278 protein-coding genes, 2 tRNA genes and 2 pseudogenes (1 of these 282 cut by a window edge) are annotated in these 328,573 nt (G+C 64.1%); 124 read left to right on the top strand and 158 right to left on the bottom strand.

The window, feature by feature from the left end:
* The 3 genes from QA639_RS40305 to QA639_RS40315 all read left to right on the top strand — a co-directional run.
* Positions 1-59: the 3' end of a hypothetical protein gene (locus QA639_RS40305; protein WP_283088811.1), read on the top strand. It extends 544 nt beyond the left edge of the window; only the last 59 of its 603 coding nucleotides appear in the window; its start codon lies off the left edge, out of view; it ends in the stop codon at positions 57-59.
* Between the two features lie 374 nt (positions 60-433).
* Positions 434-1,579, top strand: a complete 1,146-nt coding sequence (locus tag QA639_RS40310) for a M12 family metallopeptidase (RefSeq protein ID WP_283088812.1) — start codon at positions 434-436, stop codon at positions 1,577-1,579.
* Between the two features lie 143 nt (positions 1,580-1,722).
* Positions 1,723-7,188 (top strand): CHAT domain-containing protein, encoded by a 5,466-nt coding sequence (locus QA639_RS40315; protein WP_283088813.1) that lies wholly within the window; start codon positions 1,723-1,725, stop codon positions 7,186-7,188.
* A 1,006-nt stretch (positions 7,189-8,194) separates the two neighbouring features.
* Here QA639_RS40315 and QA639_RS40320 read toward each other — a convergent pair.
* Entirely contained in the window at positions 8,195-8,929 is a 735-nt protein-coding gene (locus QA639_RS40320; RefSeq protein WP_283088814.1) for a uracil-DNA glycosylase family protein, read from the bottom strand.
* 269 nt (positions 8,930-9,198) lie between these two features.
* Here QA639_RS40320 and QA639_RS40325 point away from each other — a divergent pair, with 269 nt between their 5' ends.
* From QA639_RS40325 to QA639_RS40335, 3 genes are all read left to right on the top strand, one after another.
* Positions 9,199-10,029 carry a PGN_0703 family putative restriction endonuclease gene (locus QA639_RS40325; protein WP_283088815.1) on the top strand — a complete coding sequence of 277 codons (831 nt, stop codon included), beginning with the start codon at positions 9,199-9,201 and terminating at the stop codon, positions 10,027-10,029.
* 58 nt (positions 10,030-10,087) lie between these two features.
* Positions 10,088-10,951: an HNH endonuclease gene (locus tag QA639_RS40330; RefSeq protein ID WP_283088816.1), complete on the top strand. Its 864-nt coding sequence runs from the start codon at positions 10,088-10,090 to the stop codon at positions 10,949-10,951.
* A gap of 343 nt (positions 10,952-11,294) precedes the next feature.
* A complete protein-coding gene (locus tag QA639_RS40335) occupies positions 11,295-11,933 on the top strand; it encodes a hypothetical protein (RefSeq protein ID WP_283088817.1) in 639 nt (212 codons plus the stop codon).
* Between the two features lie 1,164 nt (positions 11,934-13,097).
* On the opposite strand, the gene QA639_RS40340 is transcribed toward QA639_RS40335, so the two are convergent.
* Entirely contained in the window at positions 13,098-14,573 is a 1,476-nt protein-coding gene (locus QA639_RS40340; RefSeq protein WP_283088818.1) for a DNA cytosine methyltransferase, read from the bottom strand.
* A gap of 101 nt (positions 14,574-14,674) precedes the next feature.
* On the opposite strand from QA639_RS40340, the gene QA639_RS40345 reads away from it, so the two are divergent.
* Positions 14,675-15,871 (top strand): restriction endonuclease, encoded by a 1,197-nt coding sequence (locus QA639_RS40345; protein WP_283088819.1) that lies wholly within the window; start codon positions 14,675-14,677, stop codon positions 15,869-15,871.
* Here QA639_RS40345 and QA639_RS40350 read toward each other — a convergent pair.
* Positions 15,813-16,415 carry a very short patch repair endonuclease gene (locus QA639_RS40350; RefSeq protein ID WP_346283714.1) on the bottom strand — a complete coding sequence of 201 codons (603 nt, stop codon included), beginning with the start codon at positions 16,413-16,415 and terminating at the stop codon, positions 15,813-15,815. The two genes, QA639_RS40345 and QA639_RS40350, sit on opposite strands and share 59 nt — an antisense overlap.
* Here QA639_RS40350 and QA639_RS40355 point away from each other — a divergent pair.
* The 4 genes from QA639_RS40355 to QA639_RS40370 are packed head-to-tail and all read left to right on the top strand — an operon-like array spanning position 16,391 to position 23,494.
* The gene (locus QA639_RS40355) at positions 16,391-17,884 is read left to right on the top strand and encodes an ATP-binding protein (protein WP_283088820.1); all 1,494 of its coding nucleotides are present in this window, start codon (positions 16,391-16,393) and stop codon (positions 17,882-17,884) included. The genes QA639_RS40350 and QA639_RS40355 overlap by 25 nt on opposite strands.
* Entirely contained in the window at positions 17,881-20,646 is a 2,766-nt protein-coding gene (locus QA639_RS40360) for a Z1 domain-containing protein (protein ID WP_283088821.1), read from the top strand. Before QA639_RS40355 ends, QA639_RS40360 begins: the two co-directional genes overlap by 4 nt.
* Positions 20,643-21,653 carry a PD-(D/E)XK motif protein gene (locus QA639_RS40365; RefSeq protein ID WP_283088822.1) on the top strand — a complete coding sequence of 337 codons (1,011 nt, stop codon included), beginning with the start codon at positions 20,643-20,645 and terminating at the stop codon, positions 21,651-21,653. Before QA639_RS40360 ends, QA639_RS40365 begins: the two co-directional genes overlap by 4 nt.
* Positions 21,650-23,494: an AIPR family protein gene (locus QA639_RS40370; protein ID WP_283088823.1), complete on the top strand. Its 1,845-nt coding sequence runs from the start codon at positions 21,650-21,652 to the stop codon at positions 23,492-23,494. Before QA639_RS40365 ends, QA639_RS40370 begins: the two co-directional genes overlap by 4 nt.
* A gap of 34 nt (positions 23,495-23,528) precedes the next feature.
* Here QA639_RS40370 and QA639_RS40375 read toward each other — a convergent pair whose 3' ends face one another.
* The 3 genes from QA639_RS40375 to QA639_RS40385 form a co-directional block, all read right to left on the bottom strand.
* Positions 23,529-24,941, bottom strand: coding sequence for a hypothetical protein (locus QA639_RS40375; RefSeq protein ID WP_283088824.1), 1,413 nt, complete (start codon positions 24,939-24,941; stop codon positions 23,529-23,531).
* Positions 24,938-29,647 (bottom strand): AAA domain-containing protein, encoded by a 4,710-nt coding sequence (locus QA639_RS40380; protein WP_346283715.1) that lies wholly within the window; start codon positions 29,645-29,647, stop codon positions 24,938-24,940. The genes QA639_RS40375 and QA639_RS40380 overlap by 4 nt, the downstream gene beginning before the upstream one ends.
* A gap of 447 nt (positions 29,648-30,094) precedes the next feature.
* Positions 30,095-30,241 (bottom strand): hypothetical protein, encoded by a 147-nt coding sequence (locus QA639_RS40385; RefSeq protein ID WP_283088825.1) that lies wholly within the window; start codon positions 30,239-30,241, stop codon positions 30,095-30,097.
* A 606-nt stretch (positions 30,242-30,847) separates the two neighbouring features.
* Between QA639_RS40385 and QA639_RS40390 the strand changes: the two genes are divergently transcribed.
* Positions 30,848-31,348 (top strand): hypothetical protein, encoded by a 501-nt coding sequence (locus QA639_RS40390; RefSeq protein WP_283088826.1) that lies wholly within the window; start codon positions 30,848-30,850, stop codon positions 31,346-31,348.
* Positions 31,349-31,663: 315 nt separating this feature from the next.
* Here the strand turns inward: QA639_RS40390 and QA639_RS40395 are convergent.
* Positions 31,664-31,740 (bottom strand) — tRNA-Arg (locus QA639_RS40395).
* A gap of 119 nt (positions 31,741-31,859) precedes the next feature.
* A complete protein-coding gene (locus QA639_RS40400; RefSeq protein WP_283088827.1) occupies positions 31,860-33,362 on the bottom strand; it encodes a flavin-containing monooxygenase in 1,503 nt (500 codons plus the stop codon).
* Between the two features lie 84 nt (positions 33,363-33,446).
* On the opposite strand from QA639_RS40400, the gene QA639_RS40405 reads away from it, so the two are divergent.
* From QA639_RS40405 to QA639_RS40415, 3 genes are all read left to right on the top strand, one after another.
* The gene (locus QA639_RS40405) at positions 33,447-34,097 is read left to right on the top strand and encodes a TetR/AcrR family transcriptional regulator (RefSeq protein ID WP_157348571.1); all 651 of its coding nucleotides are present in this window, start codon (positions 33,447-33,449) and stop codon (positions 34,095-34,097) included.
* Between the two features lie 201 nt (positions 34,098-34,298).
* Positions 34,299-35,396: a helix-turn-helix transcriptional regulator gene (locus QA639_RS40410; protein WP_050387720.1), complete on the top strand. Its 1,098-nt coding sequence runs from the start codon at positions 34,299-34,301 to the stop codon at positions 35,394-35,396.
* Positions 35,397-35,588: 192 nt separating this feature from the next.
* Positions 35,589-36,254 carry a hypothetical protein gene (locus QA639_RS40415; RefSeq protein WP_038377749.1) on the top strand — a complete coding sequence of 222 codons (666 nt, stop codon included), beginning with the start codon at positions 35,589-35,591 and terminating at the stop codon, positions 36,252-36,254.
* Between the two features lie 114 nt (positions 36,255-36,368).
* Here QA639_RS40415 and QA639_RS40420 read toward each other — a convergent pair whose 3' ends face one another.
* From QA639_RS40420 to QA639_RS40430, 3 genes are read right to left on the bottom strand one after another with little or no spacing between them, the layout of a single operon-like run.
* A complete protein-coding gene (locus QA639_RS40420) occupies positions 36,369-36,791 on the bottom strand; it encodes a CAP domain-containing protein (protein ID WP_283088828.1) in 423 nt (140 codons plus the stop codon).
* A gap of 22 nt (positions 36,792-36,813) precedes the next feature.
* Entirely contained in the window at positions 36,814-37,020 is a 207-nt protein-coding gene (locus QA639_RS40425) for a hypothetical protein (RefSeq protein ID WP_050387722.1), read from the bottom strand.
* A 48-nt stretch (positions 37,021-37,068) separates the two neighbouring features.
* Positions 37,069-38,079, bottom strand: coding sequence for a 2-dehydropantoate 2-reductase (locus QA639_RS40430; RefSeq protein WP_283088829.1), 1,011 nt, complete (start codon positions 38,077-38,079; stop codon positions 37,069-37,071).
* A gap of 164 nt (positions 38,080-38,243) precedes the next feature.
* On the opposite strand from QA639_RS40430, the gene QA639_RS40435 reads away from it, so the two are divergent.
* Together QA639_RS40435 and QA639_RS40440 are read left to right on the top strand one after the other, a co-directional pair.
* A complete protein-coding gene (locus QA639_RS40435; RefSeq protein ID WP_157348576.1) occupies positions 38,244-38,840 on the top strand; it encodes a YidB family protein in 597 nt (198 codons plus the stop codon).
* 36 nt (positions 38,841-38,876) lie between these two features.
* On the top strand, positions 38,877-39,155 hold the full coding sequence (locus QA639_RS40440) for a GlsB/YeaQ/YmgE family stress response membrane protein (RefSeq protein ID WP_028336227.1): 279 nt from the start codon (positions 38,877-38,879) through the stop codon (positions 39,153-39,155).
* A gap of 99 nt (positions 39,156-39,254) precedes the next feature.
* Here the strand turns inward: QA639_RS40440 and QA639_RS40445 are convergent, their stop codons facing one another.
* Positions 39,255-40,037: an SDR family NAD(P)-dependent oxidoreductase gene (locus QA639_RS40445; RefSeq protein ID WP_028336226.1), complete on the bottom strand. Its 783-nt coding sequence runs from the start codon at positions 40,035-40,037 to the stop codon at positions 39,255-39,257.
* A gap of 91 nt (positions 40,038-40,128) precedes the next feature.
* Entirely contained in the window at positions 40,129-40,890 is a 762-nt protein-coding gene (locus QA639_RS40450) for an N-acyl homoserine lactonase family protein (RefSeq protein ID WP_283088830.1), read from the bottom strand.
* A gap of 199 nt (positions 40,891-41,089) precedes the next feature.
* Here QA639_RS40450 and QA639_RS40455 point away from each other — a divergent pair, with 199 nt between their 5' ends.
* The 7 genes from QA639_RS40455 (at position 41,090) to QA639_RS40485 (ending at position 49,293) form a co-directional block, all read left to right on the top strand.
* Positions 41,090-42,718 (top strand): AMP-binding protein, encoded by a 1,629-nt coding sequence (locus tag QA639_RS40455; protein WP_283088831.1) that lies wholly within the window; start codon positions 41,090-41,092, stop codon positions 42,716-42,718.
* 15 nt (positions 42,719-42,733) lie between these two features.
* Positions 42,734-43,951 (top strand): ABC transporter substrate-binding protein, encoded by a 1,218-nt coding sequence (locus tag QA639_RS40460; RefSeq protein ID WP_028336224.1) that lies wholly within the window; start codon positions 42,734-42,736, stop codon positions 43,949-43,951.
* A gap of 59 nt (positions 43,952-44,010) precedes the next feature.
* A complete protein-coding gene (locus QA639_RS40465) occupies positions 44,011-45,144 on the top strand; it encodes an NADH:flavin oxidoreductase/NADH oxidase (protein WP_028336223.1) in 1,134 nt (377 codons plus the stop codon).
* A 2-nt stretch (positions 45,145-45,146) separates the two neighbouring features.
* The gene (locus QA639_RS40470) at positions 45,147-45,998 is read left to right on the top strand and encodes an IclR family transcriptional regulator (RefSeq protein ID WP_028336222.1); all 852 of its coding nucleotides are present in this window, start codon (positions 45,147-45,149) and stop codon (positions 45,996-45,998) included.
* Positions 45,999-46,228: 230 nt separating this feature from the next.
* Entirely contained in the window at positions 46,229-47,296 is a 1,068-nt protein-coding gene (locus tag QA639_RS40475) for an acyl-CoA dehydrogenase family protein (protein WP_283088832.1), read from the top strand.
* A gap of 18 nt (positions 47,297-47,314) precedes the next feature.
* The gene (locus QA639_RS40480) at positions 47,315-48,475 is read left to right on the top strand and encodes an acyl-CoA dehydrogenase family protein (RefSeq protein ID WP_018269158.1); all 1,161 of its coding nucleotides are present in this window, start codon (positions 47,315-47,317) and stop codon (positions 48,473-48,475) included.
* 17 nt (positions 48,476-48,492) lie between these two features.
* Complete coding sequence (locus QA639_RS40485) at positions 48,493-49,293, top strand: enoyl-CoA hydratase/isomerase family protein (RefSeq protein WP_028336220.1); 801 nt, start codon at positions 48,493-48,495, stop codon at positions 49,291-49,293.
* Positions 49,294-49,441: 148 nt separating this feature from the next.
* On the opposite strand, the gene QA639_RS40490 is transcribed toward QA639_RS40485, so the two are convergent.
* The 5 genes from QA639_RS40490 to QA639_RS40510 form a co-directional block, all read right to left on the bottom strand.
* Complete coding sequence (locus QA639_RS40490; RefSeq protein WP_283088833.1) at positions 49,442-51,553, bottom strand: acetate--CoA ligase family protein; 2,112 nt, start codon at positions 51,551-51,553, stop codon at positions 49,442-49,444.
* A gap of 117 nt (positions 51,554-51,670) precedes the next feature.
* A complete protein-coding gene (locus tag QA639_RS40495; RefSeq protein ID WP_028336218.1) occupies positions 51,671-52,426 on the bottom strand; it encodes a VOC family protein in 756 nt (251 codons plus the stop codon).
* Between the two features lie 3 nt (positions 52,427-52,429).
* Positions 52,430-53,224, bottom strand: a complete 795-nt coding sequence (locus QA639_RS40500) for an enoyl-CoA hydratase (RefSeq protein ID WP_283088834.1) — start codon at positions 53,222-53,224, stop codon at positions 52,430-52,432.
* A gap of 124 nt (positions 53,225-53,348) precedes the next feature.
* Positions 53,349-54,554 carry an ABC transporter substrate-binding protein gene (locus tag QA639_RS40505; protein ID WP_028336216.1) on the bottom strand — a complete coding sequence of 402 codons (1,206 nt, stop codon included), beginning with the start codon at positions 54,552-54,554 and terminating at the stop codon, positions 53,349-53,351.
* A gap of 158 nt (positions 54,555-54,712) precedes the next feature.
* Positions 54,713-62,221: an Ig-like domain-containing protein gene (locus QA639_RS40510; RefSeq protein ID WP_283088835.1), complete on the bottom strand. Its 7,509-nt coding sequence runs from the start codon at positions 62,219-62,221 to the stop codon at positions 54,713-54,715.
* Between the two features lie 477 nt (positions 62,222-62,698).
* Here QA639_RS40510 and QA639_RS40515 point away from each other — a divergent pair, with 477 nt between their 5' ends.
* Entirely contained in the window at positions 62,699-63,445 is a 747-nt protein-coding gene (locus QA639_RS40515) for a thermonuclease family protein (protein WP_028336214.1), read from the top strand.
* A gap of 72 nt (positions 63,446-63,517) precedes the next feature.
* Positions 63,518-65,011: a M48 family metalloprotease gene (locus tag QA639_RS40520; protein WP_028336213.1), complete on the top strand. Its 1,494-nt coding sequence runs from the start codon at positions 63,518-63,520 to the stop codon at positions 65,009-65,011.
* A 159-nt stretch (positions 65,012-65,170) separates the two neighbouring features.
* Here the strand turns inward: QA639_RS40520 and QA639_RS40525 are convergent, their stop codons facing one another.
* Positions 65,171-65,572: a c-type cytochrome gene (locus tag QA639_RS40525; protein ID WP_050387732.1), complete on the bottom strand. Its 402-nt coding sequence runs from the start codon at positions 65,570-65,572 to the stop codon at positions 65,171-65,173.
* A gap of 192 nt (positions 65,573-65,764) precedes the next feature.
* Here QA639_RS40525 and QA639_RS40530 point away from each other — a divergent pair, with 192 nt between their 5' ends.
* On the top strand, positions 65,765-66,574 hold the full coding sequence (locus QA639_RS40530) for a transporter (RefSeq protein ID WP_283088836.1): 810 nt from the start codon (positions 65,765-65,767) through the stop codon (positions 66,572-66,574).
* Positions 66,575-66,747: 173 nt separating this feature from the next.
* On the opposite strand, the gene QA639_RS40535 is transcribed toward QA639_RS40530, so the two are convergent.
* Positions 66,748-68,037 carry an MFS transporter gene (locus QA639_RS40535; RefSeq protein WP_157348824.1) on the bottom strand — a complete coding sequence of 430 codons (1,290 nt, stop codon included), beginning with the start codon at positions 68,035-68,037 and terminating at the stop codon, positions 66,748-66,750.
* 232 nt (positions 68,038-68,269) lie between these two features.
* Between QA639_RS40535 and cyoA the strand changes: the two genes are divergently transcribed.
* The 8 genes from cyoA (at position 68,270) to QA639_RS40575 (ending at position 75,769) form a co-directional block, all read left to right on the top strand.
* Positions 68,270-69,436: a ubiquinol oxidase subunit II gene (gene cyoA / locus QA639_RS40540; protein ID WP_283088837.1), complete on the top strand. Its 1,167-nt coding sequence runs from the start codon at positions 68,270-68,272 to the stop codon at positions 69,434-69,436.
* Positions 69,437-69,446: 10 nt separating this feature from the next.
* Positions 69,447-71,450: a cytochrome o ubiquinol oxidase subunit I gene (gene cyoB, locus QA639_RS40545; RefSeq protein ID WP_283088838.1), complete on the top strand. Its 2,004-nt coding sequence runs from the start codon at positions 69,447-69,449 to the stop codon at positions 71,448-71,450.
* On the top strand, positions 71,447-72,076 hold the full coding sequence (gene cyoC / locus QA639_RS40550) for a cytochrome o ubiquinol oxidase subunit III (protein ID WP_283088839.1): 630 nt from the start codon (positions 71,447-71,449) through the stop codon (positions 72,074-72,076). The genes cyoB and cyoC overlap by 4 nt, the downstream gene beginning before the upstream one ends.
* Positions 72,073-72,465, top strand: a complete 393-nt coding sequence (gene cyoD / locus QA639_RS40555) for a cytochrome o ubiquinol oxidase subunit IV (RefSeq protein ID WP_283088840.1) — start codon at positions 72,073-72,075, stop codon at positions 72,463-72,465. The genes cyoC and cyoD overlap by 4 nt, the downstream gene beginning before the upstream one ends.
* A gap of 2 nt (positions 72,466-72,467) precedes the next feature.
* Entirely contained in the window at positions 72,468-73,298 is an 831-nt protein-coding gene (locus tag QA639_RS40560; protein ID WP_283090699.1) for an SURF1 family protein, read from the top strand.
* Positions 73,270-74,655, top strand: coding sequence for an ATP-binding protein (locus tag QA639_RS40565; protein WP_283088841.1), 1,386 nt, complete (start codon positions 73,270-73,272; stop codon positions 74,653-74,655). The genes QA639_RS40560 and QA639_RS40565 overlap by 29 nt, the downstream gene beginning before the upstream one ends.
* Entirely contained in the window at positions 74,645-75,181 is a 537-nt protein-coding gene (locus QA639_RS40570; protein WP_283088842.1) for a response regulator transcription factor, read from the top strand. Before QA639_RS40565 ends, QA639_RS40570 begins: the two co-directional genes overlap by 11 nt.
* A 168-nt stretch (positions 75,182-75,349) precedes the next feature.
* A complete protein-coding gene (locus tag QA639_RS40575) occupies positions 75,350-75,769 on the top strand; it encodes a hypothetical protein (protein ID WP_283088843.1) in 420 nt (139 codons plus the stop codon).
* A 330-nt stretch (positions 75,770-76,099) separates the two neighbouring features.
* Here QA639_RS40575 and QA639_RS40580 read toward each other — a convergent pair whose 3' ends face one another.
* The 6 genes from QA639_RS40580 to QA639_RS40605 all read right to left on the bottom strand — a co-directional run bounded on the left by QA639_RS40580 (position 76,100) and on the right by QA639_RS40605 (position 84,072).
* Entirely contained in the window at positions 76,100-76,654 is a 555-nt protein-coding gene (locus QA639_RS40580; protein ID WP_283088844.1) for a hypothetical protein, read from the bottom strand.
* Between the two features lie 297 nt (positions 76,655-76,951).
* Positions 76,952-77,758, bottom strand: coding sequence for a CarD family transcriptional regulator (locus QA639_RS40585; protein ID WP_080667177.1), 807 nt, complete (start codon positions 77,756-77,758; stop codon positions 76,952-76,954).
* Between the two features lie 411 nt (positions 77,759-78,169).
* Positions 78,170-78,508 (bottom strand): ferredoxin FdxA, encoded by a 339-nt coding sequence (fdxA, locus tag QA639_RS40590; RefSeq protein ID WP_283088845.1) that lies wholly within the window; start codon positions 78,506-78,508, stop codon positions 78,170-78,172.
* Positions 78,509-78,715: 207 nt separating this feature from the next.
* On the bottom strand, positions 78,716-79,000 hold the full coding sequence (locus tag QA639_RS40595; protein WP_157348830.1) for an RNA-binding S4 domain-containing protein: 285 nt from the start codon (positions 78,998-79,000) through the stop codon (positions 78,716-78,718).
* 30 nt (positions 79,001-79,030) lie between these two features.
* Positions 79,031-82,582 (bottom strand): helicase-related protein, encoded by a 3,552-nt coding sequence (locus QA639_RS40600; protein WP_157348831.1) that lies wholly within the window; start codon positions 82,580-82,582, stop codon positions 79,031-79,033.
* A gap of 659 nt (positions 82,583-83,241) precedes the next feature.
* Entirely contained in the window at positions 83,242-84,072 is an 831-nt protein-coding gene (locus QA639_RS40605) for a DUF3108 domain-containing protein (RefSeq protein ID WP_080667176.1), read from the bottom strand.
* Positions 84,073-84,426: 354 nt separating this feature from the next.
* Between QA639_RS40605 and rpmB the strand changes: the two genes are divergently transcribed.
* The 3 genes from rpmB (at position 84,427) to QA639_RS40620 (ending at position 87,393) form a co-directional block, all read left to right on the top strand.
* A complete protein-coding gene (gene rpmB, locus QA639_RS40610; protein WP_028336197.1) occupies positions 84,427-84,735 on the top strand; it encodes a 50S ribosomal protein L28 in 309 nt (102 codons plus the stop codon).
* A 945-nt stretch (positions 84,736-85,680) separates the two neighbouring features.
* Positions 85,681-85,908 carry a hypothetical protein gene (locus QA639_RS40615; protein ID WP_028336196.1) on the top strand — a complete coding sequence of 76 codons (228 nt, stop codon included), beginning with the start codon at positions 85,681-85,683 and terminating at the stop codon, positions 85,906-85,908.
* 279 nt (positions 85,909-86,187) lie between these two features.
* Positions 86,188-87,393: an ABC transporter substrate-binding protein gene (locus tag QA639_RS40620; protein ID WP_283088846.1), complete on the top strand. Its 1,206-nt coding sequence runs from the start codon at positions 86,188-86,190 to the stop codon at positions 87,391-87,393.
* 198 nt (positions 87,394-87,591) lie between these two features.
* Here the strand turns inward: QA639_RS40620 and QA639_RS40625 are convergent, their stop codons facing one another.
* The 4 genes from QA639_RS40625 to QA639_RS40640 form a co-directional block, all read right to left on the bottom strand.
* Complete coding sequence (locus tag QA639_RS40625) at positions 87,592-88,554, bottom strand: alpha/beta hydrolase (protein WP_283088847.1); 963 nt, start codon at positions 88,552-88,554, stop codon at positions 87,592-87,594.
* Between the two features lie 29 nt (positions 88,555-88,583).
* The gene (locus QA639_RS40630) at positions 88,584-90,359 is read right to left on the bottom strand and encodes an NAD(P)-binding domain-containing protein (protein ID WP_157346917.1); all 1,776 of its coding nucleotides are present in this window, start codon (positions 90,357-90,359) and stop codon (positions 88,584-88,586) included.
* A 75-nt stretch (positions 90,360-90,434) separates the two neighbouring features.
* The gene (locus tag QA639_RS40635; protein ID WP_157346919.1) at positions 90,435-93,905 is read right to left on the bottom strand and encodes an acyl-[ACP]--phospholipid O-acyltransferase; all 3,471 of its coding nucleotides are present in this window, start codon (positions 93,903-93,905) and stop codon (positions 90,435-90,437) included.
* Between the two features lie 287 nt (positions 93,906-94,192).
* Positions 94,193-94,450, bottom strand: coding sequence for a hypothetical protein (locus QA639_RS40640; RefSeq protein WP_028336191.1), 258 nt, complete (start codon positions 94,448-94,450; stop codon positions 94,193-94,195).
* A 52-nt stretch (positions 94,451-94,502) separates the two neighbouring features.
* Between QA639_RS40640 and QA639_RS40645 the strand changes: the two genes are divergently transcribed.
* Entirely contained in the window at positions 94,503-95,123 is a 621-nt protein-coding gene (locus QA639_RS40645) for a TetR/AcrR family transcriptional regulator (protein WP_028352135.1), read from the top strand.
* A gap of 20 nt (positions 95,124-95,143) precedes the next feature.
* Here QA639_RS40645 and QA639_RS40650 read toward each other — a convergent pair whose 3' ends face one another.
* Positions 95,144-96,142: a winged helix-turn-helix domain-containing protein gene (locus QA639_RS40650; RefSeq protein WP_051376256.1), complete on the bottom strand. Its 999-nt coding sequence runs from the start codon at positions 96,140-96,142 to the stop codon at positions 95,144-95,146.
* A 151-nt stretch (positions 96,143-96,293) separates the two neighbouring features.
* On the opposite strand from QA639_RS40650, the gene QA639_RS40655 reads away from it, so the two are divergent.
* Positions 96,294-97,472 carry an ABC transporter substrate-binding protein gene (locus tag QA639_RS40655; RefSeq protein WP_157346921.1) on the top strand — a complete coding sequence of 393 codons (1,179 nt, stop codon included), beginning with the start codon at positions 96,294-96,296 and terminating at the stop codon, positions 97,470-97,472.
* Between the two features lie 159 nt (positions 97,473-97,631).
* On the opposite strand, the gene QA639_RS40660 is transcribed toward QA639_RS40655, so the two are convergent.
* Positions 97,632-98,051 (bottom strand): hypothetical protein, encoded by a 420-nt coding sequence (locus QA639_RS40660; protein ID WP_028336188.1) that lies wholly within the window; start codon positions 98,049-98,051, stop codon positions 97,632-97,634.
* Positions 98,052-98,271: 220 nt separating this feature from the next.
* Between QA639_RS40660 and QA639_RS40665 the strand changes: the two genes are divergently transcribed.
* Complete coding sequence (locus QA639_RS40665; protein WP_283088848.1) at positions 98,272-100,539, top strand: T6SS phospholipase effector Tle1-like catalytic domain-containing protein; 2,268 nt, start codon at positions 98,272-98,274, stop codon at positions 100,537-100,539.
* Between the two features lie 230 nt (positions 100,540-100,769).
* Positions 100,770-102,452 (top strand): phospholipase D-like domain-containing protein, encoded by a 1,683-nt coding sequence (locus tag QA639_RS40670; protein WP_198400252.1) that lies wholly within the window; start codon positions 100,770-100,772, stop codon positions 102,450-102,452.
* Between the two features lie 66 nt (positions 102,453-102,518).
* On the opposite strand, the gene QA639_RS40675 is transcribed toward QA639_RS40670, so the two are convergent.
* Both QA639_RS40675 and QA639_RS40680 read right to left on the bottom strand, forming a co-directional pair.
* Positions 102,519-103,619 carry an LLM class flavin-dependent oxidoreductase gene (locus QA639_RS40675; protein ID WP_028336185.1) on the bottom strand — a complete coding sequence of 367 codons (1,101 nt, stop codon included), beginning with the start codon at positions 103,617-103,619 and terminating at the stop codon, positions 102,519-102,521.
* Between the two features lie 105 nt (positions 103,620-103,724).
* Positions 103,725-104,363, bottom strand: coding sequence for a TetR/AcrR family transcriptional regulator (locus QA639_RS40680; protein WP_283088849.1), 639 nt, complete (start codon positions 104,361-104,363; stop codon positions 103,725-103,727).
* 55 nt (positions 104,364-104,418) lie between these two features.
* Between QA639_RS40680 and QA639_RS40685 the strand changes: the two genes are divergently transcribed.
* Positions 104,419-105,930, top strand: a complete 1,512-nt coding sequence (locus QA639_RS40685; RefSeq protein WP_283088850.1) for an FAD-dependent monooxygenase — start codon at positions 104,419-104,421, stop codon at positions 105,928-105,930.
* A 21-nt stretch (positions 105,931-105,951) separates the two neighbouring features.
* On the opposite strand, the gene QA639_RS40690 is transcribed toward QA639_RS40685, so the two are convergent.
* The 5 genes from QA639_RS40690 to cobS form a co-directional block, all read right to left on the bottom strand.
* The gene (locus QA639_RS40690) at positions 105,952-107,064 is read right to left on the bottom strand and encodes an NADH:flavin oxidoreductase/NADH oxidase (protein ID WP_283088851.1); all 1,113 of its coding nucleotides are present in this window, start codon (positions 107,062-107,064) and stop codon (positions 105,952-105,954) included.
* Between the two features lie 136 nt (positions 107,065-107,200).
* Positions 107,201-108,283 carry an esterase-like activity of phytase family protein gene (locus tag QA639_RS40695; RefSeq protein WP_283088852.1) on the bottom strand — a complete coding sequence of 361 codons (1,083 nt, stop codon included), beginning with the start codon at positions 108,281-108,283 and terminating at the stop codon, positions 107,201-107,203.
* A 3-nt stretch (positions 108,284-108,286) separates the two neighbouring features.
* Positions 108,287-110,185: a cobaltochelatase subunit CobT gene (gene cobT, locus QA639_RS40700; RefSeq protein ID WP_028336180.1), complete on the bottom strand. Its 1,899-nt coding sequence runs from the start codon at positions 110,183-110,185 to the stop codon at positions 108,287-108,289.
* Positions 110,182-110,592 (bottom strand): GNAT family N-acetyltransferase, encoded by a 411-nt coding sequence (locus QA639_RS40705; protein ID WP_016843550.1) that lies wholly within the window; start codon positions 110,590-110,592, stop codon positions 110,182-110,184. The genes cobT and QA639_RS40705 overlap by 4 nt, the downstream gene beginning before the upstream one ends.
* A gap of 3 nt (positions 110,593-110,595) precedes the next feature.
* On the bottom strand, positions 110,596-111,597 hold the full coding sequence (gene cobS / locus QA639_RS40710; RefSeq protein ID WP_028343271.1) for a cobaltochelatase subunit CobS: 1,002 nt from the start codon (positions 111,595-111,597) through the stop codon (positions 110,596-110,598).
* Between the two features lie 294 nt (positions 111,598-111,891).
* Here cobS and QA639_RS40715 point away from each other — a divergent pair, with 294 nt between their 5' ends.
* Positions 111,892-112,554: a DedA family protein gene (locus QA639_RS40715; protein ID WP_283088853.1), complete on the top strand. Its 663-nt coding sequence runs from the start codon at positions 111,892-111,894 to the stop codon at positions 112,552-112,554.
* On the opposite strand, the gene QA639_RS40720 is transcribed toward QA639_RS40715, so the two are convergent.
* Complete coding sequence (locus tag QA639_RS40720; protein WP_283088854.1) at positions 112,555-113,778, bottom strand: citrate/2-methylcitrate synthase; 1,224 nt, start codon at positions 113,776-113,778, stop codon at positions 112,555-112,557.
* 76 nt (positions 113,779-113,854) lie between these two features.
* Between QA639_RS40720 and QA639_RS40725 the strand changes: the two genes are divergently transcribed.
* Positions 113,855-114,949, top strand: a complete 1,095-nt coding sequence (locus QA639_RS40725; protein ID WP_283088855.1) for a citrate synthase/methylcitrate synthase — start codon at positions 113,855-113,857, stop codon at positions 114,947-114,949.
* 392 nt (positions 114,950-115,341) lie between these two features.
* Here the strand turns inward: QA639_RS40725 and QA639_RS40730 are convergent, their stop codons facing one another.
* Positions 115,342-115,980, bottom strand: a complete 639-nt coding sequence (locus tag QA639_RS40730; protein WP_028338207.1) for a J domain-containing protein — start codon at positions 115,978-115,980, stop codon at positions 115,342-115,344.
* A 109-nt stretch (positions 115,981-116,089) separates the two neighbouring features.
* Between QA639_RS40730 and QA639_RS40735 the strand changes: the two genes are divergently transcribed.
* Together QA639_RS40735 and QA639_RS40740 are read left to right on the top strand one after the other, a co-directional pair.
* Positions 116,090-116,365 carry a BolA family protein gene (locus QA639_RS40735; protein WP_028338206.1) on the top strand — a complete coding sequence of 92 codons (276 nt, stop codon included), beginning with the start codon at positions 116,090-116,092 and terminating at the stop codon, positions 116,363-116,365.
* A gap of 118 nt (positions 116,366-116,483) precedes the next feature.
* A complete protein-coding gene (locus QA639_RS40740) occupies positions 116,484-116,933 on the top strand; it encodes a hypothetical protein (protein WP_028338205.1) in 450 nt (149 codons plus the stop codon).
* A gap of 178 nt (positions 116,934-117,111) precedes the next feature.
* Here QA639_RS40740 and QA639_RS40745 read toward each other — a convergent pair whose 3' ends face one another.
* The 3 genes from QA639_RS40745 to QA639_RS40755 form a co-directional block, all read right to left on the bottom strand.
* Entirely contained in the window at positions 117,112-118,419 is a 1,308-nt protein-coding gene (locus tag QA639_RS40745) for an HlyC/CorC family transporter (RefSeq protein ID WP_028338204.1), read from the bottom strand.
* Between the two features lie 117 nt (positions 118,420-118,536).
* Positions 118,537-119,679, bottom strand: coding sequence for a 3-dehydroquinate synthase (gene aroB, locus QA639_RS40750; protein ID WP_283088856.1), 1,143 nt, complete (start codon positions 119,677-119,679; stop codon positions 118,537-118,539).
* On the bottom strand, positions 119,676-120,308 hold the full coding sequence (locus QA639_RS40755) for a shikimate kinase (protein WP_016843560.1): 633 nt from the start codon (positions 120,306-120,308) through the stop codon (positions 119,676-119,678). The genes aroB and QA639_RS40755 overlap by 4 nt, the downstream gene beginning before the upstream one ends.
* A 145-nt stretch (positions 120,309-120,453) precedes the next feature.
* Here QA639_RS40755 and QA639_RS40760 point away from each other — a divergent pair, with 145 nt between their 5' ends.
* The 4 genes from QA639_RS40760 (at position 120,454) to QA639_RS40775 (ending at position 124,591) form a co-directional block, all read left to right on the top strand.
* Positions 120,454-120,600: a hypothetical protein gene (locus QA639_RS40760; RefSeq protein ID WP_016843561.1), complete on the top strand. Its 147-nt coding sequence runs from the start codon at positions 120,454-120,456 to the stop codon at positions 120,598-120,600.
* Between the two features lie 16 nt (positions 120,601-120,616).
* The gene (gene xerD / locus QA639_RS40765) at positions 120,617-121,600 is read left to right on the top strand and encodes a site-specific tyrosine recombinase XerD (protein WP_283088857.1); all 984 of its coding nucleotides are present in this window, start codon (positions 120,617-120,619) and stop codon (positions 121,598-121,600) included.
* A gap of 290 nt (positions 121,601-121,890) precedes the next feature.
* A complete protein-coding gene (locus QA639_RS40770) occupies positions 121,891-122,853 on the top strand; it encodes an acetyl-CoA carboxylase carboxyltransferase subunit alpha (RefSeq protein ID WP_018269178.1) in 963 nt (320 codons plus the stop codon).
* Positions 122,854-123,082: 229 nt separating this feature from the next.
* Positions 123,083-124,591, top strand: a complete 1,509-nt coding sequence (locus tag QA639_RS40775; protein ID WP_050383202.1) for a L,D-transpeptidase family protein — start codon at positions 123,083-123,085, stop codon at positions 124,589-124,591.
* 444 nt (positions 124,592-125,035) lie between these two features.
* Here QA639_RS40775 and QA639_RS40780 read toward each other — a convergent pair whose 3' ends face one another.
* Positions 125,036-125,266, bottom strand: a complete 231-nt coding sequence (locus QA639_RS40780) for a hypothetical protein (protein ID WP_028337297.1) — start codon at positions 125,264-125,266, stop codon at positions 125,036-125,038.
* A 68-nt stretch (positions 125,267-125,334) separates the two neighbouring features.
* On the bottom strand, positions 125,335-126,411 hold the full coding sequence (locus QA639_RS40785; RefSeq protein WP_283088858.1) for a flavodoxin family protein: 1,077 nt from the start codon (positions 126,409-126,411) through the stop codon (positions 125,335-125,337).
* Positions 126,412-126,610: 199 nt separating this feature from the next.
* On the opposite strand from QA639_RS40785, the gene QA639_RS40790 reads away from it, so the two are divergent.
* Genes QA639_RS40790 through QA639_RS40800 form a run of 3 tightly spaced genes read left to right on the top strand, consistent with a single transcriptional unit; the run spans position 126,611 to position 128,063 of the window.
* Positions 126,611-127,234: a phosphatase PAP2 family protein gene (locus tag QA639_RS40790; RefSeq protein WP_283088859.1), complete on the top strand. Its 624-nt coding sequence runs from the start codon at positions 126,611-126,613 to the stop codon at positions 127,232-127,234.
* On the top strand, positions 127,231-127,578 hold the full coding sequence (locus QA639_RS40795) for a DUF3147 family protein (protein ID WP_283088860.1): 348 nt from the start codon (positions 127,231-127,233) through the stop codon (positions 127,576-127,578). Before QA639_RS40790 ends, QA639_RS40795 begins: the two co-directional genes overlap by 4 nt.
* The gene (locus QA639_RS40800; RefSeq protein ID WP_283088861.1) at positions 127,575-128,063 is read left to right on the top strand and encodes a DUF3147 family protein; all 489 of its coding nucleotides are present in this window, start codon (positions 127,575-127,577) and stop codon (positions 128,061-128,063) included. The genes QA639_RS40795 and QA639_RS40800 overlap by 4 nt, the downstream gene beginning before the upstream one ends.
* A 12-nt stretch (positions 128,064-128,075) precedes the next feature.
* Here the strand turns inward: QA639_RS40800 and QA639_RS40805 are convergent, their stop codons facing one another.
* From QA639_RS40805 to QA639_RS40840, 8 genes are all read right to left on the bottom strand, one after another.
* Positions 128,076-128,777 (bottom strand): branched-chain amino acid ABC transporter ATP-binding protein, encoded by a 702-nt coding sequence (locus QA639_RS40805; protein ID WP_028337302.1) that lies wholly within the window; start codon positions 128,775-128,777, stop codon positions 128,076-128,078.
* Entirely contained in the window at positions 128,770-129,504 is a 735-nt protein-coding gene (locus QA639_RS40810) for an ABC transporter ATP-binding protein (RefSeq protein ID WP_028337303.1), read from the bottom strand. Before QA639_RS40810 ends, QA639_RS40805 begins: the two co-directional genes overlap by 8 nt.
* On the bottom strand, positions 129,491-130,585 hold the full coding sequence (locus QA639_RS40815) for a branched-chain amino acid ABC transporter permease (RefSeq protein WP_428841125.1): 1,095 nt from the start codon (positions 130,583-130,585) through the stop codon (positions 129,491-129,493). Before QA639_RS40815 ends, QA639_RS40810 begins: the two co-directional genes overlap by 14 nt.
* Positions 130,586-130,592: 7 nt before the next feature.
* Positions 130,593-131,810, bottom strand: a complete 1,218-nt coding sequence (locus QA639_RS40820; RefSeq protein ID WP_028337305.1) for a substrate-binding protein — start codon at positions 131,808-131,810, stop codon at positions 130,593-130,595.
* A gap of 4 nt (positions 131,811-131,814) precedes the next feature.
* Positions 131,815-132,672 carry a branched-chain amino acid ABC transporter permease gene (locus QA639_RS40825; protein ID WP_028343252.1) on the bottom strand — a complete coding sequence of 286 codons (858 nt, stop codon included), beginning with the start codon at positions 132,670-132,672 and terminating at the stop codon, positions 131,815-131,817.
* A gap of 42 nt (positions 132,673-132,714) precedes the next feature.
* On the bottom strand, positions 132,715-134,229 hold the full coding sequence (locus tag QA639_RS40830) for an amidase (protein ID WP_028337307.1): 1,515 nt from the start codon (positions 134,227-134,229) through the stop codon (positions 132,715-132,717).
* A 165-nt stretch (positions 134,230-134,394) separates the two neighbouring features.
* Complete coding sequence (locus tag QA639_RS40835) at positions 134,395-135,579, bottom strand: substrate-binding domain-containing protein (RefSeq protein ID WP_283090700.1); 1,185 nt, start codon at positions 135,577-135,579, stop codon at positions 134,395-134,397.
* 79 nt (positions 135,580-135,658) lie between these two features.
* Positions 135,659-136,840 carry a substrate-binding domain-containing protein gene (locus QA639_RS40840; RefSeq protein WP_283088863.1) on the bottom strand — a complete coding sequence of 394 codons (1,182 nt, stop codon included), beginning with the start codon at positions 136,838-136,840 and terminating at the stop codon, positions 135,659-135,661.
* 178 nt (positions 136,841-137,018) lie between these two features.
* Here QA639_RS40840 and QA639_RS40845 point away from each other — a divergent pair, with 178 nt between their 5' ends.
* Both QA639_RS40845 and QA639_RS40850 read left to right on the top strand, forming a co-directional pair.
* Positions 137,019-137,462, top strand: coding sequence for a MarR family winged helix-turn-helix transcriptional regulator (locus tag QA639_RS40845; RefSeq protein ID WP_016847408.1), 444 nt, complete (start codon positions 137,019-137,021; stop codon positions 137,460-137,462).
* A gap of 166 nt (positions 137,463-137,628) precedes the next feature.
* Positions 137,629-138,063: a VOC family protein gene (locus QA639_RS40850; protein WP_028337310.1), complete on the top strand. Its 435-nt coding sequence runs from the start codon at positions 137,629-137,631 to the stop codon at positions 138,061-138,063.
* Between the two features lie 123 nt (positions 138,064-138,186).
* Here QA639_RS40850 and QA639_RS40855 read toward each other — a convergent pair whose 3' ends face one another.
* Both QA639_RS40855 and QA639_RS40860 read right to left on the bottom strand, forming a co-directional pair.
* Positions 138,187-139,785, bottom strand: coding sequence for a DHA2 family efflux MFS transporter permease subunit (locus tag QA639_RS40855; RefSeq protein WP_283088864.1), 1,599 nt, complete (start codon positions 139,783-139,785; stop codon positions 138,187-138,189).
* A gap of 3 nt (positions 139,786-139,788) precedes the next feature.
* Positions 139,789-140,886 (bottom strand): HlyD family secretion protein, encoded by a 1,098-nt coding sequence (locus QA639_RS40860; RefSeq protein ID WP_283088865.1) that lies wholly within the window; start codon positions 140,884-140,886, stop codon positions 139,789-139,791.
* 157 nt (positions 140,887-141,043) lie between these two features.
* Between QA639_RS40860 and QA639_RS40865 the strand changes: the two genes are divergently transcribed.
* Complete coding sequence (locus QA639_RS40865) at positions 141,044-141,673, top strand: TetR/AcrR family transcriptional regulator (RefSeq protein WP_246668346.1); 630 nt, start codon at positions 141,044-141,046, stop codon at positions 141,671-141,673.
* Between the two features lie 263 nt (positions 141,674-141,936).
* On the opposite strand, the gene secA is transcribed toward QA639_RS40865, so the two are convergent.
* Entirely contained in the window at positions 141,937-144,801 is a 2,865-nt protein-coding gene (secA, locus tag QA639_RS40870) for a preprotein translocase subunit SecA (protein WP_157346955.1), read from the bottom strand.
* A 392-nt stretch (positions 144,802-145,193) separates the two neighbouring features.
* Between secA and QA639_RS40875 the strand changes: the two genes are divergently transcribed.
* The 3 genes from QA639_RS40875 (at position 145,194) to QA639_RS40885 (ending at position 148,190) form a co-directional block, all read left to right on the top strand.
* Positions 145,194-146,120, top strand: a complete 927-nt coding sequence (locus QA639_RS40875) for a peptidylprolyl isomerase (protein ID WP_283088866.1) — start codon at positions 145,194-145,196, stop codon at positions 146,118-146,120.
* A 288-nt stretch (positions 146,121-146,408) separates the two neighbouring features.
* Positions 146,409-147,650, top strand: a complete 1,242-nt coding sequence (gene argJ / locus QA639_RS40880; protein ID WP_283088867.1) for a bifunctional glutamate N-acetyltransferase/amino-acid acetyltransferase ArgJ — start codon at positions 146,409-146,411, stop codon at positions 147,648-147,650.
* 129 nt (positions 147,651-147,779) lie between these two features.
* On the top strand, positions 147,780-148,190 hold the full coding sequence (locus QA639_RS40885; protein ID WP_028337314.1) for a (deoxy)nucleoside triphosphate pyrophosphohydrolase: 411 nt from the start codon (positions 147,780-147,782) through the stop codon (positions 148,188-148,190).
* A 444-nt stretch (positions 148,191-148,634) separates the two neighbouring features.
* Here the strand turns inward: QA639_RS40885 and QA639_RS40890 are convergent, their stop codons facing one another.
* Positions 148,635-149,477 (bottom strand): methyltransferase domain-containing protein, encoded by an 843-nt coding sequence (locus QA639_RS40890; protein ID WP_283088868.1) that lies wholly within the window; start codon positions 149,475-149,477, stop codon positions 148,635-148,637.
* Positions 149,478-149,601: 124 nt separating this feature from the next.
* Between QA639_RS40890 and QA639_RS40895 the strand changes: the two genes are divergently transcribed.
* The 6 genes from QA639_RS40895 (at position 149,602) to QA639_RS40920 (ending at position 153,255) form a co-directional block, all read left to right on the top strand.
* On the top strand, positions 149,602-150,192 hold the full coding sequence (locus QA639_RS40895) for a macro domain-containing protein (RefSeq protein WP_283088869.1): 591 nt from the start codon (positions 149,602-149,604) through the stop codon (positions 150,190-150,192).
* A gap of 55 nt (positions 150,193-150,247) precedes the next feature.
* Positions 150,248-151,057 carry a ComF family protein gene (locus QA639_RS40900; RefSeq protein WP_157346961.1) on the top strand — a complete coding sequence of 270 codons (810 nt, stop codon included), beginning with the start codon at positions 150,248-150,250 and terminating at the stop codon, positions 151,055-151,057.
* 29 nt (positions 151,058-151,086) lie between these two features.
* Entirely contained in the window at positions 151,087-151,359 is a 273-nt protein-coding gene (gene grxC / locus QA639_RS40905) for a glutaredoxin 3 (protein ID WP_028337317.1), read from the top strand.
* Complete coding sequence (locus QA639_RS40910) at positions 151,359-152,234, top strand: carbon-nitrogen hydrolase family protein (protein WP_028337318.1); 876 nt, start codon at positions 151,359-151,361, stop codon at positions 152,232-152,234. The genes grxC and QA639_RS40910 overlap by 1 nt, the downstream gene beginning before the upstream one ends.
* Complete coding sequence (locus QA639_RS40915) at positions 152,231-152,701, top strand: DUF1178 family protein (RefSeq protein ID WP_028337319.1); 471 nt, start codon at positions 152,231-152,233, stop codon at positions 152,699-152,701. The genes QA639_RS40910 and QA639_RS40915 overlap by 4 nt, the downstream gene beginning before the upstream one ends.
* Positions 152,702-152,814: 113 nt before the next feature.
* A complete protein-coding gene (locus QA639_RS40920) occupies positions 152,815-153,255 on the top strand; it encodes an EamA family transporter (protein WP_050387750.1) in 441 nt (146 codons plus the stop codon).
* On the opposite strand, the gene QA639_RS40925 is transcribed toward QA639_RS40920, so the two are convergent.
* From QA639_RS40925 to QA639_RS40940, 4 genes are all read right to left on the bottom strand, one after another.
* Positions 153,256-154,155, bottom strand: a complete 900-nt coding sequence (locus tag QA639_RS40925; RefSeq protein WP_157346964.1) for a DMT family transporter — start codon at positions 154,153-154,155, stop codon at positions 153,256-153,258.
* 169 nt (positions 154,156-154,324) lie between these two features.
* Complete coding sequence (locus QA639_RS40930; RefSeq protein ID WP_283088870.1) at positions 154,325-154,606, bottom strand: GIY-YIG nuclease family protein; 282 nt, start codon at positions 154,604-154,606, stop codon at positions 154,325-154,327.
* A 306-nt stretch (positions 154,607-154,912) separates the two neighbouring features.
* Complete coding sequence (gene ubiG, locus QA639_RS40935; protein WP_050387752.1) at positions 154,913-155,695, bottom strand: bifunctional 2-polyprenyl-6-hydroxyphenol methylase/3-demethylubiquinol 3-O-methyltransferase UbiG; 783 nt, start codon at positions 155,693-155,695, stop codon at positions 154,913-154,915.
* A gap of 14 nt (positions 155,696-155,709) precedes the next feature.
* Entirely contained in the window at positions 155,710-156,177 is a 468-nt protein-coding gene (locus QA639_RS40940; protein WP_057015559.1) for a PH domain-containing protein, read from the bottom strand.
* A 210-nt stretch (positions 156,178-156,387) separates the two neighbouring features.
* On the opposite strand from QA639_RS40940, the gene QA639_RS40945 reads away from it, so the two are divergent.
* From QA639_RS40945 to prfA, 3 genes are all read left to right on the top strand, one after another.
* On the top strand, positions 156,388-157,644 hold the full coding sequence (locus tag QA639_RS40945) for an aspartate kinase (protein WP_028337325.1): 1,257 nt from the start codon (positions 156,388-156,390) through the stop codon (positions 157,642-157,644).
* Between the two features lie 419 nt (positions 157,645-158,063).
* The gene (gene ptsP / locus QA639_RS40950) at positions 158,064-160,331 is read left to right on the top strand and encodes a phosphoenolpyruvate--protein phosphotransferase (protein WP_028337326.1); all 2,268 of its coding nucleotides are present in this window, start codon (positions 158,064-158,066) and stop codon (positions 160,329-160,331) included.
* A gap of 57 nt (positions 160,332-160,388) precedes the next feature.
* Positions 160,389-161,468 carry a peptide chain release factor 1 gene (gene prfA / locus QA639_RS40955; protein WP_283088871.1) on the top strand — a complete coding sequence of 360 codons (1,080 nt, stop codon included), beginning with the start codon at positions 160,389-160,391 and terminating at the stop codon, positions 161,466-161,468.
* Positions 161,469-161,502: 34 nt separating this feature from the next.
* On the opposite strand, the gene QA639_RS40960 is transcribed toward prfA, so the two are convergent.
* Positions 161,503-161,973, bottom strand: coding sequence for a MarR family winged helix-turn-helix transcriptional regulator (locus QA639_RS40960; RefSeq protein ID WP_028337328.1), 471 nt, complete (start codon positions 161,971-161,973; stop codon positions 161,503-161,505).
* 146 nt (positions 161,974-162,119) lie between these two features.
* On the bottom strand, positions 162,120-162,581 hold the full coding sequence (locus QA639_RS40965) for a hypothetical protein (RefSeq protein ID WP_283088872.1): 462 nt from the start codon (positions 162,579-162,581) through the stop codon (positions 162,120-162,122).
* 292 nt (positions 162,582-162,873) lie between these two features.
* Between QA639_RS40965 and QA639_RS40970 the strand changes: the two genes are divergently transcribed.
* The 4 genes from QA639_RS40970 to QA639_RS40985 all read left to right on the top strand — a co-directional run bounded on the left by QA639_RS40970 (position 162,874) and on the right by QA639_RS40985 (position 167,786).
* On the top strand, positions 162,874-164,229 hold the full coding sequence (locus tag QA639_RS40970; RefSeq protein WP_157346970.1) for a substrate-binding protein: 1,356 nt from the start codon (positions 162,874-162,876) through the stop codon (positions 164,227-164,229).
* Between the two features lie 115 nt (positions 164,230-164,344).
* Positions 164,345-165,220 carry a branched-chain amino acid ABC transporter permease gene (locus tag QA639_RS40975; protein ID WP_157346972.1) on the top strand — a complete coding sequence of 292 codons (876 nt, stop codon included), beginning with the start codon at positions 164,345-164,347 and terminating at the stop codon, positions 165,218-165,220.
* A gap of 14 nt (positions 165,221-165,234) precedes the next feature.
* Complete coding sequence (locus QA639_RS40980; protein ID WP_283088873.1) at positions 165,235-167,091, top strand: branched-chain amino acid ABC transporter ATP-binding protein/permease; 1,857 nt, start codon at positions 165,235-165,237, stop codon at positions 167,089-167,091.
* Positions 167,088-167,786: an ABC transporter ATP-binding protein gene (locus QA639_RS40985; RefSeq protein WP_283088874.1), complete on the top strand. Its 699-nt coding sequence runs from the start codon at positions 167,088-167,090 to the stop codon at positions 167,784-167,786. The genes QA639_RS40980 and QA639_RS40985 overlap by 4 nt, the downstream gene beginning before the upstream one ends.
* Here QA639_RS40985 and QA639_RS40990 read toward each other — a convergent pair.
* Entirely contained in the window at positions 167,783-168,208 is a 426-nt protein-coding gene (locus QA639_RS40990; protein ID WP_028337334.1) for an HIT domain-containing protein, read from the bottom strand. The genes QA639_RS40985 and QA639_RS40990 overlap by 4 nt on opposite strands.
* 105 nt (positions 168,209-168,313) lie before the next feature.
* On the opposite strand from QA639_RS40990, the gene prmC reads away from it, so the two are divergent.
* The gene (prmC, locus tag QA639_RS40995) at positions 168,314-169,201 is read left to right on the top strand and encodes a peptide chain release factor N(5)-glutamine methyltransferase (protein ID WP_283088875.1); all 888 of its coding nucleotides are present in this window, start codon (positions 168,314-168,316) and stop codon (positions 169,199-169,201) included.
* A gap of 497 nt (positions 169,202-169,698) precedes the next feature.
* Positions 169,699-170,484: a DUF4167 domain-containing protein gene (locus QA639_RS41000; protein ID WP_283088876.1), complete on the top strand. Its 786-nt coding sequence runs from the start codon at positions 169,699-169,701 to the stop codon at positions 170,482-170,484.
* A 44-nt stretch (positions 170,485-170,528) separates the two neighbouring features.
* Here QA639_RS41000 and QA639_RS41005 read toward each other — a convergent pair whose 3' ends face one another.
* Positions 170,529-171,281, bottom strand: coding sequence for a class I SAM-dependent methyltransferase (locus tag QA639_RS41005; protein WP_028337337.1), 753 nt, complete (start codon positions 171,279-171,281; stop codon positions 170,529-170,531).
* Positions 171,282-171,464: 183 nt separating this feature from the next.
* Here QA639_RS41005 and gloB point away from each other — a divergent pair, with 183 nt between their 5' ends.
* Together gloB and QA639_RS41015 are read left to right on the top strand one after the other, a co-directional pair.
* A complete protein-coding gene (gloB, locus tag QA639_RS41010; RefSeq protein WP_050387761.1) occupies positions 171,465-172,232 on the top strand; it encodes a hydroxyacylglutathione hydrolase in 768 nt (255 codons plus the stop codon).
* A complete protein-coding gene (locus tag QA639_RS41015; protein WP_283088877.1) occupies positions 172,232-172,663 on the top strand; it encodes a cupin domain-containing protein in 432 nt (143 codons plus the stop codon). The genes gloB and QA639_RS41015 overlap by 1 nt, the downstream gene beginning before the upstream one ends.
* Positions 172,664-172,752: 89 nt before the next feature.
* Here the strand turns inward: QA639_RS41015 and yddG are convergent, their stop codons facing one another.
* The 3 genes from yddG to QA639_RS41030 form a co-directional block, all read right to left on the bottom strand.
* Positions 172,753-173,625 (bottom strand): aromatic amino acid exporter YddG, encoded by an 873-nt coding sequence (gene yddG, locus QA639_RS41020; RefSeq protein ID WP_212056408.1) that lies wholly within the window; start codon positions 173,623-173,625, stop codon positions 172,753-172,755.
* Positions 173,626-173,811: 186 nt separating this feature from the next.
* Positions 173,812-174,537 (bottom strand): acetoacetyl-CoA reductase, encoded by a 726-nt coding sequence (gene phbB, locus QA639_RS41025; protein ID WP_016841131.1) that lies wholly within the window; start codon positions 174,535-174,537, stop codon positions 173,812-173,814.
* Between the two features lie 168 nt (positions 174,538-174,705).
* Positions 174,706-175,884, bottom strand: coding sequence for an acetyl-CoA C-acetyltransferase (locus QA639_RS41030; RefSeq protein ID WP_050387764.1), 1,179 nt, complete (start codon positions 175,882-175,884; stop codon positions 174,706-174,708).
* Positions 175,885-176,197: 313 nt separating this feature from the next.
* Here QA639_RS41030 and phaR point away from each other — a divergent pair, with 313 nt between their 5' ends.
* Positions 176,198-176,788 carry a polyhydroxyalkanoate synthesis repressor PhaR gene (gene phaR / locus QA639_RS41035; RefSeq protein WP_016841133.1) on the top strand — a complete coding sequence of 197 codons (591 nt, stop codon included), beginning with the start codon at positions 176,198-176,200 and terminating at the stop codon, positions 176,786-176,788.
* A gap of 76 nt (positions 176,789-176,864) precedes the next feature.
* Here the strand turns inward: phaR and QA639_RS41040 are convergent, their stop codons facing one another.
* Complete coding sequence (locus QA639_RS41040) at positions 176,865-179,243, bottom strand: acetamidase/formamidase family protein (protein WP_283088878.1); 2,379 nt, start codon at positions 179,241-179,243, stop codon at positions 176,865-176,867.
* Positions 179,244-179,628: 385 nt separating this feature from the next.
* Between QA639_RS41040 and QA639_RS41045 the strand changes: the two genes are divergently transcribed.
* A complete protein-coding gene (locus QA639_RS41045; protein WP_026191996.1) occupies positions 179,629-181,083 on the top strand; it encodes an acetamidase/formamidase family protein in 1,455 nt (484 codons plus the stop codon).
* Between the two features lie 39 nt (positions 181,084-181,122).
* Here the strand turns inward: QA639_RS41045 and QA639_RS41050 are convergent, their stop codons facing one another.
* Positions 181,123-182,814 carry a putative bifunctional diguanylate cyclase/phosphodiesterase gene (locus QA639_RS41050; RefSeq protein WP_157346990.1) on the bottom strand — a complete coding sequence of 564 codons (1,692 nt, stop codon included), beginning with the start codon at positions 182,812-182,814 and terminating at the stop codon, positions 181,123-181,125.
* 219 nt (positions 182,815-183,033) lie between these two features.
* On the opposite strand from QA639_RS41050, the gene QA639_RS41055 reads away from it, so the two are divergent.
* On the top strand, positions 183,034-183,318 hold the full coding sequence (locus tag QA639_RS41055; RefSeq protein ID WP_028337345.1) for a hypothetical protein: 285 nt from the start codon (positions 183,034-183,036) through the stop codon (positions 183,316-183,318).
* A 7-nt stretch (positions 183,319-183,325) separates the two neighbouring features.
* Here QA639_RS41055 and QA639_RS41060 read toward each other — a convergent pair whose 3' ends face one another.
* The 3 genes from QA639_RS41060 to mtgA form a co-directional block, all read right to left on the bottom strand.
* On the bottom strand, positions 183,326-183,955 hold the full coding sequence (locus QA639_RS41060) for a hypothetical protein (RefSeq protein WP_157346992.1): 630 nt from the start codon (positions 183,953-183,955) through the stop codon (positions 183,326-183,328).
* A gap of 143 nt (positions 183,956-184,098) precedes the next feature.
* Entirely contained in the window at positions 184,099-184,284 is a 186-nt protein-coding gene (gene rpmF, locus QA639_RS41065) for a 50S ribosomal protein L32 (RefSeq protein ID WP_021077536.1), read from the bottom strand.
* A 157-nt stretch (positions 184,285-184,441) separates the two neighbouring features.
* Positions 184,442-185,113: a monofunctional biosynthetic peptidoglycan transglycosylase gene (mtgA, locus tag QA639_RS41070; RefSeq protein ID WP_157346994.1), complete on the bottom strand. Its 672-nt coding sequence runs from the start codon at positions 185,111-185,113 to the stop codon at positions 184,442-184,444.
* Between the two features lie 199 nt (positions 185,114-185,312).
* On the opposite strand from mtgA, the gene QA639_RS41075 reads away from it, so the two are divergent.
* Both QA639_RS41075 and QA639_RS41080 read left to right on the top strand, forming a co-directional pair.
* Positions 185,313-186,233, top strand: a complete 921-nt coding sequence (locus QA639_RS41075) for a polyprenyl synthetase family protein (protein WP_157346996.1) — start codon at positions 185,313-185,315, stop codon at positions 186,231-186,233.
* 16 nt (positions 186,234-186,249) lie between these two features.
* Entirely contained in the window at positions 186,250-186,930 is a 681-nt protein-coding gene (locus tag QA639_RS41080; protein WP_157346998.1) for a DUF1345 domain-containing protein, read from the top strand.
* Positions 186,931-187,008: 78 nt separating this feature from the next.
* Here the strand turns inward: QA639_RS41080 and QA639_RS41085 are convergent, their stop codons facing one another.
* On the bottom strand, positions 187,009-187,443 hold the full coding sequence (locus QA639_RS41085) for a GFA family protein (protein WP_050387770.1): 435 nt from the start codon (positions 187,441-187,443) through the stop codon (positions 187,009-187,011).
* Between the two features lie 202 nt (positions 187,444-187,645).
* Here QA639_RS41085 and QA639_RS41090 point away from each other — a divergent pair, with 202 nt between their 5' ends.
* The gene (locus QA639_RS41090; protein ID WP_028337351.1) at positions 187,646-188,020 is read left to right on the top strand and encodes a nuclear transport factor 2 family protein; all 375 of its coding nucleotides are present in this window, start codon (positions 187,646-187,648) and stop codon (positions 188,018-188,020) included.
* Positions 188,021-188,128: 108 nt separating this feature from the next.
* Positions 188,129-189,736: a Na+/H+ antiporter gene (locus QA639_RS41095; RefSeq protein WP_050387771.1), complete on the top strand. Its 1,608-nt coding sequence runs from the start codon at positions 188,129-188,131 to the stop codon at positions 189,734-189,736.
* A 155-nt stretch (positions 189,737-189,891) separates the two neighbouring features.
* Here QA639_RS41095 and QA639_RS41100 read toward each other — a convergent pair whose 3' ends face one another.
* The 3 genes from QA639_RS41100 to ispG form a co-directional block, all read right to left on the bottom strand.
* Positions 189,892-191,232, bottom strand: a complete 1,341-nt coding sequence (locus tag QA639_RS41100; RefSeq protein WP_283088879.1) for a Rieske 2Fe-2S domain-containing protein — start codon at positions 191,230-191,232, stop codon at positions 189,892-189,894.
* A 134-nt stretch (positions 191,233-191,366) separates the two neighbouring features.
* Entirely contained in the window at positions 191,367-192,260 is an 894-nt protein-coding gene (locus QA639_RS41105) for a TauD/TfdA dioxygenase family protein (protein WP_028337354.1), read from the bottom strand.
* 251 nt (positions 192,261-192,511) lie between these two features.
* Positions 192,512-193,801 (bottom strand): flavodoxin-dependent (E)-4-hydroxy-3-methylbut-2-enyl-diphosphate synthase, encoded by a 1,290-nt coding sequence (gene ispG / locus QA639_RS41110; RefSeq protein WP_028338143.1) that lies wholly within the window; start codon positions 193,799-193,801, stop codon positions 192,512-192,514.
* Positions 193,802-194,060: 259 nt separating this feature from the next.
* On the opposite strand from ispG, the gene QA639_RS41115 reads away from it, so the two are divergent.
* On the top strand, positions 194,061-194,936 hold the full coding sequence (locus tag QA639_RS41115; protein WP_283088880.1) for a sulfurtransferase: 876 nt from the start codon (positions 194,061-194,063) through the stop codon (positions 194,934-194,936).
* A gap of 179 nt (positions 194,937-195,115) precedes the next feature.
* Here the strand turns inward: QA639_RS41115 and QA639_RS41120 are convergent, their stop codons facing one another.
* From QA639_RS41120 to QA639_RS41130, 3 genes are all read right to left on the bottom strand, one after another.
* The gene (locus tag QA639_RS41120; protein ID WP_283088881.1) at positions 195,116-195,304 is read right to left on the bottom strand and encodes a hypothetical protein; all 189 of its coding nucleotides are present in this window, start codon (positions 195,302-195,304) and stop codon (positions 195,116-195,118) included.
* Between the two features lie 112 nt (positions 195,305-195,416).
* A complete protein-coding gene (locus QA639_RS41125) occupies positions 195,417-196,373 on the bottom strand; it encodes a DMT family transporter (RefSeq protein WP_283088882.1) in 957 nt (318 codons plus the stop codon).
* 199 nt (positions 196,374-196,572) lie between these two features.
* Complete coding sequence (locus tag QA639_RS41130) at positions 196,573-197,058, bottom strand: Fur family transcriptional regulator (protein ID WP_028338147.1); 486 nt, start codon at positions 197,056-197,058, stop codon at positions 196,573-196,575.
* Positions 197,059-197,225: 167 nt separating this feature from the next.
* Here QA639_RS41130 and QA639_RS41135 point away from each other — a divergent pair, with 167 nt between their 5' ends.
* From QA639_RS41135 to QA639_RS41150, 4 genes are all read left to right on the top strand, one after another.
* Positions 197,226-197,705, top strand: coding sequence for a MarR family winged helix-turn-helix transcriptional regulator (locus QA639_RS41135; protein ID WP_152977439.1), 480 nt, complete (start codon positions 197,226-197,228; stop codon positions 197,703-197,705).
* Positions 197,698-198,876 carry an HlyD family secretion protein gene (locus QA639_RS41140; protein WP_283088883.1) on the top strand — a complete coding sequence of 393 codons (1,179 nt, stop codon included), beginning with the start codon at positions 197,698-197,700 and terminating at the stop codon, positions 198,874-198,876. The genes QA639_RS41135 and QA639_RS41140 overlap by 8 nt, the downstream gene beginning before the upstream one ends.
* Before the next feature lie 96 nt (positions 198,877-198,972).
* On the top strand, positions 198,973-200,529 hold the full coding sequence (locus tag QA639_RS41145; RefSeq protein WP_283088884.1) for an MDR family MFS transporter: 1,557 nt from the start codon (positions 198,973-198,975) through the stop codon (positions 200,527-200,529).
* A gap of 344 nt (positions 200,530-200,873) precedes the next feature.
* Entirely contained in the window at positions 200,874-202,184 is a 1,311-nt protein-coding gene (locus tag QA639_RS41150; protein WP_283088885.1) for an ABC transporter substrate-binding protein, read from the top strand.
* 178 nt (positions 202,185-202,362) lie between these two features.
* Here the strand turns inward: QA639_RS41150 and QA639_RS41155 are convergent, their stop codons facing one another.
* The 9 genes from QA639_RS41155 to QA639_RS41195 all read right to left on the bottom strand — a co-directional run bounded on the left by QA639_RS41155 (position 202,363) and on the right by QA639_RS41195 (position 209,186).
* Positions 202,363-203,532 (bottom strand): Gfo/Idh/MocA family protein, encoded by a 1,170-nt coding sequence (locus QA639_RS41155; RefSeq protein ID WP_283088886.1) that lies wholly within the window; start codon positions 203,530-203,532, stop codon positions 202,363-202,365.
* 16 nt (positions 203,533-203,548) lie between these two features.
* Positions 203,549-204,403 (bottom strand): shikimate dehydrogenase, encoded by an 855-nt coding sequence (locus tag QA639_RS41160; protein ID WP_283088887.1) that lies wholly within the window; start codon positions 204,401-204,403, stop codon positions 203,549-203,551.
* 11 nt (positions 204,404-204,414) lie between these two features.
* On the bottom strand, positions 204,415-204,882 hold the full coding sequence (locus QA639_RS41165; protein ID WP_283088888.1) for an SRPBCC domain-containing protein: 468 nt from the start codon (positions 204,880-204,882) through the stop codon (positions 204,415-204,417).
* Positions 204,883-204,893: 11 nt separating this feature from the next.
* Entirely contained in the window at positions 204,894-205,217 is a 324-nt protein-coding gene (locus QA639_RS41170) for an ArsR/SmtB family transcription factor (RefSeq protein ID WP_283088889.1), read from the bottom strand.
* 138 nt (positions 205,218-205,355) lie between these two features.
* Positions 205,356-205,958: a protocatechuate 3,4-dioxygenase subunit alpha gene (gene pcaG / locus QA639_RS41175; protein ID WP_283088890.1), complete on the bottom strand. Its 603-nt coding sequence runs from the start codon at positions 205,956-205,958 to the stop codon at positions 205,356-205,358.
* The gene (gene pcaH / locus QA639_RS41180; RefSeq protein WP_283088891.1) at positions 205,959-206,660 is read right to left on the bottom strand and encodes a protocatechuate 3,4-dioxygenase subunit beta; all 702 of its coding nucleotides are present in this window, start codon (positions 206,658-206,660) and stop codon (positions 205,959-205,961) included.
* A 38-nt stretch (positions 206,661-206,698) separates the two neighbouring features.
* The gene (locus QA639_RS41185) at positions 206,699-207,238 is read right to left on the bottom strand and encodes a 4-hydroxylaminobenzoate lyase (RefSeq protein WP_157347004.1); all 540 of its coding nucleotides are present in this window, start codon (positions 207,236-207,238) and stop codon (positions 206,699-206,701) included.
* A 14-nt stretch (positions 207,239-207,252) separates the two neighbouring features.
* Positions 207,253-207,981: a nitroreductase gene (locus QA639_RS41190; RefSeq protein WP_283088892.1), complete on the bottom strand. Its 729-nt coding sequence runs from the start codon at positions 207,979-207,981 to the stop codon at positions 207,253-207,255.
* A complete protein-coding gene (locus QA639_RS41195; protein WP_428841126.1) occupies positions 207,957-209,186 on the bottom strand; it encodes an ABC transporter substrate-binding protein in 1,230 nt (409 codons plus the stop codon). Before QA639_RS41195 ends, QA639_RS41190 begins: the two co-directional genes overlap by 25 nt.
* Positions 209,187-209,413: 227 nt before the next feature.
* On the opposite strand from QA639_RS41195, the gene QA639_RS41200 reads away from it, so the two are divergent.
* Positions 209,414-210,391 carry a LysR family transcriptional regulator gene (locus tag QA639_RS41200; RefSeq protein WP_283088893.1) on the top strand — a complete coding sequence of 326 codons (978 nt, stop codon included), beginning with the start codon at positions 209,414-209,416 and terminating at the stop codon, positions 210,389-210,391.
* Positions 210,392-210,523: 132 nt separating this feature from the next.
* Here the strand turns inward: QA639_RS41200 and QA639_RS41205 are convergent, their stop codons facing one another.
* A complete protein-coding gene (locus QA639_RS41205) occupies positions 210,524-211,708 on the bottom strand; it encodes an ABC transporter substrate-binding protein (RefSeq protein ID WP_283088894.1) in 1,185 nt (394 codons plus the stop codon).
* Positions 211,709-211,922: 214 nt separating this feature from the next.
* On the opposite strand from QA639_RS41205, the gene QA639_RS41210 reads away from it, so the two are divergent.
* Positions 211,923-212,516: a MarR family winged helix-turn-helix transcriptional regulator gene (locus QA639_RS41210; protein ID WP_160321711.1), complete on the top strand. Its 594-nt coding sequence runs from the start codon at positions 211,923-211,925 to the stop codon at positions 212,514-212,516.
* Here the strand turns inward: QA639_RS41210 and QA639_RS41215 are convergent.
* The 3 genes from QA639_RS41215 to QA639_RS41225 form a co-directional block, all read right to left on the bottom strand.
* On the bottom strand, positions 212,513-213,772 hold the full coding sequence (locus QA639_RS41215) for an NAD(P)/FAD-dependent oxidoreductase (protein WP_283088895.1): 1,260 nt from the start codon (positions 213,770-213,772) through the stop codon (positions 212,513-212,515). The genes QA639_RS41210 and QA639_RS41215 overlap by 4 nt on opposite strands.
* A complete protein-coding gene (locus QA639_RS41220; RefSeq protein WP_051376436.1) occupies positions 213,769-214,125 on the bottom strand; it encodes a non-heme iron oxygenase ferredoxin subunit in 357 nt (118 codons plus the stop codon). The genes QA639_RS41215 and QA639_RS41220 overlap by 4 nt, the downstream gene beginning before the upstream one ends.
* A gap of 74 nt (positions 214,126-214,199) precedes the next feature.
* A complete protein-coding gene (locus QA639_RS41225; RefSeq protein WP_157347012.1) occupies positions 214,200-215,423 on the bottom strand; it encodes a Rieske 2Fe-2S domain-containing protein in 1,224 nt (407 codons plus the stop codon).
* Positions 215,424-215,525: 102 nt separating this feature from the next.
* Here QA639_RS41225 and QA639_RS41230 point away from each other — a divergent pair, with 102 nt between their 5' ends.
* Complete coding sequence (locus QA639_RS41230) at positions 215,526-216,401, top strand: SDR family NAD(P)-dependent oxidoreductase (protein ID WP_157347014.1); 876 nt, start codon at positions 215,526-215,528, stop codon at positions 216,399-216,401.
* Between the two features lie 62 nt (positions 216,402-216,463).
* Here the strand turns inward: QA639_RS41230 and pcaG (QA639_RS41235) are convergent, their stop codons facing one another.
* The 3 genes from pcaG (QA639_RS41235) to pcaF all read right to left on the bottom strand — a co-directional run bounded on the left by pcaG (QA639_RS41235) (position 216,464) and on the right by pcaF (position 219,082).
* Positions 216,464-217,066 (bottom strand): protocatechuate 3,4-dioxygenase subunit alpha, encoded by a 603-nt coding sequence (pcaG, locus tag QA639_RS41235; RefSeq protein ID WP_283088896.1) that lies wholly within the window; start codon positions 217,064-217,066, stop codon positions 216,464-216,466.
* The gene (gene pcaH, locus QA639_RS41240; protein WP_283088897.1) at positions 217,067-217,768 is read right to left on the bottom strand and encodes a protocatechuate 3,4-dioxygenase subunit beta; all 702 of its coding nucleotides are present in this window, start codon (positions 217,766-217,768) and stop codon (positions 217,067-217,069) included.
* A gap of 105 nt (positions 217,769-217,873) precedes the next feature.
* Entirely contained in the window at positions 217,874-219,082 is a 1,209-nt protein-coding gene (gene pcaF / locus QA639_RS41245) for a 3-oxoadipyl-CoA thiolase (protein ID WP_028337987.1), read from the bottom strand.
* A gap of 213 nt (positions 219,083-219,295) precedes the next feature.
* Here pcaF and mutS point away from each other — a divergent pair, with 213 nt between their 5' ends.
* On the top strand, positions 219,296-222,022 hold the full coding sequence (mutS, locus tag QA639_RS41250; RefSeq protein ID WP_157347018.1) for a DNA mismatch repair protein MutS: 2,727 nt from the start codon (positions 219,296-219,298) through the stop codon (positions 222,020-222,022).
* A 229-nt stretch (positions 222,023-222,251) separates the two neighbouring features.
* Here the strand turns inward: mutS and QA639_RS41255 are convergent, their stop codons facing one another.
* The 5 genes from QA639_RS41255 to QA639_RS41275 all read right to left on the bottom strand — a co-directional run bounded on the left by QA639_RS41255 (position 222,252) and on the right by QA639_RS41275 (position 226,601).
* On the bottom strand, positions 222,252-223,055 hold the full coding sequence (locus QA639_RS41255) for a hypothetical protein (protein ID WP_157347020.1): 804 nt from the start codon (positions 223,053-223,055) through the stop codon (positions 222,252-222,254).
* Positions 223,056-223,185: 130 nt separating this feature from the next.
* A complete protein-coding gene (locus QA639_RS41260) occupies positions 223,186-223,695 on the bottom strand; it encodes an OsmC family protein (protein WP_157347022.1) in 510 nt (169 codons plus the stop codon).
* A gap of 56 nt (positions 223,696-223,751) precedes the next feature.
* Positions 223,752-224,537, bottom strand: coding sequence for an ABC transporter ATP-binding protein (locus QA639_RS41265; protein WP_157347024.1), 786 nt, complete (start codon positions 224,535-224,537; stop codon positions 223,752-223,754).
* Complete coding sequence (locus QA639_RS41270; RefSeq protein ID WP_157347046.1) at positions 224,537-225,373, bottom strand: ABC transporter permease; 837 nt, start codon at positions 225,371-225,373, stop codon at positions 224,537-224,539. Before QA639_RS41270 ends, QA639_RS41265 begins: the two co-directional genes overlap by 1 nt.
* A 253-nt stretch (positions 225,374-225,626) precedes the next feature.
* Positions 225,627-226,601, bottom strand: coding sequence for an aliphatic sulfonate ABC transporter substrate-binding protein (locus QA639_RS41275; RefSeq protein ID WP_057015402.1), 975 nt, complete (start codon positions 226,599-226,601; stop codon positions 225,627-225,629).
* A gap of 197 nt (positions 226,602-226,798) precedes the next feature.
* Between QA639_RS41275 and QA639_RS41280 the strand changes: the two genes are divergently transcribed.
* Entirely contained in the window at positions 226,799-229,591 is a 2,793-nt protein-coding gene (locus tag QA639_RS41280; RefSeq protein WP_283088898.1) for a [protein-PII] uridylyltransferase, read from the top strand.
* Positions 229,592-229,696: 105 nt separating this feature from the next.
* Here the strand turns inward: QA639_RS41280 and QA639_RS41285 are convergent, their stop codons facing one another.
* The 3 genes from QA639_RS41285 to QA639_RS41295 form a co-directional block, all read right to left on the bottom strand.
* On the bottom strand, positions 229,697-231,643 hold the full coding sequence (locus QA639_RS41285; protein WP_283088899.1) for a glycosyltransferase: 1,947 nt from the start codon (positions 231,641-231,643) through the stop codon (positions 229,697-229,699).
* Positions 231,640-232,995, bottom strand: a complete 1,356-nt coding sequence (locus tag QA639_RS41290; protein WP_283088900.1) for an HlyD family secretion protein — start codon at positions 232,993-232,995, stop codon at positions 231,640-231,642. The genes QA639_RS41285 and QA639_RS41290 overlap by 4 nt, the downstream gene beginning before the upstream one ends.
* A gap of 387 nt (positions 232,996-233,382) precedes the next feature.
* On the bottom strand, positions 233,383-233,649 hold the full coding sequence (locus QA639_RS41295) for a hypothetical protein (RefSeq protein ID WP_283088901.1): 267 nt from the start codon (positions 233,647-233,649) through the stop codon (positions 233,383-233,385).
* Between the two features lie 354 nt (positions 233,650-234,003).
* Here QA639_RS41295 and QA639_RS41300 point away from each other — a divergent pair, with 354 nt between their 5' ends.
* The 3 genes from QA639_RS41300 to QA639_RS41310 all read left to right on the top strand — a co-directional run bounded on the left by QA639_RS41300 (position 234,004) and on the right by QA639_RS41310 (position 236,915).
* Complete coding sequence (locus QA639_RS41300; protein WP_283088902.1) at positions 234,004-235,770, top strand: PAS domain-containing sensor histidine kinase; 1,767 nt, start codon at positions 234,004-234,006, stop codon at positions 235,768-235,770.
* Complete coding sequence (locus tag QA639_RS41305; protein WP_157342524.1) at positions 235,764-236,438, top strand: response regulator transcription factor; 675 nt, start codon at positions 235,764-235,766, stop codon at positions 236,436-236,438. Before QA639_RS41300 ends, QA639_RS41305 begins: the two co-directional genes overlap by 7 nt.
* 126 nt (positions 236,439-236,564) lie before the next feature.
* On the top strand, positions 236,565-236,915 hold the full coding sequence (locus tag QA639_RS41310) for a response regulator transcription factor (protein WP_244978474.1): 351 nt from the start codon (positions 236,565-236,567) through the stop codon (positions 236,913-236,915).
* An 871-nt stretch (positions 236,916-237,786) separates the two neighbouring features.
* Here the strand turns inward: QA639_RS41310 and QA639_RS41315 are convergent.
* Positions 237,787-238,311 carry a methylated-DNA--[protein]-cysteine S-methyltransferase gene (locus tag QA639_RS41315; protein ID WP_157342528.1) on the bottom strand — a complete coding sequence of 175 codons (525 nt, stop codon included), beginning with the start codon at positions 238,309-238,311 and terminating at the stop codon, positions 237,787-237,789.
* Between the two features lie 189 nt (positions 238,312-238,500).
* On the opposite strand from QA639_RS41315, the gene QA639_RS41320 reads away from it, so the two are divergent.
* The 3 genes from QA639_RS41320 (at position 238,501) to QA639_RS41330 (ending at position 241,995) form a co-directional block, all read left to right on the top strand.
* A complete protein-coding gene (locus QA639_RS41320) occupies positions 238,501-238,863 on the top strand; it encodes a DUF1304 domain-containing protein (protein WP_152977442.1) in 363 nt (120 codons plus the stop codon).
* Between the two features lie 203 nt (positions 238,864-239,066).
* Positions 239,067-240,287 (top strand): ABC transporter substrate-binding protein, encoded by a 1,221-nt coding sequence (locus QA639_RS41325; RefSeq protein WP_028335619.1) that lies wholly within the window; start codon positions 239,067-239,069, stop codon positions 240,285-240,287.
* A gap of 481 nt (positions 240,288-240,768) precedes the next feature.
* Entirely contained in the window at positions 240,769-241,995 is a 1,227-nt protein-coding gene (locus QA639_RS41330) for an ABC transporter substrate-binding protein (RefSeq protein ID WP_018269220.1), read from the top strand.
* A gap of 271 nt (positions 241,996-242,266) precedes the next feature.
* On the opposite strand, the gene QA639_RS41335 is transcribed toward QA639_RS41330, so the two are convergent.
* Positions 242,267-242,692, bottom strand: coding sequence for a DUF1330 domain-containing protein (locus tag QA639_RS41335; RefSeq protein ID WP_028335618.1), 426 nt, complete (start codon positions 242,690-242,692; stop codon positions 242,267-242,269).
* Positions 242,693-242,829: 137 nt separating this feature from the next.
* Here QA639_RS41335 and QA639_RS41340 point away from each other — a divergent pair, with 137 nt between their 5' ends.
* Positions 242,830-245,088 (top strand): transglycosylase domain-containing protein, encoded by a 2,259-nt coding sequence (locus tag QA639_RS41340; RefSeq protein WP_283088903.1) that lies wholly within the window; start codon positions 242,830-242,832, stop codon positions 245,086-245,088.
* A 397-nt stretch (positions 245,089-245,485) separates the two neighbouring features.
* Here QA639_RS41340 and QA639_RS41345 read toward each other — a convergent pair whose 3' ends face one another.
* The 4 genes from QA639_RS41345 to QA639_RS41360 form a co-directional block, all read right to left on the bottom strand.
* Positions 245,486-246,325 (bottom strand): M48 family metallopeptidase, encoded by an 840-nt coding sequence (locus QA639_RS41345; RefSeq protein ID WP_283088904.1) that lies wholly within the window; start codon positions 246,323-246,325, stop codon positions 245,486-245,488.
* 198 nt (positions 246,326-246,523) lie between these two features.
* The gene (locus tag QA639_RS41350; protein ID WP_028341465.1) at positions 246,524-247,852 is read right to left on the bottom strand and encodes a polyhydroxyalkanoate depolymerase; all 1,329 of its coding nucleotides are present in this window, start codon (positions 247,850-247,852) and stop codon (positions 246,524-246,526) included.
* A 128-nt stretch (positions 247,853-247,980) separates the two neighbouring features.
* Positions 247,981-248,805 carry an ABC transporter permease gene (locus QA639_RS41355; RefSeq protein ID WP_028335614.1) on the bottom strand — a complete coding sequence of 275 codons (825 nt, stop codon included), beginning with the start codon at positions 248,803-248,805 and terminating at the stop codon, positions 247,981-247,983.
* Entirely contained in the window at positions 248,802-249,608 is an 807-nt protein-coding gene (locus QA639_RS41360; RefSeq protein WP_283088905.1) for an ABC transporter ATP-binding protein, read from the bottom strand. The genes QA639_RS41355 and QA639_RS41360 overlap by 4 nt, the downstream gene beginning before the upstream one ends.
* Before the next feature lie 105 nt (positions 249,609-249,713).
* On the opposite strand from QA639_RS41360, the gene QA639_RS41365 reads away from it, so the two are divergent.
* Both QA639_RS41365 and QA639_RS41370 read left to right on the top strand, forming a co-directional pair.
* Positions 249,714-251,033 carry an ActS/PrrB/RegB family redox-sensitive histidine kinase gene (locus QA639_RS41365; RefSeq protein WP_050383352.1) on the top strand — a complete coding sequence of 440 codons (1,320 nt, stop codon included), beginning with the start codon at positions 249,714-249,716 and terminating at the stop codon, positions 251,031-251,033.
* Positions 251,034-251,167: 134 nt separating this feature from the next.
* Entirely contained in the window at positions 251,168-251,722 is a 555-nt protein-coding gene (locus tag QA639_RS41370; RefSeq protein ID WP_016845514.1) for an ActR/PrrA/RegA family redox response regulator transcription factor, read from the top strand.
* Between the two features lie 248 nt (positions 251,723-251,970).
* Here QA639_RS41370 and QA639_RS41375 read toward each other — a convergent pair whose 3' ends face one another.
* Positions 251,971-252,456: an MmcB family DNA repair protein gene (locus QA639_RS41375; protein WP_283088906.1), complete on the bottom strand. Its 486-nt coding sequence runs from the start codon at positions 252,454-252,456 to the stop codon at positions 251,971-251,973.
* Positions 252,457-252,662: 206 nt separating this feature from the next.
* On the opposite strand from QA639_RS41375, the gene QA639_RS41380 reads away from it, so the two are divergent.
* Positions 252,663-253,781, top strand: a complete 1,119-nt coding sequence (locus tag QA639_RS41380; RefSeq protein ID WP_157342560.1) for a vWA domain-containing protein — start codon at positions 252,663-252,665, stop codon at positions 253,779-253,781.
* Positions 253,782-253,901: 120 nt separating this feature from the next.
* The gene (locus QA639_RS41385; RefSeq protein WP_283088907.1) at positions 253,902-255,602 is read left to right on the top strand and encodes an alpha-amylase family protein; all 1,701 of its coding nucleotides are present in this window, start codon (positions 253,902-253,904) and stop codon (positions 255,600-255,602) included.
* Here the strand turns inward: QA639_RS41385 and QA639_RS41390 are convergent.
* Positions 255,590-257,197, bottom strand: coding sequence for an alpha-amylase family glycosyl hydrolase (locus QA639_RS41390; protein WP_283088908.1), 1,608 nt, complete (start codon positions 257,195-257,197; stop codon positions 255,590-255,592). The genes QA639_RS41385 and QA639_RS41390 overlap by 13 nt on opposite strands.
* Before the next feature lie 120 nt (positions 257,198-257,317).
* Complete coding sequence (locus QA639_RS41395) at positions 257,318-258,130, bottom strand: RMD1 family protein (protein WP_028335606.1); 813 nt, start codon at positions 258,128-258,130, stop codon at positions 257,318-257,320.
* Between the two features lie 175 nt (positions 258,131-258,305).
* Between QA639_RS41395 and QA639_RS41400 the strand changes: the two genes are divergently transcribed.
* Positions 258,306-258,974 carry an MBL fold metallo-hydrolase gene (locus tag QA639_RS41400; protein WP_028335605.1) on the top strand — a complete coding sequence of 223 codons (669 nt, stop codon included), beginning with the start codon at positions 258,306-258,308 and terminating at the stop codon, positions 258,972-258,974.
* Here QA639_RS41400 and QA639_RS41405 read toward each other — a convergent pair whose 3' ends face one another.
* Positions 258,975-260,150, bottom strand: coding sequence for an extracellular catalytic domain type 1 short-chain-length polyhydroxyalkanoate depolymerase (locus QA639_RS41405; RefSeq protein WP_198400123.1), 1,176 nt, complete (start codon positions 260,148-260,150; stop codon positions 258,975-258,977). It lies immediately after the preceding gene.
* 210 nt (positions 260,151-260,360) lie between these two features.
* A complete protein-coding gene (locus tag QA639_RS41410) occupies positions 260,361-261,767 on the bottom strand; it encodes an MFS transporter (RefSeq protein ID WP_157342565.1) in 1,407 nt (468 codons plus the stop codon).
* A 272-nt stretch (positions 261,768-262,039) separates the two neighbouring features.
* Between QA639_RS41410 and QA639_RS41415 the strand changes: the two genes are divergently transcribed.
* Positions 262,040-263,281 (top strand): LLM class flavin-dependent oxidoreductase, encoded by a 1,242-nt coding sequence (locus QA639_RS41415; protein WP_050383358.1) that lies wholly within the window; start codon positions 262,040-262,042, stop codon positions 263,279-263,281.
* An 826-nt stretch (positions 263,282-264,107) separates the two neighbouring features.
* Here the strand turns inward: QA639_RS41415 and QA639_RS41420 are convergent.
* Entirely contained in the window at positions 264,108-264,950 is an 843-nt protein-coding gene (locus QA639_RS41420; RefSeq protein WP_157342567.1) for an SDR family NAD(P)-dependent oxidoreductase, read from the bottom strand.
* A gap of 179 nt (positions 264,951-265,129) precedes the next feature.
* Here QA639_RS41420 and QA639_RS41425 point away from each other — a divergent pair, with 179 nt between their 5' ends.
* Positions 265,130-266,092 carry a sensor histidine kinase gene (locus tag QA639_RS41425; RefSeq protein ID WP_157342569.1) on the top strand — a complete coding sequence of 321 codons (963 nt, stop codon included), beginning with the start codon at positions 265,130-265,132 and terminating at the stop codon, positions 266,090-266,092.
* A 204-nt stretch (positions 266,093-266,296) separates the two neighbouring features.
* Positions 266,297-268,069 (top strand): putative bifunctional diguanylate cyclase/phosphodiesterase, encoded by a 1,773-nt coding sequence (locus QA639_RS41430; protein WP_198400124.1) that lies wholly within the window; start codon positions 266,297-266,299, stop codon positions 268,067-268,069.
* A gap of 136 nt (positions 268,070-268,205) precedes the next feature.
* Here the strand turns inward: QA639_RS41430 and QA639_RS41435 are convergent, their stop codons facing one another.
* Positions 268,206-268,844, bottom strand: coding sequence for a carboxymuconolactone decarboxylase family protein (locus QA639_RS41435; RefSeq protein WP_157342571.1), 639 nt, complete (start codon positions 268,842-268,844; stop codon positions 268,206-268,208).
* Between the two features lie 222 nt (positions 268,845-269,066).
* Here QA639_RS41435 and QA639_RS41440 point away from each other — a divergent pair, with 222 nt between their 5' ends.
* A complete protein-coding gene (locus QA639_RS41440; protein ID WP_028335598.1) occupies positions 269,067-269,471 on the top strand; it encodes a YccF domain-containing protein in 405 nt (134 codons plus the stop codon).
* Between the two features lie 21 nt (positions 269,472-269,492).
* Here QA639_RS41440 and QA639_RS42130 read toward each other — a convergent pair whose 3' ends face one another.
* From QA639_RS42130 to QA639_RS41450, 3 genes and pseudogenes are all read right to left on the bottom strand, one after another.
* The gene (locus QA639_RS42130) at positions 269,493-269,750 is read right to left on the bottom strand and encodes a GCG_CRPN prefix-to-repeats domain-containing protein (RefSeq protein WP_410712130.1); all 258 of its coding nucleotides are present in this window, start codon (positions 269,748-269,750) and stop codon (positions 269,493-269,495) included.
* A 60-nt stretch (positions 269,751-269,810) separates the two neighbouring features.
* A pseudogene (locus QA639_RS41445) lies at positions 269,811-270,891 on the bottom strand (alpha/beta hydrolase).
* Between the two features lie 95 nt (positions 270,892-270,986).
* Positions 270,987-272,066, bottom strand: coding sequence for an LLM class flavin-dependent oxidoreductase (locus QA639_RS41450; RefSeq protein WP_283088909.1), 1,080 nt, complete (start codon positions 272,064-272,066; stop codon positions 270,987-270,989).
* Positions 272,067-272,196: 130 nt separating this feature from the next.
* Between QA639_RS41450 and QA639_RS41455 the strand changes: the two genes are divergently transcribed.
* Positions 272,197-272,273 (top strand) — tRNA-Arg (locus tag QA639_RS41455).
* A 54-nt stretch (positions 272,274-272,327) separates the two neighbouring features.
* Here the strand turns inward: QA639_RS41455 and QA639_RS41460 are convergent.
* The 3 genes from QA639_RS41460 to QA639_RS41470 form a co-directional block, all read right to left on the bottom strand.
* On the bottom strand, positions 272,328-272,648 hold the full coding sequence (locus QA639_RS41460; protein WP_028335596.1) for a hypothetical protein: 321 nt from the start codon (positions 272,646-272,648) through the stop codon (positions 272,328-272,330).
* Between the two features lie 71 nt (positions 272,649-272,719).
* A complete protein-coding gene (locus tag QA639_RS41465; RefSeq protein ID WP_157342577.1) occupies positions 272,720-277,543 on the bottom strand; it encodes an NAD-glutamate dehydrogenase in 4,824 nt (1,607 codons plus the stop codon).
* A gap of 330 nt (positions 277,544-277,873) precedes the next feature.
* Positions 277,874-279,817: a sigma-54-dependent Fis family transcriptional regulator gene (locus QA639_RS41470; protein ID WP_283088910.1), complete on the bottom strand. Its 1,944-nt coding sequence runs from the start codon at positions 279,815-279,817 to the stop codon at positions 277,874-277,876.
* A gap of 283 nt (positions 279,818-280,100) precedes the next feature.
* Between QA639_RS41470 and QA639_RS41475 the strand changes: the two genes are divergently transcribed.
* The gene (locus tag QA639_RS41475) at positions 280,101-281,909 is read left to right on the top strand and encodes an NAD(P)/FAD-dependent oxidoreductase (protein WP_157342581.1); all 1,809 of its coding nucleotides are present in this window, start codon (positions 280,101-280,103) and stop codon (positions 281,907-281,909) included.
* A 58-nt stretch (positions 281,910-281,967) separates the two neighbouring features.
* Here QA639_RS41475 and QA639_RS41480 read toward each other — a convergent pair whose 3' ends face one another.
* From QA639_RS41480 to QA639_RS41500, 5 genes are all read right to left on the bottom strand, one after another.
* On the bottom strand, positions 281,968-282,387 hold the full coding sequence (locus tag QA639_RS41480; protein ID WP_028335592.1) for a CBS domain-containing protein: 420 nt from the start codon (positions 282,385-282,387) through the stop codon (positions 281,968-281,970).
* 252 nt (positions 282,388-282,639) lie between these two features.
* Positions 282,640-283,110 (bottom strand): aminoacyl-tRNA deacylase, encoded by a 471-nt coding sequence (locus QA639_RS41485; RefSeq protein WP_028335591.1) that lies wholly within the window; start codon positions 283,108-283,110, stop codon positions 282,640-282,642.
* Between the two features lie 120 nt (positions 283,111-283,230).
* Complete coding sequence (locus tag QA639_RS41490; RefSeq protein WP_028335590.1) at positions 283,231-284,043, bottom strand: pentapeptide repeat-containing protein; 813 nt, start codon at positions 284,041-284,043, stop codon at positions 283,231-283,233.
* Positions 284,044-284,328: 285 nt separating this feature from the next.
* Positions 284,329-285,567 carry a CaiB/BaiF CoA transferase family protein gene (locus tag QA639_RS41495; RefSeq protein ID WP_028335589.1) on the bottom strand — a complete coding sequence of 413 codons (1,239 nt, stop codon included), beginning with the start codon at positions 285,565-285,567 and terminating at the stop codon, positions 284,329-284,331.
* Positions 285,554-286,255 (bottom strand): haloacid dehalogenase type II, encoded by a 702-nt coding sequence (locus QA639_RS41500; RefSeq protein WP_283088911.1) that lies wholly within the window; start codon positions 286,253-286,255, stop codon positions 285,554-285,556. Before QA639_RS41500 ends, QA639_RS41495 begins: the two co-directional genes overlap by 14 nt.
* Before the next feature lie 94 nt (positions 286,256-286,349).
* Between QA639_RS41500 and QA639_RS41505 the strand changes: the two genes are divergently transcribed.
* Entirely contained in the window at positions 286,350-287,252 is a 903-nt protein-coding gene (locus QA639_RS41505; protein ID WP_028335587.1) for a LysR family transcriptional regulator, read from the top strand.
* Here the strand turns inward: QA639_RS41505 and QA639_RS41510 are convergent.
* On the bottom strand, positions 287,249-288,658 hold the full coding sequence (locus QA639_RS41510; protein WP_283088912.1) for an MFS transporter: 1,410 nt from the start codon (positions 288,656-288,658) through the stop codon (positions 287,249-287,251). The two genes, QA639_RS41505 and QA639_RS41510, sit on opposite strands and share 4 nt — an antisense overlap.
* 296 nt (positions 288,659-288,954) lie before the next feature.
* On the opposite strand from QA639_RS41510, the gene QA639_RS41515 reads away from it, so the two are divergent.
* Complete coding sequence (locus tag QA639_RS41515) at positions 288,955-290,124, top strand: YXWGXW repeat-containing protein (RefSeq protein WP_283088913.1); 1,170 nt, start codon at positions 288,955-288,957, stop codon at positions 290,122-290,124.
* 116 nt (positions 290,125-290,240) lie between these two features.
* On the opposite strand, the gene QA639_RS41520 is transcribed toward QA639_RS41515, so the two are convergent.
* From QA639_RS41520 to bioB, 4 genes are all read right to left on the bottom strand, one after another.
* The gene (locus QA639_RS41520; RefSeq protein ID WP_283088915.1) at positions 290,241-291,503 is read right to left on the bottom strand and encodes an adenosylmethionine--8-amino-7-oxononanoate transaminase; all 1,263 of its coding nucleotides are present in this window, start codon (positions 291,501-291,503) and stop codon (positions 290,241-290,243) included.
* Positions 291,500-292,132, bottom strand: coding sequence for a dethiobiotin synthase (gene bioD / locus QA639_RS41525; RefSeq protein ID WP_028335584.1), 633 nt, complete (start codon positions 292,130-292,132; stop codon positions 291,500-291,502). The genes QA639_RS41520 and bioD overlap by 4 nt, the downstream gene beginning before the upstream one ends.
* A complete protein-coding gene (locus QA639_RS41530; RefSeq protein WP_028335583.1) occupies positions 292,129-293,283 on the bottom strand; it encodes an 8-amino-7-oxononanoate synthase in 1,155 nt (384 codons plus the stop codon). Before QA639_RS41530 ends, bioD begins: the two co-directional genes overlap by 4 nt.
* A gap of 65 nt (positions 293,284-293,348) precedes the next feature.
* Positions 293,349-294,344 (bottom strand): biotin synthase BioB, encoded by a 996-nt coding sequence (bioB, locus tag QA639_RS41535; protein ID WP_283088916.1) that lies wholly within the window; start codon positions 294,342-294,344, stop codon positions 293,349-293,351.
* A 124-nt stretch (positions 294,345-294,468) separates the two neighbouring features.
* Between bioB and QA639_RS41540 the strand changes: the two genes are divergently transcribed.
* On the top strand, positions 294,469-295,107 hold the full coding sequence (locus QA639_RS41540) for a GntR family transcriptional regulator (RefSeq protein ID WP_028335581.1): 639 nt from the start codon (positions 294,469-294,471) through the stop codon (positions 295,105-295,107).
* A 277-nt stretch (positions 295,108-295,384) separates the two neighbouring features.
* Here the strand turns inward: QA639_RS41540 and greA are convergent, their stop codons facing one another.
* The 4 genes from greA to QA639_RS41560 all read right to left on the bottom strand — a co-directional run bounded on the left by greA (position 295,385) and on the right by QA639_RS41560 (position 301,814).
* Positions 295,385-295,867 (bottom strand): transcription elongation factor GreA, encoded by a 483-nt coding sequence (greA, locus tag QA639_RS41545; RefSeq protein ID WP_050383382.1) that lies wholly within the window; start codon positions 295,865-295,867, stop codon positions 295,385-295,387.
* A gap of 79 nt (positions 295,868-295,946) precedes the next feature.
* Positions 295,947-299,093 carry an efflux RND transporter permease subunit gene (locus QA639_RS41550; protein WP_050383383.1) on the bottom strand — a complete coding sequence of 1,049 codons (3,147 nt, stop codon included), beginning with the start codon at positions 299,091-299,093 and terminating at the stop codon, positions 295,947-295,949.
* Positions 299,090-300,325: an efflux RND transporter periplasmic adaptor subunit gene (locus tag QA639_RS41555; RefSeq protein WP_428841127.1), complete on the bottom strand. Its 1,236-nt coding sequence runs from the start codon at positions 300,323-300,325 to the stop codon at positions 299,090-299,092. The genes QA639_RS41550 and QA639_RS41555 overlap by 4 nt, the downstream gene beginning before the upstream one ends.
* A gap of 352 nt (positions 300,326-300,677) precedes the next feature.
* Positions 300,678-301,814: a hypothetical protein gene (locus tag QA639_RS41560; protein ID WP_283088917.1), complete on the bottom strand. Its 1,137-nt coding sequence runs from the start codon at positions 301,812-301,814 to the stop codon at positions 300,678-300,680.
* A 663-nt stretch (positions 301,815-302,477) separates the two neighbouring features.
* On the opposite strand from QA639_RS41560, the gene QA639_RS41565 reads away from it, so the two are divergent.
* The 3 genes from QA639_RS41565 to QA639_RS41575 all read left to right on the top strand — a co-directional run bounded on the left by QA639_RS41565 (position 302,478) and on the right by QA639_RS41575 (position 304,566).
* On the top strand, positions 302,478-303,590 hold the full coding sequence (locus tag QA639_RS41565) for a helix-turn-helix transcriptional regulator (protein WP_157342587.1): 1,113 nt from the start codon (positions 302,478-302,480) through the stop codon (positions 303,588-303,590).
* Positions 303,591-303,744: 154 nt separating this feature from the next.
* Positions 303,745-304,050, top strand: coding sequence for a hypothetical protein (locus tag QA639_RS41570; protein WP_157342589.1), 306 nt, complete (start codon positions 303,745-303,747; stop codon positions 304,048-304,050).
* Between the two features lie 3 nt (positions 304,051-304,053).
* Positions 304,054-304,566 (top strand): DUF1697 domain-containing protein, encoded by a 513-nt coding sequence (locus tag QA639_RS41575; RefSeq protein WP_283088918.1) that lies wholly within the window; start codon positions 304,054-304,056, stop codon positions 304,564-304,566.
* A 172-nt stretch (positions 304,567-304,738) separates the two neighbouring features.
* Here QA639_RS41575 and QA639_RS41580 read toward each other — a convergent pair whose 3' ends face one another.
* From QA639_RS41580 to QA639_RS41640, 13 genes and pseudogenes are all read right to left on the bottom strand, one after another.
* The gene (locus QA639_RS41580; protein WP_157342593.1) at positions 304,739-305,962 is read right to left on the bottom strand and encodes a threonine ammonia-lyase; all 1,224 of its coding nucleotides are present in this window, start codon (positions 305,960-305,962) and stop codon (positions 304,739-304,741) included.
* A 417-nt stretch (positions 305,963-306,379) separates the two neighbouring features.
* Positions 306,380-306,535, bottom strand: a complete 156-nt coding sequence (locus QA639_RS41585; protein ID WP_428841128.1) for a response regulator — start codon at positions 306,533-306,535, stop codon at positions 306,380-306,382.
* Positions 306,536-306,589: 54 nt separating this feature from the next.
* Positions 306,590-307,000 carry an aminoacyl-tRNA deacylase gene (locus tag QA639_RS41590; RefSeq protein WP_283088919.1) on the bottom strand — a complete coding sequence of 137 codons (411 nt, stop codon included), beginning with the start codon at positions 306,998-307,000 and terminating at the stop codon, positions 306,590-306,592.
* Positions 307,001-307,124: 124 nt separating this feature from the next.
* Positions 307,125-308,651 carry a magnesium-protoporphyrin IX monomethyl ester anaerobic oxidative cyclase gene (gene bchE, locus QA639_RS41595; RefSeq protein WP_283088920.1) on the bottom strand — a complete coding sequence of 509 codons (1,527 nt, stop codon included), beginning with the start codon at positions 308,649-308,651 and terminating at the stop codon, positions 307,125-307,127.
* Between the two features lie 162 nt (positions 308,652-308,813).
* Positions 308,814-309,554, bottom strand: coding sequence for a di-trans,poly-cis-decaprenylcistransferase (locus QA639_RS41600; protein WP_028335570.1), 741 nt, complete (start codon positions 309,552-309,554; stop codon positions 308,814-308,816).
* A gap of 30 nt (positions 309,555-309,584) precedes the next feature.
* Positions 309,585-310,007 (bottom strand): transcriptional regulator, encoded by a 423-nt coding sequence (locus QA639_RS41605; RefSeq protein ID WP_038377679.1) that lies wholly within the window; start codon positions 310,005-310,007, stop codon positions 309,585-309,587.
* On the bottom strand, positions 309,994-310,611 hold the full coding sequence (locus QA639_RS41610) for a hypothetical protein (protein ID WP_028335568.1): 618 nt from the start codon (positions 310,609-310,611) through the stop codon (positions 309,994-309,996). The genes QA639_RS41605 and QA639_RS41610 overlap by 14 nt, the downstream gene beginning before the upstream one ends.
* 128 nt (positions 310,612-310,739) lie before the next feature.
* Positions 310,740-311,096, bottom strand: a complete 357-nt coding sequence (locus QA639_RS41615) for a DUF1428 domain-containing protein (protein WP_028335567.1) — start codon at positions 311,094-311,096, stop codon at positions 310,740-310,742.
* Positions 311,097-311,241: 145 nt separating this feature from the next.
* Positions 311,242-311,979, bottom strand: a complete 738-nt coding sequence (locus QA639_RS41620; RefSeq protein ID WP_028335566.1) for a DUF899 domain-containing protein — start codon at positions 311,977-311,979, stop codon at positions 311,242-311,244.
* Between the two features lie 18 nt (positions 311,980-311,997).
* Positions 311,998-312,360, bottom strand: a pseudogene (locus QA639_RS41625) (SRPBCC family protein); the annotation flags it as partial.
* A complete protein-coding gene (locus QA639_RS41630) occupies positions 312,345-312,800 on the bottom strand; it encodes an ArsR/SmtB family transcription factor (RefSeq protein WP_157342595.1) in 456 nt (151 codons plus the stop codon). The gene QA639_RS41630 and the pseudogene QA639_RS41625, both read right to left, overlap by 16 nt.
* Before the next feature lie 130 nt (positions 312,801-312,930).
* Positions 312,931-313,194 carry a DUF3551 domain-containing protein gene (locus QA639_RS41635; RefSeq protein ID WP_428841129.1) on the bottom strand — a complete coding sequence of 88 codons (264 nt, stop codon included), beginning with the start codon at positions 313,192-313,194 and terminating at the stop codon, positions 312,931-312,933.
* 186 nt (positions 313,195-313,380) lie between these two features.
* Positions 313,381-314,352 (bottom strand): Bug family tripartite tricarboxylate transporter substrate binding protein, encoded by a 972-nt coding sequence (locus QA639_RS41640; RefSeq protein ID WP_016843619.1) that lies wholly within the window; start codon positions 314,350-314,352, stop codon positions 313,381-313,383.
* A 204-nt stretch (positions 314,353-314,556) separates the two neighbouring features.
* Here QA639_RS41640 and QA639_RS41645 point away from each other — a divergent pair, with 204 nt between their 5' ends.
* Positions 314,557-314,976 (top strand): VOC family protein, encoded by a 420-nt coding sequence (locus tag QA639_RS41645; RefSeq protein ID WP_028335562.1) that lies wholly within the window; start codon positions 314,557-314,559, stop codon positions 314,974-314,976.
* 209 nt (positions 314,977-315,185) lie between these two features.
* Positions 315,186-316,766, top strand: a complete 1,581-nt coding sequence (locus QA639_RS41650) for an AMP-binding protein (protein ID WP_157342597.1) — start codon at positions 315,186-315,188, stop codon at positions 316,764-316,766.
* Positions 316,767-316,782: 16 nt separating this feature from the next.
* Here QA639_RS41650 and QA639_RS41655 read toward each other — a convergent pair whose 3' ends face one another.
* The 4 genes from QA639_RS41655 to QA639_RS41670 form a co-directional block, all read right to left on the bottom strand.
* Positions 316,783-318,072: a cytochrome P450 gene (locus QA639_RS41655; RefSeq protein WP_157342600.1), complete on the bottom strand. Its 1,290-nt coding sequence runs from the start codon at positions 318,070-318,072 to the stop codon at positions 316,783-316,785.
* 208 nt (positions 318,073-318,280) lie between these two features.
* On the bottom strand, positions 318,281-319,378 hold the full coding sequence (locus tag QA639_RS41660; protein ID WP_050383395.1) for an HD-GYP domain-containing protein: 1,098 nt from the start codon (positions 319,376-319,378) through the stop codon (positions 318,281-318,283).
* 291 nt (positions 319,379-319,669) lie between these two features.
* Positions 319,670-321,955 (bottom strand): xanthine dehydrogenase family protein molybdopterin-binding subunit, encoded by a 2,286-nt coding sequence (locus QA639_RS41665; protein ID WP_283088921.1) that lies wholly within the window; start codon positions 321,953-321,955, stop codon positions 319,670-319,672.
* Positions 321,952-322,443 carry a (2Fe-2S)-binding protein gene (locus QA639_RS41670; protein WP_026192016.1) on the bottom strand — a complete coding sequence of 164 codons (492 nt, stop codon included), beginning with the start codon at positions 322,441-322,443 and terminating at the stop codon, positions 321,952-321,954. Before QA639_RS41670 ends, QA639_RS41665 begins: the two co-directional genes overlap by 4 nt.
* 308 nt (positions 322,444-322,751) lie before the next feature.
* Between QA639_RS41670 and QA639_RS41675 the strand changes: the two genes are divergently transcribed.
* The 3 genes from QA639_RS41675 (at position 322,752) to QA639_RS41685 (ending at position 324,622) form a co-directional block, all read left to right on the top strand.
* Positions 322,752-323,540 carry an alpha/beta fold hydrolase gene (locus tag QA639_RS41675; RefSeq protein WP_283088922.1) on the top strand — a complete coding sequence of 263 codons (789 nt, stop codon included), beginning with the start codon at positions 322,752-322,754 and terminating at the stop codon, positions 323,538-323,540.
* A complete protein-coding gene (locus QA639_RS41680; RefSeq protein WP_028335556.1) occupies positions 323,537-323,872 on the top strand; it encodes a hypothetical protein in 336 nt (111 codons plus the stop codon). The genes QA639_RS41675 and QA639_RS41680 overlap by 4 nt, the downstream gene beginning before the upstream one ends.
* Before the next feature lie 78 nt (positions 323,873-323,950).
* Positions 323,951-324,622, top strand: coding sequence for a dienelactone hydrolase family protein (locus QA639_RS41685; RefSeq protein ID WP_028335555.1), 672 nt, complete (start codon positions 323,951-323,953; stop codon positions 324,620-324,622).
* A gap of 38 nt (positions 324,623-324,660) precedes the next feature.
* Here the strand turns inward: QA639_RS41685 and QA639_RS41690 are convergent, their stop codons facing one another.
* From QA639_RS41690 to QA639_RS41700, 3 genes are all read right to left on the bottom strand, one after another.
* Positions 324,661-325,416: a polysaccharide biosynthesis/export family protein gene (locus tag QA639_RS41690; RefSeq protein ID WP_028335554.1), complete on the bottom strand. Its 756-nt coding sequence runs from the start codon at positions 325,414-325,416 to the stop codon at positions 324,661-324,663.
* Between the two features lie 173 nt (positions 325,417-325,589).
* A complete protein-coding gene (gene msrA, locus QA639_RS41695) occupies positions 325,590-326,246 on the bottom strand; it encodes a peptide-methionine (S)-S-oxide reductase MsrA (protein WP_028335553.1) in 657 nt (218 codons plus the stop codon).
* Between the two features lie 130 nt (positions 326,247-326,376).
* On the bottom strand, positions 326,377-326,694 hold the full coding sequence (locus tag QA639_RS41700) for a hypothetical protein (protein ID WP_016842666.1): 318 nt from the start codon (positions 326,692-326,694) through the stop codon (positions 326,377-326,379).
* Between the two features lie 373 nt (positions 326,695-327,067).
* Here QA639_RS41700 and rpsT point away from each other — a divergent pair, with 373 nt between their 5' ends.
* Complete coding sequence (rpsT, locus tag QA639_RS41705; RefSeq protein ID WP_016842667.1) at positions 327,068-327,334, top strand: 30S ribosomal protein S20; 267 nt, start codon at positions 327,068-327,070, stop codon at positions 327,332-327,334.
* Positions 327,335-328,573 lie beyond the last annotated feature (1,239 nt).

The following is a 328,573-nucleotide window of genomic DNA, read 5'->3' on the forward strand; positions in this document are numbered from 1 at the left end:
TTAAATCCGAAGCGGGAGTACTTCCCCGACTGTTCTTGCTCGACGGCGACGTGGTTTAGGCCGCCTGCTACTGAGGACGGCCAAGGCGAAGCGAAATATGTTGGCGAACTGAGCCGTTTGGCGGTAGCGGAGGCTGCGCCGCTTGGAGATAATGCCCTCCCAATTCATCTTGATGGCACAATCAAAATCTTGTGCCGCATCGGTCAGAATGTCCGTTGTAAAGCATTGGTAGTTCACCCGACAAGGCGTCAATGGCGGCCTGCCTGCAAATTGCTTGGCTGCCGCAACCGCAAACTCCATACAAAATGTCGCAGGCATTCGACTGCGAACTTCTATCTACTTCGTGACCAGTTTCTGACAGAGTAAAGCCCGGCTTGCCATGGCCCGGTTGATCTGCCCCGTCACCGAGAATCGCTGGATTTGGAGCGCAGCCATGATCACCAAGACACTCCCCGTATTGGTCCTTGGAGCGATGGTCACGATGACGGGCAGTTCGCTCGCCCATCGGTGGGGATCTGGGTCAGATGACCTCACACCCCCGCTAGTATCTTACGCCGAAGATGTTCGTTCGATGAGGGGTGACTTCGGGACAGCTGCTCCAGTGCTTAGAGGTGTTTACAATCAGCTGAATCTCTGGCCAGCCGGACAAACTTTGATGGTTTGCTTTTACGATGGAGATTCCGAACTAAAAGCCTTGTTCGTTGCGACAGCACAAAAATGGCTGCAAGGAACCTCATTGAAAGCTGATTTCGGACTCGCTCCGAATTTTCGAACCTGCGGCTCTAATGTCTCTGACATTCGCGTCACCTTTTTGCAGAAAGGTTACTGGTCCTACATTGGGACGGACAGCCTCCATGCAGAGGTTGTGAAGAAGGGTGCATCCTTGAACATCGAGACGAACGGACTCCCGTTCCGGTCTCTTAATCTACCTTGGATCGCGGAGGCCATAACACATGAATTTGGCCATGCGCTGGGCTTACTGCACGAGCATCAAAGTCCGGCGTCGCGTTGCGGGGACGAGTTCGACTGGGGGAAGATTACGAATTTCGCCAAGGACAAATGGGGATGGACAGCGGAGGAAGTGCGCACAAACTTTGCGCCCTACGTGGACGCTCCTCGTCTCAGAACAACGCCATACGACAAGAACTCTGTTATGCATTATGCTCTCGCGGACTGGATGTTCAAACGCGGCAAGAAATCGAGATGCTACGTATCCGAACCGCGCAGGATGTCCAAGACAGACAGATCAACCGTAGTCAATGCGTATCCACCAACCCTCGCACTGCAGTCGAAAGAGTTGGAAAAACGAGCGGCCACCATATCGGGCGTTATGAACCAACTTCGACTGAACACCCGACAGTTAGCCGTAGTCGGTGCTGGGCTAGGCGCGAAATTAAGACACTATAAGCGCAAGATTCACCTTGAATTCGCACTGACCAAGGAAAGTATGGTACGTGGCGCTGACGTGGGAAGCATGAATCCATGCGAAGGCGAAGTCGCCAAATTGGCTCAGGCTCCTACAGTTTCGTGCGGCGTGGCTCCGGATGGGACTGGCCTAGTTTTGGAGGTCGATCCTTAACCTAACGGATTTGAGCCTATCCAATGTGAACTTTTTTGGCGCACAGCAAAAAGCCGCAAGAAGGTCGAAGGTTCGAGGGTCTGCTTTTTGGCTATCAACCAAACAGGGGGGCGGTAGTTCACTTCGCTCACGGGCGGATTCCAATGAGGCTGCTCCAAAGCTTATTTTTTGTTACCGGCTTGATCATAGTCTTTGGTCAAACTTCGAGCCTCGGAGCTCTTGCAGCCGAGGCTGATGTGGCGGACTGTGATCGGCTAGCGGGTGCTCCCCGTGATATGAATCGGGTTACAGCTGGTGTTGCACTTCTTCAGCTGGATGCTTCCGCGGCGATAGCCGCGTGCGAGAAAGCTCGTGAAGAGCTTCCACATAACCATCGGATACTGTTTCAGCTCGCGAGAGCTTATCAAAAAGACGATCGCGTCTTAGACGCCGTGCAACTCTATGAGCACCTAGCCGCCGCCGGATATCAGCCGGCACAATACAATCTAGCTGTACTGTACTACGAAGGATCGGGGGTCGTGAGTGATCACGTAGTGGCGGCAAAATGGTTTAAGGCTGCGGCTGAACTTGGGGATGCTGATGCCGCCGCCGCATTGGCTATGCTTTATCAGCAAGGCGATGGAGTTCCTCAGGACTTTCGGAGAGCGTTCGAACTTTTTCAGCAAGCAGCTACGAGCGGCGTCGTCTCAGCGCAGGTGGGCTTAGCCAACGCTTATGCCGGCGGAATCGGCGCTCCCGTGGACCTCAAGGAAGCAGTAAGATGGTACTCGGCAGCGGCCGATGCTGGAGATGCAATCGCTGAAAACGAACTGGGAGGAATCTATGAGCTTGGAGCAGGCGTAGACCGTGATTTAGTGAAAGCGGTAGAGCTTTACAGGAAGTCGGCCGACCAAAGCTTTGCTCCTGCGGAAGCAAACTTGGGGCGGTTGTACGCCGGGGGAATCGGAATTGCTCAAGATTTTTTCCAGGCAGCTAAGTTGTTTCGCTCGGCCGCAGAGCACGGAAACGCTTGGGCGAAAAACCAGCTTGGCGAACTCTATCGAACAGGACGTGGAGTTGAACAAGACTACGCGCGAGCCATAGATCTCTATCGCGGTGCTGCCGCACAGGGCGACATCATGGCGATGGGCAACATCGGCTACATGCATGCGAATGGGTTGGGAACTCCCAAAGATTTGCAGAAGGCCCTGAAATGGTACACGTCAGCGGCGGAGGCGGGCAATATTTGGGCGATGTCACAGCTCGGCTACTTGTATGAGTCCGGAAGGCTGGGATCAACAGACGGGTTACGAGGGTACATCTGGTACAAACGAGCGGTCGATGGAGGATCGACCGCTTCGCTTGTACCGCTGGCCAAGATGCTTGTGAAAGGAATCAGGACGCCTTTCGAAACAATGGAGCTCCTCCGACGCGCCGAGAGAAAAGCACGGCATTTTCTACATAGCGCGCGTCCAAAAGAGCAGCTGCTCCTGGTTTTGTCAGATCCCCGCCTCTTGCAGCTCAAAGACAAGGAGAAGCAGCGCAAGGAGGGATCAGCGGCCGCTAAATCTGCAAACATGACCCTGACAGCGAAAACGTTGTTTTCTCCATCCGACCCGGTCGCTGAATTTGCAATCGAAACTCTGGCGGCAGACCAGTTCTCTTCCAAACACGCTCTCTTGGTCAAACAAGCGCTTTCGCTCTCCAGAGATTCGGCTTTGGCCGAAGCCGGCCAACTGCTCCAGCGCGCCATCGAGTCTGGTCTTCCCGAAGCCGCTTTGCAATTGGCGAAGCTACACTTGCGCGAGGTCTCCTACGTTTCCGAAATGGATTCTTATCCAACGCCGTATATTAGTGACACTGACTCCGATAACCTTCGATTCTCGGCATCCGCCAGCGCTGCCGCGCAGCTTTACAGGGCGGAGATGGAGCGCGGGTCCAACGCCGCGCGAACCAATCTAGCCCAACTGTATGAGCTCGGACGGGGAGTGCCGAAAAATCTAGCTCTGGCATCCGAACTCTATCGAAGTGCACTGAATTGGCCATTTAACGGCCGGGCTCACCTTGGTTTGATTCGAATCTCTCTGAGCAGGACGCTTGAGAGGGAAAAGGCCAGTTGGCAAAGGACTACCTTTGAGGACCCCAAAGCAGCCAACGGTTCCAGAGATCTTCTAATCGAATGCATGACAGACGACCTTAGCGATATCGTAATTTCGGATCCTTCCGGACGCCGGCTGTTTGCGGGTCCGCTGAAGCAGCACCAACTCTATCGTGTGCCTTCTCGGGATGATTTAACACTGTGGGCCCCATCTCATTTAAATCGCATGCGACTTCACTATGGGGGGCAATCCATTGACATCCCGCCGGATCGCACACGCGCTGGCATCCGGTTGGACAGGACGCTGATTGAGCAGAATCGCTTGGTTGGCTGGGAGTATGGAGAGTATTTTCCCCCGGAGTTAAACGCGCATAGCAAGCTAACTGTCCAGGCTTCCACAAGAGGGACCATATACATTCACGATGACGAGAATCTTTTCGGGATTGAAGAAGAACTATCGCCGAAAGGACAAATTCGGATACCGGACATTCCAAATCTAAAGATTACGATGCACAACAAGGAGCGGATCGAGGGATTCGCGGTGTCACTTCTGCTCGGCCAAGATAGGTCAATCGAGATTAAGGTGCCGCCAAACTGCTTAATCGAACTCCAACTCGACTTGCCTCGCTTGCACCGCGGAATCGTAAGACGGCCGGAACTGCAAGACTGCGGAGGGCTCGATCCCGAAACAACTGTGACCTATCTCGAAGACCTTGACGGAAGGGCACTCGGCACCCTGTCAGGGTTGCCCGACGAAGAAGACCCGTCGCTCCCGGTTAAGCTCACCTTTCGAGGCCTTGCCTTGATGAACCTGCGCGCATCAGGCCGGACTGATCAACGCAATCGGGCTGCTCGTATTTTCCTCTCCCAGGATTTACGCCGATACGGACCCAACAGCTTTAAAACGATAGAGTCAGAGCTTGAACTCGCCGACAGCGAAATAGACCTAGGTTCTGCCACCTCGGCAAGAGCGCGTCTCGATACCGCAATAGAGCGCCTGAACCGAATAGGTAGCGCGCCGGACGAACTTGCAGTTCGGGTTTATAGCACCCTCGGCTCGGCACTAAAGAGTATGGGCCGATACGTTGAAGCACGAAATATATTAATTCGGGCTCTTCTCTTGCAGCAGAGAATCAATCGGAGTGACAATCGGCGTCAAGGCGCCAAGATCCCTCGCTTATTGAAAACTCTATCAAATCTGGCGGAGAGGCTTGGAGACCTTGAGGTCGCACTTGCACTCGAACTCGAAGCCGATTTGCTTTCTGACGACTCTCCTGAAGAGTCAGACAGCTTCAATGTCGCGTTCCCACCAATACACATAACTCGGATTATAGATCTCCTGCGTCAACTCGGACGCTATGAGGAGGTAAAAGGATTGCTGTCCTTCGCGCACAGCCAGGCTAAGCGCGAGTTCGCGCACGGCTTGTCCGAACCTTTAAAATTTCCACTGGATCTCAGAGTTTTTGAGCAAACGTTTGGGCCGGTTGACCACTCAGGAATCATCGCTGATGCGTTGGGATATCTTGGACAAGCGTACGTCTGGATGGGACGCCCTTCCGAAGCGGTTCCATTATTCCAACAGCTAGTTAAGACAAGAAGGAACATCTACGGAGAGGGACGATCACCGACCGTTATTGCGGTGGCACATCTTTCGGGTGCGCTTCGCGCAACGGGAGATTTTGAACAATCGCTTGCATTGGCCAGATCGGCGTTCAGTTCTGCAAAGAAGTTCGCCGGCTTGCGGCGGACGTCGAAGCAGCAAACAACTTCAGGCGTAGATGCGCTGAAGCCTGCGGCTTTTGCCTTGCTGGAGGCGCTCCATTCAGCAGGTAATTCCAGCTCGGAAAGCATTGCAAGCGAAGCATTCGAGGTAGCGCAACATTTGCAGAGTTCATCCGCTGCACTGGCGCTTCAAGCTTTCGGCGAAAGGCTTAGCGAGAACGATGCTACGACCCGCGAACTCGTTCGAGCGAGACAAGATCTAGCCGATCAACTTGGTCAGCTTGATGCTTCCTTGATAGCCTTAACGAATGTGCAAAATGTGTCGGGATCCGCCGCTCAGCAACTCGAAGTGAGGCGCAAAATCGCGTTCACAGAAGCCAAGATTGAGGCATTAGACACCAATACTAAAATCCAGGACAGCAGCCTTTGGACCCACCTCAGCCAAGTGAGGTCAATTTCTTATAGCGAGTTCAAGCAGGTACTCGCGCCAAAGGAAGCACTTGTAGTCTTCGCGATTAACGACGGCGCTACCTTTGTGTTTGTCGCTACTAGGGAGACGCTGCAATGGTACCGGACGAGCGTCAGCTATCACGATCTTCAAGCGAATGTAGCCGTACTCAGGTGTGGGCTCGACATCCAGAAATGGCTAGGACCTGACCGGAGAAAGTGTGAGGACGCTACTGGCTCCTCGCCCGTTTTAGGCAACGCCCCTTTCGCAGCAAAGACTGCCCACAGCATTTACAAGGCTTTGCTCTCGCCCGCGGAACCGCTGATCAGAGGGCGCTCGCTCATATTTGTACTGCCTGATCCATTGGGCGGACTGCCCCCGAGCGTCTGGCTCACTGAACCGCCGACGGATACCGGCCGGGGTCAGCTTAACGACTATGTTGGGCTGCAATGGTTGATTAGGGCGCATACGATTTCGGTTGTTCCATCGATCGACAGCATGTTTGTCATTCGGAAGCGAGGCGCGACCGAAGATCATCTGGTCGCCGGTGCTGATCGTAGAAGACGATACATCGGATTTGCAGACCCGGCGCTTGCGGGCAATCCAAAATGTCCGAAGCCTGGCCCTATTCAATCCTGTGCTGAATTGATCCGTGAAGCTAACGTCAGCTCGCAGAAGCTCGCAGCGCTAGCTGGCACAAATGCGAACCAAAGTTATTTTCGAGGTTCTCTGGCCGATGTTACCGCAGTTCGAGAACTCTGTCCTTTGCATGATACTGAGCGCGAAATCAGCTGCGTTTCTAAAACGTTGAGGGCGCCCAAAGAGGCACTTGTTGTTGGAACGGATTTTACTGAGTCTAAGCTCAAGAAACTTCCTCTCGAACAATACCGAATAATCCATTTTGCCACGCACGGCCTGCTCGCGGACGAAGCCCGCAGCTTCGGCGGTATCACCGAGTCTGCATTGGTCCTTACACCGCCGAAAATTGCTTCACCTAACGACGATGGACTTTTGACTGCATCGGAAATCGCCCAACTGAAGCTCAATGCCGACTGGGTTGTGCTATCCGCATGTAATACTGCAGGCGCAAATGTGCTTGAGACGGACGCTCTGTCTGGTCTGGCAAGGGCGTTCTTTTTCGCCGGGGCGCGGACGCTGTTGGCGTCTCATTGGGCGGTCGATTCTGGGGCTACGGTCGCTTTGGTAGCGCGCACTCTGGCGCTGGCCGGGAAGGCGAAAGCATTGGGGCCTGCCGAAGCGCTCCGCGCGTCCATGCTCGCTATGATTGACAATCCAGCTCTAGCTCATCCGAGCAAATGGGCTCCTTTCATCATCATTGGTGAAAGCAGAGCCTTGCGGTAACCTTCGCCAACGGAGAGCATCCCGCGAGAGCTGAATATTCCCATGTCCCCCTTTGATCAAGGCGCTACGACTCATTCGAAAGGCGTGTATGAGAATGGACGACCCACGAACGGCTGCCACGAAGCTACAAAAGTATAATTCCGAAGCGGGGGTGCTTCCGCGGCTGTTCTTGCTCGATGGCGACGTGGTCTAGGGCTCGAAAACCCGCATCAAGCGAATCGAAATATGTTGGCTAACTGTGCACGCATTTCCACTCAGTGCTAGTGTGGCGCAGCCCTATAGCCACCCCAATGTTCTTCAGCAGCCCACAATCGCCCGTTCGTAATTCCTTTTAAAGCACTTAGTACACTTTCGTACTGCTCGTGCGTGAAATTAGACCAGCCAATACTCGCAAAGCGTCGCCATTCACGGCCCAGCGCCCCGATATCCCTATTGGCCAACGTTTGAAGCAAAATGCGATCGATTGGCGGGTGTATGGCATCTCTCACTAGAGTGCGCTCTGTTGAAAGGTCCGTCTCAGTAATCCCTACGATGTAAAGTGGCTTAAGGTAGCAATTAATCAACTTTGCAGCGACGCCCGCTGTGAATCGGCGGCGCTCTCCGGCCCCGATGATTTCTGGCGCTGCACCGATCAGCCGCTCTCTCCAGATGCGATGACTGCTATCAAACCCCCTTGCTGAAGGAAGCACATCCCATCCTCTGCTGAGGTCCTGTAGACCGCCACTCTCAATCAGTCTGACTCCTTGCTCCACGGAGAATCTGCAGTTTGGTGAGGAACTAGCGGCTGTCGAAGCGCACCATGCAGCGAAGCGATTCCGATGAACAACTTCATCATAAGGCAATTTAAGACCCATCGCTCCCTCCAGATTGCCTGCTACACTAATATTTACGCTCCAAACGATGCCGCGATCGGCGGCATCTTTGCGTGACATTGAGAGACCGGGACGCGTAACGGCCTCCGACATGCTTTTCTGGTCGCCTCGTGCAACCCATCTCGATGCCTTGGCTAGCCAGGAAACAAAACCTGCTTGTAGATTTTCGCCAGACACTCGTCTGTCACGCCCTTAGGGCGAAAGCCGGCGGCACTTGGAGATGGCAACTGAAAAAACTCTACCTTTCGGCCACTAAGTTCTGCCGTTATAATCGGGTCAAGAAATGGTTTCGCAAATGTGGCGCACTCAGCCTTAGCATCAAACGGCACGGCAGAATCTGCTGAGAATTTCCGGTCCGTGAGCGTACGCTTGTACGCATCCCTCAGATCAAGCCTGTCCAAGGACTGAAACGTCCACCATGCTGCTAGCTCAGCTGTGAAAGCCAGCCTCACAATTGAGCGATGCTGGTCAAGCACACGATGAAGATCGGTCAACTGTTCATTGCTGGGAGTCAATATATCCTTATCGAAGGAGCTGCATTGCGGGATCCTCTCGTAGGTCTGCAAAACATCTTTGAACCATATGCCGTGCAGTGAAAGAAACTTGCGTGCTGCCGCCTCGTACACCGCAGCCGGAGCCTCATCGCCTGGTAGAGGCTCGTCGAACGACTTCGCAATCGCATTCATGAACTTCCAAAACCGGTTCTTTCCCGATCCATAAAAGAAATGAAAATCGAGAGAATGAGCTCCTTCTCCGGCACAATTTGGATTGGCAAATCTCGGAGGCGGTGCGGTACCGACGACCAAGGTACGCGCGCCCTCAGGAATTGGATAGGCATTATTGAACGGATGAATCTCTACAAAAGACATTTGAAAACTCCAACCGCGCGTTCGACTTTGAAGTCCAACGCTAAGACCTCGAATAGCATCTGGCGATACTGGCTTAAGAGGCGAACGACCTTATAGTGCATCGTGAGCGTTTTGGGTCAGATCGACAATAAATCGACGTGATATTGGTGCTCAAATATAGCGGTACAGACTGTGCGGACTACAGGACCACTCTAGCCTGATGGCACGGCCAATTGCGCGCTGCACTTTCATCTGCCTTTCGTTTTAATCTATTTTGCAGGAAGGGAATCATGGCCAAGTCAATAGTGCCCAGCTATCAACAATTGCTGCAATCGCATCTCGCAGACCACGCAAAAAACGCTCTGGAGATATTGGAAGCGGGGACGTATCGAGGAAAGACGTATCCGCATATCTTACCCAAAGGACGGCAAGATCTAAACTTACTGGAGCCCCCACGCGCTGCCTTGCAAGCCTATCTGAAGGCGCACCCCCGAGTAAAGCTTCACAAGTATTTTCATCATCTCAACTCGTCGCAGGCATTCGCCTTCAATCTCTTCTTCCCTTTCTTCTCCTCTGGTCCAGCCCCTGCAAGAGCGCTGAGCCGCGCACTGGGCGTTAACCAGGACGTGACCTCCGATTGGGAGTTTGAACACATCGCCGACCTCGATGAAGGTACCAATGCCGATGTCATGTGGCACACCTCCGAGGCGAGGGTCTTCTGCGAAGTCAAACTGTCCGAAACGGGATTTGGCACGACGAAAAATGATCTGAAACATCAACTAAAGCTGCAGAACATCTATAGGCCGCGTCTGACGAGCATAGTCTCTCAGGACTTTCTCGCTGAGACGACCTTCTTTAGAAACTATCAGCTCTTGCGTAATATCTCGCTACTGTCGTCAAATGAAAAGGACCAGCTCGTGTTTTTGCTTCCACTCGCGAACCGACCGCTTCACGAGCCCCTGCAGATCATCTTAAGCGGGGTGAGACCTCTATTTCGGCGTCGGATAACGGTCGCATACATTGAAGAATGCTTGAACAGCCTAGAAACAAACGTGCATCTTCCTGACGAACTTCGCTCGTATGCCTCGAAGCTAAAAGACAAGTACGTGATCTCCGTCTAAGCCCCGCAATGGCAGCGTCAGCCGCCAGATTTCAGCAGTCGGATAGTAGGTGCGAACAATGCCGCTTGTGTTGAAATGCGATGCGCCAAATCTCGAAGAGGGAAATGAGTTTCTTAGACCATCCCCGGTGTGGGCTTATGAGGATTGCGCGCCCGTCGCGGGAGACGAGGTGTTTGTTTGGGCGACAAATGGATCATCCGACGGAGGTGGATTGTCGATGCACGGCCTCGTCTTCGAAGCGTCGCAAGAGCGACTCTCTGGCAATCGGCGCGGTGCTGCGTTGACTATCAGGATAGAGAACAGGCAACCTCGACGCACGCTGACAATTGCAGACCTCGCGAGATACGACCCAAGGCGATCCCCATCGAGCATGGGAGTGGGGCCAGAATCCAAACTTTGTCGCAAACTATACGGCAATTCTCACAAGAAGGTCGCCCAGCTGGACCCAGATGAGGCCGACTTTCTGCGCTGGTTCTTTGATCGGTCGGCCAGCGAGGCAATCGAAGCCTCGGCAGAAGTTGAACGCATGGTGGCGTGGGCTGAGCGGGCCGTTCGGCCCGGCCAGCAAGAGTTTAGCGAAAGGATTCGTCGTCTCTACCGGAACCGGTGCGCTGTAACCGGCTGTACGACGGGCTCGGCCCTGCAGGCCGCTCACATCCGAGTTCAGGATGGCGCGGACGACAACAGTTCAGCAAACGGAATACTACTACGAGCGGACATACATTTGCTTTTTGACGCCTTGCTTATCACTCTTGCCGAGGACGGTAGCCGGCTGGAGTTAAGCCGAAGATTGATTGATCCAGCTTATGACTTCTTGCGGGATGCCACCGTTTTCGTAGCAGTGGGTCCGTCGCCGCGTCCATCACGCTCGAATATTCTGCATCATCGCGATCGATTTCACCAAGCCGAGGCCGCGATTTGAGGTGATCAGCCGCAAGGAGCCGACGACCTATCTGGACGGTCAGACAAGGCTCTGGATTTGAAATTGTGCACGAGCGTGTTCGGGTATCGTGGCGGACCCGCTCGCGACAACATTTCCAGAGGTATAACCATGCCCATGAAAGTTGGCTTAACAAATGTCTTCCTTAGTGAAGGGGTCAGGCACCTGAGTGGCGTCATTCACGAGACGGCCAGTGCTGCCGTAAGGGCGCAAGCGAACAAGGCTCTGGTCGGCAAGGTACCGGCTGTCGCCCAGGTCACTTGGGAGGAGACGGAAGAGCCGCGCAAGTGGGCGGTTGCCTAAGACTGATCATGCGAGGGCGCACATGACGGACATCTTCAAGTTCTGGTCAAAAATCGGGAAAGCCGACACGATCCACCCACTGGACCGCCCGGTTTTTGCCCGCCTCAACGACTCGCACGGGTTCGACTTGCGTTGCCTACCAACCCATTTCGGGGGGAAGCTGCGAACCGCGCGCGTCGTGCTGCTTTACTTGTCGCCCGGCCTTTCGGAAAACGATGTTCGCATCGCCAGGTCGAAAGAAGGTCAGGAGCGATACGTCAAGCAGAGGACCGGCAGATCGGGATTCACGGACCATCATCCGGAGGCAGCCAGATGGCGCAAAGAGCGACTAGCTTGGCTGGGCGAACCGAGTGTCGTTAACGAAAAGGTCGCCATCGCCAATATCGGAGCCTATCACTCCCGCGCCTTCACCGATCATCATATTCTCGCTGCGCTTCCATCCAGCCGCGCAATGCTTGATTGGGCTCAGTCAGTCCTGTTTCCGCAGGCAGAGCGAGGCGACCGGATGGTCGTTTGCCTAAGAGCCGCGAATTTCTGGGGGCTTGATACCGGGCGGCGGTACGGCAAGGCACTATTCGCGCCACAAACGACACGAAGCGGCCATATGCGGCGAGGAAAGATGCGCGACGTCATCGAGCGAATGGCCCGACGCTACGTCTAGCGCCTGCACATTTGCAGCTGCCGCGAGCGGGGTTGGTGCGGAATGTGTGCCAGTGGGCGGCGTCGCAAAGCTCATTGCGGTGTGGTTCAGCGTCAGTGGGCCGTCGTGCCGCTGATAATACGGGTCTATGTTTGGTGAGGCCGGAGCCATCCCAGATGAACCTATTTGCCGACAGATTGCCACTAGCGCTGATGTCGCCTGCCGTCGGCAGGCTCCGCGCAAAGTCGGACTGCCAGTATCGCGCCCCTCGAAACCTCTGACCGACGCACAACCGACTGCCACTCACGCACGCGCATGTATTTGAAATCGACGCCAGCTTACCCCAGTTCTGCCCGACAGCGCCGCTGGCCAACAACGCCAACGGCAACACGAGGAACACAGAGCGCATGCTCCGACAATAAGCCTAGGCCGCCGAACTGTATCGGCAGCCGCCTAGTTTCGCGGCATGTGTGTGGCTCCGCTAAGCCGGATTTCGGCCTAGCGATGCCGAGCCCCTTCTCGCCGTCTCGGCCGGGTTAAGGTCGCGAAGCGCCGTGGGCTTGACCTTGAAGCGGTTGAGGGCATCGAATTCGATTTCTCGCATCATTCAGCAATCGAGACGAGGTCGGCTTTCTAGCTTGGGTAATACCTATACGGGTCTCCATATCCGCCTCCCACCGCGGCGTTCCATACGGAGGTGCTTGCTGCTGGTAGGCGCTCTCGCCATGAATGGCGCGAGCTAGCTCGATCTCGGTCCTGCCCGGACCTTTTTCGACGAGATACTGAAGGACGTTCACCTGGATCAGGTGGGCCTCCGTTGGAAGGCCTACCATAATCACCGAAAAATCGGCAGCGCTAGTTCGCCCGCGAGATTTATTTGTGGTTAGTCCGTTGAACGAACTCGCCCTGAGAAGACCTTCAGATGTGACGTCCCGGCACTCAACATCGGCCTATAACTTTGGGTCAACCACGTCACTTTGGGCCTTCCCAACCGGCTTGGTCAGCTTGACCTTCGAGCCGGCCACCGTAGTCGAGAGATCCGTGCACTTCAGCATCGCTGATGTTATGACTCTCGCTCGTGGGGCTCAGAAGACGACGACAAAAAAATACATCCTGAGCCACGAACCTCCCGATTAAGAAGCTGGCAATACGCGGGCTGCTATTCTTCTCGAACTCACTAATGGTTTATTCGGCCGCTACCTTCGCGGGCGACAATGCGCTTCGGAGCGTTGAGACAATCTCCAACGCAATCTCACGCGCTAACACAGGCGGCACCGCGTTTCCGATCTGCCGAAAGGCCGGGTTCATGGTTCCGGCAAAGACAAAGCCGTCAGGAAACGATTGCAGCCGAGCTGCCTCGCGAACCGTGATGACTCGCGCTTGGTCGCTGTCGTAATGGATATGTGTATAGGTGTCCTTGCCAATGTGCGCGGTAAGCGTTCGAACGGGCCCGTTAGCCTTCAGTTTCCACCAGCGGTTGGGAAACTTTGTCGGATCGTATGGGGGGACCATGGAATCGCGAAGCGACCGCCATTGCGCGCTCGAAGGGGAGAAACCGCGCCGCTTTGCCGCCGATTGAAACAACTGCATCGCCACACGATGCGCCGCGGGATATTCGTCCCCAGACTCCATGGCTTTGAAAATTCGAGAGTCGCGCGGTAGGTAGCGCAAGACGTGGTCATAGATTCCATCGCGGGCCTTGAAGTTTGGCCAGGAGCGCATCAACCGGGCATACGTTGATAGATTGTCCCACGTCGTTCTGCGATAGCTCACTGCCTCGGTAAAGCGTCGAGCGCCCCGCCTCAGCTTACCTTCGAGATGAGAGGTGACAGGCGGCAGATCGCCGATAGCTTCGCGAGCCGTGACAGCGTGCGGAAGTCCTTCGTGGCCTGTATCCGGCTTGACGAAGGCATATCCTTCCGAGGCATTGATCAGCTTCAAGGAGACGGCGCGGGTTCCCGCGTAGCCTGGCGGGAGATCACACTTGTGCGTTGCTCGAGGGAAGTGAATGGCCGCACCAAGCTCTTTGCGGTACGCGATCATGTAAACGCGGTCCCGCATCTGCGGAACGCCATGGTGAGCTGAGTTGATCAGCGAATATGCAGCCTCATATCCCATGTCATCGAGAGCATCGACGATTTCCTGCACGACGTTGTGGCCGCCGTAGTTGAGAATGTCTGGTACGTTCTCGAAGAGTATCGCAAGTGGCTTCAGCCGATCGACGTAATGTAGATACCGCAGGTACAGGTTCCCTCGCGGGTCGATCTTGAACGCGCGGGGATGATCGGCAACCTCTCGCAATTTCGCCCGCCCCACGCGAGCATATGCTTGGCAGGGAGGCCCGCCTACAATGATATCGATCGCTTCGGCCGTTTGGCCCAGTCCAAACTCCGCAACAAGATCCTCGGGTTCTAGCAAGGCTACATTCCGGGACTTTGCGTGGTGTTCGATGGCTTCCGACGGGGCCCCCTTGAAGAAGTTGAGCGCGTGTGAGCGAGCCGCCAATTCGTCGATCTCGAGCGCCGCGGCGATGTCGCAGTCGGCCGCCCGGAATCCCAGGCTCAGGCCGCCGCAGCCCGCGAATAGGTCGAGCACCCGCGGACGCGCCTGTGGATTGCTTAGCCGAGCGCATTTGGCGGCGACGGCAAAGGATGATTTCATCGACCTAGGATTCCATGACGCGAAGCGGGATGCCGCCGCAACTTACCAGGTTCGGCGGACATTGCCAGGCCGTCGGATCAGAAATAGTCGGGGAGAGGCAGGTGGGGGACGCAGGGAAGTCGGTCTCGTTCGACGAACTTGGAGCAGCCGATCTGCACGTCGATGCCGTCTATCAAAGCGGTCGCTCAGGCAATGCGGGCGATGATCCGTTCCCTCGCCTTCTTCGAGTATCCAACATGGGCGGATTCCGCTACCGCGGAACGCTTGCCGCTCTTGAGATGGTCGTGCTCACCTCGTCCATGGCCGATGCCAACTGGCCCGATGAACTCGACCGCGAAACCGGGGTGTTCACGTACTACGGCGACAACAAGCAGCCTGGTCGAGCCCTTCACGCCACGCCTCGCAATGGCAACGAGCTCCTGCGTCGTATCTTTGCCGCCGCGCATGAAGGGGATGCGGGCCGGCGCAGCGTTCCGCCGATCTTCGTGTTTGGGAATACTGGAGAGTGGCGAGATGTAATGTTCCTCGGGCTCGCCGTCCCGGGTACTTCCGAGCAGCAAGTCGCTGAGGACCTGGTTGCGATCTGGAGGACCGCAAATAGCATGCGCTTTCAGAACTACCGCGCACGGTTCACGATCTTGAATGCCCCGCTCATTGAGCGGGTCTGGCTCGAAGAGGTAATTGCCGGCAACCCGTACAGCTCGCGCGCGCCGCAGGCTTGGATCGATTGGGTGGACAAGGGTCGGTACAGAGCGCTCAAGTCCACGCGCTCGATCGAGCACCGAACCAAGGTTGAGCAACTTCCCGCCAGCGCCGAAGACCTCGCCATCATCCGCGAGGTCCAGCAGTTCTTTGAGGGACGGCCACATGATTTCGAGAAGTGCGCCGCTGCAATCGCCCGACTCATGTTGCCCGACATCGCGGAACTCGACTTGACCCGCCCCTCGCGCGACGGAGGTCGAGACGCGATCGGCAAGCTGCGGCTGGGCCATGGGATCGCCTCGATCCTCGTAGACTTCGCGCTGGAGGCGAAGTGCTACGCCCCCGATAACAGCGTGGGGGTACGGGAGATGTCCCGTCTGATCTCGCGCCTGCGGCATCGACAATTCGGAATGTTGGTCACCACGAGCTATGTCGACCTACAAGCGTATCGCGAAATCAAAGAGGATGAGCATCCGATTATCGTGATCGCAGCGGCCGATATTGTTGGCCTCTTGAGGCGACACGGGCATGGAGACGCTACTGCCGTGCGCTCTTGGCTTGAGCGCGAGTTTTCGGCCCCGAGCGTCGAGCACTAGCTGCCGTGCCAGTGCGGCGGACGGGACCGCTATGCGGACCGATCTCTCTCGCCAGGCTTCTCCCGAGCGCAGCAAGATCGCTCAACTGGCACTCCCAGACGAAGACCACGCGCCAACCTGCCTCCTCCAATTCGCGCCTCGTTCGTTGATCCCGCGTAACGTTACCTTCGAATTTGCGTCGCCAGAACTCGGGGCGGGTCTTGGGGACGTATGCCAACCCGCAGTCATGGCGATGCCAGAAGCAGCCGTGCACAAAGACGGCGACTTTCCTACCGCGAAAGACAATATCGGGCTTTCCTGGAAGCTCTCGGGCGTGGAGCCGATAGCGGTAGCCGAGCGCGTGCAGGAGCCGGCGGACGGTCATCTCTGTGCCGGTATTGCGGCCCCGGATGCGCCCCATGAGGGCGCTGCGCTTCTCCTGGCTCATGATGTCGAACCGAGGACTCTGCTCGCCAACGCCTGCAACCCCTGGTACGTTGGGGTTTCTTTGTTCCCGTGGGGCTTTCCTAGTTTTTTCCCGTGCCAACGCGCGCCGTACCACCATCCGCAGCCGCCCTCGTCGGCTCCCTTCGGGGGGTCGGCTATTCTCTTGAGACCGCAATTGCCGACATTCTCGACAACAGCATAGCTGCTGGCGCGAAAAGTATCGAGATCCAATGGGAATGGAACGAAGGAGAGCCGGTTGGATGGATTCTGGATGACGGGTCCGGCATGCCTGCCGACCGCCTCGTGGAAGCCATGCGTTTCGGTGGTATCGGCCCGGAGGCCGAACGGTCGGCAGAGGACCTTGGCAGGTTTGGGCTGGGGCTCAAAACGGCGTCACTATCGCAATGTCGGCAGTTGACGGTCGTTTCCAAAACCCGTTCGGGCTTGGCGTCATTTACGTGGGACCTGGATCAGCTTCGCAAGAACGGAGGCGGCTGGGATCTGATCGAAGGAGATGCAGGGCTCCCCCGTGAAATCCTCGATGAACTAAAGTCGAAGAAGTCGGGCACGCTCGTCATCTGGCGCAAGGTCGATTTTGGCCGAACCACGGATCGGCCGAGCTATGAGTCCTTTCTCGCGGAGCTCCAGCGCGTCGACGCCCACCTGGGCATGGTATTCCATCGCTTTCTCGCCGGGGACGCCCGCGCACTCAAAATCAGCCTCAACGGCAGTCGGGTGAGCGCCTGGGACCCATTTCTGGAAAAAGACGAATCGATCATCCGAAATCCGGAACAGCACATAACCGGCCCTGGAGGCAGCAAGGTCCGCGTCCGCGGCTTCGTCCTACCGCACAGGGACCGCTTTCGCAGCGAGATTGAATTTGAGAAGGCCGGCGGCCCGGATGGCTGGACAGCCCAGCAGGGCTTCTATGTGTATCGGCAAAAGCGTCTCCTCTCGGCGGGAGGCTGGCTCGGCCTCGGTGGGAGTCGCGCATGGACCCGCGACGAGACCAGCCGGCTCGCCCGCATCAGGATCGATATCCCAAACACGGCCGATCACGACTGGCGAATCGACGTGCGCAAAGCAATCGCGAGGCCGCCGGACGCGATCAGAAAGCCGCTCCAGCGAATAGCGGAGGATGTTCGCCGCAAAGCCCGCGAGGTCTTCGTCCATCGCGGACAATACGGCAGTCGGCAGAAGGCAACCGGTGTATCGCGGATTTGGCAGGTAAACCCGCAGGGCTCGAAGCGCCGATACACCGTGCGGCGAGACCACGAAGTTGTCCAGATGATCAAAGAGCGCATAGACAAAACTGGCTCCGATCTGCTTGAGGGGCTTCTGGACCTTATCGAGCGGACGGTTCCTGTCGATCGCGTGTGGCTTGATGTGACCGAACGTGGGGGCGTCCCAGACGAGGAAGTCGACAGCTCAGAACTCATGAGCACCGCGCTCTCCATGGCGAGGATGATGGAGCGAGCGGGCCTCAGCCCAAGCGAAGCTGCTGCACGACTCTCGACAATGGACCCATTCGACAAGGTCGAAGATATTGAACAAAAATTGATGCGGAAGCTGGGGGCGAAACGATGAGTTCGGTTGAGGACGCGATTGGCTCTATGGCCCTGATGATGCTCCGGCAGCGCCATCCCGATACGGCGGTCGGTAGAGAGGAAATTGAAAAGGCGGTGAACGACTGCGCGAAACTCCTCGCGAAGGACATCCCGGCTGGACGAATCGCGGCGATCGTGCAGGAGCTAGAGACGAGGCTGATCGTCAAGGTCGGGCGACCTACAAAGCTCATCGATGAGCGGGGGCACGTTGCCTGGTATTTCGGGGACCGGAAGGAAGGCCGAAGGTTCTTCAAGCGCTACGGCGACTTCCTGCTCCAGGATCAGGGCTGGCCTCCGGCAGCAATCGATGCGATCGACCTTTCAACCGATCTCATCATGGAGCAGATCGAAGATCCTAATCGTGATGGTCCCTGGGATCGTCGGGGATTGGTCGTCGGGCATGTCCAATTCGGCAAAACGGCCAATTACGCAGGACTCGCGAGCAAGGCGGCGGATGCCGGCTACAAGCTGATAATCGTGCTCGCCGGCATGCACAACGCGCTGCGGCAACAGACCCAGCGCCGCATGGACCGCGACTTTCTCGGGTACAACACTACGCCCACGAGTGGTGGGGTAGGCTTCACACGGATCGGTGTCGGAGAACTCGACAAGAGCATCCATGCCGAGCATCTCACCACGCAAGCTGCCAACGGTGACTTCAATCGCGCGTTCGCGGACAACCTCGGAATTGGGGTACAGCAGAGGCCGGTGCTTCTGGTCGTCAAGAAGAATGCCCGCATTCTTGAAAATCTGAACAACTGGGTCAGCGAGGTTTTGGCGCCTCGCGGCGACACCGAGGCTCGCCCCCTCCTCCTTATTGACGACGAGGCTGACCAAGCCTCGGTCGATACCGGTGAACAACAGTTTCTCGATGACGATACTCCCGATCCCGAGTACGAGCCGAAGCGGATCAACGGCCAAATACGACGGCTTCTCGCTGCGTTTTCTCGCTCCGCCTACGTCGCGTACACGGCGACCCCATTTGCGAACGTGCTCATTCACGATGCCGGCGCCACTGAGGAACACGGGGACGACGTGTTCCCGCGCAGTTTCATTATCAATCTTCCCTCGCCATCGAACTACGTCGGATCGAGCCTTCTCTTTGGAATTGACGGCAGCGGAAGTGACGCAGCGCAAGAGCCACTTGATGTCACTCGGGATGTTGACCAGGACGAAGAAGGCTGGATCGCGGTTGACCACAAGAAGGGCTATGCACCTCGGTATCAAGGGGAAGATCGCATCCCGCCGTCGCTCGAAGACGCCATTTTGAGCTTTGTTCTCGCGTGCGCTACCCGGGCCGCGCGTGGCCAGCGCAATGTGCACAACTCGATGCTGGTCCACGTCTCCCGCTACAAGGACGTACATCAGGCGGTTTACCGCCAAGTCGAGGAATGGTTCTCTGAAGTCAAGCGCAAGCTGAAGTATCGAGCGAAGAAGAGAGACCCCATACTGGATCGCTTGCGCGGGCTTTGGGAGCGAGATTTCGCGCCCACGTCCGCGACGATCAGGGCAAGGGAGATCGGACAGTCCCTTCCCGCAACGGAGTGGGCCGATGTCGAACGCGAACTTTCGTACGCTGCTGACAAGATCAAGCCGCAAGTCGTCAACAGCGAGATTCGCGATGCGCTCGACTATGACGGCAATGCAGCGCAGGGATTGAATGTCATTGCGATCGGCGGTGACAAGCTCTCGCGTGGCCTGACCCTGGAGGGTCTGACCGTCAGCTATTTCCTGCGCGCGTCAAAAATGTACGACAGCCTCATGCAGATGGGCCGCTGGTTCGGATATCGGCCCGGATACGTTGACCTTTGTCGGATTTACATGACGCCCGATCTGCGGCTGTGGTTCCGCCATGTCGCCACCTCAGCAGAGGAGTTACGCGAGCGCCTCGACCACATGGCGATGATCGGAGCTACGCCTGAGCAGTATGGTCTCAGAATTCAGTCTCACGACATTCTGCTCGTGACGGCGCCAAACAAGATGCGTCATTCGCGGGAATTTCAGGTGTCGTTTCAGGGCGAGGCGAAGATACAAACGGTCTTCTTCAACGACCAGGCAACCAATCAAACCAACGCCAATTCGATCACAAGCGTTTTGGATCGGCTCGGGCCGACGACCGAACCTCAAAAGCAGGCAGAGCTCAAATCGTCCGATGCTCGTCGTGTATGGAAAGGCGTAGCCGGTGCGGAGGTAGCAAATCTTTTGGCATCCCTCCGTTTTCCGGACGAGGCGTGGGACGTGAATGCCGGCCGACTCAGTTCGTACATCCGCGAGCAACTGGGCGCAGGAGAATTAACCGACTGGACGGTCGCAGTCCTCAGTGGCAGCGGCGAACCACTTCCCGCGAACGGGTGGACCTTCACGACCATCGAGCGCGCTCCCTTGCCGCGCGGTGAGGCTTCCGGGCGGTACGTGGTGAAAACCGTTCTCTCACCCCGCGACGAGGCGATTGATCTTGACCAATCAGAATTCGCTCGCGCCCTCGCCGCGACGAACCAAAAGCGTGCCGACGCCGGCAAGGAGGAAGCGAGCACGCCGGACGGCCCCGAGATTCGAAAGGTCCGTGGCGAAAACCCGAAGCGGGCGCTTCTGTTGCTGTACCCGCTATCACCCAAGAATGCGAAGCTCGATGCAGTCGATGTGCCTATCTTTGGCGTCGTTGTGAGCTTTCCAGACTCTCGCAGTGGCCGGTCGATCAGGTATCGGTTCAATACCGTCGAACAGCGGCTCGAACCGGTATGACATCCATTCGGGACGAACTGGTATCCAAATGGACTGAGGCCGCGAGCGCGAAGCCAGGCGATCGCGAATGGAGAGCGGTTGCCCTCTCCATATCCGCAACTGTGCGCTTCCTGGCCGGCATTCGAGAGCCTGATGGCCGGATCGCACTGCTTATCGAGGCCCCGCTCAGCGCCGCACCGAACGCGCTCCTGAGAATTTCTGCGGAAGGCGTAAGCCTGAGCGATCGACGGGATGCGGCTCAGGGACTGTTTCGTGTCGCCGTTGCGCTGGAGCGCGAACCACTGCGCGACATTTTTGAAGTGCTCGCCGCCGACTTGGTCGAGGTGGTAAGGCAAGCTGCGACGCCTGCTCAAGCCGTCGCACTCGGCGTCTCGCGGCTTGAGGCATGGCAGGCCTTTCTGCGCTCCGGCCGACGCGGTCTCTCTCGGGAAGAGCAGATCGGACTTCTTGGTGAGCTTACAATTCTGGAGCTTTTGGCCGCCGAGATCGGATATGAAGCTGCCGTCGAAGGCTGGTTTGGTCCCTTGGACGGTATTCACGACTTCAGCAGATCGGGCGTCGGTATAGAGGTCAAGGCGGTCGCAGGCGGGGGAAATCTCGTGCGGATATCGCGCCTGGACCAGCTTGATCGAAGGGGCCTCTCGACCCTTCTCATTGCACGCCCGCGATTTCAGGAAGCCCCGGGGGGACGTACAGTCCTGACGGCGGTGCGAGACGTTCGTGATGCCCTGGATCGGTCGGCAGCCGGCGCAAGACCGGCGTTCGACGATCGACTGCTCCGGCTCGGCCTCGTTGAGATGGATCGCCAAGCATCTCCTTTCTCATTTGTCCTTCAGGATCTCTACGGTTTTGAGGTACGGGAAAACTTCCCGCGATTGACTGGCCTCTCCGTGCCGCAGGAAATTGTGGATGCGTCCTATTCTCTGGACGAAAGGCTACTAGGCAGCTTCCTTATTGATATTGATGGTTTATCTCGTTTTCTCAGAATGATGGGCAGAACCTCATGAGTGATGAAGCGATCGAAACGTTCGCTCGGGAACTCGCGGCCGAAGTCGAGGAGGCGATCCGTTCCGGCGACGCAAGCATCTACAGCGAGGAGGAATTTACGCGCATCGTGCTCGACCGACTCGGTGACGAGGGAGCAATCGAGAACCCCACCCTTCTTTGGCAAGAGGGCAATTTTGCGCGGACGAAGTACAAGATTACCGGATATTCGATTCCCGACGATGAAGAGCGTCTCGTACTGGTGACGACCATTCACACGGGCGAACTGCCGCCCCGTGCGCTGAATCGAGACGAGATTCTGACTGCACTGCAACAGGCGATGAAATTCTACGAATGCAGTTGCAAAGGGCTGCATACCAAGATTGAGCCGTCGAATACCGATGCGAGCGAACTCGCGCGGCACATCCATGAAGCCCGGGAAGAGATCGGCGTCCTTCGGATCGTGCTGCTTTCGGACGGGCTGACCGGCCTCAGATCGATCGATCTCAAGAAGGCATTCGACGGCACGCGCATCATCGTTGATCTCTTCGGCATCGAAAGGCTTCAGCGCATTCTCGGCGAAGGACTGCGCCGCGACGACATCGTTGTGGATTTCAACGCCGACTTCCGTGGCCCACTTCCATGTCTGAAAGCTTCCTCGGGAAGCGCCGACTATGACGCGTATCTCGTTTCGATTCCGGGGCCACTGCTCGCCGATGTCTATGAGAAATACGGTACCCGATTGCTCGAATTGAATGTGCGTGCGTTTCTCGGGCTTCGCGGTCGCAAGAGCGTCAACGCCGGACTCAGGACGACAATTCGCGAACTCCCTCATCGTTTCCTCGCCTACAACAACGGCATCGTTGCCACCGTTGATGCGATGGAGGTAGAGGATCATGGCAATGGTCAGTTCGGTATCAAGTCTGTACGAGGTCTCCAGATCGTCAATGGCGGTCAGACTACTGCAAGCCTGCATCGTGCCAAAAAGCAGGACGGGGCCGATCTGGATGCGATCTCAGTCCCCGCCAAGATTATCTGCGTAGGTGGCGGCGCGGACCTGGACGAAATGGTCGCCGCGGTCTCGAAATCCGCCAACAGCCAGAACACCGTCCAGCCGGCAGATTTTTCAGCGAACGATCCGTTCCACGTCGCTGTTGAGAAGCTGGCCAATAACACCTGGCTGTCAGATGGCAAAGGACGTTGGTTCTATGAACGTGCTCGCGGCAGCTACGGTGCAGCAGAATTGAAGGCGTCATTCGCCGCTGCACAAAAGCGGCGATTTGCGCAGGAAACGCCGAAAGAGCGTAGGTTCTCGAAGACGGACCTGGCAAAGTACCTGAATGCTTGGGAAGGGCAGGCCCAGCAGGTCAGTTTCGGCAACCAGAAGAACTTCCAATTCTTCATGCAGAGCGTAAAGGATGAGCATCCAGACGGGTTCGAGCCGGATGCGGCGTGGTACAAGGCCTTCGTTGCTAAGGCGATCCTCTTCCGGACGGCTCAATCGATCGTCAAGGCAAAGAAGTTCGCCGCCTTTCAGGCTAACATCATTGCCTACACCATCGCTTGCCTTTCATGGGCGACCGGTGGGCGCTTAGATTTCGACATGATCTGGACGCGTCAGGCGATTTCTCCCGAACTCCACAAGCTCCTTGAGAGCTGGGTCGGAAAAGTCGACAAGGCGCTCCGAAAGACTGCGGGCAATCGCATGGTGAGTGAATGGGCAAAGAAGGTTGATTGCCGCGATGCTCTTCGCGAACTGTCTTTCGACCTGCCCGACAAGCTTCCACCCGAGCTCGCCAACCGCAGCGCTGCCGCCAAGGGATCAGGTCGTTCGAAGGTCCAACACGATGAGCTAAGGCCGTAAGCCGTTCGACGACGACTAGGGGGCTGTGCAGCCATTAGGGACTCTCCGAGTTGGGCGGGTCCTGGCTTCGAGGGGTTCGAGTCCATAACGGGCTGGCTTTGTTCAGGCGGTCAACGAGAGACGTCGCTTGATCAAAACGTTCTACGACACGAGGATCCGTCGTAATATAACCGACGGGAACACTTCCTGCGGCAACTGCGACCCGAACGGAGAACCCGAGAACATTTCCCACTCGCAGGAACTCTAGACTTCCTGGCACCCCCCTCGCTGAAATGGCATAAGCCTCGTCAAACACATTTCTGAACTTACGAAGCACGTCGAGCGGGGTCTCTTGCAAGTCGCACATAACGGCGCTCGCGGATTGCCCGGCAGAGCGAACTGCATCCTTAAACCGAGCGACGGAGGCGGAAAGGTCAGGAGTAGCGCCCCAAGCAGTTCCACCGGGTCTTCCCCATATAAGTCGCTGCGAGCCGTCAGGGCCCCTCTCGACCAGCCGGCCGATCTCAGCAAGAGCCAAGAACGCGGTGACATTGTCCGGCAGATAAAGCGATCCTAGAACGGGCCGCGTTCTTCCCTCCATCCCCTCTGTTGGAGTTTCGGCGTCTAACCATTGCCGTAGTTGAAAAAAAGGACCGTTATCAAGGCGTTGAGAAAAGCGCGTATTTCCGAACAAGCGATCGACAAAACCCGCAACATTTCGATCTCTTTGGCTTATGCGGAGGCTATTCTTAGCGGCTGAGATGCCCTCAATAAGGGGACGCAGAGCCGCGAACTTGTCCGGCTGGATGCCGAAATCAGTTTCGATCCGCAAATCGCTCGATAACGTTAGGTAATCCGTCGTCTTGTATGACGACCATCCGTAGCCCTTGGGCTCCACATGGGAGATCGAATAAAGATGGATCCCATCCGCATCCTTTATACCTTTTAGATTGCGCACATAGTCGCGAAAACTTCGCGAAAAGGCTTCCTCGGCATACCGGATTGGTGTCTGACTAGCAGATGTGGATGCTTTTACCTCAACAAAATGACGAGTTGCATATGGGCTCTCCGCGCTCAACAAGTTGCTCGCCACCATATCGAATGAAACCGTCTCATTCCACGGCTCAATCGATACAATTCTAGGCAGCTCGTCCTCCGCGCTGGAAAAAAGCTCTTCCGCCGCAGCATGCAATGAGACGTTTTCTCCACTCAGCACTACGTGCCCGCGTGCGACGAGATCCGAAAGTACAATTTCCAATTCCCTGCTGGAAAAGCCAAAATAAGACCGCAATCTCCGAACGGGCACCTCACCCAATAAGCGCAGCACTCTAAGTACAAACTCATCCACAACCGGGAATCGTCGATCGCGTGAGACATTCAATGCGAATGCGAACTTACGACAAGGAATTCGAAAGCCGGTTGTATCGATCGGGAATCTACGGCTCTCAATCTTCGAGATCGATGTCATAGATCACCTGCCCTAACAAACTCACCGTCTGGCTTACTCAACGCCCTGAGATGCTTAAGCACGCGGCCCATTGGACTGTCGCTACGGCGAGTCCACATTCTTACATCCCCTACAATAACCAAACGTTCTTTCGCTCGAGATATTGCGACATTCGAACGACGGGGACTTCGAACGTGACCGATCTTTCCGCCTCGGTTGCTGCGAACCAGCGACAAGATGACAATCGTATTTTCTTTCCCCTGATAGGAGTCAACCGTATCAACCCGAATACGATCTCGAAATTGACGAGGTAGATCTGACTGCGTCAACTGGCGATCGATCTCTGCACTCTGCTCCTTGTACATACAGATGATGCCGATTGGGTGCTCCTCGTCACGATCGACTAGATGGTCTCGCAATTGTTCTTCGCCATAAATTCGCGCCACCAACTTCAGTATTGCTGTCGCTTCTGCAGCGTTCGAGTACGTGTATTCGTTAGACGCACCAGGCTTTTCCAAATGTGATCGCTCCTGGGATGTATCCACCCACGTTACACATGATCTCAGTATGCCTAATCGTTCTGGGTTTTGGAAGAATCTGCTCGGTTCACGACGAGGCGACGTTGATAGCCTCACACCAAATGGCTCGTAGAATAGCGATGAAACCAGTTTGCATATTGGTTCAGCCATTCGGTACTGCTCGTTCAGCACCTGTCCACGAATGCGTCCAAAATTAGAATTGAACGCCCTCTCAAAATCGCTTCGCTGCACCGCGCTTAAGCCAGCAACCGGAAATTCCCGGCAAAGCTCCCGAGTTACAACTTCGTCAACCATGGGACGAAGCTGACGATGATCTCCTACTAGCAGAACTCGTCGTCCTAATTGCAGCGGAACGGCAAGCTCGCCCGGAGTGCATCTAGCCGCTTCATCAACAATCACCCAATCATACTCAAGTTTATCAAGTCGAATTCGAGTTTGCCCAAGCCCCACGCACGTACCGGCGACTATAGATTTTGTTTTTGCGAGAAATTCTTCAAAGTTACGGGACGACGCACCCATAGCCTCTTTCCACTCGCGCGAGAGACTGAGCAGCTTTTTGAGAAGATCTTCATCGGCGAGCGACACCTTGTCGTTTTCCGCAACAAGATGACTGAACGCGGCGTCGAGAGCATCCTTTGGTTCACCGTATTGAAGATCTTGCAATCCAAACTTCTTCAATACGCCCTCGATCGCACGCGCCACGCGCGCCCGAATCGAACGCTCGCCCCGTTCTTCCGCCTGATCACTCTCGAGATCAAAATAGTATCTTCGAACCAATTCCCCCAAACTTCGGTCCAGATCTATAGCACGCTCGGCAAAGCCTCGGTCTATTCCGGCCGTTCTCGCCAGCAACGACACGCGAGCTTTAAATGAGTTTAGGAAAGTTGCCGCGTACTTTTCGCGAACCGCCGCGATATGAAAGGACTTTACCGACGGCGTTATATTCTTGGAGCCTATGCGAAGGAGATCAGGCCGCTTTCCAAACTTTCGAAACAGTTTCGCTGTGGCTACAATGACGTTATTTACGGCCTCGTGCGACTGGCTCGCAATGAGTATACGGTCGACGCCCTGCACTGTAATTAACCAGTGAACAAAGGCGGCAATGAAATACGTCTTTCCCGTTCCTGGCGGCCCCTGCAGAAGTCCGACCGGACCATTCTCAGCAATACTTCGGAACGCATCGGCTTGCCCTTGATTGAGCTCGTAGACCGATAGTTCGTTGTCGGTAGGGCTGCATTGATACGGAAGATCTGCCGCGCTCAGAGATGGATCAAAATAGGTTATTAGATTTTTGATTGGGCTATTTCGACCCAGAATACGATCAACGGCTCGTTTTCTGCGATTGTACGACGTACGTTGCTGTCTTTCGACGAGCTGCAGGACATCTCCATCCCTTAACGGCAAGTCCAGTTCGCTTAGTGCCAATATGCTTCCATCGGTATTCATCGTATCTAAGCGCGCGACGCGCCGATTCCTTCCTGGAAAACACAAGTCGACTAAATCTTCGGGATCAAAATCGAAATTTCCCTTGTGCAACTCGTATTTCACTGACCAGCCAGAGGCCGTCGATATCGGATCAGACCGCAGGACAATCTCAGGGGTCAGATTCTCTTCCAGTTCAATCGATCGCATCCAGAATTTTTCAATATCTAATGGACCGTCGCGCTCGACAGCGGGCGGCTCCAACTCAGATAGTGGCGGAGGCTCCGTCTCTTCGTCAGAGGGAGCGATCACTTCCGCTTCAGCGATAGGAACCTCGGCGAACAGTTCGAGCAACTGGGAAACTCGCGGCTCATCTGACCGCTCGAGGCGGATCTCTGCGCTAATGCGGACGCAGCGATCAGCTTCGCGACGAATCGTTTCAAACTCGCATGCAACAAGTTCCGCAGCCGGCGGCCGATCTGCGGGAGCGATGATGCTGAGCCGATGGGTCAAACCGTAGGCAACGAACTTGACAACGCGCTCATTCAACCGTTCCGCTCGAATGAAATAGAAGCCAGAGTCAGATTCAAACGTATCGATTAGGGGTTCGACAAGGCCAACAATTATTTGCTTTGCGACAGGTTTCTGAATGTCATGGAGCGCCGCAGCTACGCGATCACTTATCGTTTCAAGCACTTCGATCGCAGGTCGCTCAAGCTCGGACTGAAGTTCGGCTTGAATTTGGACTAATCTTGCGTCCTCAACTCTTGAAATAAGCCCATGGACGATCTTTACGACTGCATAACGGTCCAGGTGTTGAACGCTCAGCCGCTCCCAATTTGCAGGCAGCCATTCAGCAGTCGCAACGGGAGTATCAATGAAATCACCCGACTCGAACAAGTGGTCGAGGATTGGACGCCTAGTGCCGTCCTGAAGCGTCACGATCTTTATCGCTGTTTCAGCAATAGCCCCATGCTCTAAGCCGACACGATGCAAGTCATCTACCGTTGAGAGCAACTCTTTGGAAATCTGCAACGCATTCAGAGCCGACAATCCAGGCTCTTCGCGAAGAGAATAGCCGCCGACGGACTTATAAACAAGAAACGCTCCTATGTTGGAAAGACCAGACGGTCCAAATTGAGGGAGTCCCGGCGGCAAGGTCACTTTGAGCTTTGCTAAGCCGTCAAACAGCCGAACAAGCATCAGATCAATTTGCGAACTTTGACCTCGCAGGAGCTTAGGCCAGATCTTGACTACAATGTCGCCAAGCTGAGGATCTTGAGAGAGAAAGACCTCTCTCCAGCCTTTTGCGAGCCGCTCGATCGGTCGCCACTCAAAGAGTGGATTCAGGTCGGTCTCGAACTTATCAAGTAATTCGGTGTCTGCCTGAATTGGCATGCTATCGAATACAATTTGTCCAAAAGCATTGGACATCTCTACAGCGTCTGCGAAGAGATTTTCTGGCTCGGTGAGTGACGTCTTCTTGAGCCAAGCAGCGAGTGAAGGGCTGATCGAGGGTGCAAGTGTTTCCCTCGCAGTCAGGATCTCGTCGCATAGCACACCCAGACTGACTACGTCTCTTTGGGCTGCGCTTCCCTCGAACGTGCGTCCCAGCGCACCGTGCGCCATCGGAGAATATGCTTCAAGATGCGGCAACCATTCTAACGCGCCGTCATCTCCAGGCAGGTGCGCCACTGCCAACCCGGAGAGCGCCAACTGAGTGCTCGAACCAACCCAAACGCCTTTGAAGCCGATATCGCGGTGCGCGACATTCTTTAGATGCAGCTCTGCCACGACGTTCAGCAGCGTTTGAGCCATCGCAACCGCATCCTCCCAAGCCATCTCTTCTCGAAATCTTTGCAAGTAGTTTGATAGTTGAACCCAATCTCTCCCAAGCCGTTTGAGGTCGTAGTGCTGAGTAAGAATCTCTTCTTTAGTGTCGCCCAGGAGCTCGAGGACCTGCCCCTTTCTGATCAGTTCGCTCTTTACTTGTCGCAGATAACCCAACGCATTGAGCTCCCATTGCGCGATTCGCTTGCGAACAGTCGGCGTGTTGAATTCGACGGGAAGCTCGTCAAATTTCCAAGTACGTAGTAGGGCGCCGTGACGTTTGTCATCCTTGAGTAACGCGCGGTGTTCGTTGAACGCGCGATGCACAAAGACGTTTTCCTGGACAACGCGATACCCATCCCAGATCATCTCTTTTGGCTTGAACCTTCTACCGCTCCCGAAAAGCTTGCTCAGCTCGCGCTCGAAAGTGTAAGCCTGCCGTCTGCGCGTTGGCCGCGGTTCGAGCAGCTGCGATCGCGACGACGGATTCACAATCGCCTTTAATTGGGCAAGCGACCAAGTCCTAGAGGCTTGCGGCGCGGATAGGTGTTTCGCGGTCGCGGAACCGGTCAAAACGACGCCGGAATCGGTATAGAAGTCAAACTCAGCGATACTGTCCCGTAGAGCCTTACCCACCACTCTCGCCTTGTGAGCGACGAGATCGACCGGTGATCGGCCCTTTGGTTGTTCGTTGAGTATCCACACATCGCCATTTGATCGGAGCTCTCCATTCCAATTCTTGAGCTCAAGAATAAGGACTCGATCATCCATGACGACGACCGTGTCGATGTCCATTGGGTTCTGTCTGATCGGGAGATACTGCAGCGCAACATAAAGCAGCCACGTATCGGGTAGCACCTTTGATAGGGCGGCGACCGCATCAGCCTCTTCAGGAAGCAGACCCGCGCTATTTAGGTATCGTACTTTACACGCCACAGCGCCCCCCAAAGAACATCGCTAATTCTTGGCTAGTTCTTATCGAATCTAACTCAACGTCGTCTATTAGGCGTGCGGATGAGATTTCGCTATTTTAGCGCGATACGCGCAGCGTACGCCAACTTGACCGTCCACCACTCGGCGTCATTGTTGGCGCCTCTCCAGACCTCGTGGGACGTCCGGTTGCCGATCTCGGGCTGAACCGGAGGATCCGCACGGCTTCTCTCCATTATCCGAGGGCAGGCTTGAGAAACTGGATCAGCGGGAAAAGGCGAGCCGACCTCCAGGAGCAACAGCGCCACCGCGACGGCGCCTCATTTAGTCAAAAATCGTTTCCAATATTCGGCCGACATTGTTGAGCCAAGGTCTCTACGCCCGCCTAGCGGGGAGACGCGGCTCTTCCAGAAAGATGCAACCCAGCGAACATGCCACGAAAGGCAAGCGCAGCTAGAAGATCGGCTTGGCTAGTGCAACCGCCATATCTAGCAGGAGAGCGAAAGTAGCTGCGCTCGAAAGTACCATCGCCAGCACGGCACCTCGCTTCATTTTTCCTCTTACCTTTTCATGATCAGCAGATTTCACTGTTTTCCGCATGGGCCCGGATCCCCTTGTTAGTATCTTGACGGTAGAGTTTTTCATGCTGTTGAAAGCTGCGCGCCGTAGCTCCAGCCAATCCTTGCGAGGAGCGAAAAAATCAGCAGACGGTCGGAGGAGGAGCGCAGCCGTTGGTACAAATCTCCTATCGAGTGGACCGCCGCGATAGAGACACAGGCTCTGGTCGCGCTGACTCCGCCCTCACGGTGACTGCATCAACGCGCTAGGCTGCGACCGCGGAGGTCGAACGTCTGGCTCACACGACCGATCTTTGTCAGGGAAACGGGCTCTAGAGCCGCGTCACCGTCCCGGGAAGTGGCCAATATTTGAACCATTGGTGCGCCGCAGAGGGGCCGGCTCCAACTAGTCGGCCTTCTGGTCTTGCCGAAAGCGGGGACCGCTCCCCTTTGGCTGCATCTAAGACTTCCGTCGGGCTGGCCACGGATGCTCGAGAAATCTACGGCTTGGCGATATCCGTGGTTGGTTGGATCTAACACGAGAGAGGCTCGCGGCTTCCGATGGCACGCGTGATATCGCACCTGGCCAAATGCGGGCCGAAATTCCGATCGCCGAGATGTCCATCCGGACAAGTCTAGGAACGAAGATATGGCAAACGAAGACATGGCAAACAAAGAACTCAGGAGCGATAACGAAGACATCGATCGCTCGCCTCCGATCGCTGTGTTCTTGTCCGGAGAATCCTTCTTCATATCCGCCGAGTATCTAAGAAGGGGTCTCGAGGATAAGGATCTGCAGCTGCGCTTCAGCATGCCGGTTTATTATCTCTACTGCCATGCATTGGAGCTGACGCTAAAGGCGTATCTGCGTAGCAAAGGGTTCTCCAGCAATCGCCTTGCTTCGCGAGAGTTTGGCCACAAGCTTCAGGTGCTTTGGAAATCCTGTGTTGCGGAAGGTCTGAAAGGTCACGCAGTCAACGATGCGTTCATTGCGCAGGCAATTGAACTCCTTGATCCGTTCGCTACGGATTTCGAGTTCCGCTACATAAAGGTTGGCCCCAAGAGCTTACCCACGCTCGACGCTGTCGCTGGTGCGGTCGAAGATTTGATGGCGACTGTCCGACCGCATTGCGAAGCCACGGTAGGCTAGCCCGGGCCCTGGTGGTCTCCTCTTAAAACGTGACCTTCAGCTTCACGTAAAGATAGGCAGCAAATCGATTCCAGAACCTTGACGGTTGCGAATTGCTGAGTGAGCTGGAGGACGCCGCTTAGCTGGACGCATCTGCCTGGACGCATCTGCTTGGATTCCAATCGGCCCGAGCTGACGCCAGTAAGATAGGATCGTCGCGGGCCGCCTGGAAAATTGGTACATCGGCTGGGTCGCCTTGTTACCCCAGCCGTTACCCAGCTTGTGATCGGCAAGTCGACGCGGAGGAAATGCACCCGCTTAAACCATTGATTTCAGTGGCGATCCCGGGAAGACTCGAACTTCCGACCTACGGTTTAGGAAACCGTCGCTCTATCCGGCTGAGCTACGGGACCGCACCGCCCGCAGCGAAAGCATGCGGGCGCCGCCATCCCATAGCAGAGCTGCCGGGTGATCGCCAGCCCGCGCCACATCGGGCGCGCGCGAAGTTGCATCGCGTTTGGCGCGTCGCGCGTTACGCCACCTGCCGGGCCGGATTCGAGGCGGCATCCGCGCTCGCCCGACGCGCCGGGAGAAACTCGATGGCCTCATCCTTCAGCGAGCCGAAGCGCAGCGTCATGATATCGAGTGCATAATTCTGGTAGAGCCGCCACGGCCGGCGCGAGCCCTGCTTTGGGAACCTGGCGGCGGCGCGCTGGATATAGCCCGATGAGAAATCCACCCAGGGCAGTTCGGCGACGGTCGGATCGTTCCGCCGCGGCGTGACTTGCGCGTAGCCATGCGCCTTCATGTGGTTGAGCATGCGGCAGACATATTCGCAGGTCAGGTCGCATTTCAGCGTCCAGGACGCGTTGGTGTAGCCGAAGGCGGCGGCGAGGTTCGGCACGCCCGAGTACATCAGCCCCTTGTAGTTCATGGTCTTCGACAGATCGACTCGCGCGCCGTCGACATTGATCTCGAGTCCGCCGAGCACCTGCAGATCGAGGCCGGTCGCGGTCACCACGATGTCGGCGTCGAGCACTTTGCCGCTCTTGAGCTTGATGCCGCCGGGCGTGAAGGTCTCGATCTGGTCGGTGACGATGGACGATCCGCCGCTGCGCAGCGATTGGAACAGATCGCCGTTCGGCACCAGGCAAAGCCGCTGGTCCCACGGATTGTAGCGCGGCGTGAAATGGGTGGCGACGTCGTAGTCGGGGCCGAGCGCGTGGCGCACGCCGCCGAGGATCAGCTTCTTCACGCGCTCCGGATCGCGCTTGCAGAGCCGGTAGAAATACATGCCGAACAGCACGTTCTTCCAGCGCGTGAGGCCGTAGGCGAGTTTCGCGGGCAGCCGCCCGCGCAGCCAGTTGGCGACCTTGTCCTCGTCCGGCCGCGCCACGACATAGGTCGGCGAACGCTGCAGCATCGTGACATGGGCGGCGGTCTTGGCCAGTTCCGGCACCAGCGTCACCGCGGTCGCGCCGCTGCCGATCACGACAACCTTCTTAGCCGTATAGTCGATGTCGTCGGTCCATTTCTGCGGATGGACGACGCGGCCGGCGAAATCGGCGATGCCGGGGAAGTCGGGCGTGTAGCCGTGTTCATATTTGTAGTAGCCGCTGCACATGAACAGGAAGTTGCAGGTGAAGCGCTCGATCGTCTTCTCCGGCCCACGCTCGACCTCGACCGTCCATTGCGCGTCGGCGGACGACCAGTCGGCGCGCACGACGCGGTGGTTGAAACGGATGTTCTTGTCGATGCCGTAGACGCGCGCGGTCTCCCGCACATAGTTCAGGATCGAGGGGCCGTCGGCGATCGCCTTCGGCTCGGTCCACGGCCGGAACGAATAGCCGAGCGTGTACATGTCGGAGTCGGAGCGGATGCCGGGATAGCGGAACAGGTCCCAGGTGCCGCCGATGCAGTCGCGGCCTTCAAGAATGGCGTAGCTGCGGTCCGGGCAGTTGGCCTGCAAATGGTAGCCGGCGCCGATGCCCGACAGTCCCGCGCCCACGATCAACACGTCGAAATGAGCGGACATGCCCTGACCCTTCCGTGGCAGTATTGACAATCTATATTGTCAGATAACTTGACATCTGACAATGCCTCGTGTCAATACACTTTCATGGCAAGCAGCCGGAAAGCCCGCCTCTATGGCGGTATGGACGCCGAGGAACGCCGCACCGAGCGGCGGCTCAAGCTGATCGATGCGGCGATCGAGGTCTATGGCGAGGTCGGCTATCGCGGCGCCACCGTGAAGGCGATCTGCGAGGCGGCCGAGCTGACCGAGCGCTATTTCTACGAGTCCTTTGCCAACAGCGAGGCTCTGCTGATCGCCGCCTACGGCCATGTCGTCGGGCACCTGCACGACGAAATGACCGCGGCCGCCGCAGCCGCAGGCGACGATGCCGAGATGAGGCTGCGCGCGGCGCTGACGCTCTATTTCACGCGGCTGAAGGAGCACCCGAAGCCCGCGCGGGTCTTTCTGCTGGAAATTTCAGGCATCAGTCCGGCGGTCGATGCCGTCAAGCTCGACGCCTTGCGCGTCTTCAGCGACATCCTGGTGCCGCCGGCACTAGACCCGAAACGCAGCGACAAGGGCGCGGCCGCCTCGCTGCTCTCGGTCGGCATGGTCGGCGCCGTCATCTCGATCGCGCTGCGCTGGGTGTCGAAGCAATATCCGCAAGCCGTGGAGGAGGTCGTCGCGATCGCCACCAGCTTCTGCCGCGTGGCGCTGACCGAAGCCGACCACCGTGAGGATGGTCACTTATCGTAGCGGCCAGATCATACCAGCGCGTCAGCCCCGCCGATTTTCGATCATGTTTCGCCAGAGCTTGCGGACCCGGCCCCCTAGCCTGCCGCCGATTTAACTTGCATATCGGGCCCCTGGGTTTTCTTATGCCCGGTACCGGGCGCAACGAGGCGCGGCCTGTTTCGCCTGACAAAACAACGCTGGTTGCATCGGCGGAGCTGAATTTTGGTCGATCTGCACAGGCTTGACGATGTGACCGCGCGCCTCGGCGATGTGGTTCTCGATCCCTCGACCTGGCCGTCCTTCATGGACGAGGTCTGCGCCGCCGTCGGCGCGACCGGCGCTGCGATGCTTCAGAGCGATATCCGCACTGAAGACATTCCGCGCACGGACTCGATCACCGAGTATTTCACCAAGACCTACTTCCCACACAATCTTCACCTCACCGACATCCGCGCAGCCCGCGGCGTGCCGCTGATGCACGCCGGCGTCGATGTCATCACCGATGCGGATCTGTTCGAATCCGAAACCGAGATGCTGCGCGATCCGCTTTACGCCACGCTCGGCGAGTTCGGACTGAAATGGTTCGCAGCGATCGGCTTCCACTCCGGCCCGGCGTTGTGGGCACTGACGATCCAGCGTTCGCCCAGGGAAGGCTTGTTCGACGCCGACGAGATCAAGGCGCTGCAAAGGGTGTCGGCGCCGCTCACGGAAGCCGCGACGCTCTCCGCCGTCGTCGGCCGCTCCGCGCTCTCGGGCATCACCAGCGCGCTCGATCTGATCCAGGTCGCTGCGATTGCCGTCGGCCGCTTCGGCACCATCATCGGCATGAACAGCCAGGCGGAACGCTGCCTGGGCTACGACCTTGCGATCCGCAACAATCGCCTCACCCTGCTCGACCGGCAGGCCAATGCCGATCTGACCAGGCTGATCGATCAGCTGGCCCACAGCTCGGACCTGCATCCATTGCCGTCGTCGCCGATCGTGGTGCGCAGGATCGACAAGCGGCCAATCGTGATCCAGATCCAGCCGGTGCCTCCGGCGGCGCGCTCGCCGTTCCTCGGGGCGCGCGCGATCCTGTTGATCCGCGATCTCGAAGGCAGCGCGGCGTTCGATCAGGCGCTCCTTGCAGCGACGTTCGAACTGACGCCGGCGCAGGCACGCCTTGCCGCGCGGCTTGCGCGCGGCGATTCGGTCGAAGCGGCCGCGCAGGCCGCCGGCGTTGCCCTTGCCACCGCGCGCAATCAGCTCAAGACGATCTTCCAGAAGACCGGCACGCACCGGCAGGCGGAACTGGTGGCATTGCTGCACAGGGTGAAGTGAACGATTAAAGGCGAATTGTTCTGATCTCCGGCCCGTTCCGATGAGATTCTTCAATTATTCCAATCGCGAAGGCTGTGTTCCATCAGCTGCGGCAACATTCCACAGGTCAGGAAAATCGTCGGGTTCCCGGGTGACAAGTGTCACTAAAATGGCGACAATCTGCTCACTCTGTGTCGTTCGGGTTTGGTCTCAATGTCCGTGATGCCGTCACGATCATCGACGTTGGCTGTTGCCGCTTTCGCCGTCGCTTGCGTGCTGGCGCCCATGAGCGCGCACGCGCAATGGTGGCGCGGCGGCCCGAAGGACTTCGAGGACTGCGCCGACCTCGCCGAGAAAGCGAAGACCAGGGAAGACAAGACCGCGCAACTCGCCGATTGCAACGCCAAGTTCGCCGGCCGTCGCAAGCCCGGCGGAGGCTACACCTATTACGACTTCATGCAGGACCGCAGCTTCGACATCGCCGGTCCCAATCCGACGCCGGACGAGCAGAAGAAGATCGACCAGGAATATACCGGCTACCTCGAGCAGCAGCGCCGCTCGCGTATCGTTGCGGCGTTCAATGCGAAGCAACTCGAGCGGCAGGAGACACAGCCGGTGCGGCCGCCGCAAATCCAGCAGGCGTCATTGCACAATGAGCCGTCGCGCAGTGAGACTGCGAAAGTCCCCGTCCCCGCCGCAAGGCCGGTCAAGCCGCGGGTCGCTGCCGTCCCCATCCCCGAACCGCGGCCGCGGGCAAGCAACTGCATGAAGGGTACGTTCTCCTGCGAATGGCCGCGGCTTTCCGAGGGATTGGACGGCCTGAAGAAGTTGTTCACGCCGACACCGCCGCCACCGACCAAGGTTGCGAAGCGAAACTGACGACTCGCTTAGTCATTCCGGGGCTCGCGCAAGCGAGAACCCGGAATCTCTCTGCCATTTCCGTCGAGATTCCGGGTTCGTCGCTTCGCTCCGCCCCGGAATGACACCGCAGGTTCAGTCGGTAATCACCATCGCCCAGAACCTGCGGTACGGCGACTTTGGATTGTCGACGAAGGCGACACCGACGCGCTTGGCGCCCGGCATCAACAGGTTCTCGCGATGGCCCGGCGAATTCTCCCACTGCTTCAGCATCTCGGCGAAGGCGATGAAGCCGGCGCCGATATTCTCGGCGGCGCGCTGCTTCTTCAGCGGCGCGATGCGCGTGAAGAAGCTGCCGCCCGCGGAGTGGCTGACCGATCCGGTCGCCGACATCGCCTCCGCCTGCTTCAGCGCCATCGCGTTCAGCTTCGCGTCGAGCCTCACCGCGGGCATGCGGTTGGCGCGCCGGTAGGCACTGATCAACCCGGCATAGTCGGCGGCACCTGAGGCCGTGGTGAAGCCAAACACCAAGGTGAGCGCGAGGAACAGCAGCTTCATCTGAGGTCGTCTCTGTGATGGATCAGTGCGCGCGGGTGCGCTTGTGGTGCCGGGGTGCGACCGATTTGTGCGCAGGCGCGGCCGCTCGGCTCGCTGCTGCGGCCGCCGCGCGTTGCTCCTGCAAGCGCGCATCATAGCCAGGCGACGGTGTCACGGTCGGCGGCGCCGCACGGACCGGGCCGGCCGCGAGCGCAACAAGCGTGAGCAGCATGATGCTGGACCGTTTCATGATGTCATCTCCTCCTGTTCGATCGACGTGGCGGACGATCATCGGCTTTCATGGTCTGCCATCGCGGATCTGTTCGGGCGTCAGCCCCGGCGAGCCCTTGCCGTCCGCCTCCGCCTTCCGGATCAGCGCGATGACGCGGCGCGACAATGGCGCCGCGAGCCCGCGGCGATCCGCGATCGCCGTGATCACACCCTGCAAATAGTCGATCTCGGTGCGGCGGCCGCGCTGCAGATCCTCCCACATCGAGGAGCGCGCCTCGGGATCGATCTTCATGGTGCGGCCGAGCAGCATGTCGAACAGCGCATCGGGCAGCCGCAGCAAAGGCGGCATCCAGCTCGACGGCAGCGGCGTCGGCGATACCGGCGCAATGCCTTCGGCGCGCACCGCGGCCAGGCCCTCGGCCATCTGATCGGCAAGCAGTCGTCGCCAGCCGCGCTGCGCGAGCTGTTGCCGCAGCGGAATATTGGACAGCGCATTGAGCGCATTGTTGAGATTGACGACCAGTTTGCCCCACTGCACGCCATCGATATTGCCGGTCGGCTTGACCGCAAGGCCCGGCACCGACAACCGCGTCGCGGTGCCCGCGTCGTCCTGCGCGATCACGATGTCGCCGGAGGTCGAGCGATGGAAGCGGCCGTCGCCGAGCGCGACCACGTTGAACGGCACCATGCCGCCGAGCACGTTGCGGTCCGGCAGACGCTCGCGCAGCAGCGGCACATTGCCGACGCCGTTCTGCAGGCTGATCACCGCGGCATCGCCAGGCGCGTGGCGCGCGATCACGTCGGCCATCGCAGCGGTATCGGCGCTCTTCACCGTCACCAGCACGGTCTGGACGTCGGACAAGATCGACGGATCGTCGGACACAATGAGCCGATCCGCGGATACCGTCCGCTCGGAGCCGTCAAAGCTGCTGACCCGCAAGCCGTTGGCTGCGATCTCCTGGATCAGCCGCGGCCGCGCCAGCAGTGCGACACGGCGCCCCGCAGCCGCGAGCATGCCGCCGACGAAGCAGCCGATGCTTCCCGCGCCCGCAATGCCGATCGGCCGGTCCTGGTTCATCTTGCCAAACGTCCATTCATCATTGGCTCGATAGCAGGCTTCGATAGCAGACCTGGGGTTGCCTGCCTATTTCGACGCACCGCAGGCCGGGTGGCCCGCCTTGTAACCGTCATGGGTGGAAGCTATGTTTCCCGCTCGGGGCACGGTTGCGGCAGGAGACGATCATGGGTTTACTCGACGTACTCAACGGCATGCAGAACGGCCCGCGCGGTCCAAGCGCGCCAAGCACATCATCCGACAGCTCCAGCGGCGGCGGAATGTCGCCGATGACGATGGCGATCCTCGCGCTGCTGGCATGGAAGGCGGTCAAGCATTTCTCCGGAGGCCAGGCGGACGCGAGCGCCCCTGAGCCGAAGCCGGCGCAGGCGCCGCCGCTTCCTCCCGGCAACGTCACCGCAGGCCTGCCCGGTGGCGGCGGGCTCAGCGATCTGCTGAAGGGCGGCCTTGGTGGCCTGCTCGCCGGCGGCGCAGCCGGCACCGTGCTCAGCGGCGGCCTCAGCGACCTGCTCAAGCAGTTGCAGGACAAGGGCCAGGGCGATGCGGCCAATTCCTGGGTCAGCAACGGTCCCAACAAGCAAATCGCGCCCGGCGATCTCGCCAACGCGCTCGGCGCCGACCAGATCGACTCGCTGGCATCGCAGAGCGGCATGTCGCGCGACCAGTTGCTGCGGGGCCTGAGCCAGTACCTGCCCGACGCGATCAATCATCTGACACCGGACGGGCGGTTGCCGAGCGGCGACGAGCTGCACCGCAGGCTTTAGCGGCATTGTTGATTCCATCTGAAGAGGACGACAGACATGGGCGGCATTATCTGGGTCATCATCGTCGGCTTTATCGCGGGGATCATCGCGCGGTTCCTGTCGCCGGGGCCGAACAATCCGAGCGGCTTTATTCTCACCACCGTGCTCGGCATCGCCGGCGCGTTTCTCGCCACCTTCATCGGCCAGGCGATCGGCCATTACGGTCCCGAACAGGGCGCCGGCTTCATCACCGCCACGATCGGCGCGCTGGTGGTGCTATTCATCTGGAATCGGCTGGTCGCGGCACGTGTGATCCCGGATCCGGGAAACAGGTGACGGCACAGCGAACCGAATATTGATCCAAAATCAAAATGCCCGGGCTTGGCCCGGGCATTTTCGTTTCCGTAACTGGTCGGAAGTCGCGGATAGCCAGTTTCACTGAATGAGATGCATGCCGGCATCCATGCGGACGAATTCGCCGGTCATGTTGCTCGAGGCCGGGCTTGCCAGGAAGCAGACCAGATTGGCGATGTCTTCCGCCGTTGACGCAACCTTCAGCGGCACCCGCGCGACCACGGCATCGCGCACCTGCTTGGCGCCCGCCTCACCGCGGCCCTTGGTGAACCAGGGCGTATCGATATAGCCCGGGCACACCGTGTTGACGCGGATCAACGGCGCCAGCGCGCGCGCCAGCGACTGCGTCATGGTGTTGAGCGCGCCCTTGCTCGCGGCATAGGCGACCGACGAACCGCCGCCCGAAATGCCGGCGACCGAGGAGACGTTGACCACCGCCGACGGACGGCCAGAAGCCTTCGCGCCGGCTTCGAGCAGCGCGCGCGCGGCACGAACCATCTGGAACGGGCCGATGGTGTTGACGGCATAGATGCGCTGGAAATCTTCCGCGGTCAGGCCGTCGAGATCGTGATGCGGCACGTGCTTGGTGGTGCCCGCATTGTTGACAAGCACGTCGAGGCGGCCCCAACCCTGCGCAGCGGCGGCGATCTTCTTGCAGTCCTCATCGCGCGATACATCGCCCTGCACCACCAGCACCTCGGCGCCCTGCTTGCGACAGGCTTCCGCGGTCGCTTCGGCTTCCGCCTTGCTGTTGGAATAGTTGATGATGAGGCGCGCGCCCTGCGTGGCGAGGATTTGCGCGGTGGCGGCGCCGAGTCCCGATGCCGATCCCGTCACGATTGCGCACAAACCATCCTTGGACATCTGCATTTTCCTTGTTGTTGTGAGCCAGATGAACTCCGGCGGCGGCACACCATATCGCGTGGAACGACATCTGCAAGCCGCGCCCAAATCCTCACGTATACGCGTTCAGCCCCTTTTGCAGGCTGGCCCACTGCGCCTCGTCATGGCCGCAGATGATCTTGACGCCGGACGCCTCGAGCCTTGCGATCTCGTCGAGCGACTTCAGGAACTGGTCGACGTCGAGGCTGTTCCGCGGCGAGGTCCGCTGGTCGAGATTGGCGCGCACACTGAGCGCGTCGGAGGCGAGCAGGAATTCGCCGCTGTTGTCGAGCTTGACCAGCGCGCCGGTCGTTCCCTTCGAGTGTCCGGGCAGCGGGACCAGCGTCAGTCTGCCGTCGCCGAACACATCCATCTGCTTGTCGAAGACCTCCATCTTCAGCGGATGATCCCAGTCCGCCTTGATGTATCCGCGATCGAACGCGTTGTCGGCATTCGCGGCCTCGATCTCGAGCGCATGGACGAAGATCGTCGCCTTCTTGAAGAAGGCGTTGCAGCCGCAATGGTCGGTGTGCAGGTGGGAGCAGATCACCACGTCGATATCGTCGGCGCCGAGGCCGACGGCCTTCAGGCTCGTCAGCACATGATCATCCGCCGGCATGATCGGGCGCATGTATTTGGCGAGCGTGCCCAGCCGTCCTTCAGGATCGGTCGCGACATCGGGATGGCATCCGGTATCGAACAGCACATTGCCTTGCGTGTGCCGCAGCAGCACGCAGGACACCGGAAGGTCGATCGTCTCGCCGCGCGCGGCATCGGGCAGATAGGTCCGCTTCGACATCTGCAGACGGCCGCCCGACAACATATGCATCTTCATCTCGTTACCTCCACGTTGGCTTCAAACTACATATGAGTTTTATGGAAACTCATAATAGATTTGACAGCATATTATTCGCCCTTATAGCTTCCGCGCAATGTCGCGATCGCATGACAAATGCGCTCAACGAAGCACCCGGCTCCTTCGGATCGGCATCGTTGACATCGATCAGCGGCCGTCAGAGGGAAGTTTTGCCACGATGTACACCGTGTTCAGCACGTTCGCTGCGACATCAGATGCAGCAGCGTTCAAACCTTTCCTCTGCATTCCCGCGCGTCCCGACCGCGCATACTTTCCCGACGGCGTCGAACTGTCCTATGGCGACATTGCGCAGCAGGTCTGCGCGTTGCGCGATCTGTACCGCGCGTCCGGTTTCGGCCATGGACACCGCGCCTGTCTGCTGCTGGAGAACCGGCCCGACTTCATCGTGCATTGGCTGGCGCTCAACGGCCTCGGCGTCTCGATCGTTCCGATCAACCCGGCCTATCGCGCGGCGGAAATCGAATACCTGATCGCGCATGCCGAACCCGACCTGATCGTCACGCTGGCTGACCAGAAGGAATTGCAGAAGGCGCTGACCGGCGACGTTCCGCTGCTCACCGTCTCCGGTGACGATCTCGGCGCCGGCGTCGAGAAAGTGCCGCAGGCCAGGCGGCCGCCACCACGCGCCGGCGACCCCGGAAGCGAGACCGAGGCCGCGCTGCTGTACACGTCAGGCACGACGGCGCGTCCGAAGGGATGCATCCTGACCAATGAATATGTGGTCTCGACCGGCCGCTGGTACGTCAGCCACGGCGGCGAGGCGACGTATCACGCCGGAACGGAGCGCCTGTACAGCCCGCTGCCGCTGTTTCACATGGCCGGCCTGACGCTGACCCCGATCGCGATGATGCTGACCGGCGGCTGCCTGATCCTGCCGGAACGCTTCAACGCGAAGTTTGCCTGGCGCGACATCGTCGCGTGCCGGGCGAGCGTGCTGCATTATCTCGGCGTGATCGTCGCGGCCCTGCTGGCGCAGCCGGAGACGCCGGACGAAAAAGCCCATGCGCTGCGCTTCTCGATGGGGGTCGGCGCCAATCCCGAGCAGCGCGCGCGCGCCCGCGAGCGCTTCGGCATCCCCTTCGTCGAAGGCTGGGGCATGACGGAGACCGGACGCAGTCCGTTCAACACCGTCGAGCCGCGGCATCTGGAGACCAACACCATCGGCCGCAGCGTACCGGGGCTCGAAATGACGATCCTTGATGCCGACGGCAATGCGCTGCCGGCAGGCGCAGTCGGTGAACTCTGCGTGCGCCATTCGCAAGCAACGCCGCGGCGCGGCTTCTTCTCCGGCTATCTGAAGGACCCCGAGGCCACCGAGCAGGCCTGGCGCGGCGGCTGGTTTCACACCGGCGACAGCGTCTGGCAGCACGAGGACGGCGCCTTCGTGTTCATCGACCGGCTGAAGCACCTGGTCCGGCGCGCCGGCGAGAACATCTCGGCGGCGGAGGTCGAGGCCGTGCTGACGACGTCGCCTCTGGTCAAGCAGGCGGCAGTCGTCGCTGCGCGCGATCCGATCCGCGACGAGGAAGTTGCGGCCTTCATCGTGAGCAACGACGGCACCGATGCTTCACGCGAGCTCGCACAGGACATCTTCCACTTCTGCCGCGAGCGCCTGGCGGCGTTCAAGCTGCCGGCGTGGTTCGCCTTCGTGGCCGAGCTGCCGCTGACCTCGACCAACAAGATCCAGAAACACGTGCTGCTCGGCGCGGACAGGGATCCGCAGTCGCATCCGGGCATGATCGACCTGCGGCAAGACAAGACCAACGCCATAAGGCAATCGAACTAGAGGAAACCAGGGACAATGACATCGAGATACGGATGGATCGCCGCGAGCGCTGCAATCCTCTCAGTCGCCTTCGCCGCCGCGCCATCTCACGCGCAGATTTCCGACGATACGGTGAAGATCGGCGTGCTGACCGATCAGGCCGGGCTCTACGCCGACGCCGCCGGCCCCGGAGCGGTCGAAGCGGTCCGGATGGCGATCGCGGATTTCGGTGGCAAGGTCCTGGGCAAGCCGATCGCGATGGTCGATGCCGACCATCAGAACAAGGCGGACATCGGCGCCGGCATCGCGCGGCGCTGGTATGAGCAGGAGAATGTCGATGTCATCGTGGATTTCGCCAATTCCGCTGTCGCGTTCGCCGTGCTCGAGCTCACCAAGCAGAAGAACAAGGCGATGCTGGTGTCGTCGGCCGGCTCGTCCGACCTGACCGGAAAGGGCTGCTCGGCGAATTCGGTGCAGTGGACCTACAATACCTATGCGCTCGCCAACAGCACGGTGCGGGCGCTGGCCAAATCGGGCGCGAAGAGCTGGTACTTCGTCACGGTCGACTACGCTTTCGGCCACGCGCTACGCAACGACGCGGCCAGGACCGTGGAGAAGGTCGGCGGCAGCATCGCCGGCGAAGTGCGGCATCCGCTCAACAGCATGGATTTCTCGTCCTATCTGCTGCAGGCCCAGAGCTCGAAGGCTGACGTGATCGCCTTTGCCAACACTGGCGGCGACCTCGCCAACTCGATCCGGCAGGCGCAGGAATTCGGGATGGCGCAGCAGCAGAAGCTCGCGGCCTTCCTGATGCAGACCAGCGACATCCACGCGATCGGCTTGCAGGCAGCGCAGGGGCTGCAGCTCGCGACCGCCTTCTATTGGGATCTCGACGACAAGACCCGCGACTTTGCCGCGCGCTTCATGGCCAGGACCAAGAAACGGCCGACCATGGTGCAGGCCGGTCTCTATTCCTCGGTGATGAACTATCTCAAGGCGGTGGAGAAATCCGGCACCGACGACGGCCCCAAGGTGATCGCGCAGATGAAGGACATGCCGATCGACGACTTCTTCGCCCGCAACGCATTCCTGCGCGAGGACGGCCAGCTGATCCACGACATGTATCTCGTGCAGGTGAAGTCGCCGGCCGAATCGAAGGGCGCCTGGGACTACGAGAAGCTGGTTCAGGTGATTCCGGGCAAGGAGGCGTTCGCGACGCCCGAGGAGAGCGCCTGCCCGCTGCTGAAGAAATGATCGCTCCGATGAAACTCGCAAGCCACAGGCAAGAAACCACAGGCAAGGCTGGACATCCCATGACTGAGCTGCCGCTGCTGTTTACCCCGCTGCAATTGCGCGATCTCGAACTGAAGAACCGGATCATGGTCTCGCCGATGGCGACCTATTCGGCGCAGGAGGGGCGCGCCACCGATTGGCACACCGCGCATATCGGCAAGCTCGCCGCCGGCGGCGCCGGCCTCGTGTTCGTCGAGCAGAGCTCGGTGAACACCCAGGGACGCATCACCCATGGCTGCCTCGGCATCTGGGACGATGCGCACATCGCGGACCACGCCGCCCTCGCCGCGCTGATCCACAGCTTCAACGCCAAGGCCGCGATCCAGATCGCCCATGGCGGCCGCAAGGGCTCGTCGCAGCGGCCGTGGGAAGGCGGCAACCCGCTCAGCGAATCCGACATCAAGGCGCGCGGCGAAGGCCCGTGGCAGATCGCGGCCTCGAGCGGCATTCCCTTCGACGACGGCTGGCCGGCGCCGCAGATGCTGACCTCAGAGCAGATCGATGCCCTGGTGGACGACTATCGCCAGGCGTTTCGCCGTGCCAGGGCGGCCGGCTACGACGTCATCGAGCTGCACTGCGCGCACGGCTATCTGATGCACTCGTTCCTGTCGCCGCTGGCGAACAACCGCAACGATGAATATGGCGGGTCGCGCGAGAACCGCATGCGCCTGCCGCTGCGGATCGCGGCGATCATGCGCGAGGAATGGCCCAGCCATCTGCCGGCCTTCGTCCGCATCTCGTCGGTCGACGGCATCGACATCGGCTGGTCGATCGAGGACTCGATCGCGTTTGCGGCCGAGCTGAAGGCGATCGGGATCGACATGGTGGACTGCTCGTCGGGCGGCATGAAGCTGCCGCGCGGCAATTCGCTGGTATCGCGCACCCCGGGCTTCCAGGTGCCGTTCGCCGAGCGCATCCAGAAGGAAGCCGGCATGCCGACGGTGGCGGTCGGGCTGATCCGCGAACCGGACTACGCCGAAGCCATTTTGCGGGATGGCAAGGCGACGCTTATTGCGCTCGGCCGCGAACTGCTGTGGAATCCGAACTGGCCCGCGCAGACGGCACTTGCGCTCGGATGCGATCCGGAGTGGACGAGTTGGCCCGAGCAATATGGCTGGTGGCTGAAGCGGCGGGTGGCGCAGCAGGGGCGATAGCGATGCCGGTGGCGAAGAAAGATTTGGCGAAAGCCGGCGCGGCTGCCGGCGCGCGGTCTTTCGACGGCCCCGATTTCCCCGGCGATACCTCGCGCGACCTGCCGAAAATGGACAATGCGGTCAAGTCGGCGCGGCGCGTGTTCGATGTGCTCGAATTCTTCGAGGAGCACCAGCGGGCCGCGTCCGCCATCGAGGTCGCGGCCGCGCTCAAGTTCCCGCAATCCAGCACCTCGGCGTTGATGCGGACGATGACGGCGTTCGGCTATCTCCACTATGACACCAGCCGCCGCACCTACATCCCGACGCCGCGAATCTCGATGCTGGGGCACTGGCTGAGCCCGGCGTTGTTCACGAAGGGACGTCTGGTCAATTTGATGGAAGAGCTCTCCGCGCGGACCGGAGAGACCATCATGCTCGCGGTGCGCAACGGGCTCAGCGCGCAGTATGTCCATATCATTCAGGCCAAGCTGCCGATGCGGCTGTATGTCAAGGCCGGAACGCTGCGGCCGCTGGCGCGATCCGCATCGGGGTATGCGCTGCTGTCGGCCTATCCGGACAAGGAGGTGCGCCGCCTGGTGCGCCTGATCAACGCCAACGAGACCCGACCCGATCGGCAGGTCGATATCAAGGCGCTGCTGCTGGAACTGAAGAAGGTGCGTGCCAAGGGGCACGCGTTCTCGCTCGGCCTGGTCACGCCGGGCGCCGGCGCCGTTGCCATGAACCTGCCTCCATCAGCGGAATCGAACGAGCCGCTGGTGCTGTGCGTGGCCGGATTGAACGACGCGCTGGTCACCCAGGAGACCGAGTTCGCCGACCTGATGCGGAAGGCGATCGAGTTTCATCTGGCGGACTGAACCGATGCCGCCGGCCAATTTGCGCGAGTGCGTGGCATACAAACAGGGACAATCGAAAGTTCACTATGCGGAATTCATGCGCCGCGTCCGGCTTCATGCCATCCGCGCAAGTGGCCCTGCGGGCAGCGCTTGTCACGGCTATGGCTTTTCCCCATCATTGAGCGCAAGACAACATCGCAAGCAGGGCATGGCCGAACGGCCAGCCCGAGCCAATCAACACGAGGAACGCTGTGGCGGAGAGTGAAAACATCGTCGCCGAGACCGCGGAAAAGATTTTCGCCGATCTCGCGGATGCCCAAACCATCAATCACGACAAGCAGGGCGCATGGAAGGCGCCGCTGTGGCAGGCGCTGACCGAAGCCGGCCTGCCGCTGTCCTGGGTGCCCGACGATCTCGGCGGTTCCGGCGCCAGCCTCGCGGAAGGATTCAGCGTCCTCAACGTCGCCGGGCGGCATGCGATCGCTGTTCCGCTGGCCGAAACAATGCTGGCCGGCTGGCTGCTGACGCAGGCCAGGATCGCCTCCCCCGAAGGCGAGATGACCGTGCTTCCGGCAAGCCCGAAGGACCGCGTCACGCTCAACGCCGACGGAAGCCTCTCCGGCCGTGCCCGCGGCGTGCCGTTCGCCAAGGACGCAAAGCATTTCGCGGTGCTGGCTGATGGCAATGGCGGGGTGTCGATTGCGCTGGTCGATGCCGCGAAGTGCCGGATCGAATCCGGCATCGGGCTTGGCGGCGATCACAACGACACCGTCACGCTCGACAAGGTGCAGCCGGTCACGACCAGGCCGGCGCCGAAGGGCTTTGACCAAACCACGCTGATGCTGATGGGCGGCGTGGTGCGCAGCCTGCAGATCGCCGGCGCGCTGGAAGCGATGCTCGACATCTCCGTGCGCTATTCCAACGAGCGCGTCGCCTTCGAGAAGAAAATCTCGAAATTCCAGGCGGTGCAGCACAACCTCGCCCGGCTCGCCGGCGAAAACGCCGCGGCACTCGCCGCCGCGACCTCGGCGGCGGACACGATCGTGAACGCCAAGTCGCTGGACACTGATGCGGTGTTCCTGGAAGCCGCAGCGGCCAAGGTCCGCTGCTCGGAAGCGGCGGAGAAGGGCAGCGGTATCGCGCATCAGGTGCATGGCGCGATCGGCTTCACCATCGAGCACATCCTGCACCGCTATTCGCTGCGGGCGCTGGCCTGGCGCGACGATTTCGGCTCGGAGAGCTACTGGGCGGTCGAGCTCGGCAAGCTCGTCGCGAATCGTGGCGCCGATGAATTGTGGCCGCTGGTGGCTTCGCGCTGAGATCAGGACAGAGACATCATGACTGCAGCCCTTCGTTTCGATCCGATCCGCCTGCCGGAAAAATGCGAGCAGCTCCGCAAGGAGGTGCGCGCCTTCCTCGCCGAGGAAATCGCCGCCGGCACCTTCGATCCCCACGCGCCGAACCGCGAGGACAATGACGCACCGGAATTCTCCCGTCGCGTCGGCGCCAAGGGCTGGCTCGGCATGACCTGGCCGAAGAAATACGGCGGCCAGGAGCGCTCGTTCCTCGAGCGCTACGTCGTGACCGAGGAAATGCGGGTGGCGAACGCGCCGACCCGGCGCTTCTTCGTCGCCGACCGCCAGAGCGGGCCGGTGCTTCTGAAGTACGCGCCCGAGCACATCAAGATGGACATCCTACCGCGCATCTGCCGCGGCGAGGTCTGCTTCGCCATCGGCATGAGCGAGCCGAACTCCGGCTCCGATTTGTTCGCGGCGAAGACCCGTGCGACCAAGACCGACGGCGGCTACCTGATCAACGGCACCAAGATCTGGACCTCGTCGGCGCACATCGCCGACTACATGATCGCAATCTTCCGTACCTCGCCGCCGACCAAGGAAAACCGCCGCCACGGCCTGACCCAGTTCCTGGTCAAGATGAAGCAGCCGGGCATCCAGGTGAATCCGATCGGCCAGATCACTGGGCAATTCGAGTTCAACGAGGTCGTGTTCACCGACTACTTCGTGCCCGACGATCACGTGCTGGGCGAGGTCGACGGCGCCTGGAAGCAGGCGACGTCGGAGCTCGCCTATGAGCGAAGTGGTCCCGAGCGTTTCCTCGAGACCTATTACGTGCTCACCGAGCTCGTGCGCGCGGTCGGCAAGAATCCGGACACCCGCAGCGCCGAGGGCATCGGCCGCCTGGTGGCGCAGGTTCACACCATGCGCCGCATGTCGGTGTCGGTCGCGGGCATGCTGCAGGCCGGCAAGGAGCCGGTGGTGGAGGCGTCGATCGTCAAGGACATCGGCACGGTGTGGGAGCAGCAGCTGCCGCATCGTGTCCGCGATCTCGCCGCGTTCGTCGAGGAGACCGCGACCAACCGCGAGACGCTGGAAAAGCAGCTCGATTTCGCCATCAAGACCGCGCCGAAGCTGACGATCCAGGGCGGCACCACCGAAGTGCTGCGCGGCATCATCGCCCGCGGTTTGGGCCTGCGCTAATTCAACGAGGACAGATCATGACCAAGTACACTGATATCGGCGTCGAAACCCACGGCCATGTCGGCCTAATCGAAATCCGAAAACCCCCGCTGAACTTCTTCGACGTCGCGCTGATCAACCAGATCGCCGACGCGCTCGAGGAGTTCGACAACAATATCGAGATCCGCGCCTCGGTGCTAGCGGCGCAAGGCAAGGCGTTCTGCGCCGGCGCCAATTTCGGCGATCCCGCCCGCCAGGAGCAGGAAGAGCGCGCCAAGAGCGATCCGGCCTCGAACCTGCCGATCAACCATCTTTACGTTCAGGCGGTGCGCATCTTCCGCAACAAGAAGCCGATCGTCGCGGCGATCCATGGCGCCGCGATCGGCGGCGGCCTCGGCCTTGCCGTCTCCGCCGACTTCCGCGTCGCCTGCCCCGAGGCACGCTTCTCGGCCAACTTCACCAAGCTCGGCTTCCATCCGGGCTTCGGCCTGACCGCGACGCTGCCGGAGCTGATCGGCAAGAACAATGCCGAGCTGATGTTCTACACCAGCCGCCGCGTCACCGGCGAGGAAGCCTATCGCTGGGGCCTCGCCAATGTGCTTGTGCCGCAGGACCAGGTGCGCGCCGAGGCGATGAAGCTCGCGCAGGAGATCGCCGAATGCTCGCCGCTCGGCCTGGTCTCGACCCGCGCCACCATGCGCGCCGACCTCGCCGACCGCGTGCTCGCCGCGACCAACCATGAACTGGTCGAGCAGACCAAGCTGCGCGCAACCGAAGACTTCAAAGAAGGTGTCAAGGCCACCGCCGAGCGCCGCGTCGCCAACTTCAAGGGGCGGTAGGTCCTCGCGCCGCTCTCACAACGCGTCGTCCCGGCGAAGGCCGGGACCCATACGCCGCGGCCTGCGGAAGGGGCACAAGCGCCGTCGGCTTCTCTCACAACTCACCTCGGTGGTTATGGGTCCCGGCCTTCGCCGGGACGACACCGAGTCATTTCGGCACCACCAGCGCATCGACGATCGTGACGCCCTGCCCCTCCGGGTGCACCAACACTGGATTAACCTCGATCTCGGCGATCTCGCTTCGGTGCTGCGCCGCCAGCACTGAAATCTGCGAGATCAACCGCGCCAGTGCCGTGACATCGGCCTTCGGCGCGCCGCGGAAGCCGTGCAGCAGCGGCGCGGCCCTCAGCGTCTCCAGCATCGTGCTCGCTTCACCCACGCTCACCGGCGCGGGGCGATAGACCACGTCCTTGAACAGTTCGGTGGTGATGCCGCCGAGCCCCACCATCACCATCGGCCCGAACGTCTTGTCCGTCATGGTGCCGACGATGATCTCGACGCCTTTCCTGGCCATCGGCCCGACCAGCACGCCCTGGATTTCAGCGCCCGGCCGCTGCTTCTGCACCGTCTCCAGCATGTCGCGATAGGCCGTGAATGCCGCACCCTTGGCGGCGATGTTGACGCGGACGCCGCCGACCTCGCTCTTGTGCGCGATCGCGGGCGACTGAATCTTCATGACCAGTGGAAATCCGGCGCGCTCGATCGCGGCATCGAGCCCGTCGCGGTCGGTCACCAGCACCTCATCCGGCAGCGCAATGCCGGCCGCGCGCAGCAGCGATTTGCTGTCATATTCGGAGAGCGTCTTCGCCTTCAGATGCATGGAGAGATCGTGCGCCGGCGACGCTGATGCCGAGATCTCCGGCGCGGGCTTGAAGCCGGCATAGTCCGCCAGCCGCCGCATTGCGACGCCGACATGGGTCAGTCCTGAGAGCACCACCACGCCCGACTTCGCCAGCTCCTGCCGCGCGAATTGCGACGGCAGCGTGTAGGAATAGAACACCACCGGCTTGTGCTGCGCGGCGATCACCGGCTTCAACTCGGCTTCCTTGAACGGCATCCGCGTCTCGCTCGACAGCGACAGCACGACCAGCGTTGCGTCCACTTCATCAGACGTGTCGAACAGCTCGATGCTCTTCTGCAGTCCGCCGGATGACACGCCCTGCGCGGTCACATCGACCGGATTGCCCGCCGCGCCGTAGGACGGCATCCACTGCTTGATCTGGCTCTGGATCGCGGCCGAAAGCTCCGGCACCCGCAGGCCCTGCATCGAGACAGTATCGGCGCCCCAGATGCCAGCGCCACCGGACACCGTCAGCACCGCGACGCGATCGCCCTTCGGCAGCGGATTGGTGGTCAGAACCGCGGCAATGGTCACGGCCTCGTCGAGGTCGTTGGAGACGATGAAGCCGTATTTCGCGAACACCGCATCATAGGCCGCCGACCAGCCCGCCATGCTCGCGGTGTGCGAGGCCGCCGCACGTTCGCCGGCGCCGGAGCGCCCGACCTTGGTGACGATCACGGGCTTTTTGAGTTCTGCCGCGCGCTTCGCCGCCGCCAAGAACTTGTCGACGTCCCTGATGCCCTCGATGAACAGCAGGATCACGTCGGTCGAGGCATCCTGCACCATGTAGTCGAGGAACTCGCCGGCGCCGAGATCGCTCTCATTGCCGGCGCTGACGACATAGCTGAGCGCGACGCCGAGCGCCTTGGCGCGATGATAGATCGCAAAGCCGATCCCGCCGCTCTGCGCGACGATGCCGATCCGCCGCTTGCTGGCGACCAGATCGGGCGCATCCGGCTTGACGTCGACGGTCGGGCTGAAGGTCGCGGCGACCTTCTGCGCCTGGCTGTAAAACCCTTCCGCGTTCGGCCCACTGATCCGCATCCCGGTCCGCTTCGCCAGCGCGACGATCGCGTCCTGCATGTCAGCGCTGTCGCCGCCCTCCTCGGCAAAACCGGACGAGATGATGACGGCATTCTTCACGCCCGCGGCCGCGCATTGCTCCAGCGCCGGCAGCACCGCACGGGCGGGAATGACGATAACGGCAAGATCGACCGGCGCGCCGATCTCGGCAATCGACTTGAAGCACCTCAAGCCGTCGATCTCGTCATAATTCGGGTTGATCGGATAGAGCGCGCCCGGGTAGCCGTTCTTGCGCAACATCGCGAGCAGCCGCCCGGGAATCTTCTCGTGATCGCGCGAGGCGCCGATCAGCGCGATGCTCTTTGGGGCGAAGAAGGTATCGAGCGGATGCGGCATGGGGCGTTCCTTTTTATTCTTCTTGTAGCCCGGATGGAGCGGAGCGCAATCCGGGAGCCGGTCTATCCGCGAAGCGCGCGGCCCCGGATTTCGCTTCGCTGCATCCGGGCTACGACGTCACGCCGTCAGCTTGAACGTCACGCCGCAGAGCAGGAACCCGTCGCCCTTCACCTCACAGCCCCTGGCTTTTGCGGCGTCCAGCACCTTCGCCTTGTCGACGACCTCAAACGTCAAGCCGCTCATGATCTCGCTGTCGCCCTTGACGAAGCTGAAGGTGCTATTCGGCAGCTTCACCACGGTACCATCGGCGGGAATGCCGATGATCCTGCCCCAATGCGCCGCCAACGCCTCAGGCTCGGGGCTCTGCATCTCGACCTCGGTCAGCGCCAAAGTCGTGTCCTTGCGGATCGACTTCTGCCAGTCGGGGCCAGCCGGCGGGTACGGCCCCAGCACGTCGTCGCTGCCGTCGGTGTGGTTGAACTCGATGAAGGCGGCGCGGCAGTCGCGCGGATGCAGCTGCACGCCGTGATACGGCGCGTGCGTGATCACGTTCGCGGTGCGCACGCCCATCGCGTTGGCCTTGGCGCCGCGCGCGTCGGGATCCTCGCAAACGAAGATCGCCATATAGCCCCCGCGGCCGCCGGTCTTCTCGATGAAGCGGCCGGCCGCCGTGCCCGGCCCCGGCTGGAACGGCGCGACGACTTCGAGCAGGATGGTATCGACCGGCAGCAGCGCATTCTCGAGGCCGTATTTCGCGACGTTGCCGTCGCGATAGCAGACGTCGAGGCCCATGATCGCGGAGATGTCCGCGATCACAGGCGCAAGCTGCGGCGCCACCAGGCAGATCTGCCGCAGCCGCATGTACTCGGCCATGGTCTACTGCCCCTGGAAGGTGGGCTTGCGCTTCTCGACGAAGGCCTTGGCCGCTTCCTTGTGGTCGGTGGTCTCGCCGGCACGCGTGTGGTGGATCGCCTCGCCGTCGAAGCAGGCCTCTAGCGTCATGGTCTCGGCATTGTTGATGTTGCGCTTGATGTAGCCGAGCGCCACCGACGGGCCCTGCGCCAGCGAGCGCGCCAGTTCCAGCGTCTCGCCCTCGACATCGGCATCAGGCACCACCTTGGAGACCATGCCGAGGTTGTAGGCTTCCTGCGCCGACAGCACCGGCGACATCATGTAGAGCTCGCGCGCTTTGGCGCTGCCGAGCATCTTGGTCAGGAAATAGGTGCCGCCGTAGTCGCCGGAGAAGCCGACCTTGGCGAAGGCCGTGGTGATCTTGCAGGAGGCGCTGGCGACGCGGAGATCGCAGGACAGCGCGATCGAAAGCCCGGCGCCGGCCGCGGCGCCGTCGAGCTGCGCCACCACCGGCTTCGGCATCTGGTGCAGGATGCGCGAGACCTCCATGCCGCGGCGCAGATTGGCCATCTTGGCCTCGAACGGCAGCGGGGCGCGGCCTTCCGCCATCGACTTGACGTCGCCGCCGACGCAGAAGGTGCCGCCGGCGCCCCGGATCAGCACCGCGCGCACCTCGGTATCGTCCTGCGCGCGGCGCGCCGCCTCGACGAGGCCGCGCGTCATGTCGGGATTGAGCGCGTTGCGCCGATCGGGACGGTTCATGGTGATCGTGAGCAGGCCCTTGTCGAGGGATTGGAGGACCATCTGATTATCGCTCATGGCGTTTTGCCTTTCGTTGTTGTTGGTTGTTACGGCGTCATTCCGGGATGGTCCGAAGGACCAGACCCGGAATCTCGAGATTCCGGATTCGACGCTGCGCATCGCTCCGGAATGACGCTTCGCGTCACTTCTTCACCAGCGGGCAGCGCGACTCCGACAGCGGCTGGAAGGCCTGGTCGCCCGGAACGGTCGCGACCAGCTTGTAGTCGTCCCAGCGGCCCTTCGATTCCGACGGCTTCTTGACCTCGAACAAATACATGTCGTGCACCATACGGCCGTCCTCGCGGATCTTGCCGTTCTTGGTGAACATGTCGTTGATCGGTGTTTCCTTCATCACCTTCATGACGGCGGCTGGATCGGTGGTGCCGGCGGCCTTCACCGCCTTGAGATAGTGCGTCACCGAGGAATAGACGCCGGCCTGTGCCGAAGTCGGCACCCGCTTGGTGCGTTCCATGAAGCGCTTCGTAAAGGCGCGGCTGTCGTCGTTGAGATCCCAGTAGAAGGCTTCCGCCAGCAACAGGCCCTGCGCGGTCTCGAGCCCGACGCTGTCGATGTCGGTGACGAAGGCCAATAGCGGCGACAGTTTCTGGCCGCTCTTGGTGAGGCCGAATTCCGCCGCCTGCTTGATCGCGTTGATGGTGTCGCCGCCGGCATTGGCAAGGCCAATCACCTTGGCCTTCGAGGCCTGCGCCTGCAACAAGAAGGACGAGAAATCCGAGGTGTTGATCGGATGCCGCACGCTGCCGAGCACCTTGCCGCCCGACTTCACCACGACATTGCTGGTGTCCTTTTCCAGGTCCTGGCCGAACGCGTAGTCTGCGGTCAGGAAGAACCAGGTATCGAGACCGGATTTCACCGCGGCGAGGCCGGTCACATTGGCCTGCGCGAAGGTGTCGAACACGTAGTGCACGGTATAAGGGCCGCAGGCCTCGTTGGAGAGGCGGATCGAGCCTGGACCGTTGAACATGATGATCTTGTTGCGCGCCTTGGCGATCTCGCCAGCGGCGAGCGCGGTCGCGGAGGCCGCGACGTCGAAGATCATCTCGACGCCCTGGTTGTCGATCATGTCGCGGGCGATGTTGGCGGCAAGGTCGGCTTTGTTGAGATGGTCGCCGACCACGATCTCGACCTTGCGGCCGAGAACTTCACCGCCGAAATCCTCCACTGCCATCTTGGCGGCGGTTTCGCTGCCCGAACCGGTGATGTCGGCGTAGAGGCTCGACATATCGAGGATGCCGCCGAGCTTCAGCGGAGGCTTGTCCTGCGCCAGCGACGCATTCGCCGAGATCGCAAACGCACAGGCCAACACGCCGGCCAAAACTCGTCTCATTCCAATCCTCCCTTGCAGCGCGGACCCCGTTCCATCAGGTCCGTTTCGAGGGCCGGATCATGCCGCATGGCCTGCACTGCAGCAAGCCGCAGCGGCAGCAATCTGTTTTCCGCTAAGCGGAATGAAGCGCCGCGCCGGAGCTTCCGGCCGCGCTGCGATCAGAGATGAAAGTCGGGAACGGTCTGATGGGGCATTCCCGCCGGCAGGCCGAGGAACAGGTACTGCATGCCATAATGTCCGGCGAATGCCGATGCCGCTGCATCCATGATGATGCGACCGCCCAGATCCAGATGCAATTCCGGGCGGGTGATGGCGCCGAGCGTGTAGGCCGGCACGATAGTCTCGTTGATGTGCAGGGCGTCGAAGACGGCGGACACCGCCGAAAGCGAAGCCGCATTGCCGGCCAGGTCGACGACATCGGCGCCATTGGCGGCGAAGCCGGTCACGGCCAGCGAGCCGGCCCGATCCGTCGATGACACGATGTGATCGAACACCAGCTTCGAGGAATCGCCGAGCAGCACCGTTGCCGCGGCGTCGTAGATTGCGGTGCCGCCATCATTCAGCGTCAGGCTTGGCGCGCCGCCATTGACGTGCACCGCCTCGTTGAAGCCGACCGTCAGTTGCACCAGTGAACCCGGCGCTGCGACGCCGCCGGAGGGCGTCGCCGTGATCCCGGTGAGATGGGGCGCCGTGGTGTCGAGGGTGAAGGTCAGGCTAGAGGATGCGCTGACATTGCCGGCGGCGTCGACCTCCTGCACCGTGACGGAGTGCATGCCGTCGGTCGTGAAGATCGGCACCGCCGTGGAGAAGCCCGAGGCACCGTCGGTCTTGTAGCGCAGCGTGTCGGCCGCATCGAACTTGGTGTAATCGATCAGCCCATTGCTGGTAATGTGGTCGGTGCTGGAGACGCCGGTGTCGCGGTGCAGCGCCAGCGTCGGCGCCGCTGGCGCCTTGGTGTCGCCGGTGAAGCTGACCACGTTGCTTGCTCCGCCGGCGTTGCCGGCGATGTCGGTGTAGCTCGCCCCTGCAACCGAAAGATCGGCCGACAGATGGTCGGTGACATCGGCCGTGAAGGTCGCGGTGTAGATATCGTGACCCGCGCCGTTGACGCCGACATGGACGAGGCTGCCCAGCAGTCCGCCATGGACGGTGACGTCGCCGAGTCCGAAACCCGCGACCGCCTCGGAGAAGGTAAACGTCATCGGCGCGGCGTCGCCGGCGTGCAGCAGGGTGTGATCGGCCGCCACCGATACCGTCGGCGGATGCGTGTCGCCACCGATCGTCGCGGTATTGCTCGCCGCGCCGGCATTGCCTGATACGTCGGCATAGCTTGCGGCGGTGACCCGGATCGAGCCCGCCACGATGTCGTTGATATCGGGCGTGAAGATCGCGGTGTAGACGTCCTGGCCTGAACCATTGAGCCCGACATGGATCAGATTGGTTACCGTACCACCGGCGACGACGGTATCGCCGAGCGCAAAGCCCGCGACCTCTTCGGAGAAGGTGAAAGTGACGGCCGAAGTCTGGCCGGAAAGCACGGTGCTCGGGCTCACCGCAACCGACACCGTCGGGGCCCTGGTATCGCCGGTGAAATTGATGGCGTTGCTTGCCGCGCCGCTATTGCCGGCGACGTCGGTGTAACCAGACGCCGCGACCTGCACCGAGCCCGCTTCAGTGTTGCTTTCATCCGGCGTGAAAATTGCCGTGTAGACGTCCTGGCCCGATGCGTTGACGCCGACATGGACCAGATTGCCCAACGCCCCACCATGCACCGTGACGTCACCGAGCGCGAAGCTCGCAATTTGTTCGGAGAACGTGAACGTCACCAGCGCGGTTTGGCCCGCCAGCAGCGCGTTGCGGTCAGCCGCGATCGACACCGTCGGCGCCAGCGTATCACCACCGATCGTGGCGGTGTTGCTCGCGGCACCAGCATTGCCGGCCACATCGGCATAGCTCAACGCGTTGACCTTCACCGAGCCGGTCTCGGTGTCGCTGACATCGGGCGTGAAGGTCGCGGTGTAGACGTCCTGCCCAGCGCCATTGAGCCCGACATGCACGAGATTGCTCAGCGCGCCCCCATGGACGGAGATGTCGCCGAGTGCGAAGCCCGAGACGGCCTCCGAGAAGGTGAAGGTCGCGACCGAGAGGTCGCCGGCCAGCACCGTGTCGGGATTGAGCGTGACGGAGACCGTCGGCGCCAGCGTGTCACCGGTGAAGTTGATGGCGTTGCTGGCGGCGCCGGCGTTGCCGGCCGTGTCGCTATAGCTTGATGCGTTGACCTGCACCGAGCCAGCCTCGGCATTGGTGACGTCGGGCGTGAAGGTCGCGGTGTAGATGTCCTGCCCGGCGCCGTTGACGCCGACATGGACAAGGCTGCCCAGCGCGCCGCCGCTGACGCTGACATCGCCGAGCGCAAAGCCCGCGACGGCCTCGGAGAAGGTGAAGGTCACGACCGCGGTCTGGCCGGCGAGCAGCGTCCCATGGTCAGCCGAAACCGACACGGTCGGCGCCCTGGTGTCGCCGGTGAAGCTGATCGTGTTGCTCGACGCGCCGGAACTGCCGGCCGTATCGCTATAGCTCGATGCGTTGACCTGCACCGAACCCGCCTCGGTGTTGGTCACATCGGGCGTGAAGGTCGCGGTGTAGACGTCATGGCCGGCGCCATCGATGCCGACATGGGTGAGATTGCCCAGCGTACCGCCCTGGACGGCGACATCACCCAATCCAAAGCCGCTGACGGCCTCGGAGAAGGTGAAGGTGACGAGCGCGCTATCGCCGGCAGTCAGCGTGGTGTGATCGACGGAGACCGCCACCGTCGGCGCCTTGGTATCGCCGCTGAAGGTGATCGCATTGCTTGCCGCGCCGGCGTTTCCGGCACTGTCGGTATAGCTTGACGCGTTGACCTGCACCGAGCCTGCCTCGGAATTGGTCACATCGGGTGTGAAGGTTGCCGTGTAGATGTCCTGGTGCGCGGCGTTGACGCCGACATGCACGAGGTTGCTCAGCGCGCCGCCGCTCACCGTCGTGTCCGTCAGCGCGAAGCCGCTGACCGCATCGGAGAAGGTGAAGGTGACGGTCGAGGTCTGACCGGCCAGCAGTGCGGTCGAGCTCGCCGCAACCGACACGGTCGGCGCGATCGCGTCGATCACGAGATGCAGATCGGTCGCCGCATGGGTCACGTCGGCGTCCTGGCCGCCGGGATCCCTGATCGTGCCGCCGTTGAGCGAGAGGCTCTGCACCTGCAAGTCAGACGTGCTGTCGCCGTCCTGCACCGTGTAGCTGAACACCAGCGCCTGCGAGCCGCTGCCGCTGAGATAGGTCGCGGCCTTGCCGTCGTTGAGCAGCAGCTCGGGCGCGCCGGTCACGCTCACCGTGTTGCTGAAGTTGACCGTGATCGTGACGACCTTGCCGGCGTTCAAGATCGTGAGATGATTTGTGGTATCAGCTGTGACCGAGGCGATGCTCGCCTGTGACCGGATCTCAAGATGCGGAGAGGCCGAGTCGTCGGACGCCAGCATCAGCGAGCCGGCCGAGGCGCCAGCGCCAAAACTCAGGGTCAGCGATGCGAGCGTCGTGCCGCTACCGCTCTTCACCAGCAACACGCCGTTCGCATAGGACAGCGTCGCCGTGGCGTCATAGGCGATGTTGCCGAAGTCGATGGTGTCGCCGCCGGCAAAGCCGGTGATCGACGTTGCGAACGAGGTGCCGGAGAATGCCGCGGCATCGAGCACGAGTTTTTCGGTGCTGCCGTCGGTGAAGGCGATCGCGCCGGTCCCTGCCGCGCCGTTCGCCGCCAGCTCCAGGATCGAGCCCTTGATGACGGTGCCGCCGGAATAGGTGTTGTGCGCGGACAGCACCAGCCGGCCGCCGCCGGTCAGCTCGACATCACCAGGCGTCGCGCCGTCGGAGATCACGCCGCTCTGGGTAACGATCTCGCCGGCGGCGACGTTGAAGACCGGATCGCCCGCGACGGCGATGTTGCGGGTCTGCGTGAAGCCGTCGGTGAAGCTGATGCCGGTGCCGTCGCCCAGCTTCAGCACATTGGTGACCGCGCCGAGATTCACGTTGGCTGAGATCGACACCCGGGTGCCGGCGCCGCTGACCGTGGTATTGCCGGTATACGTGTTGTTGCCGCCGAGGATGACGGTGCCGCCGCCGCTGATGGCAAGGCCGCCGACACCCGCATTGGCACCGGTGCCGCCATTGCCGCTCTGGTCGGCGATGTCGTTGGCAACCGTCAGCGTCTGGCCGCTGGCCGGCGTGAAACTGAGATTGTTGTTGCCCTGGATGAAGATGCCGGAGCCGAAACCCGAGCCGCTGGCCTGGCCGATGCCATTGGTGCCGCCGGCGACGGCATTGAACCCGGAATCGTTGGAGAGCGAACCACCCTTGATGGTCAGCGAGCCGCCTTGCTGAACAAAGACGGCGCCGCCGGCGCCGAGACCGCCACCGCCGCCCGGCGCGCCGTTGCCATTGGTGCCGCCATTGCCGGCACCGAAGCCGCCGATACCTCCTATGCCGCCCCCGCCGCCGAAGCCGCCATCGCCGTTGTAACCGCCACCGCCGCCGAAGCCACCGTCGCCGCCATCGCCGCCTCCGCCACCGAAGCCGCCGTTGCCGCCGTCGGCCCCGTTTCTGCCGCCGACACCGCCCCCCGGCCCGTAGGGTGCGCGGACGGCGCTGCCGATCCACCCAGCGGCGCCGCCGCCTCCACCGTTGGCGCCGCCTGATCCGCCATACCAGTAAAGCTCGGTCGCACCACCGATCGAGATCAGGTAACCGTCGCTCCCTTTGCCGCCCCCGGCCGCGTTGGGGATGGTGCCGGGTGAACCGCTTCTAAAGAGATCGCTGTCCGCGCCCTGAGCGCCGAGGCCGATCCCCCCGCCGCCGCTGCTTCCGCCGCGTCCGCCCATCCCGCCGCCACCGCCGTAGCCGTAGCCGTACGCGATATTGCCAGTGCCGCCGGCACCGCCGTTGCCGCCGATCGCGGCGCTGTTGTGGAAGGTGACATTGTCGATGGTGGCGCTGCCGTTCGACGAGATGAACAGCGCACCGCCGAGCCCGGCGCCGCCGCCGCCGCCACCCCGAACGACGCCGCCGCCGGCAGCCACCGTGTTCTGGATGGTCAGGTTCTCGAGGTTTACGTTACCGGCATAGACGAAGAAGCCGCGCTGGGCGTTGAGGCCATCGATCGTGTAGTTGCCGCCGTGACCGTCGCTGCCGTTGATGGTGACGCTCGACCCGCTGAGCAGATTGAGCGCGTACAGTTCCGACGTCAGACTGAAACCGGCGGTGATGTTGATCGTGTAGTTGGCATTCGACGCGGCGTTCTGTCCGCCGGAATCCATCTGCAGGATGGCGGCGTTGAGCTCGGTGACGTTGGAGACGTTGAAGACGCGGGTCGAGACGACCTGCACGATCGTTCCGCCGTTGGCATCCTGCGAGAGCTGAAAACTGGTCCCGGCGCCGACGCCGGCAAGGATCAGCGTATCGGTCGTGGTGCCGTTCGAGATCGAGAGCGTGTTGCCGGACAGGCTGACCGTGTTGAGCGACGGATTCTGGGTGTTGTACTGCAACCCGGTCAGGTCGATGAACTGGCCGGGATTGAAGTTCGCGATCGTGTTGGCGAACGCATTGCCGCTCAGCGCAGCGTTGTCGATCTTCAGCGTGCCGGCAATGCCTGAGGTAAACGAGATGTTGCCGGTTCCGGCGGCGCCGGCCGCGGTGAGCCACACCGTGCCCGAATAGATCGTCGTGCTGCCGTAGGTATTTGCGGCATGGCCAAGCATGAGCGTACCGCCGCCATCGACGCCGAGATTGCCGCTGCCGGTGACGAGGGCGGTGTCGGACACGGTCTTGCCGTTCGCGATCGACAGGATCGAATTGCCGCTGACCGAGAGCGTGTCGTCGAAAGTGCCGCTCGACGTCAGCGACAGATGCGCGCTGCTCAGACCAAACGTCCCGGTCAGCCCGGCGAGCTGACCCATCCCGAGCTGCAACGTGCCGGCGCCGGACAGTGTGAAGGTGCCGGAGCCGCTGATCGAGCCGGTGTCGGCGATCGTGCCGGAGGAAATATCGAAGGTGCCGCCATTGGCGGTGACCTGGATGTCGTGCGTGAAGGTGTAGCCACCGGTCGTGGTCAGCGTGCCGCCGTTGAGGATCAGCGCCCCGGCCGAACCGCCGATGTTGTTGTCGGCCGTGATCGAGAGCGTGTTGCCACTGTCGATCTGGGTGCCGCCGACATAGCTGCTCGCCCCCGTCAGCGTCAGCGTGCCGCCGCCGGAAACGACCAGCTTGCCGGTCGTGCCGCTGCCGCTGATGCCCCGCTCATCAGCGATGCTGTCGCCGATCGTGAGCGTGGTGACGGTCTGCAGGCCCTGGGAGAACGTGGGCACGGTGTGCGTCGGCGTGACAACCATCGTGCCCTGGATGAAGATGTCGCCATAGGCGGATCCGTTGCCGGCGCCGTTGGCGCCGGTGCCGCCGATCTCGGTGGCATCCATCAGGGTGCCGCCGATGACGGTCAGCTTGCCGCCCTGCTGGACGAAGATGTCGCCGCCGAGGCCTGCGGCGCCACCGCCGCCGCCGGCGAGCGAGCCGTTGCCCGCGCCGAATCCACCGGTGCCGGGCGTGCCGTTCGAGCCGCCGCCGCCACCGCCAAATCCGCCATCGCCGCCGGTATGCGCGTATCCGCTACCGTTGCCGGAACCGCCGCCACCGCCGGCGAAACCACCATCGCCGCCGCTGTAGATGCCGCCGCCGCCGCCGCCACCAACGCCGCCCGCGCCGCCGAAGCCAGCTCCGGGAGCGCCGGCTACCGAGTTAGCGCCGCCGATGCCGCCGCCGCCACCACCGACACCGCCGCCACCACCGCCGCCACTCGCGCCACCGCCGGCATGCGCGCCGTAGCCGCTGCCGCCGTAATTGTCGGCGCCCTGTCCGCCGCCCGCCGCACCTTCGATCGTCGCCGGTGTGCCGCCCGCGTTCTGCGCCCCGGTCGAGGGATGCTGGCTGTCGGAGCCCGCCTCGCTGTAACCGCTGCCGCCATTGCCGTGGTAGCCGTAATAGTCCTGGCCACCGAAGCCGCCGCCACCACCGCCGCCACCATTGCCGCTGCCGCCGTCGGCACCGATGCCGCCACCACCGCCGCCGCCGCCGGCCGGATCGACCACGCCGCCATCGCCGCCCTTGGCGGTGTTGTTGCCGAAATTGACATTGTTCAGCGTGACGTTGGCGTTCTGTCCGACGAACAAGCCACCACCGAGACCCGCGCCGCCACCACCACCGCCGACCCCGCCATTGCCGCCGCTTGCAACCGCGTTGATGATGGTGAGGTTCTTGAACGTCACCGTGCCGGAGGTGACCACGAAGCCTTGATAACCGCGCGCGTCGATGACGTCGCTGTAGTCCTGGCCGCCGAGCTGATTGTTGTAGTCGGAGTTGCCGTCGAAGGTGAGCGTGGAGCCGCTCATCAGGTTGATGGCCGGCAGATCGTCCAGCAATTGCAGCGTGCGCGCACCGGACGAGAGCGAGAAGTGGATCACGTAATCGGTGTTGGCAGCAGCGAGTCCGCCGCCGACGCTGATCGCCGAAATCGCGTTGTAGAGCAGAAGATAATCGCTGAGCGGATCGCTGGTCGACAGCGTGAGAACGACTGGGTTCGACACAAGAACCTCGGCAATATGAGTGAGCGACCGCAATCGGCCGCCTTTCAAAAAATTGCCGAATAGTTATCTTGCGCCGCAAGTCATTGGCAACAATAATGAATTCTCATTCCGCGCACGGAGTTGAGATGATGAATGGGTAAGGTTGACGCGTGTGAGGGCCGCTCGATGCACGATCGGACGGCAATTTTCGTCACGACAAGGGGCGCTGAAGACGAGTTCGTCGCGCGACAGGCACGGATTGATGTGAAACACCAATTTCGCCTGTGCACGCGATGAGAAGCGCCGCAGAAAATTGACCACCGAATCAACGATGGCATCCCTCGATGCGATCTCGCTTCGCTTGTGGTGGCCCCGAAGCGATCTTTCCGTCAGACTGTCCTTGTTGGCGACCACGCTCCGAGCGGAGCGCGCCGAAGTGACGAGTGCCGCATGACGCCTCCACGCGATCGAGCATGGCGTCGCCGTCCGTGGGCGGTGATGATGACGGTATGCGTCCTCGCGATCGGCGCGAGCATCGGACGCGCCGAAGCGACTGGCTGCAATTTCGAGATTCAGGGCGAGGGTCGCGTCGCCGCCATCGTCGATGCGCGCAGCCTGCGGCTCGACGACGGCCGTGAGGTCAAGCTCGCCGGTATCGAGGTGGCCGACAAGGCGAAGGCTATCGCCGCACTGACGGCGCTGCTGGTCGGCCGCGAGGTGACGCTGCGCGGACAGGACGACACGCCGGACCGCTATGGCCGACAGCCGGCCTACGCATTCCTCGAAGGCAGTGAGAAGCCCGTGCAAAGCGAGCTGCTGCGCCAGGGCCTCGCGCTGGTGTCATCCGAGACCCCGGACCAGGACTGCGCCACCGCGCTGATGGCGGCCGAGGCCGAGGCAAGGGCCGCCCGATCGGGAACCTGGGCCGGCTCCACGGTCATAAAAAACGCCGAAAGTCCGGACGATATTTTGGCCGGGATCGGGCGCTTTACCGTGGTCGAGGGCAAGGTTTTGTCCGTGCGTCAGGCCGGGGCGACGACCTACCTGAATTTCGGCCGAAACTGGACACGGGACTTTGCTGTGACTATTTCAAGGCGCATAGTCCCTGCGTTCGAGGCGGCGGGGCTTGCGCCCAAGTCTCTGGAAAATCGTAAGATTCGTGTACGAGGCTGGGTGGAAGCACGACGTGGGCCGCGAATCGAACTGCTCCGGGTGGGGCAGCTTGAAGTGCTCGGCGGGAACTAGGGGCCCAAGGGACTCAAGAAACCCAGGGGCCCTGCCCCGGTCTTTTTACGGGACAATTTGTGAGTTTTTGACGTGATTGAGCGCGCAGGACGGCGTGAAGAGGGGACTGGCCGCCGCCTTTCGGCTGCGCCGGCGCTCGTTTGCGCCGCCCTGACGCTGTCGGCCTGCGGCAATGTCGGCCGGTTCGAGCAGGCCACGCCCACGGCAGCGGTGGCGCCGGTAAAGCCGAACCGCGTGGTGCAGCAGACGCCCACGAGCGAACGCGAGCATGAGCGCATCCTGTCGTCCTATGGCGGCGCCTATGACGACCCGAAGCTGGAGGCCCTGATCAGCAAGACCGTCGAGCGCCTGGTCGCTGCCTCCGAACGGCCCGACCAGGCCTACAAGGTCACGATCCTCAATTCCGGCGCGGTCAACGCCTTCGCGCTGCCGACCGGCCAGCTCTATGTCACGCGCGGCCTGATTGCGCTCGCCAGCGACACCTCCGAGCTCTCCTCGGTGCTAAGCCACGAGATGGCGCATGTGCTGGCCAAGCACGCGGCGATGCGCGAGGACCAGGCCCGCCAGGCGGCGGTGGTGACGCGCGTCGTCACCGACATGAGCACCGATCCCGATCTCACCGCGCTGGCGCTCGCCAAGACCAAGCTGACGATGGCGAGCTTCTCGCGCCAGCAGGAGTTCGAGGCCGACGGCATCGGCGTCGGGATCGCCGCTCGCGCGCATTTCGATCCCTACGGCGCGGCGCGCTTCCTGACCGCGATGGAGCGCAATGCCGCGCTCAAGATCGGCAAGACCGCGCTCGATCCGCGGGCGCAGGACTTCACCTCGTCGCATCCGGCGACGCCCGAGCGCATCAACAATGCGCAGACCACCGCACGGCAATACTCATCGCCCGAGAGCAACGAACGCGACCGCGAGACCTATCTCGCCGCGATCGACAACATCGTCTATGGCGAAGATCCCAGCGAAGGCTTCGTGCGCGGCCGCCGCTTCCTGCATCCCAAGCTCGGCTTCACCTTCACCGCGCCCGACAACTTCACGCTCGACAACACCGCGCAGGCGGTGATCGGCGTGCGCGAGGGCGGCAGCCAGGCGATGCGCTTCGACGTGGTGCGGGTGCCGGCCGAGCAGTCGCTCGGCGATTACCTGAATTCGGGCTGGATGGAAGGCGTCGAGAAGTCATCGACCGAGGACCTCAACATCAACGGCTTTCCGGCGGCGTCGGCCACCGCGCATGGCGACCAGTGGCAGTTCAAGGTCTATGCGCTGCGCTTCGGCAGCGACGTCTACCGCTTCATCTTCGCCGCCAAGCAGAAGTCCACCGAGAGCGAGCGTAACGCGCGCGAGACCGTCAACTCGTTCCGCCGCCTGACGCTCGACGAGATCCAGGCCGCGCGGCCGCTGCGCATCAAGGTCATCAACGTGCAGCCCGGCGACACCGTGGAATCGCTGTCGCACCGCATGTCCGGCGTCGACCACCCGTCCGAGCGCTTCCGCGTGCTCAACGGCCTCGACGCCCATGCCCAGGTGAAGCCGCGCGACCGCGTCAAGATCGTGGTGGATTGAGGCTGCACGCCCTCTCACGACCGTCGTCCCGGCGAACGCCGGGACCCATAACCACTGTTATCGATTGATGGAAAAGGCTGGGGCCACAGCGCGCCCTAACGACATATTCCAGTGGTTATGGGTCCCTGCTTCCGCAGGGACGACATGAGAGATAGCCCGCTACTTCGCCTTCTCCTTGAGGAAGGCAATGATGTCGGCGCGATCCTTCGGATCCTGAACCTCGTAGAACATCTTGGTGCCCGGAACCATCGTGTCCGGACCAGTGAGCCATTTGTCGAGATTTTCCTCGGTCCACACGATCTTCGAATTCTTCAGCGCCGGCGAGTAGTCGTAGCCTGCGACGGAGCCGGCGAGGCGGCCGACGACACCCTTGTGCATCGGGCCGACGTCGTTCTTGTCGATCGAGTGGCAATCGCCGCAGCCCTGGTACAGCGTGGCGCCGCGCGCCGCATCTCCCGCGGCACGGGCGCTGTTCAGGGCGAGCAGAATCGCGATGGCCGCCATCGCGGCAATTTTGGCTTGCTGCGGCGCCAGCACGCCTGCGATCGAACGAATGGTCATTCCCGGAGGTCTCCTGTTTGCCACCACAACAGGAGCAGGCATGCCGCGATTCTATTCCTTGGAATGCCGCGCGCTCGCGCCGCCGACGACTGACGAAGAATTTTGAGCCAACCGGGAATTTCCCCGCGCGCCGCCGATCTCTATTGAAAGCTGCCACCTCCGCAGCGGCGCCGGGCTATTGGAGCATCCCCAGTGTTTCAGAATCGGTTCGGCGCCGTCGCTCGACTTGCCGAACTCGGGTGCGTGCTTGCTGCGCTCACGCTCGCAGCAGCCACCGCCGCGCGCGCGGACGGCTGTCCCAAGCCGAGCGACGAAATCGCGACCGACCGGCCCGACGTCACCAATTCGAGTATCGTCGTGCCGGTCGGGAGCCTGCAGAACGAAAACGGCATCAACCTGACCGGCCGCAGCAGTGGCCGCAGCATCGACGGCAGCAATAGCCGCTGGCGGCTCGGAATCGCGCCCTGCCTCGAGGTGCTGATCGACCTGCCGAACTATGTCGGCACTGCGAAGTCGCCCGGCGCTTCGGGCTTTTCCGACGTCGCGCCGGGGATCAAATGGCAGATCAGTCCCGTGCCGGGGAAGCTCGACCTCTCGATCACGGCTGGCGTCGCGCTGCCGACGGGCGCGGCTGAAATCGCCGGGCGCGGCGCGCAGCCCTATCTCCAATTGCCGTGGTCATGGGAGCTGCATGACGGCTGGGGCGTCAGCGGCATGTTCACGGAATTCTTCCGCCCCGCCGAACTGACCGGCTGGCACATGTCGGAAGCGACCTTCGTGATCGAGAAGAAGCTGACCGAGCGGATCAGCGTGTTCACCGAATATGTCGGCGACTATCCCGACGGCGCGCGGCCGACCCAGCTCATCAACTCCGGCGGCCTGTACCAGATCACGCCGACCCAGCAGGTCGACTTCCATGTCGCGTTCGGACTCAACCGCAACTCGCCGAACTACATCGTCGGCCTGGGGTATTCGTTCCGCGTCGACGGGCTGTTTCGCTGAGGATGGAGATGGGTATCGGGCACCATCCGCGAGGCCTATCCAGCTCCCCTTGAAAAGGGGAGGTCGCTTTGCTCGCCAGAGCAAAGCGGGTGGGGATCTTGTCTCCACACACGCCAGCGCGTGCGGCAGACCCCCATCCCGACCTTCCCCCTTTCAGGGGGAAGGAGAAGAGTTCAACCCTCGGCTTCGCGCAATCCGCTCAGCCACAGCGCCAGCAGCGTCCATACCGCGCCCGACAACAGGTAGGCGCCGGCCGAGATCAGGCCGAAATGCGTCGCCAGCAGCAGCGCCGCGAGCGGCGCAAAGCCGGCACCGAACAGCCAGGCGAAATCCGAGGTCAGCGCCGAGGCCGTGTAGCGATAGTTCCGCGCGAAGCTCGAGGCGATCGCGCCCGACGACTGGCCGAACGACAGGCCGAGCAGCACGAAGCCAAGCACCATGTACACCGTTTCGCCAACCGCCCCGGCATCGAGCAGCTGCGGGGCAAAGCCGCTATAGACCGCGATCGCGACCGCCGAGCCCAAGAGCAGCGGCTTGCGGCCGACGCGGTCGGCGATCATGCCGGAGGCGACGATCGCGACGACGCCAACCATGGCGCCGATCATCTCGATGATCAAGAAGCGCACCGGGCTTTCCTTGGTGAACAGGAACACCCAGGACAACGGAAACACCGTGACCATGTGGAACAGCGCAAAGCTCGCCAGCGGCGCGAAGGCGCCGAGCAGGATGTTACGACCCTCCTGCGCGATGGTCTCGCCGACCCGCGCCGGCTCGAGATCGCGGCTTTCGAACAGCTCGGAATATTCATCCGTCGCCACCATGCGCAGCCGCGCGAACAGCGCCACCACGTTGATCGCGAAGGCGACGAAGAACGGATAGCGCCAGCCCCAGTCGAAGAAATCATCCGCCGAGAGGTTGCCGGCGAAGAAGGCGAACAGCGCGCTGGCCACGATCAGCCCGAGCGGCGCGCCGAGCTGCGGCACCATCGCGTACCAGCCGCGGCGATGCGCCGGCGAATTCATCGCCAGCAGCGAGGCAAGGCCGTCCCAGGCGCCGCCCCAGGCGATGCCCTGCAGCACGCGCGCGGCGGCCAACAGCCAGATTGCCGCGACGCCGATCGTGTCGTAGCCGGGCAGGAAGGCGAGCGCGACCGTGGCGGTGCCGAGCAGGAACAGCGCGATGACGAGCTTGGCGCCCTTGCCGTGGCGGCGGTCGACCGCCATGAAGATCACGGTGCCGAGCGGCCGCGCGGCGAACGCCAGCGCGAAGATGCCGAATGAGTAGAGCGTGCCGGTCAGCTCGTTGACGAACGGGAACACCAGCTTCGGGAACACGATGACCGAGGCGATCGCATAGACGAAGAAGTCGAAGAATTCCGACGTGCGTCCGATGATGACACCGATGGCGATTTCACCGGGTTTCGCCTGCCCGTGACCTGATGCGGTCGGGGTGCCGTGAGCCATTGCTGGGGCCTGTGCCATCGCCGGAGAACCGTCCTTTGGAGCATGACCAACCGGTTTTCCGAATAGACCGTGCTCGAACAAGAAGTGAGGCCACGAGCAGATTGCCACGCGGTCCACCTCACCTTCTGATCCTCCATCCCGCAGTGCAACATTGGACAAATTGTCCAATGTGAACTTTGCTGCATCGCAGCTACCCCTTGGCGGAACTCATAAAATTCAAGTGGGGTGAGCCGTGCGCGCCTTGAAATTATTGGCCTTATTGCCGTTCGCGGCGCTCCTTGGCGGGTGCGATTTCGTCGTCCTGGCCCCTGCCGGCGACATCGCCGCCCAGCAACGCGACCTCGTCGTCATCTCGACCGTGCTGATGCTCATCATCGTGCTTCCGGTGATGGCGCTGACCGTGTTCTTCGCCTGGCGCTACCGCCAGTCCAACACCGCGGCCCCCTATGAGCCGGAGTGGGATCACTCCACCCAGCTCGAGCTCGTGATCTGGTCGGCGCCGCTGCTGATCATCATCTGCCTCGGCGCGCTGACCTGGATGGGCACCCATCTGCTCGATCCCTACCGCTCACTCGGCCGCATCGCCGCCGACAAGCCGATCGAGAGCAAGGACGCCCCGCTCAATGTCGAGGTGGTCGCGCTCGACTGGAAATGGCTGTTCATCTACCCCGACTACGGCGTCGCCGCCGTCAACGAGCTCGCAGCTCCGGTCGACCGCCCGATCCGCTTCCGCATCACGGCGTCCTCCGTGATGAACTCGTTCTATATCCCCGCGCTCGCCGGCCAGATCTACGCGATGCCCGGCATGGAGACCAAGCTGCACGCGGTCGCCAACAAGGAAGGCACCTATCGCGGCTTCTCCGCCAATTACAGCGGCGCCGGCTTCTCCGGCATGCATTTCGAGTTCAAGAGCCTGTCTGGCGCCGATTTCGACAAGTGGATCGCCACCGCCAAGACCAGCGCCAACATGCTCGGCCGCGCCGACTATCTGCAGCTCGAGCGTCCGAGCCAGAACGATCCGGTGCGGCTCTACCGCTCGGTCGACCGCGATCTCTACAAGGCGATCCTCAACATGTGCGTCGAGCCCGGCAAGATGTGCATGAGCGAGATGATGGCGATCGACGCCAAGGGCGGCCTCGGCCGCGAAGGCTTCAACAACACGCTGCCGCTGACCTACGACAAATACGCCCGCCGCGGCGCGCCGCTCGGCTCTGAGCCGACCTTCGTCGCCGGCATCTGCTCGATGGACGAGATCAAGGACGCGCCGTCGCGCGAGATCACCGCGCCGCTCGACCTGACGCCGCTGCGCGGCTTCGGGCTGAAGCGCCCGCCGTTCTCGCCCGCGCATCCCTCGTCGACATCCTTGCTGCTCGGTCAGCGTCCCAAATCAGAGTCCTGAGGAGGACCGCATGAATCCCGATCTCGTGAAGATGATCTTCGGCCGCCTCAATCTGGAGGCGCTGCCGATCCACGAGCCGATCCTGGTCGGCACTTTTGCGGTGGTGGCGACCGGCGGCCTCGCGCTGTTTGCGATCGTCACCTATTTCCGGCTCTGGACCTATCTGTGGCGCGAGTGGTTCACCACCGTGGACCACAAGCGCATCGGCATCATGTACATGATCCTCGGCATCGTGATGCTGCTGCGCGGCTTCGCGGACGCGCTGATGATGCGGCTGCAGCAGGCGATCGCCTTTGGCGGCTCCGACGGTTATCTGCCGGCCCATCACTACGACCAGATCTTCACCGCGCACGGCGTGATCATGATCTTCTTCGTGGCGATGCCGCTGGTCACCGGCCTGATGAACTATGTGGTGCCGCTGCAGATCGGCGCCCGCGACGTCTCCTTCCCGTTCCTCAACAATTTCAGCTTCTGGATGACGGTCGGCGGCGCCGTGCTGGTGATGATGTCGCTGTTCGTCGGCGAATTCGCCCGCACCGGCTGGCTCGCCTACCCGCCGCTGTCGAACATCGGCTACAGTCCCGATGTCGGCGTCGACTATTACATATGGGGACTACAGGTCGCCGGCGTCGGCACGACGCTATCGGGCATCAACCTGATCTGCACCATCGTCAAGCTGCGCGCGCCGGGCATGACGATGATGAAGATGCCGGTGTTCACCTGGACCTCGCTCTGCACCAACGTCCTGATCGTCGCCTCCTTCCCGGTGCTGACGGCGGTGCTGGCGCTGCTGTCGCTCGACCGCTACGTCGGCACCAACTTCTTCACGAACGACTTCGGCGGCAACCCGATGATGTACGTGAACCTGATCTGGATCTGGGGCCACCCCGAGGTCTACATCCTGGTGCTGCCGGCGTTCGGCATCTTCTCCGAGGTGACCGCGACGTTCTCCGGCAAGCGGCTGTTCGGCTACACCTCGATGGTCTACGCCACGGTCGTCATCACCATCCTGTCCTACCTGGTCTGGCTGCATCACTTCTTCACGATGGGCTCCGGCGCCAGCGTGAACTCGTTCTTCGGCATCACCACCATGATCATCTCGATCCCGACGGGCGCGAAGATGTTCAACTGGCTGTTCACGATGTATCGCGGCCGTATCCGCTTCGAGCTGCCGATGATGTGGACGGTGGCGTTCATGCTGACCTTCGTGATCGGCGGCATGACCGGCGTGCTGCTGGCAGTGCCACCGGCCGATTTCGTGCTGCATAACAGCCTGTTCCTGATCGCGCATTTCCACAACGTGATCATCGGCGGCGTGCTGTTCGGCCTGTTCGCCGGCATCAACTACTGGTTCCCGAAGGCGTTCGGCTTCAGGCTCGATCCGTTCTGGGGCAAGCTGTCGTTCTGGTTCTGGGTCTCGGGCTTCTACTTCGCCTTCATGCCGCTCTACGTGCTCGGCCTGATGGGCGTGACCAGAAGGCTCCGCGTGTTCGACGATCCGTCCTTGCAGATATGGTTCATCATCGCGGGCTTCGGCGCGTTCCTGATCCTGCTCGGCATCGTCGCGATGCTGGTGCAGTTCGCGGTCAGCATTCTGCGCCGCGAGCAGCTGAAGGACACCACCGGCGATCCCTGGAACGCACGCACGCTGGAATGGGCGACCTCCTCGCCGCCGCCGGACTACAACTTCGCCTTCACGCCCGTGGTCTACGACAACGACGCCTGGTGGGACATGAAGCGCCGCGGCTACAAGCGCCCGCTGACCGGTTTCAGGCCGATCCACATGCCCTCCAACACCGGCACCGGCATCATCCTCGCGGGCTTCGCGACGGTAATGGGGTTCGGCCTGATCTGGTACATCTGGTGGCTCGCCGCCGTCAGCTTCGTTGCGCTGCTCGCGATCGCGATCGGCCACACCTTCAATTATCACCGCGACTTCCACATCCCGGCGGATGAGGTGGTGCGGACTGAAGACGCGCGGACACGCGTGCTCGCCGCGGGAGCCCAGACATGAGCGTTGCGATCATAACCACACAGGACTCCGAGCCGGTCTTCCACGTCATCGACGAGCACGACCATCCGGAAGGCGCCAGCACCATGCTGGGCTTCTGGATCTACCTGATGAGCGATTGCCTCATCTTCGCGATGCTGTTTGCGACCTATGGCGTGCTCGGCGGAAACTATGCCGCCGGACCGACGCCGAAGGATCTGTTCGACCTCAAGCTGGTCGCGCTCAACACCACGATGCTGCTGCTCTCCTCGATCACCTATGGCTTCGCCATGCTGACGATGGAGAAATCGAGGATCGGCGCGACCCAGCTCTGGCTCGCCATCACAGGACTGTTCGGCCTCGCCTTCCTCGGCATCGAGCTTACCGAGTTCGCGCACATGATCCATGAGGGCGCGACGCCCCAGCGCAGCGCCTTCCTGTCGTCATTCTTCACGCTGGTCGGCACCCACGGCCTGCACGTCACCTTCGGCCTCGTCTGGCTGGTGACGCTGATGGTGCAGACCGCGCGCTTCGGCCTCACCGAAGCCAACCGGCGCCGTCTGATGTGCCTCTCGATGTTCTGGCACTTCCTCGACGTGGTCTGGATCGGCGTCTTCACCTTCGTTTATCTCCTGGGAATGCTGCGATGACAAAAGAAGCTCACGCTCTCGAACCCAACGCCGGCGGGCACGGCCACGACGCTCACGGCGGGGCATCCCATGGCTCGCTGCAGAGTTATCTGATCGGCTTCGGTCTCTCCGTCGTCCTCACCGCGGTGCCGTTCTGGCTGGTGATGACCGGCGCGATCGCCGACAAGCAGGTCACCGCATTGATCGTGCTGGTGCTGGCTGCGGTGCAGATCGTCGTGCACATGGTGTACTTCCTGCACATGAACACGCGGTCCGAGAACGGCTGGACCATGATGGCGATGATCTTCACCGTGATCATGGTGGTGATCGGGCTGACCGGCTCGCTGTGGGTCATGCATCACCTCAACGTCAACATGATGCCGCTGCACGACATGAGCCAGATGCCGTGACGATGCGGTCTGCCAGGCCCTCGCTTGTGCTGCTCACGCTCGGCATGCTGGGCGTGGTGCTGCTGGGCGCGCTCGGCGTCTGGCAGGTCGAGCGCCGGACCTGGAAGCTGACGCTGATCGAACGGGTCGAGCAGCGCATGCACGCGGCGCCGGTCGCGCCGCCGCCCCCATCATCATGGCCTGATGTCACGGCCGCGAGCGATGAATACCGCCGCGTCACCGTACGCGGCACGTTTCTCAACGCCGATGAGACGCTGGTGCAGGCCGTCACGGCTGAAGGTCCCGGCTTCTGGGTGCTGACCCCGCTGCAAGCCGCCGACGGAACCACCGTGCTGGTCAACCGCGGCTTTGTTCCCGCTGATAAACGCGATCCCGCGACACGGCGCGATGGCGAGCCGCAGCGCGCCGTCAGCGTCACCGGACTGCTGCGGATGTCGGAGCCGAAGGGCGGCTTCCTGCGCAGCAACGATGCTTCGGCCGGCCGTTGGTATTCCCGCGACGTCGCCGCGATCGCCGCCGCGCACGGACTGTCGAAGGCAGCCCCCTTCTTCATCGACGCCGATGCGACGCCAAATCCGGGCGGCTACCCAATCGGCGGGCTCACGATCGTGCGGTTTCCGAACAACCACCTGATTTACGCGCTGACATGGTTCGCACTGGCCCTTATGCTGGCGGGCGCGCTCCTGCGCGTCATCAGCGGCAGGGGCCGCGCCGGCGCCTCCGATCCAAGGTGGGACTCACGGCGCGCCGCCGTGCGCCGCCTGATCGGCGTAGCCCGCAATCTGTCTCGCGACACAGGCCCAGATGCTCGAGCGCACATCGGATCTGCATGACGACAAGGCCGCGACCGGCGCGGCGGTGATGCGGTCCGCCGCGGGCGCGGCTGCCGGCATGCCGTACGATCTCTCCGCGCCCGCGGACATCGCGACCAATCGCAAGAACATGGCCCTCCTGGTCCAGCTGCGCTGGATCGCCGTGATCGGCCAGATCGCCACCATCGGCTTCGTGCAGTTCTGGATGGGCGTCGCGCTGCCGCTGCTGCCCCTGGCGGCCGTAATCTCCGGGCTAGTGGCACTCAATGTCGTCAGCCTGCTGTGGCTGCGCTATCGCGCCGACATCAACAACCGCGAGCTGCTAGTCGCGCTGGCGCTCGACGTCGCGGCGCTGACCGCCCTGCTCTATCTCAGCGGCGGCGCCACCAACCCGTTCACTTCGCTCTATCTGCTGCAGGTAACGCTTGGCGCGGTGCTGCTCGATGCGCCCTCGACCTGGTCGCTGGTGGCGCTGGTCTGCATGAACTTCGCCTGGCTGACCAGCTATTACCGGCCGCTGGAGCTGCCGCAGCAAGGGTTCGCCGATGCCTTCAACCTCTATATCGCCGGCACCTTCATCGGCCTCGTGCTCGACGCCGTGCTGCTCGTGGTGTTCATGACCCGGATCAACCGCAATCTGCGCGATCGCGACCTGCGCCTCGCGGCGCTGCGCCAGCACGCCGCCGAGCAGGATCACATCGTCCGAATCGGCCTCCTGGCCTCCGGCGCCGCGCATGAGCTCGGCACGCCGCTCGCCTCGCTCTCGGTCATCCTGGGCGACTGGCGCCGGATGCCCGCGCTCGCATCCGATCCCGAGCTGTCGCAAGACCTCGGCGAAATGGAGATTTCGGTGCAGCGCTGCAAGTCGATCGTCACAGGCATCCTGCTGTCGGCGGGCGAAGCCCGCGGCGAAGGCTCCTCGCCGACCACGGTCGCGGCGTTCCTGACGGCATTGGTGGAGGAATGGCGGACGACGCGGCCGTCGGCCACGCTGTATTTCCGCAACGCCTTCGGCGCTGATCTCGCGATCGTGTCCGACATCGCGCTCAAGCAGGCGATTTTCAACGTGCTCGACAACGCCGCCGAGGTCTCGCGCGACTGGATCGAGCTGACCGCCGAGCGCAATGCCGACACGCTGGTGCTGTCGGTGACCGATCGCGGCCCGGGCTTCTCGCGCGAGATGCTGGCGCATATCGGCAAGCCGTATCAATCGACCAAGGGTAGCCCCGGCAGCGGCCTCGGCCTGTTCCTGGTGGTCAACGTGGTGCGCAAGCTGGGCGGCGTGGTGACGGCGCGCAACCGGCCGGACATCGGCGCCGCGGTCAAGCTCGAGCTGCCGCTCTCGACGCTTGCGATCGGAGACCATCTTGACGGATGAACGCCAGCTCCTGATCGTCGAGGACGACGCCGGTTTCGCCCGCACGCTGAAGCGCTCGTTCGAGCGCCGCGGCTATGATGTGGCGGTGTCGGCCTCGCTGGACGAGGTCCGCCAGCTGCTCGAGCAGCAATCGCCTGGCTATGCGGTGGTCGACCTGAAGCTCGCCGGCGGCGCCTCCGGCCTTGCCTGCGTCGAAGCGTTGCACGCGCATGATCCTGAGATGCTGATCGTCGTGCTGACCGGCTTCGCCAGCATCGCGACCGCGGTCGAGGCGATCAAGCTCGGCGCCTGCCACTATCTGGCCAAGCCGTCGAACACCGACGACATCGAGGCCGCGTTCCTTAAAGCGCAGGGCAACGCCGCCATCGAGGTCGGCGCGCGGCCGACCTCGATCAAGACGCTGGAATGGGAGCGCATCCACCAGACCCTGATGGAGACCGACTTCAACATCTCGGAAGCCGCCCGCCGCCTCGGCATGCATCGCCGCACATTGGCGCGCAAGCTCGAGAAGCAGCGGGTGAAGTAGCACAGGCTAGCGTAGCCGGGATGGAGGTACGTAGCCCGGATGGAGCGAAGCGCAATCCGGGATCGAACCATCCGCGATCAAGCGCCCCCGGATTTCGCTGCGGTTCATCCGGGCTACGGATCCGCCACGCCGTTGCCGTTCGCTTCGCTGCGGATGTATAGCAGCGGCATGAGCAGTGTCGACAACCTCTTCCAGCCCAGCACGGATGACGCCGGCGACGCGGCCATGATCGCGGCGGCGATCCGCTGCATCGACGAATTCACCGACCGCTTCAACGCCCGCGATCTCGCCGGCATGGATGTGCTGCTGCACTTCCCGCACGTCATCCTCTCCGGCGAGCAGCTCGTGATCTGGGACGGCCCGGGCCAGCTGCCGGCGTCGTTCTTCGAGGATCTGACGCGCACCACGGGATGGGCGAAGAGCACCTATCAGCGCAAGGAGCCGGTGCTGGTCAGTCCGCGCAAGGTGCATCTGTTGGTCGAGTATACGCGCGACCGCGCCGACGGGTCGGTTGCCAGCCGTCACCGCAATTTGTGGATCGTGACGTCCGAGAACGGCCGCTGGGGCATCAAGCAGCGCTCGTATTGAGCACACGGCGCGGCAGCGTCAACGGCGTCGCCGAGGGTTACCGCCGAGCCAGGAAGACCCCCAGCAAGAATGCGACGGCAAGCGATTGAAGCGGAGCCGCCCTGGTCAATTCAGCCAAGTGATGCAGCCACCGATCTTGCGGCAAAGGTTCGAATGCACCATGCCCAGCCATCTGACGGATCGCCTCTGACGCCTGTTCTATGCGTTGTTCAGGGCTGGCAGTGGAACCAATGGAGTTTTCGTTAGCCATCAGATGAACGGGCCTTCTGTATCAGCACTAACGTCCCTTGATTGCGGACTGTTCCTCGACTCCTTCACTCAGCGATGCGCTCAGTCATTCCCGAAGAAGTTCGCGAACGGACGAGATGGAGAGTCGTCGTCTTCGGACGCCATGATCGGCACTTCGCGGCGTTGCGCCTGCTCCAGGAGCACCGGAGCTTCGCGACGTTGGTCTCCCTGCTCGATGCGCCGCTGTTGACGCTTTGCGTGCTCGGTCGCGACGCGCTTCGCCTTGCGTTCGGCGTAGCGCTTGCGCCGTTCCTTTTCTTCAATGTCAGATTTTCTCGTGTCCACCACGTCTGCCTGCTTCTCGACGGGTGCTTGTACGTCCTTGACCGGCTCCGGTGGCGACTGCGGCGGTGAGGCTGCTTCCGGCGAGGCGGGTTCGCGTTGGGTCGCGGGCTGCGGTGGCTGCGCGGCTTCAGCCGTGGATGGCAGGATAACGCGGGCCGGTTCCGCAGGCGCTGGCGACGCGACGCGCGTGGGGGCGCCGGCAGAATCCTGAAGCGCCGAATTTGCGATGAACAGTCCACCACCGAACCCGGCGCCGAGGATGATAAAAGTTGTTCCAACGCCTGCGAAAAAAATGCCTGCCTTTGATGTCATGTCCGCTCTCCTGCATTGGCGAGCGAACGCGCGAGAGTTACCGGCGTTCCGTTTCGGGATAACTCGGCAATGAGTACCGTTTGTCCAAGCGGCTGGCGGTGCGGACAGTTTGGAACATCGATCCGCGCCGAGCGACGGACTGCAGTTCGCGGAGCGGCACCCTCACCCGGATTGCATCTTGCAATGCAATCCGGGCCCTCCCACAAGGAAAGAGCCAAGCGTGCCCCACGGACGCACCGCCAAAACAAAAAGCCCGGTCTTGCGACCGGGCTTTTGTTTTCAATCCGTCGAACCCTTTCAGGCGGCCTCGTCCTCGACGGCGGTATCGTCGCCATCATTGTCGAGATCCTCGCCGTCGGCATCGCCCTCGGCGTCGCCTTCAGCGGACTCGGCCTTGGCGCCGCGGCGCGGGCTCTTGGCGAGCTGGCCTTCGATCTCCTTGATCGCCTCGGTCTCGGTCGAGTGCTGCACGACCGCGATCTCGCGCGACAGGCGGTCGAGCGCCGCTTCATAGAGCTGGCGTTCAGAGTAGGACTGCTCGGGCTGCGATTCCGAACGATAGAGGTCGCGGACAACCTCGGCGATCGCGACGATGTCGCCCGAGTTGATCTTCGCTTCGTATTCCTGGGCACGGCGCGACCACATGGTGCGCTTGACGCGGGCGCGGCCCTTCAGCGTCTCCAGCGCCTTTTTGACCAGCGCCGGCTCCGACAGCTTGCGCATGCCGACATTGGCGACCTTCGCCGTCGGGACGCGCAGCGTCATCTTGTCCTTCATGAAATTGATCACGAACAGCTCGAGCTTGGCGCCCGCGATCTCCTGCTCCTCGATCGCCAGGATCTGGCCGACGCCGTGAGCGGGATAGACCACGAATTCGTTGGCCTTGAAGCCCTGACGCTGGGTCACGACCTTCTTCTCTTCCGGACGCGACGGGGCGGCCGGCTTGGCGGCGGCCTTCGGAGCAGCGGCGGGGACGGCAGCCTTCGGGGCGGCCGGCTTCGGCGCAGCAGCCGTCTTGGTCGCGGCAGGCTTGGGGGCGACCTTGGCAGCAGCGGGCTTCGCAGCTGCCGCTTTCGCGGCAGTCTTGGCAGTCTTTTCTGGCATCACGCTTCTTTTGTTCTTTGAGGACTTTGCAGCCGCCGCCTTCTTGGCCCCCTTCACGGACGCCTTGGCACGGCCCTTGGTTGCGCTGCGAGCAACGACAGCGGCTTTTTTCGTCGTCTTTGAAGCACTCTTTTTACGCGTTTTCTGTGACACAGCCTGCGCGCGGAAACTGCCACGCCCCTGTTCGAGTTTGCGGGAACCTCGAAGCCACAAGGTACGCATGGCAGGGGGTTCTTGGCCTGTAATGTGTCAGATATAGCACATTTTCCGCAAAAATCAATGGTTTACGCCCGATTCCGGGCATAACAGGGGCCGTTCAGGTCATATGTCCGTCATTAGGGTTAAATCGGCGGCCGAACGGAGGGCCACAGCGGACCGAAGCCCGCCCTTACCGTGGTATTCCCTGGCGAATCAGTCGCCGCTGCCGGGATTCGGAGAAAAATACTTCTCGAACTTGCGTTCCTTGCCTTCCCACTCCTTGGCGTCCTCGGGCGAGTCCTTCTTCTGGGTGATGTTCGGCCAGCTCTTGGCGTAGTCGCGGTTGACCTCGAGCCACTTTTCCAGGCCCGGCTCGGTGTCCGGCTTGATGGCGTCCGCCGGGCATTCCGGCTCGCACACGCCGCAATCGATGCATTCGTCGGGATGGATGACCAGCATGTTCTCGCCCTCGTAGAAGCAATCGACGGGGCAGACCTCGACGCAGTCGGTATATTTGCACTTGATGCAGGCTTCAGTGACGACGTAGGTCATCCAAAACTCCGAAACGATCCAGTTTTTCTGGGGTTGCGTAGCGCAGGAATACCGCCCCCGCAAGGGAAGCCGGCTCCGAAAAACGCCAGTATTCTCACGCCCCTGCCCGCCGGTTTGTTGGGAGCATCACCCCCGCGCAAGCGCAATGCGTTTGTCGCGAGCGAAACCCGGCCCCATTCCGCGGTCGAAGTAACAGACGCTAGATAACTACTCCTTACCGGCTTGCAAATTGCCGGCCTGCAAATCCTCGTACAGCACCCGCGCCGAGCTGGCATCGCCGCGCCGCTCGGCAAAGCCGATCACCTTGAGCACGCGGACGCTGTTGTCGAGCGCGACGGTGACGACGTCGCCCGCCTTCACCGCATGGCCCGGCGATTTCTCGCGCGCGCCGTTGACCCGGACATGCCCCGATACGACGAGTTCAGCGGCGCTGGTGCGGGCCTTCACCAGGCGCGCATGCCACAGCCATTTGTCGAGGCGCTGTCGATCCAAACTAGACCAAGCGTTGAACCAAGGGTTGAACTATTCCTTCCGGCCTGCGAGCTGCTCTTTCAGGGCAGCGAGCTTGGCGAATGGCGAATTCGGATCGATCGGCCGGTCGCGGTCGCGCGGCGCGCTCGAGGCGTAGGGCCGATGCGACGGGCCGCCCTCGCGCTTGTCGCGGCCGCCCTTGCCGAAATCGCGGCCGCCGCGATCACGATCGCCGCGCTCGCCCTTGCGGTCGCCGCCGAACTTGTTGTCGCGGCGACGCTCATTGTCGCGGTCGCGACCCTTGCCTTCGAAGCGCTCGCGGCGCTGGCCCTTGTCGTCCCTGTTGTCGCGGGCCTGAGCGCCCTCGGCGGGCGCCGCAGCCGGATCCGCGGGCGCGCCCGGACGCGGCGCGCGGAAATCCTGGTGACGGCGCGGACGGCGATGCTGTTCGCGCTTGCTGTCGCCCTCACCGCCTTCAGCGGCCTGCGCTCCCTCGGCGGGCTTGCCCTGGTGACGGCCGCGGTTGCGATCGTGGCCGCGATGATGCGGACGGCGCTCGTCGGAACGGCCACCGGGACGCCAGACTTCGACCAGCTGCGGCTCGGCCGGCGTCTCCGCGGCGGCGACAGCGGCTTCAGCCGATGTTGCCTCAGCACTCGCGGTCTCCGCGGCCGCCTCAGTGGCGGTCTCGGAGGGCGTCTCTGCAGTGGCTTCCACGGCAGGTGCGGGCTCGGATACCGCGTCCGAAGCGGGCGCCTCGGCGGCGGGTTCTTCGGCAACAGCGGCGGGCGCCGCGGCAACTTCTGCCACCGGCTCGGGCTTGGTCTCGACGACGACCGGCGTCGCTTCGCTGGGCACTACCTCGGCAAAGCCGACATCGGGCAGCAGCGCGGCCGACGGTGCGGGATCGCCCGACACCGGCTGATCCGTGGCGGCCTCCGGCGCGTCGGCCACAACCTCGGCCGTGGCACCGACCGGCGCATCCACGGCGGCGTCGGACGTCGACTCGACCGGCGGCGTCTCGGCAGCGACCGTCTCGGTGGCCTCGGCCGCGGCCTCCGTGGTCTCGGCGACGGCCTCCGTGGTCCCGGTCACGGCGTCCGTGACCTCGGCCGGCGCCGCCTCGACGGGCTTCGGCGGCAGCGGCGGACGGCGGTCCATGCGGTAGCCGAGCGCGCGCAGGATCGAGGCAAAATCCTCGCCGGCGGAGCCGGTCAGCGAGGTCATCGCCTGCGTCACGACAAAGCCGCGGCCGTCGAACGCACCCGCGGGCTTCTCGCCCGGCGAGGTCTCGCGCCAGGCCAAAGCGGGACGGATCAGGTCGGCGAGCCGCTCCAGGATGTCGACGCGCACCGCGCGCTCGCCGCACTGGCGATAGCCGAGCACGCGATAGGCATCGCGGGCTAACTGCTTGTCGACCGGGAACGAGGTGCGGCCGCTGGAGGCGAGATGCTGCACATTCGACAATGCCGCCATGTCGGCATTGCTCTGCTTCTCGGCCCACAGCAGCGAGGCCAGCGAGCGCGCCGCGGGCTTCAACAGCTGCGGGAAATAGATGTGGTAGGCGCCGAACCGCACGCCGTATTTGCGCAAGGCCGCGCGCGAGGGCTGGTCGAGATCCTTCATCTCGGCCGCGATCTTCGCGCGTTCGAGCACGCCGAGCGCCTCGACCAGCTGGAAGGCGATGCCGCGGGCGATGCCCTGCAGGTCCTCGGCCTTGGACAGTTCGAACAGCGGCCCGAGCAGCTTTTCGATATGCGTCTTGAGCCAGAGGTCGAGCCGGGTCTGCACCGCTTCGCGCGAGGCGCCGGTCAGCCGCTCGTCGGAGATGATGCGCAGCCGCGGATGCAGCGCGTCCTCGGCGGCCACCAGCTTGGCGACCGCATCGCCGGTCCAGCGGATGGTGCCGTCGGAGGTCAGCACGAACTGCTCGTCGGGGGCGGCGCCCAGTTTCTCGGCGCGCGCATCGATCTCGCGCGCCAGCACCTGCTGGGCGGCGGCTTGCAGCGCCTTGGCGTCGCTGCCGGCCTCGGCCGCATCAGGTGCGAAGGTGAAACCATCGAGCCGGCCGATCACGTGGCCTTCCACGATCACTTCACCGGTCTTGCCAATTTCCGTATTCAAAACTGAGTTCTCCCGCAGGCGGCGCATCAATACACTGGTCCGCCTGTCAACGAAACGCTCCGTGAGCCGTTCATGCAGCGCATCGGATAATTTATTTTCGAGCTCGCGCGTGATCCCCTGCCAGTGGTCCGGGTCGTAGAGCCAGTCCGGCCGGTTGGCAACAAAGGTCCAGGTCCTGATCTGCGCGATCCGGCCCGATAGCGTGTCGATATCGCCGTCGGTCCGGTTGGCCTGGTCGACCTGGGCGGCAAACCATGCGTCAGGGATACGCCCCTTTTGCATCAGGAAGCCATACAGCGTGGTCACGAGTTCGGCATGGGCGGCCGGCGACAGCTTCCGATAGTCCGGAACCTGGCAGGCCTCCCACAGCCGCTCCACGGCCTTCGCCCCATGCGCCATATCGCGCACCTCGGCGTCGCGCGCGACATGCTCGAGCACGCGCAGATCCTCGGCCACCGGGGCCCGCGTCAGTGCCTCATGATTGGGCGACAGCGCCAGCGACACCTGCAACGCGCCGAGCGAGGCGAAGTCCAACTTCGCGTTGCGCCATTGCAGCACCTTGACGGCATCGAAGGTGTGGTTCTGCAGCGCGTTGACGAGCTCCGGCTCGAACGGCGCGCACCGCCCGGTGGTGCCGAAGGTGCCGTTGCGCGTCGCGCGCCCGGCGCGGCCCGCGATCTGCGCGAATTCGGCCGGCGTCAGGCGGCGGAACTGGTAGCCGTCATATTTGCGGTCGGAGGCGAAGGCGACGTGGTCGACGTCGAGATTGAGCCCCATGCCGACCGCGTCGGTGGCGACGAGATAATCGACGTCGCCGTTCTGGAACATCGCGACCTGCGCATTGCGCGTGCGGGGCGACAGCGAGCCGAGCACCACGGCCGCGCCGCCATGCTGGCGGCGGATCAATTCGGCGATCGCGTAGACCTCGTCGGCGGAGAACGCGACGATTGCTGTTCTGCGCGGCTGCCGCGTGATCTTGCGGTCGCCGGCGAATTCGAGCTGCGACAGCCTCGGCCGCGTGATGATCGAGGCGCCCGGCAGCAGCCGCTCGATCATCGGCCGCATCGTCGCCGCGCCCAGCAGCAGTGTCTCGTCTCGGCCGCGGCGGTTGAGGATGCGATCGGTGAACACATGCCCGCGCTCGAGATCGGCCGCGATCTGGATCTCGTCGACCGCGAGAAACGACACATCGAGATCGCGCGGCATCGCCTCCACGGTGGAGACCCAGAAGCGCGGCGCCTTCGGCTTGATCTTCTCCTCGCCGGTGACCAGCGCGACGTTATCGACACCGGCGCGGTCCGCGATCTTATTGTAGACCTCGCGCGCCAGGAGCCGCAACGGCAGCCCGATCAGGCCGGACGAATGCGCCAGCATGCGCTCGATGGCCAGATGCGTCTTGCCGGTGTTGGTGGGCCCGAGCACCGCGGTGACGCCTGCACCGGGCACGCGGTCATTTCCGAACGAAGTTGAGAAAGCCATATTTTGCAGGTGTTTCTTGAATTTGTTGGCGAAACGCTCAACCCGTCATCCCTAGTACAACAGCCGCTTAGCCGTTGTACTGGAGGAGCGCGTAGCGCGCCTCGAAGGATGCACGGCCGAGATTTATCCGCGCGTGTTGATCTGACTTTCCTCTCGCGGACCGAGCGGAGCTGTCGCCCTTCGAGACGGCCGCTGCGCGGCCTCCTCCAGCGACAACGGCGGAGCCGTTGCGCGGGGGTGACGGTTTGGCAGTGTGTTTCGGATTGGCAGCGTGTTTCACAAAACCTGTCTCACAATGCGACGCTTTCCGCGCCCACCTTAAGCTCTGGAACGACTCTAGAACGAATCGCGGCCGAATCGCTGACTCGATTTGGGACCCGAAACGTTCACCGCAACATCTCGGGTAGGCTGACGGCGGCGGCACTAGATCAAGTTTGAGAGGGCTCCACAAGCACAGGATATGCGGACTGAATTCCTTAAGTTCCAGGGGCGTCCGAGTCGAATCAGAAGCCGGCAAGAGTCAACTGGATTCGGGTGACGTTCGTTGCATGCCCCCGCGCGCTGAGTGCCCCGTCATTCCGGGGCGCGCGCCGCGCGAACCCGGAATCTCGAGATTCCGGGTTCGATGCTTCCGCATCGCCCCGGAATGACGGCGCGATTTACTGCGTCTTCGCCACGCGCGGCGGCGCGGCTGTGGTCACGAACGAGGTCGCTTCCAGCATGGCCTGGCCGAGCGGGGTCGGGATCGTCATGCGGAACGGCACCAGCAGGCGCGTGCCGGCGATCGGCACGAAAGCGATCTCGATGTTGCGCTGGGCGGCGAGATATTTGATCACGGGCCGATCCGGGATGTAGCCCGAGATCGGCACGAAATAGAGCGCGCAGACCAGCGCCGGGCCGTGATAGCCGCGCTCGGCCTTGACGATCTCGACCCGCTTGAAATCGAGCTTGAGGTCGTAGCGCATGCGGCCGTCGAAGATGCCGGCGCCGCTGCGACAGATATCCGGGCTCATCAATTCGGCATTGCCGGGCGCGCGCAGGAACGAGCCGGTCATCGGATCGAACACGTTCTTCTTCTGCGCGTCGGTCACCGGCAGGCGGTCGGGATCGACCGGCGGCTCCGGCTCGATCGCGGATTCCTTGATGCCGCCATTCGCCAGCACCATCCGGATCGTCTCCGACTTCTTCGAGGTGGTGGTGGTCGCGGTGTAGGACGTGGCAGCCAGCGTGCCGTTGACGACGCGGCCCTGCGAGGCGCCGGCGCCGGAGCCGCCGGAAAACGCCTTCAGGAGGCCTGCGGTGCCGCCCTGGGCCGAGGCCGAGAAGCTGTCGTCGCCGATTTCGATGGTCCAGGAGCCCTTGCCGACCGGGATACCGGCGAGCGTCGCCTCATACTGGGCGTCGAGCCGCCCCTGCGCGCTGGCACGCTCGGCGCAGAACAGCAGCAATGCGCCCGCGCACAGGCCGAGCAGCCGGCCGAGCGGGGGCAAAATGGCAATGGCGGTGGTCACTTAACCTACCTGACGGTCCTGCTATCGGCGCTCTATCCGTTGTCCATTTCGGCGTTCAATTCGGCCGGACAACAAGGCGCATCTTGTATGGAACCTAGACTTGCAGCCGAATACGCCCTTTATATGGTTGCCATATCCACCGTTAAGTGGCTGGAAGACCTTATGAACCGGCATTTCCGGCGCCCCGCATGCGGCGATATAATCTTGACGCTCGGGTATTCTCCCCCTATACACCCGCGGTTCCTGGAAAATGGACGCGAATTCAAAACCCCCGCGCGGGCCGTGTGATTGCACGCCCTTCGAGCGGCGGGGATGCAATAAGGATTTTGTAAGATGTCCCGGCGCTGCGAACTGACGGCCAAGGGCCCCCAGACGGGCCACAAGGTGAGCCACTCGAACATCAAGACCAAGCGGCGCTTCCTGCCGAACCTGGCCAACATCACCTTCATCTCCGAAGCGCTCGGCCGCAACGTGCGCCTGCGCGTCTCGACCAACGCGCTGAAGAGCGTCGACCACAATGGCGGCCTCGACGCCTATTTGCTCAAGGCCAAGGCCGACGTGCTCTCGCCCCGCGCCCTCGAACTGAAGCGCGCGATCGAGAAGAAGGTCGGCAAACCGGCGCCGGTGAAGCAGGCGAGCTGAGTTCTCGCTGCACACGCGAATTCGCGGAGAGAGTTTTGAACGGCCGGGTCAGATGACCCGGCCGTTTTTGTTTTGTGAAGATCGTCTCTTTCAGGGCGTCCCTCGTGGAATCATCCGAGAGCGCGAACATTTCAATTTGCGATGGTGCAGTGCTTGGAGAGGTTGTCGAGGCAATCGCAGGGAGCCGATACATCGCAGCAATCGCGTCTAAGTTCACCCTGAGCTCGGGACCCATGGGAGCGTGCTGGCACCCGGCGTTCCCTGCGCCCTCTGCCGACAAGCGGGGATCAAGCTGCCGCAAAACTCAGACCGATCGCGACGCGAGAATGCGAGCACACACCCTCTCCTGATGTCCGGCAGGTGTATCGATCCGACCGACGCGCGTGCGCGCGGGTGAGTAGCGAATGAAATCTTCTTTGCGCAATGATGCGTGAAGTAAAATCGTCCATCGCGTCGCGTGAGGAGAGATGGATTGCTTCGTCGCTTTGCGACTCGCAATGACAGGCGTCGCTGATGATTACGACAGCTGCCGCCAATGACAGCGATGTCATCTCTTCCATCACGCGCACATCACACGAATCTTCCGCTTGATGCATCGAGAGTGCGTGAAGAAACGCTTAACGCACGGGCCCCGACCAGCAAAGAAACCCTATAAATAAAGGCAAAGCGGGCCGCTCGCTCCGCCGTTAATCACAACATCACTGCACATCATCACGAGCGCATGAGGCGCATGCAAAACGCCACGATCTCTTCCAGATGTTAGTGTGCAAACAAGCCGTCCGACACGAATGCGATTCGACGCGGTACGCCGCATCGTCTCGAAGACCGTGAGGGACATCACGGCCAGCACAACTGATTGTGAGGCATGTGCGCCGCACTCTTGGGAAGAAGCCTGGCCGTTCCTATGTCACGTCCAAAGAACGACCCCGATAAAGGAATTGCTCGATGCAAGTTCGCGCAGCCGATCCGCGCGGAAGACTGGTGCCTGCGATTGCAACCGCCGCCGTGGCGGTGCTCGCGACAGCCGCCCTCGTCATCCTCGAATTCAACCCGCCCCGCAATGTGCAGGCCGCGGCCGAGCCCGGCATGATCACCTCCGCCGCCGCCAGCAGAGCCGGCGCTACCGTGCTGCCGACTGATCCGGTGACCACCGGCAGCGTGCGGGTGCGCTAAGGACTCCGCTTTCTCGTTATCGTCGTCCCGGCGAAAGCCGGGACCCATTACCCCAGCTGTTTATTGGTTAGAGCGCTGGGGCGACATTCCGCTTAACGGCAAATACTCGTAGTAATGGGTCCCGGCCTTCGCGGGGACGACGCTGGTGGTTACCGTGCCGCCATCGCACCAGCCGCATTTTCGCATCCCTGCCCCGGCGTCTCGTCGCAAGCCCACCTCCCTCGACCTGCGTAAGCTCTCCCTCGCGAACAAAACAAAAAAGCCACAGGGAGGCTCACGATGATCTGGAAGGCCGTCACGGCAGCCGCAGCGCTTGCGCTCGCGACACAGGCGCACGCCGCCGAGAAGAAATATGGCACGGGTGCCAGCGACACCGAGATCAAGCTCGGACAGACCTCGCCCTTCTCCGGCGCGGCGTCGGCCTACAGCGTGATCGCGAAGACGCAGGCCGCGTACTTCAGGATGGTCAACGACCAGGGCGGCGTAAATGGACGCAAGATCAACCTGATCACGCTCGACGACGGCTACTCGCCGCCGAAGACCGTGGAGCAGACCCGCAAGCTGGTGGAGCAGGAGGAGGTCGCCGCGATCCTCAATCCGCTGGGCACGCCGACGGGCCTGGCCGTGCGCAAATATCTCAACGACAAGAAGGTGCCGCAGCTGTTCGTCGGCGCCGGCGCCACGCTGTGGGGCGATTACGCGCATTATCCATGGACGATCGGCTTCCAGCCGTCCTACCAGGCCGAGACCGCGGTCTACGCCAAGTATGTGCTGACCAACAAGCCGGACGCGAAGATCGCGCTGTTCTACCAGAACGACGACGCCGGCAAGGACTACGGCAACGGCTTCAAGAAAGGGCTTGGGCCGGAAAATACCGCGAAGATGGTGGTGGCGGAGACGACCTATGAATCGACCGATCCGACGGTTGACAGCCAAATCGTGAAGCTAAAATCATCCGGCGCCAACGTGCTGTTCATGCACGCCATCCCCAAGCAGGCGGCGCAGGCGATCAAGAAGATCGGCGAGATCGGCTGGAAGCCGGACCTGTTCTTCCTCGCGGCGACCTCGACCTCGGTGTCCTCGGTGCTGAAGCCCGCCGGCTTCGAATACTCCAGGGACATCATCTCGTCCTACTCGCTGAAGGATCCGAACGATCCGCAGTGGAAGGCGGACCCGGACGTGATCGCCTGGCAGGACTTCATGAAGAAGTATTTTCCGGACGGCAATCTGCAGGACCAGTTGATCGTCTACGGCTATGTGGTGGCGGAGGCGACGGTGCAGGTGCTGAAGCAATGCGGCGACGACCTCACCCATGAGAACATCATGAAGCAGGCCGCCAACCTCGATATCGAGCTGCCGATGTTCCTGCCCGGCATCAAGGTGAAGACCTCGCCGACCGACTACTTCCCGGTCGAAGCGATGCGGCTGCAGAAGTTCAACGGCGAGACCTGGCAGCTGTTCGGCGACACGATCGGGAATGATTGAGGGGGTAAACTCAAAGCCATCCACTCCGTCGTCCCGGCGCAGGCCGGGACCCATTACCACTGCAGCCCGTTGTAGCAGCGAGCTGCGGCCCCAGCGTCCCACCACTTGTACCTTTGTGGTTATGGGTCCCGGCCTTCGCCGGGACGACGGGGAAGTTAGAGTCCCTTTGCCAACAAAGGCCGGGACGACGGGGAGGAATCAGACTCCCCGCTCCAGCAACACCCGAAAATCCGCCCGTGCGCGCTGCGCCTCGGCGCGTGCGGCCTCCGACGCATCGCCGAGACCAAAGTAGCCGTGAATCAGGCCCTCGCCGGAATGATAGGTCACGGGCACGCCGGCCGCCTGCAACGCCTTGGCGTAGGCATGGCCCTCGTCGCGCAGCGGGTCGAACCAGGCTGTGGTGACGACCGCCGGCGCAACGCCCGCGAGGCTCTTCGCGCGCAGCGGCGAGACGCGCCAGTCGGCGCCCTCGGCCTTGTCGGCGAGATAGTGCCCGCAGAACCACTGCATCGTCGCCCGCGTCAGGAAGTAGCCGTCCGCATTCTCGGCGCGCGACGGAAATTTGGCGTTCTCGGCGGCATCGGCGAAATCGCCGACCACATCGGTGACGGGATAGACCAGCAGCTGCCCGGCGAGCCTGATGCCGGCGTCGCGGCAGGCCAGCGCCGTGGTGGCGGCGAGATTGCCGCCCGCGGAATCGCCGGCAACACCGACGCGGGAAAGATCGCCGCCGAATTCGTCGATCCGCGCGACCACGTCGTGGATCGCGGCGAACGCATCCTCGAACGCGCCGGGAAAGCGGGTCTCCGGCGGGCGGCGGTAATCGACCGAGATCACGACAGCGCCGGTGTCGATCACGAGGTTGCGGGCCTGGCGATCATGCGTCTCGAGATCGCCGGCGACCCAGCCGCCGCCGTGGAAGAAGATCACGGTCGGCGCCGTGCCGCGGCCGTTGCGATAGAGCCGCGCGCCGAGCTTGCCGGCGGCGCCAGCGACCTCGATGTCGCGTGCCACGTCGACTGGCGGCGGCGGCACCGCCTTGCGCGCCTCCGCCAGCGCGCACAGCGAATCGCGGCAGCTCTGCGGCGTCATGGTTTCGGGATCGCGCAGCGGCAGCAGCGGAATGATCTTCTCAATGACGGGATCGAGCGGAAGCGGCATGGGAGTCCTTCAGTGTGAGTGCGTAGAGTTCAGGTGAGTTGCTTGGAAAGCGCGCCGGCCTCGATCGCGGATATCTGCAGCGCGATGAAGCGGCTGTAGATGCGGGCCTGCGAGAACGCGCCGCCGGCGAACCAGAGGCCGGGCTGCGGCGTGCGCGTCCACATGTTGCGCAGCTCCTGCGTCGCATCGTCAAAGCCCCAGACGCGGCCGACGCGCTCGGCGACGTCCTCGCCGAACAGCCTGCCGACCAGATGGTCCGGGCCCTTGTAGCCGGTGGCGAGCACGAACAGCTCGGCGGCGAGCGAGGTGCCGTCCTTCAGCGCAAGGCCCGTGGCGGTGATATCGGCGATGTCGGCGGCCTGGATCAGGCGGATCCTGCCGTCGGCGATCAGTTCGGAGCAGCCGACATTGAAGTAGTAGCCGCCGCCGCGAGAGCGAAACTTCAGCGGCCAGCCGGTGCCGTCCTCGCCGAACTCGAGCCGGAAGCCGGCGCGCTCCAGCCGCGACAGCAAGGGCGCATCGAGCCGCTTCACCTCGTCGGTGATGATCCTGTGCGCGATCTTCATCACCGGCAGCGGCACGCCGGAATTGAGGATATCGCGCACCTCGATCGGCGGGCCGTCGCCGAGATAGGTCTTGTCGTAGAGCTGCGCCGGCTCGACATTGACCACCATGGTCGGGCTGCGCTGGACCATGGTGACGTCGGCGCCGGCGGCGTGCAGCTCCTGGCAGATGTCATGCGCGCTGGTGCCGGTGCCGAACACCACGACCGAGCGCCCGGCCCATTCGCGCCCGGCCGCGAACGCGCTGGAGTGCAGCACCTTCCCCTCGAAATTCCCGATGCCGTCGATCCGGGGAATGTTCGGCGTACCGCTGACGCTGGTCGCGAGCACGATGTGCTTCGGATGCAGCGTGCGCGGGCCATCGCTCCGCTGCAATGCCACCGTCCAGCGCTGCGTCGTGTCGTCATAGCGCGCGCCTTCGAACGAGGTCTCGGTCCAGAAGTCGAGCTCCATGATGTCGACATAGCTTTCCAGCCAGTTCGCGATCTTGTCCTTCGGGATGTAGTCCGAGAAGCTCGGCGGGAACGGCAGGTAGCGGAACAGATTGACCGGCGTCTTGTTGTGCAGCTTGAGGCCGCGATAGCGCAGCCGCCAATTGTCGCCGATGCGCCGCTCGCGATCGACGATCAGGGCATCGAGCCCGATCCGCTTGCACTCGACCGCGGCCGCGATGCCGGCATGGCCGCCGCCGACAACAAGCACGTCAGGCTCGCGGTCGGCATAGGCGCGCGAGACCTGCCGCTGCTCCAGCCAGTCGGGTGCGGCGAAATCGCGCGCGTGGGATTGCTCGGCGGCGCGATCGGCGCGCGCCTCGCAGATGCGGTTGAAGTCGAGCATCGTGGAGAACGTCCACGCCACGGAATTTCCGCTCCTCTCATGCAGCAGGCGGACCGCGCCGGTGCCGGGACCATTCGACGTGTCGAAGGTGAAGACCGCCTCGATCGTCTCGCGTCCGGCCACCACGGCCCGCCGCGGTATCAAGGCACGGTCATCGAGACGAAATCCGCGCGCGCCGACCGCTTCAGCGCGCGCCAGCAGCTCGGCGACGACGCGCTGCCGCCCGCTGAAGGTCGCAAACTGCCAGGAGATGCCGAAGATATTGCGCCAGTGGCTCTCCGGCGCAAACAATGCGGATAGAGCCTCGGTGGAACGGCTCGCGAGCGCCGCATCCAGCGCGCCGATCCATCGCTCGGCGGCAAGTTCAGGCGCGTCCTCCGTAGCCGGGTTCAGTTTGTCCAGCATGATCGTGCTTTCTCGGGAGCAGTTGTCGTCTATCTGACAACATGCTCCCGAAAAGCACAACCATCATGCCAAGACTCATGCGACGTGTTGCGCCAGCCGCGCCGGCTCGGCCTCGCCCTCATCGCCGGCGGGCTCGGCCTGCGGTGCGGGCGCCGCAGCGAGTTCCGCTGCTATTTCCTTGGCCAATGCAGTGGCGCCGACATAGTCGGTCTTGCCGGTGCCGAGCAGCGGCACCTTGTCGACGACGCGGATATCGGCCGGCACCGCGAGTTCGGAGGCGCCGACGCTCTTGGCCTGGCGCTGCATCGCGGCGCGGTCGGCGTCCTTCTGCGTGGTGAGCAGCACGATGCGTTCGCCCTTGCGCTGATCCGGCAGCGTGACCGCAACCGACATGGCCTGCGGCCAGATCGCAGCCGCGATCGCCTCCACCGCTGACAATGAGACCATCTCGCCGGCGATCTTGGCAAAGCGCTTGGCACGGCCCTTGATCGCGATGAAGCCCTGCGCGTCGACCGTGACGATGTCGCCGGTGTCGTGCCAGCCCTCGGGCAGCGGCTCGAGCACGCCGGGATTCTCGGCACGGAGATAGCCGAGCATGACGTTCGGGCCCTTCACCGACAGCCGGCCGCCTTCCTCGATGCCGGGGACCGGATCGAGACGGTACTGCATCAGCGGCGAGATCCGGCCGACGGTGCCCTGACGGTTGGCCATCGGCGTGTTCATCGCCAGCACCGGCGCGGTCTCGGTGACGCCGTAGCCCTCGAGGATCCGGATGCCGTAGCGCTCCATGTAGATCTGCCGTGTGCGCTCCTTCACCGCCTCCGCACCGGCAATGACGAGCCGCAGCGTGCGGAAGTCATAGGCATGCGCCGAGCGGGCGTAGCCGGTGAGGAAGGTGTCGGTGCCGAACAGGATCGTCGCGCCGGTCTGGTAGATCAGCTCGGGCACGATCCGGTAGTGCAGCGGCGACGGATACATGAAGATCGGAATGCCGCCGAGGATCGGCATCATCATGCCGCCGGTCAAACCGAACGAGTGGAACACCGGCAGCACGTTGAACACCTTGTCGTTGGCATTGGCATCGACCCGCGCCAGCGCCTGCGCCGCGTTGGCGAGGATGTTGCGATGGGATAGCACGACACCCTTCGGCGTGCCCTCCGAGCCCGAGGTGAACAGGATGACCGCGGGATCGTTGGCCTTGCGGGCAACGCGCGGCGCGATGCCGGCGCGGAAGCCCGCGATCTTGTCGGCAAGGCCGATGCCGGCCCTGACATCCTCGAGATAGACGACGCGCGCCTGGCCGGCGAGCGCCGCGATCAGCTTGTCGAGCTTGCCCTTCTCGATGAAGGCCTGCGACGTCAGCACGGTCTTGACCTGCGCCGCCTTCATCGCGGCCAGCACGTTGACCGGACCTGCCGAGAAGTTGAGCATCGCCGGCACCCGGCCGATGGTCTGCAGCGCCATGAACACCACGGCGACGCCGGCCGAGTTCGGCAGCAGCACGCCGACATTCTCGCCGATCGCGGTGCCCTGCTCGAGCTTGCGGCTCAACACCTGGGCGCCGAGGATCAGCTTGCGATAGGTCAGCTTGGTGCCGAGCGCGTCCTCGATGATCGGCTTGCCGGTGTCGCGGTCGCGATAGGCATGGCCGAGGCCTTCGAACAGCGTGTGGTCGAGCATCGCGTTCTGGACCATGGCGTTGATCATGACGTCCTGCAGCGCGGCGCCGGCGGCATTACGGCGCGCCTTGCCTCGCAGCGATTCGTCGACCGGCAGCTTCACCGGCGGCAGGACCGAGATCGTCACCTTGGGGAACCAGGAGCGCTTGATCTCGCCATTCTTGAGATAGCTGAGATGCGAACGCTGCGCGCCCTCGATGCGGACCGGGACGACGACCGCATCGGCCTTGTCGGCGATCATCGCGGTGCCGTCATAGACCTTCATCAGCGACCCCGAGACCGTGATGCGCCCTTCCGGGAAGATCACCACCGGCTCACCGGCGGCGACCAGCTTGATCAGGTCGCGTGCCGCCAGCGGCTTCGACGGATCCATCGTGTAGTGCTTGATCATCTTCAGGAACGGCTTGGCCCACCACGCCTTGGCGATGCCGGTGTCGACCGCGAAGCTCGCATCGATCGGCAAGGTGGCGTGCAGCAGCGGGCCGTCGACCAGGCTGACATGGTTGGGCGCGATCAGCATCCGCGTGCCCGATGGCGGCAGATTCTCCATGCCGCGCACCTCGACGCGGAACAGCGCCCGGAACAGCAACGCGCCGAAGTCGCGCACGCCCTCCTTGCCCCACTTGCTCAGCACGAACCAGACGGTGCCGAAGCTCGCGACGGCGAGGCCGAAGAAGATCCAGGCGATCGGCAGGCCGACAGCCTGCAGCGCGCCGACGAACACCGCGCCGGCGACCATGAAGCCGGCCTGCAGGATGTTGCCGGCGGCGATGATGCGGGCGCGCTCGGACGGCGCGGTCCAGGCCTGCACGGCGGCAAACGACGGCACCACGAACAGGCCGCCGCCGAAGGCGAACAGGAAGAAGTCGGCCAGCATGCGGAAGCCGCCGAACGAGCTCGCGAACGCGGCCGCGGTGACGTCCTTGCCGAGCGAGGTGGTGGCGATCGCCCAGGCGAGGTCGAGCCCGATCACGCCCATCACGATGGCGCCGATCGGCACCAGCGCGAGGTTCGGGCGAACGTGGCTGAGCTGCGCGGCGAACAGCGAGCCGGCGGCAATGCCGATCGCGAACACGGCGAGGCACAGCGTGACCACGCCCTCGGTGCCGCCGACGCCTTCCTTGATCAGCGCAGGCAGCAGCGACAGCACGATCGCGCCGACCATCCAGAACCAGGACACGATCACCATGCCGTCCCACAGCCGCGGCTCGGCATAGAGCGACTTCAACAGGCGCACGGTCGAGGTCCAGGGATTTTTGGTGATCGGCAGATCGGGCGCGGACGGCTGGGTCACCGGGATGCGCGACGCAAATGCCCAGGACAGCACCGACAGACCGACCACGGCAGCGCAGATCCAGCCCATGTGGCTGGCGCCGGCGACGAACATGCCGCCCGCGATGGTGCCGATCAGGATCGCCATGAAGGTTGCGCCCTCGACCAGCGCATTGCCGGTCGCGAGTTCGGACACCGACAGCTGGTCGGGCAGAACGGCATATTTCACCGGGCCGAACAGCGCGGCGACGATGCCGAACAGCGCCAGCGCGATGAACAGCAGCGGGATCGAATGGGTGAAGAAACCGGCGGCGGCAAAGGCCGCGGCGAAGATCTCGAAGAACTTCAGCCGGCGGGCGACGACGGACTTGATGTAGCGGTCGGCGAGCTCGCCGCCGAGCGCCGAGAGCACGAAGAACGGAGCGATGAACACCGCCCCCGCGAGCTGAACCAGCGCCGGCCCCTGCTCGTTGGCGACGCCATAGAGCAGCATGATGACGAGCGCGTTCTTCAGCACGTTGTCGTTCAACGCCGAGCAGAACTGCGACCAGAACAGCGGCGCGAAGCGGCGGGACGTCATCAATTCCTTGATCATGACCGGTTCCTTGGGTTAGCGCGCACGGCGCTGGCAGGTCTGCGAGTTCGGGTGGCGGAGAATGGTGAGCGTGGAGAAAATGACGGGGATGCCGCAGCCTTTAGTCTTTTCCGCAACGTATCGGTTCGAAGGCGCGCAAAATCCGGCGCACCGGGAGGTCGCGACATTGCCCGCCAGAGATGTACGAGACCTTATCCAGACCTGGGGTTGATCGACGCCGGACCGGCTCGCGGAGGACATGGTGAGCGCTTTGTTGAGGTTTCGCCGACAATTGCGGCCCGCGTGCTTCAGGTCAGTTCACTCAAGCCGCCGAACGGCGACCATCGACAGTTGCGCGGCTTGCAGCGGCCTCCGCTCGCAGCCGCTTGGCGCGGCGCGCGCCGATCCGCGCGCCGCTGCTCCAGGACGCCTGCGACGTCGCAGGCGCGGGCGATCCGCTCGATCGGCGCGGTCGCCAGAGTGAGGACGGCGCGGCCGAAGCCCTTCACGAGCTCGATCGCGTCATCGACAAGGGTGGTGGTCAATTGAAGTGCTAGGGTCTGCATCTGAGTGGCCTCCTATGCCAACTTGAGCAACGCTCAAATTAGTAGTATGAAAATGAACATTGTTCAAGAAGAATCGCGACGAGACCAAAAAAAACTTCAGCGGCGAGCCCTGCTGATGGAGATCGCGCGCCGGTCAATCTCAACTAAGGGATTGAAATCACTCAAGGTTCGCGATGTCGCCGAGGCCGCCGGGTGCTCCATCGGCAGTGTCTATAATGAGTTCGGCGACTTCGACGGGTTGATCCTGACCGTGAACCGGGAGACCGTTCACGCCCTGACCACGCGGCTCAAGGCGGTCCCGGCCGACGATCCCCTGCGCCAGCTGCACGGACTTGCCGACGCCTATCTCGGCTTCGCCACCGAGCACGCCAATCTGCTGCGCTCGCTGTTCGAGCACCGGATGGAGGACGACCGGCCATTTCCGGAAGACATCCTCACGATGGTGATGGACGCGTTCGCGCTGATGCAGACGCCGCTGCTCCGCCTGCTGCCCGATCGTGATCCCGGCGACGTCGCGCTGCTGTCGCGGATGATGTTCTCCGCGGTCCACGGCATCATCTCGCTCGGCCTCGAGGAGCGCATGGTCGCGGTCCCGCCCGAGATGCTGCGCGAGCGGCTCGCGCAGTTCGTCGACACGCATCTGGCGGGGCTCGGTGTTTCGCGGCGCACGTAATCACACCGGGTGCGCCTCGATCAGGTTTGACTGCGGGCAACGCGGCCTGGGTGAGCAAGGGTCCAGAGCGGTTCGAGGAACACGACACTGGTACCTCCCTCGCGGAAGACGAGCTTGAACTCGATACGTCCATCCGCGGTGATGGAGGCGGAATGCAGTCCGGTATTGCCGTCATAGCGCAAGACGTCGTCGAGGACATAACCGGTGAAGCCGCCGGAAAAGCCGGGCCCGGGTACCCGGCTGTGCGGCATCGCCGGGCCGTTCACGAGATAGCCGGTCGCGACACCGTCCCGATCGACATTGGTGACGATCATCATGAATTGGCGGTGCGAATTGATCCATCCCTGGTCGCTCACCCACACGCCGAGAAAGCGGCGGACATTGTCCGGCACGTCACTTGCCGGCGCGCGAACGCGATAGGCGGGAAGCGGCAGCTGCTTCTCGGCGGCCAGCGCGGTGATCCGCTCGACATCCTGCTCCGGCACGATGCCGTGGTCCTCCGGCACAAACCAGTGCGCCAATTCGGCCAGAGGATGCCTCATCCCGGCGGCAATCGGCGGCGCGGATGCGAGTGATGCGAAGGCCATCACCGACAGGCCGGCGACCAGCGACCTTCGGGGAAGCGCGGCCAAGCGTGCTGCGATGCCGCGTGGAGCGGACATTTGGCGCGAGGCGTTCTGCGATCCATGATCGTGCGGCGGCGGCACCGGCCTGGCATCGAGGCGATAGCCGCGGCGAGACACCGTCTTGATGATACTGTGGTCATCATCGCGCAGCTTCAGGCGCAGCTCGCGGATGCACTGGACGAGCGAGTCGTCGGAAACCGCGACGTTACCCCAGACGGCCTCGTGCAGGTCCTGCTTGGATGCCAGCCGCCCGGCATTGCCGGCAAGATAGCCGAGCACCGCGAATGATTTCGGCCTGAGATCGAGATCGACGCCATCCACGCGGGCTACGCCGCGGGCGAGATCAAGCTCAAAGGAATCAAATATCAAAACGGAATCAGTCGCCGGGTCCATAGAGGTCACTCCATGCCCACAGACGGCACCAATCGGGAAAATTTAGCAGGAAATTCGCCGTTCTGTCACTTCTTCATCAGGACTTCCCTGGCGCGAAGCCGATAGTCGCGAACCGGCCCGGCATCATCTCCGGGCTCGCGGGAGGTTGGCCATGTCGAGCACCCGGTTTGCCGTGTTGGTCGGGGCTGTTCTGGCGCTTGCGGCGGTGCGACCGGGACACGCCCAGGCGCAGGACGTCGTAAGGGTCGGGCTGGTGATGCCGTTGACCGGCGTCCTGGGGCCGGTCGGCAAACAGGCGGTCGCCGGGGCGCGGCTCTACATGGCACAGCACGGCGACATGGTCGCCGGCCGCAAGGTCGAATTGATCGTCCGGGACGATGCCAGCGTGCCCGACAACGCCAAGCGCATTGCGCAGGAGCTGATCGTCAACGACGAGGTCGCGATCCTCGGCGGCGGGCTGACGCCGAGCGTGCTGGCGCTCGCGCCGCTGGCCAATGAGAGCAAGACGGCAACCGTCGTCATGGTGTCGGGCACCTCGATCGTGACCGAACGGTCGCCTTACTTCGTGCGCTCCAGTTGGACGCACGCGCAGCAGGCCAGCGTGCTGGCGAATTGGGCGGCGAGGAACGGATCGAAGCGGGCCACCATCATCGCGTCCGACTGGGCACCCGGGCGCGAAGCCGCCGGCGTATTTTCGGCGAGCTTCACCGCGGCCGGTGGAACGATCGTCGAAGCGCTGAAAGTGCCGCTGGCCAACCCCGATTTCGCGCCGTTCCTGCAGCGCGCGCGGGATGGCAATCCCGACACCCTGTTCATTTTTGTCCCGACAAGCCAGGCCGGTATCCTGGCCAAGCAGTTTGTCGAGCGCGGGCTCGACAAGAGCGGGATCAAGCTGATCGGCCCCGGCGACATCGCCGACGATGAGGACCTGCCGGGCATGAGCGATGCGATGATCGGCATGATCACGGCGGGGTTCTATTCCGCCGCGCATCCATCCGACCTGAACCGCGACTATGTCGCGGCATTCCGCAAGGCCAACGCGAATGTTCGACCGAACTTCATCAGCGTCAGCGCCTATGACGGCATGCATCTGATATACGAGGCGCTGAAGGTGACCGGCGGCAAGACCAACGGCGATGCGTTGGTCGAAGCCATGAAGGGCATGGCCTGGGAAAGCCCGCGCGGCCCGATGTCGATCGACCCGAAGACGCGCGAGGTCGTCCACGACATCTACATTCGCAAGGTCGAGAAGGTCGGCGGCGAGCTCTACAGCGTCGAGCAGGAGACGTTCAAGACGGTCAAGGACCCCGCCAAGGTCGCGAACCGATGAGGGAGACGGAGTAGCGGCTGATCCGGCTTGGCGTAGGCCTTTGCGGTGTCCCGGCATAGCGGGTGACGGCCGACACAGGACTTGCGTTCAGACCATCCCCCCTGCAACACGACCGATCCCGAGCCAGCAAACCAGCTCGTCCAACGCCACTCCGACGCTTCAAGCGCGCGCCCGCGCGATCGTGCCGCCGACGATCTGCATGGCAACGCCGAGCACCCAGCCCGCCATGATGGCCGCGGTCCAGCCGATGTCCGGCTCGCTGCGCAGCACGACGACGCCAACCGAGAAGAACGCAACCATCGTCGCGAGGAAGGTCCCGATCGCGCCGAGCAGCTCCGCCGCGTCGATCTTGCGCATCGACGCCGAATCCTTCGGGTGGAACAGCTTGGGCGGCGTATCGATGCCGAGATAGAAGCCGATCGCGCCGCCCAGCATCATGACGAGCAGGAACGCCTGCGAGGTCAGCGCCGAGACGCTCGAGCCGACATGGATGGCGACAAACAGACCGCTTGCAGCTCCCGCCAAAGCAAGACCGAAGCGCTCAAGGACATGGGCAAATTTTCTGACGTGGCTGCGCATCGCTATGCCTCATCAATGAATTGCGCCGCTATCAGGCTAGGCCTTTTCGCAGCAACGCGAAAGCCGTCGCCTCTCACATGGCCGCGACCACGTGACGCTTTGTGCGCCAGTTCACACCTATCGCGGCATGGAATGTTTAAAGAGCGATCAAAGGTAGCAAACGATCCGGTCCCTGCTACGCTGCGCCACCCGCTTCATTCGTTTCAGCGAGCGTCTTTCAATGCCGAGTCCGAAGATCATTATTCTGTCCGATGGCACCGGCAACGCCGCTTCCAGCGTCTGGCGCACCAACGTCTGGCGGATATTTCAGTCGCTCGATTTGCAGGGCAATACGCAGGCCGCCAAGTATGATGACGGCGTCGGCACGTCAAAATTCATTCCGCTGGCCATCCTCGGCGGCGCCTTCGGCTACGGCCTCAAGCGCAACATCCTCGACGCCTACAAGTTCATCTGCCGGAACTACGACCACGAGAACGATTCGAAGGTCTACCTGTTCGGATTCAGCCGCGGCGCATTCACCGTGCGCACGCTCGCCGCACTCATCCTCGATCAGGGCCTGATCGTCGCGGACACCGAATCCGAGCTGCACGACGGCGCGGTGAAGGCCTATCGCGCATACCGGGCCGAGGGCTACCACTCGATCTGGCGCATCGAGGTGCTGTTCCGCGCGCTGCGCGACTATGTTCTTGTGCCGCTGTGGGATCGGCTTCGAGGCAACAAGCCGTATGCAAGGATCGCGCGGAAGCCGGTGCCGGCGATCGAGTTCATCGGCATCTGGGACACCGTCGCGGCCTATGGCCTGCCGATCGACGAGATGACGCGCGGCATCTCCAACTGGGTGTGGCCGCTCGAACTGCCGAACCGGATTCTCAGCCCGAAGGTCAAGTGCGCGCGACACGCGCTGGCGCTCGACGACGAGCGCACGACCTTTCATCCGGTGCTCTGGACCGAGCAAGAGCCGGAACAGCCTCCACCCGCGGTGCCGACCAGCATCGATGGCGAGCGCCTCGTCCAGGTCTGGTTCGTCGGAATGCACGCCAATGTCGGCGGCGGCTATCCGGACGACGCCGTCGCGTTCGTGCCGCTGGCCTGGCTGGTCGACGAAGCCGTCAAGCGCGGCCTCGCATTCAAGAGCGCACCGATCGCCGACCCTGACGCGATCAAGTCAATCAAGTCCTCCGAAGACAAGGATGGCCGCCTCTACGATTCGCGGGCGGGCCTCGGCGCGTACTACCGGTACGGTCCACGCAAGGTCGCCGACCTCTGCAACGATCCCTATGCCGGCGTCAGCGTGCCGATGCCGAAGATCCACGAGAGCGTGTTCGAGCGGATCGACAGCGGCGCCAATGCCTATGCCCCGATCGGACTTCCGCCGAACTACGTGGTCGTCTCGCGCAGCGGCCAGGTCACCCCGCTCGGCGCCAATACGTTTGAGACGCCCGCGGGCGCACCGGCGCGCTATGCCGCGCAGGAGAAGCTGTGGAACTACGTCTGGATGCGCCGGATCGCCTACTTCGCCACGCTGGCGGCGTCGCTGCATCTGGCCGCGTTCTGGCTGTTCCATAACCAGCACAAGGAGCACGAATTCAGCTCCTATGTCAGGATGATCTCGGAGCTGGTGCGCTTCGTTCAATCGTTCCTGCCCGATTCCTTTCATTGGTGGACCGATTGGTACGCCGGCAACCCGGAATGGTGCGCGGGCGGCATCCTCGCTGTCATCGTGCTGATGGGTGTAGGCAGTTCGCTCAGCGCGACGATCCGGGACAGGATGCGGATCATCTGGCGTAACCGCGCGAGCCCTGTGCCGCTCTCCGGCTTCATGCACAACGCGATCTATCGATTCCGCACCTGCGCGATCTATCAGTGGATCCTCAATGTCGGAAAGCGGCATGTCGTGCCGTTTGCGCTGACAGCCCTGCTGGTCTGGTTCAGCGCGACGCTGGTCAGCCACTTCCTGTTCAATCTCGCCGATTCGACGGGGGCATTCTGCAGGGGCACTGCAACGGACAAGCTTGTCGCCGTCGACAAGGGCATCCCGCAGGATGCCGCCGACTTCGACACCGGCGCGATCTGTGCGCCGACCGGTCTCAAGGTCCGCACCGGGTTCAAGTACGAGATCGCGATCACGATGTCGGAGCCCTGGGAGGACGCCGGACGCGCGGTGACGCCGATCGGATACCGGACCTCGACCATCGAAGGCACAAAGCAGTTGCGCGGCTACTTCGCGATCTTCCTGCGGCGGATCCTGTTCCGGCCATGGTTCAGGCTGATCGCACGGGTCGGCGAAACTGGGGTCGACGAGTATTTCCTCGACCCCCTGCCGGTGTCGAACACCGACCCGCAGGTCTACAAGGCGCGTTTCACCGCCGATCGCAGCGGCGAGATCTTCCTCTACGTCAACCAGGCCGTCATCGGCCTGCCCTGGGCCTGCGGATGGTTCTACGGCGACCATAAAGGCAAGGCGAAGGTCACGGTGCGGCTGCTGTAGGGAGCCGCGATCGGGTCCACAGCATCGCGGCCCAACGGGTGCGCATGGCGTGACCGATCTGTGATCCTGCCGACAGACCCGGTTGTAGATTATCTGGCATACTCTCCTTGCTAGATCAGCCGCCCCGACGCCCGGAACGATCCGACGCGACTCCAGGGATCGCCGGGCGACGTTGACGCGCCAGATTCATGTCGACCGGATATTTCTCATCAGGGATTTGGAGCATCACCATGATTTCCACAATTCAGGCGTTCCCGACCACCGACGGCATCCTCGTGGTCTGGGAGGTCGCGGCAATGATCCCGGACTGCCTCGGCTTTGCGCTGTATCGTCAGCAGCAGGGCAAAAGTGCAACCGTGGTCGACACCTGGGTCGGATTCGAGGACCAGGCGCAGGATCACAAGCCGGGCGAACATCAGCCGAGCACCGAATGGCCGGTGCAGAAGACGAACTGGACCGATTTCCTGGCGCCGACTGACGCGCCGGTCCGCTATGGCGTCGTTCCAGTTCTCAAGGACGGCGCCACCAAGGTAAAGCCCGCCTACAGTGCGCCAGCGACATGGACCGAATACGTCTCGGCCATGCCGTCGGGCCCGCTCAAGCCGTGGTTCAACCGCGGCACGATCTCGGCGCAATGGCTGTCGCGCGCCATCGGCAAGGACAAGAAGCCGGCGCAAACCCTGGAGAAGGCGATCTCGACCAAGGGCAACAAGATCCGTGACTTCCTCAAGGGCCAGCTCGGCGCCCGCCTGCTGGCGCTGTTGGCTGAAGCCAAGAAGAGCAAGCGCGACGTCTATCTCGCGCTCTACGAGCTCAACGACCCCGAGCTGATCGCCGCGCTGACCGCGATGAAGGGCAAGGCACACGTCGTGCTCGGCAACAGCACCGGCAAGTCCGACGCCACCGCCAAGGACACCGAGAAGAACGCCGGCGTGCTGAAGAAGGCCGGCGTCGACATCGTCCGCCGCAAGATCGCGCCGAGCCGTTACGCTCACAACAAGTTCGCGGTGTTCTGCGACGGTGCGCAGAAGCCGAAGGTGGTCTGGACCGGCAGCACCAACTGGACCCGGACCGGACTGTGCACCCAGAACAACAACGGGCTCGAGATCACCGACGACAAGGTCGCGGCGGCCTATCACGACCATTGGAAAGCGATCTACGCCGACGGCAGCAAGTCGCCGAAGGCGCTGGCCGTGGCCGGCGATCACGAATGGCCCTTCACCATCGGCAAGTCGAGGCTCAGCGTCTGGTTCACGCCGACCACCAAGAGCGGCGACCTCAAGGAAGCCACCAAGATGATCGAGGACACCGAGCATGGCGCGGTGTGCCTGATGCTCAATCCCGGCAACAAAGGCCTGCTCGGCCCGATTCTGGAGAAGGCGCAGGACAAGAAGCTCTATGTGCGCGGGGTGCTCAACAATTTCCCGGCGCAGGGCAAGGACAGTCCGAAGGATCAGCTGCAGCTCCTGGCCGGCGACGGGCAGCAGCAGGTCTTCAAGGGCAAGCAGATCGCCGACGTGATCCGGCCCGCCGGCATCGACAAGACCGCGGACTGGTGGGAGCACGAGATCAAGAACACCGGCAAATTCATGATCGCCGTACACAGCAAGGTGATCGTGCTGGACCCGGCCGGCAAGAACCCGGTGGTCATGACCGGCTCGCACAATTTCTCCGACCGCGCCAGCACCAAGAACGACGACAACCTCGTCATCATCAGAGGCGATTCGCAGCTGGCGCTGACCTATGCGGCGCGCATCGTCAGTATCTACGGCCAGTATCGCTGGCAGGCCTGGCGCAACACGCCGGAGGGCCAGAAGGACAAGGGTCTGAAGCGCAGCGACACCTGGCTGAGCAACCGCATCGGCAAGGGCTGGGCGCAAACCGAAACGCGGTTCTGGCTCGGCACCGCCTGACGCCGGCGATCCGTCATGACTACGGGGCAGCGTTACCGCTGCCCCGTATTATCCTCACCGTCAAACCTACGCTGCGCGGCCGACCGAGGCGTCGAGATGCTTCAGCCGCGGCAGCACCTCCTGCTTCAGGAGCCGCAGAGAATTGTGCCAGGCTTCCGGCTTGTGCTTGTAGTCGAAGCCGAACACCAGGAGCACGCCGAAGCCGCCAACCTCCTGGTAGATCCTCTCGATCTTTTCGGTGACCGTCGCGGGCGATCCGACGATCCAGTTGTTGCGCGCGCAATATTCGACCGTAACGTCGCTGTCCGGCACGTCGGGCGAGGCCTTCAGGTAATCCTTGAAACCAAAGTGGCCGAGCAGCGGCAGGAAGTACTCGCCCATCATCCGGCCCATCATGTCGCCGGTCGACAGCTTCCATGCTTCTTGATCGGTGTCGGCGACGAATACCTCGCGCACCATTCGCCAATCCTTGCGGCTCGGCGTGCGGCCGGTCTTGGCCGCGCCCGCCTCGACCGAGTCCCAGTGGCTGCCGACATAGGCAGGGTTGAGGTTGAGGCTCATCGGAATGAAGCCGCGCTCGCCGGCGAGCTTCAGCGTGTCCGAATTCTTGGAGAGTCCCGCGACGCCGATCGGCGGATGCGGCGCTTGCTGAGGCTTGATGTGCGGCTTGAGGAAATCGAACATCGTGTCCGGCTTGGTCACGGTCCAGAACTTGCCCTTGTGGGTCCAGGGAGCCGGCTCGGTCCACATCTTCAAAATGATCTCGAGCGCTTCGCGCGTCATGTCGCGGTTCTGTCCTGACATGCCGTCGACATTGAACATGGCCCAGTCGCTCGGCAGCCCGGAGGCCGCGACGCCGAAATTGAGCCGCCCGTTCGAGAGATGATCGAGCATCGCGACGCGGTTGGCGAGCTCGGCCGGGTGATGATACGGCAGCAGGAAGCCGCCGGGCCCGATGCGGATATTCTTGGTCTGCAGCAGCGCCTGCGCGATCAAGAGATCAGGCGACGGATGCGGCTCCCAGGGCGCGGTGTGGTGCTCGCCGATCCAGGCTTCCTGATAGCCGAGTTCGTCGAGCCAGCGCAGCACCTGCAGGTCCCAGTCGTGGCCCTCCTTCAATCCGCACTCCGGCGGATGCGACGGCATCGCGAAGTATCCGAGTTCCATGGGTTTCCTCTCTTTGTTCGATGCGTGTCTTTCGCACGCGCTTCGAGAGTAGCTGCCCCGGCTACGGCAGAACAATGGCCTTGTCGCATCCGGCTCGGCCAGGATCTATGGGTAGGGCGTATCCTTCAGCATGATCGCGATACCGGAAAAGCTTCGCTCCATGATCCGCAGGAAGGTCTCGCGTGACGACGCAGCCGACCTGCGGGCCTTGTGCTCGCGAAGCCCTTCCGCATAGGCGACGGTCAGCGCCGTGACCACCATCGACGCGGCGAGCCGGGCATCGGCATCGGCGAGCGGGCGCTTGATGGCTCCCGCCAGCACGCTCGCGAGATCATCGATCAGTTCGTCACGCATCTCGCGCGCCCGCGCCGAGAGCGCCGGGCTTTCGGCGACGGTGCGCCAGAATTTCGCCGTTGCGTCGGTGAATTTCGCGAACGGATGCACGCGATCCGCCAGGCTGTGCACCAGCTTGCGGAGAGTCGCGATCGGCGCCTCGCCGGCCGGACGCTCGGCAAAGGCGGCGCGCAACATCTGCCGGCTTTCCTCCTCACGGTCGAAGAACAGGTCTTCCTTGCGTGGAAAGTAATTGAACACCGTCATCCGGGAGACCTCTGCGGCCTCGGCGACTTCGGCCACCGAAACATTGTCGAAGCCGCGTTCCAGGAACAGCTCGGTGGCGACATCCGAGATCGCCTGGCGCGTCGCCTCCTTCTTCCGCTCGCGCAATCCGCCCTGATTTGACATGCGGGAATTTGTACCATATTAAATATTATACTGAGTACAATTTTATGGTGACGGCTTGACGCGTGAACGAACAGATGTGGTTGTGGTCGGTGCCGGGCCGACCGGACTGCTGCTGGCGATCGAACTGACCCTGGGCGGCGCCGACGTGATCGTCATCGAGCGGCTGACCGAGCCCGACCAGACCATCAAGGCCGGCGCGATCGGCGCGCTGGCAGGCGAGGCCCTGGAGCGCCGCGGCCTCGGCGACGCGATGAATGCGGTCGAACGCAGCATGGCGGACAGCATGTCCAGGCTCATGAAGGGCGCGGGCGATGCGAGCGACCTGCCGTTCAAGAAATTCGGCGGTCACTTCTCGGGCATTTTCCTGATCGACCAGACGCGTCAGCGCGAGCCGGACCGGCGGTTGCGCGGGGTGAACCAGCAAGCCCTGGAAACGATGCTCGCCGAGCGCGCCCACGCGCTCGGCATCGAGATCAGGCACGGCTGCGAGTTGATCGATTTCGAGGATAGCGGCGACGGCGTCGTGGCGCGGACCAGCGACGCGTCCGGCGATGCCACGCTGCGCGCGGCCTATCTGGTCGGCTGCGACGGCGGACGCAGCGCCGTGCGCAAGCGCGCGGGCTTCGTATTCCCCGGCACCGAACCGACCCTCACGGGACACCAGGCCATCGTCGATCTCGATCATCCGGATCGACTTCTGCCGGTCGGCTGGCGGCGGACGCCGGTCGGCATGATGGCCTATGGACCGATTCCTGGCCGGGTGTTCCTGGCCGAGTTCGACGGACCGCCGGCCGATCGCAGCGCACCGGTCACGCGCGAGGAGATCGAGACCACCCTGCGCCGGATCAGCGGCGTCGACGTTCGCGTCACCGCGGTCAAGACCGCGACGCGCTTCACCGACAATGCGCGGCAGGCCGACAGCTATCGCAGGGGCCGCGTCCTTTTGGCGGGCGATGCGGCGCATGTGCACTCGCCATTCGGCGGACAAGGCCTCAATCTCGGCCTGCTCGATGCGGTCAATCTCGGCTGGAAACTTGCGGCGGTCGTCTGCGATCGCATGCCCGAAAGCCTGCTCGACAGCTACACGGAGGAGCGGCATCCGATCGCGGCAAGGGTGCTCGCCAACACCCGCGCCCAGGTCGCCTTGATGCGGCCTGATGTCATGACGGACGCCTTGCGCGAGATCGTCGCTGACCTGATGAGCCTCGACGAGGGCACCCGCTATTTCGGCGAAATGATCAGCGGCATCCGGATCCGTTACGATCTCGGCAGTGACCATCCATCGGTAGGCCGGCTCTCCGGCAATTTTGCTCTTGGCGACGACGGCGCGGAAACAACCCTGTTCGATCAGATGGAGGACGGCAGGGCCGTGCTGGTCGATGCGACTGATGGAGCTGCGTCAGCGATCGCGGCGCGCTGGGACATCTTCGTGCGATGCGTGCCAGGACGCGGCGGCGCTTCGCTGCTGATCCGTCCGGACGCCTGCATCGCCTGGGCGGCCGACGACGCCGACACGACGGGCCTCGACGCCGCGCTGACGCGCTGGTTCGGGCCCGCCATGCAGTGACCTCGCAAGCGAGGTGCGCTGTCAGCGCGTCCCGAACGTGGTCTTGCCGAACAGCGCCTTCTGCGTCGAGGGCTGCGAGCGCCAGTATTGCGGCGGCGCGCTCACCTCGCCGCCGAGCTCGGCGGCAGCGTGCCAGCCCCAGCGCGGGTCGTAGAGCATGCCGCGGGCGAGCGCGACCATGTCGGCCTTGCCGGACGAGACGATCTCCTCCGCCTGCTTCGCTTCCGTGATCAGGCCGACCGCCATCGTGGTAACGCCGGTCGCCTCCTTGATCGCCAGCGCCGCCGGCACCTGATAGCCCGGCCCGAGAGGGATCTTCTGCAACGGCGAGACGCCGCCGGATGAGACATCCATCCAGTCGACGCCGCGCTTCTTCAGCTCCCTGGCAAGCTCGATGGTCTGCGCAAGGTCCCAGGCGCCCTCGACCCAGTCGGTCGCCGACACCCGCATGCCGATCGGCTTGTGATCCGGGAATACTGCGCGCACGGCATCGAACACTTCCAGCGGGAAGCGCATGCGGTTTTCCAGCGAGCCGCCATAGCGATCGGTCCGCTTGTTGGCGATCGGCGAAAGGAATTGGTGCAGCAGATAGCCGTGCGCGCCGTGCAGCTCGAGCGCATCGATGCCGAGCCGGTCGGCGCGCTTTGCCGACGCGACAAAGGCCTCGCGGATGCGCTTCAGGCCGGCGTCGTCGAGTGCCACCGGCGCGGCCTCGCCTGCCTTGTGCGGGACGTCAGATGGTCCGACCGTCTGCCAGCCGCCTTCGGCAATCGGGATCAACTGCCCGCCCTCCCAGGGGCGCTGGCTCGACGCCTTGCGGCCGGCATGGGCGAGCTGCATCGCGACCGCCGCTTTCGAATGCTTGCGCACCGAGGCCAGGATCGGCTTCAGCGCCGCCTCGTTGGCGTCGTTGTAAAGACCGAGGCAACCCGGCGTGATCCGCCCGATATCCTCGACATGGGTGGCCTCGATGCAGAACATCGCCGCGCCGGACAGGGCCAGCATGTTGATGTGGGTGAAGTGCCAGTCGTTGGCGGAGCCGTCGATGGCCGAATACTGGCACATCGGCGAGACCATGATGCGATTGGAGAGTTTCAGGTCGCGCAGTTCGATCGGGGAGAACAGGGTGCTCATGCGGCGGATATCCGGGATCGGGGAAAGGGCCCGGTTAAGATAGAGGCACCACGGCCGATCACCAACTGTCCGGAAGGCCGCGCAGGCAGGGGCGCAGATCAGCAATGCCCTGGCGGCGTCCCTCGGGCCCGGCGCCTCAGTCCACCAGCGTGAACTGCAGCAGCAGGTTGCGCTGGATCAGGGAGAAATTGTCGTCGGAGACCATGGTCAGGACGGTCTCGCCCTCCTCCGTGACATGGGCGTCGATGCCTTCCATATTGTCGACCTCGTTGCCGAGATCGGCATTGAAGATCGCAGGGCCGTCGACCACGGCGCCGGGCGTGATCTCGGACAGCGCGAGACGGCGGATGCGGATGCCGACGCCGCCGAACCAGGAGAATTTCCGCTCCAGAATCAACAGACCGCCCGACGGCAGCAGGACCGCGTCGCTGATGTCGAAATTCTCGCTGCGGCGGACGCTGAACTGGCCCGGCATCTTGCCGCCGACCAGAAAGGCGACCAGATTGCCGCTCGCATCGAGCCCGCGTTCCGAGAACGCGATCAGCGTACCGGCAAGCGGCTGGCCTTTCGGCACGAAGACGAGGCCCTCCAGCCCCTTGTTGTTGGGAAGCTTGCGTGCCGCCGGCGGCAGCGCAATCACCTCGCCGCGCGAGCGGGTAAAGCCCTTGGCGAAATCGAAGCGCAGCACCTGGTTGACCCGCTCGAGCCCGACATAGGCGAACGAGCCGTCGAGCGCGAGCGATTCCGAATCATACCAGCCGCGGGTCGCGGTGATCGGCCTGCCGTCGGCGCCGAGCAGCGGCGCCGCCTCGACATCGTCGAGCCCGACCATCTCCCGGCCGCGATAGACGATGCGGCCGGTGAGCCAGCTGCCCTGGTCGCTGACCGCGATGAAGCGTTCGCCCTTGGCATCGAGCCGTAGCGCGGAGAGGCCGCCGAAGCCGGAGAACGACGAGGTCAGGATCAGACCGCTGCGATATTCCAGCGCGCCGAACCGCGTGCGCGCGCGATCGCGGATATCGAACGACGGCAGCGGCCGCGCGTTGACGTCGATCGAAACCGGTTCGTTGACCCGGTAGGGGCTCGGCCTCGCAGCCGGCCTCGGCGTTGCCGGCGGCTGGGTCGCGCTCTGCGCCTGCGCAAGACGCGGCAATGCGGCGGCCGACAGCCCCGCCGCCATACCCTGGAGGAAACGGCGGCGGCTAGGGGGTGAGCGCATGTCTCACGAGTGGAGGCGGCGCCGGATGCCCGGCGCGGGCGCCGAGCCGTGAGTCTCGCTGAACAGCTCGGCGAGCTTTTCGGTGATGGCGCCGCCGAGCTCTTCGGCGTCCACGATGGTCACGGCGCGGCGATAGTAGCGCGTCACGTCGTGACCGATGCCGATCGCGATCAGCTCGACCGGCGAGCGGGTCTCGATCTCGTCGATGATGTGCCGCAGATGCCGCTCGAGATAGTTGCCGGGATTGACCGACAGCGTGGAGTCGTCGACCGGCGCGCCGTCGGAGATCATCATCAGGATGCGGCGCTGCTCGGGGCGCGCGAGCAGGCGCTTGTGCGCCCAGTCGAGCGCCTCGCCGTCGATGTTCTCCTTGAGCAGGCCCTCGCGCATCATCAGCCCGAGATTCTTCCGCGCGCGACGCCAGGGTGCGTCGGCCGACTTGTAGATGATGTGCCTGAGATCGTTGAGGCGGCCCGGATTGGCCGGCTTCCCGGCCGCGAGCCACGCCTCGCGCGACTGCCCGCCCTTCCAGGCGCGCGTGGTGAAGCCGAGGATCTCGACCTTGACGCCGCAACGCTCCAGCGTGCGCGCCAGGATATCGGCGCAGGTGGCGGCGACCGTGATCGGGCGGCCGCGCATCGAGCCGGAGTTATCCAGCAGCAGCGTCACCACGGTGTCGCGGAAGGTCGCCTCCTTCTCATGCATGAAGGACAGCGGATGATAGGGATCGGTGACGACGCGCGACAGCCGCGCCGGATCGAGGATGCCCTCCTCGAGATCGAACTCCCAGGCGCGGTTCTGCTGGGCCATCAGCCGGCGCTGCAGGCGGTTGGCGAGCCGCGCCACGATGCCCTGCAGATGCGCGAGCTGCTTGTCGAGATAGGAGCGCAGCCGCTCGAGCTCGTCGTGGTCGCAGAGATCCTCGGCGGCGATCACCTCGTCGAATTTCGGCGCGAAGGCGTGATATTCCGGACCGCGCGGCTCGTTCTGGCCGCGCGCATTCGGCCGCGTCGCCTCGCCCGGCGTCTCGTCGTCGCCTAGCTCGCCGTCGTCGAACGTATCAGACGTGGAGGCCTGCGCGCTCTCCATCGCGCTTTCGCTCATCTCTTCCGCTGACGTCTGCGCCTGGTCGGCGCTCATCTCTTGCGCGGCATCGGAGTCGGGCGAGCCCTCGGCGCCGGACTGATCGCTCTCGCCGTCCTGGTTCTCGTCCTGGTCGTCGTCATCGTCCGAATCCATGTTGCGGTCGTCGCCGAGATCGAGCGCCGACAGCAGATCATGGACGAGGTCGCCGAACCTCGCCTGGTCCTCGGTGAAACGGCTGAGTTTGTCGAGCCGCGAGCCGATCTTGTCCTCCAGGGTCGGACGCCAGAGATCGACCATCTTCTTGGCGGCCGCGGGCGGGGCCATGCCGGTCAGACGTTCGCGCACCAGCATCGCCAGCGCATCCGACAGCGGCGCGTCGGCGCGATCGGTGATCTCGTCATACTTGCCGCGGTGGAAATGATCGTCGAGCATCGCGGTGAGGTTCTTCGCAACGCCCGCCATCCGCCGCGAGCCGATCGCCTCGACGCGCGCCTGCTCGACCGCCTCGAACACGCCGCGCGCCTGCGGGTTACCCGGCATCAGCTTGCGATGCACCTTGGGATCGTGACAGGCGATCTTGAGCGCGATCGAATCGGCGTGGCCGCGCACGATCGCCGCATCGCGCTTGGTCATCTTGCGCGCCGGCTCCGGCAGCCGCGCCTTGCCGGGCGCGAGCCCGGGGCGCTCGGCGGCGAAGGAGACTTCGAGCTCCGGCTTCTTGGCGATCGCCTTCAGGCACGCCGACACCGAGCGCTTGAACGGCTCGGTCGGCGCTTCCTTGGATCCGGGACGGAATTTGATGTTGGAGGTTGTCATAGCGATTTCGTAAACCAATGGCGCGTTACGCCGCCGGGATACCCCTCAATCGAACCGAACTCTTTATATCCATTGGCGCGGTAGAAGCCCGGCGCCTGGAAGCTCATCGTATCCAGATAGGATCGCGTCGCTCCGAAGCGCCGCGCCTCGTCCTCGATCGCCTTGATCAGCTTCGCGCCAAAGCCCTTGTTGCGAAACTTCTGCTCCATCCAGAACAACTGGATGAACAACACCGCGGTCCAGACCTCGCCGACGATGCCGCCGACAATCTTGTCATCTTGCCGCAGCGAGATGGCGAAGCGCTTGTACTTCTGCTTCCCCATCTTCTCGTTGTTGTAACGGAGCAATCCGCCGAGCACCGCCTTCTTCGTCTGTGTGACTGTGCGCTCGACGGAGATTTTCGGCATGGACTAGCTGAGCGCCACGTTGACCGACGATTCCGGCAGCTCGACGTTGAAGCAGCGCTGGTAGAACTCGGCGACCAGCGGCCGCTCCAGTTCGTCACACTTGTTGAGGAAGGTGACGCGGAACGCGAAGCCGATGTCGTTGAAGATGTCCGAGTTCTCGGCCCAGGTGATCACCGTGCGCGGGCTCATCACCGTCGACAGGTCGCCATTGGCGAAGGCGTTGCGGGTGAGGTCCGCAAGCCGCACCATCTTGTTGACGATGTCGCGGCCTTCCTGCGTGCGGTAGTGGCGCGCCTTGGCCAGCACGATCTCCACTTCCTCGTCATGGGCGAGGTAGTTCAGCGTGGTGACGATCGACCAGCGGTCCATCTGGCCCTGGTTGATCTGCTGGGTGCCGTGATAAAGCCCCGAGGTGTCGCCGAGGCCGACCGTGTTGGCGGTCGAAAACAGGCGGAACGCCGGATGCGGCTTGATCACCTTGTTCTGGTCGAGCAGCGTCAGGCGGCCGGAGACTTCCAGCACGCGCTGAATCACGAACATCACGTCCGGGCGGCCGGCGTCGTATTCGTCGAACACCAGCGCGATATTGTGCTGCAGCGCCCAGGGCAGGATGCCGTCGCGGAATTCGGTGACCTGCTTGCCATCCTTGACCACGATGGCGTCCTTGCCGACGAGATCGATACGGCTGATGTGGCTGTCGAGGTTGACGCGCACGCAGGGCCAGTTGAGGCGGGCCGCAACCTGCTCGATGTGGGTCGACTTGCCGGTGCCGTGATAGCCGGTGACCATCACGCGGCGGTTCTTGGCAAAGCCGGCGAGGATCGCGAGCGTCGTCGCGCGGTCGAAGCGATAGTCCGGGTCGGTTTCCGGCACATGCGGATCGACTTCCGAATAGGCGGGAACTTCCAGATCGCTATCGATCCCGAAGACCTGCCGGACCGACACCTTCATGTCGGGCAAGCCGACGACGGGTTCTTGTGTTTTGGTCTGGACGGCGGTCGTCATTCATCCTCCGAGGTCCCGGGCATTCCCGAAACCAGATTGATGGTTTGGCTGCGGATGGGGTGCTAGGCACAAGCCTAGCAGAGAGCAACGGCCGGCAGAAGCCCGCGGGCCAATCAAAGTTCCGTTGTCCTATCATGAAGATAGGTCCGGACGCCGGTTTTTGAAAGGCTGCCCTGCGAATCACGCCGCACTTTCGCCGCAGCGTGCGGACGCCCTGCCTGCCCGCGAGGCACTTTCCACCCCGGCAGGGAGTTGTTAGCTCTCCAATCCATATCACCGCCGCATGGGAATTTTGTGACTTCATTCCTTGACCCGTTCATCGCGTTCGTTTCGGCCCATGCCTGGCTCGCCTATCTGACGCTGTTTCTGGCCGCCCTGCTGGAAGCGGTTCCGGTGATCGGCTCCCTGGTGCCGGGTTCGACCATCATCCTGGCGCTAAGCGCGCTGGTGCCGGGCGGGGAACTGAAGCTGCTGCCGGTGCTCGCCGCGGCCGCCGCCGGCGCGATGCTCGGCGACGGCACCGCCTACCTGATCGGCCACCGCAGCCAGCGCGAGATCCTGTCGGCCTGGCCGCTTTCCAACTACCCCCGCGTAGTGGCGCAGAGTGAGGCGTTCTTCAATCGCTGGGGCGTGCTCGCGGTGTTCTTCGCCCGCTTCGTGCCGCCGATCCGCGCCTTCGTGCCGATCACGGCCGGCGCGCTCGACATGCCGCCGGCGCGCTTCTACGCGGTCAACATCCCCGCGATCCTGCTCTGGGCGCCGGCGCATGTGCTGCCCGGCGTGCTCGCCGTCACCGCGCTGCACGACTATGCCGGCCTGCCGCATCATGGCCATGTCGGCAAGCATCTCTGGATGTTTGCGGTCGCGGGCGGCGCCGTAATCCTGGCGCTGGCCGTCTGGACCATCCGCCGCCGGCAGGGCGGCAGCCTGATCGAACCGGCCAAGCCGGCCAAATAGCTAGAGGCTGTTGGTCGTTCCCGCCCGCCCGGGCGCCGGTCCGACATAGCGCGCGCGAGGCCTGATCAACTTGCCGAGTTGAAGCTGCTCGCTGGCATGTGCGATCCAGCCGACGCTGCGGGCCATCGCAAACAGCGCGAGCTCGCTGCCCGCTGGCATCCGCAGCGCATGCACCAGCACCGCCAGCGCATAATCGATGTTGACGAATTCGCCGGTCGCCTCCGCGATCCGCTCCGGCACTTCCCTGGTGAATTTGCGCGGCGCGCCGGCCCGCGTCAGCGCCTCGAGCAGCGAGATCGCCCGCGGATCGCCCTTCTTGTAGACGCCGTGCCCGAAGCCGGCGAAACGCTCGCCAAGCGCGACGCGCTCGCGGACCACTGGCGCAACGTCATTGTCGAGCATCGTCTTGACGAGGCGCGAGGCGAGCACGACGGCACCGCCATGCATCGGTCCCTTCAGCGCAACGAGACCCGCGATCACGGCGTCGTACAGATTGAGCCCGGTCGATGCCGCGCAGCGTGCGGTGAAGGTCGACGCGTTCAGTTCATGATCGGCGAGCAGCACCAACGCGCGGCGGATCAGGTCGGGCGCGTGCTTGTTGTCAGGCGTCCAAACCCGCGCCACCTGCTCGTGCAGCGGCTCGTTCGATGGCACGGCATTCAGCATGGTCGCGACCAGCAGCCGCAGGATGCGGCCGCCGACCATGGCGCGGCCGTCCGGCGCGCGCGTGAAGGCGCCGGGATCGGCACTTGCCGCCAGCGCCAGCACGGCCACCGTCCGATCGATCGGCTGGGCGCGGCGCGCGGCTTCGGCGATGGCGCGCATTTCGTCCGAGAGGTGCGGACAATTGTCCGGCGCGAACGGATCGACGCCGGTGACGTCCCACAGCAGCGTCGCGGTGTGCTCCAGCGTGTCGCGCTCGGCGAGATCGACGCAGTTGACGCCGCGATAGATCGGGCCCTGTTCGGTGATGGTCGCGATCGCCGAATCCATCACCGGCAGATCGGCGTCGAAATTACGGAAGCCGCGCGGCTCCGGCGACGGCGCGCGGCGCTCCTTCAACCCCCTGATGTCCTCGGCGCGGTAGCGGTGGCTGCGCGAATCCGGCGACGGCTCGGAGCGGATCAGCCCGCGGCTGACATAGGCGTAGAGGGTCGCCGGCGAGATCGCGAGCTCGGCGGCGGCTTCGCGCGCGGAGAGGTAAAGCTCGGCGGGTTTTTTCATATTGATTTATATAATCAAGATTGATCAACTCGTCGAGAGGTCTGACCTTGAAGGGGTGAAGCAAGGAGATCAGGCCATGAATATGCATCTCACCAAGAGCCAGATCGGTCTGGACGGCGTTCCCGCCGCCGAGACCGTGTTGAGCCATGTCGACGGCGAGCGCGGCGAATTGATCATCGCCGGCGAGCACGTCGCCGACCTCGCGGGCAAGTCGAGCTTCGAGGGCGTCACGGCCCGGCTGTGGAACGGCGCCACCGGCAAGTCGCTGAGTGAAGCCAATGTCCGCGCCAGCCTCGGCGCCGCCCGCGAACGCGCGTTCGCCCGCCTGCCGGACCTGCTGCCTGCGACACGCGGCATGTCGATCGTCGACGGCTTCCGGGCCGCGATCGCGGGCCTCCGCGGCGAGAACGGGCTGGAGCACGAGGCGACCATCGTCGGCGCCTTCCCGGTGATCGCGGCCGCCCTGGTCCGGCGAGCCAGGGGCAGCGATCCGATCGCGCCGGACCCGAATGCCGGCCACGCCGCCGACACGCTGCGGATGCTGCTGGGCCGCAAGGTCGAGCCGCGCGAGGTCGCCGCGCTCGACGCCTATCTCGTCACCGTCTGCGACCACGGCATGAATGCGTCGACCTTCACCGCGCGGGTGATCGCCTCGACGCAGGCCGATCTGTTCGCGGCGATCACCGGCGGCTATTGCGCGTTGACCGGCCCGCTGCACGGCGGCGCACCTGAGCCGGTGCTCGAAATGTTGGACGCGATCGGCACACGCGAGCGCATCAAGCCCTGGGTTGACGGCGCGCTGGCGCACGGCGAACGACTGATGGGGTTCGGTCACCGCGTCTATCGCGTGCGCGACCCGCGCGCCGACGTGCTGAAGATCGCGATCGAGCGCCTCGAGGCCAGTGGTGCCGACCTGCCGTTTGCCGGCGAGGTCGAGGCTTACATCCGCGAGGCGCTACGGAAGAAGAATCCGGAGCGGCCGCTCGAGACCAATGTCGAGTTCTTCACCGCGATCCTGCTCGATGCGCTGGAAATTCCGCGGCAGGCGTTCACGCCGATCTTCGCCACCGCACGCGCTGCCGGCTGGACCGCGCATGCGCTTGAGCAGCGGCGCACCGGGCGCTTGATCCGGCCGAGCTCGTCCTATGTCGGGGCGATGCCGAAGGGGTGAATGAAACCGTAGCCCGGATGGAGCGCAGCGAAATCCGGGAACGGTGTAGCCGCGGATGGGAAGAGCCCCGGATTGCGCTGCGCTCCATCCGGGCTACAGAATTGCATCGTTGGACGACGGCGGAGCCACAAACTCTGCCGTCGTCCCTGCCTAAAGCATGATCCGGAAAAGTGCGAAGCGGTTTTCCGAAAAGATCATGCTCAAACAAAGAGCTAAGGCGCGATGACGATTCAACCTAATCTTATCGCGCTTTAGTGCGCAATTGCGCACGGGAGCAGGGACCCGTGCGCCGCGGCCCATCGATGGGGCAATCGGGCAGACATTTTGTGCAAACGATAACGGCCGGTGGTTATGGGCCCCTGCTTTCGCAGGGGCGACGAGGACGAGAGAGCTTAGGCCTCGCGCACCACGGTCTTCAGATAATTGTACGCCTTGATGATCTCGATCAGGCGATCCTCGGTGGAGCGGTCGCCGCCATTGGCGTCGGGATGGTGCTGCTTGACCAGCGCCTTGTACTTCGACTTGACGTCTTCGAGCGTCGCCTCGGCCCCTAACCCCATCACCTGCAGCGCCTTGCGCTCGGCGTTCATGACCTTGCGGGTCTCGGGCTTGGGCTCTGCGCCGCCCGGTCCGGGGCGCCAGCGGCCGCGGCCGTTGAGCTCGGAGAACACGTGGAACGGATCGGAGGCGGCATCGAGACCGCTCTCGCCCTTCTTGCCGTTGTTGGCGCCCATCTTCCAGGTCGGACGGTGGCCGGTCAGCGCGTCCTTCTGGTAGCGCGCGACGTCGTCAGGATTCATGCCCTGGAAGAAATTGTAGGACTGGTTGTATTCGCGGACGTGGTCGAGACAGAAGTGCCAATACTCGCGCGAATTCTCGCGGCCTTTCGGGGCGCGATGCGCGCCCTTGTTCTGGCAACCCGCCCACTCGCAGGTCACGGCCTGCTCGCCGGCCTGCGCCTGGCGCTTCGCACTGACCTTGGTCGGCTTGATGCGAATGGAGTCGAAGAATTTTGATGAATCGATCGGCATGTTCTCTTTGACTACGCAATGCACAAATCTTCAAGTCTTGACATTGCGCGGACCTCGTTTCCCGCTTGCACCATTGACGAAAAGCTGTCGCGAACCTAACTCCGGCGCCATGAGCACCAAAGACGCTATCATAAACAAGTTGCGTGAAGCTTTCTTGCCGGAAAGCCTCGACGTCGTCGACGAGTCACATCTGCATGAGGGCCACGCCGGCCACAGGCCAGGCGGGGAGACGCATTTCCGGGTATATATTGTGTCTCCGGCCTTCGAAGGGAAGAGCCGGATCGAACGCCATCGCATGATAAATGCGACGCTGGCGCAGGAACTCGCCGGCTCGGTGCACGCGCTGGCGATCCACGCCCACGGCCCCGGGGAAAAGCCGCGCTAGTTCGCGCTTGCCTCAAGACGAAGCGGCGGTTTTCCTTTATGAGAACAGGATGGACCTGCTCCCTGCGTGAGCAGGTGAAACTACGGATTGCACCGCCACGCATGATATGGGGCCATTGATGATCCCTTGCTGGCCACGTTTCCGGTCGATCGTCACCGCCGCCGGCCTGCTCCTGATCTGCGCGATGCGGCCGGCCTTGGCGCTGGACATGCCGAGCCCGTTCGTCCAGGAGGTGCTGATCAAGAGCATCCTGGTGTCGCTCAACGATGCGGTGGCCGGGAATAATTTCACCGTGTTCCACGCCAAGATCTCAAAGCCGTTCCGCGACCAGTTTCCGCCTGACAAGCTCAAGACCATCTTCAAGGATCTGGTCGACAAGCACGCGGTGTTCGACGCCGTGGTTGCCAAGCCGATCGTTCTCGACGAGGACGCCAAGATCGACGACAAGGGCGTGCTGCGGCTGAAGGGGCATTTCGACACCACGCCCAAGCAGGTGAAGTATCAGCTCGGCTTCATCCCCTCCGACGGCGCGTGGAAGCTGTCGGGTATCTCGATCGATATCGAGTAGCATTCGGCACAACTGCCAGATCCTCGTCCTGAGGAGGCCACCGCGCGGCCGTCTCGAAGGATGCACGGCCCGGCTGGTGGCCGTCGCCCCTTCGAGACGCGCGCGATGCGCACTCCTCCAGCGACAACGGCGAAGCCGTTGCGCGGGGTGACGGTGCTAGGAGACTGGCCAGCTCGAACTAGAACGCCGTCCCCGCCCGCTTCGGCTTCTTCTCCTCCAGCTCGGTCTCGCGCGGGACGGCGACGATGCGCAGCGCGGTGATGCGGTTGCGCTCGCGGCGGAGCACGCGGAAGCGGAAGCCGTGGAAGGTGAAGCTCTGGCCGCGCTCCGGGATCGAGCGCGCCTCGTGGATCACGAGGCCGGCGACCGTGGTCGCCTCCTCGTCCGGCAGGCGCCAGTCCATCGCACGGTTGAGATCGCGGATCGGCACCGAGCCGTCGACCACCACCGAGCCGTCCGGCTGCGCGCGCACGCCGGCGACGACGACGTCGTGCTCGTCGGAGATATCGCCGACGATCTCCTCCAGGATGTCCTCGAGCGTCACCATGCCTTCGACCTCGCCATACTCGTCGACCACGAGGGCGAAGTGGGTCTTGCGGCGACGGAACGCCTTCAGCTGTTCGGAGACCGGACGCATCTCCGGCACGAACCAGGGCGGGAGCGCGATCGCCGACGCATCGATCGCGGACATGTCGCCCTCGTTGGCGCGCATCGCGCGCAGCAGGTCCTTGGCATGGAGCACGCCGACGATGTTCTCCGGCTTCTCCCGCCACAGCGGGATGCGGGTGTATTCGCTCGCCAGCACCTCGCGCACCAGTTCCTCGGGCGGCAGGTCGGCGTTGACCATGGTCATCTCGGTGCGATGGACCATGACGTCGGAGACCTGCAGCTCGCTGAGATCCAGCAAGCCGCCGAGCATGTCGCGGTCCTGCTTCTCGACCTTGCCCTCGTGATGCAACAGATCGACCGCGCCGCGCAGACGTTCGGTCGGCGACAGCACCGCCTGATGCGCCCCGACCTTGATGCCGAGCAGCTTCATCAGCGCCAGCACGATGGTCTCGATCACGGTGAGCAGCGGCCCCAGCACGAAGATCGTCAGCCGCATCGGCCGCGCGACCAAAAGCGAGATGCGGTCGGGCGCGTTGATCGCGATGGTCTTGGGCAGCACCTCGGCGAACACCACGACCATCACGGTCATGACCGCGGTGGCATAGAGCACGCCGACGTCGCCGAACCAGGCGGTGAACACGCCGGTCGCCAGCGCCGAGGCGCCGATATTGGCGATGTTGTTGCCGAGCAGCAGCGCGCCGATCATGCGCTCGCGCATATTGACCAGCTTGGAGACCACGCCGGCATCGGTGTTGCCCTGCTTCGACAGCCGCAGCATGCTGGCGCGCGAGGCACCGGTCAGCGCCGTCTCACTCGCCGCGAAAAACGCCGAGATGAACAGGCAGAGCAGCACGATCGAGAAGGTGAACCATCCCACTGAACTGATCCGTGGCTAGAGCATGATCCGGAAAAGTGTGTAGCGGTTTTCCGAAAAGATCATGCTCAAATCAAAAAGACAGAGCGGGATGACGATCCGAAGGAGAGGCATCCCGGTCTAGGCCTTCAGCTTGGCTTGCAGGAAGTCGCGCACCGGCTGCGGCTCGACATTGTTGGCGATCACGGCGCGGCCGACGGCCTCCAGCAGGATGAAGGTGAGCTTGCCGCGCTTGACCTTCTTGTCCTGCGCCATCAGCGCCAGCAGCGCGTCGGCGTCGGCAAGGCCTTCCTGCGCGAAGCCTGCGATATCCTGCAGGCGTGTCGGCAATCCGACCACGGACAGATGACGCGCGATGCGCCCCGCATCGTCGGACGAAATCATGCCGAGCTGCGCCGAGAACTCCGCGGCGAGCACCATGCCGACCGAGACGCCCTCGCCGTGGAACAGCCGGTCGGAGAAGCCGGTCGCGGCTTCCAGTGCATGGCCGAAGGTATGGCCGAGATTGAGCAGCGCCCGCTCGCCGGTCTCGCGCTCGTCGCGCGAGACGACGCCCGCCTTGGCGCGGCAGGATGTTGCGATCGCGTGCTCGCGCCCGGCGCCGCCAGCGAAGATATCGGTGTGGTTCTTCTCGAGCCAGGCGAAGAAGGCCTCGTCGCCGAGGATGCCGTATTTCGCGACCTCGGCGTAGCCGGCGCGGAACTGGCGCGGCGACAGCGTGTCGAGCACCGAGGTGTCGGCAATGACAAGCACCGGCTGGTGGAATGCGCCGATCAGGTTCTTGCCCTGCGGCGAGTTGATGCCGGTCTTGCCGCCGACGGAGGAATCGACCTGCGCCAGCAGCGAGGTCGGCACCTGCACGAAATCGACGCCGCGGCGCAGGATCGCGGCCGCGAAGCCGGCGAGATCGCCGACCACGCCGCCGCCGAGCGCGATCACGAGGTCATTGCGCTCGATCTTCGCCGCGATCAGCGCCTCGCTGACCTCGGTCAGCGTGGCATAGCTCTTCGAGCCCTCGCCCTCCTCGACCACGATCCGCGACGTCGGCACGCCGGCGGCGGCAAGCGATGCCTCGGTGGGCTCCAGCCAGTGCTTGGCGACAGTGCGGTCGGTGACGATGGCGGTGCGCACGCCGGGCCGCAGCGCCGCGACACGCTCGCCGAGCGACTGCAGCACGTCGCGGCCGATGACGATGTCATAGGCGCGGTCGCCGAGCGCGACGTCGACGGTAACGGAGGCAGAATGTTTCAAGGGCGCAGTCATGAGGTCGCGTTCAATCCATCAGATGGTGGCTCGTCGGCCGGACGCGCACCGCACAGATGCGCATGTAGGGCCTCGAGGCATTCGTCGACGATGCGGTCGTGCGGCACGTCGCGCGAGGCAATCGTCAAATCGGCGGTGCGGTAGACCGGCTCGCGCTCGCTGAGCAGGCGGTTGACGGTCGCCTCCGGGTCGGGGGTGTGCAACAGCGGACGATCGGCGCGGCGGCGCACCCGGCGCATGATGATATCACTGTCGGCCTTGAGCCAGATCGAGATCGCGCGGTCGCGGATCCGGTTGCGGGTCTCCTCGCGCATGAAGGCGCCGCCGCCGGTCGCCAGCACGACCGGGCCATTGCCGAGGATGCGGGCGATCACCCGCGCCTCACCGTCGCGGAAATACGGCTCGCCCTTGCTCTCGAATATCTCCGGGATCGTCATGTCCGCCGCCGCCTCGATCTCGGTGTCGGCATCGGTGAACGGCAGCTTGAGTCGCGCCGCCACCCGCCGGCCGATGGTCGACTTGCCGGCCCCCATCATGCCGACCAGGACGATCGACCGCGTCCCCAGCGCGGCCGCGATGTCGGCCTCCAGGGTCGGGTGGGTGGGCGCCGGTACGGCTGCGTCGGACATCAAAAAGCTCGGATATTGGGACGAATTGTTCAGAATTCGAGCCACCTATACTACCCCCGGCGACACCCTTACCAGCGACTCTTGCAACCGCGCGGGGAACATGTTGGATGATTTCATTGGTTAATTCGCCGCCCGAGTCGCCTCCATGCCCAGCCTGTTCCGCTTCCTGACGGTCGTCGCCGTGATTTTCGGGATCGGCTACGGCATCGTCTTCGCGCTGGCGAATTTCGTGCACCCGAAACCGCGGGAGATGACGGTGACCATCCCGCCGGATAAGTTCCTCAAGAAATAGGCGCTATGATTCCGGCATGCCCGCTGCTGCCAAAAATCCCGCCAAGACCCTCACCAAGTCCTCCGACGCCAAACTGACCGCGTTGTTCCTCGACATGCTCGCCGCGGAACAGGGCGCCGGCGCCAACACACTCGACGCCTACCGGCGCGACCTCACCGATTTCTCCGACTACCTCGCCCATGCCGGCGCCGATTTCACCAGCGCGGACACCGAGACGCTGCGCGGCTACCTCGCCGACCTCGATGTCAGAGGCTTCAAGTCGACCAGCGTGGCGCGGCGGCTGTCAGCGATGCGGCACCTCTACCGTTTCCTGCTCAACGAGCGGGTCCGCACCGACGATCCGGCCGCGATCCTGTCCGGCCCGAAGCGCGGCCGCGGGCTGCCCAAGGTGCTGTCGATTGCCGACGTCGACCGCATGCTGACCCGCGCCAAGGAGCTGACCCAAACCGACGTCTCGCCGGCGCAGCGGCTGCGCGCGCTGCGGCTGTACTGCCTGCTCGAGGTGCTGTACGCCACCGGCCTGCGCGTCTCCGAGCTGGTGTCGCTGCCGGTCTCGGCGGCGCGGCGCGATGCGCGGATGATCGTGGTGCGCGGCAAGGGCAACAAGGAACGGCTGGTGCCGCTGAACGACGCCTCGCGCCAGGCGATGGCGGATTACCTCGCCGCGCTGGAGGTGATGCAGCCGAAGGCAAAGAAAGCCGCACCATCGAAATGGCTGTTTCCGTCCTCCGGCGAGAGCGGACATCTGACCCGGCAGCATTTCGCCCGCGACCTGAAGGAGCTTGCCGGCGCCTCCGGCCTTGCGCCGCGGCTGGTGTCCCCGCACGTGCTGCGTCATGCCTTTGCCAGCCATCTGCTGCACAATGGCGCGGACCTGCGCATCGTGCAGACCCTGCTCGGCCACACCGACATCTCGACCACCCAGATCTACACCCATGTGGTCGAGGAGCGGCTGAAGAGCCTGGTCCGCGACCTGCATCCGTTGGCGGAGAAGTCCTAGGGATCCGTAGCCCGGATGGAGCGCAGCAAAATCCGGGGACATCCCATCCGCGGATCGACTTGCCCCGGATTACGCTTCGCTTCATCCGGGCTACGCGCGTGGAGACCTTGATACCTTCATCTGATCCGCCTTGACTTCCGCTTCGTCTCCGCAGAAAGAGCGTCACCTGCTTGCGATCCCGAAGCGTGCATTCCACCCGGATGCGCGTTAACCGTTTGAAGTTACAAAGCTTCTCTTTCCGACGCCGAAACCGCTTCGCCCCTCGCACCGTTCCTCCCTATATTGAGTTGATGCCCGACCCGATGCGCAGCTATCTCGACTTCGAAAAACCCGTCGCCGAGCTTGAATCCAAGATCGACGAGTTGCGTGCGCTTGCCGCGAGCGGCAGCGACATCGGCGACGAGGTCGCGCGGATCGAGGACAAGGCGGCGCAGGCGCTCACCGAGCTCTATTCCAATCTGACGCCGTGGCAGAAGACGCTGGTGGCGCGGCATCCGCAGCGGCCGCACTTCACCGATTTCATCGGCGGCCTGATCACCGAATTCACGCCGATGGCCGGCGATCGCAAATTCGCCGACGACGAGGCCCTGGTCGGCGGCTTCGGCCGCTTCCGCGGCGAGAGCATCTGCGTGGTCGGCCAGGAGAAGGGCGCCACCACCGAGAGCCGCATCAAGCACAATTTCGGCATGGCGCGCCCCGAAGGCTATCGCAAGGCGGTGCGCCTGATGGAAATGGCCGACCGGTTCGGCATCCCGGTGCTGTCGATCGTCGATTCCGCCGGTGCTTATCCCGGCATCGGCGCCGAGGAGCGTGGCCAGGCCGAGGCGATCGCCCGCTCGACCGACGCCTGCCTGTCGCTCGGCGTACCCAATGTCGCGATCGTCACCGGCGAAGGCATGTCGGGCGGCGCCATCGCGATCACCACGGCGAACCGCGTCCTGATGATGGAGCACGCGATCTATAGCGTGATCTCACCGGAGGCGGCATCCTCGATCCTGTGGCGCGACGGCACCAAGGCGCAGGAAGCCGCCAACAGCATGAAGATCACCGCCCAGGACATGCTGCGCTTCGGCGTGATCGACCAGATCCTGAAGGAGCCCTCGGGCGGGGCTCATCGCGACCCCGCCGCGATGATCGCGACCACGGGCGACGCCATCGCCCAGGCGCTCAACGACCTACGAAATCTTGATCCGGACGCGATTCGCAAACAGCGGCGCCAGAAATTCCTCGATATCGGCCGCAAGCTCGGCTGAGGCGCCCAAACCGCCCGATTTTTCGTCCAAACCGGGCAATTTTGCCGTAATTGGGCCCCGAGCCGGGTCTTTAACATTCCTTGAACCATGCCTGCTACCGTGAGGGCTGTCCGCCCCGGTTCAGGTTGCGAGCAGGGGTCGTCGAAGGCTAATATTTTACACAATGGCTTCAGGGCATATTCGCCGTGTTGGGGTCGCGAAAATCGCCCGGTGGGTGTGGAGCTCGGACTTGACTCATCGCACGCTCGTACGCGCGCTTCTGACCTCGGCGGTGCTCGCCGCAGGCGTCATGCTCGCCGGTTGTGACAGCGACCAGATCTCGCTGGCGCAGAACGCCAAGGCCAACCAGCCGGTCCCGCCTAAGCTCGTCGCTGCCATGACCGAAAAGGACATGGACATGCAGTCGCCGATCCTGGTGCGGCTGTTCAAGCAGGAGGCCGAGCTCGAGGTCTGGAAGCAAAACCGCTCCGGCCAGTTCGCGCTGCTCAAGAGCTATCCAATCTGCCGCTGGTCGGGCGACCTCGGTCCGAAGGTCCGCGAAGGCGACCGCCAGGCGCCCGAAGGGTTCTACTCGATCAACCCGAGCCAGATGAACCCGCAGTCGGCCTATTACCTGTCGTTCAACACCGGCTACCCCAACGCCTTCGACAAGGCGCTCGGCCGCACCGGCTCGCAGCTGATGGTGCATGGCGATTGCTCCTCGCGCGGCTGCTACGCGATGACGGACGAGCAGATCGCGGAGATCTACTCGCTCGGCCGCGAGTCCTTCTTCGGCGGCCAGAAGGCGTTCCAGCTGCAGGCCTATCCGTTCCGGATGACGCCGGTGAACATGGCCAAGCACCGCAACAATCCGAACATGCCGTTCTGGAAGATGATCAAGGAAGGCTACGATCATTTCGAGGTGACGAAGCAGGAGCCGAAAGTCGACTTCTGCGAGAAGAAGTATGTGTTCGACGCGGTGAAGGCGCCGGGTGCAACACGCGATCCGGTGTTCGACGCCTCTGCGAAGTGCCCGGCCTATGTGATCCCCGAGGAGATCGCGAGCGCCGTGCACGAGAAGGAGCAGAAGGAAGCCGCCGAGACCGCCAAGCTGGTATCCAAGGGTACGCCCGTTGCGCGCCTCAACACCGGCATCGACGGCGGCATGAACGCGATCTTCGCCTCGAAGATTCCGGAAGGAAACACCGGCCTCTCCGAAGGCGGCGACAGCCAGGCGCTGGCCTCGATGTCGCTGGCGCGCGCGCCCGGCACGATCCCCGGTACGGTCAATCCGCCGAAGCCCAATCTTGCGGTCCAGCAGGACGAGCCGGTCGTGGCGACGACGTCGTCCACCGCATCGTCGGCCAGCACCCGCGTTGCCTCGGCGAACGCGTCCGACAAATCCGCCTCTGACAAATCCACCTCCGACAAGTCCACCTCTGACAAGTCCGAAGGCTTCTTCTCCAGCTTTGCCCGCAAGGTCGGCATCGGCGGCACCGCCGACGCCAGCAAGACGACCGCGCCGGCTCCGGCCGCTGCTGCCCCAGCCAAGCCGAAGGTCGCCGAGGCCAAGCCGCAGTCGGTGGTTCGCGTCGCCCCCAAGGCTGAGCCGAAGCAGGCCGCCAAGCCGGCACCGAAGCCGGCAGTGACCACCGCAGCGGCCGCCGCACCGGCCCCGTCGTCGTCGACCCAACTCGCCGGCTCCGCGCCCGTCGTGCAGACCAATTCGTTCGACACCCGCTTCTCGGCGGTGAAGTAGCAAGCGCGGCACGCACGCGCCGCCGGTCGTTTGCGATAGACATTTCAAGAAGCACACGGTGTCGTCCCTGCGAAAGCAGGGGCCCATACGCCGCGCTTGTGGTGTGAACCGGATTCGTCGTTCCGACGTCGCACAACAATCAGCATTTGTTGTTATGGGTCCCTGCTTTCGCAGGGACGACAGTGAGTCTATTGCGCCGCCGTCGCAAATATTGTCGTCGTCCTGGCGAAAGCCAGGACCCATAACCACAGAACTTGATCGTGAATGGGATCGTGGCCCCAGCGTCGCGCGATAACTCTCATTTGGGGTAATGGGTCCTGGCTTTCGCCAGGACGACACTGAATGTGTGGCGCGGTCTGTGAGTCACACCACAACGTTCTCGCGACATGATTTGCCCGAGCTAACCGCCACGCTCCATCACGGATGCCCGTTCGCAGGCGACCGTTACATTCCGTGGCTTTCGAAAACCTTCTTGCAGCTCCGGCTCAGGCTGGCCCGCTTCATCTGAAGACAGTTCTGCACGGCACCGTCATTGCCGAGGTCCTTCCGGCAGAAGCGCTGTGCATCGCGCGTGCACGCGCTCTGTTCCGATGGCGTACCGGAATGCTGCGCCAATGCGGCGCCGCTGCTCATCACGGCAGCCGCAACAAGAGCTGCAATCGAAATATAGCGCATTGTGACTTCCTCCCGCGGCCTAACGGGCGGCCGGGGTTCTTCGTTCCTTTGGGAACCCGGATTCCACCCTACTTCGGCTGCGGGTCCTCGAGCCCCTTGCCGGGATCTTCCAGATGTCCGGTGCGCGCGAGGTCGACGGCGGCGCCGAGCGCCAGCGCGACATTGCGCACCTGTTCCTGGAAGGCCTTGTCTTCGTCGAGATCGCGATGCGACGTCGCGTAGGGCTCCATGTAGCCGACATAGCCATCGAGCTCGGCCCTGCCGCCGGCCGAGATCAACTCCATGTCGGTGAGCCAGTCCGCAAGGAAGCGGCGGCAGGTTTCCGCGCCGACGCTGTCGCCGTGGACCACGATGCCGAAATGCCGGCCGCGCAGATGCCTGGGATATGGCCAGCCCTTGAGCTCGAGCGCCTTGGCTTCGCTCGCGGTCTTGCCATGGGTTGAGGTCGGATCGGGATTGCCGCCATCGGCGCAGACCAGGCGATCGATCATCGCCTTGAGCCCGGTCGGCGTCTGGTACCAGTTGACCGGCGAGATGATCATGATGCCGTGCGCGCGCACCCACAGCGGATAGATCTCGTTCATCCAGTCGTCGGTTTGGCCGAGCGAGTGGTTTGGATAGCAGCTGCACGGCCAGTGGCAGAGCGCCATCGAAGTCGACACGCAGGACTTGCAGGGGTGAATCTCCCTTCCGAACTCGGACGTCAGCCGCGACAGATCCAGAATGTCGACCACGAGGCCCATCTCGCGAAAGGCGGCTCCCGCGATCTCGACCATGCGCCAGCTTTTGGACATCTCGCCGGGACAGGTATGCTCGCTGCGCGAGGAGCCGTTGATCAACAGGATATGCGGCGTTTCGTTGGGATCGTCGTGCCTGCGCTGCGCTTCATCGATGGCATCGCGCGCGGACAGCCAATCGACCGCGAGATCATAGTCGGGATCGGCAAAGCCGGGGCCGGCCTTGCGGGTGACCGGCGCCTTGCGCGAATGACGATAGGCGTCCCAGGCGCCGGCGATGATCGTCGCGAGCTCCGTCTGCATGGATTGAAAGACCGGATCGGCAAACCGCTTGCGGTAGCGCCGTTCGAACTCCTCGCGCGAAAGCTTGACCGGCGGCATCCCCTTGCGAACGTCCGGCTCCGTCATCGACACCTCTCCCTGACTACAATCCATCGCCCGCCGTGCATCCCGGTTGGCGCGCGAAGCCTTGGCGCGAAGCCTTGGGGTGAAACCTTCGGATCGGGTCGAGACGGGCAGAAGTTCAAGACCATCGATCTGCATTTGGTTCCTTGCATGCCCCGTTAGGACCCAAGCCGCGGCTGGCGCGTTGGATGGGAACCTGACCATGGATACGACAGCCAGAGTTCGAGCGCGCCGCCAGCGAGGCGCTCCCTTCCCGATCACCATTCGCCCGACCGCGGCGGACGCCATCATCGCGCGCGCGATCGCCCGCAACACCGCACCCGCGCCGGAAGAGATCGCCCGCACACTGACCTGGGGCGCTGACGAAAAGGTCCTGCTTGTGCTCGCCGCCGCCGGCTGGCTCGCCTCACGCGGGCGCGGCGCCTCGCTCGAGCGCGCCGGCAACCACGCGCTGCTGGTGACGGTCGCAGCATCGCTGCTGCCGCATGGACTGAAATTGCTGTTCAATCAGACCCGCCCGGATCGCCTGACCGCGGCCGGCCATGCCAACGGCATCCCGATCTCGGGCAAGCGCGACGACGCCTTTCCATCAGGGCACGCGCTGCATATGGGCGCGCTGGCGTCGGCGGCCGCGACATTGCCCGCCGGCGCGCGGTGCGCAATCCAGACAGTCGCGGTCGGCCTTTCGCTGACGCGCGTTGTGGTGCTCGCACACTGGACGAGCGACGTGATCGCGGGATTCGGCCTCGGAGCGATTCTCGAGCGGCTGCTGCGATTGTGGACCGGTTATCCCGGTGACGATCCGCCGCGGGGCAAGGCGCGATGACCGAATATGTCATCCGATTTCTGCTGGGCGGGGCCGTGGTGTCGGCCTTCGCGATGCTGGGCGACCTGCTGCGCCCGAAGAGCTTCGCCGGGCTGTTCGGCGCGGCGCCGTCGGTCGCGTTCGCGACCCTCGGCATCGCCGTGTACCAGCACGGCGCCGACTACGCCGGCCTGCAGAGCCGCGCGATGATGGCCGGCGCCGTTGCGCTGGCCATCTATAGCTTCGCGGTCTGCCAACTGCTGATTCGCGCGAAGCTGCGCGCCGCCCCCGCCACATTGCTGGCGCTGATCGTCTGGCTGGCGATCGTGTTCGGCTTGTTGGGCGTTGCCGGAGGACAGGAATGACACCGGTCCGCGTCTCACTGTTCGCGCTCAGGGAAAGCCGCTGGACCGAATATCTGATCCGCTTCGTGCTCGGCGGCGGCGCCACCGTCCTGACCGGCCTGATCAGCAGCACTTGCGGCGCCTATGTCGGCGGCGCCTTTCTTGCATTCCCCGCCATCCTTTGCGCCAGCGTGACCCTGATCGAGAAGCATGAAATCCGCCGCAAGCGGAACGCCGGCCTCGACGGCACGTGGCGCGGGCAGCAGGCCGCGGCGCTGGATGCCGCAGGCGCGGCGCTCGGCGCGTTCGGCATGCTGGCATTTGCCATCGTCTTCGCGCTGACGGTGGACCGCAGCGTGCCGGCCGCCTTCATCGCCGCAGCGCTGGCCTGGCTGATCTGCTCGGTCGCGGCCTGGTATGCGCGTCGCGAGATGCGATCGGTACGGCGGACGCGGACGCCGGGAGACGGCGTGATCGGGCGGAAGGCCGACCGCCTGCCGCATTGAAATTCCGCAGCGCTACGGCGCCAGGTAGCGCAGCAGTTCCGGATCGCTCCGCACCTCACTCGCGCCGCCCTGCAGCGCGACGCGACCGCGGTCCAGCACATAGGCATAGTCGGCGACGCGCAGCGCGAGGTCGAGATGCTGCTCGACGATCACGACCGAGATGCTCTTGGCGAGCTCGATCAGCCGCTCGGTGATCTCCTCGATCACGCCGATCCAGACGCCTTCGGTCGGCTCGTCCAGCAGCAGCAATTTTGGATTGCCGAGCATGGCACGGCCGATCGCCAGCATCTTGCGCTCGCCGCCGGACAGCGTGCCGGCCGGCTGGTCGAGGCGCTGGCCGAGTTTCGGGAAGATGGTCAGCACGCGATCGACCGCGCTCGAATCCGAATTGAACAGCGAGCCGACCGCGAGGTTGTCGCGAACCGACAGGCGGGCGAACACCGAATGCTCCTGCGGCACATAGCCGATGCCGGAGCGCACCCGCTCCTCGGTGCGGCGGCGGGTGATGTCGCGGCCGTCGAAGAACAATTCGCCCTGCGAGCTCGTGAGCTCGCCGACGATGGTCTTCATCAGCGTGGTCTTGCCGGCACCGTTGCGGCCGAGCACGGCGACGCCGCCGCGCCAGGGAATGCCGATGTTGACATCGAACAGCACCTGGCTGCGGCCGTAACCAGCATCGAGATGCCGGATATCGAGGAAGGTTTGCTCAGGCACGGCGAAGATAGATCTCCTGGACGCTTTTATTGGCCTGGATTTCCGCGACCGTTCCCGAGGCCAGCACCTTGCCCTGGTCGAGCACGGTGAGGCGGTCGCAGATGTCGCGGATGAAATCGAGGTCGTGTTCGACGATGACGAGCGAGCAATGCTGCTTGATCGGTTGCAACAATTCGCCGGTGACGCGGCGCTCCTCGAGGCTCATGCCGCCGGTCGGCTCGTCCAGCAGCAACAGCCGCGGCTTGCCGGCGAGCGCCATCGCGATCTCGAGCCACTGCTGCTGGCCGTGCGACAACGCCGCGGCGGCATCATGCGCGCGATCGGCGAGGCGGAACTGGGTCAGCATCGTCATCACCTGATCGTGCAGCTTGTTGCGGGTGCGCGACAGCACCAGATCGAACAGCGAGCAGTGCGCCTGCAGCGCCAGCAGGATGTTGTCGTACAGCGTCAGCGTCGGCAGCACCGAGGTGATCTGGAACTTCAGGCTCATGCCGGCGCGCGCGCGCTCGGTCGGCGTGAACGCGGTGATGTCGGTGTTGATGAAGCTGACCTTGCCCGTGGTCGGCACCTCGGCGCCGGCGACGCATTTCATCAGCGTGCTCTTGCCCGAGCCGTTGGGGCCGATCAGGCCGTGGAACTCGTTCTCGCCGACGGTCAGCGCCGCGCCGTCGAGCGCAGTGAGCTTGCCGAACACCTTGCTGATGCCTTGCGCCTCAAGGAGCGGCATTGCCGGTCTCCTTCGGGGCTTTGCCGAAACTGCCGACCCGCTCGCGCTCGCCGAGCACGAAGGAGATCAGCCCGAGCGGCCGGAACATGATGACGAGCAGCAGCAGCACGCCGAGGATAATCGGCCAGACGTCGCGGTAATTATCCGACAGCCAGAAGCTGACGCCCTCGATGATCACGGTGCCGATCACGGCGCCGATCAGCGTGCCGGAGCCGCCGAACAAAACGTAGAGCACGACCTGGGTCGAGAACACGACGCCCAGCATGTTGGGCCAGACGAAGCCCTCGTGGAAGGCATAGAGGCTGCCGGCGAGGCCGGCGATGGTGCCGCCGACCGCGAAGATGATCGCCTTCAGATGCTGCGCCTTGTAGCCGAAGAAGGCGATGCGCTGCTCGTTCTCGCGCAGGCCGGCGAGCGCCAGCCCGAATTGCGAGCGGACCAGGAAGCGGCAGAGCAGATAAACGACCACGAGGATGCCGAGCACCATGTAGTAGTAGATCGGCCCCTCCTCGAACTCGTAGCTGCCGAGGGTGAGCGGCGGAATCGACGGGATGCCGTTCTGGCCGCCGAGATAGTACCAGCCGCGCGCCAGCCGGTCCGCGGCATAGGAGCCGGTGAGGGTACCGAGCGAGACGAAGATCACGCTCGAGGGATAACGCCCGAGCAGCAGGAAGCCGCCGAGCAGCAGCGACGCGGTGAGCCCGATCAACGTGCCGGCGGGCAGGACCAGGAGAATCGACGTGACGTTGAGATCGCGCGCCATCAGCGCTACGCCGTAGCCGGCGGCGCCGAAGAATAGCGCCTGGCCGAAGCTCATGATGCCGGCATAGCCCCACACCAGATCGAACGACAGCGCGAACAGCGCGAGGATCACCACGCGCGTGGCGAACACCGTGAGATAATCCTGCAGCACCCATGGCAGGACCAGTGCGATCAGCAGCACCAGCCCCTCCACGATCGGCAGGACCTTCCATCCTGCCGATGCTCGTCCCGCCGGCGCGCTTGCGGCCGGTGCACCCTCGCCCGTCACGACATCTGGTTCCTCACCGACGCGTGCGACAGCCTCTCTTGCTCCAACCATTGATCGCTCAGCATTCCTTGGGATCAACGAGACCGTCGCTGCGCGCCACGATCTCATAGTTCCCGCCTTTGGCAACAGCGGTGTACATCTTCATCTTGCAGTGACGCTTGCCCGGCACCATCTCCGCGGGTCCGCCCGGCCCTTCGGCGATCTTGGCGTGGTCGAGCGCGGCCGCAACGGAATCGCGGTCGACCTTGCCGGCCTCCTTGACCGCCGCCTCCCACAGCTTGAGGCCGCGATAGGTGCCGGTGGCGGCGCTGCCGGCCGCGAACAGGAAGTTGCCGGGGAAATCCTTCTCATAGGCCGCCTGGAGCTTGGCGTCGAACGGATCCTCCTTGGTCAGCACCTTGAAATAGTCGAGGCAGCTCGCAAGGCCCTCGATCTCGTTGGCCTGATTGATGTTGAGCGTGTTCTCGTCATAGTAGACGCAGGCGAGCCGCCCGCCGTTCTTGAGGAAGCCGGCTTCATAGAGCTGCTTGAAGAACGGACCGACGCCGGGCGGGATCACCGTGTTGAAAACGACGTCGACCTTGTTGGAGATGACGCGGTTGACGGTGGCCGAGAAATCGACCTGGTCGAGCGGGTAGTATTCCTCGAACACCACCTCGCCGCCGTTCGACTCGATCACCTTGCGGGCGTAGACGTTGAGCGTGTGCGGCCAGACATAGTTGGCGCTCGGCAGCGCGAACTTCTTGCCGCCGTTCTTGATCAGCCAGGGAATGAAGGTGTCGCATTGCTGCGCCGGGGTCGGTCCGGTGCAGAACAAATAGGGCGTGCACTCCTTGCCCTCGTAGAGCTGCGGATAGATGTAGAGCGTCTTGCCGCGCGCCACGATCGGATCCTTGATCGCGTTGCGCATCGACGAGGTGATGCCGCCGAGCACCATGTCGACCTTGTCGCGCTGGATCAGCTTGCGGACATTGCCGACCGCGACCGATTCGTTCGAGGCGGTGTCCTCGATATAGAGCTCGAGCGGCCGGCCGAGCAGGCCGCCGCCGGCGTTGATCTCCTTGATCACCATCTTGGCGACGTTGGCGTCGGCGTTGCCGGCATAGGCGATCGGGCCGGTCAGGTCGGTCGCGATGCCGACCTTGATCGGTCCCTCGGCGGCATTGGCCCAGTCGGGCCTGACCACCCAGCTACCGACCCCGGTCGCGAGCGCGCCGGTCGCGAACGCGAAATTGCTCATGAAGCGGCGGCGGGTGAGATTGGTGCGATCGAACATCTGACTAAACCCCTTTTCCCGATATGAGGCCCTGCGGGCGGAATTTGATGAAGGCAATGGCGAGCACGAAGACCAGGACGTCGGCGACGACCGGAGACATCACCCATGGCAGCGCCGCGCTGAGCGTGCCGATCACACCGGCGCCGGCGACCGGACCGATGAAGGAGCCGACCCCACCCACCATCACGGCGACGAAGCCCTGGATCAGGAAGCGGATGCCGAGATCTGCAAACAGGCTGAACACCGGCACGATCAGCGCCCCGGCAAGCCCGGCCAGCGCCGCGCCGAACGCGAAGGTCGCCCCGTAGATCAGGGGCGTCGAGATGCCCGACGCGCGGGCCAGCGCCGGGTTCTCCAGCGTGGCGCGGACGCGAAGCCCGAACGAGGTGCGCGCCAGCAAGAGATAGCAGGCGCCCATCACCAGCAGCGTGATGACGATGATGGTGAAGCGCCAGGCCGAGATGTGGACGGAGCCGAGGTCGATCGAGCCGCCGATCGGCTCCGGCACCGTGAGATAGAAGCCGCCGATCAGGCCGCGCACGCTTTCGCGGATGATCAGGCCGAGCGCATAGGTGCCGAGCATCGCCACGATCGGCGCGGCGTAGAACCGCCTGATGATCAGCGCCTCCAGCACGAAGCCGATCGCGCCGACCACGAAGGGCGCCGCGACCATGCCGGCCCAGACCGGGGCGCCATGGGCGTAGGCCAGATAGGTCACATAGGCCCCGAGCAGGACGAACTCGCCCTGCGCGAAGTTGAAGATGCCCATCATGCTGGCGATGATGCCGAGCCCGAGCACCACCAGCACGATGATCGCACCGAAGCTCACGATCTCGAACGCCGCGGCAAAAGTGCTAGCCATGGCGTTCGATCCATCCAGCCTGCGTCTGCAACAAGCGGCGCCTCACATCTTCTTCCAGTCGCCGGCCTGCTCGAAGGCGTGCGCGGCGCGGTAGATGGTGGATTCCTCGAACATCCGACCAACCAGCATCAACCCGACCGGCAGGCCGTCGACCATGCCGCAGGGCAGCGACATCGCCGGGTGGTGGGTGATGTCGAACGGCGCGGTGTTGGTGATCATCTCGAGCGCGCGTGCGACATAGTCCTCGCGGCTGGCATTGGCCGCCGGCAGCGCCGGCGCCTTCATCGGCGTGGTCGGCAGCAGCAGCAGGTCGTAATCCTTGAACGCCTTGTCATAGGCCGCGGTGAGGCGGCGGGAGATGTTGAGCGCCTTGCCGTAGAAGCGCGGACCGAAATTGTTGTTGATGTAGGTGCCGAGCATCATGAACAGCTTGGTGGTCTCCGACAGCGAATCCGCCTGGCGGCGCCAGCCGCGATGGAAGTCCATCAGCGAGGTCGAATAGAGGTCGGACCGGCTGAGGCCGTAGCCGTCGCCGAACATCATGGTCTGGGTCAGGCCTTCGGTGCCGATCGGGGTCCAGATCGCGGGGCCGACCATGTGCATCGGGATCGACACGGTGTCGACCGACGCGCCGAGGTCCTTGAAGCGCTTGGCCGCCTCGCGCACGCTTTCATTGACCGCGGCCTCCGCGGTCGGCTGCTCGAAGCCTTCCTTGAGGATGCCGATCTTCATGCCCTTGACGCCTTTGCCCAGCGCCTTGGTGTAATCCTCGACCTTGGGCGCCTTGATGCGCGGATCGTAGCCGTCGTCGCCGGCGATCACCTCGAGCAGCAGCGCGTTGTCCTCCACCGTCGCGGTCATCGGTCCGGTGTGGTCGACGAAGATCTCGATCGGCATGATGCCGGTATAGGGCACGAGGCCCCAGGTCGGCTTCATGCCGTAGGTGCCGCAGAACGAGGACGGCATGCGGATCGAGCCGCCCTGGTCGCCGCCGATCGCCATGTCGACCTCGCCGAGCGCGACCACGACGCCGGAGCCCGACGACGAGCCGCCGGCCGAGTAACCCATCTTGTGCGGATTGTGCACCGCTCCGTAGGAGTTGGTGTGACTGCCGCCGGACAGGCAGAAATGTTCGCAATGGGTCTTGCCCGCGATCTCGGCGCCGGCATCGAGCATGCGCGTGACGATGGTGGCGTCGAAATCGGGGATATAGCCTTCCAGCGTCGACGAGCCGTTCGTCATCGGCACGCCGGCCAGCATGATGTTGTCCTTCAGCGCCACCGTCTTGCCCTTGAGCTTGCCGGAGGCCGCGCCTTTCACGGTCGACTTGTAGTACCAGGCGTTGCGCGGGTTCTCCTCTGGCGCCGGGCGATAGCCGGGCGTGCGCGGATATTTCACCGCGGGCAGTTCGTCCGGCATCGCGGCGATCACGTTGTAGGCGTCGATCGAGCCCTGCATCAGGCCGCGGAACGAGGCCACATCCTCATCGGTCAGTGACAGGCCGCACTGCTCGGCGACGGCACGAAGTTGCGTTGGCGTGGGAAGGACGACGGTCACGGCGCTCTCCTGATAGCTTTTGATCTTTGGATTTGATCCCTCGACGCAGGGCACAGCGGCGCGTTGCCGGCGCGTACCGCTCACCCCGTTGCTGTATTGAAAACGGAAATATTTTCCTTTTCAAGTATTATTTCGCAAAACCTTCCGGCGACGCTGTCGCACTGCTCAGATCGGCTTGATCACCCTGAAGTCGAGACCGTCGGCTTCGGCAAGATACATCGGCATCCTGGCATGGCCGTTGCGCACCGTGACCGGGCCGCGCGGGCCGCGATAGACGAGGTTATCCGCCGCCGCGAGCAGCGGCCGCATATCCAGCGTGCCGGCGCGCTTGGCGGCGGCCTCGAGCAGGCAGAATCCTTCGTAGGCGGACTCGCTGCACGAGCCGACCGGCGGCGCGAAGGCACCGAACATCGCGCGATAGCGGTCCCTGAAATCGTCGCCTTCGCGTGAGCCGACGGAGGGGAAATAGCCGGAGGCGCAGTACAGGTTCTCGGTCTTGTCGGCGCCGATGCCGAGCAGCGCCGTCTCGTCGAAACAGCCGGCGAAGCGCAGCGTGGTGGCGGCAAGACCGGCATCGGCGAAGGCGCGGTTGAAGGTCACGCTGTCGGTGCCGATCAGCGAGATCAGCACGACATCGGGTTTCGCGGCGCGGATGCGTTCCAGCTGCGCCTCGTGATTATCCTCGCCGACCGGCACGAACTCCTCGCCGACCACGAGACCGCCGGTCTCCTTGATGTAGCGCTTCACCGCGCGGTGCGACTGCCATGGCCAGACATAATCGCTGCCGATCAGGTACCAGCGCGAAGCGCGCTTCGCCTCGGCCAGCCAGTGAATCGACGGCCGGTTCTGCCAGCGCGGCGTCTCGCCGATCGCGATGACGCCCGGCGTCCGTTCACCGCCCTCATAGACCGGCGTGTAGATGTAGGGGATCTTGCTGCGGGTGATCAGGCCACGCAACGCGACGCGCACCGCGCTGGTGTGCATGCCCATGATGAGATCGACGTCGTCGGATGCGATCGCCTGCTCGGCGCGGTCGAGCACGTCCTCGATCGGTCCGCCGGCATCATAGACCGAGAATTCGATCTCGCGGCCGAGGATGCCGCCGCGCCGGTTGATGTCGGCGACGGCGAGCTGCGCGCTCGAGGTCGCGGCCGGTCCCCACATCCCGGGCGAACCGGTGCAGCAGACGAAGCCGGCGATCCGCAGCCGGCTGCGCGCACCGCGCGGACCGAAACCGTCCCGATCCATCGGGGAAAAGACCCGATCGGACCGCGCCGACGTCAGGTTCCGGAACAGCAGGGATGGCGGGCATGGAAGGCCGCCATACCTGTTGCTCGATATTCGGGCCATGACGTAGGGCGTCGAATGCACACCTGCTCCTGTCTGGTACCGGCAAGCCGCGCGGCGAGCGCGGCATCGCCCGATCCATCTAGATCGTCCTGATCACATTGAAGTCGAGACCGTCGGCCTCGGCAAGATAGATCGGCATCTCGGCGCGGCCGTCGCGAATGGTGACGGTGCCGCGGGCGCCGCTGTAGACGAGGTTGTGCGCTGCGGCGGACAATGGTCCGATCGACAGCGAGCGCGCCTGGTTGGCCGCCGCCTCGAGAAAGCGCATCCCCTCATAATTGGACTGCCCGACCGAGCCGATCGGCGGCGCATGCGCCCCGAACATCGCGCGGTAGCTGGTCCGGAAGTCGTCATTGGCGCGCGAATCGATGCAGCCGAAATAGCCGGAGGCGCAGAACAGGTTTTGGGTCGAGTCCGGGCCGATGCCGAGCATCACGGTCTCGTCCATCGCGCCCGCATAGCGCAGCGTGGTCGCCGCAAGCCCGGCCTCGGCGAAGGCGCGGTTGAAGGTGATGCTGTCGGTGCCGATCAGGGTGATCAGCACGACATCGGGCCGTGCTGCGCGAATCCGCGCCAGATGCGGCTCGTGATTGTCCTCGCCGAGCGGGACGAATTCCTCGCCGACGACGTGGCCGCCGGCCTCCTTGAGGTAGCGCTTCACCGCGCGATGCGACTGCCAGGGCCAGACATAATCGCTACCGATCAGGTACCAGCGCTGCGCCTTCTTGACCTCGGCGAGCCAGTGGATCGCCGGCCGGCTCTCGGCGCGCGGCGTCTCGCCGATCGCCATCACGCCAGGCGTCCGCTCGCCGCCCTCATAGACCGGCGTGTAGACATAGGGGATGCGGCCGGCCGTGACCTTGCGCAGCGCGAGGCGCACCGCCGAGATATGCGAGCCCATGATGACGTCGATCTCGTCGAACGCGATCGCCCGCTCGGCGCGGCGCACGACTTCCTCGATCGGGCCGCCGGCGTCGTACATCGACAATTCGACCTCGCGGCCCCGGATGCCGCCGCGCCGGTTGATCTCGGCGACCGCGAGCATGACGCTGTTGGCGGAGATCGGCCCCCAGATCCCGGGCGCGCCGGAGAAGGTGATGAAATTGCCGATTCGAAGCTTGCTGTCGGTGCCGCGACGGCGCGACGAGCCGGGCTTGAGGGTCAAAGCAAGATCGGCCGCGCAGGACGACGGGTTTCGAAACAGCAGCGGCGGCGCGACGGGCATGCCGCCATACGCCTGGAAAGAGACCGTCGAGAGCACGCCAACTCCTGTCTGGGAAGCAGTACGCAACGCAGCCAGCGGGCGGTCGCGGCATCCGCCCCTTGGTTGGGGGAATATCCTAGGTGAAAATATTGAATATTCAACAATTGAAGTGCATATAGAAACGGCATGAGTTGCCGGACATTCATTCACCGGGTCAGGAACCAGGTCTCACGCCGTGGCTAAACCGCCGAAAGAAAATTCCCCGATCACCGAACATCTCGCCTACCTGCTGGCGCAAGCCAACCGGGAGATCAACCGGCAGTTGGAGACGCGGCTCGCCAAGGAAGGCGTGCCGGTCGAGCAGTGGCGCATCCTGAAAGTGCTGTCCGACGGCAACGGCCACTCGATGGGCGAGCTTGCGGATGCTGTGCTGCTCAACCATCCGACGCTGACCAAGATGATCGACCGCATGGTGTCGGACGCGTTGGTCTATCGCGTCCAGGATCCCAAGGATCGCCGCAAGGTGCTGATGTTCGTCTCCGACCGCGGTAAGGCGCTGTGCCGGCGGCTCAACTCGCTCGCGGTGAGCCAGGAGGAGCACATCGTCGAGAGCTATGGCGACAAGTCGACCACAGAGCTCAAGCGCCTGCTGGAAAGCCTGATCGGCAGCGCCAATTAAGGCCGCGCCGGCCCGGCGCGCTTCTAACGAAACCATCGAAAAAAGACCGGCGGGAAATGTCGGGATGCAGCGGTTTGGTGCGTCCTTGGGGCGCGCCCTGCGGCGCCAGCCTTCGCGCTTGGCCGGGCTGGTCCACCCGATTACTCGTTAGTGAGGATTTCCCGTCATGACTTCGATCACGCCGTTCCTCTGGCTCGACAACAACGTCCGCGACGCGGTCGCCTTCTACCAATCGGTGTTCCCGAACGCCAAGATCGAGACCGTCAGCGATTTCATGGCGAGCTTCGAACTCGAGGGGCAGCGGTTCCACGCGCTCAATGGCGGGCCGCAGCACAAGTTCAACGAGGCGGTGTCATTCTTCCTGAGCGTCGAGACCCAGGAGCAGGTGGACTACTTCTGGGAGAAGCTCACCGACGGCGGCCAGGAATCGCGCTGCGGCTGGCTCAAGGACAAATTCGGCCTGTCCTGGCAGGTGATCCCGACCGCGCTCGGCCGTTATCTCAGCGCCCCCGACCGCAAGGCAGCCGACCGCGCGATGCAGGCGATGCTGAAGATGCAGAAGATCGTGATCGCCGATCTCGACAAGGCCTTCGCCGGGTAAGCTCTCCCTGCGTTAGTCCTTGCGATACGGCCCGTGCAAGCCGCTGGTTGAGCCAGCGGCAGCGCCGACCTGCCGCGGCTCGCCTTCACATCGATCGGGTGTGACTGCGGCCAGACTTGTCTCTCATGGCGTGGGTCGATGAGGAGAAAGGCGATGCAGCATGATCTTGGCCAGGATCAGGACTGGAGCGGCACCGAGAAATAACAGCGCGACCGCCAGGAAGCATTCGTTGAATGACACAGTTGCGACTTGGCGTCCGAATTCCTGCTGAATGACCCTGATCGCGGCTTGTCCCGCGTCTTCGGGGTTGAAGCCTCTCGAAATCAGCGCCATCTCGATCGCTTCCCGGCGCTGAATGAAGGCCGGATTTCCGGGAGTGATGAATTGGGAGAGCACAGTCCTGTTCAGCACGTTCTGATGATCAAGATAGGTCGCGAGCCAGCCGATCCCGACCTGGCCTCCCAGCTGGCGCCCCACATTGAACAAGGCAATTCCGTGAGCGAGAGCCACGCCGTTCAATCCATTGAGCGTCACGAGCGTGAGAGACACGAACAGCAAACCCAGGCCAAAGCCGCGGAGGAGCAGGACGGCAACCAGATCGGGTAATCCGCTTTGTGAGGTCGATCCCGACATCATCAACATCGCCGCCATGAAACAGAGGATGCCAATCGGGATTGGCCTCGTAGGATCAAGCGATCTGAACTGGATCGCCGAACCTGCCGCGAGCAGGCCGGCGCACACGCAAAGTCCACTCGGCAACAGCAGAAAGCCTGCATAGGTCGGCGAGAAATCAAGGACGTTCGTGGCAAAAGCCGGGATGATAAACGCACTGCCGAACAGCGCGCATCCGGCGATGAAGCTCACCAGGAAGCCGAAGCTGAAATGCTCGTCTTTAAAGGCGCCGAAGTCGATCAACGCGCCACGGCGCTGCGAGGCAAATTGCCAGACGACGAACGCCACCGTGGCGATCATGGCGACGATCGTGAGCACGACGATTTCGGGCTCATCAAACCAATTATATCGGCTGCCTTCCTGGGTGACGAACACGATCGCCGTCATGGCGGTAGCCATAAGGCTGACGCCGATCCAATCGAATGGCTTGCTTTCCGTTCTAGGTATGCCGGCAAGGGGGAGCAAGAGAGCGGCTATCAATCCGCAGAGTGCGAGCGGGAAACTGGCCCAAAATATCCATGACCAGCTTCCGCTATCGACTGCCCATCCCTGGAGCGCCGGCGTCAACGTCGTCGGCGCCATGATGACGCTGATTGCAAAGGCCGCTTGCACGACGCCCTGCTGCCGTCGTGCAAAGACTTCGAACAAGACAAATTGGCTGCAGACGAGCAGCACGGCACCGGCGCCCCCCTGGAGAATGCGCCACATGATGAGGACTTCGAGGTGGTTGGTCATCGCACAGCCGACCAAGCTTGCGAGCAGCACCGTCGTGGCAGCAAAGATGAGCCTTCCCGAAGTCACCCGAAGGCAAAGCCAGGCGGCGACGGGAAAGCAGGTGAGCTTTGCCGCGAGGTAGGCCATGTTGACCCATGCAATTTCATCGGGCGTGGCGTGGGTAGAACCCATGAGGTGGGCCCGCGCGATCACCAGCACCGTGCTGTTGATGGCATCGATGGCTGTCGCAAGGATCAAGAGGAGGAGGACCCATCCTCGCAAGGCAGATCGCTCACCTGAAGTGGCCTCCGCCACAGATTGCGCAGAGGTGCTCATGACCTAGTTCGCCTCGCGAAAGAGCGATACCGTGGCATCCTCAGGCGCGCGGCCTGAGGCTGGCTTCGCATGCGTCGTCAGGTCGACCGACACGTCGACGGACATTCCCGGAACGAGTCGGCCGTGTAAGGCGTTCGCATGGTCGAGGCGGATCTTGACGGGAACACGCTGTACAATCCGCACGAAGTTTCCGGTCGCGTTATCGGGCGGAATGAGGCTGAACGCGGCACCACTGCCCGGTGAAAGGCTGTCGAGCGTTCCACGCATTCTGACATTCGCGTAGCCGTCGACAGTTATCTCGGCCGGCTGCCCGATACGCATCCGGGAAATCTGAGTTTCCTTGAAGTTGGCGACCACCCAAACGCGGTCAACTGGAACGATCGAGAGCAGACTTCCGCCGGGGCGAACATACTCGCCAAGCCGAACTCGGCGATTTCCAACGATGCCGGCGACGGGAGCGCGGATAATGGTTTCGGACAAAGCGATCTCGGCAAGCGAAAGGCCGGCTCGGGCCTCCGCAAGTCGCGCCGCAAGTTGAGCCGATTCTGACGCGAGCACTGCCTCTTGCTCGCGCGCTGCGGTGATCGCTGCTTGGCTGCGCGCCAGCGCAGCTCGCGCTCGGCTTTGATCCGCAATGGCAGTGTCGTGGACACGGACAGAGACTGCGCCGGTTTGCAGCAGATGGCTGGTCCGACCGAATTGACGTTCAGCAAGATCCAGATCCGCTTGGGTCATCTGGGATGACGCTTCAGCTTCGCGAACGACTGCCTGCTGCAGGTCCTTACGTCTCGCGAGGTTCTCGATGGCAGCCTGGACTTGGCTAACCGAAGCCGCAGCCCGGTCCCGCTGTGCGCGATAATCCTCGTCCGCGATTCGGACAAGGATGTCTCCGGCTGAGACCGCCTGATTGTCGTGTACTGCGACTTCCGCGACGTAACCTGAGACCTTCGGCGCGATCGCGGTGATATCGCCGTGGACATACGCGTTGTCCGTTGTCTCCGTCGATTGGGCGTGCCCCCACCACGCCCATCCGACCCCAACCGCTAAGATCGTCACTGAAATGACCGCCCCGACGATCACACGGCGTCCAATTCGTCTCATCTCAAGGCTTCCTTGCATCGACTAATTGATATGATATGATATGGTACGGTACTGTACCGTACCTCCATGAACGATGCAGGTCAAGATGAGAGGTTTATGGTTGGAAAGGCCGGCGAGATGCGACGACCAGCGGCTGGCAGCAGAGAGGTGTACAAACTTGGCTGAAGTTGATGATCCTTCGAGCGGCTCGGGGAAAAGGGATGCGCGACGCGCGGAGTTTCTCGAGGCGGCGACTGAAGTGTTTTTTCGTTCCGGCTTTGCTGGAGCGAGCGTCGATGAGGTGATCGCGAAGGTCGGAGGATCGAAGCGGACGATCTACAGCTATTTCGGCAACAAGGAGCAGTTGTTCGCGACGATCGTGGGGGAGATTTCGCAGCGCGCCATGGCGCCTCTCTCGGAGGGCACGTTCGAACGCGACGACCTTGAATCAACCCTTTACGAGGTCGGCAGAAGGTACATCGACGTTGTCATGTCTCCGGAAGCCCTTCAGCTTTACCGTACCGTCGTCGGCGAGGGCGCGCGCTTCCCTGATCTGGCGAAAACCTTCTTTGCCGCCGGCCCGGGTCGGGCAAGCGCTCGACTGGCTGCGGTTCTTCGCGAGAACGCGAAGCAATGGGGCCTTCAACAGCGCGATTGCGAAAGACTGGCCGAGCACTTCCTTGGCATGATCCGCGACGATCTGCACCTTCAGGTCGTTTTGGGATTGCGACCGCCGCCGACATCCGCCCAAGCCGAAGCGGCTGTTCGATCGGCTGTTCGTATTTTCATGGTCGGCGCGGCTCGGTGAGCGACGGGCAAGGCTTCAACGGAAGCTGGAGCGCCCCGCGTGATGTCGATGTCAGAGGCGAACGAGAACGATTGCCGAACCGGACGGCGTGTCCGCTCTTGAGGACGCAAGCGGACCGACGCAACGCAGTGCATCCGCCCCGTCATCAAGCCCGTTATTGCGCTCTGGTTCAGACACCGATGCCTGCGGGCACCCGCTCGGGATAGCGAAGATTACATTGCACCACGTGCGTGCCTGAGATGGCCGCCAGCGCGTGCGACGGCTTACGCGTACCTTCCGTGGCAGTGCTTGTACTTCTTGCCTGACCCGCAGGGGCAGTCCTCGTTGCGGCCGACCTTGCCCCAGCTCGCCGGATCGTTCGGATCGCGGTCGGTGGCAATCATCCCAGGCGCCAGCGAGGCCTGGGCGTAGGTCGCCTCGGTCAGGCGCGCCTGCGCGAACTCGTCCTCGCCGGTGTTGGGGTCGAGCTTGTGCGCTTCCATCAGCGGCAGCGGCTGGGGCGGCTCCTCCGGCGGCACGATCTCGACCCGCATCAGCTGCGCGGTGACGGCCTCGCGCAGATGCGCGCTCATCTCCTGGAACAGGTTGAAGGCCTCGGTCTTGTACTCCTGCAACGGATCGCGCTGGCCATAGCCGCGCAGGCCGATCACCTGGCGCAGATGGTCGAGCATGATCAGGTGCTCGCGCCAGAGATGGTCGAGCGTCTGGAGAAGGATGGTCTTCTCGACGTAACGCATCACGTCGGGACCCCATTGCGCGACCTTGGCGGCCATACGCTCGTCGACATGGGTCTCGATGCGGGTCAGCAGCTCCTCGTCGGCGATGCCCTCTTCCTTGGCCCATTCGTCGACCGGCAGATCGACATCGAGCACGCGCTTCAGCTCGTCCTTGAGGCCGGCGGTGTCCCACTGCTCGGCATAGGCGTGCTCGGGAATGTATTTGGCGACCACGTCCTCGACGAAGGCATGGCGCATGTCGGTCACGGTCTCGACGACGCTGTCGTCCTTCATCAGGTCGACGCGCTGGTCGAAGATCACCTTGCGCTGGTCGTTCTGGACGTTGTCGAACTTCAAGAGGTTCTTGCGGATGTCGAAGTTGCGCGCCTCGACCTTCTGCTGCGCCTTCTCGAGCGCCTTGTTGATCCAGGGATGGATGATCGCCTCGCCTTCCTGCAGGCCGAGCCGCTGCAGCATGCTGTCGAGCCGGTCGGAGCCGAAGATGCGCATCAGATCGTCTTCCAGCGACAGGAAGAACTTCGAGCGGCCGGGGTCGCCCTGACGGCCGGAACGGCCGCGCAGCTGGTTGTCGATGCGGCGGGATTCGTGACGCTCGGAGCCGATGATGTAGAGGCCGCCCGGCTTCTTCACGGTCTTTGCGGGCTTGCTGCCCTTGGCAGGCTCGACCTCGAAATCCTCTTCCGCCTTCAGCACGATCTCGCGGAAGCGCTCGATGTCGGCCTTGATCTGCTCGATCTTCTTGGCCTTCTCGGCGTCATCGGTGATCCCGGCGGTCTCCTGCTGGATCCGCATCTCGAGCGAGCCGCCGAGCTTGATGTCGGTGCCGCGGCCGGCCATGTTGGTCGCGATCGTGATCGCGCCCGGCACGCCGGCTTCCGCGACGATATAGGCTTCCTGCTCGTGGAAGCGCGCGTTCAGCACCGCGAACAGCTTTGCCGGCTTGCCGGCGCGCGCCGCGGCATAGAGCTTCTCCATGCCGGATTCGGACGTGAAGTCGATCTGCTTGTAGCCGTGCTTCTTCAGGTACTCGGCCAGCACTTCCGACTTCTCGATCGAGGCCGTGCCGACCAGCACCGGCTGCAGCCGCTTGTTGGCGCGCTCGATCTCGGCAAGAATCGCGGCGTATTTCTCGTTCTGGGTGCGGTAGACCTCGTCGTCCTCGTCGAGGCGCGCCACCGGCAGGTTGGTCGGGATCTCCACGACCTCGAGCTTGTAGATGTCGAACAGTTCGTCGGCTTCGGTCAGCGCCGTGCCGGTCATGCCGGACAGCTTCTGGTACATCCGGAAATAGTTCTGGAAGGTGATCGAGGCCAGCGTCTGGTTCTCGGGCTGGACCGTGACGTGCTCCTTGGCTTCCAGCGCCTGGTGCAGGCCTTCCGAATAGCGGCGGCCCTGCATCATGCGGCCGGTGAACTCGTCGATGATGACGACCTCGTCGTCGCGGACGATGTAGTCCTTGTCGCGCGTGAACAGCGTGTGCGCGCGCAGCGCCTGGTTGACGTGATGCACGACGGAGACGTTCTCGACGTCGTACAGCGAGTCGCCCTTGAGCTGGCCGGCGTCGCGCAGCAGGTTTTCCAGCTTCTCCATGCCGCCTTCGGTCAGCGTCACCGTGCGCTGCTTCTCGTCGACCTCGAAGTCGGCGACCTTGCTCAGCTGCGGCATGAAGGTGTCGATGGTGTTGTAGAAATCCGACCGGTCGTCGAGCGGGCCGGAGATGATCAGCGGCGTGCGCGCCTCGTCGATCAGGATCGAGTCCACTTCGTCGACGATCGCGTAGTAGTGCTCGCGCTGGACCATGTCCTCCAGGCGGTACTTCATGTTGTCGCGCAGATAGTCGAAGCCGTATTCGTTGTTGGTGCCGTAGGTGATGTCGCAGGCATAGGCGGCCTTGCGCTCGGCGTCGTCGAGGCCGTGTACGATCACGCCGGTGGTCAGCCCCAGGAAGGCGTAGATCTGGCCCATCCAGCCGGAGTCGCGGCGGGCGAGGTAGTCGTTGACGGTGACGACGTGGACGCCCTTGCCGGCGAGCGCGTTGAGGTAGACCGCAAGCGTCGCGACCAGCGTCTTGCCTTCGCCGGTCTTCATCTCGGCGATGTCGCCCTCGTGCAGCACCATGCCGCCGATCAGCTGAACGTCGAAATGGCGCTGGCCGAGCGTCCGCTTGGCGGCCTCGCGCACGGTGGCGAAGGCCGGAACCAGGATGTCGTCCAGCGTCTTGCCGCCGGCGAGCTGCTGCTTGAATTCGGCGGTGCGGGCCTTGAGCTGATCGTCCGTCAGTTTGACGAGCTCGGGCTCCAGCGCGTTGATGGCGTTGACGCGGGACTGATACCCCTTGACCCGACGGTCGTTGGCGGAGCCGAAAAACTTGCGGGCGAGCGCGCCGATCATGCGAAATTCCTGTTCTTCGGTCTCGAGTTCGGTCTTCGTTCAGTGTTGGAATTCAACTTGGAATTCAGTCTTGGATTACAGCCTGAGATGGTCCGCCGGATCGCCTATCAACTCACCGTGACGCGCTACGGTTCGAGCCCCGGCCCGGGGGCTCCTCCGCCAATTGAGTGGGAAACAGGCCATCCTGGGTTCAACGGCGAAAAACGCAGCAAAATAAGCGCTCTCGCCGCTGACGCGGTTGGCCAGAGATATGGCCCGGTCGGGGGGTTGTCAACGCTGGCAAGATGTCAAGGAATTCATCATTTTGACAAGACTTTCGCGTTGCCAATGTAACACGATTGGGCGAGTGTCCGCCCCGCTCGAGCTTCCCCCCTTTGAGACAAGGATTTTGCATGACCACCTCGCCCCCGGAAACCAAAACCGGCCTGCGCCGCGGCCTCGCCACCCTGGCCGCGACGGGCTGTCTTGTCGCAGTGCTGGCTGCCGGCCTCCCGGTCCGGGCCGCGGAATCCGATCCGGTGCTGGCGAAGGTCAACGGTTCGGAGATCCACGCCAGCGACGTGGCGCTCGCCGAGGAGGAACTCGGCCCGAGCCTGCAGCAGATGGACCCCTCGACCCGCAAGGACAACGTGCTGTCGTTCCTGATCGACATGAAGATCGTGTCCAAGGCCGCCGAGGACAAGAAGATCGAGAACAATGACGACTTCAAGAAGCGGCTCGCCTTCACCCGCAACCGCCTGTTGATGGACAGCCTGCTTGCCAGCGAGGGCAAGGCCGCGACCACCGACGACGCCATGAAGAAGGTCTATGAGGAGGCCGCCAAGCAGATCACCGGCGAGCAGGAGGTGCGCGCCCGCCACATCCTGGTCGAGACCGAGGACGAGGCCAAGGCGATCAAGGCCGAGCTCGACAAGGGCGCCGACTTCGGCGAGCTCGCCAAGAAGAAGTCCAAGGACCCCGGCGCCTCCGACGGCGGCGACCTCGGCTTCTTCACCAAGGAGCAGATGGTGCCGGAATTCTCCGCGGTCGCCTTCTCGCTCGAGCCGGGCAAGATCTCCGATCCGGTCAAGTCGCAGTTCGGCTGGCACATCATCAAGGTCGAGGAAAAGCGCAACCGCAAGGCGCCCGACTTCGAGCAGGTGAAGGCCCAGATCGAGACCTATGTGACCCGCAAGGCGCAGGCCGACTATGTCGCCAAGCTGCGCGAGGCCGCCAAGGTCGAGCGCATGGACAAGCCGGCCGACGCGGCCGCGCCGGCCGATGCCGCCAAGGACGCGCCGAAGCCCGCCGACAACAAGATGGCGCCGGCGAAGAAGTAAGCTTCGCGACGTCAATAGCTTCAATGCGCGATGGCCGGGCTCGTCCCGGCCATTTTCTTTTTGGAACGCCTTCGGTTGATCGCGTCGTCCCGGCGCAGGCCGGGACCCATACGCCGCAGCGAAGCTTGTCTTGCCGCGGCGGCCGTTTCTTAAACAATTGATGACGGTGGTTATGGGTCCCGGCCTTCGCCGGGACGATGCTGTGGCGCGTCCGCATCGCAGCCCTCTCCCGCTTCGCACGGCGAGATGTTATGGAGCGCTTCCCTCCCCGTAGCCGGAAGCTTGCCGATGTCCACCGCCATCTCTCCCCTCGCCCCGCCCGACGTTCCCGAGATGCCCGTGATCGCGGGTGTGCGGCTTGCGACCGCTGCCGCCGGCATCCGTTACAAGGGGCGCACCGACGTGCTGCTCGCACTGCTCGACAAGGGCACCACGGTGGCCGGCGTCTTCACCAAGTCGAAGTGCCCGTCGGCGCCGGTCGAATGGTGCCGCGCCAAGCTGAAGGGCGGCGCCGCGCGCGCGCTGGTGGTCAATTCCGGCAACGCCAACGCCTTCACCGGCAAGACCGGCAAGGCGTCGACCGCGCTGACCGCGCAGATCGCGGCGAAGGCGGTCGGCTGCTCGACGTCGGACGTGTTCCTCGCCTCCACCGGAGTGATCGGCGAGCCGCTCGACGCCACCAAGTTCGACGGCGTGCTGGCGCAGCTCGCACAGACCGCGACACCCGATCGCTGGATGGACGCGGCCAGGGCGATCACGACCACCGACACCTTCCCGAAGGTCGCCACCGCGACCGTGAAGCTCGGCAAGGCCAGGGTGACGATCAACGGCATGGCCAAGGGCGCCGGCATGATCATGCCCGACATGGCGACCATGCTGTCGTTCATCTTCACCGACGCGCCGCTGTCGGCCTCGGTGCTGCAATCGCTGCTCAAGGCCAGCGTCGAGGACACCTTCAATGCGCTGACCATCGACGGCGACACCTCGACCTCGGACACGCTGCTCGCCTTCGCGACCGGCGCCGCCGCTGCCCATGGCGCGCCGAAGATTTCGCGCGCCAGCGACCCGCGGCTGAAGGCCTTCACCAAGGCGTTCCAGCAGATCCTCGCTGATCTGTCCGAGCAGGTGGCGCGCGACGGCGAAGGCGCCCGCAAGCTGGTCGAGGTCGTGGTCGAGGGCGCCACCACCAAACCGTCTGCGCGCAGAATCGCGATGTCGATCGCCAATTCGCCTCTGGTGAAGACCGCGATCGCCGGCGAGGACGCCAATTGGGGCCGCGTGGTGATGGCGGTCGGCAAGGCCGGCGAGCCCGCCAACCGCGACAAGCTCTCGATCTCCTTCAACGGCATCCGCGTCGCCAAGAGCGGCGCGCGCGATCCGTCCTACAACGAGAAAGAGGTGTCGGAGGCAATGAAGGCGCCGAAGATCCAGATCAAGGTGGCGCTCGGCCTCGGCAAGGCGAAGGACCGCGTGCTGACCTGCGACCTCACCAAGGAATACGTCGCGATCAACGGGGACTACAGGTCGTAGTCGCTTCCGTCACTGCGAGCGGCACGCGCGAGCAATCCACCTCATCCAGCAACGCGGAGATGGATTGCTTCGCTTCGCTCGCAATGACAGAATCTGCGAGACGAACTTGCATCGGGACATTGACGCCGCATGGCTGACATCAAGCTGACACTCGTCGTCGCCTGCGCGCTTGTCGATGCCGACAAGCGCGTGCTGCTGGCGCAGCGCCCCGCGGGCAAGGCGCTGGCCGGGCTGTGGGAATTCCCCGGCGGCAAGATCGAGCCGGGCGAACGCCCGGAGCAGACCCTGATCCGCGAGCTGCATGAGGAGATCGGCATCACCGTAAGCGAGCCGTGCCTCGCGCCGCTGACCTTCGCCAGCCATGCCTACGAGACCTTCCATCTGCTGATGCCGCTCTACATCTGCCGGCGCTGGGAGGGCATCGCGGTGGCGCGCGAGGGCCAGAACCTCGCCTGGGTCCGCGCAAGCAAGCTGCGCGACTACCCGATGCCGCCCGCGGACATCCCGCTGCTGCCGCATCTGATCGATCTGTTGCTGTGATCCTCTTCGCCTCTCCCGCTTGCGCGGGAGGCGCGCTGCCAAAATATCGAAAACAACCCCATGCAAAGCAGGTGGCGGTGGCCGGCGTTCGACCAGGCTACTTGACACGTCGGGCAACTCACCGGCATAATTCCATTATTCCGAAATCGTGATGTGAGTCTGCGGCTTCTCCAACGCGTCGTCCCTGCGAAGGCAGGGACCATACGCCGCGGCGGACTTTGTTGAAGGGATTCGTCGTTCCAGCATCGCCCAACAATTGGCATTTGTGGTTATGGGTCCCTGCTTTCGCAGGGAGGACGCTGAGGATGGTTCTCGATTCCAGGCGTCACACCACGCGATGTCGTCACCTGCGTATTGATGCGACCTGCCAGCTGGCGAAGACCATCAGCGATAGCCCTCCCCCGCAAGGAGCAGGAAGCCTGAGCAGCGTGCTCACCTCACGCTTCAGCGCTTCGTCCCCTTCACCGCCGCCTCAAGGCTCGCCTTCGCCGAGCCGGGCTTGAGCGGCTTCGGCTGGCTTTCATGCGGCGCCCAGCCGGACAGCCAGACGATGTCGAAGGTGGCGCGGATGCGGCCGTCGGAATCGGCGAAGCGTTCGCCGTAGATTTGCGCCATGCGCAGCATGGTGGCGCGACGGGTTAAGGTGTGACGTCGCTCGCGCAGCACATTGGTGGCACCCATCCGCCTGAGATCGGCCATCAGCGCGAACGCGCTGGCATAGCGCACCACGACGCGGTCGACGTCAGTCACCGGCAGCGCGAATCCCGCCCTCTGCAACAGCGCGCCGATATCGCGCAGATCGGCGAACGGCGCGACGCGCGGCGAGGCCCCGCCCTCGCACTCCGCCTCCGCCGCGGCAAAGCTCTGCCGCAGCTCGGTCAGCGTATCGCCACCGAGCATCGCCGCCAGCAGCAGCCCGTCCGGCTTCAGCGCCCGGCGGATCTGCGCCAGCACGCCCGGCAGATCGTTGACGAACTGGAAGGCGAGCGCGGAGACCACAAGATCGCGCGACTCCGGCGCCAGTCCGAGCGATTCCGCCTCACTGAATCCGATCGCATCGAGCGCGGCGACACGCCCATGCAGGGCGTCCGCGAGCCCGTTGCCCGGCGTCCAGACATCGGCAGCCGCGGAAAAGCTGCGTGACACGGCCTGCAAGCGGTCCGCCATGTCTTCACTGGCGCGATCGAGCAGGAACGTCGCCGCCCCCTCGCGCCGCGCGCGCGCCAGCCGCGCGCCGAGCAAGGCGCGATCGAACAGGATGGGGGCCGTGGCCGGGGTCGTTGCCATGCCCGCTGGTTACGCCGGACGGTGGCCGCAGGCAATGCGTTGCTTGAGGCGAACCGGGCGAGCCGCTAACCTGCGCCTGCCGTCACGCAGCTACCTTCCTTCGAAAGAGACGCAGGAATCTCCAATGCTCACGGTTCACCTTCGGGATATCAACGCTGACGTGGTCAAGGCTTGGGAACTTGCCTTTGCCGACGCCGCTGACGTGCACGTATCTCGCGGCGACATTTTCGAAGCCGAGGCAGACGCTGTTGTCAGCCCAGCAAACAGCTTTGGCTTCATGGACGGTGGAATCGACCTCCTGTATTCGAAATTCTTCGGTTGGACGCTGCAGACCGACTTGCAGGCGGTGATTGCGAAACAACACCATGGCGAACTGCCGGTTGGGCAAGCTGCCATCGTCGCGACCGGTCACGACTTCATTCCATTGCTGGTCAGCGCGCCAACCATGCGGGTCCCCTCAGACATCAGCGCAACGGTCAATGTGTATCTTGCGTTCCGGGCTGCGCTGATCGCCGTGCTTGCTCACAATGCACTCGCGAAAACCCCGATCCGAACGTTGCTTGCTCCGGGCCTTGGGACTGGAATTGGCGCGGTTGCGCCTGCGGCGGCAGCACACCAGATGCGGGCTGCTTACGATGCGATCATCCGCGGCCGAGGCCTCGACGGCCGCGGTGCGAGAGCTATACTGCGCCAACACCATGAAATGCTGTCCTGACCGTTAATATCTTGCGCCTTGAGCCCGCGTTGCTCAAACGCTAGCGTCGCCCGCCATGGACGCCGAGGCATCACCGACACGCTCCATTACCGGTCACGTCCAGCGCGCACTTGGCGCGATCGGGGGCGCGTGGCTGCGCACGGCGCGGCTGACGCTCGATATCGCGCTGCCGACGCTATGCGTTTCGTGCCGCGAGCCGGTCGATGGCGAGGGGGTGTGCGCGGCCTGCTGGGCCAGATTGTCGTTCATTGCGCCGCCGTTCTGCCCGCGGCTTGGCATTCCCTTCGTCTACGATCCCGGGCCCGAGCTGCTGTCGATGGAGGCGATCGCCAATCCGCCGGCCTACCAGCGCGCCCGCGCCGCGGTGCGCTATGACGATGTCGCGCGCACGCTGGTGCACGCATTGAAGTACCAGGATCGCACCGATCTGGCGCCGACAATGGGTCGCTGGATGGCGCGGGCGGGGAAGGAATTGCTACGCGAGGCCGATCTGCTGGTTCCGGTTCCTCTGCACTGGCGGCGCGGCTGGAGCCGGCGCTACAACCAGTCCGGGGCGCTCGCCAAGGTGATCGCGCTCCAGAGCGGCGTCAAAATGGCTGCCGAAGCGCTGCGGCGCATCCGCGCCACCGAGCAGCAGATCGGGCTGTCACGCAAGGACCGCGCCAGCAATGTGCAGGGCGCATTCGGGGTCGCCGATGAACGCAAGGCTGACGTCCAGGGCCGCCGTGTGATCCTGATCGACGACGTCCTGACCTCGGGCGCGACAGTGGACGCCTGCGCGCGGGCGCTGCTCCGCGCCAAAGCCGCGCAGGTCGACGTGCTGGTGTTTGCCCGGGTTGTCGATACCCACCGCGCTCCCATATAATCTGACATTCTGGTTCAACCGAGCGCACCATGACCGCTGCCATTGAAATCTATACCCGCCCGGGCTGCGGTTATTGCACCGCGGCCAAATCGCTTTTGACGCGCAAGAACGCCGCGTTCACCGAACTGAGCGTCGCCAGCAACCCGGCCTATCGCGACGAGATGTATGGCCGCGCCGGCGCGGGCTCGACCTTCCCGCAGATCTTCATCGGCAAGACCCATGTCGGCGGCTGCGACGAGCTCTATGCGCTCGACCGCGAGGGCAAGCTCGACGGCCTGCTCAGCAACGGAGGCGGCGCCTGATGACGGAGAACATTTTCACTGCCGCCATGGTGCAGATGCGCACCGGATTGCTGCCGGAGCCGAGCCTCGAGCAGGGCACGCAGCTGATCCGCGAGGCGGCGGCGCAGGGTGCCAAATACGTGCTGACCCCTGAGGTCAGCAACATGATGCAGCTGAACCGCAAAGCGCTGTTCGAGCATCTGGCGAGCGAAGAGGACGACAAGTCGCTGAAGGCGTATTGCGCGCTCGCCGCCGAGCTGAAGATCCACCTGCATATCGGCTCGCTGGCGCTGCGCTACTCGCCGGAGAAGGCGGTCAACCGTTCGTTCCTGATCGGGCCCGAGGGCAATCTGCTCGCGAGCTACGACAAGATCCATATGTTCGATATCGATCTGCCGGGCGGCGAAAGCTATCGCGAATCGGCCAATTATCAGCCCGGCGAGACCGCCGTGATCTCCGACCTGCCCTGGGGCCGGATCGGACTGACGATTTGCTACGACGTGCGCTTCCCGGCGCTGTACCGCGCGCTGGCCGAGGCCGGTGCATCGTTCCTCACCGTGCCGTCCGCCTTCACCCGCAAGACCGGCGAAGCGCATTGGCACACGCTGCTGCGCGCCCGCGCCATCGAGACCGGCTGCTTCGTGTTCGCAGCGGCGCAGGCCGGCCTGCATGAGAACAAGCGCGAGACCTTCGGGCATTCGCTGATCATCGACCCCTGGGGCGAGATCCTCGCCGAGGGCGGCGTCGAGCCGGGCGTGTTCCTGGCCGAGATCGACCCCGCCAAGGTCGAAACCGCGCGCAAGACCATTCCCTCGCTGCAGCATGGCAGGCGTTTCGGCATTGCCGACCCCAAGGCCGGCCCGGAGCATCTGCACCTCGTCCGGGGTTCGGCATGATCCGCTACACGCTGCGCTGCGAGCGCGGCCACCAGTTCGAGAGCTGGTTCCAGAGCTCCGCGGCCTATGAATCGCAGGAGCGACGTCACCTGATCGATTGCCCGTCCTGCGGCTCAAGCAAGATCGAGCGCGCGATCATGGCGCCGCAGATCGTCAGCAAGAAGGGCCGCGAACCGGCCCAGCCGGCGCCGGCCGCGCCCGTCGAAGCGACCGGCAATGAATCGACGTCGCTGATGATGGCGCAGGAGCGCGAGCTTCGCAGCAAGCTGAAGGAGCTGCGCGACCACATCGTGAAGAACGCCGACAATGTCGGCGACCGCTTCCCGAACGAAGCGCGCAAGATGCACTACGGCGATATCGAGCACCGGCCGATCTATGGCGAAGCCTCGCCCGAAGAGGCCCGCGCGCTGATCGATGAAGGCGTCGAGGTCTCGCCGCTGCCGACGCTGCCGGAAGACCGGAATTGATTCACTCCGTCATTCCGGCATGGTCCGAAGGACCAGACCCGGAATCTCGCGCCACACTCTCCGGATTCCGGGTTCGCGCTGCGCGCGCCCCGGAATGACGGCCACGAGGAAGCATGACCCCCGACTCATTCTCCTCCTGGCAGGTCTGGGCGTTTCTTTCCGCCGTTTTCGCCGCGCTGACCGCGATCTTCGCCAAGGTCGGCGTCGAGGGCATCAACTCCGATCTCGCCACCCTGATCCGCACCGTGGTCGTCTTGATCACGCTGTCGGCCATCCTGTTCGCGACCGGGCAGTTCACCCAGTCCGGGCCGATCTCGGCGAAGAGCTGGCTGTTCCTGCTGTTGTCCGGGCTCGGCACCGGCGCGTCGTGGATCTGCTATTTCCGCGCGCTCAAGCTCGGACCGGCGACGCTGGTCGCGCCGATCGACAAGCTCAGCGTGGTACTGGTGGCGCTGTTCGGCGCGGTCTTCCTCGGCGAGCGCCCCTCGGCCTATGGCTGGCTCGGGATCGCGCTGATCTCGGCGGGTGCGGTGCTGATTGCGGTGAAAGGGTAATTACGCGGCGATCAGCAGCGCGACGCCGATCACGATCAGGACGATGCCGAACACCTCGCGCAGCGAGAACGGCTGCTTGAGCGAGAAATAGGCCACGCCCTGCGCGAACAGCACCTCGATCAGCGCCAGCGTGCGCACATTGGCGGCGGCGGTGAGCGCGAACGCCAGGAACCAGAATTGCGATGAGAACGCGCCCATGAAGCCCGCGAACATCGAGGGCCGCCACAGCTTGAGGATCGACCTCAGCACGTCGGGTGCGCGCAGCAACAGATAGACCGACAGGATCAGCGTCTGCACGAGGAGGCTCCACATCAGCGTGTAGGAGGCCGCCGTGACAAATGAGACTGAGGGCACCGCGATGATCGCGCCGCGAAAGCTCACCGCCGAGATCGCGAACACCGCGGCGGCGCCGAGGCCGAGCACGGTCGGGCGCAGGTCGGCAAAGCTCTTCTGCCCGCCGGGCCGCAGCGCGGTGACGACGACGCCGATGGTCGCGATCACGATCGCGATCACCTTGGTCGTCGTGAGATGATCGCCGAGGAAGATGAAGCCGAAGATCGCGGTCTGGATCGCCTCGGTCTTCATGTAGGCCGTCGTCACCACGAAGGAGCGGTCGTTCATCGCCAGCAGCATGAAACCGGTGCCGACGATCTGGCTGAGCGCGCCGGTTACCAGCCACGGCCAGAACGCGGCCGCCGGCCACGGCACGCGATCGCCGGTCAGCAGCACCGCCAGCGCGAAGAACACGACCGAGAACGGCAGGCCGAACAGGAAGCGGATATTGGTCGCGCCCCAGGTCCCGAGCGGCCCGGTCAGATGCCGCTGCATCGCATTGCGCGCCACCTGCCCGAACGCAGCGACGATGGTGAAGGGAATCCAGAGCGAGGCGATGGTGAGCATGGGGGTAAGGGAGGTGTGCCGGGCGGGAATATGCGCGCAGCGTGCCGATTGTGGCCGACGCGGTCAACCGAGGCGGTGCATGACAGGGCTGCGTGGTCTCCGCAAACTCGCCGTCGTCCCTGCGAACGCAGGGACCCATAACCACGGGGAGCAGTATGTGGCACGCCGGTCAGACAAGCAGGTCGCTGAGATCTCGCCATTCGAGATTCTCGCGTTCAATCAGCTCGATCTTCCAGTCGCGCTTCCATCGTTTGAGTTGCTTTTCGCGAGCGATGGCTTCTTCAGCCCGCTCGTAGGCTTCCACGTAGACGAGGCGGTAGACACCATATGTCTTGACAAACGACGAGCCTTTGCCGTTGCGATGCTGCTCAAGCCTTGTCTGAACGGAATTCGTCACGCCGATGTACAGCGTACCATGGCGCCGGCTTGCGAGGATGTAGACATAGTACATGCTCGGAACGCGGACCTCGCCCAATTATTTGGGCCGGTGGTTATGGGTCCCTGCTTTCGCAGGGACGACACCTTTGGGAGGACACCGCGTCTCACATCTCCACCAGTCGCGCCACAAACTCCGCGTCGCCCCTGCGAAAGCAGGGGCCCATAACCACACGGAGCTGTTTGGGGCACGATAGCCGGACAGCCGACCCTACAACAAATCGGAACGCGGACCTCGCCCGATTATTTGGGCAGGTGGTTATGGGTCCCTGCTTGCGCAGGGACGACACCTATTGTGTGGCCAAGACCGCGGTAACCTAACTCACACCTCTTCCGCCACCACCATGTAGTTCACGTCCATGTCGGTCGACACGGTCCATTTGTCGGCGAGCGGGTTGTAGACCACGCCGGCCTGCTCGGTGACGGTGAGGTTGACGTCGCCGAGATAGCGCTCGAGCTCGGCGGGGGTGACGAACTTGCTCCACTCGTGGGTGCCGCGCGGCAGCCAGCGCAGCACGTATTCGGCGCCGACGATCGCCAGCGCGAAGCTCTTCCAGTTGCGGTTCAGGGTCGAGACCACCATCAGCCCGCCGGGCTTGAGCATGACAGCGCAGCGCTTGATGAAGGCGCCGACGTCGTTGACGTGCTCGACCACCTCCATCGCCAGCACGATGTCGAAGCGCTCGCGGGCGTCCATCTCCTCCACCGTGGTGCAGCGGTAGTCGATCGACAGATGGCCCTTGTCGGCGTGCAGCTTCGCCGCGGCAATATTGGTGGCGGAAGGATCGATCCCGATCACCTGGGCGCCGAGCCGCGTGAACGGCTCGCACAACAGGCCGGCGCCGCAGCCGATGTCGAGCAGGCGCAGGCCGGACAGGCAGCTGAGGCTCTTGGCGTTGCGCTCGAACTTGCGGCAGGCGGCGTCGCGGATATAGGTCAGGCGCAGCGGGTTGATCTTGTGCAGCGGCGCCATCTTGCCGCGCGGATCCCACCATTCATCGGACAGTTTCGAGAATTTCGCGACCTCGGCCGGATCGACCGAGCTGGCGGAGGCATTGGCGGAGGAACTGGCGGAGGAACTGGAAAGAGTTGATTGCGTGGCCATGATTGCGCGCGCCCCTATCGCGCGGTGATCGAATTGCGGAACGACAGCGGCGCGGCGATGGTCCTGATGGTCTCGATGCCCTCGCCGACGCCGCGGATGGTGACGTCGCCATAATTGAGCAGGCGCCCCATGATGCTCTGGTTGACGTCGACGCTCTCGACCTTGTCGAGGCTCATCTCGAAGGTGCGCCGCTTGATGAAGCCGCTCTTGTGCACCACGCGGAAATTGGTGACGTCGGTTTCGGTGGTCCAGCGGTGGAACCAGGCCGCGGCGGTCCAGTACAGCGCCGCGACCGCGACCACGGCGGCGGCCGCAAAGCAGGCCATCACGAGGCCGTCGACCGTGGTCATCCGCGACAGGATCAAGAGCGCCAGCACCACGATCCAGGCCCCGATCGCCGGCAAATAGAACATCCAGTGCGCATTGGTGGAATACAGCACCTTCTCGCCAGGCTGCAGGATCTCGTCGATATAACGTCCCATCCAATCCGCCTTCGAGTTGCCCTCGTGTTACCCGTGCGCCACAACCCGCCCGCAACCGGTCAAAACACCCCCAAAAGACACTCGAGGGCCCCCTACCTACCGGCTTGCCCCCGGGCGCGGCGCTATGTATACGCGCGTTTCGGTCCCCGCGCTTGCGGTTTTCGGCGTGGGTTAACCTACTTATCCTCTTAAAGGAATAGACGCGTCGTCATGGGCCGCCTCGTGATGAAATTCGGCGGTACATCCGTCGCCAATATCGATCGTATCCGCAACGTCGCGCAGCATGTGAAGCGCGAGGTCGACGCGGGCCACGAGGTCGCCGTCGTCGTCTCCGCGATGTCCGGCAAGACCAATGAGCTGGTGGCCTGGTGCACCGATGCTTCACCGATGCACGACGCGCGCGAATATGACGCGGTGGTCGCCTCCGGCGAACAGGTCACTTCGGGCCTGCTCGCGATCGTGCTGCAGGGCATCGGCATCCAGGCGCGCTCCTGGCAGGGCTGGCAGATCCCGATCAAGACCTCGGACGCGCATGCCTCGGCGCGCATCCTCGATATCGACGGCACCGAAATCGTCACCCGCTTCAAGGAACGCAAGGAAGTCGCCGTGATCGCCGGCTTCCAGGGCATCAATCCCGACACCGGCCGCATCACCACGCTCGGCCGCGGCGGCTCGGACACCTCGGCGGTGGCGATCGCCGCTGCGCTGAAGGCCGACCGCTGCGACATCTACACCGATGTCGACGGCGTCTACACCACCGATCCCCGCGTGGTGCCGAAGGCGCGCCGGCTCGACAAGATCGCCTTCGAGGACATGCTGGAACTGGCCTCGCAGGGCGCCAAGGTGCTGCAGGTTCGCTCGGTGGAACTCGGCATGGTGCACAACATGCCGATCTTCGTGCGCTCCAGCTTCGACAAGCCAGAGGATATCGACCCGCACGCCAACCAGCCGCCGGGCACGCTGATCTGCAGCGAGGAGGAAATCATGGAAATGCACGTCGTCACCGGCATCGCCTTCTCCAAGGACGAAGCCCAGATTTCCGTGCGCCAGATCGAGGACAAGCCCGGCGTCGCCGCCGCGATCTTCGGGCCGCTCGCGGATGCCAACATCAATGTCGACATGATCGTGCAGAACGTGTCCGAGGACGGCAAGACCACCGACCTCACCTTCACCGTTCCGGCCAGCGACTATAACCGCGCCAAGGACACGATTACCGCCGCCAAGGCCAAGATCGGCTACGCCCGCGTAGATACCGCGACCGACGTCGCCAAGGTCTCGGTGATCGGCAGCGGCATGCGCAGCCATGCCGGCGTCGCGGCCAAGGCGTTCAAGGCGCTGGCGGACCGCAACATCAACATCCGCGCCATCACCACCTCCGAGATCAAGTTCTCGGTCCTGATCGACGCCGCCTATACCGAGCTCGCGGTCCGCACGCTGCACACACTGTACGGCCTCGACCAGGCGTAAGCGCGACCGGCAGGGACGGCGCTCGCTCCGCTGTCATTCCGGGCGATGCGACAGCATCGAACCCGGAATCTCGAGGTTCCGGGTTCGCCGCTTCGCGACGCCCCGGAACGACGAAACCGAGCACTGGCGGTGCTCCCCAGCCGCGCCCCGGAGTTAGAATTTCTCTTAGCGGGCGCAGCATTGGGCTGACGCAGACGTTATTTGCTACTGGCAGGCGTTTTGCTTGGCAAAGCAAGCCTCGATTGGCTATACGGCCAGTCAGGTAGGCTGTCGCAAACTGTGGCACAGTTTAGTGATCCCGAATCGGCGGGAACTGGCGAGCGGCGACGCCGAATGATTAAAATTGTTGTTTTTGACGAGTTTTGCGCCAGCGGCCGGCCGCACCGGTGCGTTGGCTTCGTGGGGAGGGACTGAAACACATGCGGAGCGCGTCGGGAGGCCCCCGCATCCTGTTGAGACGGCTCCGCGAGACCATGGCGGAGCAAGTCTCCGCCCAGGAGCGGCTCGACAAGATCGTGGTGCTGATCGCGGCCAACATGGTGGCCGAGGTCTGCTCCTGCTACGTGCTGCGCATCGACAACACCCTCGAGCTCTATGCCACCGAAGGTCTGAACCGCGACGCCGTCCACCGCACCGTGATGAGCGCGCATGAAGGCCTGGTCGGCCTCGTCGCCAGCGAGGCGACGCCGCTCAATCTGTCCGACGCGCAAAGCCATCCCGCCTTCGCCTACCGCCCGGAGACCGGCGAAGAGGCCTACCACTCGTTCCTCGGCGTGCCGATCCTGCGCGCCGGCAACACGCTCGGCGTGCTCGTGGTGCAGAACCGCGCCAAGCGCACCTATGTCGAGGAAGAGGTCGAGGCGCTGCAGACCACCGCCATGGTGCTGGCGGAGATGATCGCCTCCGGCGAGCTTGCCGCGCTGGCGCAGCCCGGCGCCGAGCCCGCCGCGCGGCACTCGCTGCACAAGACCGGCGCAGTGCTCTCCGACGGCATCGCGCTCGGCCATGTCGTGCTGCACGAGCCGCGCGTCGTCATCACCAACTACATCGCCGAGGATCTGCCGAAGGAGATCAAGCGGCTCGACACTGCGCTCGCCAATTTGCGCGCCGATCTCGACCGCATGCTGGAGCGCGGCGACGTCGCCGACGGCGGCGAGCACCGCGAGGTGCTGGAAGCCTACCGCATGTTCGCCAACGACCAGGGCTGGTCGCACAAGCTGCATGAGGCGGTCGCCACCGGCCTCACCGCGGAAGCCGCCGTCGAGCGCGTGCAGTCCGACACCCGCGCGCGCATGCTGCGCTCGACCGATCCCTATCTGCGCGACCGCCTGCACGACCTCGAGGATCTCGGCCATCGCCTGATGCGGCAGCTGGTCGGCCAGGACCATGCGCCCTCGCGCGAGCAGCTGCCCGACAACGCCATCCTGATCGCCCGCGCGATGGGTCCGGCGGCCCTGCTCGACTATGACCGCAAGCGGCTGCGCGGCCTGGTGCTGGAGGAAGGCACCGCGAATTCCCACGTCTCGATCGTGGCGCGCGCGCTCGGCATTCCCGCGGTCGGCGAGGTGCCGAACGCGCCCGGCATCGCCGACCCGGGCGATGCCATCATCGTCGACGGCATTTCCGGCGAGATCTATGTCCGCCCCTCGACCGAGATCGAATCCGCCTATGCCGAGCGCGTTCGGTTCCGGGCGCGGCGGCAGGCGCAATATTCGGCGCTGCGCGACAAGGCCTGCGTGACCAAGGACGGCCAGCCGATCGAGCTTCTGATCAATGCCGGCCTGACCATCGACCTGCCGCATATCGACGACACCGGCAGCGCCGGCATCGGCCTGTTCCGCACCGAATTGCAGTTCATGGTGAGCCCGAACCTGCCGCGCTCGAGCGACCAGCTCGCGCTGTACCGCACCGTGCTCGACGCCGCGGGCTCCAAGCCCGTCACCTTCCGCACGCTCGACATCGGCGGCGACAAGGCGCTGCCCTATATGGAGACCGTGATCGAGGAAAATCCCGCGCTCGGCTGGCGCGCGATCCGGCTCGGCCTCGACCGTCCCGGCCTGCTGCGCGGCCAGATCCGCGCGCTGCTGCGCGCCGGCGGCGGCCGCGCGCTGAAGATCATGTTCCCGATGATCTCCGACATCGCCGAGTTCGATCAGGCCAAGGCGATCGTCGAGCGCGAGCTGACCTATCTGCGCCAGCACGGCCATTCGCTGCCCGAGCGGATCGATATCGGCACCATGGTCGAGGTGCCGGCGCTGCTCTACCAGCTCGACGAGCTCCTGAAGAAGGTCGACTTCGTCTCGGTCGGCTCCAACGATCTGTTCCAGTTCCTGTTTGCGGTCGACCGCGGCAATGCCAAGGTCTCCGAACGCTTCGACATTTTGTCGGCGCCGATCCTGCGCGCGCTGCGCGATATCGTGCGCAAGGCCAAGGCGGCGAAGAAGGCCGCCTCGCTGTGCGGCGAGATGGCCTCGAAGCCGATCGGCGCGCTGGCCCTGATCGCCATCGGCTACCGTTCGCTTTCATTGTCTGCAACTGCGCACGGCCCGGTCAAGGCGCTGATCCTCGACCTCGACGCCAAGAAGGCCGAGGCGATGATCAATCCGCTGCTGGATGCGCCGGTCGGCAGCGTCTCGATCCGCGAGGCGCTGACGAAGTTTGCGGAGACCGAGGGGCTGGCCTTGTAGCGACGCTGCCGTCGCCGCTGCCGCCCTTCCGTACCTTCCGCAATTCGAGATACCGCCATGCTACCCGAAGCCAAACTCGACGTTCTGCTCGCCCATCACGCCTCGCTCGAGGCCGAGCTGCTCGGCGAGGTGAAGTCCGATCGCTATGTTGCGATCACGCGCGAGCTCGCCGAGCTCAATCCGTTGATCGACGCGGTGAAGCTCTATCGTTCTGCGCGCAGCGAACTGGCCGATACCGAGGCGATGCTGGCGGATGCGGGGACCGATCCCGAGATGCGCAGCATGGCGGAAGCCGAGCTGGAAACGCTGCAGGCGCGGATCGGCGAGCTCGAGCAGCAGATCCGGATCGCGCTGTTGCCGAAGGACGCGATGGACGACCGCAACGTGATGCTGGAAATCCGCGCCGGCACCGGCGGCGACGAGGCGTCGCTGTTCGCCGGCGACCTGTTCCGGATGTATGAGCGCTTCGCGTCCTTGCAGGGCTGGAAGGTCGAGGTGATCTCGGCGAGCGAAGGCACCGTCGGCGGCTACAAGGAAATCATCGCCGAGGTGCAGGGCCGCGGCGCGTTCGCCAAGCTGAAATTCGAATCCGGCGTGCACCGCGTCCAGCGCGTGCCCGACACCGAGACGCAGGGCCGCATCCACACCTCGGCCGCCACGGTCGCCGTGTTGCCGGAGGTCGAGGACGTCGACGTCGATATCAAGGATACGGACTTGAGGATCGAGACCATGCGCGCGGGCGGCGCCGGCGGCCAGCACGTCAACAAGACCGAATCGGCGATCCGCATCACCCATCTGCCGACCGGCATCGTGGTGATGATGCAGGACAGCCGCTCGCAGCACAAGAACCGGGCGTCGGCGATGAACATCCTGCGCTCGCGCATCTACGATGCCGAGCGCCAGCGCGTCGAGGCGGCGCGCTCCGCCGACCGCAAGGAAAAGGTCGGCTCCGGCGACCGCTCCGAGCGCATCCGCACCTATAATTTCCCGCAAGGGAGAGTCACCGACCACCGCATCAACCTGACGCTCTACAAGCTGCCGCAGGTGATCGCGGGCGAAGCGCTCGGCGAATTGATCGACGCGCTGACGACCGAACACCAGGCGGCACAGCTCGCCGCGCAGGGCGCCGCGGCCTGACGCGCGCCGCCGCTTGCGCCGGCGGATGCTACGCTCAGTCCTCTCCGGAAGACGGCGAGGACTTCAGCAAGCGGCGCAACGCCGGGCTCGCGACGCGGCGCAGCTCCTCGATGTTCTTCTTCGAGACCGCCTGGAGCTTCTGCTCGCCCTTCGCCGTCAGCTTGAGCTGAACCCGCCTCGCGTCATCGGGATCGGCAAGGCGGCTGACCAGCCCGAGCTTTGCCATGCGGTTCATCAGTTCGACGGCGGAGTGATGCCGGATCAGCAGGAACCGCGCGATGTCGCCGACGGTCGGCGGACCGGGGTCGACGAAACCCTTGATGCCGAGCAGCGCCTGGTGCTGCCGCGGCGTCATTCCGGCCTTCCGGGCTCCCTCCTCGCTGAATGCGAGAAACCTCCGCAACTCGTAGCGAAACTGCGCCAGCGCCCGGTAGTCCACCGGCGCGGCCGCCGCCTTGCGTTTCGTTGCTCCGGCGGGCGCTCGTCGTTGCTTTGGTTGCGGCATTCGATCGTCCTGCTGCTGGCTCGCTCCGCCGGACGGCAGACGCCGTGCAACGCTATCAAGCCCGCGTCGGACGCACCATACTACCGGCCGCCCTTCCACTCATGTTTTCAACGGTTTGACGATCGAACGGCAGGGGCCGGGCAAGCTCAGGGCTGCGGCCAGTGATCGTAGGTCGAGCTCAATATCTTCAGCAGCACGATCTGGAACGCGACCGGAATCCGCGGGCTCCTGCGGCGAATGGATTTCTCCAGCGCCTCGGTGATCTCACTCTTGGTGAGATGCCCGGCCGAGGCACGCTCGACCAGATCGCCCCAGACCTCCGACAACGACTTGCCGGTGTGATGCGGAGACGGGATCGTTATTCCGCGCGTCCCGGCCCAAGCGATGATCTCGCGCATGGTTTGCCGTCCGCAATTTCGCGCCGTCGCGAGATGGCGCGCGGTGAGCAGGCGCAACAGATCGTCCGGCGGCGTCCAGCCCACCTTCGGCGGCACTTCGTCGAGCAACTCGACCGCCAGTTCCTTCAGGACGTTGATCGCGCGAATGCTCAGGCTGCCCGATTGCTCGGCGCCACCGTGCTCGGTCACGGCGTGACCGTGCTCTGACACGGCGTGCTCTCCGGGATTTCCGGTGCGACTTGAAGGCTCCTGGATCATCGCTCCCTCACTTACAGGACCCGCACCCGGTCGGTAAACCCTCGATACATCGTAGAACGATATTATTTCTATCGTAGGCCGATATGATTCGACGAAAGGTGACATTGACTAAATATGCCGGTGAGGAATTGTAGCCGTGACAGGCTGCTCCATCGCAGCCGGCGCATCGTGCCGCCGATCGATCCGATCAGGCGACGAGTGAGCATGCGCGCCAACAATCAATATAATTGGAGGATACTGAGCGATGAGCACCAAGGATTTTCGGCCGGGCAGCGCCCCGAACGTTTCGCGCCGCACTTTGCTGCAAGCCGGCGCGGGCCTGATCGGCGGCAGCGTGCTGCCGGCCTCGATCGCATCGCGGGCATTCGCCGAGGACCACCCGGCGATCGGAACCTATCCCGCGGGCACGTCGGGCTCTTCGGCGTTCATCGGCATCTCGGTCCCGCGCACCGGCACCTATGCGGTGCAGGGCGAGGATGAGCTCAAGGGCTATCAGCTCGCGATCGAGCACATCAACAGCGGCCACGAACTGATCAAGAAGATCTCGCCGAAGACCAGCAAGGGCGTGCTCGGCAAGGAGCTGAAGTTCGGCGTCGCCGATTCCGCGGCGAAGCCGAACGAGGCCGTGCAGGCGCAGCAGCGCTTCATCTCCGAGAACAAGGCGGTGATGATCACCGGCGGCACGTCGAGCGCGGTCGCGGTGGCGCTGAACAAGCTGGCGCAGCGCGAGAAGGTGATCTTCGTCTGCGGCATTTCCGGCTCCAACGACACCACCGGCAAGGATTGCGTGCGCTACGGTTTCCGCCAGAACTTCTTCGGCCAGACCGCCGCGGCGGCGATCGCGCCGGTGCTGATCAAGCAATTCGGCAAGAACAAGAAGGCCGCCTACCTCACGCCCGACTACACCTACGGCCACACCGTCACCAAGTCGATGCAGGACCGTCTCGCCGAGGCCGGCTGGACCACAGTCACCAACCAGGTCTCGCCGCTCGGCGCTCCGGACTATTCGTCCTATCTGCTCAACGTCGCGAATTCCGGCGCCGACGTGCTGATCAACGTCAACTGGGGTCATGACGCCGTGCTGTCGACGCAGCAGGCCAAGCAGTTCGGCGTGCTCGACAAGATGAAGCTCGTGGTGCCCTACCAGGTGCCGTTCATCGCCCGCGAGACCGGCGGCCTGATGCAGGGCGTCTACGCCGCGACCGACTATTGGTGGACCATCGAGGACAAATATCCGCTGGCCAAGATGTTCAACGAGGCCTTCGAGAAGAAGTACGGATACAAGCCGGAATGGGGCGCCGAGAACGCCTATGTCAGCTTCGCGCACTGGGCGCGCATGGTCGAGGAAGCCGGCAGCTTCTATCCGCCCGACGTCATCAAGGCATATGAGAAGGGCGAGACGCTGCCCTCGCTGGTCGGCGACGTCCACTATCGCCCCGAGGATCACCAGTGCGTCCGCCCCGTCGTCATCGTCCGCGGCAAGATGGAAAAGGAGATGAAGAACAAGGAGGACTATTACGAGGTGATCGAGATCGTCCCCGGCGACGGCTTGATGCAGAAGCCGGATGCGTTCGGCTGCCATCTCGGCGACTACACCTGATTAACGTGGGAAGACTCGGCGCCGTGGGCGGGGCGACCCGGCCCGCGGCGCCGCTTTTCTCGGAATGCATCCTCCATCGACCGGGCCAGATAAAACGGCTGAGTGAACGCGCGCCATGATCAACTGGCCAAATTTCGTCTCGCAACTTTTCAACGGACTGGCGCTCGGCGCGCTGCTGGCGCTGATCAGTTCCGGATTGACGATCATCTACGGCACGCTCGGGGTGCTCAACCTCGCCCACGGCGCCATGTTCATGATCGGCGGCTACGCCGGATACGTGACCTATTCCTATACCGGCTCGTTCATCCTCGCCGTGATCGCGGGCTCGCTGTTCGTGATGGCGCTCGGCGTGGCCATGGAGCGGATCATCATCCGCCATTTCTATCATCGCCCGCATGAGGACCAGCTGCTGGTCACGTTCGGCCTCGGCATCTGCTTCGTCGAGATCGTGCGGCTGATCTTCACCAGCCAGTCGCAGGTGGTGCCGCCGCCGGCGATGCTGCAGGGCATCACCTCGCTCGGCTTCCTGTTCTACCCGACTTACCGGCTTGCGGTCGTCGGCATCGTCGCGGTCGCGCTCGGCGCGCTGTTCCTGATCCTGTACCGCACCCGGCTCGGCATGATCGTGCGCGCCGGCATCGAGGATTCGGTGATGGTCGATTCGCTCGGCATCAACGTCTACCGCGTCTTCATGATCGTGTTCGGCATCGGCGCGATGGCCGCGGGCTTCGCCGGCATCATCAACGCGCCGGTGGTGTCGCTGACGCCGGGTGTCGGCGACGACATCCTGGTCGAGACCTTCGTGGTGGTGGTGATCGGCGGCGTCGGCTCGTTTCCCGGCGCCATCCTCGGCGGGCTGATCGCCGGCGAGATCATCAGCATCACCTCGATGTTCAACCCCGGTTACGCCTACGTCATGCTGTTCGCGGCGATGACGCTCGTGCTGGTGCTCAGACCGCATGGCCTGCTCGGCACGCAGGGCCGCGAATGACGACGGATATTTAGATGCTTAAACAGCGCCCATACCTGATCGAATTCCTGACGGCAGCCGGACTGATCGTCGCGCCCTTCGTGCTGCCGTGGCTCGGCTTCGCGCCCAACACGGTGAACCGGATCCTGGTCTGGGGCCTGTTCGGCCTCGGCTTCGACATCCTGTTCGGCTTCACCGGCCTGCTGTCGTTCGGCCAGTCGGCCTTCTACGGCACCGGCGGCTTCGTCGCCGCCTATCTGCTGACGCGCGCCGGCTTCCCCTACGTCGTGCTCGCGCTCGTCATCGGCATGATCGCGGCCGCCGCCACCGGCTATCTGATCGGCCTGATCGCACTGCGCCGCACCGGCATCTATTTCGCGATGATCACGGTGGCGATCGCCGAGGTGTTCTTCTTCGTCGAGTTCAATCCGCTGTCGGACTTCACCGGCGGCGAGAACGGGCTGCCGGGCGTGCCGACCCCGAGCTTCAATCTCGGCTTCACCACGCTGCACTTCACCACCGGCTGGTCGCTCTACCAGTTCCTGGCGCTGTGCTACTTCATCGGCGTCGTGATCGCGCTGCGCATCGTGCGCTCGCCGGTCGGCGCCGTGTTCAGCGCGATCCGCGACAATCCACTGCGCGCGACCGCGGTCGGCCACAACATCCACGGCTACAAGCTGACCGCCTTCGTGATCGCCGCCGCCTATGCCGGCTTTGCCGGCGGGCTGCTCGGCGTGCTGCAGGCCTTCATGCCGCCCGACGCATTCACTTTCGACACCTCGGGGCAGCTCGTGATGCAGACCGCGATCGGCGGCCGCGGCACGCTGTTCGGGCCGCTGGTCGGCGCCGCGGTGTGGCTGTCGCTGCAGGACTTCCTGCAGGCGGCGCTCGGGCTCGGCGCGGCCTGGAAGCTTGTGCTCGGCGTCGTGTTCGTGCTGCTGGTGTGCTTCCTGCGCCGCGGCATCATCGGCGGCCTCGCCGATCTCTACCGCCTCCTGACCGGACAGCGCGGCGCCAAGGAGCCGGAGGAGAGCGCGCCCGAGGTCGTCGCCGTGGCAAGCGACCGGCACGCCGCGGTGCCCGCCGCGCCGAAGCCGGTGGCGGCTCGCGCCGGCGGCAATCCGTCCGGACCGATCCTCCAGGCCAAGGGCCTGACCAAGCGCTATGGCGGCCTGCTCGCCAACAGCGACATCGACTTCACCGTCAATCACGGCGAGCTGCGCGGCATCATCGGCCCGAACGGCGCCGGCAAGTCGACCTTCTTCAAGATGCTGACCTGCGAGGTGCACCCGACCTCGGGCACCATCCTGTTCGAGGGCCGCGACATCACCGGCATGAACGTTACCGACGTCTGTCAGCTCGGCCTGACCAAGAGCTACCAAGTCAACCAGCTATTCGCCGGGCTGACGGTGCGCGAGAATCTGGTGATCGCGGCGCTGTCGGCGCTGCGCGGCAAGTTCAAGCTCGACCTGTTCCGCAGCATCGACAGCATCCCCGGCCTGTCGGAGCGCGTGCAGCAAACGCTGGAGCTGGTCAATCTCACATCGAGGCCCGATACGCCCGTGTCCGAGCTCGCCTATGGCGAGAAGCGACGGCTGGAGATCGGGCTGGCGCTGGCGACGTCGCCGAGCCTGTTGCTGCTCGACGAGCCGCTGGCCGGCATGAGCCCGCGCGAACGCGTCGAGACCGTCAAGCTGCTGAAGTCGATCAGCCAGGGGCGCACCATGATCATCATCGATCACGACATGGATGCGCTGTTCGAGCTCGCCGAGCGCGTCACCGTGCTGCAGGAAGGCCGCGTGCTGGTCGAGGGAACGCCGGAAGAGATCAAGAACAACTCGACCGTCCAGGAAGCCTATCTTGGCGGCGTGCATGGAGTGCTCGCCGCATGAGCCTGCTCGAGGTCAATGGACTGAACAGCTATTACGGGGATTCCCATATCCTGTTCGACGTCTCGATGCGCGTCGAGCGCAACGAGGTGGTGGCGCTGCTCGGGCGTAACGGCGCCGGCAAGAGCACGACGCTGAAGAGCCTGATGGGCGTCGTCACCCCGCGCCGCGGCTCGGTGATGTTTGACGGCGTCGAGATCTCCGGCCGGAAGAGCCACAAGATCGCGCAGGCCGGCATGCAGCTGGTCCATGAGGAGCGCCGCATCTTCGGCAGCCTGAGCGTCGAGGAGAACCTCGTGATCGCAGGCCTGACCGCCTCGCAGCGCTGGCCGCTCGAACGCATCTACGAGATGTTCCCGCGGCTGCGCGAGAGGCGCGGCAACCGCGGCACCGACCTGTCCGGCGGCGAGCAGCAGATGCTGGCGATCGCGCGCGCGCTGGTGCGCGATCCCAAGATCATCCTGCTCGACGAGCCATTCGAGGGGCTGGCGCCGGTGATCGTGCGCGACCTGATGAAGGCGTGCCGCGATCTGGCCGAGGCCGGGCAGACCATCGTGCTGGTGGAGCAGAACCTCGCCGCGACGCTGGCGCTGGCGCAGCGCATCTACATCATCAACAACGGGCACATCGTCCATGAAGGGCCGGCGCAGGAGATCAAGGCGCAGCCCGAGGTCCTGCAGCGCTATCTCGGCGTCTAGCCTGCGAGCGCCGCAATCATGCGTTTGGCGTGATCGACGAGCACGTCCATCTCCTCCTTGCGGGTCTGCGCGGGCAGCAGCGCGACGCCGGCCTTCACCGGCATCACATGCATATGCAGGTGAAACACCACCTGGCCGCTGGCGGGCTCGCTGAACTGCTGGATGATGATGCCGTCGGCGGCAAACGCCTTCATCGCGGCGATGGCGATGCGCTTGGCCGAGCGCGCCACCGCGGCGAGGTCGTCGTCCGCGATGTCGAGGATGCCGCGCGCGGGCGCCTTCGGAATCACCAGGGTATGTCCCGGCGATCGCGGCATGATGTCGAGAAAGGCAAAGGTCCGGTCGGTCTCGTAGACCTTGAAGCTCGGGACCTCGCCGCGCAGGATCTTGGCGAAGATGTTCTGGTCGTCATAGCCCGTCATGGTCGCGCGTTCCGGATCGATGGGTTGAGATTTCGACCGTGCGCGCCGGCCGCAAGGGGCGCAAGTGATATCGACGCCGCATCGACCATCGGCTAACAACGCGCGATGAGCGAACCTGCTGGAAATGGCCAGACCGTCGAGAGTATCAGGCGCAGCCTCGCCGCCCGCCTCAAGGCGGCCGGCCGCGACGCCGCCGAGCTCGATGCGCGACTGCTGGTCGGCGCCGCGCTGGGGCTCGATCTGACCGGCATGGTCACCGGCGCGAAGCGCGCGCTGACGGGAGACGAGGCGGATCACCTCGAGCGTCTCGCGCAGCGCCGCCTCGCCGGCGAACCGATCGCGCGCATCCTCGGCGTCAAGGAGTTCTGGGGATTGCCGCTGCATCTGTCCGCCGCGACGCTGGTGCCGCGCCCGGACACGGAGACAGTGGTCGAGCGCGCACTCGAACTGCTGCGCGCCGACGGCGCGGCCGAGCGCGCGTTGCGGATCGCCGATCTCGGCACCGGTTCCGGCGCGATCCTGCTGGCGCTGCTCTCGGAACTGCCGAACGCGCATGGCTTCGCCACCGACATCTCGGCGGAAGCGCTGCAGACCGCGAGCCGCAACGCCGCCGAGCTCGGACTTAGCCAGCGCACGACATGGATCAAGTGCAACTACGGCAGCGGGCTGGCTGGCGCGTTCGAACTGATCGTGTCCAACCCGCCCTACATCCCCTCGGCCGACATCGCCGGGCTCGACATCGAGGTGCGCGCGCATGATCCGCGCACGGCGCTCGACGGCGGTGCCGACGGGCTCGACGCCTATCGCGCGCTGATTTCGCAATCTGCGGGTCTTTTGGCCCTAGGCGGATTTCTGGTTGTGGAAGTCGGACATGGTCAGAGCGGCGACATTGAAGCGCTGATGACGGCATCCGGATTATCCCCAACGGGGCCGCCCAAGGCCGATCTCGGGGGCATCCCGAGGGCCGTTTCCGCCCGCCGGCTGCCCCGATAAAGTCCTATTGGAACGAAAAAAAACCTCTTGGATTATCCCCCGGGAACGACTACGTTCCGGGCACAACATCGGTGCTGGCCCCGTAATCCGTTACGGGTGATGACCAGGGTTCAGCAGAGCCCGCCGATCGAAAGGTTCCAGGAACGCAGGTCACATAGAGCGCAATAGCCGAAGCTGTGCTGCTCTCGACCGCCAAGCGAACGAAAGCCTGTTATTGCGCTTGAAGACTTACGCACGAGAACTGAGCCTGTCTCAACGGGCGGAATGATTTGGTCGCTGGCGCGATTGCCGGCGGTTGGGGAACGCGTCTTTGCTGAACGCGACTTTGCTGAACGAGATGGTCGGCGACATCGAAACCACTTCGAACGGTATTGCGATTCCGTGTGCCTAGGCGCGCGCCGAATCGGACTCTGGGAATCGGACTTCTGAGAAATCGGACTGCTGAGAAATCGGACTGTGGACTGCAATAACTTCAGGGCTGGAATAAAAGGCGACAGATGAGAAACGGTCAGAACAACAAGCGGATGCGCAACCGGAATAACAACAACAATAACAACAACAATAACCGGCGCGGCCAGAATCCCCTGACACGGGTGTATGAATCGAACGGACCCGACATCAAGATCCGCGGCACGGCCTCCCACGTGGCCGAGAAATACGTTCAGCTTGCGCGCGATGCGCGCTCGTCCGGCGATCCGGTGGCAGCTGAGAACTACTATCAGCACGCCGAGCACTACTACCGGATCATCGCGGCCGCGCAGGAGCAGTTCCGGCAGAACCAGCAGCAGCCGCGCCCGGACGCCGAGGTCACGCCGACCGAAGACGGCGACGACGACAGCGACGGCTATTCGAGCTTCGGCCAGGAGCCGGGCTTCGTGCCGCAGCAGCAGCAACCTTTCATGCGCGACAACGGCCAGCAGCCGTACCAGCGCGATCAGCAGCAGCCGCGCGAGCATCGCGAGCGTGACCAGCAGCCGCGTGAGCATCAACCGCGTGAACATCGTGAGCGCGAGCATCGTCCGCAACCGCAATACCAGCCGCAGCCGCAGAACCAGCCGCAGCCCGCGATGGCCGATGCCGGCGGCGTCGATCGCCTGCCCTCGTTCATCACCGGCGGCGCGCAGCCGCAGGTCAGCGGCGCCTACGAAGGCAACAATGGCGGCGCAGAACGCGGCGAACGGAGCGAGCGCTTCCCGCGCCGCCGCCGCCGTCCGCACGGCCCGCGCCCCGACATGGCAGCGCAGCCCGCGCCGAGCGACGACTTCAATCCGGGCAACGAGTAACGCACGTATGCGACCGACCCTCCCCCTCCGGGGAGGGTGACATTTCACGCCTCTGTGTGGGTCGATTTGCGCGTCGCCGTCGAGGACGGCACCAGCACCGGACGCAATGACGGGATCAGCTGCGTGCGCTCGCGGCGCGCGGGGATCGCGCGATAGACCTGCTTGGTCGCCTCCACGATATGCACGCCGGCGAACGGCATCGACAGCGCCGCGCCGACCCGCTCCCACGCCATCGCCGAGCGCAGGAACCAGCTGCCCTGCACCGGCGGCATGAACAACGCCTCGCCCCACGACGACGGCGTGAACCAGGTCTGCCGCAACAGCTGCGTGATCTGCGCCCGCGAATAGGGCCGGCCATGACCGAACGGCGTGGCATCGGTGCGCGTCCAGACGCCGCGGCGATTCGGGATGATCGCGATCACCCGCCCTGAGGGCGAGAGCACCCGCCACACCTCGCGCAGCAACCGCTCCGGGTCATCGGACATCTCCAGCGCGTGCACCAGCAGCACGCGGTCGACCGCGGCATCGGGCAGCGGCATCGAGAATTCGTCGATCAGGGTGGCCAGCGCCGGCCGGCCGGTCGGCCATTTCAGGACGCCCTGGGCCGCCGGCATGAAGGCGATGCAGCGCTCGCAGGACTCACGGAACAGGCCGAGATAGGGGGTCGGATAGCCGAGGCCGAGCACGCGCTGGCCTTCCGCGTTCGGCCACCGCGCGCGGATACCCCGGTTAATCAGCTGCCGCGCCACGATGCCGAGGCGCTGCGAATAGAAGTCGCGCAGGTCGATGACGTCCATGATTTAGCCTAACACGCCCCCCGCTGCCGGGGTGCGCCGAAAATTGCATTGCCGCCGGAGCGTTAACGCCATATTTCACCCCTATATTGGGCGCGTTAAAAGCATGACCCGGGAAAGTCGATACCGGTCTTTACGAATACATCATGCTTTGAAATGTCCGTCCCGTTTGTTCGTGGAGATATCATGACCGCCGAAATTCGCACCTTCAGCTGCCTCACCGACAATTTCGGGTATTTGATCCACGATCCCGCGACCAAGGCGACCGCGTCGATCGACGCGCCGGAGGCCGGCCCGATCATCAAGGCGCTGGAGCGCGAGGGCTGGACGCTGACCGACATCCTGATCACCCATCACCATGGCGACCATGTCGGCGGCGTTGCCGAGTTGAAGCAGAAATACGGCTGCCGCGTCGTCGCCCCGCGCGACCAGTCGGCCAAGATCGCCAATGTCGATTTGCGCGCCGCCAATGCCGATGTCATCAAGGTCGGCAGCCTGCTCGCACGCGTGGTCGAGACGCCCGGCCATACACTCGATCACATCTCCTATGTGTTCGACGGCGAGAAGGCGGTGTTCGCCGCCGATACGCTGTTCTCGATCGGCTGCGGCCGGGTGTTCGAGGGCACCTATCCCATGATGTGGGATTCGCTGCTGAAGCTGCGCTCGCTGCCGGATGATTTCCGTCTCTATTGCGGCCATGAATATACCGCGGCGAATGTGAAGTTCGCGCTCACCATCGAGCCTGACAATCCGGCCCTGCAGAAGCGGGCCGAAGAAGTCACAAAACTTCGCGCCGAGAACAAGCCGACGATTCCGGTGCTGCTCGGCGACGAGAAGAAGGCCAACGTGTTCCTGCGCGCCGACGAGCCCGCGGTCGCGGCCAAGCTGCACATGAAGGGCGCCGACCCGGCGCTGGTGTTCGGCGAGCTCCGCGAGCGCAAGAACAAGTCGTGATGGCCGACCTCTCGGCTGCCGACATCATCGCGCGGCTTGCGCTGCAGCCGCATCCCGAGGGCGGGCACTATCGCGAGACGTTCCGCGACGCGCGCTGCGACGCCAACGGCCGCGCGCATTCGACCGCGATCTACTTCCTGCTGGCGCGCGGCGAGCGCTCGCACTGGCACCGTATCGACGCGGTCGAGATGTGGCATTATTACGCCGGCGCGCCGCTGACGCTGCGGATTGCAGAGGACGGCGCCCCACATTCGATCACGCTCGGGCCGGATGTGGCGCGCGGCGAGCAGCCACAGGCGATCGTGCCGGCAGACGCCTGGCAGGCCGCCGAAAGCAACGGCGACTGGACGCTGGTCGGCTGCACCGTCGCGCCGGGATTCGAGTTCGCGAAGTTCGAGCTGGCGCCAAAGGGCTGGGAGCCGGCTTCATAAGAGCTCTCGTAGGATGGGTAGAGCGCGGCGAAACCCATCATCTCGCCGCGTGGATAGAAGTTGATGGGTTTCGCGTCGCTCTACCCATCCTACGTTCTTTTTCTCAGCACCATGTCTTTCGCCGCGATCAACCCGCCGCCGGCGATCAGGATCGCGGCGATCGCAATGTTGGCACTCGGCTTGGCGAAGCCCGCCAGAATCAGGAACGCGGTCGAGAGCAGCGGCGTGGCGTAGGAGGCGGCACCGAGCACGCGGATGTCGCCGCGCTTCATGCCGATGTCCCAGGCGAAGAATGCGGCCCCCACCGGACCGATGCCGAGCGCGATGACGGCGAGCCATTGCAGCGGCGTCGCGGGCCACACCGTCGTCTCCACCATCATGTGCACCAGCGCCGCAAGCACGGCGGTCGCAAGGCAGAAGCCTGCCACCGCATCGGTCGGCACCGCCTTAAGCCGGCGTGACATCACCGAATAGGACGCCCACACGAACGCCGCGACGAAGGCGGCCGCGAAGCCTGGAATCTGCTCTTTCGTGAAGGCGCCGGTGTTGCCGGCGAACAGCAGCACGGTGCCGGCGAGGCCGAGCAGCGCGCCGACGATGTGATGCACGGCAAGCCGCTCGCCCGGCAGCAGCGACGAGAACAGCACGATCAACAGCGGCCAGAGATAATTGAGCAGCCCGGCCTCGGCCGGCGGGGCGAAGCGCAGCGCCAGGAAATACAGCGCGTGATAGCCGAACAGCCCGCCGACGCCGACGACCCAGGCGACCAGCGGTTGCTTCAACGCACCGAAGGCCGATGGACGCAACAGGAAGCTCGCGAACGCGACCGCGGCGCCGATCGCAAACGTCATGGCCGCGAGCTGGAACGCGGGTATAGCTCCGGTCGCGACCGTCATGACCGACAGCAGCGACCACATCAGGATGGCGGTCAGTCCGACAAGGGTGGCAGTTCGGGTCGTCATCTCAATTCAATCCGTCGTGGCCGGCATGACTGTCCAAAGGATGGCGGTCTGCAGCCGCTCATCGATGTCCCGGCCGGCCACGTCTTCCTTCGCGTGTGGCGCGTTGTAAAGACGAAAATGCCCGGCACAAGGCCGGGCATTCGCGACTTGATTGTGCGCGCCTGCGACGCGACGACGCTGCTCGCGTCAGGCGTGATACTGGCCGCCGTTCACGGTCAGCGTCGAGCCGGTGATGAAACCGGCATCGTCGGCGGCCAGGAACACCACCGCACGCGCGATCTCTTCGGGTTCGCCGAGCCGGGCGACCGGAATCTGCGGGATCACGTTCTTCTCGAGCACGTCCTTCGGCACCGCCTGCACCATCTCGGTGTTGATATAGCCGGGGCAGATCACGTTCACGGTGATGCCGCCCTTGGCGTTCTCCAGGGCTAAGGCCTTGGTGAAGCCGATGTCGCCGGCCTTTGCCGCAGAGTAGTTGACCTGGCCGAACTGGCCCTTCTGGCCGTTGATGGAGGAGATCGAGATGACGCGGCCGAACTTGCGGGCGCGCATACCCTCGATCACCTGGCGCGTCATGTTGAACAGCGAGCCGAGATTGGTGTTGATCACGGCATTCCACTGCTCGACCGTCATCTTGTGGAATGCGGTATCCTTGGTGATGCCGGCATTGTTGACGAGCACGTCGACCGGGCCGAGATCGGCCTCGACCTGCTTGACGCCGGCCGCGCAGGCGTCAAACGACGCGACGTCCCACTTGTAGACCGGAATCCCGCTCTCCGCCTTGAACTTCTCCGCCGCGGCGTCATTGCCGGCGTAGCTCGCCGCCACCTTGTAGCCCGCCGCTTTCAGCGCCTTGCTGATCGCAGCTCCAATACCGCGCGTTCCGCCCGTCACCAATGCAACACGTGCCATGTCCGTTTCCTCCTTGGCCGTCTTTTATAACCGGATAACTCCGGCCTACGCACTCACAACCCCTCGAAACAAAAATGCCCGGCGCAAAGCCGGGCATCTTATTTATCAGCTCGCGCCGCGGTTGACAGATGATCTTTTCATCACCTAACCGGCCTCGCTGCCTTTTGTTCAGTCGCGTGCAACGCACATAGCGATGCCCATGCCACCGCCGATGCACAGCGTCGCGAGGCCCTTCTTGGCATCGCGCTTCTGCATCTCGTGCAACAGCGTCACCAGCACGCGCGCACCCGACGCGCCGACCGGATGGCCGATCGCGATCGCGCCGCCATTGACGTTGACCTTGGCCGGATCCCAGCCGAGGTCCTTGTTCACCGCACACGCCTGCGCCGCGAACGCCTCGTTGGCCTCGATCAGATCGAGGTCGGCGATGTTCCAGCCGGCCTTCTTCAGCGCGGCGCGCGAGGCGGGGATCGGGCCGGTGCCCATGATCTTGGGGTCGACGCCGGCCTGGCCCCACGAGACGATGCGGGCCAGCACCTTCTTGCCCTGCTTGGCGGCTTCCTTGGCGGTCATCAGCACGACGGCGGCGGCGCCGTCATTGATGCCCGAGGCGTTGCCGGCGGTCACGGTGCCCTCCTTCTCGAAGGCCGCGCGGAGCTTGGCCATCGCGTCGAGCGTGGCGCCATGTCGCGGATACTCGTCGGTGTCGACCACGATATCGCCCTTGCGGGACTTGATGGTGACCGGGACGATCTCGTCCTTGAACTTGCCGGCCTTCTGCGCCGCCTCGGCCTTGTTTTGCGAACTGACCGCGAACTCGTCCTGCTGCGACCGGGTGATCTGGTACTGCTTGGCGACGTTCTCGGCGGTGTTGCCCATGTGGTAGCCGTTGAAGGCATCCCACAGCCCGTCCTTGATCATGGTGTCGATCAGTTCGAGGCCGCCCATCTTGACGCCGCCACGCAGATACTGCGCGTGCGGGGCCATGCTCATGGATTCCTGGCCCCCCGCGACGACGATCGAGGAATCACCGTTGAGCAGCGCCTGGTAGCCGAGCGCCACGGTGCGCAGGCCGGAGCCGCAGAGCTGGTTGACGCCCCAGGCCGGGCTTTCCACCGGGATGCCGGCCGCGATCGAGGCCTGGCGGGCCGGGTTCTGGCCCTGCGCGGCGGTGAGGATCTGGCCCATGATGACTTCGGAGACTTGGCCGCCCTCGACGCCGGCACGCTCCAGCGCCGCCTTGATGGCGATCGCACCGAGGTCATGGGCTGGCGTGGTGGCGAAAGCGCCGTTGAAGCTACCGACGGGGGTGCGGGCGGCACTGACGATGACGACATCGTCTGACATGGACATCTCCTATGGGTTGTAGCTGGGTTTCTCGACGGCGGGCGGCCGATTTGGCGGGCCTGTCTCTTGATGGCTATCCTGTAAACCTCATCGAGACATGTCAATCGCACTGTCGGGCAAATCGCGCCGCGACGCACTCAAAATGACGGCCTTGGCACTTTCCTGAGCAAATCCTATGCTTTGGAATTAACCGCATAGCACAAAACTGTAGCCGAACCGCTTTGAAAATGCTTACCTTTGCTGCGATGCGTTGCATTTTGCCCTGCGGCGATGCCGTAGGGTTCCAGGTTCTTCGGTGTTGAAGTGAGAGCCCATGGCAAAATCTGAACAACCGACCACGATCAAGAAATACGCGAACCGGCGGCTCTATAATACCGGGACGAGCACTTACGTAACGCTCGAGGATCTCGCGGCGATGGTGAAGGAAGGCGAGGATTTCCTCGTCTATGACGCCAAGACCGGCGACGACATTACCCGCTCCGTGCTCGCGCAAATCATCTTCGAACAGGAAAACAAGGCCGGGCAGAACCTGCTGCCGACCACTTTCCTGCGCCAGCTGATCCGCTTCTACGGCGACAGCATGCAGATGGTGGTGCCGAAATATCTCGAACAGTCGATCGAGACGCTGACCAAGGAACAGGAAAAATTCCGCAAGCAGATCGCGGGCGCGCTGAGCGGGACACCGTTTGCGCCGCTGGAAGAACAGGTCCGCCGCAACATGGAGCTGTTCCAGCAGACCTTCTCGATGTTCAAGCCGTTCGTGCCGCAACGCGGTGGCGGCGAGGCCGAGAAGGCGCCGGAGCCCACGCCCGATGACGGCAACATCGACGATCTTCGCCGCCAGATGAAGGACATGCAGGAACGCCTCGAGCGCATGTCGCAGCCGACGAAGAAGGACGAGTAGGTCGCTTCGCCGATCGGCCGGACTCACCGGCCGCTATCGTTTCGCGCAATCCTGACGGCGGCAACTCAGGCCGGCGTCAGGCGCCGCTTGCCCCGGGGAGCATGCTCTTGCGGACGATCGCGTGCACGCCCCAATTGCCGTCGGCAACCTGCGTGACGCCGAAATCGACGCCGAGCGAGATCAGCGCCAGCGCCTCATCCTCGCTGAGACGGTAGCACTCCATCAGGAATTTGCGCGTCGCCCGGAACGCATTGCGCAGCGCCAGATCGACCGACGAGCGCTGGTAGATTTCCGACTGCGCGTTGCGCCCGAGCTCGCGCAGATAATTGCCGTAGCTGAAGCCGTGCAGGATCCACTCCTCCGGCGTTTCCAACAGCGGGTGCGCGAGCCCTTCGACATGCGGCTTGGTCGCCCTGCCGCTCTTGTGCAGGATGAAGCGAAACTGGCCGGTGAGCGAAAGCTCGAGCGCGGTGCCGTTGACCTCGCCGTCGCCTTGCGCGAAGTGCGGATCGCCGATCGAGAACAGCGCGCCTGATACTGCGACCGGCAGATAGAGCGTGGTGCCCTTGGTGGCGCGCCAATTGTCGACATTGCCGCCGAAATAGCCGGGCGGAATCGAATCGATGATGTCGGATTCGCGCGGCGCCACCGCCATGAAGCCGAAATGCAGCCGTGCCGGAATCCGCACGCCGGCGAGCACGCCGGGCTGTTTCTCGACGGTGGCGTGATCGACCGGCACGCCGGGATAATCCATCGTCTCGTGGCGCACGCCGAACGGATCGGTCTGCGGCGTCCAGCGGTAGGAATAGACAGCGCGGGCCCACTCGGCCTCTGCATCGGTCTCGAAGATCGTGATGGTCTCGCGCTTGACCGGCGGATCGATCAGATCGTTGTATTGAAAGCCCCACCAGGCCGCGGCATTGCTGCCGAACGACTTGCCGGCATAGGCCGGGTTGGCTGATGGCCGCGGCCAGATATCGAGGATCTGCACCTCGAGCACATCGCCCGGCTCCGCGCCGCAGACATAGATCGGCCCGGTGCAGATGTGCACGCCGAACCCTTCGCCGGCGCCGCGGCCGAAGATCGAACCGTCCATCGGGCCGGCGCCGCGGCGTTCGACCGACTTGCCCTCGGCGGTCCAGCGAAACACGCTCTCCGCACCCGGGTCGCCCTTGATCATGCGCTCATAATCATCGAATGCGTGCTGGGTCAGCGTCTCGATCGTCACCACCGCGCCCGACTGCACGCTCATGACCGGCGGGATGGCGCGGCTGAGATAGCCCCAATGCGCGGTCTCCCTGGACACCTTGAGATGGTGATGCGAGGCGCCCCGCCCTTCCGGTACAGCCGCCGGCAGTTCAACCGGCATGATCGGCTCCGGCGGCGCAACCGTCTCGCGCACCACCGGGCTTGACGCGAGACTTGGCGCGAGCCGCAACACCGTTGCGGTGCCACGCGCCAGCCGCGGCCGGCCGCGCGTGCGCTCGCCCTCCACATCGCGCGGCACGGCCTTGCGGAAGTCGCGCGGCGAGGTGCCGTAGGTCGCGCTGAACATCCGGCTGAAATGGGCCTGATCGGTGAAGCCCCAGCGGTAGCTGATTTCGGCGATGCGCTGGTCGGCATAGTTCGGATCGATCAGATCGTTGCAGCAGCGTTCCAGCCGCCGCTCGCGCACATAGGCCGAGAACGTCGTGTTCTGCCGTTCGAACAGCCGTTGCAGATAGCGTTGCGACAGCCCCTCCTGCCGCGCAATGTCGGCGATGGTCAGGCCGGCATTGCCGAGCTGGGCCTCGATCGCGGCATCGACCCGGCGCAGATGGCCGGCCTGGACCTGCGTCATCGCCTCGGCATCGAGCCGCGTCTCGCCGAGCAGCGCGCCGGCGACGAGTTCGGTGACCGCGACCTCGGCGGTGGCAAGATCCGCCTTGTCGAGGATCGCGAAATTGCCGCCCAATGTCCGCATCACCGGACGCACGGCCGCAGCCGCAATCGTCGCGCCGAGCACCGCCGGCAGGCGCAGGCGATTGTGCCCGAGCCGGCCGAGCAAGCGCTCGCGCGGCAGTTCGAGCAGCAGGATCTCGAAATCCTCGCGCAAGGTCATGCGCCACGGCGATTGCAGGTCGCACACCGAGACGTCGTTGTCGGCGAACTCGCAGCTGCGCTGACCGCACGTGATGCTGCCGCGACCGTAGCCGTGGAAGATGATGGCGACCCGCGCCGGCATTCCCGGCGAGGCCGCATGACCGCTGCAGACGATCTGCTGCTCGGTCGAACGCAGCAGCGCGAGCTGGCCGCCGCTGGTCGAGCGCTTCGCGGTCAATTCGCCGAACTGGAATTGGCCGGCCTCCGGCAATTCGCAATCGAGCTGCAGACCGGCCAGCGCCTCGCGCCAGACCTCCCGCCGGTTTTGCCGCGGGATCGCATCGACCGAAACCCGAAAGGTCGTCGCGACCATCACCCCTCCAGGCCGCAGCACCGCGGCCTTCCACTCACAGAGCCGTGAACGCAGCCTGCACCGATTGCAGGCAGGCGGCAAGCATGTTGCGACGGCACATGTTGCCCGGCCGTCGTGCAACGCGCGGAAGCGGCCGCTTTCGCGTGGCAGCGCTATCAATGGCGAACGCAGTGCAACTTGATCGAATGCGCCCAAATTCTTGACCGTTCCGGCCATGCCGCGATGCGAAGCCAGCCGCCGCAGATGCCTCGCACGCTGCTGCACAGGCCTTTGCGCCGCGAAGGCAGCAAGCGCGCCGACAAATTATTGGGCGCGCCCGGTCATGTCGGAGCGGCGCGGCGCCATGCACTCTCATGCGCACTTTCGATCCAAGGAGGAGCTCAAGATGTGCGCAGGTGACGACAAGAACTGCCCGGACTTCGAATTGCATCATCGACAGTTCAAGGAGACGCTCGACCGGGAACGCCGTTCGTTCCTGCGCTCGAGCTTCGCGGCGGCGGGCGGCGCCGCGGCGATGACCGCCGGCGGCATCTCGCTGGTGACGCCGAAAATGGCGGCCGCCGCCGAGAAGCATCAGCCGGCGCAGCGCGCCTATCACCATCTGCCGGCCAATGCCGACACCGTGCATTGGGGTTATTTCAGCAAGTCGCTGAAGCCGCGCGTCGAGATCAATTCCGGCGACTTCATCACCATCGAGGCGCTGACGCATCACGCCAATGACGATGCCGAGCGCATGGTCAAGGGCGATCCCGGCGTCGAGAGCGTCTATCTCTGGACCAAGGAGAAGAAGGGCGTGAACCGGCGCGGCGCCGGCCCGATGGATGCCTCGCTGTTCGGACGCGGCGCCGGCGAAGGCCTCGGCGTGCATATCTGCACCGGGCCGGTGTTCGTGCGCGGCGCCGAGGAAGGCGACGTGCTCGAGCTGCGCATCATCGACGTCGCGCCGCGGCCCTGCGCCAACCCGAAATATTCCGGCAAGGCGTTCGGCAGCAACGCCGCGGCATCGTGGGGCTTCCACTACAAGGATCTGCTCACCGAGCCGAAGCCGCGCGAGGTCGTCACCATCTACGAGGTCGACGCGACCGGCGAGCGCAACTGGGCGCGCGCCGTCTACAATTTCACCTGGACGCCGCAGACCGATCCGTCCGGCGTGGTGCACAAGACGATCGATTATCCGGGCGTCCCGGTCGATCATTCGACCGTCAAGGAGAACCACGGCATCCTGAAGAATGTGCGCATCCCGGTGCGTCCGCATTTCGGCGTGATCGGGCTCGCGCCGAAGGAGGCCGAGTTCGTCGATTCGATCCCGCCGAGCTACACCGGCGGCAACATCGACAATTGGCGCATCGGCAAGGGCGCCACGATGTATTACCCGGTGGCGGTCGAGGGCGGGCTGCTGTCGGTCGGCGATTCTCACGCCTCGCAGGGCGATTCCGAACTGTGCGGCACGGCGATCGAATGCTCGCTCAACGGCACCTTCCAGATCATCCTGCACAAGAAGGCCGACCTCGCCGGCACCGCGCTGGAAGCGCTCGACTATCCGATGCTGGAGACCCAGGACGAATGGCTGGTGCACGGCTTCAGCTATGCCAACTACCTCAGCGAGCTCGGAGCCGGCGCGCAGACCGAGATCTACAAGAAGTCGTCGGTCGACCTCGCTCTGCGCGATGCCTTCCGCAAGATGCGCAAATTCCTGATGACGACGAAGAAGCTGACCGAGGACGAGGCCATCTCGCTGATCTCGCTCGGTGTCGACTTCGGCGTCACCCAGGTGGTCGACGGCAATTGGGGCGTCCACGCGGTGATCCGCAAGGACATCTTCGCCGGCGGCGAGAGCTGAAGAGAATCTGGAGCGCGGTGATCAGCCGATCATCGCGCTTCAGCCCGTGGCGGGCACGGGCTTCTCCGCCGGCGCGTTCCACGGGCGGTCCGGCGAGGCGAGGCCGATCAGGCGGCCCTGGATGAAGTCGCAGCCCCATTCGCGCAGCATCACGGCGGCTTCCTCGTCCTGCACCCATTCGGCGACCGTCTTGATCTCGAGACGGCGCGCCAGATCGATCAGCGTCTGCACGAAAGCGCGGTCGTCGGCCGAACGCACGATGTTCTGCACGAAGGCGCCGTCGATCTTCACGATGTCGACCCCGAGCTTGCGCAAATTGCGGAACGAGGTGTAGCCGGCGCCGAAATCATCGATCGCGATCCGGCTGCCGAAGTTCTTCAGGCGCGTGACAAAGCCACGGACGTCGTCGATATCCTGGATCGCGACCGTCTCGGTGATCTCGACGATCAGCCGCTCGCCGACGCCGGGATGCGCGCGCATCAGGGATTCGATGGTGGCCCACCAGTCCGGATCCATCGTGGTGTCGGGCGAGATGTTGAGGCTGAGCTGTACGCCGGGGGCGGCGGCGAGCTCTGCGATGGCGAGCTCCAGCACGCGGTGATCGACCAGCCGAATCAGGCCGAGCCGCTCGGCGACCGGCACGATATCGGGCGCGAGCAGCGCCCGGCCGTCGTCCTGCTCCATGCGGACCAGGCACTCGTAGAACGCGGGCTGCCGCAGGCGCGCATCGACCACGGGCTCGAAGCCGATCACGATGCGGCGCTCGTTCAGCGCGGTGACGATCTCGTCGGTGACGCGGATGTTGACGCGGCGCTGGGCGTCGCGCTCGACATTCGGCTTCCACAGCGCGAACGATCCGGCGCGGCGGCTCTTGGCCGCGTCCAGCGTCTCTTGGGCGCGATTGACCGCCTCCTCCGCCGACCTCGCATGGCGCGGAATGGTGACGGCGCCGATCGATGCTGTCACCGACACCGGGCCGGACTTGGTCGGCACCACCTCGTCGCGCACCGCGGCGAGGAAACGCTCGGCCGCGACATTGGTGTCGTCGACGGTGCAGTTGCGCAGGATCAGGCCGAACTTGTTGCCGGAGAAGCGGCCGAGCATGTCGCCGCTGCGCAGCCGCGCGCGAATCCGCTTCGCGACCTCGGCGATGACGGCGTCCGCGACATCGAAGCCAAAGGCATCGTTGACGCGCGCCAGATGATCGATGCCGATCAGCATGAAGGCGCAGGAGCTGCGGAAGCGCGCGCACTCCTCCATCGTCTCGGCGAGCGAGGCGATCAGATGGGTGCGGTTGAGCTCGTTGGTCAGCGGATCGTGCCGCGACAGCTTCAACAGCTGCTCGTCGCGGGCGTGCCGCTCATTGTTGATGCGGACGACGCCCTCTACGCGCGCCGGCCTGCCGTCGGCGCCGGCAAACCAGCAGCCGGTCTCCTCGATCCAGATCACCGGCGCTGACGTGACGGCCCGCACGCCATATTCGATCCGGTAGGGCATGCCCTCCCCGCTCCGCACCGGCGCCGGCGCACCGAGCGCATCGGATCGCACCGAGCGCGATGGCTCGATCAGCTTTGCAAGCTCGGCACCGCCCGCCAGCGCCGCGACCGGGATATCCGGGAAGACCGCCGCCACATTGTCGCTCCAGGCAATCGCATCGCTCGCCAGGTCCCAGGCGAATGTCGCTTGGCCGAGCGAGGCGAGGATGCTGGCAGCTGGCGGGACAGGGGGCATCGAACATGTCTCGATTTGGGACGGCGCCCGGTGATTCTACACGCTCTCAAGATAGTGGTTCCGGCGAATCCAACGCTAGGTGAAGTTGATAAATAATCTGGAAACCACGTTTTCGACTGTCCGGGAACGAACTGGGGACGGCGGGCATGACCCTTGCCACGGGGGTGTTGCGGAGGGACGCGACGTCCCAAACTATGACGCTCCAACGGGTCGCAGACGATGCAGGATATCGATCAATCGGAAATCCTCGACGGTGAGTGCACCGGCGATGCTGCGGCGGCCAGCACGGCGCTGGTGCCGCTGGCCGCGACCACCCATTGGGCGCCCAAGATCCCGCTGCCGCATGCCGATCCGTCGTTTGTGGCCCACCTGATCGCAACCGCCGCACACGAACCGCAGACGCGCGGGCAGCGGCGTGGGTCATTGGCCGACGCGCAGAGCGCTTACGGTCCGCATGTCGACGAACGCCGCAGCGTGGCGCGGCGGACCCGGCAGATCATCTAGAAAAATATCAGCGCTGCGGCGCGTCCGACGGCGGATGGCCGCCCGGCTGCAAATCCGGCGAAGCGACGGTCGGCTTCGGTGCGGACTGATCGAGCAGCACGGATTCCGCGACCGATGTCGCCGGGGGAACCGGTGCGGCCGGCGGCGCGGCAGGCGCCGGTGCGGCGACGGGCGCGGGCTCGGAACGCGGCGCGGGCGCCTCTGCCGGCGCGGGCTGCGGCGCCTCGCGCTGCGGCTTGCTGACGCTCGGTGCCGCAGGCGCGACCCCCGCACGGCGGCGGGTGCGCAGCGCAATTCCGGAGATGAAATCGACCAGCGCCAGCAGCGTGAGCAGGCCATAGGTCGAGTTGCCGAATTTCGGCCAGAGCACGAATTCGGCGGCGGCGGCGCCGAACACGATCAGCGACAGCAGATGGTCGGTGAGATATTTCGCGCCGGGGCGCGCGCCCTTGATGACCTCGAGCAGCAACAGCAGCACGGCGGCCGCGAGCAGCATATCGCTGAGCGTGATCTGCCACTGCTCGCCCGACAGCAATGTCAACCTGATCAGCGGGTCGGTGAACGACACGCCGGGCATCAGGAAGGCGATGATGTTGTAGACCGCGAGCGGAACGAGCAGCAGCGGAAAACCGACCATCGGGGCTTGCGCCTTATTCAGGGAGAACCAGCAATGCGGCGGTGCTCATTGGCCTCGCCGCGGACGCGCCCGTCTTGGCCGCACTCGTTGACCGAATTCAGGCGCCGCGCCGCATGGCTGCGGCGCGTAGGCCGAATGTCCGATCAGGACTCTTTCTTGGCCTTCAGGACCTGGCGGCCCTTGTACATGCCGGTCTTGAGGTCGAGGTGATGCGGACGGCGCAGTTCGCCGGAGTCCTTGTCCTCGACATAGGTCGGGGTCTTGATCGCATCGGCCGAACGGCGCATGCCACGGCGCGACGGCGAGGTTTTTCTTCTGGGAACGGCCATGACGGTGTCCTCTAGGGGTGTTGCGGAGGCATCGTCCGAAATGCGGACGGCTCAGCGCTTCGAAGCGCAAGCTGCGATGCCGGTAAGGCCGCGCTTATAGAGGAAGGCATCGCGTAAAGCTAGGGTCCGAGCCAGCAAAAAGCGCCCGAAAAGGCCCTCAGGAGCCGCGATTTTCGCGCCAGCAGCGCTCCACCGCGTTGGCCCGGGCCATATAGGTGGCAGACAGCCTGCGGACCCCCGGCCCCGGGTTCCGGGCGCTCCTCTTGACCGGATTCGGCAGGATCGCCGCCAAAAGCGCGGCCTCGCGGGCTGACAGCGCCGCGGCGGACCTGCCAAAGGCATATTGGGCGCCGGCCTCGGCGCCGAACTGGCCGGACGGGCCCATTTCCGCGATATTGAGGTAGATTTCCAGGATCCGCTGCTTGGGCAGCACGAGATCGATCCAGAGCGCCAGCGGCAGTTCCAGCCCCTTGCGGATCACGCTGCGGCCGGACCACAGGAACAGGTTCTTGGCGACCTGCTGGGTGATGGTCGAGCCGCCGCGGGCCACCTCGCCATCCTCGGCGTCGTCGAGCACCTCGCGCAGCGCACCCCAGTCGATGCCCCGATGCTTGCAGAAATGAGCATCCTCCGAGCCGACCACGGACCGCACCAGATAGGGCGACATCGCGCCGAAATCGATCCAGTGCCGCGTCACCGGGGCCCCGCGCAGGGTCCGCCACGCCATCAGCGCCGAAACCGGATGGCCGGTGCGGTAGAACGGCGCCACCAGATACGGCAGCAACAGCAGGGCCAGCAAAAGCAGCAATAAAATTCGGACGATGCGCAAAACGAGGGTTTCCGGGGAGGACCATTCCAGGAAGGATTTGGGACCCGCCCGCCAGAACACGGCCGGCGCCGTCGACGTCTGCGGGATAATTCACGGTTTTTCCAGCACTTTTAAGGCGCATTCCGTCGCAGGGCGGGAATTGACGAAGCCGATGCCATCAACGATTGTCCGGCCGAAAACCGATCTGGAGCAATTCTTAATGACGACCGGTACTGCAGAGTTTTCCAAGCGGCTGGACCAGACCGCGGAGGATACCGAAGCCCTGCTCGCCAAACTGCTGTCCGACACCACCGAAAGCGACGAGATCGTGCGCCCGAAGCGGCTGATCGAGGCCATGCGCTATTCGAGCCTCGGCGGCGGCAAGCGGCTGCGGCCGTTCCTCGTGGTCGAGAGCGCGGCGGTGTTCGGCATCCCGCGCGAAGCCGCCCTGCTGGTTGGCGCGGCGCTCGAATGCATCCACTGCTACTCGCTGATCCACGACGACCTGCCGGCGATGGACAATTCCGATCTGCGCCGCGGCCGCCCGACCCTGCACAAGGCCTATGACGACGCCACCGCGATCCTCGCCGGCGACGCGCTGCTGACCATCGCCTTCGACATCATCACCCGCGATGCGATCCACAAAGACGCCCAGGTCCGCCTGCTGTTGACCCGCGCGCTGGCGCGGGCCTCCGGCATCGGCGGCATGGCCGGCGGCCAGATTCTCGACCTCGCCGGCGAAGGCCGCTTCGGCGACCGCGAGCCGGTCGACGTCGCGCGCCTGCAGCAGATGAAGACCGGGGCGCTGCTCCGCTTCGGCTGCATCGCCGGCGCGATCCTCGGCCAGTCCTCGCAAAAGGAATATCAGGCGCTCGACGATTACGGCAAAGCGCTCGGTGAAGCCTTTCAGATCGCCGACGATTTGCTCGACGTCGAGGGCGACGCTGCCGCGCTCGGCAAGCCGGCCGGCGCAGACGCCGCGCTCGGCAAGACCACCTTCGTCACCCAGCTCGGCATCGATGGCGCCAAGCAGCGCGTGAGCGATCTCCTCGCGCGCGCCGATGCCGCGCTGTCGGTGTTCGGCGACCGCGGCGATGTGCTGCGCGCTGCGGCCCGCTTCGTCGCCGAGCGCAAGAACTAGCCGAAAGCGGCGCGAAATGAACAAGGAGATCGACGACCGCCTTGTTCGCTTCCGCAAGCTGCCGCTGCCGGTCCGCGTCGTCGTGGGCCGGCCGCGCACGTTCGGCTCGATCGCTTTCGGCATCCTGGCTGCGCTGCTGGTGCCGGGAGCACCGCGCATCGTCACGCGCCTGCTCGCCGGCTGGGATGCCTTCGCCGCGCTGTATCTCGTGCTCGCCTATCTGATGATGCTGCGCTGTGGCGTCGCCCATATCAAACGAAGCGCCATCCTGCAGGACGACGGCCGTTTCCTGATCCTGCTGCTGACCGCGTTCGGCGCGCTGGCGAGCCTCGCGGCCATCGTGTTCGAGCTCGGCGCATCCAAGGGGAGCCCGGCCGGACTGGCGCTGGCAATCGTCACCATCACGCTGTCATGGGCCTTGGTGCACACCGCGTTCGCGTTGCACTACGCCCATGAGTATTATCGCGGCAAGACGCCCGGCGGATTGCAGTTTCCGAGCGACGCTGAACATGTCGACGCCGATTACTGGGACTTCGTCTATTTCTCGTTCGTGATCGGGATGACGGCGCAGGTCTCCGACGTCGGCATCACCGACAAGATCATCCGCCGCACCGCGACCGTGCACGGCATCATCTCGTTCGTGTTCAACACCGCGCTGCTCGCCCTGATGGTGAACATCGCCGCGAGCGCGATCTAGCTGCGCTGCCTGATGAGATGCCGTCCACGAGGCGGTCGGCAAGGACGACAAGCAGCACGGCGATGACGTCGCGCGAATTTATTCCCCGCCTTGCGTCACGTGCTCCTGATATTGCGGCAGATCGTCCGATATCGCGTACCACGGCGCCTTGGAGCCGACGAAGATGTGGGCGGTCGGCCGGATCGCCGGCGCATCGCGCAGCGTGCCCATCGCGACATGGACATAGGCGCCGTCGCGGACCTGCGAATAGAGCAGCGAGCCGCAGCGGCCGCAATGCGCGTCGTGGGTGAGCTCGTCGCCATAGATCAGCAGCCCGTCAGCGCCGCTGACCACGGTGAATTTGTCGCGCGCGATTCCCGCGAACGGCTTGAACGCCGATCCCGTGGTGCGCCGGCAGTTCGAGCAGTGACAATTGAGCGCATAGGCAAACGCGTCGGCCACCTCGTAGCGCACGTCGCGGCAGAAGCATTCGCCGGTCAGGATATGTTCGTTCGAATTTACAGATGCGGTCACAACTCGTCCCTCACGCAGAATTTTGGCGCCGGCCATGGCGCAATCCGGCGGTTCATGGCTAAATCCTAGAGCCCTTTCCGTTCCAATTGAATCGGAACAGGGGCTCTAGATTCGAGCTTTGACGCGTTTTCTCCACGCGAACCGGCACCCGCTTCGCTCGAAAACGCTCCAGCCGATCCAATCCTGCCGGGAGGACCAACCAATGAGCCAAGATCGATCCAGCGTCGAAAGCGTCGTGCAAACCTATTTCGACGGTCTCTACGAGAGCAACGCCGACAAGCTCGCCGAGGCTTTTCATCCGAGCGCCGATTTGCGCTGGGTGGAGAAGGGCGAGCTGAAGGTCCTGACCGTGCCGGACTGGCTTGCAATGGTGCGCAAGCGCACCTCGGCGAAGGCCGAAGGCAAGCCGCGTGAGGATTTTATCGTCACCATCGACCGCTCCGACGACAACACCGCCTTCATCAAGGTGCGCTGCCAGCTGCCGCCGCGCTATTTCACCGACTATCTGGTGGCGATGAAGCTCGCCGACGGCTGGCAGATCGTCTCGAAGTCGTACCGCTACGACCTCAGGGATTGATCGAGCGGGCGCAGCGCGCCCCGCGACGGCTTTGTGACACGCCCTCGCGGTCCGGCTCCGGCCGGACCGCATTGACTGGCGGTGGTTTCCGGGCGAATTGAGCCCATTATGGAAGCCAAGTTTCAGATTTTTCTTACTTTGCTCGGCGTGCTGGCGGGAACCGCCCTGGTGGCGCGGCGGACCGATATCGCGCCCGCGATCCTGCTGCTGCTGGTCGGCGTCGTGCTCGCCTTCGTGCCGGGCATGCCGTCGCTGGAACTGCCGCCCGAGCTGGTGCTTCTGGTGGTGCTGCCGCCGCTGATCTATTCGGCGAGCGTCGCGATGAGCTGGCGCGAGTTCAAGGCCAATCTGCGGCCGATCATCCTGCTGTCGGTTGGCTGCGTGATCTTCACCGCCTTCATGGTCGCAACCGCGACCCATTATCTGATCGGCCTGCCCTGGGGCATCGGCTTCCTGCTCGGCGCCATCGTCGCGCCGCCGGACGTGGTCGCGCCGCTGGCGATCGCCCGCAGGCTCGGCATGCCACGCCGCATCCTGGTGGTGCTCGAGGGCGAAGGGCTCGCCAATGACGCGACCGCGCTGATCCTCTACCGCTTCGCGCTCGCCGCGATCACCACCGGGCTGTTCTCGCTGCCGAAGGCGACCGGCACTTTTCTCGTCATCGTCGCCGGCGAGATCGCGTTCGGCACCGCGGTCGGCTGGCTCAGCCTGCGCGCCCGCCGCCGCGCCAGGGATCCGCAGGTCGAGATCACGCTGTCGCTGATCACGCCCTATCTCGCCTACTGGATCCCCGAGCATTTCGGCGGCAGCGGCGTGATCGCGACCGTCGCCTGCGGCCTCTATATGAGCTGGAACGGACCGCTGTTGATCTCGGCCGCGACGCGCCTGCAGGGCATCTTCTTCTGGGACCTGATCATCTATCTGATCGAGGGCCTGTTGTTCCTCCTGACCGGCTTCCAGATGCGCTCGCTGTACGAGAAGTCGAAGTCGTTTCCGCTGCACGACATCCTCACCGCGACCGTACTGGTCGCCGTCATCGTGATCGTGGCGCGCTTCATCTGGGTGTTTCCCGGCACCTATCTGCCGCGCTGGATCAGCGCCCGCGTGAGCGAGCGCGATCCGCTGCCGTCGTGGCGGGCGGTGTTCGTGGTCGCCTTCACCGGCGTGCGCGGCGCGGTCTCGCTCGCCGCGGCGCTGGCGCTGCCCCTGACCTTGCCGAGTGGCGATGCCTTCCCGTATCGCGACCTGATCCTGTTCGTCGCCTTCGGCGTGATCTTCGTGACGCTGGTCGGGCTCGGCCTCACCTTGCCGCCGGTGGTGCGCTGGCTCGGCCTCGCCAGGGACGGACGCAGCGAGCACATCGCCGAGCACGAGCAGGAGATCGCGGCGCGGCGCGAGGCGCTGAACGCCGCGCTGAAGTCGCTCGATGCCATCACCGACGACCGCGAGCTTTCCGACGAGGTGATCAAGCTTTTGCGCTCACGGCACGAGATCCGCATCAACCAGCTGCCCGACTCGCTCAATCCCGACACGCACGACGTCTCCGCCACCGGCACCGAGCTGACGCGGGAGCTGATCGCCTCCGAGCGCAAGTTCATCCACATGCTGCTGCGCGACGGCAAGATCACCGACGAGACAAGGCGGCGCATCGAGCGCGACCTCGACCTCGAGGAAGCGAGCCTCGCCAACCGCGAGTATCGAAGGATTCCGCTGTAGCGAACTCTATCCCACGTCGTCCCGGGCAAGCGAAGCGCGACCCGGGACCCATAACCACCGATCGATGTTGTTGGACCAAGCTGCGGCCACAGCCCATTCCAACAATTTCCAACTGTGGTTATGGGTCCCTGCTTTCGCAGGGACGACAGTGGTGATCACTCCGCCGCGGCGTTCTGGCCGGGACCGCCGACGAAGCCGGCGGGATCGCCGAACCGCTCGATCATCACGGCGGTGAGGTCCTTGGTCTTGCTGGTGACGCAGGCGCCGGAGCGCACGGTGTAGCGGTCCTGATGCCGAGTATGCGGCGGCGCCTCGCCCTTCTGCAGCGCGCGGGCCGCTTCCATCATGAGCTTGCGGAAATGCATGATGCCGAGATCGGTCGGGCCGAGATGCTCGCGGGTGCGATCGACGATCGGGCCCTGGCTGTCCTGCACCGCGGCGTCCTGCTCGGAGACGCCCTTGATGCCGGTGTAGCTCTTGGTCCGCTGCAGCCTGCGGTCGATCAGATAGTCGTTCGCCTTGTTGCGCAGCGGCACGTAGTTCTCGTCGACCACCGCCATCACGCCGTTGCCGTTGGCGTAACCTTCCCGCTCGGCATCGGTCAGCGGCCGGTGCGGATTCCAGGCATAGGTGTAGATCCAGCAATTGGTGTCGGTGACCGGCACGAAGGTCTGGCCGAACATGTTCTCGCCCGGCATCGAGCTCGGCGCGTAGCTGTGGAACGGCATCAGGAACTGGGCGATGCGCCAGTAGATATTGTCGCCGCCGGTGAGCCGTCCGCCGGCCACCGTGAGACCCGCCTCATGCGGATTGATCTTGATCACCGGGCGCGGATCCTCGGCGATCCAGCGCATGTGATCGGTCGCGACCCGCGTCAGCGGGTTCACGAAATGCTTCTTGATGTCGAGGATCTCGTTCTCCTCCTTCTCGAAGGAGAGATGCGCGAAGGTGAAATGCGCGGTGTCGATCGAACCTTCCACCGCCTGCACCCAGTTGCAGTCCTGCCACTTCTTGGTGACGAAGCGGTGCGAGGCCGGCAGCAGCGCCATCTCCAGCGCCGGCAGTTCGGGCATCTGATCGGCCGGGCCCATATAAGCCCAGATCATGTCGCCCCATTCGCGCACCGGATAGGACTTGATCCGGATCAGGTCCTTTGCGTTGAGGTCGGGATACGACGTCGGCATGTCGACGCAGCGGCCGTCGGTGTCGAACTTCCAGCCGTGATAGACGCAGCGGATGCCGCATTCCTCGTTGCGGCCGAGCCAGAGATTGGCGCCGCGATGCGGGCAGTATTGGTCGATGACGCCGACCACGCCTCTCGTGTCGCGGAAGGCGAGCAGCTCCTCGCCCATCACCACGATCTTCTTCGGATCACTGTCCGGCTCCGCCAGCTCCTCCGACAGCAGCACCGGAATCCAGAACCGCCGCAGCAACTCGCCCATGCCGGTCCCCTCACCGGATTCGGTGAGGAATTTGTTGTCCTCGGCGCGAAGCATGGGCGGTCTCCCGATTTATTTTCGTTGTAGTTCGCAGGATGGGTGAAGCGCAGCAATACCCATCACACTTGCATCCACGCAATGAGAGGATGGGTTTCGCTGCGCTCTACCCATCCTGCGCACCACGCAATTTCTCACACCGGCCGCTCTCCCTTCACGGTCACGCGGGTGCCGGAGCGGGTGTGCGGCCAGTAATCCCACATCGCGCGGTGCTGGGCGCAGCGGTTGTCCCAGAACGCGATCGCGTTCTCGGTCCAGCGGAAGCGGCACTGGAACAGCGGGTTCTCGGCATGCTGGTAGAGATAGGCCAGCATGGCGTCGCTCTCGTCGCGCGGGATGCCGACGATGAAGCGGGTGAAGCCGCGATTGACGTAGAGCGATTTCTTGCCGGTCACCGGGTGGGTGCGGACCACCGGATGCTCGGCGCGCGGATAGCTCTGCTTGTCGGCGACGCCGTAGTTTGCATACAGGCCACGATAGGTCTGCTCGCCGTCATGCAGCGCGGTCAGCCCGTCGAGATAGGCCTTCATGCGGTCCGACAGCGCCTCATAGGCGGCGTACATGTTGGCGAACAGCGTGTCGCCGCCGCGCGGCGGGCACTGCTTGATGTAGAGGATCGAGCCCATCGGCGGCTCGAGGTCGCAGGACACGTCGGTGTGCCAGCCCTCGCCATTGGCGCGCGGCGAATCCTTGTCGGCATAGATCTTCATCAGCGCCGGATCGCCCTCATTGGGCGCGGCGGGGTGCACATGCAGCTCACCGAACTTGCGGCCGAAGGCGAGATGCTGGTCGGGGCTGATGTGCTGATCGCGGAAGAAGATGACGAGGTTTTCGGCGAGCGCGCGATGGATCTCGTCCACCTGGCGGTTGGAACGCGCATCGCCGCCGACCAGCTTGCCGATATCGACGCCGGAAATCTCCGCGCCGATGATCGGCGTCAGCTTCTCGACGCCGATGGTCTCATAGGGCTCGGATTGGTCGGCGAGGTGGCGGTAGCGCGGGCCTTGCTTGCCGGACAGCGAGCTCATGGGCGTTCTCCCGATGGTTCTTGTTTTGACCATCGTAGCCCGGATGGAGCGAAGCGCAATCCGCGCCGCAAGCATATCCGTCGTCCCGGACAAGCGCAGCGGAGCGGAGCGCAGATCCGGGACCCATAACCACAGGATCGGGTTTTGCGAAGGCTGGTAACCCACATCTCGCGCCACAATCACCGTCTGTGATTATGGGTCCCGGCCTTTGCCGGGACGACGGTTGAGTATGGGTCACGCGCAGAGTGAAACTACTCCGCGGCGCCGGCCTGCTCCGGCAGCTTGGCGCCGTTGCCGTAGCGCTGGTCGATATAGTCGATCACCAGCGCCTTAAAGTCGGCGGCGATGCCCGGACCGCGCAGAGTGCGGAACTTCTTGCCGTCGACGAAGACAGGCGCGGCCGGCGCTTCGCCGGTGCCGGGCAGCGAGATGCCGATATTGGCGTGCTTGGATTCGCCGGGGCCGTTGACGATGCAGCCCATCACCGCGACGTTGAGCTGCTCGACGCCCGGATACTTGGTCTTCCAGGCCGGCATCTCGTCGCGGATGAAATCCTGGATCGAGCGCGCCAGCTCCTGGAACGTGGTCGAGGTCGTGCGGCCGCAGCCTGGGCAGGCGGCAACCAGCGGCACGAAGGTGCGGAAGCCCATGGTCTGCAGCAATTCCTGCGCGACCTGCACTTCCAGCGTGCGGTCGCCGCCGGGCTCCGGCGTCAGCGAGATGCGGATGGTGTCGCCGATGCCCTGCTGCAGCAGGATGCCGAGCGCGGCCGAGGAGGCCACGATGCCCTTCGAGCCCATGCCGGCCTCGGTGAGGCCGAGATGGATCGCATAATCCGAGCGGCGCACCACTTCCTGATAGACCGCGATCAGGTCCTGCACGGCGGAGACCTTCGCCGACAGGATGATCCGGTTCTTCGGCATGCCGAGCTCTTGCGCGCGCGCCGCCGACAGCAATGCCGACTGCACCATCGCCTCGCGGGTCACGGCGCGGGCATCGCGCGGATTCGCCGACGCCGTGTTCTCGTCCATCAGCTTGGTGAGCAGCTCCTGGTCGAGCGAGCCCCAATTGGCGCCGATGCGCACCGGCTTGTTGTTCTTGTTGGCGATCTCGATGATGTCGGCGAACTGCGTATCGCGCTTGTTCTTGAAGCCGACATTGCCGGGATTGATGCGGTACTTGTCGAGCGCCTCGGCGCAGGCCGGATATTCGGCGAGCAGCTTGTGGCCGATATAGTGGAAGTCGCCGATCAGGGGCGTGGTGATGCCGCGCTTGCGCAGGCCGTCACGGATGTGCGGCACGGCAGCGGCGGCTTCCTCGCGGTCGACGGTGATGCGGACCATCTCGGAGCCGGCGCGGGAGAGCGCGGCGACCTGGGCGATGGTGCCGTCCACATCGGCGGTGTCGGTGTTGGTCATCGACTGCACGACGATCGGGGCGCCGCCGCCGACGGCGACGTTGCCGACCATGACCTGCGTGGTTTGGTGCCGCGGCGCGGGGCCGGCGACGTCGTCTTGCGGCAAGATCTCGGGCTTGTTCATGGCGTCTCGAATATCAGGTTTTGGTGACATTCACCAAGGGGGCGATGGGCCGCGCGCGCGGCGGGCCAAACGATCGTGTTTCGGAGTGAATTCAACAGCTTATGGCGCCGATTGAGGCCAAACGCAAGCCATGCAGCGGCGTCCTGCATGCCCAGCTATATTGGACCGGATTGGGGTGAATCAAAGGGCAAAGTGACAGCTTTTCATGTGATCTCGCGCATCTTAGCATCCTGTTAAGGGTACAACGGGAGGACGTGAAATGGCCGGCCACAGCGAGCTGATCACCACGGCGGAACTTGCCGAGATCCTGATCCGGCCGGACCTTCGCCTGTTCGACTGCACGACCTATCTGGAGCCGGCCCCCGCCGGCAGCAACGTTCCCTATATTGTCGTCTCGGGCCGCCAGACGTTCGAGGCCGGCCACATCCCGGGCGCGAATTTCCTCGATTTGCAGGCCGAGTTCTCGGATGCCCATACCCATCTGCGCTTCATGATGCCGCCGACAGCGCAGCTCGAAGCCGCGTTCGGCCGCCACGGCATCTCGGCGGGCAGCCGCGTCGTGCTCTATTCGATCGGCACCGCAATGTGGGCGACGCGGTTCTGGTGGATGCTGCGCTCGCTCGGCTTCGAGGGTGCCGCAGTGCTCGACGGCGGCATCGACAAATGGACCGCCGAAGGACGCGACATCGAGACCGGGCTTGCCGGCGGCTATCCGCCGGCGACGTTTGCGGCACGGCCAAAGGACGGCATGTTCGTCGACAAGCATGACGTGCTCGCCGCGACCACGGAGGGCGACACCGTCATCATCAACGCGCTCGGCCCGCAATTCTACAAGGGACTGGAGCCAAGCCGTTACGGCCGGCCCGGCCGCATCCCCGGCAGCGTCAGCGTGCCGGCGGCGACCCTGATCGATCCCAAGGCCAAGACGTTCGTGCCGCTTGAGGAGGCCGAAGCCACCTTCGCCGCGCAAGGCATCACCAGGGACAAGCGCGTCGTCGCCTATTGCGGCGGTGGCATCTCCGCGACCATCGACCTGTTCCAGCTGCATCGGCTCGGCTATGACAATCTCACGCTCTATGACGGCTCGATGGGCGAATGGGCGAAGGATGCAGAGTTGCCGATCGAGAGGGGGTAGTGGCGGGGCGCGATGTCTCCTCCGTCGTCCTGGCGAAGGCCAGGACCCATAACCACCGAATTTGCTTGTGAACGGGAAAACGGCCCCCGGCGTCGCGCGACAACCGACATTTGGGGTAATGGGTCCAGGCTTTCGCCAGGACGACGGTGAGGATGGTTCTCGCTCCGCAGGGCACGCAATCAAGCCGGCTTCCTGACGATCTCAAAGCCTCTCGCCGTCAATTCCTTCAAGATGCTCTTCGCCAGATGGGAGCACTCATCGGGCTTGATCCAGCACGAACTGCGCCAATCCGGATCATCCTCTTTCGAATACGCGGTGAATGCAGACCGGATTCCGGCTTCAATTGCATCGGTGGCATCGATTGCCATTGGCGCGCCTCCACGACATGCTTCGCCTGGGAGGCTTCACGAAATGCCTGCGGCGGTGTTGATGTATATCAATACCGGACGACAGGGTCGCGTTGCAGCGCGCTCGCAGCTCTCACGCCGGCACGTTGGGATCCGGCGTCACCTTCGGGTCGGGCTTGTTGACGAGATAGAGCCCGGCGATCACCAGCAGCGCGGCGACGCCGAACACCGCCGTCAGCGTGTCGTGCATGACGAAATAGGCCGCGACGACGCCGAACAGCGGCGTGACGAAGGTGAAGGCGGACAGCTTGCTTGCGGAGTAGGTTTTCACCATCGCAAACCAGATGACGAACGTGCAGCCCACCACCCAGACCGCCTGATAGGCGAGCAGCGAGATCGACAGCGCGCTCGGCACATGCTCGATGCGCTCGCCCGCGATCCAGGCGGCGAGGCCGAGGATCGGAATCGAGATCGCGACCTGGTAGCCGAGCGCCTTTTCCGGCGCCGCCTTGCGCAGCTGTGTGCCCTTGGCGACCAGCGTGGTCGCCGCCCACAGCGCGCCGCCGCCGACCACCATGAGGTCGCCGAGCAGCACCTTGGCGTCGACGTTCGGCTGCGGCACGCCGATCGCGAGCGCGACGCCGGCAAAGCTCAGCGCAAGCCCGCTCCACTGCACGGTCGAGAGACGCTCGCCGAGGAACTGGTGCGAGCCGAGCGCAACGAAGAACGGCGCGGTGTAGAGGAACACCGAGGCACGCGACGCCGAGGTGAAGACGAGGCCAGTGAAGATCAGCACGAACTCGCAGCCGAACATCAACCCGGCGATGATCCCGGGCACCAGCGTGCCGTCGCGCTCGAAGAATTTGACGCCGCGCAGGCGGCCGACGATCAGCATCACCGGCAGCGCGCCGGCCGAGCGGATCATCGCCTGCAACATCGGCGGCACGTCGGGCAGCGCGAGTTTCACCGCAAGCTGGTTGAAGCCCCAGCTCACGCACAGCATCAGCATCACGGCGATGGCGCCGGGCGGCAGCCCGTGTCCGACGCTGACGGGCCTCGTGACGCTGGCGGAGATCGCTTGGGTCGACATGTTTCCTCGCGGGCCGGCTTGGTGCCGTGTTGTTGCTAGTCGGACTGCGTCGTCCCTGCGAAAGCAGGGACCCATACGCCGCGGCCGGTGTTGTGAACGAGACTTGTCGTTCCAGCGTCGTATAACAATTGAGGGCGGTGGTTATGGGTCCCTGCTTTCGCAGGGACGACACCGCGGTGAGGACTTTGGCCGCGCTCAATCATTTCTGGCAATGCGCGCAGGTGCCGGCGATCTCGACGACGGAGAGTTTCGGGATGAACCCGGAGGCCCGCGCCGCCGCGGTCAGGCTTTGCGCGACGGGGGCGGCCGGGATCTCGCCGACCGAGCCGCAATGGTCGCAGATCAGGAACGCCACCATCGAGGTCTCGTCATGGTCATGCGCGCAGGCGAGGAAGGCGTTGCGGCTCTCGATGCGGTGGACGAGGCCGTTCTCCATCAGGAAGTCGAGCGCGCGGTAGACGGTAATCGGTGCCGGCCGCGGCATCGTCTTGGCCAGTTCGTCGATCACCTCATAGGCGCCGAGCGGGCGATGGCTCGACAGCAGCGCCTGCAGCACCTGACGGCGGATCGGGGTGAATTTCTGGCCGCGGCGCGCACAAACCTGCTCGGCATGCGCCATCGCGTCCGCGGCGCAGCGGCCGTGATCGTGGTCGGGGGCAGGAAATGTCGGCTTGGCCAGGCTCATTGCCTCGATATGTAGCATTTGCGCGTCCGTTCCCAAAGCCCGACCCCCAACCCCGGTCCGCCACCGCGTTGCAGCCATGCCCACAATGCGGGGCAGCCTCGCGTTAACCCGGCATGCAGAATTAATAAGCAAGCTTATTATATCCCAAGCTTATGGAGGCAGGATCGATGCGCGGTTCGGTGGACACCGATTTCTTGTTTACGCTGGGCGAAGTGTTCCGGCTGATCCGGGTCTATGCCGACAAGGAGGCCGCCCGCTACGGCATCACCCGCGCGCAGTGGGCAGTGCTGTCCAAGGTGGAGCGCCAGGAAGGGCTGAAACAGACCGAGCTCGCCGAACTGCTCGAGGTGCAGCCGATCACGCTGACGCGGCTGATCGACAAGCTCTGCGACAATGGCTGGATCGAACGCCGCAGCGACGAGAACGACCGCCGCGTCAACCGCCTCTATCTGAAGAAGGCCGCGCGCCCGCTGCTCGGCAAGCTCGCCGGCCTCCGCTCCGAACTCACCGCGACCGCGCTCGAGGGCATCAGCCCCGCTGACGCGTATCGCCTGCTCACCCAATTAGAATCGATCAAGGAAAACGTCCGCAATGCCGTCCAGACCACAGCCGGCGAGCCCTCCCGAAAGGAACAGCGCTATGGCTGAACCCGTCCTCAAACTGGCCCCCGAGCAGAAGAGCAATCCGGGCGAGCCCACCCCGTCGGGCAAGGCCAGCCGCGCGCCGCGCCGTCGCCTGATGGCGGGTTTGCGGCGCTATCGCCGCACGCTGCTGCTGGTCGTGCTGCCGACGCTGGCTGCGATCGGCGGCATCGTGTTCTATCTCAATGGCGGCCGCTATGTCGGCACCGACGACGCCTATGTCGGCGCGCAGAAGGTGCTGATCACGCCGGAAATCTCCGGCAAGATCGACAAGATCGTCGTGAAGGAAGGCCAGCACGTCAGGAAGGGCGACGAGCTGTTCGAGATCGACCCGGTGCCGTTCCGCCTCGCGGTGGCGCAGGCCAAGGCTGCGCTCGACCAGACCAGGACCACCTATGACAACCTGGTCGACAACATCAAGATCAACGGCAGGATGCTGGAATTCGCCCAGCAGAGCATCGAATTGAAGAAGCGCGACGTCGAACGCAAGTCGACGCTGGCCAAGCAGAATTTCGGCTCGCAGCTCGACCTCGACAACGCGGCGAATGCGCAAGTGACTGCCGAGAGCCTGGCGCAATACATCAGGCAGCAGATCTCCAAGGACAAGACGCAGCTGCTCGGCGATATCGACCTGCCGGTCGAGCAGTTCCCGCCCTACGCCCAGGCCAAGGCCAAGCTCGATGACGCCCAGCGCAATCTCGACCACACCGTGCTGCGCGCGCCGATGGACGGCGTCGCGACCCAGGTCGACCAGATCCAGCTCGGCCGCTTCGTCGCCGCCGGCTCGCCGGTGTTCTCGATCATCGATGTCGACCATCCCTGGGTCGACGCCAATCCGAAGGAGAGCGACTTCACCTATGTCGCGATCGGCCAGCCGGTTGAGCTCGACGTCGACGCGTTCCCGAACCATCGGTTCAAGGGCAAGATCGGCTCGCTGTCGCCCGGCACCGGCGCGCAGTTCGCGATCCTGCCGCCGCAGAACGCGACCGGCAATTTCGTCAAGGTGGTGCAGCGCGTCCCCGTGCGGATTTACTTCGACGAGAACGATCCGTTCGTGAAGAAGCTGAAAGCCGGCATGAGCGTCTACGCGACGATCGACACCAACCACCGCCGCACGCTGGCCGGCCTGCTCGGGCTGGCGCCGGCCTCGGCGCACCCGGATCACGAGCAGGAATAAATGAGATGAGGCCGAACTGGCGGCCGCGATAACAGTGCGCCCCCTCTCCCGCTTGCGGGGGAGGTGGTTTCCAACGCTCGAACAGGACCGACCTGAATGAATGCACCGTCACCATCCGCTGTGCCCGGCATGCGCCGGAACATGGTGACGATCTGCGCGATGACCGCGACGATCATGCAGGCGCTCGACACCACGATCGCCAACGTCGCGCTGCCCTATATGCAGGGCTCGCTGTCGGCCTCGCAGGACCAGATCAACTGGGTGCTGACCTCCTACATCGTCGCGGCCGCGATCATGACCGCGCCGGTGGGCTGGATCGCCAACCGCTATGGCCGCAAGCGCATCTTCATCATCTGCTCGGCCGGCTTCACCGTCGCCTCGGTGTTCTGCGGCCTGGCGCAGGACATCAACCAGATGGTGCTGTTCCGCCTGCTGCAGGGCGTGTTCGGCGCGGCGCTGGTGCCGCTGTCGCAGGCCGTGATGCTCGACTCCTACGCGCTGCATGAGCGGGCGAAAGCGATGTCGATCTGGGGCATGGGCGTGATGATGGGCCCGATCATGGGGCCCTCGCTCGGCGCCTGGCTCACCGAGACCTATTCCTGGCATTGGGTGTTCTTCGTCAACCTTCCGTTCGGCGCCATCACCGTGCTCGGCCTTGCCGTCTTCATGGATGAAACCAAGCAGGACCTCAATCTGCGCTTCGACTGGTTCGGGTTCGGCGCGCTCGCGGTCGCGATCGGTTCGCTGCAGCTCGCGCTCGACCGCGGCGAGCAGCTCGGCTGGCTGGAATCCAACGAGATCATGATCGAATTCATCGTCTCCGCGGTCGGCTTCTACTATTTCTTCGCCCATTCGCTGACGACCAGCCGGCCCTTCATCCAGTTCGCGCTGTTCAAGGACAAGAACTTCCTCGGCGGCTGCGTGTTCATGACTGTGATGGGCCTCGTGCTGTATTCGACCATGGCGCTGTCCTCGCCCTATCTGCAGAACGTGGTCGGTTACCCGATCATCACCGCGGGCCTGTTGTTGGCGACCCGCGGCGCCGGCACCTTCGTCGCGATGATGCTGGTCGGCCGCATGATGCGCTACATCGAGGCGCGCGCGCTGATCATCTCCGGCCTGGCGCTGACCGCGGCCTCGCTGTTCCAGATGACCGGCTGGACTGACATGACGCAGGCCAACGAGATCATCGTCGTCAGCGTGGTCCAGGGCTTTGGCTTCGGCCTCGTGTTCGTGCCGCTGTCGACGGTGGCGTTCATGTCGCTGCCCAACCATCTGCGCACCGACGGCACCTCGATGCTGACGCTGCTGCGCAACGTCGCAAGCTCGGTCGGCATCTCGATCGTGATCGCGCAGCTGACGGAAGGCGGACGGCGGATCTACGCAAAGCTGTCGGAGCAGATCAACCCGTTCAACCACGCGCTGCAGATGCCCGACGTGTCAGGCATGATCAACCTCAACACCGACGCCGGCCGCGCGATGGCCGACAAGATGGTGGCGGCGCAGTCGCAGATCATCGCGTTCTCGCACGACTACCAGCTGGTGATGCTGTTCATCCTGGTCTCGATCCCGCTCGCGCTGATGATCGGCTCGACCAAGGCCACGCTGCGCTCGCAGTCGGCGCCGTCGGACCATGCCGCGGTGATGGAGTAGACTCTTCACCCTCCCCTGGAGGGGGAGGGTCGGCTCACATTGAGCGAAGCGAAATGTGCGCCCGGGTGGGGTGATCTATCGGCACGGGCGCTGTTCGTGTGGTGAGACCGTCACCCCACCCCGCTGCGCATTCCGCTTCGCTACATGCGCAACGACCCTCCCCCTCCAGGGGAGGGTGGTATCGCGCGCTCCTATTCCGTCGCGGCACGCTCTAGAGCTTCCACTCGACCAAAGCGCAAGACGCCGCAGCCGCAAGCCGCGTTGACTTTCCGACCTCGCCTCCCAATACTCCGCGAAAACAAGCAAGACCCGTCACACAACTGACGGTTTCAGGGGAGGACGCGATGCCGACTTCACGCAGGACGCTGCTGAAGACTTCAGCGGCTGCCGCCGCTGCTTTCAGCTTGGATTGGACGCGGGCACAGGCGCAGGCCGAGACGGTCCGGATCGGTGTGATCTACGACCTGACCGGCCCGTTCGCCGCCGGCGGCTCGGTCGCCTCCTCGATCGGCACCCAGATCGCGATCGACCTCGTCAACGAGAAGGGCGGCATCGGCGGCAAGTACAAGATCGCGCCGGTCAACGTCGATTCCCAGAGCAAGCCCGATGTCGCGATCAACGAGGCCAATCGCCTGATCGACCAGGAGAAGGTCGATATCCTCAACGGCGTGTTCGCGAGCTCGCATGCGGTGCCGCTCGCCGCCAAGGTCGAGCAGCAGAAGCGGATCCTGTGGATCACGACCGCGGTATCGACCGCCGTGTTCAAAGACAAGAACCTGCAATACGTATTCCGCGCGCAGATCCATTCCGACCAGTACGGCCAGGCCTTCGCGAGCTTCATCAACGAGCACGCCAAAGCCAAGCTCGGCATGGAGCCGAAGGACGTCAAGGTGGCGCTGATCCATGAGGACGGGCCCTATGGCGTCGGCGTCGCCGCGGCCGACGAGGCCTTCGCCAAGGAGGTCGGGCTGCAGGTGGTGCTGAAGGAGGGCTATTCCGCCTCCGCGCCTGATCTCTCGGTGCTGGTCACCAAGCTGAAGCGCGCCAAGGCCGACGTGATCTCGCATGCCGGCTACAATCCCGACATCACGCTGTTCCTGCGCCAGGCGCGCGAGAGCGGGCTGAAGTTCAAGATGCTGTTCGGCGCCGGCGCCGGCTACAGCCAGCTCGACAAGCTGCGCGCGACCTTCGGCGCCGACATCGACAATTTCTGCAACATCGATCCGGTGCCGGCGCAGCTGCTCGATCCCGCCAAGCTCGCGCCGGGAATCGGCGATCTCACCAAGACCATGGTCGCGCGCTACCGCGAGAAGACCAATGCGACCGAAGTGCCGCCGCACTGCTCGATGGGCTTCAACCAGACCTGGATCCTGCTCAACAATGTGCTGCCGGTCGCCAAGGAGAAGTACGGTGGCTTCGATCCCGAGGCGATCCGCAAGGCAGCGCTCGACGTCGACATTCCCGCTGGCGGCACCATCCAGGGCTATGGCGTGAAGTTCTATCCGCCGGGCACGGCGCTGTCCGGCCAGAACGAGCGCTCGACGCCGGTCGTGATGCAGAACGCCGGCGAGCGCATCACCGTGGTATGGCCGACCAGTATCCGGACGCAGGATCCGGTGTTCCCGCTGCCGAAGGGCTCGGTGTACGCGGCTTAGCGTGGCGACGAGGCGAGACTGCCGCCGCGCCGGGGCTGCGCTCCCTCACCCCGCTCTTGCGGGGAGGTGAGATGTCGCCTTGCCGCTCGAGCGAATGACGCGGTGACAACCCCTCATCCGGCGCGCTCGCGCGCGCCACCTTCTCCCACAAGGGGTGAAGGGAAGCGGTGCCGAGCGGCTACAATGTCACCCGCCTGCCCTCATCCGCGGCCCAGTAGCCGGCATAGTTCACCCTGGTCGTCTCATACGCCAGCGCGAGATCGGCGAGCGGCTGGCGCCCGGTCGCCACGCACTCCATGAAGTCCTGGATCTCCTGCAGGTAGCCGCGGGTCCATTCCTCCTCGAGGCAGACATATTGCCAGCCGGTTTTGCGATCGACTTTTTCGGTGATGTAGACCGAGGCGAGCTTCTCCTCGCTCGTCTGGTAGCTGGTCAGATGCGTGTTGGGGGTGATGTTGGCGAACAGCGAGCCGCCCGAGGTGTAGGTCTCGATCAGGTTGCGCACACCGCCCATGATCATGTCGCCGGAAAACACCGTCGCCTTGGTGCCGTCGGAGAAGGTTGCGGTGAGCGTGCCCCAATCCTCGACATCGACCGGATTGGCCTTGATGTAGGCGCGCTCCTGCGGCTTGAGGCTGGCGGTGACATTGCCGACGTCGCAGCTGACGCTGGCGACCGTGATGGTCTCGCCGCGCGCGCGGGCCTCGACCTGCTTGAGATAGAGCACCGCCGACAAGGGATGGCAGCCCATCCGGATCAGCGAGCCGCCGCCGGTCATCGCCCACTCGGCGGCATGCGCCGCATGCGAGCCGGAATGGCTCTCCTCGCCCTTCATGAACAGGATCTTGTCGCCCGTCGCGCGGATGATCTCCGCGGTCTTGGTCACCGCCGGTGCGTAAATCCAGTCCTCGGCATACATGAAGAGTTTTCCGCTTCGCTCGATCGCGGCGCGGGTTTTCTCCATCTCGTCCATCACCCGCTGATACATCAGCGCCTTCGGCACATGCCGGCCGATCGGCGCCTTATCGCCGTCGCGGCCGAAATAGCCACTGAAAGGCTTCTCGCAGATCACGTGCTTGCCGGCCTGCATCGCCTCGACGATCATCGCGGCGTGAAGGTTCGGCGGGGTGCAGATGTCGATGACGTCAAGCTCGCGGTCGGCGATCAGCTCGGCGAAGCTGCGATAGGCGTTCGGGATTGCGTGCTTGCGGGCGAACTCGTTGACATGATCGCCGCGCGCCGCGACCGCCCTCACCTCGACGTGGACGCCATAGACGCGCCGGTAGGCAACCATATGCAGCTCCGACACGAAGCCGCAGCCGGCCAGCCCGATCCTGATTTTTGTCATTTGATGTCTCCGCCCCTCAGGCGGGCGGAGAGTAGCGTGCGGCCATCACCGCGTCGAACGCATTTGCCATGACATCCGTCGAAGGCATCATTGTCGTGAACAGTTCGAACGCGTCCGCTGCTGCGTAGATCGCCAGATCGCGCCCGGTCAGGACTCTGGCGCCCTTGGCCTTGGCCGCCGACAGCAGCGGCGTCCAGAGCGGCGTGTACACCGCATCGGCGACCCACATCGACGGATGCAACAAGCTGTCCGGCACGGGACTGTCGCGGCTCGGCAGCATGCCGACCGGCGTTGCGTTGACGACGCCGGTCGCGCCATCGACCGCGGCCTCGACGCTGGCGACACCACGAACCGCATGACGGCCGGCCAGCTGACCGGCCAGCCGCGCGACCCTGGCGGCATCGGCGTCGAAGATGCGGAGCTCGCCGACACCGAGGCCGGCGAGCGCGAAGGCGATCGCCTTGCCGACGCCGCCGGCACCGATCAGCGCGATCGGGCCGCGCGACGCGCTGGCAAGCAGAGGTTCGATCGCGCGCGCAAAGCCCGTCGCATCGGTGTTGTGCCCGACCAGAAGCGTGCCATCGGCGACGATGGTGTTGACCGCGTCGATCGCGCGCGCATCGGGTGCGAGGTCATCGAGCAGCTCGACCACCGCCTCCTTGTAGGGAAAGGTGACGTTGACGCCGGCAAAGCCGAGCCGCCGGATACCCTCCAGCATCGCACGCAGATCGTCGCGTCCAGCGCCCTTGACCTCGATGAGCTGGTAGTGACAGCGGACGCCGAGCGCTGCTGCCGCCTCCTCGTGCATCGCAGGCGCCGCCGAATGCGCGATCGGATAGCCAATCAGCCCCGTCAGGAAACGGTCGCGCATTGTCCCTCACGTCAGTCGCTCATGCGGTCGAGCCGAGCATAGCTGTCTTCCATGCCGTGCTCCATGCCGGTCGCGAGCATCGCCGCGCGCGTTTCGGCATCCGGCAACGTCATCCGCATCGTCATCAGGGTGCCGCCGCCGTCGGGCGCAAAGCGCGTCTCGACCTGATTATCCGGCGTCGGATCCGGCAGATGCATGCGCTCGACATGCACGATGCGGCTGAACGGTTCGAGCGCGAGATATTCGCCGGTCAAACGAAAGCCGCCGCCCTTGCCGTCGGTCCATTCGTAGCGGATTCGGCCGCCGGGCCTCGCCTCGCTGATGCAGACCGGCATGGTCCAGCCGTCGGGACCGAGCAGCCATTTTTGCAACAGCTCCGGCTCGGTATGCGCGCGATACACCGCCTCCGGCGGCGCGACGAAGCGCCTGGTGACGACGACATAGCGGTCGCCTTCGGTCTTCAGCGTCAACTTGCTCATGGGGATACCCTTCACTGCTCGGGCTTCATTGCGGCCAGCACGTCGTCCAGCCGGTCGTAATTGGTTTCCAGCGCGCGGCGCAGCATGCCGAGCCATTGATCGATCTCGGCCACCGCTGATGGCGCGAGCCGGCACGGCCGCTTGGTGCCCTCGATCCGCCGCACGATCAGGCCGGCGCCCTCGAGCACCTTGAGATGGCGGGAGATCGCGGGTTGGGTCATGTCGAACGGCTCGACCAGCTCCATCACAGTCGCCTCGCCCAGCGCGAGGCGCGCCAGGATCGCCCGGCGGGTCGGGTCGGCGAGCGCAGAAAAGGCGTCATCGAGGTTGGCCATGCTTGATCTCAATCGGTTATATAACGATATTGTTATATAACCGAAGATGCATGGTCAAGCGAAATCCGCTGCGGCGAACGCGCGCAGCGGATTTCGGTCCCTTCAATGCTGCAATTGCCCGCCGCTGGCGGCGCGCAGCTAGACGTCGAAGAACACCGTCTCGTTGTCGCCCTGCAGATGGACGTCGAAGGTGTAGACGGTGCTCGCGCCGGCGTTGCGCCTGGCGATCAGCGTCGGGCGGCGGTCGGCCGGAACCAGCGCCAGCGTGGAATCTGTGGCGTTGCCGGCTTCGTCGTCGAAATAGATCCGGGTGTAGAGATGCAGCAGCATGCCGCGCGCGAACACCGCGAGCCCGATGTGCGGCGCCTGCGGCTTGCCGTCGGCATCCGGCACCACGCCGGGCTTGATGGTGTCGAAGGCGTAGCCGCCGCCCTTGTCGGTGCCGCAGCGGCCAAAGCCCTTGAACGAGGAGTTCGGCAGCGCCCGCGCATCCTGCGGATCGGAGAAGCGCCCTTGCGCGTCGGCCTGCCAGATCTCCAGCATGCAATCCGGGATCACCGCGCCGTCGCCGTCATAGACCCTGCCCTCGACGCGGATGCGCTCGCCCGAGACGTCAGGCGTCAGGAGGTTATTGGTGAAGGCGTCGTTCCACTCATATTCGCCGTTCGGCGTCAGGCCGTATTTGAAATAGGGGCCGACGGTCTGCGAAGGCGTGATTCCATCAGGACGCGGGTTCGACACTTACCTGGTCTCCATCGGCGTGGCACTCTGCCCGCGCAGCACGATATCGAAGCGGTAGCACAGCGCCCATTCCGGCTTGGTATTCTCGAGATCGAAGGACGAGATCATCCGCGCCCGCGCCTTCTCGTCCGTCACCGAGTTGAAGATCGGATCGAACGGAAACAGCGGATCGCCGGGAAAGTACATCTGGGTCACGAGACGCGAGACGAACGAATGGCCGAACACCGAGAAGTGGATATGCGCCGGCCGCCAGGCATTGTGGTGATTGCCCCACGGATAGGCGCCGGGCTTGATGGTGATGAACTTGTAGTAGCCCTTGGCATCGCTCTGCGTCCGGCCGGCGCCCGTGAAGTTCGGATCGAGCGGCGCCGGGTGCTGGTCGACGACATGAACGTAGCGGCCGCAGGCATTGGCCTGCCACAGCTCGACCAGCGTGTTGGGCACGCCGCGGCCATCCTCGTCGAGCACATAACCATGCACGATGATGCGCTCGCCGAGCGGCTCGCCCTTGGCCTGGATGGTGAGATCATTGTCATGCGCGCGCACGCTCTCATGGCCATAGACCGGCCCGGTCAATTCCGAGAGCGTGTGCCGCATCGGGATCAGCGGCTTCGTGGGCGCGCGCCTGATCGCGCTCCGGTACGCAGGCGACAGGCGCGCGGGATGGATGCTGTTCGAAGCGACCGGGTAGATCAACGTCATGTGCTTTCTCCAGACCGGATTGCCGCCCGCGCCGGATGTCAGGCCGGCGCCTTGAAATCGTAGGAGATGCGCCCGGCCGGCAGATAGAACAGCGCGATGACCGCGCCGCCCCTCACCTCCGGATAGTGCCGGCTGCCGGGATCCGGCGCGGTCCAGCCCGGCCCCTGCCAGCCCTGCAACCCCTTCAGCTGCGCGCCCTTGTCGAGCGGAACGACGAGGTTGAGCTCGCCATAGGGGTGGCCGTGATATTGCCCGCGCAGCACGTCATGATCGTCCTCGTCCTTGAAGCGGCGCGGATCGGCGCTGTTCATGTAGACCGCGGTGATGCTGAACTGGAACGTCTCGGGGACCGGCTCAAGGATGCGGCTGCGCCGATAGTTCGGGCCCTCCACCTCCTGGTTCGCCGCCCAACCCTCTGCGACTCCCATTTTGATGAGGCGGGCGAGATCCTGGTACAGCGCGCTGTCCTCTCCATAGGTCTCGTTGAGCCATCGCTCCATCGCCGCGCTCGGTGTCATGTCCTTGACCTCGCGCAGAAACGGAATGCTGCGTTCGATAAGCTGTTCCCGGCTTCCCATGACTTTCTCCTGGTCTAATCCTCGAAACCCTTGAAGGAGGCGAATGCCTCCACATCCGCGCGCGGCATCAGCCGCGCGCGCGACCGCTCCCTCGGGTGGCCCAGCGAGATCCCGCAGGCCACCATCTGCTCGGCGGGGATCGACAACAGCGGACGCAATATCCGGTGGAATCTGGCGAAGGTTTCCTGCGGACAGGATTGCAGCCCGCGTCCGACCGCCGCCAGCATCACGTTCTGGATGAACATGCCGAGATCGAGCCAGCTTCCCATCGCGAGGCGCCGATCGATGGTGACGATCAATCCAACCGGCGCGCCGAAGAACATGAAGTTCTTTGCGGTCTGCCGGCTCCTCGCCGCAATGTCGCTTTGCGCGATCCCGAGCGAGTCATAGAACAATCGCCCGAACTCCTGGCGACGGCCGAGATACGGCTCGGGGAAGGCGCTGGCGTAGTATTGATATTCGGAGACGTGCTCGTTCGGCTCGTTCTCAAATGCATGCAGCAGCGCAGCGGACACCTCGGTTTTGGCGGCGCCGGCGAGCACGTAGACGTGCCAGGGCTGGATGTTGGCGCCGCTCGGCGCGAACCGCGCCACGCGCAGGATCTGTTCGACGGTCGAGCGCGGGACCGGACCGGCGGAGAACTCGCGGCACGACAGCCGGCCGGCGATCACCTCGTCGATCGGATTGCGCGCGGCTCCGCGCGCCGCGTCGCGGTCGATCACGACTTCTTCACGAGCGAGCATCCGCCGTCCTCCATCGGTCTGAAGGCCTCCTCCCCCGGGATCGTGGCCAGCAGCTGGTAGTAGTCGAACTGGTATTTCGATTCCTCCGGCGACTTGACGCGGAACAGATACATGTCGCGGACCAGCCGGCCGTCGGGACGGATCCTGCCGTTGCGGGTCATGAAATCGTTGACCGGCAATTCGCGCATCTTGGCCGCGACCGTCGGCCCATCAAGCGTGCCGGCGGCTTCAACCGCCTTGAGGTAGTGCATGACCGCACCATAGGTACCGGCATGGATCATGGTGGGCACCTTCTTCGTCTTCTCGATGAAGCGCTTCGACCAGGTGCGCGTCTCGTCGTTGAGGTCCCAATAGAATGCGGAGCTCAGCATCAGGCCTTGCGCGCTCTGCAGCCCGAGGCTGTGAATGTCGGCGATGAAGACGATCAGGCCGGCAAGCTTCTGCCCGCGCGTCACGCCGAATTCGCCGGCCTGCTTCACCGCGTTGATGAAGTCGCCGCCGGCATCGGCGAGCGCGATCACGTCGGCCCTGGAGGCCTGCGCCTGCAACAGGAAGGACGAGAAATCGGGCGTGTTGATCGGGTGTTTCACCGCGCCGACCACCTTGCCGCCGGTGGCGTCGATCACCTTGCGGCTGTCGGCCTCGAGCTGCGCGCCGAGCGAATAGTCGGCCGAAAGGAAGAACCAGGACTTGGCGCCGAGGCGCGAAATCGCCCTCGTCGTCCCCTGCGACAGCGCATAGGTATCGTAGGTCCAGTGGATGCCGGTCGGCGAGCACTCGTCGCCGGTCAGCCGGGACGTCGCCGCGCCGGTGGCGAGAAACAGCTTCTTCTTGTCGCGCGTGATGCCCTGCACCGCCAGCGCGACCGCGGAATTCGGGACGTCGAGGATGGCCTCGACATTGTCGTTCTCCAGCCAGCGCCGGGCAATCGCCGAGCCGATATCCGCCTTGTTCTGGTGATCGCCGGCAACGATCTCGATCGGGCGGCCCAGCACCTTGCCCTTGAAATCGTCCACCGCCATCTGCGCGGCGACCACCGAACCCTGGCCGCCATTGTCGGCATAGAGCGACGACATGTCGGTCAGCACGCCGAGCCTGACCGGCCCGCTCTGTGCAATCGCCGATGTCCCTGTCGCCATCAGCATCAACGCCAGTCCGATCGATTTACGCGCGCCACTTCGGGCCGCCATCACCCAGGCCTTCATCGCTGTTCTCCTCCCAACCCGGTGCGGGCAATCTTGGCCAGAACGCCGCGTTGCGGAAGTGAAAGTCTTGCACGGTGATCCTGAACCGGCTTCAGATGGCCGGTGGTGACAGCATGGCAGCTCGCGGAGAAACCGCTCGGTTGCATCCGCCAGGCGGCTGGCCTTAACTGCGGCCGATCGCGGAATTTTGCCGAGGCGAACGATCCGCTACAGACAGGACTCGCATCGTGTCCGTTTCCTTCAAGACCCTCGATCTGAATCTGCTCAAGGTATTCGACGCCGTCATGGAGGAGCGCAGCGTGCTGCGGGCCAGCCAGAAGGTCGCGCTGAGCCAGTCCGCCGTCAGCCACTCGCTGGCGCGGCTGCGCGAGATGCTGGACGACGACCTGTTCGTGCGCACGGCCACTGGCATGCAGCCGACCGCGCGCGCGTTGACGATGGCGCCGCAGGTTCGCCAGGCGCTGCGATCGCTGGAGGCTGCGGTCGAGCTGCCGACCTTCGCGCCGGCGGCCTCCACCAAGCCGTTCACGTTGGCCGCCAACGACTTCACGACGATGGTGCTGGCGCCGCCGCTGCTGAAGATCCTGGGCCGCGAAGCTCCGGCGATCGACCTCACCATCAAGCCGGTGACGCGGATCGATCTTGCCGAGCAGATCGACCTCGGCCGCATCGACGTCGCGATCGGCGTGTTCTCGTCGCCACCGAGCCGCTTCCGCACCGCGCTGTTGTTCGAATATGACGACGTGCTGATCGTCGGCAAAAAGCGCAAGCTTGGCCGGCTCGACAAGGCAAAGCTCGCGACCCTGCCGCTGGTCGTCGTGTCCTTTGGCGGCGAGCAGGAGGGCGCGATCGGCGGCTTCATCTCCGAGCGCGGGCTCGCCCGGCGTTCGGAGATGTACGACCGCCCCGCGCTCGAACGGGCCCTCTCCGACAGCGACCGGCCGCCGCGGATCGCCGTCTCGCTGCCGCATTTCCTTGCCGTGCCCGCACTGCTGATCGATTCCGAGTTAGCCGCGATCGTTCCGCGGCCGCTGGCGCGTGCGCTCGAGCGGGCGCATGCGATCACGACCTATGAACTGCCCTACACCACGACGTCCGTGGAGGTTCGACTGCTCTGGCACGAACGCGTCGAGGACGAGCCTTCGCACGAATGGCTTCACGAGGTGCTCCGGCGCGCCACCGAAGAGCTCAGGCGCGGCCGCTAACGGCGATGAAATTAGGTCGGATCGTCATCGCGCTTTAGCTCGTTATTTGAGCATGTTCTTTTCGAAAAACTGCTTCGCACCTTCCGGATCATGCTTTGGCGGCCGGCCGCGCTTCACCACAATTCGCGGCCCTCATTGCGCAGCCATGCTACCGGACATCGGAACCCAGCGCTCGCCGTCGAAACGCTGCGGGCGCAACGACGTGATCAGGCGATAATCATCCGGACTGGTGTTGACGGTGATGCCCGGAATCAGACCCGGCAGCGCCAGGTTCTTCAGCGCGGTGGCCTGCTTCATAAGATTTTGCCGGGACAGATCGTTGCCGCAGGCCTCGATGACCTTGGTCATCAGCACAGCGACGTTCCATCCGGTGAAGTTGAGCTGATCCTCGATATCGCCCTCGGGATAGTATTTTTTCATGAAAGCCAGCCATTCCAGATAGGCGGAATCGTTGGCCCATTCGGGATCGCCGACCGACTTGGTCGGCGTCGCCGAGATCGCCCCCTTGGCGTTGTCGAGCCCGGCGGGCTTGAGGATCGTCGGCACGAAGTTGCTGCCGATCGGCAGGAACTGCTGCGCGCGCCAGCCGAGCTCGCCCGCCTTGCGGATCGCCTGCGAGGTAAACTTGCCGGTCGATGCATTGAGGAAGACGTTGGCGTTGGTGCTCGCCAGCGCCACGACCTGCGAATCGACCGTCGGCGACGTGACTTCGTAGGGCGAGGCCGCGACGATCTCGGCCTTGGGATCGAGCCGCACCAGTTCGGCCTTGAAGCTGCGGAGATATTCGCGGCCGTAGTCGTCGTTCTGGTACAGCACCGCGACGCGCGCGCCGGGCGTGTGCTGAGCCACCAGCCGCGCGTAGATCGCGGCCTCCGTGCTGAACAGCGTCATCCCCGAGATGGTGTAGGGACTGGTCTTCGGATCGGCAAAGCGCTCGCTTGCCGCGAACACGAACAGCTGAGGAATCTTCTTGGCGTTGAGATATTTCTGCACCGCGGCATTCTGCGCCGTTCCCATGCTGCCGAAGATCGCGACCGCCTCGTCATTCTCGATCAGCCTGCGCGTCTGCTCCACCGCCTTCGGCGGGCTGTAGCCGTCGTCGAGCGAGATCAGCTTGACCTTGTGGCCATTGATGCCGCCGCGATCGTTGATCATCTGAAAATAGCGGGTCTGCACCTTACCGACGGCGCTCAGGGCCGACGCCGGCCCGCTATAGGGCATGGTCTGGCCAAGGATCAATTCGGTCTCGGCAGCGCCGGCCGAGCCGCAGGCCGCGACCAAGGCCGCGAATATGATGACAGCGCGAAGTCCGCGCATACGCTCCTCCCTTGTTTCTTACCCGGAATATTCTTCCTAGGAAGATAATTGTCAACCTCGACGAAAGGCGGCAAATGGCCGCTCCGCCGAGCGATGCGCTTGTGTGAAGCGATCGCAGGAACTTGCGGGGGCGACACGTCAATTCGACGATGCTAGATTGCTGCGACGCATGGCGCCGGCGCCCTTGGCGCGGGACGAAGGGGACTGGAAGGGAATGAAGAAAAGCAGCGTGTCACGCCGCGCCGAACCTGCGATCAAGCCGCCGCCTACGCCCGACAGCACCCTTTACGACGACATCGAAGCCGCCTGGCTTGCACAGCGCCCCGACCTCGACCTTGCCGCGGCCTGCACCTTGTTGCGGCTCGAGCGCGTCAACCAGCTGCACGAAATGCGCCTGCAGGACATCGCGAAGGCCGTCGGCCTGCAAACCGGCGAGCTCTATGTCCTGCTGGCGCTCCGGCGCTCCGGGAAGCCGTACGAGTTGCGCCCGACCGACCTGTTCCGCGCGCTCCTCGTCACGTCGGGTGCCATGACCAAGCGCGTGGCGCGGCTTCAGGAAGGCGGCTTCGTCCTCCGCGTCTCGGCCAGCGACGACGGCCGTTCGGAACTGGTCCGCCTCACCGCCAAGGGTCTTGCGACCGCCGACCGCGGCATTGCCGAGGTGGCAAGGGTGGTCGAGGCCGTGACCGAAGCAAGTGGACTGACCAAGGCGGAGCTCGCGATGCTGGACCGCTGCCTGCGCAAGCTGCTCGCGGTCAGAGCCGTAAAGGCGCCGAAGAAGTCCGGCCGGCTTGCGGCGGCGGATTAGCTCTGCCGCCGGCAACATGACGCAACGGCCTTGTTGCCCGTCTTCAGCAGCGCTTTGAGATCGCATGAACTGTCTTCGGCCTGGTCGGGCGTCGGCGAAATACCCGCTGCGATCAGGCGCCGCGCCACCATCTGGTCGGCGGGATTGTTGATGCTGTCGACTGCGACGAGCTTGCCCTCCCGGTAGCTGAACACAGAGAACCGGCCGGCTTCGATCGCGCCGCGGATCGCGATCCGGTCGCTGCGCGCCGAGTGCCCGACGATCTGAAGCTTGAGATCGTGTTGATCCGACCAGAACCTCGGCACGCTGTCATAAGGCTCATGGCTTTCCGCGATCGCAAGTCCGACTGCCCGTCCCTGGTCCTGCGCGTGCTGAACCGACTCCAGCCTGATCCATCCTCCCGCGAAGCGGCTGTAGTGATTGGCGCAGTCGCCGGCGGCATAGATGCCCGGGCATGCCGTCCGGCCGTGCTCATCCACCACGACGCCGTTGGCGCAATCCAGCCCCGCGGCAACGGCGAGCTCATCATTGGCGATGCCGCCAATGCCGACCACGACAAGGTCGGCGCCGAGACGGACGCCTCCGTTCAGCTCGACCGCCGCGATCCGTCCGCCATCGCCGATCATTGCCGAAACGGCCGTGCCGAACTTCACCGCAACGCCCGCTCGTACGTGACGATCGAGCAGGAAGCGCGACACCACCGGAGAGACCGCCCGCTCGAGCAACCGCGACGCGGCCTCGATCACGGTCACCTTCTTGCCGAGCTTGGCCGCCGAGGACGCCACCTCGAGCCCGATGAAGCCGCCGCCGACGATCACGATCTCGCTGGCCCCGCCGAGTCTCGCCCTGAGGTCGGCGGCATCGGCGATCGATCTGAGATAGCAGACCCCGTCGAGGTCGGCGCCACGGACCGCGATCCTGCGCGCGCGCGAGCCGGTGGCAATGACGAGGCGTTCGAAGTCGAGGACTGCGCCGTCGGCCAATGCCACCTGGCCGGCGCTGCGACCGATCCCGACAACGCGGTTGGCAAGACACAGCTCGATCCTGTTGTCGGAGAAAACAGCCTCGTCGTGCATCAGCAGGCCCTGCGCGCTGATCTCGTCGAGCAGAAAATCCTTCGACAGCGGCGGACGCTGATATGGCAGCGCGCTCTCATCGGCGATCACGGTCACCGGCTCGGCATAGCCGGCTTCACGCGCGGTGAGGGTGGCCTGAATGCCGGCATAGGAAGCGCCGATGACGACAAGGCCGCTCACGGCTTGACGTCCGCACCGCCATCACCGGCGGTTTCCAGGGCGGCGCCGCCGTCGAGCAGCACATAGACCTCGCCGTCGCGGATCTCGACCTTGAACGCCTCGATATTCCTGTAGGCGCTCGACCGGCATTTGCCGTCACGGACATCGAACATCGCGCCGTGCAGCGGGCATTCGATCACATGTCCTTCGAGAAACCCTGTCGACAACAGCGCAAACGCGTGCGAGCAGACGTCGTCGGTCGCGAAGACGTCGTCGTCGACCTTGTAGAGCGCAACGCGCCGCTCGCCGAGCTTGAAGCCCAACGGCTCCCCTTCCGACAGTTTCGCGGCGGCGCACAGATGGTGCCAGGTCATGAGATAGCGTCTCCTGGGTCGATGCGGAGAAATCGGCGCGGAGACAATGCCCGCGCCCAAGGCGTCAAATCCGATCAGCGCGGAATCTGCCGCCAATCCTCGGCAGCGGAGGCGAGCCGTCCGCCGACGGCGCGGATGTCCTTGTAGGACATGACCTCGCTCTGGCCGCTTTTCGGCGCCTTGCCGTTCATGAAGCCGCGCACCTCGTCGAGCAGCTGGCGACGCACCCTGACAATCGCCTGGTCCGCCGAGCAGAGATATTCCTGCGAACGGTCGACGATCGGCCCCATGCTGACCATGACAACGAAATCCTCGATGACGATCTCATGGAAGCCGGTGCTGTTGCCGGCATCCATGATCTGGCGATTCTGCCCCCAATTGTTGCTTTGATCGCCCGGCAGGCCGCCGGCCATCGGCCACTGGTTGGCGCGCTGCACCTTGCGCCAGGAATCCACCGGCTTCTCGGGATTATAGAAGATGTACCACTGGATCAGGTTCTCGTCGTCGATCGGCACCGCAATGATCGCGGTGCGGTCCTGCTGCGGCCCGGAGAAGATCGGCGCGATCAAGCCATAGTAGGGCATCACGAACTCGGTGACTCGGGCGAGGCACGATCCGTCCGGTGCGGTGCGCAGCGCCGCGGCCCGGAAACCATAGGGCTTCTTGTCGAACTCGTAAGCGACCTCGGTGTTGACGCGCGTCGCGCCGAAATCGGTCGACGACGTCGCGGTCCAGCTCTGGTGCAGCAACGCGACATGCGAGGAATCGATGGTGGCCTCGACGCCCTGCAGCCAATTGGCTTTGAGTTCGATGCCGGCCGCGTAGACCTGATCCGGCGGCAGATCCATCCATTCGAAGTCGGGCGCGGGCGGCGCCGCGCCCTCGCCGAGCCAGACCCAGATCAGCCCGGCGCCTTCGCGCGCCGGATAGGCTTTCGCCTTCACGGTCCTGGCGAATTCCTTCGGATTGTTCGGCTCGTTGGGAACGTCGAGCACCTCGCCCTGCGCATTGATCTTCCAGCCGTGGAACAGGCAGGTCAGCGAACAGTCGTCGACCCGTGCCAACGCCAGCGACGCGCCGCGGTGCGGACAGGCCTCGTCGAGGAAGCCGACCGAACCGTCCTTGCCCCTGAACGCCACGAAGTTGCGGCCGAACAGCTTGACCCGAACCGGCGCCTCTCCCTTGCGGACGCGCACCGAGAGAACCGCCGGCAGCCAATAATGCTGCCGCAGCATCCGTCCCATCGGCGCGTCACCCGTGACGCGGCACAGCAATTCGTTCTCTTCCCTCGTGACCATCGCGAAACCTCCCTGATTGACGCCTTTGCCATTCCATGCCAAATATCTTCCTAGGAAGATTATTGTCAAGTTATCTTCCGAAGAAGCCATATGGGAGACATCATGACCAAGGGACGCCTCAAGGATCGCATCGCGCTGGTGACGGGAGGTAGCCGCGGGGTCGGCAAGGGCGTGGCGATCGGCCTTGCCGAGGCCGGCGCGACCGTGATCGTCACGGCGCGCACGCGCAACAGCGGCGGATCGGAATGGCCGGGCTCGCTCGACGAGACCATCGCCGCGGTCGACGAGGCCGGCGGCCGCGGCATCGGCCTTTTGTGCGATCACTCCGACGACGGCTCGGTGCGGGAAGTCTTCGACCTGATCCGACACAACCACGGCCGGCTCGACGTGCTGGTCAACAACGTGTTCGCGGCGCCGAACGTGATGCCGGTGAATATCCCGTTCTGGCAGGTGCCGGCCTCGCTGTGGGACACCATGCACCGCGTCGGGCTGCGCTCGCATTTCGTCGCCAGCCAGTTGGCGGTGCCGCTGATGCTGCCGCAGCAACGCGGCCTGATCGTCAACACGTCGTCGGGCGGCGGCGTCAGATACACGTTCAACGTTCCGTTCGGCGTGCAGAAATCAGGCGTCGACCGGATGGCGCGCGACATGGCGCATGAGCTGAAGCCGTTCGGCATTGCCGCCGTCTCGATCTGGCCCGGCTACATCAAGAGCGAGAAGCTTGCGGCGCAGCCCGATCGCGTCCCGCCGGCGCTCGCCAAACTGATCGCCGAACGCGGCGAGACGCCGGTGTTCGCCGGGCGTGCGGTGGCGGCACTCGCCGGCGATCCCGACGTCATGACCAAGAGCGGCCAGATCCTGCTCGCCTCGGAGCTGGCGGCCGAATATGGCTTCACCGACGTCGACGGAAAGGTCCCGCCGCCGCCGAGCCGCGATCCCGCGCCGCTCGCCATGTTCAAGCCAGGCGTCACGACTTGAGATCGGCCCGGGAGGGTGATCGCGCATCGCGTGGTCGCCATGCGCGGAGACAGCAGTTTTCGCTAGACGTCGAAGAACACGGTCTCGTTGTCGCCCTGCAGATGGACGTCGAAGGTGTAGACGTTGCCGGCGCCAGCCTTGCGTCTGGCGATCAAGGTCGCGCGGCGCCCGGCCGGCACCAGCGCGAGCGTGGAGTCAGCGGCGTTGCCGGCTTCGTCGTCGAAATAGATCCGGGTGTAGAGGTGCAACAGCATACCGCGCGCGAACACCGCGAGCAGGATGTGCGGCGCCTGCGGCTTGCCGTCGGCATCCGGCACCATGCCCGGCTTGATGGTGTCGAAGGCGTAGCCGCCGCCCTTGTCGGTGCCGCAGCGGCCAAAGCCCTTGAACGAGGAGTTCGGCAGCGCCCGCGCATCCTGCGGATCGGAGAAGCGCCCTTGCGCGTCGGCCTGCCAGATCTCCAGCATGCAATCCGGGATCACCGCGCCGTCGCCGTCATAGACCCTGCCCTCGACGCGGATGCGCTCGCCCGAGACGTCAGGCGTCAGGAGGTTATTGGTGAAGGCGTCGTTCCACTCATATTCGCCGTTCGGCGTCAGGCCGTATTTGAAATAGGGGCCGACGGTCTGCGAAGGCGTGATTCCATCAGGACGCGGGTTCGACACTTACCTGGTCTCCATCGGCGTGGCACTCTGCCCGCGCAGCACGATATCGAAGCGGTAGCACAGCGCCCATTCCGGCTTGGTATTCTCGAGATCGAAGGACGAGATCATCCGCGCCCGCGCCTTCTCGTCCGTCACCGAGTTGAAGATCGGATCGAACGGAAACAGCGGATCGCCGGGAAAGTACATCTGGGTCACGAGACGCGAGACGAACGAATGGCCGAACACCGAGAAGTGGATATGCGCCGGCCGCCAGGCATTGTGGTGATTGCCCCACGGATAGGCGCCGGGCTTGATGGTGATGAACTTGTAGTAGCCCTTGGCATCGCTCTGCGTCCGGCCGGCGCCCGTGAAGTTCGGATCGAGCGGCGCCGGGTGCTGGTCGACGACATGAACGTAGCGGCCGCAGGCATTGGCCTGCCACAGCTCGACCAGCGTGTTGGGCACGCCGCGGCCATCCTCGTCGAGCACATAACCATGCACGATGATGCGCTCGCCGAGCGGCTCGCCCTTGGCCTGGATGGTGAGATCATTGTCATGCGCGCGCACGCTCTCATGGCCATAGACCGGCCCGGTCAATTCCGAGAGCGTGTGCCGCATCGGGATCAGCGGCTTTTGCGGCGAACGCTTCACGGTGGAGCGATAGTCCGGCGACAGCCGCGCCGGATGGGCCGCAAGCGATTGCAGCGGATACAACAAGGTCATGGCGAATTCCTCCGCGGCCCACGCGCCCGGTGAGCTCACGTCAGATCATTATATTGCATAACCAAATTGGGGAAGGGCTGTTTTCAGCCCATCCAAGTCCTTGGCTTAATTCAGCTTTTCGATCGCGACGGCGACGCCTTGGCCGACCCCGACGCACATAGTTGCCAAGGCAAGCTTCCCGCCCCGCTTCTCCATGCCGTGCACGGCGGTCAGGACCAGCCGCGCGCCGCTCATGCCGAGCGGGTGGCCGAGCGCGATCGCGCCGCCATGCGGATTGACGAAATCGGCGTCTTCCTTGACGCCGAGCTGGCGCAGGCAGGCGATGCCCTGCGAGGCGAAGGCCTCGTTGAGCTCGATCAGGTCGAAGTCCGACACCTTGATGCCGAGACGCTCGACCAGCTTCTTCGTTGCCGGCACCGGACCGATGCCCATGATGCGCGGCGGCACCGCGGCCGAGGCAAGGCCGAGGATTTTTGCGCGCGGCGTGAGGCCGTGCTTCTTCACCGCGGCCTCGGAAGCGAGGATCATCGCGGCAGCGCCGTCATTGACGCCGGACGCGTTGCCCGCGGTCACCGTGCCCGGATTGCGCACGATCGGCTTCAATTTGGCGAGACCTTCGAGCGTGGTCTCCGGACGCGGATGCTCGTCCTTGTCGACGGTGATCGGGCCGGCCTTGCCGCCGGGCACCTGGATCGGCACGATTTCCTCGGCGAAATAGCCCGACGCGATCGCCGCGCCCGCACGCTGCTGCGAGCGGATCGCCATCGCATCCTGATCGGCGCGCGAGACCTGGAATTCCTCGGCGACGTTCTCGCCGGTCTCCGGCATCGCATCGACGCCGTACTGCGCCTTCATCAGCGGATTGATGAAGCGCCAACCGATCGTGGTGTCGTAGATCTCGGACGAGCGCGAGAAGGCTTCCGCGGCCTTGCCCATCACGAACGGCGCGCGCGTCATCGATTCGACGCCGCCCGCGATCGCGAAATCGATCTCGCCGGCGCGAATGGCGCGGCCCGCGGCACCGACCGCGTCGAGGCCGGAAGCGCAGAGCCGGTTCAGGGTCTGGCCGGGAACCGATTCCGGCATGCCGGCGAGCAACAGCGCCATGCGCGCAACGTTGCGGTTGTCTTCGCCGGCCTGGTTGGCGCAGCCGAAATAGACCTCGTCGACCTCGTTCCAATTGAGTGTCGGGTGCTTGGCCATCAGCGCCTTGATCGGGGCCGCGGCGAGATCGTCGGCGCGCACCTTGGCGAGCGAGCCGCCGAAACGGCCGATCGGAGTCCGGACGGCATCGCAAATGAACACATCACGCATTGAATCTCTCCCTGAATGCCGCGACTTAGCGCTGGATCGACTGGAACTTGAGATGGGTTTTAGGAGCGTGCCCGCGGCAGGTCAATTGACGCGGCTGCGTGGCATCAGCGCATTACAGTGATGCCTCGTCATATTTCGGACCGTGGACAGGGTGGAAAACCCCCTTCTCTCGGATAGGACCGCGCGACGAAATTTTGTAGTTTCCGCCACCTCATGACCATTCAGCAGCCCATCCCCGTTCCGCCCGAAGCCACTGCCGCCGAGGCGCCGTCGCGCGTCACGCCGATGATGGAACAGTATCTGGAGATCAAGGCCGCCCATCCCGGCCTGCTGCTGTTCTACCGGATGGGCGACTTCTACGAGCTGTTCTTCGAGGATGCCGAGATCGCCTCGAAGACGCTCGGCATCGTGCTGACCAAGCGCGGCAAACATCAGGGCATCGACATCCCGATGTGCGGCGTGCCGGTCGAACGCTCCGAGGATTACCTGCATCGCCTGATCGGCGCCGGCCACCGCGTCGCGGTGTGCGAGCAGACGGAAAATCCCGCGGAAGCCAAAGCCCGCGGCAACAAGAGCGTGGTCCGCCGCGGCGTGGTGCGGCTGGTGACGCCGGGCACGCTGACCGAAGACACGCTGCTGGACGCCCGCACCAACAATTATTTGATCGCGATCGCGCGCGCCCGGGGCTCGGCCGGCGCCGACCGGCTCGGGCTCGCCTGGATCGACATCTCGACCTCCGAATTCATGGTGACGGAGTGTTCGACCGCGGAGCTCGCGGCAACGCTGGCGCGCATCAATCCGAACGAGGCCATCGTCACCGACGCGCTCTACAGCGACAGCGAGCTGGCGCCGACCTTGCGCGAACTGCCATCGTTGACGCCGCTGACCCGCGACGTGTTCGACAGCGCCACCGCCGAGCGCCGACTCTGCGACTATTTCGCGGTCGCGACCATGGATGGTCTTTCGGCGATGTCGCGGCTGGAGGCGACCGCCGCGGCCGCGGCCGTCACCTATATCGACCGCACCCAGGTCGGGAAGCGCCCGCCGCTGTCGCCGCCGGCACGCGAGGCCGCCGGCACCACGATGGCGATCGATCCGGCGACCCGCGCCAACCTCGAACTGACGCGTACGCTGGCCGGCGCACGCCGCGGCTCGCTGCTCGATGCGATCGACTGCACCGTCACCGCGGCCGGCTCGCGCCTCCTGGCGCAGCGCCTTGCCGCGCCGCTCACCGATGTCGCCGTGATCGCGCGGCGGCTCGATGCCGTCTCGGCCTTCGTCGCGGATTCCGCTGCACGCGAGGACGTCAGGACCGTGCTCCGCGCGGCACCCGACATGTCGCGGGCATTGGCGCGGCTCTCGGTCGGCCGCGGCGGCCCGCGCGATCTCGCCAGCCTGCGTGACGGCATCCTCGCCGCCGACCAGGCGCTGGAGCTGCTGGCGCAGCTTTCCAATCCGCCGGCCGAGGTTTCCACCGTGATGGCGGCCTTGCGGCGTCCCTCGCGCGATCTGGCGCAGGAGTTTTCTCGTGCGCTCTCCGAACAGCTTCCGCTGATCAAGCGCGATGGCGGTTTCGTCCGCGAGAGCTATGAGACCGCGCTCGACGAAAGTCGCAATTTGCGCGACGCCTCGCGCCTCGTCGTCGCCGCGATGCAGGCACGTTATGCCGAGGACACCGGCATCAAGACGCTGAAGATCCGGCACAACAACGTGCTCGGCTATTTCGTCGAGGTCACCGCGCAGCACGGCGACAAGCTGTTCGCGCCGCCGCTGAATGCAACCTTCATCCATCGCCAGACGCTGGCCGGACAGGTCCGCTTCACCACCGCAGAGCTCGGCGAGACCGAAGCCAAGATCGCCAATGCCGGCGAGCGCGCGCTCAATCTCGAGCTCGAGATCTTTGAACGCCTCAGCGCGATGGCGCTCGCGGCGAGCGATGATCTGCGCAATGCCGCGCATGCCTTTGCGATGCTCGACGTCGCGACCTCATTGGCGAAGCTTGCGATCGACGACAATTACGTGCGGCCTGATGTCGACGGCTCGCTCGGTTTTGCGATCGAGGGCGGTCGCCATCCGGTGGTCGAGCAGGCGCTGAAACGCGATGGCCAGCCGTTCATCGCCAATGCCTGCGACCTGTCGCCGGCGCCGGGCCAGAAATCCGGCCAGCTCTGGCTGATCACCGGTCCGAACATGGCCGGCAAGTCGACGTTCCTGCGCCAGAACGCGCTGATCGCGCTCTTGGCACAGATCGGCTCTTACGTGCCGGCGTCGCGCGCGCGGCTCGGCATCGTTGACCGGCTGTTCTCGCGCGTCGGCGCCGCCGACGACCTGGCGCGGGGACGCTCGACCTTCATGGTCGAGATGGTCGAGACCGCGGTGATCCTGAACCAGGCGAGTGAGCGGTCGCTGGTGATCCTCGACGAGATCGGCCGCGGCACGGCAACGTTCGACGGGCTGTCGATCGCCTGGGCCGCGATCGAGCATCTGCATGAGAGCAACCGCTGCCGCACGCTGTTCGCGACGCATTATCACGAGTTGACCGCGCTCTCGGCGAAACTGCCGCGGATGTTCAACGCCACGGTGCGGGTCAAGGAGTGGCAGGGCGACGTTGTGTTCCTGCACGAGGTGCTGCCGGGCTCGGCCGACCGCTCCTACGGCATCCAGGTCGCAAAACTCGCCGGCCTGCCGCCCGCCGTGATCACGCGCGCCAAATCGGTGCTGGCCAAACTCGAAGCGCAAGATCGCGGCCAGACCGCGCGCGCTTTGGTCGACGATCTGCCGCTGTTCGCCGTCCCCTCCCGCGCAGCCAGTGAGGACAAACCGCCGAGCGAGGCGGATCTGCTGGTCGAGGCTGTGAAGGCGCTGCACCCCGACGAGATGTCGCCGCGCGAGGCGCTGGATGCGCTGTATGCGCTAAGGGCGAAGCTGCCGAAGCGGTAGCCCCGTAGCCCGATGCAGCGCAGCGAAATCCGAGACCGCGCTCTCCGTTGCACGACCGCCCCGGATTGCGCTGCGCTGCATCCGGGCTACGGATCATCCTTCCCCTTCCCCCTGAAAGGGGGGAAGGTCGGGATGGGGGTCAGACGCAGACGACACCATTTGCTGAGAGAGCAGATCCCCACCCGCTTTGCTCTGGCGAGCAAAGCGACCTCCCCTTTTCAAGGGGAGGTTAAGACGTCTTCGCACTCTTCCTTCGTCCGATCTGCCACAGCACCAGATTCCAGACGATGCAGGTGGCGAGCGCGCAGCAGAGGCCGATCGGCGAGCCGAATTGCAGCACCGCGACGTGCAGCACCGCAATGCCGAGACCGAAGCCCATCAGGCCCCAGGCGCTGTTGGCGAGCACGGCGGCGGTTGCGGGACCGCCGATCCGCGGATGCAGGATCAGCATCATCGAGGAGAACACGATCGGGAACAGCGCCATCACGCCGGTGACGCGCGGGCCGACCCAGCTCGACGCCGTGACCACGGTGCCGACCAGGCTTGCGACCAGCGCGGCGCGCAGCGGAATGTCGTACCAGCGCCGCGCGATCAGCGGCATTTTCGCGACGTGCCGATAGGGCCGGAGCAGCGGGATGCAGATCGCAAAGGTGATGGCGTTGACGATCAGCCCGGCGGCGAGCGACCACTCGAACTGACGGATGATGGTGGCGAGCACCAGCCACACGGCGATCGCGCTGCCCGCGCTGATCCACATGCTGAAGCGCTGCGCCAGCACGGCGTAGGTCAGGCCCATATAGATCGTGGCGGCGTTGACCGGCAGGCTCGCCAGCGCCCCTTCGGCGATGAAGGCGGCGTCATGGTCGAGCGCGAGGAAGGTGTAGGACGGCCCGGCCGAGATCGGCAGGGTTGCGACCAGCGCGCCGATCACCGGCCCCGACCGCTCCGTGATGATGGACGCGCTGACCACGAATGCGGCCGCAACCGCCATGCGCAGCACGAGGATCAGGACGAAGTGGAGTTCGGGGGACATTTGTTCCGTCGTCCCGGCGAAGGCCGGGATCCATAACCACGACTGTTCGTGTGGAACGAAAGCCGTCGGACAGCGGGCTTGAACCGATGGGACACGGCGTATGGGCCCCGGTTTTCGCCGGGGCGACGCGCTAAACCCGCTGCATCGTGACCGAAACCTTCGGGCCGTTCTTGATGGTCTGATAGACCACGCAATAGCGCTCGGTGAGTTTCAGCAAGAGATCGAGCTTGTCCTGCGGCGCGTCGGTGCCGATCTCGAAGCGGAGGCGGATCTCGCGGAAGCCGACCGGGGTCTCCTTGTCGACGCCGAGCGTGCCGCGGAAATCGAGATCGCCCTCGGCGAAGACATTGCCGGGCTTCAGCGGCACGTCGATCGCGGTGGCGACCGATTTCAACGTGACGCCGGCGCAGGCGACCAGCGCTTCCAGCAGCATGTCGCCGGAGCAAAGCTCGAGCCCGGAGCCGCCGGTAGCGGGGTGGAGGCCGGCGATCGCGAGCGCACGGCCCGTCTCGACCTTGCAGGAAATGCCTTCGCTCTCGGTGGAGCCCTTGGCCTTCAGCGTGATCACGGCGGTCTGGGGATCGGTCTTGTAGCGCTCCTTGATCGGAGCCTGCATTGCGCGGAGTTCGGCGGAGTCCATGGGTCTGCTCCCGGCTATTCTTCTTTATGCCGATGTAAGGCCTTAACGAGCCGATGTCACCACCACATCGCCTCGCCGGCGCTGGATTTGTCGGTGACGTCCCGCACCGAACGGTCGAGCGAGCGGTCGAGCGCGGTCAGCACGCGGCGCTTGAAGGTGTCGAACAGCTCCGATTTGCGGTCGCGCGGCCGCGCCAGGTTGATGGTGATCTCCTCGAACAACCGGCCCGGCCGCGGCCGCATCACCAGCACGCGGTCGGCGAGCACCACGGCCTCGTCCACGTCATGGGTGACCAGGATCAGGGTCGGCCGCGTGTCGGCCCACAGATCGAGCAGATGATCCTGCAGATCGCGCCGCGTGAAGGCATCGAGCGCCGAGAACGGCTCGTCGAGCAGCAGCACTTCGGGCTGCGGCACCAGCGCGCGGGCGATCGCGACCCGCTGCGCCTGGCCGCCGGACAGTTCGCGCGGCCAGGCCGCGGCCTTGTCGGCAAGGCCGACGCGGGCGAGCGCCGCCACGACGCGCGCGCGCCTCGCCTCGGCCGGAAGGTCGGCGAGGCCGAAGCCGATATTGTCGGCGACGCTGAGCCAGGGCAGCAGCCGCGGCTCCTGGAAGATGATCCCGATCTTGGCGTGCGGCGATGATATCACCGCATTGTCGAGAGTCACGCTGCCGGTGCTGGCGCGGTCGAGGCCGGCGATGGCGCGCAGCAGCGTCGACTTGCCGCAACCGGAGCCGCCGATGATCGCGATGATCTCGCCAGGTGCAATCTCGGCTGAGAACCGCTCCAGCGCGTGGACGCCGTTCGGATAGGTCTTGCCGACTTCCTTGAGCGCGAGCATCACTGCCCTCCCCGCGCGCCGAACGCGTCCTGCCAGCGCAGCAGCGGCGCGGCGGCGACCTCGATCAGCCAGTCGGTCAACTTGCCGAGGATCGCGAAGATCACGATCGCGGCAAGGATCTGCGCCGGCTTGCCGAGTTGCTGGCCGTCGAGCAGAAGGTAGCCGAGGCCTTCGGAGGCGCCGATCAGTTCGGCCGCAACCACGAACATCCACCCCAAACCAAGCCCGACCCGCAGCGCCACCACATAGGCCGGCAGCACGGCGGGCAACAGGATGCGGCGGATCATGGCCGGTCCGGACAGGCGGAATACGCGGCCGACCTCGACGATCTTGCGGTCGACCGACAGGATCGCGCCCATCACGCCGAGATAGATCGGAAAGAACACGCCGACCGCAATCAGCGCGACCTTCGAGGTCTCGAAAATACCGAGCCAGAGCACGAACAGCGGCACCCAGGCGAGCGAGGGGATCGCACGCAGCGCCTGCACCGTCGGATCGAGCAGCCGCTTGGCGAAATCCCAGTAGCCCGAGATCGCGCCCATGATGGTGCCGGCGACGACGCCGAGCGCAAAGCCCGCGCCAACCCGCCACAGCGTCGCGAGGATATGGCGCGACAGCTCGCCGCTCTTGGCGAGGTCAATGATGGTCTCGAACACCTTTGACGGCGGCGGCACCAGGCGGCCGTTGGAGTAGCCGAGAGAGACGACGAGTTCCCAGCCCAGCGCGAGCGCGACCGGCAGCACGAGCCCAAGCACCGGGCGCGCATAGCGCGACCACCGCGCCGGCGCAGCAGGCGGCGCGGCCGTCTGTTCCAGCGCGGGCAGGTCAACGGTCATGGCCATAGCAAGAACTATTCTTCCGGCGGGATTGCAAGGTGGGGCCAGTCCAACTCCATCCACGTCGTCCCAGGCAAGCCAACGGGTCGGCGCGAAGCGCCGCCGGATGACAGGCTCCGCGCGACCCGGGACCCATAACCACAGGACGTCGTTATTGAGACAGCTGGGGCCACTGCTTTGTCCAACAACAAGGCCCTGTGGTTATGGGTCTCGGCTTTCGCCGGGACGACGGAGGTTGGCTTGACGACGGCGGTTAGTTGGTGGGCAGCGGGACCTGATCGTCGACCAAGGAATCCAGCGCGGCCTTGACGTCGGTCTTGGCGTCGATCACGCCTGCCTGCTGCAAGGCGAGGCCGGCGGCGAGGATCGATTCGCGCTGGGCGCTACCGATCCGGCTGTGGGTCAGCTCGGTGCGCTCCTTGAGCTGCTTGTCGACCACGGCGTCCGGCAGCTTGGTGACGGCGATGAAGGTCTTCTTCAACTCGTCATAGTTGGCCAGCGAATATTTCCGCGCTTCCTCGTACGTCGCGAGCACGCGGCGGACGATATCCGGATGCGCCTTCAGGAACTCCTCGCGCACATTGAGAATGCCCCAGGTGTTGGCTTCCGCCTTGCGGTAGAACAGCTTTGCGCCGTCCTCGACCTCCGCCTGCGCCATCATCGGATCGAGGCCGGCCCAGGCGTCGACGTCGCCGCGGATCAGCGCGGTCTTGCCGTCGGCGTGCTGCAACAGCACCGGCGTGATGTCCTTTTCGGTGAGGCCGGCGCCGAGCAGCGCGCGAACCAGGAAGATGTGCGGGTCGGTGCCACGCGTCACCGCGACGCGCTTGCCCTTGAGGTCGGCGACGGACGCGATCCTGGAGTCCTTGGTCGTGACCAGGGCGGTCCATTCGGGACGCGAATAGACATAGATCGACTTGATCGGGTTGCCGTTGATCTTCGCAACCAGCGCGGCCGACCCCGCGGTCGAGCCGAGATCGATCGAACCGGCGTTGAGGAATTCGAGCGCCTTGTTGGAGCCGGCCGACTGCACCCAGACGATACTGATGCCGTCCTTGGCGAACTCCTTTTCCAGGAGGCCCTTCTGCTTCAGGACCATCGACACCGGGTTGTAGGTCGCCCAGTCGATCCGGATCTCCTTCAGCGCGTCGGCGGCGCGCGCCGCGCCGGGCAGCAAGGTCGAGACCGCGAGCAGCGCAGCGAACGTGCGCCGGGAAAATTTTTGCATTCGTCGCCCCCTCGATCAGAAAAAGAAACAATCTTTTATTTCAATGAGTTAGCCTTGCGGTCAACGAGAAAATCTCTACCCTTTACGAGACGGCGCGAGAACGATCTTGCTCGAAGCGCCGCCATGAGAGGATGGAGCTGCTGTCGTTATACTTTGGTCAGTGACAGCAACGGCTCCGTCCGATATCGGATGAACCTATGGACAGCGTCGTAGTCGAGGCCCGCCCTGAAGCGGATGATCGTTTCGAGACCGAGCGGATCACCGCGGCGGTGAATGCACTTGCCGAACGGCATGCCGGCCGCGAGGACCAGTTCCGCGCCGCGATGGCGCAGCTGCTCAAGGCCGAGCTGATCGCGGCGCGCGCCACGGCGCAGGCGCTGCTGCTCAAGGACCGTCACGGCCGGCGCTGCGCCGAACGGCTCTGCTTCGTGCAGGACGAGATCATTCGCATCCTCTACGCGGCGGCGACCCGCCACCTCTATCACTCGCCGATCCCCTCGGGCGCCGAACGCATGGCCGTGGTCGCGACCGGCGGCTATGGCCGCGGGCTGATGGCGCCGGAGTCCGACATCGATCTGTTGTTCATCCTGCCCTACAAGCAGACCGCCTGGGGCGAACAGGTCGCCGAAGCCATTCTCTATTGCCTCTGGGACATGGGGCTGAAGGTCGGCCACGCCACGCGCTCGGTCGATGAATCGATCCGTCAGGCGCGCGGCGACATGACGATCCGCACCGCGATCCTGGAGACGCGCTTCCTGACCGGCGACCAGCCGCTTTATGACGAGCTGGTCGAGCGCTTCGACAAGGAGGTGGTGCAGGGCACCGCGTCGGAGTTCGTCACCGCCAAGCTCGCCGAGCGCGAGGAGCGGCATCGCCGCGCCGGCCAGTCGCGCTATCTGGTCGAGCCCAACGTCAAGGACGGCAAGGGCGGCCTGCGCGACCTGCACACGCTGTTCTGGATCGCCAAATACGTCTACCGCGTGCGCGAGACCGACGAGCTGCTGGAACGCGGCGTATTCGACGCGCAGGAATACCGCACCTTCCGCCGCTGCGCCGACTTCCTGTGGTCGGTGCGCTGCAACCTGCACTTCTTCGCCGGACGCGCCGAGGAGCGGCTGTCGTTCGACATGCAGCGCGAGATCGCGGTCCGCCTCGGCTACACCTCGCATCCCGGCATGCAGGACGTCGAGCGCTTCATGAAGCACTACTTCCTGATCGCGAAGGACGTCGGCGACCTCACCGCGATCCTGTGCGCCAAGCTCGAGGAAGAGCACAACAAGCCGGCGCCGGTGCTGAGCCGGATGGTGGCGCGGCTGCGGCCCGGCACCAAGCGGCGGCGGGTTAACGGCAGCGACGACTTCATCGTCGACAACAACCGCATCAACCTCGCCGCGCCCGACGTGTTCAAGCACGATCCGGTCAACCTGATCCGGATCTTCCGCCTCGCGCAGCAGAACAACCTCGCCTTCCATCCCGACGCGATGCGCACGGTGACGCGCTCGCTCAAGCTGATCAACACCCAGCTGCGCGAGAACGACGAAGCCAACCGCCTGTTCATGGAGATCCTGACCTCCGACAATGCGGAGATCGTGCTGCGGCGGATGAACGAGACCGGCGTGCTCGGCCAATTCATCCGCGCTTTCGGCAAGATCGTGTCGATGATGCAGTTCAACATGTACCACCACTACACGGTGGACGAGCATCTGCTTCGCTGCATAGGCTTCCTGCAGGACATCGAGCGCGGCGGCAACGAGGAGTTCACGGTCGCCAGCGACCTGTTTCGCAAAATCCGCCCCGAGCACCGCTCGGTGATCTATATCGCGACGCTGCTGCACGACATCGCCAAGGGCCGGCCGGAAGACCATTCGATCGCCGGCGCCAAGGTGGCGCGGCGGCTGTGCCCGCGGCTCGGCTTCTCGGCGGCCGACACCGAGCTGGTGGCGTGGCTGATCGAGGAGCATTTGACGATGTCGACGGTGGCGCAATCGCGCGACCTGTCGGACCGCAAGACCATCGAGAATTTCGCCGCCGTGGTGCAGTCGGTCGAGCAGATGAAGCTGCTCACGATCCTGACCACGGCCGACATCCGCGGCGTCGGTCCGGGCGTGTGGAACGGCTGGAAGGCGCAGCTGTTGCGCACGCTGTATTACGAGACCGAGCCGGTGCTGACCGGCGGCTTCTCCGAGGTCAACCGCGCCCAGCGCATCGCGGTGGCGCAAGCCGAATTCCGCCGCGCCTTCACCGAATGGCCGGAGGCGGAGCTCAATGCCTATATCGGCCGGCATTATCCGGCCTACTGGCTCAAGGTCGAGCTGGCGCGCAAGATCCGGCAGGCCCGCTTCATCCGCGCCAGCGAGCAGGCCGGCCACAAGCTCGCAATCAATGTCGGCTTCGACGAGGTCCGCGCCGTCACCGAGCTGACGATCCTGGCGACCGACCATCCCTGGCTGTTGTCGATCATCGCGGGTGCCTGCGCGTCGGCCGGCGCCAACATCGTCGACGCCCAGATCTACACCACGACCGACGGCCGCGCGCTCGACACCATCTCGATCTCGCGCGAATACGATCGCGACGAGGACGAGGGCCGCCGCGCCACCAGAATTGGCGAGATGATCGAGCACGTGCTGGAAGGCAAGCTGCGGCTGCCCGAAGCGGTTGCCAAGCGCACCGTGCGCAGCAAGGCGCGGCCGTTCATCGTCGAGCCCGAGGTGACCATCAACAACCAGTGGTCCGACCGCTACACCGTGATCGAGGTCTCCGGCCTCGACCGGCCCGGCCTGCTCTACCAGCTCACCACCGCGATCTCGAAGCTCAACCTCAACATCGCCTCGGCCCATGTCGCGACCTTCGGCGAACGCGCCCGCGACGTGTTCTATGTCACCGACCTGCTGGGTGCCCAGATCACGGCGCCGACCCGGCAGGCCGCGATCAAGAGCGCGCTGCTGCATCTGCTCGCGAGCGAGGACCAGGCGGCGAAGCCGGCGGCGTAGCGGCGAACTGCCACCCGTCATTCCGGGGCAGCCCGCAGGGCTGAACCCGGAATCTCGAGATTCCGGGTTCGATGCTTCGCATCGCCCCGGAATGACCTATCGTACTCAACCGAACAGCCGCATCAGCAGGGCCTTGCCGACCGGCGCGGCGCGCACGCCGTGAAAGGCGCGGACATATTCGCCGGCATAGAATGCGCGCACGACATTGACCCGCGTCGCCACCGCATCCTCGAAACGGACGCCGAAGCCGTCGCGAGTGCGCCGGACCACGGTCGCGGCGACGTTCTGTCCGTAGACATTGCATTTGATCAAGGAACCGATGGCGGGCGGGACGGGATCGATGAAGCGCGCGCCCGAGATCGAGATGTCGGCCATCCGGATCAAGCGCATCTCGCTGTCCTGATGGATCAGGATCGGCTCGTCGCGTTCGAACCGCTCGGCCTTGCGGCGCCGCGGCTGCTCGATGCAAATGAAGCACACGATCGCGAGCACGACGCAATTGTACAGGCTCCAGGCCAGCGCCAGCCCGCCATAGGCTATGCTGTCGCCGCGCAGATGCAGGATGAAGGCATAGGCGATCGCCAGCAGCGTGATCAGCAGGGCGGCGCCATAGAGCCGCAGCAGCGGCCATTCGATGAAGCGGCGGTTGCGGTCGCCGCCCTTGGCCGTCACCTTGAATTTGTGGCCCTGCGGCCTGGCGAGGCCGGTCACGACCGCCTTCAACACCGCGGGCGCCGCGATGTATTGCGACACGTCGGTCATGATCGCAAGCGAGCGGCCGCGCGAGATCCAGGCCATCGTGAAGGCGTGCCAGACATAGAACGGCAAAAAATATTTCAGCAGCTCGAACAGGTCGGCATGGACCGCCTTGATCCCGAACAGCAGATAAAGCCACGGCACGACCAGGCCGAACACCTTGGTGCCGTAGACCGCCGCCCAGCTCATGAAGGCGTCGACCAGCGACAGCCGGTCCATGAAGGCAAGCTTCGATCGCCGCGAGAACGGACCGCTGCGGCCCCGGAAGATCTGCATGAAGCCGAGACACCAGCGCCCGCGCTGCGTGATGTATTCTTTCAGTCCCTCCGGCGCGAGGCCGATGGTCAGGCGCTCGTTCAGATAGACCGTGCGCAGCCCTTTCTCCTTCAGACGCAGTGTGACGAGGTAATCCTCCGTCACCGAGTCGGTCGGGAAGCCACCGATCTGCATCAGGCCGGAGAAACGGATCAGCGATGAGGTGCCGCAGCAGAATGCCGTGTCCCAGGCATCCTTGGCCGGCATCAGGATATCGAAGAAGAAGCGCTGTTCGTCGGGCCACACATCGGTCGCCGCGAGATTGGTCTGGATCGGATCAGGGTTGATGAAGTGCTGCGGCGTCTGCACGACGCCGACGCTGCCGTCCTGCATCAGGCTCATCGCCCGGGTCAGGAAGTCCGGCATCGGGACGAAATCCGCATCGAGGATCGAGATGAACTCCGGCCGCTCCGGTAGCCCAGAAACGTGCTGGAGCGCATGATTGATGTTGCCGGCCTTGGCGTGGCGGTTGTCCGGACGGGTCAGATAGTTGCAGCCGAGCTCCTGGGCGAGCCGGCGCAGCCAGAGCCTGCGCCCATCGTCGAGCACCCAGACGCGATAATTGGGATAGTTGAGCCCGGTCGCGCCGATGATGGTGCGCTCCAGGATCGCCTTCTCCTCATTGTAGGTGCAGATGAAGACGTCGACGAGCGGCGCGTTTGCGGGCAACTTCGATCGGCGCAGGTTTGCATTGACCTCAGGCGAACGATCGATCGTGCGGCTGAGAAACAGCAGCGACAGGCACACCGCGATCATCGAGGCCGCTTCGGCCAGCATGAAGGGATAGCCAACCAACGCATCTGCGGTGAGGCCCGGCGGCGGCAGGGTGTGGGTCACCCGCCACGCGAAATAGTGGACCAAGAGGACGAACGACATGCCCGTCATCATGACGCGGGCCAGGGTCTGCTCGCGATGGAGCAAGGGCAGGATTGCAAGACAGGCGCCGAAGGCGACCAGCCCGGGCGCAAATGCCGCCATCATGACTTTGCCGCGTCCGCGTTGAACACCACGCGTCCGGTGCGGCCGACCGCGCAATCCTTGCCCGTGGTGTCGAGCGCCGGCATCGAGACCGTCACGCGATACGGCTCCTTGTTCAACGCATCCGGATTGATCGCAAGGTTCGCGGGCGCGCCCGACGCGCCGGTGAGGTTGACGATCTCGCCCTGGAGCGCGGCGCTGCCGTCATTCGGCTCGAAGCTCGCCTGCTCGCCGAGTTTCAGACCGTTGTAGACGCTCTCGGTGACGTTTGCCGTGACCACCGCGCCGCTGCAATCGAGCAGCTTGAGCAAGGGCTGCCCGGCCCTGACGTCCTCGCCGGGCGACGTCATCATCTCCCAGATGCGCCCTCCGACCGGCGCCTTGATGTCGGCTTCCGCCCGGTTGACGTAGTGCAGCTGCTCGGCGGCGATCTCGTGGGTCAGCCAGTCGATCTCGGCATCGGCATGCGCCAGATCGGCACGCAGATCGCTGACGCGCTGGCGCATCTCCTCCTCGCGCTGCACGGAGCTCGGCCTGTCATTGTAGCTGTCGCCCAGATAGGTGCCGTTCCTTGCGGCGGTGAGCTCGACCTTGGCGGCGTCGAGACGCCGTCGAGCGCCGATTTCGGTCTGCTGGGAGATCGCCTGCTCGCGCGTCAGGCGGGCCATTTCGACCGTCGACACGCTGCCCGATTTGATCAGCGACGACGCCCGCTCGACGGCGGCCACGGCCTCCTCCCGCCTTGCGGCGGCGGCCTCGATCGCGGTCTGGATTTCGGCGATCCGGGCCTCGAGCTGGAGGATGCGGCCGTCACGGAACTGGCCGGCCTGGCGGGCAAGATCCTGTTGCGCCGTCTCGGCGGCCGAAAGCTTGGCCGCCAGACTCGGACGCTCATTTTCCAGCCGGGACATCTGCCGCCGCAGATCATCGAGCCGGGCGCGATCGCCGCGTGCGTTGACGACGTGAAGGATCGTATCGCCCTCGCGAACCACGCTGAGCTGCGTGGATTTTTGCGGCTTCGCGCTCACGGTGCCGTCGATCGGCGAGCGCAAGGTCACAATCCTGGCATTGACCACGGCCTCCACGCTCGAGGTCTGCAACACGGCCTTGAGCGGCAGCCATCCGAAAACGGCGACGATGGCAAGGCCAATGCCGACCTTGAGCAAGCGGCGAACCATCCGGCCCGAGCCTGCGGGCGCTTCGGGATGGGGACCGCTATCGCTGATCGGCTCGTCATGCTCCGGCTGCAGCCGTTCCTGCAGATCGCGCTGCAATCCTCGCGCGCCCTCGGCTTCATCCCTGGTGACGGAACTATTGTCTTCGGGAAACGGCTTGGGCTGCTGTGCCTGATTCATGATGACCGGCCCCTGATCTGTCAGTGCGCGAACCAACGCACAGCTCTGCGGAGCGATGCCGTTGCCGGACAGATCCAATAATCAGGTGCTTCAAAAGCTGCTAAAGCGAACCGGGCATCTTTCGAAAAAATTGCTGCAATTTGCCGAGGTCGGGAGCCTGGCGCGGAAGCCGCGCCGTCGACCTGCTCCACCCATCATTCCGGTGCGCCATTGCGCAGCTGAGGGCGTCTGCAGAACTGAGCCCGGAATCCATCAGAGCCGGGGCTAGGCGGGGAATGGATTCCGGGCTCTCACGGAGGCTGTGATCGGACCCGTGTTGCGCGACCCAGGCGTGAGCAGCCAGCGCTTCGGTCCCGGCAGCCTGCCGGACTTGGAATTCAGGGCCGGCTACCGCCCTGAATCCGGCACGTCGAACTGCGGCTGCAGCGCCGCCAGGCTCGCTCCCAGCAAGGCGAGGTAGCTGGCCTGACAGACCACGACGCCCAGATCGAATGCGTCCAGCAGATCGATCCACGGGTTGTCGGCCAGCGTGCTTGCTGTTTGTTTGCCACCCTCGATAACGGAAGGCCGGAAGCTGCGATCGCGTCTCTGGGGCCTCGCCTCGTGGTCGACGTCGTCGGAGCAAACGATCAGATGCAGGCGCGCGCTGGGCATTTCAATCTCCGTCTCTGATAGGCGATTGCTGAACCCCGGAAACCTCTACCGTAATCGAGTTACCCATCAAGCGTAGTCACCGGGATGGAACGGGCCATTGAACGGAGGTTGATCCGACCGTTACATTCGGTGGGGATGACTCATACTTGAGTTTAGCTCGCAACCTGGACCTGAGCGCGCTCGATGGCTTCGCTTTCTGCGCGATCTCGCGGGTGTGGACCGCCAAAAAGGCCGGCGCGATCCCGTCCGGGCGGCAAGAAAGCTGCTAGTATGCAGCCCGTTGGGAGGGCGGCGTTGTCGCCGCTGATGGTAGCAGTCACCTAGCGACGCAGCGCGGCCCATGATGATGGCCAAGTGCTGGTGCTGCCGATGATCCGCGACCCGACCACGAAGTCCTGGTCGGCCGAGCAATGGCTGCTCGGCGGCATGGTGCTGGCCTTGGCTGCAACCTGCATCGGGCTGTTACTTGGTCCGCAGCCGGCAGCTTCCGCCCATCTGGTTGCCCTGGCGCTGCTCGTCGCGTCGCTTACCGCCGCATTGCTGATGATCCGTCTGGTAGGCCGCTCGCAAAGGCGGATGGAGGCCATGTTGCGCGGCCGAGCCAGCGGCGAGGAGCGCGCGATGGAGGCGCTGCGCAACAGCGAAGCGCAATGGAAGGAGGTATTCGAACACAACCCGGTCATGTACTTCATGGTCGACGCAACGGGCCTCGTGCTGTCGGTCAACACGTTCGGCGCGGCACAGCTGGGCTACACCGTCGACGAACTGCTCGGACAATCCGTGCTGCGGGTCTTTGCCGCCGAAGATCGCGACATGGTCCAGCGCAACGTCGCGGCATGCCTCGACAACATCGGCCAGACCCACAATTGGGAAATCCGGAAGGTCCGCAAGGACGGTTCAAGGATTTGGGTTCGTGAAAACGCCAAGGCGGTGCGGCGGCTGAACGATCAGCTGATCGTGCTGATCGCATGCGAGGACATCACCGAGCGCAAGCAGGCCGAAAATGCGCTGCAGCAGAGTGAAATGTACCTGACCGAAGCCCAGCGATTGAGCCACACCGGCAGCTTCGGCTGGCACGTTGCCAGCGGCGAGATCATCTGGTCGGAAGAGACGTTCAGGATCTTCGAATTCGACAGAGCTCCTTCCATCACACATGCCACTGTCCTGCAGCGCGTCCATCCGGACGATCGCGCCCGCGTGCGGCGGACCATCGACCGCGCCTCGCTCGACGGCACGGACTTCGAGCACCTCTATCGATTGCTGATGCCGAATGGGGCGATCAAATTTGTTCACGCCAGGGCGCATGCGGTGACGAACCTATCGGGCGACACCGAATTCGTCGGAGCGGTCACCGACGTGACCGCCCGCAAGCGAGCCGAGGCGGAATTGCACGAAGCGCAGACCAACCTCGCGCACGTCACGCGCGTGACGGCGCTCGGCGAACTCGCCGCATCGATCGCCCATGAAGTGAACCAGCCGCTTGCAGCCGTGGTCACCAATGCCGCGGCATGCCTGCGGTGGCTCAACCGGGCGGCCCCCGATCTGAACGAAGCCCGCGGCGCGGTCAGGTCGATCATCAGCGACGGCAACCGGGCGGGCGAGGTCATCCAGCGCGTCCGCGCGATGGTGAACAAGACGACCGATCAGAAGGCGCCGCTCGACGTCAATGAGGTCATCAACCAGGTGATCGGCCTGGTGCAGCATGAACTGCAGCGCCACCACGTATCCTTGCAACTCGACCTCGCTCCCGCGCTCCCGTCTGTCGTCGCCGATCGTATCCAGCTGCAGCAGGTCATCCTCAACCTGGTCCTCAACGGCATCGAGGCCATGCAGCCGGTCACGGACAGGCCGCGGGAACTGGTGATCCGGACGCGCCAAGACGAGGCCGGGCAGATCGTGGTCACGGTCTCCGACTGTGGCGTCGGGATCGCGACCGAGAATGCCGAACGGCTGTTCGACGCGTTCTACACCACCAAGGCCAGCGGCATGGGGATGGGATTGTCGATCTGCCGGTCGATCATCGAAGCTCACCGAGGCCGCCTGTCCGTGGCCGGAAATAGCGGCCCCGGCGCGACGTTCCAGTTCACCTTGCCACTGCACGAAGAGGATCATGCATGGTGACCGGGCGCGCGGCATCGCCTTCTGGCCTGGCAAACGCCGAGGATCCCATCGTCTTCGTCGTCGACGACGACGCATCCGTGCGGGACGCGCTGAGCAATCTGTTCCGGTCCGTCGGCTTGCGGACCGCAGCATTCGGCTCGGCCCATGAATTTCTGCAGCGCAAGCCCCCGGATGTCCCGAGCTGCCTGATCCTCGACATCAGGCTGCCCCGGCTCAGCGGCCTCGACTTTCAGGGGGAGCTGGCGAAGGCGGGTATCGATATTCCGATCATCTTCATGACCGGCCACGGCGATATCCCGATGACGGTCAGGGCCATGAAGGCCGGCGCTGTGGACTTCCTGACCAAGCCATTCCGCGACCAGGACATGCTGGATGCCGTCACGACGGCGATCGAGCGCGACAGGAACCGTCGCGATGAGGCCAAGGTTCTCGCAAACCTGCGCGCCGCCTTCGCGACCCTGACGCCGCGTGAACGCCAGGTGATGACGCTCGTCACGGCGGGGTTGATGAACAAGCAGGTCGCCGCCGAAATCGGCGTGGCCGAGATCACCGTGAAAATACACCGCGGGCACATCATGCGGAAAATGGCGGCGAAGTCGTTACCCGATCTGGTCAGGATGGCACAGATGCTCCAGATCGGACCGCCAGCCGGCGGGGCGCAAACCTAAGTATGATTCTCCGGCCCCGATTGGCGACGCACTGTGGTCCCCACATGATGCACACGCCGGAGGCCCTTCCGGCCCAGGAAAACCTCCTTGCCTAACCCGCCAGTGATATCAATCATCGACGATGACATGTCGGTTCGCACCGCGACCGACAATCTCGTCAGATCGTTGGGCTACGCGGTCGAGACTTACGCGTCGGCCGAGGAATTTTTGCACTCGCCCCGCCTGAATGACACATCCTGTGTGATCGCGGATGTCAGGATGCCGGCCATGAGCGGGCTCGACCTGCAGAGCCACCTCATTGCCAGCGGACGCCGCTTTCCGTTCATTTTCGTCACGGCGTTCTCGGTCGAAAGCGATCGCGTCCGGGCGCTGAAGGCTGGAGCGATCTGCTTTCTGAGCAAGCCCTGCGACGGGGACGTCCTGATCAAATGCCTCGATACCGCCCTCGCGCAGCACAGCGCGGCGCCGGGTGCGTGAGTTGGATCAGCCATCACCAGGCCAGCTATACGCAAGGATGATGCCACAAAACATCTGGACAAGTTGCGCATCGACGGCGGCGGCGCGAGAGTTCGCATCGTCATCCTTCGGGAAGATCGACCGCAAGGACAGCACCAGACATTTTGATTGGCAAATGGCAATTCCTCGGAGGGAGGTCGCCATGCGTTCGGAACCGCGCTGCGCCCAGTGTGACAGCGAAGACCCCAAGATCATCTGTTTGCGAAATCCGGCGGGCGAACGCTACTGCGGACGCCTCTGCCTCTACAAAGGCCAGGAGGACTTCATCCGCTGGCTTTGGCGCGCGAATGCGGAGGCAGCGTCATGACAGCTCGTTGCGGAAATCCGACGTGCAAACGACCTTTCGGGCTGATCCGGCACAACTGGTATTTCGAGCAATTCTGCTCGACGAAATGCCGCGAGACCCACAAGCGGCAGCTGGAGCGCAACAAGGCCTATTGGAAGTGGCTGTATCCCTTCCCCAGAACCGGCGCTCCATCAAAAAAGCCGATCTGACGACGTTGGCCAACGACGCCGAGGGGAGTCCCACATGACGACGGTCGACGCTATGCTGGTAGGAGCGATACTCGCGTGGGTGCCTTCGCTCGTTGTGTTCCTCTATATCGTGCGCGATCTGCGCAACATGCCCAGCGAAGATCTCGACTGATCGCCGCACCGGCGGTCGAAGCGGGTCGCTGTGTTGTGGTCTTGACGCGCTTCTTCGCGCGAACCGGTTCCCACTCGAAAACGCTCTAAAGCGCGATGAGACCGGGTCGAATCGTCATCGCGCTTTAGCTCTTTGTTTGATCATGATCTTTTCGGAAAACCGCTTCGCACTTTTCCAGACCATGCTCTAGATCTCCACGCCTTCGTGGCGCAGCAGCCAGCGCTTGCGCTCCAGCCCGCCGCCATATTTGACCAGCGAGCCGTTGGCGCCAATCAGGCGGTGGCAGGGCACGACGACGCTGATCGGATTGGAGCCGTTGGCATGGCCGACCGCGCGCATCGCATTCGGCGCGTTGAGTTTCGCCGCCAGCGCGCCGTAGCTCATGGTGGTGCCGTGCGGAATGTTCGGCAGCGCGTGCCAGACCTTCTGCTGGAACGGCGTGCCGGCGACGCGCCATTCGACATCGGTGAGACGATCGAGATCGCCCTTGAAGTAATCGCCGAGCGCCTTGCGCATCGCAGCCGGCGCGTGGCCGTCCCGCAGCGTCACGGCGCCATAATGCAGCCGCAGCAGGTCGAGCATGCGCCCTTCATAGTCGTCCCAGTCGAGCGCGCGCAGCACGCCGTCGTCATCGGTCACCAGCAGCGCGGTGCCGATCGGGGTCTTGAGGCGGTCGAGGTTGAAGGTCTGTGGAGTCCTGCGGTCGGCCATTGTCATATCTCGGGCAGCAGATCGGTCGGCATACAATTCACCGCCCGCATGCTAGCGTCCACCCGAATTCCGGGTAGAGCGTTTTCGAGCGAAGCTGACACCGGTTCGCGTGAAGAAAACGCACCAAAACAAGAATCTTGAGCTTCGTTTCTTGATTCAATCAGAACCGAAGCTCCGGGGGGCCGCAATATGCTGTTGCTTGGCAATGTTCTGGTCGCGGTGGTGGCCATGCTGCACGTCTATTTCCTTGTGCTCGAGATGTTTCTGTGGACCAAACCGCTCGGGCTGAAGACGTTTCGCAACTCGATCGAGAAGGCAAACGATTCTGCGGTGCTCGCCGCCAATCAGGGGCTCTATAACGGCTTCCTCGCCGCCGGACTGATCTGGGGCCTCATACATGGCAATCCGGCCTTCGCGTTCCAGATCAAGACATTTTTCCTGCTCTGCGTGATTGTCGCCGGTGCCTATGGCGCCGCCACCGTCAGCCGCCGCATTCTTTATGTGCAGGCGGCTCCCGCTGGGTTGGCGCTGATCCAGCTCTGGCTGGCCTAAAGCGCGGGCGCGCTTTTGTTTTCTTGAGCATGATCCACTCGGAAAACCGCTTCACACTTTCCGGATCATGCTCAAACGCGACATCGCGCGCAGGGTGCATCGTCTTGCAATGGCCCAGCCGTTCCTCCATCATCCCGTGCAACGGTGACATCCGCCGGCCTGAGCTTGCGGACAAGATCACCGGCAACAGGGAGGTCACGGACATGAGAAGCGTGCAATTGCTCGCTGCGACGGCGCTTGCGATCGCGTTGTCGGTTACATCGGCCACCGCGCAGAAGAAATACGACATCGGCGCGACCGACACCGAGATCAAGATCGGCCAGACCGTGCCGTTCTCCGGCCCCGCATCCGCCTATGCCGGCATCGGCAAGACCCAGGCGGCCTATATGAAAATGATCAACGATCAGGGCGGCATCAACGGCCGCAAGCTGAACCTGATCCAGTATGACGACGCCTATTCGCCGCCGAAAGCGGTCGAGCAGGTACGCAAGCTCGTCGAGGGAGACGAGGTGCTGTTCACGTTCCAGATCATCGGCACGCCGTCGAATGCCGCCGTGCAGAAATATCTGAATGCCAGGAAGGTGCCGCAGCTGCTCGCCTCCACCGGCGCCTCGCGCTTCTCCGACCCGCAGAACGCGCCATGGACGATCGCGTTCAACCCGAATTACCAGTCCGAGGGGCGCATCTACGCCAAATACATCCTGGCCAATCACCCGAACGCCAAGATCGGCATCTTCTACCAGAACGACGATCTCGGCCGCGACTACATCACCGGCCTGAAGAGCGGGCTCGGCGACAAGGCCGCGAGCATGATCGTCACCGAGGTGTCCTACGAGCTGACCGACCCGACGGTCGATTCCCAGATCGTGAAGCTGAAGGCCGCCGGGGTCGATCTGGTCTATGACGCCTCGACACCGAAATTCGCCGCGCAGGCGATCCGCAAGATCGCCGATCTCAACTGGAACCCGGTGCACATCCTCGACATCAATGCGAGCCCGGTGTCGGCGACGCTGAAGCCGGCCGGCCTCGACATCTCCAAGGGCATCATCTCGACCAATTACGGCAAGGATCCCGCCGACCCGCAGTGGAAGGACGATCCCGGCGTGAAGGCCTATTTCGCCTTCATGGACAAGTATTATCCGGAAGGCGACAAGCTCAACACCGTCAACACCTACGGCTACTCGACGGCCGAGCTGCTGATCCAGGTGCTCAAGCAGTGCGGCGACGACCTCACCCGCGACAACCTGATGAAGCAGGTGACCAGCCTGAAGAAGTTCGTGCCGAGCCTTGCGCTGCCGGGCATGTCGATCACGACGGGACCGAACGACTACCGCATCAACAAGCAGATGCAGATGATGAAGTTCAACGGCGAGCGCTGGGAGCTGTTCGGCCCGATCATCGAGGACACCGGCCCGGCGGGCTAGCCAGTTCGCCGCGCCGACGTGACGTGATCGAGGTCGCGCATCTCAAGTACACTGTCGTCCCGGCGAAGGCCGGGACCCATACGCCGCGGCTTGTGTTGGAGATGGGATTCGTCGTTCAAGCGTCGCAAGGCAATCGACCGTCGTGGTTATGGGCCCCGGCCTTCGCCGGGACGACGCTGAGTTTGTTGCTGCCAGCAGGACGGCAAAGTGGAGCCGGGAACGAAGCTCTCGGCAAACTTCTACTTTGTTCATCCGATTACCATCACCGCCCTGCCGACCGAGCGATGTGGCCGACGGGCTTTATTGTTTCGCATCGCCCCCTACTTTGGTTGACTGAAATCGCTCACCTTTTCGGCAGCGTTCGTCTTGCGTTGCAACAACGGTTCCTCCAGTATCCCGGCCCAGCGATGGCGACCGCGGGACCTTGATCCCGCGGACAAGATCATCGGCCAACCATCAGTCACGTGAGGGAAACAGCACTATGAGGAACGGGATTTTCCACCTGGTCACGGGAACGGCGCTCGCGATCGCGCTGTCAGCAACGTCGGCCTTTGCCCAGAAGAAGTACGATCCGGGCGCGAGCGACACCGAGATCAAGATCGGCCAGACCGTCCCCTTCTCCGGACCGGCCTCCGCCTATGCCTCGATCGGCAAGACCCAGGCGGCTTACTTCAAGATGATCAACGATCAGGGCGGCATCAACGGCCGCAAGATCAACCTGATCCAGTATGACGACGCGTATTCGCCGCCGAAGGCCGTCGAGCAGGTGCGCAAGCTCGTCGAGAGCGACGAGGTGCTCTTGACCTTCCAGATCGTCGGCACTCCGTCGAACGCCGCCGTGCAGAAATATCTCAACGCCAAGAAGGTGCCGCAGCTGTTTGCCGCCACCGGCGCCTCGAAGTTCACCGACCCGAAGAACTTCCCCTGGACGCTCGGCTTCAACCCGAACTACTTCGTCGAAGGCCGCATCTACGGCCAGTACATCCTGAAGGAGCATCCCAACGCCAAGATCGGCGTGCTCTATCAGAACGACGACCTCGGCAAGGATTATCTCAACGGCATCAAGGCCGGGCTCGGCGACAAGGCCGCCAAGATGATCGTGGCCGAAGCCTCCTATGAGGTCTCCGACCCGACCATCGATTCCCAGGTGATCAAGATCAAGGACGCCGGCGCCGACCTGTTCTTCTCGGCCTCGACGCCGAAGCAGGCGGCGCAGGCGATCAAGAAGATCGCAGAGCTCGGCTGGCACCCGATCCACATCGTCGACATCAACGCGACCTCGGTCGGCGCCGTGCTGCAGCCGGCGGGCCTGGAAGCCTCCAAGGGCCTGATCAGCACCAATTACGGCAAGGATCCCGCCGATCCGCAGTGGAAGGACGATCCGGGCATGAAGCGCTATTTCGACTTCATGGCCAAGTACTATCCCGACGGCGACAAGAACTCGAACTTCAACACCTATGGCTACTCGACCGCGCAGTTGATGGTGCATGTGCTGAAGCAGTGCGGCGACGACCTGACCCGCGACAACGTGCTGAAGCAGGCGACCAACCTGAAGAATGTCGAACTCGACATGGCGCTGCCCGGCATCAAGGGCAACACCGCGCCGAACGACTATCGCGTCAACAAGCAGCTGCAGATGATGCGCTTCAACGGCGAGCGCTGGGAGCTGTTCGGCCCGATCCTCGAGGACGCCGGCCCGGCCGGCTAAAGCGCGATGAGATTAGGTTGAATCGCCATCGCGCTTTAGCTCGTTGTTTGAGCATGATCTTTTCGGAAAACCGCTTCGCACTTTTCCGGATCATGCTTTAGTCGGTTCGCGCAGGTTTGAAATGCAATCGGCGGCCTCCGGGCCGCCGATTTGTTTTGGAGCTCGTCATTGCCGGGCCTGACCCGGCAATCCATCAAATTGAGAAGGCTCTTCTCTGATGGATGCGCGGGTCAAGCCCGCGCATGACGATATCGGCCGACGGCCGACATCGTCACTCCGGAATTTCGCCGAAATTCTTGCCGACCGGCAGCACGGCATGGCGGATCAGGCGCGAATCGTCCACCGCGGCCTGGCGGTGCTTCACGGCCTCACGATAGACGGGATCGCGGATCATCTCGACGAAGGCGGCGACGCTTGGATATTCCGCGATGAAGCAGTGATCCCAGCGCTCCTCCTGCGGACCGATCAGCATCAGCTCGAAGCGGCCTTGCCAGACGATGCGGCCGCCGAGCCGTTCGAACACCGGCCCGCTCTCGCGGCCATAGGCCGCATAAGCCTCCGCGCCGGTGGCCTTGCGGCCGTCGGGATAGGCGGCCCATTCGCGCAGGCGCACCAGGTTGAGCATGTGGATCGGGCCCGGCCGGTTGTTGTCCCGGAATTGCGCGAAGACGTCCTTGGTCGGATCGATATGGCCCATGCGGTGCTCCTTCGTTTCTTGTTCCGTCTATATGTAGCACGCGCTGCCTCACCTCCTAATCCCCCGTTAAGCTTTGCGTAACCGCCCCTTAAACCGGGAACGCTAGCGTGCGCCCTGTTAGGGTGTGAGCGTTGCGGATGGCGTGGGGACGTAAAAAAGGCGGTGCGCGCAAGGAGCCGCTGTTCGGGCTGCCGGCCGCGCTTGCCGACCTCAGACTGTCGCCCTCCGACCGCATTCCCGGCGGCGGCGACGACAAGCCCGCGAAGTCCAAACCCAAAAGCAGCGACAAGGGCGGCGATTCCGGTAGCGAGAAACCGCGCCCGTCGCGCGGCGGCAGCAAGCGGCGCAGCAAGTCGCGGGGCTTCGGCATCGGCCGCCTGTTCTATTGGACCGCGGTGCTCGGCCTGTGGGCCGGCATTGCGGTGATCGGTGTCGTGGTGTGGGTCGGCGCGCATCTGCCGCCGATCCAGTCGCTGGAGATTCCCAAGCGCCCGCCGACGATCCAGATCGTCGGCATCGACGGCAGCGTGCTGGCGCAGCGCGGCGAAATGGCCGGCGCCAACATCGCGTTGAAGGATCTGCCGCCCTATCTGCCGAAGGCCTTCATCGCGATCGAGGACCGCCGCTTCTATTCGCATTACGGCGTCGACCCGGTCGGCATCCTGCGCGCGGCGGTGACCAACCTGCTGCACCGCGGCGTCTCGCAGGGCGGCTCGACGCTAACCCAGCAGCTCGCCAAGAACCTGTTCCTGACCCAGGAGCGCACCATGCAGCGCAAGCTGCAGGAGGCCGAGCTCGCGCTCTGGCTGGAGCGCAAGCATTCCAAGAACGAGATCCTCGAGCTCTATCTCAACCGGGTCTATTTCGGGTCCGGCGCCTATGGCGTCGAGGCCGCAGCGCAGCGCTATTTCGGCAAGTCGGCGAAGAGCGTCACGCTGCCGGAAGCCGCGATGCTGGCCGGCCTCGTCAAGTCGCCGTCGCGGCTGGCGCCAAACCGCAACCCGGAAGGCGCCGAGCAGCGCGCGCAGGTCGTGCTGGCGGCGATGGCCGATGCCAAGTTCATCACAGAGACACAGGCCAAGGCTTCGATCGGCCAGCCCTCGATTGCGGTGAAGCCGGCCGGCGCCGGCACCGTGAACTATGTCGCCGACTGGATCGGCGAAGTGCTCGACGATCTGGTCGGCCAGATCGACCAGGACATCGTGGTGCAGACCACGATCGATCCGAAGCTGCAGAACGTCGCCGAAGCCGCCATCATCGATGAGCTCGCCGCCAAGAGCGTGAAGTTCAATGTCAGCCAGGGCGCGCTGGTGGCGATGACGCCGGACGGCGCGGTGCGCGCCATGGTCGGCGGCCGAAACTACTCGGAGAGCCAGTACAATCGCGCGGTCACCGCGAAGCGGCAGCCGGGCTCGGCGTTCAAGCCGTTCGTCTATCTCACCGCGGTCGAAGCAGGACTGACGCCGGACACCATCCGCACCGACGCGCCGCTCGACATCAAGGGCTGGAAGCCGGAGAACTACACCCACGAATATTTCGGCTCGGTGACGTTGACCCAAGCGCTGGCGATGTCGCTGAACACGGTCGCGGTGCGGCTCGGCGTCGAGGTCGGCGCCAAGAACGTGGTGCGCACCGCGCACCGGCTCGGCATCTCCTCCAAGCTGGAGCCCAACGTCTCGATCGCGCTCGGCACCTCGGAAGTTTCCGTGATCGAACTGGTTGGCGCCTATGCGCCGTTCGCCAATGGCGGCTACGCCATCTCGCCGCATGTGGTGACCAAGATCAAGACCAGCTCGGGCAAGCTGCTCTATGACCGACCGACCGATCCGCCCAACCAGGTAATCGAGCCGCGCTACGATTCGATGATGAACAGCATGATGCGCGAGACGCTGATCTCGGGCACCGCGCGCAAGGCGGAGATCCCGGGCTGGACCGCCGCAGGCAAGACCGGCACCAGCCAGGATTATCGCGACGCCTGGTTCATCGGCTACACCGCCAAGCTCGTCACCGGCGTGTGGCTCGGCAATGACGACAATTCACCGACCAAGAAGGCGACCGGTGGCGGCCTGCCGGTGGAAGTATGGACCCGTTTCATGAAGGCGGCGCATCAGGGCGTGCCGGTCGCCGCGATCCCGAACTCGCAAGGCAGTTGGGGACCGGCGAACCTGATGCAGATCTCGTCACAGGTCACCGCGCCGGCAGCGCCGGCGGGACCGATGCAGATTCAGCCACCGATGCAGGCATCGCAGCCGCCCGCGCCGGTACCATCCGGCGGCAGCTATTATCGCCCGCCCCCGCCGACGCCGGCCCGCGCCTCGGCGCCACCCAACCCGAACGCGCGGCCCGAGGCTGCGGCTGGACTTGACGGCTGGCTGGCGGATCGGTTGTTTCGGTAGGCGCTAAAGCATGATCCGGAAAAGTGCGAAGCGGTTTTCCGAAAAGATCATGCTCAAACAAAGAGCTAAGGCGCGATGACGATTCAACCTAACTCATCGCGCTTTAGTCCGACAAATCAGATCAATTCGTAGCCCGGATGAAGCGAAGCGAAATCCGGGACCAGTCACCCCACCAATGAGAGCTGCCCCGGATTGCGCTGCGCTCCATCCGGGCTACGCACCGCGCCTTTCATTTATGTTCAAGCCGTCATCCCCCGGGCATGCGGGGGATCCAGTACGCCGTGGCCTATCGGTTGAACACGAATGCCTCCGGAATACTGGATCGCCCGCTTTCGCGGGCGGTGATAGGAGGCGGCGAAGACAGTGCGTAGGTTCGGTAGACCGGCGCTGCTGCGCCCTACTCCTGAATCCCGTAGCGGTGCAGGTCGTTGCCGTAGGTATCGAGCCAGTGCTTGGCGCGCGTCACCGACGCGCAGACCTTGTCGACCACCCGCCAGAACCGCGCCGAGTGGTTCATCTCGACGAGATGAGCGACCTCATGCGCGGCGAGGTAATCGAGCACGAAGGGCGGCGCCAGGATCAGCCGCCACGAGAACGACAGCGAACCCGCCGAGGTGCACGAGCCCCAGCGGCTGGACTGATCGCGGATCGAGATCCGGCGTACCCGCACGCCGAGTTCCGCGGCATGAAGCTGCGCCGCCTTCTGCAGGTCCTTGCGCGCCTCGCGCTTGAGGAAGTCGTGCACGCGGCGATCCATGTACTCGACGCCGCCGGCGACGCAAATGATCTTCTCGCCGCTGTCGCGCGTCTCGGTCCACACCGTGCCGCGCTCGCCCGAGCGGTGCACCAGGCGATGCGGCACGCCGCGCAACGGCACGACGGTGCCGGGCTGGAACGGCGCGGCCTTCGGCAGACGGCCGAGACGGGCGGCGATCCAGCCGCCATGGAGATTGGCGAAGTCCTTGGCTTCCGGAATCGTGCCGCGCGGCGGCATCGTCAGGATCGCTTCACGATCGGTCGGATGTATCCTGAGTGTGTAACGGCGCGCGCGCCTGTGCCGGCGCAACCTGACGGTGAAGAACTGGGAGCCGTGTCTGACCAATACGGTCGCGGGTTCGGCAGGCCGCCGATAGAGGAGCGCGCGAGTAGCCATTTCTGAGAGTCCGGGGAGCAGGAGTTCGCCCGAACTTTGCCATATCCGCCGCCAGGGAAAGCGCTCGGCGCAAAAACAAATCATTTGCCCAATATACAGGGGCTGGACGTTAATTGACCTCTACAGGCAGGGGCTGGAACCCGAATTTTTCCGATGAATCAAGATTACGAAAAAGGCCCAAAGAATGAAATTATATTCATCCTTTGAGCCCACTCTGATTTGAGATTCTTTTAGTTAAATCAGTGACTTGTGCGACCGCGAAAATCGCGGCCGGGGCGATACCTATTCGGCTGCAGCGACCAGGGAAAGCCGCGTATTGGCCGCCGAAACCATGAAATCGGAGATTCGCGGCACGATTTCGGACCGGAAACGCGAACCGTTGAACACGCCATAGTGCCCGACGCCCTTCTGCACGTAATGCACCCGGCGATGGTTCGGGATCGCGGTGCAGAGCGCGTGCGTCGCCTCGGTTTGGCCAAGACCTGAGATGTCGTCCTTCTCGCCTTCGACCGTCATCAGCGCGACGCGGCGGATCTTCGACGGATCGACCGGCTTGCCGCGATGGGTCATCTCGCCCTTTGGCAGCGCGTGCTTGACGAAAACGAGGTCGACGGTCTGCAGGTAATATTCGGCGGTGAGATCCATCACCGCGAGATACTCGTCATAGAATTCGCGGTGCTTGTCGACGAGATCGCCGTCACCCTTGACCAGATTGGCGAACAGCGCCTTGTGCGCGTCCATGTGCCGGTCGAGGTTCATGCTGATGAAGCCGTTGAGCTGCAGGAAGCCCGGATAGACGTCACGCATCACGCCAGGATGCGGGAACGGCACTTTGGTGATGACATTGTTGCGGAACCACTCGATGCCGCGCTCTTCCGCGAGGTTGTTGACCGCGGTCGGATTGCGCCTGGTGTCGATCGGGCCGCCCATCAGCGTCATCGACAGCGGCACGAACGGATCGTTATTGGCTTCCATCACCGAAACGGCTGCCACGACAGGCACCGAAGGTTGGCACACCGCGATGACGTGCATATTGCCACCGAGCGCGTGCAGCATCTCGATCAGGTAATCGACATAATCCTCGAGATCGAACCGGCCGGCCGCGAGTGGCACCATGCGCGCATCGGCCCAGTCGGTGATGTAGACCTCATGCGTCGGCAGGAACGCCTCGACCGTGCCGCGCAGCAGCGTCGCATAGTGGCCCGACATCGGCGCCACGATCAGCACGCGCGGCTGCGGCGAGCGCAGCGGACGGGTCAACTTGCGATCGAAATGCAGCAGGCGGCAGAACGGCTTTTCCCAGATCGAGCGAACCTCGACCGGGGTACGGATGCCGTTGACCTCGGTGGTCGGCAGGTTCCATTCGGGCTTGCCGTAGCGGCGCGTGGTGCGCTCGAACAGCTCACAGCCGGCGGCGATCGATTTGCCGAACTCGGTGTGCGTCCACGGATTGAGCGGGTTCTGAAACAGGATCTTGGTGGCGTCGGTCACCGCGCGCACCGGATTGAGCGACGCATGCGCCATCTCGTACATCCAGTACAACGGCGTCGTGAGTGCCGGGCTGCCTTCCGCCGCTAGTGGCGGGGCACCGCCAAATTCACCGATGGGCATAGTATTTTCAGACCCCTGTTTTGCGCCGCAGCATACTGACCAATGCGTAACAATGCGTCAATGCGCCGCGAGCCGAATCTGGGGGCGATATCGGGCTAAAAGGCCGAGAATCCACGGGAAAGTGACATTTATTCACCACCGCCGAGCAGCGACCCGTTGCGCTTGGCGCTCTGCAAAAGGGCAAGGAAGATCGCAAAAGAGGCAGCGAACAGGACCGCGTTGATGACCAGCGCCCACGCCATCAGGTCGGCGCGGAAGACGTGATCGATCAGCAGCGAGCGCATGCCTTCGAACACATAGGTCGGCGGCAACGTCCAGGCGACAGCTTGCAGCCACGCCGGCAGCACCTCGACCGGATAATAGATGCAGGCGAGTGGCATCACCGCGAACATCAGCGTCCAGACGATGCTTTCCGCTCCTAACCCGTTGCGCAGCACGAGGCCCGAGGCGAACACGCCGACCGACCAGCTCGTGAAGATCAGATTGCAGAAGAACGCGATCAGCGGCAGCCCGATGGCGTAGAAGTTGAAGCCGAAAAAGAACAGCGCCAGCAGCGTCATCGGGATCACGCCGATGGCGAGCCGGATCAGGCTCATGATCATCAGCGAGAGCAGGAATTCGATCGGCTTCAGCGGGCTCATCATCAGGTTGCCGAGGTTGCGCGCCCACATCTCCTCCAGGAACGAGATCGAGAAGCCGAGCTGCCCCCGGAACAGGATGTCCCACAGGATCACGGCGCCGATCAGCGTGCCGCCCGCCTTGGCGAAGAAGCCGGATGCCTGCGAGATGTAATTCTGCAGGAAGCCCCAGGTGATGATCTGCAACGCCGGCCAGTAGACCAGCTCCAGCAGCCGCGGCCACGACGACATCAGGAGATACCAATAGCGCAGCACCATCGCATTGATGCGTTGCAGTGAAATGGCGTGCTGGTGCTGGCTGACGAGTTCACTCATGATGTGCCCTCAGGCGCGCCTTCCCGCACCCGGCCGCGCGCCACGTCGAGAAACACCTCTTCCAGCGTGTCGCGGTTGTAGCGCGCCATGATCCGCTCGGGGCTGTCGTCGTCCTCGATCTTGCCGCGCTTCATGATGATGACGCGGTCGCAGAGGCGCTCGACCTCCAGCATGTTGTGTGACGCCAGCAGGATGGTCGCGTTATGGGTCTTGCGATAGGTCTCGAGATGCTGCCGCACCCAGTCGGCGGTATCCGGGTCGAGCGAGGCGGTCGGCTCGTCGAGCAGCAGCAGATCGGGTTCGTTGATCAGCGCCTTCGCCAGCGCGACGCGGGTCTTCTGCCCGGCGGAGAGCTTGCCGTTGGAGCGGTCGAGGAATTCCTTGAGATCGAGATCGTCGGCGAGCTGGTCGATCCGCTCACGCAAATGCTGCACGGCATAGAGGCGGCCGAAAATGGTCAGGTTCTGCCGCACCGTGAGCCGCATCGGCATGTCGACATAGGGGCTTTCGAAGTTCATCCGGCCGAGCACGTCGTAGCGCTGCTCGGGGATTCTTGCACCGAGCACCTCGACGCTGCCCGAGGTCGGCAGCACCAGGCCCATGATCATCGCGATCGTCGTGGTCTTGCCGGCACCGTTGCCGCCGAGCAGGCCGGTGATGCTGCCGCGCGCGATGCGGAACGAAATGTCGTCGACCGCGCGGGTGGTCTTGTAGACCTTGACCAGATGCGCGACGTCGATCGCGGCCGATCCGCCCTGATCGACCGCCGGCGATTGCGCCTGACCTGTCCCGACCTGTTGCATGTGGCCGTCATTGAGCCATTGCGACAATAAGCGCAAGGCTTGCCCTGCATCGTTGCGCTAAGTCGCGAATTTGTGCGCCGCCCACGGCACAGCTAAGGTCCCGGCATGACCGACGTCGCTTCCGATTTCCGCCAACCCCGCCGCTATGTCCGCCTGGATACGATCCTGCGGCTGCGCTGGCTCGCCGCGCTCGGCCAGCTCGTCGCCATCTTCATCGTGGCGCAGGGACTCGAATTCGACGTTCCGATCGTTCCATGCGTCACCATCGTGACGTTCTCGGCGCTGCTCAATCTGGCGCTGCAGATCGCCTTCAACCCGATGCAGCGGCTGGAGCCGGTCTATGCCGCGGCCCTGCTCGCGTTCAACATCGTCGAGCTCGGCGGGCTCCTGTACTTCACCGGCGGATTGCAGAACCCGTTCTCGTTCCTGTTCCTGGCGCCGGTCCTGATCTCGGCCACCGTGCTGCCGATCCGGCTGACGATCGCGCTCGGCTGTCTTGCGGTCGCCTGCGCCTCCGCGCTGTTCTTCTACCATCTGCCGCTGCCCTGGGATGCCGACGATCCCTTGGTGCTGCCGCCGATCTATCTGATCGGCGTCTGGCTTTCGATCCTGCTCGCGATCGGTGTCACCAGCCTTTACGCATTCCAGGTGACCGAGGAGGCGCGCCAGCTCTCCGACGCGCTCGCGGCGACCGAACTGGTGCTGACGCGCGAGCAGCATCTGACCCAGCTCGACGGCCTCGCCGCCGCTGCCGCGCACGAACTCGGCACGCCGCTGTCGACGATCTTCCTGATCTCGCGCGAGCTCGAGAAGACGGTGCATGACCAGGCGATCGCCGGCGACCTCAAGACCCTGCGCGAGCAGGCGCAGCGCTGCCGCGACATCCTGAGCAAGATCGCGCAATTGTCATCGAGCGGTGCGCCGTTCGACACCATGAAGCTGTCGACCCTGATCGAGGAGGCGGTGGCGCCGCATCGCGATTTCGGCATCAACATCAAGGTGCGGCTTGCTGTCGCAGCAACGCCTGAACCGGTCGCCGCGCGCAATCCGGCGATCCTTTATGGCGTCGGAAACATTCTCGAAAATGCGGTCGATTTCGCGCACCAGACCGTCGAGGTGAACGCGTGGTGGAACGCGGAGACCGTTGAGGTCGTCGTCTCCGACGACGGTCCGGGCATCGCGCCCGACATGCTGAAGCGGATCGGCGAACCGTATCTGTCACGCCGCCGGGGTGCGGATGAGGCCCAAAACCCACGTGGGGGCCTCGGTCTGGGCGTTTTCATCGCAAGGACGCTGCTGGAACGTACCGGCGCCAAGGTGTCGTTTACCAATCGCACCTTTCCCGATCACGGCGCCGTGGTGCAGATCGTCTGGCCGCGCGAGCGCTTCGAGGAAGCCGCGCCGGGCGACGAAACCGAATCCTGAGAACGATTCTTAATCGCAACTCTGGCATTACGGATGCATTGTTCTCTCCAGACAAGCACGCGACTTTCGGCTGCCTTGGCAGCGCCACGGTAGAACCCCATATTGTTGGTGTCTGCCACAGGGAAAAATGGACCGTGAACGCCATCACTGAACTGAATGACCATGCCGACCGCTCGCTCCTCATCGTCGAGGACGACAAGCCGTTCCTGGAACGTCTGTCGCGCGCGATGGAGACGCGGGGTTTCGCGGTGAAGTCATGCGACACGGTATCTGATGGTCTCGCCGAGATCGGCCGCGCCGCGCCCGCTTTCGCGGTGGTCGACCTCCGCCTCGGCGACGGCAACGGCCTCGACGTCGTTTCGGCGTTGAAGCGTAAGCGCCCCGAGGCGCGCGCGATCGTGCTCACCGGCTACGGCAACATCGCCACCGCCGTCACCGCGGTGAAGATGGGCGCCGTCGATTATCTCTCGAAGCCCGCCGACGCCGATGACGTCGTCGCCGCGCTGCTCGCGACCGGCACCGAGAAGTCCGAGCTGCCGGCCAATCCGATGTCGGCGGACCGCGTGCGCTGGGAGCACATCCAGCGCATCTACGAGATGTGCAACCGCAACGTCTCGGAGACCGCGCGCCGTCTCAACATGCACCGCCGTACCTTGCAGCGCATCCTCGCCAAGCGCGCCCCGCGCTAAGCGACGCTTCATTTGTTTTCGCGATGGCCGGGCTCGTCCCGGCCATTTGCTTTTCGTCGCTTCGTAGGGTGGGTAGAGCGAAGCGAAGCGAAACCCACCAACTTCACGCCGCGGCGACAAGTGATGGGTTTCGCTTCGCTCCCCATCAGCCGGGCCGAACCATCCTTCGAGGCTCGCTCCGCTCGCGCCTCCGGCGACAAAGGCGAGGCCTTTGCGCGGGGATGACGGGTTAAGATCGCGTGCTCGCTCTAAAACTCGGCGTGCCCCTGCGGATCGACCAGGCGGTTGATGCGCTGCGCCGCGGCCATGGCAAAGCGCACCGTCATCGCCTTGCGAGTGGCCGCCGGCAGGCGATGCTCCGGCGCCTCGCAATGCAGATGGGCACCATAGGCGTCGGCGATGATCAAACCGGTGTCCTCCGGGAAGATCTCGCACGGCAGATCCTGCGTGAAGGCGAAGAACAGCCGGTCGCAATGCATACGGTAGTCCTGCCATTTCTGATCCGCACGCAGATCCTCGACCGACGACTTGATCTCAACGATCCAGATCTCGCCGCGCTCGTTCAGCGCGACCAGATCGGCTCTTCGGCCGGACGGCAGCGCCAATTCGCTGATGCAGGAAAATCCCAGCGATCTCAGAAGCCTCGCCGTGCCGCGCGCGATCGCAAGCGCGGTCTCTGACTGGCGTCGGTCGGGCGCGGGCACAAGCGCGATCTGGCGGGCGGATGAGTCCATTGCGCGAAGATTAGCCGATTCCACGAGAGCATGATCCGGAAAAGTGGAAGCCGGTTTTCCGCGAAGATCATGCTCCAGCCGATAGAGCGCGGCAGCGCGGGAATCGGCCGCAAATTCGCGAGGAAGGCGCCTTGATTCCGGCCTCAAGCCACCGCGAAGCCGATGGAACCTGGTTCCGAGGGACGAAACCACTGCAGGAGAGACCCATGAGGTCACGCATCACGCTTCGCTCGTTCGTCTTCGCTCTCGCAACCCTGCCACTAACAGCCGGACTGTCATCGGCCATCGCCAAGCCGGTGGTCGAGGTCGCCTTCGTGCTCGATACCACCGGCTCGATGGGCGGATTGATCGAGGGCGCCAAACGGAAGGTCTGGTCGATCGCGACCGCAATCGTCGATTCCAATCCCGACGCCGATATCCGGATGGGCCTCGTCGCCTATCGCGACATCGGCGACGACTATGTGACCCGGAAGGTCGAGCTGACGCGCGACATCCAGGATCTCTACGGCAATCTGCTGGAATTGAAGGCGCGCGGCGGCGGCGACTGGCCGGAGAGCGTCAACGAAGCGCTCGACGTCGCCGTCAACAAGATGCAGTGGACGCAAGGCCGCGACAGCACACGCATCGTTTTTCTGGTCGGCGACGCCCCGCCGCACATGGACTATGCGCAGGACACCAAATACCCGGTCACGCTCGCCGTCGCCAAGCAACGCGACATCGTCGTCAACGCCGTGCTCGCCGGCAACGCTCAGGATACCGAGCGGGTGTGGCGCGATATCGCGCAGAACGGCAACGGCGAGTTCATCCCGATCCCGCAGGATGGCGGCCAGATCGTGACCATCGAAACGCCGTTCGACGAGGACATCATCATCCTGCAGCGCCAGATCAACGGCACCGTGATTCCCTACGGTCCGCGCGCACTGCAGAAGCGAACGGAATCCAAGGCCCAGCAGCTGGCGAGCGTCGCCGCGGCTTCGCCGGCCCGCGCGTCGGAGATGGCAAGCTTCATCAACAAGCGCGCCAAGGCGACGTCGGAGGCGGTCACCGGCGACGGTGATCTGGTCGCCGACGTCGCGGCCGGCCGCAACGATGTGGCAAAGGTCAGGAAGGAGGATCTGCCAGACAAGCTCCGCGCCATGAAGCCGGAAGCGCGCAGCGCCGAGATCGACAAGCAGATCACCCAGCGCAAGGCGCTGAACGAGAAGCTCGCCGAGCTGGTCGCCAAGCGCGACAAATACGTCGCCGAGCACCGCAAGAGCGCGCCGAAGGCTTCATCGTTCGATCGCGTGGTCGAGGACACGCTGAAGGCGCAGATCAAGCGGTAGTCAGCCGGCACGGAGCGTCGTCCGGCTCCCTTGCGGGACGGCGCTCCACAGGAACCCGTCGCCGCCTCACCGCTTATCCTCCCGGCCGCCGTCACGGGTGGGACTGGAGAGGATTGCCTGGTGATCGACGACCTCTGGTACAAGAACGGAGTGATCTACTGCCTGTCGGTTGGCACCTACATGGATGCCAACGGCGATGGCATCGGTGATTTCAGCGGCCTGCTCCGGCGCCTGGACTATTTGCACGGGCTCGGCATCACCGCGATCTGGCTGATGCCGTTTCAGCCTTCGCCCAACAGGGACGATGGCTACGACATCTCGGATTATTACGACGTCGATCCGCGCTACGGCACGCTGGGCGACTTCGTTGAATTTACCCATGGCTGCCAACAGCGCGGCATCCGCGTCATCATCGACCTCGTCGTCAATCATACCTCGGATCAGCACGCCTGGTTTCGATCAGCGCGCGGCTCGAAGGACTCGCCGTACCGCGACTGGTATGTCTGGTCGGACAAGAAGCCTGCCAATGCCAATACCGGCATGGTATTTCCCGGCGTTCAGAAATCGACCTGGACGCGCGACAAGCAAGCCGGCGCCTGGTACTTCCATCGCTTCTACGATTTCCAGCCGGACCTCAACACATCGAACCCGCATGTGCAGGCCGAGATCCTCAAGATCATGGGGTTCTGGATCCAGCTCGGCGTCTCGGGCTTCCGCATGGACGCCGTGCCCTTCGTGATCGCGACCAAGGGCGCCTCCAGGCGCAAGCCGGTCGAGCAGTACGACATGCTGCGATCGTTTCGGGAATTCCTGCAATGGCGCCAGGGCAACGCCATCATCCTCGCCGAAGCCAACGTATTGCCTGAGACGGACATGGAATATTTCGGGCGTGACGGCGACCGAATGCACATGATGTTCAACTTCCATGTCAATCAGCATCTGTTCTACGCGTTGGCGTCGGCGGATACGAAGCCGTTGGCGAAGGCCTTGACGGCGACCAAGCCACGGCCCGCGACCGCACAATGGGGCTTGTTCCTGCGCAATCACGATGAACTCGACCTCGGCCGCCTCTCCAAGCCGCAGCGCGAGACGGTGTTCGAGGCATTCGGTCCCGACAAGAGCATGCAGCTCTACGACCGCGGCATCCGGCGACGGCTTGCGCCCATGCTGGGCGGCGACCGCCGACGCATCGAGCTCGCCTACAGCGTGATGTGCACGCTTCCCGGCACGCCCGTGATCCGCTACGGCGACGAACTCGGCATGGGCGACAATCTCGACCTGCCCGAACGCAGTTGCGCGCGCACGCCGATGCAATGGTCGACCGAGCCCCACGCCGGCTTCACCGAAAGCGACCGGCCATGTGTGCCCGTCATCGACAATGGACCGTACGGCTATGAGCACGTCAACGCGGCCAAGCAACGGCGCGATCCCAATTCGATGCTGAATTGGACCGAGCGCATCGTCCGGATGCGCAAGGAAGTCCCCGAAGTCGGCTGGGGAGATTTCAAGGTCATCGCAAGCCGAAATCCCGCCATCCTGATCATCCGGTACGACTGGCGTAACAACTCGGTGCTGTTCGTGCACAATTTCGCGGAAAAGCCGCTCGAGATATCCTTCGACGTCGGGCTGCCCGACGATGCCGGCAATCTCCTCGTCAATCTCCTGACCGAGGACCACAGCCGCGCCGACGATGCCGGTCGCCACAAGCTTCTGATCGAGGCCTACGGCTATCGCTGGTACCGGGTCGGCGGGCTCGATTATCTGCTCAAGCGCAGCGACATCGATACCAACGAGCCCCGCACGCGGCGTCAATCGTCCTGATGCGGCCCAAGGATCACGCCCTCATTGGCGCGTAGATCGAGCACGCCTTCGACCTTCTCGCCCTGCCGGTCCATCAAGGTCGACAGCAGAACCTCGTTGCTGAAGCCGATCGCGCTCGACGAGACCGACGCCGGCGCCGCGCCGAAATTCAGCGCGATCACGGCGACGCCCTCAGTGCTGCGCCGCCGGTAGAGCAGCACATCGCCGTGCGCCGCCACCGGCTCATAGCTGCCATGGATGAGCTGCGGCAGCCTTCGCCGCAGCGCGATCAGCGCCTTGTAGAGATTGAGGATCGACGCCGGCTCCGCCTCGAGGCTTGCGACATTGTCGCTGGCAAAATCCTGCGCCAGCGGCAGCCACGGCGGAGCCGTCGAGAAGCCGGCATGGCGCTCGGCGCTCCATTGCATCGGCGTACGGCAGCCGTCGCGGCCGACGCCGATGCCAGGCACGTTCTTCTCGAAGGGATCGCGCACCTGATCCGGCGCGATCGCAACCTGGCGCATGCCGATCTCGTCGCCATAATAGAGCGTCGGCGTGCCGCGCAGCGTCAGCAGCAGCATCGCGGCGACCGGCGCCTGCGCCGGCCCCACCCGGCTCGCCACCCGCGGCCGGTCGTGATTGCCGAGCACCCAGTTCGGCCACGCGCCCGGCGGCAGCGCCTTTTCGTAGTCGGCGATGATCATCTCGACCGCGCGCGCGCTCCACAAGGTCGACAGCAGCGCGAAGTTGAACGGCATCTGCGCGCCGCGCAGATCGTTGCCGTAATAGGCGACCAGCCGATGCAGCGGCAGATAGATCTCGCCGATCAGCACGCGGTTGTCGAATTCCTCGGTGACGCCGCGCATCTCGGTGATGACGGAGTGCACCTCGAGCTGATCGGTCGAATATTGCGTCAGCAGCTTCTCGTGCGGCGGCCGGCCCTCGCGATAATGCGGGTTTGCCGGGTTATCGCGGAAGTCGGCATCCTTGATCAGGTGCCAGATCACGTCGACGCGAAAACCGTCGACGCCCTTGCGCAGCCAGAAGCGCATCACGTCGTAGATCGCGTCCCTGACCTCGCGATTGCGCCAGTTGAGATCGGGCTGCTGCGCGAGGAAGGCGCGATAATAGTATTGGCCTGAGGTCTCGTCATACGCCCAGGCGCTGCCGCCGAACTCGGACAGCCAGTTGTTGGGCGGGCCGCCGTCCGGCGCCGGATCGCGCCAGATGTACCAGTCTCGCTTGGGATTGTCGCGCGAGCTCTTCGCCTCGATGAACCAGGGATGCTGGTCGGATGTGTGGTTCGGCACCAGATCGAGGATCAGCTTGAGACCGGAATCGTGCGCGGCCGCGACCAGCGCGTCGAAATCCTCCATCGTCCCGAACAGCGGGTCGATGCCGGTGTAATCGGAGATATCGTAACCGAAATCGGCCATCGGCGACGGGAAGATCGGCGACAGCCAGACCGCGTCGACGCCGAGCCGCGTCAGATAGGGCAGCCGCGTGATGATCCCCTTGAGATCGCCGACGCCGTCACCGTCGCTATCCGCGAACGAGCGCGGATAGACCTGATAGAAAATGCCGCGTCGCCACCAGTCCCTGTTGTCCTGATCCATCCCGTCCCCCCAAGCTCGCAGCCCGGCCCAGGCCGCTCCGCGCCCGGAGCGGCCGATCGGTTCAGGGATGACGCACAATTCGGGACGGAAAGATGGCCGGATTCAGCCGCTATAGCCGGTTCAATGCCGGGCCATCGCCAGCTGATAGATGGTGATCAGCACCTCGAACAGGATCAGGAAGACGATGATCAGCTCCAGCCGCAGCGAGCGGCCGGTGTCGATGATGTCGGTCAGCACCTGCGCGGTTTCGGCGACGACCGCGAGCTTGCGGTTCAGCGACTCCGCACGTTCCTTCAATTCATACTCGTCCTCGAGCCGGGCATAGAGGCGCTCGAGCTGCGGCTTGTCCCAGAGGATATCGGGCTTCTCCGACACCTCGACCGGCCCGGCCACGCGATGCCGCACCAGCAGCGCGTTGCCGATGTGCTTGAGGATCGCAACGCGGCCGCGATGGACGCGGCCGCCCTTGGCGAGCTCTCGTGCAAGCGGCTCGGTCGTATCGAAGACTGCCCGGACCTCGCGCTCGTGCCGCGCCAGCACCACGCTTTTCGCCAACGCCTCGCCGACGAGGATCAGCCGCTCCGGCGAGAGGCCTTGCAGATAGATCGGGCCGCCCGGCGGAATCTGATCCTCCTTCTCGGCGGCGAGCTCGATGATTGCGATCTCTTCCTCGCGCCGCGTGAACAGGCCGGTCATGCGCGACTGCAGGCTGCGCAGGAATTCATCCTCCTCCAGCGCATTGAGGCCGATCAGCACGACGACGCCGTAGCGGAACAGGATCGCCACGCCATTTTCATTGACGCGAAACGCCAGCGGCGTCGTGGCCAGCACGTCGCCGCGCTCGAGGCCCGACGTGTTGATGCGGTCCGCAACGAAGAAGGCGCGCGCGGTGGTCCGGGGTCCGCCGAGCGGTGATTTGGAAGCCTGGGTCATGAAGTTCCGGACTGCGAGGACTTGAATCATGATCGAGAGCAGCCGCGTACCGGCCTGCTCACGAACTTGTTCTGCTGGAGGTGACCTTATCACGGTCCGTTTTGGGATCACACGCCGGGGCGGCCGCATTTCCGGCGCGTGTTGACGGCGTTTGCCGGAAGCCTATGGTGCCCCCATGAACGAGACAACCGACACCAAGCCGAAGGCCGGCGCGATCATCGTGCCCGTGACGCTGTTCGAGCAGAACTGCACCATCATCTGGCACGAGCCCACCAAGAAGGCCGTGGTGATCGACCCGGGCGGCGACGTGCCGAAGATCCAGGCCGCGATCAAGCAGACCGGCGTGACGGTCGAGAAGATCTGGCTGACCCACGGTCATATCGACCATGTCGGCGGCGCCGCCGAACTGCGCGACGCGCTCCAGGTCAAGATCGAGGGCCCGCATATCGCCGACAAATATCTGCTCGACAATGTCGTCTCGAGCGGCGCGCGCTTCGGCATGGCCGGGGTGCGCAATTTCGGGCCAGACCGCTGGCTCGACGAGGGCGATCAGGTCTCGATCGGCGATCTCACCTTCGACATCCTGCACTGCCCCGGCCACTCACCGGGCAGCGTGGTGTTCTTCAACAAGGAGCTGCGCTTCGCCCATGTCGGCGACGTGCTGTTCGCCGGCTCGGTCGGACGCACCGACTTGCCCGGGGGCAGCCATCCGACGCTGATCCAGTCGATCAAGGACAAGCTGCTGCCGCTCGGCGACGATGTCGGCTTCATCTGCGGCCATGGCGCCGGATCGAGCATCGGCCAGGAGCGGATGACGAATCCGTTTCTGACCGGCGAGATGTAGCTACTTCATCAGCCCCGCGGCGGTGAGCGCCCGCGTGATGACGCCGCCGACATCGACACCTTTGCTCCGTCGCTTGCGCGGCCGATCGCTCTTGCGGCCCGATGCCACCTCCGGTTCGGCCGCGGGCACCGGTACCGTCATCGAGACCGTGTCGGCGCGCTCGCGCGGAATTCCAGTCGGCGCGATATGCGGCTGACGGACCTTGTCGGTCAGGCCGAAGAAGCTCGCGATGTGATAGGACGAGGAGATCCCGGCCTCGATCAGGAACGCGCCCTCCACGCCATAGCGCTCGTCGTTGTCGGCAAGCCCGAGCGGCGTGCCATGCGCCATGTCGGCGATAGTGTAGGACTCGACCAGCGTTTCGCCGTCGGCGTTCCACCACACCTCGCGCGGATGGCCGTCGACATCCGCCGTCGACATCGCAGCAAGCGGCAGGCCGTGCACGTCGAGCCACTGCCGGACGATCGCATCGGCATTGCCGGGATGCACGGTGCGGTCGGCGCTGCCGTGCCACACCGAAATCTTCGGCCATGCGCCGCCATGCGTGGACGCGTTGCGCACGAGACCGCCGAGCTCGGGCGCGGACAGCGCGCTGCCATGCATCATCGCGTGCAGCGCTTCGCGCAGATCGGTGGCGACGCCGAACGGCAGGCCGGCGATGATGGCGCCGGCCGCGAACACATCCGGATAGGTCGCGAGCATGGCCGAGGCCATCGCGCCGCCGGCGGACAGTCCCGTCACATAGACCCGCCGCGGGTCGATCTCATGCGTGCCGACCATATGCGCGATCATCTGCCTGATCGAAGCGGCCTCGCCCTGCCCGCGCGCGATGTCTTGCGGGTTGAACCAGTTGAAGCAGGTGTTGCCGTTGTTCAACGCCTGCTGCTCCGGCATCAGCAGCGCGAAGCCGTAATGCGCCGCAAGCGCCGACCAGCCGGCGCCGAGATCGTAGGACGCGGCGGTCTGGCCGCAGCCATGCAGCACCACGACGAGCGCGGGCGACCGCGCCAGCTGCGCGGGCACGAACGAGAACATTTTCAGATCGCCGGGGTTGACGCCGAATTCGGTCGTCTCGACGAGCGGCGTCGGCGCGGCCGGCGCGAGTGCGCCAAGGCCGCTGAACGCGTTCATCTTCGGCAGATGACGCAGAAATTCGACGTTGTTGATCAGGGACAACAGCAACTCCTGAGGTGATTTAGTTTTCTGTGTCACCCGATCAGATAATTGCTGCACTGCAAAATGAAAAGGCCGTGTGCTGTCTTTCCCTGCGGAATTGTGAGAATCGGCGTTAATGCGTGATCGCGCCGCGGGCCGGCCGAAATAGTTGCCGTAGCACCTTGTTTGAGCACCAACTTTTCAGGAATGCGCGCCGCGTGCAGCCGGATTTCAAGGGGTGGCGCGGCGCATCCATGACAGAAATGCGGCTGAAATGGCGATCGACAGCACAAACAATGCGCATGCCGCAAACAGCGCCAGACGTGCTGACATCGTGCTCTCGATTGCGAAGAAGACTGCGCCGATCGCGGCGACGCCGGCCGCGTTGCCGATCTGCGTCGTCGTACCGTACATGCCGGAGCCGGCACCGGCGCTCGCGGGCTGCACGCTCGCGAGCACCGCGCTCGACAATGGCGCCATGACGAGCCCCTGGCCGTAGCCGAAGATCATCAGCACCAGCGCGAGCAGCAGTGCCGAAGGTGCCGCGACCACCTCAATCGTCGCGACGAGCACGGCGAGACCGACGATCTGCAGCGCACAGCCCTCGATCAGCACCAGCGTGCCGCGATGCCTGGCGCGCACGCCGCTGTGACGCGAGGCAACCACGAAGGTCAGCGCCAGCGGCACGAACACCAGCCCGGCCTGTAGCGGCGGAATCTGCAAGCCCTTCTGCATGAACATGGTCATGATGAGGTAGAAGGACAGGTTGGCGAAGAAGAAGAAAAACACCGCGACCAGCCCGCGCATGAAGGCGCTATCCGACAGCAGCGACAGATCGATCAGCGGCATGCCGCCGCGGCGCGCGACGGCCCGCTCGAGCCGCACGAAGGTCGCGATCACAGCGATGCCCACTGTCATCACCAGCCAGACCCATGCCGTCCAGCCGAAATCATGGCCAAACAGCAGCGGACCGATCAGGCACAACAGGCCCGCGAACAGCACGATCGCGCCCGGGATATCGAGCCGCGTGCCGGCGCGGCGCGGCACCGTCGGCATGATCTTCAGCGCCGCCGCGATAATGATGACACCGCACGGCACGTTGACGAAGAACACTGCGCGCCAGCCGAGCCCGGCGAGGTCGAGCGTCACCAGCACGCCGCCGAGCATGAAGCCTGCGGCGCCCGCAAGTCCCAGCACGATGCCGTAGATGCCGAACGCCCGCGCGCGGGCGGCGTCTGAGAACAACAGATGCAGCGTCGCCAGCACCTGCGGCACCATCAGCGCCGCGGTTGCGCCCTGCGCGAGCCGCGCGACGATGAGCTCGGGCCCGGACTGCGCGAGACCGCACCACAGCGAGGTCACCGAGAACCCGGCGACGCCGGCGATGAACACATTCCTGGTGCCATGGATGTCGCCAAGCCGGCCGCCGGTGACCACCAGCGTGGCATAGGCGATCAGGTAGATCGCGATCACGGCCTCGATCTGCGCCGGCGTCGCGTGCAGCTCCGCCGCGATCGTCGGGATCGCGACGTTGACGATGAAGGCATCGACACCGAACATGAACTGCGCCGACACCACGATCGCCAGCACCCACCAGCGGCGGGACGTATCCGCTCGCGTCGAAACGATCTGGTGCATGTCCTGTCCTGCCCGAAATGATGTTACGGCGGACATCAGCAGATTCCGGTCATCGCTTCGATTACCTGCGAGGTAAGCCCGGGATCACAGACGCTCGAGCCCCGGCTGCCAATTTGCGTTGACGCGCTGGGAAACATTCCGGACGGCGGCAATCGCCGCCGATTTGCGCAACAACCATGCGACCGCCGCAACCCCCGAGCATTGCCTTGCCCCGGGCCACCCCGTAGGTTGGCGGAAAGCCCCCGATAACAATAGTCCGGAGAGAACGACCCATGGCGCGCCTCAAGTTCGGAGCCTTCCTCGCCCCGCATCACCCGATCGGCGAGCATCCGATGCTGCAATTCCGCCGCGACCTCGATTTCGTCGAGCAGCTCGACGCGCTCGGTTACGACGAATTCTGGTGCGGCGAGCATCACTCCTCGGGCTGGGAGACCATCGCCTCGCCGGAAATGTTCCTGGCCGCCGCCGGCGAGCGCACCAAGCGCATCAAGCTCGGCACCGGCGTGATCTCGCTGCCCTATCATCACCCCTTCAACGTGGCGCAGCGCATGGTGCAACTCGACCACATGACCGGCGGCCGCGCCATCTTCGGCTCCGGTCCCGGTGCGCTCGCCTCCGACGCCCATACGCTCGGCATCGACCCGATGACTCAGCGCGACCGCCAGGACGAGGCGATCGCGGTGATCCGCCGCCTGTTCAACGGCGAGCGCGTCACCGCCAAGACCGACTGGTTTGAGATGCACGACGCCGCGCTGCAGATCCTGCCGCTGCAGGAGGACATGCCGTTCGTCGTGGCCTCGCAGATCTCGCCCTCGGGCATGACGCTCGCCGGCAAATACGGAATCGGCATCATCTCGCTCGGCTCGATGTCGACCCAGGGCCTGATGGCGCTGCCGCAGCAATGGCAGTTCGCCGAGGACGCCGCCAAGAAGGCCGGCACCACGGTGAGCCGCGCCAACTGGCGCGTGCTGCTGTCCTGGCACATCGCCGAGACCCGCGAACAGGCGCGGCGCGAGGCCGGCGCCGGGCTGATGCGCTGGCACAACGAATATAACGTCGGCACCCTGATGCGGCCGGGCCTGACCGCGTTCTCCTCGCCGGACGAGGCCGTCGACAAGACCGCCTTCGTCGAAGGCGCCGCGTCCACCATCGGCACGCCGGACGATCTGATCAAGATGATCAAGAATCTGGTCGATGTGTCGGGCGGCGTCGGCTCGATCATCGGCTTCGCGCACGACTGGGCCAATCCGGAAAACACCCGCCGCAGCTGGGACTTGGTCGCGCGCTATGTCGTGCCCGAGATCAACGGCTATATCGACGGCCTGCGCAAGTCGCGCCAGTTCCTGATCGACAACCGCGCCGTGTTCGAACGCGCCGGCCAGGCTGTGATGGCCAAGATCATGCAGAACGACAAGGCCGCCGCCGCGCTTCAACAAACCGGCCCCGGCCGCGTCGCGATCCCCGCTGTGAATGCGCCGGATCTTGCGAAGGCCGCGGCCAAGCAGAAGGTGTGATTTGCGATCCTTCCTGAAGGAAGAAAGAACGCCAGCTCGCGCCACACCCACCGCCGTCGTCCCGGCGAAGGCCGGGACCCATACGCCGCGGCGGATGTTGTGAAAGGGGCTCGTCGTTCCAGCACCGCTCAACAATGGCCATTCGGGGTAATGGGTCCGGCTCTCGCCAGGACGCCGGCGGGGATGGCTTGCGAGTCAAGACGTCAAGCAGCGCGGTGTCATCACCCGCGCATGCGCATGCGGGTGATCCAGTATTCCAGAGATGCCTATGCTTGAGCCGAGAAGCCGCGGCGTACTGGGTCGCCCGGTCGAACCGGGCGATGACAGTGCGGATGCCACACACGATCGTCGTCCTGGCGAAAGCCAGGACCCATTACCCCGAATGCGAATTGTTGCGCGACGCTGGGGCCACGATCCTTCTGACAACCAAAGCCGGTGGTTATGGGTCCTGGCTTTCGCCAGGACGACATTGAGTGTGTAGCGCGGCCGGCGGGTCATACATCCGTATTCTCGCGACATAAATTGTCCGAGTCATGCGCATTCGTCGACTGCGCATCGGCTCCACCGCATCTCGACCCACGTTCGTGACGACCGCGAAGCGCCCCTCGATCGGGGGAGACGGACGGAATTGAACATCTGAATTGCCCGACGACGGAAGCGCTCATTTGCTCATCGGGTTAATACGTCGCAACCCGACGCCCCCGGCGACGCAGACTTGCGTCGCCTTGTGAACCACCCAAGGCAGACACGCACTCATGTCGAGACTCGAGAGCGTCTCACCTCTCCCCCGCCGCGCCGACCGGTGGCTCGCAATGACGATACCGAATCAGCCCGCCCCCTGATCGAATGCCTTGCGCAGTGCGACGTAGCCCGCCTGCTGCTGGCTCCAATTGCGGCCGCCGGTGATGGCTCCGTCGATGACGAGGTCGTGGCCGTTGATGAAACTCGATTCGTCGCTCGCCAGGAACACCGCGGCATGCGCGATGTCGTCGGGCAGGCCGGCGCGCGGGATCGGCTGCGCTGCCTTGTAGACCTCGCGCATCACGGCCGCGGTCTTCTCCGCCGCTTCCGTCGACAGCCCGAGCGCCTTGCCGAAAATGCCGGTGGCGATCGCGCCCGGCGAGATCGAGTTGACGCGGATGCCGGACTCGCCGAGCTCCATCGCCACGCATTTGGTTAAATGGATGACCGCGGCCTTCGCGGCGCCATAGACCATCGATGAGGAGAAGCCGGCGAGCCGTCCGGCGATGCTGCCATTGTTGATGATGCTGCCGGAGCCCTGTTTGCGCATGTAGGGCGCGGCATGCTTCATGCCGAGCATGACGCTGCGCACCAGCGTCGCCATCGCGGCGTCGAACCGCTCGACGTCGAGACCTTCGATGCCCCCGGTCTGCGCCGGCCCGCCGGCATTGTTGAACAGGCAGTCGATCCGGCCGAACCTCTCGACCGCAAGCGCGATCAGCGCCTGCATCTGTTCCTCGACCGTGACGTCGGTCTGACGGAACACGCAAGTCTCGCCGAGCTGTTGCGCCAGTGCCTCGCCCTCCGGCGCGCGACGCCCGGCGATCACCACCTTCGCGCCCTCCGCGACAAAGACCTCCGCCGTGCGTAGCCCGATGCCGCTGGTCGCCCCTGTGATCACCGCGACCTTGCCGTCCAGCCGTCCCATGTCGGTCCCCTCAACTTACGTAGGATGTTGTGGATATTCCCCAGCTCCTGCTGCCAATACAAGCACTTGCAAGCCGCCACGCTCGCAAGGTCCGCCTGTGGCCAGAAGGCAACAACTGCGGTTTTTCGGTCGCAGCGGCCTTATTTTGGGTCGCCTGTTCACGTGAACTGGAACGACCGATGGCGAAGTGGATCGACGATTTCAGGGCGTGTTGGCGGGGCGATGCCCAGCCAACGGTGCGGCTTGCGGTGGCCTTCGCGGTGCTTTGTCTCGTTTTGGCCACGGCCGCGCGCTTCGGGCTCGCCCAGATCCGGCCGGATGTGTTCTTCACGCCCTATTTCCCGGCGGTGTTCTTTGCCACCGCCCTTGGCGGTTTCCGGATCGGGATCGCGACCGCGCTGGCGAGCGGCCTGCTCGGCGTGGTGCTCAATTTCAGCGGCGCGCACGCCGATCCGGCGCGCTTTGCGTTGTTGATGATGTTCTGGGTTGTGTGCGGCATCGCGATCTGGGGCGTCGAGCATTACCGTTCCCTGGTCGCACAGCAGCGCGAAGTTTCCAAACGGCTGATCGAGGAAGAGCAGTACCGCAAGGTCGTGGTCGACGAATTGCAGCACCGGCTGAAGAACAAGTCCTCGACCATTCATGCCGTGCTGCATCAGGCGCTGCAGGACCGGCCCGATGTCTGGCAGCGCATCGACCATCGCATCCGCGCGCTCTCGGCAACCGACGATCTGATCGCGCGGGTCGATGGCTATGGCTGCGATATCAAGGATTTGCTGCGCTCGGAACTCGGGCCCTACGGCCATGTGCGGTTCAATCTCAATGGCGAGCAGCTGTTCCTGCCCGCCAAGCTCGCCGTCTCGCTGGCGTTGATCTTCCACGAGCTCGCAACCAACGCCGGAAAATACGGCGCCTTCTCCTCGCCGCGCGGATTTTTACAAGTGTCATGGACGGTCGACGACGGACGTCTCAACGTGATCTGGGACGAGACCGAAGGACCGGAGGTCGAGGCGATCGGCGAAGCCGGCTTCGGCACCAGGCTGCTCAAGTCGGCGCTGCGGCCGTTCGACGGCAAGACCGAGATCAGTTACCTGAAGACCGGTGTTCACTGCACCATGCAGTGCAAGCTTCCGAGCTGTTGATAAGTTGGCTTTCCGGCACACGCGCATGTGTTGATGCAACCGCGCGCAGCGCAATCGCTTTCACCAACGGTCGCGGCCGACATTGATACTCTGTTAATGACGATTGCCGCGACGGCTTGCGAAAGCCGCCGCGGTCTCATTCTGTCACGGCATTTCGCAGGTCCGCTTAACCAAAACTACAACGGACTTTGCCAAGGTCGGCGCATGCATAGTCTCACCAGACACGATTTTCAGGCGGGCGCGGCAGTGACCGGCCAAGACGATATTTCCGGCAATGAATTGCGTATCCTGCGCGACCTGCTCCAGCTGTTGCCGGCGGGTGTGACCGTCCAGGACGAGCAGGGCCAGTTCATCCTGGTGAATGAAGCAGCCGCGAGCCAGCTGCAGCTGGCCGCCAGCGCGAGCCAGCCGTCCTCGGTCGATGAGCGCCACGCCGCCAACCTGGACCTGCTGCGCAGCGGCCGTCCAGTGGTGCTCGAGGAAACGCTCTCCTGCGGCGCATCCAAATACGTGTTTCTGACCTCGCACCGGCCGGTCCGGATCGCCGGTCGCAATCTCCTGATCTCGACCTCAACCGACATCAGCGAGCAGAAGGCGTTCGAGGACCAGCTGTTCCGCTCGGCCTATTACGACGAGCTGACCGGCCTGCCGACCCGCCGGGTGATAGAGCACCGCGTCAACGGCTTGATCCGCGACGATTCGCAAGGCCATTTCGCGCTCGCCTTCCTCGACGTCGACAACTTCAAGCACATCAACGACTATTACGGCCACGCGATCGGCGATGCGCTGCTCGTTGAGCTCTCGAAGCGACTCGGCCACGCGCTGCGCGACACCGATATCCTGTCGCGCATCTCCGGCGACGAATTCCTGCTGCTGCTCAACCCGATCAGCGGCAATGACGAGGTCGCCGAATTCATCCATGTCATGCAGGAGAGGCTGAAGGCGCCGTTCTTCATCGAGGACTCCGAGATCTTCGCCTCGACCTCGATCGGCGTCAGCCTCTATCCGATGCATGGCCGGAGCTACGAGGCGCTGCGCCAGAACGCCGACATCGCGATGTACCGCGTCAAGAACAACGGCAAGGGCTCGACCGCGTTCTTCGACAACAGCATGGAGCGCGAGGCGCTGGCGCGGATGAAGATCGAGCAGTCGCTGCGGCTGGCGATCCTGGAAAAGCGCTTCTGCTGCGCGTTTCAGGCCAAGGTCGATATCCGCACCCAGGAGGTGAAGGGCATCGAGGCGCTGGTGCGGCTGCGCGACGACGAGGGCGTGATCCAGGCGCCGGGCACCTTCATCGATCTCGCGGTCGAGCTCGGCTTGATCGACGAGCTGACGTTCCTGGTGCTGGCGGAGATCGTCAAGTCGATCGACCTGATCAACGACACGTTCGGTCCGACGGCGACGATCAGCATCAATGTCGCCGCCAAGCAGGCCTCCAACCTCGAATTCATGCGCCGGTTCGCTCGCGCGCTCGAGGAGACCGGCTTTCCGAAACGCTTCATGATCGAGGTGACCGAGGACGCGTTCGTGACGCGGTCACATTTCCAGGACCAGATCCTGCCGATCCTGCGCGGCATCGGCGTCGGCATCTCGATCGACGATTTCGGCATCGGCTATTCGTCGCTGTCGGCGCTCGCCGACATCACCGCCGACGAGATCAAGATCGATCGCTCCTTCATCACCGACATCCATCAGCGGCCGCGCAGCCAGGGCATCTTGCGCGCAATCGAATCGCTGAGCGAGGCGCTCGGCATGACCGTGATCGCCGAGGGTATCGAGTCCTACGAGGAGCTCACCTATCTGCAGGCGGCGAGCAAGATCCGCTATGCCCAGGGCTATTACTTCGCCAAGCCGATCTTCCTCGAGGATTTGAGGCCGGCGACACCGGTCGCCAGTGAGACGCGCGCCAGCATGGCAGCGCGCCCCGCCCAGGAAGGCCGCCAGGGCTATTCGCGCGCCAGCGGCTTCCGGCGGTAGGCGATAGGCGCCCATCAAATTGACGGCTGAACCACCTCGCCCCGCTTGCGGGGAGAGGTCGGATCGCATCGCCCTCTAAGAGCGAGCTTCGCTCGTCTCGACCCGTAAGAACGGGGAGAGGGAGCGGACAACAGCCCTACTTCTCCAGTGCCGCCAACGGCTGCACGCCGTTATTCGCGGGGCCGGCCTGCATCGTGATCAGCATCATCGAGACCATGTCGTAATAGCCCATGATGGCGATGATATCCGTGATGCCGCGCTCGCCGAATTTATCCAGCGCCGACTTGTAGACGGCGTCGCTGACCTTCTTGTCGCGATAGAGCGCGATGCCGAGATCGTACAGCGCAGCCTCGTCGTCCTTCATGCTCTCGGGCCGCGCGCCCTTGGCGATGGCGTCCGCGATTTTCGGATCGAGCCCGCCCTTCATCGCCAGCGGATAGTGCGCGGACCATTCATATTGCGCGGTCCAGTGCCGCGCCGTGATCAGGATCGCCATTTCGCTGAGCCGCGCCGGCAGCGAGGTATTCCAGCGCAGGTACTCCGACAGGTTCGACAGCTTCGGCGCCAGATCGGGATTGCGGATGTAGGCGCGGTAGGGCGGCGCGGTGAATTTGGCATTGCGCGGCGGCGCGCTGATCATGTCGGCCCAGGCCTTTTGCGCTGGCGACAGTTCCTCCGCCTTCAGCGGCGCAAAGCGCACGGCGTCCTCGGCCCGCACGGCCGACACCGACAATGCCAGCGCCGCCAGGATCCCTGCTCCGAATGTTGTTCTCATTGTTGTTCTCCCTTTTCGGTGCAGGCGTCTTTGCGCCCCTGCCCGGTCGCGCGAGCTTAGTTGCCGTCGCGATGGATGCAATGAGGTGCCAGCTGTCGTTCAGCGCGGGCCGCCGAACCGAAGCGCCTCGTCACGGCAGGCGCGCGGTTAGGCCACACCTACCGCAGCACCGGGCGGCGGCGTATATAAAGAGCAGTCCCAAGCGGCGCGAAGGTGTCAGCCATGCAGCCTGTGTCTATCCTCCTGAACATCCTCTGGATCCTGATCGGTGGCGCGTGGATGGCGTTCGGCTGGCTGATCGCCGCCGTGATCATGGCTGTGACCATTATCGGGCTGCCCTGGGCGCGCGCCGCCTTCAACATCGCCGTCTACACGCTGCTGCCGTTCGGCTCGCGTGCGGTGCGCCGCGATGAGGTGACCGGCACGTCCGACATCGGCACCGGACCGCTCGGGGTGATCGGCAACCTGATCTGGTTCATCCTGGCCGGCTGGTGGCTCGCGATCGGCCATGTGATCACCGCGATCCTGCTGGCGGTGACCATCATCGGCATTCCGTTCGCCTGGGCGCATCTCAAGCTTGCCGGCATCGCGCTGTGGCCGATCGGCAAGGTGATCGTGCCGGCGTGACGCTGGCTGGGCCGTCGGCGGCTAGAGCCAATCCTTCGTGGTCTGGCTGCAAGCCTGGTAGTCGCGCCGCCAGACGAAGCCACCGCCGCCACACGGCGGGCGCGGCCGTGAGGTGGCGGGACACTCGTTCCTAACCCGCGCGGCGGTGCCCCATCCGTCGATCACGCAGGCACCTCGTGAGGTCCTGTGGCAACCGTCACCGCATCCCTCTGCGGCGTTGGCCGGGGTCAAGCCGAGGAAGGCACCGGCTGTCAGAAGCGTGATCAAACCTGCTCTCATGATGTTCTCCATCGAGCTGTCGGTCGTGCTGCTCCATTCGCAATACGAGCGTAGGCGATCTCAGTGCCGCTTGCCACCGAATCCGCGCACAAATTCTGGTGTCGGGGGCTCAGCGCGCCGCTCGCAGCCGGGGATGTCGAACACGGCGGTCAGGCCGCAGGGCGAATTGAGCATCTTGCCGCCGGCATGGCCGACGCCGGGCACGTCCCACACGCTGTGGTTCGGCGCGCCGTTGTCGCGGGCCTGCATCGCGGCGGCATAGGAATGCCCGCGCGCGTAACGATATGGTCCTTCGGCCTCCGCCATGCAGGATTTGTCGAGCGCGGGATGATTGGGGTTGGTGTCGAGCGTTCCAAGCAGATAGATCACGCGGCGTGCGACATAGTCCTGCTCCAGCGCAGCCGGCGAAGGCTCGGCAAGATAGGGCGGGCGGTTGTCCATGCCAAATTTCCAAGCCATGGCAGTTCGCCGCGATCGCGGGCTCCGGCCGCTCTTTGGTGAAATAGGCGTAGGAGGACGGATTGGCGACCACATAGCGCACGCCGATACCCTCGCGCAGCAGGACCTGGTCGCCCTTCACCGCGATCGCATAGCGCTGCACCACCTGGGCGCCGCCGGAATGGCCGAACACGACGACCTGCTGCAGGTTGGGAAACAGCTTGCGGTCGCCGAGCTTCGCCAGGATGGCATCGAGCGCCTCAAACGAGCTCGCCGCACTCGGCGCGAGCGCAGGCTCGCCGCCCTGCCAGCCATAGAGGCTCCAGCGCAGCGTCTCCGCCGGCAGCTTGAATGCCTCGACGTCGGACTCTATCAGGAATTGCGGCGCGATCATCAGCGCATGTTCGCCGGCATCGCCGGCTGCGGCCTGCGCGCTCAGCGCCGCGCGAAAATAGTCGTCGGCATTGCGCAGCACGCCGTGCAGCACGAGCACCGCGCGCGTAACATCCGGTAGCGGATTGGACCAGTCGGCCGAGAGGTAGAGCGGAAAGCTCGCTTTGCCGACGGCAATCCGCGCATTGGCGATCTCCTTGACCGGCTTCCGGTCGCGCTCGGTCTGTGCCTGCGTCGCGGACGCTGTGGGTACGTGCGCCGCCGCCACGACGAGCAAGGCCGCGGCCGCAAGCCAGACCCGGTGATGCATGGTTCGACTCCGTTGCTGCCGCGAGCTCGGCCGGATCATGGCGCGTCAGGCGCAGATTCGCCCGTGAATTTTCGGAAAGCTTCCGCACCCGCGCCTCAGGCGACGAGCCGCCCGCGATTGTTGGCGGCGAGGATCGGGCGGATCAGGCGACCGAACCGCTCGGCCTCCTCGTCGTGGAGATAGCCGGACAGGCAGAAGGAGTGGCAGCCGACATCGATGAACTGCTGCAAGGTCGCGGCGCATTGCGCGGGATTGCCGACCACCGCGATGCCGGCGCCGGGCCGCACCTTGGTGATGCCGGTCCACAGATGCGGCATCAGGAGATCGCCGTAGTCGCGCGCGAGCTGCTGCACGCGCTGGTTGGCCTCCGAGCGATTGTAGAGCGTCTTCATTTCCTGCTTCTGCCGCTCGGTAGCGTGGCGCACCAGCTGGTCGGCCGCCTCCCAGGCATCGGCCTCGTTCTCGCGGCAGATCACCTGCAGCCGCATGCCGAAGCCGATCGCATCCTCGCGGTCATGCGCCCGCGCCATCCGCCGGATCTCGGCGATATTCTCCGCGATGCGCTCCGGCAGATCGCCCCAGAACAGATGGACGTCGGAATGCTTCGCCGACACCTCCCAGGCCTGCCGCGAGCCGCCGCCGAGATAGAATTTCGGAAACGGCTGCTGCAGCGGACGCGGCCTGATGTGCGCGCCGGAGATCGTGTGAAACCTGCCCTGGAAATGCACCGGGCCGCGCGTCGTCCACAGCGCCTTGAGGATCGAGACCTCCTCCTCCATCAGCGCGTAGCGCTCTTCCTTGGGCTGACGCACGCCCTCGGCCTCGACCTCGCTCTCGTTCTGGCCGGCGATCAGATTGATGCAGATCCGCCCGCCCGACATCTGGTCGAAGGTCGAGATCATCTTTGCCATCAGCACCGGGTTGATATAGCCGGGCCGCGCCGCAATCAGCGGCTTGATCCGGCTGGAGCGCGCCGCCATGAAGGCACCCGTGATCCAGGCCTCCCAGCACACCGAGCCGACCGGAATCAGCAGATACTCGAAGCCGGCATCCTCGGCCGCCTTAACCACGCGCTCGCAGAGTTCCGGCGAACCGGCGATCTGGGCCTCCATCAGCCCATAGGCGGTGGTGTCGCCATGCGTGGGCAGATACCAGCCGAATTCCAGCGGACGCATGGGCAAACTCCCTCGAAAGACGGCCTTTTTTCGCGGCCTGTCATATTGTCGGGAGGCAGTTTACAGCCCTTAACCAGTTGGACAACGCCGTTGCCGACAGGGAGCCAATCAGCTAAATGAACCCCTGCACGCACCCGTAGCTCAGCTGGATAGAGCGTTGCCCTCCGAAGGCAAAGGTCACACGTTCGAATCGTGTCGGGTGCGCCATTTCCGCTTCGTTTGCCGCCGTTCAATTGCAGCCATTGCTGCGCTCCCCGCGGGTTAGGGGATTCTTGCAACAACGTTGGGCCGGTTTTTCTCGAGCCAGGCGACGGCCTCGGGTCCATCGACGATACACTCGAAGGTTTCCCAGGTTGGGTCCTCCAGAGATTCCAGTTGCAATCGCTTCGCCGCATACTCGACGAGGTCGTGCAGGCGTTCGTATCCTTGTCTGTGCTCGAGGGAATCTGCAATCGCAGTGCTGGTCCATCCTCGTTGGGCCAAATCGATAATGCTCGGAGCATCAGCCTCGCTGAACCACGGTGTGGCATCGAACTCGATGCAGCGAACGTTGTCGGCGGTATGGCAAGTGGCGTGGATCATTGGATTCCTCCGTTTCCCGGCTAACTACCTGCGCCAGCATCGCACTTCTCACGTCGCTGCCTCGCACGCCGTCAGGCCTTGACCAAGTCCCCCAGCAGGTTCGCCGCCACCGTCAGCTTGGCGAGGGTCAGGCCGCTGGCAGCGATCTCCTCGACCGAGCGGCGGATACGCGTCGCCTCGGGGTGAGCCGCGAGCCAGGTCTCGACGGCCTGCTGGCCAGACTGGCCGGTTGCCAGCATATCGGCCGCCAGTCTCCTTTCGGCGCCGGCGATCTGCTCGACGGCGCGATCGATGGCCATGCGTTCGAAATAATCGTTGGCCGGCACACTGCGTGCGGCGGCGATGATGCGGTCGAGACGGAAATTCGCCTCGGCGGCGTAGAAGGTCGCGGCGGCATCGCCGATGGGGCGCTTGGTGCGCTCGGCAACCGTCACGATGTCGGGAGCCGAGACCAAAGCGTCAAGATCGGCGAGCTCGCCGGCGAGGCCGGCCGGGACACCGGCGTCGGCGAGTTCCTGCCGCCGCTTGACGCGCGCGGCTTGCAAGTCCGGCGGCAAGGCAGCGTCGAGCCCGGCGACGATCTGGCGGATCGCCGGGCCGAAGCGCGCGACAACGGCCTCCAGCCCGTCCTTGAAATCGGCATTGCGCACGTACCAGACCATGCGGGAGAGCAGGAGGTCCTGCACTGAAGCGTAGAGGGACAGCTGCAGCTGCCCGTCGATGCAGGCATCGAGCGCGTCGATCGCGTCGTTGAGCCACTTCAGGCCGTAGCATTCGTCGACCGCCACATAGGCCATCACGATGGTCGGGATATCGGCGTCGGTCTCGTCGATCAAGCGCACGACGCAGGCCGGGCCACCGCGATTGATCACCGCATTGGCGAGACTGGTCGCGATGATCTCCCGCCGCAAGCGATGCAATCCGGCCGCGGTCGGGAATTTGTCCTGAACCTCGCGCGGAAAATACTGGGATAGTTCGCGGGCAAGATAGGGGTCATCGGGCACGCTGGTGACGAGCAGGTCATCGTAGAGGGTCAGCTTGGCGTAGGCGAGCAACACGGCAAGCTCGGGCCGCGCGAGGGACTGGCCGCGCCGTGTGCGCTCGGTGAGCGCGGCGTCGTCGGGCAAGAACTCCACAGCGCGGCTGAGCAAGCCGCGCTGTTCGAGCGACTGCATCAGGCGGGTGAGGAAACCGGTCTCGGCCACACCCTTGCGCTCGGCCAGCGAGAGCGCCAGCGTCTGCAGATAGTTGTTGCGCAGCACCAGCACGCCGACCTCGTCGGTCATCGCGGCAAGCAGGCTGTTGCGGTCAGTGGGACTGAGGCGTCCCTCGCGCTCGGGGCGCGCCAGTGCGACCTTGATGTTGACCTCGACGTCGGACGTGTTCACGCCGGCCGAATTATCGATGGCGTCGGTGTTGAGCTTGACGCCCTTCTGCGCCGCTTCGATGCGGCCGCGCTGGGTAACGCCGAGGTTGGCCCCTTCGCCGATCACCCGGGCGCGCACGTCGCCACCCGCGATGCGGATCGGATCGTTGGCGCGGTCCCCGACCTGATCGTCGCTTTCCCCGGAGGAGCGGACATAGGTGCCGATGCCACCAAACCACAACAGGTCCGCGCGAGCCTTCAGGATCGCCGTCATCACCTCGAAAGGCGTGGCCTGCGGCTTGTCGAGATCGAGCAGCGTGCGCACTTCCGGCGCAAGCGGGATCGCCTTGAGCGAGCGCGAGAACACGCCGCCGCCCTGCGAGATCAGCGACTTGTTGTAGTCCTGCCAGCTCGATCGCGGCAGATCGAACAGGCGCTGGCGCTCGGCGAAGCTGGTCGATGGATCGGGCGAAGGATCGATGAAGATGTCGCGATGATCGAAAGCCGCCACAAGCCTTGTCGCCGGCGAGAGCAGCATACCATTGCCGAAAACGTCGCCCGACATGTCGCCGACGCCGACCGCGGTGAACGGCATGGTCTGAATGTCGGTGCCGAGCTCGCGGAAGTGGCGCTTGACCGCCGTCCAGGCGCCGCGCGCCGTGATCCCCATCTTCTTGTGGTCATAACCCTGGCTGCCGCCGGATGCGAAGGCATCGCCGAGCCAATGGTTCTTCTCGGCCGAGATCGCGTTGGCGACATCGGAGAAGGTGGCGGTGCCCTTGTCGGCGGCAACGACGAGGTAAGGGTCGTCGCCGTCGTGGCGCACGGTGGATTCGGGCGGCACGACGATGTCGCCGTCGAGATTGTCGGTGAGTTCGAGCAGCGAGCGAACGAAGATGCGATAGCTTTCGGTGCCCTCCGCAAGCCAGGCGTCGCGCTTGGAAGGCGGCGGCAGGCGCTTGGGCACGAAGCCGCCCTTGGCACCGACCGGCACGATCACGGCGTTCTTGACCTGCTGCGCTTTCACCAGGCCGAGGATCTCGGTGCGGAAATCCTGCGGCCGGTCGGACCAGCGCAAGCCACCGCGCGCAACCTTGCCGAAGCGCAGGTGAATGCCTTCGACACGAGGGGAATAGACGAAGATCTCGTAGAGCGGTCGTGGAGCGGGTAAGTCGTCGATCCGGCGCGCCTCGAACTTGAAGGAGATCACCGGACGCGGATGTCCATCCTCGCCGATCTGCCACAGATTGGTGCGAACGGTAGCCTGCACCAGATTGGTGAAGCGGCGCAGGATGCGGTCTTCATCGAGCGAGGCGACGGATTTGAGCTGTTCCTCGATCTCGGCAAGCAAAGCCGTCTCACGCGCCGCGCGCTCGGCGTCCGTCAAGGCGAGGCGCGGATCGAGGCGGGTCTGGAACATCGCGACCAGGCTGGCCGTGATCGCGGCGTTCTTGCGCAAGGTCTCCCACATGTAATCCTGGGTGAACGGAGCGCGGATCTGGTGCAAATAACGCGACAGCGCCCGGATGGTCGAGACTTCCCGCCAGCTTAGGGCGGTGCGCAGGATCAGGCCGTTATATCCGTCGGATTCGGCGCGATCGGTCACCACCGCCATGATCGAGGCTTCCAGGCGATGGCTGAATTCTGGGTTGATCTCGATGGGCTGGCCGTCACTGGTCTCGATCGTCATGTCGTGCAGCCAGACCGGCGCAGGCCTGGTACCGGGCACGATCTGATAGGTGCGTTCGTTGACCACGCGGAGGCCGTGATTTTCGATCACCGGCACGCGGTAGGACAACGACAACGGTACGGCGTCCGAAAACACCTTAAGGCCGAAGCGCCTCGGATCGTCGCCTTCGATGCGGTAAACCGAAATCGTTACCGGGCGGGCCGGCGTCAGCTTTTCGACGGTCGTGATATCGGCGATCGCCTGTTCCGCGCCGAACACCTCGGTATAGCCGCCGCTGAAGGCCTGGGCATATCGGTTGGTGAGCATGCGCGCCCGCATGCCATCGGTCGACGCCGTGAGCGCGGCCTTCAGCTTGTCGGCCCAGGTCGCGGCAATGGCGCTGATCCCGGCTTCGAGCAGGGGGCGGTCGACGACGGGCGTTTTGCCTTCATAGCGTCCGATGATGAAGTGGACACGCGCAAGCGCCCCTTCAGGGAATGATACGTAGGAGGCGGACAGCTTCCCCTTGTAGACCTGCGCCAAAAAGGCTCCGACGCGCGTGCGGACGTCGGTGTCGTATTTGTCGCGCGGAATGAAGGTGAGGATGGAGACAAAGCGATCGAACTTGTCGACCCGCGGCAACGCCCGGACGCGCGGACGCTCGTAGAGGATCAGGATCTCGATGACGAAGTTATAGAGCGTGTCGACGTCGATCTGGAACAGCTCGTCACGCGGATAATCTTCGAGAATATGCATCAGCGCCTTGCCGGAATGGCCGTTCGGGTCGAAGCCCGCGCGCTGCAGCACCCGCGAAACCTTGTGGCGGACATAAGGGATCTGCCGTACCGAGCGAGTATAGGCGCCCGAGGTGAAAAGGCCGACGACGCGCAACTCGCCTTCGAGCCGGCCGTCGGGCGAGTAGAGTTTGATGCCCACATAATCCATCCGGGTGCGGCGATGGACGCGGCTGGAGACATTGGCCTTGATGACGATCAGCAGAGTCGGCTCGTGCATGAACTCGCGGATTTCCGGCGTCATCACCACCATTTCGCTGCCCCGGCGCAGGACCTTCACGTCCGGATCGCGCAGGATGCCGAGGCCTTCGCCGGTCGTAATGTCGTCCGACGCGTCGCTGTCGGGCGAGAAGCGATATTTGCGCACGCCGAGGAAAGTGAAATTGTCCGCGCAGAGCCATTGCAGGAACTGATTGGCTTCGGCGAGTTCGTCGATCGGCAGCGGCGGCGGATTGGAAGAGAACGTCTTGATCGCTTCCTCGACACTGTCACGCATGACGCGCCAGTCGGCAACGCAGGCGCGGACATTGTTCAACGTCCTGGTCAGGCCGTCGATCAGCTTCTGGCGATCGGAATCCGCGTCCAGGCGGGTGATGTGGAGATGAATCAGGCTTTCGCGCGCGCCCTTTGCTCCCTCCGGCAGTGCTTCCCCATAGAATCGCAACAGCTTGCCCCCTTCATCGCGCTCCACGGCGATGATCGGGTGAGCGACCAGGGTGACCTCGAGGCCCTGCTCGGCGAGCTCCGCCATGGTGGAATCGAACAGGAAAGGCATGTTGTCGTTGAGAATTTCGAGCACGGAAATCTCGCGCCCGTTCGGCAACGTCGGATTGACGACGCGGATATCGGCGCTGCCGGCGGTACGCCGCTGCACGTGCTCCCAGGCCTGCTCCGCCAGGAGGGCAAGCGAGGCGGCATCGTAATTGGCGAGATCCTCGATGTTGGTGTAGCCGAACAAGGGCTCGGCAAAGGCCCGGGGGCTCTTGCCCGCTGGCACGCTGCCCGCTGCATCGCGGATCAGGGCTGCCCGGGCCTTGTCGTCACGCCACGCCATAATGTCCTCCATTTGCCGTGCCGTCCGATCGCAGCCGCGACCATCCGCTTGATTCTGGAGTGCATCTCTTCGTGCGCCGCGATCGAATGCTAACACGAAATCCTAGCTTCGACGGCCGCCGACGACAATACTACGATCCCGCAGCGAACGGCGTACGCTGCCGTGATGCGTGCTGAATTTCGCTTGCGACAGCGGCTGGGCCGAAGTCGGCGGCGACGGTGGTCCAACGCCTGGGGCGGGAAAAATCACATGCAATTTCAATTATGTATGGGTTCGCGCCACCGTTCGGCAGGGATGTCGTATCTGACGGTGGCGGTCAGCGACGGCGGACAGCGGCTGCACTCAGGTCAGGTCTTTCGGCATCGTGATGCCGAAGCGGAGAATCTGGCGGTGGATGGTCGAGCGATCGACGCCGCGTTCACGCGCCACCTGCGAGACATTCCAGCGATTGTTGCGCAACGCCGCAAGTAGCGCATCGGCTTGCCGCGACGTCGCCGCGCCGCCACGTACCGGCTTTCCGGATATCTCCTCACCCAGGGGATGAGCGATCCGGTCCGGCAGATCGACAAGATCGATCGTGCCGTCGTTCGACAGCGCGCAGCCATGATCGAGCGCGTTGATCAGCTCGCGGATGTTGCCGGGCCATTGGTACTTGAGCAGCGCGCTGCGCGCGCTTGCCGTCAGCGCATAGTTGGCATTGTGCTCCGTCGAAAGCCGATGAAGGGATTGATCGATCAGCCACTCGATATCGGTGCGCTGACGCAGCGGAGGCAACGCAAGCACCGCGCCGTTGAGGCGGAAATAGAGATCCTCGCGAAACTGCCCCGCCCTCACCAGCGCGACGAGGTCGCGATGGGTGGCAGCTATGACGCGGACATTGAGCGGGACCGGCCGGGTGCGGCCGACCGGCGTCACCTCGCGCTCGGCGAGCACGCGCAACAGGCGCGTCTGCGACGAGATCGGCATGTCGCCGATCTCGTCAAGGAACAGGGTGCCGCCGTCGGCTTCGAGCACGAGACCCTTCTTGCCCTTGGCCGCCGCTCCGGTGAAGGCGCCCGCCTCGTGGCCGAACAGCTCGCTCTCGATCAGGCTTTCCGGCAGCGCGGCGCAGTTGACGGCGACGAAGGGCCTGCCTGCCCGCGCACTGACCGAATGCAGCGCCTTCGTCAGGTGCTCCTTGCCCGTGCCGGTTTCGCCGGTGATGAGCAAGCCCATCTGGGTGTTGATGAGCTTGGCAGCGCGCGTCACCACATGATGCATGGCGGGATCGCCGCGGAACAGGTTGCGCAGCGGCGTCGGAAGCGCCGACTCGCTGCGGGAGGACGCCGGCGCCACCAGCTTGTTCGGGGGCGGCAAGGTCTGCGCGAACAGCGTCGCGCCGCTATTGGCTAGCCGCAGCGTGCGTTGGCCGGTGGGCCGCGAGTGGGCGAAGCGCGGCAGATCGTCGATGGTGCACTCGAAGATGTCGGACACGCTGAAGCCGTCGGCCCGCAGGCGAAGGTCCGGACGCTTGGCCAGTTCGCGGGCGAGCAGCTGCCTTGCGCGATTGTTGAAACCGATGATGCGGCCGTTGCTATCGACGGCCATGACATAATCCGGATCGACATCGGCGAATTCCGCGGAGCCGGACAGCTTGATGATCCATTCCTGCCGGAAACGGTTCAGCAGGTTCGCATTCTCGATCTTGTGGGCGAACGACTTGACCAGTTGCAGCGCCAGGAACTGGCTGGCCTTCGGCTCCGGCGAACGCAGCGCGGAGATATCCAGCACCGCAGCGAGCTTGCCGCTGGGATCGAAGACCGGCGCGGCCGTGCAGGTCAGCGGAATATGGGTGGCGTCGAAATGGTCGGATTGATGCACCGTCAGGGCTTCTTCGGTCGCGATGCAAGTGCCGACTGCGCAAGTGCCGGCATGCGGCTCGTTCCAGTCGGCGCCGAGATAGAGGCCGGCCCTGCGAAGCGTGTTGTTGAATGTCGGGTCGCCGATGAAATCCACCGTGATGCCCCTGGCGTCGGTGAGCAGCAGCACGTAGCCGAGTCCGGCGATCTGACGATACAGCATCTCGACGCCGAAGCGCGCCGTGTGGAGGAATTCGTCCATGGCGTCACGATGCTCGCGCAGCCGCCCGGATGTCACGATATGAGCGTCGCGCAGCACCAGCGGATCGAGCTTGTGTTCGGAGACGCATCGTACCCACGACTGATGGATGATTGCATCACGCGCGCTGGTCTGGCCGACCGCAACGCGAACCAGCTCGTCGATGTGCGCAGCCCGCTCCGTCGTCACGGCTGATGCTCCTGGATGTTTCCCCGCACGTTGTTGCGTCAAGTGTCACTCGGATTGTGCCGCCGATCAAGTTTGTTGCGTGCAACACCTGTTGCATGGCGCAACAAGTGAGGCGGCCTGGCGCCGGCAGTTAACGCGAGGAAATGCCGAGCGTTTTTCGAGATGCGCGGCAGTGGCATGAGGCTTGCTGACATGGTGGTCGAGGCAAGATTCGACCTCGCTAACGAACGCGCCGGAACCACGACGCAAAGGCGATCGACGCCGGCATATGGGAGAATGAAACATGCTCACGAAGGCCCCGGACGGAAAGATCACCGCGCTGCTCGACGAGTTCAACGCCGCATTGTCGTCGGGTGACATCGAACGCGCGATCGCGCTGTTCCAGACCGATTGCTACTGGCGCGATCTGGTCACCTTCACCTGGAACATCAAAACCATGGAAGACAAGGATCAGATCCGCGACATGCTGAAGGCGCGGCTTGCGGACAGCAAACCGTCGGGATGGCGCATTGCCGATGGCGAAGCTGCCAGCGAGGCCGGCGGCATCATCGAGAGCTGGATCGAGTTCGAGACCGATGTCGCGCGCGGCTATGGTCACCTGCGCATGAAGGATGGACGCATCTGGACCTTGCTCACCACGATGGCCGAGCTCAAGGGACATGAGGAGAAGTCGGGCTTTACCCGTCCGCTCGGCGCCAAGCACGGTCATGGCAAGGACCGCAAGAGCTGGCGCGAGGAACGCGACCAGGAAATCACCGAGCTTGGTCACGCAAAACAACCCTATGCGCTGATCATCGGCGGTGGGCAGGGCGGCATTGCGCTTGGCGCGCGGCTGCGGCAACTGAACGTGCCGACCATCATCATCGAGAAGAACGAACGCGCCGGCGATTCCTGGCGCAAGCGATACAAGTCGCTCTGCCTGCACGATCCGGTCTGGTACGACCATCTGCCTTATATCGACTTCCCGAAAAACTGGCCTGTGTTCGCACCGAAGGACAAAATCGGCGACTGGCTGGAGATGTACACGAAGGTGATGGAGCTCAACTACTGGAGCTCGACCACGGCGAAGTCGGCCAAGTATGACGAGAAAGCCGGGGAATGGACCGTCGTGGTCGAGCGCGACGGCAAGGAGATCACGCTCAAGCCGAAGCAGCTCGTGCTGGCGACCGGTATGTCGGGCAAGGCGAACTGGCCCACCTACAAGGGGCAGGACATCTTCAAGGGTGAGCAGCAGCATTCCTCGACCCACCCGGGGCCGGAGAAATATCGCGGCAGTAAGGTGGTGGTGATCGGCTCCAACAACTCCGCCCACGACATTTGCGCGGCGCTGTGGGAAGGTGGTGCCGACGTCACCATGGTGCAGCGCTCATCAACGCATATCGTGAAATCCGACACGCTGATGGATATCGGGCTCGGCGCGCTTTATTCGGAGCAGGCGGTGGCGAGCGGGATGACCACGCGCAAGGCCGATCTGATCTTCGCCTCGCTGCCCTACAAGATCATGCATGAATTCCAGATCCCGCTCTACGAGCAGATGCGCGAGCGCGACAAGGATTTCTACGCCGCGCTGGAGAAAATCGGCTTCATGCATGACTGGGGCGACGACGGCTCCGGCCTGTTCATGAAGTACCTGCGCCGCGGCTCGGGCTATTACATCGACGTCGGCGCCTGCGATCTCGTGATCGACGGTTCGATCAAGCTCAAGAGCGGCAAGGGCGCGGCGGTGAAGGAACTGACCGAGACCGGCGTCAGATTCGCTGACGGCACCGAACTCCCCGCGGATCTCGTCGTCTATGCCACCGGCTATGGCTCGATGAACGGCTGGGCCGCCGACCTGATCTCGAAGGACGTCGCCGACAAGGTCGGCAAGGTCTGGGGTCTAGGATCCGAGACCACCAAGGACCCCGGCCCCTGGGAGGGCGAGCAGCGCAACATGTGGAAGCCAACCCAGCAGCAAGCGCTGTGGTTCCACGGAGGCAACCTGCACCAGTCGCGGCATTACTCCCAATATCTGGCGCTGCAACTGAAGGCGCGGATGGAAGGCATCCCAACCCCGGTCTACGGCTTGCAGAAGGTTCATCACCTCGGTTGATCGACCGGACAATAACGAGATGTCGGGCGGATCGTCGTGCGATCCGCCCGGCCTCGCCTCAATGATGAGCCGACACGCTCTTCACGCATTGAGACAAGAGATCATCACCGGCAAAGTGGCCCACATCGCCCAGGCTGATCATGCCAACCATCCGCTTGCTCTTGTTGATCACAGGCAGTCTGCGGATCTTCAGCGTTTCCATGTGATGTATAGCTTTCGTCAGATCGTCGTCTTCCCGGCAGCAGTGTATGCCTTCCGTCATCACATCCCGCGCCGTGGTGCGCGCAGAGTTGAAGTCCTTGCTCGCGAGACCTTTGCAGACGAGGTCGCGATCCGTCACCATCCCGATCAGACGATCGTCTTGCCCGATCGGAATGCAGCCGATGTCGTGCCCTTGCATCAATTTCGCGATTTCGGTGATTGGGGTGTCGGGGCTTACCCAATCGACGCCCTTGTGCATCACGTCCTTGACTTTCATGGAGGACCTCCCGTCCAAGACAGCAGCCCCCTCGCTCGCAACTATACAGCAGAGCTGGCGCGACTGCATGCGTGCTGCGCCTTAAGGCGCGGTGAAACCGGGTCGAAGCGTCATCGCGCTCGAACCCCTTGCTTGAGCATGATCTCCGCGCAAGCGCGTTCCTCCCTTGTCTCGGGAGAGAGCCGCTTCGCACCTTTCCGGATCATGCTCCGGTCGGGGCGCACCGATAGACGGTCCCGCTGTCACGCCGCCTCAGTCGTGCGCACTGAAGCTGCCATGCAGGGAACCGGCGGTCAGGCGTGCGAATTGCGCACGACCGAGATGAAGCAACGTCTCATGATCGCCAGCTTCGATATAGATCTCGGGCTGCATCCGGATGCTGTCATCAACGATAACGTCGAGCCCGTAGCAGCTGCCGGCGGCGGGAACCGCCCCGTGCGCACAGTCCGCGAACAGCCGATCGATCTCGCCTTCAGCGGCCATGGCGATATCGTCACCGAATCTCGCCCTGAGATCCGCCAGCCTGAGGTGATGCGATGCCGGCAGCACGGCGAGCAGGTACCCGTCGTTGCGGCGCAGCACAATGGCCTTGGCCAAGCGATCGCCCGAGACGTGACAAGCCTGGGCGGTAAGGGCGGACGACATCGTCAGTACGTGCGGGATTTCGTCGTACTCGATGTTTTCTGCAGCAAGGTAGTTGTGCAGTCTGGGAGAAATGGTCATGGCATCACCTCCGGTGCGACATGCAACCATCCACCGTGGTCCTGCCCGCCGCACGATGAGCGGCTGCGTGGTTCTCAAGACAGAACATAGGTCTTGTCGCAGGACACTGCAATTCGATCCCTAACGGGGGCGCCGCGCCAGGTTCAAGTTCCGGGCCTTGTCCAGATTGCGGGCCTCGGCCAGCGTGGCCGCGCTCGGCAACAGAGCCGACGCAAGGTCGGCCTCGGTGAAATCTGCGCCGGCGACATTAGCGTCGGATAGGTCGGCTCCCGCAAGGTCAGCTCTGTGGAGGCTGCAGTTCGCCAAATTGGCGTTCTGCAGTTGCGCGAATTCGAGATCGGCGCGCGAGAGATTGGCGCCGCTTAGATCCGCGTTCCGCAGATCGGCGGATTTGAGCACGCCACGCATCAGGCCCATCGATTGGTTGCGCATATCAGCGCTCAGATCGGCGCCCGCAAGCCTGGCCCCGATCAGGCTGGCGCCGGAAAGATCGGCGGTTATCCGAGCGCCGCTCAAGTCGGCGCCGCCAAGCCTGGCACGCTGCATCTGCGTGCCGAGCAGCGATGCCTTGACGAGGGACGCCCCGGTCAAGTCTGCGTCGATTAGCCAAGCCTGGTTCAAGATAGCCCGATCGAAGCGGGCGCCTTTCAGATTGGTCCGGTTGAGCTTTACGAGATGAAGGTTGCCGCCGGTGAAGTCGAGGCCCGAGAGATCGAGGTGCGACAGTCGCTTTCCATCCAAATCCGCAGCGCGTCCGTCCCCTTGAGGGACCGACTTGAGGAGCGCGTCGACCTCGGCGCGCGTCATCTCCGACGTCGTCATTTCCGGACTGTTGAGGTCGACACTCCGCAGCATGTCCTGCGACACGGCGTCAGTCGGATCAACCAGGAGCGCCGCTATCGACACAAAGGCAAATGCGAGACGAAACGACATCGCCGTCTCTCCGCCGCTCAGTAACCCGGTATCGTCTCTTGCATTCTCCGGGTTGGCCGCGCCGTCAGGTTAGCTGGCCGGCTCCGGCCTATGCCAGAGTATGAAACCGGATATCGATCCTGGCAATGCCAGTGCCCCGTCCGAGGGAGGCTGCCCGCAAGCGCAAAGTGCCAGATTTCGGTCCGAAGAGGCGCGACAGGAAGAACGATCCGCCGCTCGTCGCCGACGGCGCGACGCGGCATCTGCTCGGCGATAGCTCTCACGACGATGCCTACATAACGAGACTCACAGGGGCGGGCGCACGAACGTCCGTCCAAAGTCGCCGAACGCGCCCTCGTCGGCAAATCTCCCGAGCTGATCGTCGCTCCAGCCGAGCCATTCCGCAAACACCTCGCGCGTGTGTTCGCCGAGCATTGGCGGCGGCGTGGAAGGTGGCGGCGGGACGTCGCCGAATCGCGTCGGCCTCGCGATGAACTTCACATCTCCCGCGGCCGGATGGCCGATGGTCTGGACCATTCCGCGCTGCGTGAGCTGAGGCGTTTCGCAGACCTCGCCGACCGACTTGATCGCGCCGCACGGAATGCCTGCCACACCGAGCGCCTGCAGCCAGTCGGCGCGACTCCTCCGCGCGAAGATCGGCGAAAGGATCGCGACGAGCTCATTGCGGCTCGCCGCGCGCTTCGGGGCGGTGGCGAAGCGCACGTCTTCGCGCAACTCCGGACGGTCGATGACGCCGCAAAACGCCGCCCAGAACTTGTCGTTCGCGACCCCGACATTGATCCAGCCGTCACTCGCCTCGAACGGTTCATACGGGCTGATGGTCGGATGAACATTGCCGCGGCGCTTCGGGCTTTGTCCCGAGGCGAAGTACATGCCGGCGTTGAAGGTCAGCAGCGATGCCATGGCGTCGAGCATGGAGACGTCGACCCGGCCGCCCTCGCCGGTGCGGCTCTTGCGCATCAGGGCAGCCAGCACCGAATGCGACGCATAGAGGCCCGTGACGAGGTCGGCGATCGACGTGCCGACCTTGGTCGGCGGCCCATCCGGATCGCCGGTAATGTGCATCACGCCGGATTCGCCCTGCAGGATGAGATCGTAGCCAGGGCGCGCGGCGTCGGCGCCGGTGCGGCCGAACCCCGAGATGCTGCACAGGATGATGTCGCCCTTGCGGGCCCTCAGCGCGTCGAAGCCGAGCCCCCATTTGTCCAAGGTACCGGGGCGGAAGTTCTCGATAACGACGTCGGCGACGGATGCAAGATCGAGCACCGCGTCGCGCCCGGCCGGCGACTTCAGATCGATAGCACAACTTCGCTTGTTGCGGTTCACCGACAGGAAATACGCACTCTCGCCGCCGATGAACGGGGGGCCGTAACGGCGGCTTTCGTCGCCCTGTCGCGGATCCTCGATCTTGACGATGTCGGCGCCGAGATCGCCGAGCTGCATCGTGGCAAACGGGCCGGAGACCACCCGGCAGAGGTCGAGGACCCTGATGCCCGACAGCGGCTCGCGATCAGACGATCGCATCGGCGAGGTCCTTCATCGACGGCACCAGGATGTCGGGCTGATGCGGCGTGATGCCGAACGGGCGGCTGCGCCGGTCGATGAAGGCCGTCCGCATGCCGGCGGACTTGGCGCCGATGCAGTCGAAGGCATGATTGGCCACGAACAGCACCTGCGCCGGCTGCACGCCCATGATCTCGGCCGCTTTCGTATAGGTCGCGACATGCGGCTTGAACGAATTGGCCTCCGTCACCGAGATCACCCGATCGAACGGGACCTTGTGGTATTGCTTCGCGGTCTCGAGCATGTCGGGATCGCCGTTCGAGAGCACGACGAGCTTGTACTTGCGCTGCAGCCGCGCGAGTGCGTCCGGCACCTCCGGAAACGGCACCAGCTTCTCGATCTCGCCCACGAGGTAGCGCACATCGTCCATCGTGTAATCGATCTTGGCGCGGTCCATGACGTGGGCAACCGCGCGGTGCCCGATCTCGCGATAGGGCGTGTGCTCGCGATGCAGCAGCGCATCGATCATCGAGTTCTCGAAATGCGTGCGACGCCACCACGTGACGAAGGAGTTCGGATCGCCCTTCCAGCCCTTCTTCGCGAGGAAGGGCGCCGCGATCCTGGTCAGGCCGCCCTGCATGTCGACGACCGTGCCGTACTGGTCGAACATGCAGATCTTCACGTCACGCTTGATCGTCTCAAAGCTCATTGATGCCTCCTTGGTCCTGATCGATTGATACGCGCTGCACCATCATGGATGAAATGGATTTGTTATCTCTCGTCATTCACGATATGAATAATTGATGAACCTTCGATCCATCGACCTCAATCTGCTCGTCGCGCTGGACGCACTGCTGACCGAGCGTCACGTCACCAAGGCGGCAGACCGCGTCGGTCTCAGCCAACCCGCGATGAGCAATGCGCTCAACCGGTTGCGCGCGATGTTCAAGGACGAGCTCCTGGTGCGGACCACGACCGGGATGAAGCCCACACCCCGCGCCACCGAACTGGCGGAGCCGCTGCGCCAGGTTCTGCGCCAGGTCGAGCGCGTGATGGCGAGCGATGCCGGCTTCGATCCAGACAAGACGGAACGCACCTTCACGATCAGGATGTCGGACATTCTTGCGTGCCTGCTGCTGCCGCGACTCGCCGCAGCGCGGCCGCCGGAGGGCCGAATTTCCTACAACACGATCCATCTGCCGCCTTCGCTTACGATCGATGCGCTGGAGCGGGACGAGATCGACGTCGCGGTGAGCATGGGGCTCGAACATTCCGCATCGATCCGTTCCGAGACGCTGCTCCGCGACCGCATGGTCTGCCTGATGCGACGCGGGCACCAGATCAAGCGCGCACGGCTGACCTTCGAGCGCTTCATCGCGCAGGAGCACATGAAGGTCTCGATGAGCCCGACCGATCTTCGCTTCGTCGACGACGTGCTCGCCGAACGCGGCCATCGAAGACGCATCGCCCTGAACGTGCCGCATTGGCTGGTCGTGCCCCATGTCTTGAAGAAGACCGATCTGCTCGCGGTGATGCCGAGGCACCTCGCAACCGTGCTGATGGACGACGGTCTGAGGATGGAGGAACTGCCGTTCGAGTCCGCGCCGTTCGACTGGATGTTGTACTGGCACCGCAGATACGATCAGAGCAATGCCAACGGCTGGCTCCGCGACCGGATCAGAGCAGCGTGCTCCGACCTGAACTAGGCGCCAAGGTCCGCCGGCCTCCGCGCCATCGACGACCGCCCTCCCGCCTCGGCGTCCGTGACCGCCGACGCGTCCTCGAGAGATCGTCCCTTGGTCTCGAAACCGAACACGAGGAAGACCACGGCCTGGAAGACGAGGATGCCGGCCAAGGTCGTCAGCACGCCGGTCAGCCCCTGCCAGGCGAAGATCGCAACCACGACGTATTGAACCAGCGCGGTCGCGATGCGTCCGGAGGTGGCGCAGATCGCCGTGCCGCGAAGCCGATACCGCGTTGGAAACAGTTCGGGGACGTGCATCGCGAACCCGGTCGCCAGCATCACGTAGATCGCCGTGATCAGCAGGAAGCCCACGGCCGCGAGCGCAACACCATCCGGCATGTATGGATAGGCGATACCGAGCGCCGCGGCCGCAATCGACGAGCAGACGATCGACAGCCTGCGTCCGAGCCGGTCCGCCAGCACGAGCCCGATCAGCGATCCGACCGGGCCGCCCAGCGCCATCACGGTGGTGTAGCCCAGCGAGGAAACCACGCTGTGGCCGCCCTTGACCATGAAGGTCGGCAGCCAGCCGATGAACCCGTAGAGGCTGAAGCCGACGACGATGTGCAACAGGCTGCCGAGCAGCGTGCGCGCGAGATAGGGCGGCTGGAACAGACGCCAGACCGCGCCCGGAGACTCCTGCGCCGGCGCGCGGGCAGCGACGGCAGGCAGTTTCGCCTTGCGCGCGGCCTCGGCTTCGATCGCCGACAGGATCTTCTCGGCTTCATCGGCACGTCCGTTGGCGGCGAGCCAGCGCGGCGATTCCGGCATCGACTTGCGCAGAATCCAGACGACCATCGCAAGACAACCGACAAGGCCGAACATGTAGCGCCATCCAAGCGTCGGGATCACCCACAGGCCGACCATCGACGAGACGAACAGCGAGAAATTGGTGATCACGGCCAGCAGCCCGATCCAGCGCCCACGCGAGGAAGCCGGCACGAATTCCGTCAAGGTCGCATAGCCGACCACGATCTCCGCGCCGAGGCCAATGCCGATGATGAAACGCAGGCCGATCAGGACGATCATGTTCGGCGCGAAGGCCGCGGCGATCGAGGCGAGGCCAAAGATCGCGAGGTTCATCTGGTAAGAGAAGCGGCGGCCGAAGCGGTCACCGAGGATGCCGGAACACCACGCGCCGATCGTCATCCCGACGAAGGTCGCGGAGACGAATGCGGCGTTGAGCTCGAGTGTCGACCATCCTTCCTTCAGCACGGCGCCCAGCACGCCGCCGGCCAGATAGATATCGAACGCGTCGAGGAACATGCCGGCCCCGATCAGGGCCAGGATGCGCCAGTGGAATCCGCAGATCGGCAGCCAGTCGAGGCGCGCGCCCGCGTTGATGTCGATGTCGGCGGATCGCGCCATACCAAACCTCCCTGCCCGGCCTTTGGCAGCCGGATGCTCCGTCACCGATTGATGACGCGCAGGGGGTCGTCGTCCAATTCAAATCGAAAATTCGACTATTTGGCGCGGTGATGAAGCTGACGAGACCGCATGATCGCGTTCCATCCTGACACCGGGCTGACTTGCATTCGCCGTCGTTAACGATCCCGCCGTCGCGCGATCTCGAAATCACGGTGTCAGCACAAACATTCACAACGGGTTCATGTCGCCGCCACTATTCGACTCCAACGCTGGGGGAGAAGATTGGAGTATGTGCCATGCGCCGCATCGCCGGACTGCCTTTCGCCCTGGCTCTCAGCCTCTGCTGTTTCTCGCCGCCACACGCTGCGCGCGCGCAGCTTGCCATCGGCATCACCGTCAATGCAGCGCCGCCGCCATTGCCGGTCTATGTCCAGCCGCCGATCCCCGCGCCCGGCTACATCTGGACTCCGGGCTATTGGGCATGGAGCGACGACACCGGCTACTACTGGGTGCCCGGCACATGGGTGCTTCCGCCGGCGCCTGAATTGCTGTGGACACCCGGCTATTGGGGCTGGAGCGACGGCGCCTACGCCTTCCACGCCGGATATTGGGGCCCGACCGTCGGCTTCTACGGCGGCATCTCTTATGGCTTCGGCTACACCGGCGTCGGCTACGAGGGCGGCTACTGGCGCGGCGGCAGCTTCTTCTACAACAGCTCCGTCAACAACATCTCGAACGTCTCGGTCACCAACGTCTACAACAGGACCGTCGTCAACAACACGACCAACGTCAGCTACAACGGCGGCACCGGCGGCACCACGGTGAAGCCGACGCCGCAGCAGCTCGCCGCCCAGAACGGGCAGCACATGGCTGCGACCGGCGAGCAGACGCGGCACGCGCAAGCGGCGATGAAGAATCCAGCGCTGACGCTCGCCAACAACCATGGTCATCCGGCAGTCGCCGCGACCGCGCACGCAGCACGGTTCAGCGGCGCCGGCGTGATCGCCGCGCGCCCGGGCAAGCCGATCGCGGCGCCGCCGCCCCGACATGCGCAGACTGCGACGGGCCACGCTTTGCCGACGGGACACGCGCTGCCGACCGGGAACGCTCTGCCGCCAGGACACGCTCTACCGACAGCAAATGCTTCGCCGGCCGGACACGCTCTACCGACGGGAAATGCTTTGCCGCCGGGACACGCCCTGCCGACTGCGCATGCTCTGCCGGGCGCCGGCGCACATCCCGCACCGGCGCCGCACGTCGCTCCGCCGGCGTCAAGACCGCAGCTCGTGCAGCATGCACCGCCGCAGCCACGCGCGGCCGCGCATCCGCCGGCGCCGCGCGTCGCGCAAGCTGTTGTGCGTCGGCCCGCGTCGCCGCAGGTGTCTCGGCCGGCGCCGCGGCCTCATCCGGCGCCACGGCCGCATCCTGCTGCGAGGCCGCATCCGGCGCCATACCAGCACTCATGATCGGGCTCATCGGCGTGCCTGCGAGGGCACGCCGATGTCGTATGAGACCCCATCGCGGGCACCACGGCACGCGATGCACTCATCAATCCATGGACTTTTGGGTGCGAAGCGCGTCGTCAAGCCAGCGCGTCAGCCGCGCACCTGATCCCGTCGTAGATCTCCACGAGATCGGCTTCCGTCACGCAGTAGGGCGGCATGACGTAGATCGTGTTGCCGAGCGGCCGCAGCAGCAGGTTCCGGCGTTGGAAGAAGGCCTGAAGTTTTGGGCCGATGCCGGCGAGGTAGCCCGCATCGCTTGCCTTCAGGTCGAGTGCGGTGATGGTCCCGGTGCGGCGGACGTTTTCAAAGCGTGCATCGATACGGAATGGTGCGATCAGGCGCTCCTGCATCGCTGCAACCGAGGCGACGCGCTCGCCCGCGCCGTGTTGCCAGAGTTCGAGGTTGGCCCTTGCGGCGGCGCAGGCGACCGGGTTTGCCGTGTAGGAACTGGAATGGAAGAACGTGCGCGAACGATCGCTGGAATAATGCGCGTCGTAGATCTCGGCGCGGCACAGCGTCACCGCGAGCGGGAGCGACCCGCCGGTGAGGCCCTTCGAGTAACAGGCGATATCCGGGCTGACCTCGGCCTGCTCGCACGCGAACAAGGTGCCGGTCCGGCCCCAGCCGGTCATGACCTCGTCGGCGATGAACAACACGTTTGAAGCTTCACAGATGCGCTTCATCTCCTTCAGCACCCAGGCGGGATACATCAGCATCCCGCCCGCGCCCAGGATCAGCGGTTCGACGATGAACGCTGCCGCGGATTCCTTCCTGCACGCGGCTTCGAGCGCGTCGAGCGTCGTCTGTTCATAGCCGGGCGCCGGAAACGGGATCGACGCGACGTCGAACAGCAGCGACTCGTAAGCCTTGTTGAAGACGCCGCGCGCGCCGACCGACATCGTCCCGACCGTGTCGCCATGGTAGGAGTTTTCCATTACGATGATCTGCGTGCGCGTCGCGCCGATATTGTGCCAGTAGCCGAGCGCCATCTTCAGCGCCACTTCGACGCTGGTCGAGCCGGAATCGGAGAAGAACACGTAGTCGAGGCCAGGGGGCGCGAGCTTCACGAGCTGTGCCGCAACCTGTTCGGCCGGATCATGGGTATGACCGGCAAAGATGATCTGGTTGAGCTGTTCGGCCTGGTCCTGAATCGCGCGCACGATGTGCGGATGGCAATGGCCGTGGGTCACGACCCACCAGGATGCGATCGCATCGATGATGCGGCGATCATCCGCGGTGTAGAGATAGGCGCCCTCCCCACGCACGATCCTCGTCATCTCGCCGTGCAGCGCGTGCTGGGTGAACGGGTGCCAGATCGGCGACTTCCGAGCGGATGTCATGGATTGAAATCTTCCCGCCGGAACGACGCCTTGAACGCTGCCCGCAGCGTGTCTGCCGCAAGCGGAGCAAGCCAGGGCAACCGGCCCAGCCGGCGCACCTGCCCGATCTCGCAGATCGCGCGCTCGCTCTCGGGATTGCTCTCGCCGATGAATGCGATCCCGAGCATGTCGATCCCGCGCTTGCGCAGCGCCTCGACCGACAGCAGCGAGTGATTGATGGTGCCGAGCGCGGTGCGGGCGCAGAGCACGACCGGAAGGTGCCATCGCGCGAAGATGTCGATATAGAGCGTGCTGCCGTCGAGCGGCACCATCAACCCGCCGGCACCTTCGATCACCAGCGGCCGGTCCCCGACATCGGGCACGCCGAGCGCGGCAGCGTCGATGCGCACGCCGTCGAGTGCGGCCGACTGATGCGGCGAGGCGGGTGTTCGAAGCCGGTAGCGCTCCGGCACGATGCGATCGGCCGAAAGGCCGCCAAGCCGCACCACCAGTTGCGCGTCGGTCTCCTCTTCGAGGCCGGATTGAATCGGCTTCCAGTAGCTCGCGCCGAGGAAGGAGGCGAGGCCAGCGGAGAACACCGTCTTGCCGATCCCGGTATCGGTGCCGGTCACCACGATCCGGCCCGTCATTGCGACCAGCCGTTCGTCTCCGCGACGAGCGCGTCGAGCAGCGCGCGCACGTCCTCCTCGTCGACATTGAGGGTCAGCGCAATGCGCAACCGCGCGGTGCCCGCCGGCACGGTCGGCGGTCTGATGCCTCTGATATCGAAGCCGCGCGCCTGTAGTGCAGACGCCAGTTGCATCGCGCGCGCATTGTCGCCGACGATGTAGGGCACGATCTGCGAGCGCGACGGGCTGCGCCAACCGCGCAGGTCGAGCTCGCGATGCGTGAACGCGACCAGTTTCGCCAGGCGCTGCTGATGCCCGGGCTCCTGCTGCAGGATCAGCAGCGCCTCGCGCACGGCGACGGCCACAAGCGGCGACGGCGCGGTGGCGAAGATGAACGGGCGGCAACGATTGACCATGAAGTCGCGCAGCACGGTCGAGGCTGTGACCAGCGCGCCGGCGGCGCCCAGCGCCTTGCCGCAGGTATGAACGATCACGAGGTTCTCGCGCCCTTCATAAGGTGCAGTGTGCCCACGCCCCTGCTCGCCATAGACGCCGGTGCCGTGCGCCTCGTCCACCATCAGGAACGCGTCGTGTCGGTCCGCGATGGCGACGAGGTCGTCGAGCGGTGCGACGTCGCCATCCATGCTGTAGACGCTTTCGACCACGATCCAGACCCGGCCCGTGCCGCCCTCGGCGCGCCAGCCGCGAATGGTGTCTTCGACCGACCCGGGATCATTGTGCGCGCTGATCCGGAATTCGGCCCGGCCGGCCCGCGCGCCTTCATGGATGCTGGCGTGCACGAGAGAATCGAGCACCAGGAGGTCGCCGCGCTGCGGTAGCGTCGTCAGTACGGCGAAATTGGCGACGTAGCCGCCGCCGAAGAACAGCGCCGTCTCGGCCCTAAAGAACGCGGCGGCTTCGGCCTCGAGCCGTTCGTGCTCCTCGCAATTGCCGCGCAGCAGCCGCGACCCGCCGGCGCCGATCGGCGTGCCGGCATCGAGCGCGGCCGAGACCGCATTCTTAATGCGCGGCGCGCCCGCGAGCGCCAGATAGTCGTTCGAGACGAAATCGATGCCCGCGCGCGGCTTGAGACCGCGCAGCCGATCGGCCTTGCTCAGGGCGTGCAAGGCCGCGGCGTAATCAGCGACCTTGGCCGCGTGGATTGCGCTCATGCTTCTCTCTCAGATTTGTCGTTGGTCGCGCGGCGAATCCCGCCGCGCGCGTGCCGGAGCTGCGCTCAGGCGAGGGCGGAGTTGATGCCGAGCCGGTCCAGCAGATGGGCGTCGCGATCGCGCTGCGGGTTCCTGGTGGTCAGCAGCACATCGCCGATGAAGATCGAATTCGCGCCGGCGAGGAAGCACATCGCCTGCAGCTCGTCGGTCATGTATTGCCGTCCGGCCGACAGCCGCACCACGCTCTTCGGCATCATGATCCGCGCGGTGGCGACCAGACGCACCAGCGCGATCGGATCAGGCCGTTCCGCGGTGTCGTTGACCGGAACGCCTTTGACCTCATTCCACAGATTGATCGGCACGCTCTCCGGATGGCTGGGGAGATTGGCAAGCAGCATCAGCATGCCGAGCCGGTCATCGACCTGTTCACCCATGCCGATGATGCCGCCGCAGCAGACCTTGATGCCGGCGTCGCGCACATGCGCGAGCGTATCGATGCGGTCCTGCAGGGTGCGGGTGGTGATGATCTTGTCGTAGAACTCGGGCGAGGTGTCGACGTTGTGGTTGTAGAAATCGAGCCCGGCGTCGGAGAGACGCTCGGCCTGCTTTGGCGTCAGCATGCCGAGCGTGACGCAGGTTTCCATGCCCAGGCCCTTCACCGCGCTGACCATGTCGCAGACCTGATCGAGATCGCGGTCCTTCGGGCTGCGCCAGGCCGCGGCCATGCAGAAGCGGGTTGCGCCGGCGTCCTTGGCGCGCTGCGCGACCGCGACCACTTCGTCCCGCGGCATCAGGCGAGTGGCCTTCAGGCCGGTGTCGTAATGTGCGCTCTGCGAGCAGTAGCCGCAGTCTTCCGGGCAACCGCCGGTCTTGATGCTGAGCAGGCTCGCGGTTTCGACATGGTTCGGATTGAAGTTGGCGCGATGCACGCCTTGCGCCTGAAACATCAGGTCCGCGAACGGCAGGTTATAGAGTGCTTCAGCCTCGGTACGGTCCCAGGTCTTGCGGAGCGCTGCACTGGTGCGGCTGTCGGTCCGTTCGATTTCCACGACATCAACCATAGGGCTTGCTTTCTCGCTTGCTGTGGATCATAGATAATCTGAGATATTATCTATGATCTATGGACTTGGAACGATGCTAGCCGAGCCCGAACGCGCGCGCACCCGTTTTTTCGATAGATAATCTATGACAAACGAGAGCGAGAACACGACCACCGCGAGGCGCATCGCCGAAGCGATCGGAGAGCGCATCATCAGCGGCGAATTGCTGCCGGACGCGCCGCTGCGGCAGGACCATGTCGCGCGCGAATTCCATTCGAGCCACGTCCCGGTGCGCGAGGCGTTCAGGCAATTGGAGGCGCAGCATCTCGTCGTTGCGGTGCCGCGACGCGGGGTGCGGGTCGCCCCGCTCGACACCAGGTCGGTGAAGGAAATCGCCGAGATGCGCGCCGCGCTCGAAGTGGTCGCGTTGCGCAATGCCGCCCCCAGGCTCACATCGGCGCATCTGGCACGGATCGAACTCGCCATGATCGAAGGCGACAATGCCGAGACCGTGCAGGATTTCGAGATGGCCAATCGCGCCTTCCATCATGCGCTGGTGGCGCCCTGCGCGATGCCGCGGCTGCTCGCCAGCCTCGACGGCCTGCAGCTTGCGAATTCGCGGCTGGTGTTCGCAATGGCGCGCAACGCCGGGTGGCGGCCGCGGCCGAGCCAGGATCATCGCGTGATCCTGCAGGCGCTGCGCGCCCGCAACATCGAACAAGCCTGCAGCCTGCTGGCGCGGCATATTCAAACCATCGAGCGGCTTGCCCTGCCGGCGGCGTGATCACTTTGCTCCGAGTCGAGCGATGGACTCCGGTTCACCTCGCCCCGCGTGCAGGGAGAGGCATAGGCCGCCTTCGACGGCCGTTCCCAAGAACGCCGAAGCAAGGCTTCGGCTATGACGCATCGGCAGATGCGTTCCGGGTGAGGGGGAGTCTCCGCGCGAGTATCTGTCTCCGTGTGTGCGGAGGCAGCCCCTCACCCCAACCCTCTCCCCATGAGAACGGGGCGAGGTGGCGCGCCGCCTTTGCGACCGCCATTCAATCCAATCCCATCACTCTCTAAGCGATCGCGACGATCTCCAGCTCCTGATCGCCCGAGCCTGCGACGTCGCCCAGGGCTTTGCCCATCAGCGACCTCGCCACCGGCGAGACAAAGGAAATCGAGCCTGCCTTTGGATCGGCTTCATCCTCGCCGACAATGCGATAGGTCTGCACCCGCCCGTCGGCGCGGCTGAAAGTTACCGTGCTGCCGAAGGCGACGGTTTCGGTGGAAGCAGGGTCAGGCACGACCTGCGCGGTGCGGAGCCGCTCCGTGAGATAGCGCGCGTCGCGCAGTGGGGCCGCCGACTGCCGCCGCCGTTCGTTGACGTCCTCGAGCTGCTGCGCAGTCTCGTAAGCCTCGCGCGCCTCCTGAAGATGGCGCTCCAACGCTCTCCGTCCGGCTTCGGTCACCAGGTTGGGATGCGGCGAAATGGGGCGGTCCGGCAACAGCGTTTCCGACGCCGTCTCGGCACTTTCTTCCTTGGTGAAGGCAACGCTCAATCCAGAACTCCATCGATGAGGCCAGCAGCATAGACCCGCCCCACGCGCCCCCCTAATGCGCGAAGGGATTAGGCGCGATCTAATGCGAGGCAGGCTGTTCCGCCTTGCTCCGTCTGCCGAAGCGGTTCTTTACACCCTCGCGCCAGCCCTGGAAGGTGACGAACAGCATCGGCACCAGGAAGATGCCGACCGAGCTTGCGGCGAGCATACCGCCGAACACCGCGGTGCCGACCGCGCGGCGGCTGATTTCCGCGGCACCGGTCGCGACCACCAGCGGCACCAAGCCGAGGATGAAGGCAATTGATGTCATCATGACGGCGCGGAAGCGCATCTGCGCGCCCATCGTCGCGGCCTCCGTGATCGGCTTGCCGGCCTCGCGCTGCTCCTTGGCGAACTCGACGATCAGGATCCCGTTCTTGGCGGCGAGCGCGATCAGCACCACGAGGCCGATCTGGCCGTAGAGATCGAGGTTCAGACCCGCGAGCTTGATCGCAAGATAGGAACCGAACACGCCGACCGTGACCGACAGCAGCACGGGAATCGGGATCGTCCAGCTCTCATACAGCGCGACCAGGAACAGATAGGCAAATAGCACCGCGAGCCCGAGGATGATGCCGGTCTGGCCGGAGGCCGCCTGCTCCTGATAGGCCGTGCCGGTCCACTCGTAGGAATAGCCGGAAGGCAGCGTCGACTTGGAGAGGTCGGCCATCGTCGCGATCGCGGTGCCCGAGGACACGCCCGCCGCCGGGCTGCCGTTCACGGTGACCGAACGATAATTGTTGTAGCGCGTGATCACCTGCGGTCCGGTCACGATGCGCAAGGACGCGATGGAGCGGATCGGCACCATCTCGCCGCCGCTGTTGCGCACATAGATCTGCCAGATGTCGGGAATGTCGCGGCGATCGGCGGCATCTCCCTGCACATTGACCTGCCAGGTACGGCCGAACAGGTTGAAGTTGTTGACATAGATGCCGCCGAGCGTGGCCTGCAGCGCGGTGAAGACGTCGGCCATGTTGAGGCCGAGCGCCTGCGCCTTGGCGCGATCGATATCGAGATAGACCGACGGGTTGGTCGCGGTGAAGGTCGAGAACACGCGGGCCAGATTCGGATTGCGGTTCGCAGCACCGATCAGCCCGCCCATCACGCTGCTGAGCGAGGCCGGATCCTGCCCTTCCAGCGCCTCGAGCTGATATTCGAAGCCGCCGGAGGTCGAGAGCCCGATGATCGGCGGCAGGTTGAACGGCAGCACCGAAGCCTGGCGAATCTGCGATCCCCCGACGAAGGTCTGCCCGATCGCAGCCTGCACCGAGTCGGTGACGGCCTTGCGGTCGGCGAACGCCTTCATGCGCGCCACCATGAATGCCGAATTCGGCTCGCTGGCTCCGTCGAGCAGCGAGAAGCCGATGATCGACAGCACATGGTCGATCGCCGGATTCTTCTTCAAGAGCGCCTCGACCTGCTTGGTGACCTCGCTGGTGCGTGCCACCGACGCGCCGTCGGGCAATTGCACCGCGATGAAGAAGGCGCCCTGATCCTCCTCGGGCAGGAAGCCGGTCGGCGTGATCTTCGACACGCCGAACACCGCGCCGGCAAACACCAGCACCGCAACCAGCGACAGCACCGCCACACGAACCAGGCGTTGCACCACGCCGGCGTAGCGGTCGCGTACCCAGTCGATGCTGCCGAGCACCCGTCCCATGATGCCCCGGCGCGGCCCGCCATGACGCAGGAACACGGCGCACAGTGCCGGCGACAAGGTCAGCGCATTCAGCGCCGAGATCACCATCGCGGCGCTGATCGTCACCGCGAACTGGCGGAACAGCGTGCCGGAAATGCCCGGGATGAACGCGATCGGCACGAACACCGAGAGCAGCACAAGCGAGATCGCGATGATCGGCGCGGTGATCTGCGCCATCGCCTTCTTGGTGGCGTCGGCCGGCGACAGCTCCGGCTCCTCCTCCATGACGCGCTCGACGTTCTCGACCACGACGATGGCGTCGTCGACCACGATGCCGATCGCCAGCACCATCGCCAGCAGCGAGACCGTATTGGCGGAATAGCCGAGCGCGAGCAGCACCGCGAAGGCGCCGATCAGGCTGACCGGAACCGCGACCGCCGGGATCACCGTGGCGCGCAGATTGCCGAGGAACAGGAACACCACGATCACGACGAGCACGAAGGCCTCGCCGAGCGTCTTCATCACCTCCTTGATCGTATCGGACACGAAGGTGGTGGAGTCGTACTGCACGAGATAGGTCAGCCCCGGCGGAAACCGCTCCGACAACCGCGCAAGCGTGGCCTGCACCGCCTTGGCCGTGGTCACGGCATTGGCGCCGGGCGCGAGATAGATGCCCATCGGCACGCCGGGATTGCCGTCGATCCGCGACTCCGAATCCATGTTCTGCGCGCCGATCTCGACGCGAGCAACGTCCCTGATCCGCAGCACCGATCCGTCCGGATTGGCCCGCAGCACGATGTCGCCGAACTGCTTGGATGTCGTCAGGCGGCCCTGCGTCTGCACATTGAACTGGAACTGCTGGTCGTTGCTGATCGGACGCGCGCCGATGCGGCCGACCGGTGCCTGCACGCTTTGCGCCCGGATCGCGGCGATCACGTCCGACGGCGCCAGATTGAGGCTGGTCAGGCGCTGGGTATCGAACCAGATCCGCATCGAATAGTTCAGCTTCGCGAACAGCGAGGCTTGTCCGACGCCAGGCGTGCGCGAGATCGCGTCCAGCACGTTGATGATAGCGTAGTTGGTGATGAACAGCGGATCCTGATCGCCGCTCTTGCTGTACAGCACGATGAATTGCAGCACTGCCGAGGATTTCTTCTGCACGGTCAGGCCCTGCGCCTGCACCTCGGTCGGCAATTGCGCGAGCGCGCTCTGCACGCGGTTGTTGACGTTGACGGTGTTGATATCGGGATCGGTGCCGAGCGCGAACGAGACCGTCAGCGTGTAGCTGCCGTCATTGCCGCTGGTCGACTTCATGTAGAGCATCTTGTCGACGCCCACGACCTGCGCTTCCAGCGGCTGGGCGACGCTCGATTCCACCACTTCAGCCGATGCGCCGGGAAACACGGCGGAGACCGTGACCTGCGGCGGCACGATGTCCGGGAACTGCGCGACCGGAATCTGCATCAGCGCCAGCGCGCCCGCGATTGTGATCACGAACGCGATGACGATCGCAAGCCGCGGACGATCGACGAAGACGGCAGAAATCATGGGTTATTGCCCGTCGATTTCGGCGTGTTGCCGGCGCCGCCGTCCGCCGAAACCTTCATGCTCGACTGGATCAGCGCGCTGACGGGCCCCGGCGCCACCACCTCGCCCGGCTTGACCTTCTGCACCCCCTCGACGACGACCTTGTCGCCGAGCGAGATGCCGCTCGTCACCGCCGCAATCGTTGCGGTCGATTGCCCAAGCTGGATCCGCCTTTGCTCGGCCTTGTTGTCCGCGCCGACGACATAGACATATTCGCCCTGCTGGTCCGACAGCACCGCCGAACGCGGGATCGCGAGCACCTCGACCGGCTGCACGCCTTCGAGGAGAACGGTCACGAACTCATTGTCGGTGAGTTCGCGGACCGAGCCGCCGGCTGCGACGGAGGTGTAGGTTGACGGGTTGGGGATGACGCCGCGCAGGGAGATGGTGTCGGTGTTCTGCGCGATCGTGTTGTTGACGAAGTTCAGCTCGCCGGTCTTGTCGTAGAGCCGGCCGTCCGGCAACCGCAGGCGGATGACGACGGCCTTGAAGCCACCGCGCGTCGCATAACGGTCGCGCAGATCGAGCGCCTCGCGCACCGGCACGGGAAAGGTAACATACATCGGGTCCTGGCTGACGATGGTCGTCAGGGTTCCCGAGCTCGGCGTCACGACGTTGCCCTCGGTGACCGCGGTGCGTCCGATCCTGCCGTCGATCGGCGAGTGGATCATGGTGTAGTCGAGATTGATCTGGGACAGGTCGACCTGCGCCTGCGCGGCCTGCACCTGCGCCTCGAGGCTCTGCTGGTTGGCGACCGCCGCATCAACATTGGATTGCTGGCCGGCCGGGCCGCCCATCAGGGCCTTGGCGCGATCGGTGGTCAGCTTGGCGTTGACCAGCGTCGCCTGCAACTGGGCGACCTGTGCCTTCTTCGATGCGAGATCGGCTTCGAACGGGCCGCGCTCGAGCTGATACAAGAGATCACCGGCCTTGACCTCGGAGCCCTCGACAAAGTTCCGCTTGTCCAGGAACGCGGTCACACGCGCCACCACGTTGACGCGGTTGGGGGCCTCGATGCGTCCGAGAAATTCATTGGTTTCGGTGATCGGCCGCTTCACCGCCTCGAACACGCCCACGGCAGGAGGCCCGGGCGGCCCCGCCTGGGCATGGGCCGCTGATACTCCCGCCGCCATTAGTCCCGCCGATACGAGAAGCCCTGCCAAGCCACCGAGCATGCGTTCCGTACCACTCATGCAGTCCAACCCTTCGGTTACCAACAGACGCTACGAGACCGATATGACGTCGAGTTCCCTCAGACCCGAAGGTCAGGATGGGCAGGTGCGTTGCAGCAGATCATAACGCGGCCAATCCGACAATGCTGTAAGCTGATCGCTCTTGTTCCAGCGATCTCGGCTGAAGGACAGTTCTGAGAAACGTCGCGGCGCTGCAATCGCACCGCGATTGCGACCGCCGTCCAGCGCGGGGCATGCCGCGGACACCGAAAACTCCCGGCAATGTGATGCAAATGAGCGCTACCTCGATATGGTCGGAGCTCAGCTCTGCGCGTGGTCGACGACGGATCGGGCGCGGCCGCGGACCGAGCGCTCACAGCGCGATGGCGCCCTTCAAACGAGACGTCTGTTGATAGAGAGGCGACGCAAGGTGCTCGTACAGCCAAGGCCTTGCACGCTTGCCGCTGACCTCGTGCACGCCGTCGAAAACGTCGATGTCGATCAAATGCGGATGGCCTGACGATGCGTAGACCGACCGCATCTCCGCGAACTTCTCATCCCGCCCGAGCTCCATCGCGTTTGCACCGTCACGATTGCCAATCTCGGCGAACAGCGGACATGGACAAAGCAGATATGCCAGATCGGCGCCGGCGTATTTGGCGCGGCCGTTGCTGAAATGGATGTAGGCCGCAAGTTCGACGCCGAGATTCCTGGTGATCACGGATGACATCAGGAACTTCTTCTCGTCGCGCATATATCCCGACACGACAGTCGGCCGCATCTGCCCGGTCGCGGCTTCCAGATGCAGCGCGAGAAAGGCGCCCCAGGACACCCCGTAGACGCCGACATTCAAACCCGACGCGCCGGTGAGCTTCCTGCAAACGATTTCGCCGGCGTCGAGCGATGCGCATGACACGTTGTGGGCGGAGACACCGTGCGATGCCAGCATCGCGGCGATGTTGTTCTGGCTCTCCTGATTTCCGATCTGGATGATGTAAGGACACCAGACGACGTAGCCGTCCCGACATAGCCGTTTGCCGAGCGCGTTCATGTAGTCCTTGTCGGCATCGTCGAAGCAGCGCTCCGGCGTGCTCGCCATGCCGTGGCCGAGCAGGATCAATCCCTTGAATTCTCCGCCGGGAATTCCAAGACATCCGCGCACCGGCACGCCGCATTCCAGATCGAACTCGACCTTCACGACCGAGAAGCCATCCTCGGGCGCGCGCCAGAGAACCCGGATCTCGTCGTGCGACGGCCGATAAAGCCGCCGCGCCCGGAACAGAGATCGCATCTCTCCGCGAATCTCCGAACCGGTGGCGACCGCGTGCAGCCTGCCGCTTGCCGCAATATCGAACAACGACCGGCAGAACTGATCGTAGCCAAGGGTCGGCAAGTCGACATTCGCGCATGATCCCTGGCAATGGCCCAGCGCCAACCCCTCGTTGCCGGCCCGCGACGAGGGGCCGACCAGCGTCATCAACAATCCGGAAAGCGCCCTGCGGCTGATCATCGGCTCTCCCCGAGCCGACGATGGCTCGCATAAATGTCAGAGGTGGCCGCTCACAACGCGATGAGACGCGGTTTGAATCGTCATCGCGCTTAGGCCGCCCCTTAGGCATGATCCTTTTCGGACTTCGCACTTTTCCGGATCATGCCCTAGCTGGCGCCACGGATTGCGCGGATACAAATTAAAGGATGTTCATGCTCGAACGATCGCGTGCAGCGTTGCAAATGTGTGACGCCGACGGGGCTGGCGCAGCGCCAGTCACGCCAATCAGGTTTCGAGATGCTTCGGAATATTTCCACCTGTCACGCAGCTTCGATTTCGCCACACGCGGCGATGATCGTCGGGCCTTGATTATCGAGCCTTCCTCAAGTCTCTATCGAGACTCTATCAAGTCTTGGGCCTGCCCCCGCCGACCTGGCATCGGCCTTCGAATTCGTCGTCCGGGCGCCGGCGGCCGCGCACCGGGTCGCAGCCGAGCGAGCAAGGCTCTACGCGCCCGCGCGAAAATCGCGAAAAAGAGCGGCGAAAACGCCGGAATTCCCCCCCGATGCGCGTGAACGCGCACCGGAATAACCCGGACTCGTGGCTCGGGCTGAATTGCTTTACGCAATATTTCCGGGGCCGCCGGGTTTATCTATTGGGCAACAACAGTTTTTGGAATGACCGATGGCGAACGACCTGCACGAGCATCTGATTGAACTGGCCTATGAGGCCGCGGTTGTCCCCGAATTGTGGCCGAATGTCCTGCATCAGGTCGGTGCGATCGCGCGTGCGCGCGGTATCGTGCTGCTGACGGCGGCCCCGCACGACGTCCGCTGGGTCGCATCCCCCGACATGCACGACGACACCGTGGCCTATGTCGAAGGCGGCTGGCACGAGCGCAACGGGCGATTGCCGCGCTTGCTCGCGGCCAACCATGCCGGCTTCCTGCGCGACATCGACGTGTTCGATACGCCCGAGGAGGTGCAGCAGGATTTCCAGATCCGCGAATTCTTCCGCCCGCGCGGGCTCGGATGGGGCGCCGGTACCGCGATCCCGGTGCCGAGCGGCGACGTGCTGATCTACAGCGTCGAGCGCGAATACCAGCACGGACCGATCGAGCGGGAGGCAATCGAGCAGCTCGACGCGCTGCGGCCGCATCTGGCGCGCGCCGCGCTGCTGTCGGCGCGGCTGGGGATGGAGCGCGCCAGGGCGGCAACCGAATCGCTGGCGATGCTCGGCCTGCCCGCGGCAGTGCTGCGGCGCGGTGGCCGCCTGATGGCGGCCAACACGCTGTTCGACCGCCTGGTGCCCGACGTGATGCAGGATCGCGGCGAGCGCCTGACGCTGGCGTCGACGGCTGCCGACACGCTGTTCGCCCAGGCGCTGGCCGCGCTTGATCAAGGACTGATCAGCGTGGAGGTGCGCTCGGTGCCGATCGCGGCGCAGGAGGATCGGCCACCGCTGATCGTGCATCTGGTCCCGATCCACGGCGCGGCGCGCGACCTGTTCGACCGCGCGGCGGCGATCGTGATCGTAACGCCGGTGGTGCCGGCCGAGGTGCCGACCGCGGAAGTGCTGCAGGGCCTGTTCGACCTGACGCCCGCGGAGGCGCGCGTCGCGCGCGGCATCGGCGAAGGACGCACCGTCGAGGCAATCGCCGGCGCATTCGGCATCTCCCGCGAAACGGTGCGCAACCAGCTCAAGGCAGTGCTGGCCAAGACCGGACTGGGCCGGCAGGTGGAGCTGGCCGGACTGCTCGCCGGCGCGAAGGTGCCGCCGGGGTCGTCAGGAGACTAGCGCACGCCGCGCAAGCCTCGGTGCAGGGGTCGATGCGATCCTCCGGGAATTCGCAAAAGGATCGCATGTTCAAACGGTACCGGTTACGCTAGGGGTAGCTCCCCTCCCTCCGCGCGCCCCGCCCGGCGCATGTCCAGTCAATGAGTGCAACTGAATGGCCGAAGCCGACCTCGACGCCGTCATCCGGCAAACCGCAAAAGCGCAGACCAAGGCCGTGATGGCGGCTGCCAAGAAACGCCAGGCCGTCTGGGTCACGCGCGCCGCCAGGGCCAAGGACAAGGAGGCCAAGGCACGCTTCCGCTTCCTGGCCAAGAGCACGATGCTGAACGCAACCGCGACCGCCAAGAGGTTGCAGAATTCGGCCGAGAACGCCGCCGACGCCTATGCCCGCGCCATGAAGAAGGCGATGGAAGAGCCGCCGCCGGCCAAGACGCCTGCGAAGAAGAAAGCCGACGGCTAGTCGATGCCGCGTTACGTCGCCCTGCTGCGCGCGGTCAATGTCGGCGGCACCGGCAAGCTGCCGATGACCGAGTTGAAGGCGATGTGCGTCGACGAGGGATTTGCCGACGCGCAGACCTATATCGCCAGCGGCAATGTCGTGTTCTCCTCGAAGCTCGGCGCGGCCAAGGTCAAGGCCACGCTGGAACGGCGGCTGCAGGCCTATGCCGGCAAGCCGGTCGGCGTCGTCGTCCGCAGCGCGGACGAGATCGCCGCGGTGCTGAAGGCCAATCCGTTTCCGAAAGCGCCGCCGAACTATACTGTCGCGATCTTCCTCGACGAGCCGCCGCCGAAGGACGCCTTGAAGGACATCAAGGGCCAGCAGGACGAAGAGGTGCGGCTCGGCAAGCGCGAGATCTACGTCGCCTATGGCAGCGGCATGGGCCGCTCGAAGCTGAAGATCCCCGCCGCCGCCAAGGGCACCGCGCGCAACATCAACACCATCGCCAAGCTCGCCGAGCTGGCGGCGGGTGAGTGAGCAATCAGCCCCATTCGCCTAGTGAACCGTCATCTTGGGGAGCGCGCACTTGCGCGCGTCTCGAAGATGCACGGCACGGCCGGTGGCCGATTCATCCTTCGAGACGGCCGCTTCGCGGCTCCTCAGGATGACGGGTTAGACATTTCAGTTCGTGGCAGATAGCGCGAAGTCGCTAGGTTTCCCGCACCGCGAATCCTTCGGCGCTGAGCCTTGCCAGCACGTCCTCCAGATGGGCGCGGTCGCGGGTTTCGATCACGAGCTCGAGCAGCGTCGCCTTCGCCGGAAGATCGGAGAAGGTGCGCTGATGCGAGACCTCGATGATATTGGCGCCGGCGTCGGCAAGCAGGATCGACACCGCCGCGAGCTGTCCGGGCCGGTCGACGATGTCGAGCGCCAGTTGCGTCAGCCGTCCCTCGCGGGCGAGCTCGCGGGTCAGGACCGAGGCGATCAGCCTGGTGTCGATATTGCCGCCGGTCAGCACCAGGCCGACATTGCGACCCGCAAACCGCTCGGGAGCTGCGAGCACCGCCGCGAGGCCGGCCGCGCCGGCGCCCTCGACCACCGTCTTCTCGATCGAGATCAGGGTTGCGACCGCGCGCTCGATCTGGTCCTCGCTGACCAGGATGATGTCGTCGACGAGCTCACGGACGATTTTCGTGGTGATCTGCCCGGGCGCCTTGACCGCAATGCCCTCGGCGAGCGTGTCGCCGCGCATCGGCAGCTGCTCGCCTTTGACCGCATTGTACATTGACGGATAGAGCTGGGCCTGCACGCCGACGACCCGGACCGACGGCTTCAGCGCCTTCGCGGCCGTGGCGATGCCCGAGATCAGCCCGCCGCCGCCGATCGGTACCACCAGGATATCGAGCTCCGGCACCGTCGCGAGCATTTCAAGTCCGATCGTGCCCTGTCCTGCAATGATCAGCGGATCGTCATAGGGATGGATCAGGATCAGGCCCTTCTGCGCGGCATGCGAGCCGACGAACGCGAAGCATTCTTCCAGCGTCTGCCCGGTGATGATGACCTCGGCGCCGTGCCGCCTGGTGTTCTCGATCTTCACCATCGGCGTCCCGATCGGCATCACGATGGTGGCGGGGATACCGAGCCGCTTCGCGTGATAGGCCACGCCCTGGGCGTGATTGCCGGCCGACATCGCGATTACCCCGCGCTTGCGCTCCGCGGGCGACAGCGCCTGCAGGCGATTCAGCGCGCCGCGCTCCTTGAAGGTCGCGGTGAACTGCAGGTTCTCGAATTTGAGGAACAGGCGACAGCCGCAGATCTCGCCCAGCGTGCGGCTCTCGTTGCAGGCCGTGACCATGACCGCATCCCGGATCACATCCGCGGCACGGCGTATGTCGGCAAGGGTGATGGCGGCGGTGTCGGAAGGCTGCGGCATCGGGTTTCGCTTTGGTCCGTTTCGTCAGACGGAACCTAGCGGGTTTCGGCGCCGAAAACGACCGCGCAGAGCATGATCCGGAAAAGTGCGAAGCGGTTTTCCGGAAAGATCATGCTTAAACAACGAGCTAGAGCGCGATGACGATTCAACCTGATCTCATCGCGCTTTAGCGTGCGGCCAACACCCGTTCCTCCGGTCTGGCCGGACCGGCCAGCTGAACCTCATCGCATTTTGGGCATACAAGCGCGGTGCGGAAATGCTTGTCGAGCACAATGGTTCGCGTCCTGCCGCACTGGCAGCGCCATCGGCTTATCCATGGAAGACCGGCCCGGGTTCGCGATGCAAGGAAAGCATGCGCCTGGCTGCCCCGGTCCGGTTAACCCAATATGACTTGAAGCCGGATAATTTGTCGCGCCGCTAAAAGAGACCGGCGCTGAGATCAAGGCCGTAGCTTGCCCTGAGTGCCGCGACGAACAGGACAGCGGACGCAAACAACAGGACATGCCGGGCGATGCTGCTCCGAAGCGAATTGGCCGGAAACGCGCGTGCGATCGATTGAGCCAAAGCAGTCATTTGCGACCTCCGGAGCCACGCCCCGAAGGTAGGTCGCGTGCAGCGCAGTGAGGTTCAATGCGGCTCGCGGATCGGCCGGCGGCGCGCCAATGTGCTCTGTTCGGTATCGCTCGGTGCCCGCACCCGATTCTTGAAGCGGTGACCGACCACGATCAGCCTGCCCTCGGCGCGGATTACGGTCTCGGCCGATGGCGCGGACGGCAGATTGTCTTGCATGACCGCCTCCAGCGCGCGCAGGAACTCGCGACCGGCCGATGTGATCTCCCAGCCTTCGACGTCACGGAGCACATAGCGATTGCTAAAGATGTCGAGTTCGGGGACCCGCGACGCCAGACGTTTGATCCGCGCATGCCAATCGTCGCCGCTCGATGAGAGGATTGCGAGATCGTGCTTGAGTGAATTGATTGTGGCTTTGCCGCGGACGTGACTGGCCAATATTTTTAAGATCGCAACCTGTATGCTCAACTCGACGCCTCGACCGCCACGGTTCTTTTTGTTCTGCGCAGCCGACCTGGAAATTATCGCGCTGATGACTCAGGCGTCCAGTCATCAGCGCCAGTTATCCAGAACCCGACAAGACGGTATCGACTTACGCCGCGCGTGATGTGTCGACGCGGCGCTCGGGCCGGTGCGACGACATCGATTCCTCCTCCATATCCTGCGGCGCGCCCCAAAATTCCTGCACCGTCGGCCCGTGCTTGAGTCTTTTGTCGCGCAGGAAGCCGAGAATTTCATGCGGCCAGACCCGGCGGCCCATCTGCGTGTACCAGCGCATCGCGTGACGAAGTCCGGCGTCGCGGTGGAGCAGCACGCGGAGCAGCGCCTTCGGGCGGCACTGCAGCACCATCTCGGTGAACTTGAACCAGAGCAGTACGCGCCATGGCGGCATGTGCCGGGTCGCGAGCACCTGATGCTTGTAGTCCCAGAGCCTGCGATCGGTCTGGATGACGCGCCGCTCCGCCGCGAGACGGAAATAGGGCGTCCAGCGATGCGGCGTGACGTAGAGCATCTGGATCTGGTCGGGATCATAGGACAACAGCTGCCTGAGACCGCGCCAATGGTCGCGATCGGTTTCCTCCTCGAAGCCGACCACCCAGGTCGCCATCGACAGGATGCCGTGCTGGCGCATCAAACGGATGGCCTCGCGATCGATCGTGGTGGTCGCGCCCTTGCGGATCAGCTCCAGCGTCTTCTCGTCGGTGTTCTCCATGCCGAGCAGGAAGCGCTGCCAGCCCGCTTTCTTGTAGAGATGCAGGATGTCGGCGTCGCGCACGATGTCGTCGGCGCGGGTCGAGCCGACGAGGATCAGATCGACATCCTCCACGATCAAGGCCTCGAGAAAGGCCCGCCACGCCTTCTTCGAGACGGTCGGATTCTCGTCGGCGAAATTGATCACCTTGACGCCGTGCTCGCGATGGAGCCGCGCCAGCTCCTTCGCAAACCGCACGGGATCGCGGTGCCGCCATCGCGTCCAGAAGCCGCGCTGGCCGCAGTAGTTGCAAAGATGCGGACAGCCGCGCGAGAACTGCACGACGACGGCGCGCAGGCCGCCCCAATAGCTGTAGCGCGCGTGATCGATCAATTCCCATCCGACGCGATAGGCATCGAGATCCCGGATAACAGGCGCAGGCGGCGTGACGCGCGGCCCATAATCGTCGCGGAATGCGATGCCGTTGATGATGCGAAGATCCTCGCCGGCCTCCAGCGCCCGCATCAGACGGCGCGCGGTTTCTTCGCCCTCGCCGCGCACGATCGCGGTGACGTAGCGCTCCTCGCGCAGGATGTCGCGCCAGTGATAGGTCGGAAACACGCCGCCATAGACGATCCGCACGTTTGGCAGGGCCTTGACGATCGCCTGCGCCACCTCGGCGATCACAGGATGGCCCGACGTCGAGCCGGAATGACCGAACAACACCGCATCCGGTGCAAATCTCGATGCCTCCGCCACGATGGCTTCGACCGGCATCGGCCCGAACTCGGCATCGACAAGACCGACGTCGTGGCCGTCATCGATGAGCGGCCCGCCGATCGACAGCAGGCCGAGCGGCGGCAGATGGTCGTCGGGGATCCGGCTGCCGATCGCCGGGTGCGGCACGTTGACGAGAAGAATGCGCATGGATGATCGCTCCCGCTTTGGTTGGCGTGATCGTTCGTCCCCGCAGCTTGTGAAAGAGAGCCCAACCCCCCGGCCGGGCTTTAGGAAGAGCTGGAAGCGCAACCTCCTTGTTTGAGCATGATCTTTTCGGAAAACCGCTTCACACTTTTCCGGATCATGCTCTTAGAGGTTCGGCACCTCCGCCGGCGCGATCGCGGTCAGCCCGCCGAAGCGGCGCTCGCGGCGATGGAAGGAGGCGAGCGCGTCGGCGAGATCGTCGGCATCGAATTCGGGCCACATCCGCTCGGTGAAATGCAGCTCGGCATAAGCGCCCTCCCAGAGCAGGAAGTCCGACAGCCGCTTCTCGCCCGAGGTGCGGATGATCAGGTCGACGTCGCGCAGGCCGGCCTCCCCGGTGATGAGATCGGCGAAAGTCTCGCGGCTCAGCTCGCCGGCGCCGGCCGCGCTCGCGGCCGCGTTCAGGATGGCGTCGCGCGCCGAATAGTCGATCGCGATGCGCAGATGCAGCGTGGTGCCGCCGGCGGTCTCGGCCTCCGCGCGCGTGATCGCGGCGGCGATGCCGTCGGGCAGCCGGTCGCGGCGGCCGATCACGGTGAGGCGAACGCCGTTGCGCACGAGCGCGGCGATCTCGTTGGCGAGGTAGAACCGCAACAGCCCCATCAGTGCCGCGACCTCGGCCTTCGGACGGCGCCAATTGTCGCTCGAGAAGGCGTAGAGCGTCAGCGTGCCGACGCCCTGGTCCGGCGCGGCCTCGACGATGCGGCGGATCGCCTCGACGCCGGCCTCGTGTCCGCGCAGCCGTGACAGGCCGCGCCGCGTCGCCCAGCGGCCATTGCCGTCCATGATGATGCCGACATGGAGCCTGATGGCGGCTTCCGGCTTGAGCGCGACGTTACTTTGCATCACAAAGTCTCCGGACAAAAATGGGATGATTCAAACCGGCTGGATACCGAGGCGGCCAGCTGCGCCGTCGTCCTTGCCGGCGGCCTTCTCAGCCTTGCCGCCGGCCTTTTCTGTCGTGCCGGCAGCCTTGGCCGCGTCACGCACCAGCTGCTCGAGCACGGCGAGATAGTCGAGGAAGCGGCGGCGGCCGCTCTTGGTCAGGCGACAGGTGGTGTGCGGACGATTGCCTTCATAGCCCTTGATGACGTCGACGAGACCGGCCTCCTGCAGCACCTGGAGGTGCCGGCTGAGGTTGCCGTCGGTCAGGCCGCAGAGCTGCTTGAGATCGGCAAAGGCGAGCCCCTTCGGATGCGCCATCAGCGAGGTCAGCAGCCCGAGCCGCGCCTTCTCGTGGATGACGCGGTCGAGGCCTTCATAGGCGAATGGCGCGGTGGTCAGGTCAGTCTTCGGCATCATGGCCTCCGGAAGCGAAATAGAGCAGCGCTGCGAGCAGCAACTGGCCGATCGCGAATGGCAGTCCCATGGTCCAGGGCGACAGCGCGTGGCTCTGGCTTGCAATCAGCAGCACCGTGAAGCCCGACAGGAAATACCAGGCGCCGCCGAGCGCGATCGTGCGCGGCAGCAGGCGGACCGAGGCGAACACGCCGAGGCTGACCAGCACCTGCCACAGGCCGGGCAACATCCACAACGTCTCGGGCGCGAACTTCCATTGCAGGATCGCGAGCAGCACGCCGGCGATAACAGCGGGAACGAACTGCTCGATCGCCTGCTGGACCATCGCGTCCGCAAGGCCGGAATGATGCCGCCGCGAGCGCGCCTGCATCTCGATCCAGATCAGCACGGCGGAGACCAACGCGGCCGCCGCCCAGCCTGCGAGGAACGCGATCGGATGAGCGGTGGGATCGGCGAGCCAAAGATATTGCGCAAGCGCCGTGATGAGCGCGATGCCGCTGGTGGCGGCGACGGTCGCCGGACCGTAGCCGCGAAACGCCGTTCCGGCCGCAATCTGGCTGCGGATGGCGAGGATATCGGCCAACGCCTTGTCGAGGTCACGCATGATTCGCCCGAACTTTGTATTACAAAGTATACGGGATCGCCAAGTAAACGCAAGCGGCATCGCGCGGCTTGCCGAGCGTGATGTTTAACAGCCGGTAATTGCGCGGATTGCGGCGAAACCGTGCCGCGTCAGACCTTCACTAGGCTGGCAAAGCCGCCATAGATCATCCGCTTGCCGTCGAACGGCACGTCACCCATGCTCATCGATGCAAGGCGCGGATCGGCCATCACCTTGGCGTTGATCCGGTCGCGCTGGGCGCGCGACTTGTAGGTGATCCAGGCAAACACGACGGTTTCGCCGGCCTTCAGTTTCACGCTCTGCGGAAATGAGGTCAGCTTGCCCGGCTTGACGTCGTCGGCGACCCATTCGCGATAATCGAGCGCGCCATATTCGCGCCAGACCTTGCCGGCCTTCTTCGAGAGCTGCGCATAGGCTTTGAGTTTCTTCTTCGGCACGGCGACGATGAATCCATCGACGTAAGGCATTGGGCGGTTTCCTGCTGTTTGGGCTCCCTGCCATTGCGAGCGCCTGCGAAGCAATCCATCTCTTCAAACGCCGAGGATTGGATTGCTTCGTCGCTTCCGCGCAAAATTGCTCTGCAATTTTGTCGCGAGCCCCTCGCAATGACGATCAGGAGTGACAGCAGGATGCCTGAACCGGCGCCGGTTGGTACTGGTCACGTAGCCGCACCCAATCCATCGGATAGGGCAATCCTTCCTCGTGGCGGCCGAGCGGCGTCAGGTCGAGATAGTGATAGGCGGCATTCATCATGTCGAGGCCGCGCGCGAAGGTCGAGTAGGTATGGAACACGCTCCCTGTCTCGTCGCGGAAGAACACGCTGATGCCGGGCAGTTCGGGACCATAGAGCGGCGTCGTTCCATAATTGTATTTCGCGTCCCCCGCATCGATCTGCCCTTGCGTGAACGATACGCCGTAATCGTAATTGAAGTCGCTCTCTCCCGAGGAGACCCAGTCGAAGGTCCAGCCCATCCGCGCCTTGAATGCGTCGAGCTTTGCGAGCGGCGCCCGCGAGATCGCGATCATCGTGGTGTCGCGCGCGGCGAGATGCGGAACCATGCGCTCGAAGCCGTCGACCCAGAACGAGCAGCTCTTGCACGCTGCGTCCCATTCCGGCGCGAACATCACATGCTGCACCACGAGCTGCGGCCTGCCCTTGAAGAGATCGCCGAGCGTCATTTTGCCGCCCGGCCCGTCGAACACATAGTCCTTGTCGACCTTGACCCAGGGCAGTTCGCGGCGCTGCCGGCTGAGCGCTTCGCGGGCCTGGGTCAGTTCCTTCTCACCGGCCATCAATGCCTTGCGGGCTGCGATCCATTCTTCGCGCGAGACGATGTTGTGCTGTTGCATGAGATGCTCCTTTGCAGGTCAGGCGTCGACGTATTGTTCCAGGTTGCCGAGGAATTCGGTCCAGCCGCGCTGGTGGTTGTCGCGGGCGGTCTCATCGACGAACTGTGCGTGATGGAAGGTGAGCAACGTGCCGCCGGCATCGGGCTTGATCGATATCGTCACCTCGGACTCGCGCTCCGGCGTAGAATGCCAGGCCCAGCTGAACACCAGCTTCTCGTTCGGCACCACCTCACGATATACGCCGCCGACCTCGTGATATTCGCCGTTCGAGCCGGTGAACTTGATCCGGTAGCGTCCGCCGACGCGGACATCGAGATCGGCCTGCGTCGTACCGGGCTTGACCTGTCCCGGCCCGAACCACCGCACTAGATTTTCCGGCTCGGTCCACGCGGCGTAGACTTTTTCCGGCCGCGCGCGGAGGCGCCGCGTGAGGGTGAGGCTTGGGCGCGCGGCGAGGCCGGCGTCGGCGGCGACTGCGGATTGGTTTGCCATGGTTCTTCCTCCACAAAGGCGGCAAGGCGGTCGAGGTTGTCGGACCAGAATTGCGCATAGCGATTGAGCCAGTTCATCGCCTGCTCCATCGGCCGTGCGGTGAGCCGGCACGCCACCGTGCGGCCGGTCTTTTCGCGCGAGACGAGGCCCGCATCGGTGAGCACGTCGAGATGCTTCATGATCGCCGGCAGCGACATCGCGAATGGCTGCGCCAGTTCGCTCACCGACAGGCTTTCCTGCTCGCCGAGCCGCGCCAGCAGGGCGCGGCGGGTTGGATCGGAAAGCGCCGCAAAGGTGCGGTCCAGTGTCTCGTCTTGATACTTAACCATGCGGTTTAGTATAGGCGCAAACGGCGCGACGTCAAGTGCGCGGCTTCACGATCGCGTCAGGATGGACCCAGCGCGAGGGACGAACGTCAGGAATGGTGGCGACGGACTGCCTTGCGGTGATGCCGCAACGCTAGTCGGGATATACGGTCCGGTGCCGGCGCTGATAGCGGCGCGGTGGCGGCGGCGGTTCGCTGAACAGGAAGCGCGGATTCTCGCCGCAATAGAGATAACGGCCGGACACGCTCGCGAGACATTGCTGGTAGGTCCGGTAAGCGCATTCGCCGGGATAGCCCAGGCTCGGGCCCTGCGCGCACCATGGGTAGTCATAAGGATCGGCGGAAGCTGGCGTGATACTCGCCGCGCCTGCGAGCGTCATCGTTCCCAGAACAAGCATTGCCAATCCCGATGCGCGCATGATCCGGCTCCTCGGACGCCGCAGTTAGCCAGGCGCGGCACCTTTGATAAGGTTCCTGAACGTCATTCTATTCCGCGTCAAGGCCGACGGCTTCGGCCGCGGACCGGCTGTACCACGCGGGCCACATTTGTCCCGCGCGATCCAGCATCGCGCCTCTTGCGAGGCCTACTCGACCTTGAGGCCGGCGAACTCGACCACCTTCTTCCACTTGTCGGTTTCGGCCTTGATGTCGTTGCCGAAGGCTTCCGGCGTCTGGATCAGCGGATCGCCGCCGAGCTCGACAAGACGCTTCTTCATGTCGGGTTCGGCGAGCACGGCGTTGATCTCGGTGTTGAGCTTGGCGATAACTTCCTTCGGCATGTTCTTCGGCGCGCCCATGCCAAACAGCGCGCTCGCCTCGTAGCCCTTCACGGTTTCGGCGACCGACGGGACATCCGGCAGTTGCGAGGATCGCTCCGTTGACGTCACAGCCAGCGCGCGCAACGCGCCGGAGCGGATGTGCTGGATGATCGAGGGCATGTTGTCGAAGATCACCTGCACCTGGCCGCCGAGCATGTCGGTGATCGCGGGCGCCGCGCCGCGATACGGCACGTGCTGCATCTTGCAGCCGGTCATCGCCATGAACATCTCGCCGGAGAGATGCACCGAGGTGCCGTTGCCAGAAGAGGCCATGTTCACCTTGCCGGGATTGGCCTTCACATATTCGATGAACTCGGCGACGGTCTTGGCCGGCACGTCCTTGTTGACGGTCATCACGTTCGGCACGCGATTGAAGGAAGCGACCGGCGCGACGTCGCGCACGAAGTTGAACTTCAGATTGGCGTAGAGCGAGGCATTGATGTAGTTGGCCGGATTGACCAGCAGCACGGTGTAGCCGTCCGGCTCGGCGTTGATCGCCGCTTCGGTGCCGATATTGTTGCCGGCGCCCGGCTTGTTCTCGATCACGAATTGCTGCCCGAGCCTCTCCGACAGCCGCTGCCCGACCAGGCGCGCGATGATGTCGGTGGCGCCGCCCGGCGGATAACCCACGATCCAGCGCACCGGCCGCGCCGGATAGTCGGCAGCGGAAGCGCGGCCGATCGCGAATGTCGAAATCCCCGATCCGATCAGGCCCAGCGCGGTACGGCGTGAAATCATGAAGTTTCTCCCAATCCAGCAGGGTTTGGCGCCCTGCCCGTTTCTGTTGCGTTGCGTGCGGCGCGGTTTTAACAAACAATGCCTGAAGCGACCAGTGCGACACGTGCGCCGCCGACCGCGACGAAAGACTAAGCTTCGGCTCTGATCGCACCAGAACCGGCGACCACATCGCTCGAAATCACTCTGGACCGAAGAGGATCGATCATGTCCGTCAAGGTAAATGGGCTCGACCATCTCGTGATCAACGTCACCGATGTCGTGCGCTCGGTTGCCTGGTACAGCAGGATCCTCGGCATGGAGGTGAAGGTGTTCGACCCCGGCAAGGGCAAGACACCGCGCACCTCGCTGGTGTTCGGCAACCAGAAGATCAATGTGCGGCCGCGCGATGCCGACAAGGTGGACTGGTTCACCGCCGAGCACGAGGCGGCCGGCAGCGACGATCTCTGCTTCCTCACGTCGAGCACGCCCGAGGAAGTGGTCGCGCATCTGAAGGCCAATGGCGTCAGGATCGAGGAAGGCCCCGTCGCCAAGCAGGGCGCGCGCGGCACGCTGCGCTCGGTCTATTGCCGCGACCCCGACGGCAGCCTGATCGAGATCTCGTCGTACGAAAAGAACGCGACCTAGCTTTCGTTCGTCCTTGCGAGCCGGCGCGGCGTGCGAATGCGCGCCCGATGACGGATGCCGCGAATAAATCGATCTCTTCCGCGCGGCGGAACAGATTGCTTCAGCGCAAAACCGCTTTGCAAATCACGATTTGCTCTCGGCGCACGCCGATGGCAGAACTGCTCCCAACCAAGACCAATGGCGGCCGGCAAGTCCGCGCGGGAGGACATATGAGCAATTCAAAAGCAGTGCCGGGCATCGTGGGACCGTTTGCGGGACTCGACGTGCCATGGCTGCTGCGGATGCGCGCCGAGGTGCGGCGCGACCATCCATTCCTGATCTGGGCGCCGTTCGACACGCCGGCACGGCGCTGGAGCTACGGCGAATTCCATGAGCGCGTCGGCGCGCTCGCTGCGGGCCTTGCGAAGCGCGGCATCCGGCAGGGCGACTATGTCCTGATCCATCTCGACAATTGCATCGAGGCGATCATGTCGTGGTTCGCCTGCGTCGAGCTCGGCGCGATCGCGGTCACCACCAACACCCGTTCCGCCGCCGCCGAGATCGAATATTTTGCCGGCCATTGCGGCGCGATCGCCGCGATCACCCAGCCGGCCTATGCAGAACTGATCGCCGCCAACTGCAAGAGCCTGCGCTGGATCGCGGTGACCTCGCACGACGCCGGGCAAGCGCCGGCACAGCTGCCCGCGCGCGGCGACAGCTTTGACGCGCTGTTTGCCGACAGTGCCGACCGGCCACGTCGCCCGACCGATCCGCTCGCCCCCTGCAGCGTGCAATACACCTCCGGCACCACGTCGCGGCCGAAGGCGGTGCTGTGGACCCACGCCAACGCGCTGTGGGGCGCCAAGATCAATGCCGCGCATCAGGACCTGCACGCCTTTGATGTTCACCAGACCTATCTGCCGCTGTTCCACACGAACGCGCTAGCCTATTCGATGCTGGCGAGCCTGTGGGTCGGGGGCACCTGCGTGATCCAGCCACGCTTCTCGGCTAGCCGCTTCTGGCCGGTGGCGCTCGAGCACGGCTCGACATGGACCTCGACGATCCCGTTTTGCATGAAGGCGCTGCTGGAGCACGAGGTGCCGAAGAATCACAAGTTCCGGCTCTGGGGCACCGCCGTGAACGAGCCGCCGGCGTTCAGCGTGTTCGGCATCAAGATCATCGGCTGGTGGGGCATGACCGAGACCATCACGCACGGCATTATCGGCGAGGTCGATCAGCCCAACACGCCGATGTCGATCGGCCGCGCCGCGCCGGAATACGAGGTCCGCATCGTCAATGACGACGGCACGCCGACCGGCGTCGGCGAGACCGGCAACCTCCTGATCAAGGGCATCCCCGGCCTGTCCCTGTTCGCCGAATATCTGCACAACGAAAAGGCCACGCGCGAAAGCTTCGACGAGCACGGTTACTTCATTACCGGCGACCGCGTCACGATGCTGCAGCACGGCTACATCAAGTTCGGCGATCGCTCCAAGGACATGCTGAAGGTCGGCGGCGAGAATGTCGCAGCTTCCGAGATCGAACAAGTGATCGCGGTGGTGCCGGGCGTGCGCGAAGCCGCTGTGGTGGCGAAGAAGCACCCGATGCTGGACGAGGTGCCCGTCGTCTTCATCATCCCGCAGGCCGGTGTCGCCGCCCTGCCTGCCGATTTGCACGACAACGTCATGACCGCCTGCCGCTCCGGACTCGCGGACTTCAAGGTGCCCCGCGAGATCCGCTTCGTCGACGAAATGCCGCGCTCGACGCTGGAGAAGGTCGCAAAGGCGGAGCTCAGGAAGATGCTGGAGTGACGCGGCCCTGGCCGCGTCAATTCACCTCGAACCGGATCGGCAGCTTCTTCGGGCCGTTGACAAAATAGGCCTGCGTCATCTTCACCTCGCCGTCGAGCGACAGCGACTTCAGGCGCGGCAGCAGCTCCTCGAACAGGATGCGCATCTCGAGCTTGGCGAGGTACTGACCGAGACAGAGATGCGCGCCATAGCCGAACGCGACATGGCGATTGGGCTTGCGGTCGCTGCGGAAGCGATCGGGGTCCTCGAACACCTCCTCGTCGCGATTGCCCGAGGCGTAGCACAGCATCAGCCAGTCGCCCTTGGCGATCTTGCGGCCGCCGAGCTCGGTATCCGCGGTGGCCGAGCGCATGAAATGCTTGACCGGCGTCATCCAGCGGATCGACTCATCGACCAGGCCCGGGATCAGCTCCGGGTTGGCCTTCACCTTGGCGAATTCCGCAGGGTCCCTGGCCAGCGCCCAGATCGCGCCCGCGGTCGAGGATGAGGTGGTGTCGTGGCCGGCGGTCGCGACGATCATGTAATAGCTGGTCTGATCGTGCTCCGGCATATACTCGCCGCCGATCTTCGCGTTGGCGATGACGGTGGCGAGATCGTCGCGCGGGTTCTGGCGGCGATCCTCGGTGATCTTGCGGAAGTAGGCCGAGAAGTCGGCGATAATCGCCTGCAGCATCGCGGAGACCTGCTCCGCGCTGAGCGCGTCGCGGACGCGCGCGGTGTCGGGATCCTGCGGGCCGAACAGCTCCTGGGTCAGCTTGAGCATGCGCGGCTCGTCCGCCTCGGGCACGCCGAGGATCTCCATGATGACGTGGAGCGGATAGCCGAGCGCGACGTCCTCGACGAAGTCGCAGGCGCCGCCCCTCGCGAGCATGCGCTGCACCGTGGCGCGCGCGATCTCGCGAACGCGGGCCTCGAACTTGCCGAGATTGGCCGGCATGAACCAGCCTTGCGTCAGCGCGCGATATTTCGGGTGGTCAGGCGCGTCCATCTGCACCAGCGAGCGCACCAAATTGGGCCCGCCGGTGATCTTGCGAACGCGCTCCTCGAGCGCCTGCGTCGTCAGCGTGGTCGGCCGGTCGGCGTTGTGGAACAGCTCGTTCTGCCGGCTGATGGCCTGGATATGCGCGTGCTTGGTCACCACCCAGAACGGATCAAACTTCTCGGGCCGCGCGATGCCGAGCGGATTGTTGGCGCGCAGCCAACGATAGCTGTCGTGGATGCGGTCGTCCGCATAGGCGACGGGATCGACGAGGGTTGCCGCGATGTCGGCGGGGATGTCGAAATCACCGGTCGTTGCCGTATCCATGTTCGTCCTCGCTCGCCCCAGCATCGGTCCTGCCGATGATCACCGGAATCTAGGCGGAGGTAAGGAGGACGACTTGCGTTGATTGGCTAGGATCCGCGCCAAAGGCGTCATTGCGAGGAGCGAAGCGACGAAGCAATCCATCGGCCCGCACACGCGGAGCGATGGATTGCTTCGCTTCGCTCGCTATGACGGCGAAAACCGTTGGAGATCAATAATGCCCGAACGCCACCGGGCGGAACGCCTGCAGCAATTGCTGGTCGAGCTTGCCGCCCATCTCCTCCATCATGGAGAACGCCTTGGCGTGGGTGAACTGCAGCCGGTAGGCGCGCTTCTCGACCAAAGCGGCATAGACGTCGACGATCGTGGTGACGCGGACGATGTCGCTGATCTGGTTGCCGCTGAGGCCGTTCGGATAGCCGGTGCCGTCCAGGAATTCGTGGTGATGCAGGATCACGTCGAGCATTTCCGGCGGGAAGCCGCCCTGCGCTGACAGCGCCTCGTAGCCGCGGCGCGGATGCTCGCGCATCTCGGCCATTTCCTCGACCGTCAGCGCGCCGGGCTTGTCGAGCAGCGCGACCGGAACGAAGGCCTTGCCGACGTCGTGCAGCAGCGCGGCGCGGGCGAGCCGGCGCTGGTCGTCCTCGCGCATGCCGAGGTGCTGCGCGAACGCGACCGCGAAGCCGGTCACGAACAGGCAGTGGCGATAGGTCTCCTGGTGATGGCAGCCGACCGTGGTCAGCCACTCGCGCAGCGAGTTATGCTTGATCGCCTTGAGGATCTTGTTCTCGGCGGCGACGATGTCCTCGAACTTGAGCGGCTCGCCGGCGCGCATCCGCTCGAACATCTTGACCATCACGCCGTGCGCGGCTTCGACGCCGCGGTTGAGCGCCTTGCCGCGATCGGTCTCGTCATAGCCGCTATCGTCGGGGAATGCGGCGCGGATGCGCTGCAGGATGCCGCGCGCATCAAACGGCCGCGAGATCGTGTCGGTGGCGCCGAGCGCCCAGGCCTGCATCGAGGCGTGATGCAAGGCATCCGCCAGCACGAACAGCCGCGGCATCTCGCGATAGGCATCGGCCTGCAGCTTGGCGCGGACGAGTTGCACGGCTTCGGGCGAGCGCAGGTTGATGTCGACGACGATGCCGGAGAGATCGCGGCCCGGCTGCTCGGGAATATCTGAGGTCGGAACGGTATCGACCTCGCCCACCGAGCGCAGGATGCTGGCGAGCTCGTTGCTCTGATCGCTTCGATCTGACGCCAGCAGCAGGCGGCGCTTCGAAGTCTGGTTGTTGGCTAAGGCAGTCATGGCATCCCCGTCGCAGTAACGACCGACGCCGGGACGCTACCTGACGATGCGTTCCCTCCGGCTTAATGGGGATGCTGAACGGCGCTTAAGCGCAATGGATACAATTTGAGCGATCGCCGAATCCGCCAGCAAAATCAGGCCGACCGAAAATCAATGCAGATACGCAGATCGGCGGCGAATCATGAATTTTTGCGGCGTCGAAGTTGATGCCGTCACCGCCCGGCCGACGCGCGGAGCAAAGGAAAACGCCGGAGAGCTCGTGCTCTCCGGCGTTCTTGTTCGTTCAGATCGTTACGCCTTCATCGCAGCCTTGACGGCTTCCGCGGTGATCGGCAGGCCGCGGACGCGGGCACCGACCGCGTTGAAGACGGCGTTGCCGATCGCCGGCGCCACCACCGTCACCGCGGGCTCGCCGACGCCGGTCGCCTTCTCGCCATTGGCGATGACGTTGACCGCGACTTCCGGCAGCTGGCTCATCCGAAGCGGCGTGTAGCTGTCGAAATTGGTCTGCTCGATGCCGCCGTCCTTCAACGTCGCCTTCTCGAACAGCGCCAGTGACAGGCCCCACAGCGCCGCGCCCTCGACCTGGGCCCGGATGCCGTCGGGATTCACCTGCGTACCAACGTCGGTCGCAACCGTCAGCTTCTTCACCGTCACCTCGCCCGACGGGGCGACCGCGACATGGGCGACGCAGGCGGTCCAGCTCGCCGTGGCGCGCTCCTGCGACGACACGCACGCAACGCCCATGCCTTCGCCCTTGGGCAGCTGCTTGGTGCCGTAGCCGGCAAGGCCCATCGCAGCGAGCAAGGTGTTGCGGAGACGCTGCGCGCCGCCGTCGTTCTTGCCCTTGCCGTCGAGCAACGAGATGCGCAGCTGCGCCGGGTCCTTGCCGGTCGCATGCGCGATCTCGTCGATCATGCTTTCGACCGCCCAGAACGTCCAGCCCGGCGCCACCGAGCGGAGCTGACCCGACGGGGTGGCGTTGTGCGCCATCTCGTTCTTGATCGCCCGCACATAGTGGTTGGGCACGGTGTAGAAGAAGTCCGCTCCGTTCACGGTGAAGGAGTCGAGCGGACCCTTCTTGTCGACCGACGGTGTGAGGAAATCGGGGATTCCCCAACGCGCGGTCGGCCAGGCCGAGACCACGTCGTGGCTCATCGCGACGATCTTGCCGTCACCGTCCATGCCGGCCTTCACCTTCTGGTAGGTCAGCGGACGCGAGAAATCCATCGTCATGTCGTTTTCGCGCGTGTAGATGACCTTGACCGGCTTGCCGACGGCCTTCGCCGCCTGCACCGCGGGCACCATCATGTCGGCGTCGAGACGCCGGCCGAAACCGCCGCCCAGCCACATCTGGTGCATCACCACGAACTTCGGATCGATCCCGGCGGCGCCGGCCGCAATCGCGCCGGAGCGCGTCGCGAACTGGTTGCCGGAATAGATGTGCAGGATGTCGCCCTTGAACTCCGCGGTGGCGTTCATCGGCTCCATCGGCGCGTGGATGTTGATGTTGGTGGTGTATTCCGCCTCCAGCACCTTGGCCGCCGAGCCGAAGGCCGCCTTGGGATCACCGTCCTTGACGAAGAACTGGCCGGAATCGTCCAGTCCCTGAAGCCGCTTGGCTTCCGTGAGCAGCGATTCGCTCGACAGCTTTGCGTTCGGACCGCCGTCATAGCTGATCTTCAGCGCCGCGGCGGCCTTCTTCGCCTGCGCATAGGTGTTGGCGACCGCGACGACCCAGCCGGTCGTGGTTGTGGTCTTGTCGTCGAGGGTGACGGCCTTGATGAAGCCGGGCAGCTTCTTGGCCGCGCTATCGTCGACCGACTTCACGGTGGCGCCGTAACGCACCGGCGGGGTGACCAGCGCGCCGTGGACCATGCCCGGCACCATCACGTCGATGCCGTACTTGGCCGTGCCGTTGGTCTTCGACGGGATGTCGAGTTGCGGCACCGAGACGCCGATCATGGTGTACTGGTCGGGCGTCTTCAGCTTGATCGCCTTCAGATCATCCGCCGTGAAGGTCTTGGTCGCCTTGCCGCTCTTCACCACCTCGGCGAACGACATCGACTTCTTCGACTTTGCGTGGCTGATCTTGGAATCGCGTACCACCAGCTCGCCGGCCGGCACGCCCATGGAGGCCGCCGCCGCCTCGGTCAATGCGATACGGCCGGCTGCGCCGGCGCGGCTCATCGCATCGAAGTTCATCATCGTCGACCAGCTGCCGCCGGTGATCTGCGCGCCCAGCACGGGGTCGTTGAACTTCGGATCGTTGGAGGCGAGCTGAACCCGCATGTCCTTCCAGTTCGCGCCGAGCTCTTCGGCCACGATCTGCGCCATGGTCGAGGCGACGTGCTGGCCCATGTCGGCCTTGCCGCAGGTCACGGTGACGAGACCGTCGGGCGCGATCGAATACCAGACGCTCGGCTCGAAGTTGGCGGGCGCGGGTGCCGCGAGCGCCTGGTCGATGCCTGACCCGGCATAGCCGAGTACGAGGCCGGTAGCAGCGGTGCCGACCAGGAAGGAACGGCGGCTGAGATCGGTCGTCTCTGGAGCGAGGTTTTTCACGTGCTTGTTCATGTGGCCCTCCGCTCGGATCCGGTGGCCGATGCGGTGCGCATGTCGGACGCAGCGCGCATGATCGCCTTCTGGATTCGTGAATAGGTCATGCAACGGCAGAGATTGCCGTCCATATGCGCGACCACTTCTTCCTTGGTCGGGTTGGTGTTCTTCGACAGCAGCGCCGCCGCCTGCATGATCTGGCCGGACTGGCAGTAGCCGCATTGCGGCACTTGCTCAGCGACCCAGGCCTTCTGCAAGGGATGATCGCCCTTGGCGGAGAGGCCTTCGATGGTGGTGATCTTCTTGCCGACGGCGTCGGCGACCGAGGTCTGGCAGGACCGCACCGCTTCGCCGTTGACGTGAACCGTGCAGGCGCCGCACAGACCGGCGCCGCAACCGAATTTGGTGCCCGTCATCTGCAATTGCTCGCGGATGACCCAAAGCAGCGGCGTGTCATTGGCCGCCTCGACGGACATATTCCGTCCGTTGATATTGAGATTTGGCATCTCTCTCCCCTTCCGGTGTAGGAAGCCGCTTACGGCGGCAACTCACTGTTGGGTCTTGGCCGGCGCCCACCGGGTAAGCGACAGTTGCCGAAACAATGATCCGGTTCCCGGCTGGAGGCAATCCAATTTGGAATTGCTCGAAAAGAATAAATTTCCGAAGATGCCTGTTGTGCGATGCGGCAACGGCAGACGCTTTTTGGAATGCCAGCGTTCGTGTCTAATCGACAGGCGCTTGCTCAAAGCGTCGGCAGCAAGCACCGGCAACGCCGTCCGATAACAGCGGCGAGAGAAACACAAGGAGCCCGTCAATGGCCAAGCTCAACCGCAACGGCGTCGAGATCTACTACGAGGTTCACGGCAGCGGCCCGCCGCTGATCCTGACCCACGGCTATTCCTCGACCTCGACGATGTGGCAGGGCCAGATCGAGGCGCTGTCGCAACGCCACAAGCTGATCCTGTGGGACATGCGCGGGCACGGCCAGTCCGACTATCCCGACGATCCCGATGCCTATAGCGAAGCGCTGACGGTCGGCGACATCGCCGCTCTCCTCGACGCCACCGGCGCCGACAAGGCAATCGTCGGCGGGCTGTCGCTCGGCGGCTACATGTCGCTCGCCTTTCACCGCGTCCATCCGGAGCGGGTGCGGGCGCTGCTGATCATCGACACCGGCCCGGGCTTCAAGAAGGACGACGCCCGCGATGTCTGGAACCAGCGCGCCCGCGACACCGGCGACCGCTTCGACCGCGAAGGGCTCGAGGTGCTGAGATCGTTGAGCGCCGAGCGCGCGTCGGTCACCCATCGCAACGCCAGGGGCCTCGCGCTGGCCGCGCGCGGCATGCTGGCACAGCGCGATGCACGGGTGATCGAATCGCTGCCCGGGATCCAGGTGCCATCGCTGGTTGTGGTCGGTGCCGACGACACGCCGTTTCTGGCGGCGTCCGACTACATGGCGGCGAAGATCCCCGGTGCGCAGAAGGCGGTGATTCCGAACGCCGGCCATGCCGTCAACATTGACCAGCCGCAGGCCTTCATCGCCGCGGTGCTGCCGTTCCTGGATGGCCTTGAAGCCGACGCGCCAGGAAAGCCCGCGTCATGAAGACAATCGCCGTTGCCTTGTTGCTGACTGCGGCGACGACAGGGGCGAGCGCGCAGAAGCTGCCGTTCGTGACAGCCCCATCCACTTTCACCGCGACGCTGTCGAACACCACGCCGCTGGCGTTCGGCATGGGCGTTGCGGACGCGCAGCGCGCGCTCGGCACGCCGCTCACCTATGTCAGCGGACGGCCCGGCAACGAGATCTTCCTGACCTTCCGCGACCTCGGCGGCAGCGGGCTGTTTCCGCACCACGACCGCCTCTTCCTCCAATTCCGCAAACACCGGCTGACCGGCTGGAAGGCCGACTGGGGCGAGAACTGGATGTGGCGCTAGATCATGCTCAATGCATGATCGGCTTTCGCAGGGATCGCCAAGAAGCTTCATGCAACCCCCAACTGACAAGGATGGACCATGGGACAAGACATCAAACTCAAGGCTTCGGACGGCTTCGAACTCGGCGCCTATCGCGCCGATCCTGCCGGCGCGCCGAAGGGCGCGGTCGTCGTGATCCAGGAGATTTTTGGCGTCAATCACCACATCCGCTCGGTCTGTAACCGACTGGCGAAGGACGGCTATGTCGCGGTTGCGCCCTCGATCTTCGACCGCATCACGCCGAACTTCCAGAGCGGCTATTCCCCCGACGAGATCGCCGAGGCGCGGAAGTTCGTCGCCAATCCGGACTGGGCCGCGATGCTGCGCGACACCCAGGCGGCGATCGACGCGGTGAAGTCGGTCGGTCCGGTCGGCATCATCGGCTTCTGCCTTGGCGGCAGCGTCGCCTATGCGGCCGCCACCAGGCTGGCCGGGCTGTCAGCCGCGGTCGGCTATTACGGCGGCGCCGTCGTGCGCTTCGCCGACGACAGGCCGGCGGTGCCGACGCAGCTGCATTTCGGCGAGAAGGATGCCGGCATTCCCTTGGGCGATGTCGAGACCATCAAGTCGAAGCGGCCCGAGGTCGACGTCCTCATCTATCCCGGCGCGCAGCACGGCTTCCATTGCGACGAGCGCGCCAGCTACGACAAGGCAAGCGCCGACATCGCCTGGCCACGCAGCATGGAATTTTTCGCAAAACATCTACGCTGATAGGGCGAACCCGGAATGACGAAGGACGCTGTCCTTCGTCAGAACCAGCGCTCGCCGACGAACACCGTATCGCCCGGGCTCATCGGCGTGCCCAGCGGCACCACGAAGCGCCCGGAGCCGGACGCATCGGTGTGGGTCAGCGTCACGCTGTCGCGGCGGGCACGCGGCGAGAAGCCGCCGGCAATTGCGACCGCGCTCTCGACCGTCATGTTCGGCACGTAGGGATATTGGCCGGGGGCCTGGACTTCGCCGAGGATGAAGAACGGACGATAGGACTCGATCTCGACCGCCACCGAAGGCTCGCGGATATAGCCGTTGCGCAGCCGTGCCGAGATTTCGCCGGCAAGCCCGGCGGGCGTGCGGCCGCGTGCCGGCACCGAGCCGATCAGCGGCATGGTGATCGCGCCCGCGGCGTCGATCGCATAGGAATTGGTCAGGCCTTCCTGGCCGTAGACCACGACGCGGAGCTTGTCGCCGGGGCCAAGGTGATATCCGTTGTCGTAACCGGCGGGGGGTCCACCCGGGGAGGCGGCGGCATAGACGACCGGGGCGGCGGCCGGTGCGGCATAGCCATAACCAGGGGACGCGCTGGCGAAGGCGGAACGCAATGTGCTGATCGCACCGCCGCCGCCTGCATCGGCAACTGGAGCGGGTGCGTAGGCCGGGCCGTAGGTGACGGCATCGACTCCTTGCGGGCCGACGGCGACGGGACCGGACGTGCTCATGCAGCCAGACAGCGCGAGCGCAGCCACAACGGCAGTGATCGGCAATCGTAACGCGCGTGCAACCGGCACCGGACCTATCCCTCAACGGCGAGACAGGCCCAGTCTTGCACCACTTATGGTTAACAAAGGGTTTTCGAGGATCGAGCGGGAGGCCGGAAAAGCCGGCCTCCCATTGGCTTGGAGCCGTGCCCGGGAAGAGCGCAAACCGGCTTTCCGGAGCGGGCTCTTTCTCAACAAGACGGTCAGGCGGTGACGCCGACGCCGATCGGGCAGGACACGCCGGTGCCGCCGAGCCCGCAATAGCCCGCCGGATTCTTGGCGAGGTATTGCTGGTGGTAGTCCTCGGCGAAGTAGAATTCACCGGCCGGCGCGATCTCGGTGGTGATGGCGCCGAGGCCCTTGGCGGCAAGCGCCTTCTGATACATCGCCTGCGACTCATCGGCGGCTTTGCGCTGCGCGTCGCTGAACGTGTAGATCGCGGAGCGATATTGCGTACCGATGTCGTTGCCCTGGCGCATGCCCTGCGTCGGGTTGTGGTTCTCCCAAAACGTCTTCAGCAGCTTCTCGTAGGAGATCTTCTTCGGGTCGAACACGACCAGCACCACTTCGGTGTGGCCGGTGCGCCCCGAGCATACTTCCTCATAGGTCGGGTTCGGCGTGTGGCCGCCGGCATAGCCGACCGCGGTGGTGTAGATCCCCTCGCCGAGTTCCCAGAATTTGCGCTCCGCGCCCCAGAAGCAGCCGAGCCCGAACACCACCTGCTCGAGGCCTTGCGGATAAGGCGGCTGCAACTTGCTGCCATTGACGAAATGGGTGATCGCGGTCGGGATCGGCGTCGCGCGGCCCGGCAACGCCTCGGCGGCGCTTGGCAACGCAGTGGTCTTGCGCATGAACAACATGGACACCTCCAGGCGGGACATCGGCCGACGCGGCAACGGCCTGCGGGCCGGCTGTCACCTATATATGTCCTTACGCGGATGATGGCAGCCCCGTTACGGGGCGCTGCAGCCAAGGAGGGCTGCCGACAAGTCAGTCGCGCGCGTAGCCGATCAGGGGCTTGCGCGGCCGGAACAGGATCATCAGCAGGATGCCGGCAATGCCGAGCACTGCGAACACCGGCTGCTCCAGAAGCAGGCGGATCACGTCATTCCAGAGCCAGGGCGCGAAGCGATCCACCCAGGCATGGAATGCCTGCTGGCTCGACTGGTGGATGTCGTTCCAGAACTGGCCGAATTGGGTGAACCGCAGGCTCTGGTCGGCGACGTAGCGGGCCCCGTCATAGACCATGAAGATGAAGCTGCCGGCCAGCAGCAGAAGGCCGATCAGACGGAAAAAGCCGCGGATCATGCGTCACCCTAACTCCCAGTCGCGCCCCACGCGTCGTCAGGCCTTACCGGGCGCCCCCCGGAAATTCAACCTCTTCAGCGGCTTATCCGGCCCCCGCCGGGGCGATTTCGGGCCCTTTTTGGGTCCCGAAAGCGTTGACGCTTAAGCCCGCGCCATCTATAAGACCGGCCGATGGCGGCGGGCGCAATCCTGCCGCCGCTGTTCTTTGGACAGTGCCGCATGCGGGGGCAGCATTTTGCGCTCTTCGCATGGCCGCCTCAAGGACACCCAAGAAAACCACCTTGGACAAATACATCAGAGTTGGGATTTGAACCGGCCGGTGCGCGCAAGCCCGACCACCGAGCGATCACCGCCGAAGGACAGTTAGAGAACCATGGCCAACACCACCTCCGCCAAGAAGGCGACCCGCAAGATTGCCCGCCGTACCATCGTCAACAAGTCGCGCCGCACGCAGATGCGTGGCGCGGTGCGCACTGTCGAGGAAGCGATCAAGAGCGGCGACCGCGAGGCGGCACTGAAGGCGATGAGCCGCGCCGAGCCCGAGCTGATGAAGGCAGCGCAGCGCAACATCATTCACAAGAACAACGCGAGCCGTAAGGTGTCGCGTCTGTCGCAGCGGATCGCCAAGCTCGCCAAGTAGAGCTCGCGAAGCAAAGCTCGCCGAGCGAGCTGACTGAAAAACACACTTGTCACGAAGCCCGGCTCGCGCCGGGCTTTTTGTTTTTGTCTCGCATTTTGTCGTGGAAGTTTCATAGCGCGAGAAGAGTCGGCGTTGCCGCGCAACGAACTGCGTGTCATGTTTCGTCGCGTCCGTAGTTCTACCGGCTCAACATGCTTAACGCGGAGCACTCGCGCACAGATTGTTCTTCGCTAAGCTAGATAGATGGAATAGCGCGCCGGCTTCTCGCGTCGAAATTTGCGAAGCGGGGTTACCCTGCAAAAGTAATCGAGAAAAATGACGTCTCGCGAGTTACTTATGCACATAGCGCCGAACAGCGATTGGAAAAATGACCGGCGCGAGACCAAATGTAAATTTTCTATGAAAAATTTTTGGTATTGCACCGTCGTTTGTGACACGCGTGAATCTGTGCGCTGATTCAAAAACTTGCTTTCGCAACTCAGCGTCGGCGCCGCCGCAACAGTCGCGAAGAGTCTCGATCCCCGTCGAATCCACGGATTGTCAGAAAATCAGCTTGGTGTATTTATTTCTTGTTCGCGACGCCCACGGCTCTCCAGATCAGCGCGGTTTGAGACCCAGGGGCGGACGCACAAATCGGCGGCGGTGTGTGCGTTAGCGACGCTTTCCAAGCGAAGCTGGATTGACGGCTCATAGCGATATGAGGACGGTCGACCTGTGTCAAAATTTCTCCGGCGATGTCCCCGGCAATTTGGGGGATCGAACAAGAGAGACCAGGACGTCAGTCGGAATCTGGCAGCGGGAACGCGGAGCGAGTGAACGGGTTGACGACGACACGGCGGCGGCGAAGCGCCGGGCATTTCGGTGTTCGGTAGCGGCAGTTCGAACTTGAAGACACGAGCAAGCTGACAACTTGCCGCGATACGTCGCGGCGGGAGGGGGAGGTCTTATGCCTTACGGTATCATCACTGCAGTCGAACCAACGACAGCCGAAGCGCAAATTTCCAGTGGTGCCGTAATCAACCCCTCGGACGTCAGCTCCCACCCGAAGCGTCCGTCGAGTACGCGCTGACCTCGCGGGGCGCATCTTCTCCAAACAGCTGATCTGTCGGGTGGCGCATGGCCGCCACACGGGAGAGCTTTGTCCGGAGCAGACCGCGCCCGCTAGAGGTCGCGCCGCGGCAGGAAACCTGCACGGCGCTTTCGCAACGGTTATCTCTCAGACTTGGAAGTACGAAGGCA

The sequence above is a fragment of the Bradyrhizobium pachyrhizi genome, from assembly GCF_029714545.1.
GTDB lineage: Bacteria > Pseudomonadota > Alphaproteobacteria > Rhizobiales > Xanthobacteraceae > Bradyrhizobium > Bradyrhizobium pachyrhizi.

Coding starts and splice junctions, on each gene's coding strand:
- QA639_RS40310 (WP_283088812.1), top strand. CDS start 434: ATGATCACCAAGACACTCCCCGTATTGGTCCTTGGAGCGATGGTCACG.
- QA639_RS40315 (WP_283088813.1), top strand. CDS start 1,723: ATGAGGCTGCTCCAAAGCTTATTTTTTGTTACCGGCTTGATCATAGTC.
- QA639_RS40320 (WP_283088814.1), bottom strand. CDS start 8,929: ATGTCTTTTGTAGAGATTCATCCGTTCAATAATGCCTATCCAATTCCT.
- QA639_RS40325 (WP_283088815.1), top strand. CDS start 9,199: ATGGCCAAGTCAATAGTGCCCAGCTATCAACAATTGCTGCAATCGCAT.
- QA639_RS40330 (WP_283088816.1), top strand. CDS start 10,088: ATGCCGCTTGTGTTGAAATGCGATGCGCCAAATCTCGAAGAGGGAAAT.
- QA639_RS40335 (WP_283088817.1), top strand. CDS start 11,295: ATGACGGACATCTTCAAGTTCTGGTCAAAAATCGGGAAAGCCGACACG.
- QA639_RS40340 (WP_283088818.1), bottom strand. CDS start 14,573: ATGAAATCATCCTTTGCCGTCGCCGCCAAATGCGCTCGGCTAAGCAAT.
- QA639_RS40350 (WP_346283714.1), bottom strand. CDS start 16,415: ATGGTGGTACGGCGCGCGTTGGCACGGGAAAAAACTAGGAAAGCCCCA.
- QA639_RS40360 (WP_283088821.1), top strand. CDS start 17,881: ATGAGTTCGGTTGAGGACGCGATTGGCTCTATGGCCCTGATGATGCTC.
- QA639_RS40365 (WP_283088822.1), top strand. CDS start 20,643: ATGACATCCATTCGGGACGAACTGGTATCCAAATGGACTGAGGCCGCG.
- QA639_RS40370 (WP_283088823.1), top strand. CDS start 21,650: ATGAGTGATGAAGCGATCGAAACGTTCGCTCGGGAACTCGCGGCCGAA.
- QA639_RS40375 (WP_283088824.1), bottom strand. CDS start 24,941: ATGACATCGATCTCGAAGATTGAGAGCCGTAGATTCCCGATCGATACA.
- QA639_RS40385 (WP_283088825.1), bottom strand. CDS start 30,241: ATGCGGAAAACAGTGAAATCTGCTGATCATGAAAAGGTAAGAGGAAAA.
- QA639_RS40390 (WP_283088826.1), top strand. CDS start 30,848: ATGGCAAACGAAGACATGGCAAACAAAGAACTCAGGAGCGATAACGAA.
- QA639_RS40400 (WP_283088827.1), bottom strand. CDS start 33,362: ATGTCCGCTCATTTCGACGTGTTGATCGTGGGCGCGGGACTGTCGGGC.
- QA639_RS40405 (WP_157348571.1), top strand. CDS start 33,447: ATGGCAAGCAGCCGGAAAGCCCGCCTCTATGGCGGTATGGACGCCGAG.
- QA639_RS40415 (WP_038377749.1), top strand. CDS start 35,589: ATGTCCGTGATGCCGTCACGATCATCGACGTTGGCTGTTGCCGCTTTC.
- QA639_RS40420 (WP_283088828.1), bottom strand. CDS start 36,791: ATGAAGCTGCTGTTCCTCGCGCTCACCTTGGTGTTTGGCTTCACCACG.
- QA639_RS40425 (WP_050387722.1), bottom strand. CDS start 37,020: ATGAAACGGTCCAGCATCATGCTGCTCACGCTTGTTGCGCTCGCGGCC.
- QA639_RS40430 (WP_283088829.1), bottom strand. CDS start 38,079: ATGAACCAGGACCGGCCGATCGGCATTGCGGGCGCGGGAAGCATCGGC.
- QA639_RS40435 (WP_157348576.1), top strand. CDS start 38,244: ATGGGTTTACTCGACGTACTCAACGGCATGCAGAACGGCCCGCGCGGT.
- QA639_RS40440 (WP_028336227.1), top strand. CDS start 38,877: ATGGGCGGCATTATCTGGGTCATCATCGTCGGCTTTATCGCGGGGATC.
- QA639_RS40445 (WP_028336226.1), bottom strand. CDS start 40,037: ATGTCCAAGGATGGTTTGTGCGCAATCGTGACGGGATCGGCATCGGGA.
- QA639_RS40450 (WP_283088830.1), bottom strand. CDS start 40,890: ATGAAGATGCATATGTTGTCGGGCGGCCGTCTGCAGATGTCGAAGCGG.
- QA639_RS40455 (WP_283088831.1), top strand. CDS start 41,090: ATGTACACCGTGTTCAGCACGTTCGCTGCGACATCAGATGCAGCAGCG.
- QA639_RS40460 (WP_028336224.1), top strand. CDS start 42,734: ATGACATCGAGATACGGATGGATCGCCGCGAGCGCTGCAATCCTCTCA.
- QA639_RS40465 (WP_028336223.1), top strand. CDS start 44,011: ATGACTGAGCTGCCGCTGCTGTTTACCCCGCTGCAATTGCGCGATCTC.
- QA639_RS40470 (WP_028336222.1), top strand. CDS start 45,147: ATGCCGGTGGCGAAGAAAGATTTGGCGAAAGCCGGCGCGGCTGCCGGC.
- QA639_RS40480 (WP_018269158.1), top strand. CDS start 47,315: ATGACTGCAGCCCTTCGTTTCGATCCGATCCGCCTGCCGGAAAAATGC.
- QA639_RS40485 (WP_028336220.1), top strand. CDS start 48,493: ATGACCAAGTACACTGATATCGGCGTCGAAACCCACGGCCATGTCGGC.
- QA639_RS40490 (WP_283088833.1), bottom strand. CDS start 51,553: ATGCCGCATCCGCTCGATACCTTCTTCGCCCCAAAGAGCATCGCGCTG.
- QA639_RS40495 (WP_028336218.1), bottom strand. CDS start 52,426: ATGGCCGAGTACATGCGGCTGCGGCAGATCTGCCTGGTGGCGCCGCAG.
- QA639_RS40500 (WP_283088834.1), bottom strand. CDS start 53,224: ATGAGCGATAATCAGATGGTCCTCCAATCCCTCGACAAGGGCCTGCTC.
- QA639_RS40505 (WP_028336216.1), bottom strand. CDS start 54,554: ATGAGACGAGTTTTGGCCGGCGTGTTGGCCTGTGCGTTTGCGATCTCG.
- QA639_RS40515 (WP_028336214.1), top strand. CDS start 62,699: ATGATGACGGTATGCGTCCTCGCGATCGGCGCGAGCATCGGACGCGCC.
- QA639_RS40525 (WP_050387732.1), bottom strand. CDS start 65,572: ATGACCATTCGTTCGATCGCAGGCGTGCTGGCGCCGCAGCAAGCCAAA.
- QA639_RS40535 (WP_157348824.1), bottom strand. CDS start 68,037: ATGGCTCACGGCACCCCGACCGCATCAGGTCACGGGCAGGCGAAACCC.
- cyoB (WP_283088838.1), top strand. CDS start 69,447: ATGAATCCCGATCTCGTGAAGATGATCTTCGGCCGCCTCAATCTGGAG.
- cyoC (WP_283088839.1), top strand. CDS start 71,447: ATGAGCGTTGCGATCATAACCACACAGGACTCCGAGCCGGTCTTCCAC.
- cyoD (WP_283088840.1), top strand. CDS start 72,073: ATGACAAAAGAAGCTCACGCTCTCGAACCCAACGCCGGCGGGCACGGC.
- QA639_RS40560 (WP_283090699.1), top strand. CDS start 72,468: ATGCGGTCTGCCAGGCCCTCGCTTGTGCTGCTCACGCTCGGCATGCTG.
- QA639_RS40565 (WP_283088841.1), top strand. CDS start 73,270: ATGCTCGAGCGCACATCGGATCTGCATGACGACAAGGCCGCGACCGGC.
- QA639_RS40575 (WP_283088843.1), top strand. CDS start 75,350: ATGAGCAGTGTCGACAACCTCTTCCAGCCCAGCACGGATGACGCCGGC.
- QA639_RS40580 (WP_283088844.1), bottom strand. CDS start 76,654: ATGACATCAAAGGCAGGCATTTTTTTCGCAGGCGTTGGAACAACTTTT.
- QA639_RS40585 (WP_080667177.1), bottom strand. CDS start 77,758: ATGCCAGAAAAGACTGCCAAGACTGCCGCGAAAGCGGCAGCTGCGAAG.
- fdxA (WP_283088845.1), bottom strand. CDS start 78,508: ATGACCTACGTCGTCACTGAAGCCTGCATCAAGTGCAAATATACCGAC.
- QA639_RS40600 (WP_157348831.1), bottom strand. CDS start 82,582: ATGGCTTTCTCAACTTCGTTCGGAAATGACCGCGTGCCCGGTGCAGGC.
- rpmB (WP_028336197.1), top strand. CDS start 84,427: ATGTCCCGGCGCTGCGAACTGACGGCCAAGGGCCCCCAGACGGGCCAC.
- QA639_RS40615 (WP_028336196.1), top strand. CDS start 85,681: ATGCAAGTTCGCGCAGCCGATCCGCGCGGAAGACTGGTGCCTGCGATT.
- QA639_RS40620 (WP_283088846.1), top strand. CDS start 86,188: ATGATCTGGAAGGCCGTCACGGCAGCCGCAGCGCTTGCGCTCGCGACA.
- QA639_RS40625 (WP_283088847.1), bottom strand. CDS start 88,554: ATGCCGCTTCCGCTCGATCCCGTCATTGAGAAGATCATTCCGCTGCTG.
- QA639_RS40630 (WP_157346917.1), bottom strand. CDS start 90,359: ATGCTGGACAAACTGAACCCGGCTACGGAGGACGCGCCTGAACTTGCC.
- QA639_RS40635 (WP_157346919.1), bottom strand. CDS start 93,905: ATGATCAAGGAATTGATGACGTCCCGCCGCTTCGCGCCGCTGTTCTGG.
- QA639_RS40640 (WP_028336191.1), bottom strand. CDS start 94,450: ATGCAGACCCTAGCACTTCAATTGACCACCACCCTTGTCGATGACGCG.
- QA639_RS40645 (WP_028352135.1), top strand. CDS start 94,503: ATGAACATTGTTCAAGAAGAATCGCGACGAGACCAAAAAAAACTTCAG.
- QA639_RS40650 (WP_051376256.1), bottom strand. CDS start 96,142: ATGGACCCGGCGACTGATTCCGTTTTGATATTTGATTCCTTTGAGCTT.
- QA639_RS40655 (WP_157346921.1), top strand. CDS start 96,294: ATGTCGAGCACCCGGTTTGCCGTGTTGGTCGGGGCTGTTCTGGCGCTT.
- QA639_RS40660 (WP_028336188.1), bottom strand. CDS start 98,051: ATGCGCAGCCACGTCAGAAAATTTGCCCATGTCCTTGAGCGCTTCGGT.
- QA639_RS40665 (WP_283088848.1), top strand. CDS start 98,272: ATGCCGAGTCCGAAGATCATTATTCTGTCCGATGGCACCGGCAACGCC.
- QA639_RS40670 (WP_198400252.1), top strand. CDS start 100,770: ATGATTTCCACAATTCAGGCGTTCCCGACCACCGACGGCATCCTCGTG.
- QA639_RS40675 (WP_028336185.1), bottom strand. CDS start 103,619: ATGGAACTCGGATACTTCGCGATGCCGTCGCATCCGCCGGAGTGCGGA.
- QA639_RS40680 (WP_283088849.1), bottom strand. CDS start 104,363: ATGTCAAATCAGGGCGGATTGCGCGAGCGGAAGAAGGAGGCGACGCGC.
- QA639_RS40690 (WP_283088851.1), bottom strand. CDS start 107,064: ATGAGCACCCTGTTCTCCCCGATCGAACTGCGCGACCTGAAACTCTCC.
- QA639_RS40695 (WP_283088852.1), bottom strand. CDS start 108,283: ATGCGCTCACCCCCTAGCCGCCGCCGTTTCCTCCAGGGTATGGCGGCG.
- cobT (WP_028336180.1), bottom strand. CDS start 110,185: ATGACAACCTCCAACATCAAATTCCGTCCCGGATCCAAGGAAGCGCCG.
- QA639_RS40705 (WP_016843550.1), bottom strand. CDS start 110,592: ATGCCGAAAATCTCCGTCGAGCGCACAGTCACACAGACGAAGAAGGCG.
- cobS (WP_028343271.1), bottom strand. CDS start 111,597: ATGACGACCGCCGTCCAGACCAAAACACAAGAACCCGTCGTCGGCTTG.
- QA639_RS40720 (WP_283088854.1), bottom strand. CDS start 113,778: ATGAAAAAACCCGCCGAGCTTTACCTCTCCGCGCGCGAAGCCGCCGCC.
- QA639_RS40725 (WP_283088855.1), top strand. CDS start 113,855: ATGAATATGCATCTCACCAAGAGCCAGATCGGTCTGGACGGCGTTCCC.
- QA639_RS40730 (WP_028338207.1), bottom strand. CDS start 115,980: ATGCCGATCGATTCATCAAAATTCTTCGACTCCATTCGCATCAAGCCG.
- QA639_RS40735 (WP_028338206.1), top strand. CDS start 116,090: ATGAGCACCAAAGACGCTATCATAAACAAGTTGCGTGAAGCTTTCTTG.
- QA639_RS40740 (WP_028338205.1), top strand. CDS start 116,484: ATGATCCCTTGCTGGCCACGTTTCCGGTCGATCGTCACCGCCGCCGGC.
- aroB (WP_283088856.1), bottom strand. CDS start 119,679: ATGACTGCGCCCTTGAAACATTCTGCCTCCGTTACCGTCGACGTCGCG.
- QA639_RS40755 (WP_016843560.1), bottom strand. CDS start 120,308: ATGTCCGACGCAGCCGTACCGGCGCCCACCCACCCGACCCTGGAGGCC.
- QA639_RS40760 (WP_016843561.1), top strand. CDS start 120,454: ATGCCCAGCCTGTTCCGCTTCCTGACGGTCGTCGCCGTGATTTTCGGG.
- xerD (WP_283088857.1), top strand. CDS start 120,617: ATGCCCGCTGCTGCCAAAAATCCCGCCAAGACCCTCACCAAGTCCTCC.
- QA639_RS40770 (WP_018269178.1), top strand. CDS start 121,891: ATGCCCGACCCGATGCGCAGCTATCTCGACTTCGAAAAACCCGTCGCC.
- QA639_RS40780 (WP_028337297.1), bottom strand. CDS start 125,266: ATGCGCTATATTTCGATTGCAGCTCTTGTTGCGGCTGCCGTGATGAGC.
- QA639_RS40785 (WP_283088858.1), bottom strand. CDS start 126,411: ATGACGGAGCCGGACGTTCGCAAGGGGATGCCGCCGGTCAAGCTTTCG.
- QA639_RS40790 (WP_283088859.1), top strand. CDS start 126,611: ATGGATACGACAGCCAGAGTTCGAGCGCGCCGCCAGCGAGGCGCTCCC.
- QA639_RS40795 (WP_283088860.1), top strand. CDS start 127,231: ATGACCGAATATGTCATCCGATTTCTGCTGGGCGGGGCCGTGGTGTCG.
- QA639_RS40800 (WP_283088861.1), top strand. CDS start 127,575: ATGACACCGGTCCGCGTCTCACTGTTCGCGCTCAGGGAAAGCCGCTGG.
- QA639_RS40810 (WP_028337303.1), bottom strand. CDS start 129,504: ATGCCGCTCCTTGAGGCGCAAGGCATCAGCAAGGTGTTCGGCAAGCTC.
- QA639_RS40815 (WP_428841125.1), bottom strand. CDS start 130,585: ATGGTTGGAGCAAGAGAGGCTGTCGCACGCGTCGGTGAGGAACCAGAT.
- QA639_RS40820 (WP_028337305.1), bottom strand. CDS start 131,810: ATGTTCGATCGCACCAATCTCACCCGCCGCCGCTTCATGAGCAATTTC.
- QA639_RS40825 (WP_028343252.1), bottom strand. CDS start 132,672: ATGGCTAGCACTTTTGCCGCGGCGTTCGAGATCGTGAGCTTCGGTGCG.
- QA639_RS40835 (WP_283090700.1), bottom strand. CDS start 135,579: ATGGCCCGAATATCGAGCAACAGGTATGGCGGCCTTCCATGCCCGCCA.
- QA639_RS40850 (WP_028337310.1), top strand. CDS start 137,629: ATGACTTCGATCACGCCGTTCCTCTGGCTCGACAACAACGTCCGCGAC.
- QA639_RS40855 (WP_283088864.1), bottom strand. CDS start 139,785: ATGAGCACCTCTGCGCAATCTGTGGCGGAGGCCACTTCAGGTGAGCGA.
- QA639_RS40860 (WP_283088865.1), bottom strand. CDS start 140,886: ATGAGACGAATTGGACGCCGTGTGATCGTCGGGGCGGTCATTTCAGTG.
- secA (WP_157346955.1), bottom strand. CDS start 144,801: ATGATCGGCGCGCTCGCCCGCAAGTTTTTCGGCTCCGCCAACGACCGT.
- QA639_RS40875 (WP_283088866.1), top strand. CDS start 145,194: ATGACCACCTCGCCCCCGGAAACCAAAACCGGCCTGCGCCGCGGCCTC.
- argJ (WP_283088867.1), top strand. CDS start 146,409: ATGTCCACCGCCATCTCTCCCCTCGCCCCGCCCGACGTTCCCGAGATG.
- QA639_RS40885 (WP_028337314.1), top strand. CDS start 147,780: ATGGCTGACATCAAGCTGACACTCGTCGTCGCCTGCGCGCTTGTCGAT.
- QA639_RS40890 (WP_283088868.1), bottom strand. CDS start 149,477: ATGGCAACGACCCCGGCCACGGCCCCCATCCTGTTCGATCGCGCCTTG.
- QA639_RS40895 (WP_283088869.1), top strand. CDS start 149,602: ATGCTCACGGTTCACCTTCGGGATATCAACGCTGACGTGGTCAAGGCT.
- QA639_RS40900 (WP_157346961.1), top strand. CDS start 150,248: ATGGACGCCGAGGCATCACCGACACGCTCCATTACCGGTCACGTCCAG.
- grxC (WP_028337317.1), top strand. CDS start 151,087: ATGACCGCTGCCATTGAAATCTATACCCGCCCGGGCTGCGGTTATTGC.
- QA639_RS40910 (WP_028337318.1), top strand. CDS start 151,359: ATGACGGAGAACATTTTCACTGCCGCCATGGTGCAGATGCGCACCGGA.
- QA639_RS40915 (WP_028337319.1), top strand. CDS start 152,231: ATGATCCGCTACACGCTGCGCTGCGAGCGCGGCCACCAGTTCGAGAGC.
- QA639_RS40920 (WP_050387750.1), top strand. CDS start 152,815: ATGACCCCCGACTCATTCTCCTCCTGGCAGGTCTGGGCGTTTCTTTCC.
- QA639_RS40925 (WP_157346964.1), bottom strand. CDS start 154,155: ATGCTCACCATCGCCTCGCTCTGGATTCCCTTCACCATCGTCGCTGCG.
- QA639_RS40930 (WP_283088870.1), bottom strand. CDS start 154,606: ATGTACTATGTCTACATCCTCGCAAGCCGGCGCCATGGTACGCTGTAC.
- ubiG (WP_050387752.1), bottom strand. CDS start 155,695: ATGGCCACGCAATCAACTCTTTCCAGTTCCTCCGCCAGTTCCTCCGCC.
- QA639_RS40940 (WP_057015559.1), bottom strand. CDS start 156,177: ATGGGACGTTATATCGACGAGATCCTGCAGCCTGGCGAGAAGGTGCTG.
- QA639_RS40945 (WP_028337325.1), top strand. CDS start 156,388: ATGGGCCGCCTCGTGATGAAATTCGGCGGTACATCCGTCGCCAATATC.
- ptsP (WP_028337326.1), top strand. CDS start 158,064: ATGCGGAGCGCGTCGGGAGGCCCCCGCATCCTGTTGAGACGGCTCCGC.
- prfA (WP_283088871.1), top strand. CDS start 160,389: ATGCTACCCGAAGCCAAACTCGACGTTCTGCTCGCCCATCACGCCTCG.
- QA639_RS40960 (WP_028337328.1), bottom strand. CDS start 161,973: ATGCCGCAACCAAAGCAACGACGAGCGCCCGCCGGAGCAACGAAACGC.
- QA639_RS40970 (WP_157346970.1), top strand. CDS start 162,874: ATGAGCACCAAGGATTTTCGGCCGGGCAGCGCCCCGAACGTTTCGCGC.
- QA639_RS40975 (WP_157346972.1), top strand. CDS start 164,345: ATGATCAACTGGCCAAATTTCGTCTCGCAACTTTTCAACGGACTGGCG.
- QA639_RS40980 (WP_283088873.1), top strand. CDS start 165,235: ATGCTTAAACAGCGCCCATACCTGATCGAATTCCTGACGGCAGCCGGA.
- QA639_RS40985 (WP_283088874.1), top strand. CDS start 167,088: ATGAGCCTGCTCGAGGTCAATGGACTGAACAGCTATTACGGGGATTCC.
- QA639_RS40990 (WP_028337334.1), bottom strand. CDS start 168,208: ATGACGGGCTATGACGACCAGAACATCTTCGCCAAGATCCTGCGCGGC.
- prmC (WP_283088875.1), top strand. CDS start 168,314: ATGAGCGAACCTGCTGGAAATGGCCAGACCGTCGAGAGTATCAGGCGC.
- QA639_RS41000 (WP_283088876.1), top strand. CDS start 169,699: ATGAGAAACGGTCAGAACAACAAGCGGATGCGCAACCGGAATAACAAC.
- QA639_RS41005 (WP_028337337.1), bottom strand. CDS start 171,281: ATGGACGTCATCGACCTGCGCGACTTCTATTCGCAGCGCCTCGGCATC.
- gloB (WP_050387761.1), top strand. CDS start 171,465: ATGACCGCCGAAATTCGCACCTTCAGCTGCCTCACCGACAATTTCGGG.
- QA639_RS41015 (WP_283088877.1), top strand. CDS start 172,232: ATGGCCGACCTCTCGGCTGCCGACATCATCGCGCGGCTTGCGCTGCAG.
- yddG (WP_212056408.1), bottom strand. CDS start 173,625: ATGACGACCCGAACTGCCACCCTTGTCGGACTGACCGCCATCCTGATG.
- phbB (WP_016841131.1), bottom strand. CDS start 174,537: ATGGCACGTGTTGCATTGGTGACGGGCGGAACGCGCGGTATTGGAGCT.
- QA639_RS41030 (WP_050387764.1), bottom strand. CDS start 175,884: ATGTCAGACGATGTCGTCATCGTCAGTGCCGCCCGCACCCCCGTCGGT.
- phaR (WP_016841133.1), top strand. CDS start 176,198: ATGGCAAAATCTGAACAACCGACCACGATCAAGAAATACGCGAACCGG.
- QA639_RS41040 (WP_283088878.1), bottom strand. CDS start 179,243: ATGGTCGCGACGACCTTTCGGGTTTCGGTCGATGCGATCCCGCGGCAA.
- QA639_RS41045 (WP_026191996.1), top strand. CDS start 179,629: ATGTGCGCAGGTGACGACAAGAACTGCCCGGACTTCGAATTGCATCAT.
- QA639_RS41050 (WP_157346990.1), bottom strand. CDS start 182,814: ATGCCCCCTGTCCCGCCAGCTGCCAGCATCCTCGCCTCGCTCGGCCAA.
- QA639_RS41055 (WP_028337345.1), top strand. CDS start 183,034: ATGCAGGATATCGATCAATCGGAAATCCTCGACGGTGAGTGCACCGGC.
- QA639_RS41060 (WP_157346992.1), bottom strand. CDS start 183,955: ATGGTCGGTTTTCCGCTGCTGCTCGTTCCGCTCGCGGTCTACAACATC.
- rpmF (WP_021077536.1), bottom strand. CDS start 184,284: ATGGCCGTTCCCAGAAGAAAAACCTCGCCGTCGCGCCGTGGCATGCGC.
- QA639_RS41075 (WP_157346996.1), top strand. CDS start 185,313: ATGACGACCGGTACTGCAGAGTTTTCCAAGCGGCTGGACCAGACCGCG.
- QA639_RS41080 (WP_157346998.1), top strand. CDS start 186,250: ATGAACAAGGAGATCGACGACCGCCTTGTTCGCTTCCGCAAGCTGCCG.
- QA639_RS41090 (WP_028337351.1), top strand. CDS start 187,646: ATGAGCCAAGATCGATCCAGCGTCGAAAGCGTCGTGCAAACCTATTTC.
- QA639_RS41095 (WP_050387771.1), top strand. CDS start 188,129: ATGGAAGCCAAGTTTCAGATTTTTCTTACTTTGCTCGGCGTGCTGGCG.
- QA639_RS41100 (WP_283088879.1), bottom strand. CDS start 191,232: ATGCTTCGCGCCGAGGACAACAAATTCCTCACCGAATCCGGTGAGGGG.
- QA639_RS41105 (WP_028337354.1), bottom strand. CDS start 192,260: ATGAGCTCGCTGTCCGGCAAGCAAGGCCCGCGCTACCGCCACCTCGCC.
- ispG (WP_028338143.1), bottom strand. CDS start 193,801: ATGAACAAGCCCGAGATCTTGCCGCAAGACGACGTCGCCGGCCCCGCG.
- QA639_RS41115 (WP_283088880.1), top strand. CDS start 194,061: ATGGCCGGCCACAGCGAGCTGATCACCACGGCGGAACTTGCCGAGATC.
- QA639_RS41120 (WP_283088881.1), bottom strand. CDS start 195,304: ATGGCAATCGATGCCACCGATGCAATTGAAGCCGGAATCCGGTCTGCA.
- QA639_RS41125 (WP_283088882.1), bottom strand. CDS start 196,373: ATGTCGACCCAAGCGATCTCCGCCAGCGTCACGAGGCCCGTCAGCGTC.
- QA639_RS41130 (WP_028338147.1), bottom strand. CDS start 197,058: ATGAGCCTGGCCAAGCCGACATTTCCTGCCCCCGACCACGATCACGGC.
- QA639_RS41135 (WP_152977439.1), top strand. CDS start 197,226: ATGCGCGGTTCGGTGGACACCGATTTCTTGTTTACGCTGGGCGAAGTG.
- QA639_RS41140 (WP_283088883.1), top strand. CDS start 197,698: ATGGCTGAACCCGTCCTCAAACTGGCCCCCGAGCAGAAGAGCAATCCG.
- QA639_RS41145 (WP_283088884.1), top strand. CDS start 198,973: ATGAATGCACCGTCACCATCCGCTGTGCCCGGCATGCGCCGGAACATG.
- QA639_RS41150 (WP_283088885.1), top strand. CDS start 200,874: ATGCCGACTTCACGCAGGACGCTGCTGAAGACTTCAGCGGCTGCCGCC.
- QA639_RS41155 (WP_283088886.1), bottom strand. CDS start 203,532: ATGACAAAAATCAGGATCGGGCTGGCCGGCTGCGGCTTCGTGTCGGAG.
- QA639_RS41160 (WP_283088887.1), bottom strand. CDS start 204,403: ATGCGCGACCGTTTCCTGACGGGGCTGATTGGCTATCCGATCGCGCAT.
- QA639_RS41165 (WP_283088888.1), bottom strand. CDS start 204,882: ATGAGCAAGTTGACGCTGAAGACCGAAGGCGACCGCTATGTCGTCGTC.
- QA639_RS41170 (WP_283088889.1), bottom strand. CDS start 205,217: ATGGCCAACCTCGATGACGCCTTTTCTGCGCTCGCCGACCCGACCCGC.
- pcaH (WP_283088891.1), bottom strand. CDS start 206,660: ATGACGTTGATCTACCCGGTCGCTTCGAACAGCATCCATCCCGCGCGC.
- QA639_RS41185 (WP_157347004.1), bottom strand. CDS start 207,238: ATGGGAAGCCGGGAACAGCTTATCGAACGCAGCATTCCGTTTCTGCGC.
- QA639_RS41190 (WP_283088892.1), bottom strand. CDS start 207,981: ATGCTCGCTCGTGAAGAAGTCGTGATCGACCGCGACGCGGCGCGCGGA.
- QA639_RS41195 (WP_428841126.1), bottom strand. CDS start 209,186: ATGAAGGCCTGGGTGATGGCGGCCCGAAGTGGCGCGCGTAAATCGATC.
- QA639_RS41205 (WP_283088894.1), bottom strand. CDS start 211,708: ATGCGCGGACTTCGCGCTGTCATCATATTCGCGGCCTTGGTCGCGGCC.
- QA639_RS41210 (WP_160321711.1), top strand. CDS start 211,923: ATGAAGAAAAGCAGCGTGTCACGCCGCGCCGAACCTGCGATCAAGCCG.
- QA639_RS41220 (WP_051376436.1), bottom strand. CDS start 214,125: ATGACCTGGCACCATCTGTGCGCCGCCGCGAAACTGTCGGAAGGGGAG.
- QA639_RS41225 (WP_157347012.1), bottom strand. CDS start 215,423: ATGGTCACGAGGGAAGAGAACGAATTGCTGTGCCGCGTCACGGGTGAC.
- QA639_RS41230 (WP_157347014.1), top strand. CDS start 215,526: ATGACCAAGGGACGCCTCAAGGATCGCATCGCGCTGGTGACGGGAGGT.
- pcaH (WP_283088897.1), bottom strand. CDS start 217,768: ATGACCTTGTTGTATCCGCTGCAATCGCTTGCGGCCCATCCGGCGCGG.
- pcaF (WP_028337987.1), bottom strand. CDS start 219,082: ATGCGTGATGTGTTCATTTGCGATGCCGTCCGGACTCCGATCGGCCGT.
- mutS (WP_157347018.1), top strand. CDS start 219,296: ATGACCATTCAGCAGCCCATCCCCGTTCCGCCCGAAGCCACTGCCGCC.
- QA639_RS41255 (WP_157347020.1), bottom strand. CDS start 223,055: ATGTCCCCCGAACTCCACTTCGTCCTGATCCTCGTGCTGCGCATGGCG.
- QA639_RS41260 (WP_157347022.1), bottom strand. CDS start 223,695: ATGGACTCCGCCGAACTCCGCGCAATGCAGGCTCCGATCAAGGAGCGC.
- QA639_RS41265 (WP_157347024.1), bottom strand. CDS start 224,537: ATGCTCGCGCTCAAGGAAGTCGGCAAGACCTATCCGAACGGCGTCCAC.
- QA639_RS41270 (WP_157347046.1), bottom strand. CDS start 225,373: ATGACCGTTGACCTGCCCGCGCTGGAACAGACGGCCGCGCCGCCTGCT.
- QA639_RS41275 (WP_057015402.1), bottom strand. CDS start 226,601: ATGCAAAAATTTTCCCGGCGCACGTTCGCTGCGCTGCTCGCGGTCTCG.
- QA639_RS41280 (WP_283088898.1), top strand. CDS start 226,799: ATGGACAGCGTCGTAGTCGAGGCCCGCCCTGAAGCGGATGATCGTTTC.
- QA639_RS41285 (WP_283088899.1), bottom strand. CDS start 231,643: ATGATGGCGGCATTTGCGCCCGGGCTGGTCGCCTTCGGCGCCTGTCTT.
- QA639_RS41290 (WP_283088900.1), bottom strand. CDS start 232,995: ATGAATCAGGCACAGCAGCCCAAGCCGTTTCCCGAAGACAATAGTTCC.
- QA639_RS41295 (WP_283088901.1), bottom strand. CDS start 233,649: ATGCCCAGCGCGCGCCTGCATCTGATCGTTTGCTCCGACGACGTCGAC.
- QA639_RS41305 (WP_157342524.1), top strand. CDS start 235,764: ATGGTGACCGGGCGCGCGGCATCGCCTTCTGGCCTGGCAAACGCCGAG.
- QA639_RS41310 (WP_244978474.1), top strand. CDS start 236,565: ATGTCGGTTCGCACCGCGACCGACAATCTCGTCAGATCGTTGGGCTAC.
- QA639_RS41315 (WP_157342528.1), bottom strand. CDS start 238,311: ATGGCCGACCGCAGGACTCCACAGACCTTCAACCTCGACCGCCTCAAG.
- QA639_RS41320 (WP_152977442.1), top strand. CDS start 238,501: ATGCTGTTGCTTGGCAATGTTCTGGTCGCGGTGGTGGCCATGCTGCAC.
- QA639_RS41325 (WP_028335619.1), top strand. CDS start 239,067: ATGAGAAGCGTGCAATTGCTCGCTGCGACGGCGCTTGCGATCGCGTTG.
- QA639_RS41330 (WP_018269220.1), top strand. CDS start 240,769: ATGAGGAACGGGATTTTCCACCTGGTCACGGGAACGGCGCTCGCGATC.
- QA639_RS41335 (WP_028335618.1), bottom strand. CDS start 242,692: ATGGGCCATATCGATCCGACCAAGGACGTCTTCGCGCAATTCCGGGAC.
- QA639_RS41340 (WP_283088903.1), top strand. CDS start 242,830: ATGGCGTGGGGACGTAAAAAAGGCGGTGCGCGCAAGGAGCCGCTGTTC.
- QA639_RS41345 (WP_283088904.1), bottom strand. CDS start 246,325: ATGATTTGTTTTTGCGCCGAGCGCTTTCCCTGGCGGCGGATATGGCAA.
- QA639_RS41350 (WP_028341465.1), bottom strand. CDS start 247,852: ATGCCCATCGGTGAATTTGGCGGTGCCCCGCCACTAGCGGCGGAAGGC.
- QA639_RS41355 (WP_028335614.1), bottom strand. CDS start 248,805: ATGAGTGAACTCGTCAGCCAGCACCAGCACGCCATTTCACTGCAACGC.
- QA639_RS41360 (WP_283088905.1), bottom strand. CDS start 249,608: ATGCAACAGGTCGGGACAGGTCAGGCGCAATCGCCGGCGGTCGATCAG.
- QA639_RS41365 (WP_050383352.1), top strand. CDS start 249,714: ATGACCGACGTCGCTTCCGATTTCCGCCAACCCCGCCGCTATGTCCGC.
- QA639_RS41375 (WP_283088906.1), bottom strand. CDS start 252,456: ATGGACTCATCCGCCCGCCAGATCGCGCTTGTGCCCGCGCCCGACCGA.
- QA639_RS41380 (WP_157342560.1), top strand. CDS start 252,663: ATGAGGTCACGCATCACGCTTCGCTCGTTCGTCTTCGCTCTCGCAACC.
- QA639_RS41390 (WP_283088908.1), bottom strand. CDS start 257,197: ATGGATCAGGACAACAGGGACTGGTGGCGACGCGGCATTTTCTATCAG.
- QA639_RS41395 (WP_028335606.1), bottom strand. CDS start 258,130: ATGACCCAGGCTTCCAAATCACCGCTCGGCGGACCCCGGACCACCGCG.
- QA639_RS41400 (WP_028335605.1), top strand. CDS start 258,306: ATGAACGAGACAACCGACACCAAGCCGAAGGCCGGCGCGATCATCGTG.
- QA639_RS41410 (WP_157342565.1), bottom strand. CDS start 261,767: ATGCACCAGATCGTTTCGACGCGAGCGGATACGTCCCGCCGCTGGTGG.
- QA639_RS41415 (WP_050383358.1), top strand. CDS start 262,040: ATGGCGCGCCTCAAGTTCGGAGCCTTCCTCGCCCCGCATCACCCGATC.
- QA639_RS41420 (WP_157342567.1), bottom strand. CDS start 264,950: ATGGGACGGCTGGACGGCAAGGTCGCGGTGATCACAGGGGCGACCAGC.
- QA639_RS41425 (WP_157342569.1), top strand. CDS start 265,130: ATGGCGAAGTGGATCGACGATTTCAGGGCGTGTTGGCGGGGCGATGCC.
- QA639_RS41430 (WP_198400124.1), top strand. CDS start 266,297: ATGCATAGTCTCACCAGACACGATTTTCAGGCGGGCGCGGCAGTGACC.
- QA639_RS41435 (WP_157342571.1), bottom strand. CDS start 268,844: ATGAGAACAACATTCGGAGCAGGGATCCTGGCGGCGCTGGCATTGTCG.
- QA639_RS41440 (WP_028335598.1), top strand. CDS start 269,067: ATGCAGCCTGTGTCTATCCTCCTGAACATCCTCTGGATCCTGATCGGT.
- QA639_RS42130 (WP_410712130.1), bottom strand. CDS start 269,750: ATGAGAGCAGGTTTGATCACGCTTCTGACAGCCGGTGCCTTCCTCGGC.
- QA639_RS41450 (WP_283088909.1), bottom strand. CDS start 272,066: ATGCGTCCGCTGGAATTCGGCTGGTATCTGCCCACGCATGGCGACACC.
- QA639_RS41460 (WP_028335596.1), bottom strand. CDS start 272,648: ATGATCCACGCCACTTGCCATACCGCCGACAACGTTCGCTGCATCGAG.
- QA639_RS41465 (WP_157342577.1), bottom strand. CDS start 277,543: ATGGAGGACATTATGGCGTGGCGTGACGACAAGGCCCGGGCAGCCCTG.
- QA639_RS41475 (WP_157342581.1), top strand. CDS start 280,101: ATGCTCACGAAGGCCCCGGACGGAAAGATCACCGCGCTGCTCGACGAG.
- QA639_RS41480 (WP_028335592.1), bottom strand. CDS start 282,387: ATGAAAGTCAAGGACGTGATGCACAAGGGCGTCGATTGGGTAAGCCCC.
- QA639_RS41485 (WP_028335591.1), bottom strand. CDS start 283,110: ATGACCATTTCTCCCAGACTGCACAACTACCTTGCTGCAGAAAACATC.
- QA639_RS41490 (WP_028335590.1), bottom strand. CDS start 284,043: ATGTCGTTTCGTCTCGCATTTGCCTTTGTGTCGATAGCGGCGCTCCTG.
- QA639_RS41495 (WP_028335589.1), bottom strand. CDS start 285,567: ATGCGATCGTCTGATCGCGAGCCGCTGTCGGGCATCAGGGTCCTCGAC.
- QA639_RS41500 (WP_283088911.1), bottom strand. CDS start 286,255: ATGAGCTTTGAGACGATCAAGCGTGACGTGAAGATCTGCATGTTCGAC.
- QA639_RS41505 (WP_028335587.1), top strand. CDS start 286,350: ATGAACCTTCGATCCATCGACCTCAATCTGCTCGTCGCGCTGGACGCA.
- QA639_RS41510 (WP_283088912.1), bottom strand. CDS start 288,658: ATGGCGCGATCCGCCGACATCGACATCAACGCGGGCGCGCGCCTCGAC.
- QA639_RS41515 (WP_283088913.1), top strand. CDS start 288,955: ATGCGCCGCATCGCCGGACTGCCTTTCGCCCTGGCTCTCAGCCTCTGC.
- QA639_RS41520 (WP_283088915.1), bottom strand. CDS start 291,503: ATGACATCCGCTCGGAAGTCGCCGATCTGGCACCCGTTCACCCAGCAC.
- bioD (WP_028335584.1), bottom strand. CDS start 292,132: ATGACGGGCCGGATCGTGGTGACCGGCACCGATACCGGGATCGGCAAG.
- QA639_RS41530 (WP_028335583.1), bottom strand. CDS start 293,283: ATGAGCGCAATCCACGCGGCCAAGGTCGCTGATTACGCCGCGGCCTTG.
- bioB (WP_283088916.1), bottom strand. CDS start 294,344: ATGGTTGATGTCGTGGAAATCGAACGGACCGACAGCCGCACCAGTGCA.
- QA639_RS41540 (WP_028335581.1), top strand. CDS start 294,469: ATGACAAACGAGAGCGAGAACACGACCACCGCGAGGCGCATCGCCGAA.
- QA639_RS41550 (WP_050383383.1), bottom strand. CDS start 299,093: ATGATTTCTGCCGTCTTCGTCGATCGTCCGCGGCTTGCGATCGTCATC.
- QA639_RS41555 (WP_428841127.1), bottom strand. CDS start 300,325: ATGAGTGGTACGGAACGCATGCTCGGTGGCTTGGCAGGGCTTCTCGTA.
- QA639_RS41560 (WP_283088917.1), bottom strand. CDS start 301,814: ATGATCAGCCGCAGGGCGCTTTCCGGATTGTTGATGACGCTGGTCGGC.
- QA639_RS41565 (WP_157342587.1), top strand. CDS start 302,478: ATGGCGAACGACCTGCACGAGCATCTGATTGAACTGGCCTATGAGGCC.
- QA639_RS41570 (WP_157342589.1), top strand. CDS start 303,745: ATGGCCGAAGCCGACCTCGACGCCGTCATCCGGCAAACCGCAAAAGCG.
- QA639_RS41575 (WP_283088918.1), top strand. CDS start 304,054: ATGCCGCGTTACGTCGCCCTGCTGCGCGCGGTCAATGTCGGCGGCACC.
- QA639_RS41580 (WP_157342593.1), bottom strand. CDS start 305,962: ATGCCGCAGCCTTCCGACACCGCCGCCATCACCCTTGCCGACATACGC.
- QA639_RS41585 (WP_428841128.1), bottom strand. CDS start 306,535: ATGACTGCTTTGGCTCAATCGATCGCACGCGCGTTTCCGGCCAATTCG.
- bchE (WP_283088920.1), bottom strand. CDS start 308,651: ATGCGCATTCTTCTCGTCAACGTGCCGCACCCGGCGATCGGCAGCCGG.
- QA639_RS41600 (WP_028335570.1), bottom strand. CDS start 309,554: ATGCAAAGTAACGTCGCGCTCAAGCCGGAAGCCGCCATCAGGCTCCAT.
- QA639_RS41605 (WP_038377679.1), bottom strand. CDS start 310,007: ATGCCGAAGACTGACCTGACCACCGCGCCATTCGCCTATGAAGGCCTC.
- QA639_RS41610 (WP_028335568.1), bottom strand. CDS start 310,611: ATGCGTGACCTCGACAAGGCGTTGGCCGATATCCTCGCCATCCGCAGC.
- QA639_RS41615 (WP_028335567.1), bottom strand. CDS start 311,096: ATGCCTTACGTCGATGGATTCATCGTCGCCGTGCCGAAGAAGAAACTC.
- QA639_RS41620 (WP_028335566.1), bottom strand. CDS start 311,979: ATGCAACAGCACAACATCGTCTCGCGCGAAGAATGGATCGCAGCCCGC.
- QA639_RS41630 (WP_157342595.1), bottom strand. CDS start 312,800: ATGGTTAAGTATCAAGACGAGACACTGGACCGCACCTTTGCGGCGCTT.
- QA639_RS41635 (WP_428841129.1), bottom strand. CDS start 313,194: ATGCTTGTTCTGGGAACGATGACGCTCGCAGGCGCGGCGAGTATCACG.
- QA639_RS41640 (WP_016843619.1), bottom strand. CDS start 314,352: ATGATTTCACGCCGTACCGCGCTGGGCCTGATCGGATCGGGGATTTCG.
- QA639_RS41645 (WP_028335562.1), top strand. CDS start 314,557: ATGTCCGTCAAGGTAAATGGGCTCGACCATCTCGTGATCAACGTCACC.
- QA639_RS41650 (WP_157342597.1), top strand. CDS start 315,186: ATGAGCAATTCAAAAGCAGTGCCGGGCATCGTGGGACCGTTTGCGGGA.
- QA639_RS41655 (WP_157342600.1), bottom strand. CDS start 318,072: ATGGATACGGCAACGACCGGTGATTTCGACATCCCCGCCGACATCGCG.
- QA639_RS41660 (WP_050383395.1), bottom strand. CDS start 319,378: ATGACTGCCTTAGCCAACAACCAGACTTCGAAGCGCCGCCTGCTGCTG.
- QA639_RS41665 (WP_283088921.1), bottom strand. CDS start 321,955: ATGAACAAGCACGTGAAAAACCTCGCTCCAGAGACGACCGATCTCAGC.
- QA639_RS41670 (WP_026192016.1), bottom strand. CDS start 322,443: ATGCCAAATCTCAATATCAACGGACGGAATATGTCCGTCGAGGCGGCC.
- QA639_RS41675 (WP_283088922.1), top strand. CDS start 322,752: ATGGCCAAGCTCAACCGCAACGGCGTCGAGATCTACTACGAGGTTCAC.
- QA639_RS41680 (WP_028335556.1), top strand. CDS start 323,537: ATGAAGACAATCGCCGTTGCCTTGTTGCTGACTGCGGCGACGACAGGG.
- QA639_RS41685 (WP_028335555.1), top strand. CDS start 323,951: ATGGGACAAGACATCAAACTCAAGGCTTCGGACGGCTTCGAACTCGGC.
- msrA (WP_028335553.1), bottom strand. CDS start 326,246: ATGTTGTTCATGCGCAAGACCACTGCGTTGCCAAGCGCCGCCGAGGCG.
- QA639_RS41700 (WP_016842666.1), bottom strand. CDS start 326,694: ATGATCCGCGGCTTTTTCCGTCTGATCGGCCTTCTGCTGCTGGCCGGC.
- rpsT (WP_016842667.1), top strand. CDS start 327,068: ATGGCCAACACCACCTCCGCCAAGAAGGCGACCCGCAAGATTGCCCGC.